The organism is Catellatospora sp. TT07R-123, assembly GCF_018327705.1.
GTDB lineage: Bacteria > Actinomycetota > Actinomycetes > Mycobacteriales > Micromonosporaceae > Catellatospora.
Genome location: NZ_BNEM01000001.1, coordinates 688,254 through 1,149,626, shown reverse-complemented (window position 1 = coordinate 1,149,626; position 461,373 = coordinate 688,254). Strand labels below are relative to the sequence as shown.

Below are 461,373 nucleotides of genomic sequence, written 5' to 3'. Positions count from 1 at the left end.
CGGGCTATCTGGGTGAGGCGGTCCGGGACGCGACCGGCCGCCCGCCCAGCGAGCTGTTGCGGCACGCGCTGGTGGTGGAGGCGATGCGGCTGCTGGCGGGCACCGGGTCGAGCATCGCGCAGATCGCGCGGGAGCTGGGGTTCGCCGACCAGGCCTACTTCTGCCGGTTCTTCCGGCGGGAGACGGGGTCGAGCGCGGGGGAGTTCCGGCGGTCGGTGTCGTGGACGTGGCGCGGCGATGGCGAAAACACCACGATCACCTGAACAAGTCCATCGATATCAGGCTATTTGGGCGGCTAGGGTTCCCGGCAAGGCCATCACCAAGGAGACCGCCATGACCGAGGAGCAACCCCGTCCGCCGGGGATCTCACGCAAGACCCTGCTGCGCGCGGCGATGGTCGCGCCCGCCGTGCCGCTGCTGGTGGGCGCGGTGCCCGCACTGGCCCGCACCCCTTCCGGGCAGCCGCTCGCGGCCACGCCGGAGGCCTGCGACGACGACGACCTGACGCCGCCGCAGATGGAGGGGCCGTACTTCAAGCCGGGTTCGCCGCTGCGCACCTCGATGGTCGACGGGCCCGGCACCGCGCTGACGCTGACCGGCTACGTCGTCGGCCTGGCCTGCCAGCCGATCGCCGGGGCGCTGCTGGACTTCTGGCAGGCCGACAACGGCGGCAACTACGACAACGTCGGCAACCGGTTCCGCGCGCACCAGTTCAGCGACGCGCAGGGCCGGTTCACGCTGACCGCGATCGTGCCGGGGCTGTACCCGGGCCGTACCCGGCACATCCACGTCAAGGTGCAGGCGCCGGGCCGGCCGATCCTGACCGCGCAGCTGTACTTCCCGAACGAGCCGCGCAACGCCACCGACACCCTGTACGACCCGGCGCTGCTCATGAACGTGCAGACGGTCGGCTCGGGCCGGCAGGCGACGTTCGACTTCGTGCTCAACGTGCCGGGCACCCCGTCGTCGCCGTCGCCCAAGCCGCCCGCGTCGCCCACACCCACCACGCCGAGCGGTGGCACGTGGCAGCCGTACGTGTCCTACTCGGTCGGTGCGCAGGTCACCTACGGCGGCGCCACGTACGCCTGCCAGATCGCGCACACGTCGCTGCCCGGCTGGGAGCCCCCGAACACCCCAGCCCTGTGGCGCCTGCGCTGAGCCACCCCTTCACCCGAGTTGCCGGGCAATCGGGCGTATTCCTCCCCGACATACGCCCGATCGCCCGGCAACTTGCGCGATCTTGACCGGTCCGGCGGGCCGCGTCGCGCGGGGCGGCGGTCCGGTCGGTCACTTGACCGCGAGGCCGCCCCAGAAGGCGTCGGGGACCTGCTCGGCGGGGCCGTCGGGGCGCCACTGCGCCACCGGGACGATGCCGTCGGCGGTGACCTGCCAGCGGCCCAGCAGGGCGCCGAAGTCGGCGGGCTCGCGCATGTGGAAGCCGGGGCCCATCATCGCCAGGGCCTCGGGGTAGCCGGTCAGCTCCATCGCGTCGAAGTCGAATGCGAGCAGGCTGCCTTCGGGCACCAGGTCGTACATCTGGTCCAGGGCGCGGGCCAGGGTCGGGTCGTCGAGGAACGCGGCCAGCCCGAGGAAGACCAGCCCGACCGGGCGGGTGCGCCACTGCGGCAGCGCCCGGTCGAGCGCGCCGGGGTCGATGCCGCGAGGGTCGGCGGCGTCGCCGGGCGCGTAGCCGACGTTCGGCAGCCCGGCGACCAGCTCGCGGCCCGCCGCGACGATCTCGGGGTCGAAGTCGGTGTAGAGGACGTGGGCGCCCGGCACGGTCTCGTGCACGTTGCCCTGCGCCGGGATGCCCGCGCCGAAGACGAGGAACTGGTCGACGCCGTCGGCGGCGATCTGCCGGGCGGCCCGGCCGGAGAAGGCGCGCAGCGACCGGAAGATGTCGGCGCAGGGACCGTACGCACCCTCGAACGCCTGCGCGGCGGCGACGTCGACCGGGTGGTGGTTCGTCCCGCCCAGCCAGTAGTCGATCATTCGAGCGGTGCTCGGGGCCTGCGGCTCGGTCATCGCCACTCCTGTTCCACGGATCTTCGGTCGTGACCGGACGGTTCCGGCCGACCCAGTTGTAGCACGCCATGGACCGGGCGGGCCGCGACGCGAAACGTGTTTACGATCTTCTATCTCCTATAAATCCGGTAGGAGATGTTGAGTATCCGTCCGGTCCCTGCTACGGTCCTCTCATGACCCGCGCACCCCGATGTCCTCGGTGACCCAGGCCGCGAGCACCCCGCCCGCCAACGACGGCGGCCCTCTGCCCGCAGCCGCCTGACCGGCTGACAAGGCACCCCCCACTTCGCACGGCGATCCCCGCTCGGCATGCCCGCCGCAGGCTGCGGCACCGAGGCGATGCCGCACACCCGAAAAACCCCTCAACGCGCCGGCGACGACCCTGCCCGGCGCGCATCGAAAGGCACCCATGAACAGGCGAACCTCTCTGCGACTGCTCGGACTCACCGCGCTGGCGGGCCCGCTGGCCGCGTGCGGTGCGGAGGCCGCCGCGGGCGGCAGCGAGCTCAAGCAGCTCAAGTACCAGGGCTCGGTCGGCGCCGTCACCCTGCCGGAGCTGGCGGCCGACCTGGGCCTGCTCGGCGACCTGACCCTGCAGTGGGTCGGCAACACCATCAGCGGCCCGCAGGACATCCAGGCGGCGACCACCGGCGACACCCACTTCGGCGGCGCCTTCAACGGCGCCGTCATCAAGCTGGCCGCCGCCGGAGCCCCGATCAAGTCGGTGATCAGCTACTACGGCACGGACGAGAGCACGTTCATCGGCTATTACGTGCTCGACGGCGGTCCGGTCCGCACGGCCCGCGACCTGATCGGCAAGAAGGTCGGCATGAACACCCTCGGCGCGCACGCCGAGGCCGTGCTCAAGACCTACCTCAAGCGCGGCGGGCTGAGCGACGACGAGATCAGGCAGGTCGAGCTGCTGGCACTGCCGCCGGTCAACACCGAGCAGGCGCTGCGCGCCGGGCAGATCGACGTGGCCGCCCTGGGCGGCATCCTTCGTGACAAGGCGCTGGAGCGCGGCGGCGTCCGCAAGCTGTTCAGCGACTACGACCTGATCGGCGCGTTCAACGCGGGCACGTACGTGTTCCGCAAGGACGTGCTGGCCAAGAACCCGACCACGGTGCGCACCTTCGTCGAGGGCGTGGCGCAGGCGATCGAGTGGACGAAGCAGCACCCGCGCGAGGAGGTCGTGGCCCGGTTCACCGACATCATCGGGCGGCGCGGGCGCACCGAGGACGCCTCGGCGCTGAAGTTCTGGAAGAGCTTCGGCATCTCGGCCAAGGGCGGCGTCATCGCCGAGCGCGACTTCCAGACCTGGCTGGACTGGCTCAACCTGACCGGCGAGCTGAAGGGCAAGCAGGTCAAGGTCGCCGACGTGTACACCAACGAGTACAACCCGTTCCGGGACGGTGCCCGATGAGCAGCGCCATCAGCCTCACCGGCGTGGGCAAGACGTTCCCGGGCGGTCCCGGCCGGCGGGTGACCGCGCTGGCCGACGTGGACCTGCAGATCGCGGCGGGGGAGTTCTTCGTCCTGGTCGGGCCCAGCGGTTGCGGCAAGTCGACGCTGCTGGACCTGCTCACCGGCCTGACCCGGCCCGACACCGGCGAGATCAGCGTCGGCGGCCGCCCGGTCACCGGTCCCGGTCTGGACCGGGGGATCGTGCTCCAGCAGTACGCCCTGTTCCCGTGGCGCACCGCGCAGGCCAACGTGGAGTTCGGGCTGGAGGCCAAGGGGCTGCCGCGGCGGCGGCGGGCGCAGCTGGCCCGCGAGTACCTGCACCTGGTGGGGCTGGGCGGCGCGGCCGACCGGTACCCGCACCAGCTGTCGGGCGGGATGAAGCAGCGGGTCGCGATCGCGCGCAGCCTGGCCTACGACCCCGACGTGCTGCTGCTGGACGAACCGTTCGCGGCCCTGGACGCCCAGACCCGCGACCAGTTGCAGGAGGAGCTGCTGCGGATCTGGCGGCGTACGGGCAAGACGATCGTGTTCATCACGCACGGCATCGACGAGGCGGTCTACCTCGGGCAGCGGGTGGCGGTGATGACGTCCAACCCCGGCCGGATCAAGCAGGTCATCGACGTCGCACTGGACCGGGGCGGCGACGACGTCCGCTCGGGCGCCGACTTCCGCCGGTACCGGCACGAGATCTGGACCCTGCTGCGCGACGAGGTCCTGGCCGCGCAGCAGGCCGAAGCCGACCGGGCCGGTGCCCGTGCCGCGGCGGAGGTGGCCGCATGACCGCGCTGCTGCCCGCGCCCACCGCCCAGGCCGAACGGGCCGAACGGGCAGCCCCGGCCGCCCGCACCGCGCCGGTCCGACCGCGGCTGACCGTCCGGGGCCTGCTCGGCTCGGTGACCACCCGGTCGGCCGCGCTGGTCGCCCTCGCCGCCGTCTGGGAGGCCGCGCCCCGGCTGGGCCTGGTGGACGCGGTGTTCCTGCCGCCGCTGTCGCAGGTGCTGCAAGCCTGGTGGCAGCTGGCCGCCGGCGGCGAGCTCTGGGTGCACCTGGAGGCGAGCCTGGTGCGCACCGTGGCCGGATTCGCCCTCGCCGTGGCGGTCGCGGTGCCGCTGGGGCTGCTCATCGGCGGGTACGGTCCGGTGGCCCGGCTGCTCAACCCGGTGCTGGAGGCGCTGCGCAACACCGCCGTGCTGGCCCTGCTGCCGGTGTTCGTGCTCATCCTCGGCATCGGCGAGACCTCCAAGATCGCGATCGTCTGCTACGCGTGCACATGGCCGATCCTGCTCAACACCGTCAGCGGCGTACGCGGGGTGGACCCGCTGCTGCTGAAGTCGGCCCGGTCGATGGGGCTGCGCGGGCCGCGGCTGTTCACCAAGGTCGTGCTGCCCGCCGCCGTGCCCGCGATCTTCACCGGCGTCCGGCTGGCGGGGGCGGTCAGCATCCTGGTGCTGATCGCCGCCGAGATGGTCGGCGCCAAGGCCGGGCTCGGCTACCTCATCAACTACGCGCAGTACAACTTCGCGATCCCCGACATGTACGCCGGCATCATCACCATCTCCGCGCTCGGCGTCGCGATCAACTCCGGGTTGCTGCTGCTGGAGCGGCGCCTGTCACCCTGGCGAAAGGACACCCCGTGACCACCCGACGGCAGCTCCATCTCAACGCGTTCCTGATGGGCGTCGGCCATCACGAGGCCGCCTGGCGCCTGGACCGCGCCGACCCGAGCAAGGTCGCCGACGTACGCCACTTCCAGCACCTGGCCCAGACCGCCGAGCGCGGCCTGCTCGACTCGGTGTTCCTCGCCGACGGGCTCGCCACCTGGAACAACGTACGCCGCAACGTCTCCAGCGTGTTCGAGCCGCTGACGCTGCTGGCGGCCATCGCGGCGGTCACCGAGCACATCGGCCTGATCGCGACCGCGTCGACGACCTACAACGAGCCGTTCCACCTGGCCCGCAAGTTCGCCTCGCTGGACCACATCAGCGGCGGCCGGGCCGGCTGGAACATCGTCACCTCCGGCACCGAGCGGGAGGCGCAGAACTTCAACCGCAGCGTGCTGCCCACCCACGCCTGGCGCTACGAGCGGGCCGCGGAGTTCGTCGAGGTGGCGCTGCGGCTGTGGGACAGCTGGGACGCCGAGGCGCTGCGCTACGACAAGGACGGCGGCGTCTTCGCCGACACCGACCTGGTCCGCGAGGTCAACCACGTCGGCGACCACTTCGCCGTACGCGGGCCGCTGAACGTGCCGCGCTCGCCGCAGGGGCGGCCGCTGCTGGTGCAGGCGGGCTCGTCGGAGGACGGCAAGGACTTCGCCGCCCGGTACGCCGAGGCCGTCTTCACCGCGCAGCAGACCCTCGCCGACGGGCAGGCGTTCTACGCCGACGTCAAGGCACGCGCGCTGGCCCTGGGCCGCGACCCCGACCAGCTGCTCATCCTGCCCGGCATCGCCCCGGTGCTCGGCGCCACGCGGGCCGAGGCCGACGCCCTGGCGCGGGAGCTGGAAGAGCTGATCATCCCGGAGTACGCGCTGGCGCAGCTGTCGTCGCTGCTCAACACGGACCTGTCCGGGCACCCGCTGGACGGCCCGCTGCCCGAGCTGCCGGACGAGACCTCGACCGAGGGCATGCAGAGCCGCTACCGGCTGGTGGTGGACCTGGCCCGCCGGGAGGACCTGACCATCCGGCAGCTGCTCGGGCGGCTCGGCGGCGGCCGCGGCCACCGGGTCGTCGCGGGCACGCCGGTGCAGATCGCCGACGAGATCGAACTGTGGTTCACCCAGGGTGCCGCGGACGGGTTCAACATCATGCCGCCGCACCTGCCGGGCGGGCTGGCCGAGTTCGTCGACCAGGTCGTGCCGATCCTGCAGGAGCGGGGGCTGTTCCGCACCGCGTACACGGGGACGAACCTGCGCGAGCACTACGGCCTGCCGCCGGTGCCGAGCCTGATCCGCCAGGAGGCCCTGGTATGACGGTCACCGCGCCGTACGGCATCGACCCGCACCTGCTGCTGGGCGCGCTGCGCCGGCACGCGACCACGGTCACCGTGGTCACCGCGCCCGGCGGGCCGGGCCTGCCCCCGGCCGGGTTCACCGCCACCTCGTTCACCTCGGTGTCGCTGCGCCCGCAGCTGGTCTCGTTCTGCCTGGACCGCGACTCCACCAGCTGGCCGGCCGTCCAGCAGGCCCGGCACGTCGCCGTGCACCTGCTCGCGGCCGACCAGCAGGAGCTGGCACGCACGTTCGCGACCAAGAACGTCGACCGGTTCGCCGACCTCGGCGCGTGGACGCCCGGCCCGTACGGGATGCCGCTGCTGCACGGCGTCATGGCGACCCTGGTGTGCGAGGTCGACGCCCGGGTGCCCGCCGGTGACCACGTGATCGTGCTGGGCCGCCCGGTCCACGCCGAGCACCGCGACGCCGAGCCGCTGCTGTACCACCAGGGCGCCTACCGGTTGCTGGACCGGGCCGAGCCGTGACCGCGCCGAACGTGACCGCGCCGCCCGTCACCGCGCTGCCGGAGCAACTCCAGGACCTGCTGTTCCGGCAGCCCCGCACCGCGCACGCCTTCGCGGCCGAACCGGTCACCGAGGAGCAGATCCAGCTGGTGCACGACCTGGCCCGCTACGGGCCGACCGCGTTCAACTCGCAGCCGCTGCGGGTGGTGCTGGTCCGCTCGGCCGCGGCCCGCGAGCGGCTGCTGCCGCACCTGAGCAGCGGCAACCGGGCCAAGACGGCGGCCGCGCCGCTGGTGGCGGTGCTGGCCGCCGACACCGGGTTCCCGCAGCGGCTGCCGGAGCTGTTCCCGTACGAGCCGCGGGCCGCCGAGTGGTTCGCCGACCCGGCGCAGCGCGAGCACCACGCGCGGCTCAACGCCGCGCTACAGGCCGGGTACTTCCTCATCGCGGTGCGCGCGGCGGGGCTGGCGGCCGGGCCGATGAGCGGCTTCGATCCGGCCGGGGTCGACGCGGCGTTCTTCCCGGACGGGCGGCTGCGCTCGTTCCTGGTGGTGCTGATCGGCCATCCGGCGGCCGGCCCGGGGCGCGAGCGGCCGCCCCGGCTCGGTTACGACGACGTCGTCAGCCAGGTCTGACGGCGCCGCACCCGGGTGGGGTCGTACACACGACCCCACCCGGGCACGGCCCACGGGCCGGGCGCGCACCGGAGGCGGTGGGGGTGCGCGCCCGGCCCGCCGGTCACGGCGTGACCACGCGGCCGCCGAAGGTCACCACCAGGTGGCCGTCGGCGGCGAAGGACCAGCCCAGCGCACCGGTGTACGACGAGCACCGGGAGCCGTTGGCGCCGCTCCAGAACTGGTTCGAGCTGTCGGCGTCGCCGATGATCCGGTCGTTGGTGCCGCTGCCCGAACGGCAGGACGTGTCGCTGCGGAACACCGAGGTCCCGGCGTCGAAGTTGAAGTTGCGCTCGGCGTTGTCGATGCTGACGTTGCTGGTGATCGTCATCGAGCCGGGGTTGCTGTTGTAGGTGAAGCCGTGCTTGCCGTTGTGGTAGGCGATGCTGCGCCGCACGATGTGGTTGACGCCGATGTCCTCGCCGCCGAGCTTGTAGCCGTTGCGGTCGCCCGCGCCGGCCTGGCCGCCGTTGCTCAGGGTCCCGTTGTCGTACGACAGCGAGTCCTCGATGGTCACCGGGTCGATCGCGCCGGTGTCGGGCTTGGTGTAGAGGTCCCAGCCGTCGTCGATGTTGTTGTGGGACACCGCGTACCGGAAGATGTTGCCGGCACCGACGGTGAGCTTGGCGGCGAAGCCGTCGGCGTCCTCACCGTCGGAGTCGGCGTTGTCGTGGGACTCGGCGCTCAGGATCAGGTTGTCGGCCGGCCACTGGGCGCGCGGGGTGTCGGAGGCGATTCGCGACAGCTGTAGCCCGGTGTCGTGGTTGTAGCGGGTCACGGTGCGCTCGATGATGTTGTGGCTGCCGCCGACGAAGATGCCGTTGTCCCCGGCCCGCTCCACGACGACGCCGAAGACGTGCCAGTACGACCCGTTGACGGCCAGACCGCGGTTGGCCGGGTCCTCGGGCATGGCCGAGAAGTTCAGCACCGGCGTCTCGCCGGGATAGGCCGACAGCTTCTTGCGGGCGCCGGAGGTGCCGTTGTTGCCGGGCGCGATGGTGACGGTCTGGGACAGGTTGTAGGTGCCGCCGCGCAGGTAGATGGTGCCGCCCGCGGCGACGCGGGTGATCGCCGACGGCAGCGTGGTGGGGTCGGCCTGGGTGCCGGCGGCGCTGTCGCGGCCGGTCGGCGACACATAGACGGTGCCGGACGACGGCGAGGTCGACGGGCTCGGCGAGGCGCTGGCCGACGGGCTCGGGGACGCGCTGCGCGACGGGCTGGCCGAGGCGCTGGGGGACGGCGCGGCCCCGTCGGTGACGGCGACGTCGTCGAACCGGGCGCCGGCGTAGTACGTCGCCACGCCGACCTGGCCGCTGGCGAACTGGGTGTCGGTCGCGGTCAGCGGGGTGGCGCCGTTGACCGAGGCGCGCAGGGTGCTGCCGGAGACCTCCAGGCTCAGCGTGTACCAGGTGCCGGTGGTGAACGTGGCGCTGCCGGTGGCCAGGGTCGTGGACGAACCGCCGACCAGCTTCTTCAGCTCGACGGTGTTGTTGCTGCGCAGCGCCACGTAGTAGTAGCTGGTCGCGGACTGCACGCGGGCGAGCAGGGCGACGAAGCGGTTGCTGCCGTTGACGGCGGTCGGCTTGACCCGCGCGGTGACCGTGTAGTCGGTCCAGCCAGTGGATCCGGCGCGGGCGCGGGCGTCGGAGCTGGTGCCGGCCTGCTGGTAGGCGGGGGTGCCGTCGGTGGCCACCGACCAGGTGCCGCCGGAGGTGGTCCAGCCGGTGGCGTTGCCGTCGTTGAAGTCGTCGCCGAACAGGGGCGCGGCGGCGGCGGCGGGGGAGGACAGGGCGAGCACGACGGCGGCCGCCGCGGTGAGCGCGCCGGTCGCCGCGGCCAGCAGTCCTTTGTGCCGGGTCTTCTGATGCATGGTCGTTCGCCTCTCCATATCGGGGCCGAAATTGATCGACATGTATGCGAAACAACGCCAGCGTATGGAAAGCGCTTTCCTCGAACAAGGCTTCGCGTTTGCAGGTTTGTTGCAGGTTTCAGCCGGTTCGGGGGCCCGAGCGGCCTAAGCCGAGCGGGGCGTCCGCGGGCAGTGGATCCTGCCGCCCGCGAACGCCCCGCCGCTACCGCCCTATCGGGCCGCGGCCGCGCTGGTGGCCGGCGGCGCGACCCCGCGTGCGACCGACTGCCAGTTGTCGTGCTGGACGAAGTCGGCCAGGTGCGGCTGCATGAGGTCGATCTTCGGAAGTTCCGAACACGACAGCAGGTTGAGCGTCAGCGGAACCCCGGCCAGGCCGGAGAGCACCGAGTCGAGGTCCGAGCGCCAGGAGCCGTCCAGCGGCGCCCAGGTCTGCATGGTGATGTTCACCCAGTAGCACGGCGGGTCGTCCCCGCCGCCCAGCTGGATGTTGGGCGCCGCCGTCGTCGGCCCGATCACCGGCGGCGGCGGGTTGTACTGGGCGATCTCCATCCGGATGCGTTCGTCGGAGACGCCGGGGTCGTCGTACAGCAGTTGGACCAGCCGGGCCGCGTCGAAGGGGTACAGCTTGGTGCCGAAGTTCCACCGGTACTTCAGCGTCTGGCCCTCGTTGACCGTGAACCGGCCGCCCGGGTCCTGGACTCCGTGGCACAGCAGCAGCATTTCCATGGCATTGCTCCGTATCTCGGGCGGCGTGCCGCCCGCTGGATCGGTGATGAGGTCGTCGTGCTGGCGGGATGCCGGCGGCGGGCGCCGCGGTCGGGGACGCGGCGCCCGCCGCCGACGGCTGAGGTTCGCGCGCTACACGAGCGCGAACTGGTTGATCGCGGCGTTGTAGTGCAGCGACTGCGCGGTCTTGGTGGTCAGGTCGACCTCCAGCGCCGAGCTCTGCACCTTGCTGATCACCAGGCCGTTGTCGTGGTAGCTCGACGCGAACACCTGCACCACTTCCTTCGGGATGAAGGTGGCGGTGTCGAGGTACGGGACGGCCACGGCGTTGATCGCGCCCTGGTGGGGCGTGCCGTTGACCGTCGCGCTCTGGTAGAGGCCGCTGGTGACCATCCGGACACCGTTGACCTTGCAGTTGATGTCGCCGTTGATCACGCTGTAGGTGTTCGGGTCGGCGCTCGCCGCGGCGAGGCCGAACTGCCCGCCGAACAGCTCGTAGGTGCTCCCGGCAGCGGCGGCCTGGGTGGACATGGTCTCGATCAGCGCGCCCTCCTGGATCTGCGTGGTCGAGGCGTAGACCGAGTACGACTCCGTCCAGGTGATCGTGTTGCTCCGCATCGGACTGAAGGTGATCCACGACAGCGACTTGCTGCGGGGGATCGTCTTGACGATCGTCACGAACTGGTCGGCGGCCTGGAGGGTGGTCAGGCCATCGCTGTCGAAATCGATGGAAAGCTGGTAGGTCGTCATTTCGTGCTCCTTTTACGCGTGGCTCCACGAGCCTGTGAATGAGGCGGCCGACACGATTCATGACGGCCGAAGGCACTGCTTGGTGGTGTGTACCGGCAGAAATTCTTCTATCCCTCGCCAATGTCACGGACTCCACCGGACCCTCCTTTTCGCTCGGTCTCCCTCTGTTGTGGAAAGGCCGTTTCCGTTGCCTTTCCTTGAGATCGAACCTAGGTTCCGCCGGGATCGGCGGTGACGGAGACGGCATGATTCGTCAGGATTTCCTGACGAATCGAAGTAAAAATCACCATCAAATTGCACGCACTCTGCCAGGATGGATAGCCGTGAATCAGGGAGAAGACCCCCGCTGGCCCTATCTGTCACCGTCATTCGTCGCCTGGGACTGGGTTCCCGAGCCCCGCGCAGGCCTTCGCCGCCTGCTGCTGCCCGCGACGGCCGCGCACGCCCGGCCGCTGGCGCGCACGAACGCCGTGCTGGACGTCCTGGAAGGACTCGACGCCGCGATGCGGGCGATGGAGGACGACGCGCTGCTGCTCATCACCGAGGCGTACCGGCGGGGGGCGTCCTGGGCCCAGATCGCCGGGCGCCTGGGCCGTTCCAAGCAGACGGTCCACCAGCGATACCAGAACCGCGTCGGCGCCGCGCAGACGGAGAAGCTACTGCTGGCGGACCTGGCGCACGCGCACGGCAAGGCACGGCGCATCTACGAGCACGGCGGCAGCCCCGACGACCGGGCTCGGGCCACCGCTTTCCTGCGCCGACATCCGCGGCCGCGCCAGAGCAGGCGGCCGGGCGCGGGCGGCAGCCAGTGACATGCCGGGGATGCATCCGCTGGCCCGGCCGTCAACGAGAGGGCAGAATGCCGGCGTGAAGCTGCACGAGGACGAGGTGCCGGTCGACGAGACCGTGGTGCGGTCGCTGCTGGCCGCGCAGTGCCCGCACCTGTCCGGCCTGCCGCTGGCACGGGCCGGGGCGGGCACGGACAACACCATGTTCCGGCTGGGCGGTGAGCTGCTGGTGCGGGTGCCGCGTACGCCCGACAAGGCGCGGTCGCTGCGCAAGGAGCAACAGTGGCTGCCCCGGCTCGCGCCGCTGCTGAGCCGCCCGGTCCCGGAGCCGGTCCACGCCGGGGCGCCCACCGCGGAGTTCCCGTTGCCCTGGTCGGTCTACCGCTGGATCGACGGCGAGCCGGTCCGGCCGGACACCGTCACCGACTGGGCCGCGTTCGGCACCGACCTGGCCGCCTTCGTCCGCGACCTGCACGGCATCGACCTGATGGGCGCCACCCGCACCGGCGACCTCAGCTGGTACCGGGGCGGCAGTCTGTCCGCCAGCGACGGCTGGATCAGCGAGTACTTCGCCGAATGCCTGGCCTTCGACGACCTCGGCCTCGACGTCGCGGCTCTGCACCGGCTGTGGCGCGACGCGCTCGCCCTGCCTGAACCGGCCGGGCCGCACGTATGGCTGCACGGCGACCTGCGGCCCGCCAACCTGCTGGCGGCGGGCGGCGGGCTGGGGGCGGTCATCGACTTCGGGGCGCTGTCGGTGGGCTGGCCGGACGCGGAGCACTCGACCGTCTGGGACCTGCCGCCGCTGGCGCGCCAGGCGTACTGGGCCGAGGTCGGCCTCGACGAGCCGACCTGGCTGCGCGCCCGCGCGTGGGCGGTCGCGGTCGGCGTCAGCGGCGTCGCCTACTACCGCGACACGTACCCGGAGTTCGTCGCCGAGTGCCTGGCCAGGCTGGAGGCGGTGCTCGCCGACGCCGCGACGCGGTGATACCTGCCTACATGACCTGCCCGGCGCGGGCGGACGAGGCGTAGTCGCGCAGCTCTTGCGGGGCGTCGCGGTTGCGGGCGAGCCGGCGGCGTCGCGGTCGTGCGCAGGACCACCGGGAGCTGCCGCGGCAGGTACGGGTCAGCGCGGTCCGGGCACCCGGCTCGTGTCGCGCACGATGAGCTGCGGGCTGATCCGCACCCGGTGCACGGGCCGGTCCGCGCCGCCCTGGATGCGCTTGGACAGCAGCTCCATCGCGGTCTCGCCGATGGTGTACTTGGCCGGGCGGATCGCGCTCAGCGCGGGGTTGGCCAGGCCCGCGACCTCGTCGTCGTACGCGACGACGGCCAGGTCGCGCGGGATCCGGATGCCGCGCTCCTCGCACCGGGCGATCAGCGAGATCGCCTCGCGGTCGGAGTGCACCAGCAGCGCGGTCGTCGCGGTCGCGGCGCACGCGTCGATCGCGCGGTCGACGTCGTCGCCCCAGCCCGGTTCGCGATGGTCGGAGGAGATGACCTCCGGGGTTCCGTCGAGGTCCAGGCCCAGGTCGGTGCAGGTGCGCCGCCACCCGCGCCGCACCGCGGCGGTCGTCGGGCTGCTGGCCGAGGCCAGGAACCCGACCCGGCGGTGGCCCTCGGCGGCCAGGTGCCGCACCGCGAGGCTCGCCCCGAACGCGTGGTCGGTGGAGACGGATTCGACGTGCTCCTGGTACGGGCCGACCGTGGCGGTCCGCTCGACGAACACGACCGGGACCGCGAGCCCCGCCAGCCAGGAGATCAGGGCCGCGGCCTCGTCGCCGACGGTCGGCGGGGCGATCAGCAGGCCCTCGACCCCGACCGTCTCCAGCAGCCAGGACGCCTGGCGGCGCACGTCGGCGACGTCGTCGTAGGAGGAGCCGCGCAGCACCACCCGTACGCCCGCGTCGGGGGCGGCGTCGCGGGCCCCGCGGATGATCTCCGGCCAGTAGTAGTCCAGCGACGGCACGACCATGCCGACGGCGGGCCGGGTCGCCTCGTCGCCGCCGGCCGGGCGGCCCGGGTCCTCCACGGCGGCGGGCAGCGGCGGCGGGGTGTCAGCGCCGCGCGGCAGCCGGATGCCGCCGTGGACGCGCTCGATGGCGCCCTCGTCGGCGAGCTGGGCGAGGTCGCGGCGCACGGTGACCGTGGTGACGCCCAGGGCGCGGGCGATCTCGCTGACCCGCAGCGTCCCGTGGGTGCGCAGGTCGGCCAACAGCCGCTCGCGGCGCTGGGCGGGCAGCAGCGCGGGCTCGGACAACGTCACGGATGTGCCTCCACGGTGGTGTTCGCGCGTCGGGCTCGATTGTGCACGGGCGGTTCGCCGGACCCGGAGGGCGGCGCAGCCTCGGCCGTCAAACGAACATTTTCGTACACAAAGATAAGGCCTGGTGGGCGACGGTTCATATTACAGCTCGGTAACGGAGCCTTGTCGTGCCGTTCTGTCGCCTGTTCTACTCTCTGCGCCCTGTTCGAAAGAACAGAAACGAACATATCAGCAAGACAACGAACGGGAGGGCAGCCCCGCATGTACCGTCCGCAGGCCCTGCTCGTGATGCGGCCCGAGACGTTCCGGATCCAGTTCGGTCCGCAGGAGCTGGAGCGGCTGCGGTCGCTGGCCGAGCTCGGCGACCCGGTGTGGTCCGACGACATCGACTCCCCGCAGACCCGGGCCCGCCTGGCCGAGACGGAGGTGCTGCTCACCTCCTGGGGCTGCCCGCCCCTGACGCCGGCCCGCCTGGCGGCCGCCCCCGCGCTGCGCGCCGTCCTGCACTGCGCGGGCAGCGTGCGGCACCTGGTCTCCGACGAGCTGTGGCGGCGCGGCATCCTGGTCACCAGCGCCGCGGCGGCCAACGCCACGCCCGTCGCCGAGTACACCCTCGCCGCGATCATCTTCGCGGGCAAGAAGGCCCACGTGCTGGCCGCCGAGTCGCGGCTGCGCCCGGCCGACTGGGACGCCGTGCACCACCGCGAGGACCTGTCCAACCACGGCCGCACCATCGGCATCGTCGGCTTCTCCCGGATCGGCCGCCGCGTGGTCGACCGGCTGCGCGCCCTCGACACCGCCGAGGTCCTGGTCACCGACCCGTACGGCGATCCCGCCGCCGTCGCCGCCGCGGGCGCCCGCCTGGTCGACCTCGACGTGCTGCTCGCCGCCTCGTCGATCGTGTCCCTGCACCTGCCCGAGCTGCCGCAGACCCGGCACGCCATCGGCGCCCGCGAACTCGCGCTGCTGCCCGACGGCGCCACGGTCATCAACACCGCGCGCGGCGCCGTGCTCGACACCGCGGCCCTGGAGCGCGAGTGCGCCACCGGACGGCTCAACGCGATCCTCGACGTCACCGACCCCGAGCCGCTGCCCGCCGGGTCGTTGCTGTCGCAGCTGCCCAACGTCATGATCACACCGCACATCGCGGGCTCGCTCGGCTCGGAGACCCGCCGGCTGAGCGCGCACGCCCTCGACGAGCTGGAACGACTGGTCCGCGGCGAGCCCCCGCTGGACGCGGTCACCAGCGAGGCCCTGGAGGTCAGCGCATGAGCGAGCGAATCATGGGCTCAGTGCGATCGGAGCCTCATGCTGGTCGCCCGCGGAGCGGGGAACCAGCATGAGCATCTCGCCGTACACCGGCTGGACCCGCACCGAGTGGGCGGGGCTGGCCGACCGCATGCTCGCCGCCGCGTGGCGGCACGCCTCGCCGACCGGTGCCCGGATCACCCCGCCGGGAGCGCCCGGCGGATACGGCACCGCCGTCGACGGGCTGGAGGGGTTCGCCCGCACATTCCTGCTCGCCGGGTTCCGTGTCGCCGGTGAGCAGGGCCGCGACCCGGACAACCTGCTGGAGCGGTATGCCCGCGGCATCGCCGCCGGCACCGACCCGGACAGCTCCGAGCGGTGGGTGACCCCGCGCGAGCACGGCCAGGCGAAGGTGGAGGCGGCGTCGATCGCGCTGATCCTCGACCTGACCCGCCCGTGGCTGTGGGACCGGCTCGACGCGGGCGTGCAGGAGCGGGTCGTGGCCTACCTGGCCCAGGTAGTCGGCGACGACACCTACCCGCGCAACAACTGGGCGTGGTTCCGGATCGTGGTCGAGCAGTTCCTCGCCTCGGTCGGCGGCCCGTGGTCGCGCGGGGACATGGAGGCCGACCTGGCCCGGCACGAGTCGTTCGCCCGCGCGGGCGGCTGGTACAGCGACGGCGACGAGCGCAGCTACGACCACTACGTCGGCTGGGCGCTGCACCTCTACCCGATCATGTGGGCGCGGATGGCGGGCGCGCAGGAGCTGGCCGCGCCCCGGCTGCCGGAATACCGCCGCCGCCTGGACGGCTTCCTGCTCGACGCCGTACGCCTGGTCGGCGCGGACGGCTGCCCGCTGGTGCAGGGCCGCAGCCTGGTCTACCGGTTCGCGGCCGCCGCGCCGTTCTGGGCCGGGGCCGTGGCGGGCTCCGACGCCCTCGACCCCGGCCTGCTGCGCCGCGCGGCGTCCGGGATCGTCAAGCACTTCACCGACCGGGGCGCCCCCGACGCCGACGGGCTGCTCACGCTCGGCTGGTACCACCCGTGGCGGCGCATGGCCCAGCGCTACTCCGGGACCGCCTCCCCCTACTGGGCGTCCAAGGGCATGCTCGGCCTGGCGCTGCCCGCCGACCATCCGGTGTGGACCGCGGTCGAGCAGCCGCTTCCGGTCGAGCAGGAGGACCAGCTCGCCGTGGTCGCCGCGCCCGGGTGGGCGCTGGCGGGCACCCGGGCCGACGGGGTCGTGCGGGTCTACAACCACGGCACCGACCACGCCCGCCCCGGCGACCGCACCACCGACTCGCCGCTGTACGCGCGGCTGGGCTACTCCACCGCGACCGCCCCGGCGCTGGACGACGACGGCTGGGACCAGCCGTTCGACCAGTCGGTGGTGCTGCTGGACGCGACCGGTCAGGCCACCCACCGCAGCGGCTTCACCACCCTGGACGTACGCCTGAGCGACGGCGGCGAGGCCGCGGTGCTGGCCTCGCGCGCCCGCTGCCGCTGGATGCGGCCCGACCGCGCCGCCCCCGACCACGGCTCCGGCCTGCCCGGCGAGGCTGTCGACGCGGCCACGGTCACCACCGTGTCGCTGGTGCGCGGCGCCTGGGAGGTCCGGGCCGTACACGTCGACCCCGACGGTGCGCCCGGCTGGGACCAGGTCGTCGGGCTGCGGCTGGGCGGCTGGCCGGTCGCCGTCGCCGGACCGGGCGGCACCGGATCGAGGCCGCTGTACGCCGAGGCCGAGGGCACCGCCCACACCTCGACCGCGGCGGGGCTGCACGGACTGACCGCCGCCGGGGTGCACCTGGCCCGCGACGCGGGGCCGCTGGGGGAGTGGACCGCGATCCCGTGGCTGCGGGCCGTACCCGCGCCGGGGTCCTGGCACCTCGCGGCCCTGGCGCTCAACGGCGGCGCGCGAGCACCGCTGGCGCAGCTCGACGGACCCGAGGACGCGCCGGTCGTCCAGGTCACCTGGCCCGACGGGGCCCGCACGACGGCGGCGCTGCCCCTGCCGCCGACCGAAACGCACCACCACGCACAGAACCGATCCCGCGCCGCGTGAGCGGCCGTCCTGTTGGAGGAACGTTCGTGATCAGAAGGAAGATGCTGGCCGCGGTGGGTCTGGCCATGGCCGCCCTGCTGCCGCTGAGCGCCTGCGGCTCCGGCGACGACAGCGCCGAGAGCGGACCCGTCGAGCTCACCGTCGCCGTGTGGAGCCTGGCGTCCACGCCGGAGTTCCAGACCCTGTTCGACGCCTTCCACAAGGCCAACCCCGACATCACGGTCAAGCCGGTCGACATCCTGGCCGCGGACTACCCGACCAAGGTCACGACGATGCTCGCCGGCGGCGACACCACCGACGTGATCACCATGAAGACCTTGGCCGACTACGTACGCTTCTCCGGCCGGGGCCAGCTCCAGGACCTGACCTCGCTGGCCACCTCGCCGACGGGGGCGAACCTCGCCGGGCTGGACGCCTACAACCAGGGCGGCAAGTACTACGCGCTGCCGTACCGGCAGGACTTCTGGGTGCTGTACTACAACAAGAAGCTGTTCGACGCCGCCAAGCAGCCGTACCCGGCGAACCTGACCTGGGACCAGTACACCGACCTGGCCAAGCTGCTGACCTCCGGCAGCGGCGAGAACAAGGTCTACGGCGCCTACCAGCACGTGTGGCGGTCGGTCGTGCACGCGATCTCGGCCGCGCAGACCGGCGGCGACCAGCTCGGCGGCGACTACAAGTTCCTCGCCGACCAGTACCGGACCGCGCTGGCGCTGCAGAACGCCGGGTCGACGCTCGACTTCGGCACCGCGGTCACCCAGAAGACCGGCTACGCCTCGATGTTCGAGACCGGCAAGGCGGCGATGGTGCCGATGGGCACCTGGTTCATCGCGAAGGTGCTGGCCGACAAGAAGGCCGGGACCACGAACGTGGACTGGGGCATCGCGCCCATGCCGCAGCGGCCCGGCGCCGACAAGGTCACCACGTTCGGGGCGCCGACCGCGTTCGCGGTGAACAAGAAGGCCAAGCACGCGGCGGCGGCGCAGAAGTTCGTCGAGTTCGCCAGCTCGCTCGAAGGTGCCAAGGCGATCGCCGGGATCGGCGTGGTCCCGGCCTACCAGAGCGCCGAGATCCGGACGCAGTACTTCACGCTGCCCGGCATGCCCACCGACGAGCTGGCCAAGAAGGCGTTCGCGCCCGACAAGGTCAACCCGGAGATGCCGACCAGCGACAAGACCGCGAAGGTCGACACGATCCTGGCCGAGGAACACCAGCTGATCATGACCAAGGAGAAGTCGATCGACGACGGGATCAGGGAGATGGAGACCCGCGTCAAGAACGAGGTCAACTGACCCAGGGCCCAGGTTCGCGGGCGGCGCTGCCCGGCGCCGCCCGCGAACCCCCGGAAGGACGACATGGCAGACCCGCTCACCGCCCGCCCCAGGCGCGGCCGGCGCGACGCGCTCATCGGCTGGAGCTTCATCCTGCCGAACTTCCTCGGCTTCGCGCTGCTCACCCTCGTACCGATGATCGCGGCGTTCGTGCTGTCGTTCATGGACTGGGACTCGTACAACCCGCCGGAGTGGATCGGGCTGAAGAACTTCCAGCGGCTGCTGGACGACGACTCCACCAAGGTGGCGCTGCGCAACACCGCCCTCTACGCGCTCGGGCACGTGCCGCTGACGGCGCTCGCCGCGCTGGGGCTGGCACTGCTGCTCAACCGGAAGGTCGCCGGGATCGGGTTCTTCCGGGCCGCGGCGTTCTTCCCGTACGTCACCTCGATGGTGGCCGTCGCCGTCGTCTGGAACATGCTGTTCAACCCGAGTTTCGGGCCGGTCAACCAGTTCCTGCACCTGCTCGGCGTCGACCAGCCGCCCGGCTGGACCACCAGCACCGACTGGGCCATGCCCGCCGTCGTCCTCACCAGCGTGTGGCGAGACATGGGCTACTACATGGTCCTGTTCCTGGCCGGCCTCCAGGCCATCCCGCAGGAGCACTACGAGGCCGCCCGGGTCGACGGCGCCGGGCCCTGGCAGCGCTTGCGGGCCGTCACCCTGCCCGGCCTGCGGCCGGTGACCTTCCTCGTGCTGATCCTGCTGACCGTGCAGAGCTTCAAGGTCTTCGACCTCATCGTCGTGATGACCGACGGCGGCCCCGGCCGGGCCACCCTCGTGCTCTCCCAGCAGATCTACCGCCAGGGCATCATCGAGGGCGAGTTCGGCTACGCCTCGGCCATCTCCCTCGTGCTGTTCCTGCTGGTGCTGGTCCTGACCCTGATCCAGTTCTGGTTCAACAACCGAGGGGAGCGCCGATGACCACCGCCGCGCCGCGCCCGGCGCGCGGGCCGCTCCCGCTGCTGCGGCGCGTCATCCTGTACGCGGTGCTGCTCGTGCTCACCGGGGCGATCCTGGTGCCGTTCCTGTGGATGGTCGGCGCCTCGCTCAAGCGCAACAACGAGGTCTTCACCATCCCGGTCCGCTGGATCCCCAGGGACTTCCAGTGGCACAACTTCGCCGACATCTGGGACCGGATCCCCCTGGGCACCTACCTCGGCAACACCGTGCTGCTCAGCCTGGCGATCACGCTGCTCCAGGTGCTGACGGGCAGCTTCGCCGCGTACGGCTTCGCCAAGGTGCGCTTCCGGGGACGGGACGCGCTGTTCCTCGCGTACGTCGCGACGATCGCGGTGCCGTGGCAGGCGTACATGATCCCGCAGTACATCCTGATGCAGAAGGCCGGGCTGACCGACACGTTCTGGTCGCTGATCCTGCTCCAGGCGTTCGGCGCGTTCGGGGTCTTCCTGATGCGCCAGTACTACCTGACCATCCCGGACGAGCTGTGCGAGGCGGCCCGCGTCGACGGCCTGAGCGAGTACGGCATCTGGGCGCGGATCGTGCTGCCGCTGTCGAGGCCGGCCCTGGCGAGCCTGGCCCTGCTCACCTTCGTCAACACCTGGAACGACTACATGGGGCCGTTCATCTACCTGACCAGCAACGACCTGTGGACGATCCAGCTCGGGCTGCGGTCGTTCGTCGGCCAGTTCGACGCCGACTACGCGATGATCATGACGGGGTCCGTGCTGTCCGTTCTGCCGATCACGATCATCTTCCTGCTCGGCCAGCGGTACTTCATCCAGGGCATCGCCACCTCCGGCATGAAGGGATAGGCCGTGCGACTGCTGGCCCGCCTGCCCTACGACACCGTCTTCAACACGGTGTACGCCGGGCTGAAGCTCAATCTCTGCCTGGTCGCGGCCTGCGCCCCGCTGCTGGCCGCGCTCGCCGCCACCGACCGGCCGCTGGACGCCTGGCCGTTCTTCGTCGCCCTGGCCGCCGTCTGCGGACCGGCCGCGGCCGCCGCCTTCGCCGCGTTCGGTGCCCTGGCCGACGGGGACCAGCGCGTCGGCCGGGTCTTCCGGGCCGCCTACCGGGCGTCGTTCGGGCGGGCGCTGGCCGCGGCGGGCATCGCGGCCGCGCTGGTCATCGTGCTCGCCGTCGACTTCCGGCTCGCGCTCGGCGGCCCGTTCGGTGCGACCACCCCGCTGCTCGCGCTGCTGATCGCCCTGGTCGTCGCGGCGACCACGGCGCTGCTGGCCACGGGTGCCCGGTGGACGCCCAGGGGGCTGCTGGCCTGCGCGTACCTGTCGGTGCGCCGCTGGTATCTCAGCCTGGCCAACCTGGCGATCCTCGGGGTGCTCGCCGCCGCGGTCGTCACCCGGCCCGCGATCGGCCTGCTCCTGCTGCCCGCCCCCGCCCTGTACGTCGTCTGGGCCAACACCCGCCACCTCACCGCACCCGCGACCGGCCATGTCGGCGCGGCCTGAAGTGCCGGTACGTACCACGGCCGGGCCGGTCGTTCGGGCGGTAGTCCACAAACGATAGTCTGCTCGGCCTGGGTGGCCGCTTCATGTGACACTGCGTACGACCCGGTCGTGAGGGAGCGCACGTGAGTCGATGGAGAGGCGGCCGCTGGCGGCATTCGCCGACGGCCGTCCTGCTGCTCGCCAGCGCGCTGGCACTCGTGGGCAACCTGGCCACCAGCACCGTGGCAGTCGACGCCCGCTGGTGGCCGTGGCTGCTGTGGAGCCTCGTGATCGTGCTCGTGTCACTGGCCGTGCTCGTCGAGACCCGGCCGCGTCCGGCCGACCCGGAACAGGAGAGGCAGGCGGCAGAGGCCCTCGCCGACCGCCTGCTCAAACGGTACCGGGACCAGGAGTGGCGCCACGGGGTCAGCCAGACCTCGCTGCCGTTGCAGGTGCGCTTCCGCGCCAGCGGCGGCGACGGCGAGCTGCTGCCGTACGACGGTGAACTTGAGCGGATCGTGGAGGCGTTCCAATCGCTGCCACACCGCCAGCTGCTGGTGCTGGGCGAGCCCGGTTCCGGCAAGACGGTGCTGGCTCTGCTCTTGTCGCGGCGGCTGCTGTCCGAGCGTCCCGCCGGGGAACCGGTGCCTGTCCTGCTTCCGATCTCCTCATGGGATCCTGGTGCCGAGTCGGTCGACCAGTTCGTGGTTCGGCGCCTGTCCGAGGAACACCCTCGGCTCTTTCCCGGCCGTGCCGGGGCAGGGTTCGCCCGTGCGCTGCTGCGCGAGCGGGCCGGCGGCGGATACCTGCTGATGCCGGTGCTCGACGGGCTGGACGAGCTGCCGGCCGCGCTGCGGCAGAAGGCGATCACGCAGCTGCACAGGTTCACGGCGGCGGGCCATCCGCTCGTGGTGACCTGCCGCGCCCGCGAGTACGCGCTCATCGTGAAGGCCGCCCGCGGTCCGCTGCCGTCCGCAGCGGTGATCGACATCAAGCCGGTCGAGATCGAGGACGTCGTCGGGTACCTCTCCCTGCCTGCGGCTCAGCGTTCCCGGTGGGTCGACGTCTTCGGCAAGCTGCGTGCCGACCAGCACGGCATCCTCGCTTCGGCGCTGACCACCCCCCTGATGGTCGCGATGGCGCGGACCGCCTATCAGGCGGCGGCCGGGTCGCCCGGCGAGCTCCTCGGCCTGAAGACGAAGACCGAGATCACCAACCTTCTCATCGACCGCTACGTGCAGGCTGCCTACGACCAGGAGGATCCGCGGCTGGTCGCCGCCACGTCGGCGGCGAGGCTGCGCCGTTATCCGGCCGAGTATGCCGCGCGCTGGCTGGGCACGCTCGCCTACCGCGCTTACCAGGCGGGCACCCGGGACATCACCTGGCACGGCCTGCCGCTGGAGCTGCTCAACGCCAGACCTGTCCTCTTCCAGGCATGGGTGTCGGCGGTCGCGGTGGTGTCGGCCACCACGGCGGCCTATCTGCTGGGTTCCGCGCGGACGGCGCTGGCAACCCTGATCATGGCAGTCCTGCTGGCCCTCATGTGGAGCCCGTCCGAGGAGGCGTACGAGTTCTGGGGGCGCTACGTGGGCATCCCCCTGCTCGCCGCGTTTCCGGGGGCGGCTTTCGGCATCCTGGTCGGTGCGCCCGTCACCGGGCCGGTAGCGGGCCTCGGCATCGGAGCCGTCTACACGCTGCTGACGGTGCGGGTGCGGCCTGAGGGCATGGCACGGGTGCTCCTCTGGGTCGCCCTGGCCTCAGTCGGCGGGGCCTGTGCTGCGCTGTGGCGAGCGCCAGCAGACGTCGCGCGCTGGGCGGGCCTTGCCGCCCTGGTCTTCGGCACCAGCGTGCTGATGTCAGAACTGGGTCGGCCGCGAGCACTTGCCGCGGCTGCTCACCTTCGCCTGGTAGTGAAGGGGTGGCTGCCGCTGCGGGTGAGCGTCTTCATGGCAGACGCTCACGCCCGAGGGGTGATGCGGCGCAGCGGATCGGTCTGGCAGTTCCGGCATGCCCTGATCAACGACCGGCTGCGGGCACCCCTGCAGCGGCTGGAGCTCTATCTCGCGGCCGCGGCGGGACGCCAGTCCGCGCAACGTCAGCTGGCCTATTCCGGAGGGACCGGTCGTGAGATCGAGGAGGCGACGGCGGTGCTGCACCGCCGGGCCGAACGCGGCGACGGCGGCGCGGTTCGCGCACTGGCTCTGCTGAGGTACCAGCAGGGCGACCACGCAGCGGCGATCTCGCTCCTGCTCGAACGCACCCGGCGTGGTGACCGGGGCGCCGCCGACGACCTGGCCGACCTGTACCGGCAGCGGCGGGATGAGGACGGACTGCGCGCGCTGGCCGAGCAGGGGTTCGCCTATCCGGCGCGGATGCACTACGCATTACTCCGGAGCCGAGGCGACGAGGCTGCCGCGGTGGCCACGTTGCGAACGGCGCTCGCCCGCGCCGACGCGTTCGAGCCGATCGCCCTGGCTGACCTTCTCCGCGTGGTGGACCCCGAAGGAGCTGGGCAGCTGCTGCGGGCCAGGCTCGGCGGGTGGCGCCACCGCCGCTGGGTCCGCAGGCACGAGGTACTCGACGCGGCCCAGTCAAGACGCAGCGATTCCGGCGCCGAATTCGTTTCTCTCTCCGAGCGGGTCGATCGGCTGGTGCGGCAGGGCGATCTGGATGGATTGACACGCCTTGCCGATAGTGGTGTCTATCTCGCGCAGGAGCAGCTGGCGCGCATACTCGGGGAGCGCGGGGACTTCGAGCAGCTTCGCCTGCGCGCTGCTCATCGCGACTTCCCGGCGGCTTTGGTGCTGGCTCGTCTGTATCGGTTGGCGGGTCGGCCGGCCGAAGCGGAGGAGGTGCTGCGCAAAGGATGTCGACGCGACGCGAGTCTGGCGATCGAACTGGCCCTGCTCCTGGAGGCCCAGGGCCGCCCGGGTGCGGTGCCGATGCTGAGGGGCTGGGCGAAGCGGAGTGAGCCGGCCGCCCGTGCGCTGGTGGACCTCCTCAAGAGCCAGGGCGGCGTTACCCGTGAGATCGGTGTCCTGAAGCCCCTGTCCTCCTCGAGCGATATCGCAGCGGTCCGGTTGGCGGAGATACTCGTGGATCTCGGGGAGATCGGCGACGCGACCGCGGTGCTCGAACGCCGGGCGCTCAAGGGCGGCGGCCCGGCCCGGAGCCGGCTGCTTCGCCTGCTGCACGAGCAGGCCGACGTGCCACGGCTGCGGTTCTGGTCTTTCCGCTCCGATGAAGGCCTCGGGCATTTCGTCGACCTGCTGTGTGACCTGGGAGATTTCGACGGTGCCATCGCCTACCTGCGTCCACGGGCGGACGGCGGCAACGTGATGGCCAGTAGCCGGTTGGCGCGGATGCTGCGGGAGCGTGCAGAGATCGACGAACTACGTGACAGGGCCAGGCGAAGGAACGGTGACGCCATCGACGAGCTCGCCACGCTGCTCGCCGACCAGGGCGACATCAGTGGTGCGGTCGCGTTGCTCGTCGAGGGACTCCGCGAGTCGGCCGCCGGTGGCAGCCGCACCCATGACCCGGATTTCGGTGCCGCTGCCCGTTCGTGGCGTTGGACGATCCAGACGTTGCAGGCCGAGCGGACAGATGCTGCCGATCTGCGAAGGCGCGCTGTCGACGGGGACATCTTCGCCGCAGCGGCTCTGGCGGACCGGCTCTTCCAGGATGAGGGTCTGCCCGCGGCGCTCGGGGTGCTGAGGATCAATCCGGCGTGGTTGCGCGAACACGGCGACCAGCTGGAGATCGTGGTGTCCGACGAACTCCGGGCCGAGCTGCGACGAGGGCGCCACATTCCGTGGTGAGGCGGTTGCCCTACCGCACCGGCGTCGTACGGATCGAGGTGGGGTGGGCGTTACGGCCGGGGCCGCCGCGTCGTTGCCAGGGCATGCGTAGACACCTGCCCGTGCTGCTCGCCGCGCTCGCGGCCACCGGCGCACTGCTGGCCGCCGCGACCGGGCACGCGTACGCCGAGCCGTCGCCCCCGGCCCTGGTGAGCGCCGACCCGGTCGACTGGACCCCGCACATCACCGACGGCGAGGTCTGGGCCCTGGCCCGCGTCGGCGACGTCGTCGTGGTCGGCGGCCACTTCACGACCGCGACCAGCGCCGACGGCAAGACCACCTACAAGCGTAAGAACCTGATGGCCTTCCGGCTGTCCGACGGCACCGTCGTCGACGACTTCGCCCCCGACTTCGACGGCCCCGTGTACGCGCTGACCACCGGCCCCGACGGCTCCGTCATCGCGGGCGGCGACTTCGACGAGGTCGACGGCACCGACCAGCGCGCGATCGCCCGGATCGACGTGGCCACCGGGCACGCCGTCCCCGGCTTCACCGCGCCGGTCAAGGGCGAGGTCTTCACCCTGGCCCGCAGCGGCCGCCAGCTGTACGTCGGCGGCCGCGTCTACGTCGAGGGCCGGTCCGAGGGGCGCGGCATGATCCGGCTGTCGGCCGTCACCGGCGAGGTCGACGACACCTTCGACCTCGACCTGGCCTCGCCCGACGACCGGCCGGTCAAGGTGCAGGACCTCACCGTCTCCGCCGACGGCACCCGCATGCTGGCCCTGGGCACGTTCGTCTCGGTGAACGGCAAGCCGCGCTCCCAGGCGGCCATGCTCGACATCTCCGCCCCGGAGGTGAAGGTCACCGGCTGGCACACCGACTTCTACGGCGTCGACAAGTGCAGCGACGACTTCAACACCTACCTGCGCGCCGCCGACTTCGACCCGACCGGCACGTACGTCGTGATCGTCACCAGCGGGCACGAGTCCCGGGTCGGGCTGCCCTGCGACACCGCCGCGCGGTTCGAGACCGGGGCGGCGACCCGCAAGCCGACCTGGATCAACTACACCGGCGGCAACTCCCTGTACGCCGTCGAGGCCACCGACGCCGCGGTCTACGTCGGCGGGCACCTGCAGTGGCTGGACAACCCGCACGGGCACAAGACCATGGGTGCCGGGGCGGTCGTCCGCAAGGGCATCGGCGCCATCGACCCGGTCAGCGGGCGGGCGCTGGCCTGGAACCCCACCCGTACCCGGGGCGAGGGGCTGCGGGCCTTCCTCACCAGCGGCCGCGGCCTGCTGGTGGGCTCCGACACCGACCAGCTCGGCCACGAATACCACGGCCGCGTGGGCCTGTTCCCGTACCCGTGACGGGCGGTCAGGCGGCGGGCAGGACGCGGGCGATCCGGATCGAGGTGGCGGTGCCGCCCGCCGCCGGGTAGGCGGCGCTGCCGTCGGGGTACGACTTGAACGCCTGGTAGTCGTGGTCCTTGACGCCGATGGTGAACCGGTCGCCGACGGCCTTGCCGGTCGCGGAGTCGTACACCTGCGCGGCCGTCGCCGACCCGGACGACCAGGCCAGCAGCATCCGGCCGGTGCCGTAGCCGACCAGGTGCGGATGGCTCGACCCGGCCCCGGTCCGGACTGTCGTGTCGGCCGCGCCGGTGCTGAAGTGCGCCAGGCGCACCTGCCCGCCCTGGCTCCACGCCGTCCAGTAGCCCTTGTCGCGGGCGAGCACCAGGTCGCCGCCGAACAGGGTGCCGTCGCACGTGCCCGCCGCGACCGTCCGGTACGGCTGCGGGCGGGCGATGCGGCAGCCGTTGTCGGTGGCGCAGACGGTGACGTACCGGCTGGTGCGCGGATCCCACAGCACGCGGGTGGTCCAGCTGTGGCTGCAACCGACCTCGAAGCTGTCGCGGTGCCGCCCGACCAGGTTGCCCTTGGCGTCGACGACCTGCATCCGGTCGCCCTCGTGGATGTCGACGCAGCGGCCGTTCTGGACGGTGATCGCCACCCCGAAGTAGGCGGCGAAGGTCTTGCCGTCGGAGGCGAGGCGGCCGTGGTGCTGGTACCACCAGACGAACCGGGCGCCGTCGTCGTAGCCGTCGCGGCCGCCGCCGAGGTTGGTGACCTGCCGCTCCCACACCTGGTGCCCGGCCAGGTCGAACCGGATCATGTGCATGGTGTTGCACGGGCTCGACGTGCCGCCGCACAGCGGGCCGTCGCCGCAGGTGCCCCGGCGGGTCAGCAGCAGCACCCCGCCGTCGGCGTCGGCGTGCAGGTCCTGCAGGTCGATGCCGGTGAAGCCGGTGGGCTTGCCGACCAGGTGGTCGTCGCAGTCGAGGGCGCCCAGGTAGACCTTGCCGTCGGTGCCCAGCCACGCCAGCCACGAGCCGCCGTCGGGCCGGGCGGCGATCGCCATGGGCAGCGGCTCGGTGTCGGTCTCCCGGCCGTAGCCGGTCACCCGTACCCCCACCTTGACCTCGGTGATCCGGACCGCGGGCTTCGGGCCGGCCGGGCGGGCGCAGCCCGCCGACGGCTGCGGTGACGGGGTGGCGGAGGCGCCTGCGGCGCCGGTGGCCGGTGCGGTCGCGGGCGCGGTGGCGGACGGGTCCGCACCGGCCTGGACGTCGGCTGCCGGGGACGACAGGGACAGGGTCACGGTCGTGACCGCGGCGACGGCCACCAGCACGAGGGCCAGCATGACCGCGATGCGCCGCCGGGCGGACCAGCGGCGTGCGTGGCGGCCGGGCCGGGAGCGAGGGCCGGTGCTCGTGTCCATGCGAATCCTCACCAGACTCGTCGCTGCGTACGACCGGACCCATCGTGGAAGACGAATTCCGTTCCCGTCCGGGCGAACCTACCGGTAGCGCTCCCAGACGCCGACCCCGGTCCCTCCCCGCCGGTACCACACCCGCCCGATCGTTCGTGCAGTTTCGGGAAACTGCACGAATCCAGCCGCTTTGGCGGCAGTTTCCCGGAAACTGTGGCCAGGGCCGTGCGCAGGAGGCGCCCGGGTAGGATCGACCGTACGGCGTACTGCCAGGGGAAATGGTGCGGCTGGACTTCGAATCCGAGGTGCTGGACGAGGTCGCGGCGGCGTTGGCCGACTGCGACTCGCCGGCACGAGCGTGCAACGCCACGGTGTCGGTCCTGAACGCCCGCACCGGCGGCGCGGCCGACGCGCTGCTGGTCTCGGCGGGCCAGCTGGCCGTGGTGGCGTGCAGCGGGGCGTGGCAGGCCCCGGCGGCCGTGCCGACGCACTACGGCATCGTGGGAAGAGTGCTGGCCACGGCCCGGACAGTGGTCATCGGCGACGCCTCGATCGAGTACGCTGGAGTTCATCCGGGCCGCCCCGTCGGCTCGGTCGTGTGCGCACCCGTGCCCGGCCCCGCCGAGGGCGCGATAGGTGTCCTGAACCTCGAATTCGACCGGCTCGTGGGGAACCTGGCTCCGTGGGGCAGCGGGCTGGCCCAGATCGGCAGCCGCCTCGGCGCCCGGATCGGGCAGCTCGGCGGGCCGCCCGAGCAGTCGCGGGCCGAGCGGCTGCTGCGCCACACCATCGCGTTCGGCTCGGCCGCCAACGGCACGGAGCTGGCGGTGCACGTCTGCCAGGCGGCGGTCGAGGTCGCCGGCCTGGCCAGCGCGATCATGCTGCTGCGGGGCTCGCCGTCCTCGCCCACGACCGGGGTCCACGTGCTGCTGGCGGCCCACACCGCCGCCGGGGCGGCCGACCTGCCGGCCCGGGTGGCCGCGTTCGAACCGTCCCGCCTCTCCCAGATGATCGACACGGTGTGCCGGCTCGGCGCGTCGCACACCTTCGGCGACTCGGGCAGCGCCGACACCCGCGGCTTCGACGCGCTGGTGCGGGCCGGGGTGCGCACCCTGATCGCGGTGCCGATCCCGCTGGGCGGCCGGATGTCGGAGGTGCCGCGGCTCGAAGCGGCGCTGCTGGTCATGGACGAGGCGGCGGTGCGGGTCGACGTCGCGACGGTCAGCGTGCTGGAACTGCTGATCACCAACGCGGTCATGTGCCGCGAGCGGCTGGCCGCGCTGCACCGCCTCCAGCAGCTGGCCGACTCCGACCCGCTCACCGGGCTGCGGCACCAGGGACCGTTCACGCAGCGGCTGGCCGCCACCCGCGCGGGGCGTACGGCGCTGCTGGTCGTCGACGTCGACAACTTCAAGCAGGTCAACGACACCGCCGGGCACGCCGCCGGGGACCGGCTGCTGGTCGAGGTCGCCGAGGCGCTGCGCGGCGCCCTGCGCGCCGAGGACGAGGTCTTCCGGGTCGGCGGGGACGAGTTCGTCGCGGTCCTCGACGTGGTCGACGAGGTCCAGGCGGCGGCCACGGCCGCGCGGCTGGTCGCCGCCGTCGGCGAGCGCGGCTGCGCCGTCAGCGTCGGCGTGGCGGTCCGGCGCCGGGATGAGTCGGCCGAGTCCGCCCTGCACCGTGCCGACCGGGCGATGTACGCCGCCAAGCACGACGAGCACGAGCGCGTGCACGTCTGGCGCGACCTCGCCTAGCCCGGCCCCAGGTCAAGGGTGCGGCTGCGGCGCTTGAGCCGACTTGCGGCCGACTTGAATCCCTGGTTCCAACCCTGTTCCAAGTGGACGCCAAGTGCCCCGGCCGAAGCTCGCCTCACACAGGCAGAGTCCGACCGTTGGGGGCACATCATCATGTCGACGCCAGATCCGGCCGCGCTGGGCGCCGCCGACTGGAAGCTCGCGGGGCGGCTGGCCGCGATGCCGTCGGTGCTGGCGGGGCCGATCCTGCGCCACACCGGCGACACCACGGTGACCGTATGGCTGGCGTTCAAGGAGCCGACCGCCGTGAGCCTGACCGTGTACGACGACCCCGACGGCGCGGGCACGCCGACGGCGGTCACCGCGGTCCCGGCGCCGACCGTGCGGGTCGGCAAGAACCTGCACGTGGTCGCGGTGACCGCGGCCGTGCTGCCGCCGCACCCGCCGCTGAGTGCGGGGGTCACCTACTACTACGACGTGCGGCTGGCCGACGGGCGCACGTTCAAGAGCCCCGGGGTGCTGTCCACGCACGCCGACGAGGCCGAGCGGATCAAGACGATCACCTTCGGCACCGAGAAGCTGCCCAGCTTCGCGATGCCGCCGTCGGACCTGGGCCGGCTGCGGGTGCTGCACGGCTCGTGCCGCAAGCCGCACGCCGACGAGTACGACGGCCTGGCCGCCGTGCACCACCTGATCGAGGCGTCGTACTGGGAGTCCACCGAGGCCGACCCGTGGCCGCTGGTGCGCCCGCACCTGCTGCTGATGACCGGCGACCAGATCTACGCCGACGACGTCGCCGACAGCGTGCTGGCGATGTGCACCGACTTCGGCGACGCGCTGCTCGGCTGGACGCCCGGGGAGCAGCTGCCGAGCCTGGGGACGAACACCCCGGCGGCGTACGCGCCCGGGGCGCGCGCCGACCTGGTCACCGACATCGCCGGGTTCACCGGCTCGATGGTCGACAAGCCGGAGCTGGCCAAGAGCCAGCTGATCGGCTTCGGCGAGTACGTGGCGATGTACCTGCTGGTCTGGTCGCCGGTGCTGTGGCCCGACCGGCTGCCGACCTCCAACGCCTTCTACGACGCGGGCGAGCGCAAGCGGGTCGAGCTGATGCGGACCACGCTGCCGCAGGTGCGCCGGGCGCTGGCCAACGTGATCACGTACATGAGCTGGGACGACCATGAGGTGACCGACGACTGGAACCTCAACCGGCAGTGGTGCCGCCGGGTCTGGGGCGAACAGGGCGTCACGGTCGGGCGGCCGCTGGGGCGGCGCATCGTCACCAACGGCATGCTCGCCCACGCGATCTTCCAGAGCTGGGGCAGCACGCCGAGCCAGTTCACCGGCGACGCCCCCGGCGCGCGCCTGCTCGCGCAGCTGCCGCAGTGGGACGGCAACCCCGCCAACCAGGCCAAACTGGACGGTCTCGCGTCGCTGCTGGGCGTGCCGACCGGCCCGCTGCCCTCGGGCGGGGTCGACAGCCTGCCCCGGGCCGCCGACTCGCTGCGGTACCACTACCGGCTGACCTGGGCCGGCCGGCCGTACGAGATCCTGGTGACCGATCCGCGCACCACGCGCTCGTTCGACCCGCAGCCGATGGAGCCGCCCGCGGTCATGTCCGACGCCGCGATCGCCGAGCAGCTGCCCGCCGCCAACCCGCCGTACCTGACGCTGGTCGTGGTGCCGGGGCCGGTCCTGGGTGTGCCGTGGATCGAGGAGCATCAGGAGGAGCGCACCCCGGAGATGATCTGGGGGCACGACGCCGAGGCGTGGGGGCTGCGGCAGAAGACGTTCCACCGGCTGCTCGGGCAGCTGGCGCGGCGGCCCCGGGTGGTGCTGCTGTCCGGCGACGTCCACTACGGCTTCACGATCCACATGAGCGTGTGGAACCGGCAGCCGTACGGCACCGCGTCGCCGCTGGCCACCCCGCTGCGCAGCGAGATCGCGCAGTTCACCGCCAGCGCGTTCAAGAACGAGACCAACTCCGAACTCGACCTGACCACCGACAAGCTGCAGGGCGGCGGCTGGAACGTGCTGCCCCTGGGGGTGCCGGTGGCGTCGGGCAGCCTCGCGCACAACCCGGCCGACGAGGTCGGCTGGGCGGTGCCGCTGGAGTACTGGACCGAGTACCGCTCGCGCAACAAGTCCGGCCACCCGCACTTCCAGAAGACGCCCGCCCGCCTGGACGTCAGCGACAGGTACGACATCCCGTACTACTACGTCGAGGAGCACTGGCGGCACCGGACCCGCTACGGCATCGGCAAGCGCAGCGGTGCCCGGCCCAAGACGACCCCGCTGACCCGGCCCGCGCCCGGGGCGCCCAAGGGCGCGGTCGCGGCCTGGTTCCACAGCGTGGGCAGCGCGGTCGTCGACTTCAAGCGCGGCGACGACGGCACCGAGCTGGTCGGCAACAACAACCTCGGCGAGGTCCGCTTCGCCGCGGGCAGCTCGCCGAGCAAGGCCGCCCTGGCCGCGCAGCACCGGATCTGGTGGCAGATCACCACGACCGGGCAGCCCGCCTACTGCACCACCTTCGACGTGACCCTCAACCCCGAGGACGCCGACGCCGTCCCGCCGACCCATGTGGAGCGCCGCCCCAATGACTAGCCAGCCTTCCTCCGCGCTGGACACCATGCCCGCCCCGACCGCCACCGCGGTCGACGTCCGGGCCGAGCTGATCCGCGAGGTCAGCCTGCTGCTGGCGCCGCTGCGGGCGGCCGCCGACGATCCGATCTGGCGGGCCGAGCTGCTCGCGAAGATCGGGTGGAACCTCGACGGGATCGCCGGGTTCCCGACCGCGAAGCTGGAGACCCTGTTCGGCGCGGTGCGCGCGGCCGTCGACGCGCTCAAGCCGCTGATCGAGACGCCGACCACCGACCTCAAGGCGTACAAGCCGGCGTTCGCGGCGCTCAAGCGGTGCTTCGACGCGGTGCGGGCGCTCAAGACCGCGTTCGACGGCTGGGGCGGGATCAACCTGCCCGACGCCCCGGCGCTGGGCACCGACCTGGTGAACCTGCTGGTCGTCACATACCTCCAGCGGCACCGGCCGGTGCTGGGCGCGGTGCTGTGGGCGCTGGCGCTGGTCGACGGCCCGGCGCCGCAGATCGACCCCGTCGTGGACCCGGCCACCGGCAAGCTGGTCCGCTTCTCGTCCGACACCGCCCGGGTACGGCTGGACCGGCTGCCCGCGCTCGTCGGCGACCCGGTCGGCCAGCTGCGCGAGCACTACCTCACCAAGGAGGGCCTGGCGACCCGGGAGGCCACCGACGCCGTCGCCGACCTGCTGCTGCCCGCCCTCGGCGGCATCCTGAACCGGCTCGGCAGCCCGATCACCGCCGTGTACGGCAGCGACATCCCCGACCTCGGGGACAGCGCCGCGGCGGCCGAGCACCTGCTGCACGTGTTCGTGCGTACCGCCGAAGGTGCCTTCGCCGACGGGCAGGCCGGGTTCGAGCTGGTCGTCGGCCTGGCCGGCGAGCAGGACGGCGGCCTCGGCCTGATGCTCGCGCCCAAGGGCACGGTGGCGTTCCAGGACACGTTCGGCGACTGGACCGCGACGGTCACCGCGGCGCTCCAGTCGGCGAGCGTGATCGCGGTCGGCCCCGACGGGCTGGTCACCGACCTGCCCGACGCGACCGCCCTCAACCTGCGCGCCGACCTCGGCCTGGTCCGCACCGGCGAGATGATCCGCATCGGTGGCACCACCGGCACCCGGCTGGAGATCGACGGCCCAGTCCAGGTGACCGCCTTCGCCGAGCTCACCCGCGACTATCAGGACTTCGGGGTCGAGTTCGGCTGCGGCAAGGCCCGGCTGATCGTGTCGGGCGGCGACGGCGACGGCTTCCTCGGCAAGGTGCTGCCCGACGACGCGAAGCTGGAGTTCGACCTCGGCATCGGCTGGTCGCGGCGGCGCGGGCTGTTCCTGACCGGCGGCGCGGCCCTCAAGGCGCACTTCGACGTCCGCGCCGTGCTCGGCGACGTGGCCAGACTCGACTCCCTCGACGTCGACCTGGTGCCGTCGCCCAAGGACGCCGCCGTCAAGGCTCTGGTCCTGCGGGCGGTCGCGTCCGGTCAGGTGCGCCTGGGCCCGGTCGGGGTGACCGTGCAGGGCGTCGGCATGAGCGCGAAGCTCAGCTTCCCCGACGGCGGCGGCAACCTCGGCCCCGCCGACCTGGACCTCGGGTTCCAGCCCCCGCACGGGGTGGCGCTGCGCATCGACGGCGGCGCGGTCACCGGGGCCGGGTTCCTGTCCTACGACGCCGAGGCCGCCAAGTACGCCGGCGGCATCGACCTGGAGTTCGCCAAGCTGCGCCTGTCCGCGCTGGGCCTGCTGGCCACCCGGATGCCCGACGGGCGCCCCGGGTTCTCGCTGCTGGTCGTCATCAACGCGCAGTTCCCCAAGCCGATCCCGCTCGGGTTCGGCTTCAACCTGGCCGCCGTCGGCGGCATCGTGGGCGTCAACCGGGCCGTCAACGTCGACCGGATGCGCTCGGGCCTGCGGTCGGGGTCGCTGGGCGCGATCCTGGCGCCCGGCGACGTGCTGGGCAACGAGCGGCGCCTGCTCGACGACCTCGACGCGCTGTTCCCGGTCACCCCGGGCCGGCATCTGTTCGGCCCGACGGCCCGGCTCACCTGGGGCGTGCCGACCGTGGTCACCATCGACCTCGCGCTGGCGCTGGAGCTGCCGAAACCGCTGCGGTTCATCGCCGCGGGCCGGGTCCGCACGCTGCTGCCCGACGAGCGCAAGGCCGTCGCGGTCATCAACATGGACGCGCTCGGTGTCCTGGACACCGGCGAGGGCACGCTGTCGCTGGACGCGACCCTGTACGACTCGCAGCTGGCCGGGTGGCGCCTGTCCGGCGACATGGCGCTGCGGGCGCGGTGGAGCGGCCGCAGCGAGTTCGTGATGAGCGCGGGCGGGTTCCACCCCCGGTTCACGCCGCCGGTCGGGTTCCCGGCGCTGCGGCGGATGACGATGGAGATCGGCGAGGAGAAGTTCTGGCTGCGGTTGCAGGCATACCTCGCGCTGACCTCCAACACGCTCCAGTTCGGCGCCCGGGTGGACTTCCACGCCGAGACCGGCGACTTCACCGCCGACGGGCACTTCACCTTCGACGCGCTGGTGCGGTTCTCGCCGTTCGGGTTCGAGCTCGACCTGACCCTGGCGGTGGCGATCCGGTGGAAGGGCAAGCTGCTGCTGGGCATCACCGCCGACCTGTACGTCACCGGGCCGGGCCGCTGGCAGGTGCGCGGGCACGCCGAGATCAAGCTGCTGTTCCTCAGCGCCACCGTGCGGTTCAAGGCGGCCTTCGGGCAGCAGGCCGCGCTGCCCCCGGCCCCGCCGGAGGACGTGTCGGCGCTGGTCCGGGCCGCGCTGGCCGAACCCGGCGCGTGGCAGGTCGAGGAGCGCGCCGCGCTGCCCGCCCTGACCATGCGGGCCGGGATCACCCTGTCGGAGCTGCTGGTGTCGCCTTCGGCGCGGGTCAGCGTACGGCAGAAGATCGCCCCGGTCGGCGGCATGCGGCTGGACCACTACGGCCAGGCGCCCATCGACGGCGCCGCCGAGCTGCGCATCGACTCGGCCACCCTGGGCGGGGCGCTCGCGCAGCTTGCCGATGTGAAGGACGAGTTCGCCCCGGCGCAGTTCTTCGAGCTCAGCGACGACCAGAAGCTGACCGGGAACGCGTTCGACCTGCTGCCCTCCGGGGTCAGCTTCACCGCCACCGACACGGTCGGCTACGACCACGCGGGGCCGTCGGCCGTCGTCATCACGTACCAGACGAAGGTGATCGACGAGCCCGACCCGGTGGCGGCCGGACTGGCCGCGGTCGGCCTGCCCAAACCGGACCCGACCTGGGTCCTGGGCGGCGCGCACCTGAACCGGCTCGCCTACGGCGGCGCCGCCGGGCGGGCCGCCACCCGGGCCACCGGCCTGGCCCGGTTCGCCGGACCCGGCCTCAAGCTCACCGTCCGCGACCCCGGCTTCGTGATCGTCGCCAAGGACACGCTGCGCCAGGCCGGGCCCGTCCCGGCGACCGGCGAGCGGTGGAGCCGCAGCGAGGCCGCCGACCGGCTGCGCCGCTGGGCGACCGCCCACCCCGACCACGCCCTGATGATCGTTCCGGCCCACGAGGCCGTCACCGGAAGCACGGTGTCCGCATGACCAGCCAGACCGACCTCGCCGCCGCGCCCGCGCCCGCCGTCGCGCAGCGGCACCTGCTCTCCTGGGTCCGCGACGGCCTTGCCGGGCGGCTCACCGAGACCGACCCGGGCAGCGGCCCGATCCGGGCCCGGGCCACCCTGGCCACCGGCCTGACCGTCAACGGCGCCGCCGTGACCGGGCCGAAGCTGGCCCTGCACGGCCCCGGCGACGTCACCGGCGTCGACCCGCGCCAGATCGTGCGCAGCGACCCGGCGCCCGGCGCGAAACACTTCGAGTCCACCCACTTCGCGCTGGTCGAGTTCGACGACCCCGGGCTGCCGTGGCGGCTCACCCCGGCCGCCGCGCACCCGCAGAAGGGACTGCGGCCCTGGCTGGTCCTGGTCGTCGTCGACACCGCCGCGGCCGGGGTGAGCCTGGAGACCGACCCGCGCCGCCCGCTGCCGGTGCTGAACACGCCGCTGGCGGAGCTGCCGGACCTGTCCCACGCCGCGTCCTGGGCGCACGCCGAGGTCGTCGCCGCCGAGGGCGAGGACATCGCCAAGCTGCTGGCCGAACGTCCGGAGCGGACAGTGTCGCGGCTGATCTCACCGCGCACGCTGGCCGACGGGCACACCTACCTGGCCTGCGTCGTGCCCGCGTTCGAGCACGGGCGCCTGGCCGGGCTCGGCGACCCGGTGCCCGCCACCGAGCTGACCGACCCGGCCTGGACTGGCACCACCGGCAGCGTCCGGCTGCCGGTGTACCACCACTGGACCTTCTCCACCGGCGCCGACGGCGACTTCACCGCCCTGGCCAAGCGGCTGCGCCCGGCCGTCGTCGACCCCGGCTGGAAGAAGCTGTACTACCGCGACGCCGACCCCGAGCTGGCCAAGGCCGTCGGCGCCGACCCCGGCATCGCCGACACCCTGCCCGCCCTCACCGCCCCCGGTGCGGCCATGACCGGCCCCATCGCCCCCGGCTTCGCCCCGGCGATGGCCACCATCCTCGGCCGGACCAGCACCGTCACCGCACCGCTGTACCTCGGCGCCCACATCGGACACGGATCCGGCTGGACCGGCACCGAACCGCAGTGGCTGCGCCAGCTCAACACCGACCCGCGGCTGCGCGCCGCGGCCGGGCTCGGCGCCGAGGTGATCCGCATCCACCAGGAGCCGCTGATGTCGGCAGCCTGGCAGCAGGCCGCCGAGCTCGCCGAGGTCAACCGGGAGCTGCACCAGGGCCAGGTCGGCCGCGCGGTCAGCGAGAGCCTGCACCGCCGCTACTTCACCCCGGCCGGCACCGCTTCGGCGGCCGGGCTCGCCGCCGACGGTGCGGCCCAGCTCGCCGCCGCCGCCGAACGGGCCGACACGGTCGTGGCGCGCACCGCGCGGGCGCTGGGCCGCATCCCCAGCGCGCAGGGCACCGTGGCGGCGCAGGTGGACACACACGAGTCGACCGCCGCCATCGCCTCGGCCGACGTGCAGCGGGTGGTCCGCCCGACCGGCCCCACGGCCCGTGCCGCCGGTGCCACCCCGCTGTCGCCGCTGGCCTCGGGACTGAGCCCGGCCGCGGCGGGCACGATCGTGCCCGCGCCGCCGGTGCAGGCCAGCTCGGACGCGGGCGTGCTCGACCGGTACACCGGCGGTGCCGCCCGCTACCGCGACATCACCGCCGAGGTGGCCGCGGCCGCCCCGAAGTGGTGGACCGACCCGTACGCCTCCGCGCTGCCGCTGGTCACCCCCGGCCCGCTGGGGTACCTGACGGACCTGGTGGTGATGCAGGAGAACGCCGCGCACAGCCAGGTCACGGCGACGCTGCTGCGCACGGTCGACTTCGACGGGCGGGCGCGACAGCAGAGCTTCCCGTTCCCTGTTCCGGCGGACACCGCGCTGCCCGCGGTCAAGCTCGTCGGCGGCGTGGTGCACCGGATCGAACGCACCCGGCCGGTGACGATGCTGCTCGGCGTCCGGCCCGGGGTCTCGATGGACACCTGGGACCCGTGCATCCGCGCCATGCCGTTCGACGACAGCGGGACGCCCGCCCCGACGCCGTACACGGTGCTGCCGTTCTTCCGCAGCCGCGGCCTGTACGGCGCCGACGTGACGCTGCGCCGCCGCGCCGGGCAGCCCGACACCGCCGCCGAGCTCGTGCTGCTGTGGAGCGGCGCCGACCCGGACGGCGCCGGGGCGATCAGCACGTGCAGCTACCAGCTCGACACCCGGGCCGTGCTGCGCCCGCAGCGCAACATCCGGGTCTTCACCGGGTACGTCCCGTCCGATCTGGCCGCCGACCTGATCCCGATCACGGTGCGGGCCGGGCAGCCCTACGCCGAGCCCACCGACGTGGCCGTGGCGTTCCTCAACGCCACGTACTCGTCGGAGCAGGGCCCCGGCGGCCCGATCGTCAAGCCGATCTGGGAGATCGACTGGGTCGTCGGCCGCAACTTCGGCACCGCGCAGGAGAGCTGGACCGACAAGCGCTCGCTCACCCTCGGCGACCGCGTCGACGACGACACCACCAGCGGGCAGCTCAGCCTGTCGGTGACCGATCTCGACGGCGACGGCGACCCCGAGCTGGTGGTGCACCTGACCTTCGACGAGCGGCAGGCCACCGGCCCGGCGCGGCGGGTGCACCGCCAGCGCATCGGGTTCGGGCTGCACCCCGACGGGACGGTCGAGCACTGGGAGGCGCCGATCGACCTGCCGATCACCTCGCTGGCCCCGGACTCGACCGTGGCGGTGTTCTTCGGCGACCTGGACAACCAGCGGCTGGGCCGGGTCAAGGGCATCGGCGACACGTTCCAGCGGATCGCCGAGGCGCACCAGAGGCTGCTGATCCGCGACGCGACCCGGGGCGTCGACCCGCCGATGCGGGCCGCGTACGAGATCGGCAGCGTCGCGGCGTACGTCAGCGACTCGGTGAACCCGGCCGCGACGATCCCGGCGGCCGTCGCCGACCGGATCGGCCCCCTGCCGACCTCGAAGACGTCGCTGGCCGCGACCGGCACCCCCGACCCGCTGCGCCCCCGCCTGTACGAACCCGACTTCGCCCAGGCGATGGCCGAACCGCTGCGCGAGCTGTTCCCCGACCTGGTCTTCCCGGGTGCCGACGGGCTGCCCGACGACAGCGTCGCGCTGATGGCCGGCAACGGCCCGCTGATCGCGGCCTATCTCGCCGGACTCAACCACGAGTTCGGGCGGGAGCTGCTGTGGCGCGGCTTCCCGTCGGGCGGGCGGGCCACCTGGTTCCGCCGGTTCTTCGACGCCTCGGCGGCCGACCCGGCGGCCGCGCCCGGCGACATCACCGACATCGCGACCTGGGGCACCACCGGCGGGCTCGGCGCGAAGGTGGTCGGCCCGGCCGCCACCGACAGCGTCATCCTGCTGGTCCGCGGCGAGCTGCTGCGCCGGTACCCGGACGTGGTCGTCCAGGCCGCGCCCGCGATCACGACCGCGCAGGGCCGCCGCCCCGACGACACCGCGGTGCAGCTGCCGGTCTTCACCGGCCGGGCCGGGGCCGACGTGACGCTGTTCAGCTTCAACATCGCGTCGGGCAGGGTGCGCGGCGACAGCACCCAGCCGGGCTGGTTCTTCATCTTCGCCGAACCGCCGACCGAACCCCGCTTCGCCGGGACCTCCGACTGGACCCAGGCGGGCGCGCACACGGCGGCGTCGCTGCTGCGCATGCCGTTCCGGGTCGCCGTACACGCCTCCGACCTGATCGATCCGACGACCGCCGCCCTCACGCCTGGAGCCGAGAAGTGACCGCCCCCGCCACCCCGACCGCCGCCGCGCCGCCGCTGGCGCTGCCCGCCGACGTCCCGATCGCGCTGCTGCCGGTGCGGCTGGAGACCCGCTACCACGACGGCAAGCTGCTGATCCGGATCTACCCCGACGTGCTGCACGTCGACACGCACGAGACCGACCTGACCGCGGCCGAGACCGACCACGGGGTGCGCTACTGGGCCGAGGTGACCGCGGCGGGCACCGACACCGACCGGCTGCTCGGCGCCTGGCAGGCGCTGACCGCCGAGTACGGCATCGAGCGCGCCGCCTGGATCGCTCGTCGCACCCGCAACGGCGCCCCGGCCGGGACCCCGGCGACCGGCACCTGGAACCGGGCCCCGCTGGCCCGGCTGCTGCCGACGCGGTGGCGGGTGGCCGGCTACCGCGAGTGGAGTCCGGGCCAGTCGACGCTGCACTTCGACGTCGCGGGCAAGGACATCGCCCGCGACCTCGCGGTCGGCCCGGACCCGCGGGCGCTCGCCGACGCCGCCGACTCCGACGAGCAGGCGCTGGTCACGCCCGGCATGCGCTGGATGGTCGACTACCAGGCGGCCGTCGAGGCCGGGATGGCGATCACCATCACCCGGGCCGAGGACGCCAACATCGGCATGACCCTGACCCGGCTGATCGTGTACGGGGTGGACGAGGAGGGCCAGACCGTCACCGGCGCGGGCCGCCTGGCCGGGCTGCTGGAGGCGCACCACTACACCGACGGGCTCGGGTTCGCCGACCCCGGCACGCCCACCAACAACACCGAGCTGGCCCGCTCCGGGCTGGACGCGCGATCCGAGCAGGTCAGCGAGCGGTACCGGCTGGCCGACGGCACGCGTACCGCGCCGGCGGCGGTGCCGGGCGAGGCGGTCGGCGGGCAGCTGGCCGCGGCGCTGGGCTTCGACGCCGCCGCGGCGGCGGTGCTCGGCCGCGACCCGGCCAGCCGCCGGACCGACCTCCAGGCCGACGCGAACGCGCTGCTGTGGCCGTCGACGTGGGGCTACTTCCTGCTGCACGTGCTCGACGGGATCGACCAGCCCAGCGTCCGGCAGGTGCGGCGCCACTTCATCGACTTCGTCCGGGCGGGCGGGGCGCTGCCGACGCTGCGCGTGGGCGACCAGCCGTACGGTGTGCTGCCGGTGATGTCGCTCAAGCACTGGGCCGACCGCGAGGGCGGCACCGCCGCGCACACCACCATGGTCCGCACCATGCGGCAGGTCCTGCCCACGTTCACCGAGGCGAGCTGGAAGGCCACGGTCGTCAAGCGGTGGGAGGGCCAGCCCGGCGTCGACCCCGTCGACCGCTACCACCGGCTGCTGGCCACCCAGCCGCAGGCCGTCGACTACGTGGGCCGCAGCGCGCTGGGCCCGGAGTACGTCGGGGACCTGTGGCGGTTCCTGCGGCTGGACTTCGACTCCGCGTGGCGGCAGGCGCCGCGCCAGCAGGCCAACGAGGTGCTGACCGCGCTGGGCCTGCCCGTCGACCAGCGCCACACCGGCGCGGTGTTCGCGGGCGAGTCCTACGCGGTGCCCGGTGCCCTGACCGGCGCCGACCCGGCCACCTACCTGGCCGAGCTGCTGGACATGACCCCGGCGCGGCTCAAAGCGGCCCGGGAGCGGGGGCAGACCCCGCTGCTGTACCGGCTGGCCCGCCACTCGGCGCTGCTGGAATGGTGGAACGCCGCCGTGGCCGCGTACGGCGGCAGCCGCGCGCTGCTGGAGAAGGAGCTGGTCGACGTCGACCCGCTCGCCCCGCCGACGCTGACGCTGTGGCGCGGCCTGGCCCAGCAGGCACCGGGCCACCCCGGGCAGACGGTCGAGCAGTACCTGACCGGTGCGCCCGCCACCGACCCGAACGTGGCCGACCTGCGCGAGTTCACCACCCGCACCCGGCACCTGGCCGACGAGATCACCAAGGGCCACCTGCCCGCCGACGCGCTCGACGGACTGGTGCGCGGCGGGCTGGACCTGGCCGCGCACCGCATCGACGCCTGGGTCGGGTCGTTCGCGAACCGGCGGCTGGCGCACGTGCGCACCCGGCAGCCCGGCGGGCTGGCCGTCGGCGGGTTCGGCTGGCTCAGCAACGTCGGCCCGGCGAAGCTGACCGAGGTCGCGACCCTGCCGCCGAACGAGGCGGGCCCGCTGTACACCGACGCGGCCAACGCCGGGCACGTGCTGGCCCCGTCGCTCCAGCACGCCACGACCGCGGCGATCCTGCACGCGGGCTACGTGGCCCGAGGCGGGCGGGCCGGGCGGCCCGGTGCGGTCGCGGTCAACCTCAACGCCGACCGGGTCCGCCTGGTGCAGCACCTGACCGAGGGCATCAGCGCCGGTCAGCCGCTGTCCAGCCTGATCGGGTACCGGTTCGAGCGGGCGCTGACCGAGGGCGGCACCGCGGGCGCACCGGCGATGATCCTGCCGTTCCGGGTGCTGGCGCCGTACACGGCCCAGGTCCTCACCGCCGACGGCACCGCGACCGAGGTGACCCGGCCCGGCAGCCTCGCCGGAGCCGTCGCCGACGGGGTCGAGCTGGTCCGCCGCCTGCACGCCGGGACGATCCCGTGGGGCAGTGCCCCCGACCCGGCGCAGCCGACCGTGAAGCTGCCCGCCAAGGGCACCCCGGTGTACGACGCCTGCCTGGCCGCCCTGGAGTCGGCCGCCGACGCCCTCGACGCGCTGGCCGACGCGACCCTGGCCGAAGGCGTGCACCACCTGGCGGCGGGCAACCCGACCCGGGCCGGTGCCGTCCTGGACGCCCTGGCCAAGGGCGAGACGCCGCCGCCGGAGCTCGACGTCGTACGCACCCCGCGCAGCGGGGCCGTGCACACCCACCGGCTGATGTTCCTCGGCACCGTCGACATCGCCGCCGATCACAAGGTGTGGCCGACCGACGGCCGCCAGCTGCGCGCCGACATCGAGCCGACGGTCAACGGGTGGGCCGGGCGCCTGCTCGGCGACCCGGCGCGGGTGCGCTGCAAGGGCGTCTGGCACGGCGCCGACGGCGCGGTCCTGTTCACCGGCGAGACCACCCTGGACCAGCTGGCGATCTCGCCGCTGGACCTGATCGCGCTGGTCGGCGAGGACCGCTCCGGCGGCCTGTACGAGCTGAAGCAGCGCTTCATCGACCGGCTGCGGCTGCTGCGCCCGCCGACGGTGCCCGACGAGATCATGCCGGAGCCCGACTTCGGCTGGCAGCCCGGCTGGACCGCGCAGACCCTCAGCGTCGAGGAGTTCCTCCAGCTCGTCGGCGCCGTCCGGGCGACCCTGGCCGGGGCGCGGCCGGTGCGGGCCGAGGACCTGGCCGGTCCCGGTGGCACCCGGCAGGTCCAGTGGGGCGTGGCCGACATGGCCAACCGCGTCACCGCGACCCTGGTCGGGTTCACCCAGACCCGGAGCCTGCTGGCCACCGCGGTCGAGGCCGGCGACATCGGCGGCATGGGCGGCCACCTGGTGACGTTGGCGTTCCGGGGCCTGCCCGGCGCCTACCCGCAGACCGGCCACGCGTGGACCGACGCGTGGCGCGACGAGCTGCGCACCAAGGCCCGCGGCGTGCTGGCCGAAGTGGACCGGCGCCTGGCCGAGGAGGCCCGGCTGCGGGCGGCGTTCACCGACGCCACCGCCACCGACGAGCAGCGGATCGAGCACCACACCGCCCGGCTGCGCAGCCTGCTCGGCCAGGACTTCCCGGTGGCGCCGACGTTCCGGGTCACCGACCAGGCGGGCCTGCGCGACCTGTTCGCCCACTCGGCGGCGCTGACCGGCGGCGACGTGCTCGCCCCGGGGACCTGGCTGGACCGGCTGGCCCGGGTCCGCAGGGCACCGGCCCGGCTCCAGTCGGTGTTCGGGCTGGCCGAGGCGACCGGCGCGGCCGTCTCCACCGACCTGGTCGTCGCCCAGCTGCCCTACCGCGACGGCGAGAAGTGGGCGGCCCTGCCGGGCGCACCCGCGACCGGGCGTACGGCGCTGGCCGTGCACGTGATCCGGCCCGTCGACGCGGCCGCGTCCCTGGCCGGGCTGGTGTTCGACGAGTGGACGGAGATGGTGCCCGGCGAGTCCGAGGTCGCCGGGCTCACGTTCCACTACGACGCCCCGAACTCGCGGGCGCCGCAGGCGGTGCTGCTGGCGGTGCCGCCCGCGGCCGACGGCCGGTGGACCGCCGAGCAGCTGCGCGACACCGTCGCCGAGGCGTTCGACCTGGCCCGTGCCCGTGCGGTGACCCTGCCGACCCTCGACCAGTACGGCCACTTCCTGCCCGCGGTCTACCTGGGCCTCAACGACGCGGGCGCGACCGTCTCGACCGACCTGACCGGCGCGGCCGGACTCGAAGGAGCAACCCGATGACCACCCCCGAGCAGCCGACCCCGTCGGCGACCACCTGGACGCGGCTGGAACCGCAGCACGCGGCGGCCGACGAGCGCCTCGGCGCGGCCGCCCGGATCGCCGACCCGGCCTGGCTGCTGGCCCGGCAGTGGCAGTTCGGCGAGTTCACCGGCAGCGACGGCGGCTCCCCGGCGTCGGCGCGGATGCGCATGCACGCCGGGACCATGTCCGGCTACCAGGGCAAGGGCATCGACGGCGACACCGACCGGGCGGAGCGCTACGCCCAGCAGGCGATGCCGCTGGAGGTGCTGGTGGAGCGGGAACCGGCCGGGGCGGTCGACCTCAGCCTGCGCGCCGACGGCGGGCGCCGGTTCGCCCGGCTGCTGGCCAAGCATGGGGCCGGTGCGTACCGGCAGGCGTTCGTCGACGCGTACAAGCTGCCCGCCGCGGTGCCGGGCGCCCCCGCTCACGCCGACAGCGCCGCCCTGCTGGCGGTGCTGGCCGGGCGCCTGGCCGACGGGCAGACCCTGGCCGCCGCCTGCACCTCGCCCGCCGGGCAGGCGGTGCTGCCGGCGACCCCGGCGGTGGCGGCGGCCGACCGGCCGGCGGTGCTAGCCGCGGTCACCGAATACCTGGCGTGGTGGACGTCGTTCGCGGACCGTCCCGGCCTCGGCGGGCAGGCGTGGGTGCCGACCCGGATGGAGCACGCCTTCGGGGTGGGCGCGCGGATCGGGCCGGGCAACGACCAGGTGAACCTGGTCGCGGCCGAATACCCGGGCGGCACGCTGGACTGGTACGACCTCGACGTCGCCACCGACGGCACCTGGGTCTACGCGCCCGATCCCGGCCGGGAGATCGTCCACACGGGGCTGCCGACCCAGGTCCGCTACCCGGGCATGCCCGCCGGCCGGTTCTGGGAGTTCGAGGACGCCCGCGTCTACCTCGGCGGCGTCGAGGCGGGCCGGACCGACCTCGGGCGGATGCTGCTGGCCGAGTTCGCGATCCTCTACTCCGACGACTGGTTCGTCATCCCGGTCGAGCTGCCGGTCGGCACCGTCGCGAAGGTGACGTCGCTGGTGGTGACCGACACGTTCGGGGTGAGCACGCTGATCGGGCCGTCGGCCCACGGCGACTGGGACATGTACCGGCTGCGCGCCGCCGGTGCCGACCAGGCCCTGTTCGTGCTGCCGCCGACGCTGCCGCACAGCCTCGACGGCGACCCGGTCGAGGAGGTCGTGCTGCTGCGCGACGAGGCCGCCAACGTGGCCTGGGCGGTGGAGCGGCTGGTGCAGAGCGCGACCGGGCGCCCGGCCGACCGGCACGAGCAGTACCTGGCCCAGCTGCGCGCGGCCGGGGACCCGGCCGCCCCCGTCGTCCCGAGCGGGGTCGACTTCGACTACCGGCTGCGGACCGGGCAGCCGCCCGAGCACTGGATCCCGCTGATCCCGCAGGCCGACGCCGACGGGCTGCGGCTGCGCCGCGACGCGCTGACCCGGCCGGGCACCGGGGAGCCGATCCCGCCGCTGGGGGAGCTGCTCGCGGCGGCGCCGTGGATCGCGGCCCAGGAGGTGCCGCGCGAGGGCGCCCGGATCACCCGCGCCTGGCAGCTGGCCCGGTGGAGCGACGGCTCCACCCACCTGTGGCTGTCGCGGCGCAAGCAGACCGGTCGCGGCGAGGCGTCCAGCGGGCTGCGCCACGACGTGCTGTCGCGCGCGAACACCGGCTCGTAGACCGTTCCGTGGCGGGCCCGCCGGCGGGCCCGCCACGGATCACTCCCCGGTGAGGTCGCGCAGGTTGGTCTTGGCCAGTTCCACGATCTCCTCGGCGTTGCCGGACAGGATGGTCCTGGTGGCGTACAGGGTGAAGCCCTTGAGCTGCGCCAGCGTGACCTTCGGCGGCAGGGACAGCTCCTGCCGGGCGGTGCGGACGTCGACCAGGGCGGGACCGTCGTGCGCGAACGCCGCACGCAGCGCGTCCCCCAGCTCGCCGGCAGTGTCGACTCGTACGCCGAACAGGCCGATCGCCTTGGCCACCTGCGCGAAGTCGGGGTTGTCGAGCCCGGTGGCGTACGTGACGATCCCGGCGGCCTTCATCTCCAGCTCCACGAACGACAGCGCGCCGTTGTCGAAGACCACCACCTTCACCGGCAGCCGCTGCTGGTGCAGCGTGATCAGCTCGCCGAGCAGCATCGCCAGGCCGCCGTCGCCCGACAGCGTCACCACCTGGCGACCGGGCTGGGCGGCCTGCACCCCGATGGCCTGCGGCAGCGCGTTGGCCATCGACCCGTGGTTGAACGAGCCGATCAGCCGCCGCCGCCCGTTCATCCGCAGGTAGCGGGCGGCCCAGATGCAGGGCGTGCCCACGTCGGCGGTGAACACCGCGTCCTCGGCCGCGATCTTGTTGATCATCGCGGCGACGTACTGCGGGTGCAGCGGCGAGTCGGCGGCGCCGCTCTGGGTGAGCTTGTCCAGGCGGCGGCGGGCCCGCCCGTAGTGGTCGAGCATCTGGTGCAGGTGCGCCGACTGCTTCTTGGTGACCAGGTACGGCATCAGCGCGTCGACGGTGTCGCGGACGGTCCCCACCAGCGGCACGTCCACCCGCGTACGGCGCCCGATCTGCTCGCCGCGCACGTCGACCTGCACCACCGGCACCCCCTCGGGATAGAACTGCCGGTACGGGAAGTCGGTGCCCAGCATCAGCAGCGCGTCGCAGTGCTCCATCGCGCGGTAGCCCGAACTGAACCCGATCAGCCCCGTCATGCCGACGTCGTACGGGTTGTCGTACTCGACGAACTCCTTGCCGCGCATCGCGTGCACGACCGGGGCCTGCAACGCCTCGGCGACGTCGAGCAGCTGCCCGTGCGCCCCGGCGCAGCCCGCCCCGGCGAGGATGGTCACCCGCTCGGCCGCGTTCAGCACCTGCGCCGCCGTGGCCAGCGACGCCTCGTCCGGCCGTACGATCGGGGTCACCGCCCGCACCGCCACCGGCGCGGCACCGGACGGCGCGTCGGCGAGGAACACCTCGCCCGGCACCACGATCACGGCGACGCCGCTGCGCGCCAGCGCCGTGCGCATCGCGATCTCCAGCGTGCGCGGCAGCTGGCTGGGAACGCTCACCAGCTCGGCGTAGACCGAGCACTCGCGGAACAGCTCGTGCGGGTGGGTCTCCTGGAAGTACCCGGAGCCGATCTCGTCGCGGGGGATCTGCGCGGCCACCGCCAGCACCGGGACCCGGCTGCGGTTGGCGTCGAACAGCCCGTTGATCAGGTGCAGGTTGCCGGGACCGCAGCTGCCCACGCAGACGGCCAGCCCGCCGGTGACCGCCGCCTCCCCGGCCGCGGCGAACGCGCCCGCCTCCTCGTGCCGCATCAGCTGCCAGCTGACCGTGCCGTCGCGGCGCAGCGCGTCGGTCAGCCCGTTCAGCGAGTCGCCGGGCACCCCGTACACCCGGCGCACCCCGGACGCCTTCAACGTCGCGACCATCAGATCGGCCACCGTGCGTGCCATGGGTCGGCCCCCGTCCGGGCGGCCGCGGCGTGCCCGGGTGAGTCCATCGGCACCGCCCGGCCCCCGACCGATTATCGCCCGCCCGCGCCGGGCGGACGGGGCAAAGCCGCTGCCGGGGCCGGGAACGGGCCGTGCGGTGATCGGCGGTTTCGGCACAGCGCGGGGCCGCGCCGCCGGATACTGGTCGGGGGAGAAGCAGTCGTGATGGACAGACGAACCTTCGGCAGGGCCACGGTCGCGGGTGCGGCGGCCGCCTTCGGGCTGGCCCGTCCCGCCCCGGCGCCCTTCGGCCCGGTGCGGCAGATCCACGCAGGTGAGCTGGACGTCGGCTACATCGACGCCGGTCCGCGCGACGGGCAGGCGGTCGTGCTGCTGCACGGCTGGCCCTACGACATCCACAGCTACGAAGACGTCGCGCCCGCGCTCGCGGCCAGGGGATACCGGGTGGTCGTGCCGCACCTGCGCGGCCACGGCACGACCCGCTTCCTGTCCGCCGACACCCGCCGGGGCGCCCAGCAGTCGGTGTTCGCCCTCGACCTCATCGCGCTGATGGACGCCCTCGGCATCGACCGGCCGGTCCTGGCCGGGTACGACTGGGGCTCGCGCACCGCCGACATCGTCGCCGCGCTGTGGCCGCAGCGCTGCAAGGCCCTGGTCTCGGTGACCGGCTACCTGATCACCAACCGGGAGGCCAACAAGCAGCCGCTGCCGCCGCGCGCGGAGTGGGCCTGGTGGTACCAGTACTACTTCGCCACCGAGCGGGGCCGGCTGGGCCTGGACCGCAACCGGCACGACCTGGCGAAGCTGATCTGGGCGTTCAACTCCCCGACGTGGAAGTTCACCGACGCCGTGTTCGACCGCACCGCCGCGTCGTTCGACAACCCGGACTACGTGGCCATCGTGATCGACAACTACCGGTGGCGGCTGGGCCTGGCACCCGGCGACCCCCGCCACGACGACCTGGAGAACCAGCTGGCGCAGGGCCCGGTGATCACCGTCCCGACGATCACGCTCGACGGCGAGGCCGACCCGTTCACCCCGCCCGGCGACGGCGCGGCGTACCGGGCGAGGTTCTCGGGCAGGTATGAGCACCGGACCCTGCGCGGGATCGGCCACAACGTGCCGCAGGAGGCACCCGGGGCGTTCGCCGCCGCGGTCGTCGACGTCGACCGCGGCGGCTGACGGTCAGCTGCTCTTGTCGCCGTGCCAGGAGCGCCACAGCGCCGCGTACGCCCCACCGGCCCGCACCAGCTCGTCGTGGCTGCCCAGCTCGCTGATCCGGCCGTCGGCCAGGACGGCGACCCGGTCGGCGTCGTGGGCGGTGTAGAGCCGGTGCGCGATCGCGATCACGGTCCGTCCCTGCAGGACGGCGGCCAGGGACCGCTCGGTGCGGCGGGCGGTCGTCGGGTCGAGCGCGGCGGTCGCCTCGTCGAGGATCAGCGTGTGCGGGTCGGCCAGGACCAGCCGGGCCAGCGCGAGCTGCTGCGCGTCGGCCGGGTTGAGCTGGCGGGCACCGTCGCCGAGTTCGGTGTCCAGGCCGTCGGGCAGGTCGGCGTACCAGTCGGCGCCGACGGCGAGCAGCGCCGACAGCATCTCCGGCTCGGTGGCGCCAGGCGCCGCGAAGGCGAGGTTGTCGCGCAGCGTACCGATGAAGACGTGGTGCTCCTGGGTCACCAGCGCGATGCGGCGGCGCCGCTCGGCCGGTTCCAGCGCGGTCACCGCGACGCCGCCGAGGCTGACGGCGCCCTCGCGGGGCGCGTCGATCCCGGCCAGCAGCCGGGCCAGCGTCGACTTGCCCGCCCCGGACGGCCCGACGACGGCGAGCCGCTCACCCGGCTGGATCTCCAGATCGATGCCGTGCAGCACGTCGTGGCCGCCAGGGTAGGAGAACCGGGCGCCGCGCACGACCAGCTGCTGGCCGGGCGGGGCGGCGGCGACCCCGCGCGGCTCCGGCGGGACCAGGCCGATGCCCAGGACGCGGGCCAGCGACGCGATGCCGCGCTGGGCCTGCTCCATGAATATCATGATCCGGTCGACCGGATCGATCGTCTGCTGGGCGTACAGGGTCGCCGCGACGACCGCGCCCAGGGTGACCCAGCCGTGGGCCAGGAAGAACCCGCCCGCGAGCAGCATCGCCGCGGCGGGCAGCGCGTACGAGGACTCGACCACCGGGAAGAAGACGGTGCGCAGCGCCAGGGTCGCGCGCCGGGTCGCCCACTGCCGCGCGATCCGTTCGGTGCCGTGCCGGATGCGCTCGTCGGCCAGCCGCAGCGCCTCGACGGTGCGGGCGCCCTCGGCGGTCGCGGTCAGCGACTCGGTCAGCTCGGAGGTGGCCTCGCCCTCGGCCAGGTACGCCTGCGGAGCGCGGCGCAGGTACCAGCGGCCGACGGCGGCGGTGGTCGGGACTCCGGCCAGGACCGCGATGCCGAGCAGCGGTTGCAGCAGCAGCACCGCACCGATGATCAGCACCAGCTGGATGGCGGAGATCAACACGGTCGGGACGACCTCGCGGACGGTGTTGCCGACGGTGGCCACGTCGACGGAGCTGCGCGTGGCCAGGTCGCCGGTGCCGGCCCGCTCCACGACCGAGATCGGCAGTCCGAGGGTACGGCTGACGAAGTCCTCGCGCAGCCGGGCGTTGGCGCGTTCGCTGATCCGGTTGCCGACGTTCTGCGCGGTGCGCGACAGCAGGATCTGGACCAGGACACAGGCGCCGATGGCCAGGGCGAGCCGGTCCACGTCGGCGGCGGTGGCGCCGCCGCCGACCCGGTCGACGATGCGCCCCACCAGCCACGGCGCGGCGAGCCCGGCGACCGCGGCCGCGATGTGCAGCAGCAGCGCCAGGCCCAGCGCCCGCTTCTCGGCGCGGGCCAGTTCGGCCACGGAGCGGCGGACGGTGGCCGGATCGGCGACGGGCAGCGCCTTCATCGCAGTGCTCCCAGCGGCGCGGCGTCGGTGTCGGACTCGTCGGCGTGGCGGGCGACCAGCGCCCGGTAGCCGGGTTCGGTGTCCAGCAGCTCGTCGTGGGTGCCGACGGCGACGACCTGCCCTTCGCGCAGGTAGGCCACGGTGTCGGTGCGGTGCAGCAGCAGCGGGGAGGTGGCCAGCACGACGGTGGTCCGGCCGGAGCGGTGGGTGTGCAGGCGGTCGGCGATCCGGGCCTCGGTGTGGGAGTCGACGGCCGAGGTCGGGTCGATGAGGATCAGCACGTCCGGTTCGGCCAGCAGGTGCTGCGCCAGCCGGATCCGCTGGCGCTGGCCGCCGGACAGGTTGCGGCCGCGGGCCTCGACCGGTGCGTCCAGGCCGCCCGGCAGCGATGCGACGACGTCGTCGGCCGAGGCGGTGTGCACGGCGGCCGCGATCTGCGCGTCGGTCGTGCCCGCGCGCAGCCGCAGCAGATCGCGCAGCGGCCCGGCGAACAGGTGCGAGTCGTGGTCGGCGACCAGGATGCGTGCGCGGACCTCGGCGGGGTCGACCCCGGTGATCGGCTGCCCGCCCCAGGTGACGTCGCTGGGCACGTAGCGGCCGAGCCGGTCGGCCAGCGCGATGGCGTCGGCGGGGTCATCGGCGGCGACGCCGATCATCCGTCCGGCCGGGACGGTCAGCCCCGACCGCGGGTCGTGCAGTTCGGCGTGGCCCTCGGGGCCGGGTCCGCCGGGGGTGTCGGTGTCGGGCCGGATGCGCAGCACGGCGATGATCCGGCGGGCGGCGACCAGGCCGCGTACGGTCAGGTAGCCGCCTTCGAGCAGGAAGAAGACCGGGACGGAGAGGATCGCGACGTAGCCGTACACGGCGACGAGCTCGCCGACGGTGATCTGCCCCTCGGCTGCCATCCGCGCCGACAGCCACACGATCGCGGACAGGAACAGGGCGGGCACGCCCACGCTCAGCGCCTGGACCCAGCTGGTGATCGAGCCGACGCGGTAGCCCTGGCGCAGCAGGCTCTGCGACCGGTCGGCGTAGCGGCGGGCGAACAGGTCCCGGCCGCCGACCCCGGCGAGCACGCGCAGCCCGGCGACGATGTCACCGGCGCGGGTGGTCAGCACGCCGAGCTCCTGCCGGAAGCTGGTGTCGGCGTTCTGGAGCCGGTTGAGCAGCGGCCCGATCGACAGCGCGATCACCGGAACGCCGAGCAGCACGCACAGGGCCAGCATCGGGTCGACCCGCCACAGCACCACGGCCGCGGTGCTGTACGCCATGATCGCGCCGACGCCCGGCCCGGTCATGGTCAGCGCCCAGGACGCCTGCGTCACGTCGCTGCCGGTGACGGTCGCGACCTCGCCGGCAGCGACCTTGCGCGGCAGCGCGGCGCCCAGCCGGGCGATGTGCCGCAGCAGCACCTGCGACGAGCGCGCCGTGGCGTCCTCGCGCAGGAAGGTCATCGTGCGGTGCCGGTGGATTCCCAGCGACGCCACGACGACGCCGGTGAGCAGGATCGCGCCGACCCAGGTCAGCAGGGCGGCCGTGTCGCCGGTGCGCAGCCCGTCGTCGATCGCCCGCGCGATCAGGTACGGCCGCACCGTGAGCCCGATCATCCAGGCCGTGCCGACGGCGCTGCCGCGCAGTGCGCGCGGCCACTGGCAGCGTACGAGCCACCAGAGATACCGCACGGGGCCTCTCGTGTCCGGAACGCCGGGATCGGGGTGGGGCAACTGCGGGGGCATGCCGCCAGGCTACCGACGCGCCCATCGCCCTGGCTTGCCGTTTATGGGCGAAAGAATCACTCCTACGTGGACGTGACACGGCGGGGCCACGGGTCTATCGCAGCGGGCACGGCTCCCTCGGCCTGGCAGCGCAGCGCCTCGGCGGCGGCCCGGCGGCCCGCCTCGGTGAAGATCGATTCGGTGGAGTCGACCTCGTGCCACCGCGCGTCGCGCAGGCGCACCCGTACCGGCGCGGGCGGTGCGCCGTCGGCCCCGGCGGCGCAGAGCTGCTCGTGGACGCCGCGTTCGAACGCCTCGGCCAACTGCCAGGGCAGCCTGCTGTCGGGCAGCTCGCAGGCGAACTCGAACAGCAGGTCCGAGGTCGCGGGCAGCGGCTCGAAGTCGGTGGTGGCGACGGCGTACACGCCGCAGGCGGCGGCGGTGACCAGGCGGACCCGGACGTCGTGGACCGGCTGGAACGCGAGGCCCACCGCCGCCGTGCCGCCCGCCCCTTCGCCTGGGCGGCGGGTGTACCGGCGCGGGCGGCCGCCGTCCTCGACGCAGCGGACCGCCTCGTGGACGGCCCGCCGCCCCGCCCACGCGAACCCGGCCTCGGTCGACCCCTCCGCGTGGCACCCGTCGCGCAGCCGCACCAGCAGCGAGTAGACGGGCACGTCCCGGTACGTCCAGGAGCGCAACTGGTCGAGGGCGCCGGCGCCGAAGGCGTCGGCGTACGCCGACGGCAGCCGGTCGGCGGGCACCTCGTTGACGAAGGCCAGCAGCTCGGACCCGGTGTCGCCGGGCGGCTCGAAGTCGGCGACGGCCATGGCGTAGGGCCGGGTCCCGCCCTGAGCGGACAGGTACGCCTGCACGCCGCGCACCGGCTCGGCCAGGCGGTGCGGGAGGTCGCGAGATCGGGGCATGGCGCCAGGCTAGAACCCGGCCGCACCGGTGCGGCGGCCACGTGCGACGGCCGGTACTGCCCTGACGTTCTCCTCAGCCGTTGAGCAACTACTGCGCGGGCTCACACGTGTGGAGGTGTACGTACACCCCCACACGTGTGAGCCCGCGCGGCCGGTCAGGCTGGGGCCGGGCATCGGCGGGGAGCCGGTCGTGGGTCCGTCGAAAGCCGCCTGTCGGCGCCGGGTCGGCAGTAGCGTCGGAGGAAGCCAGGCACCGCGGCCCGTCCGGGTTCGTCGTCGCGCCTGGCGACGGAGGCGATCCGATGGGTACCGCGACACCGGGGGCGCGTGCACCGAGACTGGCCGGGCAGACCGTGGTCCTGCTCGGTGGCAGCGCCGGCATCGGGCTGGAGACGGCGCGGCTGGCCCGTGCCGAGGGCGCCGACGTGGTGCTGGTGGGACGGGACGCCGGGCGGGTCCAGCAGGCCGCCGCCGAGGTGGGCGCGACCGGCAGCGCGGTGTTCGACGCGACCGACGGCGAGCGCCTGGACGGGTTCTTCGCGCAGCTGGCGGGCCCGATCGACCACGTGCTGGCCACCGTCGGCGGCAACTACTACACGCGACTGGCCGACGTGGACTTCGCGCAGGTCCACGGCCTGGTCGACGACCATCTGATCCTGCCGCTGCGGCTGGCCCGCGCCACGCGGGAGAAGATGCGGCCGTCGGGGTCGCTGCTGTTCATGGGCGGGACCGGCGGGCGGCGGCCCGCGCTCGGGCAGCTGGTGTCCGGGGCGCTCACCGCGGCGGGGCCCGCGCTGGTGGCCAATCTGGCGCTGGAGCTCGCGCCGGTGCGGGTCAACCTGATCGCGGCCGGGTTCGTGGACACGCCGCTGTCGGCCCGGCTGCTCGGCGACGACCTGGAGCACCGCCGCGAGCAGCTGCGGGCGACGCTGCCGATCGGGCGCGTGGTCGGGCCCGCCGACGTCGCCGCGCTGGCGCTGGAGCTGATGACCAACACGGCGCTGACGGGCGCGACGTACGACATCGACGGCGGGCAGCAGCTGGTCTGACCGCCGCCGGTCAGCGCGGCGGGGCCGGGCTGAGCGCGATCTCGTCCTCGGGCACGGTGTGGCCCCGGGCGCAGACGGGCTGGACGGTCACCGGGGCGCCGCAGCCGCGGTGCTCGGCGTGCAGCGCGGGGCCGCGCTCACCGGTGCGGTGCCGGTCGCCCCACTGCATCAGCGCCAGCAGTACGGGCGCCAGGTCGGCTCCGGCGGGGGTCAGCACGTACTCGTGGCGGGTGCGGGCGCCGGGCTCGCGGTAGGGGCGGCGTTCGAGCAGGCCCGCCTCGACCAGCTCGCGCAGCCGTCCGGCGGCGACCTTCTCGGTGATGCCGACCCGGTTGACGAAGTCGTCGAAGCGGGTGGTGCCGTAGTGGGCCTCCCGCATGATCAGCATGCCCGACCGGGGCCCGACCACGCCGAGCGCGAGGTCGATCGAGCAGCGCTCCGCCGTCCAGGAGTCCCGGTCGGCGAGCCTGCCGGTAAGGGTCATCGTCGGGGCAGCCACGGGACGAGCGTACCCCTGGCTTCCCTTTTTCCTGGTCAGGTGTGCACCGCGTCACTCTGACTGGGTATCAGGGAAGTCAGCGGTCCGGTCCCGGCTTGAGCCCCGTGCAAGGTCAGGCGAGGTCGGCAGCGGCCGCGCCGCGCCGCACCCCACCCGTCGAAAGGGCCCGCGAATGCTCACCATCACCAGCCCGGCCGCGTACGCGCCCGCCGACAGCGGCGGCACGCAGCCGTCGGCGGCCCCGCCCGCCCCGGCGCCGAGCGGCGGCCGGCACGCGGCGCCCCGCCGCCCGATCCGGCCGTGGCTGCAACCGGCCGTCATCGGGCTGGTGCTCGTCGCCGCGTTCATCACCTGCTACGTCGGTCTGCAACGCGACCCGCGGCCACACCGCGTCCCGATCGCCGTCGTCGGTGACAGCCTGGCCGCCGACCTGCGCACCGCGCTCGGCGACAGCGCCGAGGTCCACCCCGTGGCGACCGTGGCCGCCGCCCGGTCGGCGCTGACCGGCCGGGATGTCGTCGCGGCCGTCAGCGCCGACGGCGGCGGCCTCACCCTCCAGGTCGCCGGGGCCAACGGCCGCTCCACCACCGGCGCGGTCCAGCGCCTGGTCGGCGCCTATGCCGCGGGCACCGGCCGCACCGTCGCCGTGACCGACGCGGTGCCGCTGGCGGGCCACGACGCCAACGGGCTGGCCGGGTTCTACCTGGCCTTCGGCGTGAGCCTGGCCGGGTTCGTGCTGGCCCAGAGTGCACTCGGGCTGACCGCCCAGCTGCGGCTGCGGCATCGGCTGACCCTGCTGTTGGGTTTCGCCCCAGCGGCCGGGCTCGTCGCGGCGGTCCTGGCCGGCCCGGTGCTCGGCGCCGTGCCCGCGCCGCTGCTGCCGCTCGCCCTCGCCCTGAGCCTGCTGACGGCGGCCGTCGGGTTGACCACCAAGCTCCTGGGCACCTACCTCGGGCCGATCGGGATACCCGTCGCCACGGTGCTGCTGCTCACCGTGGGCAACGCGACCAGCGGCGCGACCGTCGGACCCGACCTGCTGCCCGGGGCGGCGCGGGCGGTGTCGGCGCTGCTGCCGCCGGGCGCCGCGGTGCGGGCCATCACCGACCTGACCTACTTCCACGGCGCGCACCTGGCCCTGCCGCTGCTCACCCTGGCCGCGTGGGTGGCGGCGACCGGGCTGCTGCTCGCGGCCCGCGCCCGCGGCCCGCGCCGCGGCGTCGCGTCGGGTGGGGCGGCGCGACCGGCCTGAGCCGGGCTCAGGCGTTGAACCGGGCCAGGGTCCAGCGCGGTGGCGGGAACGCGGCCGGGTCGGCGTCGGTCAGCCACTCGGTCACCGCGGCGTTGCCGACGGTGGTCAGGTCGAACGGGTGCCAGTGGCCGAGCAGGCCGAGCGCGGTGAACGACGCGGCGACCGTCTCGGCGTGCGCGACCACCACCGCGGTCGACCCGCGATGCCGGGCCGCGATCTCCACCAGTGCCCGGCTGATCCGCGTGAGCAGCTCTGCCGGGGACTCGTTGCCGTCCTGGAACGGCCGGAACACCCCGCCGCCCGGCGCGTCGTGCTCGCGCAGGAACTGCTCAAGCAGCATGCCGTCGGCGTAGTCCGGCACGTGCCAGGTGCACAGCCCGCATTCCTGGACCGCCTGCGCCCCGAAGGCCGCGGCCACCGCGTCGGCGGTCTGCACCGCCCGCAGCCGGGTCGAGGTGTACACCGACACCGGCCCCTCCCAGCCGTCGCGGTGCGCCCGCACGGCGAGCGTCGCCGCGACCGTCCGGGCCTGCTCGAACCCGCGCTCGGTGAGGCCGCCGCAGCCGCGCGGACCGCCGACCACCCCGTCGGCCCTGTGCATCGAGTCGCCATGCCTGACCAGCACCATCCGGGTACGCACGGCCAAGACTCTAAGCGATCCGAGCCGGATCCGTGGGTCCTGGTAGGACACCGCCCGGGTCGCCGGCCACCGGCTCGGCCCCGCGCACTTCCGCCAGGCGGCCGATGCCTGGTACGAAGAGAAGGATCAAGTCCGTGGTCTGCCCGGACCGCACCCCCGCGACGCTGGAGGTCTCATGCACGACGACCGGCTGCTGGTCGAGGCGCGGCTCAAGCGCGTCCTGGAGGAGCGGATCCGCCCGGCGGTCTACCCGGAGTCGGTGCCGCTGGCGGTGACGATCTGGACCGCCCCGGGCGAGCCCGTCCCCGTCGCCGAGGGCCTGGCCGCGACGGGCATCCCGATCGCCGTCGGCGACCAGTGGGGAGCGCCCTGGGGCACCAGCTGGCTGACCGTCTCCGGCACCGTGCCCGCCGCCTGGGCGGGCCGCACCGTCGAGGCCCTGCTCGACCTCGGCTTCGACCCCAACCGGTCCGGCTTCCAGTGCGAGGGCCTGGTCTACCGCCCCGACGGCACCCCGGTGAAGGGCCTGCACCCGCGCAACCAGTGGGTCCGCATCGGCGCACCCGCAGCGGGCGGCGAGCAGGTGCTGCTGCACGTCGAGGCCGCGTCCAACCCGATGATCCTGGACTACCAGCCGTTCCGGCCCACCGACCTGGGCGACCTCGCCACGGCGGGGGACAAGCCGCTGTACCGGCTGGAGCGGATGGACCTGGCCGTGTTCGACACCACGGTGTGGGAGCTGGTCCAGGACCTGGAGGTCCTCGGCGAGCTGCTGGCCGAGCTGCCGACCGACGGCGCCCGCCGCTGGAACATCGTGCGCGCCGTGGACCGGGCGCTGGACGTGCTGGACCTGCAGGACGTCAACGCCACCGCCGCGGCCGCGCGCGAGCAGCTGGCCGAGGTGCTCGCGGCCCCGGCCGAGCCGTCGGCGCACCGGATCAGCGCGGTCGGGCACGCGCACATCGACTCGGCGTGGCTGTGGCCGCTGCGCGAGACCGTACGCAAGGTGGCCCGGACGACGGCGAACATGACGGCGCTGCTGCGCGCCGAGCCCGAGTTCGTCTACGCCATGTCCCAGGCCCAGCAGTACGCCTGGGTCAAGGAGCACCGGCCCGAGGTGTACGCCCTGGTCAAGCAGGCGGTCGCCGAGGGCCGGTTCGTGCCCGCGGGCGGCATGTGGGTCGAGTCCGACACGAACATGCCCGGCTCGGAGGCGATGGCCCGCCAGTTCGTCCACGGCAAGCGGTTCTTCCTGGAGGAGTTCGGCGTCGAGAACGAGGAGGCGTGGCTGCCCGACACGTTCGGGTTCGCCGGGGGCCTGCCGCAGATCATCAAGGCGGCGGGGTCGAAGTGGCTGCTGACGCAGAAGATCTCGTGGAGCCAGGTGAACAGGTTCCCGCACCACACGTTCCAGTGGGAGGGCATCGACGGCACCCGGATCTTCACGCACTTCCCGCCGGTCGACACGTACAACTGCGCGATGCTCGGGCGGGAGGTCGCCCACGCCGCCCGCAACTTCAAGGACAAGGGGCGGGCCAGCCGCTCGCTGGCGCCGACCGGCTACGGCGACGGCGGTGGCGGCACCACCCGCGAGATGATCGCGAAGGCGGCCCGGCTGCGCGACCTGGAGGGTTCGGCGGTCGTGCGGTGGCAGCGCCCGGCGGACTTCTTCGCCGAAGCCCAGGCCGAGTATCCCGAGCCGCCGGTGTGGGTGGGGGAGCTGTACCTGGAGCTGCACCGGGCTACGCTGACCAGCCAGGCCCGGACCAAGCAGGGCAACCGCCGCAGCGAGCACCTGCTGTACGAGGCCGAGCTGTGGTCGGCGACCGCGGCGGTGCGGGCCGGTCTGCCGTACCCCCATGAAGAGCTGGACCGGTTGTGGAAGACGGTGCTGCTGCACCAGTTCCACGACATCCTGCCCGGCTCGTCGATCGCGTGGGTGCACCGCGAGGCCGAGGCCACGTACGCGGCCGTCACCGCGGAGCTGTCGGCGATCGTCGACCGGGCCCAGCGGGCGCTGGCCGGGGACCCGGCGGGCGGCCGCGAGGTGGTCTTCAACGCCGCGCCGCACGCCCGCGCGGGCGTGCCCGCCCGGTCGGGCCGGGTCGCGGCCGGCACCGGCGGCGGCTGCTCGGTCACCGGTGCGCCGGACGGCGGGTGGCTGCTGGACAACGGCCTGCTGCGGGTACGCGTCGACGCGCGCGGCCTGGTCGTGTCCGTGTACGACGTCGCCGCCGACCGGGAGGCGCTCCCGCCCGGTGCCGCCGCGAACCTGCTGCAACTGCATCCGGACTTCCCGAACAAGTGGGACGCCTGGGACGTCGACCAGTTCTACCGCAACACCGTCGTCGACCTGACCGGCCTGGACGAGCTCGCGGTCGCCGCCGACGGACCCGGTGCGGTGGCGGTGCGGGTGGTCCGCTCGTTCGGCGCGTCACGGGTCGTGCAGACGCTCACCCTCGCCGCTGGCGGCAACCGCCTGGACGTCGAGACCGAGGTCGACTGGCATGAGCGGGAGAAGTTCCTCAAGGCCGCGTTCCCGCTGGACGTCCACACCGACCGGTACGCCGCCGAGACGCAGTTCGGGCACCTGTTCCGGCCGACGCACACCAACACGAGCTGGGAGGCGGCGAAGTTCGAGGCGTGCAACCACCGCTTCGTGCACCTGCAGGAGCCGGACTGGGGCGTCGCGCTGGTGACCGGGTCCACCTACGGCCACGACGTCACCCGCACCGTGCGCCCCGACGGGGGCACGACCACCACGGTACGGCTGTCGCTGCTGCGCGCCCCGCGCTTCCCCGACCCGCACACCGACCAGGGTCTGCATCGCTTCAGCTACGCCCTGGTGCCCGGCGCGCGCATCGGTGACGCCGTACGCGAGGGCTACGGCGTCAACCTGCCCGAACGCCGCGTGCCCGGCGGTGCCGACGTGGCGGCGCTGATCAGCCTCGACGCCGAGGCCGTGGTCGCCTCCGCGGTGAAGCTGGCCGACGACCGCGGCGGCGACGTCGTGGTGCGGGTGTACGAGTCGCACGGCGGCCGCGCCAGCGCCCGCCTGACCGCGTCCTTCGACGTCGCCGCCGTCACCGTGTGCGACCTGCTGGAACGCCCGCTCGGCACGGGCACCGCCCCCGGCGTCGAACTCGCCGACGGGGTCGTCCACCTGCGCCTGCGCCCCTTCGAGCTGGTCACGCTGCGGCTGCGGCAGGGCTGAAGGATTCCTCCGGCCATCTTCATATTGATGAATATTTATGGCAGCATGTGCGCACCCCACCCGCACTCCGGACGGAGCCCGCCTTGCCTCCTCCACGCCGTGCCGCCCTACCCCTGCTGGCGGCGCTGATCCTGCTGCTGCTCCCGACCCCCGCCCATGCCGCCGGACCCGGCTACACCGCCCTCGGCGACTCCTACGCCTCCGGCACCGGCACCCGCGAGTATTTCGACACCGGCTGCCAGCGCTCCAACTACGCCTATCCGGTGCTCGACGCCGCCCGGCTGGGCGCCACGCTCACCTTCGCCGCCTGCGCCGGGGCGAAGATCCCCGACGTGCTCAACGGCCAGCTGGGCAGCCTCAACGCCCAGACCCGGTACGTCACCGTCAGCGCGGGCGGCAACGACATCGGCTGGTCGTCGGTGATCGTGCAGTGCGCCAAACCGTGGCCGTACACCTGCTGGGGCGACATCGACAAGGCCGAGACCTACATCCGCAACACGCTGCCCGGCAAGCTCGACGAGCTCTACAACCGCATCCGCGCCCTGGCGCCCGGCGCCACCGTGGCCGTGGTCGGCTACCCCCGCCTGTTCAACGGCGAGGAGTGCAACGCCATCGCCCGGATCTCTCCTGGCGAGCAGGCGGAGCTGAACGCCGCCGCCGACCTGCTCGCGACCACCATCGGCGGCCGGGCCGCCGCGCACGGCTTCGGCTTCGTCGACGCCCGGGGCCCGTTCACCGGCCACGCCGTCTGCGACGATGTCGAATGGCTCAACGGCACGTCCTGGCCGACAGGGGAGTCCTATCACCCCAACCGCACCGGCCACACCGGATACGCCGCGATCGTCGAGGCCGCGCTGCGCGCCTGAGCTGGACGCCGTCCCCCGAACGCGTTCCGGCGCCGCCAATTCCGTTGGCAGCGCCGGAACGAGCTCGTTAGCCTACGCAAATGAGTGCAATCCGGCAGGCAGGCCCGTGGCTGGAGTTCCTCGCCGACCCAGGCGACTTCCTGGCCGCGGCGGGCGGGCACCTGGCCGCCGAACCCGTGCTCAGCACCGTCGTGGCCACGGGCGCCCACCGCAGGCTGACCCAGCAGGCCGTCGGGATCACCCCGCCCGGCCCGGACTGGTGGCTGGTGGTCCGGGACGGCTCGGGCACGGTCATCGGGACCGGGATGCGCTCGGCCACCGCCGAGCCGTACCCGCTGTTCCTGCTGCCGATGCCCGACGAGGCGGCCGTCGGCGTCGCCAGGGCGCTGCACGCGCGCGGCGAGCAGGCGCTCGCGGTCAACGGGGCGCTGCCGGCGGTGCGGCTGTGCGCCGACGAGCTGGCGCGGCTGAGCGGCGGCGAGGTCCTGGTGAACCGCCGGACCCGGCTGCACGAACTCACGGAGCTGGTGCCGCCGCGGCCCGTGCCCGGCACCCTGGTCGCCGCCGTCGAGCAGGACCTCGACCTGGTCACCGCGTGGTTCCACGCGTTCGTGACCGACGCCGACGAGCAGGCGGGGCGGCCGCGCGGCGCGGGCGAGCACGAGCTGCCCGACCAGGGCGAGCTGCTGCGCCGCATCCGCAGCGGCCAGTACTGGTTCTGGACCGACGAGTCCGGCCGCCGGGTGCACCTGACCGGCGCCAACCCGCCGTCGTTCGGGGTGGCGCGCATCGGGCCGGTCTACACCCCGCCCGAGCAGCGCGGCCGCGGCTGGGCCAGCAACGCGGTGGCCGAGGTGTCGCGTCGGCTCCAGGCGGCGGGAGTACGGGCGTGCCTGTTCACCGACCAGGCCAACCCGACGTCCAACCGGGTCTACGCGGCGCTGGGCTTCCGGCCCGTCATGGACACGGCCAACCTCGTCATAGCTCACTCACAGCACGCCGTGGCATGATCCCGCCTGCCCATGTCGGACTACTGCGCGACCAGGACGGACGCGAACTGGAGGTCGTCCACGTCGAGGACCGTCGGCCCGGCGCTGCGGCGTAGCGCCGCTGCGGGCGTCAGCGCAGCACCAGCAGGTCGAGCAGGTCGACCACCGGGCCGCTGTCGGTCTCGGCGGCCCGCTGGAGCCGGGCCGTTCCGGCGGCGTACGCGTCGTCGCTGATCAGCTGTAGCGGCGTGTGCGCCTCGCGGCGCAGGTTGGCCGCCAGTTCGCGCAGCGACGACGCGGTGACCTGGGGAACCGGCTCGCAGGCCGCCAGCGTGAGACCGGCCGTGGCGAACGCGGCTTCGACCTGCGCAACGCTGGGGAAGGTGTCCAGGACGGCAGCAGCCTCGGGGAAATACCGGACCAGGTTCAGCCCGTCTAGGCGGCCCGGGAAGGCGGACCGGATCAGCACCGGGCCGCCGGGGCGTACGACGCGGCGCAGCTCCCGGGCGGCGGCGGCCAGGTCCGGGATGTGGTGGACGACGGTGGACAGCCAGGCCGCGTCGACGTGGCCGTCGGGCAGCGGGACCGCCTCGGCGTCGCCCGCCAGCACGGGCTGGTGGCGGCAACGGTCCCGCATCGCGGCGGACGGTTCGACGGCGACCACCTCGATGCCGTCGTACCAGGAGGTGAAGGCCTGCGCCCAGATGCCGGTGCCCGCACCCAGGTCGAGCAGGCGGGTGCCGGGGCGCGGTGCGAGGTGCCGCGCGACGGCCTCACGCCAGGCGGCCAGGTCCTCGCTGCGCAGGTGGCGGCTGGTGGCGTACGCCGCCGCGTCGGTGTCGTCGTAGGCGATACGGGCCATACCGTCGACCCAACAGCTTTCCCGGTGGCGCTACAAGCACGGCTGCTGTGAGATATCCATCAATGCGGACATGTCGGCAGGTGGGAGGTGCTACCGACTGCCCGCCGGAGCGGAGAAGATGAGGCGGACCTCGGTGTTGCGGTAGCCGGCCCGGTCGAACGCCGCCGCCATCGGACGGTTGCCCAGGTCGGTGGTGGCGGTGATGCGGTCGGCTCCGTCGGCGGCGTGCTGTCGGGTGATGGCGGCCAGGATCTCGCCCACGTAGCCGCGGCCGCGCAGCTCCGGCACCACGCCGAGGTAGCCGACGTTGCGGTGGTAGGGCGTCGCGGACGGGATGGCCAGCCCAACCAGGGCGCCGTCCTGGGTGTACGCCAGGCGCCACCACTCCCGCAGGCCGGGCCGGTCGCGGTAGAACGCCAACGCCTCGCGGGCGGTGGCCAGCGCCCCGTGGGCGTTCTCGTTCTCGCGGGTGTTCGCGTCGAGGGAGCCCTCGGCCACCCGCAGCATCGCCGCCAGGAACGCATCGTCGTCCGGTTCAGGGGCGAACACCAGCCGCTGGGGCGCGTCCGGCACGCCAGCCTCGGGCGTCCACGCGTACTGGAGCCGCTCCACCTCGACGGTCAGTCCCGCCCGGCGGGCGGATTCCTGCCGCCAGGCGACCGCCGCCGCGTGTGCCGGGTCCTGGCGCCAGTCACGTGGCAGCTGCATGAGGTTGTACAGCGGCGGCTGCGGTGCACCAGCCTCGCGGAAGGCGGCGTGCGCGGCGTCCAGCAGCCCGGCCGCCAGGGCGGCGCGGTCGTCGGCGGGCACCTCGTCCGCGGCCGTCAGGCAGTCCAGGGCCAGCGGATGCGTACTGTCGCCCTGGCCCCACCACAGCGCACGCGCGAGCACACGGCCTTCGCCGTCCTGGGCGATCCATGTCCACTCGGGGCGGTACTGGCGCTCGGCCGCCTCGGCCCGGTAGCGGTCGGCGGGCAGCCGCCACACCGGCTCGCGTGAGGTCAGGCTCAGGACCCGGTCGAGGTCGGCGTCACCTGCGAGCAGCGGGTGAAAACGTACGGCCGTCTTGGGGTCGGGGAGCACGCCACTCGCCTTTCGGGGGCTGGTATCTGCAGGGAAGTCGCCATGATCCAAGTTATGATCATTTGGGGTTTGTCCAGGTGAACGCAGTGTACCGAACTGGCTGAGCGAGCACGGCCGGGCGGATGGCAAGGCGGGGGTCGGCGGCGGACCTCTTCTACCTGGGCATGTATCCGCCGCTGCTGGGCGGGCTGATCGGGCTCGCGCGCAGCTGGGCGCGTACGCGCGCGCCGACGCTGCCAGACCGATGGGCACACCCCGGCCCGTCCTGCCTGACCGCGTCGGATCGCGAGCGCGCGCGTTCCACGATGGTCGATATGCCGAGTTCGGCGGGCTGTACGCCGCACAGTCCATATTGGGCGATCGTCGGGTACGGTGGTGTCGCGACGGGGGATGTAACAACTGCATGGCAAGGCAACCGGTGTGACGCGTCCGGCCACTGGGGCCGGGTGCCGTCGACGGGCGTCGTCACGAGGGGACGGCCCGGCCCGCGTGCTGCCGTGTGATCTTCGCTCGTCGTGAGGTGAGCGTCGATGACATGTCGCGGACGGGGGAATGCGATGGAATACCGGCTGCTCGGACCGGTCGAGGTCTCGGCCGACGGGGCCCAGGTGCCGCTGGGCGGCACCAAGCCGCAGACGCTGCTGGCCGCGCTGCTGCTGGAACACGGGCGGGTCGTGCCCCTGACGCGGCTGATCGACATCCTGTGGCCGGAGGACCCGCCCGAGACCGCCAAAGCCGCGATCCACACCTACGTCCGATCGCTGCGCCAGGCGCTGGCCGGCCACGGCGGCGACGCGGTGATCGTCACGAGGGCGCCGGGCTACCTGGCCGAGGTCGTGCCCGAGTCGCTGGACGCCTACACGTTCGAGCGGCTGCTGGCCGAGGCCCGCCGGACCGACGCCGCCGAGGAGGTCTCCGAGCTGCTGACGGCCGCGCTGGCGCTGTGGCGGGGCCCGGCCCTGGCGGGTCTGGGCGCCTCGCTGCTGGCCGGTGAGGCCGACCGGCTGGAGCAGCTGCGCACGGCGGCGACCGAGCAGCGGGTCGCCGCCGATCTCGTGCTGGGGCGGCACGGCCAGGTCGTGGCCGAGCTGGCCGCCCTGGTGGCCCGCCACCCGACCAACGAGCGGCTGCGCGGCCAGTACATGACCGCCCTGTACGCGGCCGGCCGCCAGTCCGACGCGCTGGCGGCGTACCAGCAGGGCCGCGACGCCCTGAGCGAGGAGCTCGGCGTCGATCCCGGCCCGGAGCTGGCCGCGCTGCACCGCGCGATCCTGCGCGGCGACCCGTCGCTGGTGTCCGCGTCCCCACCGGAGCGGGCGCCGAAGGCGGCGCCCGCGCAGCTGCCGGTCGCCCCGGCGGACTTCACCGGACGCGCGGACCAGACCGAGGCCCTGCTCGCCGCCCTCGCGCCGGCCGCGGGGCCCGGCGTCCAGGTCATCGCCGGGCGGGGCGGCAGCGGCAAGTCGGCCCTGGCCGTGCACGTCGCCCACCAGGTGAAGGCGTCCTTTCCCGACGGCCAGCTGTATGCCGAGCTGCGCGGGATGAGCGACACCCCGGCTGAGCCCGGCGAGGTGCTGGGGCGGATGCTGCGCGCGCTCGGGGTCGACTTCACGGCCGTGCCCGCGTCGGCCGCGGAACGGGCGGAGCTGTTCCGCGGGCTGCTGGCCGGGCGGCGGGTGCTGCTGGTGCTGGACGACGCCGCCGACGAGCAACAGATCCGGCCGCTGCTGCCGGGCGAGCCGGGCTGCGCGGTGCTGGTCACCGCCCGCAACCGGCTCGGCGGCCTGTCCGGGGCCCGGCGGATCGACCTCGACGTGCTCGATCCGGGAGAGGCGCTCGAACTGCTGGGCCGGATCGCGGGCGCGGACCGGGTGGTGGCCGAGCCCGACGCGGCGCTGGCGATCGCCGACCTGTGCGGTCACCTGCCGCTGGCGATCTGCATCGCCGGTGCCCGGCTGGCCACCCGGCAGCGCTGGCCGCTGGGGCTGCTGGCCGACCGGCTGGCCGACGAGCAGCGCCGCCTGGACGAGCTGACCATCGCCGACCTCCAGGTCCGGGCCGGGTTCGAACTGAGTTACCGCAGCCTGGGGGAGGCGGCGCGGCGGACGCTGCGGCGGCTGGGTCACCTGGGCGTGCCGGAGTTCTCGTCGTGGATTGCGGCGTGGCTGACCGATACGGCGGAGTCTGCTGCCGAGGACGTGGTCGAGCAGCTGGTGGACGCGCACCTGGTGGACTTCAGCCACGTCGACGAGCTGGGGCAGCTGCGATACCGGCTGCACGGGCTGGTGCGGGTGTTCGCGCGCGAGCGCGCCGAGGCCGAGGAACCGGCCGAGGACCTGTCGGCGGCGGTGAGCCGGGTGCTGGGCGGCTGGCTCATGCTGGCCGACCAGGTCACGACCGACGCGCCGTCGGATGCGATCGGCTGGCTGCGGCCGGTGGTGCAGGCAAGGCCGATGGCGGCGCGGCTGCTGGCACAGGTGCGGTCCGCGCCGCACACGTGGTTCGATCTGGAGCACACCGCGCTGGTGGTGGGGTTGGAGCGAGCGGCGGTGCTCGGTCTGCACGACCTGGTCTGCCAGTTCGCCTCGGCCCGGCTGGGGCCGTCGTTCCTCGGCGTCAACCGGTTCGCGGCCCGGGAGCGGATCAACCAGGCGGCGCTGGCCGCGGCCGTGCGCGCGGGGGACCGGCACGGCGAGGCGGTCATGCTGGCGGAGCTCGGGCACCTGCGCTACCTGCAGGACCGGTTCCCGGAGGCCCGGCAGCAGTTCACCGAGGCGCTGGCGGTCTTCCGGGACCGCCGGACGGGCGCGGCATGGCGGTGGCGCTGATCGGGCTGGGCGCCGGATGCCGGGAGGCCGGCCGCCTGGTGGAGGCGCTGCACTTCCTCGACCAGGGTGGCGACCTGGTGCGTGAGCTCGGCGACGACGTGGCCGTCGGCCACCTGCACCGGCTGGCCGGTTCGGTGCGGCTGGAACGCGGCGACTACCCCCGGGTGCGGTCGGATCTGCACGAGGCGCTGGCCGCGTACGAGCGGGCGGGCAGCCAGCGGGGCGAGGCGCTGACGCTGCGCACGATGAGCATGTACCACCGGGCGGTGGGCGACTACGACCAGGCCGTGGCGACGGCGCTGCGGGCGCGCGCGATCCTCGGCGGGCTGGGCGACGCCCTGATGGAGGCGTATGCCGTCCGGGCGCTGGCCAAGGCCCGGTTGCGCCGGGGCGAGTCCGACGGGGTGCTGGCGCAGCTGGAGCATGTGCTGACGGTCTGCGACGCCATGGGTGACCGGTTGGGCCACGCCGTCACGCTGCGCACCGTCGGTGAGCTGCACCTGGCCGAAGGCCGCCTGGACGAGGCATACCTGCTGCTGGCGGCGGCGCTGAGGCAGTGCGAGCAGATGGACGTGCCGCTGTGGCAGGGGCGCACCGAACGCGACCTGGCACTGCTGCACGAGGCCCGCGGCGAGTCCGATGTGGCCGCGGCCCTGCGGGCGAAGGCGGTCAAGACCTTCCGGGACCACGGCGCACGGGAGTTCGACGAGCTCACGGCCGAGATATAGGTGCGCTGAAAGGGCGCCGCAGCGAGTTTTCAGAGCAGTTTCATCGGTCCGTTCGAATCTTTCATCGCAAGGGCGAGCACCTCCCGGCGATGAAGGGAACACCATGAAACTCCACCGTCTGATCTCCGGTTCACTCGCGGTGGCCGTGGCGGCGGCGGTCGGCGCGGCGGCGGCCGTGGCCGGCTCGGCCACCACCCCGACCGCGGCCCACGCGGCCTCCACCCTCGGCAGCCCCATCACCCGATCGGAGGTGATCAGCCGCGCCGCGTACTGGAAGAGCACCAACCCGGTCGACTACGACACCACCATGCGGGACAAGTGGGACCAGGCCCACAGCCGGCAGTACCGGCGCGACTGCTCCGGTCTGATCGACATGGCGTGGCACCTGAACTCCGACCCCGACTCGGTCAACCTCGGCAGTTCGGGCTACTCGGTGCCGATCGCGAAGAACAAGCTCCAGCCGGGCGACATCCTCACCTGGGGCGGCTCCGGTTCGAGCGGCCACGTGGTGCTGTTCGTCCAGTGGGCGCCGTCCTACCCGAACTTCGAGTACTACTCGTTCGGCAGTGACAACATCAAGTACAACTCGGCGAGCCTCACCTCGGGCACCATCGACAGCCACACCGCCGTCAACTACAGCGCCTTCCGCTACAAGAACATCATCGACGACCTGGGCGGCGCGAACCTCGGGGTCCTGAGCTTCCTGGAGTCGGACAGCCGGACGTCGCACGTCAACACCAGGCCGGTCATCGCCTACGGCAACAGCCCGATGATCCCGATCGCGGGCGACTGGGACGGTGACGGCATCGACACCCCCAGCTCGTACGACCCCTCCACCGGCAGGTTCTACATCAGCAACACCCCGCAGACGGGCGCGGCGCAGTACCAGTTCGTCTACGGCAACGCCTACTCGGTGCCGGTGGTCGGTGACTGGGACGGCGACGGCAAGGACAACGTCGGGGTGCGCATGGGCGGCAACTTCGCGCTGCGTACCAGCCCGGTGACCAGCGCCACCGAGACCACCGCGGTGATCGTGTACGGCAACGGCAACGACACGCCGATCATCGGTGACTTCGACGGCGACGGCCGCGACGACGTCGCCGTGTACCGCCCCTCGAACATGACGTTCTACCTGCCCAACGCCACCGTCGTGTACGGCGACCCGTACTCGGTCCCGCTGGTCGGCGACTGGGACGGCGACGGCAAGGACAACATCGGGGTGCGTATGGGCGGCACGTTCTACTTCCGGACCGGCGCCGTGACCAGCGCCATCGAGAACACCGAGTCGATCGGCTACGGCGACGGCGCCAACGAGGTGCCGGTGATCGGCGACTGGGACGGCAACGGTCAGGACAGCCAGGCCGTCGTCGTCTGACGGCGGGCGCAGGTCTTCCGGGACCGACCCGGAGGAGTACGGAGAACGCGGCGGTGCCGGTGACCTCGTCACCGGCACCGCCGCCGTGGTCCGGAAGGAGCAGATATGGAGGCAAGATGACGCAACCGTCACAGGACGACCAGGGCCCGGCCGTCGAGGTGCGCGAGTGCGGTGAGCCGCTGGTCGACCTGCGGCACCAGGAGGCGCTGCTGGTGGACCCGGCTGTCGCCGCCGCACTGGTCCGGGTCGGGGTAGCCGATCGCCTGGTCACCGCCCAGACCCTGCTGCCGATCGGGATGCGGCTGCTGGTCGTGTCCGGTCGCTGCCCGGTCTGGCTGCACCACACCGGAGCCGCCGCCGACCTGCGGATGTGCACCGGCGACGGTGCCACCGTGGTGATGGACGCCGCTACGGCCGCGCGGCTGGGCGCCGCACTGGTGGCGGCGGGCCTGGTCGGCGACCCGGACCGGCCGTGGCACTGGTCGTACGGCGACCTGGCCTGGGCCCGCCACCGGGGTGCCGCGTACACCCGGTACGGCCCGGTCGCGGACCTCGCCGGGCCGGGGGTCTAGGGGGGCGGCGGGCCGGTGCCGCCCACCAGGACGGTGCCGGCCCGTCCCGCCGCGCGAGTGGCTGGACCTGCTCGGCGGCGCGGGTATGATCGCGGCTCGCGCCGGGGGCCGGCGCCGCGTGGAAGGTGATCATGATGTACCGCTTCGTGCTCTTCCCCGGCCGCCACCACCTGCTGACCCGCTTCCAGGCCGACTACCTGCACCGGCTCGCCGCCGACGGCGCCACGATCATCTGGGCGGTGACCTCGGCCAACCACGAGAACACCAAGCGCAACCCGGTGCCGTACCACCGCCGCGAGGCAGCGATCGAGCGGCTCAGCGTGCTGAGCGGGCTCCGCTCGATGGTCGTGCCGATCTTCGACACCGCGCCCACCGACGCCTTCGCCGAGGTCACGCTGAAGACGATCACGGTCGCCACCGGGCTCGAACTGACCCCCGACGACACCCTGGTCGCCTGCTCCACCCCGCAGGTCGCCAAGCTCTACGAGCAGCTCGGCTTCGCGATCGCCCAGGTGGAAGCGGACCCCGACCTGCCCGCCGCCCCCGAACGGCCGTGGGACGTGCTGCTGCGCCTGGCCGAGGGCGACGAGAGCTGGCGCGACCTGGCCCACCCGGCCACGATCGACGTGTACGAGCGATACTGCCTGGTCGACACGGTTCGATCGGTCGTCAACGACCCCGTCGTCGGGGACGAGGGCGGCCTCACCGCCACCCGCGACTACCGGACCTACGCGGAGGCGTTCGCCGACGCCGCCGAGCGCAAGTGGGCGGCCGTGCGCCAGTACGTGCAGCCCGGCCGCATCGTCGACATCGGCTGCGGTGCGGGGGCCGTCCTGGAACTGGCCGACCGCGAAGCGGGCCTGCGCGAGAGCGACCTCATCGGCGTCGAGGTCGCCCGCCACCTCTACCAGGAGTGCGTCCACAAGAAGGCGCAGGGTTTCTTCAGCAACGCCAACGTCTACTTCTTCCAGCGCAACGTGCTCGGTGGCGCGATCTTCAAGGACCGGTCGGTGGACACCACGCTCACCTTCGCCCTGACCCACGAGATCTGGTCGTACGGCCGGCAGCGCGAGTCGCTGCTCCAGTTCGCCCGCCGCATCCACGACCACACCGTCCCCGGCGGCGTATGGATCAACAGCGACGTGTGCGGCCCCGCCGACCGCCGCCGCCCGGTGCTCCTGCGGCTGGCCGACGACGACGGCGACAACCCCGGCTCGCCCCGGCACGACCTCGCCGAGCTCACCTCCGCCGAGGTCGCCGAGCACGTCGGCGCGCTGTCCACGCGGGCGCGGCTGGACCAGTTCGCGGTCGACTTCGCGTTCCCGTTCCCGTACGAGGCGCTCGCGGACGGGTCCGTGCGGCTTGAGCTCGGCTCGGCGATGGACTACCTGACCCGCAAGGACTACACCGACAACTGGCTGTCGGAGACGAAGGAGCAGTTCTGCGGCCTCGGGTTCACCGAGTGGGCCGACCTGCTGGCCGAGGCGGGCTTCGAGATCGACGCCGCCTCGGCGCCGATCCGCAACGACTGGCTGATCGACAACCGGCTTGCCCCGGTCGCGGCCCTGGCTGACAGCGACGGCACCCCGCTGGACTGGCCGACCACCCACATCCTGACGATCGCCCGCCGCCCCCGGAACGGGTGACGGACCGGGCGGACCACCCTCGTGCAACTTATGGTTGCGTGTTGGGCCGACTCGATCTAGGCTTATGAGCAACCGATGGTTGCGCGATGAGAGTGGGGCGACATGGAGTACGGCATCATCGAGCGCGAGATCCACGTGGAGGCGTCACCGGACATCGTCTACGACGTCGTCAGCCGCCCGGAGCACCTGCGCGAGTGGTGGCCCGACGACGTCAAGCTCGACCCCGTGCCCGGCGCGGTGGGGGAGCTGATCTGGCACGGCGACGACGGGGTTCCGGCAATGGTCGTCCCGATGACGGTGGTCGAGGCGGAGCCGCCGCGGCGGTTCTCGTTCCGCTGGGTGTACGACGCCGACGCCGTACCCGACGAGTCGAACTCGTTCCTGGTCACCTTCGACCTCGTGCCGACCGACAACGGCACGACCGTGCGGATGACCGAGACCGGGTTCCGGGAACGGGGCTGGGAGATCGCCGTACTGGAGGCGGCCTACAACGAGCACATCGAGGGCTGGAACCGGTTCGTGCCCCGGCTGGCGGACTACATCACCAGGCTGGCGACGACGTGATGACCGCGACCGAGGTCGACGACGATCTCTGGTCGGCGATCGGCGACCCCACCCGGCGGCGGATGCTCGACCTGCTGCTGGCCGCCGGCGGGGGCACCGCCACCTCGCTCAGCGAGCAGCTGCCGGTGACCCGGCAGGCCGTGGCCAAGCACCTGCTCGTGCTGGACCAGGTCGGGCTCGTCCGCGGGACCACGGCCGGGCGGGAGCGCCGCTACCAGGTCGACCAGGCGCAGCTGGCCCGCGCCGTGGCGCAGCTGGCCGCGGTCGGTTCGAGCTGGGACGCACGTCTTCAGCGCATCAAGCGGATCGCCGAGGCGATCCAGCGCCAGCGCGACGCCTGAGCGCCCGCTGAAACACCGCAGAGCTCGCCGCGCACCGCGCGGTGGGAGAAATCCGTGCGCCCTGGGCAAGTCGAGGGCGCACACGGGGGAAGGACAGGCGAATGGCGGACATCCTGCACCGCATCGGGGTCGAGAAGGCGTCGCCGGACGACGTCTACCAGGCCCTGACCACGATCGACGGACTCTCGGCGTGGTGGACTCGCGACACCACGGGGGACACCGAGACCGGCGGCGTGATCGCGTTCCGCTTCCCGCCCGGCGGCTTCGACATGAAGGTGGTCGAGCTGGTGCCCGGTAAGCGGGTGAAGTGGGAGGTCGTCGACGGCCCGGCCGAGTGGATCGGCACGCACGTCAGCTTTGACCTGCGCCAGGACGGCGACTACACCATCGTGCTGTTCGAGCACCGGGGCTGGGCTGACCAGGTCGAGTTCATGTACCACTGCAGCACCAAGTGGGCGACGTACCTGCTCAGCCTCAAGCAGCTGCTGGAGACCGGGCAGGGCGCGCCCTCCCCGGTGGACCTGCAGATCAGCGACTGGCACTGAGCACGGCGCTGAGCCGGATCGGCGTCGTCCCGGCCGCTGCTGCGGCCGGGACGACGCATCGTCATTTTCCGCGCCGGGACTGGAGCTGGGCGTGGGCGATCAGGTCGCGCGCCCGGCGTACGTCGGGGACGTCGGCCAGCAGCGGGGTGGCGCTCGGGTGGGGAGACCACATCCGCCACGACTGCCGGCGGCTCATGGCGCCCGAGAACATGTCGCCGATGCTCGGCATCGCGCCGAAGGCGAGGGTGCCGCTGCCGTCGGGGCGCTCGCTGATGACCGGCGGGGGCAGCGCGTCCAGATAGGTGGATTCGGCCCGCCCGCCGGTCAGCCCGCCGATCACGATCACCCGGTGCTCGGTGACCGCGAAGCGGATACGCCGGGAGACCACGGCGCGCACGACGAAGCGGCCGACCACCAGGTAGCCGCCGACCGCGACGAACATCGCGCCCCAGATCGCGAAGAAGCCCGGGGCGCCGTCTGCCACCGCCGACGCCTCCATGAACACGGCGAAGCCGCACCAGACGATGCTGAACGGGATGAGGAGGGCGTCCGGCGGCCACACGAGGCGGTGCCGGATCGGGCTGCCCTGCCACAGGACCTGCTCGCCGGGGAGCAGGTTTAGTGAAGCCGAGTCCATGGCGCACATTCTGGGCCCGGATCCCGAACGCCGCTGCCCCGTGCGCGCCGACGATTCGATGTATCGAAAACCGGCGGTTTTTCAGGATGTGCGTTCTTAACCTGGCGGCACCATCCACGCTCCCGCTCGGAAGGTTCCCATGAGACGTCTCGCCATCCACCTGGCCAGCGCGCTGCTGGTCGCCGGTGCCCTCGTCGTGGCCGGTCCCGCCGCGTCGGCCGGTGCCGCGACCTTCGCACCCGCCAACGGCAGGCTGCTGTTCATCGGGCAGTCCACCCAGTCCTCCTGGAACGACTACACGTCGTTCGCCGCCCCGCCGGAGGGCGGCTCGGTCTACTACGAGGTCAAGTCCGGCACCTGGGTCAACAACGGCCACCGCGACTACGCGACCGCGCTGGCCCAGCAGGGCAAGATGATCCAGGTCGGCATCAGCTGGAAGGACAACCCGCCCGGCTTCACCGGTGGCGATGAGAACGCCAAGGCGGCCCGGTCCCGCGCGGTCACCCAGGAGCTCGCCAACGGGCAGTACGCGTCGCAGTTCACGACCCTGATCAACTTCATGAACGCGTACCCGCAGGCGAAGTTCTTCCTGCGCCTGGACTACGAGGTGTCCAGCTTCTACCACTGCACCGACAGCACCTGCTCGTCGTACAAGAACGCGTTCGCCCGGCTGCGCAGCCTGATCAACGGGGCGAAGGCCGCCGACAACGTGACCTACGTCTTCCACCCGGTCCGGGGCGAGTACGAGAAGCTCTACCCGGGTGTCGCGGTGGTCGACTGGATCGGGGTGTCGGTCTTCGCGCACGAGCTGTGCATGCCGATCTACGACAACGGCTACCTGTACAACGGCACGCCGCCGCAGAACTACGACACCGGTGCCCTACAGTGCCGCAACGCGTACATCGGCAAGGACGCCAACGGCAACGACGCCGCGGTCTGGCGCAACTGGGACCACGACGGCAACGTGCTGAAGATGATGAAGTTCGCCAAGGACCACGGCAAGCCGATGATCGTGTCGGAGTCGGGGATGATGAACTTCACCGACGACGGCGGCAACACCTCCGGCCTGGAGGCGTCGCGCGGCGACACCTGGGTGCGGCGCCTGTTCAGCCTGATGAGCTACAACGGCCCGATCCCGAACCTGTCGGGCAGCTACGACCTGTCCAACGTGATCAAGGCGGCCGTCTACATCAACCTCGACTTCCGGTACGGCTGGGACGGCGTCGACGACGGCAGCTTCGACTTCCCGGTCAACTCGACCTGGTTCGTCGACGGCAAGCTGTCGCACTACAGCGGGGCGAGGACCTCGTTCTGCCAGGGCCTGGCCGATCGCGGCTTCACGACGGGCTGCGGCGCGGTGCCGGTGCGCACGTTCGTCAACGTGGGGTCGAACCGCTGCCTGGACGTGTCGGGCGGCCGCACCGCCGACGGCACCAAGGTGCAGCTGTGGGACTGCCTGGGCAACACGGCGCAGCAGTGGCGCGTGGCGTCCGACGGTTCGCTGGTCAACACGAACTCGGGCAAGTGCCTGGACGTCGCGGGCGGCGGCACCCCCAACGGCACGCTCGTGCAGCTCTGGACCTGCCTGGGCAACGGCGCGCAGAAGTGGACCATCAACGGCAACGGCAACATCGTGAACCCGGCGTCGGGCAAGTGCCTGGACGCCGACGGCTGGGGCACCGCCAACGGCACCCAGATGATCATCTGGACCTGCGGCAGCCCGGTCCAGTCCAACCAGAACTGGCGGTAGCCGCACCGGGATCGGCGGACGACGGGGCGGCACCATCGCGGTGCCGCCCCGCGTCCTTTCGCGACCCGGCGATCGGGCAACGGGTTTCGAAATCAATTGAGGTATGTCGACACGTGCGTACGCTGCCAGGATGAGCCCATGGGAGCCCTCCCATACGGGCGCGCCGTTGCCCGCGGCGCATTCCTCCGCTCCTAGGGAGTACACCTATGCAGTGGCGACTCCGCCCACTCGCCCTGGCGGCCGCGCTAGGCACCGCCGCGGCGGCCTGCCTGCTGACCGTGGCAGCCAGCCCGGCCGCCGCCGCCCCGGTCATCTGCGACCAGTACGGCACCGCCACGGTCCAGGGCGGCAAGTACATCGTGCAGAACAACCGCTGGGGTGCCAGCACCACCCAGTGCATCGACGTTTCCAACGCCGGGTTCACCGTCACACAGGCCGACCACAACAACGCGACCAACGGGCCGCCGGCCTCGTACCCGTCGATCTACGCCGGCTGCCACTACGGCGCCTGCACGGTCAACAGTGGCCTGCCCGCCCGGGTCAGCGCGCTGAGCAACCCCCGCGCCACCTTCAACATCAGCACCCCGAACTCCGGCGAGTGGGACACCGCCTTCGACATCTGGTTCGACGCCAGCCCGAACCCGCCCGGCCAGAACTACGGCGCCGAGGTCATGATCTGGACGAACCACCGCGGCCGCCCGCAGCCGATCGGCAGCAGGATCGCCACCGTCAACCTCGAAGGCGGCACCTGGGACGTCTGGTTCGGCAACATCGGCTGGAACGTCATCTCGTACGTGCGCACCGTGCCGAACAACGCGTTCCCGAACTTCAGCCTCAAGGCGTTCATCGACGACTCCGTGTCCCGCGGGAAGATCAGCACCGCCTGGTACATGACCAGCGTGCAGGCGGGCTTCGAGCCGTGGATCGGGGGAGCGGGCCTGGCCGTGAACCTGTTCGACTTCAACGTCAACGGCAACGCCGCCGGCGGCGGCAGCGGCGGCGTCTCGGTGATCCGCGGCGTCGCGTCCAACCGGTGCGTCGACGTGGCCGGCTGGGGCAAGACCGACGGCACCCCGGTGCAGCTGTACGACTGCTTCCCCAACAACGGCAACCAGCAGTGGCGCCGCGTCGGGAACACGTTCGTCAGCGTCGACTCGGGCAAGTGCCTGGACGTCTCCGGCGGCCGCACCGCCAACGGCAGCGTCGTGCAGCTGTGGACCTGCCTGAACAACGGCGCCCAGCAGTGGGTGGTCAACAGCAACGGCTCCATCGTCAACCCGAACTCCGGCAAGTGCCTGGACGCCGTCGAGCTCGGCACCGCCAACGGCACCCGGCTGCAGATCTGGGACTGCGGCAACCCGCTGGGCGGCAACCAGCAGTGGCGCCTGGGCTGACGCCCGCACGTGAGTGCGCCGATCCGCGCGGCCTGCGGATCGGCGCACTCACGCGTCGTGTGCCGACGTGGTGGGTGTCGGGCATCTAGCGACATACGTCGATTGTGTGGTAGGAAGTCTTCCTCCGTTCCAGAACGGATGGCAATTAACTCCAGCCCCCCGGGAGACCCCCATGCTCCGTACCGTCCGCCGCGGGATCACCGTCCTCGGCGCCACCGCCGTCGCCGTGGTCCTCGCGTTCGCCAGCCCCGCCCACGCCGCCACGTTCCTCACCCACGCCCAGGCCGCCTCCCAGCTCAGCGCCGCCGGCATCACCTGGTCCTCCAGCGGCGGCTGCTCCAACCGCAACGTCGCCAGCTGCACCTCCTTCGACCAGATCCGCCAGACCACCATCAGCGGCGTCAAGACCCTCAAATCCGCCAGCGGCTGCGCCATCAACATCACCGCCGGCACCGAGACCGGCCACGCCGGCGGCACCTACAGCCACTGGAACGGCTACAAGGTCGACATCAGCAAGTACAGCTGCATCGGCAGCTACATCCAGAACACGTTCACCTACGTCGGATACATCTCCGGCTGGGGCTACCAGTGGAAGTCCGGCGCCGGCAACCTCTACACCGACGAAGGCAACCACTGGGACATCACCTACTACAACTGCGGCGGCTGCTGACCACTGCCCGCCTCGTCCGGCGCCGCCACTCGGCGCCGGGCGGGATTCCTCCGTCAGGCTGGGCGGCCGTGCCGAAGGGCTCGGCCGACAGTCCATGTAGGACCTGTTGTCGCAAGTGGCGGCTTGCCATGATGTACCAATGCGGTGGCGGGGGTGGGGAACGACGACAGCCGTCGCCGTGGCGGCGGCGGCACTGCTGGCGGCTTTGTCCTGGTGGCTGGTCGGTCAGGGACGCGAGGCCGCAGATCAGACCGCGAGCGTACTGGCTCTGCTCGTGGCAGTGGCGCTCGCGGCCGCCTCCGGGATCCGACTCGTCTGGCAGTGGTCACACCGTCGCACCACAAGACCCGGCACCAGCGTCGACCAGCTCGTAGCCGAAGCCGTCCCGCGCCCGGAGAAGCTCGACGAAGTAGTGCGCCTGCTGCTGGGCAAACCCAGGAACGGCGTCGCCATTACGACCGCCCTGCACGGTGAGGGCGGCTTCGGCAAGACGATGCTCGCCCATATGGTCTGCGACGACCCGCGCATCCGGAAGGAGTTTCCCGGCCGCACCGTACGCATCGAGATCGGTCAGGAGAAACGCGGCCAAGCCCTGGCTGCGGAACTGTCCGACGTCGTCGCCCAAGTCACCGGCCAGCAGCTCAATTTCAAGAGCGCCGAGGAGGCCGGAAAGGCGCTGTGCCGGGCACTCGACCAGGATTCGGACTGCGTCCTCCTGCTGGACGACGTGTGGTTTCCCGACCAGCTCAGGCCGTTCCGGTATGGCAACAGCCGGTGGCAGATCCTAGTCACCACTCGCGTGCCGAGCCTGCTTCCCGAAGCCGAACAGGTCAAGGTCGACCAGATGACCGAAGACCAGGCTCTCGCACTGCTGACTCGGAGAACACCCGGCCTGCCCGTCGCGCTCGCCGCACAACTGGTGAAAGCCTGCGGCCGCTGGGCGCTGCTTCTCGAGAACGTCAACGGTCAGCTGCGCACTGCTGCCGCGCAGGAAGCCTCAGATCTGGTCGATGTCGGCGGTGAGGTGCTACGTCGGCTGCGTGAGCACGGGCCTGCCGTCTTCGACGTCGCTGACATGGGACAGCGTCGCCGTGCGGTGAAGGCCACCATCGATGCCGGTATTGACATGCAACCCCCACTCGACCACGATCGGCTGCGCGAGCTGGGAGTGTTCGCCGAGGATACGCCGATCCCGCTCGATGTGGTGATCCAGTTGTGGGCCGCGACCAGCCAGATCACCGGCGACCCCATGACCGCCGAAGAGTGCAGGAAGTTGATCGAACGGGCTGCTGGCAGATCACTGTTCCGCTTCGACGTCCGCGCCCGGACACTGCGGTTGCACGACGTCGTCCTGCACCACTTCCGCTCCGAGCTCACCCCCGAGGGCCTGCGCCGCACCAACAGCGCGCTGCTGGACAGCCTGGCCGCATCGCTTCCGGCACCGGGTGGTGCACCTGCCTGGTGGGCTCTGCCGACTGAGCAGACTTACCTCTGGCGGCACCTGACCTGGCATCTCGCCCAGGCTGGCCGGTCCGACGCGCATGGCGCGCTCACCCTCGACCTGCGGTGGATCAGCCGCAAACTCGAACTCGTCGGGGCTGCTTCACTGGCCGCCGATCTGACCGGTGTCCAAGGCGAACGTGCCGCGCTACTACGGCAGGTGCTGGAGCAGTCCGCGCACCTCCTGTCACACGCCGATCCGCCCTGGGCTGTGGCCGATGTGCTGGTGCGGCGACTGGCGTCGCATGACTGCTGGTCAGCGCCAGTCGCCGCGTTCCTGGCCAACCGCGATGTCCCCCGGCTCGAGCCGCTCTGGCCGATGGTCGACGCCCCTCACCCCTCGCTACGGCGGGTCCTGACCAGCAGGTCCGGGTCATTGTGCGGCGTGGCGATCTCGCAGGATGGTATGCGGCTCGTCACCGGCAACGTGGTCGACGAGGTGGAGATCTGGGACACGGCCGTCGGTGATGAGCCACGGGTCCTGCGCGGAAATGACTCCACCTGGGCGACGGCCGTGGCGATCTCTCCGGACGGCACGTGGGTGCTCAGCGGCAACTTCGAAGGCATCGTGACCATCCGCGACATGAGGACCGGTCGCGTGCGCCAGGCTCCGTACAAGCATCGAGGCGGAGTCAACGCCGTTGCGATCAGCCCCGATGGCTCCTGGACAGCGACCTGTGGCGACACGACGATCGTTCTGTGGCAAGTCGGCACAAAAAAGATCCGCAGGCTCAGGCATCCGATGTTCATCGGTAATCGAGCGCTGGCCGAGAAGGTCTCATTGATCTTGCGGGGTGTGCGATGGGTTCTGCGCCGCAGCAGAGCCGACCGCTTGACCACCATCGTCATCGCCGCCGACGGCACCTGGCTTGCCGGCGCCGACAACGATGGTCAGATCGTGACCTGGAACGCTTCGACCGGAGCAAGGCGCGCAACGATGTACAGCGAGGGAGGCGCAACTGCGCTGGCCATTTCGCCGGACGGCACCTGGCTGGCTGTTGGCGCCATGGGAGGCGAGGTGGAGCTGTGGGATATCGCCACGTGTGAACTTCGGTCCGTGCTCGCCGACCGCAGGACCTGGGTGAACGCGGTGGCGATCGCACCGGACGGCACCTGGCTGGTGAGCGGAGCCGGCGACAGAACCGTGCGCGTGTGGGACGTAGGCTCAGGCGCCCTGCGTTCCACTCTGACCGGCCACACTGCCGCGGTTCAGGCAGTGGCGATCGCGTCGACCGGCAGTTGGCTGGCCAGCGTCGATGACGACACGGTGCGGATATGGAACGTGGGTCAGACGTCACCTGACGGAGAACCTGAGGACACCCTCGAACAAGCCGAGGTGGTCGCCGTCGCTCCCGACGGCCGACACCTCGTGCTTCGCAAGGATGACCAGGTGTGGATTAGGAACACCGTCACCGACGAATTCAGCCGGCTGCGGGAACCGCCAGGTTCGCTCGGAACCGTCGCCATGACAGTCGACAGCGCGGGCGAGCGGGTCGTCCTTGCGGGCTGGAGCAGCACAAGCGTTGTCAGTCTGGCGACGGGCGAACAGCTTCCCAACCTCGCTCGACTTGGCGGCACCGGGCGGCCGTCGCATTTCGAGTTCTCTCCCGACGGGCGCTGGCTCGCCGGCGGGGCCAACGGATCGGTGACCGTGTGGGACACGCTGGACGGAACCGAGCGCCAGGTGCGGGCTGCGGCCAGCGGCATGATCTATACGTCGTACGTCGCGTGGTCTGCCACGGGCGAGGTGCTGGCGGTTGCTGACGAGCACCCGCTATTGCTATGGGATGCGCGCACTGGCGAGAAGGTACCTGTGGAGTTCGGCGATGACACCAAGTTTGCGCGAGCAGTCGCGTTCGCTCCTGACAGCAGCTGGCTGGCGGTCGGGAGAGGCGACGACATCTGCATCTATGATCGGATGCTCGGTCGGGAACTGTCTGTCCTGTCGGGTCACGGCAGCCCGGTCACCGGCATTGCGATCGCGCCGGATTCCTCATGGCTGGTCAGCATCGGTGACGACAACACGGTCCGGATCTGGCTGCCGGACGGGACCAAGGTGACAATGCTGCGGACCGACTCACACCTCACTGGGTGTGCGGTCCGTGCCGACGGCCGCATCTGCGTCGGCACCAATCGAGGCGCCTATCTCTTCGAGCTGCACATCCCGAGCCCGTCATCGCAGACATGACAGCCGCATCGGGTGCGATCGGACGGCTCTGCATGACGGAAGTCCCGGCAGCAAGGGTGTACGCGGTGCCGGATCGCGGATGCGCCATCATGGCGCGGTGAAGACGAACCTGGCGGTGCTGTGTGGGCTCGCCGCCAATCCGGTCACGCCGGAGCAGCTGCTGGTGCGCCTCGCCGCCCTGCCGGACGGCGGCCTGCTCGGGCCGACCGTCGCTCTGCTCGAACGCGAGCACCTGCCCGCACCGGTGGCCGAGGCACTGCTGAGGCATCCCCACCCCGAGATCAGGCGGCGGCTCGCCGGGCACAGGCCGCTCCCCGCCCGTGTGCTGCTGATCCTGGCCGAGGACCCCGAGGCCATCGTGCGAGCGCAGGCTGCGGCGTCGTTCACGATCACCGGCGCCGCCGATCAGGCAAGCTCCGAGAATGTCGTGGATCCCTCGACAGCCGACGTCCTCGGCCGCCTCGCGCGAGACGTGTCACCGCAGGTGCGCGCCGAGATCGCCAGGAACCACGGGGTTCCGGCCGACATCAGGGCCACCCTCGTCGAGGACCCGGACCCCGAAGTGCGCCGCTGCGTCGCGCTCCGGGCGCTGCCGGACGCGGCGCTGTACCGGCTGATGCACGACAGCGCCGCCCAGGTGCGGCAGACCGCGCTGATGACGGCGGTGGTCTGTTCGCCGCACGCACGCTTTCCGCAGGACCTGTTCGACAGGTTCGCCGCCGGTTCCGCCTACACCCGCCAGTCCGCCGCCACGCTGGTCATACTGACCCCCGCGCTGCTCGACCGGCTGTGGGCGCAGCCGGACCTGCGCGGCGGGCTGGCCGCCAACACGAGCCTGCCGGTCGAGCAGATGCGCGCCTGCCTGGCCGATGCCGACCTGGCCGCCGAACTCGCCGGCAATCCGGCCCTGCCTGCCGCGCTGCTGGACGAACTTGTCGACACCGGCTGGCCCCAGGTCCATCGCGAGCTGCTGGAACGGGTGGACCTGCCACCGCGGCTGCTGCGCCGCCTGGTCGAAGCCGACGAGCGCAGATGGCCGATGCCCCTGGTCAGCTCACTGCTGCCAGAACATGCGAGCCTGGCGGAGCGGCTGTCCTACCTCGACCATCCGCACCGCGCGTTCCGCCGTACCCTCGCCTTCTCGTCGGATCTTCCGGCCGACGCCGTGGCGCGTCTGGCCACCGACTCCGACTTCTCCACCCGGCTGCTGATCTGCGAGCGGTACCGCGACGTGCCGCCGCAGGCGCTGGTGGAGGTCCTGGCTCGCTGGAAGGGTCACAGCCGCGAGAAGCTGCTGCGACACCCTGCACTGCCGACGGCGGCCATGGCCGGCTACGCCGCCGGTGACAGTCCTCGTGACCGGGCGGCGGTCGCCTCGCGCCCGGATGCGCCGGTCGAGGTCCTGCAACGATTGCTGGCCGACCCGGTGCTGCACGTACGCACGGCGGCGGCGGCCAACCCGGCTCTGCCCGACGAGGCGTTGCAACGGCTGCTCACCGACCCCGATGCCACGCTGCGCGAGGCTGCGGCGAGCAACCCGGCCCTGCCGGTCGAGCAGCTCGAACGCCTCTTCGCCGACGGTCTCGGCTGACGGGATACGCGCTCAGCCGGCGGTGCCGGGCGGGGACTTCAGCAGTGCCGCGGCGTCGGCCAGGAAGCCGCCGCGTCCGCTGCGTCGGGCACTGGCCGCCATCCGGATGAGGTCGATGTTGACCCCGGCGGCGCCGCTCGGGTCGTGGACCTTCAGCTTCACGTCGAGGCTGACCGCCATCTCGCCCCAGCTCTGCGCTTCGAGGTTGAGGTGGGCCACCTTCACCGAGCCGAGCTGCGACAGGTAGCCCAGCGGGGCCATCTGGACCTTGTCGGTCGACGGCAGCGCGTTGAGCTTGGACTGCTTCTTGGTGTCGGGGTTCTCGACCAGGTTGCGGAAGTCCTCGGTGCCGCCCAGATTCACCTGGTACGAGCTGACCAGCGTCAGGCCGCGCTCCTCCAGCAGCCGCAGCAGCGCCTTGTGCACCACCGAGGTGCCGAACTGGCTGGCCAGGTCGTCGCCGATCAACGGCAGACCCGCCGCCTCGAACTGCTCCACCACCGTCCGGTCGCGAGCCACCGGGTCGGAGGTCGTGTTGACGAACGCGACCCCGGCACGGCGGGCTGCCTCGGCGTACGCCCGGGCCGTCGCGGGGCGGCCGCTGGGTGCCGAGTAGAGCACCACCTCCGCGCCTGCCAGTGCCGCCGCCACCCGGTCCACTTCCGACGCGTCGACGAGGCCCCTGGTGACCGGGACGTCAGCCTTGGGCAGGTCGCAGCGAAGCCGGGGGAAGTTGTTGGGCGGCATGAAGATCGCGTCGGTGAGGTCGCTGCCGATCTTCGCCTCGGACATCGCGAACGCGGCGGTGAAGTCGATGTCGCCGACGCCGATGCCGTCGATCGCGGGCCGGTTGATGCCGACGAGGCTGCCGGTCTGGCGGTAGAAGGCGATCCCCTGGACCAGGGCCGACGTGTTGTTGCCGACTCCGACGACCGCGACCCGCACCTTTTCGATCATGGAAAGGAGGATACGGGACGCCGACCGGTCGGGCGCTGCGCCCGTCTGGCCATGCCTTACCTGAGCTCACGCACCTTGTCGGCGGCCGCCCGGCCTACCGCCTATCGGCGGGCGGCGTGCAGGTCCGCCGGCGCGGCATCCACGCTCTTGGGGCCGAGGTCCTTCTCCGCGATGACGGCGTCGCGGCGGTTGCGGCGTCGCAGCGCGGCCGCCACCCCGGCCGCGGCGACGCCCGCGAGCACCGTGAGGATCGCCACCCGGGCACCCACCGACATCCCGTTGCCCTGCGTACCGTTGCCGGACATGGCACACCTCCTGTTTGTGCAGCATAGGGGCAATCTTGGCCGCCGCGGCCGTGTTGTCGCGACATCCACATGCCATATCTGGCGGACAGCTCGCACCGCGAGAGCCCCGCCGAGTTGCCGGGCAATCGGGCGTTCGGCGGCCCAAGATACGCACAGTTGCCCGGCAACTCGGCTGATCTTGGGGGACTCTCGGCGCCTAGGGTTTGGCGGCTTGGAACTTCAGGGCGGTCCGGGCGGTGGCGACGGACGCCTGCGCGAACCCGGCCGCCTCCAGCCGTCCCGGCAGGGTGGCCGGGTTCACCGGCACCCCGATGTCGCCGACGTGCAGGATCCGCCAGCGCAGCGTGGGCCGGCTGTCGCACCCCGCGAAGACGCCGCCGCCGCGCAGCACCCGGAACGCCTCGCCGAACAGCCTGTCCTGCAATCGCGCCGACGGCACGTGGTGCAGCATCGTGAAGCACACGACGCTGTCGAAGCTCTCGTCGTCGAACGGCAGCCGGGTCCCGTCGCCGTGGACCACCGCCACCCGGTCACCGTGCTGCTCGCGCAGCCGCCGCGCGAGCAGCACGTCGATCTCCACCGCGGTCAGGTCGGGCACGGTCCGGGCCAGCACCCTGGTGGTCGCCCCGAACCCCGGCCCGATCTCGAGCACCTTCGAGCCGAGGTCCAGGCCGTCGAGTGCCCACGGCAGGGTCTGCTGTTCGACCTTGGCGAACCAGTCGGCGGACTGGCAGATCCGATGATGTATGCGGTTCATGGGCTCGACGCTAGGCGCCCGCGCCGGTGGCCGAAATGAGCTACCGTGCCAGGTCATGTCGCGACACGGACAGGTCGGGTACGAGCCCGGCCACGTACGCCCCGGCTTCAGCGCCGACCGGATCGCGGGGTCCGCCGCGCTGGCGGTGGCCTCTTTCGGGCTGAGCACGGGCTCGGGCTTCCCCGCGCACACGCACGCCGAGCACCAGCTCACCTGGGCGGCCACCGGCGTGCTGACCGTCCACGCCGACGGCCGCAGCTGGGTGCTGCCGAGCAGCCTGGCCCTGTGGATGCCCGCCGGGATGCCGCACGCGATCGTGTCGGCCACCGGCGGCACCATGTACGGCCTGTACCTGCCCGCCGCGACCTGCCCCGTCGACTGGGCCGCCCCCACCGTCGTGGCGGTCGACGACCTGCTCCGCTCGCTGAGCGTCCACCTCGGCCGGTCCGACCTCACCCCGCAGGCGCGGGCCCGCGCCGAGGCCGTGTTCTACGACGTCCTGCGGCCGGTGTCGGTGACGACGGTGGCCGTGCCGATGCCCGCCGACGACCGCGCCCTGCGGGTGGCCGACGCGCTGCTGGCCGACCCCGCCGACAACCGTCCGCTGCACGCGCACGCCCGGGTGGCCGGGGCGAGTTCCCGTACGCTGGCCCGGTTGTTCCGCGACGAGACCGGGCTGAGCTTCGCCGAATGGCGCGCCCAGGCGCGGCTGCGGGCGGCGCTGGCACTGCTCGCCGCCGGCCAGCCGGTGACGGCCGTCGCGGGTCGGGTCGGGTTCGCCAACGCCAGCGCGTTCGTCGCCATGTTCCGCCAGCGCACGGGCACGACTCCGGGCGCCTACTTCAAGGCGGGCCAGGGCTGACCGGCAACCGCTGACCTGGGAACCGTCATGGAACCCGGCCCAGGCCGTCGAACAGGACGGTGAGCATGCGTTCGACCACCGGCTCGGGGTAGTCGCCGGTCTCGGCGGCCAGGCAGGCGGCCCGCAGCAGGGCGAGCAGTTCCGGCAGGTCGAGGTCCCGGCGCACCGCGCCGGCATGCTGGGCGTCGTGCAGGAGCCGGTGTATCGCCGCCCGCATCTGCGCCGCCTGGCCGGTCTGGGCGGCCTTGATGTCGATCCCGGCGGTGTGCAGCGCGTCGGTGAGGGGCTTCTTGCGCCCGGCGTCGGCGACGATCCGCGCGAAGAAGACGTAGAGCGCGGTCTCCGGCGCGGCATCCGAGATCAGCCGCTGTGCCTCCGCCAGCAGCAGGTCGGTCCGGGCCGTGACGATGGCCTGGTAGAGGGCCTCCTTGGTGGCGAAATGGCGGTACAGCGTGCCGACGCCGACCCCGGCCCGGCGCGCGATCTCGTCCATGCGGGCCGACAGCCCCTGCTCGCCGAGCACCGCTTCTGCCGCCTCCAGCACCTTCGTGCGGTTGCGGACCGCGTCCGAGCGGATCATGCGGCGACCGTCGGCTTTGACAAGCGGAATCGAGGTTCCGTATATTCAAGCGGAATCACGGTTCCGATTCTACGGGGGAGCAGTGCAACACGTGACATTGGGCCGCTCCGGCCTGCGCGTCTCCCAGGCCTGCCTGGGCACCATGAACTTCGGCACCGACCCCTCGGCGCCGACGCCCGAAGCGGAGGCGCGCCGCATCGTGGGCGAGTTCCTGGACGCCGGGCACAACTTCATCGACACGGCGGACACCTACCGCGGCGGCACGAGCGAGGAGGTCACCGGTCGCGCCATCGCCCATCGCCGCGACGACGTCGTGCTGGCCACGAAGGGTGCCGCGCCGCAGGGGGCCGGGCCGAACCAGCGGGGCCTGTCCCGGATCCACCTGACCCGGGCGCTGGAGGCGAGCCTGCGGCGGCTGAACACCGATCACATCGACCTGTACCAGTGCCACATGCCCGACGCGGGCACCCCGGTCGAGGAGACCATGGCGACCCTCGACGGTTTCGTACGCTCCGGGAAAGTGCGCTACCTCGGCTGCTCCAACTTCACCGCAGCGGGAATCGTCAGTGCCCAGTGGGCGGCGCAGCGCGGCGGCGGGACGCCGTTCATCAGCCTCCAGGCCAACTACTCGCTCATCGCCCGCGCGATCGAGGCGGAGATCGTGCCCACCTGCCAGCAGCTCGGCCTGGGCGTGCTCGCCTACAGCCCGCTCGGCGGCGGCCTGCTGGCCGGGCGATACCAGCGCGGCACCGACCCGGAGCCCGGGTCGAGGCTGGCGCAGTGGGCGGCCATGCCCAGCCCGGTCGCCCGCGCCTACGTCACCGGCCTGCTCGCCGACCGCCACTTCGACATCGCCGTCGAAGTCGCAGCGATCGCCGCCGAGCTGGGCGTGTCCACCCCGGCGGTCGCTCTCGCCTGGCTCGCGGGCCGGCCCGGCCTCACCTCGGTGATCCTCGGCCCCCGCTCCGCCGAGCAACTCGCGGCGAACCTGGCCGCGCTGGCGTCCGGCCTGCCGGAGGCGGTCGCGGCCCGCTTGCAGGACGCGACCCGGTTCCTGGCCGCGCCGGCAGTCGACGGCCGGCACCACGCCACCTGAGCACAGGCCCGGCAACCGCGCGATCAGTGCGAGCTCACGAGCCGGTAACCGACGTCGGCGGTGCCCGCGGAGTCCGGCCGGCCGTGGCGCTCCTGCCAGCGCCCGCTGGCGAGGTCGGCGCTCAGCCGGCTCGTCGCCTCGGCGACGCGGGCCGGGTCGAGCCTGGCCAGGGTGGAGATCGAGGCGCGTACCGCCGGATCGAGGTAGGCGTGCGGCCGGTTCCAGTAGGCGGCCAGGAAGCCGTCGGTGCAGTCGTGCGGCACCGGCAGCTCCGCCACCCGTACCCGGCCCAGCTCGCGGCCGATGAAGCCGCAGTCGGGCAGGTCCTGCTCGGCTTCGGCGATCTCCGGCAGGTAGTCGGTCACCAGCCAGAACCGCGACATCACCGCGTGATCCCAGGTCAGCACCACCTGGCGGCGCGACACGCGGCGCAGCTCGGCCAGCCCCCGGGCGGGATCGGTCCAGTGGTGCACGGTCAGGATCGCCAGGGCGGCGTCGAAGCTCCCGTCGGCGAACGGCAGGTGCTCGGCCACCGCCTGCACCACGGGTGCGCTGCCCGGCGGCCGCTGCGCGATCATCACCGGTGACGGCTCGACCGCTGTCACGGTCCGGTCGGCCGGTTCGTAGGAGCCGGTCCCCGCACCGACGTTGACCACGCTTCGGGCCCCGCCCAGGGCCTGCTCGATGATCGCGGCCACGCGCGGGTCGGGGCGGCGGCGCGTGGCGTAGCCGGTGCCCAGCGTCCGGTAAGGATCGGTCATGCCGTCCTGCCTACCAGCCGCGCCGGGCCACCGACAGCGAGATTCGCGTCCGCGCGGCCCGGTGTTGGTGCCGGCTCGCCGGGCAGGTCATGGCGTCGGCAGCTCGTCGATCCGCGGCGGGCGCGGCGCCCATTTCACCTGTCCGCTGCGACGCAGGTCGGGCAGGGTGAACAGGTCGGTGCCCGCGGCGGTGTGCTCGGCCAGCCACCGTGCGGTGGCCCTCGGCCGGACCAGTCCGTCGACGAACCGGGAGTCGGTCGGGTCGAGCTCCTCCAGGTCGTAGCCGCCCCGGGTCGGGTCGGCGAACTCCGGCCCGGTGCGGGCCGTCTCGTCCCAGGTCTGGATCCGGGCGGTGAAGATGGCGTGGGCCTGATCGGCGAAGCTGTCGATGTGGACGAGCCGGTGCAGCTCCGGTCGGCCCCCGGTCTCCTCGAAGACCTCCCGGATCGCGGCCGCTTCCAGGCTGGGGTCCTCGGGTTCGATCCCGCCGCCGGGCAGGGTCCAGTACACCGGGACGCCCGGTCTGGTGCGCCGGATCGCGAGGATCCGGCCGGCGGGAGTGAACAGCAGCGCCCGCACCCGGTGCACGACCTGCCCGTCGACGATGCTGTGGTGGCGCGGGCTGTCAGCCATCAGTGGTCACCATCTCGGGTCGGGTACGCGGGTCGGCAGGACACATTGTCCGGCAGCGCCGCCCGGTTGCCGTGTTCCGACGCGGAGCGGCCCCGGTGGCCGATCGGGGCGGTGCGTGGCAGGCTGTGCCGGTGATCCACTCGTGAAGGCCGCTGCGGTGCGGGTCCGTGGCGGCGGACCGGTCGCGCCAGCAGGAGTCGGCGCACCCGGTGCGGTGGCGGACACGCCCGGCAGGGCCATGGCGCTTGGGCTGCTCATGGTCTTCATGATGGTCAACTTCGCGGACAAGGCGGTGCTCGGGCTCGCGGGCGGCTCGGTCATGGCCGAGTTCGGCCTGTCCAACACCGGGTTCGGCCTGCTGTCCAGTGCCTTCTATCTGCTGTTCAGCCTGTCGGCCGCGGCCGCCGGCTGGCTGGGCGACCGGCTGCCGTCCGGCAGCCTGCTGGTCGGGCTGGCCGTGACCTGGTCGGTGGCGCAGCTGCCCATGCTGCTGCCGACGGCCGGCGTCGCAGTGCTGGCGGCCTGCCGGATCGTGCTCGGGGCCGGTGAAGGGCCGGGTATCCCGCTGGCCACCCACGCCGCGTTCAGCTGGTATCCGCGCCGGGCGCGATCGCTGCCCGCCACCATGATCGTCGCCGGTGGCGCCCTCGGCGGCGTGGTGGGCCTGCCGCTGCTGGCCCTGGCGATCGACGGCTGGGGCTGGCGGATCACGCTGGGTGCGCTGGGCGCGGCGGGGCTGCTGTGGGTGCTGGCGTGGCTGCGCTGGGGCGGGACCGGGCCGCACCGGGCGGCAGGGCCGGAGGCGGCCGCCGGGCTGCCGTACCGCCGGATGTTGCGGACCGGCACCTGGCTGGGCAGCACCGCCTCGGCGTTCACCGTGCAATGGGCACTCGCGCTGATGACGGCCTGGCTGCCCCGGTACCTGGGCCAGCAGCGCGGCCTCGGCACGGCGGCGATCGGTGTCCTGGCGGCACTGCCGATGGCGGGTTCGGTCGTGCTGGCGCTGGGCGGGGGTGCCGTCTCGCAGTGGCTGCTGCGCCGGCGGGTGCGCGGTCGGCTGGCGCAGGGGCTGCTCGGCGGCGTCCTGGCCGTCGCCGCGGGCTGCGGGCTGCTCCTGGTCACCAGGGTCGACGCGACACCGGTGCTGATCGCGGTGCTGGTGGTCGGGTTCGCGGCGGGCAACGCGCAGACTCCGCTGAACAACGCCGCCATCGCCGACGTGTGCCCGCCGGGACGGTCGGGCCTGATGCTGGGGTCCTCCTACGCGCTGGCCGCGGTCGCGGCCCTGGTCGCGCCCACGGTGACCGGCCGTCTCATCGACCTCGCGCCGAGCCCGGCGGCGGGGTTCGGCACCGCGTTCGACGTGGCGGGACTGCTGCTGGTCGCGGGCGGGCTGGTGGCGGCCGTGACCGTCGATCCCGAGCGCGACCGCGCGCGCCTGGACCGCGCGGCAGGCAGCGGCCGCTGACCCGGTGCCGTGCTCATCTGCGCGGACGGCGCAGGTGCTCGACGGCGGTGCGGGCGACCGTACCGATGACCGCGTCGGCGCGCGGCAGCATCAGCGCGGTCGACGCGCTGCGGGTGAACACGGCGATCGCGTAGCGGCCGCCGTCGGGATACTCCACGACCCCGATCTCGTTGCGGACCGTCGGCAGGGTGCCGGTCTTACCGGCCACGCGTACGTCGTCGAAGGGGAAGCCCGAGGCCAGCCGGTGCGGCCAGACCTGAAGCGACAGCAGGCGGCGCACCGCGGCGCAGGAGCCCGCCGAGGCGAGCGCATCGTCCCAGATCCCCGCCAGCAGCACCGTGCAGTCGCGCGGCGTCGTCCGGTTCGACACGGCGACGTCCAGGGTGGACAGCCGTGACAGCGCCACCGGGTCGGTGAGCAGTCGTGCCAGCTGCTTCGGGTCGGCCGTGCCCAGCGAGGCGACGGTCCGGGCGGCGACGTCGCGGCATACCTCCACGACCCGGGTCGCCGCCATCCCCGCCGCCGCGACCGCCGCGGCGACGGCGTCCAGGCCCAGCCGGTCGGCGAGGGCGTCGGCGGCGGCGTTGTCGGAGACGCTGACGGCCAGGTGCGCCAGGTCGCGCAGGGACATGGTGACCGGGTCGGCCATGGCGCCGATGCCGGTGGGCCCGGCGGTGCGCGTACCGGGGGTCAGCGTGATCTGCTCGGCCGGGTCCACCAGCCCGGCGTCGGCCGCCCGGTACAGGGCCAGCACCAGCGGGACCTTGAACACGCTGGCCATGAGCACGGCGGCGTCGGCGCCGACGCCGACCTCGCGGCCGCTGGCCAGGTCGATCGCGTGCATCCGGCCGGCCACGCCCGCGTCGGCGAACTGCGCGGCGATCACCTCGCGGACGTCTTCATGAGCCATCGGCTGCTCCATAGGGTGTGGCGAGGAACTCCGACGCCGGCCGGGTGTGCGGGACCGGCCCGGCGGGCGGTGCGGCCGCGGCACCGAGGACGCGCACGACCGTACGCGCGAACGCGCCGACCTCGGGGTGGTGGCGCTCGCGCGGCCATACGACGGCCATCCGCTCGGCCAGCGGCTGCCCGGCCAGGGGCCGCCACACCACGTCGGCCTGCTGCGGCACCGTGCCCGGATCGAACGCGACCGCGGTGCCGGCCAGCACCAGGCCGACGGTGAAGCTGCGCCCGTCGGCCTGGTGCACCGTCGGCGGGTGGTAGCCGTGCCGGGCACAGGTGTCCAGGATCTCGTCGAAGCGGGCCGGGGCGGCAGTTCGGGCGAACGTCACCAGGTCGTGGCCGGACAGGTCGGACAGCAGCAGCTCGTCGGGCAGGTCCAGCGGGCCGCCGGCGGCCACGAGCACTCCCAGCGGCCGGTGCACGACCGGGCCGATGACCAGGTCGGCGGGGTCGAACGGCAGGTGCAGCAGGCCCACGTCCAGCCTGCGCCGGGCCAGGTCGTCCTGCTGTCCGGCCGTGGCACTCTCGCGCAGGTCCAGTGCCGTGCGGGGGCGGCGGGCCCGGAAGTCGCCCAGCAGCGCCGCCACGGTCGTGCCCTCCAGTTCGGGCGGCAGCCCGGCCCGCAGCACTGCCGCCTCCGACGAGTCGATCCGCGAGGCGAGGTCGAGGATCGCGTCCGCCCGGGCCAGCACGTCCCGGGCCTGCGGCAGGAGCAGCCGGCCGGCTTCGGTGAGGGTCACCTCGCGCGGCGAGCGGTCGAACAGCCGTGCCCCGAGTTCCCGTTCCAGCCGCTGGATGCGCTGCGACAGCGGCGGCTGGGACATGTGCAGGCGGCTCGCCGCGCGGCCGAAGTGCAGTTCCTCGGCGACTGCGACGAAATATCGCAGATGCTGCACGAGGTCCATGGGCTGCGACGATACCTGATCCGATATCGGCCCTCGGGCCAATTGATGTTGGACCGCAGGGCGGGCACGCGGGTTGGCTGGTGATCAGCAGCCGACGAGAAGGGACCTGTGTTCCGATGTGCCACAACTGTGAGAACCGATCCGACGGTATGCAGCGCCGCGCGCTGCTGCGCCGTGCCGTCCTAGGTGGAGCCGCCGTCGGCGCCGCCGCCGCGGGCCTACCGGCGGTCGCGGCTCCGGCAGCCGCGGCGGCGCCGGTGCGGGCCGGGTCCGGACCCGCCGCAGGCGTCTCGATGCGCTGGCTGGGCGTGTCCGGCTGGGAGATCGCCTTCGACGGCCGGGTCCTGTACTTCGACCCGTTCCTCAGCCGCTTCGACTACCGCCTGCCCGGCGGGCCGCTGGCGGTGGACCCGACCGTCGTCGACCGCCTGCTGGCCACCGGCCGCCTGGCCGGACCGCCCGAGCTCATCATGATCAGCCACGGGCACTGGGACCACCTGTCCGACGTGCCGTCGCTGCTCGCCCGGCCCGACTGGGCGGCCACGACCATCCGCACCGTCAGCACCGAGACCCACCGCCACCTGATGCAGGCCATGGGCGTGTCCGACGCCCGCCGCAAGAACAACATCGTCGCCACCGGCGGCGAGGACCTCGACTTCGGCGACGGCGCCTACCGGGTACAGGTGATCCGCAGCCTGCACAGCCAGTCGCTGGGGTACGGCTTCTTCGCCCCCGGCACGCGGGTGGCGCCGCCTCCCGCGCCGACCAGCATCAACGACCTGGTCGAGGGCGGCACGCTGGCCTACCACGTCACCATCGCCGACCGGCTGAAGGTGCTGCTGTTCGGCGGCACCAACTTCGTCGAACGCGAGCTGGCCGGGCTGCGCCCGGACGTCGTCGCGGTATGCATGACCGACCACAGCTCGCTGCACCGGTACCTGGAGCGTCTGCTCACGACCCTGGGCGGTCCCCGCTATGTCATCCCGGTGCACCACGACGACATGATCACGGGGTTCGACGACCCGAACCTGGCGGACACGGTGAACCGGGCGGCGGTCACGCAGCTGAAGGACGCCGTGCGCCAGCTGAGACTGCGGACCGAGGTGATCGAGGCCGAGCATCTGCGGCCGATGCTGTTCTGACCGGCCGGGCGCACCGCCGGCGCCGGGGTCCGGCCGGGCCTCGGCCCGGCCGCCCCCCGGCGCCGGTCAAGATCGTATGGTGGATTCATGATCGAAGACACGCCCGCCGTCGGCGCACCGTTCCCGCCCGTCCTGACCCGCCACGCCGAGGCGGAGATCTGCGCCGACCCCAGCAGCGTCATCAGGCTGCTGGCCGACTCCGACAACACGGCCGACGGCTTCACCAGCTACCGGTCCACGTTCGCCGAGGGAGCCGTCGGGGCGCCGGCGCACTTCCACACCAGAGCGACGGAACTGTTCTTCGTGCTCAGCGGCTCGCTGCGGGTGCTGGTCGGCGAGGAGATCACGGTCCTTGCGGCGGGCGACTTCCTGGCCGTGCCGCCGCGCACCCCGCACGCCTTCGCCGCGGCTGCGGGCTGCGAGGCCGACGTGCTGTTCGTGTTCACCCCAGGCATGGGCCGGTTCGACTACCTGCGGCTGCTCGGCCGCGTGATGCGCGGTGAAGCCGACGCGAAGGAGATCGCCGAGTCCGCGGACCGCTTCGACAACCACTATGTGGACAGCCCGGTCTGGCGCGCCGCCCTGCAGGCCGCGTCATGATCGACCCTGCTGTCCACGTCCGGATCGCCCGGCCGTCCCGGGACCTCGCCGCCGCCGAACGCTTCTACGTCGACGGCCTCGGCCTCGCGGTGCTGTGGCGCACCACCGAGCGGGTCTCCGGCGAGCACGACCTGGTCATGGTCGGCACCAGCGGCGCCGCCTGGCACTTCGAACTGACCCGCGACCCGGAGCACCCGCTGGAACCGACCCCGACGGTCGACGACCTGTTCGTGCTCTACCTCGGCCGCCCCGTCGACGAGGAGGTGATCGGCCGCCTCGTGGCGGCCGGCGGCACCCGCGTCCCGGCGCACAACCCGTACTGGGACGAGCACGGCGTCACCGTCACCGACCCGGACGGCTACCGCCTGGTGCTGTGCTCGCGCACCTGGTCCTGACTCCGTCGTGCCGTCCACGCCGCCGGTGCGGCGTGGACGGCACGGCTCAGTCGCCGGAGAATCCCCAGAAGTAGATCTCCGCGGGCTGCCCGGTCGCGTCGTGGAGGACCGCGCAGCGGCCGTGCCAGCGCTGGTCGGCGAGGCCGTCGATCGCGGCGACGTGGTCGCGGGTGAGTTTCTCGACGCCGGTCCGCGCCATCGCCTCCGCGCGGCTCACCGGCTGCACCATGGCGAAGTCGGGCCGCTGGCCGTCGGCCTGGACGCGGTACATGTCGAGGATCGAGTGCGTGCCCGACTCCTGGACCGCCTCGTCGGCGATCAGCTCCTCGAAGCTGGCCGGGCGGTTGGCGTAGTCGGCGGCCGACGTGCCGAACCCGCCGTGCACCCACCAGTAGTCACCCTCGGCGAACACCCGCTGCTGCAACCGCGTCAGCGCCGCGTTGAGATCCTCCTCGTACGGCACGTAGTAACTCCAGCCGGATGCGCCCATGACCGCTGTCCTCCCGTGATCGTCCGCTTCGGCGCGTACGTTAGCGCGACCCGCCGACACCCGCCGTCGCGTTGCGACAGCCGCCCGGGTGTCCGCTTCGGACCGCCGCGCTCCCGTCGTCCGTCACGCCCGCGCCTGCTGCTCGCCCGCGCGCCGTCCGGTGACGGCCGAGGAGGGCAGCCGACCCGCCTTGGCCTGGCCGGTCATGGTGTCGCCGTCGACGGTGACGTCGAAGGCGAGGTTCAGCCGCATCGGCTTGGTGATCGACTGGGCCCAGGTCAGGCGGGCGCCGTCCTGCCGCAGGCCGGTGAGGTCGACCTGCTCGCCGTGCCGGACGTCGCGGATCACCCCGGACAGGTGCGGACCCTGGCGGGTCAGGGTGAGGACCGCGTGCTGGCGGCCCAGCGGGGTCTGGATCGACAGTTCCCAGCTGCCTTCGACCAGTGGCTCTGCCATGTCACACCGCCGTCGGGGTGGTCGGACGGCGCCAGGTGGTGCCGCGCCGCTCGTAGGCGAGCAGCCGTTCCACGGCCAGGGCCGTCTGCGCGCCGAACCGGCGTTCGAGCAGGTACAGGCCGAGGTCGAGGCCGGAGGTGACGCCGGCAGCGGTGACGAGGTCGCCGTCGTCGACGACGCGGGCGTCGACAGGCACGGCGCCGGTGGCGCCGAGCAGGTCCATGCCGAGGTGGTGGGTGGTGGCGGGGCGGCCTTCGAGCAGGCCCGCCATGGCGAGCAGCGCCGATCCGCCGCACACGGTGGCGACGGTGGTGCCGTCGCGGCCGAGTGCTTGGGCGAGCAGCGCGGGCAGGTCGGTGGCGAGGGCCCGGCTGAGGATCATGGGAATGGCGTCGTCGGCGGGCTCCGTGTCGGCGGGTTCCGTGTCGTCGGGCAGCCGTCCGGCGGCGCCGGGGACGACGACCAGGTCGGCGCGGTGCGGGTCGAGCCGGGCGGTGGCCCGCAGCGTCAGCGGCGCGAGGCCGCTGGGCACTTCGCGGGGGCCTTCGGCGGTGACCAGTTCGACGTCGATGATGTGGTCGGCGACGGCGTCGGTGGCGCGCAGGACCTCGTACGGGGCGATGACGTCCAGCGGATCAAATCCGTCGAACAGTACGAACTGTGCAAGCATCGTGAATCAGACCTCCTCGGGGTGCGGATTGACGCTAACCAGCAGCGCCGATCGCGGGAAGTGGCTGGATTGCCAGCTTGCAACAGAATCTCGCCAACGGCTTTCAAGCGTGCTGAAGCAAGGAGAGTGCTGTTCATCGGCGTTGGCTGGAACAGGCTCGGTGCCTATAGTTACGGCCATGCACACCGTGGCTGTGCTCGCGCTGGAGCACGTGATCCCGTTCGACCTGGCCACGCCGATCGAGGTGTTCAGCCGCACCCGGCTGCCCGACGGCCGCACCCCGTACCGGGTCCGCGTCTGCGGGTTGACGCCGACCGTCGACGCGGGTGCGTTCACGCTCCAGGCGCCGTGGGGGCTCGACGCCCTCGCGGCCGCCGACACGATCATCCTGCCGGGGCGGACGGAGCTCGATCACGTACCCGAACAGGTGCTCGACGCGCTGCGGGCCGCCGCCGCGCGCGGCACCCGCATCGCGTCCATCTGCTCCGGCGCGTTCATCCTCGCCGCCACCGGACTGCTCGACGGGCAGCGCGCCACCACCCACTGGATCGCCGCCGGGCTGCTGGCCGAGCGCCACCCCGACATCGACGTCGATCCCGACGTGCTCTACGTCGACAACGGCCAGCTGCTCACCTCGGCGGGCGCGGCGGCGGGGCTGGACCTGTGCCTGCACCTGATCCGCCGCGACCACGGCTCGGCGGTGGCCGCCGACGCCGCCCGCCTGTCGGTGATGCCGCTGGAGCGCGAAGGCGGGCAGGCGCAGTTCATCGTCCACGACCTGCCGCCCACCCCACGCGGCTCCCAGCTGGAGGCCGTCCTGGCCTGGATGGACGACAACTGCGCCGACGACCTCAGCCTCGACGACATCGCCGCCCGCGCGGGGATGAGCACCCGCTCGCTGAACCGGCGCTTTCGCGAGCAGACGGGGACCACGCCGCTCCAGTGGCTGCTGCGGGCCCGCATCCGCCGCGCCCAGCACCTGCTCGAAGCGACCGCCCACCCGGTGGACCGGATCGCCGCCCAGGTCGGGTTCGGGTCGCCCACCGCGTTCCGGGACAGGTTCAAGCGGATCGTGGGCACCGGCCCGCAGTCGTACCGGGCCACCTTCCGCAACCGCGACCCGCAGCGCGGACCGGCTGCCTGAGCCCGCCCGCCGGGCAGCAAACAGCCCGGTCCGGGACGTTCGGTGACGAACGGGATCGCCCCCGCCTTCCCCCGGCTGCGGGTGGCCGAGGTGACACCGCCACTACGTTCCGGCGTAATACGATTACTGATCGTAAGGAGGTGGGGTTGATGAAGGTCCTGATGGTGCTGACCTCACATGACCAGCTCGGCGACACCGGCCGCAAGACCGGCTTCTGGCTGGAGGAACTCGCCGCGCCGTACTACAACTTCCGCGACGCCGGATGGGAGGTCACGCTCGCATCACCGAAGGGCGGCCGGCCCCCGCTGGACCCCAAGAGCAACGAGCCGGAGTTCCGGACCGAGCTGACCCACCGGTTCGAGGCCGACGCGGCCGCCGAAGCGCAGCTCGACAGCACGCTGAGGCTGGACTCGGTCTCCGCCGACGACTACGACACCGTCTTCTACCCGGGCGGGCACGGTCCGATGTGGGACCTGGCCGAGGACCCCGTCTCGATCGCGCTGATCGAGCACGTCGTACGGTCGGGCAAGGCCATCGCGCTGGTGTGCCACGCCCCGGGCGTGCTGAGGCACACCCGGACACCCGACGGCACGCCCCTGGTGGCGGGGCGCGACGTCACCGGCTTCACCAACACCGAGGAGGAGGCCGTCGGCCTGACGAAGGTCGTGCCGTTCCTGGTCGAGGACGAACTCGTCGCCAAGGGCGGCAAGTTCAGCAAGGCCGACGACTGGCAGGTGTACGTCGTGACCGACGGGCTGCTCATCACCGGTCAGAACCCGGCGTCGTCGGGCCCGGCCGCCAACGAGCTGATCGCCCTGGTCGAGAAGGCGCGCACCTGACGGCGGGGGCCGGGCCGAAATTCACTTGACCCGGCCACGGGCCGACGCTGCACTGTGGCGCGGCACCACGGGTCGTGGTGCCGCGTATCGCGGAGAGGCGGCGGCACCAATGGAGATCCGTCCTACGACCGATCAGGACCTCGACGTCTTCGTCGACACGCTCCACGCCGCGTTCGGGCTCTTCCCCGAAAACCCGGCCGGCGGCCGCGGGGTCTGGTGGTCGGCCCTCGAAATGGACCGCAACCTGCTCGCCGTGACGGCGGACGGGCGGCCCGTCGGCACGGCCGGTGCGTACTCCTTCGAGCTCACCCTCCCCGGTCAGGTCGTCGTCCCGGCCGCCGGAGTGAGCTTCGTCGGCGTGCTGCCCTCGCACCGGCGCCAGGGCGTGCTCAGCGCGATGATGCGGCATCAGCTGGCCGAACTGCGGGCCCGAGGGGAGTTCCTGTCCGTGCTGCTGGCCTCGGAGGCCCCGATCTACGGCAGGTTCGGCTACGGCCCGGCGACCTACACGCAGCGGCTGACGGTGCAGCGCCACCGGGCCGCCCTCACCCCGCCCCGGGCGCGGCCGGCGGACCCGGCGAACGGCTCGGTCGAGGTGCTGCGCCGGGCCGGGTGCGGCGAGATCCTGGAACAGGTCTACGACCGGTACCGCCGGGCACAGCCTGGCGCGCTGTCGCGGCCGCGCCGCTGGTGGGAGCTGGGCGCGGGCCAGCCCCCGGTCGCCTCGGCACCGCGCTACGTCGCGGTCCACCGCGACGCCGACGGCGTCCCGGACGGGTACGCCAGCTACTCCCTGGGCGAGCAGAGCACCCTGACGGTCGACGAGACCGTCGCCGTCGACGACGCCGTCTTCACGGCCCTGGCCCGGTTCGTGCTCGGACACGACCTGGTGAAGAAGGCGGTGTTCAAGCACGTCCCGCCCGGGCACCCGCTGCGCTGGCAGCTCGCGGACTACCGCGGCGCCGAAGTGAGCGACGACACCGACTGGCTCTGGGTACGGCTGCTGGACGTTCCGCGCGCGCTGACCGCGCGCGGCTGGTCCACCGACGGCGACCTCGTCCTCGGCGTCGACGACCCGTTCCTCGGCGAGCACAGCCGCTATCTGCTGACCGTCCGCGACGGCAAGGCCTCCTGCGTCCCGGCGGACCGGGAGCCCGACCTGTCGCTGGACGTGCGGGACCTGGGCTCGGTCTACCTCGGCGGCACCGCTCCGAGCACCCTCGTCCGCGCCGGGCACATCCGCGCCCACCGCCCGGACGCGGCCGCCCGTGCCGACGCCCTGTTCCGCACCGAGCGCCCCCCGCACTGCCTGCACTGGTTCTGACGAAGATCACCGTCGGCGGCCGGTTGCCGGGCCAGACCGGGCTTGCCCTCGCGGCCCTGTACCTCTACGACCGTCCGGCCGGGGCGTGGCAGGGCCGTCGGCTGGGTAGAGGCAGGGCAGCGGTGGCGCGGCACCCGTCGGCTCGTGCCACCGGCACCGACTATGGTTCCCCCATCCCCGGTACGGCGAGTCTGGAACGAGGTCGTGATGGTCGCCGCTGCTCGCAGCGCTCAGGCGCGTGCCCTGGTCACCGACGCCGCCCAGGCGCAGCAGGCCGCCCGCACCCTGCTCGACGCCGAAGACCAGCTCGTCACCGGGATCCGCGAACTCGCCGACACCCACCGCAGGCGGCTGCTCGACGAACGCCTCCACCAGGCCGACCTGGCCCGGCTGCGGGAGGCGTCAGACGGCCGCCTGCGCCTGGGGTCGTTGCAGGCGGCCGGGCTGACCACCGTCGGGCAGGTCATCGCCCAGCGCCAGCACCTGCACCGGTATCCCGGGCTCGGGGCCGCCAGCATCGCCCAGATCGAAGCCGCGATCGAGTCCCTGGCCGCGTCGGTCGAGGCCGACACCGTGCTGCGGCCCGACCCGGACCGGCGCTCGCCCGCCGACACCTACCTGCTGCGCTCGCTGCACCGGCTGGTCGTGACCCGCCGCCGAGTCCGCCCCGTCCTCGGCCGGGCCCGCGAGCTGCACGACGCGGTCGCCGCCCACCTCGGTGGCGCGCGGACGGCCAATGACTTCTGGCGCAGCCTGTTCCGGGGCAGGCAGGGCCGCCGGGCCGACCGGGCGGCGCTGGCGGCGCTGGAGGAAGCGCTGCGGTCACCGCGCCTGGAGACGGCCCGCACCAGGGTGCTGGCGGCCGAGGCCGCGCTGGCGAACGAGCCGACCGACGCCCAGCTGTGGCGCAAGTACCAGGCCGACGCCGCCACCTATCTGACCCTGCTGGCGGAGGTGACCGGGCCGCAGGGTGGTGAGCACGGTCCGGCCGGGCACCTGTCGTCCGACGCCGCCGACCGGATCGACCAGCTGCGGCTGGATACCAGCCTGCTCAAGTCCACATTGCGCGGCTACCAGTCGTTCGGGGCCCGGTTCATGATCGTTCAGCGGCGGGTGATCCTCGGCGACGAGATGGGCCTGGGCAAGACCGTGGAGACCCTCGCCGCCATGTGCCACCTGGCCGCGCAGGGCGAGCGGCACTTCCTGGTGGTCTGCCCGCCGAGCCTGGCTGGCAACTGGATGCACGAGATCCGGCGGCACTGCAAACTGACCCCACGCCTGCTGTACGGCGGCGACGCCGCCAAGAACCTCGGCGCCTGGCGTGCCCAGGGCGGCATCGGCGTGACGTCGTACACCGCGCTGGAACGGCTGGACCTCGGCGATGCCACGATCGCCATGGCCGCGTTCGACGAGGCCCACTACATCAAGAACCCGGCGACCAAGCGCACCAGGCACAGCCGTGCTGTCATCGACCGTGCCGAGCGGGTCACCCTGCTCACCGGCACCCCGCTGGAGAACCGGGTGGCGGAGTTCGCCGTGCTCACCGAGCACATCAACCCCGCGGTCGCCCAGCAGGCCGCCGCCGCGCCGTCCCCCGACGCGTTCCGGGAGGCCATCGCCCCGGCGTACCTGCGCCGCAACCAGTCCGACGTGCTGTCCGAACTGCCCGACCGGATCGAGACCGTGCAACCGGTGTCGCTGTCGCCCGGCGAACTCGTCACCTACCGCAAGGCCGTCTGGGAGGGTCACTTCATGACGATGCGCCGGGCCACCTTCGGCGACCCGGCGCGGATCTCGACCAAACTCGACCACATCCGCCAGATCGCCGACGAGGCGCTCGCGGAGGGGCACAAGGTGCTGGTGTTCTCGTACTTCCGCGACGTGCTCACCGCGGTCGCCGCGGCGCTGGGCAACCGGGCGCACGGGCCGCTCACCGGCACGACACCGCCGCTGCAACGCCAGCAGATCGTCGACGCGTTCACCGCCAGCCGCAGACCCGCGGTGCTGGTCAGCCAGATCGAGGTCGGCGGCGTCGGGCTGAACCTGCAGACCGCCTCGGTGGTGGTGCTGGTCGAGCCACAGTGGAAGCCCAGTATTGAGGAGCAGGCCATCGCGCGCTGCCACCGGATGGGCCAGGTCCGGCCGGTGCAGGTGTTCCGGCTGATCGCCGAGGACACCGTGGACACGAGCATGCGCGAGCTGGTCGCGGGCAAGGCCGCGCTCTTCGACGAGTACGCCCGGCCCAGCGCCGCCAAGGACGCCAACGCCCAGGCTGTCGACGTGAGCGACAACGACGGCCCGCGTACGTCCGAACGGCAGATCATCGAGCAGGAGCGCGCCCGCCTGCGCGAGTCCGGCGACGAGTGGCACTCCGACAGCCGCCGGTGACGGCGGCAGCGCGTTCAGGACGCCTGGGTCGCGTTCTGTCCGGCGGACGGCCCCGCAAGGTGATATGACCCCGGAGGCCCTGCGGGAGGGTGGCTGCGGAAGGAAAGGCGCCCCTTCGTCGGCACATAAACTATGCCGGTGGATTTCACATCGACAAGTGTTGAACCATTGCCGTGGAGTGTGCGGATCGTCGACTGGCAGGGCGATGTGCTCGGTGCGGGGGTCGTCGTGACGAGGGATTCCATTTTGACCTGCGCACATGTGATTCGCGCCAACACCGGCGAAGTTGCGGCGGATGCTGTGGTGCGGGTCGAGTTCGTCGGACGGCCCGATCTGCCCGCCCGCGAAGCCCGTGTCTTACGTTGGTTTCCGCCGCAGGCAGACCATACCGGTGACATAGCCGTGCTGCGCCTTGCGAAGGCCGTGCCCGCCGACATCGTGGGAGAACTCCGACGGCGGCCGGTGAAGCGCGCGACGAAGGTCCGAGCCGTCGGGTTTCCCGTCGGAGCTCCGACCGGACTCGAAGCCACGGCGAGCGTGCGTACTTCGCATGGTCCACGCAACGAATGGGTGTTGCTCACGCCGTATGAACCGGGGCCGACCATCAGGCAGGGCTACAGCGGTGCCGGCGTGATCGACGCCCATGGCGACCTCATCGGCATCGTCGTGGCGGTCTATGAGGCGGACAACGCGTCTTCGATGATTCCGGTGGAGACGATTCTGAAATACGTCCCGCAGTTGGACCTGCAGATCACTGGCGAACCGAGGCTCGACCAGTCTATTGTAGACAGAGTTCGGCCGGAGTTCGGCGATGCCGCCTTCGGCCGGGCGGTCGCGGCCTTCCTGTCCGGTGTGAGCGACAAATCCCTACTCTCTGTCTCGATGGACGATGCGCCCACCGAGCGCTATGCGGAGCTGGCGCGGATGCTTGTACTGAGTGATCGTGAGCGCAGCCCACGCGAAGCCGACGGGGCCCCACCAGTTCCCCTGGACTCGGTGGCCGCTGCACTCGACGTTTCGGGCATGGACACCGATGAGGTCCACAGACGGCTCGCCGATCGGTTGGGACCTGCGCCGGCCGGCTCGGACAATGACCTTGACCCTGCGGGCCTGCTCATCGTGCTGATCGGGGTGGACGAGGCGCGCACCCCTGAGTCCCTGGTTCCGCGCATCGTCGAGCCCTTCGTGCAACAGGGCGCCAGGATCCTGCTGGTGTTCCGCCACGCGGGATCGCGGGTACGGGCGCTTGCCGACGCCTTTCAGTCGACACTGCATGACGGCGCACCGTTTCCAGAGCTGGCAGCGAAGATCGATCAGGTGCGGGCCGCCGAACGGATGGCGCGCGGGCAATACCGGGTCACGGCGCGCCTCGTCAAGGTCGATGTGCGGCCATCGGACAGCAGTTCGTCCTTGCGAATGGACCTCAGCGGGCTGCGTGCCGCCAGGAGCAAGGCCAGCGCCGCTCAGCTCGAGCAGGCGCGAGCGGCGTTGGCCGACCGGGCCCAGGCCGCACTCGAAGCGGCTGTCCGGCTGACCGGCTTTCTGCGTAAACAAGACGACCGCCTGACCGAATTACTGGGGAGGCTCGATTCGTACCGGGCGATGGCGGACAGCCTGTCCGGAGCCCTGCCCAACGCCCTCGGCACCCGCTACCGGCTGGCCGAGGCCGCGCTGATGGCCCGGCCGGTCGACCTTGCCGAGGCTGAGGCACTGGTCGAGGCGTATGCGGCCGCAGTCCGGGACAGAAGACCGAGGTGACAGCGATTCCCAGGTGCGAGTTCGAGGGATGCGACAGCACAGTCGACGAGACGGGCTTTTGCGAGGACTTCGGGCATCCCTCGGCGACGGCCACACTACCCACGCCGGGCGCCGCCGGCAGGGCGCAGCGGTCGGTGCTGTGGCGCGAGACGGACCGCACCTGGCTGGTCGCCGGCATCGCACAGCTACCCATTCTCGATCTTCCTGCGCCCGCCGAGGCGATCAAAGGTCCAGGCAGCCCCTCCGCGGGTCGCGAATGCGGGGTCCGTGGCTGCACGCAGAAGGTCGGACTCTCGAGCGACGGCCGTACGCCGGTATCGGCCGGAAAGTGCCCGCGCTGCAATGAACCGTTCTCTCAGATCGTTCTGACGCCGGGCGAACTGGTCGCCGGTCGGTACGAGGTCCTCGGAGTCATCGGCGAGGGCGGCCTGGGCACGGTGTACCTGGCGCGAGACAATCGATTCCAGAACGCCTACGTCGCGCTCAAAGGCCTGCTCAACGACCGGCATACGGTCGCGGCGGAGCTGGCTGCCCGTGAGCGGGAGACGCTGCGCCTACTCGACCATCCGAACATCGTCCGCATCTTCGACGCGGTGTCGCATCCAGCGCCTTCTGGCGAGGCGAGCCGCTACACGGTCATGGAGTACGTCGAAGGCCTTTCGCTGGAGAACATCGTCGAGCAGGCGGCGCACGGTGCGCTTCGGCTGCCGATCGAACACGTGCTCGCCTACGGTCACGAGATATTGACCGCACTGTCCTACCTGCACCAGCAGGGCTGGCTCTACTGCGATCTGCATCCCGGCAACGTCATGCGCGGCCGGGAGGGAGTCAAGCTCATCGACCTGAACGGCGTGCGCCGACACGATGACAAGACGTCGCCGCTGGTCGGCAGGCCGGGTTTCGCAGTAGAGGACCAGGAGGCGAAGTCCCACGGCCTGTCGGTGCAGACGGAGATCGTAACCGTCGGCAATACACTGCAGAAGCTCTTCGATGTCTGCGACGACAGCCGGGGGTCGGCGGCGATGAGCGTCGCCGTCGACTCGTTCCGGCTGCTGGTGGAGCGCGCGACCCACCAGCGGCGTGAACGGCGTTTTGCCAGCGCAGCCGAGATGGCGGTGCAGCTCGTGGGTGTGCTGCGCGAGGCGATCGCGCTCCGCACCCCCCGGGAGCGAACCGAGCAGTCGAAGCTCTTCGACCAGACGCCGTTGCTGGCCGATGCGGACATGTCCGCGGCGCCAGAACCCGGGCGCTGGATCGAGCACGGGCTGGACGTGGTGAACACGATCGACCAGCCGCCGCCGCCGTGGGTAGTCGCCACGAGCCTTCCTGTCCCGGTTCCTGCTGCGGGTGACGCCGCGGCCGACATGCTCGCCCAATTGGGCGCCCCAGACGCTCGGAGTCTGCTCGCGCAGCTGGAGCAACTGGAGATCCAGGGACATAGGTCGGTTGAGGTGTCGCTGCGGCGCTGCCGGGCCCACATCGAACTGGACGACGCTGATCAGGCGCAGCAGTCCCTCGACGAGGCCAGGAACCAGCACCTGAGTGGGGCGGCCGGCCGTCGGTCCGACTGGCGATTCGACTGGCACGAGGGGCTCATCCACACCCTGCGAGGTGACCTCGAGAGCGCGGCCGCGGCCTTCGGGGCAGTCATGTCGGAGCTCCCGGGCGAGGTGGCGCCCAAGCTGGCGCTCGGACTCTGCCAGGAGGCAACAGGTCCTTCCGCTGAGTGCGAGCGGCACCTTACGGCGGTGTGGCGCCGCGACCGTAGCCAAGCCAGCGCCGCGTTCGCGCTGGCGCGTGGCCGGCTCATCCAGGGAGATCGTCAGACGGCGGTAGCCCTGCTCGACGAGGTCCCCCCGATCTCACGCCACTACGTGGCGGCCGGTGTCGCTGCCGTGCGCGCACTGTGCGAACCGCTGCCCGCTGGGCGGCCGAGCCCCGACCAGGTCCGAGCCGCGGCCGCGCGGCTGGCCGGCCTGCGGCATCTGGACGGGCGTAGCGAACGCGACTCATCCCGCGACCGGCGACCCGAACGTGGCACCTCCCGCGACCGGCAACCCGAACGTGGCGATTCCCGCGACCGGCTGACGGTGGTCATCCAGCAGGCAGCGCTGCGTCTCATCGTGGACGGCATCACCATCCCGGATCGGCACGACCCGGTGCTGGGGCTCCACGCGACCGAGGCTGAGGTCCGCCGACGTCTCGACCAGTCGCTGCGCCGCCTCAGCCGGCAAGCGGCCTCCGAGGCCGGCCTGGCCGAACTCGTCGACCTGGCCAACTCAGTCCGGCCGGTGACCTTGCTGACGCTGTGGTGACACCCGCTGCGAATCCGGGCCGCCGAAATCAGAAAGGGCTTGAATGCAGGTACCTCTAGAGTTCGAAGTCACGGTGAGCCACAACCCGTATGTCTCACGGGAGGCGAAGGCGGTGGACGCCATCGTGGCTGTGACCGCGCGTGAACCTGGCGGACCTGCCCAGCCGCGCCGCGGATCAGCAGGCAAGGATGGTGCCAGCCTCGCCGTCGTCATCCTGGTGGACTGCTCGCACTCGATGGCAGTCCCGATAGAGAAGATCGAGTCGGCGAAGAAGGCGACCAAGGCGGCCATCGACGCGCTCCCAGACGGCAGCCGATTCGCGGTGGTGGCGGGTCGCCATGACGCGGTCATGGTCTATCCGCAGCACATTCCGATGCTCGAGTCGGCCACCTCAGCGAACCGCACCGCTGCGAAGGGCCTGGTCGACACGTTGGAGCCACATGGGGGCACCGCGATGGGGCAGTGGCTGCGCCTGGCGCGCACCATCCTGTCCAGGGATCCGTCCGCTGTCCGCCATGCCATCCTGCTGACCGATGGCAACAACGAGTCGGAGACAGTGGCCGAGCTGGAGCGAGCACTCGATCTGTGCGCTGGCGAGTTCGTGGCCGACGCCCGGGGCATCGGTGACGGCTGGGTCCCACAGCAGCTCATGCGCATCGCCAGCCGCATGCGGGGCAGGGCCGACGGCGTCAGCGCACCCGAGGATCTGATCGCTGACTTCGAGGCGATGACTCGCAAGGCGGCTGCCCGGCTGCTGCCCGATCTGACCCTGCGTATCACAGCCTCGGCACCGGCTCGGCTGCGGTTGTTGAAACTGGTCTTTCCACTGAACCAGGACATGACAGAGGACGTGCACTGGGCGAGCGAACACACTTGTACGGTCAGCACCGGATCGTGGCAGGCCGAGACCCGCCATTACCAGGTGAGCATCGACCTGCGCGGCATGGGCCGGGCTCACCCCACGGACGGCAGCCGCGTGGCATGGATCGACGCGGTCGTCGGTGAGCAGCGGGTGACCCCGCGGACCAATGTGGTCGTCGCCTGGTCAGAAGATCCGATACAGATCAGCAAAATGGATCCATCGATAGCCTTCTACAAGGGGCAAACCCAGCTTGCAGAAGCCATCGAACAAGGTTGTGAGGCGTACGACTCAAACGACCTCGACACGGCGCAGGCACGTTTCGGCGAGGCGGTGCGGCTCGCACGGGAGTCCGGAAACCAGGAGCAGCTTGACAGGCTCAAAGAGTTGGTCCACATCGACGACGCTGCCACCGGTGCGGTTCGGGTGCGCACGGACCTCCAGGCCAGCAAAGTCAAGAGAATCATGACCGGCCGCACCGTCACGGCGATGTCGCAGATCCAGGGCGTCGGCACGGCAGGCGTTCCCGGCGTGCCGGGCCAGGAGGCGGCTGGATGAGGCGACTCGGTCTGACCGGCACAGCACCTGGGTACTGGACCACAGCTCGCATGCTGCGGCTGCTGCTGGCCGGGTTGGTGGCGACCGGCGTGCTGACCCTGATCGGTCCGGCCCTTGCTGTCCAGCGGGTCCAGGACGCGACCGACGCCATCGATCACATCGTCAAGTCGCAGCGCCTCATCGCGCTGACTCAGGAGTCGCTGATCAGGGCCGACCGTGCGTTGGTCGCCAGCTTCGACGATCAATCGGTCGAGGTGCTCGGACGTGGAGTCGGATACGAGAACGCGGTGGCGACCGCAGGCCGGCGCCTGGCACAACTGGCCGAGCACAGCGTCGCCGACACGGCCGAGAGCCGGAATATCCAGCTCACGCAAGGACTGCTCATCAGTTATCTGGCGCTGGCAGGAAAAGTCGAATCCTACCTGCGAATCGATGCCCAGGCGCTTGCGGCCGCCTATCTGAGTTACGCCTCGCACCTGCTCTATCTGGAGATACTTCCGAAGCTCAAAGAGCTGCTCCACAGCAATGCGAATGCCTACGACGAGATCTTGGCCGCCGGACCGGAGAGCCAGCTCACGTGGGTGCTGTGGTTGCTTCCGGTAGTCATGTTCCTGTGCGGGTTGGTGGGAGTTCAGATCCTGCTGGCCCGGCGCTTCCGTCGGCTCCTGAGCCTGCTCTTCGTGGCAGCCACCGCGCTAGTGCTGGCGGTCGGCGTCGTCGCAGCCACACCATGGCTGGCGGGCGACCAATTGCGGGAGGAACGAAAGTACACGCATGATTTCGCCTACTTCGATCAGCAGGCCGCGTCGGCGCAAGCACAGCTGCTACCTGTTGTCGAGGGCCAGTGCCCGAAGTGTCTGCTGGATCAGCCTGTTTCGACGGCAGGGGGCGTGAAGGCGAAGGTCTCGGTGCCGGACTTCACGCGGGCGCAGGTGATCATGGAAGGTGTGGCGAGCGGGAGCATCGGCTGGACCAGCCTTCTCGCCGTGCTCGCCACGATCTCATCAGTTCTCGGCCTCGTGCCACGCCTTCGGGAGTACCAGCGGTGACCGTGCGAGTGCGGCCGCATCCGGTGGGGATGCTGACAGCAGTGATCATGGCAATGGCCGGCCTGACGGGCTGCAACACCGGCGGCGCTCCTGGAAAGCTGGTGGTTCTGGGCTCCTGGACCGGCGGCGAGCAGCAGGTCTTCCAAGCGGTCCTGGACGAGTTCGGGGCACAGCACGGTGTCGAAGTCGACTACCAGGGCACCCGAGACGTCTCGCAGGCCCTGCGCTCGCTGATCGAGGAAGGGCAGTCGCCGGACGTGGTGATCATGCCGTCCGCGGGGGACCTGGCAGCCCACCAAGCGGAGTTCCGCTCACTCGAGTTCCTGGAGACAGCGCCTGAGGACTCGCCGAACCGCATGCTGCGCGACGCGAACCGGCCCTACGCGATCGCCGTCAAGACCACGTTGAAGAGCATCGTCTGGTTCGATCCTCGCGTAGATCAGGAGTTCGTTCAGCACCCACCGGCCAACTGGAGCGAGCTCCGTTCGGCCGCCGCCGCCGCGTCGGCCCTGCGCGACCGCGCGGGCTGGTGCATAGGTCTGGGTGCCACCTCGCAGGCCGGCTGGGCGGGAACAGACTGGATCGAGGACATCCTGTTGCACCAGGCCGGACCCGGCGAGTACGCCGACTGGGCCTCGGGCCGCCTCTCCTGGACATCGCCGAGTGTCGAAAAGGCATGGGAGACGTTCGGCGGGCTCTTCGCGCCCGAGAATATGGTTCTCGGTGGGCGCACAGGTGCGCTCCTCACCACTTACGACGTGGCCGGCACGCCTCTCCTGCAGCGGCGTTGCCGGTTCCATCATCAAGGCTCCTTTATGGCCGGCCTGCTGGCAGCCTCCGGGTCGCCGGCCGTGGGCGCGCCCGAATCGCCCGCAGGCAGCCCTGGAGCTCGTGCCAGCTTCGATTTCTTCCCATTCCCGGAGTCCGAGAGCCGGCAAGGCTCCAAGGTCTTCGAGGTCTCATCCGACTTCGCCGCGCTGATGACCGACGACCAGAATGCCGTCGAACTTCTGCGATATCTGACACCTGCGGCAGGTGCGCAGCGGCTCTGGTTCGAACAGGGCGGAGCATCGGCGGTTCCGGCCGATGGCGACCATGGCCTGATCAACGACAAGCTCGCCGCTCTCGCCAACGCGAGCACGCTCTGCCTCGACGCGTCCGACACGATGCCTCCGGAACTGGCCGCCGCGTTCGAGCGGGCCGTCCTCGAATTCGTTGCAGGCAAGGCTGAACTGAAAGGCCTGCTCCGTCAGCTTGAAGAACTGAGCCGGCCCTTCCATCCTCCCCAGCAAAGCGAAAGCTGGAGTTCGCAGTGCGTCGCCCATGCCCCCTGATTAGAAAGGATCCTCGATGCCGATACTCGAGTTCAGCACCGCCGACGGAGGTCATGTGTACGTCGAGGGCGAGGTGTTGGACATGCCGACCGGACCCCAGCGGGCCTCGCCTCGGGGTAAGGCCATCGTCGTGGTCGGGCGCGCTTTCGGCGAGGCGCTCGGCCAGGCGCGTGACGCCGCGGTCGAGGCCCTCCGCACGTTCCGGCAGGGCGACCTCGACCCCGACGAGATCGAGTTGGAGTTCGGCGTACGCCTGACCGCAGAGGCTGGGGCGGTGATCGCCAAGACCGCCGCTGAAGGCAGCCTGACCGTCAGGCTGCGCTGGGAGGGCAAGCGGAGCAGCAACAATGAGTGACGTGTGTCACCTCATGCGGGCGCGCGGTTGCCGGCGTCGCTTCTGCCACGGTTCTGCCGCTGCCCAGGGTCTCGCAGGGCCCATCGCAGTGTGACCAGAGGATCTGGGCAAGGGGTGCTGCTCACACCACCTCCCATAGCGGGAGGTGGTTCAGGGCGGGCCGGTCCTGGTCCTTCTCGGTGCTCATCACGGGCGACCACAGGGTGCGTACGCCGCGCCGATTGGCGATGTCCAGTCCGTTGCCGCAACCCGGGCAGGTCAGTCGGCCCGATGCCAGGTCGGCCGGGTCGGCGGCGAAGTAGCCGAAGTAGTCGACCGGGCCTTCATCGGCCGTGGCCATGTGCGCCGCCCAGTCGACGTCGGCCGCTTGGCGGTGGTGCGGGTGGCACTGCGGGCAGGGCACCCGGACCTGGTGCCAGAAGTCGTGGGTCTGGAATTCGGGCTGGTAGTAGCCGTAGCGGGTGCGGACGGCGCGGGCGATGAGGCGGCCCAGGCCGCGAGCCGGCACCTGGGTCTCCGGCGCCGAGGTCACCGGGTCGGTGTTGTTGATCAGGTACACCAGCCGCAGGGCGTGGTCCGACGTCGGGATCGGGATGCCGTGGTCGAGGGCGGCGGCCAGGGGCGCCAGGTCGGTACGCGCGGCCGAGGCGGCGAAGTGGACCTCCGGCCGTTCCAGGTCCTGCCTGCCGCGTGCCGGTGGGCGGTAGGCCAGCCACAGCAGCACCAGCAGCTCCGACGCGGTCCAGAACGAGTCGTAGTAGTCGTCGCTGAGGAGGACGACCGCGCGGCGGGTCGCCTGGATCTCGCGCATCAGCCGGGCCACGCCCTCCCACAGCTGCTGCCGGGTGACGACCTCGGTGGGGTAGGAGTACTCGTTGGGCGGCACCATGCGCACCGACACACCGTGTGCGGCCTCGAACCGGTCCCGCCAGGCCTCGGCCTGCGCCTGGTGCGAGCCGCGGAAGCTGAGGAAGTAGTCGGCCGGGTGCTCGTTCATCCAGTAGTGGGCGGCCATGCGCGGGTAGGTTCCGGCCCCGGCCGGGCCGACCAGGTGTTCGTGCAGGTGCCGGTCGAGCCATTCGCCGAGCAGCTCGTTGGGGAACGTGTGGCCGTGGATCGGCGCGCACTGGTGCTGCCCGAGGACGTTTCGCGGCAGCGGGGTGCGGCTGACCAGCAGGTTGCGCGGATGCAGCTTCGCCTGCATCGGCATGGCGGCGTAGACGTTCTCCGGGCCCTCCACCGACAGGTCCCACACCACGAAGGTACGGGTGAGCTGCACGGCCAGGCCCGCGGCGCGGGTGGCGCCGGCCGGGATCACCTGCACCGGCAGGCCGTATCGGGTGCACAGGGGCCGGATGAAGTCGTCGAGCAGCTGCTGTCCGGCGTCGTTGGCGGGGTGGAACACGGCGAGGGACTTCACGACTGTCCATTGTGCTCGACGCCCGCCGGACCGGGGTGCGGTGCCTGTTGCCGGTCGCGGGTGGGTACAGGCAACACCGCCGGGTGCGGCCGCCGGTGGGTGATGCTTGCCGCCATCGGTTCAGGGCGAGCGGAGGCGGGGCGTCATGGCAGGTGAGACGGTGGTGGTCGGACCGGAGGACGTGCTGCCGGGCGGCTGGGCGGCCAGCGTGCTGCTGGCCGGGTCCGGCACGGCGCGGTGGCACGCCGAGGTGGTGGCGTCGCTGCGGCGCGGCTGGCGCGGCGCCGGACGGCTGGCGGTGTTCGCGCCCTCGGCCGAGGCGACGCCGCCGAGCTGGGTAGCGGCCCGCCGGGACCAGGCGGACGCGGTGGTCTTCCGGGTGTACGGGGACGGCGGCGCCGAGGTGCTGGAGGCGGTCCGGCAGCAGGGGTGCGGCCGGGGCGTCGTGCTGCTGGCGCCGGACGCGTCGGCAGACCTGCGCGAGTTCGCCCGCGGGCACGGTGTCGAGTGTGTCGCCGGGGCCGACCGTGCCGCCGAGGTGGTGCTGGCGGCGCTGGCGGGCGGCGATCCGCGCGACGGCGTCGACGCCGAGGTGCCGCTGACGCTGTGGCGTACGCCGAGTTTCCGGCACTGGGCGCGGGCGCAGGAGCGGGCGGGCAACCGGGTCGACCACGCGCGGGCGGTATGGGCGATGTCGGCGTCGCCGGGGGCGGGCGCGTTCCTGTGGGCGGTGCACCCGCACGTGCACGTCGCGGGGGAGGGCAGGGTCAAGTCGAACGAGGTCGTGATCGGCCGCACCGACGTGGTCGCCGTCGTGGCGTACCAGCCGGCCGGGGTGCTCCTGCAGACCCGGGTGGTGCTGGTGCGCGAGTTCCGGTCGGCCGCGGTGACCGCCGACGGGTACGTGCACGAGCTGCCCGGCGGCTCCGACCCGTCCGCGCGCGACCTGTGCGCGGCGGCGGCGGCCGAGTTCGGGACCGAGACCGGGCTGGCCGTCGACGGCGGGCGGCTGCGCGCCCACGGCGCCCGCCAGCCGGTGGCGACCCTGCTGGCGCACCGTCAGCACGTGTTCAGCGTGGAGCTGAGCGGGGCGGAGATGGACGGGCTGGCGGACTGCACGCAGGTGCACGGCGACGCCGCGGAAGGGGAGCGGACCACGGTCGAGGTGGCGACGTTCGGCCAGATCATCGACGGTGGCCTGACCGACTGGACCACCCTCGGGATGATCGTGGCGGTGCTGTCGGCGGTGCCGCCGGTCAGCGCGGCAGCAGCGTCGTGAGCTCGGTGTACAGCGCCGCGGCGGGCGGGTGGCCGCGGCGGCGGTGCAGCTCGCGGGCCAGCAGCCGCAGCTGCCCGCGGGCGGTCGCCGACTCGGTCAGCAGGGTCAGCCGCAGCGCCTCGCGCCCGACCTCGCAGGCGCGGTCGAGATCGGGGCTGCCCAGGTGCGCCAGGGCCAGGCGGCTGCCGATGATGGCCCGCATGCGGCGCGAGTCCGGGCTGATGCTGTTCCAGCCGCGTTCGAGCTGGTCGGCGGCGTGCCGGTAGCGGCCGAGCTCGTAGTGGCACCAGCCCGCGGTCACGGCGTGCGGGTCGCCGACGCTGCGTGAACCGTGCCCGGCCGCCTCGGTGCCCGACTCCTGCCAGGCCAGTGCCTGGTCCAGGGCCGCGCGCATCCGGTCGGCGTCGTAGGCCAGCGCGTGGCCCTGCGCTTCGCGGTGCGCGGCCAGCACCCGGGTCTGCGCGGTGGCGGCCGGATCGTGCTGGGCCAGCTGCGCGTACCGGATCGTCATGGCGGCGTCGCCGCTGTACATGGCCAGTTCGGCGTCGCGGACCACGGTGTACGCGGCGAGGCTGTCGTCGCCGACCCGCCGGGCCAGCTGCCGGGCCTGGGCGTTCCAGCGGGCGGACCCGACGCGGTCGTCGGTCTCCTGGTACAGCCAGCCGGTGTACTCGGCGAAGCGGGCGTAGACGCCGAGCAGGTGCCGGCCGTCGCCGGGCGGTGCGGTCAGGTCGCTGAGGGTGCGCAGCTGGGCCAGCATCGGGGGCAGCACGGTGCGCACCGGCGCGCGCTGGCCCAGGGCGCGGGTCGCGCCGAGGACGTCGGACAGCGGCTGCGCCCACGACGGGTCGGCGGCCGGGGGCAGGACCGGCAGGCAGGCGCCCTCGGCGGCCGCGACCGAGGGGTCGGCGGCCGCGGCGCTCGGCGCGGCCGTGCCCCGCAGCAGTTCGGTCAGGCGCCCGTCGGTGCCCAGCGCGTCGTCGCAGGCGCGGGCGAGTTGCGTCGTCGGGGTGCGCTCGCCGGTCTCGACCCGGCTGAGGTAGCCCTTGTTGTAGTGCACGACCTGGCTCAGCCCTTGCAGCGACAGCCCCGCCGCCGTACGCAGGCGACGCAGCTCGTACCCGAATGCCGACATCGGCGACCCACCCCCCGCTCCACTTTAGAGCCGGTAGGCGAGGGGGCCGAGGACCGAACGGGCAGCCGGGTGCCCGCCGGGTGGGCCGTGTCGGTCAGGCAACAGGCAACCGGTGACGTCGGGTGGCGGCGGCGGCCATTCTGGAGCCCGTTCGGGGTGGCGGCCGGCCCGCCCCAGGGCACGGGGAAGGGCAGATCGTGAGGCTGTACTGGCCGTGGCGCCGCCGTCGCCGGCGCGGCGACGACTACCGGCCCGGCCGGGTCACCCGGGCGCTGCTGTGGTGCGGCGGCGTGGACCCCGGGCTGCTGGCCTCGCGGGTGGAGACCTATCGCGGTGCCAGCGTCGGCATCCTCGTGCTCGTGGTCGGGGCGCTGGCGTCGGTGACCTTCACCATGTACGTCACCATCATCACCGGCCAGTTCCGGCTCTGGTACGTCGCGGCGGCGCTGTTCTGGGGCGCGATCATCTTCGCGGTGGACCGGTCCATCCTGGTCGACCCGTCCTACGGGGACCTGTCGGCGGTGGAGCAGCACGCCGACCGGCAGCCGATCTCGGCACGGGTCCTGCCCGACCCCGACGCGACGGTGCCGCTGGACGTCGCCGGGCAGGCCCGCCGCCGGCCGCGGTCGCTGTGGCCGGTCGTCCGGCTGCCGGTGTACCTGCTGCGCGTCGTCGTGGCGGTCACCATCGCGGTCCTGATCAGCGAGGCGCTGCTGCTGATCGTGTTCCACCCCGAGATCGAGGAGCAGATCCGCGCCGACCGGCTCACGGCGTACACCGCCGCCGTGGACCACGTGGTCGCGGCTCGGCAGGACGACCTGAACGCCGAGCAGGTCAAACTGGCCGTGGCCGTCAGCGCGCGGCGCGATGAACTCAAGCTCAAGACCGCCGAGGCGGACACGGCGTACGGCCGGTACGAGCGCGAGGTCAAGGGGCTCATCTCCGGCGCCGCCGGACACGGCCCGTACGCGGCCCGGTTGTACGCGATCTGGCGCACGGCTCTGGATGCGAAGAACAACGCGCAGAAGGCGCTGAACCGGGCCCTGGCCGACCAGGAGAAGGGCGACCGGGACCTCCAGGCCAAGCAGAGTGCGCTGGCCGACGAGACCTCGGTGGAGCACCGGGCGCTGCTGGCCGACCCGGCGATCGCCGAGGCCGACGCCCAGCGCGGCCAGCCGGCCGGGTGGCTGCGTCAGGAGCAGGCGTTCCGCGACTTCCGGGCCGCCCATCCCGGCAGCACCGAACTGGTGGTGATCCCGTGGCTGCTGCGGATCCTGCTGCTGGCCATCGACCTCATCCCGCTGGGCATGAAGCTGCTGGCCGGGGCGTCGATCTACGGGCGGCGCCTGTCCGAGCAGGCCCAGCGGGTGCGCTACCACGACCGGGTGCAGTTGCAGGTCGACCGGGCCGCCGCCGACCTGAACGCGCACCGGCGGGCGTTCCAGGCCCAGATGCTGACCGAACTCGACAACGAGCGCGACCGCCACTACCGCGACCGGCGCGCCGACCACCTGCGCTACGAGCAGCGCCATCCCGACGACAAGGACGGCACGCGATGATCATCGACAAGGCCGAGCGGCACCGCCTGGCCACCCTGGCCGAGCAGGCTGTCACGGAACTGGAACCGCAGCGGCCGACGTCGCCCCGGCTGCTGCTGCTGTGGCAGCAGGCGCTGCGGGCGGCCGAGGAGCTGCGGGCGGCGGTCGCGCGCAACATCAGCATCGGGTTCGCCGGTGACGTCAACAAGGGCAAGTCCCTGCTGATCACGCTGCTGGTGGACCGGCCGGGGCTGCTGACCGTCGCCGACGTGCCCGCCACCGGCAACCTCACCCGGGTCGTGGTGCGGCCGGACGCGGCGTACGGCGAGGACGCGGTGGTCGGCTACATGACGCCCGAGGGCGTCGTCGAGCTGGTGGAGTACCTGCTGGAAGGCATCCGTACGCACGCCGGGCGCAGCGGCCGCTACGGCGCGCACGTGCTCGACGGCTACCACCCGGTCGACGCCGCCCGGATCGAGCAGGCCGACTGGCGGCTGGTCGAGGACCTGTTCCGGTCCTGGTGGGCCGACCCGACGATGAACCTGAAACTGCGCGAGTGGGCCACCGAGCTGTTCGCGGTACGCGACGCGCTGCGCGTCGGGGCGGGGCTGCTGGCCCGTACCCGGGGCCAGCTGACGCCGATCCGGCGGGAGCTGCTCGACTCGGCCGTGCTGATCGGGACGTCGCACACCCCGACCGAGCAGTTCCCGGAGCCGCGCTACGGCGCGCCGATCTCCCCGGACCGGATGAGCGCCGACACGCTGCTGGCCACCCGCAGCCTGATCGACCAGGTGGTGATCACCGTCGGGGTGCCCCGCAGCGTGCTCGACCTCGACACCGCGATCGAGCTGATCGACTTTCCGGGGCTGGACTCGGGCAGCCTGCGCGACCGCTACCTGATCAGCCGGGAGCTGCCGCGCACCACCGTCGTCGCGGTGGTCGTCGACGGCCGGGAGCCGACCAGCGACTCGGTCAAGGAGTTCTTCTCCATGCTGGAGCAGGGCCGCCACGACTACGGCGAGCTGGACAAGTCGATGCTGGTCATCGGGAACAAGTTCGACCCGGTGGAGCCGCCGTCGCCGGTCGCGCGGTCGCTGCGGGAGCTGACCGAGCACAGCGACAATGTGGCGGCCCTGACCGCGATGGTGGGGGAGCTGACCCGCCAGCATTTCGAACGATTCGCGCTGGTGTCGGCGCTGCGGGCGGGGATGTTCCTCGGCGCCCCGGCCCCGCGCGGCGCGACCTCGCATGACCTGTACGTGGCGCGGGGATCCGGTGACCGGTGGGCGCCGACAGTACGATCTCTGCGCGCGACCCACCGCGACGACCCGATGGTCACGGCGCTGGCGCACTTCACCGACGACGACGGCGGGCTGGGGCATCTGCGGCAGCTGCTGACCGGGCACCTCGGCGAGCACGGCAGCCGGATCTGGCTGGCCGAGGCGCACGGCCTGGAGCAGGCCTACCTGGCCGCCCGGCAGGCCTTCGACGACGAGCTGCCGGTCCGGGTGCCGGTCGGGGTCGGTGAGCAGGAGCGGCGCCGGCTGGAGGAGCTGCTGCGGCGGCTGCGGACGGCGGTGGACCACCTCAAGCCCCGCATGGCCGAACTGGTGCTGGTCCCGACCGAGAAGGAGTTCGAGGAGCTGGTCGAGGCGGCGATCGTCGGCCGGGTGCACGACTGGCCGTGCTGGACCGGGCATCTGAGCCGGATCGACTCGGGCCTGCTGCGTCCGGGCGGTCCGGCCGGTCCGGACGGCGACCTGTTCGACGGGGACTTCGACGACCTCTACTCCGGTGGCGCGGGCGGCTGGCATACGGGGCCGACGGTGGCCCAGCCGGGCGAGGCGCAGCTGCTGGTGACCACCGCCGACCTCGCGGGCAGCTACGACGAGACCCGCGACAAGGCGATGGCCGTGCTCGACAGCGTGCTCACCGACCGGGTGCGGCGCTGGGCCGTGGAACTGCACCGGTCGCTGGGCCTGGACGCCGACGCCCAGACGCTGCAACGCCACCGCGATGAGCTGCGCCGGGTCATGCTGGTGCGCGGCGGCGCAGTAGCCGACGGGTTCCTGCGCAACTTCGCGCTGCTGCTGGACCCGCGCCTGGTCACCGAGGAGGTAGGCCGCCAGCTCGGCGCCCTGCCCAGCACCGAGGCCGACTACGCCTACCCGCGGTCGGCGTCGACGCCGGTGCCGTGGCAGATCGACCACCACGACGACGAGGACGCCCGCCGCGACCCCGCGGTGCTGTTCCGGCTGCGCCGCGACGTCGTCGAGGCCCTGAGCCACCAGGTCCGGCGCCGGATCCAGAGCGCGCTGCTGGCCGCCCATACCCGGCTCATCCGCAAGCTCGACCTGATCGGCGAGCAGATCCCCCCCACGTCCGTGCTGCGCGGCCTGTCCGGCCCGCCGACCGACTCCGCGAGGTAGTGCGCCATGACCGCTCCCACGACCGACCGTGCCCGCCAGACGCTGCTGCCGCCGGTGGCGGCCGACGACCGCCGCCAGCGCCTCAAGTACCTCGCCCTCGACCTGGGCACCTGGTCGTCGACGGCCAGCCTGTACGAGAGCAGCCACCTCGACGTCGTCGCCCTCGACCCCGCACACGAGGCCGCGCTGCGCGAGGTGCTGCTGGAGCTGCTCGAAGACCCCGCGCTCGCCCCGCACCAGCAGGACCTGCTCAAAGAGGTCGCCGCGGTGTACGGCCCGACCCGCAGCCACCGGTTCACGGCCCTGACCGAGATCAGGCAGGCGCTGCGGCGCATCGGCGACCAGTGGAACGGCGTCCCCGACCGCGACTACCTCGACCTGCGCCGTGCCGTCGCGATCGCCGTCGACCGCTGCGCGGCCGGTCAGGCGGCGCTCGCCGTCACCGTCCACCGGGCCTACGACAGGGTGTTCGCGGTGCCCGCGCTGCACGCGCACCGGCTGTGGCAGGTCGGGTTGCGCGACGGCTACCGCCAGCCCGAGATCCGCAGCATCCTCGCCGTCGCCGTCGCCGACATCAAGGCCTCCCACCTGGTCGACGTCGCGGTGTCCGATGCCGACCGGCCCGCCGGGATCGTGTACCACCCCGGCATCAAGCGGCGGCTGCTGCGCCCCGATCCGGTGCGCGGCCTCGGCCCGGCCGCCGTGCCCGACGGCTGGCCGGCCGACACCGACCTGCTGATCGCCCAGTCCTACGCCGACCTGATCAAACGGGTCCGCGCGGCCGTCGCGCACGCCGGCCAGCCCCGGACGCTGCTGGCCGGGCTCCAGGTGCCCGCCGACAGCGAGATCGACGAGGTCACCGTGACCTACCCGACGACCCTGCCGCCGTCGGCACGGGCCCGGCTGCGCCGCACCGTCAGCGACGGCACCGGCATCGCCGTCGAGCGCGTGCACATGGACTACGACGAGGCGGTCGCCTCGGCCCTCTACTTCGTCGTACGCGGCTTCGGCGGCGACGTCGAGGCGGGGCTGCGCTCGTTCCGGGCCGGTGCCCGACCGGTCGAGCAGGCGCTGCTGCCGACCTGGCGACGCAACGCCCTCGTGCTCGACATCGGCGGCGGCACCACCGACATCGCGCTGCTGGCACTCGACCTCGTCGCCACCCGGCCCGGCGGTACGGCAGCCGACGGCCCGCGCGGGCGCCACTACACGCTGACCCCGCGCGTGCTCGGCACCACCGGGCACCCCCAGCTCGGCGGCGACCTGCTCACCCTGCGCGTCTTCTACTGGCTCAAGGCGGCCGTCGTCGACGCGATCGACGCCGGACACGCCCCCGCGGCCCGCGACGCGGACGACCGCACCCTGACCGAGCGCCTGCTCGCGTCCGGGCACCCCAAGCCGGTCACCGACGACGTCCGGCGCATCCTGCGCGAGCGGCTGCCCAGCCACTCCGCGACGCCGGGCGTGCGCACCGCGGCGTTCGACCGGCTGTGGGAGGCGGCCGAGGACGCGAAGATCAACTATCTGTCCCAGGGCAAGGGCTACCGGATCGAGCAGACCTTCGCCGACAGCCTGCCGTCGGACTGCACCTGGCGCGATGCCGTACGCGCCCTGCCCGACGGCGCCGTGGTGCTCGCGCCGGAGGACTTCGACCGGATGATCCGGCCCGTCGTCGGCGTCGCGGCGGGGCTGGCCGCCAGCCTCGTCCGCCGCACCCTGGGCCGCCAGCCCGGCGAGCAGCTGGACCTGGTCGCGCTGTCGGGGCGCACCACCACCATGCCCGCCGTGCACGGCCTGATCCGCACCCGGATGACCGAGCAGTTCCTGCGGCATGACCGCGACGGCGCCGGCCCCATCCCCTGGGACCCGCAGGGCATGCTGGTCGAGCACGCGTACGCCAAGCAGACCGCGTCCCTGGGCGCCTGCTGGGCCCGGTCGGTCAAGGGCCTGTCCGGGGTGGACGACCAGCGGCTCGAAGCGGGGCTGGACCAGCTGGAGATCAGTGTCCACAACCTGCTTGCCTGCCTGCCCAGCGATTTCGGGCTCGCCGGTGACCACGACCGGGTGCCGCCGCTGCTGCACCAGGGCACCGTGCTCGACAAGGCGACCCGGCGCGGGGTGCTGGCGTCCCCACCCGGCAACCTGTTCGCCTGCACCGACTGGAAGCGGCTCAACTCCGACGACCTGCACCTGCACCGCATCCTCGGCCCGGAGCTGACCGTCCAGTGGGGCGCCTACCAGTACAGCCGCCACCGCCCGGGGCCGCTGCCCGCCGGGCTCTGGTATCGCATCGCCGTCGACCAGGAGCTCAACGCCTGGATCTCGTTCTGCCGCGGCACCCGCGACGCGGTCCGCCCGGCCCTGCACCCGCTGAACGGCACCGATCTGGACGCCGGCGAACACCTCGACCTGCTCCAGATCAGCCGCCTCGGTGAGCACTTCGACCGGGACGGCGACCTGCTCACGCTGCCCGACATCGAGGTGGCCGCCGTCGAGGAGGGCGAAGACGAGCCCGAGTACGTCACCGTGTTCCGGACCGGGACCGCCGAGCAGCGGCTGTCGGTGGACCTCGCCACCGAGACGTCCTCGGGCACGGCATACGCGGCGACCAGGCCGCTGGCGGCCTCCCGGCTGCCCGCCGCCGTCAGCACGAGCGCGCTGCCCGTGACCCGCACCGGCACCCTGCGCCCGGCCGCGTTCGTGTTCCGGGCCCGCATCCCCGGCGCCGACCCGGTCCCGCTCGGCCGGATCCGGCCGCCGCAGTTCCGCGACGGCGACTACCTGCTGCCCGACGTGCCGTTCTGGGCGGTCCTGGACCAGCACGGGCGGCTGCGGGTCAACGCCGGCTACCCGGAGTTCCTGGAGACCGACAGCCTCGTCCGGATGGAGTCCGAGCCCGGCTGGGTCTACACCACGGCGATGCCCGACAGCAGCACCGACTGGGACCCGACGTGGGACCCGACCACAGGAGACCACTGATGCCCGACGACCTGCCCGACCTGCCAGACCTCGCGCCGCTGGCCGCGATCCTGGCCGCCGAGGGCCTGCGCGGCCCGCTCGACGACATCGTGGTCACCCGCCGCTACCGGCGGCCGCAGCCCGGCGCCGGCCTCGAACTCGCCGCGGTGGAGGTGCGGCTGTCCGTGCTGCCGCCCGTTCCGGCGGCCCCGCAGGTGCTGGTGGCGGCGGCCGGCATCGCGTCCGAGCAGCCGCCCGCGCCGCCGTCGACGCTGCGGCTGGCGTACGCGCGGTGGTGTGACGAACTCGGCGCCCGCGGCCGGGCCTGGCGGCACGACGAGCAGGTCGGCGACGACGAACTGCGAGATCGCCTGCTCGTGGCCGCGATGGAGGCCGGGCCGCAGGACTTCGCCCTGCGTATCGGCCAGACCGTGGCCACCTGGTGCGCGGGGCTGGAGCCCGCCGAGGACGACGTCGCGGTGCTCGGGCTGCCGATGGCTCAGGCGTTGCAGGGCATGCTGCTGGTCGCCCGGCACGGCGAAGGCCTCGGCCGGGTATGGCTCGACGCCCCGTCCGGCGAGCAGGCCCTGGTGCCGTACGAACCAGTACGCGACCGCGAGGCGTTCGAGCAGGCCGCCCGCGACCGGGTCGCGCAGGTGACGGCCAGGCCGGAGCCCTGGCAGCGGCTGCAGGCCCTGCGCCGCGTCGACGAGCACCTGCGCACCCTCGTCCCCGCCGCCTTCGTCGGCACCGGGGCGGACCTGCGCAAGATGGTCACCCCGCCGGTCGCGGGCGGAGCCTGGGATGAGCTGCTGGCCCGCAGCGCCACCGGTCTCGCCGCGGCCGCCGCCGCGGCAGGTCTGGCGGCGGGCATCCCGCGCGCCGGCGCGCCGCTGTCGGAGGTGCCGGGGCCGGTCCTGGGGCGCAGGGTGCTCGTGGTGCGGCAGGGCGCGGACCGGGACCGGATCCTGTGGCCGGTCAGCGCCTGGCTCAGCGAGGGCGACACCGGCTCCCCGCGGACCATCGGCTGCATCTGCGTCATCGAACCCGAGCACCGCTGACCCGGCGCCGGACTGTCTCGGTGTGCCGCGGCCCCCTCTTCGAGCGGCTGACCGCCGCCAGGGCCCAGGTGCGGGGGGCGGGGCATCGCCGTTGCAATTGAAAGGTGTCCTGTGAATCTCACCCAGGCCGGAATAGGCGGACCCATCAGTTCGATTCCGATGCCGCTCGGTCCTCGACTCCGCCGTGAATAACTAGGTCACTTCAAGGTTCATTCCGGTGCGCGGTGGCAGCGCCGTGGTAATGGTCGACAGAATCGCCGATCCCGAGCCGCGACGCCACATAAAGGCAGCTGGCGCGGCTGCCGGATGCCGCATGCCCTGAGGCGTAACCCGACGCTGTAAACGTATGTCAGACGGCGTTTCATCGGTTCATGAAACTGGATACATCCGGCGACCCTGAATGCGTTGACCCCCGCGTATCCGAATCGGAGACTCGGCACCGGAATCTTTCATCAGGGCTGAGGAGAAGACATCGTGGAACGTGGTGTGAAGGCGAGGGCGCGGACCGTCGCCGCGTTCGCCATGGCAGTGGCGACAGCACTTTTCCCGGCGGGTGCGGCGCAGGCGGTGGCACGCCCGGCACCGCCCGGCGCGGTGTCCGGCGCGGCCGTGACCGGCCGGACGGCGCTCACCGGGCTGGACAACACCTGGGCCTGCACCGTGCCGACCGGATACACCTGGGACGAGGCGCGCTCCGAGTACAACGTCTGCGTGGCCAACGCCTACGCCAACAGCTACCACCTGCGCACCCCCGCCGACGGCCTGACCGCGTGCTCGTTGCCCGCGGGCTACACGTACGACCTGATGCAGTCGCAGTTCAACAAGTGCCGGCCGGGCATGAACGCGAACTCCACCCGGATGCGGGTGCCGTCGGACAGCCTGTGGGCCTGCACGGTCCCGAGCGGCTTCACCTGGGAGCTGGCGCAGTCGCAGTTCAACGTCTGCTCCCCGGGCGCCAACGCGGACAGCTTCCGCATCCGGCTTCCGGTCGACGGTCTGACCGCGTGCTCGCTGCCTGCGGGCTACACGTACGACCTGATGCAGTCGCAGTTCAACGTATGCCGGTCCGGCATGAACGCGAACTCCGTCCGGATGCGGGTGCCGTCGGACAACCTGTGGGCCTGCACCGTGCCGAGCGGCTTCACCTGGGACTCGTCGCAGTCGCAGTTCAACGTCTGCTCCCCGGGCGCCAACGCCAACTCGTACCACCTGCGGGTCACCACGTTCTCGGACTTCTCGGTCTCGACCGGCCCGGCGTCGGGGCGGGCCACCCCGGGCGGCGCCGTCACGGCCACCGTGAACACGACCGTCACCAGCGGCGGCTCGCTGCCGGTGACCCTGTCGGCGCTCGGCCTGCCTGCGGGCGTCTCGGCCGCCTTCAGCCCGGCATCGCTGGCCACCGGCGGATCGTCGACCATGACCCTGACGACGAGCACGTCGACCCCCGCCGGGACGTACACCGTGACGGTCCGGGCGGCGACCGCCTCGTTCGCCCGCAACACCGCCTACACGCTGACCGTACGGCCGCCGGGCCGCCCCGTCGCCGTCGTCGACGGCGCCGGAACGGTGTGGGTGTACTACGTCAACGCGAGCAACCAGATCTCCAGCATGTGGAAGCCCGTCGGCGGGGTATGGCACAGCCAGACCCTCGTCGGAGCAGAAGCGTCGCCGGGCACCCGTCCCGCGATCGTCATCACCGGCGCCGGACAGTGGATCTACTACGTCAACGCGAACAACCAGCTGTCGACCTGGTGGACGCCGGTCGGCGGGCCGTGGCACAACGAGACCCTGACCGGCGTCGCCGCCTCGCCTGGCAGCAGCCCCGCGATCATCACGAACGACGGCGTCGGGCAGTGGATCTACTACGTCGACGCGAACAACCAGTTGTCGACCTGGTGGACGGCGGCGGTCGGCGGGACCTGGCACAACGAGACCCTCACCGGCGTGGCCGCCGCACCCGGCACCACCCCCGCGACGGTCACCAACAGCGGCGGCAGCCAGTGGGTCTACTACTTCAACGCGAACAACCAGCTGTCGTCGTGGTGGGTGCCGGCGGGCGGCTCGTGGCACAACGAGACCCTCACCGGCGTGGCAGCCTCACCGGGCACCACCCCCGCCGCGGTCACCAACAGCGGCGGCGGCCAGTGGATCTACTACATCAACGCGAACAACCAGTTGTCGACCTGGTGGGTCGGCACCTCCTGGCACAACGAGACGCTGACCGGCGTGGCCGCCGCGCCCGGCAGCAGTCCCACGACGGTCACCAACAGCAGCGGGGGCCAGTGGATCTACTACCTCAACGCGGGCAACCAGTTGTCGTCGTGGTGGGTGCCGGCGGGCGGCTCGTGGCACAACGAGACCCTCACCGGTATCCCGGCGGCGGCGGGCACGAGCCCGGCGGCCGTGCCCGAGGGGGTCAACAGCCAGTGGATCTACTACCTGAACAGCGACAATCGTCTGTCGACCTGGTGGGTCGACTCCGCCTGGCACAACGAGACCCCGGTCGCCGGCTGACCGGGGCGGTCCTCCGTCGCCGCGCCCGGCCGCCCCGGGCCCGGTGACCAGCGGGGGCAGGTCCGGCAGGCCTGCCCCCGCGACGCATCGGCCCGGCCACGGCGCGCCTACCGCTTGATCGCGACGATGCGGGGGCGCTCGTCGTGCCAGCCGGGCAGCCACTCGATGCCGCCGAGTCCGGCCAGCTCGATCGCCTCGCGATACTGCTCGTCGGTGAACAGGGTCATGACGTGCTCCTCGGTCCAGGACCGCACGCCGCTGCCGGGCTCGCCGAGCAGGTAGTGCATGGTCATGACCGAGGACGTGCCGGTCTGGTCCGAGTAGCACATGACGGCGACGTGCCGGTCCCGGTCGCGGTGTGTGGCCGTGTGCACGGTCCCGGGACGCCACTGCTGCGGGGTGTACCAGGGTTCGAGCACCAGCACCCCGCCCGGTTCCAGGTGCGCGGCCAGGCAGCCGACGGCCTGGCGCAGTTCCTCGACCGACTGCGTGTAGCCGATGGCGGAGAACAGGCAGGTGACGGCGCTGAACGTCCGGCCGAGCCGGAAGTCGCGCATGTCGCCTGCGTGCACGGCGACGCCCGGCAGCCGGTCGACGGCCGCCTGCCGCATCGCGTCGGAGATCTCCAGCCCCTCGACATGGTCGAAGATCCTCCGCAGGTACGACAGGTGCAGCCCGCTGCCGCAGGCGACGTCCAGCAGGCTGGTGGCGCCGGGGTGGCGCCGGTGGACCAGGTCGGCGATGTCGTACGCCTCGGTCGGGTAGTTCTTGCCGACGGAGTCGGCGAAGACCAGCTCGTAAGCTTTCGCGAAGTCGGGATCGCCCGTGGTCGCCCCCTGCGGCCGGGTCACGTTGAGCCCGTAGCCGCGCGGGGTGCCGGCGGCCGTCACCGGTGCCGCCTGTCTGACCTCAGTCGCATAACTCCACGAGCATACTGATCAGCGGCGCGGGCGGTCGCCTGGATCGCGGCCGGCGGCGGCGTGCAGGGCGGCCAGCGCCGCGTCGAGGGCGGCGGCCAGCGGCTCGATCGACTGCGCGGCCTGGTTGAGCAGCAGCCCGCCCTGCACGCAGGCGAACACGCCCAGGGCGAGCCGGTCCGGGTCGGCGTCGGGGCGCAGCAGTCCGCGCTCGTGCATGCGGTGCAGGCCTGCGGCCAGGTGTGCCCGCCAGCGGTCCATGTGTGCGGCCACCTCGGCGGCGGCGGTCGCGTCGGTGCCGGTCAGCTCGCTGACCAGGGTGCCGATCGGGCAGCCCCGGTGCGACTGCGCCGCGTAGTGCGCGAGCAGCGCGTCGCGCCAGCCGTCCCACGCCGCCCAGGTGTCGAGCGTCTCCAGGTATGGCTGCTGTGCGGCCAGGACCCGGTCGGCCTGCAGCGCGGCGATGGCGAGGACGAGCTCGCGCTTGCCGCCGGGGAAGTAGTGGAACAGCTGGCTCTTGCTGGTCAGCGTGCCCGCGCGGACGTCGTCGAGGCTGGTGCCGCCGACGCCGCGGGTCAGCACGAGGTCGGCGGCCGCCGCGACGATCCGGGTGCGGGTGGCGGCGCCCTTGGCGGTCAGCTTGACGGTGGTGGCGGTGGTCACCTGCCCAGGTTAGCGCAACTGGACTGACTGGTCCATTCTTGTGCTAGCGTCTGGACTGAGCGGTCCATTCCTGGGCCGACGCGGACCAGCTCCACAGGAAGGTCGACCATGGGCACTCGCCTGGCCGGAAAGACGGCCCTGATAACCGGATCCACCAGCAACATCGGCCGCTCCATCGCGCTGGAGTTCGCCGCCGAGGGCGCACGCGTCGCCGTCTCGGGCCGCGACAGGCAGCGCGGCGACGCCGTCGTCGCGCAGATCCGCGCGGCGGGCGGCACGGCCGTCTTCGTCACCGCCGACCTCGACGGCTCCCAGGCCGCCTCGCGGGCGCTGGCAGACGACGCTGCCCGCGCCCTGGGCGGGCACATCGACGTGCTCGTCAACAACGCCGGGATCTATCCCGCGTCCACCACCGAGACCGTCACCGACGACATGTTCGACCAGATGTACGCCGTCAACGTCAAAGCGCCGTTCTTCCTCACCGCCGCGATCGCCCCGCGCATGGCCGAACGCGGCGGCGGCGCCGTCGTCAACCTCGGCTCCTGGATCGCCCGGCTCGGCATCCCCGTCAGCGCCCTCTACAGCTCCACCAAGGGCGCCATGGAGACGCTGACCCGCGCCTGGGCCGCCGAATACGGTCCCAGGGGCGTACGCGTCAACGCCATCTCACCCGGCGTGGTCCGACCCGAGTCGGCCGACGACCTCGCCGAGGCGATGATGCGCGGCACCCCGGCCGCCGCCAGCGGCCGCCCCGAATCCATCGCGTACGCCGCCGTCTACCTGGCCTCAGACGAGGCCGCGTTCGTGCACGGCACCGTGCTCGACGTCGACGGCGGCCGCACCACCGTCGCGGTCATCGCCGCCTGAGCCCGCCGGCCCCGCAGACCGGTCCGTGCTCAGATCTCGCAGTCGGAGTAGCCGTACGGGTAACCCCGCTGGTCGGCCGCGTCGAACACGTCGTCGGCGGTCAGCGGCACACCGGTCAGCGGCGGCACGTCGATGCGGTCCCAGGCGACCGTGACGCTGACCGCGTCGCCGAGCTCGCCGCAGAACATGCGATGGGAGAGGGTCTCCTCCTCGTCCTCGGCGTCGTCGTCGGCCTCGAAGTCGTAGCCGACCGGCTGGTGCGGGCCGGTGAAGGTGATGGCCGGGTAGCCGTCGACCTCGATGGTGACGAACGGGTGCAAGTCGACCGACCGCTCCAGCTCACCGTCCTGATACACCTGTATCGACAGCTCGGCGCCGTACCAGCACAGCAGGTAGAGGTTCAGCTCCTCGGCGAGCTCGGCGCCGAGGTCGGACCTGATCTCGTCGAGGCTGCCGCGCAGGTAGTGGGTGCACTTGCGGGCGCCGCCCGGGCTCACCCCGAAGGTCAGCTCATAGAAGCTCTTGCTCGGCACCGCCGCATCATAGGCGCGGACCCCGACGGTCCCGACGCGGCACTCACTCGATCGGGTGAACCGCCTGGACACGGTCGTGATCTACATAATCGCAGGTCAGCGGCCTGGGATCTTGATGACTGGCTCTCGGAGCCGGTGTGCGCGCACCTGTCATCACGAAACCTCCGACAAGAAAGCTCGTTATGCGCTCTTTGCGTCTGCATCTCGGCCGGACCGCCGTCGGCGTCGGCACCGCGCTCGCCCTCACGGCCCTCTGGGCCAGCCCGGCGGCCGCGGTGCCGTTCGTCGGTCAGGACGTGCCGACCACCGCGGTCATCGCGCCCGGCGACACCGGCCCGGTCCGGTTCACCTACCAGAACACCGGCGGCGAGGGCCTGTTCCCCGCGTCGGGCACGTCGGTCCAGTTCACGGCGCCGGGCAACACCACCTTCGCGCCGCAGTCCACGATGCCGGGGCAGTACAGCGCCAACGGCACCGACTGGATCTCCAACAACCTGAGCCTGCGCAACTGCGCCCTCAGCAACAACGCCACCACGCTGACCTGCGAGGCGTTCAGCATCAGCGGCGGGTACAGCAACTGGCCGAGCGGGACGTTCTTCCGCTTCGCGCCGATGGTCACGGTCAGCCCCAACGCGCCGTCCGGCACCACGCTGAGCCCGCGGGGGACCGCCACCCTGACCTACAACGACATCAACACCCGCAACACCCACACGATCAGCGACGGCACGCTGACCGTCGCCACCCCCGCGCCCCCGGCCGCCCGTGCCGGCATGTGCCTGGACGTGGGCAACTCCCGCAACAACGGCGACAACGTCCGCATCTGGCAGTGCCTCAACCACACCAACCAGCGCTTCGAGATCGAGGGCGGGCGGATCAAGGTCGCCGACACCGTCGGCACCGGCGCCGAGATGTGCATGGACGCGGCGGCCCGCAACAACGGCGCCAACGTCTTCATCTGGCGCTGCACGGCCGGCAACACCAACCAGCAGTGGGTGGTGCGCAACGGCTACCTCGTCCTGAAGGACACCATCGGCAGCAGTGCCGAGATGTGCCTGGACATCGGCAACACCCGCAACAACGGTGACAACGCCCGCCTCTGGCAGTGCATGAACCACACCAACCAGCGGTTCGTGATCCAGCGCGGTTACATCAAGGTCGAAGACACCCTCTGATGCTGCTCGGCGGCCCGCCCCTGGACTTCGCCCGGGGCGGGCCGCTCGGCATGCCGGGCCCGGGAGCAGATCGTCCGCCGACCGTCACGGGCAGTCGCAGAACGCCGTCGCCTCCACGACGGCAGCCACCGTCACGGTCACCACGTCGGACTCCGCCACCGCTCCGAACTCGGCTGCCATGGAGTCCGACCAGGTCATCAGCTCGCCGCCGGATGCGGACGGCCGGACGGCGTCCGTGGTCAGGACCGCTTTCACCTGGAACGTGGTGCCGGTGCGCGGCTTGGCGACATACGCTCGCGACACCCAGTCTCCGGCGGAGACCTCCTTGGTGGAGTCCCACTGGACGTAGTACACGAGGGTGCTGCCGAGGCAGCACTCGTGGGCGATGAGCACGTACGGGTGCAGCGACCGGCCGGATCCGTCGTAGCGCCCCCGGACCTCGACGGCACAGGCGTCCCGCACACACGTCACGGCGACGCCGGCGCCGGACGCGGGGGAGAGCACCGCGATGGTCGGCGGCCGGACCGACGGCGAGGCGGCCCCGGTCGTAGCCGCGGCCGCGGGCTGGCGCGGCGGTTGATCGTCGCGGCGCAGCAGGCTGGGCAGGCCGAGCACCAGGGCGACGACAACCCCGGCGGCGGCGGAGATCCCGGCGACCGCGTCCCACGGCCCTGATCGCGAACGCCGCCGCCGGACCGGTGCGGGTCGCGGAGCTCGCGGCGGCTGCTGAGCCGGTGCCGCCGTGGCGCCGACCGGATCGCCGACCTCGGCGACCGTGCCGTCGGCCGGGTCCTCGGCGGACGCGCCGCGGGTGGACTCCTGGGCCATCGATATCCCTCTCTGGGCAGCTTCCCGGGCGCGGAGAGCCTCCACTATGGTCCGCGGTGTCAATCTGTAGCAGTCGAGCAATGGGGTCGTTCGCCATAATGCAGCTGTGACAGCTGCCGAGCGGACGCCGCGTGGACCGGAGTCGGCCGAACTGCGGCAGGTGGTCGGCGGACTCAACGTCGCGCCGGTGGCTCTGGCGGCGGCCGCCGCCGGACTGCCGCGTTCCGGCGGCCTGTACGCCTGGTGGGCACCGCCGAGCGTCCTGCCGGAGCTGTCCGGATCCGCCAATACCGCCGACCCCGGCCACCGCCTGCTCTACCTCGGCATCGCCACCAGCCTGCGCACCCGGATCGTGGGCAACCACCTGGCGCGGTCGGGCAGTTCCACGCTGCGGCGGACGCTGGCCGGCCTGCTGCTGCCGGTGCACGGATACCGGACCGTCTGGACCGACCGCGTCGTGCTCGTCCCCGCCGACGAGCAGCGGCTGACCACCTGGATGGGCGACAACCTGCGCCTGACCTGGTGGACCTGCGACAACCCGCGCGAGTACGAGTTCAGCCTGATCGCCGCGCTGGCGCCGCCGCTGAACATCGACGGCGCCGCCCCAGGTGAACACCGCACCGTCGTGAAGAACGCCCGGGCCGCGTACGCCGCCAGCGCGGGACCGCGACCAGGTCCGGCGCCAACTATGTGAGACGGCCCTCGACCGCCGCGGCGCGGGACGGGCCGCGCGTTAAGGTCGGACCGTGCCCGAGCAGACCACGACAGCCGCAGCCGAAGACGCCGTCCGGCCGCCGCTGCGGACCCTGCTCACCGAGGCGCACAGCGGCATCCTGCTGTTCGGCATCACCCCGCCGCGCCGCAGCGCGACCCCGGACGAGATCCGCCAGATCGCCGCCGTGACCACGGCCAGACTGGCGCTGCTGGACGTCGACGGGCTCGTGCTGTACGACATCGACGACGAGCAGGACCGCAACCCTGACGAGCGCCCGTTTCCCTACCTGCCGACGATGGACCCGGCCGAATTCCAGGCCGGTTACCTGACGGACTGGCGCAAGCCGGTGGTGGTCTACCGGTGCGTGGGCAAGTATCCCGAGGCCGATCTGCGGTCGTGGCTCGGCGGAACGGACGCCGAGCAGGTCATGTCGGTCTTCGTGGGCGCCTCGTCGAGCCAGAAGACGGTGCACACCAGCCTGCCGCGCGCTCAGCGGTTGCGGCACGAGACCCGGCCCGAGCTGCTGCTGGGCGGGGTCGCCATCACCGAGCGGTATGTGCGCAGCCGCGACGAGCACCTGCGCCTGGCCGCCAAGCAGGCGCAGGGGTGCACCTTCTTCATCTCGCAGGTCGTGTACGACGTCGACGCCACCAAGAGCCTGGTCTCGGACTACTTCCACACCTGCCGGGAGCAGGGGGTGGCGCCGCGCCCGATCGTGTTCACGCTGTCGGTGTGCGGCTCGCTGAAGACGCTGTCGTTCCTGAAGTGGCTGGGCGTCGGGATCCCGCGCTGGCTGGAGAACGCGCTGCTGCACGCCCCCGATCCGCTGGCCGAGTCCTACGAGTACTGCCTGGGGGCGGCGCGGGAGCTGGCCGCGTTCTGCCGTCGGCTGGGGATGCCGTTCGGCTTCAACGTGGAGAGCGTCTCGATCCGCAAGGTCGAGATCGAGGCGTCGACCGCCCTGGCCGCCGAGGTGCGTACGCTGCTGGACCGCGCCGGGGACTGAGCCGGGCTGAGTCGCTGCCCTGCCCGGGTTGCACGGGCTCGGCAGTGATGTCCGAACAGTACGGCATGTGGGTGTCCGCCAGAAGTGGGGCAACTATTGCCTTTTGTCGGATATCGGTCGTCCAATGGTCTCAACCGGCCGTTCCTCTCCGGCCACGCACGGAAGCGGGTGCTCCCATGGACGCCATCACCCAACTGCTGAGCAGCATCCACGATCTGCTCGCCAGCCTCATCGCCATCCTGACCAGCGGCGGGCTTCCGATCGACCCGAGCCTGCCCCCGATCCCCGAGCTCCCCATCCCGCCGCTGCCACCCGTCCCCTGACCGCGGAGACGATCTCCAAGATCGTCACCCGGGTTGCGTCCACGGCCCGCCCCCTGCGCTTCGGCACAGGTCGGCGGGCCGCCGCCGTCGGGTGGGATGGGGACCCGGCCGCTCGGGGATCAGGCCGCCGAGCGTTTCGCCGCACTGCGCGCGTGGCCCCGGCCGCCGTAGAGGTGGACGCGGTGATCGGCGAGGTGGCGCGGGCTGCGCTCGATGAACAGGTCCGAGTGCGCCGGTGCGTTGGCGACCCGCACCGTCCAGTCCTCGTACCACGAGTTCGCCGCGCACATGCACCCGCGGAAGCGGAAGTTGGCCCGGTAGAGCGCCGTCTCACCGGCCGCCACCGTGAACAGGCGCCGCTGGTACTGCTGCCACGGGTACACCGCCGTGAGGCGGCCCGTGCGCACCGCGACGCCGCCGTCGGCGGTGCCGAGTTCGAGGGACACCGCATCGGCCGCGCGGGCACCGGACAGGACGTGCTCGTCCAGCCGGTATCCGGTGCCCGAGCGTGCGACCACGTCGTGGACGACCACCGCGTCGTCCGGCAGCGACTCGGGCAGGCGCAGGACCCCGGGCACGGCGCGGCGCAGGTCGGCGTGGGCCGCGCCCCGCTCCTGCGGCCCCCACACCACTCGGATCCGCTGAATGACCACCACCCGCGGAGTATGGCCTGAGCCGGTTCCGCCACGCGACTCGGTTTCGAGGCCGGCATCCCGCCCGCGCACGCAACGGCCGCCGGGGCACCGAGCTCCCGACGGCCGTCGTGCCGTGTGCGGTCGGCGCGGCAGAACCCGCCGACTCCGGTGGTTCAGTGCCTGCCGCTCTGCGTGCGCTGGCAGGGGACGCAGTGGGTGGCCCAGGGCATGATCTCGAGCCGTCCGGCGGGGATCTGGCTGTCGCACGACTCGCAGGTGCCCAGGGTGCCGTCCTCCCAGCGTCGCAGCGCGGCGTCCAGCCGGTCGAGCTGCTCCTGTAGCGCCGCCGAGACGAGTTCCTGCTGCGCGCTCTCGGAGGCCAGCGAACCGGCGTCGGCGACGTCGCCGGGGCCGAACTGCCCGGCGGTCAGCTCCGATCTCACCTGCGCCTCCAGGCGCACGTTCTCCGCCGCCTGCTCGTAGCGCTCCTGGAGCAGTCGGCCCAGGTCAGCCATGGAGATCTCCTCCACCAGCACGCTCATCGTCACTCCTTTGAAGCCGTCGTTGCGAGGTGGCTTCCCGCGTGGACGGCGGCTAAACGTCGACATTTATGACGCGGACCCCGGGCCGTTCACGGCTGGCGCCGCGACTGCCCGGGGTCCGTCGTGGACACCTGCCGCGAGGGGTCAGGAACGCCGCTGCCTGAGGGCCCGGCGCAGCCCGAAGGCCACCCCCGCCGCCTTGGCCAGCGGACCCTGGGCGTGGCCGGCGATGCTGCCGACCAGGTGGGAGATGCCGCTGGTCGCCGTGGCCAGCTGCGAGGTCATCGTGTCGACCTTCGCCAGTTGCGCGTTGACGCCGTCGACGGTGACCTGCACCTGGCCGAGGGTGGTGCTGACGTTGTCGACGGTCGCCGTCACGCTGCTCAGCAGGGGGCCGGTCTGGGCGGTGAGCTGCTCCAGCAGCGCCGTGGCGGCGTCCGCGGTGCGGCGCAGCCGCAGGATCGGCACGGCCAGTACGACGACCAGCAGCGCGAACGCTCCCGCGGCGATCAGTGCCGCGATCTCGTTGCCGGACACGGCGCCTACTTGGTACGGGCCGAGCCGCGGCCCAGCAGCCACGCGAACGCGAAGATGCCCGCGCCGACCAACCACGGCCGGGGATTGCGCCGGACGCTGTCGACGATGTCGCGCCCCACGGCCTCCCACTCGCCGGCGCCGTGCGGCATCCGCTCCGCCACGGCGTGCACGACCTCCCCGGCCCTGTCCTTGGCGACGGCCGCCGCCTCGCCTGCCCTGTGCGTCGCGGCGGCCGCCGCGGCCACGGCGTCGTCCCTGACGGCCGCCGCCCTGTCGGCCACCGCCCGGCCCGCCTGGACGGCGGTGTCCACGACCTGCTCGGCGGCGGCCGTGACGTCAGATTGCTTGCCTGCCATGGCATGCCTCCCTGTTGGTACGAAGTGGTGGCACGGTGATACCCGCCGACGGGCGCGGCAACCGCGCGCCGCCCTCGGACGTTTGGGGGGCGCCCGGCGGGCCTATTGCGCAGTCATGGGAGACACTCCGACGCAGCGGCCGACCGACCACACGCGAGAGCACGGGCCCGACCACAGCCGGCCCCATGACATGCCCGGTGACGTCAGCCCGGGGCTGGGTATGTTCGACAGGTTCGCCACCCATGCCGCGGGGTTCTTCTCCAAGGCGTGGTTCTTCGCGCTCTGCCTGCTGCTGGTGCTGCTGTGGCTGCCCTCGTACTTCGTCGTCGGCGACGTCGACACCTGGCAGCTGATCATCAACACGGCGACCACGATCGTCACGTTCCTGATGGTGGCCCTGCTGCAGAACACGCAGACCCGCGCCGACCGGGCCGTCCAGCACAAGCTCAACGCCATCGCCGATGGCCTGGCCGACCTGATGAGCCACACCGCCCAGGCCGCCGGCCAGCCCGGACTGCACCACGACGTGCGGGAGCTGAAGGCCGCGGTCGGCCTGGAGGAGCGGGAGGGAGCGTGACGGCGGACCCGGCCCGGTCAGGGTCCTGACCAGCGCTTCTACCGGTCGCCCGATGCCCGGGTAGTGCGTTCGGGCGACAGGCGGTATGGTCTTGTCTGCCCGGCACGCGTGTCGGGCACGGCCCCACAGCCGTTTTCACGACGCTCAAGAAGCGGGTGTCGACGCCGAACAGAGGACCGCGGCCGAGTGCGCAGGGCGCACCGGTTCCGACGCGGTTCACTGCGGTGAGGAAACTGCAATGACCATCAGCACCATCAGCACCGTCGACCGTAAGGTCGCCGTCGAGTCCCCCGTCAGCGCGTCTGTCTCCTCCGACGACCTCGACGGCCCCATGGCCGAGGCGGTCCTGGTCCGTCTCGCCGAGGCGGGTCCGGACGACCCGGCTCGTGAAGATCTGCGCCAGCAGGCGATCTGCGCCTGGCTGCCGCTGGCCGAGCGCCTGGCCCGGCGTTTCCGGCACCGTGGTGTGGACACCGAGGACCTGGTCCAGGTGGCCACTGTCGGCCTGATCCAGGCCATCGACCGGTTCGACCCCTCCCGTGGTTCGGCGTTCGTGCATTTCGCGGTCCCGACGGTGGTGGGTGAGCTCAAGCGCCACTTCCGCGACCGCGGCTGGAGCATGCGGGTGTCGCGCCGGATGCAGGAGCTGTACCTGGACGTCAACCGGGTGTCGCCGCAGCTGAGCCAGGAGCTGGGCCGGTGGCCGACGTCGGCGGACCTGGCCGAGCATCTGGGCACGACCGTGGAGGAGGTCCGGTCGGCGGTGCACTGCGCGCAGGCGTACCGGACCGGTTCGCTCAACGTCGCGGTCAGCGGCGAGGACGGCGATCTGGAGATCGGTGAGCTGATCGGTGAGGCCGATCAGGACATCGAGGCGGTGGCGGACCTGCACGCGCTGCGGCAGTACCTGAAGGAGCTGCCGACCCGGGAGCGGCGGATCCTGTCGCTGCGGTTCGGGTGCGGCTACAACCAGGCCCAGATCGCCGAGCAGATCGGGGTGTCGCAGATGCACGTGTCCCGGCTGCTCACCCGCTGCATCGGCACGCTGCGCCAGCAGATGCTCGCCGACGCCTGACAAAGACCGAGGTTTGACTCCGATCGAGAAGGGAAGGTCAACGTCATGGAATTCCTACTGTGGCTTCTCGCCGTCGTCCTGGTCGTCTCCGGGATCTTCGCCCTGGTCCGCCGTCAGGTGCTGTGGGGCATCGTGCTGATCGTGGTCGGTCTGCTGGTCGGACCGGGCGGAGTGAGCATCTTCTCGTAGGCGGCCGCCGAACCCCTGCCGGGGTTCACGACGCGCGAGACCCGGGGCGGGCGGCCGATCAGGCCGCCCGCCCCGACCCGTACCCGGCGGCAACCGCGCCGCCCCGTCCGGCGTCGATGTGGTCGACGAGAATTCGATGAGCGGGGGTTCCTGATGTCGCTTTCCATTCGCACTGCGGCGCTGCTGGCGGTGCTGCTCGCGCTGGCGTCGTGCACGCGACCGGACGGCGCGGACGCGCCGTTGCGGGCGATCGGCGCGCCGCAGGCACCGGCCGGGCCGGACCCGGGGCTGCTGGCGGCCTGGGCCGACTTCCCCGTGGATCGCAAGCCGAGGCCGATCGTGCTGATCGGCGAGGCCGTCAAGGTGGACGGGTTCACGACCGGCGATGCCAAACTCGCGTTCCTGAAGGGTTCGCTGTCGCTGGAGGCCGCGCTGCCGCCGGGCCCGGCGACCGTCCGGGTGCGGCTGCACGACGGTGTGTTCGAACTGCCCGCGATCGGCGCCCGCGCCGCGTACGACCGGATCGCGGCCGTCGGCAGGCCCGACTCGGCGCCCGACGCCAGCCCGGCACCGATGCGGATCACGAAGGTGGAGCTGGGCACCGCGCAGTTCCACACGGACAGGGGCCCGCTGACGCTGCCGGCGTGGCTGTTCACCGGCCCGGAGATGATGGGTCCGCTGGCGGTGCCCGCACCGGGCCCGGCGGCGTTCTGGCGCCCCGACGAGCCCGGCTACAGCGGGATCGGCAACGGGTCGATCGCGGCCGACGGCGTGACGCTGACGGTTCAGCTGCCGCAGCCGCAGGCGGCGTGTCCCGGGCAGCCGGTGCTGCGCTACCAGGCCGAGGCCGTCGAGTCGGGCACGGCGGTCACGGTGGGGCTGCGGGTCGTGGAGACGCTGCCGCCCGCCACCCCGGCGGCGGGCGGCGAGTGCGGGTCGGACCTGGTGCTGCGCAGCGCGCCGTACACGGTGCGGCTGGCCGGGCCGCTGGGCGCCCGGGTGCTGGTGCTGTCGTCCACGGGTGCGGCGGAGGTGGTGCGCGGCGGCTGACACGCGGCGGTGGCCGCCCCCGTGGGGCGGCCACCGATGGCAGGTCAGCCGAAGCAGTTGTAGGACACGAAGCGGTGCGAGGACGCGGCGTTGTCGAAGCCGAGGTCGCGCAGGTCCCAGGTGGCGTCGCCGGGGGCACCGCAGATCGGGTACGGGTGCGCGCTGGTGTTGCCGTAGTTGTACCCGGCGTAGACCTCCACGTAGTTGCCCTGGTTGCTGGAGTTCTTGACCGCCGACGGGGTGTTGTCGACCGTGGCCCCGTCACCCCAGTAGTTGTTGCGGTAGTCGCCGTCGGAGCCCGACCAGTTGTAGCGGTTCACGTCCGAGCCCGGGTTGGTGTAGCGCCACACGCAGAAGTTCCCGGACGGGCAGGACGGTCCGGCCAGGGCGGCCGCGTCGGCGCCGGTGACCAGGGTGGCGGCGAGGCTGGACGGGCCGGCGTCGGCCGCCTGCGCGGCGGTCGCGGGGACCGCGAGCGCGCAGGCGAGGGCCAGCGTGGCGAACGCTGCGGGCAGGATGCGCATGATGGTTCCTTTCTCGAAGGGACTTGCTGCTCCGCGGAGGCTCCGGGAGCGTCTAGGGCCGGGCGATGACCCGGTCGGCCGCGGGCAGCGCGGCACGGCTCAGCTGCCGGAAGTAGCGCAGCGGGTCGCCGCGCTCGCGGCTGGCCTGCACGCTGTAGCGCTCGTGCAGGTCTCTGGCGACGGCGCCGAACCCGGTCGCCGCGGCGCAGCCGGCCTCGGCGGTGGCGCGGGCGATCTCATCGGCCCGGTCGTCGGGTGCGGCACCGTCGCGCAGCTCGTCGGGGGTGGCGGCGGGGTAGCCCCGCTGGGTGACGCATCGCGACCAGCGCTGCTGGGCGGCCAGATAGCTCGGGTCGGCGGTGACCATGGGGCCGACCAGGGGGGTGAGGTTGCGGGCCACGGTCGACACGCCGATCCAGGTCGCCAGGTCGCCGTAGAGTCCGGTGCGTGCCGTGGCCAGGCACGAGTCGGTGTTGGAGGTGACGGTCTGGCCGGTCGGCAGGGTCGTCACCAGCTGGCTGGTGCCGCTGCCGCCGTACGCGAGGTCGTAGCGCCGGCGCCGGTCGGTGTCCAGCCGGTCCGCGTAGACGACGTTGGCGCCGCTGTGCTGGCTCTGCTCGATCTGCCGGGTGAGGTCGCTGCCGTAGCCGTGGGCGGCCGCCCAGGCCGGGTCGTCGAGCACGTAGGTGAGGTCGCGCACGTCCGGCCGGGCCGAGGTCGGGAAGTAGTCGAATCCGTGGTCCCGCATGCAGTCGCGGATGAGCAGCTCCTCGGCGTACCGCAGCCGGTTCCACTCGGCCGGGCTGAGGTCGGGCTCGGTCGCGGCGTGGGCCGGGGCCGCCGGCGCGGCCAGGGCGTGGACGACCAGGGCGGCTGCGGCCGCGGCCAGGCCGAGCGCGAGGATCTTGCGGGCGACTCCCATACCGAAAGCATCAAGGTTGTCGATGGTGGCGGCGTCCGGCCGCCGTTTGATCCTCGATCCGATTTCCGCGGTAGCGCGGTGGCCGGGTGTGCCCCGGGCGGTAATGCCATCGATTGACGTCGTGCCGTGGCGGCCCGGCTGGCAAGCATCTCCGGTTTGACGGCGGGGTGGGCGGCTGCGGCCGCGGGGCGTCTTGGCATTCGGGGTTATCGGCCATATTCGACCCGATACTGTGGAACAGCAACGAACCCGGCGTGAGGTAGCGGCCGTGCCCCACTGCCCGGCCGGCTTCTGCGGCTGACCGTCACTGGGAGGCGGCGTGAGCAGTGCGTCTGAACCTGCCTCGACCGCGCCCGCGCACCAGGGCCGCGTGCTGGCCGCGCTGATCCTGGTGGCGGCCGTGGCCAACCTCAACCTCGCGGTGGCCAACGTCGCCCTGCCCGACATCGGCCGCGCGTTCGACTCGTCGCAGACGGCGCTGAACCTCGTCGCGGTCGCGTACTCGCTGGGGCTGGCCTGCTCGGTGATCTATCTCGGCGCGGTGGGCGACCGCTACGGCCGCAAGCTGATGCTGATCGCCGGGGTCCTGCTGTCGGTCCCGGCGTGCCTGCTGGCCGCGTACGCTCCGACCGACGGTGTCCTGATCGCCGCCCGCCTGCTCGGCGGCTTCTCGGCGGGCATGGCCTACCCGACGACGCTGGCGCTGATCACCGCGCTGTGGTCCGGTGCTGCCCGCACCAGGGCCATCGCGCTGTGGTCGGCGCTCGGCGGCGCGATCGCCGCGCTCGGCCCGCTCGCCTCCGGCGTGCTGCTGGAGCACTTCTGGTGGGGCTCGGTCTTCCTGCTCACCCTGCCCCTGGTCGCCGTCGCCCTCGTCATGGCCGTGCGGCTGGTCCCCGCCCACGTCAACGAGACCACCGAACCGGTCGACAACCTCGGTGGCGTGTTCTCGGTCCTGCTGGTCGGCGGCCTGGTCCTGGCGATCAACTTCGCGCCGGTGCCCGGTGCCGCCACCCTGGTCGCGGTGTTCGCGGTCATCGCGATCGGCGCCGGGGCGGCGTTCCTGGCCCGCGAGCGGCGCGCCGCCAATCCGCTGTACCACCTCGGGGTGGCGTCGCGGCGCATCTTCTGGGTCGCCGCGTGCGCGGGCATCATCGTGTTCGGTTCGCTGATGGGCGCGATGTTCATCGGGCAGCAGTTCCTGCAGAACGTGCTGGGCTACTCCACGGTCGACGCGGGACTGGCGATCCTGCCCGCGACCGTGTTCATGGTGCTGTTCGCGCCCCGCTCGGCCAAGCTCGTCGAGACCCGCGGCGCCCGCTTCACCCTGCTGGTCGGGTACGCCTTCGTGCTCCTGGGCTTCCTGACGATGCTGCTGCTGTGGCGGGAGGGCGTCGCGTACTGGAAGGTCGGCCTCGGCTACGCCTTCATCGGCGCCGGGGTCGGGTTCGCGGGCACGCCAGCGTCCCACTCGCTGACCGGCGCGGTGCCGGTGACCCGTGCGGGCATGGCGTCGGGCACCGCCGACCTGCAACGCGACCTCGGCGGCGCCGTCATGCAGTCGATCTTCGGGGCGCTGCTGACCGCCGGGTACGCCGCCGCGGCGTCGGCCGCCATCGGCGCGGCCGCACCCAGTGACCAGGTCAACGCCAGCGTCCAGGCCCAGCTGACCAAGTCGTTCTCCAGCGCCGCGACCACCGCCCAGCAGTATCCGCAGTACAGCGAGCAGATCGTCGCCGGGGCGAAGGCGGCGTTCCTGCAGGGTGACCAGTGGGCCTATCTCGCCGGGATCGTCGCGGTCCTGATCGGTGCGGCACTGGTGGCGGCGTTCTTCCCGCACCGGGCTGACGAGCGCCGGCTGCTGGCCGAGTACCACGCGCAGGACACCGCCCGGTCGGCTGCCGGGCCGCGCTGACGCGTGCCGGCGACCCGGCTGCGGCCTGGGCGCCCCGGCGGCGTGGTAGGAGCCGGATGGCAATGCCGATCGCCCTGTGCCGAACGCAGGCTTTGGTGGCCGCGGCGTGCCGTTGAATCAGAAGCCAACCTTATTATTTGGTTAACAACATTTACTGTTGTGCTTCTGCTCCTTATCGTCCGGTCAGCGCGTGTCGCCCCCCGACATGCGCCGTACCACCCGATCCCCCATCCGATCAGGAGAAGTAGATGCGCAAACGCATCATCACACCCGCCCTGTCGACATTGGCGATCGTCGCTTCCCTGCTGGTGGCGACCCCCGCCCACGCGCACGGGTACGTGTCGTCCCCGGCGAGCCGGCAGGCCATGTGCGCCCAGGGCAAGGTCACCGGCTGCGGCGACATCGTCTGGGAACCGCAGAGCGTCGAAGCGCCCAAGGGCTCCATGCAGTGCAACGGCGGCGGCAGCCGCTTCTCCGAGCTCAACGACAACAGCAAGAACTGGCCCGCCACGGCGGTGACCGACAACGTCACCTTCACCTGGGTGCTCACGGCCCGCCACCGGACCAGCACCTGGGAGTACTTCGTCGGCAGCACCCGCATCGCGGTCTTCGACGACGGCGGCGCCCAGCCCGGTGCCACCGTCGTGCACAACGTCAGCCTCGGCGGGCGCACCGGCCGCTTCACCGTCCTGGCCCGCTGGAACGTCTACGACACCGTCAACGCGTTCTACTCCTGCGTGGACGTCCAGGTAGGCAGCGGACCCTCGCCCTCGCCGAGCGCGAGCCCCTCCCCGTCCCCGTCGCCGTCGCCGAGCGCCAGCCCGTCGCCGTCGCCGTCCCCCTCGAAGTCGGCCTCGCCGTCCCCGTCGACCAGCCCCTCCACCGGCGGGACCTGGGCGGCCGGCACCGCGTACGCCGTCGGCGCGACCGTCACCTACGGCGGCCTCACCTACCGCTGCCGCCAGGCCCACACCGCCATCGCCGGCTGGGAACCGCCCAACGTCCCCGCCCTCTGGCAGCTCGTCTGAACCCCGCCGGGTCCGCCCCGCTCCGGCGCGGACCCGGCACCTCGTCAAGGAGACCCGCATGAGACGCCACGCCCTGATCCTCGCCGCCCTGCTGGCCCTGACCGGGTGCGCCCCCGGCGGCAGCCCGGCGGCCGCGCCCGCCGGCTCACCGCCGCCCACCGTCTCGGAGAACGGCGGGTTCAACGACACCGACGTCATGTTCGCCCAGATGATGCTCGCCCAGTACGCCCCCGCCGCCGCGCTGCTCGACGTCGCCCGTACCCGCGCCGTCGGGGAGAAGGTCAAGACCCTGACCGCCGCGATCGCCGTCACCCAGGCCGACGAACGCAAGTCGATCGAGAACTGGCTCGCCACCTGGAAGAAGCCGCTGACACCCGGCACCGACGCCGGGATCCACGCCGGACACGGCGGCCTGCCCGCCGATCCCGCCGCCGAGCTGCGGGCGCTGCGCGAGGCCGGCGCCGCCGAGTTCGACAAGGTGCTGCTCAACCTCCTGATCGGCCGCCAGCACCAGGCCGTGGAGTATGCCCGGATGGAGCTCTCGTCGGGCACCAACGCCGCGGCGCTCGCGCTGGCCACCCGCGTCGACCAGTCCCGGACCGCCCAGATCTCCATGATGCTCGGCCTGGTCGGCTGACCCGCCCCTGAGCCGGCTCAGGGACCTGGTCTGGGGGTTAATGGGGGAGCGCGCCGGAGGATTCTGGGGTCCGGCGCCCGCCAGGATGATCTACATGAGATTCGCGTTCATCGCCGGCCCCGCCCTGCTGATCCTGTACGGCCTCATCCGGCTCGCCGGGCAGAGCGACGGCGTCTACGGTCCCGGCGCGGACTGGCAGCTCGCCCACCTGGCCGGGCTGCTCGGCATGATCGCGTTCATCCCGGTCGTGCTGGCGATGGCCCGGATGATCCGCAACCGGGCCGGCCGCGCGCTCGTCGGCGGGATCACGCTGCTCGGCCTGGCCGCCTCGATGGTGCAGTTCGCGGTGGACATGGTCGAGGCGGCCATGGCCGCCGACCGTGCCGACCTCAAGCACCTGCAACACGAGTTCAGCGCCCTGCCGGGCGTCGAGCCGCTGGTCTACAGCGTCGTGCCGCAGCTGTTCTTCCTCGGCCTGATCGTCCTCGCGGTGACGCTCGCGGCGACTCGGCGACTTCCCTGGTGGAGCCCGGTGCTCATCGTGGCCGGGGTGGTCATGGTGCCCTTCACGCTCGACCTGATCCCGGTCGCCGGGGCGCTCTTCCTCCTGGCCCTGCTGCCGCTGGCCCGCCGCCCCCGCCCCGCGGCCGTGCCGGCGACCTAGACATCACCATCGACGGGACGGGGCGGACGCGTGGCGTCCGCCCCGTCTCCCGATCACTCGGCCCGCAGCGCCGTGGCCACGCGGGTGCGCGCCGCCCAACCGGCGGGCAGCAGCGCGCCGATCACCGCGAGCAGGATTCCGGCGCCGCCGAGCAGCAGCAGCTGGCCGGGCTGGTAGACGTCCATCGCGGACTGCGGCAGCGCCGTCGACGCCGCCTCGCCCATGATCGGCAGTACGGCGTGGTGCAGGGCGATGCCCAGGGGCACGGCGACGACTCCGGCGACCAGTCCCAGCCCGACCATGGAGGTGATCACCATGGTCCGGGTCTGGCGGGGCGTCATGCCCAGCGACTTGAGCACCCCGATCTCGTGGATGCGCTCGCGGGTCGTGAGCACGACGGTGTTGAGCACCCCGAGGGCGGCGACGACGCCGAGCAGCAGGGTCAGCGTCGCGATCAGCGCCTTGATCACGGTGATGGTCTCACCGCCCTCGCCGGCGAGGTTGTCCTCGACGTACACCCCGGAGGTGTCCTCGGGGAACTTCGCCTGGAGCGCCTGGGTGTACTGTGCGGAGTCGGTGCCGGGGGCGAGCCCGACCTCGACGTGGGCCGCGCGCGGTTCGGTGACCAGCGACGTGTCGCCGATCATCGTGTACCGGTCGCTGCCGTTGATGAACTCGCCGGTGATGGTGACCTGGTGCCCGCCGGCCAGGGTGAGCCGGTCGCCGACCGCGTGCCCGGTCTGGCGCAGGAAGTACGACGAGACCATGACCTCGCCGGTGCCGGTGTACCAGCGCCCGGCGGCGAGGCGGTATCCGGTCCAGCTCGCGTCGCCGGTGTACCCGAGCAGGGTGACCTCCTGTCCGATGCCCGCGACCCGGATGTCGCCCTCGCGCAGCAGCGACGAGTGCGCGGTCCCGGACGTCGCGGCGACCGCGGCCGCGACGGCGGCCGGCTCGGGCGGTGCGATCGCCTCGGTGCCAGGCCTGCGCATCTCGGGGCCGAAGCCGCCGGGCACCATGGCGTGCACCGTCACGGGGACGGCGTCGATGCGGGTGAAGGCGGTGTTCACCTCGGTCATCGACGCGGACAGGCCGGCGGAGAACACCAGCGTCACCGCGCCGAGCAGCAGTGCGACCAGGGTGGCCACCGCTCGGGAGGGCCGGGCCAGCGGCATGCCGAGGCCGAGCGCGACCGGGCGGGGCAGCCGGGAGGCGGTCAGCGCCCGCCGGGCGCGGAAGCCCCGGCCGGTGCGGGGTGCGCGGCCCACGCTGATCGCCTGGTTGGCGGCCAGCCGCCCGGCCCGCAGCGCCGGTCCGGCGGCGGCGAGCGCGACCAGCACCGGCATGGCGACCAGGACGACGCCGAGGACCCAGAGCGGGACGCCCGCACCGCCGCCGGGCAGGTGGTACGCGTCGTCGGTCTGCGCGAGCAGCGGGATCGCCAGGCCCGCGCCGAGCGCGGCGCCGAGGACCGCGCCGACCACCGCGGGGGCGAGGACCTGGATGAGGTAGACGGCGAGGACCTGGCCGGGGGTGAAGCCGAGGGTCTTGAGGATGCCGATGGTGCGGAAGCCCGACACGACGGCGCCGTTGATCACGTTGACGGTGATCAGGGCGGACAGCACGATGCCGAGGATCGCGAACGCGATCACGAACGGCGCGATCGCGGAGATGGACCGGTTGAGGGCCTGCCGGACGGTCACGTACGTGGTGGCGCCGGTGACGGCGCCCGCGGGCAGGGCGGCGGTCGCGGTGGCCAGGGCGGTGCGCAGTGCGGCGTCGTCGCCGGGGCCGGTGAAGCGGTAGAGCATCTGCCGGGTGGTGTCGGGGCCGGTCAGGACGTCGGTCTGGGTGGGCCACACCCAGGCGTCGGCGGTGCCGGTGACGGACGCGGCGATGCCGACGATGCGCAGCGGCACCTGGTTCACCGTCACCGAGTCGCCGATCGCGGCACGCGGTCCGGCGACGCGGTCGGTGAGCACGATCTGACCGGGGCCGGTCAGCCAGGCGCCGCTGCTGAGGGTGAGCCGGTCGACGGACCCGGCCCGCTGGTCGCGTCCCACGATCGCGTATTTGAGGCCGGGCGGCCCGAGCACGCCGGAGACGGCGGCCGTGGTCTGGTCGAACGGGCCCGCTGCGGCGGCGACCCCGGGGGCCGCCGCGGTCGCGGCGAGCTGGTCGGCGGGCACGTCGGCGGAGACGGTGGCGGTGACGTGGGAGCCGGACGCGTCGGCGAAGGCGGTGTCGAACGGGCCGTGCGAGGCGACCAGCAGGCCGATGCCGAGGACGGCGGTGGCGGCCGACAGCAGCACGACGATACCGACGATCATGGTCTGGAGGCGGCGGCGCGCGACTGCGGCGCGGGCGGCGGCCAGGACGGCGCCGGCGCTCACGCGGGCACCGCCTCGGTGGCGCGGCCGTCACGCATGGTGATGAGGCGTCGGCCTGCCGCACCCGCCAGCTGCGGGTCGTGGGTGACCAGCAGCAGGGTCAGGCCGTCGGCGGACAGCTCGTGCAGCAGGTCGCGCACGCCCGCGGCCGCCTCCTGGTCGACGGCGCCGGTGGGTTCGTCGGCCAGCAGGAGTTGCGGGCGGTTCATGAGCGCGCGGGCGATGGCCACGCGCTGGCGCTGGCCGCCGGACAGGCGGGCCGGGTAGTCGTCGCACTTGCCCGCGATGCCGAGCCGGTCCAGCAGCTCGTCCGCGCGGCGTCGGGCCGCGGCGGTGCGCAGGCCGGCCAGGCGGGCGGGCAGCAGCACGTTGTCGCGTACGGTCATCTCGTCCAGCAGGTGGAAGAACTGGAAGATGATGCCGATGTTGGCGCTGCGGAAGCGGGCCAGCGCGGTCTCCGACAGCTTGTCGACGCGCACGCCCGCGACCTCGACGCTGCCGCCCGTGGGCCGGTCCAGACCCGCGATGACGTTGAGCAGGGTGGACTTGCCGCTGCCCGACGGGCCCATCACGGCGACGGCCTCCCCGGCCCGCACCGTCAGGTCCACGCCCGTCAGGGCCGGTGGCCCGGCTGCCTCGTACGCTTTCGCGACGTCGCGCAGGCGGATCAGTTCGGTCATGGGTGTCGCCCCTTTGCCAAGGTCGGTTTGCCGGACCTGGCGACGGTAGGAAGCGGCGTCGGGTCGGCGCGTCCGGCGCGGGGCTGATCGCGGGCCGGTGGCATCCGTCACGATGATGAGGCGGGTAGTCATCACGGTGGACGCCCCCACCGGCTGACCTGGGCACAATGTCAGGCGTGCCGACGACGCTGCGCCGCCTGTCCGACCGCCTGGGAGTGCCGCGGGCCGACCTTGCCCTGGCGGCGGTGCTCGTCGTGGCCGGGATCGCCTGGGCGGCCGTCGTCGGTGCCGGTCCCGGTGACGCGCCCGCCCCGGTGCACCTGGACTTCCCCGGTATCAGCCGGGCGGCGGCAGGGGAGCAGGAGAAACGGCCCGAGGCGCCACAACTGCCTCAACTGCCTCAGACCCCCGAGACGCCTGAGGCACCTGAGTCGCCCGAGGCACCTGAGTCTCCTGAGGCGCCGGAGACCGCTGAGGTCGGACGGGCGGCGGTGGTGCCCCCCGAGTTCGTCCGGCACGAGGAGGACGGCGGGACCGACGACGGCATGCTGCTGGTCAACGTCATCGCCGGGGCGGCGGTGGCGGTGCGCCGCCGCTGGCCGCTGGCGGGCTTCGCGGTCGCGGCCGGCGCGGTGTTCGTCATCCAGGACGGCCTGCTGTGGCCCGGGTTTCTGGCGGTGCTGATCTGCGCGTACTCCGCGGTGGCGTACGGCCGCAGCGTGCTGCGGGCAGCCGCGCTGCTGACGGTCGGGGCGGTGGTCTCCGCGACGCTGTTCGCCCAGTCGATCCCGCAGATGCCAGGCTGGGCCAGCCCGTTCGCGGTGCTGCTGCCCGCCGGGCTGTTCGCCGCCGCCCTGCGCAGCGCCCGGGAACGCGCCGACGCCGCGGCCCGCCGCGCCGTCGCGCTGGAGCAGGAGCAGGCGGCCACCGCGCGGGCGGCGGTGGCCGAGGAACGGGCCCGGATCGCCCGCGAGCTGCACGACGTGGTCAGCCACCATGTCAGCGTCATGGTGGTGCAGGCGGGTGCGGCGGGCAAGGTCATCGACCGGCGGCCGGACCTGGCCGCCGGTGCGCTCAGCGCGATCGAGGACAGCGGCCGGGCCGCGATGGCCGAGCTGCGTCACCTGCTGGGGCTGATGGCGCCCGTCGACGACCGGTTGCACCCGCAGCCCGGCCTGCGCGAGCTGCACGTCCTGGTCGACGCGGTACGTGCCGCGGGCCAGCCGGTGACCCTGCACCGTGACGGCACCGACGTCCCGGAGGGAGTCGACCTGACGGCGTACCGGGTCGTGCAGGAGGGGCTGACCAACGCGCTGCGCCACGCCCCCGGCGCGCCCACGGCGGTGGACATCCGCCGGGACGGCGACGAGCTGCTGGTGGAGGTCAGCAACCAGACGCCGACCGGTGAACCGGGCGGGCCGGGTGCCGGGCGCGGGCTGCTGGGCCTGCGGGAGCGGCTGCGGCTGCACGACGGCACGTTGCAGGCTGCGGCCGTACCCGGTGGCGGCTTCCGGCTGACCGCGCGCATTCCGGCGGCGGCGTCATGAGCGGGCAGTTGCGGGTGCTGGTCGCCGACGACCAGGCCCTGGTCCGCAGCGGTTTCACGATGATCCTCGCCGCGGCGGGCATCGACGTGGTGGGGGAGGCGGGCGACGGCGAGGCCGCCCTTGCCGCGGTGCGGCGGCTGCGGCCGGACGTGGTGCTGATGGACATCCGCATGCCGGGCATGGACGGGCTGGAGGCGACCCGCCGCCTGCTGGCGTCCGGGGCGAGCACCACCGCGGGCGAACCGACCCGGGTGATCATCCTGACCACGTTCGACCTCGACGAGTACGTCTACGCGGCCCTGCGTGCCGGGGCCAGCGGCTTCCTGCTCAAGGACGTGACACCCGACCATCTGGTGCACGCGGTGCGGCTGGTCCGCGACGGCGACGCGCTGCTCGCGCCGTCGATCACCCGGCGGCTGGTGGACCGGTTCGCCGTCACCCGGTCCGAGGCGCGGGAGGACTACGGCGCGCTGCCGAGCCTGACCGCCCGCGAACGCGAAGTGCTGGTGCTGCTGGCCCGGGGCCTGTCCAACGCGGAACTGGCCGCGCAGCTGCAACTCGGTGAGGCGACGGTGAAGACGCACGTGGCCCGGATCCTGGCCAAGCTGCAACTGCGCGACCGGGTCCAGGCGGTGATCTTCGCGTACGAGAGCGGCCTGATCAGCCCCGGTGCGTGAGCCGTCCGCCGGGTTGCGGCGAGCGGCGACGATCGCCCGCATGAAGCGCCCGCTCGCGGGGGCTGCGCGGGTCGGTGCTGTCAGCTCGCCGACGCGAACGGCATCCACCTCTGTCGAATTGAGTGTTCTCGATCTATGATCCTGACCTATTCGATCCTGAGCTGGAGGTCCACATGATTCGCCGCGTCCCGCAAGTCCTGCTGGCGGCCCTGGTCGCCCTGTCCGCGACGGCGCTGCCGGCCGCTCCCGCGCACGCCGACTCCTGGTCCGCCGTCTTCATCGAGAGCCACCTGTCCGGCACCTGCGTCGCGGTGCCTGACGCCACCGAGGGTGCCGCCGCCACCCAAGAGATCTGCGTCGACCTGGGCACCCAGCTGTGGAACGTCACCGAGATCGCGACCGGCAAGTACCGGATCAGCAGCTTCGGCACCGGCAAGTGCCTGGCCGGGGTCGGCACCGTGACCGGATCGCCGGTGCAGCAGCTGACCTGCAACGGCGGAACCGCCCAGCAGTGGAACGGCGGCGGATCGGGCAACACCTTCCGGTTCACCAACGTGGCCAGCGGCAAGTGCCTGACCCGGCCGAGCAAGGACCCCGGCACCGCACTGATCCAGGGCAGCTGCGTCCCGCTGAACGCGCAGTGGCAGCTGCTCTTCTGACGCCGCCGGCGACGAGCCCTCCCGGCCTGAAGGCGGGTTGACCTGGTGAGGCGGGTTCCGGCCGGGCCGGATGATCGGCGTTCTCGGTCGGAACCCGCGCGTCGGCGCCGCTTTCTGCCCGCAGGCAGCGATCTCCAACCCGTGCCGACGGCCGTGGCCGCACCCTGGGCGGCGCTACGCCGCGGCCGCGGTCACGGATTGCCGCTGCGGCAGGCGGCGCCGCTGGTGTCGGTGGCGGACGCGCCGAGCGCGTCGACGACCACCGCCTTGTACTGGTTGCCGCTGGTCGTAGAGCATCCCCAGCTCGTGAACGCCTTGTCGTCCTGGGAGGCGAAGTAGGCGCCGTTGTAGTACCAGCGGGTCTTGAACGGGGCGGTGCCGCCGGTGATGGTGCGCTCGCAGAGCACCGCGTAGTGGCCGAGCGATTCGCAGGTCACGTCGACGGCCGGCGCCGCCTGCGCGGGTGACGCCTGTGCGATTCCGGCGGCGGCCAGCAGGGCGACGGCGGCGAGCCGGGCCAGGGTGCGAGATGAGGTCATGTCCAGCATGATATCGATATACAACGATGTAATCCATGGCTGTCAGGGCTGGCCGCGCGGACCCGTCCGGCCTGCGCCGACCCGCCACCAGTCCGCCGCCTCGGCCGTCTGCCCGGGCCAGAAGTCGAGCAGATCGCCTGGTGCGAGGCCCAGGGCACGCTCGATCTCGGCGGGGGTGAGGCTGCGCAGCGAGTCCGACAGCGACCGGGTCAGGTCCAGCCAGTACCCGCGCAGCGTCGACTCGCTGACGTACAGCTGCTTGGCGACCTGGGCGTAGCTCAGCCCGCGGGCCCGGCCGTGCAGGATCTGGCGCTGCCGTGCGCTGAGCACGGTGATGCAGTCGCGCCGGACCAGCACCTCCAGAATGCCGACCACCGGTTGGGGCACCACCGTGCCACCGGCGGCGACCTCCAGGAACAGCTGCTCGGCCCGGCCGGTGGGCAGTGCCTTCGACACGAAGCCCCGCGCGCCGGCCGCGATGCACGCGGCCAGGACGAAGCGGCGTTCCTCCTGGCTGTAGACGCAGATCCGGTATCCGCACGCGGTCAGCGCCCGGATCGCGGCGATGCCCTGCCGGACCTCGGGCTGCGCGGAGTTGGCCAGATGCAGGTCGAGCAGCACGACCTCGACCTCGGGTCGCCGCCGCAGCAGCTCCTCGACCGTCGGCACCGCCGCGACGACGTCCAGTCCCGGCATGAGCAGTCCCAGCGAGTCGCGGATCAGCGATGCGTCGTCGACCACCGCGACGGCGGGCCTCATCCGCCGCTCCGGGCGCCGTCGCGCTCGGCGGGGGCGGCCGTGCGCGAGTGCGGCGACGAGATCGTCACCGTGGTCCCCGCGCCGGGCGCCGATTCGATCTCGACGTCGAGCAGGTGGCGGCGCAGCTCGCCGACGACGACCTCGCGCAGCCCGACCCCGAGCTCGGCCGCGGCCGGGTCGAAGCCGACACCGTCGTCGCGTACGGTCAGCGCCCAGCCGCCGTGGTCGTCGTGGTCGAGGTGCACCACGACGCCCGTGGCCCGCGCGTGCAAACGCACGTTGAGCAGGAGGCTGTCGAGCGCGTGCACGACGGCGTCGGCCTGCGCGGCGGGCAGGGCCAGGCCGGCGCCGAGGTCGAGCAGCGCGTCGACGTGCAGGTCGGGGAACCGGTCGCAGGCCCGCCCGAGCTCCGCCGCGAGCGCCACGGCCGCCCCGGCTGCCGGAGAGCCGGCCTCCGGTGCCCGCCCGCGCAGGTAGGAGCGCATCCGCCGCAGTTCGACCTCGGCCAGGTCGAGCAGGCGGGAGCGGGAGGACTCGGGAACAGGCTCGGTGAGCAGGCGCATCAGGGCGACGCCGTTGTGCATCATCACCTGGGCGCGCCGCTCCTCCTCGCGGCGGGCGAGTTCGGCCGCCTGCGCCCGCGAGGTGTCGGCGGCGTGGGCGATGCGGCGGGCGAACCGGAAGAACATGCGGGTGACCAGGGCGTACACGATGTAGGTGAGCACGTTGCCGACTGCGGTCCAGGTCATCTGGGCGGCGACGTCCCCGCTCAGGTAGACGGCGTAGCAGGCGATGACGCCGAGCAGCCCGCCGGCCCAGACGACGACGCTGCGGACGCCGCCGGCCGTGATGATGATCGACAATGCGTAGCCGGGCTGGTAGGCGACCCAGGTGCCGAAGCGCTCCCCGTCGACCAGCACCAGCGGCCCGAGCACCAGCAGCAGGCACGCCAGCGCGAAGTCCGCGGCCGAGGCCGCCGTGCCGGGCGGGTGGCGGCGGACCAGGGTCATCGCGCTGACCAGTGCGGCCGCCACCGCGGCTGCGGCCCAGCACGCGGTGTACGCGGCAGGGCGCGGTGACGTCGCCATCCCGAGGTGGGCGGCCGGGACCATCTGCGCGATCGTGCCCAGGCGGACCCCGGCGACGAAGTACGAGAACGCGCGCTCCACCCCGGCCTGGGTGGTCGGCAGCTCCGTCCATGCCCTGCTCCAGCGGCTCACGGAACCTCCCGGGTCGGCGACGGCGCAGTCCGCCGCGAAGCGGGCGGATCCGTCGGGTCGGCACGAACCCGCGAAACGACAAGGTACGCAAGCGCCGCGAGGTTGGCCAGTTCCTCGTGGGCATCCGGCCGTCGCGGAAAGTCCGCGGGTTCGTTGGGTTGCCCCGGCCACACCTATCGGCTGTGCTCGATGGGCTCGCGATCCGCGCGACGAGCCCGCCGCAGGAGGCCACATGTCTGAATACGGAACACCGTCCGACCAGTACGGACCCTGTTGCGGCACCGGCCGCGACGACGACCGCGCCCCGACCTTCGACCGCCGCGCCCTGCTGCGGCGCGGCGCCGCGGCGGGCGGCGGCATCCTGGTCGGCGGGCTCCTGCTGCCGGACCTGGCGTACGCCGCACCGGCCATCTACAACCCGTTCAGCGCCTACCCCATCACCGGCACCTGGCAGGAGCACCTCGACCGCGGCTCGCTGGGCGGCATCGACTTCGCCATGGCCGTCGGCACCTCCCTGCCGGCCTGCGGTGCCGGGACGATCCAGAACATCCCGTACAACGGGACCGGCGGGCACACCGTCACCATCTACCACGCCGACGGGTATCGCAGCCAGTACATGCACCTGTCGCAGTTCCTGCTGGCCAACGGCACCGCCGTGGGTTCAGGCGCGATCGTGGGCCGCTCCGGCGGCGCCGCCGGAGCCGACGGCGCGGGCAGCTCCACCGGCCCGCACGTGCACTGGCACATGATCGACCCGAACGGGGTACGGATCAACCCGCTCACCTTCGTCTCCGGCCCCGGCACCTCCTCCGAAGGCCGGATCCTGCAGGAGATCGGCCAGGCCGGCGGCTACACCGGCCCGGTCGACGGGGTGCCCGGCCCGAACACGTGGCGCGGCGTGCAGCAGGTCGTGAAGGGATACGGCTACACCGGCCCCCTCGACGGCGTACCCGGCACCAACACGTACGCGGCGATGCAGCGCCTGGCGCAGCAGGGCGGCTACGCCGGTCCGGTCGACGGCGCGCTCGGCGTCAACTCGTGGAAGGGCCTGCAGACGGTCCTGCGCGGCTTCGGCTACAGCGGCCCGATCGACGGGTTGCCCGGCACGAACACCTACGCGGCGCTCCAGCGGTTGGCGAAACTCGGCGGGTACACCGGCCCGGCCGACGGCGCGCTCGGCGCCAACTCGTGGAAGGGCGTGCAGAAGGTGCTCAGCGGCTACGGCTACGCCGGCCCGATCGACGGCGTCGCGGGCGTCAACACCTACGCCGCGCTTCAGCGGATGGCGCAGCTCGGCGGATACTCCGGACCCGTCGACGGCATCCCCGGCCCGAACACCTGGGCCGCGCTGTCCCGCCTCATCTGAGCACCGGCCGGCGGCCGGGGCAGGCCGGCAGCGCCTGCTCCGGCAGATCCGCCGCATGGGCGCGACGGCGGAGAACGGTGCGGCGCTCGCTCACGGGCCGGCGTGGATGAACGGTGCCCAGGTGCTGGGCCTGGCAGGCTGCCTGTCGCGCAGCGCGAGGGTGGTGCGGTGCAGGGCCTGGGCGGTGCGGGCGGGGTCGAGCGCGCCGTCCCGGGTCAACCGGGGGTAGAGGTCGGCGGTGACGGCGGCGGCGCTGTGGTCCCATACCGACCACAGGGTGCCGATGACGTGGCGCCAGCCCGCGTACTGGAGGGCGGCGGCGACGGTGACGGTCTCGTCGAGGTTGGTGACGCCGCCGGTGGCCGTCTTGCACGCCGACAGGAACGCGAACTGCCCGCCTGCCTGGCCGGTGAGGTCGGCGATGCCGACCGTGCCCGCGGTCTGCCAGTCGTAGGGGACCAGGCCGCCGGACGCGGGGTCGGCGAGCTTCTGGGTGCCGTGGCAGGAGGCGTGCAGCCACTCGTGCCTCGGCAGCGCGGCCGTGATGGCGGCCCGGGTGGCGGCGCGGTCGAGCAGCTCGGTGCGCCGCGCGGGCGGGAACAGCGCGGCCAGCGCCCGGCGCTCGGCGTCGGCGCCGGGCAGTGGGCTCTGGGCGGGGGTGTCGGACAGGGCGACGACGAGCAGGCGCTGTCCGTCGGCGGCCGGTGCCGGTCGCCGGGTATGGGCGTGGCGCAGGGCGCGCAGCGTCGGGGCGTAGGAGGACACCACCCGGTCGGGGACGGTGCGGCCGTCCCGGGCGGTGTGGTGGCCCGCGGCGTGCAGGGGCAGCACGGTCGCCGTCCCGATGGGACACCACCAGATCCTCGGCCACAGGTCGTCCCCCGTGCGGGTGGCGGTGTGGCCGAGCCGTTCCAGGACCGGCCCGGCGATCCGGTCCCACAGCCACGCCAGGGTGCCGGTGACCGCCAGTTCCATCAGCCCCCGGTCGCGGCGGGTGCGCTCGAAGTCCTGCAGGGCACGCAGGTACCGGTCGGCGTTGTCGATCACTTCAGCCTCGGTGAGGCCGGGCAGCTCGACGACGGCCACACCCGTGTGGTCGAGGATGAGGGCGTCGCACCGCCACCGGCTGATGTTGACCATGACCACGTGCCCGTCGCCCGCGCCGGGCAGCAGGTCGCTCACCTGCGGCGGTAGCAGGAACCGGTGCGGCTGCGGGAACGCGTCGGTAGGCGGCAGGGCCCGTACCAGCGCGCTCAGCTCGTCGAAGCGGCGAGCGGCCCCGGCCCGGGCCGGATCGCCCGCCCAGGCCGGTTCCTGCCGGTGCCCGGCGGTCTCGGCGGCTGGCGGCCGGTCGAGGACGGCCCGGCATTCGTGCAGCTGCCGGGCGAGCTCAGGATGGTCGTGGGCGAGACCGGTCAGGTCGGTGCGGGCGTCGAGCAGCTGCGCCCACACCACGCCGCGTCCCTGCTCCAACAACTCCACTGCCAGGCCGGGATCACCGGCGGCGATGGCGCACGCCGCGCCGTCACGGGCCAGTGACGCCCCTTCGCGATCCAGCCGGAACCTGCGATCGGCGTCGGAGACGCCCCGCCATGCCAGCAGCGGCAGCAGGCCCACCGCCTCCCGGTATACGCCCAGCGCAGCGGCCGGTCCGCCCAACCGCACCGTCGCCGATGCTCCAGCGTGCGCGGCTCGCAGCCGCGTACCGGCCGGAGCGGTGTCCGCCGCTGCCGCCAGCGCCCAGAGCTCCACCGCCTCGTGGAGATCGCCGTTGTCGCCGGTGTGCCCGGACCGGCTCTGCAGCGAGTCGGCGAGATTCGACATCATCACCGCGCGGTCGGGCTGGCCGGGCGGAGCCTGCGCCACGGCCTGGCGTCCGACGGCAACCGCCTCGTCCAGGTCACCGGCGTCGGATGTCCGGCCGAACCGGATCGCCAGCGCGCTGCCCAGGTTGGACAGGTAGCTGGCGAGGTCCGGGTCATCGGGCCGGGCCGCGTCGACGGCCTGGCGCGCGATGGTCACCGCCTCGCGCAGGTCGCCGGTGTCGCCGGTGTCGCCGGCGCGCTCGAACCGGGCCCGCAGTGCGGTGCCCAGGTTGGACAGGTGCATGGCGAGCCCGGGATGGTCAGCCGGGGCCGCGGCGACGGCCTGCCGTCCGACGGCCACCGCCTCGTCGAGGTCAGCGGTGTCGCCGGTGCGCCTGAACCGGGTCTGCAGCGTGCTGTTGAGGTTCGACCACAGCACAGCCAGGTCCTGGTGGCCGGGCCGGGCCGTGTCGACGGCCCGGCGTGCGGCCCGCACCGCCCCGTCGAGGTCGCCGGTGTCGCCGGTGTGCTCGAACCGGGCCCGCAGGGCGTTGCCGAGACGGGACAGGTAGGCGGCCAGGCCCGGGTCACCGGCCGCGGTCGCGTTGACGGCCTGCCGTGCGGCGGCCACCGCCTCGTCGAGGTCGCCGGTGCCGGTGCGTTCGAACCGGGTCCGCAGCACGCTGCCGAGATCGGACAGGTACCGGGTGTGGTCGGGGTGGCCGGGCGGGGCCGCGTCGACGGCCTGGCGTGCGGCCGTCACCGCCTCGTCCAGGTCACCCAGCAGGCTGGTCCGCTCGAACCGGTCATGCAGCACGTCGCTGAGTTGGGACAGCATCGTGGCGAGTCCGGGGTCGCCGGGCGGAGCAGCGTCGACAGCCTGGCGTGCGAGGGCCGTCGCCTCGTCGAGGTCGCCGACGGCGCCGGTGTGCTCGAACCGGGTCCGCAGCGCCCCGCCGAGGTTGGACAGCATTCCGGCCAGGCCGGGGTGGCCCGGCGGGGTCATGCCCACGGCCCGGCGTACGGCGGTCACCGCCTCGTCCAGGTCACCCCGCCAGCCGGAGTGCCCGAACCGGGACCGCAGGGCTCCGCCGAGGTTGGACAGCATCCCGGCCAGTTCGGGGTGGCCGGGCGGGGTCGCGTCGACGGCCCGCCGTCCGAGGGCCACCGCCTGGTCCAGATCACCGGTGTCGCCCGTGCGCCGGAACCGGTTCTGCAACGCGCCGCCGAGATTCGACAGGTACGAGCCGAGCTCGGGGTGGTCGGGCGGGGCACCGTTGACGGCCTGCCATCCGACGGTCACCGCCCGGTCCAGGTCGGCGTCGTCGCCGGTGCGCTCGAACCGGATGCGCAGTGCGAAGCCGAGGGTGGACCGGTAGCCGGCGAGGTGGGGATGTCCGGGCGGGGCGGCGGCGACGGCTGCGGTGAGCAGCGCGACCGCCTCGTCCAGCCCGGCCGGGTCGTCGACGTGCGCCACCCGACCGATGATCAGGTTTGCTGTGTGCGACCGCCGGCTGTGCCCGTCGGAGAGGAAGCGGTGTACCAGATCGGGCATCGACGCCTTCGGATCGGCGTCATACACCTTGCCGAACCACTCCAGCGCCGGGTGGAGGTCGGCGGTGTCCGCACGTTCGCGTCGGAACTGGAACCGCATCCAGTGGAACCAGGCCAGCAGGTAGCTGAGCTGGATCGTCACCTCGCCGGCGGCGACGGCCTGTGCCCGCAGCTCGGCGGCCTCCATCGCCGCCTGCTCGTCGAGCACCCCGCCGGGATCGCCGTCCTCGGCCGCCTGCACGCGCGTATGCAGCGAGGCCGTCAGCTGCTGAATCGACATGCGCAACTCCTACCGGACGGGGTGCTGCCGGTAGCCGCTGAGGTGTTCCGAGCACAGGTAGAGGCTGAGCCCTTCGGGAGTGACCAGGCGCGAAAGCCCGCCCCAGCGCTGTTCCGGATCTAGTCTGAGCATCATCTCGCGCAGGATGCGGTAGTCGGCGTCGGTCTCGGCCTGGCGCCTCAGGCCGTCAGGAAGGTCTGCCGAAGCGGCGTCAGGGTGGTCCAGGTCGTCGACGGGGGCGGTGTCGAGGACCTGCCGGAAGAGGTCGAGCTCATCGGTGAGCTGCTCTTGCAGGTCGTGGGCGGCGATACCGAGAATCGGCCCGACGTAGGGCACGGTGGCGCGAAGAAACCGGAGCGCCTTGGCCAGGTACGGCCCATAGGTGCGGAGGAGTTCGGCGAGTTCGGTGACCTCGTAGCAGCCGGCGTCGCCGGGCAGCGGGTGCCAGGTGCCAGGCTCCTCGCAGTAGAGCCGAAGGATGTGGCTCGTCCTGCCGATCTGCCGTCTTCCACTGGGGGTGACCGTGAAGACGCTGGGGCAGTGGGCATGCTGCGTCTGCTGTATCAAGGTGACCATCCGCAGATGATTACGCTGCTCCATGGCGCTGCTCTGCTGCATGTCGCTTCGCATCCGCTCGACCGCGGTGACGAGATCGCGGACATCGGACACCGTGACCAGGTCGCGCATCGGTGGCGCGATCCCGGTCAACAGCGTACCGATGTCGATCATGTCCTCGAATTCCCGGCAGTAGATGTCGTGGTGACCGCGTCTGACCCGGTCCACGACCTTGGCGTAGTCGAATTCCTCGCGGCACGGCCCATGGCCGCGGCAGGACACCAGACGGGTGACCTTCAGGCCGGGGTATCGGTCGAGGGTCAGGTTGAGACCGTCGTCGAGTACGTTGAAGAACGGGGCGGGCATCGGCCCGCGGACTGTCAGCTCGATGCGTCGGCGCTGGGTGTCGGTTCGCAGCAGGCCGGTGTGCTCGCCGTCGGGGTGGCGCAGGACCGCGCCGGTCCGCCAGCGGAACTCGGTGGCGAAGCGATGGGAGCGGGCAAGGAACCAGCCCGGGATTCCCGGCGGCAGCACGGGCAGTTGGTAGACCAGCCGGATCTCGTTGCCCTCGGACGGCCAGACCTCACTGAGGTCCGGCGGGGCCTGCGGCAGCCAGCTGACCACGATGCCTTTGGCACCGTCATGGCTGTCCCGGATGCGGTAGGACACGTCGAAGTGGTCCATCAGGTTGAGCAGGTGTTCACGCTCGTCGCGAGGTTGGTCGGGCCATGCGTTGGCCATGTCCTGGGTGGTGAGCAGCCCGTTGCGAGAGGCCACGCCGGGATCGTCGAGGATCCGCGCGATCCGCTGGTTCAGCCACTGCGGGTCGCGGATCACCGTATCGGCCAGGTCCTCGTCCTCAGGGAAGTAGAGCAGCTCGCCGCGATGGTGCAGCGCCGTAGCCAGCGTCTGCCGTTCGACGGTGTCGGTGACACCGGCCCGCTCCATCGCCTGCCACATGCCGGTGGTCGGCAGGTGCGGCGGCAGGTCGGCCGAGGTCAGCTCCGCTGTGGCGTCGACCCACCGGTCCGGCCATGCCGCACCCATCAGCGGCAGCGTGGTGGCGTTGTGGGCGATGGCGGCGAGCAGGGCGCCGATGCCGGTGCGGGCTGCGCAGTCGACACTGAAGTGGTCGACTACCGCCGGGTACTGCTCGCACAGCCCGCGCAGGTCGATGTCGGCCGGCCGGGCGGCGGTATGGGTCGCCACGATCAGGACGGGTGCTTCGGGGGCTCGGGCGGTGATGATGTCCAGCCAGTAGTGGAGCCGTCCCCGATCGGTGCCCTCGCCCGCATTCCATACCAGCAGGAACAATGACCGGCCGGTGAGGAAGAACTGGTGTGTGGCGTGGTAGATGTCCTGCCCGCCGAAATCCCAGACCGCCAGGTCCATGGTGGTGTCGGGCTTACCGGGATGTGTCAGCGGCAACCGGCTCAGCAGAAGGCCGTGCGTGGTCGGCTCCCCCGGATCGTGAGTGATCTCGGAAAGGGCCTTGACCAGCGAGGTCTTGCCCACTCTCCCCTCGCCCACCAACAGCAGTTTCGACGTCCACTGCGGTATGGACGCACCGGTGGCGAGCAGATACGCGAGGACCGCTCGCGCGCCCTGGGCCGCGACTTCCGCGGGCGGGCCCTGGAGCGGATTGCCGCTGAACTCGAAATGGTTCAGGGCGGTGAGGCCGCGGAGACTGTCGGGCAGCTCCTCCAGCTGGTTGTATCGGAGGTTGAGCGTGGTCAGGGCAGAGAGGTCGCCGATGCTCTCGGGCAGGTGCTCCAACTCGTTGTAGCCGAGGTTGAGAACGGTCAGCGCAGAAAGCCGGCCGAGACTGTCCGGCAGGCGCTTCAGCATGTTGACGCTGAGGTCCAACGTGTTGAGGGCCGTGAGATTGCCGAAGCTGTCAGGCAGCTGCTCCAGTTGATTGCCGCTGAGGTGCAGCATGGTGAGGGCAGTGAGATCGCCTAGCCACTCGGGTAGGCTCTTCAGCCCGTTGCAGCCGAGGTCCAGCGTCCTGAGCATGCCGAGGCCGCCGATGCCGTCAGGCATCAGCTCCAGCCGGTTGCCGCCGGCGTTCAGAGCGGTGAGGGCAGTCAGGTCGCTCAGGCACTCGGGCAGCCGCGTCAGCCGGTTGACGGAGAGATCGATCGAGGTGAGAGCCGAGAGGTCGCCGATGCTGTCGGGCAGCTGCTCCAGCAGGTTGCGGCTCAGGTTCAACGTGGTGAGGCCGGAGAGCTTGCTGATCCAGTCGGGCAGCTGCTCCAGTAGATTGCCGCTGAGGTTCAGCGTGGTGAGGGCAGGGAGATCTCCGACACTGTCGGGCACCCGTGCCAACTCCAGCCCGCTGAGGTTCAACTCGCCTTTGCCGGCGCTCCGGGCAGCCGCGATCCGATCCTCGGCTTCTTTTTGCAGCGCAGCTCGCCAGGTATCAGACATCGGGCAGCCCCTACGTTCACATCGGTCTCAGCTGACCAGATCCTTCCAAGACCTGGCTGCCAAAGGACCGCCCCATCGGCTGAGTGGTCAGATAGATGTACGACAGGACGGGGGTCAGGGGATGCGAGCGGGCATCGGGCCTGGCTCGCCTCATTCGAGGTCGTCGCGGGACATCGGTGCCCCGATCCGGAAGTCCCGGAAGGTGGCGCGCAGGCCCGCGCGCTCCGGCGAGCAGCACATGACTCCGACGTCGACAGTCGCGGGAAGCTCCAGCTGTCCCAGGCGCAGCAGCTGCCACGGATCCTCGCCGCTGCGGCAGTGCACGGTCAGCGCGTCACCGAAGCGGGTCACCCGCATCGAGACCTCGCCGCGAGCTGCGGCGACGGGCGCCATGGACACGTCGGAGCACCCGCGGGTGTACACCGTGCTCACCTGTACGGCGCCCGAGGTCACCTCCAGGCCGGTCTTCAGCCAGTTCCGCGCGTCGGCCCGGACCATCATGCCGGCCTGGTCGAACCGCGTCGTGTGCTCGGCCGCTACCACGGCCTCGGCCGTGAAGTCGCCGGTCACGGGCAGGCTGAAGAAGTGCCCGTTGTCGGTCACCCAGCCGTAGAACGTCTCCCGCCAGAAGTCCGTCCGCAGCTCCGTGACCGCGTGGAGCACGCCGTCCCGCAGCGACCACTCGCCGGGTTCGTTCAGCCAAGACATCCGCTCCAGCATGGCGAGAGGATATCGGCTGCCGTCACGCGATGCGGGGCGCGTGATCCTCCTGCGCGACGGGTCCACATGCGCCGATCTCGGTGTGTGACTGCTGCCTCTACTCTGGAACCCGGCCGCCGCCGTCGGGCCGGCCGGGAGCCGGCCCGGTCCGTGCATCCGACAAGGGGACCGTCTGGGTATGAGCACCGGCCGACACGACACCGACCTGACCGCCTGGTGGTGTGAGAACCTGCCCCGGTTCACCGAGCACGCGGACGAGTACCGGTGGCGGCACCTGCTCGACGCGGCCAACGCCGACATCCGGGCCGGTGTTCCGGTCGCCGACGCTCTCGCCGCGCATCACCTGCCGATCGACCCCGTCGACGACCTATCCCACCAGAAGTCGTGGTACGACCCGGCGAACCTGGACGGCCTGCGGCCGGTGCAGGCGGTGCCGGTGGTCGGCCGCTACACCTGCCCGGCTGCCGTGCGGCGCTGCGGTCGCAGGGACGATCCGGACCGGGCCACCGGCCATGAACCGCGCTGCGGTCTGCACGGTCTGCCCATGACCCGGCACGCACCGCCTACCGGAGGCCGGCCGTGACCGAACTGATCACCGCGCTCGGTGAGAAGATCACCGAGCGGTGGCTCGCCGTGATCCTGCTGCCCGGTCTGCTGTACGCGACCGTCGCCGCGTGGGCGATCAGCGCGGGCCGGCGCCATGCGCTCGACCCTGCCCACGTGACGGCCGAGTTCGACGCGGCCTGGCACGCCCTCGACGGCCACGGTCCTGCCGCACTCGTGCTGGCGACCGCAGGACTGCTCGGCGCCGCGGTGGCGGCCTCGACGCTGGCGGCCGTGCTCGGCGAACAGCTCGTCCACCGGGCCTGGACCGCACGCGGCCCGCGCTGGTGGGCACGACGCCGCCAGGCGGCCGCGCGAGCCGCGTGGAAGCGCCAGGACCGGCACCCGGCAGACCCCTACCTGCCGCAGCACGCCACCCCGATCGGTGACACCTTCCGGCTCATCGGGGTCCGCGCCGACGTCCAGTACGGCCTGTCCGTGCCGCATGCCTGGTCTCGCATCTGGCTGCTCGCCGGACCGGACACCCGCGCTGTCGTCACCACCGCCCACCAGCGGTATCACGCCGACGCCACGCTCGCGGCCTGGGGACTGCTCTACCTCCCGCTCGCGGTCGTCTGGTGGCCCGCCGCGGTCGTCTCCGCGATCGGGCTCGTCGTCGGCTGCCTGCGTGCCGTCACCGCCGCCGCGACGCTGGCCGCCGTCATCGAGGCCGCCGTCGACGTACACCAGCACGACCTGGCCGAGGCGCTGGGTGTGCCCCTGCCCGCCGGGCGGCTCACCCGGCCCGAAGGCAACCAGATCAACGACATCCTCAACAAGCGCGCCTGACGCGCGGGCTCCGGACCGGCGGCGGGCGGCTCCCTCCGGCGCGGCGCCCTACAGCTGGGAGGGGAGCGCGCCGGAGTAGATCAGGGCGGCTGTCGTCGCGAAGCACAGGACCGACGCCGCGACGGCGGCGATGAGCCCGCCGCGCGGGCGGCGTTCGACGGCAGGGGAGTCGGCCGGCAGCATCGGCACCGCCGCCAGTGCCGCCTCGAGCCGTCCGGCGGCGATGAGCTGGGCCGGCCGCTGGTTCCAGGCGGCGCCGCCGAATGCCGTACCGGCGGGGAAGGCGACGGGCGGGCGGCCGTCGACGATGATCTTCAGCTCGCCCGAGCTGCCGCGCTCGAGTGACCGGATCGCCTGCCGGGGGATGAGGTGGCGGACGAAGGCCTTGTCCACGTGCACGTGGGTGGGCGTGACGACCATCCGGTACGCGAACGCCGGGACCGCCGAGGCGGCGCAGAGCGACCCGACCAGTGCCGCGACGATCAGTGTCGCGCCGGGCACGTCCGATGAGCTGTTCGACCACACCGCCAGGGGCCCGCCGACGGCGAAGATCCCGAAGATGATCCGCGCCGGTACGTCGATCCGGCGTACGACGGCCCGGCCGCCGCGTGCCGTGACGGCGGCGGGCACCGGCTTGTCGACGGCGTCCCAGCGCTGCCTGCGCACGGTGTCCAGCCGTCCGCTGAACGCCACTATGACCAGGACCGCCGCGAAGATCAGCGACGTGTCGGCGACCGGCCAGCCCTCGTGCCGGGCCAGGAGCGAGAACGCGGCCACGAGGGCGGCGAGCGCGGTGCAGATCAGGGTGCGGGGCCAGGTCCAGTGGAACACGCGCCGATCCTGCCAGCGCGGGGCGCGTGCCGCCGCCCGCAGGCCGTGTGACCCTGCTCATGCGCAGGTCGGCGAGGTCGCCGGGCGCTACACGGCCGTTATACCCCTATTTATGCCGAGCTGGCAGCCGAGTTTAAGAAAATTAAGATCAAACTCTTGAAAGTTAAGCCCTGGCGGGATACAAATTTAGTTATGACAGAGCAGGCGATGGACTGGCGGGAACTGACGAACCTGACGCAGGGACGGCCGTTCGTCGTGGAGCGGGTCCGGCTGGCCGACAACGGAGTGGCGGTCGAGGGCCGCTTCGAGCTGCCGCAGCTGGCTCAGCTCAGCGCCGAGGACCAGATCTTCGTCACGGCGTTCCTGCGGAGCCACGGCTCCATCAAGGAGATGGAGCGGATCTTCGGCGTCAGCTACCCGACGGTCAAGGCGCGGCTGAACCGGATCGCCCAGGTGCTCGACTTCGTCGAGACCGATCCGGCGCCGCCGCGGTCCGACGTCGTCGACCGGCTGCGCCGTGGCGAGATCACCGCGCAGCAGGCCCTTTCCGAACTGGAGGCCCAGCCGTGATGCCCCAACTTGTGACCGTCCGGGTCGCCCGTCCGCACGGCCGACCCATCCGGGTCTGGGTGCCCGTGCTGCTCGTGGCGCTCCTCCTCTCGCCGGTCCTGATCCTGGCCGTGCCGGCCGGGATCGTGGCCTGCCTGGTCTACCGCGTCAGCGTGACGCGGGCGTTCGCCGCCGCCTGGCGCCTGCTCTGCGCGCTGCGCGGCACCCGGTTCGACATCGAGCAGGGCCGCACGGCCGTGCTCGTCAGCATCCGATAGGAGTGATCTCAATGAACGAAGAGCGTAAGAGCATCCTCGACCTGCTGGCCGAGGGAAAGATCACCGCCGACGAGGCGGAGCGGCTCATCTCGGCGCTGGAACGCGCCCGCCCGGCCGCCGCGCCGAGCACCGACACCCGGCCGAAGGCCAGGGCGAAGTACCTGCGGGTCGTCGTCGACGCCCGTGAGGAGGGCGAGCCGACCCGGATCAACGTGCGGGTGCCGCTGCAACTGCTGCGGGCCGGCGTGAAACTGGCGGCCCTGGTCCCGCCGCAGGCGCTGGACCGGGCGAACACCGAACTGGCCCGGTCGGGCTGGCCGATCGACCTCGGCCAGCTCAAGCCCGAGCAGCTCGAGGAGCTCATCGAGCACCTCGACGAGGTGACCGTGGAGGTCGACGACCCCAGCGCCACCGTGCGGGTCTTCTCCGAATAGGCGCCCTCGCGGGCGCACCTGTCCGACGTAACCACAGCAAGATCCTGCGCAACGACTCCCCGGCCGTCGCCTAGACCCTCCGCGACCCCGGCCGGCTAGGCCGCCGCCCGCCAACCCCCTGGCGCGATCGGTTCCCGCCGCGCCGGCCCGGCCCTCCGCCGGGCGAGAACACCGGCGTCCAGACCGCCGACCCTCCACGCTGCCGTCCACCCGACCCGCAGCACCACCTCCGCGCTGCCAGCCCTTCGTGCCGTGATCCCGACGGTACGCACAGGGCCATGCCGACCTGCCCTGCTCCGGCTGTGCCGGGGCGGGCCCTCCGACGCGACTGTCCAATAAGGAGATGACTCTCTATGCAGCAGAACCGGCCCCCCGCCATCCGCGCCGGGGGACTGCGCAAGTCCTACGGAACGGTGGAAGTCCTCAAGGGCGTCGACTTCACGGTCGAGCGCGGCAGCATCTTCGCGCTGCTCGGCTCCAACGGCGCCGGCAAGACCACGGTCGTGCGAATCCTGTCCACGCTGCTCAAACCCGACGGCGGCACGGCCGCCGTCGCCGGGTTCGACGTGGTGGACAAGCCGCAGCAGGTCCGCCAGGCGATCAGCCTGACCGGCCAGTTCGCCGCGGTCGACCAGATCCTCACCGGCCGGGAGAACCTCGTCATGGTCGCCAGGCTGCGCCAGGTCGGCGATCCCGGCCGGGTCGCCGACGACCTGCTGCACCGGTTCGGGCTCACCGACGCGGGCGGCCGCAGGACGGCGACCTACTCCGGCGGCATGCGCCGGCGCCTCGACATCGCCATGAGCCTGATCGGCGACCCGCAGGTCATCTTCCTCGACGAGCCCACCACCGGACTCGACCCCGAAGCCCGCATCGAGGTGTGGAAGGAGATCAAGGCCCTCGCCGACGGCGGCACCACGGTCCTGCTGACCACGCAGTACCTGGAGGAGGCCGAGAAGCTCGCCGACCGGATCGCGATCCTGCACCAGGGCACGATCATCGTGTCCGGCACCCTGGCCGACCTGCGCAGGCTGCTGCCCGCCGCGAAGACCGAACTCGTCGAACGCCAGCCCACCCTCGAGGAGATCTTCCTCGCCGTCGTCGGAACCAAGGAGCAGCAGTGAGCGCGCACGTCCTGTCCAACACCGGTGTCATGCTCGGCCGCTCGATCCGGCACGTCACCCGCAGCATGGACACCATCATCACCGTCACGATCATGCCGATCGCGTTCATGCTGCTGTTCCGGTACGTGTTCGGCGGCGCCATCCAGACCGGCACCGCCAACTACACCAACTACCTGATGCCCGGCATCCTGCTCATCGCCATCGCCAGCGGCATCTCCTACACCGGGTTCCGGCTGTTCAACGACATGCAGAGCGGCATCTTCGAACGGTTCCACTCCATGCCGATCGCGCGCTCGGCGGTCCTGTGGGGGCACGTGCTGACCTCGGTGGTGTCCAACGGCATCTCCGTGGTCGTCATCGTCGCCGTCGGGCTGCTCATGGGCTTCCGGACCTCGGCCGGAGTCCTCGCCTGGCTGGCCGTCGCCGCCATCCTGGCCCTGTTCACCCTGTCCCTGACCTGGGTCGCGATGATCGCGGGGCTGGCGGCGTCGTCGACCGACGGAGCCACCGCGTTCTCGTACCCGCTGATCTTCCTGCCGTTCATCAGCTCGGCGTTCGTGCCCACCAGCACCATGCCCGGCCCGGTGAAAGCCTTCGCCGAACACCAGCCGGTCACCGCCATCGTCAACGCCATCCGGGCACTGTTCGACCAGCAGCCGGTCGGAAACCAGATCTGGTCCGCGCTGGCCTGGTGCGCCGCCATCCTCATCGTCGCGTACGCGTTCGCGATGCGGACCTACCGCCGCAAGATCACCTGACCCTGCGGGGACCGGCCGTCCGGCACCGCCGGGCGGCCGGCCGCGGGCATCGGCGTCAGGAGACCGGCCCCAGGTCGGGGAAGCCGTCGCCGAGCGGGTCGTCCTCGGTCCGCATCTTCGCCTTGTCGCCGTCGCTGACCTTGACGACGCAGCCGTCGACCAGCAGCACGTAGCGCAGGGCCTTGCGGATCTCGCCGTTGTCGGTGCGGACCACGGTGTCGATCGGTTCGCCGAACGGGCACTGCAACTGGTCGTCGCCCACCGGGCGCATCGGCACCAGCACCGAGAGGGCCCGCACGAGCAGCTGCTCGTCGGCGGGGTCGAAGGACTGCCGGACGCCGCCGGTCCAGAACTCGAACGCCTGCTCGTACTCGATGAGGATCCGCCGGCCGGGTTGCAGGATCAGCGGCAGCGGCTGGCTGCGTTTGAACTCGGCGTCCGCGCGCTCCTTGTCGTCCTTGATGTCGTTGACGGTGATCCAGTCGCCCCGGTCGGCGTACACCGTGACCGCGTTCGCCCGGTCCACCCGCCGCAGCTCGGCGTCACCGACGTGCGGGAACAGCGTCTCGACGTCGTTGACGACGATCGGCGTGGCGCTCGTGTTGGCGATCGACAGCATCGAGCTCCACCTGACGCGCGCCGCCTTCGCGCCGCTCGTCGGCGTCCGCAGCGACATGGCCTTCTGGAACGGCCACTCCTGTGCCAGCAGCAGCGCCTTGCGTTCCAGGTCCAGTGGCGAGGACTGCGCGGGCGGCGGCGGGTCGTCGGAGAGCAGGCCGTACATGTCGTTGGTGAAGCCGACGACCAGCGCGACGGCGCTGAACGTGGTCACCGCGATCCGTACCACCGGCGACTTGACGATCCGTTTGAGCCGGGCAGCCAGGGTCTGCCCGGGAGGTGCCGCATCGGGCGCCGGTCCGGGTGCCGCTTCTGGTGCCTCTTCGGGAGTCATCATCGACCGCCATCGTACGACGGTCCGACACCACCTCATGACAGCCCGTCACGCGAAAGACTGCCCGGTCCGCGACACCCCGGCCGCGAGACCCCGGCCGTGACGCTACGACCGCGCGGCCGCGCCGAAGAAGTCGCCGCCCTTGCGCCGCACGTCGTCGGTGCCCCAGGCCCGCCCCGTGGGCACCTTCATCAGCCGGGGGATGTGCTTGGAGCAGTGGATGTACGCCTCGTCGACGTCGACCACCACCCAGCGTTCGGGACGCCGGCCCGCAACGGTGTCGGCGGGCAGGCCGGGATGGCCGGACCGGACGGCGTCGTCGTCGGCGATCTCCGCCCGGCCGTTGACGTGCAGGCCGATGACGTCGCGGACGAAATCCACGAACAGCAACCCGACCTGGTCGTTCTCGCTGATGTTGCCCAGGCTCGCCATCACTCCGTTGCCGCGGTACTCCGGCCACATCAGCCGGGTCGGCCCGACCACGTGGACGAACCCGGGCGGCCCCGCCCGGAACGTGGAATCGCACGCACCGCGCGCGTCGGAGGTCGCCACGAACATCATCTCCTGGCGCCCGACGAACTCCCGCATCCGCTCGTTGAGGTGATCGAGGACCTGCTGGTCGTAGAACCGCTGCGCCCGGTCGGCGGTGCCGTGCCGATCCTGTAGCCGCCGCTCGCCGACCGAACCGTGCGCGGTGCCGACGACCTCGCCCATGGATGCCTCCCACTTCTGATGCCGCACCTCGGCCCACATGAGGCATCGAGGTTCACCGAAGCCCGCCGCCACGAGTCGCACACCCTGTGCGACTCGTGCGGCGGATCGTGTAACAGATTCGGCTGCGGCCACGACCTCGTCTGCGGGAAGGCGGTAGCCGCATGGCTGAACTCGGCCGGCTGTTGAAGGAGAGCTGGAGTCTGGTCGACGACCAGCAGGAAAAGATGGCCGCATACTTCTACGCGCGGCTGTTCACGCTCGACCCGAGACTGCGCGACCTGTTCCCCGTCCAGATGGACGTGCAGCGCGCCAGACTGCTCGGTGCGATCGTCACGGCCGTGCAGACCCTCGAAGACCCCAACCGGTTCGCGGACTACCTCAGCGAGCTCGGCCGCGACCACCGCAAGTTCTCCGTCGTGCCCGACCACTACGAAACGGTCGGGCGCAGCCTGATCGAGGCGCTGCGCACCTACGGCGCCGACGAGTGGACCCTGGAATACGACCAGGCCTGGCGCGACGCGTACGACGTCATCGCCCGCACCATGATCGCCGCCGCGACCGCCGACCAGGGCCCCGCGTACTGGTACGCCAACGTTCTCAGCCACGAGCGACGCGGCCTGGACACCGCGGTCTTCACCTGCCGGCCGGTGGAACCGCTGCCGTACCGGGCCGGGCAGTACGTCAGCGTCGAGTGCGGCTACCAGCCCCGAGCCTGGCGGGCGTACTCGATGGCCAACGCCCCGCGCGACGACCTGACCATGGAGTTCCACGTCAAAGCCCTCGGCGCCGGCTGGGTGTCCGGTGCGCTGGTCCGGCGGCTCCGGCCCGGTGACCTGATCAGGCTCGCGGCGCCGATGGGCTCGATGGTGCTGGACCGCGGCTCCCCACGCGACATCGTGTGCGTCGCCGGGGGCACCGGGCTCGCTCCGCTCAAGGCGATCATCGACGATCTCGCCACGACCGGCCGCACCCGCCGGGTGCACCTGTTCTTCGGTGCCCGCACCCGCGACGACCTCTACGACCTGCCCGCCCTGACCGAGCTGGCCGAGCGCCATCCATGGCTGACCGTCGTGCCGACGGTGAGCCACGACGCAGGGTACGAGGGGGAGACCGGCCTGGTCACCGAGGCCCTGACCCGGTACGGGCCCTGGAACGACCACGACTTCTACGTCTGCGGCTCGCCGGCGATGGTCGCCGCGACCCGGCGCACCCTGACCCAGCTACAGGTCCCGGCCATGCGGGTCAGGCACGACGTCTTCGGCCAGGACTACTGACCCGGGCACCGAACCCGGCCGCCGGTGCGTCAGCTGACACCGGCGGCGTGCACGGCCCACCTGGCCGACCGCTGCCGGCGGCCGAGCGAACCGGCCAGGACACGCCGCCGCACCAGTCCGCGCAGCCCGGCACCCGAAACCGACCGGCTGCTCCGGGCCCCGCGTGCCTGCGCCGCCGACGGCAGCGCCGCGCCGGAGCCGGGCAAGCGGGTGACCAGCCAGCCGCGTACCCCCACCGCCAGCGTGAATGCCGCCAGCGCGAGGCTGGCGATCGTCTCGTCGGCCATGCCGATCCCCTTCCGGTAGCCGAGGTCTCGTCCGAACATATCCACCTTCTGCCACCGGCAAACAAAGCTGCGCCAGAGTCGTTCGTGCGCAACGGGCGACGTCGGCCAGAAGCTACAGTCTGCCTAGGAGCCGGACCGTGACCTCGTAGGCGGCGGCGTCTGCCGGCTCCTGGCGGTAGTTGATCTGCTTGATCTGGCGGTCGTTGCGGTACAGCCGTACGGCGGCCAGGTCGCCCAGATGCTCGATGCCGCCGCGCGGGGACTTGTCCTCCAGCACGTCGGCGACGCCGCCGAGGTAGTTGGTCGCATCCCATGGCTGTTCATCGCTGGGAACATGGAGTACCAGTTCCAGCCCGATCTCACCTTCGTCGATCGGGTGGAAGGACTGATGGGCCCGCAAGGCGCTGTCGGCGGCGAGGAGAAGTGACCGCACCCGGCCGGTGTGCGGATGGCCGGTGCTGAGCATCGACTTCGCTTCGCTCTTGGCCGGGGGCAGTCCGGGTACGCGAAACGTGATCGCCGCCGGGTGCCGGTGAGGGCTGGCCGCATCGCCCGACCCGGCCTTGAGGAAACCGATGAGCGCGTTGTCGAGGATCTTGGTCTGGCTCGTACGCCAGCCGATGCCCGTGACGTGCTGGCCCGGCTCGACCGCACGGGCGACTTCGGCGAAGGTCCGGAACAGGTAGGGAAAGGTCCGGCGCTGCGCCGTACCTTGCCAATGGGCGTCATACAGCGCGAAGAACCGTCCGGTCCAGGCACGGTCCATGGGCGGAACGAGATCGGGCAGCAGATGATGCAGCGTCTTCGTGCCAGCGACGATCTTGGCGTTGTTGCTGGTGACGCCGAGCGAGTGGATGAGTTCCCACAGTGTGTCCGCAGTGCTGCCGGGCAGCGGGCCGGCGATGCTGAGGTGCTCCAGCGCGGCGATCCTCGGCAATGCCTGCCGCAGAGCCGCAGCGAAGTCCGCAGCTGCGGACAGCCGGGAACCCCGCATGTTGAGGCGCCACGTGATGAGGGTCCTGCGCAGGCTGGAAACGAACTCGGGGTCCATGACAGCCGCCTCGACCGAGCCCGCCCGCGATCGCAGCGCAACAGTCTTGCGATGGGCCGCCAGTTGAACACCGGCGAAGGGGACCGTCGAGTCGTACACGTCGACGAACCGTCCGAAGCCGTCGATCAGGCCCTTTTTGCGAGACGCTCTCAAAGCTTCCAGCACTACCGCAGCTTAGGCGCCGCCTCGTGGCTGATGCCGCCTCGGGGCGGCCGGGCAGAGGCTCAGGCCGGTTCGGTGAGGTCGGTGATCAGGCGGGTCACCAGTGGGCGCAGTGCCCGCACCCGCTCGCGGCGCCAGGTCGAGATCGTGGGCAGCACCGCGTCCTGGGTGGTCGCGGCCCGGATCCGCCACATGCCGGTCAGGGCCACCACGAACCGCGCGGCCTCGGTGGGCAGGGTCTGGATCAGCCGGTACGCGCGATCTGTGGCTACTTCGCCGCCGAGACCGTGCCCGGTGCCGACGATGTCGGCGGACAACTGGGCGAGGTCCAGCCACGGCACACCGGCGGCGGCGTATGCCCAGTCCAGCAGCGTCGCCGAGCTGGTCGCCGCGTCCACCGCCGTGTTGTCGGCGCGGATGTCGCGGTGGACCAGGGCATCCCCGGCCGTCCACCGCGCCCAGTCCGCGGCCACCTCGGCGGCCCGGACCGCGTACGCCGCCTCCCACTCGTCCGCCGGACCGGCCGCGACCACCCGCTCCCAGCCGTCGAAGTCGTAGATCCGCTCGGCGACCGGTCGCAGGCCGTCCGGTGCCCGGTGCCCGCTCGCGGTGCGGCACGCGGCCACCACGGCGTCGATGGAGGTGTCGGTCCACAGCTCTACGGTGGTTCCGGCGGCCCAGGTGGTGACCAGCGCGAGCCACGGTCCCCACTCGACGGTCGCGAGGCGGTGCGGGGCCGGGACGGATCGCGGGAGCACGTCCAGGACGGCCGACTCCCGGCGTACCAGCATGTGGTTGTGGGCTCGGACCTCGGCCGACATCGCCTTGGCGAACACCGTGCGGCCGTCGGCCAGCCGCAGTGCGGCGGCCGGTCCGGGCGACATGCCACCGCGCAGGTCCGTGTGGCCGGTGATCGTGCTGCCGAGCGCGTCGGCGACGGCCGCCCGCAGCGGTGCCGGCGCATCGGCCCAGGCAGCCCGAGGGGTGAATGTCACGCCGCTTTATACCAGTCGATCGTCGTTTCCGAGGGTAACGCCGCATCGTCGGCGGCGCGGCCCCCACGGGGTGCCGCGCCGCCGCCCGGAATCAGCCCAGCAGCGCCAGATCCTCGGGGGTGAGCGCGAGACCGGCCGCGGCGAGGTTCTCCTCCAGGTGCGCGAGCGAGCCCGTACCGGGAATGAGCAGGATGTTGGGGGAGCGGGCCAGCAGCCACGCCAGCGCGACCTGCGCGACGGTGGCGTCGTGCCGCTCGGCCACGGTCGCGAGGTGCTCTGCGGTCAGCGGCTGGAAGCCGCCGCCGACGGGGAAGAACGGGACGTAGGCCACGCCCGCCCGTGCGCACGCGTCCACCAGCGGGTCGTCGTCGCGGTTGGCGATGTTGTACGCGTTCTGCACGCACACGACCGGCGCGATCGTCCGCGCCAGCTCGAAGTCCTCCAGCGAGATGTTGGAGACGCCGAGGTGCCGGATGAGCCCCTCCTCGCGCAGCCGCAGCAGCGTCTCCAGCGGCCCGGCGAGGGATGCTTCGCCGTGTCCGCGGTCGCCCATCCGCAGGTTCACCACGTCGAGTGCGTCCACGCCCAGCGAGCGCAGGTTCGCCTCCACACCGCGGCGGAGCCCGTCGGGGGTCAGCCCGGTCTGCTCCGAGGACGGCAGCGCGATGTCCGGGCCTTCGACGAGCGCGCCGACCTTGGTCACGAGCACCAGCTCGGCCGGGTACGGGTACAGCGCGGCCTTGATCAGTTCGTTGGCGGCCACACCGTCACGGGCGTAGTAGTTCGACGTGTCGATGTGGTTCACCCCCAGCTCGACCGCGCGCCGCAGCACCGCCAGCGCCGTGTCGCGGTCGGGGCGCCCGCCCCGGGGCCAGCCGGTCAGCCTCATCGCGCCGTAGCCGACCCGCGCGACGTCCAGGTCCCCGCCGAGCTTCCAGCTCTCGCTCGTCATATCCACCGGATGATCTTATGCGGATCCGCGGCCGGTCGAAAGGACACGGCCGGAGCCGGCCGGCACGAGTATCGCGCCGGCCGGCCCGTCGCCGTCTACCTAGTTCTTCCAGAACATCTGGGCCGGGCTGCTGTTGCAGTCCCACAGCTGGAGCCGGGCGCCGTTGGACGTCGATCCGCTCGGCGAGTCCAGGCAGCGGCCGGACTGCGGGTTCTTGAACGACCCGTCCGGCTGCGGCACCCACTGCTGCGCACCGCCGCCGTTGCAGTCCCACAGCTGGATCAGGGTGCCGTTGGCCGTGCCGTTGCCGGTCGCGTCCATGCAGCGGTTCAGCGTCCGCAGCGCCTGCCCGTCCCACGTCCAGTGCTGGTCCACGGCGTAGGGCTGGCAGCCCCACAGCTGGACCACGGCACCGTTGCCGCCGGTGTCGTCGGCGGCAACGTCGATGCACTGCCCGCCGGGACCGTTGATGATCGTGGCGCCGGGCGAGCCGCCCGCCAGGCGGAACATCTGCGCCCCGGAGCCGTTGCAGTCGTAGATCTGCAGCCGGGTGCCGTTGGCGGTGCCGCCGCTGGGGGAGTCGAGGCAGCGACCCGAGGTCGGGTTGCGCAGCGACCCGTTGGCCTGGGCGACCCAGTTCTGCGCCCCGGAGCCGTTGCAGTCGAACAGCTGCACCAGGCTGCCGTTGGCGGTGCCGGCGTTGGCGATGTCGAGGCAGCGGCCCATGGTGCGCAGGGTCTGCCCGTTCCACGTCCAGTGCTGGTCGTAGGCGCTGATCTGGCAGTCCCACAGCTGCACCGCGGCGTTGTTGCCGCCGACGTCGTCGGAGGCTACGTCGGCGCACTTGCCGCCGGGACCGGTGATGCCCTTGCCCGCCGGGGGCGGGGCGCTGTTGAGCCGCTGCGACGCGGCGATGAGCTGCTGGTTGGCGGCCCGCATCCGGGCCGCGTCGAACTTGAGGACCTGCCGGTCATAGGTCCACAGGCCGTTGATCTCGCCTTCCACGTCGAAGGGCTGGGTGTAGACCAGGGCGCTGAGGCCCCGGGTCCACATCAGGCCGGACGCCTGGTTGATCAGCCCGACGAACCGGTCGGTCATGACCTGGCTCGACGTGTGCATCTCGTACCCGCCGAACTGCCCGTTCGGGCTGTACTCGTGCCCCGGCGTACGCATGCCGAGGCCGCCGTACTCCCCGAGCACGGCCGTACGGGTCGCCGACGGCGCGATCGAGTTCGGTCCGACGTACCAGTGCCAGTCCATGATGTCGCCGTTGCCGGGGTCGCCCTTGGAGTTGCAGCAGTTGTAGCCGCTGTGGGCGTTGACGAGCCGGGTCGGGTCCTGTGCCTTGATGTTGTTGACGACCCGGGTGGTCTCCGACAGGCTCCACTCACCCCAGCCCTCGTTGAACGCCACGTACGTCACCAGGGCCGGGGACGAGCGGTGCTCGTCGACGATCTGCCCGACCTCGGTCTCCCACTGGGCGTGCTGGGCCGCGGTGCCGGGGGCCTCGCCCATGCTCGGCATGTCCTGCCAGACGAGCAGGCCGAGGCGGTCGGCGTGGTAGAACCAGCGCTGCGGCTCCACCTTGATGTGCTTGCGGACCATGTTGAACCCCAGGTCCTTGATCTTCTGCAGGTCCCCGGCCAGCGCGGCGTCGGTCGGGGCGGTGTAGAGGCCGTCGGGCCAGAAGCCCTGGTCGAGCACACCGTTCTGGAAGAGGAACTGGCCGTTGAGGGTCAGCACGAGCCGTCCGTTGACGACGGCCTTGCCGATCTCACGCATGCCGAAGTAGTGCATCGTCTGGTCGACGGCCGTCCCGCCGCTGTTGCGCAGGGTCAGGCGCAGGTTGTAGAGGAACGGGTCGTCGGGGCTCCACCGGTGCGCGTTGGGAACAGGCACGCTGAACTCGGTGAAGCCACCGGTGGCGGTGCCGACGACGGTGGTGCCGTCCATCGCCTCGGCGAGCACCGAGTGCCCGGTGACGTCGCCGCGGGTGAAGACCCGCACCCGCAGGGTGTTGTTGGCGAGGTTCGGGTAGAGGTCGGCGCTGAAGATCGACGACGTGGGGGTCGGCTCCATCCATACCGTCTGCCAGATGCCGGACGACGGCGTGTACATGATGCCGCCCGGGTTGCGGACCTGCTTGCCGCGGGCGATGTTGAGGCCCCCGGTGTCCGACGGGTCGTAGGCGCGCACGATGATCTCGTTGGTGCCGCCGTTGAGCTGCGGCGTGATGTCGAACTCGAACCGGTCGTAGCCGCCGGTGTGGCTGCCGACCTGCACGCCGTTGACCCAGACGGTCGCCTGCCAGTCGACCGCGCCGAAGTGCAGCTGCACGCGGCGGCCGCTCCAGGCGGCGGGGACGGTGAAGGTGCGCCGGTAGAACAGGTAGAACCGGTTGTCGTTGGCGGCCCGCTTGATGCCCGACAGGGCCGACTCGACCGGGAACGGCACGTTGACGCGCTCGGGCAGGGTCTGGCCGAAGACGGGGGCGTCGTTGGTGGTGGACTGGCGCAGCTGCCATTCGCCGTTGAGGTTCTGCCAGTCAGGGCGGGTCATCTGCGGGCGCGGGTAGTCCGGCAGCGGCGTACCGGTCAGGGCCTGGCTGGTCCAGGGCGTCGTCAGCGGCGACGGTTGCGCGGGTGCCGCGTCGGCTGCGGACCCGCCGACCAAGACGGTCGTGGCCAGGCTGACCACTGCGGCTAACGCCGCAGCCAGCAGACGTGATCGGTGGGGGAGGTGCATCGGTTCTCCTTCGGGACGGGATTGAGAAACATGCATCGACCGATGAAAGAACAATCTATAACGTTATAGAGTCACAGACAACGTTGTCGCTCGGCTGCTGAGGGCGACGTCGCTGGCCTCGGGTATGACGGCCGCGCGACTACGCTGCGGTGGGAGCATCGCCTACGTTCTGATGCACAGCCCACTGGTGGGACCGTTGACGTGGGACCCGTGGCCCGACGGCTGCCGGGTGCGGTGGTGCCGTCGTTTCTGCACGTGGCGGCCGCGCGGCCGCCGTTCTGGCCGCGGCTGGCGGGTCGAGCACCTACCGGGCCTGCATCTGCATCAGCTCGTCGACCCGGATGCGGTTGCGGCAGCGATCGAGAAGCTGTCCGAAGGTCTGGCTTGTCCTCGGCCTGGTTGCGGGACCACGGCGTCGACCGGATTCGCCTACACTCCCGCAGGTGATCGTGCGGAAGGCCGGCCCGGCGGACGTGGCAGCACTCGCCGAACTGCGCGGCATCGAATCTGACAACCTTCCGGCGTACGCGGCATGGGTCGCGGCCCATGCCGAGACGCATCTGCCGTTCGTGGCCGAGATCGACGGATACGTGGTCGGTGTCGCCTGGCTGCACGTCGCGGAACGGGTCCCCGCCAACAATGAGCCCGACCGCCGATACGGCGACGTCCAGTCCGTCGAGGTACGCGAGCCGTACCGCAACCGCGGCATCGGCGGCGCGCTGATGGCCGCGATCCTGGACGAGGCCCGCGACCGGGGGCTGAAGCACGTCTGCGTCCACTCCGGCCGCCGGGCGGTGGACTTCTACCTGCGCAACGGCTTCAGCCACCACCGCCAGCTGCTGTTCTGGGAGCCGGTTCAGTAGGGCGGTTCGCGTGGCCTCCGGCGCGGCCTTCGGGCCCGGTGGGCCGGAGCTCCCGCTCATAGGGTGTGTCCGTGACCACCGAGACCGGCACCGAACCACGACGGGACCTGCGCCTGCTGCCCAAGGCGGAGCTGCACGTGCACCTGCTCGGCGCGCTGCGCGAGACGACGCTGCGGGAGCTGTCCGCCCTGGCGGGGCTCCCACCGGCGAATCCGCAGGCGTTCACCACGTTCGCGCAGTTCCAGCAGATGTTCCAGGCGGCGTACGACGCGGTGAAGACCCACCGCGAGCACCTGGAGCGCCTGGTTCGCGAGGTCGTGGCCGACGCCGCCGCCGACGGCGCGGTCTGGGTGCAGCCGCACTTCGATCCGCACATCTTCCCCGCCTTCGGCACTCCCGACGAGGTGCTGCGGCTGGTGCTGGCGGCGGGTGAGGACGAAGGCGGCCGCCGGGGCGTCGGGTTCGGGCTCACCATCGGCGCGATGCGCCACCTCGGCCCCGACCGGACGGAGGAGCTGGCCCGTTTCGCGGCCCGCCATGCCGGTCACGGCGTCTACGCGTTCGGGCTGACCGGCGACGAGGTGGCATACCCGCCCGAGCCGTTCGCCGCCGCGTTCGCGCTGGCCCGGTCCGCGGGTCTGGCCGCCGCACCGCACGCGGGCGAGCTGGCTGGGCCGGACAGTGTCCGTGCCGCGGTCGAGGCCCTCGGTGCGACCCGGATCGCGCACGGCGTCGGCGCGGCCGACGATCCGCGGCTGCTGCGCGAGCTGGTCGACCGCGACGTCACGCTCGACGTCTGCCTGACCTCCAACCTCCGGCTCGGGGTGGTCGGCGCGATGACCGAGCATCCGCTGCCCCGCCTGCTCGCCGCCGGGGTGCCGTGCACCCTCGGCGCCGACGATCCGCTGATGTTCGGCGTGGGCCTGCTCGACGAGTACGAGGTCGCGCGGGACCAGCTGGGGCTCACCGACGAGCAGCTGGCCCGGATCGCCCGCCGGTCGGTCGAACGCTGCGGCGCCCCGGCCGGCCTGGTCGCGGCATGGACGGCCGAGGTCCGCGACTGGCTCGCCGGCCCTGGACAACCGCCAGCACGCCGACAACTTTGTGTGTCTTGACAAATTTTATTGTCGGTAGCAAGCTTGGTGCTACGGGGCACCGCGCCCGCTCGACACCGGATCCAGGAGACCCACATGCGCAGCCTGATCAGCACCGCCTTCATCTCGCTCGACGGCGTCATGGAAGGACCGGGCGGCGAGCCCGGCTACCGGAACTCCGGCTGGACCTTCAAGCAGGTCGAGTTCGTCCCCGAGGCATACGAGATCAAGGGCCGGGAGCAGGAGGAGGCCGCCGCGATGCTCCTGGGCCGCGCCAGCTACGAGGCGTTCAGCCCCGTGTGGCCGAGCATGGCGGAATTCGCCCGCTACAACGCCATGCCCAAGTACGTCGTCTCCAGCACCCTCGCCGAGGACGACCTGGTCGCGGACTGGGGCCACACCACCGTCCTGCGGTCCCTCGACGAGGTGGCGGCGCTGAAGGAGACCGACGGAGGGCCGATCATCGTGCACGGCAGCGCCGCCCTCAACCACAACCTGTCGGACGCGGGTCTGATCGACCGCTACCACCTGCTCGTCTTCCCGCTGCTGCTCGGCGCGGGCAAGCGCCTGTTCAGCGCCACGGACAAGGACGTCCAGCAGCTCAAGCTGGTCGAGCACGACACCTACGCCAACGGCGTGCAGAAGCAGGTCTTCGACGTCGTCCGCGCGGCGGCCTGACCCGGTCGCATCGTCGGCCGACGGTCGCGCGTCCCACGACGCGCGAGCATCGGCCACCTGAATCCGCGCCCGTTCAACCCGGCGCCGGGTCCGGTCGGTACATGTAGCAGACCGCGACCACGGAAGGCTTGGGGATGACGGATCTTGCGTCCTTCGACGAGTTCGTAACCGCGCGCTCGGGGCACCTGCTCCGCGTCGCACACCTGCTCACCGGCGACCACGCGCACGCCGAGGACCTGCTGCAGACCGCACTGGCCAAGTCGTGGACGGCCTGGCGGCGCATCGAAGGCGACCCCGAGCCGTACGTCCGCCGGGTGCTGGCCAACACCTTCAACTCGTGGTGGCGCAGGCGCTGGCACGCCGAGCGCCCCACCGAGCATCTGCCGGAGCTGCCCACCCCGGCGCCGCATGCGGCGATCGAGGAGCGTGACCGGGTGTGGCGGGCGCTGGCCCGGCTGCCCCGCCAGCAGCGCGTGGTGCTCGTGCTGCGCTACTTCGAGGACCTCAGCGAGGCCGACATCGCGGCGGCCCTGAACATCTCGGCGGGGTCGGTGAAGACCCACGCGTCGAAGGGCCTGGCCAAGCTGCGGCTGGACCCGACCCTGCTCGCGTCGGCCGAGTTCGTCGGAGCGCCCGCGAACAACCAGCGCCTGGCCGCGGTGCGGGACCGGGTCGCCCGAAACCGTCGCCGCAAGGTCGGCGCGATCGTGGCGGTGTGCGTCGGGCTGGCGCTGCTCGCGGCGTACGCCCTGGTGCCGCAGTTGGGCAGGCGCGCCCTGCCGGAGCCCGCATTCCCCATCAAGCTGGGGCAGTACCAGCAGGTCAGCCAGGAGGACAGGGACGGCCCGGTCAACGCCGACTACTACCACCTCGGTCCGACCGCGCAGCACAACTACGCGGCCCGGATCGAGCGCGCACTGGTGTGGACGCCGGGCGACCGGACCGAGGCGCTGTTCGTGGCCTGCCGGCAGCACGGCGCCTCGCTGCCCGAGGTGGTCGCCTTCGTCGACGGCCAGCAGGTCAGCCAGGGTCCCTGCGGCAACGTGGAGCTGCCACCGGGCATCTTTCGGACGGTGCTCGACGCGCACGCGCTGAACCTGTCGCCGACCCGGCAGTCCACGGTGTCGATCGTGCTGCGCTGGAACACGCCCGGCCGGCAGACGGACGAGGGGACCGTGGCTGTCGCGATCGGCGCGGCGGTCTCGTTCGAAGAGATCCCGCTGGTCGCCGTGACGCCATCCGCAGACCGGCTGGAGCACGAACTGCGGCCGCACATCGACCCGGCGAAGGTCACCTGGCTGTACGCCGACGGCCCGCACAGCGTGACGCTGACGTGGCGCGGCCCGATGTACGCCCGCGCCCAGGTGCAGACTTCCGGCCGGCTGCGCCTGTCGGTCGACGGCAAGCTGCTGGCCACAGCGGACTTCGGCACCAGCCAGACCCTGGCGGAGGTCGAGCCGAGCGGAGGCGTGGTCATGGTGACCCACCTCGGCCCGACCACGATCACGCTCGGCTCGGCGTACAGCTTCCGCAACGGGGACCGCTTCGACCCCGCCCTCGGCTCGACGATCACGATCTCGATCGATGCGGACCGGATGCCGGGGGACTGGTACGTCGCGATCTACCCGGCAGGAGGCTGAATGCGTTCGCGGGGGGAGCGCGGGGCACGCTCATCCGCGCCGGGTCTCATCCGTGCAAGAATTGCACAGTCTTGCACGGATAACTGGCACAGCTTTGTTTGATACTTGCGATATATCGAGATATCGCCATACGATGCGGCGGTCGTCCGGTGGCGCGCGCCCGGTCGCGGGGCGACGGTTTGGTCCCCTCCCACGAAGGACGTCCCCGTGAAGCTCAAGCTGTTCGCCGTCGCACTGCTCACCGCGGCCGCCACCGTGGCCGCCCCGGCCGCGGCCGCGCAGGCGGCCCCCTGCACCGGCGCGTACTCCATCGCCGCGTACGACGGCAAGGTCCAGATCACCGGCTGGTACGAGTGCGGCGGCCCGTTCCAGCCCGCCTACCTCGTCCTGTGGCGGCACCAGAACGGCAACCTGCAGTTCGTGAACTCGGGCATGGGCACGGTCGTCTACCAGTGCCAGAACACCAACCTGAACACGTACTCCATGGGCGGCCAGATCGTCACCAACCAGACCTTCCAGATGGACGCCTACTGCGGCTGAGCCCGCCTGCCCGGGGCACGCGTTCCCTGCCGGCCTGAGCGGCCGACGCGTGCCCCGGTCACCCGAGCCGGGTGCCCTCCTCGTATCGCCGGCGTGGACGCTCGATCGACCGACTTCCGCTCGTGAACGGGTCCGTCGGCGCGCACCGCCCGGACGCAGATGTGATCAACATCTGCCGCCCGGGAGGTTTACCGCTCCCGGCGTCCGCGGGTATTACCAGCCTGCGCATCCAGCGCGAGCCGCAGGACGGTTGGCATCACGACGGAGGACTACATGGCATCCGCACCCCGCACCGAGCTCGGCCCACGGCCGGCCACGGGCGGTCGTCACGACCTGGTCGTGCTCGCCAACCGGCTGCCGGTCGACCACACCGTCGACGCCGAGGGCCGACCATGCTGGCGGCGCAGCCCCGGTGGTCTCGTCACCGCGCTGCATCCGATCATGAAGCAGCGCGCCGGGGCCTGGATCGGCTGGTCGGGCAGGCCCGGACCCGCGCCCGCCGCCTTCGTGGACGACGACATCCACCTGCATCCGGTGGCCCTGACCGGCGACGAGGTCGAGGGGTACTACGAGGGGCAGTCCAACGCGACGATCTGGCCGCTCTACCACGACGCCGTGGAGCAGCCGACGTTCGACCGGGCGTGGCAGGACCACTATCGCGAGGTCAACCGGCGCTTCGCCGAGGCGGGGGCGCGGGTGGCGGCCCCCGGCGCGCTCGTCTGGGTGCACGACTACCACCTGCAACTGGTGCCCGGGATGCTGCGGGCGCTGCGCCCGGACCTGCGGATCGGCTTCTTCCTGCACATCCCGTTCCCGCCGGTCGAGCTGTTCTGCCAGATGCCGATGCGGGAGGAGATCCTGCGCGGGCTTCTCGGCGCCGACCTGATCGGGTTCCAGCACGCCCAGGGGGCCCGGAACCTCGCCATGCTCGCCGCGGACCTGCTCGGTGCGAAGAGCAACGACCAGGGCATCCGGTACGAGGGCCGCGACGTCGGCGTCGACCCGTTCCCGATCTCCATCGACGTCGCCGAGCAGCAGCGGCTCGGGCTCGACCCCGCGGTCCGGTCCCGGGCGGCGCAGATCCGGCGGGAACTCGGCGCGCCGCGGACGGTGATCCTGGCGGTGGACCGCCTGGACTACACCAAGGGCATCGAGGGCAGGTTGCAGGCGTACCGGGAGCTGCTGGCCGAGCGGCGGCTGGATCCGGCGGACACGGCGATGGTCCAGGTGGCCGTGCCGACCCGGCAGGGGATCGACCAGTACCAGGCGCTGCGCCAGCGGGTGGAGTGCGAGGTCAGCCGGATCAACGGCGAGCACGCCGACATCGGGCGGCTGCCCGTGCACTACCTGCACCAGTCCTTCGACCGGGCGGAGCTGGCCGCGCTGTACCTGGCCGCCGACGTCATGGCGGTGACGCCGCTGCGGGACGGCATGAACCTGGTCGCCAAGGAGTACGTCGCCACCCGCACCGACGGCACGGGCGCGCTGGTGCTCAGCGAGTTCGCGGGCGCTGCGGCCGAACTGCGGGAGGCGTGGCTGGTCAATCCGCACGATGTGGACGCGGTCAAGGACGCGTTCGCCGGTGCCGCGTTCGCGGGCGCGGACGAGCAGGGCCGCCGGATGGCGTCGATGCGGTCGTATCTGCGCGGCCACGACGTGGACGCGTGGGCCACCGGTTTCCTCGACCGGCTCGGTCAGGACGCCGCCGGCTACGACACCCGGACCTCCCGTACGCCCGAAAGCCGGGCGGTATCGAAGTCGGCCGCCTCCTCGACGCGCCCGTCGGCGCCGATCACCTCCAGGCGGCTGGGCGCGTTGGCGCAGGCCGCACCGGCGGCGTGCCGGACCGCCTCGCGCCTGCACTCGTGCACGCCGACCAGCTCGTCGCCGTCGAGCACGTCCCACATCTCGTGATTGGCGACCACGTCGAAGCGTCGCACGTCTCCACCTCCCGCTCGCTGCCACGGTGCCCGCCGCAGGCGGGCACCGTGGGTTCGGCCAGACGCCGCTGCGATACCCGCGGCACGGATCCGGAAACCGGGCGCACCCGTCCGTGCCGCGCTGCCGTAGCGGTTCGTTACCGGGACGTCACAACCGATTCACAACCGTGCGGTCGTAGCCTGATCACGGCCGTCGACGTCCCCAACCCGCCGTCGGACTGGCCGCGGCGAGAAGTGGCGGCCAGGAAAGGCGCCCCGTGATACGACTGCTCCGCCTGCCGTTGCTGACTGCGGCCGCTGCCGCGCTGCTGATGGCGGTCACCATGTTGCCCGGCAGTCCCGCCACCGCACCGGTCCGGCCGGTGAACCAGGTGCTGGGCCTCAGCCCGTCACCCACGTCCGGATGCCCCGGCTGCGTCCAGCCGCTGGACACGCTCTGCTGGGAAGGCCCCCCGCGCTGCATGGTGCCGGTGCTGCGGACACCTCCGCGCAGCACCCCGGTCACGATCCACTACCGGACCGTGGCCATGACGGCCCGGCCGGGGATCGACTACGTCGGCGTCAGCTCGGGAACGCTGGTGATCCAGCCGAACCAGTCCTCGGCCGAGATCGCGATCCAGCTGATACCGAACCCGGGTCTGGCCGAGGACCGGACGTTCGGTGTGGAGCTGTTCGCGGTGTCGGGTGCGGGCGTGGCCAGACCGATGGCGACGGTCACGCTCAGACCTGCGCAGCATTAGTCGGCGGCGGCCTGCCGCAGGAGATCGGCGGCCAGCTCGTCGTGGTGGCGTGCCCGCGGTGAGTGCCCGGCGCGTGCGGCGAGCTGGCCCAGGTCGCGGTGGATCGCGGCGGCCTCGTACGGGTCCGGGGCCAGCTCCCGGGAGGCCAGAGCCCGGCGGAGGTGGTCTTCGGCGGCTGTGGTGAGCCCGGCGGCGAGGTCGATGCGGCCGAGGTGGGCCAGGGCGATCGCCTCCTGGTGCGGGTCGGCGAGCTGCCGGCTGAGGGCCAGCGCCTGGCGGAAGTGCTCGGTCGCCGAGGAGAACCGCTGCCGGGCGAACTCGGTCAGGCCGAGGTTGTTCAGGGTCTCGGCTTCGTAGCGGCGGTCGCCGGCCTGGCGGCGCAGGACCAGCGCGTCGTGGAACCGCGCGGTGGCCAGGTCCCATTCGCCCAGGTCGCGGTGGGCCTGGCCCAGGCCGCCCAGTGCCACGGCTTCCAGCCGCGGGTTGCCGATCTCGCGGCTGGCGGTCAGCGCGCGGCTGAGGTGGTCCAGGGCGAGGTCCGCCCGGCCCATGCGGACGTAGGCGTCGCCCAGGTTGCTCAGCGTCAGCGCGACGCCCAGCGTGTTGCCCTCGGCCAGGTGCAGTGCCAGCGCCTGGCCGTAGGCGTCGACGGCTTCGGCGAAGCGCCTCGCGCTGGCGAGGGTGACCGCGATGTTGTTGCGCACGTGGGCCTCGCCCCGCTTGTCGCCCTGGACGTGCAGGACCTCCAGGGCCTGGTTCAGGGTCGTCAGCGCCTCCTCGAACCGGCGGGTCGTCAGGTATGCCACGCCCAGGCCGCTGCCCATCAGCCCCTCGGCCACCGGGTCTCCGGCGGCGCGGGCGGCCGCCAGGCCCAGCCGGCAGAGCTGGATGCGCTGGGTCCAGTGGCCGCGGGAGTCGAAGAAGCCGGTGACCAGATAGGTCAGCTGCCAGGCCGTGTCGGGGCGGCCGTGTTCCATGGCGCAGGTCAGGACGGGCAGCAGGTTGTCGCGTTCGCCGTCGAGGAAGGACAGGGCGTGGTCGGCCTCGGCCCGGAACGGCAGCGTCGCCGGGGGGTGGCCCACCGCGACGCGGACCCGGTCGCGGCCGCGGTCGACGACCTTGTTGGCGGCGTCGGTGATGGCGAGATACCAGTCGAGGATCCGGTCCGTGATGTCGGCCCGGGCGGCGTCGGGCTCGCCGCGCAGGGCGCATTCGCGGGCGTACAGGCGGATGAGGTCGTGGAAGCGGTAGCGCCCGTTCGCGAACTCCGTGACGAGGTGGACGGCGGCCAGCTCGTCCAGCGCGTGCCGGGCCGCGGTCAGCGACACGTCGGCGGCCGCCGCGGCCAGGTGCGGTCCGAACGTGGTCCCCGGATGCAGGCCCAGCGCGCGGAACACCCGGGCGGTGACGGGCTCCAGGACCTCGTACGTGGTGGCGAAGACCGTCCGCAGGTTGCGGGAGTCGCCGGTCACCGACAGCTCGTCGAGCCGCTCGCCGGTGGTCAGTTCCTCCGTCAGGTCGGCGATGCCCCGCATCGGCCGGGAGGTCAGCTTGGCCGCCGCGATCTGCAGGGCCAGCGGCATGCGGTCGCACAGCTCCACCAGCCGGGCGGCGCTGTCGGGCTCGCGGGCCAGCCGCTGGGAGCCCAGCACGGAGTCCAGCAGGTCCAGCGCCTCGTCGGGGCGCATCGCGTCGAGGTCGACCGCCTTGACCGCGTGGTGGGTCTTCAGCGCGGCCAGCCGGTGGCGGGACGTCACCACCAGCAGCGTGGCGGTGCTGGCCGGCACGAGCGGAAGGACCTGCGCCACGGTGCCGGCGTTGTCGGCCAGGATCAGCATCCGCCGGTCGCGGACCAGCGAGCGGTACAGCCCGACCCGGTCCCGCTCGTCGGCGCCGCCCCGTTCGGGCTGGTCGAGGCTGGCCAGCAGGTGGGCCAGGGCCTCGGCAGGGGAGACCGCGACCGCCGGGTCATGGCCGCGCAGGTCCAGGAACACCTGGCCGTCGGGGAAGTCGGCGGCGGCCCGGTGGCCCCACTGCACGGCCAGGGCGGTCTTGCCCATGCCGGCCGCGCCGGAGATCACCACCACCCGGACCGCGGGATCGGCGGCGACGGCGTCCAGCTGCTCCAACTCGGCGCGGCGGCCGGTGAAGTGCCCCACCGGGCCGGGCAGCTCGGCCGGACGGGGACGCGGCCGGGTGAGCGGCGGCGCCACCGGGACCGGCGGCGGCCCGTGGTGGTCCAGCGCGGGATCGCGGCGCAGCATCTGCACATAGAGGACGGTCAGGTCCGAGCCGGGCTCGGCACCCAGCTCCTCTCGCAGGTGCACCCGCAGCAGGTGGTAGAGGTTGAGCGCGTCGGTGGTTCGGCCGCAGCGGTACAGGGCCAGCAGGGCCAGCCCCACCAGGCGCTCGTGGAACGGGTGCCGGCTCAGCAGGCGCTGGAGCTCGCCGACGGCCACCGTGTGCCGGCCGAGGCGCAGCTCGCCCTCCCACAGGTCGCACAAGGCGGCCAGCCTCACCTCCTGGAGCCGGACCAGCTCTCCCGCGGCCCAGCCGAACGTCTCGGCGCCGGCGAACGCGTCCCCCCGCCACAGGTCCAGCGCCCGGTGCAGGCGGCCCACGGCCGCGGTGTCGGCTCCCTGGGCCAGCTCGCCGCGGGCCAGCGCCACCTCGCGTTCGAACCGGTGCGTGTCCACGGCGGCCGGGTCGATGGCCAGCTGGTAGCCGGAGTCGTTGGTCTGCACCAGGTCGACGAGTCCGCACTCGTCGAGGGCCTGCCGGAGCCGGGCGATGTGGCTGTGCAGCGTCTTCACCGCCGTACGCGGCGGGTCGTCGCCCCACAGGCCGTCGACCAGCCAGGTCCGCGACACGGTGTCGGGTGCGCCGAGCGCCAGCAGTCCGACCAGCGCGGGTTGGCGGTTGCCGGTGAACACGGCGGGTCCGGCGGGCCCGGTCACCTCGATCGGGCCGAGCAGCCGGACGTGGAGCGGCGGTTCGGTCGGAGCGGATCCGGTCGGTGGCACCCGAGCCTCCTTCGCGGCCGCTCGCGCCCGTACGCAAGACAGTCATGGTTGCCGATCTATGTCCTGAGGATAGGTGGTGATCGACAAAGGCGACAACCATCTCGCAGCCGGACGGCAGCCGCCGACTGATAGGAGTCTGCCAATGCGTTGGCGGTCGCCGGCGCAGCACACGGCAGGAGGATCTCCATGAACTCAGAGGATCGGCCCCGGCGGCGACCGGGTCTGCGGCTGGCTGTCGGGGCCGCCCTGACCGCGTTGGCGGTGATCTCGGTGACCGGCGTCGCCGTGGCCGACAGCGGCACCTCGCGGGCCGCTGTCAGCGCCCGCACCGACGCCTACACCCGCGACCAGATCGGCGACACCGGCATCGAGCCCAACCCGTCGGGGCTGCCGTTCTGGGCCAGCCCCGACATCAGGGTCTGCACGACGGCCCTCGGCTGCGCCTCCGACCAGCCCCTGACGGTGGGCGGCACCGCCTACGTCTTCGTCGACATCAACGTGCCCGGCCCGTACGGGACCGGCGTCAGCAACGGGACCCTGAACGTCTACTACACGGTGCTCGGCGGCGCCGCGCAGTGGCCGGCCGACTGGACCCCGATCGGTGCCGTGGCGGTGCCCGCGTCGCCCGGCGTCACCACGGTGACGATCCCCTGGCTCAGCGTGCCGGATGACGGGCCCGCCCCGGGCGCCCACTTCTGCCTGCTGACCCGGTGGGTGTCGCCCACCGACCCGATGACGTTCGAAGGCCCCAACACGGTGGCCAACACCACCGCCAACAACAACATCTCCTGGCACAACCTGGCCCCGATCCCGGTGCCGGCCAACAGCAGCACGGGCACGACCGTGCCCTTCGCCATCGGCAACGTGGCGAACGTGCCGACCGCCAACGACCTCGTCTTCGGCGAGGCTGCCGACCGGCACTTCGAGACCGTGGGCGGCAAGGTCGTGGTCGACCTCGGCGGCCAGCTGTTCCAGCGCTGGCAGCAGGCCGGTGCCAGGGGCACCGGAATCCGGGCCATCGGCGGCACCAAGATCCAGATCCTCGACCTCACCAAGGCGAGGATCGCCGGGCTGACCATCAACCCCGGCGAGCGGCCGCAGGTGCTGCTGACCTTCACCGCCGCCCTCCCGGCGTCGGCGCCCTTCCCGATCACGGTCACCCAGTTCGGGCCCGGCCAGGCAGGGGCGCAGCCGACCGACATCGGCGGCGTCCGGTATGACGTGACCGTCGTCCGCGGTTAGACACGGGCACGTCCAGGATGGAAGCCTCTGCCGGTCAGGGGCTTCCATCATCGCTGGAGGGCCGATGTCCCCACCCGTGCTCGGATCCGACTTCAGGCGACTGTGGCAGGCGTACGCCGTCAGCGCGGCGGGCAGCGCGATCGCGGCGGGCGCGCTGCCACTGGTCGCCGTGCTCGTGCTGGACGCGTCCGCGATGGAGGTGTCCGTACTGGCCGCACTGTCGGCGGCCACGGGTGCCCTGTCGGTGCTCCCGATGAGCCACCGCATCGATCGGCACCGCAAGCGGCCGGTGATGATCGCCGCTGATCTGGTGCGCTTCGCGGTGCTGGCCAGCGTGCCCGCCGCGGCGGTCCTGGACAGGCTCACCTTCGCCCACCTGTACGCCGCCGCCACGGTCCAGGCCGCCGCGGCGATCGTGTTCACCGCGGCGAGCGAGGCGCACCTGAAGGCGCTGGTCGCAGCCGAGCTGCGAGGCGAGGCGAACAGCAGGTTCGAGAGCACGAACTGGCTGGCCCAGAGCGTCGGGCCGCCGGTCGGCGGAGCGCTGGTCGCAGCGTTCGGCGCGACGGCGACCATCCTGGTCGACGCCGTGTCGTTCCTGCTGTCTGCCCTGGGCATCCAGCGGGTACGGCAGCCGGAGACGGCCGTGCCGGCGCCTGCGCACACCACGGCCGTACGCCGGGACGCTGTCGCCGGATGGACCTACATCCTGTCCCACGCGCAACTTCGCCCACTGTTCTGGAACGCGATGCTCTTCGGCGGGGCGGTCATGTGGTGCACGCCCCTGATCGCCGTGTTCATGCTCCGCGACCTGGACCTGAACCCGTGGCAGTACGGCCTCGCGTTCGGCCTGCCCTGCCTGGGTGGGATCGCCGGCGCCCGGCTGATGCCCAGGTTCACACGCCGCCTCGGCGAGCGCGGCACGCTGCTGCTGTTCGGGGTGCTGCGCACGCCCTGGCTGCTGGTGCTCCCACTCGCGTCCCCAGGCACTCCCGGCCTGCTGCTCGTGATCGCCGCCGACGTGGCTCTGCTGTTCGCCGCCGGGGTCTTCAACCCGGCGTTCGTGACATTCAGGATGGACATCACGCAGGACCGGCTGATGGCCCGGGTCGTCAGCGCCTGGCTGATCAGCTCAAGGTCGGTGCAGCCGCTGTTCATGGTCGCCGGTGGCCTGCTCGCCGCAGCCACCTCGGTCCGGCACGCGCTCGCGGTCGGCGGCGCACTGTGTCTGGTCAGCGCGCTGTGCTTGCCCTGGCGCACGGCCCGGCCGCTGCCCGGGGCCGAGGCGTTCGAAGAGGGTGCGCGGCGCACCGACGTCCAGCCGAGGTCTCGGTTCTCTGCTGTGTGAGTCTGCGGGCTTGCAGTCGTATACCGAGGGTGCGCCCTTTCCGCCGTAGACGGCCGGGTCGACGGGGTCGCAATGGCTGGTGATCCAGAGGGCGATCGCCGACCGCCGGTTTCGGCGCGGGTCGAACTGTGCGTAGCGGACCTCTCCCTCGGTGACGAGGCCGGCGAGCCGACCTGCCGTCGGGAACGGCGCGTTGCCGCTGTATCCGCCCATGGTGAAGACCGGCTGCCCGGCCAGGACGTACTGGCCTGCGATCTTGGATCCCTGCGCCGCGACGGTGTAGCGGTGGCCGTGGCGTCGGGCGGCGAGATAGCGGATGAGTTCTGCGGACAGGACCACACCCCCGACCCGTACGCCGTCGGTGTCTTCGACCGCGCCGTCTGACGGCCCGGCGGTCAGGCCGTCGTGGCTCGACGCCGCCCGCACGGTCGGCCCCCCGAAGGCGGCGAAGGCCGCGGCTGCCGCGACGACGGTCGCAGCGAAGCGCACGGCCGGGCGGTGGCCGGCACCGTCGTCGGCGGGAGGCGGGGTCGGGCGGCGTCGGATCAGGAACGTGAGGCCGACGGCGGCGACTGTCGCGGCGACCAGCAGTGTCGCGGGCAGCCAGGGCGGCTGGTCGTGGTCGGCCGCTGCCAGGTGCCATGACCAGGCGGCGGTGCCGACCACCGCGGCCGGGACGGCCCAGCGCAGGTGTGGCCGCCCCCACCAGGACCGCAGGGACACCGCGCCCGCCCCGGCCAGGGCCGCCACGGGCGGGACGACGGCTACGGCGTAGTACTGGTGCGCCATGCTGCCGAAGCTGAACGCTGCCGCGTACACGACCAGCCAGCCCGCCCACAGCAGGTATCCGGCGCGCAGCTGGTCGGTGCGGGGCTCGCGCCACCGCCGAGCGAGCCCCGCGACGAGGCCGAGCAGTGCCAGCGGGTACAGCCAGCCCGCCTTCTCGGCGATCGGTGCCGACAGCATCGTCTTCCAGCCCAGCGCGACGCCGTCTGAGATGTAGCCGCTGGTCCCGTCGCCGAACCGGTGGAGCGCGTTGTAGCCGAACACCATGGTGAGGGGCGAGTTGTCGGCGGTGCCGTCGATGTAGGGCCGGTCGTCGGCGGGCACGAGCAGCACCGCGGCGATCCAGAGACTGGACGCGGCCAGGGCTGTCATCCCGGCCAGCGCGAGGTGCGCCGCTCGCGTCCGCAGGCGCCCGGGTGCCGCGACGAGGTGCAGGATCGCGAGGACCGGCAGCAGCGCCCACGCCTCGGTCATCTTCACCTGGAAGGCCAGGCCCACGGCGAGCCCGCAGCCGAGCAGCGGGGCGAGGCGTCCGGACGTGACGGCCCGGTGCCAGGCGCCGGCGGCGCTGAGCAGGAGCGTGACCAGCAGCATGTCGACGAACTGGCTGCGGGCGAGGAAGACGACGACCGGCGTGGTGGCCAGGGCCACGGCGGCCACCAGCCCGGCGGCGGGGCTGTGCCAGCGGCGGACGAGGTTGTAGAGGACGAAGACCGCTGCCACGGCCGCGATCAGCTGGGGCAGCAGGATCGCCCAGTGGTGGAAGCCGAACAGCCGCGCGGACAGGGCCTGGAGCTGGAAGGCGCCGGGCAGTTTGTCCAGGGTGAAGGTTCCCTCGGGGTCGGAGGCGCCGAACCACCAGGAGCGCCAGCTCGACGACATGCTCAGGACGGCGGGCCCGTAGTACGGATGGAGGCGGGCCGCGTCCAGGCGCCAGCCGTAGCCGGCGCCGGCGAGCGCCGCGACGAGAAGCAGCAGCGGCCGGGCGCCCCGAGGCCGACCACCCGGCGACCACCAGCTTCCGGTCACCGGGCGCTTACCGGGGTCGGTCGCGGCGATCTTCATGAGCCAGAAGGCCAGGGTGGCCTCGGGCGGCTTCTTCATGGCGTATCGCCTGTCGCGGGCCGGTGCGGGTCGGACAGCGGTTCCGGTTGCGGCATGGCAGGTCCCCGTCAGCTGGATCGAAGATGGCAGGTGACTTCTCCTACGCGATGTAGGTTCGTCCTGGTCTGGACAACTGCACAACGGTCCAACCGGTAGCGCCGACCTGGGGACCAATCGTCGGCCTGCCGGCTCGTGCCCGCGAGCGGGTCTCAGGTGAGGCGCGTCCGCAGCAGGTGCGCGCGCTCGGGCGTGCACGCGGCCAGGGCCTCCCGCCACCGCCCCAGCGCGTCCCAGAACGCGCCGGTGGGCGTCTCGGGGGCGAACAGCCACATCAGGTCCTGGTACGACCGGTCGCCGACGATGCGCACGGACTCCCGGTACGGCGCCTCGTCGGTGATGTGGAACCACCGGTAGCCCAGTGGCGCCAGCACCCGCTCCAGCTCCGGCTCGACCCGGCCGGCCAGCACCTCGCACAGGACCCACGGCCGGTGCCTCATGATCGTCTCCGCCGCGCCGGCCAGCACGCTCGGCTCGCTCGTCTCGGTGTCGACCTTGATCACCGCGGGCACCGCGCCGGTGCGCCGGACATAGGAGTCCAGCGTGTCCACGGGGACTTCGAGCTGGTGAGAGGACGTCCGGAAGCCCGCGTGCAGCGAGTTGGAGCTGTCCGAGCGGTCCGACAGGTACAGCGTCGCGGTCCCGGCCCGCGCGCCGAGGGCCAGGGTCTCGGTGGTGTAGCCGAGCCCGTTGTCCTCGGCGAGCCGGCGGGCCACGTCCACCAGCAGCGGGTACGGCTCGAACGCGACGACCGGCCGGTCGGTCATGGCGCCGGCCAGCGCCGCGTAGATGCCGACGTTGGCGCCGACGTCGTAGACGGCACCCGGCCCGGCGACGTCGGTCGCGGCGAGGAAGCAGGCCAGTGCCGACGGCTCGTAGCCTGCCAGGCCGTCGGCGGCGAGGTATCGCGGCACGAGCAGCCGGGCCGGTGCCGTGATGGTGATCAGCGGCGGCCGGTCGGCGGCGGCCCCGGACGAGGGCAGTGCGATCGGCACGGTGACCGAGCCGCTGCCCCGCGGCACCTCGCGGCCGACCGGGCGCGAGCGGCGGCCGCGCCAGATCCGGGCCAGCTCGCGGGTCGCCGTGGCGGCACCGCGGACCGGGGCACGTGTCCAGGCGCCCAGCGCCCGCCCGGCCCGGTAGGCGCCTGAGGACCGGATCCTCCTGGTCTCGGACCTGGCGCCGACGAGGTCCTGGCGTACGTGGCTGAGCCGGCTGTTCAGCTCCGCCACCTGTTGCTTCAGCCGGGCGATGCCGAACTCGGCGACCGCGTGCAGGTTGGCCGGGGCGAGGTCCGCCGACGGTGGCACCCGGGCCACCACCAGGGCGGTCTCGATTCCGTGCACCGCGTCGCACTCGACTCCGGCGACCTGCGTGATCCGGCAGCTCAGCTCCAGGATGAGGTCCAGCAGCCAGTGTCCGGGCAGGTCCTCGGCGTTCCAGCCGAGCAGCAGGACGGCACGCCCGCCGGGCGGGAGCCGCCGCAGCAGGTTCGCCAGGTCGGCGCGGCCGCCGTGGGTGGTGCTGTTCGGGCTCGCCAGGGCCATCAGCGCCGCCGTCGCGCCGATGTCGCAGACCGCTGCCCGGTCGTACCGGCGCAGGTCGAGGCCGTCGGGCAGGGCGAGGTCGAGCTCCACACCGGTGGTGTCGAGCACTTCGTCGATACCCTCAAGATCGATCTTTAGCTGGTGCATGAGCTGCGTCTTTCTCTCCCCAGACCAGGCTATTCGATCAACGGGGTCCGGGGGCCGGACTCGGGCCGTCGGCACCCTGGCCGAGGTCGCGGCGGACAATGGGGTGCGGTGCGCGAGACGGCGGAGCCCGCGGCGGGAGATTTCCTCGGCGGCCTGTCGGATTCGCCGGGCGGTGTTCGTAGCAGCGGTGAGTGGCGGCCGGCCGAGGCCGCCGGGACAAGGAGTCATGGGATGGCGAAGTACCTCATCTCGTTCCCCGACGGTGCGATGACCTTCCCCGACGAGGACCTTCCTGACGTGGCCGCGGCCGTGCGCGCGGTGCGGGCGGCGGCCACGGAGGCCGGTGTGTGGGTCTTCTCGGCGGGCCTGCTCACGCAGGTGCCGAGCGTCGTGGCCACCGACGGGACGGTGACCGACGGGCCCTACCCGGAGGGAAAGGAGCATCTCGGCGGGTTCGCGGTCGTCGAGGTGGCGTCCCGGGCGGAGGCGCTGGCGTGGGCCGCCAGGATCGCCGAGGCCTGCCGCTGCGCGCAGGAGGTCTTCGAGTTGCTGCCCGACCGCTCCGCCTGAGTGCTCGGCCCCGAGCCTGCTCGGCTCCACCCGGTGGTCAGCAGGTGACCTCCGGGTGGGCGCCGGTGTAGTTGAACGGGCCGGCGAGGGCCGTGGCCGCGACCGTGGAGATGTGGTCGCAGTCCGCGGCCGCACCCTTGAGGTCGTCGCGCTGCGTCACGGCGACCACGCCGCTGACGAGCCATACCAGGATCACCAGTATCACGACCCGGCGCATCAGCCACCCCCCTGGCCAGGGTATGCGACCAGCCGTGCCCGGGGACCCGGTTCAGGCTTCCAGCCGCCACTGGTAGAGGCTGCCGCCGTCGCGGGTGAACCAGGTGCCGCCGTGAACGGAGTGGAAGGCCGACACGCCGACCGCCGCCGGATACGCGACCTCTCCCAGGACGGTCAGGTCCCCGGCGTCCAGGACGAGGTGGCGGCGGCGGTTCCCGTCCTTGCCCGCCGTCTCCACCAGGACTCTCGCGCGGTCGAGGTAACGGGCGGACGCGACCCACTCGCCGCTGTGGAGGAGGTCCCCGTTCGGCCGGTGTGCGATCACCGTACGCGTCGCGAAGTCATGGACCGAGATCCCGTCGGAGTCGCGGGGGACCGTCACATATGCGTCGCCGTCGGGGTGCAGGGCGGCCAGCGCCCGTGAGACGTCACCGGTGGTGGACACCTGGACGACCCCGTCGTCATGGCTCGCCCAGTAGATGCGGGAGCCGTCCTGCCCCTCGCCGACGTCCAGGCCCATGTGCACGCCGTCGGGGTGGCGGTGGGTCACCGAGCCCGTGGCCTCACAGCCCAGCCACCTGCGTCCGACGATGGAGCCGGTGGCGGCGTCTATCGCCCACCACTGGTCGCCCCACGTCTCAGGCGCACGCCAGCCGCCGCCCGGTGCGTCGCCGTCGCCGTCCTCCTCCTGGTCCTCGTCCTCCTCCTCGTCCTCGTAGAGACCGTCCTCCTCGTCGGATTCGAGTTCGGTCTCCGGCACGGTGGCCCAGACCAGGCTTCCATCCGCCGAGAACTCGCAGGAGCCCGCGTAGGAATAGCCGGTCCCCCAGGGGGTATGGCGAAGCGACCAGAGGACCTCGCCGCGTTCGCCGACGAGGCTGAGGCGATCCCTCCCGCCGACCACGACCCGGGTCAGGTCGGGACTCACCGCGAAGGACGTGACGTCCTCGCCGAGCTCGAAGCTCCGAACAGGGGAGAGCTCCGAGTCCAGTATCCGGAGCACTCCCTGTTCCTGCTGGTACCACCCGCGATCATCCGCCGACCGGACGGGCACTGGCCCCTGGACTTCCCGGCTCGACATCATCTCTGCCCGCATGGCGGCATTATTCACCCGGCTTCTTCGCGCGTCCGATCACGACCCCCGATGCGCACTCCGCTGAGGTCCCGGCGCGGTCGCGGGTTGGGGATCAGCCGTGGGATCGCGTCGGTGGGGCGGGTGGGCGACCCGTTAGGGGCAGGTCACCGCAGCCGCCACAGGTGGTCGGCGGTGCCGCTGTCGTTCCACTGCAGGCAGGTGGCGCCTGCGGCGGTGGACGCGTCCAGCACGCCCAGCACCAGGTTGCTGTTGACGTTGACCAGCCGGAACCGGTCGCCGTCGCCGGTGACCAGGATGCGCCACAGGTGGTCGCGGGTGCCGTTGTCGTTCCACTGCAACGCGGCGGCGCCGCGGGTGGTGGAGGCGTCCTGGATGCCGAGCACCTTGCCGCTGTTCTGGTTGCGGATGCGGAAGGCGCCGTCGGCGTCGGGCACGAACGTCCAGCCGTGGTCGGCGGTGCCAGAGTCGTGCCATTGCAGCGCGGCCGCGCCGTCGGCGCCGTCGGCGCCCTGCACGCCCAGGATCAGGCCGCTGTTGACGTTCTGCAGGCGGACCCAGCCGTCGGGGACGATCTGCCACAGGTGGTCGTCGGTGCCGGTGTCGCCCCACTGGACCAGGGCGGCGCCGCGTGCGGTCGAGCCGCCGTCGACGCCGAGGACCCTGCCGCTGTTGCGGTTGACCAGCTTGACCCAGCCGCCACCGGCGTCGACGAGCTTCCAGTCGTGGTCGGCGGTGCCGTTGTCGTTCCACTGCACGACCGCGGCGCCGTCGGCGGTGGACATGCCGGTGATGCCGAGGACCTTGCCGCTGTTGCGGTTGCGCAGGCGGACGTAGCCCGCTGACGGGACCAGTTCCCACTGGTGGTCGGCGGTGCCGCTGTCGGTCCACTGGAGCGCGGCCGCGCCGTCGGCGACCGACATCGCGTTGACGCCGATGACCAGGCCGCTGCGGTGGTTGCGCAGCCGGACGTAGCCCGAGCGGGCCGGGTTGGTCCAGTACACGGTGCTGTACTGGTTGTGGGTGTCGAAGTAGGGCCGCAGGGTGACGGCCGCCCCGTCGGCGCGGGCGGTGAAGGTCAGCGCGGTGCCGGTCGGGGCGAGCGAGGCGGGGTCGAGTTCGGGCAGGTGCTGGAGCACCTGGGGGCTGGGCGCGGGCGGCGAGCCGGGGTTGGGGCCCTGGCTGAACGCGCCGTACTGCCCGGCGAGCAGGACCGGTCCATAGCTGACCGACTGGACGGCCGGGTCGTCGGGTGCCGAGGTTAGCGCGAGGGCCATCGGCAGCGTCACGGTGATGGTGTCGCCGCCGGCCCAGGTGCGGTTGAGGGTCGCGTACGTGCCCGGGACGGCCGCCTGCGCCGCGCCGTTGACGGTCAGGGTCGCGCCGGTGGCCCACTTCGGGATCCGTACCCGGATGACGGCCGCGCCGGAGCCGCCGATCGTCAGCGTGCTGGTGTTCGCGGCGGGGTAGCCGGTCGTCTGGGTGACGGTCATCCCGGTGGCCGACCAGGTCAGCACCGAGGGGATGAACAGGTTGACGTAGAGGGTGCGGCCGTTGGCGAAGTAGATGGAGTCGTTGAACTTGGCGTAGGTCTCCAGGCTGCTGCCGGTGTCGCACCAGAACGTGCCGTAGTCGTCGTCGTAGACCTTGGCCGCGCCGGGGCGCAGGTCCAGGTAGTAGGTGACGCGGCCGTGCGCGCTGCTGGTGTCCTGCTGCGGCAGGATCTCGTTGTACAGCGCCCACTCGTAGTAGTCCATGTAGTCGGCGCGGTTCGGGTCGAGGAGGAACAGCTCGCGCGTGATCTTCAGCAGGTTGTACACGTTGCAGACCTCGCAGGAGGCCCGTGACAGCCGGTTGGAGATCTGGTCGGGGCCGTGGTAGACCTCGCCGTCGCTGTTGCCGCCGGTGCAGTACGTGTGGTGCTGGATCACGATGTCCCAGTAGTTGCGGGCGATGTCCCAGTAGCGGGCGGTGCCGGTGGCCTGGTACTCCTTGACCGCACCCATGATCTTGGCCATCTGGGTGTTGGCGTGCAGACCGGCGAGCTGGTCCTGTCCGGCGGCGAGCGGGTCGTAGACGCGGGCGTGGTCGAAGCGCTGGGCGACGGTGAGCCAGCGGCTGTCGCCGGTGAGCTGGTAGAGGTTGGCCAGCACCTCGTTCATGCCGCCGAACTCGACGTCGAGGTCGCTCTGCATCTTGGCGTACGAGCGCTGGCCGGTCCACCAGTCGACCCAGTCGGCGACGTTGCGCAGCACCGTCAGCGCCTGGTCGATGCCGAGCAGGCGGTAGGCGTCCAGCAGCCCGGCCATCACCTTGTGGAGGGTGTAGAAGACGACGATGTACTCGCCGCCGTCCATCCGGGTGAAGTAGTTCTCCGGGAAGCCGCCGAGGTAGCCGGTGCGGAATCCGGCGGCGGTGGCGTTGGCCTGGCACTTGGCCAGTTCGGCGACGAGGTAGGCGGCGTTGCCGCGCAGCTGGGTGTCGCCGGTGGCGGCGACGGCGAGCGACGCGCCGGAGAGGTAGTGCCCGGCCATGTGCCCGCGCCAGATCCAGGTCGGGCTCTCCCAGCCGCCGCAGGGCGCCGCACCGAGGGTGGACAGGCCGGCGGTGGCACGGAAGTTGTACAGCAGCCGGTCCATGCTGAGGAACCGCAGGTACGACAGGCGCCGGTTCTGCGCGTCCAGGAACCGGCTCGGGGTGAGGCGGACGGCGCCGGCGGGGAACGGGTAGGCCTGTACGCCGAAGTCCGGCCGGACGTTGGGGACCGGCGCGGCCGCGGCCAGCGCGGTCGCCGGGATCCAGGTGGCGAGGGTGGCGCCGACGGCGGTGCCGGCGGTGAGGCGGAGCAGGTGGCGGCGGTCGATACCGCCGGGTGAACCGGTCATGGTGCGCACTCCCGGGGACGATGTGAGCGCTAACATTCAGTGGTCCAGGGTGACCATTGCCTCGACATACGTCAATGTGTTTCGGAAACGCTTGCCGCCGTTCCCGTCACGTGGCCACGATCCGCCCGTGCCGGCGCCGCGCCGCGAACCCGCCAGCCGGCGCGGTCGTCACGGGATCGTCAGGCCGTACACCGACAGGATCTCGCCGATGGGCTGGTAGTAGGTCGTGCCGCCGGTGGTGCAGTTGCCGGTGCCGCCGGACAGGATGCCCAGCAGGATGCCGCCGGTGGTGTAGAGCGGGCCGCCGCTGTCGCCGTTCTCCGCGCAGATGTTGGTCCGGATCAGACCGGTGACCGTGCCCTCGGCGTAGTTGACGGTGGCGTTCAGCGCGGTCACCGTGCCGCAGCGGACGCCGGTGGTCGCGCCGCTGCGGCAGACCGCCTGGCCGACGTACGCGCTGCCGGTCCCGTACAGCTGGAGCAGGCCGGGGTAGGTGTTGACGGCGCTGGGGTGTTCGAGCTTGCTGGTGTAGCGGATCAGCCCGAAGTCGTTGCTGGGAAAGCTGCTGGCCGTGCGTACGCCGATCGCGATGGTGTGGGCGCTGTCGGTCCACCAGTCGGCGGACGTGTTCGTGCAGTGTCCAGCGGTGATCAGGTAGTAGGTGGTGCCGCGGCGGGCGTTGGCGCCCAGCGAGCAGCGTGCCGTGCTGCCGTAGATCGCGTCGCCGCCGGCCAGCATCGTACGCAGTCGGCCAGGCTCGCGGCGCAGGTCGACGGCGGTTCCGCGCAGGTCGTCGCGCAGGCGCGCGGCCTGCTGCTCGGTGACCGTGTCGTCGAGGGTCACGGTGGTCCGGCCGGTGACCGGGTCGACGGTCCAGGCCGTGCCGGGGGTCTGCGCCAGGGCCGACAGCTGCCGGTGCTGGGGTGCGGGGGCGGCGGCGGCCGAGGTGGCGCTCGCGGTCGCGGCGGCCAGCGCGGCCAGCAGGGCGACGGCGGTTGCGGCGAGGCGGAAGGGGCGGCTCATGGCGTCCTCCAGGCGTTCTCGACAGGGGATAGTCAAGAATCGCATCGACATCCGTCGAACGGCAACGGATGGGGACCTGAACCTCCGATCTGCCGGAGAAGCGTCGAGGACGCGGTTGGTGGAGACCGGGTGCCGGCCCGTCGTCCTGCCGCCGCTTTGCGGTCAGTTCAGGCAGGGCAGCAGGTTCGTCGTGGTGACGTGGATGTCCAGCGAGTCCAGGGTGATCTGGCCGCTGCCGGTGCCGCCGTCGAGGCGTACCGCGGCGTTGATGTTGTCCGGGTGCACCGCCTCCGACGTGCACAGCGTGGACGACAGCGGAGCCTGCACGTACGAGTCGGTGACCCGGTAGTCCTTGGCCGTAGGGCCGACGATGCCGGTCTGCTCCGGCTTGCCGACGATGAGGTCGGGGGAGTGGAGCGTGTCGCCGCGCCATCCGGTCATGCCCGCCGGGACCTGTACGTAGCCGCGATGGTCGATCTTCACCGCCGCCAGCCAGGCCAGCGACCGGGGGATGTGCAGGTTGAGGTTGACCTGGCAGTTCTTGCGCCGCTCGGTCGCGGGCACGCCGGAACCGGTGGACGCGACGAACACGTCGAAGATCAGCGTGGCGGTGGTCCGGTCGGTGCTGATCGAGCTGCCGACGGTGCCGTTCGGGCAGCCGGTGCCGCCGTAGGTGATGCTGCTGATGTAGACGGTGCCCGGGTCGGGACCCGCGGCGTGGCTGACGCCGGGCACGGCCGCGGTGGTGAGCAGCGCGACCGTGCAGGCGAGCAGCAGGCGGGATGGGCGCATCGGAGACTCCCTCGACAGTGGCCGGTCAGGTCCGCATCCTCGCACTCCATCCCAGATACGGACATAGCGACTCACGCCTGCGGGTGAAACCGTGCGCTCCGATTCCTCCGAACGGGGGCGGGTGGGCTGCGCGGTGCTCAGTCCAGGCAGAACTCGTTTCCTTCGACGTCTTGGAGCGTGTAGCAGGACTCGTTCTCCTCGTCGGCGTGCTGGAGCAGCACAGGCGTCGCGCCGAGCGCGATCAGCCGTGCGCCCTCGGCTTCGAGCACGGCCAGGCGCTCGGCGCCCACCAGCCCGGCGCCTGCCCGTACGTCGAGATGCAGCCGGTTCTTGACGACCTTGCCCTCCGGGACGCGCTGGAAGTACAGCCGCGGGCCGGCACCGGTGGGATCGACGCAGGCCGCCCACGCGTCCCGCTGCTCGGGCGGCAGGGCGAGCTGGTAGTCCTCCCAGGTGGCGAACCCGTCCGGCACCGGCGTCAGGACGTATCCGAGCACCTCGCACCAGAACCGGGCGACGCGTCCGGGCTCGCGGCAGTCGAAGGTGACCTGGATCTGCTTGATCGACTTCATCGGCTCACCCTAGAGCAAGCCGGTTGATAGGTCAGGGCAGGATCTCGAGGTAGCCGTCGGTGCCGTGCACCCGGATCCGCTGCCCGTCGCGGATCAGCCGGGTGGCGTCCACGACCCCGACGACGGCGGGCAGGCCGTACTCGCGGGCGATCACCGCGCCGTGGGTCATCAGCCCGCCGACCTCCGTCACCAGGCCCGCGACGGCGACGAACAGGGGCGTCCAGCTGGGATCGGTATGCGCCGTGACCAGGATGTCGCCCGGTTCGAGATCGGCCTTGGCCAAGTCGAGGACGACCCGGGCCCGCCCCTCGACGGTCCCGGCGGAGACCGGCAGGCCGACCAGCGCACCGTCCGGCAGGTCGTCGCGCCGGTACGTCCCGGTGACGGCCTCGCCGTCCGAGGTGAGCACCCGGGGCGGCGTCAGCGTCTCGTACCAACGGAACTCCTCCCGGCGCCGGTCGATCAGCTCGTCGTCCACGCGGTTCGTGCGTACGACGTCGTGGAGCTCCTGGAACGTGAGGTAAAAGATGTCGTCCGCCGCCCGGAGCACCCCGGCCCGCACGAGGCGCCCGGCCTCTGCCAGCAGGGCCTGCTTGTACACGAAGTAGCGGCTGACCATGCCGTACTTCGGATACTCCCGGTACCCGATGAAGGTCCGGACCCGGTCGATCCGTCGCTTGGTCTCCTCCGCCTTGTCCTGCCCGTCCGGCAGGGCCCGCAGCCGGGCCAGCAGCTCCTGCTCCCGCTGCCAGGCCTCCTGCCGCCCCCGCTCGAACCGCCGCTCGCCGGCCCCGGGCCCGAAGTTGCGGACGTTGCCGAGGATCATGGGCAGGAGCGTGGCGGGGCGCTCGCGCCACCGGGGCCGGGTGATGTCGATCTCGCCGACGCAGCGCATGCCGTACCGGTCGAGCCAGGTCTCGATCGCCTCCCGCGCCTGCTGCCCGCCCGCGAGCTTCGGCAGCTCGTCGAGGAAGCCGTCGCCATCGGTGTGCCGCAGGAACTCCACCACGTCCGGAAGCGGACGGATCACGTCGGCGACGCCCAGCAGCGCCAGCCCCATCTCGGACGTGACGTTGTGGGGCACGGACTGGGTGAGCACGTCGGCCGCGTTCTTCTCGCCCAGCCACGCCTCCAGCTGCTCGTTCAACCACCAGGTCGCCTCCATCGCCGACATGAAGACCTGGTGGCTGCGCGGATCGAACAGAATCCGCCGCAGCTCCTGGATGTCGGCCAGGATGAAGTCGAGCAGCGCGGTCCCGGACTTCGTACGGATCTCCTGGGCCGTGGCGGCGACGGACGCCTCACTCTGCCCGATCAGCTCGGTGACGACGGCCGGATCGGTCTCGATCGCGGCCGGGGTGCTCCCGAACAGCGGCCTGGGGGCGCCCTCGTCGGCCAGCGGCCGGATGAAGCCGTCGCGGTCGAGGACGCTCTGCAGCGCGTCCCGCATCAGCGGGTCGGCCTTGCCCATCAGCTCCAGGAATCCCGTGCGGGCCGTCGCCGAGGCCAGCCGCTGGGTGACGTCGACGAACAGGCGGCCGCCGGCCTCGGCCATGGGCGCGGGCGTCGTCATCTGCCAGAAGGACAGTCCCAGGGGCTTCATGGCGTCGGTCATCATCTGCTGGTGGCCGACCGAGACGTAGACGCGGTTCGCCCGGTCGGCGGCCTCGGGGACGGGGAACAGCGTGGTGATCGGTCGGCTCTGGACGATCTGGAATCCGTGGTCGGTCAGGCACCATTCGATGTCCTGCGGACGGCCGAAGTGCGCCTCGATCCGCCGGCCGAGCTGTGCCAGCTGCACGACCTGCGCGTCGGTCAGGGCCGGCTGCCGCTGCCGCTCGGGCTCGACCGCCACGTCGCGCGTGCCGCCGCCCGGCACGGCGAGGACGGCGAGCTGCTTGGCTCCGATCGTCCTGGCGACGACCTCGCCGTCGCGCACCCGGTAGACGTCGGGGTTCACCAGGCCGGAGACGAGGGCCTCGCCGAGACCGTACCCGGCCTCCACCGAGGTCACCGTCCGGTTCGAGGTGACGGGGTCGGCGGTGAACATGATGCCCGCCGCCCGGGGGAGGACCATCTGCTGCACGACCACGGCCATGTGGACCGTGCGGTGGTCGATGCCGTTGCGCTGGCGGTAGGTGACCGCCCGCTCGGTGAACAGCGACGCCCAGCACCTGCTGACATGCTGCAGGACCGCCGCCGGGCCCACCACGTTCAGGTACGTGTCCTGCTGCCCGGCGAAGGAGGCCGTCGGCAGGTCCTCCGCCGTCGCGCTGGACCGGACGGCGCAGGCGACCTGCCCGCCGAGCTCGGCCAGGGCGCGGGTGACCGCCTGCGTGAGGTCGTCCGGGACGGCGATCGCGGCGACGGCCTGCCGGATCTCGGCGCTGACCGTGCGGATCGCGTCGCGGTCGTCCGGGTCCAGGCCCGCCAGCTCGTCGAGTCGGCTTTCGAGCGACGGCGCCGCCCCCATGATCCGCCGGAAGGCGGCTGTCGTCACGCAGAAGCCGGGCGGCACGGTCACGCCGGCGATCCGGGACAGCGCCCCGAGGTTGGCGCCCTTGCCGCCGACCGCGCCGAGGTGCGTCTCGTCGACCTCGTGCAGATCCCATACGTACTGCTCGCTCACCGCGACACCTCCAAGGTCGACGATTCTGCTGCACGACCCCGGTCTTGCGGCAAGTACCCCAGTTTGCTATATGTTAGAAGTGGCAGGGAGAGTGATCTCCTTGCCTTTGCTTTCGGGGGTCTGCCGCAGACCGATGGTGGGCGCCGTCTTCTCGCCCCGCGAGGTGGCGCCGAGCTGGGTCACGGTCTAGGGTCGGCTGATGTCGATCATGCCGGAGTTCCGGGGCACGCTGCTGGTCATGCAGGGCGACGAGGTGCTCGCCGACGTCGTCGCAGCGGGCCATACCCCCGGCACCCGCTTCCAGATCGCTTCGGTGAGCAAGCAGTTCACCGCCGCGGCGGTGCTGCTGCTGGCCCAGCGCGGCCTGCTGCGCCTGGACGACCGCATCGGCCGCTGGATCGACGGCTGCCCTGCCTCGTGGGACGGCATCACGCTGCACCACCTGCTCGCGCACACCTCCGGGCTCGGGCACTGGAACGAGTACCCGATGATCGATCTGTTCCGGCCCCTGCCACCACCTGAGCTGCTGGCGGCGTTCGGCCAGGTGCCGCCGTTGTCGGCCCCCGGCGACCGCTGGCACTACAGCAGCCCGGGATACGTCCTGCTGGCGCACGTCGTGGCGCGGGCCGCCGACCGGCCCTACCGCGACGTGCTCGCGCGCGAGTTCTTCGAGCCGCTGGGGATGGCCGACACGTTCGTCGGATCTCCCGGCGACCGGTCGGCCCTCGCCCAGGGCCACGGCCCCGACGGTGAGCCGGTGCCCTCGTACGAGCTGGACGTCGTCGCGATGGGTGCCGGTGACGTCTGGTCGACCACCGGGGACCTGATCCGCTGGCTCGACGGCCTCCGGGCCGGGCGGCTGCTCGACGCCCGGCACCTCGGCCTGATGCTCGCCGAGCACGCGGCGACCGGCCACGAGCCGGACTCGCGCGGGTACGGCTACGGCTGCTTCGTCGGCTCCTTCAACGGCGAGCAGTGGTTCCACCACAGCGGCGGGAACTCCGGCTTCCGCTCGTTCGCGGCCTGCCTGCCCGCCTCGGACCGCCGCATCGTGGTGCTCAGCGACTCCGAGGCCATGGACGGGGCGGTCCTCAACGAGCTGCTCGCCGCCGCGTTCGGCTGACGGCCGCGCAGTTCAGCGGTGGTCCAGGGCCGACCTGGCCAGGGCTGCGGCGCGCTCGGTCAACGGCAGCACCGGTTCCAGCACCTCGGCGTTGCGCCGCCACTTGTCCGGCCGCGGCGCCGAGATCGTCCACGCCGACAGCGGCAGCTCGCCACCGGTCAGCTGCCGGTCGTAGGGCCAGCCGAGGAACGAGCAGATCCGGGCCGTCTCGGCGGTCGGCTCGTCGACCAGCCGCCGGTAGTCGGTGGCCAGCCACTGGTGCGGGTCGAGCCCGGCCAGGTCCGCGAGCAGGATCTCCGTGGTGGTGGCCCACTGCGTCGCGGCGATCTCGGCGACGGGGCGGCCGATCAGCTCGCGCCAGCCGGGCACGAGCATGAACGACCACGGCAGCCCGGTCCAGCCGGGCAGGTCCGGGTAGGTGACGCAGCGGCCGGTCAGCCAGCCCTCCAGCATGCTGCTGATCGTCTCCGCCGGGTCGCGGTGCAGGTAGATGAAGCGCGCGTCCGGGAACGCCGCGGCCAGGAACGGCAGCCGCAGGGCGTTGCGGGGCGTCTTCTCCAGCAGGGTGGGCTGGTCGTGCGGGCCTGGCCGGCGCCCGTCGCGGTCGTGCCACAGCTCCTGGAATCCGGCGCTGAGCCGGGCGACGACCTGCGGCGTGGCGTCGGCCGCGGTGAGCCGGCTGGACTCCCAGCCCCGGTCGCGCGCCCGCAGCGGCTCGATCGCCTCGATGACGGCGTGGCTCTCGCCGCCGATCGTCCACGCCCGCGGCGACTGTGCGAGCACCTCGAACAGCAGGGTGCTGCCTGCCCGGGGCGTGGACATGATGAACACGGGTCTCTCCAGCATTCTGTTAACATATCTTTAAAACATTTCGATGTATCGAACTCTGAGGTGCCCGTGGACACCGCACAGGTCATCGACCCCGACCGCCTCCTCGCCGATGCCGGCCGCGACCTCGACCTCGCCGACTTCGGCCCGCCCCACTTCCGCACCGGCCTGCGCCAGCTCGCCCACAGCCTCGACGACGACCGCACCCTGACCCGCGCGGGCCGCGACCAGGCCCGCGAATTCGTCCTCGCGCCCCTGCGCAACCGCCTGCTGCTGGCCCGCCAGGCCGCCCGGCACCCCGAGATCGCCGCCATCCCGCTCGCCGACCCCGTCTTCGTCCTCGGCGGGCCCCGCAGCGGCACCACCCTGCTGCACCGCCTGCTCGCCGAGCACCCCGCGCTGCACGCACCCCGGTTCTGGGAACTCACCCGGCCCGCCACCCCGGACGGCACGACCGCCGACGACCTGATCCGCGACACCGAACGCGGGCTCGCGGCCCTCTACCGGCAGGCACCGGCGTTCCGCACCATCCACGCCACTGCGGCGCGGGACCCGGAGGAGTGCACCTGGCTGCTGGCCACCGAGATGGCCAGCATGGTGTTCAGCGTCAACTTCGACATCCCCGGGTACACGACGTGGCTGCTGGCGCAGGACCTGACCGAGGCATACCGGGGGCACCGCCGCCAGCTCCAGCACCTGCTGTGGCGCCGCCCGGCGGCGGGCACGCTGCTGCTCAAGGATCCCTATCACGGGCTGTGGCTGCCGGCGGTCGACCGCGTCTACCCTCGGGCGCGCTACCTGTTCCTGCGTCGCGACCCGGTGACCGTCACCGCGTCACTGGCGAACCTGGTGCGGACCCTGCGCCAGGTCACCCACGACCGGACCGACCCGGACGCGGTCGAGGCCGAGTCCGGCCGCCTGGTCACCGCGCTCACCGCCAGGCAGGAACCGCTGCGCCGGATACCGACGGTGGCCGGGCGCACCCTGGAGATCGACTACGACGAGCTGGTCGCCGCACCGGACCGGGTCGTGGCAGGCGTCCTGGACTTCCTGGGGCTGGCCGTCGACGCCCTCTGCCGCACCGCGCCGGACGGCGGCCGCTGACCGGCCTGGTGATCGGGCCGTGACCGGGCCGTCGGCGGACGAACGCCGATTCGTACGGGTGTACGCTGAAGGTGAAACCCCGTGATCGTCGGTACCGCGGCAGGCAGTCGTCCGCAGCGTTGAGTCGACGACGGGCACGGCATCCGCACCCTGCGGTCTACTGCGGGCCACCAGCGTCACGCTCCTGGTTCTCCAGAGACGGCTCGGCCGGCTCTGATTGCCGACACCGAGGAGCGACATGACCGGCATCCGCCTTCCGGCACCACCACCTGTAGTCCCCGCCTACGTCACCCAGCGCGTGCATGAGGTGCGGGCCCGCCAGCTGCTGGACGAACTCGGACCCGAATTCGCCGCGGGCTCCGTGCGGGTCCTGGTCGACGACGACCTCGTCGTCGTACACGGCACCGACGACAGCGGGGTCCGCGCCGGCTTCGACATCTTCCAGATCGTCGACGGTGCCTTCGCCGACCGCTGGTCGGCCCACCAGCCGGTCGTCGCCGACACTGCCAGCGGGCACAGCCAGACCGACGGCAGCGCCGAGATCACCAGACCGGGGCAGAGCGCCCGCAGCGGCAGGCTGGTCGAATACATGGTCGACACCATCCTCATCGGCGGCAGGCACCACCGGCTGCCGCACTTCTTCAGCTCGCACCTGATCCAGCACGATCCGCTGGTCGACAACGGCCTCCAGGCCATGGCAGACAGCTGGCGATCCAACCAGACCGTCTACAGCCGCCGCCTGATCACCGTCGCCGATGGAGAGTTCGTGCTCACGGTGACCGTGGGCACCGAGCGCCGAGCGCCGAGGGTGTTCTACGACCTGTTTCGGGTCGATCGCGGAATGATCGTCGAGCGCTGGAACGTCGTCACCGTGACGCCACCGCGGTTGCCTGAGCGCGCTGCGGCGCCGGCGGTCCAGGACTCGCCATGACCGCGCGTATCGGCCCCCCGGACCTCATGGGCATGGTCCCCACCTCAGCGCAACATGACGAGCGGCTGCGTATCGAACCGACACACACCACGGCGGGGATGCTGGACGGCGGATGGTGGCCCCACTCGACGGACCCGGCCGAAGCACTGCCCGGCCTGGTGCTGGCGATCGACCTGATCCGGGGGCCGATCGTGCGGTTCGTGCTCGGCGCCGACGGCTGGAGACGACACCCGGAGCACGTCCACGTCGGCGGCCGCCGGATAGAAGTCGTGTATTCGGCCAGCCAGCCGGCCAGTCTGCTCACCGCGCGGTGTACGGGCGGAGGGCGGGTCGACCTGCTGGTCGTGTCGCCGTACATGCCGGGGGACATGGCTGCCAGGTCCCTGCTGCGGGCGGCGCAGGCGGGCAACCGTGTGACCGCACCCCTGGCCGCAGGGGTAGGCTAGAAGTGCCGCTCTGGACCTCGGTGGCCGTGTCGGACAGCGCACCCGCCGCCTGAAGTAGTGCCGAGCGTGGAACCCCGGCATCACGAACTGCCAGAGCAGACGCCGCCCGCTGACCGTGCAACCTTGCTCGCACATCAGCCAGAGGACGGTCGATCATGCAGACCACCGGCAACCCCACCACATACCCGACCCGCCAGGCCGAAGGCTCTGCTGCGAGGTTGGTGCTGGCGCGGCAGCACGTCGACCGCGCGGTTCTCGACGGCGGGTGGTGGCCCCGTACGCGGGATCCGGCCGCCGAGGTGCCTGCCCTGGTCGCAGCACTGACTCAGCGGTACGGCCCGATCCGCCACGTCATGCTCAACAGCGCCGCGTGGGCAGACCGGCCGCGGCGCCTCGCGGCAGGCACCCGAGAGATTCGCATGGGGTGGTTCTCATCCCAGGACCCGGCGCTGGCGATCGCGATCACCACCACAGATGATCAACTGGACCTGCTCGTGGTCCCACCGGCGACATCACCTGCGGACGCCGGACGGGCGATGGCGGCCGCCGCCGACCCGGACGTGTTCACGTCCGCCGCCGGCATCCTCGCGGCGCTGCCCGCATCCGAACCTGGATCCGAACCTGCGGGTGCCGACCCGGAATCAATCGGAGTCTGGGACGACGAGGGCGGGCATGCCTCAGGCAGCCCTCGTATGCCTGAGGCGGCCGCCCTTCCGGCGGCTGCCGTCGCCGCGGTCATGCCATGATCGACGAGCGGGTCATGCGGGTCTGGGCGCAGGTCGGCAAGCACACCCACGGCGCCAGCGTGACCGTGGCGGACATCTGCGCCGCCGCAGTGGCCGGAGTCGGCGTGGACGGAGCCGCGGTGACCCTCGCGACAGGCACGTCGACGGTACGCCGGACTGTACACGCCACCGACCGGATCGCCCTCGAACTCGAGCAGCGGCAGTCGGTCTTCGGGCAGGGACCCGGTGTCGACGTCTGCGCCACCGGCGGCCCGGTGTTCGCGGTCGATCTCGCCGCACCGGCCGAGCAGGCCCGCTGGCCGGCTTTCGCCCGTGCCGCGCTCGCCAGGGGCGTGCGAGCGGTGTTCGCCCTGCCCATGCAGGTCGGCGCCATCCGGTTGGGGGTCGTGGACCTCCACCGGGCCGGGCCGGGGCTGATGAGCCCGTACGAACTCGCCGACGCGCTGGCGTTCGCCGACAGCGCCGCGCTGCTGCTGCTCGACACGGCGGCGGGCGCACCCGCCGACACCGCCGAACTGGCCTGGCAACGCGAGGAGTCGAGCGCCTACAGTGCCGAGGTCCACCAGGCGACAGGCATGCTCGCCGTACGGCTGGGAATCACCGCGGGGTCGGCCCTCGCGCGCCTGCGCGCCGATGCCGTCGCCTGTGGCCGGGGTCTCGGCGACCTCGCGTACGACGTCATCGAAGGCGGCCGCGGCGGCGACACCGCCCGTCAGATAGCGGTCCTGGCCCAGGACGCCGACCGCCTCGAATATGCCGCGCTCGCGGCTCATGGCCGGGGACGGCCGTGAGGAGGGCGGGAGCCGTGAGAGCGACGGACGCAGACTCGTTCGCGGAGCTGGCCGATGCCCTCGTCGGCGATGTCGACCCGATGCAGTTCCTGCAGCAGGTCGCGGTCACCTGTGTGAGTGTGCTGGGCGGCGCGGCTGCGGGGGTGCTCCTGAGCGACCAGCGCGGCGGCCTGCGCGTGGCGGCCGCCTCCTCAGAACAGGCCCTGGAGCTGCTGCAACGGCATTCCGACGAGGGTCCTTCCCTGGAGTGCTTCCGCACCGGCCGACCGGTCGCCGTGGCTGATCTGGCCGCCTGCGCCGACCGCTGGACGGGATTCGCCGCGCAGGCTCGTAGCAGGGGTTTCGCCTCGGCGCTCGCCGTACCCATGCGGTGGTGCGCCGACCTCGTCGGCGTGCTGACGGTGTACGGCAGTCAGCCGGTGGTTCGCGACGCAGGCGCATTGCGACTTGGCCAGGCCCTCGCGGACATGGCCACGATCGGGCTCCTGCAGACCAGGTCGACCCGTCTGCGCGAAACGGTCGTCGAGCGGATGCAGGCGACGATCAACAACCGCATCATCGTAGAACAGGCCAAAGGCGTCATCGCCGAGCGCCTCCACCTCGACATGGACCGCTCCTTCGCGCTGCTGCGCGACACTGCCAGCCGGGACAGCCGACGGCTGTCCGATCTTGCCCGCGTCGTCGTCGACGGATCGGAGCAGGCAGGCTGACCAACCGGCCCGAGCCTGCCGGGCGTGTCAGACGGTCGTCTCAGGCATCGGCGGCTCGCTGAGGGTCAGCACGCTCGCAGGATCCTCGATGACGGCGCGGGCGACCTCACCCAGGCGAAGGTTGCGGCTCCGGCTGTACGCGCGGATCAGCGCGAACGCCTCGTCCACGTTCACCCCGCGCAGTTGAGCGACCGCTCCCTTGGCCTGCTCGATGACGATACGGCTGTTCAGCGCCCCCTGCAGCTGCTCGGTGAGCTGCTCGCCTCGGCTGACCGCCCGAGCCTGGAGCAGCCCGATCGCGGCCACGTCGGCCAGAGCCTGCACGATCTGCGCGTCGGTCTCGGCCAGGCGGCCGCCGACGTCACGGCCGAACACGTTCATCGCGCCGATCCGGTCGGCGCGCAGTCGTAGGGGAAACGCGTGCACCGAGCGGAAACCCGCCTCCACGGCCCTCGGTGAGAACAGCGGCCAGCGATCGGCGGCGCACTGCAGATCGGCGTTGACCACCGGCTTGCCCGTACGGAACGCGTCAAGGCACGGCCCTTCGTGGTTCTGCACCTGGAAGAGTTCGAGGATCTTGACGTTCTCGTCGGACGCGGCCACGAACTCCAGCCGCCCCTGCTGGTCTGCCAGCAGCAGGCCCACCGGCGAACCGCCCAGCAGGTCGGCCGTGTGCTCGGCCAGCTTCTGCAGGAAATCGATCACGTCGAACTCGTCCACCAGGGTGTCGGCGATCTCGACGAACACCTGGGCAAGCCGCGGCGCGAACACGGAACTCACGGATGCCTCCATCTCCTCGTGCACTGTCTGATCGGTCAGGGTCGTGGCCCGTCGATCCGCAGGCGCCGAGCCACGATGTCGGCGGCGACATCGGGCAGGCGACGATCATGGGCGTAGGCGTGGGCGCGGATCCGCACCATCGCCTCCGCCAAGCCCACACTCAGCTGAACCGAGACCATGCCCTGCGCCTGGAACAGCTCGGCCCGCGAACCCATCGACCTGTCCAGCCAGTCCTCGGCCGGATACGGCCGGCCGCCGTCCCGGCGCAGGAGCGTGGCCACGGCCACCTCCGCGAATGCCAGGGCAAGCGCCAGCTCCTCCGGTGACAGCATGCCCGCTCGGCCGCGGAAGACGTCCATCACTCCCAGACGTGCGGCCCCGACCTGCAACGGGAAAGAGAACACCGCCCGTACACCCCCGGCCTGAGCCTCCGGCGCGTAGACAGGCCATCGTGCCATCGCGCCATCGGCCAGGTCGGGAACCAGGACCGGCCGCCTGCCCTCGAAGGCCTCCCGGCAGGGACCTTCGCCCAAGGTGACCTGCAGCTCCTCGAGCTTTTCGGCCGCCGGATCGGATGCCGCGGTCATTCCGCGCAGCCCGCCGCGAGCCATGACCGTCACCCCGGCACCGCGAGCCGCCAGCGCCCGTACGGCGGCGTTGCACAGGCGCCGCATCTCGGCGATGCCGCCACCGTCCTCGCCGCCCGATGCGGGCTCGCGCGAAATGAGCCCTTCCACTTGGGCGTACCGGTCATCCACTGTCACCCGCCATCTGCGGCACGCCGACGCTCAAGTGCGCCGAGTGACCGGCGTGCCGTAAGGTGCGTCATTTTCCTTACTTGAGTATATTCCTGAGCCTATGTTGCGTGAACAGCCTATTCGCGGGTGTCGAGCACGCCCCGTGGCTAGTGAGCGGCGGCGGATGCGCGGCGGCGCCGGGCGGACGGCAGGAGGCGCCACAGGCGACCCGCCAGGATGGTTCCGAGGAACAGCAGGACGTAGGTGAGCGGCGTCCATGCGCCGCCGACGCCGCTGCCGTGGCCGTCGGTGAAGGTGTAGGTGGCCGCCGACTGCAGGTAGCTGATCCCGCTCCAGGCGAAGGTCCCGGTCGCGTGGGGGTCGATCGCGGTGATGCCCTGCTGGAAGCTGGTGGCGGCCTCGGCCAGGAAGTAGTTGGTCAGCAGCGGGACCAGGAGGCAGAAGTAGGCGGCGGCGATCCACGAGTGGCGGGGGCCGTCGCCGAGTTCCGCGTCGAGGTATTCGTCGGCCAGGCGGCGGCTGCCGCCGAGGCGGCGCAGGGCCTCCGCGGTGCCGACGTCGCGGGCGGCGATCAGCAGGTTGTCGCGGATCTCGCGGCGCTTGGCGATCCGCGACGAACTCGGCAGCTCGTAGAGCCGCTGGTCGAGCGTCCAGACGAGGCGTTCGATGCGCAGCCGGTCGATGAGCGTGACGGGGTGTGCCATGTCGGGCCCTTCAGTTCGGTGGGGCGGGCAGCGGGCGGGTCAGGACGGCGTTGACGATGTCGGTGTGGCGGAACCAGCCCGCCGTCCCGGTCCGCAGCGCGTCGTATCCGGCGGGTGTCGGCCGGTAGTACTTGCGGGCGGGTCCGCTGGAGGAGGCGACGAGGCGGGCGGTGACGCGCCCTTCGCGTTCCAGCCGGGCCAGCGCCGGGTAGACGGTGCCTTCCAGCATGTCGGTGAGCCCGGCGGCCTGGAGCCGCTGGACCACCTCGTAGCCGTAGGACTCCTGTTCGCCCAGCAGGTGCAGCAGGAGCAGCGGCAGGACACCCTTGAGCAGTTGCGGATCGTGGGTGGCTGTCATGAAGCTATGATTAGCCAAGTACTTGGTATAGTCAAGTAGCCTTCCGTCGGAGCGTCACCCAGGTGCTGGGAGTCGGCTACCGCCGCTGGGAACGGCTCACGTTCGGGTGAGCGCGGCGAGCCGTGCGCGGGCCGCCCGGGCCCAGTGGTGGCCGCCGAGGCGTTCGGCGAGCTCGGCCGCGTCGGCGTAGCGCCGGGCCGCCTCATCGGGCTGGTCGAGCAGCCGTGCCAGGTCGCCAAGGGCCAGGTCCACCGGTCCGGTGGTGAACGCGCCGCCGGACAGTCCGGCCATCCGGCCCGCCCACGGCCGCAGCGCCTCCTGGCAGGAGGCTGCCGCATCTCGGTCGGCCAGCAGTACGGCGTTCTCCGCCCGCAGGCACAGGAACATCGGCAGCCAGTGCGAGCCCGAGCCGATCGGCGCGTCGGGTCGCCAGACCGCGCGGGCCTCCTCCGTCAGACCGGCGTCCAGCAGCGCCCGCGTGTAGCCCTCGATGACCTCCGCCGACGGCTCCGGGCCGTGCAGGGCACGCAGTTCGGGCAGGCATTCGCGAGCCCGCCCGGCGGCCAGCTTGGCGACGAACCGGCCGATCAGCCCGAGCCCGCCGGTGTTGACGCCGCCGTGCCGCGCGATCCGGGCAGTGAGCTCCGCATAGCGCCGCTCGGCCTCGTCGAACCGGCCGGTGATCAGATCTTGCAGCGCGTCCAGCATCTGCACGATGGCCAGGATCAGGCCGAGCTGGCCGGTGGTCGAGTGCGCCAACGCCCGGTCCATGTGCGCCCTGGCCGCGTCGAAGTCGTTGCGGCTCAAGGCCACCAGGCACAGTATGTGGTGCGCCAGCGCCTGGAACCCCAGCAGGCCGGCGGCGGTGCTCACCGCGAGCAGCTCCTCGCCCACCAGCTGCATCTCGTCGTCGTGCTGGCCGGCCAGCGCACCGTAGTAGCGCGCGTTCAGCGCCAGGCAGAGCAGGCGCGGGTCGCCGGTCTCGCGGGCCAGCCGCAGCGCCTGCCTGCTCACCGTGTCGGCGCGTACGTCGTCGGTGCCCTCTGTCTCGAAGACGAGGGTGATCAGCAGCCAGCAGCGGGTCGCCACGTCCTCGGCCGCGGCGACGGCGGTCTCCAGGTCGTCGACCAGTGTCTGATCGACGACGCGGTTCTCGCGGACCGACCAGGTCACCGGGGCGTCGTAGGCGCTCAGGGCGCGGGCCAGCGGCTGCGGACCGGGCAGCAGCCGGGCGGCGGCCACGGCCCGCTGCCGGGTCTGGCGCGCCGCGATCACGGCTCCGGCGTTGGCCTGCGCGGAGACGAGCTGGCAGAGCAGATCCAGGCGGACGGCCGGGTCGTGGTCCGGTGCCGCTTCCAGCAGGTCGAGTGCGGACGCCAGCAGGTCGGCGGCCTCCTGGTAGGCGTACAGGCCGACGGCCTGCCGGGCGGCCCCGGTCGCGTAGCCGACCGCCTGCCGTGCCCCGGCCGGGCCCGCGGCGAGCGCGTGGCGGGCCAGCGCGGCGACGTCACCGGGCCGGGCCTGCTCCAGTGCGGCGAGCATCCGGGCGTGCAGGCGGGTCCGCCGCAGCAGCGGGGTGTCCTGGTAGAGGGTGTCGACCACCAGCGCGTGCGTGAACCGGACCCGGCCCGGGGCGGGCTCGGTCAGCAGCCCGGTGAGCACGGCGGCCTCCAGGCCGTCCAGGACGGTGTCCTCCTCGGCGCCCTCGGCGGTCATCAGCAGTTCGACGTCGACGTCGCGGCCCAGCACGGCGGCGTTGCGCAGCACCGTCTGCGCCGGGGCGGGCAGCCGGGCGATACGCCGCCGCAGCACGCTGCGCACCCCGTCGGGCACCGCGTCGACCGCGGCGCCGGGTCCCTCGGCCGCGATCAGGCGCGCGGTCTCGCGCAGGAAAAGCGGGTTTCCGCCGGTACGCGCGGCGAGCAGTCGCGCCGCCGCGTCGTCGACGGCGACTCCGCTGTGCCGGCGCAGCAGCTCGATCCCGTCGCCCGGGGCGAGGCCCGGCAGGTCCAGCGTCTCGGTGCGCGGCCCGGCCAGCGCCGCCCAGGTCGCGGCGAGCTGATCGGACACCTCGTCGGACCGGTACGCCGCGACCAGCAGCACCGGCGCGTCGCTGAGCCGCGCCGCGACCTGGCGCAGCACCTGCAGCGTCTCCTGGTCGGCGCGGTGCACGTCGTCGAGCACGATCAGCAGCCGGTCCTCGGCGGCCACCTCGGCCAGGTACTGCCCGACCGCGAGGGCCAGGAAGAACTGGTTGCCCGGGCCTGCCGGTCGCGGACCGCCGACGTCCAGCAGCGGTGCCAGCCGGTCGGCCAGTTCGTCGCGCGGCGGCCGCCGCTGCGCCAGCGACCGCAGCACCTCGCTCCACGCCCAGCCCGGCGGCGCACCGTCGATCTCGGGGCAGCGGCCCCAGACCGCGGGCCAGCCCGATTCGGCGGTGAACTGCTCGGCCAGCGCGGACTTGCCCGCACCGGGTTCGCCGCCGACCCAGACCACCCGGAAACCGTCGGTGTGGACCCGGTCGGCCGCCGCGGCGAGCCGGGCGAGTTCGGCCGTCCGGCCCACCAGCCGCTCCGGCTGCGGGGTGCCCGGCCGCGCCGGTCGCGGCCCGGGGACCGGCTGTGGTGCCAGGGCGGGCTGCTCCAGGGTGGCGGCCTGCTTCAGGACGTCGGTCTCCAGCGCCCGCAGGGCGGGGCCCGGGTCGACGCCCAGCTCGTCGGCGAGCCGATCCCGGGCGCCGCGCAGCGCGGCGAGCGCGTCGGCCTGCCGCCCGGACCGGTAAAGCGCCAGCGCGAGCAGCCGGACGGCCTCCTCCCGCAGCGGGTACGCGCGCACGTGCCGGTCCAGGTCGGGCACGATCCGGGCCGCGCCGCCCTGGCGCAGCACCGCGTCGGCACGGTACTCCACCGCGATCGCGCGCAGTTCCTGCAACCGGGCCGCCTCCGGCTGCGCCCACCGCTCGTCGGCCGCCTCCGCGTACGCCGGGCCGCGCCACAGTCCGAGGGCCTCGTCGGCCAGCGCCTCCACCCGTGCCGGATCGGGGTGCGCGGTGGCGGCGGTGACCAGGTCCTCGAAGCGCCACACGTCCACGTCGGCCCGCTCCAGGCGCAGCGCGTAGCCGGGGACGGCGCTCACCAGCACCTCGGCCGGGGTGCGGGCGGGGCGGTCCGGTTCCAGGACGCGCCGCAGGTTCGACACGTACACCTGGAGGCTGCCCAGGGCCTTGGGCGGCGGCTCGCCCTGCCAGAGGTCCTCGATCAGGCGGTCGGCGGGAACGACCTCACCGGCCGCCTCGACCAGCCGGGCCAGGACGGCCCGCTGCCGCGGAGTGCCGGCGTCCACCAGCCGGCCCGCGACCCACAGTTGCAGCGGGCCGAGAACGTTCACCCGCACCATGGTTGGAGATGGTAGCGACGGCGGGGCGGGTCGGCGGTCGGCCGTTCGCCCGCTCTCCGATGACCATGCCGACACTGCGGGACAGGGCTGCGCCCGGACCGGCGGTCCGTGTCGCCCCACCGTCCGGGGCGTCAGGCCACGGCTAGCCGGTCCACCAGCAGCTGCACCCTCAGCTCGGCGTATTCGGGCAGCAGGCGGCCCGCGCGGCTCAGGGTCGCCAGGCCGTGCAGGGACGCCCAGAACACCTCGGTGAACAGCCCGGGGTCGACGCCGTCCCCGGCCACCTCGCGCAGGCTCTCCATCAGCGCGGCGAAGGCGTCCTTCAGCGGCTCCGGTGTGTCCTCCCGCGCGTAGGCCAGACCGCCGTCGAGCTGGAACAGCGCGTCGTAGACCGCGGGGTTGCGCGCGGCGAATTCGAGGTAGGCGCGGGCCAGGGCGGTGACCCGGGCGCGCGGGTCGTCCTCGGCGGAGGTCGCGGCCCGCACCGCCGCCGCCATCTCGGTGGCGCCCTGCAGGGCGACGGCGCCGATGATCTCCCGTTTGCCGCGGAAGTGGCTGTAGAGGACGGGCTGGCTGTATTCGATGAGCTCGGCGAGGCGGCGGGTGGTGACCGCGTCCCAGCCCTGCTGCTCGGCGAGTTCTCGGGCGGTCGCCACGATGAGGCGCTCGCGGACCGCCTGTTCGCGCTGCTTGCGTTCCTTTGCCGACATGAACGGAATCCTAGCACCGCTAGACAATCAAGCAACGGCACTGCTAGCGTTGCCCCATCCGCTAGCAGTGCTAGATTTTGAAGGGGAACAGCCGTGCTCAACGCACTTGAGGTCGCCACCGTCGTGATCGTCGGGCTGATGGTGGGGGTGGAGTTCTCCGTCGCCTTCATCATGAACCGGATTCTGGACGCGCTTCCCGAGGACAGCGGCCAACTGGGCCATGCCCACGGCGGCCGGATGCTCGGCGCCCTGATGCCGTTCTGGTACATCGGCTCGGTCCTGCTCAGCGCCGTCTGGGCCGTGGCCGGATGGCAGCACCGCGGCGCCGGGCTGGTCGTCACCGCCGCCTGCCTGCTGATCGTCAGCGTGGTCATGTCGATCCTGCTGCTCGTCCCGATCAACAACCGGAACAAGACCTGGACCGCCGAGAACCGCCCCGCCGACTGGAAGCAGCAGCTGGACCGGTGGAGCCGCTACCACTACGTCCGCGTCGCCGTCATCATCGCCGCCTTCACCCTGCTGGTCGCGGCCCTCGCCTGACACCGCCGGGCGGTCCCTGGTATCCATCGAAGACCGTGACTACGCTGGTGGTATGGCGGAGCGTCGGGTCGGCGGGTTGTCGTGGCCGGTGGGCAGCTTCCTCGGCCGGCTGCCGGAGCACGACCGCCAGGTGCTGCTGTGCAGCGGCGGGATGCGGGAGTACGACCCGGGCGCCTGCCTGGTGCTCCAGGGGCAGCCCGGCATCGACGTGATCGCGCTGCTGAGCGGCTGCGCGAAGGTGGTCGGGGTGACCGCCGACGGCGATGAGACCATCGTGGACATCCGCACCACCGGCGACCTCGTCGGCGAGATGGCGAACATGGACGGCGGCGTCCGCTCGTCCACGGTGGTGGCGGTGCGGCGGGTGCTCGGTGTCGTGATCGCCGGTCAGCGGTTCCAGGAACTGCTGGGGCGCCATCCCGCCGTCGCCGCGGCGCTGAGCGCGACGATGGCGAAGAAGCTGCGCACCGCGACGCGGCTGCACGTGGACCTGCTGCACGGACCGGTGATCGCCCGGCTCGCGCGGCTGCTCATCCACCTGGCGGAGCTCCACGGCCTGCCCGGGGACGGCGGCCGTCTGATCGACGTCCCGCTGAGCCAGCGCGACCTCGCGTCGCTGGTCGGCACCACGGAGCCGAGCGTGTACCGGGCACTGACCGAGCTGCGCCGACGCGGTGCCGTGTCGACGCGGCGCCGGTTCGTCTGCGTGCGCGATCCCGGCTCGCTCGCCCTGGCGGCGGCCATCACGGACGGTCGGGCGCGGGGCTGAGCCCGGCGGGCGGCGCCACCCGGGACCCGGGCAGTCCCCAGTGGATGAACGGCGCCCAGTACGCCGGGTGGGACATGTCGGGGCCCGCGACCGTCGGCGTGTGTCCCGACCGGGGCGGCCTGCCGAGGACGGCGTCGCGGGCGTCGCGCTGCTCCACGAGCTGCTCGCCGAACGACATGCGGGCGACCGCGCGCTGGGCGGCGGCGAGGGCCTGGCCGACACCCTGCTCCGGGATGCCCTCGTACAGGCGGTCCATGATCCGCTGGGCGGGCAGCTCGATCGCCGGCCACAGCGCGGAGACCACCGACCGTGCCCCGTCGCCGATCAGGGCGCGGGCGAAGCCGAGGACCTCGCCTCCGGCGGTGACCGGCCCCACCCCCGACAGGCAGGCGCTGAGGACGACGAGGTCGGCGCCGCTGCCGGTGGCGAGCAGGTCGACCACGGAGAGGTTCTCCCGGTGCGCGAGCATGATCGCCGCATCGGCGGGATCGTGCGCCGTCGCGGCGCCGTGCGTGGCCAGGTGGACCACGGCCGCGTCCGGCAGCGCGGCCAACACCTCCTGCCTGGTGGCCTGCTCGCCGGTGAGCAGGTGGCCGCCGGGCCGGTGCCGGTGGACCAGCCGCGCCTCCCACGCGGTGTACGGCAGAGGCGGCATGGCCGTGCCGTCCGGAGCCGCCATCGCCACCGGGTTGCCGACCACCAGCGTCGCCCGACGTGGCGTATCGCGCCGCGGCTCCAGCAGATGCGGCATGATGCTCGCCGTGGGCAGGTAGGAGACCGCCACCGCGTCGATGAGCCGGCCGGCGCGGAAGGGCAGCGCGTGCAGCGGCGCTTGTAGTCCGAGCCCCTGCGGGATGAAGATGACGCTGTTCACCGCGTCGAGGACGGCCGCGAGCGGGTCGAGGATCAGCCGCCCGAGTTCCGCCTCGGCCGCAACGTCGACGACGGCCTGCGGATCGGCGCAGCTCGCGGTCCAGCGGGCCAGCAGATGCGGCAGGCGGTCCCAGCCGCAGGGCACGCAGGCGGCGAACTGCGTGGTCGCGGTCAGCGCCACCAGCAGCACATCCTGCTCGGCCTCCACGAAGCAGACGACCGCCGTGCCGGGCGGCAGCAACCGCTGGACCTCGGCCGAGGCCAGGACCGGCGCGGCGGCGGAGACCAGGTCCGGCGCGACGGCGTACAGCGCGCGCTCGGCGGCGTCGATGGCGCTCTGCTGCTCGTCCACGGGCTGGCCGGACCGCACCAGCGCGTCCCGTACCGCGCGCAGCTGGCGCAGGCGGCGTACGAGACCGGCGGCCTCCGGCGGTTGCGCGCGCAGCCGCCGCTGCTCGCCGACCAGGTCGAGGACCGCGCGCCCGCGCGCCCGCTCCAGCAGGTCGAACGCCGTCCGCGCCGCCTCGTCGGCGGGCAGGTGGCCGCCCCGGACCGCGTGCGCTGCCGCGTCGACGAAGACCGCGATCAGCTGCGGGTCGTCGCCGATCGCGATGCGCTCTACGTCGTCCCCGGCCGCGGTGCGGGCCGCCTCGAACAGGTCGGTCGCGGCGGCGTACTCCGCGGCGGCGCCCGCCGGGTCGCCCAGTCCGGCCCGGACCCGGGCCACGGTGGCCCGGACCTGCCAGGGGTCGGACTCGTGGCGCCACCACTGCGGGCCGCCGAGGCGCTCGGCGTCGGCGAGATGCCGTTGCGCGGCGGGGAACTCGCGGACCGCGGCCGCGAGGCGGGCCGCGTGGTAGTGGCGCGCGTACGCGTACTTGCGCACCAGCTCGCCCCCGGCCGGGCCGAGGCGGGCCAGGGTGCGTACGACGAGACGGGGCAGCCAGCCGCGGCGGGTGGCGCGCAGGTACGCGGCGTAGACCCGCCGCGCCGAGCGGTGGTCGCGCAGCTGGAGGTGGGCGCTTGCCGCGCGCAGCAGCGCCAGCGGCTCGGTCGAACCGCCGAGCAGCCCCAGGACCTCGCGGAAGCACCGGTACGCCGCTTCGGGGTCGCCGCGGCGACGCAGGTCCCGGCCCGTCGCCATGCCGAAGTCCACGGCGAGACCGGGCAGCTGCTCGTCCAGGTGCTCGGGACCGCACTTGCGGGCGATGCGGGCGACGGTCTCCAGGAGCCGGGGGTCGTCGTAGCGCAGCGCGGCGGCGTGCGCGGTGAGGACGAGGCCGGCGGCATCGGCGCGCTCGGCCAGGCCGCCGTAGGCGTCGCGGGCGGCGTGGGTCAGGAGCGCGTCGGCGACGCGTTCGTAACCGGTGAGTTCGTCGTGCCCCAGGCCGACCGTGGCGGCGGTCTCGGCGGACTCCAGCCAGACCTGTGCCTGGTCGCGGTCGGCCCCCAGCCCGGCGAAGATCTGCGCCGCGGCGGCGTAGGCCGCGCGGGCCCGCCGGGGATCGGCCCGGCGGACGCGCCAGTGCCGGCCGAGCCGCTCCAGCAGGAGGCCGAGCCCGTACGCGAAGCTGAAGCTGCCGTCGCCGCTGCCCCACGCGCAGATGGCGGCGACGTCGCCGGGATCGGCACCCGGCGCACCGGCTTCGATCGCCGCCGCCATCTGGTGGACCATCGCCAGATGCTCGCCGTACGCGTCCGAGGCCGCGGCGAACAGCTGCCGGGCCGCCCCGGCGTGGACGGCCTGACCGGCGGCGTCCTCGGCGGCGAAGGCCAGATAGGAGTAGTGGAGCTGCACCGTGGCCAGTGCGCACGAGGTGCCCGCGTCGCCGGCCCGCAGGAGCCGGTCGGCCTGGTCGACGAGTTCGCGGGCCGATTGTGGTGCCGCTGCGGCCTCGGTCGGCTGCCCGGTCCGGGTCAGCTCGTAGGCGTCGATGCGGGCGCCCGCCTGCGCGCCGGTGCCGGCCCGGCTGATGCCCATGTCCAGCACGTCGGCGCCGCCGAACGGAGCGAGCAGCCACGACGCCTCGCGCAGCAGGCAGGCCGCGACGCCGAGCCGGTCACCGCGCCGCTCGGCCCGGTCGCGGGCGGCGCGGAGCAGGTCGAAGGCGTCGGCCGCGCCGGTGCGGAAGGCGATCTGGGCGATGGCGCGGTCGGCGTAGGCGGCGACGGCGAGCGCCTCCGCCGCGTCGGCGCCCTGGCTCGCGGACGCCGCGGCGACGTCCTCGGCCAGGTCGCGTACCCCGGTCCAGCGCGAGGTCATGGTCTGCGGCCAGGTGTAGTCCTCACCGAGTTCGGCGGCGCGCCGGGCGAACAGCGGCACCGGGATCGCGGCGGAGGTGAGCGCGCCGTCGAACTCGGCCTGCCAGAAGGCGTACATGCCGACGGCGTGGACCAGGCGCAGCCGCGGGTCCGCCGCGGCCGCCGCGACGAGACCGGCCCTGTGCAGCGCGGTGACGTCGGCGGTCACCATCCGGTGCGCCGAGCACGCGTTGTCGAGGTTGGACCCGCCGCCCGCGAGGACGCTCCACGCCAGGGTGGCGGCGAGCGCGCGGTGGGCGTACACGAGGGTCCGGGTGGGGTCCGGGAGGTCGGCGGATTCGGCCAGCGCGTCGAGCACGGCCAGCGCACGGGCCGGGTGGCCGGTGCGGATCGCCACCACCGCGGCGGCCAGCCGGGCGTCGGGACCGTCGCCGCCGCCGTGCGTGACCGCCTGTGCGGCGCGCAGGTCGCCGCGCATCTCGCCGGGCAGCACGATGCCGCCCAGGGCGGTCATCACCGCAGCGACCTCGGCCACGCCCGGCCTCCTCAGACATTGTCAATCGCCGATGGAAGCGATACTGTACCGCGCATCATGACCGATGTGGACGGTGCTCTCCCGGCCTGGCTGGTCGACGATCAGGTCACCGACGGCGACATCATCGAGCTGTGCGCGGACGCCGTCGTGGCGCTGCTGCCGCGCGACGGCAGCCGCACCCGCCCGGCGATGCACGCGGTGCGGATCCGGCAGATCGAGCTGCACGGCAGCCGCGGTTGGCGCGGGCTGTTCGGCGGCGGCGACGTCCGGGTCGACATCGTCGCCGTCGGCGGTGCGGCCACGGCGGCGGTGCCGACGGTGCTGTCGACGTTCCGGTTCCGGGACGTGGGGTCGGCGTCGCGCCTGCCGCTGGACGACCACGGCATCCTGGTCTACCACGGCCGCCCTCAGTACTTCCTCACCCTCGCCGTCGTGGTGTCCGATGACCGCGGCAACGCCCCCGACCTGGGTGCGCTGCTGTCCGATGCCGACACGCTCCCGCACGTCGCGGCGGTCGGCGACGACGTCGACGCGGCGGACGGGCTGGCGGCCGCGCTGAACCGCTCGCGGACGCTCGCCGACCGGGCGTACCTGGCGCTGCGCTCGGCCTCGGGCACGGCCCGCGGTGTCTACTACACCGACCGCATGCAGATCGACGCCTTCGGCGCCGGGCGCAATCCGCCCGCGGACGGGCAGGCGTACCGCTGCGGGGACATCTCGTTGTGGTACGACGTCGTCCGCGTCGAGGAGCCGGCATCCGGCGGGGTGCAGCTGCGGCCCACGCTCACCGTCGACCTCGTCGGCTACAGCGGGCGCACGGAGCCGGCGCAGCGCGCGGCCGTACGCAGGCTGTCGGCGCTGATGGACGCGGTGCTGGCCGACATGCACCTGCCCGCAGGCGTGCAGACGCAGACCACCGGCGACGGCATGCACCTCGTGCTCCCGCCGGGCATGGACTACAGCGTCAGCCTGGCGGCGCTGCTGGACAGCCTGCCGCGGCACCTGGCGGCCGACAACGACGCCCACCCGGACCGGCTGCACCTGCGGGCGGCCCTCGACGTCGGCAACGTCTACGACGGGGATCTCGTGTTCACCGGCAACGGGGTCGTGAACGCGGCCCGCCTCGTGGACAGCGATCCGGTCCGCAAGGCCGTCGGCCCGGAGGCGGCAGAGGTCGCCATCCTCTTCTCCGACCTCGTCTACCAGTACTTCCTCTCGCAGGGCTACCCGGGGCTGGACCCGGCCCGGTTCACCCCGGTCCATGCCGCGGTGAAGGCCTACCGCGGGCTCGCCTGGCTCTGGACGCCGGCCGTGCCGCCGCCGGACACCGGCGGCGGCACGGCGTGACGGCGGCGGTCAGCCTGCGAACACGAGCAGCCAGTGCTGCTGGGGCGCACCGACGCAGGTCCACTGCTTGACGTTGGCTCCGTCGTACTTGTAGGCGTTGTCCACGTCCAGGCACTTGCCGCTGTGCTGCGCCCGCAGCTCGTAGAAGCCGCTGCCGACGGGGTTGAGCAGCCAGTGCTGCTGGGGCACCCCGGCGCAGGTCCACTGCTGGACGTTGGCGCCGTCGAAGGTGAGCGCGCCGTCGACGTCGAGGCACTTGCCGCTGTGCTGGGCGCGCAGTTCGTAGTAGCCGCCGCCCACGGGCACGGGCGACCAGTGCTGCTGGGGCACTCCGACGCAGGTCCACTGCTTGACGTTGGCTCCGTCGTAGGTGAGGGCGCCGTCGACGTCGAGGCACTTGCCGCTGTGCTGCGCCCGCAGCTCGTAGGTGCTTCCCGACGCGGATGCGAAGGCCGGCGGGGTGCCGCGTCCGGCCGCCGACGCGGCCGAGGGGACGGCGAGCGACGCCGCGGCCAGCGCCGCGGTCAGCAGGGCGCCGAGTAGGTGACGAGGTTTCATGGTTCCCCTTCCCTGGAGGACGCTGTGCGGCAGGCCGCCGCACGCATCAGGAAGTGTGGATTTCCCGATGACATCCCATCCCTGCGGTTGCAGGGGTTCGCGCGGGTTTCCCGGCCCACGATCGGTCGACCACCCGAGGTTCGGCGAGATGAGGTAGCCATGGGGATGCTGCGGGGTGCCGCGGAGGCACTGTTCGCGATCGTGACCGGATTCAGCCTCTACGTGACGGAGCAGCGTGCGCTGCAGGGCGACAAGGAGGCCGTCGGCGTGCTCATCCGTTTCTGGATGGACAACGGTGAGCCGGAGGAAGCCGCCAAGTGGGCCCGCTTCCGGGACGCGCTGTAGCCGGCGGGGCGGTACGGCGGCTGCCGTACCGCCTCCTCACCGCTTCGGCGGACCTGCCTGCCGGGTGAGGTCGGCGGCGGTGGGGGAGACCGGGTTGAACAGGGCGAAGCGCCGCTGGGGGACGCCGTTCACCGCGGTGTACGCCCCGGCGGCCACCACCTGGCCCAGCTCCGTGTTGGCGCGCAGCGCCCGCACCCCGACCGAGCCGTTGCCGTCGGCGGTCCAGTCGAGCAGGGCCCCGCTGGCGACGTCGAAGGCGGCGAGTTTGACCCGCGGCACCGCTCCGTCCAGGCACACGCCCATGAGCCCGGTGTGGGCGGTGCTGCACACGTTGTCGAAGTGCCCGCCGAGGTAGACGACACCGTCCAGCACGGCGATCGCCTGCACGGCCCCGTCGGTGGCCGCGGTCCACCGGATCAGTCCGGTCGGGTCCATCGCGCTGGCCCGGCCGCCCCCGCCGTCGACGCCGACGTAGACGGTGCCGTCGACGACGGCGATGTCGTTGACCATCGCGGCGATGTGCGACCAGAACCCGAGGTCGACCGCACCGGTCACCGGGTCCACGGCGGCGATCTTCATGGTGCCCCGCAGGCCGTCGACCGCGTCGAACTTGCCGCCGATGTACACCCGGCCCGGCGTGTACCGCACCACGTGCGCCCGGTCGTTGAGGTACGGGTGCCACGCCGGGTCCAGCTCGCCGGTGGCCAGGTCGAACGCGGCCACCCCGGTACGAACCTGGCCGTCGACGCCGGTGATCGTGCCGCCGACGTAGAGGCGCCCGCCGCCGGCCGACACGGAGTACGGATGTCCGTCGATGCGGTGTTTGAAGGTCGGTTGCAGCACCCCGGCGTGGTCCACCTTGGCGAGGTTGTCGCGGCTGGCCCCGTCGACCAGGTGGAAGTCCCCGGCCAGGTAGACCCCGCTGTCGTCGACGTCGACGGCCCGCACCGTGTTGTCGACCTGCGGGCTCCAGGGCAGCAGCGCGCCGGTCCGGGCGTCGACCGCCGCGGCGTGCGGGCGGGCCACATAGTGCCCGTCCCAGGTCGCGGTGGTGAAGTCGCCGCCGACGTAGATCGTGTCGCCCCAGTACACGGCGGTGTGCACAGCCCCGTTGAACGTCACCGACACCGCGGGCCTCGGATCGACCGGGGCGCCCAGCGACACGCCGCCGGCCAGCGGCACGACCAGTACGGCTGCCGCCGCCACCGCGGCACATCGCAGACTCACACGCTTGCGCACGCCATGCCCAACGACGCAGCCACAGCGAAGACGCAGCCGGGGGCGCCGTGGGACTGCCTGCCCGTCGCCGGGCACGGGTGTGGCCGGAGCTTAGACTTGCCGGGTGCCGATCATCCTGTCGCTGCTGGAAACGGTGCGCTGGGATGGCGAGCCGGTGCTGGGCGAGCGGCCGCAGGCGCTGCTCGCCGCGCTCGCCGCGGCCGGACGGACGGTCAGCGCCGCCCGGCTGGTCGACCTCATCTGGGACGAGGACGTCCCCGCCAATCCGATCAAAGCCCTGCAGGTGCTGGTCTCCCGGACGAGGACCGCCCACGGCCCGGACTCGGTGGTCCGCGACGCGGACGGCTACCGGCTGGGCATCGACCGGTCGCAGGTCGACACGCAGGTCCTCGCCGACCGGCTCGCCGCGGCCCGGTCGGCGTTCGAGTCCGACCCGGCACACGCGGCCGACCTGGCCGCTGAAGCGGTCGCGCTCGGCGCGGTGGCCCCGGGCGGCGCCCACGGTCCGCTCGGGTCGCTGCGGCGCGAGGCCCGGCACCACCTGGACCAGGCTGAGCTGCTGCTGGCCAGGGCGAAGACTAGGCTCGGCGAGTACGCCGACGCGCTGCCGATCCTGACCGAGGCCTGGGCCGCCGCCCCCGCCGACGAGGCGCTGCTGGCGGACCTGCTGCGCAGCGAGGCGGGCGTCCGCGGCACCGGCGCCGCGCTGGGCCGGTACGAGGCCTACCGCGCGGACCTGCGCGACCGCATCGGCACCGACCCCGGCCCGGACCTGCGCCGGGTCTACAGCGAACTGCTGGTGCAGGACAGCCCGGTCCGCGCGGGCGTGCACTACGAGGCGACGGCGCTGCTCGGCCGCGACGCCGACATCCGCCGGTTGCAGGCGGCACTGGCCGCCTTCCGGGTCGTGTCCATCGTCGGGCCGGGCGGGCTGGGCAAGACCCGGCTGGCCCATGTGCTCGGCCGCGAGTCCACGGCCCCCGTGGTGCACTTCGTCGAGCTCGTCGGCGTCACCGCACCCGACGACCTGGTCGGCGAGATCGGGTCGGCGCTGGGGGTGCGGGACTCTGTCAGCGGCCGCCGCACCCTCAGCCCCGAGCAGCGCGCCGACGTCCGCGGCCGGATCGCCCGCTACCTCGACCAGGCGCCGAGCCTGCTGATCCTGGACAACTGCGAGCACATCGTCGCCGCCGTCGCCGACCTCGTCGCCTACCTCTCCGCCACCACCCGCGAGCTGCGGGTGCTGACCACGACCAGGGCGCCGCTGGCGATCGCCGCCGAGCAGGTCTACCTGCTGGCCGAACTGGACACCAAGGACGCGGCCGAGCTGTTCCGGCAGCGGGCCATGGCGGCCCGGCCGGACGTGCACCTCGCCGGGATGGACGAGGCGGTGGCGGAGATCGTCGAGCGGCTCGACGGGCTGCCGCTGGCCATCGAACTGGCGGCCGCGAAAGTGCGCGTGATGGCGGTCGCCGACATCGCCCGCCGCCTGGAGAACCGGTTCGCGCTGCTGCGCGGCGGCGACCGCAGCGCACCGGACCGGCACCAGACGCTGCTGGCCGTCATCGACTGGTCCTGGAACCTGCTCGCCGAACGGGAGCGCCGGGCGCTGCGCTGGCTGTCGGTTTTCCATGACGGCTTCACCCTCGCCGCGGCGGAGGCGATGCTCGGCGACGACGCGCTCGGGGCGGTGCAGGACCTGGCCGACCAGTCGCTGCTGACCGTCGTGGAGACCGGCCCCGGCGGCGTGCGCTACCGGATGCTGGAGACGGTACGGGAGTTCGGCCGGATGCAGCTGATCGACGTCGGTGAGGACGCCGCCGCCGAGCGGGCCCAGCGCGCCTGGGCGGTCGATTTCGCGACCCGGCACGCCCGCGCGCTGTTCAGCCGTGCGCAGATCGACGTCGTCGACGCCATCCGGCCCGAGGAGACCAACCTGTCCGACGTGCTGCGCCGGACGTTCGCCGGGCCGGATCCGGCGGCGACGGTGCAGATCCTCGCCGCCCTGGCCGGATTCTGGATCGTCCTGGGCGAGCACCCCCGGCTGCTCGTGCTCATCGAGGCGGCGGCCAACGCGGTCGAGGGGTGGACGCCCCCGCCGGAGCTGGCCGATGCGACCCGGATGGCGATCGGGATGACCCTCAACGGCTCCCTGGTCGCCAACAGCCCCCAGTCCGACCGGTTGCGCGCCACGTTGCAGGCGATCGGCCCGGGTGCGGACGACTCCTGGATCTCCGCCATGGTGGTCATGCTGACCGACATCGATCCGCGTTCGCCCGACGGGTACCTGCCGCAGCTGCGCGCGCACGCGGCGTCGGCGGACCACCGGATCGCCGCCCTGGCGCTGCCGTGGCTGAGCCAGGCCCTGGAGAACCTGGGCGACCCGGACGCGGCCATGGACGCCGCCGAACGCGGGCTGCTGCACGTCGACGAGACGGTGGGCCCGTGGTCGCAGGCGATCCTGCACAACATGGCGGCGCAGCTGGCGATGCAGCTCGGCCGGACGGAACAGGCGGCCGTCCACGCCCATGCCGCGTTGCCGGTGCTCGACCGGCTCGGTGCCCGCGACGACGCCATCCAGCTGCGCACACTGCTCGCCCTCGCGATGATCACTGCCGGTGACACCGGCGCCGCCACCGCGCAGCTCGCCGAGCTCGGCGACCTGCAGGAGTCCGATCCGATCCCGGGCGGCGGCCGGCTCGCGTTCGACCTCGGCAACGCGGAGCTGGCGCTGGCTAGGGGCGAGATCGAGGCAGGGCTGGCCGGTTACCGCGCGGCGTCGCGGCGGGTCCGTGAGCTGCGGATGCCGGGTGTCACGCCGACCGGGCTGGAGCCGTGGGTGCTGCTGGCCGACGCGACCAGCCTGGCCGCGTACGCCTACCACGCCCCGGTCGGCGACCCGGTCGGCCCGGCGCTGTTCGTGCGGGCCCGCGAGCGGGCCTTGAAGGCGCTCGACCCCGATCATCCCTACCTGGACTACCCGATCTGCGGGCTGGTGCTGTTCGGGCTCGGCGCGTGGGGTCTGCTGCGCGAGGCCCTGCCGCTGCGCGACGCGCTGCGGCTGATCGCGCTGGCGGACCGGTTCGCGTACAACCGGAGCATGCCCACGATGGCCTGGGAGCGGATCGCCGCCCGCGCCGAGGACCGCGCCCCCGGACTGCTGGCCGACCTGCTCGCCGAGTACGGCGACCGGCGCGGCCCCGACCTGCTCGACGAGGCGCGCAGCCTGGTCGAGCAGGTCGGGGCCGGCTGATCTCAGAGGTGCCGCTTGTAGCCGCGCACCGACAGCGGCGCGAAGACGGCGATGACGGCCGCGCAGGCGACCAGCGCCCAGCCGACGTGCGCGGTGACGTGGCCGTCGTTGGCCAGGTCGCGGATCGCGGTGACCACGTGTGACACCGGGTTGACCTTCACGAACGCGGCGAGCGGCCCGGGCAGGGTGTCGACCGGGACCAGCGCGTTGGACATGAACGTCAGCGGAAACATGATCATCATGGAGATGCCCTGGACGCTCTGCGCGCTGCGGGCCAGGGTGCCGACCCAGGTGAAGATCCAGGCCAGCGACCAGCCGGCGATCATCGTGAGCGCGATCGCCATGACCACTCCGCCGACGCCGCCGCCGGGGCGGTAGCCCATCGCGACACCGGTGAGGAACGTCAGCGTCGAGGCGATGGCGTAGCGCAGCAGGTCGGCGCTCATCGGACCGGCCAGGGGCGCGATCCGGGCCATCGGCAGCGACTTGAACCGGTCGAACACCCCCTTCTCCATGTCCTCGCGCAGCTGCACGCCGGTGGCCATGCACGCCGTCAGCGCGGTCTGCGCCAGGATGCCCGGGATCACCAGCGGCAGGTAGGCCTGCACGCTGCCGGCCAGGCCGCCGCCCAGCAGGTACGCGAACATCGCCGTGAACAGCAGCGGCTGCACGGTGACGTCGAAGAACTGCTCCGGGTTGCGGCGCATCTTCTTCAGCGCCCGCCACGCCATCGACATCGTCTGGCTGAGCGTCTCGCGCACACTGTTGTGCGAGGTCGTACGGGCGGCGATGTCCTGGGCCGTCAGCCGCCGCGGCGCCGCCACCGGCGCCTGCTTGATCATCTGAACGGTCATCGGGCCACCTCGAACTGAAGCTGGTCCGCGGAGGCGGACTGGTCGGAGCTGTCGCCGGTGTCGTGCCCGGTGAGAGCGAGGAACACCTCGTCGAGGGTCGGCGCGTCGACGCTCACCGAGGTGATGCCGATCCCGGCCTCGCGCAGGCTGATGAGCACGTCCGCGGCCCGGTCGGCGGTGTCCAGCGCCACGTTCATCCGGCCCGACTCCGGGCTGAGCACGGGATCCTCGCCCAGCAGGCGCCGTACCGCGGCGGCCGCGGCAGCCTGGTCGGCGGCATCGGTGAGCCGCAGCCGCAGGGTCGAGTTGCCGACGGAGGCCTTCAGCTCGTCGGGGGTGCCCTCGGCGACCTTGCGGCCGCGGTCGATGACCGCGATCCGGTCGGCGAGCTGGTCGGCCTCGTCCAGGTACTGCGTGGTCAGCAGGACCGTGCAGCCGCCCGCGACCAGGTCGCGGATGGTGTCCCACATCTGGCCGCGGGTACGCGGGTCCAGGCCGGTGGTCGGCTCGTCCAGGAAGATCAGCGGTGGCCGGGTGATCAGGCTGGCCGCCAGGTCGAGCCGGCGCCGCATGCCACCGCTGAACTGGGAGATCGGCTTGTCCGCCGCCTCCTGCAGCCCGAACTGCTCCAGCAGCTGGGCCGCGGTGCTGCGGGCCTTCTGGCTGGACACCCCCTGGAGCCGGCCGAACAGCCACAGGTTCTCGTTCGCGGTCAGGTTCTCGTCCACGGACGCGTACTGGCCGGTGACACCGAGCAGCTGCCTGGTGCGGTGGGGGTCGCGGCGCACGTCCACGCCGAAGATCTCTGCCCGGCCCCCGTCGATGGGCAGCAGGGTGGCCAGCATCTTGAGCATGGTGGTCTTGCCGGCGCCGTTGGGGCCGAGGACACCGAAGATCTCACCCTGTTCGACGTGCAGGTCGACCTGGTCGACGGCGCGGAAGTCACCGAACGACTTCACCAGGCCCTCCGCGTGGACCGCGGGAATGTGATTCATGTTCGCTCCCTCATGACCGGCGTCAACCGGTCGAGCGAAAGCGTCCACCGCTCCGGTTCCACCACGCCTACACGGCGGTTTCAACCCCGGAGTCCGGTCCTGCCGGATGCGCCTTCCGCCGCCCGCGCCAACGCCGGACCTGCGGATTCGCCGGTATCGCGCACCGCAGCGGTCGGTACGCGAGCTAACGGCCGCGCTGCGGCCGCTCGACCCGGCCGCGCATGCGCTCGTAGACGTCGAGGTGGTCCCCGCGGACGATCTCGTCGTGGCTCCAGGTCTGGCCGCGGTTGCTCGCGGGCGCCGTCACCGACGTGAACACGATCGTCTGGTTCTGCCACTGCGGCGGCAGCGACGCGCGCAGCCGGTCGATGTTGGCCGACAGACCCGAGCCGGCCGAGGAGTTGAACGACGGGTCCAGCATCTCGAAGTTCCACGGCTCGTCGACGAACGAGGTGGGGAGCACCTGGTACTCCACGATGTGGTCGACGCCCATGGCGGTGCTGTACATCTGCGTGCGCGACCAGAACGGCCGGTACAGCGGCGACTCCTCGGCGCGGGCGCGCCGGTGCAGCTCCTCGCGGCTGGGCGGCGTGACGGCGTCCTCGGGGCGGTCCACCAGCCCGAGAGAGATCGCCCGCAGGATCACCGCGTTGTTCATCTCCTGGCGCACCGAGCGGACCCACTTGGGCACCTGATCGGTCTTGCGGACCGTGCCGGGATCGTGGTGCAGCTCACCGAGGAAGCTGCGGTAGAGCTCCAGGTGGTGCCCTTTGGCGGCCGGGAGCACCAGCGCCGCGGGCGGCTGCCCCGGCGGGGCCTGACCCGGCCGGTACGGCCGGAACACGTCGTTGGCCGCGTTACGCCGCCGGAACAGCAGGTCGATGATCTGCTGCGCGTCGATGAGCAGCTGCGCGACGTCCACCTCGGGCGTGCCGTCGTCGGCGACGTTCATCGTGACCGGCTTGTCGCCCAGCCGCACCGCGGTGCCCACGTCGAAGCCCGCCTGGGCGCCCGCGGACACGCTCCACAGCTCGCGCTCGATCGTGGCGGGGGAGTAGCCGAGGATGAACCCCGCCGACAGCTGCGCCTGCAAAGACAGTCCGGTGCTCAGCCCGATGCTGCCCTCGGCCCGGTGGGTGCCCGGCAGCATCCGCAGCCCGCGCCAGGACAACTCCACGCCGGTGGCACCGCCGAACTCGGCGTTGAACCTGATGAACCCGCCCGCACCCAGCGCGCCCTTGATGTACCCGGCGACGGGCCACAGCTTCGGATCCACCAGCCCCTTCACGTAGGCGTCGATGCCCGCGTCGAGCGAGGCCGCGGCCCTGGCGCGAAGCTTCGCCTCCCCCCGCAGCCGCAGCGTGCCCAGCTGCACCAGGCCGCCCGGCGCGGTGAGCGGGTTGAGCGTGGTGAGGACCCCGACGCCGAGCTGGAGGAAGTCGGCCGGGCTGACGTCGAGGTAGACGTCGTTGACCGTGACGTCGAGCAGCGCGTTGCCCCCGGCGTACGTGGAGACGCCGCCCTTCACTCGCACGAAGACCGGCCCGACCGGCAGCGGGATGGGGATCACCGCAGGTCCGCTCAGGTCCAGTTCGGCCGGGGCGTGGCCGGGCTTGTTCTCCTTGGTGGTGGACCACGCGAATCGCTTGCCGGCGTACGCGGTGTAGAGCTGGCGGCTGTCCACGAACTTGTACCGGGTCTTGCGGGTGGGGTCGAGCTTGCTCCACCAGCTGTCGCCGGCCGCCGGAGCGGGAGCGGGAGCGGTGCCCGGCACCGGTGGTGCGGGCGGCGCGGCGGCGGGCGCTGGCGCGGGCGTCTGCCGCTGGACCGTCGCCGGTCTCGTGGCACCCGTGGGGTCGCGCAGGGCGGCGGCCAGGGCCGCGTTGCCGGCGGCGCGCTGGAGCAGCAGCAGCTCACGTTGCCGGGGTGAGGCGCCGTCCGGGCGTTCGCGTCGGGACGCCGCCGTTGTCCCCGACGGCGCGGCCGACGTGTTCTCACGGTCATGAGCGTGCATGTCCACCCCGTTTTGCCTGCCCAGACCACGTTACCTGCGATCCGGTGCCGGGATCGGACGGATCAGGTGTTCGCTGGGCGGCGGATGGGCGCACCCGCCACCCGGCGGATGTCGAGATCCGGCGGGTGGCTCCGTACACAGCACGGGCCGGGTTCGCCCCGGCGGCCGCCCGCGATGTCGCGGGCCGCTCGGAATCGTTGAGCCCGGGAGCTCGACGAGCAGAGATGAGGAGTACGGATGTCGGAGAACAAGCGCACGGTCGAGCGGTACCTGGACGGGTTCCGCAGGAACGACCACGCGCAGATCCTGTCGTGCCTCAGCGACGACATCAGGTGGACGGTGTACGGCGCGTTCCGGCTGACCGGCAAGCAGGCCTACGACGAGGCCATCGACGGCCCGGGGTTCATCCAGCCGCCGTCGCTGGACGTGGTGCGGATGGTCGAGCAGGACGACGTCGTGATGGCCGAGCTCAGCGGTTCGGCCAGGCGCGTCGACGGCTCGGTCATGCGCATGTCCATGGCTGAGGTCTTCGTGATGCGTGACGGGCTGATCGCCGAGCGCCGGGCGTGGGTCATCGAGCTCAAGGAGAACGACTACCGCTGACCGGTGCCCCGGCGGCGCCGTCAGCGGTTCGCGGCGAGTTTGAGGGCGGCCACGATGTCGGCGCCCGTCGGGGCGTTGTGCGGATCGACGAGCCACTGCATCACCAGGCCGCCCAGGATCGCCTGGTAGAGCCCGCCGAGCAGGCGCCGCTGCTCGTCGTCGGCCGCGCCGGCCAGCTCGGCCAGCTCTTTCCGCGCGAACCGCTGGGAGTCGGTGAGGAACTGGCCCAGCTGGTCGGCGCGGTCGATCTGCCCGACCAGCTCGTACTGCACGGCCCACATCGCGCGGTCGGTCCGTACCGAGGCGATGACGCCGTCCCAGATCGCGGCCGGGTCGTCACCGGCGGCCATGGCCCGGCCCAGGCGCTCGCCCCACTCGGCTACGGCCTGGAACAGCGCCTGGGTCAGCAGCGCCTCCGTGGAGCCGAAGTGGTAACCGATCGCGGCGAGGCTCACCCCGGCCGCGGTGGCGATGTCGCGCGAGGTCGTGCGGCTGAAGCCCTTCTCGAACAGGCATTGCGTGGCGCCCTGTAGCAGCGCTTCCCGGTTTCCCATGGATCGCAGCCTACCGCAGTCTTAGACAAACGTCTTGCACAGTTGTCTAAGACGGTTGTATGGTTCGGGGCATGGCGATCAACGAGCAGCACCACCTCTCCATCGGCGGCGTCGAGCAGTGGCTCCAGATCCGCGGCGACAGCGCCGACAACCCGGTGCTCCTGGTCCTGCACGGCGGTCCGGGCTCCCCGTACGCCGTGTTCGGCCCGCTGATCCGGTCCTGGGAGCGCCACTTCACCGTCGTCCAGTGGGACCGGCGCGGCTGCGGCAAGACCCGCGCCCGCGGCACCCGGCAGACCGCCCCCTTCGCCCGGCACCTTGAGGACGCGATCGAGGTCACCGAGTTCCTGCGTGCCCACCTGCGTCAGGACAAGATCGTCCTGATGGCGGGCTCGATGGGCACGATCATCGGGCTGCCGCTGGCCCAGCAGCGGCCCGACCTCTACTCCGCCCTGGTCACCACCGACCTGTACGCCGACATGCGCCGCAACGAGGCCCTCGGCCACGCCCGCTGCCTGGAGCGCGTGCGGGCGGCCGGCAACACCAGGGCCGTCCGCGACCTGGAGCGGATCGGCGGCGACCCGGCGGCCTGGGATCTGCGCGCCTGGCAGACCAAGATGAAGTGGACGATGGCCACCGACCCGGTCACCCCGAACGCCGTGAGCAAGCTGCTGTTCCCGCTGGCGCTGCGGGGCGGCGTCTACACCAAGCGCGAGGCGTGGCACCTGCTCGCCGGTTTCATGGCCACGCAGAAGGCGATGTTCGGTGAGTACATGGCCTTCAACGCCTACGACCTGCCCGCCCGATACGAGGTGCCGGTCTTCGTGTTCCAGGGCGCCGACGACGTGCTCACGCTCACCGACCTCGCGCAGGAGTACTTCGCGCACCTCGACGCGCCGCACAAGGAGATCGCGCTGATCGAGGACGCCAGCCACTTCGCGGCCTTCACCCAGCCCGAGCGCTTCGGCGAGGAGCTGGTCAGCCGGGTGCTGCCGGTGGTCCGGCCGCGCACCGGCGCCGCGGCCGCACCGGCCGGCTCCGGAGCCTGACAGCCCGGCCGCGACCCGCCTGACAGCCCGGGGCCGGCGCCGCCAGCGGGCGGCGCCGGCCCCGGACCCTGCTGGGCAGCGCGGTGGCCGTCAGTAGACCGGGTTCCAGCCGTCGGGTCCGGCCAGATACCGCTGGGCGGTGTAGTTCGGCGCGTCGGCGGCGGCCAGCTGCGGCCGGTCGGCGGTGACCACGGCGCCGGGCCCGGTGCTGCGGTATTCGGCGAAACGGGCGTCGCGCCAGGAGAAGCCGGACATGTCGGCCCAGGGCGCGTCCAGGATGTGCGCGTCCAGGGCGGAGTCGCGGTAGAGCACCTGGGCGATCGCGTTGACGTCGCCGCTGGGGTGCCAGGGGCGTCCGAGGTGGACGCTCCTGGCGGCCGTGCCCGCCTGCGCGGTCAGCGCGCACTGGGTGAACAGGAAGCCGTACGGGTTGGCGATGCTCGTCGACGCGGCGGTGACGTACCCGTTGTTGCTGGTCGAGCCGCGGTTGAGCGAGCGGATCTCGCACCGGTCGAACACGGCGGTGCCGCGGCCGAAGATGAAGTCGACGTCGCCCTCGATGTAGCAGTTGCGGTAGTAGGCGCGGCTCACCGTCGCCGTGCCCGGTGAACTCGGCTGGAGCGTGTCCTGGTTGCCCAGGAACCGGACGTTGTCGAACAGCAGCCGGTCGCCCCGGGTGGTCACCGCGACGGCCTGCTCGGCGCTGTAGTCGTGGCCGGCCTCGTCGAACGTGTTGGCGAAGGTCAGGTTCCGGGCGGTGAAGTCGTTGCCGTCGAGCACCACCGAGGAGCTGCCGGTGGTGCCGTAGGTGCCGCTGCCGTCGGGTTTGGGGGTGCCGCTGGCGTTGTCGTACGCGATGACGGTGTCGGCCGCGTTCGCGGTGGTGCCGACGAACGAGACGTAGGGCTTGCTGGAGGGCACCGTCACCAGTTCCCGGTACGTGCCGGGCTTGATGCGGATCGTGACGCGGCTGGTGTTGTTCGCGGGCACGGCGTTCACGGCGGCCTGCACCGTGCCGAAGTCGCCGGTGCCGTCCTTGGCCACGGTGATCACGGTGCCGGTCGGGGAGGGGCTCGGGGAGGGTCCCGTGGTGGGCGTGGGTGAGGTCGGGGCCGACGCGCTGGGGGAGGGGCCGGTGCCGTCGGTGGCGGTCACATCGTCGAAGGAGGCGGAGGTGTAGTAGGTGGCCACGCCGACGCTGCCGGTGGAGAACTGCGTGTCGGTGGCGGTCAGTGCCGCGCCGCCGTTGACGGTGCCGCGCAGCGTGGCGCCGGAGACCGACAGCGACAGCGTGTACCAGGTCCCGGTCGAGACCGTCACCGTGGTCGCGGCGAGCGTGGTGGACGAGCCGTTCACCAGCTTCTTCAGCTCCACGGTGTTGTTGGACCGCAGTGCGAGGTAGTAGTAGCTGGTGTTCGACTGGGCTCGGGCGAGCAGGGCGACGAACCGGTTCGAGCCGTTGAAGGCGGTGGGCTTCACCCGGGCGGTGGCGGTGTAGTTCGTCCACGCGGGCGATCCGGCGCGGGCGCGGGCGTCGGAACCGGTGCCGGACTGGCGCAGCACGCTGCTGCCGTCGGTGGCGACGGACCAGGTGCCGCCGGAGGTGGTCCAGCCGGACGAGTCACCGTCCTGGAAGTCGTCGGCGAACAGGGTGGCCGCCGAGGCGGCGGTGACGGTCAGGGCTGCCGTCACGACGGCCGCGACCAGGCATGCGACGGCGGCCGTCAGGGGCCGCCACGCGGCGGGGCGCAGCGGAGGGGCGGTGTGCATCGGCGCAACTCCTCTCAAGTGGAAAGCGCTTTCCGTTGGACGGTACGCCGTCGCGGCGACAGGAGTCAATCAACGTCTATGTGTTCGCGTCAGCCGGATGCGCCGCCGCTGGTGGCGGCGCAACGAAATGTCGGGAGGGCGGGCACGGCTGTGCGGCGCCGTGCGACTGCCGTCACAACCGTCTTGAGCAAACGCTCAAACGGCGCTAGCGTCACGCCTGACAGCGTTTGAGCGATCGCTTAAGGAGTCGATGTGCACCCCGCCGACCAGCCCGAACCGCCCCGCCCGGACCAGCCGCAACCCGACGCCGCCGAGGTGCTGCGGAACTACTGGCAGCAGCCGCAGCAGTGGGACGTCCCCGCCCCCGCCGAGGAGCCCGCCCCGCGGGCGTCCCTGCGGGCCAGGCTCGTGATCGCCATCCTGGTCGCCGTCATGGGCGCGATCGCGTTCGCCGCCACCGTCGTGGACGGCCACACCGACAGCGCCATGGTCTTCGTCGGCCTGCCCATGCTGCTCGCCATCGCGCTGACACTCACCACGGTGCGCAACGTCTACGGCCACGTCACCAAAATCGTCACCATCGTCCTGCTGATCACCGCGGTCTACCTGCACGAGGGCTTCATCTGCGTGGTGCTCGCCGCGCCGCTGGTCTACGCGGTCGCGCTCGGCGTCACCGCGATCGTCCAGGCGATCCGCCGCGGCCGCCGCGTCTACGCCCTGGTGCTGCCGCTGCTGCTGATCAGCGGCGGCGAGGGCCTGGCGCCCGAGGCCCGGGTCAACCCGGAACAGGCCACCGCCGTGGTACGGGTGCTGCCGCTGACGGTCGACGAGGTCACCGCACGGCTCACCGAAGGACCCCAGCCCACCGCGCTGCGCTCGACCACGCTGCGGATGCTCAGCATGCCCACCCCGCTACAGGTCGAAGGCGACGGGCTCGACCTGGGCGACCGCTGGATGTTCGCCTACCACGGCTCGGCGCACGGCCCCGGCGGCCACATCGTCACCGAGGTCACCGAACGCTCCGCGCAGCACGTCGGGTTCGGATTCGTCGAGGACACCACCATCAACGCGCGCTGGTTCCACTGGCGCCACGCCGAGATCACCTGGCGCGCCGTCGACGCCGGGCACACCGAGGTCACGCTCGACCTCGCGTACGAGCGCCGCCTCGACCCGTTCTGGTACTTCGGCCCGCTTCAGGAGACCCTCATGCACTCCGGCGGCGAGCACCTGCTCGACATGCTCGACCTGCGATGACTCCCACCGTCGCGCTCACCGTCGCCCGCTACGCGTGCCTGGTGCTGCCGCTGGCGGCACTGGCCGCGGCGGCCCTGCCCGGCTCCGCGGCACTCGCCGCGCTGCGTCCCGGCGCCCCGGTGCCGGACCCGGCGCAGCGGCGCCGGCGGTACGGCGCCGCGCTGCTGTCCTTCGTCGCGGCGGCCACCGGCGTCGCCGCCCTCGACACCGTGGCCCAGTGGCTGGGCTGGTGGTCGTACGCGCCGGTGGACGCGGCGTGGCGCGGACTGCCGGTCGACCTGTGGCTGGGCTGGGCGCTGCTGTGGGGGCCGGTGCCGGTGCTGGCGCACCGGGTGCTGCGTACGCCGGTGGCGCTGCTGCTCCTGCTGTGGCTCGACCTGATGGCCATGCCCCGGCTCGACCCGCTGGTCGAGCTGGGTCCGCACTGGCGGCTCGGCGAGCTGGCCGGGATCGTCGCGGTGGCGCTGCCCGCGCAGCTGCTCGGCCGCTGGACCGCCCGCGACCGGCGGCTGCACCCCCGCGCGCTGCTGCAACTGGTGACCTTCACCGGCACCGCGCTCTGGCTCATCCCCACCACGGCGTTCACCTACGGTGACGGATCCTGGGACCACCTGTGGCGGCTGCCTTCCCCCGCCCTGCCGCTGCTGGTGCAGCTCATGGCGCTGGTGTCGGTGCCCGCCCTCGCGGCGATGCGGGAGTTCGCCGTACGCGGGCACGGCACGCCCTACCCGTGGGACCCGCCGAAGCGGCTGGTCACCACCGGACCGTACGCCTACCTGGCCAATCCCATGCAGCTCAGCGCCTCGCTGCTGCTGCTGGTGCTGGCGGTCGGCGCGGCGAGCGCCACCCTGGCCGTCGCCGCCGTGGCGGCGGTCGCCTTCAGCGCGGCACTGGCCGCCCCGCACGAGCGGGCCGATCTGGACGGCCGGTTCGGACCCGCCTGGCGCGCCTACCGTACGCAGGTGCGCGACTGGGTGCCGCGCCTGCGCCCGCTGCCCCAGCCCGCCGCCACGGTGTGGCTGGACCGCGACTGCGGCCCCTGCACCGCCGTCACCCGCCGGCTGCTGGACCGGCAACCGGCGAACCTGGTCGTGGCGGCCGCCGCCGACCACCCCGAGGTGCTGTGGCGCGCCCGCTACACCGGCCCCGACGGGCACCACGCGCGCGGTACGGCGGCGGTCGCACGGGCCCTGGAGCACACCCACCTGGGCTGGGCATACCTCGGCTGGCTCCTGCTCCTGCCCCCGGTGGCCTGGTTGGCGCAGCAGCTCACCGACGCGTTCATCGCCGCGCCGCACCCCGCCCGCGCCCAGGCGGCGGCCGCCCGGCCATGACCTCCGCAGCCGCCGGTCACACAGGGATCGAGCGGGGGAGTTCGTGCCGCACCGGCGCGGCCTTGGGGAGGGCGAGCAGCACGACCAGCCCGGCCAGGCAGTAGCCCGCGCCCTGCGTGGCGATGACCGGCAGGATGCCGAGGCGTTCCCCGAGGGTGCCTGCCGCGATCGTGCCGAGCAGCATCGCCGCGCTCCTGACGGCGGCGGTCGCGCCGAACACCCGTCCGCGGTGGTCGTCGCTGGTCGCGTTCTGGAAGACCGTCATGCCACCTGTGGTCAGGAACGCGACGGGCAGCCCGACGATCGCGATGAGCACCGGCGCGGGCCAGAGCACGTCCGCGGCCAGCGGATAAAGGAACAGCACCAGGTCGAGCGCGCCGAAGAGCACCGCTCCCCAGCCGAACATCCGTCGCGGCGAGAACCGGTGCGCGATCAGCGCCGCGGTCAGGCCGCCGACGATGCCGCCGACCGCCTGGGCCGCCATGATCACGCCGAAGGCGCGGGCGTCGCCGCCCAGCACGTCACGTACGAACGGCGCCATCAGCGTGCCCATGATCGCTTCGCCGATGCCGGTGATGACGGTGAACGCCAGGAACACCCGCAGGGCCCGGCTCGACAGCGCGATGCCCACGCCCTCGGCCCACTGCCGCAGCACGCGCGGACGCGTCGCCAGGCCGGGCGCGCGCCTGGCGCGGATCAGCCACAGCAGCACGGCCGCGAGCCCGAACGTCAGCATGTCCACGACGCTGAGCAGCGCGATCCCGCCGAAACCGGCGATCACTCCGCCCAGCGCGGCACCGGTCAGGCGGGCGATGTCACGGGCCTGGCCGTTGAGGGAGTTGACCGTGGCCAGGTGGTCGGCTGCCACCAGCGACGGCACGACGGCCGCCTCGGCCGAACTGAAGAACGGCGCGAGGCAGCTCTGCGCCGCGACCACGAGGTAGACCAGCCACACCTGACCCGCGTGCCGCACCGCGAGCAGGGGCAGCAGGGTCGCGGCCATCAGCAGGTTGGTGGCGACCATGGCGCGGCGGCGGTCCCACCGGTCGGCGTAGACGCCCGCGACGGACCCGAGCACGAGCTGCGGAAGCAGCGAGGCGAGGACCGACCCGGCGGATGCGAGCGTGGAGCCGGTCAGGACATAGACCTGGTACGCGAGCCCGATGCGCAGGATCCAGTCGCCGGTCACGGAGATCAGGTTCGCGGTGAGCAGCAGCCGCAGGTCGCGGTTGCCGCCCAGGAGCCGCCAGAGCCGTCGCACGTCAGCCGCCCGATGGCGTCGTGCGCAGCGGCGCGGCCACCAGCGTCAGATTCACCGGTACGGCGTCAGCCGGCCTTCTGCCGGTGTCGCCGAGTGGGCGCTGCGCGGCGAGCGGCGCCACGAGTTCGTCCCATCGCCGCTTGAGTTCGGTGAGCTCGTCGAGTGTCAGGTACAGCAGGTTCTGGGTGACGCCGGGGTGTTCGGCCCAGCCGGGGTCCTCGTCTGCCCGGCGCTGCTGCCAGTCGGCGAGCTGGGCGGCGGCCTGCTCGACGAGATGGCGGTTGAGCAGGTCGACGGACTCCGCCGGCTCGGGCGACCCGGCCGCCGCCTCGAACTGGTGTGACACGGCGGTGATCCGCCAGGGCCGTTCCCGGTTGTCGCCCGCGTCGGCGTGTTCGACGAAGCCGTACTTGGCGAGGTGGCGCAGGTGGTGCGAGGCGAGTGCCTGGCTGATGCCGAGCTGCCGGCCGACGTCGGCGGCTGTCATGGTCCCTTCACGACCGACGAGCGCGAGCAGCTTGAGCCGTACGGGATGTGCGAGCGCTCGCAGCGCCAGGGGATCGCTGACGCTCCGTCGCCCGGAGCCCGATTCCAAGGACATGCTTGGTATCTCAACCGACCGGTCCATCGATGTCAAGCAACTGCTTGGAGTCTGGAGATGGCTCTGTCTCTTCGGCCGCGACCGGTTCCGTCAGCCGGCGCTTCTCAGCATGTCCCGCATGGCGGCCACGGGCAGCGACGGATGGCCGCACACCGCTCTGAGGATGGCCGGGTCGGCTTCGGTGGCAGCCATCCTGGCCAGGACCTCGCCGGGGCTGCCGGGATTGCCGGCGACAGCGAGCCGCGTCGCATCGTCCGGGTCGGTGGCCAGCCCGGCGAGGGTGCCGGTCGGCGTGAGGGGATCGGCGGCGATCCGCCGCGCGGTGCCGGGCAGCCCTGCCAGGACGTCTGCCGGGGTGTGCGGATTGGCGAGCAGCGCCTCGACGATGGGCTGCGGGCCGGCGGCCAGCAGGCGAAGGACGTCGGGAGAGGTGCTCCCGTAGAGGCCCCAGGTGTGCGGGATGGTCGGATCGGGATCGGCGGCGAGCTGCCGGGCGAGATCCTCCGGCAGCGCGGCCACGTGGGCGACCGCTCTGCGCAGGAGGGCGTGCTCAGACTGGGCGCACTGCCTGAGCAGCTCCGCCGAGGCTCTCGCGAACGCCTCTGGCCGGAACAGGTAGTGGCCCACGCGCTCATGTACGGCCAGCCACTCCAGTTCGGTGAGGCTGAGCTGCCGCTTGTCGTGCAGGCCCTCGAAAAGGTTCATCTTGTTGTCGTAGGGGCTCCACTCGTCGGTCGGGCGATCGGTCGGGTGCAGCCCGAGCCGTGCCTTCGCCGCCCCTCGGACAGCCGGGTCTGGGTCCTCCGCAAGCCTGGTGAGCAGCGCGTCATCGCCTCGACCGAGCCGCCGGGTCAGCACCAGCCGCACCTGCGGATCGGGGTCCTCGGCCAGCCGCAGCTGCCACCGGGGCCGACCGGCGGGGTAGGTCGCGCTCCATTGCGACCATGCTGCGCCCAGCCGGACTTCGGCTGACCCGTCGGCCGCCAGCCGGTCGAGGAGCGCGTCCGTTATCTGTTCATGCTGCGTGGCGGCACCCCGGACCTGCGGGTGGGAGTCGGCCACGGCCAGCGGAAGCAGCTCGGGATCGAGATAGGGGGCGAAGGTCGCCCGGACGCGCGGGTCGGGATCCCGGATCTGGATCGCGGCCAGGTAGGCCGGTGGATCATCGACGATGCCCTGGAGTGCGCACCGGACCTCGACATCGGGATCGCGGGCGAGCAGCTCTGCCAGCGGGCGGCTCAGACCGGGTCGGCTGGCGACCGCCCACCGCGTCGACGGATCGGGGTGGGCGGCGAGCCTTTCCAGCAGCCCGTCAGGCGGTTCGGGGAGGAAGGCCAGCGGGAACAGGACCTCCGGGAAGCCGGACTCGACCAGGGCCCAGACATCGTCGGTCTCCAGGTGCTGCTGCGTAGCCAGCGCGGTGGCCAGGCCGGGGTCCCCGGTGGTGATCGCGACGGCGGCGAGCTGCCGTGCGATCGACGGCGGCAGCTCCCGCCGGTTGGCCAGTACGAGCCGGGTGAGCCGGCTCTCCGTCGCGACCAGGGCGAGCAGGATCTCCTCGGGGGCGGCCTGGTTCCCGGCCAGTCCGGCCCAGCGAGCTTCGGTGGGACCGTGCTCGGCACCGTCCAGCTCCACCCAGTATTCGCAGGCGTTGCCTTCGGGCGCCAGGTTGCTGGTGCTCGCGTGCGCCCACTCGGCCATGGCACGCACGCTACCCGGCGGGAGTCGGCGCGGTGATCCCTTTTCGACCAGGCGCGGGCCCTCGGGTCCGATCCGGTGCCGCACAGATCTCGTCGGCCGAGGAGCGACGCCTCTGCGGGATCGGGCGGATTCAGGTCCTAAATGGGCGGGTCATCGCGGCGAGCAGCGTGTGCTCGTCGTCGTCTCCGGCCAGATGCCAGGTGAACGCGCCGCGCAGGCCGTGCCGTGCCGCGTATGCGGCGCGCTCCTCGACGGACTCGGCGTCCTCGTAGCTGACGAACGTCAGCGTCTCGGGGTGGAAGAGCCACGGCGAGCGGGCCACCGGATGGCGGTGGACCTGCCAGGCCGGGTCCGGCAGCAGGTCGCGCCGGATGTCGCGCCAGTCGCCCGCGTAGACGGCGTCGACCTGGGGCTGGTACAGCCCGGCCTGCTCGCCGGGCTCGGCGACGCGGAAACCGCGGCCGTAAAAGGGCACGCCGAGCACGAGCTTCTGCCGCGGCACGCCGCGGCTCTCGTAGTAGTCGACGGCGCCGGTGACGTTGTTCCACCGCCGCAGGTCGGGCGGGAGCGGGTCCTGCGCGTCCTCGGCCAGGGGCGCGTTGAACGTGGCGACCGGGGAGAAGCCGGTGCCGAAGTCGTAGGTCATGACGTTGACGAGGTCCAGCACGTCGGCGAGTGCCGCGAGCTCGTAGCTGTCGGCCGGATCGTACGGGCCCGCCGTCTGCAACCGGCCGGCCGGCAGCGCCGCGGTCAGCAGCCGGCCCGGCCCGAGCTCCTGGCGGAACGCCTGGGCCAGCAGGGTGGCGTTGCGCCGGTCTTCGGGCCGGTGGGTGAGCTCGGCGGGTCCGCCTGAGACGGGGAACTCCCAGTCCAGGTCCAGGCCGTCGAAGCCGTCGGCCAGGCGCAGGCACTTCTCGACGAACGCGGCTCTGGACCCGGGTGTCAGGGCCGCGTCGGAGAATCCGTCGGCGCCCCAGCCGCCGATCGACAGGATGATGCGCAGATCCGGGTTGGCCTGCCTGAGCGCGGCCAGGGTCGCGAGGTGATCGGGAGCCTGCGGCGGCAGCACCGGCTGCCCGCCGTCGATCGTGGCGAACGCGTAGAAGACATGCGTCAGCAGGCGGGCGGCCGCCGGGTCGACCGGGTACGCCTCGTCGGTCCCGTGGAGGTAGGCGCCGAGCACCGTCTGCTCCGTGATCATGAGCGCACCTTAGCAGCGGGAAGGTGCGGGCCTGCCGCTGTCGCCGATCACCGGTCCCGAAACTTCTGTCAACATCGACGGAAGTTATGACTGAACCAAAAGAACATCTGTACATCCGGATAGAAGAATTTTAAAGTGTTCGTTGCCAGGCATCGGCGTGCCAGGTCGTTTCACGACTCACTGCGCCCCGTCCGAAGTCCTGGCACGCCGCTGCGAGCGGGTTGCCACGTCTGACGACGGCGCGCACCGTCCCGCTCCCACTGGAGGGAAAGTGTTCACTCCGCTCCGACGAGGGCGCCTGCTCATGGCAGGGGCTCTCGCATCAGCGGTCGTCGCGGCGTCAGGGTGGCTGCCCGCCACCGCTGCGGCCGCCGCCCCGCCGCCCCAGACGCCGGGCGTCACGCTGCGGGTCTTCGATCTGCAGACGGCCCTGAGCAGCCTCTGCAACCTCAAGCCGGCGCAGACCCCGAACATCGACAAGCTCATGTCGACGGTCAACTGGACCACCGCAGCCGAGTTCGGGCAGGAGGACAACTTCTACGCCCAGGTGCTGGGCTACGTCAACATCGCCACCGCCGGCAGCTACACCTTCCGCCTGGTCAGCGATGACGGCTCTCGGCTGCTCATCGATGACAACCTTGTCATCAACCACGACGGCCTGCACGGCCCGACGGCCAAGGACGGCGCCGCCACCCTGACCACCGGCTACCACGCGCTGCACATCGACCACTTCGAGGCCGGCGGCGGACAGCAGCTGACGCTCCAGTGGCAGACGCCGGGCTCGACCACGTTCGTCACCGTGCCGAACTCGGTGCTCAGCACCGACGCGGGCGTCGTCCGGGTCACCGCCCCGGGCCGCAAGGAGTGCGAGGGCACCGGCGACTCGCCCGGCGACGGCCTGCCGCTGACCTCCGTACACCCCAACTTCACCCTCACCAACCTGCGCCCCTCCGGCTTCGAGCCCCGGGTGACGGGCATGGACTGGCTCGCCGACGGGCGTCTGGTCATCTGCACCTGGGGCGGCACCAACGACTCCGGCACCTCGCAGGCCGGTGAGGTCTGGATCTTGGGCAACACCGGCGGCAGCACCAGCCCCGGCGCGGTCACGACCAAGCGGATCGGCAGCAACCTCAAGGAGCCGATGGGCCTGAAGATCGTCGACGGCGTCGTGTACGTGTCGGAGAAGATGCGGCTGACCCGGCTGGTCGACACCAACGGCGACGAGGTCGCCGACCAGTACCAGCAGGTCGCGACCTGGCCGTACGGCGGCACGTTCCACGAGTTCGCGTTCGGCCTGCTCTACGCCGACGGGTACTTCTACATCAACCTGTCGGTGGGCATCGACTACGGCGGCGCCACCACCAACCCGCAGCCCGTCGCCAACCGGGGCACCACCATCAAGGTCAGCAAGGACACCGGTGCCTGGAGCTACGTCGCGGGCGGCCTGCGAACCCCGCACGGCATCGGCTGGGGCCCCGAGAACGGCATCTTCGTCACCGACAACCAGGGCGGCTGGCTGCCCGCGTCGAAGCTGGTCCACATCAAGCAGGGCCGGTTCTTCAACCACTACCTGAACCCGGCCGGCCCGTTCGAGAGCGCCCCGGTCACGCCGCCCGTGATCTGGCTGCCGCAGAACGAGATCGGCAACTCGCCCAGCACCCCGATGTACATGACCAGCGGCCTCTACGCCGGACAGTTCGTCATCGGCGACGTCACGTACGGCGGCCTCCAGCGCGCCGCGGTGGAGAAGGTCAACGGCGAGTACCAGGGCGCGCTGTTCCGGATGACGCAGGGCCTGGAAGGCGGCGTGTCCGAGGTCAACGTCGGCCCGGACGGCGCGATCTACGTCGGCGGCATCGGCGGCGGCGGCAACTGGGGCCAGACCGGCAAGCTCAACTTCGGCCTGCAGAAGCTGACCCCCAACGGCAACAACGTCTTCGACATGCTGTCGATGAAGGCCCAGCCCAACGGGTTCGAGATCGAGTACACCCAGCCGGTGTCGGCGGCCACCGCCACCTCGCTGGCCACGAAGTACCAGGTCAAGCAGTGGCGCTACGTCCCGACGGCCGCCTACGGCGGCCCGAAGATCGACGAGGAGACGCTGTCGGTGTCGTCGGCGACCCTGTCTGCCGACGGCAAGAAGGTCACCCTGGTGATCAACGGCCTCAAGGCCGGCCGGGTGGTCCACATCCGCTCGCCCAAGCCGTTCGCGGCCAGCAACGGCCAGTCGCTGTGGAGCACCGAGGTCTGGTACACCCTCAACGCCATCCCCGGTCAGGCCGCGTCCAGCAACCTGGCGCTCAACAAGCCCGCCACCGCCGACAGCTCCTGCGCCGCCTCCGAAGGGCCGTCGCAGGCCGTCAACGGCAGCGTCTCGGGCGGCAACTCCGACAAGTGGTGCTCGCTCGGCGCGACCAAGTGGATGCAGGTCGACCTCGGCTCGACGCAGAGCGTCAACAAGTTCGTCATCCAGCACGCGGCCACCGGTGGAGAGGAGGTCGGGTTCAACACCCGCGACTTCAACATCCAGACGTCCACGAACGGGACCAGCTGGACCACGGTCGCGACCGTCACCGCGAACACGGCCGGCACCACCACCCACAACATCGCCACGACCCAGGCCAGGTACCTCCGGCTGAACGTCACCAACGGCGGCACCACCGGCAACGGCGCGGCCCGCGTCTACGAGTTCGAGGCGTACGGCCCGACCGCACCGCCGACGGGCAACCTGGCGGTGGGCAAGCCGGCCACCGCGGACAGCTCCTGCGCCGCTGCCGAGGGTCCGTCGCAGGCGGTCAACGGCAGCGTCTCGGGCGGCAACGGCGACAAGTGGTGCTCGACGGGCGCCACCAAGTGGCTGCAGGTCGACCTCGGCACCGCGCAGACGGTCAGCCAGCTGATCGTCCGGCACGCCGGCGCGGGCGGGGAGAACCTCGCCTGGAACACCCGCGACTTCAACCTCCAGCTGTCCACCAACGGCACCAGCTGGACCACGGTCGCGACCGTCACCGCCAACACCGCCAGCGTCACCACGCACACCTTCGCCGCGACCCAGGCGCGCTACGCCCGGCTCAACATCACCACCCCGACCAGCGACGGCAACGGCGCCGCCCGCATCTACGAGTTCGAGGTGTACGGGTCCTCGACCCAACCGGCCCGGATCGTGTTGTTCGACGGCACGAACATGGACAACTTCCAGCACTCCAACGGCACTCCGGTCACCTGGCCGCTGGGCAACGGCGGGGTGGAGGTCCTCGGCGGCGACATCAAGTCCAAGCAGGCGTTCGGCGACTTCAAGCTGCACGCCGAGTTCTGGCTGCCGCTGCTTCCGGGCGACGTGACCGGCCAGCAGCGGGCCAACAGCGGGATCTACCTGCAGGACCGCTACGAGCTCCAGGTGCTGGACTCGTACGGGGACACCACCCTGGCCAACAACGAGTGCGGCGCGATCTACGAGAAGATCGCACCGTCGGCCAACGCGGCCACCGCGCCGCAGACGTGGCAGACCTACGACGTCACGTTCCGCGCGGCCCGGTACAACAGCTCCAATGTGAAGACCGAGAACGCCCGGGTGACCGTCGTGTGGAACGGCGTCACCGTCATCAACAACGCGGAGATCAACGGCCCGACCGGCAACGGCGCCGTCGAGACCGCGGCACCCGGCCCGCTGCGGTTCCAGGACCACGGCGACGCCGGAGCGAACCTGTACTACCGCAACATCTGGGTGGAGCCGGTGGTCTGACACCGGCTGACCGGGAGCCGGTCCGGGACATCCGGACCGGCTCTCCCGGCCGTCGCGGCCGTGCCGCTCAGGCGGCGTCGGGCTCCGCGGGCGGAGCCAGCGCGGCGGCCGCGTCGGCGTCATAGGCACGCCAGGACCTGAGCACGATCAGGCAGCCGACCGCGAGCGGCGCCAGCACCACCGCGTACGCGGCGCGCAGCGAGCCGGTCGCGTCGGAGGCCTCGCCGATCAGCCACGGCCCGAGCGCTCCGCCGAGGGTGACCAGCAGTTGCAGCACGGCGAAGCCCATCCCTCGGCGGGCGGCGGCCACCACGTCGGCGTTGGCGGCGGTCAGGTTCGCGATCGCCCCCGCGAACCCCACGTTGGCCAGCGCGAAGCAGGCGACCTGCGGCCCGAGGTCGGTGAACGCCACCGCCCCGGCCAGCGCGGCAGAGCCGAACACCAGGGACCAGCCGCCGAGCAGCACCCGCCAGCCCGGCCTGCGGCCGTGGTGGCGGTCGCCCAGCCAGCTGCCCAGCCCGATGCCGGCGAGGATGCCGACCAGCCCGGCACCACCGCCGACCGCGGCGGCGGCCGCCTCGTCGAGCCCGAACTCGCGCTGGTAGTAGGACGGCATCCAGAAGAACAGGCCGCCGAGCCCGAAGAACAGGATGCTCAGTCCGGTCACGACCGAGCGCAGCGTCCGCACCCGCCACAGCTCGCGGACCTGCTGGAGCACCGGCGTCGGCGTGGCGGGCGCGGGTGGTGCCGCGGTCGCGGCCGCGCCGCCGTACCAGGAGGTCAGCCGGTCGCCGATGCCGCGCACCGGCTCGCGGACGGTCAGCATCAGCAGCGCGATGGCCGCGCCGGGCACGGCCACCAGGAAGAAGCCGGTGCGCCAGCCGTACGCCTGGGCGAGTGCGCCGCCGGCGATGACGCCGATGGGCAGCCCGGCGAAGTAGGCGGCCCGTTCCAGCCCGAACGCGCGGGCGCGGCCCGTGCCCGGGTAGAGGTCGCCGAGCAGGCTGGAGGCGGGCGGGTTGTAGAGCTGCCCGGCCGAGCCGAGCAGGACCCGTATCCCGAACAGGGCCGCGTAGGAGCCGGCCAGGCCGGTGCCGAGGGTCAGCAGTGCCCAGACGGCCACCACCGCCGCGATCGTCCAGGTGCGGCGGCCCGTGTCGGCCAGCCGCCCGGCGGGCAGCAGCAGGATCACGGCGGCGACGGCGCCGGCGGTGGCGATCGCTCCCGCGGCGCCGTCGCTGAACCCGAATTCGCGCTGGATCTGGGGCAGCGAACCGGCCAGCAGGTTGTATTCGATCCGGTCGACCAGCGCGACCAGGGCCACGCATACCGCGGGCCACCACCCGAAGGGTGCCGCGCGGCCGCGGCGCACCGTCACCGGCGGCCTGCCCGCGAAGGCGGTCACTGCACTGGTCTCGTCCGTTGCTGCGCTGACCGTCATGGGGGCGCCTTCCGGGGCGGCGTCAGAGACGGCCATGATACGCAAAAGAAACGCCGTTTCGATAGAGGAAACGGGGCTCGCGGCCGGGACGCCGGTTTCTGGGCTGCTCAGCCGCCGGTGGCGGAGAAGTGCATGTAGTCGTTGAGGGACCGGTAGTCGCCACCCCATCCCCAGCCGACCGCGCCGAAGGCCCGCACGGCAGGCCCGCCGGGCAGCGCCATCCCGGGCCTGACCTCGTGCCGGTCGAGGTAGGCGCCGGCCAGCTCCGGAAGCACCACCGTGCCCTTGCGGTACGGGTTCTGGAACGGGTTCACATCGACGGCGAGTCCGTAGGCGTGCTGGGACCACGCTTTGCTGCCGCGCACCGGTCGGCAGGCGAACGCCTCCGTGGTGTTGCCGTCGCCGGTGGACGGCGCGTTCAGCTGCGCGGCGCTGGAGATCCGCATTCGCTCGATCGGGAATCCGGCGTCGAACAGGCGGTGGAACACGGTCACCATGTCATCGGCCGCCCGCGCGTTGACCAGCAGCTCGCCGGTATGGGCCAGCCCGTCGAAGCCGCGGAAGCCGACCGTGACGTAACGCAGCTCGGCTGCGGCCACCGGGCAGTTCTCGGCCCAGCTGGACCGGGCGAGCACGCTCGCGGGCACCGCCTGCACGGTCGCGTGGAACCGCCCGTCGGGCGGCGGTGGCAGCTCGTCGACGGTCACGATGGACCGGTTCCGCAGCTCCGGCGGGGTGTCGGCGGGGGCGGACCCGGCGGGCCTGGAAGGGAGCACGCGGGTGCCGAGCCAGGCCGGTGCGGCGGTGGCGCCGCCCACCGGAGTGGGAGCCGGGCTTGCGGGTTCGGCGCGCCCAGCCGTCGACGAGGACCGGGCGGACGGCGGGTGCCCCGGTTCGCGCATGGCCGCGCCGGCTGAACAGCCGGACAGGGCGGTGCCGAGCAGTGCGACCCCGGCCAGCAGGCGCGCCATGCGAGCGGGCCGTCGTGTCGCCGACTCCGCTGGTCTCGGGCGGACGTCTGCTGCCATCTGGGCCACCCCCTCGGCCTGGGAACTCCGGCGACCCTACACGGAGCGGACGGACCCTCCCGCCGGTCGCGTCGTCTTTTACCCCGCTAAGTCGTTGTCTGTCGGTTTCCGGGCTCTGCCCGAGGTGACCTTCGTCGCGATGCGCCGGCATCCGCGGCCGCCCGAGGCGGGCAGCCTGCGGAATCGGGCGGGGCCGGTCAGGGGTCGACGGGCAGGGGGTCGTTGTAGGCGCCGGACGGGCCGGTGTAGCGCTTGCCGTTGACGTAGGGCCACGCGTTGGCGGTGCAGCCGTGCAGGCCGAGGGTCTGCTGCTCCATCAGCGGTGCGAGCTTGCCGGCCCCCGGGCACTTCTCGTGTCCGTGGCCGAGGCGGTGGCCGACCTCATGGTTGATGACGTACATGCGGTACAGGTCCAGGCCGGCGCCGTAGTTCGGGACGCCGTGCGCCCAGCGGGCGACGTTGACGACGACGCTGTTGCCGTTGCGGCAGGAGGTGTACAGGTCACGGCCGTTGGCGCACAGCACGTCGCGGGTCAGTGGGGTGGCCAGGTAGATCGTGAAGTCGTACGCGGAGCCGGCCGGAACCTGCTGGAAGCGCCACTGCCCGCCCGCCGTCCAGCTGCGCGGGTCGCCCAGCGCCGTCAGCGTGGCGGCGGCGAACTCGCCCGGGGCCACGCCCTGGATGCCGCCCTCGACCGAGACACGGAACCGCAGCAACCGCCCTGCCCTGCCGATGACCGGGGAGGGGCCGGGCGCGACGTTCCACCTGCCCGTGCCCCGTTCGGGGTAGGTGATCGGCCGCGGCGCGGGGGAGGGCGAGGGACTCGGCGACAGCGACGGCGACGGCGACGCGGCGGCGCTGACGGCAGGGCTGCTGCTCGGCGCGGGAGTCGCATCGGGTGCGGATCCGGTGAACACGGCACGGGCGACACCGCCGCACACCAGCACGAAGGTCAGTGCCACCAGGCCGACCAGGATGCGTCGGCGCCGGAACCGCGCCCGGTCGGCAGCGGTGCGGCGCCGCTGCGTACGTGAGGGGGCGTCGGGAGGCACAGCGGGCAAGCTTGCCATATCGCCGCCGCCCGGCGCACAGAGCCGCCGCCCCGCCCTCTCCCGAAGCGGGGGATTACGGGTCAGAACGCCATATCAGGGACCTCGGCGGTGCGACAGCGGTGGCGCCGCCGAGGTCAGACGGTCACCCAGTCGGTGACGATGTCGTGCCCGGCCGCGTACAGCCGGACGCTGAGCGGCCCCGGCGGCAGGTCGGCGCAGGCGAAGCGGCCCAGCTCGTCGGCGGCGACGGCGACGGTCCGCGCCCCGGCCCGGATGTCGAGCCGGGCCGGCCCGGCCGGCAGGACCTGGCCGATCAGGTGGTGCGCCGAGCCGGTGCCGGTCAGCTCCAGCTCGATGGTGAACGGGCCGTGCTGGAAGGTCAGCAGGCGGGGCTGGGCGCTGCTGCGGACGGGCTGCCCCGCTTCGGCGAGCGTGTCGAAGGTCAGGTCGGCGAGGTCGGCGTCCAGGGAGCGCAGCGCGAAGGCGCCCGCGGCGACCCGGAACGAGGAGTCCGGCAGCGGGTCGCACTGCCGCGCCGCCTGGGCCAGTGCCTCCAGCAGCCAACCGTCATCGTCGTCGTCCATCTCCGGACTCCCGTCAGCGGCCGTCGATGTCATGATGATGCTCCGTCGTGGTCGCTGATACCTCGATCGGCCAACAGGGCACGAAGATGGCGCAGGCACCGCGCGCGGGTGGGGCCGATGCTGCCGACCGGGATGGCGAACGCGGCCGCGACGTCGGTGTAGCTGGGCGGCGGCGTGGCCATCAGGGCGCGCAGCAGGGGCTGGCAGCGGGCCGGCAGCTGCTCGAAAGCCGACCACAGGTGCTGGAGCCGGGACCGGTGCGCCGCCGCGTCCTCGTCCTCGATGACGGCCGTCTCCGGTGAGTGCTCGTCGACCTGCGGCGACGGCTCGTCGGTCAGGGTGAGCCGGGTGCCGGCGCGCAGCACCTTGAACGCCTCGTTGCGGGCGGTGACGGCCAGCCAGGAGCCCACCCGCGACGGCTCCTTGAGCCGGCCGACGTGTTCGGCCAGCCGGTACCAGGTGGTCTGGTAGACGTCCTCGGCGTCGGCGGGACGCAGCCCCAGGCCGCGGGCCACCGACCAGACCAGGCCGCTGAACCGGGCCACCAGCTGCTGCCAGGCGGCCTCGTCACCGCCCGCGGCGGCCGCCACCAGCGCGCTGGGGTCGTCGGTCGCGTCCATTCAGCGGATCGCCTGGCCGGGCAGCAGCACCGGGCCGAGCTCGGGATGCCATCCGGCCGGGTTGGCCAGCAGCCAGTCGGCGGCGTCGCGGGAGCTGTCGCCGCTGGCCGACATCCGGGCGGCGACCAGGCCGGCGACGATCGGGGTCGCGAACGAGGTCCCGCTCCAGCGGGCGCGGCCGCGCAGCTGCACGGTCGTCCCGGCGTTCGGGGCGGTGACGCAGGTGCAGCCCGCATACCAGGCCGGGTCGCTGCGGCGGCGGTAGCGGCAGGTCTCCCGCCCCTCGTGGTAGTAGCGGTAGGCGCCGTCGGGGAAGGCGTTGACCAGCCGCTCGCCGGGGGCGTAGCAGTCGACCCAGCTGCCGTGGTTGCTGAAGCACGCCCGCCCGGTCAGGTCCTCGCGCAGCGCGCCGACCGACAGCACCCCCTCGAAGGCGGCCGGCCAGAACCCGCGGTCGTTGCCGTCGTTGCCGGCGGCGGCCACCAGCAGCACCCCTCGGCTCTGCAGGTTCGACAGCTGGCGGTGGATCGACAGCAGCGGCAGGTCGTCCCGCGTCGAACCGCCCGCGGACAGGCTGATGATGTGCGGCAGCTGGTCGTCGTCGTAGGACATGATGCGCGACAGCGCCTCGACCAGGTTCACCTCGTGCAGCGCCCCGGCGCGGCGCAGATTGTTGGCGACGTGCACGGCGGCCATCGGCGCCACCCGGCGCAGCACCCCGGCGACGAAGGTGCCGTGCCCGTAGTACATCGGGACCTCCCCGGGCGGGGGAGTCAGCCGGTCGTCCCCGGTGATCCCGGCCAGCCAGGTGAACCTCTCCCAGCCCTGCGCCAGCCCCGTGTCGATGATCTCGATGCGGACGCCGTCGCCGGCGTGGTGGTCGACGGTCGTCGGATAGAACATCGGTCCGCCGGGCAGCGGGAGCGTCGGCTCGTCGGCCGGGCATAGGTTCACATCCCCGGTGATGGACAGGATGTGGTGCGGCGTGGCCCAGCCGCCGCCCCGTTCGGCTTCGAGGTCGCGCAGCACGCCCAGCGCGTCGCCGCCGCCGAGGTCGGCCAGGTGCACGCCCGGCCCGGCCTCGGTGATGCGGTCCGCGCCGAAGCGGCCGCGCATGTAGTCGACGCTGTCGGTGACGTCCTCGAACAGCAGCCGGCTCTTCTCGTAGACGAACAGCGGCACGCCGTTGTCCGTGGCGGCCTCGATCGCGATCGCCGGGGCGCCGTCGCGCTCCTGCGCCAGCGCCGCCCGGACGACGTCGAACTGCTGCCAGAAACGGTCGTACGACTCCTCGGCCACCAGACCAGGCATGCGCGAAGTTCCTTCCCCCAGGCGGCCGCATCGTCCGTCATCAGAATGCGGCACTTACATCTACCATTCCTTGGTGACACGCGGCATCCCGGATTCGGCGCAGCTGCTGTCGATGGTCTTCGACCGGCCCCGGCAGGCCGTCGCCGGTGCGCAGGCGCTGCTGGCGGCCCGGCCCACGCCGTACGACGCGTCGATCGCCCGGCAGGCCATCGGCATCGTCTGGCGCGACTTCGGTGACATCACCGCAGCGGTCGACCAGCTGACCCGGGCCCGCCGGCTCGCGGCGCGGTCCGGTTCACCCGACCGTGAGGCTGATGTGCTGGCGACCCTGGGCATCGCCCTGATCCAGGCCGGACGCAGCGCCGCCGGGGTCCGGGCGCTCAACCGGGCGGTCGCCCTCGCCACCGGACCGACGGCCGCCCGGGTGCTGTTCCGCCGCGCGGGCGCACTGCGCATCCTCGGCCGCCACCGGGAGGCGCTGGCCGACGTACGGCAGGCCCTGCCCGCGCTGCGGCGGGCCGGGGACCAGCTGTGGACGGCGCGGGCGCTGACGCTGCGCGGCCTGCTGCACGCGTCGGCGGGCGACCCCCGGCGCGCCGACACCGAGTTCGCCGCCGCCGAGCAGCTGTTCGCGACGCTGGACCACGCCCACGATTCCGCGATGGCGCGGCAGAACCGGGCCACGACGGCCCTGCTGCAGGGTGACCTGCCGGCCGCGCTGTCGCACCTGGCCGCCGCGGACCGCCGGTTCCGCCTGCTCGGCACGCCGATGCCCAGCATGGTGCTGGACCGGTGCGCCACGCTGCTGGCCGCAGGGCTGCCGGCCGACGCCCTACGGGAGGCCGACCGGGGGCTGCGCGAGCTCGACCGCCGCCGGGGCCAGCAGACGCGGCGCCCCGAGCTGCTGCTGATCGCCGCGCAGGCCGCCCTGGCCGCCGACGACCAGGTGCTCGCCGCCGAGCGGGCCGCCGCGGCCGTCCAGCTGTTCGGACGCCAGCACCGGCGGTGGTGGCAGCAGCACGCCCGGCTGCTGCTGCTGCAAGCCGAGACCGGCGCCGCGGTGCTGCCGGCCGGGCGGCTGTACGTCCGGGCCGCGGCCCTGGCGCGGCAGCTGGACGCCGACCGGTCGGTGCAGGCGGCCCAGGCGCACCTACTGGCCGGCCAGCTCGCGCTGCGGGCCGGCCGCCCGCGCGACGCCGAACGGCAGCTCGCCGCGGCCGCGCTGGCCCGCCGGGCCGGATCGCCGCTGGCGCGGGCGGTCGGCTGGCTGGCCCGCGCCCTCCAGGCGCAGGCCGCCGGTGACGTGCGCGGCGTGCGGTACGCCTGCCGGCGCGGCCTGGACACGCTGGACGCACACCGGCTCACGCTCGGCGCGACCGAGCTGCGGGTGCAGGTGACCGCCCGGGGCCGCGACCTGGCCGCCCTCGCCCAGCGCAGCTGCCTCGGCCCGGACGGCGACCCCGCGGGCGCGGGCGGGCGGGCTCGCGGCCGCGCCCGGGACCTGCTCGTGTGGAGCGAGCGATGGCGCTCGGTGACGCTCGCGACCGCACCGGCGCGTCCGCCGCGAGACCGGCAGCTGCGGGCGGACCTCGCCGCACTGCGCGCCGTCGCGCGGCGGATCGGCGACGACCCGGCCGACGCCCCGGCGCGCCGGCGGCAGCACCGGCTCGAACAGCGCATCAGCGAACGCGTGCGGCGCACTCCCGGTGCGGCCGCCGCCACCGCCCCGCCCGGCGGGTTGCGGGTGGCGCAGCTGCTGGACACGCTGGCCGGTGTGCCCGGCCGCCAGCTGGTCGACATCGTCGAGGTCGACGGCCGGTTGCACGTGCTGCTGTGCGGCGACGGCAGGGTGCGGCGGTTCCAGGCCGGACGGCTGCGCGAGGTCGTCACCGAAGGGCAGTTCGCCCGTACGGCGCTGCGGCGGCTCGCGTTCGGTTCCGCCGCCGGAACGGACCCGCGCTCGGCGGCGGTGCTGGCGCAGACCGCCGAGCGGCTGCAGCGGCTGCTGCTGGCGCCGGTGCTGCGGCACCTGCACGGCGAGGTGGTCATCGTGCCCCCGGCGGATCTGCACGCCATCCCGTGGTCGCTGCTGCCGGTGCTGCACGAGCGGCCGTTCACCGTGGCGCCCTCGGCCGGGGCCTGGCTGCGCGCCGAGCAGCTGAGCCCCCCGGCGCAGCCGAAAGTCACCCTGGTGCGGGGGCCGCGGCTGCCGTACGCGGCGGCCGAGCTGGCGTGGCTGCGCACCCGGTACCCGGGCGCGACCGTGCTGGGCGACGGCACCGCCACGATCGCCAACGTGCTGGCCGCGCTGGAGGGCAGCAGCCTGGCCCACATCGCCGCGCACGGGGTGTTCCGCGGCGACAATCCGCTGTTCTCCGCCCTGGTGCTCGACGACGGGCCGCTGACCGTCCACGACGTGCAGCAGCTGCGCCGGGCCCCGTACCGGCTGGTGCTGCCCAGCTGCGACTCGGCGGCGCTGACCGCGGTCGGCGCGGACGAGCTGCTCGGGTTGGCCACCGCGCTGCTGCCGCTGGGCACCGCCGCGCTGGTCGCCAGCCCGGTGGCGGTCAACGACCAGGCGACCGCCGAGCTGATGGCGGCCCTGCACGAGCAGCTGGCCGCGGGCGCCAGCACGGCCGGCGCGCTGGCCCACGCCCGGCTGGCCTGCTCCGGTGACCCGGTGGGCTACGCGACCGGCTGCTCGTTCGTCGCGCTGGGCGCCGGCTGAACCGGCGGATGTATCAGGATCGGCCGACCCGGATCTGAATAGCCGACGGGTCACCGCGGCCCGTGCCTCACGGGCCGGGAGCATGCCACATGACCAGCGACTACCTGATGGTCCGCCGGGACGACCTCGTCGTGCTCGGGCTGCGCTGCACCGGCTTCGACCTCGTCGCCGCGTCCACCGGGGACGACCCGGCCACCCTGCGGGCGACCGAGCACAACACCGTCGAGATCACTTTCCCGCCGCAGCATCTCGGTGAGGAGACGGGTGACGCGCCGGTCCTCGGCCAGGTCGGGCTCGGCAGCCTGGACGAGGACTCCTCCGTTCCCGTGTGGACGGCGTACCCGGCCGGACCGAGCCGGATGGCGTTCACGCTGGAGGCGGGCGCGCTGCTGCGGCTGACCGTGGCGGGGGTGCTCGACGCCCTGCGCACCGCCCGCGTCCTGGCCGACGGCAGCGCGATCGAGCTGCCGTGGCGGCTGATCTGGTCGCCCGAGGCTCCGGCCGAGTCGGGACCGCTGACCAGCGAGCACCTCGTGGAGCCGGCGAACTCGCCGGGCAGCACCGTCGGGCTGTGGCGCAGCCGGCTGCTGGGCGGCGGCGCCACCGATGCCGACGCCCGGATCGGGCTGCGGTCGATCGACGGCGGGACCGCCGACCTCGCCGACCCGGAGGGGGTGGTGCCGGCGCTGTCGCGATACACCCGCGTCAGCATCGCGGATCAGGCCCGCCGCGTGCCGGCGCACGCCGACCGCCTGGAGCTGACGTCGCTGGGCGGTTCCCTGCGCGCCCGGGGGGAGTGGCCGTCGCTGAGCTGGGAGCATGACGCGACCCTGGGCCGCGACATGCGGGTGCGGGTCCTGATGCGCGGGATGCTCTACCCGTACGGGCACCGCTGCGAATGGATCGAGCTCACCGAGCGGCAGTTCGGCGTCGACTCCGACGCCGACACGGCCGTGCTGAAGAAGCAGCGGACGATGGTGGTCACCGAGCAGTGGCTCGGCGAGCCCGAAGACGCGCAGCTGAAGCGGGGCTTCCCGTTCGACGCGGTGGAGATCGCCGAGCAGACGTACGCCGACCTGGACGAACCGGAGTGGCAGACGCATCCCCGGCCGGCTCCCGGGCTGGCCGCCGAGCTGCAGCGCCTGCGCGACGAGGTCGCCGGCATGCAGGCGTGGATCGACCAGGTGTCGCACGACTACGTGCCGGCGAGTCTGGAGGAGATCGCGCGCAGCGTGCCCGAGGTGCAGCACTACCTCGACCTGGCCGCCGAGATCGAGTACATCGGATCCTTCGCCGCCGAGCGGCTGCCGCTGTGCTTCTGGCCGACCAGGCACGGCGAGAAGGTGCGGTTCCCGCTGCGGCTGCGGGGACGGGCCGGCGACGTGACGGTCGCGATGCCGCTGCTGTTCGTCAGCGCCGAGTTCGTCCCCGGCTATGCCGGCGCGCTGGCCGCCACCGACGGCACGGCGCTGCTGGACGATCCGACCGTGGCACCGGCGGTCGCCGCCGCGTATGCCGGCCAGGGCCGCGCGCAGACACCGGGCGTGGCCGTCGACCTGGTCCGCGCCGCGCAGCCGCATCCCGGTGACGTGCACGAGGTGCACGGGTTCACCGTCTCGGCGGCGCCGTACCACGACGGGACCCGGATGTCGTTCCGTCCGCAGCTCGACGAGCTGCTGGTGACATTGCCGGCGCTGCGTTCGCTGCTCGGCCTGCGGGACGCGGTGGCCGTCCGGTACAGCGACGCCTACCGCGGCGCGGGGGAGGCCGCCGACGTGCTGCTGGCATTGGCCGAGCCGATCCTCGTCGACTTCAGCCAGGCCAGCGATCGCTGCGGCGGCCTTGCCTCGCCGGTGTTCCGCGCCGACGTCCTGTCGCGCACGCTGGGGCCGGTCAGCGGGGCCGGGCTGGCCGAGCTGCTGCCCAGCGGGCACCTCGATCCGGCGAAGCTGTTCAGCGACGGCGCGACGGTGCTCGGCTTCGACCTGCGTACGCTGATCGCGCAGCTGGACGCCCCGCCGCAGCTGCTGTCGGTCGTCGGACCCGGGCAGCCGCCGCGGGTGCAGATGCAGTGGCAGGACGTGCGGCTGGTCAGCATCGGGCCGCTGGAGGCCGACGACCGCAGCCGGTTGAACCTCACCGTCACGCAGAGCGCCGACGACACCGTCACCACCTGCGTCATCTCGGATTTCGCGCTGGTGCTGCCGCCCGGTTCGGCGGCGCAGCTGCGGCTGCGGTTCGGGTCGCTGACGTTCACCTCCCGGACCGGGCACGCCCCCACCCTGGCCGTCGACCGGCTGGAGGCGGAGTTCCTCGGCTACCTCAAGCTGCTCAAGGACCTGCAGGAACGGGTCCAGTTGGGGAACGCCCCGCCGGGTGTCGAGGCGACGCCCGGCGGGATCACCGCGCGGTACGCGCTGGCCGTCCCGGACGTGCAGGTCGGCGCGTTCGTGCTGCGCAACATCGTGTTCCGGGCCGGGGTGGACGTGCCGTTCGACGCCCGCCCGGTGTCGGTGTCGCTCGGGTTCGCCAGCCGGCAGAACCCGTTCAACCTGAGCGTGCTGATGTTCGGCGGCGGCGGCTACCTGGATCTGCTCATCGACTACCGGGGGCTGCGCCGGCTGGAGGCGTCGCTGGAGTTCGGGGCGGCCGTCGCGGTCGACTTCGTGATCGCCTCCGCCGAGGTGCACGCGCTGGGCGGGGTCCGCTACCTGATGGACGGGCAGGGGGCGGTCACCCTCACCGGGTTCATCCGCATCGGCGGCAGCGTCGACATCCTGGGCCTGGTCAGCGTCGCCGTGGAGCTGATGATCGCGCTCAGCTACGACATCGAGGCCAACCGGATGGTCGGCCGGGCGACCCTGGTCGTGGAGATCGACCTGACGTTCTACTCCGACACCGTGGAGCTCGACAGCGGCGAGTGGGTGCTGGCCGGCGCCGCCGCGACCGAGATGGACGCACCGGCCATGGCGCCGCAGCCGGGGTTCGCCGCGCCGGACGATCCGGCGCCGCCGCGGTCACCGGACGATCCGCTGGCCGGCTGGCTGGCCTACCGGCAGGCCTTCACGCCGCTGCCGGGCCCGTCGACGCCTGGCAGGCAGCCGTCTGACCAGCCGCTCTCCGACAAGCAGGGATGACATCATGAGTGAGCTGCTGTTCGTGGCCGTGCCGGGCGGGCCGGCCGACGCCGGCGATGTGATCCTGCGGGTCGTGGTGGTGCCCCGGTTGCGGGCAGATCGCAGCATGCCGCTGGCCGAGCACGGCCTGGCGGACTGGCCCGCGCACCTCGACCAGCACCTCCCGGTGCACCTGCGCGTGGGCGACCAGGTCCAGACCGTGACCGCGCAGCGGGTCAGCCCGGCCGACTCGCAGCTGTGGCAGCAGTTCTTCGGCCCCGGCACGCTCGTGGACCCGTGGCAGCACCGCGGCTACGACCCGCCGCAGGTGCGTCCCAGCACCGCCCACGCGTCGAAGATCATCACCACGTACGAGCAGTCGACGCAGTCCGTCGCGGCCAGCGGCGACCTCGCCGACCCGGGCACCCAGGACGCCCTCGCCGGGCACCTGGCGGGCTGGCACGATCCGGCCGCCGATCCGGAACCCGCGCCCCTGCCGCCACCCGGGCCGCGGCCTTGGCGCGACCCGGACTTCCACCGCACGGTGTCGCTGCTGCGCGAGCACCCGGCGGTCCTGCGCGCGCTGGGTCTCATCCTCGAGCTCAGGCTGCCCTCGGCCGTGCTGGCCGACACCACGTCGGGCACGGCGGCGCTGGTGCGGATCGGCTGGGAACCGCCCGCCGGGCTGCCGTCCCTGGTAGCGCCCTGGACCAGGTACGAGTTCGACGGCCGGCACTTCCTGCCGTGGTCGGCCGGCACCGTCCGCAACGGCATGCTGGACCTGGCCGGCGCGACGGCGGCCACCGCCGACAGCCGGTCAGCCTGGCAGGTCGCCGCCGTCGACGTCGACGGCGGCGTCGGCCGGCTGCGCGACACCGCCAGGGCCCTGCTCGACCGGACGCCCGGCGCCGGTGCGGGCACCGGCGAGCCGCCGGTCAGCCTGCCGGCGCTGCGCACGGCCGGGCTCCAGCTGCTGCGCCCCGGCCGCCTCGACGACATGGCCGCCCACACCGGCAACGGCGCGAAGTTCGCCGCCGACGGCGCCCTGGCCGGCGCCGAGCTGACCGCGGCCGAGCTGATGCTCGGCTACCGGATGGACGTCCTGCCCAAGGGGGCGACCCGCTGGCTGTCGCTGTGCCGGCGCGAGGCGACCTACCGGATCAACGGGACGGTCGTCGGCGCCGGGCCCGAGGAGGGCCACGTCAAGGCCAACGCGGCCGTGGCCGACCCGGCCACCGGCGCCCTGCACGCCGACGAGGTGGTCACCCGCTGGGACGGCTGGAGCCTGTCGGTGCCCCGGCCCGCGCTGGACGGCCGGGGCGGCCGACCCCGCGGCACGCGCAAGCTGCCGCTGCCGTACGACTTCGACTGGACCTACCAGCTGCCCGAAGGCTCGCTGCCCGCCCTCCGCTTCAACCACACCTACCAGCTGCGGGTACGGGTCGCCGACCTGGCCGGCGGCGGCCTGGGCCCCGACGACCGCCCCGTCGTCGACCCGTGCGCGACCGACCTGGTCACCTACACCCGCTATGAGCCGATCGCCGCGCCCGCCGTGGCGCTGCCGCCCCGGCAGCAGGCGCTGCTGGACGAGTGGACCAGCCGCCCCGCCCCCGGACCGGGACACCCGCTGGGCCCCGGCGGCGCCGCCGACCTGCTGGTCATCCGCAGCGACCGGGGCCTGACCGCGGCACAGTTCGCGCAGGCGCATCCGGGCTACCCCGCCAACGACAGCCGCCTGCTGCTGCCGCCGGGGGTCTCGTTCGCGCTGGCCGAGCAGCACGGGGTGCTCGACGGCGCGGACGAGCAGACCTGGCAGCTCGCGTCCCAGGCCATGGCGTCCGGTCTGCCCGACCCGGCGTCGGCCGGCCCGACGCTGCACCTGCGCCCCGGCCCCGGCGCCCTCACCGAGCCGCGGACCGCGCGACCGGCCTGGCAGGGCCACTGGCCCCAGCTGCAACCGCACCTGCTGCTGCTCGCCGACGGCACCGGCGCCGACGGGGGGCTGCCCGCGCTGGTCCCCGCCGACGGCCAGGTGCGGGTGGAGCTCGCCCCGGCGCAGGAGGCGTACCTGGAGGTCTCCTCGCACCTGCGCGACGACTACCTGGACCACTTCGCGATCAAGCAGTGGCTGCCCGCCGGTGCCGAACCGGCCGCGATCGGCGGCCGCCATCCGCTGGCCACCCCCGCCCGCGTGGTCCGGCTCGTCCACGCCGTGCGGCGGCCGCTGCGCGATCCGGCGGGAACCATCACGCCGCTGCGCACCGCCGAGGGGCAGACCGACGCGGTGCTGCAGGCCCAGCTCGACGTCGACACCGCGAGCACGCTGCGCCTCGACATCGCCGCCGAGTGGACCGAGGTCACCGACGACCAGCCGCGGACCGTGACGCAACCCGCCGTCGCGTCCGTCGTGCTCGACCGCGGCCCCGTCGCCGTCCCGGCCCTGCGGCACGACTTCGGCGACACCCGGCACCGCGAGGTGCGCTACCAGCTCACCGCGGTGAGCCGGTTCCGGCAGCTGTTCGACGCCGCCGACGACGAGGAGGACTTCCGGGCCCGTACCACGCTGCCGGCCGTCACCGTGCCCAGCACGGCGCGCCCGGTGCCGCCGCTGGTCCGGTCCGTCCTGCCCGCGTTCCGCTGGGAGGGCACCGAGCTGCCGCCGGGCTGGCAGCAGCTGACGCGCGTGCGGCGCGGCGGCCGCCTGCGCATCGAGCTGGGCCGCCCCTGGTACACCACCGGCGCGGGCGAGGCGCTCGGGGTGCTGCTGGAGACGGGCGACGACCCGCCGGCCGGGCAGGCTCCGCCGGCACCGGTGCGGCTGACCCGGCTGGGGCGCGACCCGATCTGGGCGGGCCAGTACCCCGTACCGGTCCCGCCGGTCGACGCGTTCACCGCCAAGACCGCCCCGTCGGAGGTGCGGACCCTGCCCGGCGGCCCGCCGGTGCGGGTCGTGCCGCACGGGGTCTGGTTCCACGAGGGACGCTGCTACGCCGACGTCGAGGTGACGGGAGCCGGGTCGTACAGCCCGTTCGCGCGCCTGGTGGTGGCCCGCTACCAGCACCACAGCCTGCCCGGCCTGGAGCTGTCCGACCCGGTCACGACCGAGGCGGTCCAGCTGCTGCCCGACCGCACCGTCCACGTGCAGCGGACCGCGACCGACGTGACCGTGACCCTCAGCGGCCCCGGCCCCGCCGGGCCGCGCCTCAACCGCGTCGACGTGCTGCTCGAACACCGGGCCGGCGGCGCGGGCGGCGGCGACCTCACCGACCTGCGCCAGCCGCCCGGCGACGACCAGGCATGGGTGCGGCTGCCGGGCAGCACGGCGCACGGCAGCCTCGGCGAGCCGCTGCGGGTGACCCTGCCGGACCTGCCCGGCGCGCTGCGCCTCTACCTCAAGGAGGTCGAGCAGATCCGCCCCGCTGACGACCCGCTGCCCGCCGGCCTGGGCGGCACCGACGCCGAACTGGCCGAACGCACCGTGTTCGTCGACGTCATCGCCCTTTCCTGACCGCCGCCGACAGCGCGGCGCCCACCCATCAAGGAGGCACACCATGTTCCCCTACCCCGCCAAGCAGACCGCTGTTCGCACCGCCGCCGTCGCCGCCTTCGCGGTCCTGGCCCTGGCCGGATGCGGCACCAGAGCCGCCTGCCCACCGCCGGTCGGCAGCGCCCCGCAGGGGTCGAAGCCGGAGGCCGTCAAACCGGACTTCGGCTTCAAGCTGCCCAGGGGCGACAAGTCCCCGAACGAGCTCATCGCCAACTCCGTCTACAAGCTGCTGTCGGACCGGCACTGCAAGACCGCCCAGAAACTCATGTCGCAGACCGAGGGCAACATCACCTGGCGCGACTTCGAGGACCCGCGCGAGGTGCTGCTGTTCCAGGCGGCCGTGGAACTGTGCGGCAACGACGACAAGGCGGCCGACCCGCAGCAGGCGGCCAAGCTGTGGAACGCCGTGCCGCAGCTGTACGGCAACTGGAACCTCATCGGCTGGGACGTCGCGACCACCAACAACCTGAGCTGGCACATCTGCGAGACCTACCGGGCGGTCGCCAGCGCGATCATGGAGCGCCCGAAGGACGACTTCGAGTGCGAGCGCGGCGAGCGCCCCCAGCAGGTCGAAGCCTACCTGTCGCTGCAGGGCCAGGGCCCGGACCCGCGGGAGCTGGTCCAGTGACCGCGCCGGCACCCGAAGACACCCCGCCGCAGACCCCGCCGCCGGGCCCTGCCGCCGAACTGTCCCGGCAGCTGGTGCTGCTGCTGGCCAACGTCACCGTCATCACCGCGCTGCTGGTCTACTTCGGCTGGCAGCGCGCCGAGTCGCAGAGCGAGGCACTCGGCCTGGACCAGGCGCTGTTCGGCATGTCCACCCAGGACTACGCGCTGCGCAGCGTCGGCCCGGTGCTGAGCCTGCTCGCCGTCGTCGGCGCCGCGGGCCTGCTCTACCTCTGGCTCGACCGCTGGCTGACGGCGCGGACGGCCGGCGCGGGCCGTTCCAGAGCACCGAGGTATGTGCTGCTGGCCGCCATCGCCGTGCCGGCGGTGGTGTGCCTGGCCGTGCCCGCCACCGACGGCCTGCCCGTCACCAGCCCGCTGTTCGGGGTCGCGTACACGCTGTGGCCGCTGGCCGTCGGCGCCGGGATCCTGCTGCTGCTCTACAGCGCGCGCCTGCGGGCCCGCGACCGCGGCGAGCAGCCGCCGCCCCTGCCGACCGTCGCCCAGCTGTGCGTACTGCTGCTGCTGGGCGTGTGCCTGTTCACCGCCACCTCCAACCACGCCGAGGCGTCCGGCTGGCAGCTCGCGGCGCAGTTCGTCGACGACCTGCCGAACCGGGTCAGCGTCGTCGTCACCAGCGACAAACCGCTGCACCTGTCCGGCCCCGGCCTGCGCGAGCAGCAGCTCGACGACGGCATCTACCAGTACTCCGGGCTCAAGCTCATGGACCGGTTCAACGGCCAGGTCTTCCTCGTGCCGACCGGTTTCCGCCCCGGCAGCGGCCGGCTCATCGTGCTCGCCGAGGGCGACGGGCTGCGGATGTCATACGGCCGATGGCCCCAGGACCAACCCGACAACACCGCAGGGAGCAGCAGCAATGGCTGAGTTCCAGTCCGCCCGGTTCACCGGCGACCCGATCCTGCAGGACTGCCTCGACGGCCGGCACGTGATGGCCAGCCCGGAGCAGAACGACTCCGTGCGCACCGTACAGCAGGCGCTGCTCGACCTCGGCTACGTCATCGAGTTCGGCGCCACCGGCCTGTACGGCGTGCAGACCACCGCGGCGGTGGCGCAGTTCCAGCGCGACCACCAGCTGCAGGACGACGGCAAGGTCGGCCCGCTGACGATGGCCGCGCTCGACGCGGCGTTCGTCCCGGCGCCGGCCCCCGCCGGCGACCCGGTGCAGGACCTCGTCGACGCCAAGATCGCCGAGATCGCCGGCACGGGCCTCGACATCGGAGCGCAGACCGGCCCACCGCAGCCGGCCGGCGACGAGCTGGGTGCCGTCGTGCCGTTCGAACGCGGCCTCATCGTGGTCACCCCGGCGCAGGAGTGCTGCGTGCTGCTGGACCCGATCGGGGCGGCCTGGTTCGAGCAGGGCGGCCCGGACAGCCCGCTGGAGTACCCGACCGGCGACACCGGTATCGAGGGCGACCGCCTGGCGCAGGACTTCACGTTCGGCGGGATGGCGGCGGTCGGCGGTGCCGTGCACACCCTCGACCTGGCGCTGTGGGGCCGCTGGCTGCAACCCGCCGGCGGGTTCGACCCCGGCTGGCCCACCTCCGGCACCACCCCGGTGGCCGCCGTCGACCAGGCCCGGTTCGCGACCTTCGAACAGGCCGTCATCGTGGCCCATCCGGAGACCGGCGCGCAGCTGCTGCAACCCGAGATCTTCAACGGCTGGCTCGGCCAGCTCGCCGCCGGCAACCCGTTCGGGCTGCCGGTCGACAGCGGGCACCCGACCGGTGACGGCGCCACGGTGTTCGGCTTCACCGGCGGGCAGCTGCTACGCGACAGCGCCGGGACCGTCACCGCGCTGGCACCGGGCGAGGTGCCGCCGCCGGGCAGCCCGCTGCGCTTCATCCTGGCCCCCGACAACGCCCGCCACCTGGGCAGCGCCACCCCCGACAACACGGTGACGGCGTTCGTCGGCGGCCCGGACACCCTGCGTGCCCAGGCACTGGACATCGCGAAGGCCAGCGGCCCGCGCGACTTCGTCTACCTGCTCAACTGGTGGTGCGACGTCGACCTGGAACTGATCCCGGGCACCCCGGACAGCACACTGCGGTCCCTGCTCACCAAAGCCAGCGCGGGCACCCCCGACAGCGACGGAGCACAGGTCTGCGCGATGTTCTGGCGGCCGCCCCCGCCGCGCGAGAAGCTGAAGGCCGCCCTGGTGCTGGGGCCACTGTTCCTGCTCCACCAGTTCGCCACCACCATCAACCAGAAGGCCGCCGCCGCCGTCAACAGCCTGCCCAACGCCCGCGCCATCGTGGACAGCAGGCACCTGGCATTCGGCAGCCACCACCAGAAGGTGCTGATCGTCGGGCACGGCGACAGCCTGGTCGCCTGGTGCGGCGGCATCGACCCCAACGCCGACCGGCTGCACCCGTTCGGCCAGAACGGGTCCACCACCCCCGGCTCGCCGCTGTTCGACGTCAGCGTCCGCATCGAAGGGCCCGCCGCTGCCGACGTGCTGCAGACGTTCCTGGACCGGTGGTCGCGCCACCCGGACGCCGCCGGGCTCACCCCCATCGGCGCCGCGCCGGTCGTGGCGACGGCGCCGCCGGGCCCGCACACCGTGCAGATCTCGCACACCTACGGGCGGGGGTTCCCGTTCACCGCCCCGGTCCAGACCGCCCGGACCGTCCTGGAGAACGCACTGGTCAACGCGCGCCGCTACGCCTACCTCACCTGCCAGTACTTCACCGGGTCCGAACCGCTGCGGGCCACACTGCGCGCCGCCCTGCGCCGGGTCGAATACGCCGTGGTCGTGATGGCCCCGATCGACATCGTCGGGGACACGCCCGACGCGCCGTTCCGCCGGCACGAGTTCATCACCGACCTGCTCGGCAGCCTGCCGTCCGACGTCGCCGACCGGCTGCTGCTCTTCGACGGGCTCGGCGTCCCGCCCGCGCCCACCACCCCCGGCGCGTACGTGCATTCCAAGCTCCTGCTGGTCGACGACGAAGCGGCGTTCGTCGGCACGCCCAACTACAACCGCCGGTCCTGGACCCACGACTCGGAGATCCTGACCACCATCGTCCACAACGGACCCACCGGCCCCCCGCCGCTGCTGCCGTCGTTCGCCGAGCAGTTGCGGATCAGGCTGTGGAGCACCCACCTCGGGGTCGACCCCGCCGCGGTCGCCGACATCACCGCGGCGAAGGCCCTGTGGCTGGCACCGCCTCCGGGCGCGCGGGTCCGGCGGTACGACCCGTCGGTCCCGATCGTCCGGCCGAGTGTGCTCGGTGTCGGGGTGTCCGGGCCGAATCTGGACCGGTTCTGGAACTACGTCATCGATCCGCAGGGCTGACGGCGGCCGTGGCGGTCCGGGGCGACCCGGACCGCCACGCACATCGGCGGGCGCCTCGAATGCGATAGGGAGAGGGCCATATAGGTCGCCTCTGCCGCGTACGGTCCGGGTCCGGCATCGACGTAAGTCGCCATCGGCTGAACTTTGCCGCAATTCAATAGGGCTGAAGCGGCAAAAGCACTGTCGCCCAGATGACACACGACTGGACGGCAACCGTCGGTGGGGCGAGACTTCCACGCACATAGGCGCCGGCGGACTGCATGAAAGGTGAGCGATGCGCTCTCCCCGCGAAATAATAGAGGCAGTCAAGAACGATGAAGGGCATGCGAGGCTCTGGGCGGTCATCGGCGGAGTCGCGGCGGTCATCGCGCTTCCGGTGGCGATTTGCATGCCGTTCCTGGTTCCCGGCGGTGTCGTGAATACCGCCCCTTCGGCATTCGGTACGACCGCCTTCTCTCCCGCCCCGGTCGAGACCGTCGCCGTGAGCGAGGAGCCGAGCCCGAGTGAGGAGCCGCCCGAGTCTCCGACGCCGCAGCCGTCGGTGGAAGAGTCGCCGACCGAGTCGCCGATCCCCTCGGGCCCGATCTCTCTGGCCAGCCTCGATCCGGTGCGCGGCCACGCCGACACCCAGCCGGCCGCGCTCGGCGGAGTCACCTACCTCGATCTCGTCCGGCTGGACCCGTTCAAGTGCAACAAGCAGCGGGTCGATTACAACCTCGGGAAGAGGTACTCCCGATTCACGGCGAAAGTGGGGCTGTACGACGACTACAGCAGCACCGACGTCAACTGGATCATGGCGGTGTACTCGGTCGAGGGCAATACCGAGCGACCTCTGTTCAAGAAGATAATGAAGTTCGGCGACATCAGCCGAATCGACGTTTCGGTGAAGGGCGTCCTCCGGTTGAGGCTGAGCGTGGAGTGGATCGACCCGGGCAGGCTGATAACCTGCTCGCCCTACAACTCCTATGACGGCGTGTGGGCGGAGCCGACGCTGATCCCATGACTGTCAGTGGACCGTTCCGACGGCACTGGAAATTCGCCCCGCACGGCACGATAATGTCTGGAACCATCGATCGTGTACGTGAGGCGGCGGCGAATGCGGAAGCGCTCACTGAATTCGACTCCGTTATGGATCATCGGGATACTCGGTGCCGGCGTGACGGCGCTGGGCGTCTACATCCAGTCGACAGGGTCGTCGGCGGGAACGGTGATGACCGCCGGGACGCTGGCGGCGTTGGGCGGCGGCGTCGTCGGTGCGGCGATAAGCATCTTCTTCTCGGCGGGGGATGGCCGTGACGCGCTGAGTGCTGTCCACGACGTGCTGAACAGATCCTTGGGCGCCAGTATGCGATCGGCTGAGGCCGACCTGGCTCCGCTGCGGCGCGTGTGGCACTGCTACTGGATCACGCAGAAGGGCGAGAAGTACCTCTGGGCGCACTCCGTCTATGACTTCACCCGCGCCGTGTCACCAGGCCTGGCCGTGGCGGGACTGACGACCGACCATCATGCCGGAGCACTCGACTACCGCATCGAAATGGTCGTCCGAGGCGATCGCATGCTCTTCGTCGATGCCCCGGCGCAGGGCAAGGAGCCGCCGACCGTCGGAATGGTTCCGTTCTTCACCGAAGGCTACCGCGCGGTTTACGCGGGAGTGGTGCTCGTGCGGTCGTGGGACGGCACCGACCTGCTCAGCAAGTGTCTGTGGAGCGTGACACCCCTGGTCGAGCCGGAGGCGGACGTCGTATCGCACGACCAAGGCCAGGTGCTCGACGACCTCTGGGCACGCACCCTGCCCCGCGGGCATGTTCTGTTCCCGACGCCGGAACCCACAGGGCCACCGGAACCCACAGAGCCACCGGAACCCACAGAGCCGTAAGTCACGGTGAACGGGGCTGTCGTAGGCGGGTGTGAGGATGCCGTGGTGCTGGAACGCCTCGACGACATCGACTGGTCGCTGCTGACGCACGCCTACGGTCCCGCTGACGACGTCCCCGACCAGATCCGCAACCTCGCCAGCCCCGACGACGAGATACGCATCGGCGCATACCAAGAGCTCTATGCCAGCATCGTCCACCAGGGCTCGCGCTACGAAGCGACCGCCTACGCGGCGCCGTTCCTGCTGGAACTGCTCGCCGACGAGTCCGTTCCGGACCGGCCCGTGCTGGTGGAGATGCTGGCGGTCATGGCCGTCGGCGGCGACGAGGCCTGGCTGCCGGACACCTTCCCGGTCGCGCTCATGCGCGAGCAGGCCCGAGGCGGTGAAGCGGTGCGCGCCGCAGCGCCGAAACCGAACGACCCCGGGTACGACGACGAGAGCTCATACCGGTATGTCGAGGCCCTGTCCGACGAGGACCAGACCCGCTACCACCGGCACATCGAGCTCGCCGTCTACGACGCGGTCCGCGCGGGAGTGCCGCTGCTGCGCGGACTGCTGCACGATCCCGATCCGGCCCTGCGCATCCGGGCCGCCTACACGCTGGCCTGGTTCCCTGAGGACGCTGCCGACAGCGGGCCGGCGCTGCTGGCTGCGGCGGCCGGCGCGCAGGAATCCCCCGAGCAGGTGCGGGTGACGGCCACGGCCCTCGTCGCGGCCAGCCTGCTCGGCCATCGCCCAGCGGAGGACCTGCTGGCCGCGCCTGACCGGGTGACCCGCTGGGCAGCCGCCGTCGCCACCGCCCTGGTCGACGGCGAGCAGACGCCGGACGCCGCCGTCACCGAACTGCTCGGCTGGGCATCGGGCGCGCCCCGCGACCAAGTCCCGTTCCTCGACGGGAACCTGGCCGGGCTGGCGGGCCTCGTGCTGGAGCGATTGGACGGCCGCCACGCCGACAGGGTCTTCGCCGCGTGGCTGCGCGGCATCCCGACCGTGAGCGGCAACGACGCGCTGACCATGGTCGCGTCCGCGCTGCGGGTGGCGTTCCCGGAGCCTCCCGTGCCCGCAGGCCTTGCCTACGCGCACCTGACCGAAGACCAGCGTCGGCTGCTGGCGGTGCTGGCCCGCTCACCGCGAGCCTGGATGCTCGGCCAGCACCGGTTCGGGAACTTCAGCCTGATGATGTCCGACTACGGGCTGTCCGGCAACCGCGACCGACTGCGGGCATACGTCAACGGTGCGGTGCGGTCGGCACGCACCTGACCCGTCAGGGGCCTTGCCGTCGGGAGAGGGTCAGCGTGCGTCGTTCGATCGCGGCGACGGTGCCGGAAAGGAGCTCGCCGCGACGCAGTGACTCCAGGAACGCCCACAGTGCCGGGTCGTCAGACGGAACGCCCATGTCGCTCTATCGGGCCTCGATGCTCGCCGCGGTGATGAACGCCGTCACCGCGTCGTGGAAGTGGCCCTCTCGCTCGGCCAGTTCCTTCCGGTCCACCGCCTGGCGGATCGCACCGGCCGACGAGAAGGCCGCGTCGGCGAGGCCGACCAGCCGCGAGTCCGCCGCGAGCAGCTGGAGCCTGAACCGCGCATGCTCGGCGACCGCCCCGAGCCGGTCGGCGTCCAGCGAGGCCTCCCGGACCGCGTCGTCGCCGTGGGGCGCCCGCTGCTGCCGGAACCACAGCGTCACCACGCCTCGCCGCAGGTCGGTCAACGCCCCGGCGAAGGCGCTGTACGCAGCCAGCCGCTCCCGGCGGAGGGTCTCGGAGCGGGCGTACTGCTCGGCCCGTCTCGTACCGCGGCTCTGGAACAGGTAGGTGATCACCGACCCGAGGAGGGTCCCCACCACGGCGATCGCGCTCGCGATTGATGCGTCCACGACGGATCAGCCTGCCGCCACCGCAGCCGCATGCGCAATGGTTGATGGGAAAGCGGTCCGTATCGCCCGGTGACGCGGTGGTGGGGCGCTTTGACAGCTGCTCCCACCACCGCCCGGCTCGCACCCGGATTAACTACATCGATTATGGCGATGTTCTCGGCGATGCGCAATAGGCAATCCGGGGCCGACTCGTCAGTACGTGCCCTCCGGCAGGTCGGGAGAGGTCGGGGTGATCAGGCCGGTCTCGTACGCGACGACCACCGCCTGGGCGCGGTCGCGCAGGTCGAGCTTGGCGAAGATGCGGGCGACATGGGTCTTCACGGTCGCCTCGCTGAGGGTGAGGCTGGCGGCGATCTCGCTGTTGGACAGACCCCGCCCGACCAGCCGGAGCACCTCCAACTCGCGCGGGGTCAGCGTGGACAGGTCGGCGGGCACCTGCGGCTGGTCGCCGCCCGGCTGGGCGAAGCGCTGCACGAGCCGGCGGGTGATCGACGGCGAGAGCAGGGCGTCGCCGGTGCTCACCAGGCGTACCGCGTTGACCAGGTGCTCGGGCGTGACGTCCTTGAGCAGGAACCCGCTCGCCCCGGCGGCCAGCGCGGCGTACACGTACCGGTCGAGGTCGAACGTGGTCAGCATGATCACCCGGGGCTGCGGGGACTCGGCCAGGATCCGGCGGGTCGCCTCCAGGCCGTCCAGCGCGGGCATCCGGATGTCCATCAGGATCACGTCCGGGCGCAGGGCCCGCGCCAGCTTGACGGCCTCCAGGCCGTCGGCCGCCTCCCCGACCACGTCGAGGCCCGCCGACCTGAGGATCATGGTGAAGCCGCTGCGGACCAGGGCCTGGTCGTCGACGAGCAGGACGCGGGTCACAGCGGGATCCGCACGCGTACGCGGAAGCCGCCGCCGAGCCGGCGGCGCGCGTCGAGCTGGCCGCCGAAGACCGCGACGCGTTCCCGCAGGCCGAGCAGGCCGCGGCCGTCGGACGGCGCCGAAACCGGCGGCGCGGCGGGCGCCTGGCCGGTCAGCACGCTCGGGCCCGAGTTGAGCGCCTCGATCCGCAGCCAGCGGTCGGTGTACCGGACGTTGACCTTGGCATGCGCGCCCGGCGCGTGCTTGAGGGCGTTGGTCAGCGCCTCCTGGATCACCCGGTACGCCGTGAGGTCCAGCCCGGGCGGCAGCGGCCTCGGCTGCCCCTCGACGGTCAGCTCCACCGGCAGGCCGGCGAAGGCGACCCGGTCGACGAGCTCATCGAGGCGGCTCATCCCGGGCTGCGGGAGCAGGTCGTCCTCGCCGGAGCCGTCCGGCGTCAGCAGGCCCAGCAGCGCCCGCAGTTCGGTCATCGCCTCCCGGCCGCTGGACTCCACCGCGAGCAGGGCGTCGATCGCGTCCTGCGGGGCGCCGACGGCGACCTGCCGGGCCGCCCCCGCCTGGATGACCATGAGGCTGACGTTGTGGCTGACGATGTCGTGCAGCTCGCGGGCGATCCGGTCGCGTTCGGCGTCGACCGCCGCGGCGACGGCGGCCGCACCCGCCTCGTCCAGCAGCTTCGCGCGGTCGCGCAGGGAGCGGGCGTAGCGGCGGCGGGTGCTCCAGCCATACCCGATGACGGCGAGGACGCCCAGCGTGAGCGGCGCGGCGACCCAGCCGGGCAGCGCGACGCGCAGGTCGCGGCAGGCCCACCCGGCCGCCGCCGCGGCGACCGGCAGCACCCCCGCGACGACGCGGGAGGGCAGGGGGCCGGCGAGGATCACCGGCCCATTGTGGCAAGGCCGCCGGTGCGCCGCATCCGCCTGCCAGATCAGCCGGGTACATCCCCGGGATGACCCGCTGTCCGGGTTGCATCCGCAGCCCGACGACAGCAGACTCGCCCGATGCCTAACGTCGCCGCCATGACGCAGACAGAGGCACTGGTACGGCTGCACGCCGTGCACAAGCGGTACGGCGAGATCGTGGGGCTGGACGGGGTCGACCTGGAGATCGCGCCGGGCGAGTCGGTCGCGGTGATGGGCCCCTCGGGCAGCGGCAAGTCGACCCTGCTCAACATCGTGGCGGGGCTGGACCGGCCGACCTCGGGCACGGTGACCGTGCACGGCGAGGAGCTGACCGCGCTGGGCGAGGGCGCGCTGGCCCGTTACCGGCGGCGCCGCATCGGCATGGTCTTCCAGTTCTTCCACCTCCTGGACGACCTGCCGGTCCTGGACAACGTGATGCTGTCGGCCCGGCTGATCGGCACCCCCCACAAGCAGGCACGTACACGCGCCCTGGCCCTGCTCGACGAGCTGGGCATCGCCGGGCGCAAGGACGCCTACCCGCAGCAGCTGTCCGGCGGTGAGCGCCAGCGCGTCGGCGTCGCCCGCGCCCTGATGAACCGGCCGGCGCTGCTGCTCGCGGACGAGCCGACCGGGGCGCTGGACAGCCGCTCCGGCGAGCAGGTCATGGACCTGCTGCTGGACCTCAACCAGATCGGGCAGACCCTGCTGATCGTCACGCACGACCAGCGGCTCGCCGAGCGCTGCGCCAGCCGGGTCATCCACTTCGCCGACGGCCGTGTCGCCGAGATGGAGGCGGTGTGATGCGGGCGACCTGGATCGTCGCGCGCGCCGCCGTACGCCGCAGGCGCACCCAGACGGCGCTGATCGGCGTCATCGTCACGCTCTGCACGGCCACGATGCTGGTCGGGCTGGCCCTGCTGGCGGCGGTCTCCGGGCCGTTCGACCGGACCTTCGCGCAGCTGAACGGTGCGCACGCCACGGCGCTGTACGACGGCGCGAAAGCCACCGAGAGCCAGGTCGCGGCCACGGCGCACGCGGACGGCGTCGTCGCGAGCGCCGGGCCCTTCCCGGTGGTGGTCACGTCGCTGGGCCGGTCGGACGGTCGGACGGCCAGCACGCCGCTGCGGATCGCCGGCCGCGCCGAACCCGGCGGCGAGGTGGACGAACTGAGGCTGACCCGCGGGCGGTGGCCGACCGGACCCGGCGAGATCGTGCTCGCCGTGCACGCCCGGTTCGGCCCCGACGGCGCCGTCGGCGACAGCCTCACGCTGCGCGGAGCCGGGACGGTGACCGTCGTCGGGACCGCCTACTCGGTGACCCGCACCGCGGACGCCTGGATGCTGCCGGACGCCGTACGCCAGGTCGGTGCCACGGGCAGCCAGATGCTCTACCGGTTCGCGCCCGCCTCGGCGCAGACGGCCGCGCAGGTGACGGCGCGCCTGGCGGCGGTCACCGCCGGGCTGCCCGCCGGCGCCGTGACCGGCACGGTCTCGTACCTCACCATCCGGGAGGAGGCCGGGAAGCACACCAAGACCATCAGCGCGTTCCTCACCGTCTTCGCGGGGCTGTCGCTGATCGTCGCCATCCTGGTCATCGCCAACGTCGTGAGCGGCGCGGTCATCGCGGGCTCCCGCAGCATCGGCGTGCTCAAGGCGGTCGGCTTCAGCCCCGGCCAGGTCACCGCCGTCTACCTGCTGATGATGACCGGACCGGCGCTGGCCGGCTGCGCGGTCGGCGCGGTCCTGGGCAACCTCGGCGCGTCCTGGCTGCTCGACCAGTTCAGCACGGATTACGTGCTCGGCGTGGACACCAGCCCGGAGGCATGGCTCACCGGCCTGGTGGGCGTCGCGATCCCGCTGCTGGTGGCGCTGACCGCGCTGGTGCCGGCGTTGCGGGCGGGCCGGCAGTCGGCCACGGCCGCGCTCGCCGCCGGCGCACCGCAGACCGGCCGGGGCCGCGGCCTCCAGCGGCTGCTGTCGCGGTCGCGGCTGCCGCGGGCGGTCAGCCTCGGGCTCGCGCTGCCGGTCGTGCGCCCGGCCCGTACGCTGCTGACCCTGGTCGCGATCGTGCTCGGCAGCGCGACCGTCGTCTTCGCGACCGGGCTGCTCACCTCGGCCCAGCGCTGGAACGCCGCGATAGGCCTCGAAGGCCAGGTGCAGGTGGAGGTCATGAATCCGCCGGGAGGCGGGCAGGCCGGGCCGATCCAGTTCGACGGTGACGGACGCGCTCAGCCGCAGGGCACCCACCTGACCGACGCCGAGGCGATCGCGTTCCTGAGGTCGCTGCCGGGCACCCTGCGGGTGGTCCAGCTCAAGCAGACGGAGGTGGCGGTCTCCGGGTTGACGCAGGCCACCGGCCTGTCCGCCTTCAGCGGCGACTCGGCCGGCCTGGGCTACCAGCTGCTGGCCGGGCGCTGGTTCTCCGGCGCGGGCGAGGCGGTCGTCGGCCCTGAGCTGCTGCGGCGGGCCGGCCTGTCAGTGGGGGACACCCTGACGTTCTACCTTGAGGACAAGCCGGTGCAGGCGCGGATCGTCGGCGAGGCCTTCGGCACGCATGACGAGGTCTTCGTCGACTCGACCTCGGTGTCCTTCCCGGACGCCGCCGGCCCGCCCAGCCGCTTCCTGGTGGGCCTCCTGGCGGGGGTGACCGCGGACCATTACATCGACAGCGTCGCCGACGGCGGGACCGCCGGACTCGTCTCGGTCCATCCGGAGTCCCAGCTCGACATGCTGCCGTTGCGGATCGTCATCGGCACGCTCACCGTTCTGCTGGTGCTCGTCGCCGGTCTCGGCGTGGCCCACACGGTGGTGCTCAACACCCGCGAACGCCGCCGGGACCTGGGCGTCGTCAAGGCGGTCGGGATGACGCCGGGACAGGTCGTGGTCATGGCGGTCACCTCGATGGCGGTGCTCGGACTGGTCGGCGGCGTGCTCGGCCTGCCCGGGGGCATCGCCGCCCAGCGGTGGGTCATCCGGCTCATCGGGGAGTCCGAGGGCTCCGGGCTGCCGCAGAGCATCATCGACGTGTACGCCGTGCCGTCGCTCGTCGTGCTGCTCCTGGCCGGCGTGGTGATCGCGGTGCTCGGGGCGCTGATCCCGGCCCGGCAGGCGGCCCGGGTCAGCACCGCCGCGGCCCTGCACACGGAATAGGGCTCCCGCTGCCAGGACCGTCGGCGGCCGCTCGCGCGCAGGGGACACCCGCGCGCGAGCGGCCGCCGGGCCGGTCTCCGGCGAGAATCCGGACCATCCCTTACCAGGGGACGACGCCTTCGTCGTCGAAGAACCCGCCGGACGGGCCGTCGTCGGGCAGCGTGGCGAGCCGGATCGCGGTGGCCGCGCCCTGCTCGGGGGTGCGCGAGCCGTGGAAGCCGGTGAAGGCGGTCGCGACCAGGCCCGGACAGGTGGCGTTGATCAGGATGTTCGTATCGGCGAGCCGCCGGGCGTACTGGACGGTCACGGCGTTGAGAAACGACTTCGACGGGGCGTAGGCGGCCATGACCGGACCGATCTCGATGTCCGGGTCGGCTTGCATCGTCACGGAGCCGACGCTGCTGGAGAGGTTGACGATGCGCGGCGCCGACGAGCGCCGCAGCAGCGGGAGCATCGCGTTCGTCACCCGGATCACGCCGATGACGTTCGTCTCCACGACCGTGCGGACCAGGTCGAGGTCGAGCGTGGTCGGGTCCTGCGCCCAGTCCGCACCCAGCTGCCCGGAGATGCCCGCGTTGTTGACGAGCACGTCCAGCCGGCCGGCCTCCCGCTCGATCAGCTGCGCGGCGTCGGCGACGCTGCGGTCGGCGGTGACGTCCAGCGGCACGCCGAACGCGTCGGCCCCCGCGGCGCGCAGCTTCTCGACGGCGGTCTCGCGCCGTCCCGCGTCCCGCGCTCCGACGGCCACGCGGTACCCGAGGGCGCTGAGCCCGGTGGCGATCGCGTAGCCGATTCCCTGGTTCGCGCCGGTGACAAGTGCGATCTTCGTTTCGTTCATGCCGTCCAGGCTCGCTCCCAGGTGGACGTGCCGGCCAACACCGATCGAGTTCGCTGTCATACCCGGTGGGTATGACTGCCGTACGCTGTGGCGGTGGACGCGCTGGAGACCCGCGAGCTGAGGTATTTCCTGGCCGTCGCCGAGGAGCTGCATTTCGGCCGGGCCGCCGAACGCCTCGGCATGGCCCAGCCGCCGCTGTCGCGGGCGATACAGCAGCTCGAACGGCGCCTCGGCGTGTGCCTGCTGGAACGCAACCGCCGTGGCGTCGCGCTGACCGAGGCCGGGCAGGTGCTGCTGTCCGAGGGCCGCGCGACACTCGACGCGGCCACCGCAGCCGCCCGCCGCACCCGCCGCGCCGGCGGAGCCGGCAACCCGGGCGGTACGCGCCACCGTCTGGTGCTGGCGGTGAAGACCGCCGCGGTCCACGAACTGCTCCAGAGGCTCCTCGACGCCTACGCGGCCCAGCCCGGCGCCGCCGAGGTCGAGGTCCTGCAGTGCCGCATGTGCGACCAGGAGGCACGGCTGCGCGACGGCAGCGCCGACGTCGCGCTCATGCACGTGCCGTTCAACTCCCTCGCCGGGTTCGACAGCGAGGAACTCATGACCGAGGGCCAGCTCGCCGTCCTGCCCGCCGGACATCCCCTCGCCGCGCGCGAAACCCTGTCCATGGCCGACATCAGCGACCTCCCGGGCCTGCCACCGGCGCGCTGGCCCAGGCACGGCGTCTACCCGCCCGGCCCCGGCCCCGAGATCCAGGACCAGACGCAGCTGGCCCAGCTGGTCGCCCTGGGCCGCACCGTCGGGATGGTGCCGGAGTCCGCGCGTGCCTGGCTGTGGTCCGAGCACGCCGCCGTACCGCTGACCGACGCGCCGCCCGTCGTCACGCACATCGCCTGGCCCGCCCACAGCCGCTCACCGGCCCTGGCCAGCCTGGTCAGGACCGCCGTACAGCTCGGGGCCTGACCGGGCGTCGTGTTCTACGCGTGGTAGCCGTCCAGGCGGGACAGGACGTACAGCATGATCTCGTCGGCGCCGCCGCCGATCGACCACACGGGGCTGTCCCGGAAGAAGCGGGCGGTCCACATCTCCTCCATGTACCCGACGGCTCCGTGGTACTGAAGGCACGTCGCGGCGATCTCACGCGCCAGGCGCCCGGCCTCCAGTTTCCCGACTGTCGCGAACCGGTCCACGTCCTCGCCGCGCATGTACGCCTCCGCGGCCGCGTAGTTGTACTGCCGCAGCATGTCCAACCGCGCGCTCAGCTCGGCCAGGGTGAAGCTGAGGTGCTGGTTGTCGATCAAGGGTTTGCCGAAGGCGTGGCGGACCTTCAGATAGTCCGCGGTCCTGGTGAGAGCCGTCTCCATGCCACCGACCGCGGCGTAGCTCAGCGCGAGACGCTCGTTCTGGAACTGGCTCATCTGCTGGTAGAAGCCCAGGCCGGGCTCACCGATCGTGTTGCTCACCGGAACTCTCAGGTCGGTGAACGTCAGCTCCGCGGTGTCGGAGGAGCGCATGCCGAGCTTGTCGAGCTTGCGCTGGACCTGGAAGCCGGGTGTGTCCGTCGGGACGATGATCTGGGACAGGCCGCCGTAGCCGGGGTCGTCGGACGTGCGGGCCAGGAGGCAGATCCAGTCCGCCTGGGTGCCGTTGGTGATGTAGTGCTTCGAGCCGTTGATCACCCAGTCGTCGCCGTCGCGCACCGCCCGGGTGCGCAGGGCCGTCACGTCGGAACCCGCGTCGGGTTCGGTCACCGCGACCGAGCAGACCGCCTCGCCGTTGAGCGCCGGGACCAGATAGCGCTGCTTGAGTTCCTCGCTGCCGAAATGGTGCAGCGACGGGGTCGCCATGTCCGTCTGGACACCGATGCCCAGGGCCACCCCCGCGGGGCCGACGCGGCCGAGCTCCTCGTGCAGGATCACCGTGTACAGGTGGTCCGCGCCCTGGCCGCCGTACGCCGGGTCGTACTCCAGGCCGAGCAGGCCGAGCTTGGCCATCTTGGTGAACAGCTCGTGCGCGGGGAAGCTCCCTTTCGCCTCCCATTCGTCGGTGTACGGCCCGATCTCCTTCTCGGCGAAGTTCCGGACCAGCGTGCGAAGCATGTTGTGCTCGGCGGTGAAGGCAACCATCTTCCACTCCGAATACTTGTGATCAGAGGCGGGCGAGCAGCTTGGGCGTGTAGAGGGCGTCTGCTGACACGATTCCGGCCACCATGTCGAGGTAGGTCGCGGTGAGTTCCGGATCGGACCGCACGATCCGCAGGAGGGCGAGCCGCTGCTCGTGGAGAGGGGCGAGCCGGGCTACGCCGAGCGTGGCCTGATAGCCGGGGGTCATCGTCGCGTCCCGGTGCTCGCCGAATCGGGCCAGGGCGGCGTCGAGCGCCGCGGGATCGGCGCCCAGCACGCTTCCAATCTCCGCCACCAGGCTTTCCACCTGCTGAAACGCGTCACTGATGCCGCGTGCGGTGATGGAGTCCTTGTGATGGCCGGCATCACCGACGAGCACCCAGCCGGGTCCGGTCGCCTGCCGGAAGAAGTTCTGCTGGTCACCGCTGCCGTGGAGGCGCTCGACGGGCTTGCCGCTGCGCAGCCGCTCGTACAGTGCGGGCGCCGTGACGCGTATCTGCTCGTCGTAGGCGCGGCCCGGGTCGGCTCGGATCTGGCCGAAACGGGACTGCGGGGAGTATGCCAGCACCAGCGTCGCCTCGTCGTTGGTGGGCAGGGCGGCCACCCAGCCGCCGGGCCGCTCGTACAGTTCCACGGCATCGGCGGGCACATCGGACCAGTACGTGTAGTACGCGCAGGTCATGAGCGGGTCCTGGACGGTGAACGGTGCCGCCGCCAACGTGGCGACCGTGGAGCGCATACCGTCCGCGCCGACCACCAGCCGCGCACGTTCGGTGAAGGCCCGGTCCCCGTGCCTGCCCTCGACGCCGACGACCCGGCCCGCCTCGTCCCGCAGCAGGCCGGTCACCCGGCATCGCTCGCGGAATTCGGCGCCGGCCGCGACCGCCGCGTCCACCAGCAGCGCGTCCAGGACCCGGCGCCGAGGGGCGAACTTCGCCCGCTGTCCCGCCACGCCACCGGCGTATCCGTCGATGCGGATGTCGGCGACCTCGTAGACGGTGCGTGCCAGCGGCGGGCAGCCCGACGACCGGACGTTCTCCAGCACCCCCCAGCGGGCCAGTGCCGCGACCCCGGGCTGGTGGAGCAGATGCGTGGAGAGGGTGTCGGAGCCGTACGCCGACCTGTCGAGCAGGAGAACCCGGTAGCCTGCGCGCGCCAGCAGCAGAGCGGTGGGAGCACCGGCGCAGCGCGCCCCCACCACGACGGCGTCATACATGCCGATTCCTGACCGCGAACGAGCTGGCTGGTCTGGCGTCGGCCGCGAGCCGGCGTCGGTCGACCTTCCCGGTGCTCGTGATCGGCAGCTGGTCCACGACCGTCCAGAGTCCGGGGACCATGTACGACGGCAGCTCGTCCCGCAGCCGGTCTCGCAGGTCGGCGGGCGTGATCGCCGAACCCGGCGTCAGCCGGACCGCGGCGACGAGCCTCTTGTCGAGGCTGTCGCCGTCCGTGACGGTCACGAACGCCTCGTCGACTCCTTCCTGGGCGCGCAGCGACTCTCTGATCGCGTGCAGCTCGATCCGGAAGCCGCGGATCTTGACCTGGTCGTCCGCCCGTCCCAGGAACTCGAGTCGGCCGGCTGCGTCGATACGGACCAGGTCGCCGGTGCGGTACAGCCGTTCCGGCACGTCCGGCGAGAAGAAGCCGAACGCCCGGTCCGTCTCGGCCTTGTCGTTGATGTATCCGGCGGCCAGGCCGTCGCCGGCGGCATACAGTTCCCCGACGGCCCCGGGCATCAGCAGCCTGCCGCGTCTGTCCAGCACGTAGATCCGGGTTCCCGGGACGGGTGCGCCGATGGGAATCGGCCCGTCGATACTCTCGGGATCATGAACCGAGTGGTACGTCGTGAAGACCGTGTTCTCGGTCGGGCCGTAGCCGTTCGTGATGACCAGACCCGGGTTCTTCGTCAGCGCGCTCTTGACGTGCTCGTGGGGCACCACGTCGCCACCGATCAAGAGGTGCCGCAGGCTCGCCAGTGACTCTCCGGCGTGTTCCTGGACGAGCCCGAAGAGACCTGCGGTGAGCCACGCGACGGTGATCCGGCGCTCCGCGAGAAAGGCGCCGATCTCGCTCGGGAACAGCACCTCCGGCGGGCAGATCTCCAAGGTCGCACCCGTCAGCAGGGTGGCCCATATCTCCAGCGTGGAAGCGTCGAAGGCCAGTGGCGCCAGCCGAAGGCAGCGCTCACCGGGGCCCAGCCCCAGATACGGGCTGTCGTGGACGAACCGGATCACAGCACGGTGCGGTATCGCCACACCTTTCGGCTCCCCGGTCGAGCCCGAGGTGAAGGCGAGATACGCCAGTCGGTCCGGGTCGGGCTGGACCGGGGGTGCGATCTGTCCGCCGCCCTCCCAGCCCGGCTGCCATGCGCCGACCAACGCCACGCCGAACGGCGCGAGACGGCCGGCCGCGTCGTCGGTCACGATCGCGGCGGCGGGTGATGCCTTCGCCAGCACCCTCGCGGTGTGCGACGCGGGTTGGGCCAGATCGACTCCGCAGTAGGCGGCGCCCGCCCAGAGCGTGCCCAGCACGGCCACCACCTCCGCCACCGACCGGGCAACACCGATCAGCACCGTGTCGCCTGGTCCGACACCGGCCGCACGCAGCAGGCGGGCCTGTTCGGCGGCGGCGACGGCCAACTCGGCATACGTCAGCGCCGACTCCGCGTCGCGCACGGCCGACGCGGTGGGCCAGCGGTCGACCGCCTCGCGGAAGAGCGCGTCCACGGACGACGCGGGGAAGACGCGACCGGTGTCGTTGATCGCTTCGAGGATCTTCCGGGACTGGTCGGAGATGCATCGGACATCCGCCAAGGTCGCGCCGACACTCCCCGCCGCCGTGGCCTCGGTGAGCTGTTCCACGGCGGCCAGGAAGTCCAGGACGAATCTCTCCGCCTCGCCGCCCTCCCACACGTCCGCCGCGTAGTCGACGTAGCCGGCGCATGAGTGACCGGCGCCGTCCAGCCGCATGGCGAGCGGACGGCGTTCGCCGGAGTGCCTGACGTCCAGCGGCGTGACGGCTTCGCCGGCGGGAGACTCCTCCCGGCCCAAGTTCCTGGTCAGCGATTCATGCACGCCACGGGTGAACGCCTCCGGCGTCAGGTCGTCGTCGACGTCGATGCGGACCGGGACGGGGTCGGGATGGCCGACGTCGACCAGTACCGTGCTCACCCCGGTCAGTCTGGACAGCGTGAGGCCGAACGCGCCCACGAGGATGGACGACGGTGACACGTTCAGCGCCTGCGACTGCCGCTGCACCGACGTCACGATCGCGGCGGACGGCTCGATGGGGCATCGGCTGACGTGCGTGTCGCCATCGGGTGGCCATCGGGATTCCATCAGTCCGCCACGCGGTCCTTGTCCGTCAGCCGGCTGAGTAGAGCGGCCTGCTTTCGTATCGTGGGGGCGCGAAGGACGTCGACGGCCCTGATCGTGATTCCGGAGGCTTTCTCAATCTTGCCGATGAGAACGATGAGTACGAACGAGTCGCCGCCTTCGTCAAAGAAGCTCGCGTCGATGTCGGGAGTGTCGTAGCCGAGAGTCTGTTGCCAAGCCGAACGGACGAGACTGATGAGAGGAGATTGATCCTCATTCCGCACGTCGGCATCATGAGAGCTTGTCACTTCTGCCATGATCTGCACATGCCCAATCGGTTGTCGTTCACTGCGAGGGCTTTCTTTGTTTACCTCAGGAGGCCGTCGTGCCGGTTCTGACGACGTCCAACACGTTTCGCAGATCCGCGAGCAGCGTGGCCTCTTCGGGTTTCAGGTAGAAATGCCCGCCGGGCAGCACCCGGAACCGGAAGCCGCCACGCGTCATGTCCGCCCAGCCCTGCATCTCCGCCGGTGTCAATTCGGGGTCGGCGTCACCGGCGTAGGCGTAGATCGGGCAGGCGAGTGCCGGTCGCGAGCCACCGGAATAGCCGCCCACCAGGTGGTAGTCGCCGCGGACGGCGGGAAGCACGGCCTCCCTCAGGAAGGGATCGACGAGGGCCGCGGCGCGGCCGGCGTCCAGGCTCATGACATGCGCGATGATGTCCTCGTCCGAGCTGGGGATGGTGGGGCGGCCGGCCAGCGCGTGCGGCGGCCGGGTGCCGGACACGCACAGGGCGGCCGGCGGGCTTCCCTGCTCTTGCAGGCGTAGGGCCACCTCGTGCGCCACCGTGGCGCCGAAGCAGTGCCCGAACAGCACCACTCGCTGCCGTGCCAGTTCGCTGAGCGCGTCGGCGATGTCATCCGCGAGGGCTTCCAGCCGGGGCGGAAACGGATCGTCGAACCGCTCTTCCCGGCCTGGATACCGGACGGCCATGACGCCGATGTCGGACGGCAGTCCCGCTGGCCACGTGCGGTATTCTCCCGCGACGGCACCGGCGTGGGGAAAACAGATCACCTTGGTTTTACAATCGTCACTGTCGCGGAAGCGGCGCAACCAGCGCTCGTCCAACGATCCCTTCACCGAATGACCCTTTGTCTCGGGAAACACATCGACAACTGTCACTGGATTGAACCATATCATCGTGAGTCTGAGTGTTGCCAGGGGTGCGTATCGCGGATCCCAGAATGTGCGTATCCAGCTGCCTGCGGTTGGCCTGTCGCGTCGAGGTTCACTGACTCTCGCAGCTCTGTGACCGATCCCGCCCCGATGTCGGCCCGATAGCTCGGCGGCGCTGAGGCGACCGCGCAACTGGACGGGGTGGTCGCGGCCGGTGGCGGTGACCACCCCGCTCCGGGTCGGAGCCCGACGGTCGGCACGTGATGAACCTTCACAACGGTGGGGGAGTCTGCTTAACTGTCTGCACTGTGGGGAGAGCGCTCTCCCGGAGTGGCACCGGGGAGGAGGTGAAGGCACGCAGGCCCCTCAGTCGTGGCGCGCTTGTGGACGCCCACGACGTGCAGTCCGCTTAAGGCGGTCCGGTTCGCGGCACCCCATCGACTCCGGCGAGACGCGGAGTGCCCCGCCACCGGCACGGCATCGAACAGGGTGCCCATCACACTGCGGCGGGGCGACCGTCCGGCACTTCTGTCCGACGGATGCGGCACCACCCATCGAGACACGATCCACCCTGAGGCCCATCGAACCAAGGTGCGGCTGACAGCTGTACGTCCAGACGTGATCGGCGCACGTCTTCATTGTTCTCCCTACCGGAGAGGTGCAAACCGATCATGTTCTTACGCAGAGTGCTGCTCTGTGCCACCCTCGTGCTGGCCGGGCTCGGCTTCATCGCCGCCCCCGCGCACGCCGCCCCTGACTTCACGGTGCTGATCTTCAGCAAGACGGCCGGGTTCCGGCACGACTCGATCCCGGTGGGCATCACCGCGATCCAGCAGCTCGGCACGGCCAACAACTTCGCCGTCGAGGCGACGGAGGACGCCACCCAGTTCAACGACGCCAACCTGGCCAGATTCAAGGCCGTGATCTGGCTGTCCACCACCGGCGACGTGCTCGACGCCACCCAGCAGGCCGCATTCGAGCGCTACATCCGCGCCGGCGGCGGCTACCTCGGCGTGCACGCCGCGTCCGACACCGAATACGACTGGGCCTGGTACGGCGGCCTGGTGGGCGCGTACTTCGCCAGCCACCCGGCGATCCAGCCGGTCACGGTGCGCATCGAGGACACCGTCCACCCGTCCACCGCCGGGATTCCGGTGAGCTGGAGCCGCACCGACGAGCTGTACAACTACCGCACCAACCCGCGCGGGTCGGTGCACGTGCTGGCCAATCTGGACGAGTCCACGTACACCGGTGGCAGCATGGGCGGCGACCACCCGATCTCGTGGTGCCGTGCCTACGACGGCGGCCGCTCCTGGTACACCGGCCTCGGCCACACCCAGGAGAGCTTCAGCGAGGCCAACTTCCGCACCCACCTGCTCGGCGGCATCCGCTACGCGGCGCAGGGCACCGGCAACTGCGCGGTCGCCCCGCCCACCGGCACGTTCAGCCAGGTGACCCTGGCCAAGGGCGCGGCCGAGACGGGCGAGCCGATGGGCCTGACGGTGCTGCCGAACCGCGGGGTGCTGCACACCTCCCGCGACGGCGTCGTCCGGTACACCGACGTCAACGGCAACACCAAGGTCGCGCTGACGCTGCAGGTCTACAGCCACGACGAGGAGGGTCTGCAGAGCATCAAGGCCGACCCGAACTTCGCCACCAACCGGTGGGTGTACCTGTACTACGCGCCCCCGCTGAGCACCCCGGCCGGCGATTCCCCGGCGACCGGCACGGCGGCGGACTTCGCCCCGTTCAACGGCTCCAACAAGCTGGGCCGGTTCACCGTGCGCGACGACTACACCATCGACCCGGCGTCGCTGGTCACCATCCTCGACGTGCCGACCAGCCGGGGGCAGTGCTGCCACGTCGGCGGTGACATCGACTTCGACGCCGCCGGCAACCTGTACCTGTCCACCGGCGACGACACCAACCCGTTCGACTCGGGCGGCTCCGCGCCGATCGACGAGCGGCCCGACCGCAACCCGGCCTTCGACGCGCAGCGGACCGCGAGCAACAGCAACGACCTGCGGGGCAAGGTGCTGCGGATCAAGCCGGGTGCGACCGGCGGCTACACCGTTCCCGCCGGCAACATGTTCGCGCCGGGCACGCCCAACACCAGGCCCGAGGTGTACGCCATGGGCTTCCGCAACCCGTTCCGGATGAGCGTCGACAAGGCCACCGGGGTCGTCTACCTCGGTGACTACGGCCCCGACGGCGGCGCCGACCCCAACCGGGGCCCGGCGGGCACGGTGGCGTTCGAGCGGATCACCGCGCCGGGCTTCTTCGGCTGGCCGTACTGCTCGAACTACAACACCCCGTACAACGAGTACACGTTCCCCAGCGGCCCGTCGACCGGCCTGTTCAACTGCGCCGGCGGGCCGACGAACAACTCGCGCAACAACACGGGCATCACCACCCTGCCGGCGTCGCAGGCCGCCTGGCTGCCGTACGGCGGTGCCGGTCCCTGGCGGCCGGAGCTGGGCGGCGGCGGCCCGATGGGCGGCCCGGTCTACAACTTCAACCCGGCGCTGGTCTCCGACGTGAAGTTCCCGGCCTCCTACAACGGCAAGGCCATCATCGGCGAGTTCACCAGCCGCTGGATCAAAGCGGTCACGATCAACGCCAACGGCACCGCCGGTGCGATCGACCCGCTGCCCTGGTCCGGAACCGCGATCATGGACCTGGAGTTCGGGCCGGACGGCGCCCTGTACGTGCTCGACTACGGCACGACCTGGTTCGGCGGCGACGCCAACTCGGCCCTCTACCGCATCGAGTACAACAACGGCGGCAACCGGGCGCCGATCGCCCAGGCCTCGGCGACCCCGTCCACCGGCGCGGCCCCGCTGACCGTGCAGTTCAGCTCGGCCGGCAGCAACGACCCCGACGGCGACGCGATCACCTACGCCTGGGACTTCACCAGCAACGGCAGCACCGACTCGACCGCGGCCAACCCGACGTTCACCTACCCGGCCAACGGCGAGTACACCGCGACCCTGACGGTGCGCGACACCGGCGGCCGGATCTCGACGGCCAGCATCGTCGTCGGCGTCGGCCGGCCCAGCATCCAGATCATCGGCCCGCCCGACGGCTCGGTGTTCCAGTTCGGCGACCTGGTCCCCTACGAGGTGCGGGTCACCGACCCGAACGTCGGCACGGTCGACTGCAACCGGGTCGTCGTCAACTACGTCCTGGGCCACGACAGCCACGGACACCCCATCACCAGCAAGACCGGTTGCACCGGGTCGATCCAGACCACGGTCGACGGTGAGCACGACGCGGCAGCCAACATCTTCGGGGTGCTCGCCGCGGTGTACACCCCGCCGACCGGGCCGGCGGTCCAGGCCCAGGGCGTGCTGCAGCCGCGCACCCGGCAGGCCGAGCACTACAACACCATGAGCGGTGTCCAGCTCGCGGCCAAGGCCAGCGCCCACGGCGGCAACGCCGTCGGCTACATCGAGAACGGGGACTGGATCTCCTTCACGCCCTACAACCTGACCGGCGTCACCGGTTTCAAGGCGCGGGTGGCCTCGGCCGGGGTCGGCGGCACGCTGACCGTGCGGGCCGGTTCGCCCACGGGCACGGTCGTGTCCACGGTGCCGGTCGCCCCGACCGGCGGTTGGGAGACCTGGGCCGACGTGACCGGCACGGTGACCGTGCCGGCCGGCACGCAGCAGCTGTACCTGGTGTTCACCGGCGCGGCCACCGGCTCGCTGTTCGACATCGACGACTTCACCTTCACCTCCGGCGGCACCCAGCCGCCGACAGGGACCAACCTCGCGCTGAACCGTCCGGCGACGGCGTCGAGTGTGGAAGGGGCGTTCACGGCGTCGGCGGCGGTGGACGGTTCGCTGTCCACGCGGTGGGGCAGCGCGTTCAGCGATCCGCAGTGGATCCAGGTCGACCTGGGTCAGTCGTATGCGATCAACCGGGTGAAGTTGACCTGGGAGGCGGCGTACGGTTCGGCGTACCAGATCCAGACCTCGGCCGACGGCACGACCTGGACCACGGTGCGTACGGTGACCGGCGGCGACGGCGGCGTCGACGACAACACGGGACTGACGGGCACCGGCCGGTACGTGCGGATCAACGGCACGGCCCGCGGCACCGCCTACGGCTACTCGCTGTTCGAGTTCGAGGTCTACGGCGACAGCGGCCCGCCGCCGACGGCGACCAACCTCGCCCTGAACAAGCCGGCCACGGCGTCCAGCGTCGAGGGCGCCTTCACGGCGTCGGCGGCGGTGGACGGGTCGGTGACCACGCGGTGGGGCAGCGCGTTCGCCGATCCGCAGTGGATCCAGGTCGATCTGGGTCAGTCGTATGCGATCAACCGGGTGAAGTTGACCTGGGAGGCGGCGTACGGTTCGGCGTACCAGATCCAGACCTCGGCCAACGGCACGACCTGGACCACGGTGCGCACCATCACCGGCGGCGACGGCGGTGTCGACGACAACACGGCTCTCGGCGGCACCGGCCGGTACGTGCGGATCTACGGCACGGCCCGCGGTACTGCCTGGGGCTACTCGCTGTTCGAGCTCGAGGTCTACAGCTGACCGCTTAGGCCCGCAGCTCACCGGGCGCGGCGGACCACGACGGTCCGCCGCGCCCGGCCCGCGTACGCGCAAGGCGGCTGCGTCCTTCTCAGCCGGCACTCAGCGCGTGCGCCCTAGCCTCCGCGAAATGACTGGTACTACGACGCGTGAGCGCATGCCCGCGACCGGGCGAACGCTGCTGAACAAGGTCCCCGAGGTCACCCTGTGGTTCTGGATCATCAAGATCCTGTGCACCACCGTGGGGGAGAGCTTCGCGGACTGGATCAACATGACGCTCGGCGTCGGCCTGGAGATGACGTCGGTGATCTTCACTGCCGTCCTGGCCGTGGTCCTGCTCTGGCAGATGCGGCTGACCAGGTACCGGCCGGTCGCGTACTGGCTCACGGTCGTCCTGGTCAGCATCACCGGCACGCTCTACACCGACGTCCTCACCGACGACCTGCAGGTGCCCCTCGCCCTGAGCACCAGCGTCTTCGCGGCAACGCTCGCCGCCGTGTTCGGCATCTGGTATGCCCGGGAACGGACCCTGTCCATCCACAGCATCGCGACCGTCCCGCGTGAGGCGTTCTACTGGCTCGCCGTGCTGGTGACCTTCGCGTTGGGCACGGCGGCCGGGGACTGGACGCTCGAGCTGACCGGGTGGGCGCCGGGCATCTCGGTACTGCTGCCACTGGGGCTGATCGCCGCGGTCGTCATCGGCTGGCGGGCCGGCGCGAACGCGGTGCTCTCGTTCTGGCTCGCGTACATCCTGACCCGTCCGCTCGGCGCGAACCTGGGGGACTGGCTGGCGATGCCGTCGACCGACCACGGTCTCGGTCTCGGCACGGCTCTGACCAGTGTGATCTTCCTGGCGGCGATTCTGGCGACAGTGGTCTACCTCTCCGTGACGCGCAGCGACGTCATCGAGGAGAACCGGCAGTCCGACCCGCCGACCGTCACCGCCGACCCGCGCCGGGAGCGCCTGATGCTCGCCTATCTCGGCGCCGTCACGGTCGCCGCCGGTCTGCTTCTCACCTGGGCGGCGGCGCAGCCGCATGCGGCACCGGCCGGCGAGGAGGAGTCCGGTGCCCCGGCGTCGCAGGAGCTCTCGCCCCAGCAGGCGACTGCGCACTTCCCGGCCGCGGAGGTCGCGAGGTTCCGCACCATCGCCCAGGACACCCTGAACAAGCTCGGTTCCGGCGACCAGGAAGGCGCGAGGGGGCGGGTCACCGACCTCGAATCCGCCTGGGACGACGACCAGTCGACGCTGCAACCGATGGACGACACCGCCTGGACCTTCCTGGACGGCCGCATCGACGCGGTACTCAAGACGGTCCGGGCCAATTCTCCGGATCGGGCCGCGGAGGAGCAGGCGCTCACCGCACTGCTCACGTCCCTGGGCTGACCGCCCGGATCTCCTCCCGGACCGGACGGCGGGTGTAGGACCGCAGTGTCGTCCGCCGGGCGGAGATCCTCCCGTGGCACCACTGATCGAAGCGACCTGTCGCAGCACGTTCCGCGCCCGTGCTTCGACGATGCGGCGGAATGTGGCGGCGTTGCGGCTGCGGCCGTCCTGTTCGGTTCAGTTCAGCAGCTGCTCGACCCGGGTGGCCATCTGCCGCACGGCCTCGCGGGACTCGTCGGTGTGGTCGAGGACGTCGAAGGAGTGGTGCCCGTTCGGCACGTCGATGATCTCCACCGGGACACCGGCGTCGGCCGCCGCGGCCAGGAACTGCGCGACCGATGCGGCGATGGGCTCGGACTCCAGGCCCACCCGGGTGAGCACGATGGGCGCCGGGGTCGGGCCCGTCTCGGCGACTGCCTCGACGGGCCGGAACCGCGGGTCGACAGGCCACCCGGGCAGCGGCGCGAGCGCCGGGTAGCTCAGCGCGATCCCGCGCAGCCAGCCGGGCTGTCTGCGCAGCCAGTCGGCGCTGAGCAGGCCGCCGCCGGAGAAGAACCAGACCACGACCCGGTCGCCGTCCACGCGCGGGTCGGTCCGCACTGCCGTGACGGCGTCGGTGACGTCTTCTGCCGCTGTCGGGTAGTCGAGCACGACGCCGTCCGGTTGGGGCAGCACGTACAGCCGGTGGTCGACGAGGGCGGTCGCCAGGCCGAGGGAGGCGAGCAGGGAGCCGTATCCCTGGTAGACGGGCCAGTCGCGCGGTGTCGGGCGCAGGTCGGGCGGTAGGGGGCCGCCGTGCACGATCACGACGGCGGGGAAGGGGCCGTCGCCGGCGGGCAGGTAGAGGTCGGTCGTTCCGGTCCGTTCGGGCTTCAGCTCGATCGGTGACAGGACGAAGGGCTTCAGATGGCCGGGAGTCTCGGTCATGGAAGACCATTCTGGCGTATCCCACCGAATGCCGCAGCACCGGCGGGATACGCCAGGTTCTCAGCCACGGTGCCATCTCTGGTCGGCGGTGCCCGCGCATTCCACATCTGCGGCGCCGTGCCATTGCTGGGTCGTTGCACTGGCGCGTGTGGTGCAGTATGGGACCGCCGATTTGCCATGAAGGAGTTCCGGTCGATGCCTCGACGACACCGCCCGTACTTCGACTGGCGCATCTACTGGTTGTATCCACTGGTGGTGATGTTGCCCGTGTCGGCAGCCTACGCCGTGGTCACCTACGGTGTGAGCGGCGCCGGTGTATGGCTGGTGCCGCTCGTCACCGTCTGCTTCACCGCGTTGCTGTGGTCGCTTGCGAGGGAAGGGCTTTACACCGACCGCACTGGGGTCTGCGTCAAAGGCCTTATCAGGAGTGTCTCGCTCCGCTGGGACGAGATCGAGCGCGTGGACGACGGTCTGGAACGCGGCGGCTCGAAGAGTGTTCGGTTCCACACCACAGACGGACGGGTCGTCACCACCTGCGTGCAACTCAGAGCCGCCGCCATCGATCCGTACGCGCCAATGCTGGTGCAGCACAGGTACCAGCAACTCATCGAGCGATTGCGCGACATGCACCGGTCGGCCATAGGACGCAGGCCCGCCTGATCTCGGCTAGGCCGACAGCCCTGGACCGCCTTGGCGGGGTGTCGCGTGCCCGAGAATCAGAGGACGCCGCCGGCAGCTTCGGCGATCTCGGCGAGCGTCAGTGTGATCACGAGGCAGTCCTGCGGTGGTGTGGGGAGCGAAAGCGAAAGCCGGTGCGGCGGCGACGTGCCGGGCACGGCCGTGCCAATACGCCCGCGTACGGCGTGGGCGGGCCGAGTCGCGGGTGCACGGCTGAGCCGTCCCGACTGACCGCTGAATCGTTCTTGCAGCTTCGGCGACCGCAGGCTGCGGCGGGTTCAGCCGCAGTTCCCGCACTGCGGCCTATGGCCGGTACGCAGCTCAGGACACATAGGACCGTGTCGGAAGCCGTTGACAGCAAGCAGTCCGGACCCTAGCTTTGACGCACTGGTAACAGGGGTGAAACGACATTCGAATTGAAACGTTTCATTCGCCACTCGCTGCTCCGCCATCCTGGAGGTCGTTCCGATGGTCCGCCGGCACCGCCCCGTCCGTGTCCTTTCCTTACTCGTCAGCGCGCTCCTGCTCGGCGGGGCGGCACTGTCCGGCGCCACCGCTGCCGCAGCTCAATCGGCTCAGCCGGCCGGCGTACAGGCGGCCGCGGGCTTCGGCACCGGCGCGCGCTGGATCTGGACCTCGTCCAGCAGCGCCGACCAGTGGGTCGCCTTCCGCCGCACCGTCGACCTGACCGCCGCTCCCAGCTCGGCGCTGACCAGCATCGCGGTCGACTCGAAGTACTGGCTGTGGGTCAACGGCACGCTCGTCACCTTCGAGGGCGGCCTCAAGCGCGGCCCCAATCCCACCGACACCTACTACGACGAGAAGGACCTCGCGCCCTACCTGACCGGCGGGCGCAACACCATCGCGATCCTGGCCTGGAACTTCGGCAAGAACGGCTTCTCGCACAACAGCAGCGGCCAGGGCGGACTGCTCGTGCAGTCCGACATCGTGGTGGGCGGCGCGACCACCCGGGTGATCAGCGACAGCTCCTGGCGGGCGGTGAACCACCCCGGCTACCAGCACGAGACCACCGGCACCCAGCCTAACTACCGGCTGCCGGAATCCAACGTCTACTACGACGCCCGCAACGCCGCCGCGATGGCCAACTGGCAGGCCGGCTCCTTCGCCGACACCTCCTGGGCCGCCGCGACCGACCGGGGCGCGGCCGGTGCCGCGCCGTGGAACGCGCTGGTCAAGCGGCCCATCCCGGCGTTCCGGTTCAGCGCGCTGCGCGCCTACACCAACAACGCCTCGCTGCCGGCCCAGGGCAACGGCGCCACCATCAGCGCCACGCTGCCCTCCAACCTCCAGGTCACGCCCTACCTCAAGGTGAACGCCCCGGCCGGTCTGACCATCGGGATGCGCACCGACCACTACAACGACGGCGGCGAGGCCAACGTCCGGGCCAGCTACGTCACCACCGGCGGCGTGCAGGAGTTCGAGGCGCTCGGCTGGATGAGCGGCACCGCCGTCGAGTACACCGTCCCGGCCGGGGTCACCATCGTGGCGCTGCAGTACCGGGAGAGCGGCTACGACACCGACATGACCGGCTCCTTCGCCAGCAACGACGCGTTCTTCAACACGCTGTGGGCCAAGGCCGCGCGCACCATGTACCTGAACATGCGCGACAACTACTTCGACTGCCCGACGCGGGAACGCGCCCAGTGGTGGGGCGACGTGGTCAACCAGCTCAAAGAGGGCTTCTACACCTTCGACACCCGCTCGCAGGATCTGGGCCGCAAGGCCATCAACGAGCTGACCGCCTGGCAGAAGACCGGCGGCGAGCTCTACTCCCCGGTGCCGGCCGGCAGCTGGAACAGCGAGCTGCCCACGCAGATGCTCGCCTCCGTCTGGTCGCTGTGGACGTTCTACACCTACACCGGCGACGCCACGACGGTGGGCGACGCCTACCCGGAGGTCAAGAAGTACCTGAACCTGTGGACGCTGGACGCCGACGGGCTGGTCAACCACCGGGCCGGCAACTGGGACTGGGAGGACTGGGGCGCCGACATCGACGCCCGGGTGCTCGACAACGCCTGGTACTACCTGGCCCTGGACACCGCCGTCAAGCTGGCCCAGCTGACCGGCAACACCGGTGACGTCGCGGGCCTGCAGGCCCGGCGCACCAGCATCGCGAACAACTTCAACCGGGTGCTGTGGAACGCGGGCGTGGGGGAGTACCGCTCGCCCGGGTACGGCGGCGACACCGACGACCGCGGCAACGCCCTGGCCGTGGTGGCCGGGCTGGCCGACCCGACGACGTACCCGGCGATCGTGAACGTGCTCGGCGCCCACCGCAACGCCAGCCCGTACCTGGAGTTCTACGTACTGGAGGCGCTCTACCTGATGGGCGACCCGGCCGCGGCCGAGGCCCGGATGCGCTCACGCTACGCCTCGCAGGTCAGCGACCCCGGCTACACGCTGTGGGAGCTGTGGAGCAAGGGCGGCGGCGGCACCGACAACCACGCCTGGAACGGCGGCCCGCTGTACGTGCTCTCCGCCTACGCGGCCGGCGTCCGGCCCACCCAGCCCGGATACAGCGCCTACCAGGTCACCCCGCAGGTCGGCGGGTTCACCTCGCTCGACGTGGCCGTCCCGACGGTGAAGGGGACCATCGACGTCGAGCTGAACCGCCCGTCGGGCACCCAGGCGAGCCTGAAGGTGGTCTCTCCGGCCGGGACCACGGCCACCATCGGCGTGCCGAAGCTCGGCATGAGCGCGGTGACCATCACCGCCAACGGCACCACCGTCTACACCGGCGGCGCGGCCACCGGCAGCGTGGCCGGGCTGAGCTACCAGCGCAGCGACGCCGGTTTCGTCTACTTCACCGCCGCGCCGGGCACCTGGACCTTCGGCGAGACCGGCACCGGCGGCACCGTCCCCGGCGCGGGCAACATCGCCCAGGGCAAGGCGGTCAGCAGCAGCAACTCGCTGGAGAACGGCGACTGGGGCCGGGCGAAGCTGACCGACGGCACGCTGAACAGCGTCGCCGGCTCACGCGGATACACCAGCGACTACACCCTGAACCCGGACGTCAGCGGCGCACCGGTCTGGGTCGAGGTCGACCTGGGCGCCGACACCGACCTGGACGCGCTGCGGCTGTTCCCGCGCACCGACACCACCGCCACCGGCGGGGGGACCCCCGGTTTCCCGGTCGACTTCACCATCCAGGCCAAGGCCGCCGGCGCCGGCTCCTACACGACGGTCCGTACGGTGACCGGGCAGGCCAACCCGAACGGGGCGGCGCAGACGTACGGCTTCACCCCGACCCGGGCCCGCTACCTGCGGGTGCAGGTCACCCGGCTCGGCGCGCCCGCGCACGACGAAGCCGGCGTCTACTACCGGTTGCAGCTGGCCGAACTCGCCGTACCGCCTGCCCGCACCGTGGTCACCGTCAGCGACGTGCTGGAGAACGGCGACTGGAATCGGGCGTTCGTCTTCGACGGCACCACCACCAGCGTCGGCGGGGCGAAGGGCTACACCAGCAACGAGTTCCCCGGCCCGGCCGTCGGCGGGGTATGGGTCGAGCTGGACCTGGGCGTGGACCGCCCGATCTCGGCACTGACCCTGTTCCCGCGCACCGACACCGCCGCCTCCGGCGGCGGCACCGCGGGCTTCCCGGTCGACTTCACCATCGCGACCAGGGCCTCGGGCAGCGGGACCTACACCACCGTGCGCACCGTCAGCGGGCAGGCCAACCCCAACGGCGCGGCGCAGCAGTACGCGCTGACCACCACCACCGCCCGCTACGTGCGGGTCTTCGTCACCCGGCTGGGCACGCCCGCGGTCGACGAACCGACCCGCTACCGGCTGCAACTGGCCGAACTGCGCGTCGGCTGACGCGCCGACCAGGCAGGAAGGCACCCATGCGACACACCGTGCAGGACACTCCCGACACCTCGGAGGCAGTCGATGCCTAGACCATTGCACCGCTCGGCGCGCGCCTGGGCGGCATCCGCGCTGCTGGTGGCGCTCACCACGGGGACGGGCCCGACGTCGCCCGCGCTCGCCGACCCGCCCGCCGCCACGCTGTCCGCCCTGAACTACGCCCCCACCTCCCGCACCCTGGCCCCGGTGGCCCTGTACAGCACCACCGGCACCGTGACCAGTCCGCAGAACGTGCTGTCGCAGCAGAACACCCGGCTGTCCGGGACGGGCTCGGCGATCGTGCTCGACTTCGGCAAGGAGGTCGGCGGCCTGACAACCCTGTCCTTCCACGCCACCAGCGACGCCAACCAGCAGGTGGGGCTGGCGTTCAGCGAATCCTCGCTGTACGTCGGGAGCAACAGCGACGCCAGCAACGGCGGCAGCGGCGCCGACGGCGCGATCTTCGGCGCCGCGCCCGCCAACGGCACCTACACGATGCCGGCGGCGAAGCTGCGCGGCGGCTTCCGCTACCTGACCGTCTTCCTGAACACCCCCGGCTGGGTGGACCTGTACCGGGTGTCGTTGCAGTTCAGCCCGGTGCCGTCGATGGTCGACCCGAGCGCCTACCCGAACTACTTCTACTCCAACGACACCCTGCTCAACCGCATCTGGTACGCGGGCGCCTACACCGTGCAGACCAACACCATCGCCCCCGACCAGGGCCGGGTATGGGGCCCGCCGGGCACCGGCTGGAACAACGGCGCCTCCATCGGCGTCGGGGCCAGCGTCCTGACCGACGGCGCCAAGCGCGACCGGACGGTGTGGCCCGGCGACATGGGTATCTCGGTGCCGACGGCGTACGTGTCCACCAACGACATGGTGTCCACCCGCAACTCGCTGCAGACGATGTTCAACGCGCAGACCGCGTCGGGCGAGCTGCCCTACGCCGGCCCGCAGGTCAACTTCTACGGCTCGGACACCTACCACACCTGGTCCCTGCTCGGCACCTCGCTGTACTACTCCTACACCGCCGACAAGACCTGGCTGGACTCGGTCTGGGGCAGGTACAAGCTCGGCATGGCCTTCATCACGAACAAGATCGGCGGCAACGGGCTGCTGAACGTGACCGGAGCCAACGACTGGGCGCGCAGCAACCAGGGCGGCCAGAACATCGCGGCCAACGCCATCCTCTACGCCGCGCTGCTCGGCGGCGCGCAGCTGGCCACCGTGGAGGGCGACACCACCCTTGCCGCCGGCTACAGCGGCAAGGCCGCCACGCTGAAGGCGGCGGCCAACTCGCTGCTGTGGAACCCGGCCGTGGAGCTGTACCGCGACAACCCGGGCAGCACGCTCTACCCGCAGGACGGCAACTCCCTCGCCGTCTGGTACGGCCTGACCGACACCCCCGCCAAGGCCACCGCGATCGCCGGCAACCTGACCTCGCGCTGGAACGCCTTCGGCGCGGTGACCCCGGAGAAGGGCGGCAACATCGGCACCTTCCCCGGCTCGATGGAGGTGCACGCGCAGTTCACGGCGGGCAACGACCAGAAGGGCCTGGACCTGATCCGCCGGGAGTGGGGCTACATGCTCGACAGCCCGATCGGCACGAAGAGCACCTTCTGGGAGGGCTTCAAGGCCGACGGCACGTTCGACTACGGCGGTTCGTACCTGAGCCTGGCACACGGCTGGGCGACCGGCCCCACCTCGGCGCTGACCTTCGACGTGCTGGGCCTGTCGCCCGATCCCAAGGTCGGCGGGTACCGGTTCGTGCCGCACCCGGGCGACCTGACCAGCGTGGAGGGCCGGATCACCCTGCCGCAGGGCGCGCTCGACGCGTCCTGGTCGCGCGACGTCGCGGCCGGCACCTTCGTCTCACACCTGGTCAGCCCGGCCGGCACCACCGGCGTCATCGGGGTTCCCAAACTGGGCGGCGCAAACATCGTGGTGAGCGTCAACGGCGCGACGGTCTGGGACAACGGCACCTTCACCGCCCGGCCGGGCATCACCGGCGGCAGCCAGGACGCCGGCTACGTCTACCTCACCGGCGTCGGCGCCGGCACGTATGACCTGGTCGTGACCGGGGTCGGCGTGCCCGCCGAGCTGCCGGCCGGGTTCACCCTTTGTGCGGTCGAGTCCTCGACCTGCTCCTTCACCGGCACCCGGGTGGTCGCGTTCGGCGCGGGCTCCTACACCTACAAGACCGTCACCAACGGTACGGCGTGCACGGGCGCGGCGATCGGCCCCGATCCGGCGTACGGGGTGCTGAAGTCCTGCTTCGTCGCCCCGGTCGGCGGCCCGAGCGGCTGGACCTCGTGCGCGGCCGAGGGGGGCACGTGCGCCTTCACCGGCACCCGCCGGGTGGCGTTCGGCGCGAACGGTGCGTTCGGCTACGCGCTGCGCTCAGGCGGCACCGCCTGCACCGCCGCGATCTTCGGCGATCCGCTGCCGGGCGCCGCCAAGCAGTGCTACCTGCCCCCGGCAGGCGGCCCGGCCGCCGGCTGGACCGCCTGCGCCGCCGAGAACGCCGTCTGCGCGGCGACGATCGGGCAGCCGATCGCGTACGGCGCGAACGGCGCGTTCGCCCACACCCCCGCCACCGGGTCGGTGACCTGCGGCAACACCCTGTTCGGTGACCCGCTGCCGGGCACGGTGAAATCGTGCTACACCAGGTCGGGCCCGCCCGGCGGCTATTCGAACGTCTGCGCCGCCGAGAACGGCACCTGCACGTTCAGCGGGTTTCAGACCGTGGCGTACGGCGCCAACGGCCGCTACGTGTACCGCTCGTTCACCGGCAGCGCACCCTGCACCAGCACCGCGATGGGCAACGACCCCATGTTCGGGGTAGCCAAGGCCTGCTACCTGGTCGGTTAGCAGGCAGGGCCGGACCACCTGCCGCGGAATTCATGCGGACAGGGAGGTCTGGACGGACGGCTCCTGCCCCCGGAACCATCTCCGGCGGGCAGGAGCCGTCCGTCGCTCAGGCGACGGTGACCGGGACTCGGTTGATCAGGCACCCTGCGGGCGGGCGAGCCCATGGGCCTGCCGACGGCTCACAGCGGGCGGGTGAACATCTTCCGGTTGGCGAAGTTGCGGTATTCCGCGCGCTGGAACGCTTTGAACATGGCGATGTTGCCGGCGTCGCAGTCGCCGCGGATCTCCTCGGCCCCGCCGTCGACGAGCACCTGGGTGCCTCGGGCGACCACGCTGGTGGCGTAGCCCTGACCGCGGCCGATCCTCGCGACGGCGACGAGGCCGATGACCGCGGCGGTGGGCGTACGCGCCGGCATGCTGATCGCCACGGGCGTGTCCGCCGCGTCGTAGCCGATCTCGTACCAGCCGGGCCGGTGGTCCATCTCGAGCATGTCGGCGATGTTGCGTTCGGCCGCGCCGCGCAGGCCGTGCTGGGCGATCTCGGCCTGGAAGATCGAGTCCTGGGTGTCGGTGAAGGTGTCGGCGAGCAGCTCCACGAACGGCGTCTCACCCAGGTCGGCCAGGGAACGCCAGTGCAGCCGCTCGTCTTGGGCCGGCATCGGGTCGCCTGCGGTCCACCGGAACCGGCAGCCGTCGCGGGCGAGGGTGAACCCGGCGTCGGCGAGCAGCTTCTCGCGCAGTTGCGGATCCCGCTGGAACTGGGGAGCCTGGGCCGGGCTGTCCAGGACGTGTCCCTGGGTCTGCGCGCCCAGCTCGCGGGCCTGCTCGGCGGCGTACGCCAGCAGCGCCTCGCCGGTGTCCGGGTCGCCGGGTTCCAGCAGCACGATGTCCATCGGCACCGTGCGGCCGGGCACGGTCCACAGCACCACGTTGCCGGTCAGGCGGCCGTCGCGCTCGGCGACCAGGCACCACTCCGGTCGGGTGCAGCCGCTCTCCAGCAGGCCGGACAGGTACGCGGCGGTCGACGTGTTGCGTTCGTCGTCGTCCGGAAAGGTCGTCAGCGCGGGTATCTCGTCGGGAAGGGCGGTACGGATTGTCAGCACAGTCAGATTCCTACTTCATCGAGGGTGGGCAGGGCGCGCAGGGTGCGGACGGGAGCAGCCAGCAGGGAAGTAGTGCGGTGAACGCCAGGCAGGCGCAGGCGAGCAGCGCCGGGCGCAGGCCGAACCAGGCGCCGGCCAGGCCGCGTAGACTGCTGTCCGTGCTGCGGCGGGCGAAGTCATGAGGCTGTGGGTCTACCTGCCGATCCTGGTGTCGGCGCTGCTGCCCTATGCGGCCCGGTACGTCGCCCGACGCACGGCACCGGCAGCTGCGGCCCGGACCATCACCGCCGCAGTGGTGACGACTTCCGCAGCGACCGTCTGCTGCCTGGCTCTGCTGGCACTGACTCTGCTCGACGACCTGCCGCCGCTGGGAGCCTTCGACCACCGCCCCGAGCTCGGACTGCCCAAGCCGGTGCCAGGCATGATCGCCCTGTCGGCGGCACTGCTGCTGGCGTTCGGTGCCGTGCGCCTCATCCGTGAGATACGTGCTCAGCGGCGCATCCTGCGTCAGCTGAGGGCAGTGGGACAACCGCGGGCGGGGCTGGTCGTGGCGGACATGTCTGAACCGTTCGCGGTGGCCGTGCCGGGTCGACCCGGTCACATCCTCGTGACGACGGGGATGCTTCAGGTGCTGGACGCCGCTGAGCGGCGGGTGCTGTTCGCGCACGAGAACGCCCACCTGGACCGGCGCCACCACCGATGGGTGACCGCCGTGACCTGGTCAGCGGCGGTCAACCCGCTCCAGCGCCGAGTGCCGCCACTGGTGTGCCATCTCGTGGAGCGGTGGGCCGACGAGGACGCCGCCGCCGCGGTCGGAGACCGGCACCTCGTCGCGACTGCGGTGGCGAAGGCGTCGCTGGCCAGCCGTCGGGCTGCTACCGCACCGGCGCTGGGAATGTCCGGTTCCGGGGCGGTGGAGCGGGTCACGGCCATGCAGCACCCGCGCCGGACCAACCGCTGGCAGCCGCTGGTCATCCTGGCTGTGCCGGCGGCGACGCTGCTGGTCGCGGCGTCGTTGGCCATGGTCGACTTCACCCGGGTGGCCGCAGCCTGGCTCGCAATGATCTTGTGACGCAGGCCTCGCCCGAGCGCGACGCCGCAGCTCGGTAGGGCGCGTCGACCGGCCACCGGACTTGCTCGTCGAGGTGTGTGGCGACGGTCCGGCCGGTCGGGACCGCGGCAGGCCGTGTGGCATCGACTGGTATCGACATCAATCCGTGTATGGCAGTATGCCCCGGCGGCGGCAACGACCTGTCGCCTCCGCTTCGCCGCCCGCCGAGGCCTCCTTCCCGACGACCCGGCGCGCAACGTGACAACCTCAGCAGTGTCGTCGGCGGCGGCCGAGAGACGACCGCCGCGCAGGCCGCCGTCACCGAAGCCGTCCTCGGGACCTCGACACTGCCACCCGATAGCCCGGAAGCAGCAGCAGCCCGACGCTTCGCCGCGCTACCCGACCAGGCCCGCCACGACTGGCTCATGCAGCACGTCACCGCGCTGCGCGCCGGACAGCTCACCCTCACGGACCTGCCGTGACCACCGCAGCCGCCCGCCCCGCCCCACGTCACGGCAGCGTTCTGCGGCTGACCCGGCTGTACCTGGCCAGCCGCCGCATCCCGGCCGCCGTCGCCGGCATCGTCATCAGCGCGATCGCACTGCGGATCGCGCTGCACTGGACCTGGACCGCCTACGGTGCCCGGCAGCTTCCCCTGGTCTTCGAAACCGCATGCGCCACGATGATCGCCGTCACCACAGCCAGCCCTTTCGGCGAACCCGAACGAGCCGTCGGGCCGCGGCTGCCGCTGTTGCGGCTGGTCACCGTCGTGGGCCTGACCGCCGCGGCGGCCGGGGTCCTGGCGACCGCTGCCATCGGCACCCACCTGGCAGGCGGAACCCTGGAACTGACACGGAACCTGATCGGACTGACCGGCATCGGACTGCTGTGCGCCGGGCTGCTCGGCGGTGCACTCGCCTGGACCGGGCCCGTCGCCTACCTCGTCGTGTCGGTGTACGCCCTGTACACGCGCTGGCATGGACCAACCCTGTCGTCGCCGTGGATATGGCCGGCGCAGCCGTCGGATGACCGGCTCGCGACGCTGTGCGCGAGTCTGGTGCTCGTCGCCGGCGTGGCCGTCGTCGCGATACGTGGCGCCCGTGCCACGCTCAACGTCCACGACAGCTGACAGAGCAGTGACGCAGACGTGGCCCGGGTCTGCTACCGGGGCGAGGGCGGGCGGTGCCGCACCGAGACGCCGCCGGATGGTTCTGCCCGGACGCGGTCGATGCCGTGCGCGGAGAGCGTGGCGAACGTCAGGTGGCGTGTCTGCGCGAACTCGATCAGCCGCGGCAGTGCGGCCAGAGTGGCCCGCCACGAGCCCGGTGCGGAGGTGGCGTCGCTGTCGTGCAGTAGCAGCGTGGCTCCGCCACGAAGGTTGCGGACGGCTGTCCGGTAAACGGACTCGCCCGTGGCGTGGCTGGTCCAGTCGCGACCCCAGCCGGTCCACAGCACCGGCCGCAGCCCCAGCCGAGTGGCACCGGTCAGCGCGGCGGTGGTCAGCACCCCGTATGGCGGCCGGTACCACGTCGGGGTGGCGCCGGTGGCCTCGGTGACGATGTCGCGACCGAGCCGGATGTCGTCCAGGGTGGCGGCGGGCGTGCGGGCCAGCAGACAGCGGTGGGTGTGGCCGTGTACGGCGACCTCGTGGCCCGCTGCCGCGATGGCGGCGGCGACCTCAGGCGCCCGTAGGACCTCGACGCCGAGAAGGAAGAACGTCGCCTTGATCTGGTATCGGTCGAGCAGGTCCAGCAGCAGGGGAGTGGCCAGTGGATGGGGGCCGTCGTCGAAGGTGAGCGCGACGCTGCTCGGGTGGCCGCGTCCGGCCAGCCGAGGCGTCAACACCCGCACCGGGGCGACGGAGGTGACAGCGGGCAGCGCATGCCAGCCGACTACCGCAGCCGCTGCCGCCGTCGCGGCGGTGAGGACCCTGCCCTTCACCGGCCGGCCCCGGCGGTGGCGGGTTCGGCTGGCCGGGCAGCCGTGGCGTACCGGGCGAGCAGGTCCGCAGGAGGCGGCGCGCAGAACCCGACGTCGGGGCGGCGGTCGCGTCGAAGCGCCGACGTGAGCACGGTGCGCAACTGGTCCCGGTTCTGCGGCCAGGGAGACAGGCCACTGTCGCGCAGCGCTGCGGCGTTGTCGGCGCCGTGGCCCGGCAGCGCCCGATAGGTGATCATCGGGGTGGCGCTGGCCACGGCCTCATGGCAGGTGAGGCCGCCGGCGTTGTGGATGAGAACGTCGGCGGCACGCATCAGGTCGGGCATCTGATCGGTCCAACCCACGGCGATACCGATACCTTCGGCTCGCAGGCGTCGGCGCAGCGCGTGGTTGCCGCCGCACGCGACGACGGGGACCGCCGCGCCGGTGGCGGCGACGTCCCGGGCCGTCGCGGCCAGCCGCCCGACGCCCCATGAGCCGCCGACCACGAGCGCGATCGGTGCGTCCGGCAGACCGAGCCGGCGGCGGACCTCGCGGCGACCGGCCGGGTCGGCCGGCTGGAACGCGGGGTCGACCGCTGGACGGCAGACCGACACCTGCCGGGCTCCGTGGCTCATTGCTCGGTATGCGGTGTCGGGGTGCAGGGCCAGGTGGGCGTCGACACCGGGGGCGATCCAGAGCGGGTGCACCGCAGGGTCGCACAGGTAGGTGACCACCGGCGCGTTGAGGGAGCCGAGGACGCGCAGGCGCCCGAGGACCTGGCTGGCCAGCGGATAGGTGGACACGACCAGGTCATGGCCCTTGGACAGCGCCGCCAGTGCCGTGCCGGTGGCGGCGGTCATCGCCGCCACCGTGAGGTGGCGCAGGGCCGGGTCGTGCAGCAGGCGCAGCAGCGCACCCCAGCTGCGTGGCGCGAACCGCAGCTGCGTGCTGTAGAGGTGGTTGGTCCAGCGTCCACGGTCGGGAAGCAGCTCCAGCAGGTCGCTGATCACGACATGGCTGCCGCGTTCGCGTAGCCGGGCGGCGAGCTGCTTGGCGGCGCCGTTGTGGCCTGCGCCGACGCTCGCCGACACGATCAGGATCCGGCTTCCGTCAAGGTCGAAAGGCACGGGGGCGCACTCCATCACTGGTCGGCCACGGCCCGGCGGCGGGCGCGCAGCAGTTCCACGGCCACCGGGAGCAGTGACAACGCGACGATGCCCACCAGGATCACCTCGATGTGCGCTGCGACGAACGGCAGCTGGCCGAGGAGGTAGCCGGCGGTCGTGACGCCGCATCCCCACAGCACTCCGCCGATGATGTTGTAGACGAGGAACGTGCGGTAGGGCATCGCCGCCGCTCCGGCGACGATCGGGGCGAACGTCCGCACGATCGGCACGAAGCGGGCCAGCACGATGGAACGTCCGCCATGGCGGGTGAAGAACTCCTGGGCGCGTTGCAGGTGCTGCTGCCGGAACAGCCGGGCGTCCGGGCGCCGGAACAGCGCCGGACCGACCCGTCGCCCGAACAGGTAGCCGGCCTGGTCCCCGGCGATGGCCGCCGCCGCGATCGCCGCGCACACCACCCACAGCGGCAGGTGCAGGTACGTCCCGGCGGCGACGAGCAGGCCGGTGGTGAACAGCAGCGAGTCGCCGGGCAGGAAGAACCCGATCAGCAGCCCGGACTCGGCGAACACGATCGCGAGGATCCCGGCCAGGCCGAACACGGCGATGAGGTGCTGCGGGTCGAGGAAACTCGGCGTCACCGGGCTGCTCCTGCGGTGGTCTGCGTGAGTGCGCCGGCGCGGCGCCGGTACAGGTGGTCGGTGGTCGCCACGGCCGCGGTCGCCGCCGCGGCGATCAGCGCCGCCACGGCGATGTCGGACGGGTAGTGCACCCCGGCGTAGACGCGGGCCGCACCGATCGCCACGGCCACGATCGTCAGCGGCACAGCCCACATCCGGTACAGGAAGACCGAGATGGCCGCGGCGATGGTGAACGCGGCGGTGGCGTGATCGCTGGGCATCGACACCCCGGGTTCGTGCGGGATCAGCTGCTGCACGTGGTGGGTCTGGAACGGCCGCAGCTCGTGGCTCAGGCCGGACACGGCCGTGGCCGCGACGAACGCGATGGCCAGGGTCGCGCCGACGAGTGTGAGCTGCCGATGCCTGCGTTGCCGGGCGGCGTGTACGCATATCAGGGCCGCGGTCGCGAACAGCAGGTAGATGGCGGTGGAAGCGGTGAACCTCGCGACGGCGTCCAGGCCGCTGGAGCGTCCGGCCCATCCGTTGACGAACGCGAACAACTCGTAGTTCATGTCGTGCCACCTGCTTCCTCGCTGTTTGCCGTCACCGTAGGAACCGCCGGCTGAGAAAGCGTTGAAGAACGTTCAGGCCACCCCGACCTGCGACGACGCCGGTCACCGATCCTCCGGCTCTGATCGAGGTACCTGCGGCCTTGGGCGTGTCGCCGCGGAAACTCCTACAGCGTGTAGGTCGGATGCAACTATTCATGACTTAGGTCCTATAGCGGCCTTACGGGCTGGAAGTGATATCAGTGTCGAATATCGGTAGCGACGAGGGTTCGCCGGCAGCGGCCGTTGAATCTCGGTCGCGTGCCACCCGCGGGCCAGGCAGCGTCCGCAGAGCACTCGTCGGCCTGTCCCGCAGACTCATGGACCTGCTCCTGGCCCACATCGGGCTCGGCGACCGACCGGCGCAACGCTGGACCAGCCGGGCCGTCGACTGGCACCTCGCACTGCGCTACAGCAACCCGGCGCTGCGCCGTGTCAGCCTCGACCGGTGGACGGTGCCCGCCCGCCTCACCGCTGATGCGACTCCGCTGTCAGCACGGGAACTGGCGCTCAACACTGTGCTGTCGGTGGTTCGAGAAGCGGGCGTGGACCACTTCTGTGTTCGGCCCCTGGACGACCGCACCTCAGCAGTCGGCATCAGCTCCGAGTCGCGAAGGGCGGTCCTGCGCGCCTTGCGCCGCCTGGCCCTGCAGCAGCCGATCTTCGTCGCGCCCGTGACAGACGACGGCATGCAGGGCGACCCGCTGCCCGCCACCTCCAACCACATCTGGCGGCTACTGGCCGCCCACCGCGTCATCCGCTGCACCGAATACCTCACCGAGCCCACCGGCCGTCTGCTGCTCGGCCCACAGCACGGCTGCGACCTCGAAGTCTGGAGCCCGACCGATCACGGGACGTTGCGGGCACCGCGTCCGAACCGGGTCGCCGACACCGTGCCCGCCGCCGACCAGCCGATCACCCTCCGTGACCATGTATTCACGCGCCTGCTTGCGCCATCCGAAGACCACGTCCAACGCCGCACCCGCACCGAGTTCGCCGGGCTGCTGCTCGACGACATCTGTTTTCCGATCGATGTCGTCTACACCTGGGTCGACGACACCGACCCCGTCTGGCAAGCCCGCCAGCGGGCGGCATTGACCGAGCACCAACGCCCCACAGTTGCTCAGGCCACCGACGCGTCCCGCTTCGGCAACCACGACGAACTGCGCTACTCGCTGCGCTCGCTGCACCTGTACGCCCCGTGGGTACGCCGGATCTGGCTGGTTACCGACGACCAGGTGCCCCGGTGGCTCGCCCCGGGGCAGGACCAGGTCACTGTCGTGAGCCACAAGGAGCTGTTCGGCGACCGCGGGCGGCTGCCGACGTTCAACTCCCACGCCATCGAAACGCAACTGCACCGCATCGACGGTCTGTCCGACCACTTCCTGTACTTCAACGACGACGTGTTCCTCGGCCGGCCGCTGACCCCTGGCGTCTTCTTCCAGCCCAACGGGCTCTCCAAGCTGTTCCCGTCCCGAGGCAAAGTCGAGCCGGGACCCGTCGACCCGCACGATCTTGCCTCGACCGCAGCCGGCAAGAACAACCGGGACTTGATCATGCGGGACTTCGGCTGGTACCTGACGTACAAGATGAAGCACGTGCCGCATCCACTGCGCCGTGACGTGCTGGTCGAGATGCAGCGGCGCTACGCGGCCCCGCTGGAGACCACCGCCGCGAACCAGTTCCGCGATCCCGCAGACGTCTCACTGCCGTCCTCGGCCTACCACTACTACGCCCTGGCCACCGGCCGGGCGGCCATCGGACGTATCACCAGCGGCTACGTCAACCTCGCGGCCGTCGACATCGCTGACCGGCTGCATCGGCTGTCGAGCCGCCGCGCGATGGACGTGTTCTGCATCAATGACGACGAAGGCACCCTGGTCGAACGCCGCCACCGCGCGCAGTTGCTGGCGCGGTTCCTCAACAGCTACTTTCCGGTTGCCGCACCGTGGGAACTGCCCGACCACCACCGCACGAGCCCGCGAATGTGACCGCCACGCCAGTGGGTGCGGCGCCGGCTGACACGGCCGCCGCAGGCCTCGGCGGTACTGTCGCAGCCGATCGGCCGACGGCCGTGCCGTATCCGGCCGATTCGCAGATGGCGCGCTGCCGTCGCAGGTGCAGGTGGGATGGTGGGACCGTGGGTGGCGCTTCGATCGTGATCGGGCCGGCGTTCGGGCTGGTGCTGGTCGTGCTGTGTGCGGCCGCAGCGGTGAGCGCCCGGTGGGCCGGGCTGCGAGTGTCGCGGGCCGTCGTCGGTGCGGGCGTGCGGGCGGCGGTGCAGCTGGCGGTCGTGTCGCTGCTGATCACGTGGGTGCTGCGGACGTGGGGTGCTACTGCGGCGTTCGTCGTGTTGATGATCGTTGTGGCGTCGGTGACCAGCGCCCGGCGGATCAGCCGCGACCGCAGCGCCTGGTGGGCGGCCGCAGCGATCATGGCAGGGCTCGTGCCGGTGCTGGCGCTGATCGTCGCTGCCGGGACGGTGCCGTGGCAGACCGTGGCGGTGGTGCCGGTGGCCGGGATCCTCATCGGCGGAGCGATGTCGGCGACGTCGCTGGCCGGCCGCCGGATCATGGAAGACCTGACGGTCCGCCGCGGGGAATACGAGGCCCTGCTGGCGCTCGGGTTCACCGAACCGGACGCGGTACGGGAACTGTGCCGGCCGTTCGTGGGGCAGGCCCTGCATCCGGCGCTGGACCAGACCCGGACCGTGGGCCTGGTGACGCTGCCCGGCGCGTTCGTCGGGGTGCTGCTGGGCGGCGGCGGCCCGGTCCAGGCCGGCGCCACCCAGCTGCTCGTGCTGGTCGGGCTGCTGGCAGCCGAGACGATCGCGGTGATCGTCGTGCTGGAGCTGGTGGCCCGCGACGTGATCCGCAGGCCGTCGGTGCGTTAGCCGGCGTCGCGGCGGATGACGCTGGTATCGATGCGCCCGCACCGCACGACGGTGAGCACCGCGGCGGCGCAGAGGCTCACCACCGTCACCACCACGACCACAGCCAGGTACGTCCAGGCGACGTGGGGGTGGTCCGGTGGCGGGTCGAACACCCCGGTCAGCGCCGCCAGCAGCACCGCGGTGATCACCGCCGCGGTGCCCGCCCCGAACAGCGCCGCCAGCACCCCGATAGCGCAGGCTTCGGCGGCGACGAACCCGGTCAGCTGGCGGCGGCTGGCCCCCAGCAGCGCCGCGAGGGTGAACGTGCGCCGCCGCTCGGTCAGTGTCAGCGCCGGCAGCAGGCCCGCGGCGGTCGCGGTGAGCAGCAGCGCGAATGAGAGCTCGATGGTGGTGAGGGTGCCCAGGTCGACGGCGGTGAGGCTGGAGCCGATGCTCGCGGCGGTGGTGGTGAGGTCGGTGACGGTGGCGGCCGGTCCCAGGCGGTCGCGTGCCGTGGCGGCGACCTGTGGCGGTGCCGCGGTGGTGGTGAGCAGGTAGGTGTGGTTGGCGGGCGGGTCGGCGACCTGGTCGAGGTAGGCGGCGTTGGCGACGAAGAAGCTGTCTTTGGGCGCGGTCGGGAACTCGGCGACGGTGCCGATGTAGTGGAAGACGGCGGTGGCCGGGGTGCTGGCCGCTGACGGGATCCGCAGGGTGATCGTGTCGCCGGGGCGCAGCTGGTAGTCGGTGACGGTCTCGGCGGAGACCAGGACGGCGTCGGGTTGCCGGGCCAGGCGCTGCATCAGGTCGGCGGCGGTGCCGCCGGTGAACCAGCTGTCCTGCAGCCCGGTGCCGATGATGGTGGCCGCGTTGACGCCGTACATGTCCTGAAGGTCGGATCCGATGTAGGCGTAGCGGTGCTGCAGGGGTTCGACGTGACTGACCCCGCTGATGGCGGACAGGTCGGCGGTGCCGGTCGTGGTGACGGTGACGTCGGCGCCGTTGGTGAGCCTGGCGTCGACGTCGGCTTGTGCCCGGTAGGTGGTGTTGAACGTCGCGGTCGTGGCCGCGAACGCCAGCGTCAGTGCCAGCACGGTGACGGTCTGGGCGATCAGGTGCCGATTGCGGGTCAGGGTCGCGGCGGTGACCGGAGCCAGTTGCCTGGTCCAGGGTCGCAGCAGGGCGGTCAGCGCCCGGCCGCGGCCCAGCAGCGTGTGGGTCAGCCGGTAGGTGGTCAGGGCGGCGGCCAGCCACAGCAGCGCCGGGGCGGTGAACGCCCAGTAGTCGACCGAGATCGCGGCGACGCCTTCGGGGGCGAGGACCAGCTGGTAGCCGGTGCCGCTGGTCTGATGCCAGATCAGTGCTCCCGCGACGGCGAGCAGCACGATCAGTGCCGGATGGGGCAGCCGGTGTGCGGGTGCGGTGGTGTAGGCGGCGTGGACGGTGTCGTTGCGTACCTGCCGCCAGGTCGGCAGCAGTACCGCTGCCAGTGCGATGACCAGTGCCGCGGCTGCGGCCGCGGCTGACCACAGGGCGGCGTCGGCGGGTGCGGCGCCCCAGCTGGGGTCGCCGGTGGTGGCTTGCCCCAGCGCTGCTGCGGCGGCGAGTCCCGCGACGGTGGCGCAGGCGGCGATCAGCAGGGTCTCGGCGGCGGCCAGCTTCAGCAGTTGCCGGGTCGTCGCGCCGCGGGCGCGGGCCAGGGCGTGGTCGCGGCGGCGTGAGGCTGCCCCGGCTGCGGCGATGATCGCGGTGACGGTCGCGGCCAGGACCGCGCCGGGCAGGCCGAGGAACAGCAGCAGGACCGTGGCGTAGGCGGCGTCGCTGCGGGCGGCGTCGAGGGTGGCGGCGAGGTTGTCCCCGACCTGGCCGCCGCCGGCCAGGTCCGCTGCCAGGTGCTGGGCGGCGCGGGTGTCGGCGAGGTAGGCCTGGGCCGGCGACCGGGGCAGGTGGTGGTCGCGGGTGGCGTGGATCTGCACCGACAGTGCCGACGGGTCGGCCGCGGCGATCGGGGCGATCAGGTCGGCGTAGTCGGCTGCCGGGAGCAGCAGCACGTTGTCCGGGGGTGCTGCCGGCTGCGCGCCGGTGGGTGCGCCGACGGTCTGGAACAGGGCGTTGGCCTGCGGCAGGTCGACGATTCCGGCGACGGTGACGGCCGCGTCGGGCAGACCCGGCCGGGTGATGGTGATGGTGGTGCCGGGCACGGCGTGCAGGTTCGCCGCGGTCTGCTGCGCGAGCAGGACACCTTGGTCTGACCCGGCGAGGGTGCGCAGCTGGCCCGGGAAGTCGGCGCGGTAGCCGTCGGGCAGCCCGAGCGCGACTGCCTGACCGGTGCGGTGGTTCGTCGAAGCTGTGGTCGCCGACAGGCCGGGCACGGTGGCATAGCCGACTGCGGCGGTGGTGACGGTGCCTGGTTGAGCGGCCACGGCCTGCCGTACGGCGGCCGGGTCGCTGCCCGGGGTGACCTGCACCTGCCAGTCGACGGCGATGCGCGCGGCGGCGCGGGCGGTCATGCTGGCCTGCGACCCGGCCAGGAACATGCCCAGGCATGCCAGCAGCGCCACCGCGGCGGCGACACCGGTGGCGGCACCGGCCGTCCGGCCGGGACGGTGGCGGAGCAGGCCCCGCAGCCACAACGTGATCACAGTCCGTCTCCTGCCGTGCGGGAACCGGGTTCGGTGCACAGGTTGCCGTCGTCGATGTGCCAGCGATGCGGCAGCTGCGCGGCGATGTCCCGATCGTGGGTGGCGATCAGCAGCGCCGCGCCGGTCGCGGTCGCGGTCTCCCGCAGCGTCGCGACCACCTGTACGGCGGTGTCGTGGTCGAGATGGCCGGTCGGTTCGTCGGCCAGGATCAGCTTCGGGGCCATCGCCAGCGCCCTGGCGATGGCGACCCGTTGGGCCTGACCGGACGACAGTTCGACCGGCAACCGTGCCGCCAGCTGCGTCAGACCCAGGGACCGCAGCGCGGCGTCCGCGGCGCGGGCAGCCGGATCCGGTGCGCTGCCGGACAGCAGCAGCGGCAGCGCGACGTTCTGCCGGACGTCGAGGGCGTCGATCAGGCTCGGCGCCTGGAAGATGATCGCGACGGCGGTGTGGTCGCGGCGCGGATCACCGCCGAGATCGGGCCAGGAGATCCCGCCCGAGGTGGGTGCCTGCAGGCCGGCGATGAGGTGCAGCAGCGTCGACTTGCCCGACCCGGACACGCCGGTGAGGGCTGTCTGCTGCCCGGCGCGGATGGTGCAGGTCGCCTCCCGCACCGCGTGTACCGGCCCGAACCTGCAGGCGGCCCGCGCGGCCGCGAACAGCGTCGCCGACTGCTGCGGCAGGGCGGTCATCGGTCCGTCTCCCCATGAGCCGCCGTCGTGGCCAGCCGCCCGTCATGCAGCCGCAGAACCCGGTCGCAGGCGCCGAGCACGCGCGGGCTGTGGGTGGCGACGACTACCGCGGTCCCGGCGCGGGCGGTGTCGGTCAGCATGTCCAGCAGCTGCTGCTCGCTGTCGGTGTCGAGTTCGGCGGTGGGTTCGTCGGCGATCAGCAGCGCGGGGTCGTTGACCATGGCCACGGCCAGCGCGGCGCGGGTGGCCTGTCCGCCCGACAACTGTGCGGGCATCCGGTCGCCGAGGCCGGCGATGCCTGCCGCGTGCAGCCGGACGTCGACGTGTACGCGGGTGCGGGCGTCGGCGAGCTTGCGGGCGAAGCGCAGGTTCTGCCCGACGGTCAGGTGCGGCAGCAGGTTGCCGTGCTGGTACAGCACGCCGATGGACGCGGCCCGGATCCGTGCGCGTTCGGGTTCGGGACGGTGGCTCAACGGCTGCCCGGCCACGAACACCGTGCCGCCATCCGGTTCGTCCAGCCCCGCCAGCAGCGCCAGCAGCGTCGACTTACCCGATCCGGACGGCCCGGCGACCGCGACCAGCTCGCCGGCCTCGACGGCGAACGAGACTCCGGCCAGGGCCTGGGTCTCCTCCCCGGCGGCGCGGAAGAAGCGGTGCAACCGGTGCGCGAGCACGACCTGGTGCGGTTGCGGGACCGGGGCCGGCCAGCGCCGCTGCCGTTCGGTGTCCGCGCCGGTCATGGCGTGTACGCCAGCGAGTCGGTGACGATGCGCCACGGGTCGACGTTGTCGGCGCCGTGCGGTCCGGACAGGGTGATGCTGATGATCTTCCCGGCGTGGAAGTACTGGTAGCGCTCCACGTCATCGTTGATGATCTTTCCGGTGACCGGGTCGGCGGGTGCGTCGGCGCGGTACGTCACCAGCAGCACCGTTCCGCCCTTCCGGTCGACCGTCTTCACCTCGCCGGGCGTGAAGTTCTTGGCCGTGCGCTGCAACTCGACCAGGTCGGCTCGGCCGGATGCCGCGTCCGGCGCGGTCTGGGCCGGTTCGGACCGCAGCACGATGGTGTTGAGCTTGTCGGTGAACCGCACCGCTCCGCCGGCCTCCGTGCGGCTCCAGCCTTCGGGCACTTTCACGGTGTAGCCGCCCTCCGGCGGTGTGTACGCCACGAACACCTGGTTGTCGGGAATGTCGCCGATCGGGTTGTTCTCAGCCGGTGTGGCCGTCGACGGCGCGGTCGCGCAACCGGCGGTGGCCAGGAGCAGCGCAGCCGCGGCGAGCCAGGCACGTCGCCTGATCCGAGTGATCTCCATGACCGGCGAAACTAGACCCGGTCTGCTTAGACCAGCCTGAAGACGGCACACCGGCCACAGCGGCCACTGTTCAGCGGGCACTCAGCGATACCGGCATACGCTGCGACGATGAGCTCCGACCACCGCGTCCCGGCCAGGTCATGGCGTGCCCGGCTGGGCGGCATCCGCATCCGGTCGGCGCTTGCCGCCGCGACGGTCGTCGCGGTGGCGGTGGCCGTCGCCGGCGCGGCCATGGTGCTCACCGCCCAGCTGATGCTCACCGGCAACATCGACTCCGCCGCGACCCAGCGCGCCGACCAGGTCGTCGCCGCGATCCGGGCCGGCGACCCGGCACTGCTGGAGCAGACGCTGCGACCGGCCCCCGGCGACCAGACGATCGTGCAGGTCCTCAACCCCGCCGGTGACGTCGTGGCCGCGTCTGCGGTCCTGGCCGGCAAACCGCCGATCACCGCGGCCCGTCCGGTGGTCGGCGCAGTCCGCCACGAGCAGCTGCGGCTCACCCCTGGCAGCGAAGACGCCTTCCGTGCCGTCACCACCGCCGTGGCCACCGACGACGGCGTGCGGACCGTGGTCGCGGCCCAGTCCCTGCGGCCCGTCGACGAGAGCATCGAGGCCGTGACCAGGACGATCCTGGTGGGCGCGCCGCTGCTGGCGCTGGTAGTCGGCATCGCGGTGTTCGTGTTCGTCGGCCGGTCGCTGCGGCCGGTCGAAGCCATCCGCCGCCGGGTCGCCGGCATCACCGCCCGCGATCTGACCGCCCGGGTACCGGTGCCCGCTGCCCGCGACGAGGTCGCCGCCCTGGCCGAAACCATGAACACGATGCTGGAACGGCTGCAGGACTCCGCTGACGCGCAGAACCGGTTCGTGGCCGACGCCAGCCATGAGCTGCGCAGCCCGCTCACGACCCTGCAGGTCGGGCTGGAGGTCCTGGCCGCCTCCGGCACCGCCGGCGCCACTCAGGTCGCCCGCCTGCAGGCCGAGACCGAGCGGCTCAGCCGCCTGGTGGCCGACCTGCTGCTGCTGGCCCGCACCGACGAGCACGGCATGGCCGCGGCCCGCCGCGAAGACGTGGACCTGGACGACATCGCCTACATCCACCGCGACCGGTTACAGCACCAGCATCCCGACCTGCGCGTGAGCGCCGATGTCGTACCCGTGCGTATCCGCGGCGACGCCCACCACCTGGACCGGGCCGTGGCCAACCTGTGCGACAACGCCGCCCGCCACGCCCGCAGCCGGATCGCCATCACCGTACGCGCCGACGCGACCACCGCCCATCTGGTCGTGGCCGACGACGGACCCGGCATCGCGCCCGCCGACCGCGACCGCGCGTTCGACCGCTTCGTCCGGCTGGACAGCAGCCGCACCCGCACGGATGGGGGAGCGGGCCTGGGCCTGGCCATCACCCGCGACATCGTCCACGACCACGACGGCACCGTCACCGCCGAAAGTTCCCACCTGGGGGGCGCCGCGCTGCACATCAGACTCCCGATGCGCACCACCACCGCCACTGCCGTCGTCTCTCCACTGGACGGCTCCACATGCGGATCCTGATCGTCGAAGACGAGGTCAGCCTCGCCGAGACGCTGCGCGAAGGGCTGGTCGGCGAAGGCTTCGCCGTGGACGTCATGCACGACGGCAACGACGGGCTGTGGGCCGCGACCGAACACCCCTACGACGTGATCATGCTCGACATCATGCTGCCGGGGCTCAGCGGCTACGAGATCTGCCGCCGCCTGCGCGCCCAGCAGGTGTGGACGCCGGTGCTCATGCTCACCGCCAAGGACGGCGAGTACGACCAGGCCGACGCGCTCGACCTGGGCGCCGACGACTACCTCACCAAACCGTTCTCCTTCGTGGTCCTGCTGGCACGCCTGCGTGCCCTGGCCCGCCGCCGGCTACGCGAACGGCCGACCGTGCTCAGCGCAGGCGACCTGAGCCTGGACCCGGCCCGGCGCACCGTCAGGCGCGCCCAAGACCAGATCGTCCTCACGCCCCGGGAGTTCGCGCTGCTGGAGTTCCTCATGCGCCACCGCGGCGACGTCGTCTCCAAGCGCGCGATCCTCGACAACGTCTGGGACATGAACTTCATCGGCGACGACAACATCGTCGAGGTCTACGTCCGCTACCTCCGCAAGAAGATCGACCAGCCCTACGGGCGCGCCGCGATCGAGACCGTCCGCGGCGCCGGCTACCGCCTGCACCCGACCGGCGGCTGACAGCACCTCCAGCACCACCGGAGCAGACCACTACACCGTGTAGGGTGAACGGATTCGAGGTGAGGCGTGGAACCGGCCGTGGCCGCCACGAGCAGGGGAGAACCGATGCTGGCCAACGTCGCGGGCGCCGGGGCGGCGGCCGTCCTCATCGCCCTGGCCTACCTGACGACGCTGGCGGCGACCCCGGTGCTACGCGGCGCCCGCACGCGCTGGACCCGCACGGTCACCACACCGACCTGGCCGGCCCGGCGGATCCCGACCCCGCTGCTGCTACTGGCCACCGCCGCGACGCTGCTGCTCACCCTCACCCTCACCTTCGCGGAGATCGCCGAAGGCGTCCTGGAACGCGACGACCTCACCGTCGTCGACGACCCGGTCACCCACTGGGCCGTCACCCACCGCACCGGACCGCTCAACATCCTGGCCACCGGCATCACCGACCTCGGCTCCGCCGCCAGCCTGATCATCCTGCTCACCGTCGTGGCCGTCACCGTCGCCGTACGCCGACGCAGCATGCGGCCCGTACTGCTCGCCGTGGCCGTCGGCGCGGGCATCCAGCTGCTCGTGGCCCTGATAAAGATCACCATCTCGCGGCCGAGGCCCGACCCGCTCGACTGGCTCGTCACCGCAGGCGGCTACTCGTTCCCCTCCGGACACTCCGGCAGCTCGATCGCCTGCTTCGGCATGCTCGCCTGGCTTGTCGCCATGGCCACCGACAACCGCCGCATCCAGGCCACCGCCTGGCTCAGCGCCGCGGCACTGGCTTGCGCCGTCGGGCTGTCGCGGATCTACCTGGGCGTCCACTACCTCAGCGATGTGATCGGCGGATGGACTCTGGGCGCGGCATGGCTGACGACCGTGGCACTGGCCGCCATGCTGGTGCGCGCCAGGCGCGAACGCCGCGCGGCGGTGGCACGCCCTGAAGGCCGGATGGGCGCGACCCTCACGTGACCTGCTGCCGGCTGAAGGACTTGCCAGGTGTCGGCGTACAGGGTCAACTTACGCAGGTGCGTACGCCACAACGTGCACAAGGTAGAAGGACTGGCGATGAGAACGAGTCCACTGACCCACCTTCGCCAAGCACGGTTTCGGCGGGCGCCCCGCCCAGCGCCGCTACATAGAAGCCAGGTAACATCCCTGGTCAGGCAGGAATAGGTGCTTCAGGCTCGTCTTCCCCGACTCCATCGGCCGCCTCGGCGGCCAGCTCGTTGCGGGCCGTCAGAACCGCTCGTATCGACGCTTTGAGCTTGTCGGCCTCATCGATGTACTTGCGCAGCCGGGCCGCGTCAGCCTCGACGATTGCCGCGTTGATCTCGCGAAGCACCTCCTCGGCCTGCTCCGAGAACGACACCACACCCGCGGCAAGCGCGTCAGCGTTGACCAAGGCAGGCTGGTCAGCGAGTTTTCTGGCCAGACCGAACGGGATGTGCTGCAGCTGCGACCGGGTTAGGTTGAGCAGCGCGTTGACATCTCGCGAGTGCTTGTACACCACTGCCTGCAGCATCAGGCCCAGCTGCGCGGCGGAAACGGCTGCCTGCTGCAGTTGGTTGATCAGCTCCTCGTTGCTGACAACGGCCTTCCGAGCCCGGTCGATAGGCCGTATTTCTTTGATGAAGAAGAAGTAGCAGGGGATGAGCACCAGCAGGATGCCGATGCCGAGTAGCACGTAGGTGACCGGTCCACGGTCAACGAACCCGGCACCGGTCAGGATCGTGGCACCGAGAAGCAGGAACGCCAGACCGAAGCCGCCTGCCCGGTAGGCGCCGAGCAGGGGCGCAGCGAGTGCATCGGCAAGCGAGCGCCCAGCAGCGGCATCAGCGGGCGCTTGGTCGACTGTCATACGCGGTACTCGTCTCCGGTAAAGGGTCCTTTGTTGTTGCTTACGAAGGTACGCGAGCACTGAAATACAGCCACAGTGAGCGATCATCTAAAGCGACATCCACTCATCGGCAGAAGCGGATGTTCCGCAAGTCGTGCCAGCCCTCGAACTCACTTGTTGATGGCTACCGACAGTCACGATCATGAGCCCGCGTGCTGACGTGAGTGCTTCTCAGCCAACGAATGCGGAGTTAGGCGGACGCTCTGCCAAGGGCGGGCCCTTGTGTACGTCGTCGCGTATGCGGCTGTGCACGTTTGTCTGTACGCCGACACCAGGCGGCGTGTGACGACGCCGGGCCGGCCGGTTACGGGGCGGCGGGTGAGGTGAGCAATCGTTGCGCGACCCGCGTGGCCAGCGTGGCGAACGTGCCGAAGAGACCGGCGATGATCAGCCCCGCTACCAGGTGAAAGAATCCCGCTCCCCAGAAATCCTGCATGACGAAGGCGCGGATGTCGGACATGCCGCTGCGGGCGAAGTCGAGGTAGGTTCCCTCGGCGCGCCATACACGTTCCAAGCTGGCGCTGTGTCTCATCGCGTAGTAGGCGCCGAGCACGAACGGATACCAGACCAGGTACTCGGCGATCGCGGCGTAGGCCGCGGCGGTGAGCCCGGCCCGGATCGAACGCAGCCGCACGGTGGCGACCGCCGCTGCGACCATCGACGAGACGACAAGCGTTCCGACGATGGCCCACCCCAGTGCGACGCTGGCGTCGGTGACCGCCGAACTGACGTACTCGGAGACGATCTCGCCTCCGTAGAGCAGACCGGTGACGGCCCCGGTGACGGCGCCGATACGGATCACCACCGGATCCGCGCGCCGCGGGGACAGCGGCCCGATCCGGGTCAGGAGAACGCAGGCTGCTTGCGCCACGATGGCACCACCCAGCGCCAACAGGCCGCCGCCGCCGAGCGCGGCGGGAAACAGCACCGCGCCCAGGATCGCGAGCACGATACCGAGCACGGCAAGGGCGGGGATCCAACGGATCATCACGGCCGGACAGTAGTCAGCAGCGGGGCAGTCGGCAATCCCCAGCGGGCGAGGCAGGGCAAACGGCAGCCGTGGGCGGGCGGCTGCGGCTATCGGCGGTGGCGGCGGTCGAGAGCGTCCCGCAGTGCCGCCTCGTCCGCCGGATCCAGATCGGTGACGAAGCGGGCAAGAACCACAGCACGGTCGTCGGAGGTGTTGTCGAGCACCGCACGCATCTGCCCGGCCGCGGCTGCGGCCGCGTCCTGAACCGGGCTGTACCTTGCCCTGCCCTCGATCACCTCGCGCCTGATCTGGCCCTTCTCCTGCAGCCGGGTCAGGATCGTGTGCACGGTGTTGTAGGCCAGGCCCGAGTCCAGCTGGGTGGCGACCTCTGCCGGGGTCAGCGGCTGGGCTGCGGCCCACAGCACCGCGAGGACCTCGTGCTCGAGCTGTCCGGCGCCGCGCCTCTTCGGCGGACTGTTCATGTACCCGTCCCTGTCCCGTCGTCGGCCTGCCTGAACCGTACCGCCGACACCGGTGGTGCCCAAAAACCGCACGGCGACGTCCCGGTACGGCGGACCTGTGCGGTATCGCTGCGGTCAGGGTCGAGCCAGGCCGCTCTGGAACGCGATGATGACCAGCTGGGCGCGGTCACGGGCGCCGAGCTTCATGAGCAGCCGACCGATGTGGGTCTTGGTCGTCGACACGCTGATGTGCAGCCGCTGCGCGATCTCCGTGTTCGACAGGCCCGCCCCGACCAGAGCCAGGACCTCGCGTTCCCGCTCGGTGGTGTCGGGCAGCTCGACCGATGCCGGCTGCTGCGGGGCGTGCCGTACGAACTGCTCGATCAGGCGGCGGGTGGCCGTCGGCGCCAGCAGTGCCTCGCCGCCTGCCACCACTCGGATGGCGTCGAGCAGGTCACCTGGCCGGGTGTCCTTGAGCAGGAAACCGCTGGCGCCGGCCCGCAACGCGCCGAACACGTATTCGTCGATGTCGAACGTCGTCAGGACCAGCACCTTGACCTCGGCCGTCACCGGGTCGGCGATGATCCGCCGGGTGGCCTCGATGCCGTCGAGGTCGGGCATGCGAACGTCCATCAGTACCACGTCGGGCCGCAGGCGGCGGGCGGCGTCGACGGCTTCCAGCCCGGTCGCGGCTTCGCCCACCACGGCCAGGTCCGGTGCGGTGTCGACCAACAGCCGGAAGCTGCCCCGGACGAGGGCCTGGTCGTCGACGACGAGGACCCGGATCACCGGCCCGCCCCGGGATCGGAACCTGCGGGTACGGGCAGCACCGCCGTCACGGTGAAACCGCCTTCCGGCCGGGGCCCGGCCACGAACCGGCCACGGTACATGGCGACCCGCTCGCGCATGCCGACCAGGCCGTGGCCGGAGGTCGCGGGCAGTCCGCCCCGCCCGTCGTCGCTGATCACCACGGTGATCTCCTGCGGCTGGTAGAACAGCCGCACGGTGCAGGATGCCGGGCCGGCATGTTTGATGATGTTGGTCAGGGACTCCTGCACGATGCGGTAGACCGCCAGGCTGAGACCAGCCGGCAGGCCAGACGGAGGGCTGCCGTCGGTGTGCACGGTCACGGCAAGCCCGGCCTGCGCACTGCGGTCCACCAGATCGCCGAGGTCGGCAAGGCCCGGCATCGGACCGGTGTCGGCAGGAGTGCGGTCAGGACGCAGTACCGCCAGCAGGCGGCGCATCTCCGCGAGCGCACCGCGGCTGGTCTCCTCGATCGTCTGCAGTGCGCGCCGGGCTTCCTGCGGGTGCTGCCCGGCGACGTGATTGGCGACCCCGGCCTGCACCGCGATCACGGCCAAGGTGTGCGCGACCACGTCGTGAACCTCGCGGGAGATCTCCAGCCGCTCCTCGCTCAGCGCCTGCCGCTGCTGGGCGAGCTGCTCGTGGGCGGCCTGGACTGCCTGCTGCTGGCGGACGGCGGCGTAGCGGCGCTGCCGGTCGGCACCGTAGCCCAGCGTCCACGCCACCACCAGTAGCAGCGCCGCCATCGCCGACGAACCCAGCCACGACCCGGCGGACAACCCGACACCGAGGTACGTCGACCGGACCACGCACATCAGCACGGCTGCGCCCAGGGTTGCCACAGCTGCGCCGGTGGCCAGACGGGCCGGCACCAGGTAGATCAGGTACAGGGCGGCGACCGCGGGGGCCGCGGTCGGCACACCGAACATCACCGCCGCACCGGCGACCGACGCCGCGACCAACACCGCAGGCGGCAGCAGCCGTCTTAACGCAGCGGCGACGATCACCGGCACCGCGACCAGATAGGCGATCCACGCCGGGCCGGTACCCGGGACGTGGACGGCGGGTGGCAGCGGATTGACCGACGCCGCCAGCGCCGTCGTGGCCACGAGGCTGCTCAGCAGCAGAACGACCGTGTCCAGCAAGACCCACTGTCTGACGGTGGTGGGCAGCAGCGGGCGCGGATCCATGGGCACACCGTAGCCGCGCAGGCCACCGACGGCGTCAGACCCAGGTACCACGACGCGGCCATACCCAGGCCTTATGCGGGCTGGTAACTCGGGTCGCCGGCATGACGCCACGGCCGGCACCACCCCGGCAGGGTGGGCATCCGGGCGGTACCGCGCCGTCCGGAGCGCCGCAGACGGCGCACTTCCGCGAGGAGAAGACCATGGACGTTGCAGTGGATGCGCGTGCTCTGAGCAAGCGATATCGGGGACGGTGGGCGCTGCGCGACTGCGACCTGACCATCCCGGCGGGCCGCACGGTGGGCTTGGTCGGCCCCAACGGCGCCGGGAAGTCGACCCTGCTGTCGCTGGCCGCCGGACACATCCGCCCGACCTCCGGGCATGTGCAGGTCCTCGGCCAGACCCCGGCCGGCAGCGCGCGGCAGACCGCCCGAGTCGGTTACGTCGCCCAGGACGCACCCCTCTACACCAACCTGCGGGTCGCCGACCACCTGACCCTCGGCGCCCGCCTCAACCGCCGCTGGGACCAGCGCTTCGCCGCCGACCGCCTGGCCCAGCTCAACCTGCGCCCCACCGACCGGGTCGGCACCCTGTCCGGTGGCCAGCGCGCCCAGCTCGCACTGACGCTCGCGCTGGCCAAACGGCCAGAGCTGCTGCTGCTGGACGAGCCCGTCGCCAGCCTCGACCCGCTGGCCCGACGGGAGTTCCTCGACGCCCTCCGCCAGGCCACCGCCGAACACGCCACGACCATCGTCCTGTCCTCGCACGTGGTCTCCGACCTCGCCGTCAGCTGCGACTACCTCATCGTCCTGAGCGCCGCGCAGGTCGCCGCCGCAGGCACCGTGCCCGACCTGCTCACCGAGGCGTCAGCGACCGACCTGGAAACCCTCGTGCTCGGCCACCTCGCGCTGGGCCGCAGCCAGTTCCCGCAGGAGCAGCGATGATGTACTTCACCTGGCGCCAGTTCCGCGTCCAGGCCGCCGCGACCCTCGGCTTCGTCGCCGCCGTGGCCGTGGCACTGGCGGCGACCGGAGCCCGCGTGCGCGACGCCTTCGCCGCCAGCGGCCTGGCCGCGTGCACCGACACCTGCGAGCGTGCCCAGACGCAGTTCGCGGCCGCGATCAACGGGTTCCAGCCCGCGCTGGCGGTCTTCTACGCCGCGATCGTCGCGCTGTACCTGCTGCCCGCCCTCATCGGCATGTTCTGGGGCGCGCCGCTGGTCGCCCGCGAGCTGGAAGCCAGGACGCTGCGAGTGGTGTGGAGCCAGGGCATCACCCGGATGCGGTGGACTGCCGCCAAACTGCTCATGCTGGGCCTGGCCGCAGCGGGGACGGCCGCACTGCTCAGCCTCGCCGTGTCCTGGTGGTCGCAGCCGCTGGACCTGGCCAGCGCCCTGCCCGGACACGACCAGGGGCTGAGCCTGCCCAACCGATTCGCACCCCTGGTGTTCGGCGCCCGTGGTGTGGCGCCGGTCGGCTACGCCCTGTTCGCGTTCCTGCTCGGGACCACCGTGGGAGTGCTCGCCCGGCGGACCATCGCGGCGATGGCGGTCACCGCCGCGGTCCTGCTGGGTGTCCAACTGCTGATACCGGCCATGATCCGAGCCGACTACGCACCGCCCGCGCACTCGGTGGTGGAGCTGCAGCTTGAGCCGAGCATGCCGCAGAACCTCCACCTCGACCAGGGCATGCTGCTGGTCTCCAGCCCCGTGGACGTCGGTGGCGGGTGGCTGCTCGACGTCGCCACCGTCGATGCCGGCGGCCACGCCGGCGCGGTGCCCGCTCCCGACGTGTGCGTCTCGGCGACGGCGTCGCTGGCCGAATGCGACCAGGCCATCAACCGGCTCGGGCTGCGCCAGCAGGTCGAGTATCAGCCGGCGGGGCGGTTCTGGCGGTTCCAGTACACCGAGCTCGCCGTCTACCTGCTGCTGGCGGCCGCGGTCGGAGCCGTCGGTGTGCTGCGCATCCGGCGGATCGACCTGACCTGAGCTCGGATGCGGCGGCGTACCAGAGCTCAGGTGCGCCGCCGCTCCTGTCCGACTGCGACAGCGGACTGAAGCTTCGTCGGGTGGACGGCCGGCCTTGCTCGCGCCGGGTAGGTTAGGCTAGCCTTCATACTACAGCGTGTAGGGGATCTGTGGATTCCCGCACAGCCGACGCTGCCCACCCCCGGAGCCGAGCATGCGATTCTTCCTGCCTTCATACCTGATCGGGCTGCGCGAGGGCCTCGAAGGCGCCCTCGTCGTGACCATCCTCGTGGCCTTCCTGGTCAAATCCGGACAGCGACGGCGGCTGCCGCAGGTGTGGACCGGCGTCGGCGCCGCGATTGCATTGTCGGTGGGGTTCGCCGCCCTGCTCGAGTACACCAGCGCCAACATGACCTCCCACCACCGGGAACTGTTCGACGCCATCGCCTCCCTGGCCGCCGTCGCGTTCGTGACCTGGATGGTGTTCTGGATGCGCCGCGCCGCCCGGTCGATCGGCGGCGACCTGCGCGGCAGACTCGGCCACGCCGTCGAGATGGGCGCGACCGCGGTAGTGGTGACCGCGTTCCTCGCCATCGCCCGCGAAGGGCTGGAAACCGCGCTGTTCTTCTTCGCCAGCCTGCAGGGCGCCAGCTCCCGCTGGCCCGGCATCGCGATCACGTGCGGCCTGATCACCTCGGCGGCCATCGGCGCCGCCCTGTACGCCAGCGCGATCCGGATCAACCTCACCAGGTTCTTCACGTGGACCGGCGGGCTGCTCATCGTGGTGGCCGCGGGCATCTTCAAATACGCCGTCCATGACCTGCAGGAAGCCGGAGTTGTTCCAGGCCTGAACCGGATCGCCTTCGACATCACCGCGGTGCTCGACCCGACCACGTGGTACGCCGAACTGCTGCGCGGCACCGTCAACATGACGCCCGCGCCCACCGTGCTGGAGACCATCGCCTGGATCGCCTACGGCATCCCGGTCCTGTTCCTTTTCCTGTTCCGGCGGCCCACGCCACCAGCTCCGGCGCCGCAGCCTGCCGCCACCGCCACCACAACCGGAGAATGACCATGCGCCGCATCCTGACCGCCGCCACCCTGGCAACCCTGGCCGTCGCCGCCGCGGGCTGCGACAGCGACAGTCCCACACCCGCTGACACCGGTTCGGCCGTCATCGCCGTGGCCGCCGACGACACCCACTGCGGCCTGACCCGCACCAGCGGCGACGCCGGCACCGTCACGTTCCGCATCGCCAACACCGGCACCAAGGTCACCGAGTTCTACGTCTACGCCGTAGGTGACCGGGTCATGGGCGAAGTCGAGAACATCACCCCGGGCCTGACCCGCGACCTCAGCGTCGAACTGCCGCCGGGCACCTACCAGACCTCCTGCCGCCCCGGCATGAGCGGCACCGGCATCCGCGCGGACTTCACCGTCGCCGGCTCGGCCGCGCCGCTGACCGCCGACGCCAAACTCAAAGACGCCACCGACGCCTACCACCGCTACGTCGTCAGCCAGGCCGACGCGTTCCTGACCCGCACCGGCGAGTTCGTCACCGCCGTCAAGAACCGCGACACGGCCAAGGCCAAGTCGCTGTACCCGGTCGCCCGCACCTACTGGGAGCGCATCGAACCGGTCGCCTCCAGCTTCGGCGACCTCGACCCGAAGATCGACGGCCGCGCCGAAGTGGCCGACGACGGCATGCAGTTCACCGGCTTCCACCGCATCGAGCAGGACCTGTGGGTCAACGGCGACGTCGCCAAGGACGGGCCCATCGCCGACCAGCTGCTGGCCGACGTGACCGACCTCGTCGCCCGCGCCAAGACGGTGCAGTTCAACCCGCTACAGCTGGCCAACGGCGCCAAGAGCCTGCTCGACGAGATCGCCTCCGGCAAGATCACCGGCGAGGAGGAGCGCTACTCCCACACCGACCTGTGGGACTTCCAGGCCAACCTCGAAGGCGCCCAGGCAGCTGTCCAGGCCCTGCGCCCTGCCCTGCTCGACCGCGATCCGGCCACCGTCGCCGAGCTCGACCGCCAGTTCGCCGCCGTACGCGAAACCCTCGGGCGGTATGCGACTGCCGACGGCTGGAAGCTGCACACCGAACTCACGACGGCCCAGCTGCGGGAACTGTCGGATGCGGTGAACGCCCTGGCGGAGCCCGTCAGCAAGATCGCCGCAGTCATCTCCAGGTAGCGCCGTGCGCCCGGTCCGGACACACCGCGCTACCTGGAGATGATCAGCTATTGGTCACCGGGTGATTCGAGCGGGGGTGGCCGTGTGGAGCAGCTGCTTGCGGCGCTCGATCACCTGGGCGTATGCCATGAGGCCGAACAGCACGGCCAGCAGCACGGCCGATGAGCCCAGGGTGCCGAGGTCGAGTCCGCCCTTGGCGGTCGGCTTGGTGAGGAAGTCCCCGGCGGTGGCGCCGAGCGGCCGGGTCAGCACGAAGGCGAACCAGAACAGCAGGACGTTGGGCACGGTCGGCACGTACTTGAGCGCGAGCAGCAGGGCGAGCAGCCCACCGACGAGCAGGGCGCCCGCGGCGTAGCCGAGTCCGGAGCTGTCGGACAGGAAGTCGCCCGCGGAGGTGCCGAGGGTGTTGGAGATCAGGATCGCGGCCCAGAACAAGGATTCGCCGCGGAAGGTGTTGATGTCGTTGATGGCGAACGTGAGCCCGCTGAGCTTCCAGGCGACGAAGACGGCGATGAGCAGCGAGACCAGGATGGCCGCCCCGGCGGGGTAGCCGAGGCCGAGTCCCTGTGGTCCCCAGCCGAGCGACGTCTCGCCGTTGGGGAGGTAGCTGGTGTCGCGGTTCATGAAGTCGGAGACGGTGGTGCCGGCCATGCTGGTGGACAGGATGACGGTCCAGTAGAAGTACGGGTTGTACCGGCGCGAGCGCAACTGGACGATCAGCGTGCCCACGAAGATCACCAGCAGGGCGATGGTCGTCAGGAAGTAGCCCAGCCCCAGCGTCTGGGCGAAGAGGTCGCCGGCCGTCTCGCCGAGGGTGGTCGCGGCGATCTTCATGAGCCAGAACGCGAGGGTGACCTCGGGCAGCTTCTTGATGACCTGGCGTCCGGCGCGGGCCAGGTCGAGTTCGGGCAGCACTTTGGGTTGCGTCATGGCGGGTCCCCGTCAGGTGGATCGAAGATGGCAGTCGGCCGCTCCTACGCGATGTAGGTTTGCCCTGTTTTGGACAACTGCGCAACGGCCCACCTGGTAGCGCCGACCCGGGGACTATTCGCCGGCCAGGTCGGCGCCGGCGGGGTCAGCGGACTCGGACGGGCTGGCCGCGCCAGCGGTAGAGGTGTTCGGGGCGGCCGGTCGACCCGTACCGCAGGCTGAGCTCGACCTTGCCGGAGTGGGCGAGGTCGCCGAGGTAGCGCTGTGCGGTGGCGCGCGAGACGCCGGTGCTGTCGGCGATCTCGACCGCGGTCATCGGGCCGGTGGCGGCGCGCAGCGCCGCCAGGATGCGCTGGGCGGTCACCGGGGAGCGGCCCTTGGGCAGCGCGGCGGCCGGGGCGTCGGCGTCGTGCAGCAGCGCCACCGCCCGGTCGATCTCCTCCTGGGCGAGGTCGCGTTCGCCGGTGAGGTGGTGGCGGTAGCGGGCATACGCGGCCAGCCGCTCGGCCAGCTGCGCGGCGGTGAAGGGTTTGGCCAGGTAGTTGAGGGCCCCGGCGCTGAGGGCGGCCCGTACCGTGGCGGTGTCGCTGGCCGCGGTCAGCATGATCGTGTCGGTGCGCAGCTGGGCCAGCACCGCGGTGCCCAGCCCGTCGGGCAGGTACTGGTCGAGCAGCACCAGGTCGGGCCGCAGCCGTGCGGCGGCCTCGACCGCCTCCTGCGCGCTGTGGGCGACCCCGACGGCGGTGAACCCGGGGATCTGCCCGACGAACGAGGAGTGCAGGGCGGCGACCCGGAAGTCGTCGTCCACCACCAGTACCCGGATCATGCCGTCACCTCCCAGCTCAGCGGGGTCGCCGGGGCCAGCACCCCGGGGATCTCGGCGGTGAACACCGCGCCGGTGCCCGGCTGCGGCGCCCGCAGCCGCACGTCGCCGCCGTGGCGGCGCGCGGTGCGGCGGGCCAGCGCCAGTCCGAGGCCCCGGCCAGGTTCCTGCTTGGTGGTCGCCCCGACCCGGAACGGATCGGCCAGCGCCACCCCGTCGCCGCTGTCGGCGACATAGATGTGCAGGTCGGGACCGTCGGCCAGCAGGCTCACCTCGACCTGGGCGGGCCGGCGGGTGCCCGCCGCGGCCGCGCGGATGGCGTTGTCGACGAGGTTGCCCAGCACCGTCACCACCTCCAGCGGCGCGGTGAGCTGCCCGGGGACCCACGTGTCCTCGCCCAGCCGCAGCACCACCCCGGCCTCGGAGGCCACCGCGGCCTTCGCGGCCAGCAGCCCGTCCAGGTAGGCGTCGCCGACCCGGCCGTCGACGGTGCCGCCCGCCTCGGTCGCGGTCAGCTCCCGCAGGTAGGCGTGGGCGCGCGGCACGTCGCCGAGCTGCAGCAGGCCGTCGAGGGCGTGCAGCCGGTTGGTGTGCTCGTGGGCCTGCGCGCGCAGCGCGTCGGTCAGCGCCCGGGTCGCCTCCAGCTCACGGGCGATCGCGTCGAGGTCGGACTGGTCGCGCAGGGTCAGCACGGTGCCCAGGTCCTGGCCGCCGCGTTCGACCGGGCGCCGCGTCACCACGATCACCCGGTCGCCGACCAGCCGCAGCTCACCGGTGACGGGGGAGCGGTCGTCCAGCAGTGCGACGACCTCGTCGGTGGCCGGTGACCCGACCGGCACCGGTTCGTCCAGCAGCGCGGCGGCCTGCTCGGTGCAGACGCTGACCCGGCCGTTGACGTCGACGGCCAGCACCCCGTCGCGGACGCCCTCCAGGACGGCGACCTGCTCGCGGACCAGGTCGGCCAGGTCGGTGGGCTCCAGGCCGAGGGTGCGGCGTTTGAGGCGTACGGCCAGCAGCGCGGCCCCGCCGCTGCCGACGGCGAGCGCGAACACGGCGAACAGCCCGGCCCAGGGCAGCAGCTCGTCGAGGCGGTCGGTGATCCGGTCGACGTGGATGCCGACGCTGACCTCGCCGACGATGCGGCCGGTGTCGTCGTAGAGGGGGACCTTGCCCCGGGCGGACGGGCCGAGGGTGCCGCGCTGGATCGCGACCTCCTCCTGGCCGCTGAGAGGGCCGGACGGATCGGTGCTGACCCGCTTGCCGACCTGCGCGGGGTCGGTGTGGGAGTAGCGGATGCCGTCGCGGTCGGCGATCACCACGAACAGGGCGTTGGTGGCGGTGCGGACCCGCTCGGCGTACGCCTGGACCTCGCCGCCGGGGTCCGGGCGGCCGTCGGCGACCTTCGCGGCCAGGCCCGGTTCGCGGGCGGTGGTCCGGGCGATGGCCAGCGCGCGTTGCAGGTACTGCTGCTCCAGTTCGCTGCGCAGCAGCAGCGCGGCGATGGTGAACCCGGCCGCGGCGACGATGGCGACCACGACGACCTGCAGCAGCATGGTCTGGGTGGCCAGCCGGAGGGGGCGACGGGGCATCACCACACGCTACCTGCGGTGAGGCCGTGAGCAGAATGCGCAAAAAGCGATCTACGTAACTTGCCCGCGCAATGTTCGCAACCACGCGGAAACCTGGGTGTCCTCCCTACGGTCGTGCGCTATGACCCAGCACACACCCGCCATCAGGCTGACCCGGGCGACCAAGGTCTTCCCGGGCGCCGGGGGCGGCACCTTCACCGCGATGCGGGACGTCAGCCTCGACGTCGCGCCTGGCGAGTTCGTCACCGTGGTCGGCCCGACCGGCTGCGGCAAGTCCACGACTCTGTCCCTGATCTCCGGGCTGGAGCCGGCCAGCGGCGGCGAGGTGGCGGTCGCCGGGACGCCGGTCACCGGCATCCCGCGGTCGGTGGGCTACATGTTCCAGCAGGACGCGGTGCTGCCCTGGCGCACCGTGGTCGACAACGTCGCGCTCGGCCTGCACTACCGGGGCGTGGCCAAGGCCGAGGCGCGCGAGCGCGCCCGCACCTGGGTCGACCGGGTCGGGCTGGCCGGGTTCGAGAAGTACTACCCCCACCAGCTGTCCGGCGGCATGCGCAAGCGCGTCGCGATGGCCCAGACCCTGATCACCGAACCCGAGATCATCCTGATGGACGAGCCGTTCGGTGCCCTGGACGTGCAGACCCGCGAGCTCATGCAGGCCGAGCTGCTGCGGCTGTGGTCCGGCTCCGGCGCGGCGGTCGTCTTCGTCACCCACGACCTGACCGAGGCCATCGCCCTGGCCGACCGGGTCGTGGTCATGACCGCCGCCCCGGCCACCGTCAAGTCCGTCGTCCCGGTGACGCTGCCGCGCCCCCGCAACGTCGACGAGATCCGCCTGCAACCCGAGTTCCTCGACCTCTACCGCGAGGTCTGGGAATCCCTGCGCGAAGAGGTCGAGATCGCGCGTACGAGAGGAGCCGTCCGTGGCTGAGCTGGCTACACCGGTGCCGCTGAGCACCGCCGCGACCAGGGCCCCCGGCCGTGATCGCCGCCGCTGGGGCGTCTACGGCGGCCGCGCGGCCCTCGTCGCGCTGTGGCTCGGCTCGTGGGAACTGGCCGGGACCTACTGGATCGACCCGTTCTTCTACTCCAAGCCCAGCCTGATCTGGGACAAGCTCGTCACCTGGTTCACCGAGGGCACCTCGTACGGCACCGTCTGGGAGCAGATCTCCTACACGCTGCAGGAAGCCGTCTACGGGTTCATGCTCGGCTCGCTGGTCGGCGTCGTGCTCGGGGTCGTGCTCGGCCGGGCCCGCTACCTGGCCGACGTGCTCGCCCCGTTCATCAAGGCGGCCAACGCGATCCCCCGGATCGTGCTGGCCACCATCTTCGTGATCTGGTTCGGCTTCGGCATGAGCTCGAAGGTCGCCACCGCGTTCGTGCTGGTGTTCTTCGGGGTCTTCTTCAACGCGTTCCAGGGTGCCCGCGAGGTGCCGCGGGTGATCCACGACAACGCCCGCATCCTGGGCGCCTCGCGGATGCGGATGATGTGGACGGTCGTGCTGCCCAGCGCCACCTCCTGGATCCTGGCCAGCCTGCACACCGCGTTCGGCTTCGCGCTGATCGGCGCGATCGTCGGCGAGTACACCGGCGCCGACAAGGGCCTGGGCATGCTCATCGCCCATTCGCAGGGCACTTTCGACTCGGCCGGCATCTACGCCGCCATGATCATCATGACGGTGCTGGCCCTGCTCGCCGAGGGCGTACTGACCCTCGTCGAGAAGCGGCTGACCAAGTGGCAGCCGCACTGACCCACCCTTCCCCCCTCGAAATCCCTCCACCCCTTCGCAAGGAGCAACGATGCGCAAGTCCATCGCGCTGGCAGCGCTGCCCGCGCTGATCCTGGGCCTGGCCGCCTGCCGCGGCACCTCCCCGTCCGAGCAGCCCGCCGCGGGCGGCACCGAGACCGTGACCATCATGGTCGGCGGCCTCGACAAGGTCATCTACCTGCCCGCCAAACTCACCGAGCAGCTCGGCTACTTCAAGGACGCGGGCGTCAACGTCGAGCTCAAGAGCGAGCCGTCCGGCGCCGACGCCGAGACCATGATGCTGGCCGGCCAGGTCGACGGCGTCGTGGGCTTCTACGACCACAGCATCCACCTGCAGGCCAAGGGCAAGTGCGTGCAGAGCGTCGTCCAGTTCGCCGACGTGCCCGGCGAGGCCGAGGTGGTCGCCACCGCCAAGGCCGCCACCATCACCTCGGCCAAGGACTTCGCGGGCAAGAAGCTCGGCGTCACCAGCCCCGGCTCGTCCACCGACATGATCACCCAGGGCCTGGCGGTCAAGGGCGGCGTGCAGCGCTCGCAGTACACCATCGTCAAGGCCGGTGCCGGGGCGACGTTCATCGCCGCCATCGACAACGGCGCCATCGACGCGGGCATGACCACCGACCCGACCATCGCCAAGCTCACCAGCACCGGCAAGGCCAAGGTCATCATCGACATGCGTACGGAGGAGGGCACCCGCGCCGCGCTCGGCGGCCTCTACCCCGGCGCCTCGCTGTACATGCCGTGCGACTACGTCGCCGCGCACAAGGCCGCGATCCAGAAGATGGCCGACGCGTTCGTCAAGACGCTGAAGTTCATCGACACCCACACGGCCGCCGAGATCGCCGCGAAGATGCCCGCCGACTACGCCGGCGGCGACTCCGCCCTGTACGTGCAGTCGATCAACGACTCGAAGGGGATGTTCACCGCCGACGGCGTCATGCCCGCCGACGGCCCGCAGACCGTCCTCGACGTGCTGAAGGCGTCGAACCCGGACGTGCAGGCCGCCGCCTCGATCGACCTGGCCAGGACGTTCACCACCGAGTTCGTCAAGGCCGCGTCCTGACGCAGAACTAGACGGGCACGCGACACCCTGCGGGCACGTCGACGTGGGCCGCACCGGGATCGAAGACCCGGTGCGGCCCACGAGACGTCCCCGGCAAGCGGGTCTTCGCCGCACCGGCATCCGAGGCCGCTTCCGGTCGCACCGTCGGAGGTCCTGCCCGCCAGGGTGGGCGAGGTCGGACTCTGCTCCGGTGGTGTCGCAGGAGCCCGGTCACGGTGCGGCCGGCGATCCTGCCCGGTGCCGCCGAAGCCGGACCCGTTCACCGCCACGGCCGTGGGCGAGCGGGGTCCCACCTGACGTCATCAGCCGTCAGCTTGGCATGATCGGCGGCATGCCTCTGCTGTTCTCGTATGGCACGTTGCGCGACCCGGCCGTGCAGCAGGCCAACTTCGGCCGTGAGCTTGCCGGTCGCAGCGACGCGCTGTCCGGGTTCCGAGTCGACCTGGTGGAGATCACCGACCCGGATGTGCTGGCGGTCAGCGGCCAGAGCCACCATCCGATCGTGGTGGCCTCCGATGTCCCCGCCGATCAGGTCGCGGGCATGGTGTTCGAGGTGAGCGATGCCGAGCTCGCGGCCGCCGACGACTACGAGGTCGACGACTACCGGCGGATCCTGGTGACGCTGGCCTCCGGCGTGCGTGCCTGGGTGTATGTCCAGGCGTAGGCATCCGGCCGTGCAGACGGTCAACGGGACGCGTCCAGGTGCTGGGCGGCGGCCGGGCCGATCGCGGCGGTGATCTGGGCGGTGGTCATGAGCTGGACGCCGATGCCGGCGACCTCCCGCAGGCCTTGTGCGCTGACCTGCGACACGGCGTCGGTGGCCAGGACGATGCGGTAGTCGCGTTCGCTGGCCTGGATGAGGCTGGCGCGCGGGCAGTTGGGCAGATTGCAGCCGGCGAAGGCGAGGGTGTCGACGCCGAGATCGCCGAGCAGCGCGTCCAGGGCCGTCTGGTAGAACGCGCCCCACCGAGGTTTGAAGATCACATGTTCGGCGGGGCCGAGCTGCTGCGCCCGTCCGGCGAGCAGCGCGGCGGGGTCGAGCAGCGCGGCGGGGTCGGGAGCCAGGCCGGGGGCGAGCTGGCTGCCGGGCGTGCCCGGCGCCGCGATCTGCGCCCCGTCGGACAGCAGCGACCTTCGGACGCGGTCAGCGTTGGCGCCACCGGGTTCGTATAGGCGCACGACGTGCACGACCGGTCTGCCCGCGGCGCGGAAAGCTTCGGTGAGCAGCCGCAGATTCGGCAGGATCTCGGTGGTCCCTGCCAGCCCGTACGGGCTTTCGGACAGGAAGTCGACCTGCATGTCGATGGTGATCAGGGCAGCGGTGCCCCAGCGTGGGGCCAGGTGCGGGTCGGCCGGGGGCAGGTCGGTCATAGCGGCGGGCTCCTGGAATCGGCGCGAGGGTTATCCGGGGCTGTGTCAGGGGTGTCCGACGATGAGGCGTAGCGATCCGATGAACGCGGACTGGTCGCGCAGCGCGCCGTGACCGGCGTCCCACGCCCCGGATGCGAGGTCGGCTCGCAGCTGTTTTGCCGTCTGGTCATCACGCAGCGCTGCCGGTGTGGTCGCGACGGGATGCGTCAGTTCTGCGATCCGCATGCCATGACGGTAAACCCGTGCCCACGGGTACAGGTCAAGCCGAAGGTCGGCTGGGCGGCGACACCGAGACGGGGCCGCCGCCAGCAGATATACGCCGTCGTCAGCGGCAGCAGCCCCGCCGCCTCTGGTCTCACGTCCGTGTCCGGCGTGTTGCGAGACGGTTGTTGCCCTGTCGTCACACCCGGCGGCGCTGCCGGAAACCCTGCTGTTCTTCCCTGGGAGGGTGGAGGCCTCGACGCTGCATGCCCGAACCGAGAAGCCTGGGCCCGCGCCGCACCACCGAGGGGCGCTGCCGTGGCGGCAGGCGCGCGACCTGGCCGCGGACCTGCCGCAGCGGCTGGGGGCCCAGCGCATGCCGTTGGCGCAGGCCGCCGGTCGGGTGCTGGCCGCAGATGTGCGCTCGGCGCTGATGCTGCCCGGCGCGGACACTGCGGCCATGGACGGTTACGCCGTCGCCGGGGCCGGTCCGTGGCGGCTGGTCGGTGCGCCGCTGCTGGCCGGTGGGCAGGGCATGACGCGGCTGGTCGCCGGTGACGCGGCGGAGATCGCGACCGGCGCCGTGGTGCCGCCGGGAGCGAACAGGGTCGTGCCGTACGAGCAGTGCGTCTGCGACGGGCAGACGGTGACAGCGGTCGTGGAGGGCAAGGCCAATATCCGGCGGGCAGGCGAAGACCTGCTCGCAGGCGATGTGCTGGCCGTGGCCGGCACGACTGTGCGCGCGGCGGTGATCGGTGCGGCCGCTCACGCCGGGGTCGACGAGGTGCTGGTGCGGCATCGGCCGCGAGTGCTGCTGGTCGTGACCGGCGACGAACTGGTCGACTGCGGCCTGCCGCAGCCGGGGCAGGTCCGCGACGCCCTCGGGCCGCTGGTGAACGCGTTCGTGCACCATGCGGGCGCCGACGTGGTCCGTGCTTGCCACGTGCGCGACGAGCGCTCGACGTTGGCCGAGGCGCTGTCCGGCGGCGGCTGGGATGTCGCGGTGGTGACCGGCTCGTCGTCGGTGGGCCGGGCCGACCACCTGCGAGCCGTCCTGGGCACGGCGGGGGCCGAGTTGGTCGTGGACGGAGTGGCGTGCCGACCGGGCCACCCGCAACTGCTGGCCCGCATGGCTAACCGTGGCAGGTGGGTCGTGGGTCTGCCCGGCAACCCGTATGCGGGCCTGGTCGGTTGCCTCACACTGCTGGAACCGCTGCTGGGCGCCCTGTCCGGGCGTACGCCGCGGCCTGCGCTGATGCTGCCGCTGCTGGGGGATGCCCGACCCGGGTTAGGGATCACCAGGTTGGTGCCGGTGCGGCTGGCCGGAGCGCACGCGCGAGTGGTCGACGGCGCCCGCCCGGCCAGCCTGGCAGCGGCCGCCGGTGCCGACGCGGTCGCGGTGGTGGACCAGGATTGGATCGCCGGGCAGCCGGTGGAGTTGCTGCCGCTGCCGTGACCTCATGCCAACGCGGTCGGCATGCACGGTGGGCGGGTTGTGGAAATGCTGCAACCTGTTGCCACCCAGCCGCCTCGGACTGCCGCAGCCGGGTTCTGCGCCATGGCCTGTCGGTGACAGGCCATGGCCGTGCCGAGCAGCAGTGCCGAGCGGCCACACGGTGGCAGCGGCGCCAAGTGTCAGCTCAGATTGCCGGGACCTGCTGGAGGGCCGCCGCGAGCGCCTCCGCGTTCTTCTTGTCCACGCGGGGGAAGGTGAGGGCCACGCCGTCGCCCGCAGAACCGAACGCGATGCGCAGCAGGCTGACGATGCCCATCTTGACCTCAGCGAGCGAGGCGTCGGCGCGGTCCACCTGGCCCAGGACCTTCTTTCCCGGGCCGCCGAAGAAGGTCTGCGACAGGAAGATCAGCCGGTGGCTCGTGACCACGACGAACTGCCGGCGGTTGGCGATCAGCGCAGCCCCGACTACCCCCACGCCCTCGACGAGCATGGCCTGGCTGACGACCGCCCCGAACCGGCCGGACGAGTACTTGCCGACCGTGGTCCGCGACGCCGCGACCGGCTGCTCGCCGGCCTGCAGGAACGGCGCCACCCGCTCGAACGCACGGGTCTGAAGCTTCTGTTGCATGCTGTTCTCTTTCTTGCCACTGTTCCTTGCGCGATCATGCCGAGGCTAGCGACCTGCGGGTTCGTCACCATCGGATGATCGGCCGGGGTGCAGCGGGGATCGGCTGAGGCGCCCTGGGCCGACGATCACCTCACGGATGGCGATGATCCGCGAGTGCCCACGTACTCACGAGGGTGTACGGCGGCTGCTGCGGCAGTGTTGATCACACTGGAGGCCATGTCCGCCCGCAGCCCCCAACTGACATCTGACCTGCCCAAACGAGGTAGCTACAGAATGATTTGATCAAGACGCGAAGCGGTGGACATCGCTTGATCCTGGACGTCAGCCAAGACAAGTCAGGATGCGGTGGCCGCCGGTCACGGCGTAGACCTTGTCGTGCGGTGGCAGGTGTTCGAAGACCTGGTCGCCCGAATCTCGGCACGGTTCGCCCGGTCGGAGAGCCGCCAGACCGCACGGGACCTGTTCATGGGGCTGTTGTCGCAGGTCGAGCGGAGGAATGGCTGGCCGGACATGCCGGGCGCGACACCCTGCACCGATGCCGCGACTACTGCGCGCCGCGGCCTGGGATCACGACCGTGTCGCCGAGGACCCAGGTCAGGTCGGTGACCCAGGGCAAAGCGAGTCTTTGAGAAGGTTCGCTAAAGCAGCAGCAGCCATTCGTTGATGGCGGCGAAGTCGGTGTCGGTGAGACCTCGGCGAGGGTCGACGCGATGCAGGAGGGCTCGTCCCTGATGGTGCGCAGCCACCCAGGCCTGGTCGGTGTCGGTGATCTCGTCGTCGACCCATACGAATGAGCGTCCAGCCGCCCAGCCGACCAGGCCGCGGGTCTTCCAATGCAGCCCGCGTTCGGTCTCGTCCTCGTCGGGCCAGTTCACGACCGGCAGGCCGGGCAGGCCGATCCGAGGTGCGATCACCTCGTTCGCGTCGGTCATCCACATGGTGGCCCACACCAGGTCGCAGGGCAGCTGTGCCAGTCGGCGTCCGTGGTCGGGATTGAGCCTGGTCAGCAGTGGGTTGGAGCCAGGCTGGGACTGCTCCGGGTGCCCGTCCATTGCGTGTGTGAGCGGCATCCCGAACGGAATCAGCGGTCCGTCGACGTCGAGGAACAACAGCGGACGCTCGGCGGAACCAGCCATGACCGCAGGATAGCCGGGTGATCGTGGCAGTGGCCGGCGTCCGACGTCGGCGGCAGTCACCCATCAGTCGAAGACGTACGCATGCCGGCGTCGGGCGGACGCGTCCGGACTGAGGCGGCGGACCATGCCGCTGATCACGGCCCAACGGATCGTCGCTTCGGCGTTGGCTGGGTGTCGTTCGTAGTCCGCGCGAGCCTGTGGCGGGCAGTCAACCTGGTTCGTTTACAGGTACCACGTACCCGCTGCGCCACGATGCGTCGGTTCCGAGGCCACCCCGACCCGCTAACTTCGTCGAGCCGGTACGGCGTGTGCGTCGTCCTCGCGGTCCAGACTCGGCTGTTCGACCTCGTCGGCGCCAGGACCCAAGATCGTCGCCGCGGCGTTCGGTATGGATCTCCAGGCCGCCATGCATTGCCTCGCAGACGGGGTTGACCGACTCGGGTGCCTGGCCGATACCCTCCCGATCACCATCGCCAACCGCCGGTTCCAGGAGGTCACGGATGACAAAGATGTCCATCACCTGGACCCTCAGCGGAAGGGGCTGGGCCGACTGCCTTGTCGCCGATGAACAGACTCAAGCTGAGAGCACAGCTTCGTACATCACTCTGGCACCCAATGAACTCCTGGAGGCCGTCACCCAAGTAGTCCTACGGGAAGGCGAGGCACGGGCCCAGCTCGAGGCGGAACCCACTGCCTATCGCTGGATCTTCTACCGGGAACGTGACCAGGTCTGGATCCAGCTGCTCGAACTGCCCGACGGAGCACACCACGACAAGGCCGGCACCCAGATCTGGAGCAGCTGGCAGACCGTCGACTCCGTGGCCCGTGCCTTCATCTGCGGATTTGACGAGGTGGTAGCCGAGCATGGGGAAAGCCGTTACCGGGACAAATGGGGAGATCCGTTCCCGCGGGACGAACTGGAGAAGCTCAGGACCACCTGGCGCCAGTTCAAGACGGCGAACCCGTGAAACCGAGTTGTCCTCACAAACGGCCAGAATCGGGCGCTAGCCACTCATGCGCAGCCTGAGCAAGCCGGCGAGCGAGATGTCCGCAGTCATCACCCACCGCGCTGGTGACATGGAGGACTACACCCCCGGCAAGGTCCCCGGCCTTGTCGCCGAGCTCGACGCCTACGTCGATGACGAGCACCCCGACGTGTCGGTCTCCCACGACGGCGGCTGGACCCTGTCGGCCTTCCCGAGCGGCCTGGTCGTCTGGGAGAACCTCGAAGAGGACGGCACGCCGCGCCACCTACTCGACGTCACCCGTGCACACCTCGTCGGGCTCATGACGTACTGCGGGGAAGGGCAAATCGACCAGCTTGAAAGACTGCCTTGGCGGGAGGGCTACGGCTGACTGCCACCTGCCGCTACCGTACTAAGCGTTGTTCTCCCATGGCGGATGGAGCAGGAAATCCTCGCTGGGGAGGACATGGTGCTCGGGAAGGCACAGGCGAGCGGCTTCCTGCACCCATGCGTCAGTGTCCGTCTGCTGCAGTTCCCGCACGAGGGCATGCAGGTCCGTGAGGCGGTATCGGCGGACGGCGGTGACGCCGTGCGCCCGAAGCAGCGGATCCGGATCGCCGAGCAGCGGGCGGACGGCGTCATCGAGAGTGCCGTAGGGCAGATCGTCTCTCTTGAGCCACCAGGTCCCGGCCAGGTGGTATGCCGCCCGGCGGCGCTGCTCCAGGTCGGGGTGGACCAGTTCTGCCAGCGCGTCGGCGATGGTGAGCCGGTCCAGGGTGTCCAGTGCGTGCAGGTCTACGGGGTTGCGGGCTTTGGCGTGACGTGTGATGTCGTCAGAGAGCGCCTGGAGGGTGTCGGGCTGGTGGCGGCCTCCTGATCGCCACCGCAGGAGCCGCCACAGTTCGGCCCGTACCGTCGGGTGGGGGTCGGTGGTGGCGGCGTCCGCTAGCGCTGCCCAGATGTGGTCACCGGTCGTCGGAAGTCGCAGGAGCGATTGCCCGGCTCGGGCGCGGCGGTGCGCGGACGGATCGTCGCTGAGCGCGGCCAGGAGTGCTGTCTGGTCTAGGGGTAGTCGTTCGCCGAACCAGCCGCAGTCGTACCCGGCGACGGCTTCGTCCAGCCACCGCTCATACCAAGCCAGAAAGTCGGTGTCCTCGACCACGTACGGGCCTGCGGGTCCCTCGTCGTCGAGGTTGAACAGCCGCCCTCGCGCCGGTCCGGTCACGACCAGGCGGGTGTACAGGGAGCAGCCGTGCCCGGAGATCTTCATCGTGCCGCGCAGGAACAGCGGGCCGCCGAAACCGGGAGGCTGCTCGTGGCGTTCCTCCCAGTCGCCTAAGTAGCGCGGGCCGGGAAGGTAGGGGCTCGACTGTGCGAGGTGGTCGGGGTGGCAGCGCGGGCCGCAGGACTCGGCGAGGCTGTAGAGGCGGTAGCCCGGCCCGGCGCCCCCGCTGCCGATGCGGGTCACGAAGAGCCGGTATGCCTCGGGCAGGACGATCCTGTGGTGTGCTTCGAAGTCGGCCACCGCTGCCTCGGGCAGTGGCGGAGCCAGCTCGAAGTCGTGCGCGTCTGCGCCGAAGATCTCCGGCGGCTGGGGCATGGCCCGCACAGCGGCTAGCTTCTCGGCGATCCGCCGCACGCGGATGTCTGTCTCCGACATCGGCCGAGCCTACGAACACCGGCTGACAAAACAGTTTGAGGTAGCCCGTCTGGTCCGGCACGAGGACTCCGTTGCGATGGCCGAGGTGTTCCACCACGAGTCGCGCAGGTCAGCGGCGACGGCGTCGGTATCCCACACCGCGGTGCGTAGCAGCCGCTGCATCCGGTCCGGACTCGGGTGGTCGGCCAGCCGCCATCCGTTCTTGCGCTCGATTGGCGCCAACAGGCCTACAAGTAGGTCGCGGACCGTACGCCTGGGTTCAGAGCGAGCGAATCGGGTGCCGATGCGGGTCAGGACCTCCTCGAACACCCGCCGCGACGCGGCAGGGTCTAGCCTGTGGCCAGCGCCACCGCAGATTCGGTTGTCCTCACAAGCGGCCAGGATCACGTGGTGGCCGCCCTCGCGCACCCGGGCAAGCCGATGATTCTGCGGCCAGCACCGGTCGCCGCAGCGTGGTTGCACTTGCCGCCGTTTAGCATCTTCGAAGGGTGCCATGTATGGATCGAGGACCCAGCCGCAAGGGCCCGATCACGCTGTGGCGGGCCACGGCGCAGGCGGAGCTTGACCTCTTGGCGGCGACAGGATGGAATGCCTGGTCAGCATCCCTGGCGGGCCGACGCTTCGACGCCTACCTTGAACGCAGCTCGGCCGAACACATCGCGCAGACCTCGCTGGCCGCGACGACCGGCGTCGGCTACGTCACCTCGTTCGAAGTGCAGCCGACCTTCGTCGACCACTGTCTCCAGTACCGAATCGGAGACGGAAGCAACGCCGTGTACAACCTTCCGGAGGCGGAGATCCCCAGCCTCAACGAACACCTCGTAGGGACGATCATCGAGCAGGCCGACTATCGCGCGGCCTTGGACGACCAGGAGTTCGCGGGCGGTCAATCTCCGGCCTTGCCTCCATCGTGGCGCAGCTACCTACAGCACTCGTCATGGTTCAGACGCGGTTGGCTCCCAAGCGGCTGCTACCTCTGGCTCTACACACCCCGTGAAGGAATCGAACTGACCGAGGCTTGGGGCGAAGACGGCGTCGGCGCGCATCCAGGCATGGCGATCATCGGTGGTAACGGCTCCCGAGAACACCTCGCCGTAGACCTTCGGCACGACGATCCGCCTGTCGTGCTCGTCGACGCCTTCGCAAGCCAGGGCTGGGAAGATGCGCTGGAGCAGGCCCCCGGCGTGGCGAACTTCATCGACCGGCTGAAGGCTGGCACCTTCGAATTCGCGTGGGAGTAACGCATCGCGGCCACCTGCAGCAGGCCCTCCCCGCACAAACCCAACGCGAACTTCAGAAATACCCACGGCGCGTGACCATGGCATCCTCGGTGCGCGAATCAACTGGCAATCACTGGTTTCGGACACGGAACGTACATGCTGCTGCCGTACTAGGATCCGGGGCGTGGTCAGGGAATGGGCGTCGTTGCGCAGCAATGACCCTGAGGTCCGAGTCGAAGCGCTTTCGGCGCTGTACTACCGTGCGATGGACGGTGACGGCGCCTCCAGACAGGCGCTGGCCGATATCGCGGCGGATCATCGGGCCTTCCCTGTCGACGTCTACAGCCGGGCTTTGAACTGGACGTTCCTGTTCCCGCCCGGGGATCTGACCGGACCGTTGCTGGAGGCGCTCGCCGACGAGGAGTACGGCTGCGCGCCCTACGTCGCGATGGCCTGCGGACGGCTTCGGGTGCGTGCCGCCGTGCCGCTGATCCTTGCGCTGCTCGACGACCCGTACCAGTTCTATCGGGGCATGGCGTGCACTGCGCTCGGCGAGATCGGCGATCCGGCGGCGGCCGCGGCGCTGGCCCACATGCTCGACGACCCGTCCGAGCACGTGCGGGCGGAAGCCGCCAACGCGCTCGCCGAGATCGGCGGCCAGGAGGCCGTCGGCCATCTGTGGGCGAGGCTCGCCGCGCACCCCGCCCCGTCGCAGGCCGGGCACCTCGCCTCGGCCATCGCCAACGCCAGGCCGGGCAGCTTCGACCGGCTCGTCGCGACAGCCGCCGACGACGACCCCGAGCTGCGGCACTGGGCCGCGCGAGCGCTCGGCGCGACCGGCGACGACCGGGCCGAACCGCTGCTCGAACGGCTCGCCGAGGACACCGGCACCGTCTGCACCGGCGGCCGGGTCAGCACTGCGGCCCGCCGAGGTCTGAAGACCCTGCGCCGTCTGCAGGCCCGGCGCGCAGTCGGCGACACCTCGTAGGATGCCGCCCGTGACGACCTTCGACGAGGCCCGTTGCCGACGACCGCGGCCCGGGTTTCGGACCGGGCCGCGTCTGCTGTCGTCTTCCGTCTCGTGTCAGGAGTGCTTCGAACCCGGACCGTAGTGCCACAGCCGCACGTAGACCGTGCCGGTGCTGGCGTTGCGGTTGTAGATCTTGCCGCAGATGCGCCACTGGGTCATGCCGCTGCCGGACTCGCCCTCGGGGTCGGTGGCCAGGATCGCGAACTCGTCGGTCTTCGGGCTCGAGTCCATCTTGGGCTTGGCCAGGAACTTCAGCACGAATGCGGTGCGCTCCTGCTCGGTCAGGGCCTCCGTGTGGTCGTGGAAGTCCTCGATCCACTTGACCGAGATGGTCGTCGCGCCGACGAGCTCGGCCCGGATCGCGGCCTTGCGGTCCTCGGCGGCATCCTTGAGCTCCTCCTTCGCGACCTTCGCGTAGTCGATCAGGATGGCGGTGATGACGCCGCCGGTCAGCTCGACCTGGTAGCGCCGGCCCTTGCCGATGGCGTTGCGGGTCTTACCGCCCTGGTGCGCCAGGACGACACCCTGGTAGACGCCGTCCTGGCCGACGGCCTGCAGGCTGTCGTTGCCGATGACGTCGATCTTCTCGACGACTGTTGGTGTGGTCATGCCCGACAAGAGCAGGGCTCGCAGGCTGCTGATACGGCCTGTCGGGCTTGTGTCAGCGACGGTCAGGAAACCGAGAGTACGGGCGCAGACCATGGCAGTGGCGTCGTGGCGTCGCGGTCAGCCCGGCCCTCCTGCGAGTTGCAGCCGTCGCACACCACGCCGGAACGAACATCGCCGCCAGGGTGTGGTCGAGGACGAGCGTGCGGGTGGTCGCCGCAGCTGGCGACCTTGTGGTGCTCCGGTTGCGACGGCTGACTCAGCGTGCGCTGACGTCGTCGGCGACGTCGTGCAGCAGCCGCAGGAACTGCGCCACCATCGGGGTGGGGCTGTGGTCGGCCAGGGACACCGCGTGCACCTGGCGGCCGAGGCCGGGGCTTGCCAGTCGCCGGTGCACGGTCCCCGGCAGGTGGGTGAGGGCTAGCCGAGATACCAGTGCGACGCCGATCCCGGTGGCGACGAAGGCCTGCGCGACGTCGTACGACTCGGTCTCGAAACGGATCTTAGGCAGGAAGCCGGCTGCGGCTGCGGCCCGGTCGAACTGGGCCCGCGCGGCGTGACCGGCCCGGATCGCCACCCATGCCTCGCCGCGCAGCTGCTCGAGACCGATCGGCGCGCCGGGCTCGGCGGCGAGCGGGTGCTCCGCGGCGAGCACCACCACCATGGGGTCGGTCAACAACGGCTGGAGCGCGACGTGGTCGGGTGGGACCGGCGGCCGGTCCCACGACGCGATGACCGCGACGTCCAGCTCGCCGGCGGCCACGGCCGGGATGCCGCGCTCGGAGACCAGGTCCATGATGGACAGGTCGGCGTCGGGATGGCGGTGGCGCAGCGCGGTCAGTGCCGGCGGGAGCAGGCGCAGCGCCGCGGCCTGGAACGCGCCGATGCGCAGCCGCACCGACAGCCGTCCCAGCAGCGCGTCTAGCTCTCCAGCTGCCTGGACGGTCGCGGCGTCGACGATCTGACCGTGTACGGCCAGCGCCAGGCCGGCCTCGGTCAGCGCGGCGCCGCGTGGCCCCCGGCGTACCAGTTTCGCGCGGCAGTCTCGCTCGGCTCTGGCCACCTGCTGGGTCACCGCGGCGGGCGTGACGCCGAGCACCTGGGCGGCGGCCGACAGCGATCCGTGCCGCTCGATCAGCGCGAGCAGGCGTAGCACGTCCGGGCCGAGCATTAAGCAATCTTACAACTGCGCCCGGTCTGTTTAACTTCTCTGCAGAGCGCGGGCCTGGGACGGTGGAGCCATGCCCACGCACCTGCCACTGTTCATCGGCACCACCTGGTTGCTGGCCATGCTCCCCGGCGCCGGACAGGCGCTCATGCTCCGCCAGACCCTGCATGGCGGGCCCCGGACCGCCTGGGCCAGCATCGCGGGGACCTGCACCGGGCTGCTCGCCTGGAGCACCGCCGCGGCGGCCGGGCTGTCGGCGGTGCTCCTGGCCAACCCGCACGCCTACGCCGCGCTGCGGATCGGCGGGGGAGTCGTGCTCGCCGGGCTGGGTGTGACCACGCTGCTGTCGGCGTACCGAAAGCGCAGCCCGCAGCCGACGGCGGACACGGACCCCCGACGGCCGGGCTACGGCCGCGCCTACCTCGCCGGACTGGCCACCAACCTCGGCAACCCCAAGGCCGGGGTGTTCGCGATCTCGCTGCTGCCCCAGTTCCTCACCGCCGACGGCCCTGTGTTCCTCTCCAGCGTCGCGTTGGGTGCGCTCTGGGCCCTCGTCACCGCGGCCTGGTATGTGGTGTTCACCTGGGCTGTCAACCGCGGGCGTGTCTTCGCCGCTCGCCCGGCCGTCCAGCGCCGCCTGCAGCTGCTCACCGGCGGCACCCTGCTCTGCCTCGGAGCGGCGGTCGCCGCCGGTGTCTAGGCCGGTCCGCCGCGCCCCCGTCAGACAGGCGGCTCCTGCCCCCGGACCACATCCGGCGGGCAGGAGCCGCCGTCGATCAGGCGACGGTGACCGAGACTCGGTTGATCACTTATCCGGCGGGCGGCGGTGCGCAGACGGCCACAACACCGATGGTGCGGGCCACGGTGCCGTTGTTGCGCAGGAATCCGCCCGCCGCCACCGTGTAAGGGGTAGTCAGGACGTGGTGGCCGGCGGGCGGACGCCGCAGACGGCGTAGTGGGCCAGGTACGACATAGCTAGGAAGTCCCACCGCTGCCCAGGGTCTCCCCAAAGCAGGCCACGAGCCCGGGCAGCCGAACCGGTATCGCGGCGACGTCCTCCTCCCCGAACCGGCCGTCCCACTCCGAGCCTCGTGTGCCGTCGGTCGGCCCACTCATCATGGCTTCGTGGAAGGCCTCCTCATCACCGGTACGGGCGAAGTAAGCCTCACCTGCGGCGGAGAGGATCTCCTCCCCGCGTAGGTGGTCAGGCGGGGCGTGACCGGCCGCGATCGCCACGACGTCAGGATGGTTCGCGAGGCTGTCCGGATCGGCCGTCACGCGGTCGAACGCCTCCCGGCCCAGACCGATCAGCCCCGCCTTGAAGTAGTCGAAGGTGTCGTCGGACAGGTACCCCGTAATCACGAGGCACGCGGCGCAGAACTCCCACCGGTCGACCCGCTCCTTCACCGACCAGCAGAGATGCGCGAAGTCGACGATGCGCTCAAGTGGCAGCCTCGTCAACCGCCGTACCAGCGCCTGCCCGATCGCCCCGGCGCTCGGCCGCGACGACTCGGCGCGGGCGTCCTGTCTCGCCTGCTCGACCAGCCCCCAGAACTCGTCAGCCTCCACCGGGCGACTGTAACGAGCTGGACGGCTGGCGCGGCCGCTGATCCAGTCCCCGCCCGGAGGTCAGCAACATCAGTCGATGATCCAACATGTGGCCCGTGAGTGATGCCCAGACGGTGGTACTCGACCTCGCACACGAACTCGAGAGGAAGGCGGCGCACGGCAGGCGACTGTCTTCCGAGGAGCAGGCCGTGACCGACCTGGCCTGGATCGACACCGCGGTGTCGCCGAACGGCTTCGAGGGCTGGCTGGACATGACGCCCGTCGCCCAGATCGCTTCCGCGCTCGCAGCTCTGGACCTGGTCGGCGCCGACGACGTCAAGGCTCTCGTCACCCAGGCACTGGCCATCGTCGGACTCGACCCCGCCACCATGTCCGACCCGCAACGGGAGGCGCTCGTCGACTCGCTGTCGCCGAGCACCCGCAAGGCACTCGACCAGCTCGGAAGCGCCCTGTTCGACCTCATGGACGCCTACATGGAGCGCATCCGCACCTTCATCGAGGCCAACCCCGACCACATCCACCCCTGACCGCCGCCCACTCCCATCTTGACCGTGCTGTTTCGGGGAAACCGCATGAATTCGGCCCGTGATTCCAGCACTTTCCCTGAAACCGCACCGATGTGGTTGGGCGGGGGACCGGCGGGGCGGATGGAGGTCAGGTCACGGCACGCCCAGATGGGCCAGGATGTCGGCCATTCGGGCCACCGGTAGGGCCGGATCGGCGGCGGCCTCCCGTGCGGTACGCGGGTCCGTCAGTTCGGCCTCCCACTCGACCGGTCGCGGTAGCGGCCGTATGTTCTCCACCTCGGTCCGGTCGCTGGCCAGCTCGCCGCGCTGCTCGGCGGTCAGGTCCGACCGCAGCGACACGGCGTGCCGTACCAGCGTTTCTGGATCGCCAACCAGCTTCGCGATCTGTTCAGGGGTGAGATCCGGCCGCCCGGCGACACCGGCCCGGACGGCGGGCCGGGCGTCGCGTAGCAGTCTCGAGACGACGTCGCGCGGCGTATGCCGGTTGCCCGCCAGCGACCGCAGCGCCCCCGGTTCATCCTGGTCCAGCACCTCGGCCAGCGCGGCGGCCGACAACCGGCGGATGCCCGCATGGGTTGCCAGGTGCCGCCCGGCTTTTCGGATCTCGTGGACGTCGATCACCTCGGCGTCGAACGCGTCGATCCGGGCCACCTCGGCCCGTACCAGAGGATCAGGATCGTCGCGCAACCGCTGCCATGACTGCGGGTCGGTGCCGTAAACGGTCCAGCAGGCACCCGCCCTGGCGCGCGCCGACGGGTGCATAGCGGCGCGGCCCGCGATGTAGCGGACGTTCGGCGCGGAGAACAGTTCGTTGCGCACGTCGAAGTCGTCGTCTGCGAGCAGCGCGTCGACCAGCAGGTCGCCGAGCGGGAACAGCGGCAGCAGGCCCAGATTGCCAGCCAGCGCGAGCCTGCCGTCGCGCCACGATTCCGGTATCGACGAGTTCGACCGCGGCTCGCGAAGGTTCTGGTTCTCGGCCAGATAGGCACGCGGTCGGGGATCGGGGTGCAGCCGGATCACCGCGACGATCCAGGACGCCAGCTGGCGCCGCCCGCACAGCGTCAGCCAGCAAGACTCGGCCTCGGTCGCCAGCAGCCGGATCAGCAGGTGCGGTGGCGTCGACGAGTTGGCGGCCAGGCCGTCCAGCAGTTCGGTGCGCCACGCCGGAGGCTCGGTCACGGCGGCACACGCTACCGGCGCGGGAGCCCTGGCGCAGCCGGGGTTCAGGTCACCCGACGACGAGGGGTGGGCGGCGGAGCAGCCGATCCAGACGGTCGAGGTCGCGGCGTCGGCGGGGAGTTCGAGCGTCTCGTACGCCAGCCGCAGCTCGCCTGGAGTAGTCGCTCGTTGACCGACTGCGGTCGTATCCGGTCACGGCCTCGCCTCAGCCAACGCCTATGTCATGCCGGAGGCCGACGTCCTCGACCGTGTACGTGCCGCTCGGTCCTGTCTCGTCGAGGTTGAACAGCCGTCTCGTGGCGGGCCGTCACGATCAGGCGGGCGACTCCGGCCGGGTGCACGAACGCCGACCAGACAGACTGCCCGGCAACCATGGCGGCCTCGGGACGGAGGTCGCGCGGTGCGTGATCGCCGCCGGGGTCGGGGAGCGGAAATGGGAGCACAGCCGCTCCCTGATCGGCTTCCCTCCAGTGAGCGCGGAGAAGACCTTCGTGCCGAGCAGCGCGCGACCGCAGGCTCACGGCACCTGGAACGGCTCGCCGCACACGATGGTCTGCGGGCTTCCGGGCGGGTACAGCCCATTGGCGGTGACCGGGTTGTCGTCGGTCACCTCGGTGAACCCGACGCAGAACACCACCGTCCGGCCGCTCAACGGGATCGGTGTGTGCTGGGCGGACACCGGATGGTCGGGTTCCACCTGGAGCGGCACCCGGAAACTGTCCGACCTGCTGGCGCCCGGTTCGAGCACGGAGCCGCGGATGCGTTCGGTGGGTACGCGGACGCCGCCGCATTCGCTGGTGTCGGGGGTCTGGCAGGGGTGGATGATGCGCCGGGAGAGTTCGATCACTCCGTCGTCGCGGACGCTGATCTCCGTCGGCCCTCGCGACCAGCCGGGTTGTGCCGGGTCGGTCCAGCCCCCGTCGTAGACCACCAGCGGGGCGTCGGACCGGTTGGCCAGGGTGTACTCGACCGAGACGTCCCCGCCGGTCGCGGCGGTGTGCACGGTCAGGTCCAGCTCGGGATCACTCGAGCAGGCAGCCACTGCCGCCGCGACGAGCAGCAGGGCGACGACGTGGCGCGGTCGGATCACCAGCCGTCTCCCGGGTACGTGGCGTAGGTGTCGCGTTCCTGCATGCCCATCTCCCGGCGCAGTCCGTTCTCGGTGTACTGGATGGGGTGGTCGGGGTCGAGCTGATCCGGCGTCGCGGGGTCGCCGTCGTGGTCGAAGGGGAGACCTGCCGCCTGCCGCTCGCCCTTCCGGATGCCGTCGTCGGGGCCGCCACTGATCTTGTCGTCCTGGAAGGTGTCGTTCCAGTAGTCGTAGACGTGTCCGAGTTCGTGGTAGAGCACCACCGAGGGCCGGCCTCGCTCGGAGTCGAAGGTGAAGGCGGGGTTGTACTGGATGACGGAGTCGGAGTTGGCGAGTTTGTGGCCCTTGTTGGCGTAGCCGTTCTCGTCACTAAGTTCTTTGATGGTCAGGGTGTTCTCGCCGAACAGGAAGTTCGGGTCGCGCTTGTCCTGGAGGTTCTCCAGCATCTGCTGGCCGGTGGGTGAGGCGCGGTACATGTCGAGGTCGGCCAGCACCCGCTCCTTGAACTCGTCGGAGCCTTCGATCTTGATGAACTGCGCCTTGTCGCTGATCTCGACCTTGACGTCCGAGGTCACGCCGTCGACGGTGTCCTCGTCCTGGCGGTAGGCGGTGTCGCTGCCGCCGCCGGCGACGATGCTGTCCCTGCCCTGTCCGCCGTAGTAGACGTCGTCGCCGGTGCCCCCGGTCAGCCTGTCGTCACCCTGACCGCCGGACAGCACATCCTTGCCCGCACCGCCGTAGATCGTGTCGTTGCCCTTGGCGCCCTCGAGGTAGTCGTCGTCCTCGCCGCCCGACATCTGGTCGTCGCCGCCCAGGCCGTACAGGGTGTCCTGGCCGGAACCGCCGGAAAGGACGTCGTTTCCGTCCTGGCCGTCGATGTAGTCGATGCCGGAACCGCCGGAGATGTAGTCGTCGCCGCGGCCGCCGTAGAGGTCGTCCGTTCCCTGTCCACCGAAGATCTTCTCGCTGCCGTCGCCGCCGCGGATGGTGTCGTTGCCGGCCCCGCCGAGCAGCGTCACGCTGATGTTGGAGCCCTTCGGCACCTCGATGGTGTCGTTGCCCTCGCCGCCGCGGATGGTGACCGGGGTGCCCGGCGGATAGTAGTAGTCCGCGCCGTCGACGGTGATGATCACATCGCCGGTCTGCGGGTCGATCCTGACCTTCACGTTGTTGTCGCCGGTGCCGGTGTTCACGACCGCCCGCCCGTCCACCATGATCACCGAGACGCCGTCGGTCGCCTCCGGGGGCAGCGTGAACGGATCGGTGGTACCCGCGACGACCGTGCCCCAGTCGACCGCGATCGCGTTCCAGCCCACGTGGTCGAAGCCGCTGAGCTTCTGGGCCAGGGCCTGTTCCAACTCGCTGCGCAGGGTGCCGGCCTCGGCGATGGCACCGATGATCAGCTTCTGCTCCTGCTCGCTGCTGGGATAGAACGTGCCGCCGACGTCGCGGAAACTGACCTTGCCGTATTCGGCGTCGAGCGATCCCTGGTATCGCTGGAGCAGGCCGGCTATGTCATCGAGGTGACCGGCCAGCTTGTCCGCGTTGGCCTGCAGCGCGTCCACGCTGGAGACGAGCTTCGTCTTGTGTGCCACGTAGCTGTCGCGGGCCGGGCCCGACCACTGGGAGCCGACCAGGTTCTTGGCGTCGGTGTCGATGTCGTCGCCCAGCGTCGTGGCGGACTTGCCGAACCGCCGCCACGCCGAGGCGGCGCTGCTGATCCGGCCCGGGTTCGCGTGCAACTGCCAGGTCGACTCGGCCGCCGTGATCGGCGGGAAGTACTCCTGGTCCTCCGGTGGGACTCCCATCCGGCGACCTCCCCGTGGTCAGATCGGAATGTTGTGGTACTTCTGCCGCAACTTGCGCTCGGCTTCCTCATCGGCCTGCTGGTAGGCGAAAGCCACCCGCAGCAGGCTCTCGTTGTCCACCTCGAGCACCGCGCCCAGCCGCTCCACCGCCGTGCCCGCGATTCCCTCCACCCCGTGGTAGGCCTCGCTCACGCTGGCGGCGCTCGCCACGTTGCCGAAGTCGGAAGTGGACAGCACCGTGTCCGCCCTGACGCTGCGCAGCGCCGCCGCAAGATCCTGCGAGCCGTCCAAGCAGGACTGCGCAACCCGCGCCAGCTCGACCGGATCGGCCCGTACCTCCCCGCTCATGCAGGCACCCTACAACGCGACGACACCCTGTGCGCCACGGGTGCTGTGGTGTCTCCGGATTCGTCAGGCGAGGCCACAAGGTCGATGCAAGCCGCGTGCGCCAGGCTGCCGGGCATGAGAGCCATCCATGGTTTCGCTTTCGCGCTGGCGGCCGCCGCCGCCGCGCTGGCACCGGCCACTGCGGCCCCGGGCGTCGCACAGAGCTGTCAACGCACGGTGAGTGTCAGCCCGCAGGTGTCGGCCGGCGAAAGCGGCGGAACACTGACGTTCGCGGTCTACTCGAGCGGGTGCGCCGCCGCCGCCGAGGTGGGCTACGAGGCCACGGCCGGCACCGCGACGCCGGGAACGGACTTCCAGCTGCCACGCGGGACGCTGCGATGGGCGGCGGGCGACACCTCGGTCCGGACCGTGACCGCCGCGTTGCTGGCCGATTCCCAGCGGGAGGCGGAGCTGGAGGATTTCGCCGTACACCTGCTCGGTGCCGGGCCGAGCGTGCACATCGCCCGGTCGCTGGCACAGGGACGGATCATCGACGACGACGGGCCGACCGGGTACGCGGTCGTCGACGACGGCGACTGCCCTCCGCCGCTGCCGTTCCAGCAGTGCACGTGCGAGCTCGCCGACACGATGCCCATCGAACCCGACTGCATCAGCTTCGCCCTGAGCGCGAAGCTGCCGTCACCGGTGACGCTGCACTGGAGCACCGTCGACGGCACCGCCAAGGCGGGCATCGACTTCGTGCCGGTCGTCCAGCGTGCGCAGACCGTGCCGGCGTGGACATCGTCAGGTGGGCTACCGGTTCAGCTGATCGCGCGTCCCGCGGGCACGCCGCCGCGCTATTTCTACGTACGGATCTCGGCCATCTCGGCGGGGGCCGTCGTGGACGCCGTGGCGACGGTAACCATCGCAGGCTCCTGACCGGCCAGGTAGGACAGCGTGGTCGCCTCCAGGTGCCGGTCGTCCAGCTCCCGGGCCAGGGCCAGCGCGCTGCGGAAGTGGGCCGCGGCGGCCACCTGGTCGCCGCGGTCACGGCTGCTCAGCCCGAGCGCGTTGAGCGTGTCCGCCTCCAGCCGACGCTCTCCCAGCTCGCGCCGGATCGCCAGCGCGGCCGACAGGTGTACCAGCGCCCCGTCCGGGTCGGCGTCGGCGCGGTGCGCCTGTCCGAGGCTCATCAGGTAACAGGCCTCGTGCCTGGGCAGACCGAGCCTGCGCGCCAGGGCCAGCGCCCGCAGGATGTGCTCGCGGGCTCGCCCCGGCTCACCGAGCCGGATGTGGAGGTAACCGATGTTGTTCAGGAGCGTGGCGACATCGGGATGGTCCGTGTCGGGCGGGTGCAGCCGCAGGGCCCGGGTGAACGCCTCCATCGCGCCTTCCAGCAGGCCCAACTGCGTACGGGCGTGCCCGATGTTGTTGAGTACCATGGCTTGCCCGGCCGCATCGCCGTCGGCGGTCACCAGGGCCAGCGCCGTCTCGTGATGTGCCAGCGCCTCCTCGTGGTCGCGGACGGCGTGGCAGGCCAGGCCGAGCAGTGAGCGCATCACCGCCTCGGCGGCGGGATCGGCCAGCCGCCGGGTGGCCGCCAGGCCCAGGCGTGCCACGTCCACGCGGGGGCCGAGGTGCCCGCGTAACGTGAGGAAGCCGGCGAACAGGTACGCGAGCCGCCAGGCGTCGCGGTCCGCGCCGCGTCGCGCGGCGAGTCCGACGACCGCCGACATGCTCGCGTGTTCGCCGTCGAGGAAGGCGAGCGCGGCAGCGTGGTCGGCGGGGAACGGAACCTCGATCGGCGGTTGTGCCGACACGGCGCCGGCCCGGTCGCGGGCCGGGCTGAAGACCCGGTTGGCGGCATCGCCGACGGCCAGGTACCACTCGACGACCCTCGCCTCCGCCCGTGCCGCCTCCTGCTGCTCCGCGACCTCGAACGCATAGGCCTTGATGAGATCGTGGAATCGGTACCGGTCCGGCTCCACCTCCACGATCAGGTGCGCTGCCGCCAGCTCGTCGAGCGCCGACCGTTCCCGGCCGCGCGGCGCCTCGGCCAGCGCCGCCGCCAGCGACGCGGCGAAGGTCGGGCCGGGGTGCCGGCCCAGCCGCCCGAACAGCTGAGCCGCCGCCGGGCTCAGCGTGCGGTAGGCGCCGGCGAAGACCGCCCGGATGCTGCGCGAGTCGCCCGGCACCGACAGCGCGTCAAGCCGCCCGTCGGCGAGTTCGACGTTGAACGCGGCGATCCGGCCGTGCGGGCGGGCCGCAAGCTTCGCCGCGGCGATCCGCAACGCCAGCGGCATCCCGCCGCACAACTCGGTGAGCCGGTGCGCGGCGGCCGGCTCGGTGGCGACCCGCTCCGCCCCGAGCACCCGCCGCAGCAGCGTGAGCGCGTCGCCCGTGTCCAGCACGTCGAGGTTCACGACGGACACGGCGTGGTCCACGGCGAGGCCGACCAGCCGGTTGCGGCTGGTGACCAGCAGCAGACTCGGCGCCGGTGGCACCAGCGAGGCGACCTGCTCGGCGTCGGCCGCGTTGTCCAGCAGCACCAGCACCTGTCGGCGGCGCAGCGTCGACCGGTACAGGCCGAGCAGGGCCGTGGGATCGGCGGGCAGCTCCGCCGCCGGCACGCCCATCCCTGTCAGCAGCTGTGCCAGCGCCTCGGGCACCGGCAGCGCCGACGCCGGATCATGACCGCGCAGGTCGACGTACAGCTGTCCGTCCGGGCACCGGTCGGCGGCCCGGCCCGCCCACTGCACCGCCAGCGCGGTCTTGCCGATGCCCGCCGGCCCGCACACGACGCCCACCGCCGGCGGTGCGTCGAACAGGCCGTCTAGGGCCGCCAGCTCGCCGTCACGTCCGGTGAAATGTCCGATGGGTGGCGGGAGCTGCGCCGGGGCGGGTCGGTGCCACCGCCTGCTCGCACCCGGCGCGGCTGAGCCGGGCACCGCGGTGAGGTCCAGGCCGGGGTCGCGGCGCAGGATCGCCACGTGCAGGCGCTGCAGCCGCCCACCCGGCTCGACGCAGAGCTGCTCGGCCAGCTGCGCGCGCAGGCGCTGGTACGCCCCGACAGCCTCGTTCGACCGCCCGGACCGGTGCAGGGCGAGCATGTACAACTCGACCAGCCGCTCCCGATCAGGTATCTCGACCAGCAGCTTCTCGATCTCGCGCGCGGCACCGGCGTGCTCGCCGAGCGCCAGCCTGGCCTCCCACAGGTCTTCCTGCGCGGCGCGGCGCAACTCGCCGAGGCGTGCCACCTCGGCTGCGCCCCAGCCGTGCACCGGCGCGTCGGCCAGGGCGTCTCCCCGCCACAGCGACAGCCCGTCATGCAGGCACGTCACCGCTTCCGGCAGGTTCTCGGCCGCGACCGCCTTGCGGGCCTGCGCCACCCGCTCCTCCAGCCGCGCCACGTCGACCTCGTCGCGCCGCACCGCCAGCAGATAGCCCGAGTTCGTCGTGCGCAGGACGCCTACCAGGCCGCACAGGTCGAGGGCGTGTCGGGTCCGGGCCACGTGACTGTAGAGGGATTCGATCGCCGTGCGTGGCGGATCCTCGCCCCACAGCGCGTCGACCAGCCTGGCTTGGCTCAGCACGCTGCCCGCGTGCAGACCCAACAACGCGACCAGAGCGCGCGGCTTCGCGCCCACCAGCCGGGCGGGGCCCTTCGGCCCGGCCACCACGACCGGGCCGAGCAGCCGGAAGCTCGGCCCGCCGGGCGCGGCCACGGTGCCTGCGCGGCGTCCGTCGGCCGCCGCATCCCGCGCGGTGGCCAGCGCTCCCTGCTCGGTCGGGGTGGCGCCGAGCAGCCTGATGAGCACGTCGAACCGGTCGACGGGCGGCACGCTCTTGCCCGAGAAGTACTGCGCGACGATGCCGAGCGACCATCCCGTCCTGGTCGACAGTTCGCGGTAGGTCAGCTCCTGCCCGCCGCGCCGCCGGGCTTCGCGTCGGCGCAGCTGGTGCAGCAGGCGGGCCAGTTCTGGCGAAGCCTGGTCTCGACCCATTTGCCTACTTAAGCATGTGTGGCAGGTGGCGGGGTCTTCGGCGTCGCGGCCCCGACAGCGGGCATGTTCAACGATGTTCACCCGCGCCGTTCAGTGACGTTCAGAAGTCACGGCCACCGCCGCGCCGCCACCGGACTCTGGGAGACCCGACAAGAACTGGAGGAAAGCATGATCTTGCAGTTACGGACGCGTATCGCGACCGGTGCGGTGGTCGTCCTGGCCGCGGCGTTCGCTCCCCTCGGCGCGGCCTCGCCCGCCGCGGCGGACCCGGCCGGCCTGGTGATCGTCAAGGAGACCTCGAACCCGACCAGCTCGCAGAGCAAGCACACCGACGCCGAATGCCCCGGTGGCACCGCGGTGGTCGGCGGCGGCGTATACCTCACCGCCCCCGGTTCGCCGCTCGGGTATGCGGGGATCGTCCGGATGCAGCCCATCGGCGAATCCCAGTTCTGGGTGGCGACCCAGGAGGCCGCCGCCTACGGCCCGAACTGGCAGCACACGGCGATCGCCATCTGCGTCCCGAAGCCGGCCGGTTGGGAGATCGTCTCCAGCGTGGGCGGCAACCAGGTGCAGTACGTCACCACGCCCAGCTGCGGCCCGGGCCGCAGCGTGGTCGGGGCGGGTGGGCGGATCAACGAGGGGGTGCCCGACGTCGTCCTGGAGGACGTCGTCCCCTCTGCCGACCTGAAGACCGTCACCGTACGAGGGGTGGAGATCCCGGGGTCGACCGACGACGACTGGTCGGTCACCGCCTACGCGGTCTGCGCCGACACCCCGGCCGGGCTGCAGCGGGTGCCGTTCCCGACGTCGAGCAGCAGCGACTCGCACCAGTCGGTGAGCGGAAGCTGCCCGGCGGGCAAGGCGCTCTACGGCACCGGCGTCGAGGTGAACGCGGGCAACGGCCATGTGCTGCTCAGCGGCCTCAACGCCATCACCGCCGACAAGATGAGCGCCTGGGCCGACGAGATCGTCGGCGGGTACAGCGGCAGCTGGAGCATCACCGCCTACGGCATCTGCGGCAGCTGACCGAGCCACGGTGCCCTGGCCCGCGGCCCAGACCGCAGGCCAGGGCGCCGTCTCAGGATCTGGCGTATGAGAGGTCGGGCGGTGAGCCGACCTGCGGGCGCGGACATGCTCGGCCACCTGGCCTCCAGCCCGCATGGGATCATCTACCGACATCCCGTGATCAGCCCGCCGCCGCCGGGGCAGACCGAGACGGTTATTCGCTTGCCGCAGCTCCGAGAATTCAACGAAGGCGCCCGATCTTCCATACCTGCGGGTGGCGGCGAAGGCGCGCGGCGCCGGACCTGGAGGCTGCTGAGAACATGGGTACGGTTTCTCCATACACTGTGCTTGATGTCCCTGCGTCATTCATCACCTTGGCGGAGGAACGGTTCCCGGATGCGGACGCGAGATATGTCCTACCGCATCTGATCGAGTTCTACAGGGTGTCGGCGGCGATCCCGCCTGTGCATGGTGTGATCGAAGACGGTCAGATCCTGGTGGTGTCCGGGCATAAGTACTACAAGGCCGCCCTTGCCCTCGGCCGTTCCTCGATGCGCGTCATCGTTCGTTCTGCGGATACGGATCAGGTGGATAGGTTTCGGGCAAAGCCTGGCGTCACCCTGGTGGACGTGGACGAGATACGTCGTCGCGAGCGAGGCGAGCCGGAGGTTGATCTGCTGCATCTCTTCTTCTTCGCTGAACCGTTGACCGAGGCGCAGAAGACGGAATTCGACCGGCGCTTCGTCTCGTTCTTCCGGGCCCTGGTCGACAGATGCGGCCAGGGCGGCGAACTGTTTCACGTGAAGGATCTGGGGTACAGCGAGAAGACTGCCAGCGCTTCGTTCGTGGTTCGCGTGCCGGCGGAGGACCAGGGCTGGTATTCCTCTTACTTGGGAATTTCCAAGGCATTCGACCGGGAAGTGGCCCAGATCCTGTCTTTCAACGGGCATGAACTGCCTTAGCGTCGTGATCGACGTGGGTGCGGCGGTAGGTGACCGGCGCACGTGGTCGAAGAACTGAACGCCGCCTGCGCGGCAGCCGGCGACCTTCCTCAACCGGGGGCCTACTCGCTGCGCAAGGTCTCGATCTCGGCGGCCAGCAGGACCATTTCACGTACGTGCGTGTAGTACCTGGTCGCGTATTCGTCGTGTTCGGTCATCATCTGCGCCAGCGCTTCGAGCTTCTCCTCGAACATGAGGCAGATCATGCCAGGGGCAGGTCTGCGACACGGTGCGTCGCCTTCAACCCGGTGAACCTCAGCGGATCAGAAGGCATGCGCAGGAGGTAGTTTCATCGTCGTGCCCTACGTCGAGGTCGCCTGCCGGCTCCTCCTTGCCACCGTCTTCGCGATCGCCCTGGTGGGCAAGGTTTCGAGCCGATCCGCATGGGTCGCTTTCGAGCTGTCACTGCGCGACATGGACGTGGTGCCCGAGTCGCGCCGGCCGGCAGCCGCCCGCGCGTCCGCGGCCACCGAGGCGGTGATCATCGTCTGCCTGCTGATCCCCGGCAGGGTCGCCGGGGCCGTCGGGTTCTTGCTGGCCGCAGGGTTGCTGGCGGTCTTCGCCGTCGCGATAGCCGCCGTGGTACGCCGCAAGCGGGCCGTTGCCTGCCGCTGCTTCGGCGCCTCTGCCACCCCGCTGTCCGGTCGGCACATCGCGCGCAACGTGTCGCTCATCGCGGTCGCGATCGCCGGCGCGGTCGCCACGACCGCGACGGCCGAGCTGCCGCTGCCCGCCGCGGTGCTCGCCGGTGTGGTCGGTGCGCTGGTCGGGATGCTCGTCGCGGCTCTGGACGATCTCGTCGCGCTGCTGCGCCCGCTGTGAGCGAGGATGTTCGGCGCGGCGGTCCTGACCGGACTCCCGCCCGCCTTCGGTCACAGCCGCGCCAGTAGCGCCTCGGCGGCGCGGACGCCGGAGGTCACGCCGGTCTCCAGGTGGTGCGCGCGCGCCTCCAACGCCAGGCTCCGGGCCCCGTCACGGTCTCCGAGGTGCAGCTTGGCGGCGGCCAGTGCGGCTGCGGCGTACCCGTGGGAGATGCGGATGTCGAGGTCGCGGGCCAGGCCCAGGGCGATCGTGGCGTGGGTGTGGGCGGCGGCCGGGTGGCCGGTGCCGAGCAGAGCGTGCGTGAGGCCGACGTGGGCGTCCAGTTCGGGATCGCGGCCGCCGATGGACACGCACAGGTCCAGCGCGGTCTGGAACAGGCTGACGGCGGCGTCGTGCTCGCCGCGGGCGGCGTGTACGGCCGCGAGCCGGTTGAGGACGTTGGCCTCGGCGTTGGGGTCGCCCGTCTCCCGGACCAGGTCCAGGGCGGCGGTCGCGTTGGCCAGGGCGGCGTCGGACTGGCCGGACTCGCACTGGGCGTACGCGAGGTTGATCTGGGCGACGGCCTCGGCGACCTTGCCGCCGGTCTCGCGCAGGACGGACAGCGCCCGGGTGAGCACCTCGATGGCTTCGTCGCAGCGGCCGGCGTAGCGCAGGGTGTCGCCGAGGTTGGCCAGGGCGAGTCCTTCGCTGCTGCGGGCGCCTGCCGTACGGTGCAGCGCGACCGCTTCCCGGAAGCATTGCTCGGCTTCGCCGAGGTTGCCCAGCGTCAGGGCGACGAATCCGAGGTTGCCGAGCGCTTGCGCCTGCCCGGCTCCGTTGCCGGCCAGGCGGTGGGCGTCGAGCGCGCGCCGGGAGTACTCGGCGGACCGGGCGTGCTCGCTGCTCCACAGGTGGATCACACCGAGGTTGGCCAGGGCGGCGGCGTGCCCGTCGGCCCAGCCCACCGCTTCGGCGAGGTCGATCGCGCGCCCGCTGTGCGCCTTGGCCGCGTCGTAGCGGCCCAGCCCCCGGTAGTAGAAGGCGAGGCTGAGTTCGGCGGCGGAGCCTTCCGCACCGGCCAGGAACGGGTCGGCGATGGCCGGTGCGGCGGACTGGGCGTGTTCGGCCACCGGCCGCCAGCCGACCATGTCCCGGGACAGGTGGAAGTGCGCCCGCATCCGGTCGGCGAGCGCGCAGCAGTGGTGCGGCAGGCCGTGGTCGTGGGCGTCGCGTACGCAGGCGGCCAGGTTGGCGGCCTCGTCGGTGAACCAGTCCGCCGTCGTGGTGATGTGGCCGTCGGGCGCGGTCTGCGGCATGGGCGGCAGCGGCAGGTTCGGCATCATCTGGCGGGCGGCGGCGTCGGCGCGGACCAGGTACCACTCGATCAATAGGCGGCGGGCGTCGGGGGCGCCCGGGTCGGCCTGCGAGCGGGCGTACAGGCGCAGCAGGTCGTGCAGCGAGTAGCGGCCTTCGAGCGGGTTCTGCACCAGGTGCGCGGCGGTCAGCTGGCGCAGCAGGACCTCGGCCGTCTCGGTCGGCACGGCCGCGAGCGCCGCGGCGGCCTCAGCGGTGACGTCAGGGCCGGGTGCGACGCCGAGCAGGCGGAACAGCCGGGCGGCGCCGTGGCTCAGGCGTGCGTACGACTGGTCGAACGCGGCGCGGATGGTGCTGTCCAGGTCGCCGTCGATCGCCAGGGCGGCCAGCCGGTCGCCGCCGCGCAGCAGCGACACGTACTGCGCGATCGGCTGGTCCGGCTGGTCTGCCAGGTTGGCCGCCGCGATCCGCAACGCGAGCGGCAGGTGCGCGCACGCGGCTGCCAGGTCGGTCGCGGCGTCGGGTTCGGCGGCGACGCGCTCGGCGCCGAGGATGCGGACGAGCAGCTGGTACGCGTCCGCGGCGGACAGCATCGGCAGGTCGAGGCGGCGAACGCCGTCGCGGGCGAGCAGCCCGCTGAGACGGTTGCGGCTGGTGATCAGGGCGAAGCTGCCCGTGCCGCCCGGCAGCAGCGGCCGGACCTGGTCGATGGTCGCGGCGTTGTCGAGCAGCACCAGCATCCGCCGGTCGGCCAGCAGCGACCGGTACTGGCCGGAGGCCTCGTCGACGTCGACGGAGATCTTGTCGCTGGGCTGGCCGAGGGCGCGCAGCAGCAGCGCGAGGGCGTCGATCGGGTGCAGCGGGCGGCCGGTGTCAAAGCCGCGCAGGTTGACGTAGAGCTGGCCGTCGGGGAAGCGGTGCACCGACCGGTGTCCCCAGTGGATGGCCAGCGCGGTCTTTCCCACGCCCGGCGTACCGGAGATCGTGGTGATCAGCGCGGCGCCGGCGGCGTCGCCGCTCTCGTCGGCGATGGCGTCCAGGCGCCGCAGATCCGCTTCCCGCCCGGTGAAGTCCGGCACGGTGCGGGGCAGGAAGCGCGGCACGTTGGCGGCGGCGGCGTCGGTGCGCGTCGTCAGGCTCGGGTCGTTGGCCAGGATCCGCCCGTGCAGGTCACGCAGGCCTGGGCCCGGTTCCACGCCCAGTTCGGTGTCCAGGGTCTGCCACACCCGGCGGTACGCCGACAGGGCTTCGCCCTGCCGACCGGCCCGGTAGTAGGCGAGCATGAGCAGTTCGGTCAGACGCTCCCGGGTCGGATGCTCGTCCAGCACGTGGGCCAGGTCGGTCAGGACCTTGTGGTGCCGGCCGCAGTCGAGGTCGGCCTGGGCGAGCAGCTCGATCGCGGCGAACCGGTGTTCTTCCAGACCGGCACCGATCCGGGCGCGCAGGTAGTCGCCGGCGACGTCGGCCAGCGGCGGTCCCCGCCACAGGTCGAGGGCTTCGGCGAGGATTCTCGCGCGTACGCCCGGTGCGGCGGCGGCGCGCGCCCGGGTGATGGCGGCGGTGAACCGGTGGGCGTCCACCTGCGCGGCGTCGAGGTCGACGCGGTAGCCGTTGCTGCTGGTGATGATGCGTACGCCGTGCGGTCTGAGCCTCGCCCGCAGCCGTGCGACGTAGGTGTGGACCGTGCGCTGGGCGTTGCCTGGCGGATCGTCGTCCCACAGCAGGTTCTGCAGCCGATCCATGGTCAGCACGCCGCGCCCGGCCTCCAGGAGCAGCAGCCCGAGCAGGCAGCGTTCGCCGCGCCGCGGACCGAGGTCGACCAGGCCCGCGCCGTGCTGGACCTCGACGGGCCCGAGCACCCGAAACACCATCCCGGTGGGCTGCCCCGCCACCCTGTCTCCACTGGTAAGAATCTGGTAACAGACTTTACCGATAGTCGTCTCCGGTGACCAAACCTCCGGAGGGACCAATGTCTTACGTGGCCGTGGCCTCGGTGCTGGCGTGCGTCGTCGGTGCTCTGAACCTGGTTCTCGTCATGGGTGTCATCAAGCGGCTGCGCGAGATGTCGCCGTCGCCGACCGCCGAACCTCCCCGGGTGACGTTGCTGCCGGGGGACAGACCCGGGCCGTTCACCGCCGAGGCGACCGACGGCGAGGTGATCGACGCCGCCGGGCTCACGGACAGTCTGGTGGGCTTTCTGTCGCCCGACTGCTCCGCGTGCAAGGACCAGCTGCCGCAGTTCCTGGCGTACGCCCAGGCGATGGGCGGCCGCGAGCGGACGGTCGCGGTCCTCATCGGGTCGCCGGAGGAGCTGCGCGACCTCGCGGCGCAGGTGGGACCGGTCGCCCGGGTCGTCATGGAACCCCCGTTCGGCCCGGTCGCCACGGCGTTCTCCACCAGGGGCTACCCCGCGGTGGTCCTGCTGGACGGCGCCGGGACGGTGTCGCACAGCGGCGCCACCTTCGCGACCTTCCCCAAGCCGGACCGGCTGATGAGGGAAGCCGCGCGTGTCTGACCGAAGGCATCTGGCCCGGGCGTCGGTGATGGCCTGGCGTAGTGCTCCCGGGGCGGTGGCTGCGATGGGTGGGCTGACCGCCGTGGCCGGGGCTGGGCCGGTGTGGCTGGCGTGGCTGACCGCCGACCTGCTGGACGGTGCCGCCGTCGGCTCGGTGGCGCCGCTGGCGGCGGTGTCGGTCGCGGCTGTCGGCGTGGTGCTGGCCGCGTTGCCGCACCTGAACCAGTACCTGGCCGCGGAACTGGACCGCAGCCTGTCGCTGACCGTCCAGGACGGCCTGTTCAGCGCGCTGAACCGGCACACCGGCCTGGCGCGGCTGGAGGATCCGTCTTTCCAGGACACGGTGCAGATCGCGGGATCGTCCGGTCGGCTGGCGCCCAGCCGGGTGGTGTCCGGTGCGCTGGGGATGGCGGCGGCGGCCGTCGCCCTCTTCGGGTTCCTCGGTTCGCTGATCGCGCTGAGCCCGGCGGTCGCCGCCGCGGTGATCGCCGCAGCGGTGCCCGGCCTGCTGCTCCACCTGCGCCTGAGCCGCCGGTACGCCACGACGGTGACCAGCGTCGGCCACGCCGAGCGCCGTCGCCTGTTCTACGCGCGGCTGATGACCACTGCGGAGTCGGCCAAGGAGGTCCAGCTGTTCGGCCTCGGTGACTTCTTCCGCAGCAGGATGCTCGACGAACTGAGCGCCATCAACACGGCCGAGCGGCGCATCGACCGCCGACGGCTGGCGATCCAGGTCTTCGTGGGTTCGCTGGCGGCGGCCGTGGCCGGCAGCGGGCTGGTCTGGCTCACCCGGTCGGGCTCGCCGACGGTGGGTGATCTGTCGGTGTTCCTGGTGGCCGTCGCCGGAGTGCAGGCGGCCCTGGGCAACGGGGTCCAACAGGTCGCGTCGACCCACCAGGCGCTGCTGGTCTTCGAGCACTACGCGACGGCCACCGCACCGGTGGGAGCAGACCAGGGGACGACAGCCGCGGCGCCGCTGCGGCGCGGCATCGAGATCAAGGACGTGTGGTTCCGGTACAGCGGTGCCACCGGCTGGGTGTTCCGCAGGCTGAACCTGTCCATTCCCAGCGGCAGCGCCACCGCCCTGGTAGGTCTCAACGGTGCGGGCAAGAGCACGCTGGTCAAGCTGCTGTGCCGGTTCTACGAACCGACCCGGGGCACGATCACCTGGGACGGCGTCGACCTGCGCGACCTGGACCCGGCCTCGCTGCGGCGGCGCATCAGCGCGGTCTTCCAGGACTTCTGCGACTACGACCTGCCCGCACGGGAGAATGTCGCGCTGGGCGACCTGTCCGCGTTGCACGACCCGGCCCGGGTCGAGGCGGCTGCCCGGCTCGCGGGTGTCCACGACACCCTGACCGGCCTGCCGTTCGGCTACGAGACACCGCTGACCCGGCTCTTCTGGGCCGGCGGCGCCAACGACCCGCGCGAGGGCGTGCAACTGTCCGGCGGGCAGTGGCAGCGGGTGGCGCTCGCCCGGTCGTTCATGCGCACCGACAGCGACCTGGCGATCCTGGACGAGCCCAGCTCAGGCCTGGACGCCGACGCGGAGGCGTCGATCCAGCGGGCCCTGCAGGCGCACCGGCGCGGGCGTACCACGATATTGATCTCACACCGGCTCAACACGGTGCGCGACGCCGACACGATCGCCGTCCTGGACGGCGGCCGGGTCGCCGAGCAGGGCGACCACGACGACCTCATGGCGGCCCGCGGCATCTACGCCACACTGTTCGAGACCCAGGCCGCGGGCTACCAGGCGATGCCGGCATGATCCTCCTCCTGCTGGCCTGCGCGGCCGCCGCCGCGTGGTACGCCGTCCGCCGCCTGGTCCTCGTCACCGTCAGCGGCGGCAGCATGGAACCGACCCTGCACGACGGAGACCGCCTGCTCGTCCGCCGGGCCAGGTCCGCGAGCCTGTCGCCCGGCCGGCTGGTGGTCCTGCGGCGACCGCCCGGCATGGCGACCACGGGCCCGTGGATCGTCAAGCGCGTGTACGCCCTACCCGGGCAGCGCGGACCAGGCACCGACGCGGTCGTGCCGCCGGGATACGTCGCGGTGGTCGGCGACAACCCGCACAGCCAGGACTCGCGACAGCTCGGCCCGCTGCCGGCCGCGTCACTGCTCGGCGTCGTCATCCGGCGCCTGAGCACCCAGGATTCCGGCCTCGCGGCCGGTGCGGCGGGCGCATCCGCCTCCGCCGACGTGTGGGCGGCGACGCCCACCTCCCGTCAGGAGAAGCCATGAAGGCAATGCTGGAGCGGGCCGGTGAGCGACTGCTCGCCAAGCTCGTGCCGAACATCACCGCGAACGCGGTCTGCACGCCCTACTACTGGTGCGAGGAGTGCCCGCACTCCGGCGGTCGCCGGCAGCTCAACTACTACTCGGCCAACTGCACCGTGAGCTACGGCACCTGCTACTTCGGCGCCTGCTGACACCAGTGCCGCGGCGGCGCCCCGGTCCTGCGGACCGGGGCGCCGTGGCCGCAGCGGTCCTGCGGAGCTGCCGCCGAACTGCGGCGGTCTGGACGTGCAGCGGTGATGCGGGCGCCGGGCGGGCCCGCTTTGATCCACTACAATGGCGGGGTAGTCACCGGTCAACGAAGGACGCACATGGCCCGCCCCTACCGCCCCGGCCCGAAACAGTTCGTCTTCACCGCGGGCGACGGCGACGGCCAGCAGGTCTCCGTCGGCGACCCGCAGGAGGCGTACGTGGCGTTCTCCGCGTTCTTCCGTGAACGCGAGTCGGACACCTACACCGTCAGGGACGAACCGGCGGGGCAGCGTCTGGTGCTGATGCCCGGTATGGGGGTGATCTCCCGGGCCGAAGGCGGGGATCAGCCCCGGTCGGAATACCTCAAGGTCGACAGGCCCAACCGCTACCTTCCCAGCGCGATGCTGTTCTTCGAGAACGGATACGCCGGCCTCGACCGCTTCGGCCAGTGGTTCTCCGACCTCGCCGACCTCGACGCGCCACCGGAGACCCGCGGTGCCGCCCGCGCCGCCACGATCACGACGGAGACCGAGGCGATCCAAGAGGTGGCCCGGATCTGGGCGGCATCGGGCATCGTGGACCCGAGCGACCAGTACTACGTCTTCTTCGACTCCCACGATGCCGACGACGACCGCGCCGAACGAGCCGTACTGCTCAAACTGGTCGAGTTCCTGGGTCTGACCCGGGTCGACGCCCCCGCCGGGGCCGCCGGGGGCGAAGTCTGGGTGCGCACCGACCCGCGTCTGGACACCGAGTTCGCGCGGTGGTCGTGATCAGAAGGCGCGGAGCCGGACACCGGCACCGCCATGCGGCTCGCCGTCGATCCGGGGCGGCCATGTCCGGCCGGTGCCGTCGCGGGGAGGTCTGAACCGATGAGAGACATGGTCTTCACGCGCAGCGGCTGGATCCCGAGCGCGATCCGTGAGGACGGCGAGCTGAAGCTGATGCTCGCAGCCGGGGCCGACGCCAACCACGAGCCTCGCACGTTCACGTTCCCGATCGAGCCGGCCCATCTCGCGGTGATCCAGCAGGACCTGGCCAGACACCTGATGCTCTGGAGCGCGGTCCTTCCGCTGTGCGAGGCCGCCGGGACCCGGGGCCTGCTCGACGAGCACGCTGCCGTCGCGCTCCTGGACCCGGTGCTGCTCTGCGCACCCGCGGACGTCGACGCGCTCTTCGGACGCATCCGGTGGGACCGGACCAGGCTCATCGCGCACGGTGCCGACATCGGCCTGCTGGAGCGCGGCCAGATCTGCGCGGCGATGCGCACGGCGACGGAGCGGCCAGACGAGAAACGCGCCCAGGAGTATCGTGCGGACCGCCGTCGCGCCGAGCGCGGATCAGTCCTCGGTCCGCTCGACGCCGCTCTGCTGAGGTACACGGGCCAGTACCTGCATGGCGCGACCGTGCCGAGGCGGATGCCCGACGCCGTCGACCCTGCGCTGCTGCCCCAGGTCATGCGCGTGATCGCCACCGCGGAGCAGACATGCGCCGGGATGCGGATCGGCCTCGATCCGCGACGGGGGAAGCGGGCCACGGACAAGCGAGACTGGGACCGGATGGCAGCGGCGGTCGAGGCGGCCGTGCGCCGCGCGCATCCCGAACTCGTCGACGACGCGGTGCGTACGGTGAGCTTCCTGATGTGCTCGGAGGCCGCGGACCGCTCCCGGAGCGCACCTGCGGAAGGTGACGAGGAGGCCGGCGACGACCACGTCGGCCTCGGTGGGAGCGCGGGAAAGACAGCCCTGTCGTTCACCGACGACAAGGGCGGCGAGAAGAAGTGGCTACGGGAGGGTCCCCGCACCGCCACCGCCGAGTTCTGGGAGTTCGTCGCCGATCGCGCCGCCGGGGACAACGAGGTGTTCACCATCGAGGACGAGGAGATGGGCGAAGGGATCCAGCTCCACTTCTACGCGGACTCCATCGCCCGGATCACGACGGTGCGACCCGGGCAGGGCGGGTCGGATCCGCAGTACCGGGTCGAGTACAGCCTGGTCGACGGGATCAGTGGGTACCGGAGCCTGGTGCGCGCCTTCGTCCGCGGCGGCTGCGCCGCGCTCGATCAGCACGGACCCTGGCTGTCGGATGTCGCCGATTTCGAGCGCGCGCGTCGTCGGCGCGAGACCCGGTAGTTTCAGCAGGAAACCGCGCCCGCATCGTTCTGCCGGGCGGAAGATCCCGGCCACCGGCTACCGACGGCTGTCGGCCCCCTTCAAAGACAACCCATCGAGTACGAGCGTGATGACGCCGTCCGCGTCGTTCGCCGAACCGGGATGGTTGTAGGCGGCGCAGATGCCCTGCAAGGCCATCATGACGGCGCCCACACCGACGTCGTCCCGGACGGTGCCGGCTTTCCTCGCCGCGTCGAGCAGGCCGGTGATGGCCTGACTCAGTGCCTGGCCGCCCTCGGTCAGCGCCTCCGTACGTGTGGTCATCAGCGCGGCCAGCGTGTCGGCGAGCCCTCGGTGGGCATCCAGGTGGCTCACGAACCCGCGCAGGAAGGCCGCCAGGGCCTCGTCCGCCGGGAGCGTGTCCTGCAGTTCGCGGGCGCGGTCGCACATCGCGGCGACCTCTTCGCGGTAGACCGCCTCGGCCAACGCCTCCCGCGTGGGGAAGTGGCGGTAGAGCGTACCGGTGCCCACGCCGGCCAGCTTGGCGAAGTCGTCGAAACGCAGGTCGAAGCAGCCCTGGTCGAAGAGCTCGCGGGCTTTGGCGAGCAGAGCGTCGCGGTTGCGCCGAGCATCGGCGCGAAGCGGCTTGTCGGCGGTCACGATCCCTCACGTTGACAAACGGAAACTGTCTCCATATTTTACAACTGGAGATTGTTTCCGATTCTAACACCGGGGGAAGCCGTGAAGATCTTGATGTTCGGCCGGGGCGTGATCGGCACGGTCTACGGGTGGGCGTTGGAGCGGGCCGGGCACGAGGTCGAGTTCTACGTCCGTCCTGGGCGGGCGGCCCAGTACGGCGAGGCGATCGACCTCGAGCTGGTCGACGCACGGCGCCGGGTCTGGGGCAAGCGCGTCACCGAGCAATGGCCGGTGCGCTACCGCGATTCGCTCGAGCCGGACCACGACTTCGATCTGATCGTGCTGAGCGTGCAGCACTACGACTTCGAGCAGGCGGCGAAGTTCCTCGCTCCGCGGCTGGGCCGGGCCTCGGTGCTCGTCTTCAACAACCTGTGGGTCGAGCCCGCCGAGGCGATCCGCCCGTTCCCCGCCGACCAGGTCGTCTGGGGCTTCCCCGGTGCTGGCGGCGGCTTCGGGGACGACGGCGTGCTGCGCGCAGCCCTGCTGCCGGTGGTCTTCTTCGGGACCCTAGACGGGCGGGCGCCGACCGAGCGTGAGCAGGACGTCCGGGCGGTGTTCCGGAGCGCCGGGCTGCGGATCCGGGAGAGCGCCGACTTCCGCGGCTGGCTGTCGATCCACTTCGTGCAAAACGCCGGCCTGCACACCCAGAGCCTGCGACTGGGCTCGCTCGGCGCGCTCGCCGGGGCACCGGGCAGCCTCCGCGAGGCGTTACTGGCCACCCGCGAGCTGCTGCCGCTGGTCGAGGCCCGCGGGGTCGATCTGCGCAAGCATCGCGGCGACGTCCTGCTCTATCGGGCTCCCGTCCGACTGACCGCGCCGTTGCTCGCCTGGCTCTTCGGTCACTTCCCGCCGACCCGCGTGGTGATGCAGTCGCATGCCAGCCTGGAGGAACTGCGCGCGGTCTGCCGCGACACGCTGGCCGAGGCGCGCAGGCTCGGCGTGCCGGTGCCACGCCTGGAGGCGGCCGAGCCCCTGTTCGCGAGCTAGTACGGCGGTGCTGGTTCGGGCTCTGAGCTGCCCGGATGGGTGAGGGCGACCGCCACCTGATCATCGAATGTCGTGGACAAGTCATAAGCAGGACGGTGGCCGCTGCGCATTGCGTAGGGCCTGCCGCGTCACGGGTGTTCGACAAGGTGATGGACGTGATCGCGGTCCGGTTCACGCGGATCGAGCCGCAGCTGGTGGTCAGGGACTTCTAGCGGGCGCTGATGGCAGCAGTCGACAGGAAGAACCTGCTGGCAGTGGGCCGAGGCCGCCGACACGAACGGCCGACGTTGTCGCAGGAGATAGGCCGGTTGCTGCGACAACAGGCGCATCCGCGGCGGCGTACGCATGCTTGTGCCGACGACGGGCGCGAGCCGGTGGCGAAGGTCGGCGCCAGAAACCGGACTGGGTCTACAGCGACCCGAGGCCGTGGCGATAGAGCCGCCACTCGTCGGTCAACCGCTTGCGCCAGCGTGCTAATGATGGCGGGAGGCCGCTGGGCACTGGAGGAATGGACATGCTGATGAGGGCGGTCGTATACGACCGTTACGGGCCGCCGGATGTACTGCGGATGGAGAACGTTCCCAGGCCGTCTCCGGGCACCGGGCAGGTGCTCGTCAAGGTCGCGGCGACCTCGGTCAACCTCAGTGATTGGGAGACCCTGCGTGGCTCGCCGCTGTATTCGCGGATCGGTGGGCTGCGCTCTCCCGCTCGCCGGACACTCGGTTCGGACATCGCCGGTTGGGTCGATGCGGTCGGCCCGGCCGTCACCCGGTTCCGGCCCGGTGACGAGGTGTACGGCGACAACCTCATGCTCAAGGGCGGCTTCGCCGAGTACGCGATCGCCCCTGAATCGGCGCTGGCCCATAAGCCCTCAGCTTTGACGTTCGCCGAGGCGTCGGCGATTCCGCAAGCGGGCGTCATCGCGCGGCAGGGCACTGACGGTGCCAGGGCCGGGCAACGGGTCCTGATCAACGGTGCTGGCGGAGGTTCGGGTTCGTTCGCGATTCAGCTGGCCAAACGGCTCGGCGCAGAGGTGACCGGGGTCGACAACGCGGACAAGCTCGACTTCATGCGGTCGGTCGGCGCGGACAAGGTGATCGACTACCGCAGCGAAGACTTCACCCGCAACGGCCCGTACGATCTCATCCTCGACCTGGTCGCGCACCGGTCGGTGTTCGCTTACCGCCGGGCGCTGGCCCCCGGCGGCCGCTACCGATGCGTCGGCGGATCGGTACGAGCGCTGCTGCGCGTACTGACGGTCGGCTCGGTGATCGGCCGGCTCACCCACCGCCGCATCGGCGTGCTCGCCGTCAAGGAAGGGCCGACGCACTTCGAACCGGTCGCCGGGCTCTGCCTAGCAGGTGATCTCGGTATCCACATCGACCGCACCTTCACCCTCGACGAGGTGCCCCAGGCGTTGGCGCGGGTGGGCGAGGGACGCGCCCTCGGCAAGGTCATCGTGAGCGTGCACTGACCAGGACGGCGCTCTCATCTGCGTGCCAGATGAGAGCCGCATCAGAACGGACGTCGTCGTGGACGGCCGACCAGGCGCGGATCGGCGGGATGGCCTTGGTCAGGGGGTGAGCTGGGTGACGTCGGTGTGGTTACCGCCGGTGACGATCACTGCCAGACCTGTCCCGACCGGCGACAGGCGGCCTCCGGTGGGATCAGGCATCGCGTATCGGCCATCGATATCGACATCCGCATAGCGCCCGGACCCCGCCCACCCGGTCTGCGATCCGGTTCGACCAGGTTCACCTCGTCACCCAACGACCGGAGACCCTCCCCGCCATGAGCTGACGGGGAAGATGTCCACGCTGACAAGATATCGATCTTGTCTGACGTAATCCGGGGCCGCCTGCTGATGCAGGACATCGAGGGCGGCGAGTTCTGTCTCGACTGAGTGGGAAGCAGGTTGGAGCTTGTCCGCCATCGCGGTCGCCCGCATACAGCACGCCGCTGTCACTCGGTCGGCCTCCCTCGACCTGTCCGGACTCGGGCTCACCGCGGTTCCCGAAGGCCTCGGCGACCTCACCGCCCTGACCGAGCTCTACCTGTCCGACAACCCGTTCACGGCGTTCCCCGACAGCTTGACCGGGCTCACCGGCCTGACCGCACTCCACCTACGCGGCAACCGGCTCACACAGGTACCCGACGCTCTCGGTGACCTCACCGCCCTGACTGTGCTCAACCTGTCCGACAACCAGCTCACCGCGATCCCCGACAGCCTCGGCGGCCTCACCGCCCTGACCGCGCTGTTCCTGCACGGCAACCAGCTGGCGGCGGTGCCCGCCAGCCTGGGTCACCTCACCGCCTTGAACACGCTCTACCTGCACGCGAACAAGCTCACCGCCGTCCCCGACACCCTCGGCAACCTCACCGCGCTGACCGACCTCCGCCTAGACGACAACGAGCTGACGGCGCTGCCCGACAGCCTGGGCAACCTCACCGCCCTGGTCGAGCTGTACCTGTACGCGAACAAGCTCACCGCCGTCCCCGACACCCTCGGCGGTCTCACCGCCCTGATCGCGCTGCACCTGCACGACAACCTGCTCACCAGGGTCCCCGACAGCCTGGGCAGGCTCACCGCCCTGACCGTGCTCAACCTGTCCGACAACCGGCTCACCGCGATCCCCGACGGCCTGGGCGAGCTCACCGCCCTGACCGAGCTGTACCTGGACGGAAATCCGCTCCCCGACCCTGGCCTGCCGTAACGGCACCCGTGACACCGGCTGGACGCCGACGGCATGACCGAAGCATCTGCAGGGCCGTCAGCGTGGGCCAGGATCCGACCTGGCCGCGACTGGCGAGGCGGATGACCGCCGGGGAGCGGCCGATTCATCGCGCTCCATCAACATGCCGATGCGCTCGACAGCTGGCAACACCTCGGCCCATCCCGTGGTGTGCATGCCCAGCCAGAGGTAGCCGCGTAACCCGTCGGCCAGCGACCAGGCGCAGGTGTGCAGGCTGGTGTCGGCGGCATGGCGTACGAAGGTGACCGGGTCCTGCCGCTGGGCGTCGAGCCGGGCGCGCGCCTTCACGTGTGAGGCGAAGCGCTGCGGTGCCCGTACGGGAGCCGAGGCGGGCGGCAGCCGCGGCACCTGCGGGTAGAGCCGGTCCGTGGCCGCGTGCAAGCCGCCGACGACGCAGCGGCTCTGGTCACCGGCCGGCTGCCTTCTCCACGACCAGCGGCAACAACCCGGCGAACACGATGCGAACAAGACCGGCGGCATCACACCGGCAATCGCCGCCCAGATGCCGCTCTGGAGCAACAGTTCCGCTTCCACGATCTCCGGCACGCAGCGCGTCGATGACCTGCCGTTGCATTGCGGCGGTCACGGCGGTCACGTGGGTGTACCCACCGGCCGGGCTAGAAGTTCGACGAGGACGGGTGCGCGCCGGTGAACTGGCCGGTACGCGGGTTTCGCGCGACGGTCCACTGCGTTCCTTCCGCGTCCTCCACGTACCAGGTCTCGGTGTAGCCCTGGCTGCGGAGGCCGGCGTTCTCTGTGGGCACCTTGTCGATCACGGTGGCTTTGCCTTCGACCTGGCCGATCGCGCTCTCCGGCGTGGAGTAACTCTCGGCCACCTCGCCGGTGGTGTTCTGCGCTTCCGCCGCCTGGTCCCGGGCGCGGGTCGCCTGGTCCCACTTCTCGTCCTCGGTCAGTTCGCGCTGCGGCTCCGCCTTGCCCTCACCTTCGCCGGAACTCTCGCCCTGGCCCTTGCCCTCGCCGGAGCCCTTGCCCTCGCCCGACCCCTCGCTGGAGCCTTTGCCCTCGCCGGAGCTTTCACCCGACCCCTTGCCCTCGCTGGAGCCGCTGCTCTGACCGCTGCCCGAGCCGCCGCCGCTGGAGGCCATGGCGAGCATCGCGCCGAGCGCCCCCAGCACGCCGATGCCGGCCATGGCGATCATCTGGAGCAGCTCCTGGAGGCTGATCCTTACCAGGACCCCCACCAGCGCACCGCCCAGCCCGCCGGTCCCGCCCATGAACGCCGCGAAGATGAGCAGCAGCGACAGCGCCAGGAGGCCGAAGCCGAGAATGTTGGTCATCTGGCTGATGGCGTCAAGAATGTGCACGTTCGACACCGTCGGGTCGTTGGCCCCGCCGCCGGTCAGCACCTTCGACAGCGAGAGCGCGCCGACGCCCAACGCGCCCGCCGCGACACTGGACCGGAAGGCGACGCTGACCGCCGTATCGGCGTACGGCTCCCGGAACGCGGTCGGCAGCCCGCGTACGGTGTTGAACAGTCCCCACGCCACCATGGCCAGGGCCGCGATGGCGAACATGGTCACCACGGCGAACATGAACGAGGTGGAGAGCAGCCGTTGGATCCACGACGTCGCCGGGAACCCGCCCGCGACGAGGAAGGCCAGCGACGGCAGCACAAGCACCAGGGACAGCAGCGGCTGCCAGTGCCGCACCAGCATGTTCTTTGGCGGCGACGGTGGCGCCGCCACGGCACGGCGGGCGTTCAGCGCCCGCCATGCCGCCGGATCGCCCGCCTGGTCGATGTGCTCGCGCGCCGAGCGCACCTGGCCGTGCAGCTGGTCGAGCACGGCGGGATCGTAGGCGTACATCAGCGAGCGGCGCAGCAGCGCGAACCGCATGGCGAGGATCGGGGTCCAGGGCAGACCGACGGTGGCGAACCGCCCGAGCGCGGCGATGGCCGGCCGGCCGCCGCGTTCGGCCGCCAGCAGGACGTCCGGCAGAGCCGCCTTGCCGGCCCGGATCCGGCGCCAGTCCAGCGCTCCGGCGACCACCAGCACCACCACCGGCAGCAGCCAGTGCACATCCTCGATCGCCCGTACCGGTGCGGAGAAGAACCAGATGCCGGCGTTCTCGCCGGGCCGGGCGAGGTCGTGGTTGTACGCCATGTGATCGAGCGCCGCGTACAACCACGGCAGCAGGCCGAGCCAGCGCTGCCAGCCCCGGCCCCGCACCAGCAGCCCGACGCCGAAGCCGGCGAGCATGCTCCATACCAGATGCAGGTTGACGTCCATCGAACCGGTGCCGACGAAAGCGCCGGCGTCCACGACCGGCGCCGGCAGCCACGAACCGACGATCTGGAACGGCCCGGGCACGTACACGCCACCGAAGCCGAGCGGGATCGTCCAGCCGTCGATCGGACCGCCGACCGCGCTGCTGGCCTGGTGGCTCCAGCGCATCGTCGCCTCGACGAGCCCGAAACCGGCGCCGGCAGCAGCACCCAGCAGCGCGAAGTCGGTCAGGCTCCACTGCGCTCGGATCCGCCGGAACGCCACCAGCGCCAGCAGCGGCAGCACCTTCACGACCTCTTCGATGATCGGGTCCATCGAGTAGCTGGCGGTCCGCACCACCTCGCTGACCGAATCTCCGGTCAGGAGCGCTACACCGCGGGTGTAGAGCAGCTGCAGGATGACGGCCACCGCGCCACAGCCGTAGAGGCCCACCGAGACGGCCAGCAGGAGATTCGCCATCCGCACCGACCGGGTCACCGAGCCGAGAAGAGCGAGCTGAAGCACGCCGAAGCACGCCGCGATCATCATGAACAGGAACATTGGCGCTTCCTTCGTCCGACGGATCGACCGGAGCCTCGATGTCGTCAGCAGCGTAGGACCGCTGTCTGCGACGAGCATCGATGTGGCGGCAAGACGACATTCCGCTGCCACGACGCCGGCGCAGGCATCGTGGCAGACCACCGGAAGGTCGCCGCATCGGCTTCTTCCGCCGGCGCAGCAAGACCCGTTCACCATCCCGTAGCAGGCCCCGTCCACCGCGCAGCCGGGCATCTCGCTGACGCCGTCCGGCGGCTACCGGACGGTCGTCGGCGACTGCCTCTTCATCGCGGGCCGCGGCGTGGGCCTGCCGGTCACGGTCGGCATCGCGATCCGGCGGTACCGACTGCTCGTCCGGTCGGGTGGCGGGAGTTGAGGCAGGCCGCGGGTGACCGCTTAGCTCTTACAGCGCCTAACCGAAAACCTCGCTGCGGCACAGATCGAGCGGACTTCGGCCGACCTGCAGCACATCAGGCAGATCCTGCCCGTCGGGAGCGCCGGAGCCCGCTACGGCAAGGCCGTGCTGCCAGCCTGGCGCGGTTCGGCGATGCCATCGTGAGGCGTGATCAGCCGGTGAAGCCCCATATCTTCCAGAGGTGCGCGGGCGCGTCGGCACAGGGGGCCTGGGTCAGATTCGGGGCGCTGCCGAGCACCAGGCACTTGCCGGACGACACGCTGTGCAGCCACCGCAGGCCGTTGCCCCGGTCGTCAAGTAGCCACAGCTGCAGGATCGACGTACCGCACAGCATGACGGCGGCCGCGGTCGCGTCCGGGTTGCTGGTGAGGCACTTGTTGCTGCCGTAGGGATACAACCGGTAGCCGCTGTAGGCGCTGTCAAACACCGGGGTCCACAACTGGTAGCTGAAATCCTCGCATGCGAAGGTCGCGACCGGGGCGATGGTGCCGGTGCCCTGCCTGCCCAGGCAACCGAGGTTGGCCTGGTTTTGGATGTGGTGCGGCGAGGCCGCCGCCTGCGCGGGTGAGGGTACGGCGCCGAGGCCGAGGATGACGGCGCCCACCAGGGCGATGAACTGTGTTACCGACCTTCTCACGGTGATCCGATCTGTCGGAGAGCATCGACGGACCATCCGTCGTCTGACTTTACATGTAAATTTATCGCTGTATTGGGTGTGACTCAAACGGTCGCGGGATCAGTCAGGTGCACCGGGTTGATCTGCGGGATCGCCGCGAAGGCCACCACGGCGAGCGGCGTGAGCAGCGTCATCCACACGGCCGACTCCACCCCGGTGAATCCGTTGCGCTACCAGCGTCGCGATATGGCCGTCGCCGCGGTGCTCACTTATGGTCGTCGCCGCCTGCCACAATCAGTTTCGATCGAGGAAGTTCGTCGCCGCGCTGCACCAGCACCGCATGCTCGGCTCGATGGGCCGAGTCGGCGCCGCCGGAGACAACGCGGCCATGGAGTCGTTCTTCGGCCTGCTGCAGAACAACGTCCTGGACCGCCGGTCCTGGACCGCCCGCGAACAACTACGTACCGCGATCGTGGCCTGGATCGAACGCACCTACCACCGCCGCCGACGACAACGCCCGCTCGGCAAGTTGACCCCCATCGAGTTCGAGACAATCATGACCCCGCAGGCCAGTCAGGCCGCGTGACTACACCTGTCACCTATCGGTGCAGCAGACCCGTTGCGGCAAGAGAGCAACAGGTCACCGGGTTCGGCGAGGCGCGGAGCGCGGGTGTCACTCGCGATTACAGACATGGAGCAGACGTTACGTAAAGCAGAAGAAACTAGCTGTCAATCGCTAGAGTGGTCACGACTGTCCCCCTTGGATGGTGGATGGCCTTCTGGCCTGTGCTTTGCGACCGTAAATGTTCTCTGTTCTGAGTCGAGAACGGATAATAAAATCGGCCGCGTTGCGGGGGACGCCGAACGGCGTGCTCGGCAGCGCGGTCGTGCGCTGATCGGGGAGGAAGCGCTCGGTGGACGCATTCGCGGTGCATCGGCAGTTGGTCCGTGACTATCAGCAGTTCACGGAGGGCTTCGTCGATGTACATGACACCGAGATCCGGAATGCCATCGAGAGCCAGAGCGAGCGGGGCGCGCAGTGGCCGGCTCCGTGGTTGTCGCTGAACCCCTCCTTCGCCGTCGGCGGGCGCATCGACGAACTGGTGTCGCGTGGTGTACTGCAGGGGGAGTGCGAGCGGATCTTCCGTCGCAAGAGCGATCTCAACGATCCCGGTGAACAGCCCATCACCCTGCACCGCCATCAGGCGGAGGCAGTCTCGGTGGCATCGTCCGGGGCCTCATACGTGCTGACGACCGGCACCGGTTCGGGCAAGTCGCTCGCGTACATCGTCCCGATCGTGGACCGGGTGCTGCGCGACGGCAGCGGACGAGGCATCAGGGCGATCGTCGTCTACCCGATAAACGCGTTGGCCAACAGCCAGATGGTGGAGCTCGGGAAGTTCCTGAACAACGGGCACGGCGGACAGCCACCCGTTTGGTTCATATGGCCCGACACGGCGTCTATCCGTCGACCGATGCCGGGAAAAGCCAACATGTCGACACCGGTGGCGTGCGATTACGGTCGTGGTGGGGCTGTGCTGCCACGGACGGTGAGGGTCGTCGCCAACTCCAGCCCTACCTGCGGTGTCCTCTCTCCGCGGCCCAGGGCGAGCGCCAATTCGGTGGCGGCGACCGCCATTTCGGTGAGTGGCTGGTGAACGGTGGTCAACGGGGGGTCGACCAGGGCGGCGACCGGAAGGTCGTCGAACCCGACCACGCTCAGGTCGGCCGGGATGCGCAGGCCGAGCTGCCGCGCCGCCTGGTAGACGCCGAGCGCTTGCAGGTCGTTGCTGGCGAAGATCGCCGTCGGGGGATCGGGACGGCTCAGCAGGGTCATCGCCGCTGTGTGGCCGCCTTTCTGGTCCAGGTCGGTCCGTGCGACCAGGCTGGCGTCGGCCGGCAGGCCGGCGGCTGTCATCGCGGACCGGTAGCCGTCGACCCGGGCCTGGCAGCACAGGACCTGGTCCGGGCCGGCGATCATCGCGATGCGGCGATGTCCGAGCTCGATGAGGTGGCGGGCGGCTGACCGGCCGCCCGCCCAGTTCGTGGCTCCGACGAACGGAACGTCGTCAGGCAGCTCGGTGGTGGGGTCGACGACGACGAAGGGGATGCCTCTGGCCCGTAGCTGGTTGCGTTGGTCCTCCGACAGCTGGGCCACCGTCACGATGCAGGCGGGACGGCGGGCGACCGTGTCGTCGATCCAGTAGCGGATCGAGCTGCGTTGCGGGCCGAACTCGGTCAGCACGACACCCATGCGGTGGTCCCGTGCGACGCGTTCCACCCCGCGGATGATCTCTACCCCCCACATGTGCTGCAGGTCGTCGAAGACGAGTTCCATCAGGTTGCTGCGGGTGGCCGGTGTGGGCCTGCGGTATCCGTACTGGTGGACGAGTGCTTCGACACGGGCGCGGGTGTCGGCGGCGACGCCGGAGCGGCCGTTGAGGACCTTCGACACCGTGGGGATCGACACTCCGGCGGACTCGGCGATGTAGGAGATGGTCACCGCCCCGGCCGGACCGTTGGTGGCGTGTTCGGTGTCGGTCACCGGCTCATCGGACTCGGCGTGCGACAACCCGACTCCCTCCGTCGTGGTGTGCGTTGTGTTTCCGGTCGGGGCCGGACGCTGTCCGGCCCCGTTCACGGCGCAAGGATAGCCTCTGGGGAGATGCTCGGACCGGGCTCGGTCGGCTCGTAGTCGAACCAGTCGAACTGCACGGTGCCCGCGGCGGCGTACATGCCGAGCACCCGGCCGGTGAAGCCCCCGGCGACCTCCGTCGACAGGTAGCGGCCGTCGAGTTCGGCCAGCACGTCGAACGTGCCGTCGCTGCCCTCGATCCCGAGCCGGACGGTGTCGGGCTCCTCGCGCGGATGCCACTGTGCCGGCGCCGATGCGATGATGTCGATCCGCAGCCGGACCGGTCCGTCCGGCGTGGTGCGGGTGCCGAGCGTGGTCTGCAGGGACGAGGCGCGGGCGGACGCGCGCACCTGCCCGTCGCCGACCTCGATCTCGTAGTGGTGCGACTCGTCGAGGCGTACCGCCAGGCCGCCACGGCCTTGCGCGGCGTCGAGCAGGGTGCGGGCGGTGCAGGACAGGTGCTGCTGACGGCGGCCGACGAACATCACGTCGGGCTGGTCCAGTGACGCGCCGCGGGCGCGCAGGGTGAGCCAGCCCGGGCGTTCGCCCAGTGAGCACAGCTCGTCGGGCCGCGACCGCACGGAGATCCAGCGCGGGTGCAGCCGGTCGGCGTCGAAGTCGTCGCGTACCGGCGCTGCGGCCAGCGGGAGCGCCGGCCACGGGGGCGACGCGAGCGCCGGCTCGACCCGCCCGACCATCGGCCAGCCGTCGGCCCAGGTCACCGGTGTCAGGAACGTTTCCCTGCCCAGGACGTGCCATCCCGGGGTGCCGCCGCCGGGGCGTACGCCCAGCAGCACCATCCACCAAGACCCGTCGGGGGACTGGACGAGGTCGGCGTGCCCGGTGTTCTGGATCGGGTGGTTGACGCCGCGATGGGTCAGGATCGGGTTGGCCGGGCAGGGCTCGAAAGGTCCCTCCGGTGCCGGACCGCGGGCTATCGAGACGGCGTGTCCGCGCTCGGTCCCGCCTTCGGCGATCAGCAGATACCAGTAGTCGCCTATCCGGTAGAGGTGGGGAGCCTCCGGTGCCTGGGCGCCGGTTCCACCGGACCACAGCCGGTGTGGTGTGCCGAAGGTCTGGCCGGTGTCCGGGTCGATGCGCACCTGTTCGATGCCGGCGTAGGTGCACCAGCAGCGGCCCTGATCGTCCCAGGCGAGGTCCGGGTCGATGCCGGGAATGCCGGTCCGGATCGGTTCGGACCATGGCCCGGCCGGGTCGGTGGCGGTGAACAGCATGGTTGTGCCGCCTGGTGCGACGTTGGTGGTGATCAGCCAGAAGCGGCCGTCATGGTGGCGCAGGGTGGGCGCGTACACGCCGCCGGAGGAGGGTGTGTCGGTGGTGATGTGCAGCTGGCTGGGCCGGTCGAGCGCGTTGCCGATCTGCTCCCAGTGCACCAGGTCCCGGCTGTGGAAGATCGGCACACCGGGGAAGTACTCGAAGCTGGAACAGGCCAGGTAGTAGTCGTCGTCGACCCGGCAGATGCTCGGATCGGGATGCATGCCGGAGATGACTGGGTTGTGGAACATGCCGCCGATCCAGCCGTTGGCGTCGACGACCGTGGGGGATAGCTGTGCGGGTGCTGAACTCATTCGGGTTTCTCCGTTGGTGATGCGGTCAGAGCGATCGTGGCGGCGCCCAGCGCGGGGGCTTCGTGGCCCAGCGTGGAGGCGGCCAGGAGGACTGGCCCGTCCGCCGCCGGGCGGACAGACTGTTCAAGCGAGGTCGGCCTGCTCGTCGGGTCCACATCCGGCCATGGCACCAGCGGTGAGCACGATGCCGGCCGCCGCTGCGGCACCGGTCAGAAACCGCCGGCGGGGCAGGGCGAGTAGAAGATGGGGATTCTGATCCCGTGTCACGGGGACCGCCTTCAGGCCATAGGCGTCGGGGCAAGGGATGCGGAGTTCGTGTGCTCAGGTCCGGGGAGCACGCCGTAGAAACTTTCTGGACATTGCGCAGATACTTTCCTGGCGGGAGCGTAGTGACGGCCGACGATTTCGTCAACGAGCGGGCATCGGCCACCTGCCCTCGTGCCGCGGCTCCTCGCACGTCGTTCCGGACCGACAGCGTGATCTTGTACGGGAAAACACAGTTCACACTGGCTGCAATGTGGCGGGTCGAGGTTCGGTGCCCACTGCGCCGCGGCTGTCATCGCTCGCGCACCTGGCGGATCCCATTGACGTGCATTGCCGAAAGGCGTAGCGTCCTGCCCGAAACTTTCGCGGTAGGGTCGCGGAGGTTGAATCGTTGCGGGAGCCAGGCAACGTCGCGGAATCAGGGGCAGCTGACCGCGAAGCACTCGATCGCGCCGACGGGTCGGCCATCGATCCACTGTCACGTCACTACCGGGTGCGCCGACCGCCGGGACACCGTCTGCGCAAACCCGGCCACGACCGTGTGACACCGAGCCCCGCACGAACCACCTCGATCTGAAAAGGATGATCCCATGACCCTGCAGGACCTGCGACGAGTACGGTGGCGCGCCGCCGTTGTCGCCGGCGGCGTAGCCGCCGCCCTCCTGGCCGGTGTGGCGGCAGCGGTGAGCGCCCAGGCGGCCGCCGGATGCCGCGTGACCTACGCGGTGTCCGCCCAGTGGCCGGGCGGCTTCACCGCCAACGTCGACGTCACCAACCTCGGCGACCCTGTCAACGGCTGGAACGTGAGGTGGACCTTCCCGTCCGGCCAGCAGGTCACCCAGGCCTGGAACGCCACCGTCACCGCGTCCGGCGCGCTGCAGACCGCGACCAACATGAGCTACAACGCAGCCATCGGCACGAACGCGACCGTCTCCTTCGGCTTCAACGGCTCCTGGTCGGGCAGCAACACCGCACCCACGTCGTTCACGCTCAACGGTGTCACATGCACCGGCACCGTCGGCGGCTCGCCCTCGCCCTCGGCCAGCGCCTCGACCCGCCCGTCGCCTTCGGCCTCACCCTCGGCCTCGCCGTCCCCCTCGACGTCGCCGCAGCCAGGCAATCCGATGGCGACCGTGGCGGCGATGCAACCGGGCTGGAACCTCGGCAACACCCTGGACGCCATCCCCGACGAGACCGCCTGGGGCAACCCGCTGACCACCCAGGCCCTGCTGCACCACGTGCGCACCCAGGGCTACAACAGCATCCGCATCCCGATCACCTGGAGCAACCACCACGGACCGGCGCCGACGTACACCATCGACGCCGCCTGGCTCAGCCGCGTCCGCCAGATCGTCGACTGGTCCCTGGACGAGGGCTTCTACGTGATGATCAACCTGCATCACGACTCCTGGCAGTGGATCAACACCTACCCCACCGACCGTACCAACGTCCTCGCCCGCTACACCGCCCTGTGGACCCAGCTGTCCAGCACGTTCCGCAACCACTCAGCCCGGCTGGTGTTCGAGAGCATCAACGAACCGCAGTTCACCGGCACCACCGGCGACGACCAGAACTACCAGGTGCTGAACGAGCTCAACACCGAGTTCGTGCGGCTCGTGCGTCAGTCCGGCGGCGGCAACACCAGTCGGCTGCTGGTACTGCCCACGCTGTTCACCAACGCCGACCAGGGCCGACTCGACGCCCTCACCGCCACTTTCACCCAGCTGCACGACGCCAACCTCGCCGCGACGGTCCACTTCTACGGATGGTGGCCCTTCAGCGTCAACATCGCCGGGGGCACCCGCTACGACACCAACGTGGAACAGGACCTCATCGGGACCTTCGACCGGGTGCAGGCAACCTTCGTGGCCCGCGGCATCCCGGTCATCATCGGCGAATGGGCCCTGCTCAACTGGGACCACAACCGGCCCGGCATCATCGAACGCGGCGAGTTCCTCAAGTTCCTCGAGGCCGTCGGCTACCACGCCCGGACCAGGTCGCTGACCACCATGCTGTGGGACGCCGGCCAGTTCCTCAACCGCAACACGCTGAGCTGGCGCGACCCGGGCGTGTTCGCGATGATGAAGACCAGCTGGACCACCCGCTCGGGCACCGCCTCGGCAGACCAGGTGTACGTCCCCCGCACCGGAGCCGTCACCGGCAAGTCCCTGACCCTCAACCTCAACGGGACCACGTTCCGCGGGCTCCGCCAGGGCAGCACCGACCTGGTCAACGGGACCGACTACACGGTGTCCGGCGACACGCTCACGCTGACCGCCACGGCACTGACCCGACTGGTCGGCAACCGCGCCTACGGCGTCAACGCCAGCATCCAGGCACGCTTCTCCCAGGGCGAACCCTGGCCGATCGACATCATCACCTACGACCCGCCCACCCAAGCCGCCGCCACCGGCACCACCAGCGGGCTCACCATTCCCACCCAGTTCCGCGGCGACCAGCTCGCCACCATGGAAGCCAAGTACACCGACGGATCGAACGCCGGGCCAGCCAACTGGACCTCCTTCAAGGAGTTCTGGACCCACTTCCAGCCCGACTACAGCGCCAACACCATCACGCTGAAGCCGGAGTTCTTCAACGAAGTCAACGACGGGACAGCCACCCTCACGTTCCACTTCTGGAGCGGCACGCAGATCACCTACCGCATCACGAAGTCCGGCACCTCGGTAACGGGCAGCACCTCCTGATGGGCGGGGTTGCCGCGGCGGCGGGCAGTGGCCGCGGCAACCCACCACCGTGACCGGCCACGGCCTGCGGCTGCGACGGGACGGATGCTGAGGACTGCAGGCGCCAGAGCACGTCGCAATGCTCACGCGGGCAGCAGCCATCGCCGAACAGGTTGCGGCACGCCCCGAAGGCCGCAGCGGCGGTCAGGCGTGGGTCGTGGGCGCGAGGCCGAGCCAGCCAGGGGTGGGCGGGCTGGCGACCTCGCCGAAGTACAAGATCATGGTTTGGCGCCAGCGTTCGACGTCGGCGCGGTCGGCCATGAAGGCGGCGAAGTCGGCGCTGCGGGCGTTGGGCACGTCCCAGATGCCGGTGCCGGTGGGCGTGACGTCGGTGCGTACGCCCCAGCCGTGCTGCCCTGCAGCTTGCCAGTCGGGGGTGAGGAGCCAGTTCAGGTAGAGCTTTCCGGCGGCGGGGTGTTCGGCGTCCTTGAACAGCGCGGCGCGTTGTCCCCAGGCGAGGAACGGATGGTCGCCGTCCGGGTTACCCACACGGTGGTGTTCGCGCCACCGAGCCCGATGTGCCTGGTTCCGGCATCGACTGCTTCGCCGGGCTGTTGGTGCTGCGGTGGAAGGTGATGTCCTGACTAGCCAGTTGCACGATCCAGCTCCAGCCGTAGCAGTCGGCGTAGGTCTTGTAGGGGGACAGCGTCGCGTCGTCGTCGCCGGGATGAGTGGAGATGATCTGCCCGTTCCACTCGGGGTCGACGAGGTTCCGCGGGCTGGCCGGGCCGCAGCCGGGTCCGTGCATGAAACCGAACGCGAACACACCGATGGCGTACCAGGCTCCGTCCGGGTCCTTGAACATGTCACGGACCTGGTCGAACCCGGCCGGCTTGTACGGCTGGAGCACCCCCTGGTCCTTCCAGCGGTCGAAGTCGAACGAGGTTTGCAGGTGCGTGACGTCGGGCACGAGTGTGCCTTCGGCGAGCTGACGGTCGATGCGTACGTCGTGGTACTTGCTGTAGTCGACGATCATGCTGAGTTGGATGTCGGAAACGCCGCGGTGCGCGTCGCGCGTGTAGTCCGGCTGGTCCGGGATATCTCCACCGGCGTAGACCGTCAAGGTGGCGCCCTCGGCGAGGGCGTCGGCATGCAACTCGGCCAGGCCGCGGGTCTCCTGCTCAACCATCGTGGGCTCCATTCCGCTTCTCGAGGACCCTGCCCATCGGGTGCCCGACAGCGATCGCTGTGTGCTGGCGCGAGGTGTCCGGATACTTGGGTTTGGTCAAGCTTCCGGTCACCTGCGTCTGATGCAGCGTGGGAGTCAGATGCGGGACTGCCCATCGGCCAAACATGAGGTGGGCATCAGAGTGTCTGTCGGCTGGCGCGTAGGTCGCGTTGGAGGTGGGCGGGTTCGTGTTCGAGGGGCATGTTCGACTGGTCCGCGGTGCCGTCCAGCGAGCCGGGCGGGTCGGCGGCGAGTTGTTTGAACAGCGGTTCGAGCTCGGCCTGGGCGGAGCCGTGGTCAGTGACGAGTTCGAAGGTCTTGCGGTCGGCGTCGGGCGCGGTGAGCGCAGTGACAAGAACTTGAGCGAGTTGTTGGCCCGAGGGAGACGACCCAGAGGCCGGCGATATCGGCTGCTGGGCTCCGGCTGGCAGCCTCGTCTTCTACTGTGGTGACGTCGGTCGCTTGAACGGCTCCTTCGGCTTCAACGGATCATGGTCGGGCAGCAACACGGCGCCGACCTCGTTCACATTCAACGGTGTTGCGTGCGCCGGCGGCACGCCGTCGCAGCCTGTCAATCCGTCAGTCAGCACGTCAGCGTCCGCGTTGCCTTCGGCCTCGCCGTCGACGGCCCCGCGGCCAGGCAGCGCGATGGCGACGGTGGCGGCGCTGCAGACCGGCTGGAATCCGGCAGCACGCGAAGGTTTGACCGAGCGCGTGTGACCGGTCACGATGGCAGAATGATCCGCAAGACCGCCGACAGTCCGCCGGCACGGCAAGCCTCGGCACCCAGCATCCGCGACGTCGCCGCAGCCGCAGGCGTGTCCTACCAGACCGTCTCCCGGGTGCTCAACGGTTCGTCGAGTGTGCGCGCCGAAACGCGTGCCGCCGTGCTGGAGGCAATCGCGAGGTTGGAGTTCCGGCCCAACCGGTCGGCGCGGGCGCTGGGCCTGGGCCGGGCACGCGCGGTCACCGTGGTCACCTCCGACACGATGCTGTATGGCTACGCCAGCACGCTGCAGGGGATCGAGGAGGCGGCGCGGGCGGCCGGGTTCGCTGTCGGGGTCAGGGTGATCGAGTCCGGCTCGGCCGAGGACGTGCGACAGGCCGCCGATTATGTCGGTGATCCCAGCGCCGGTGCGGTGGTGGTCATCGCGTTCGACCCTGCGGGGGCCAGGGTGCTGGCTGCGCTGGGTCGTGACGTGCCGGCCGTCGCCGCGGTCGAGGCGTCGGGCCAGCAGGCCACCGACCGTGTCGCCATCTGCCTCGACGAGCGGGCGGCGGCTGCGGCCGCGACTGAGCACCTGCTCGCGCTGGGGCATCGGACGGTACACCACGTGGCGATCCCGTCCGAGGACGGCGGCAGCGGGCGGCAGGCTGGCTGGCGTGACGCGCTGCTTCGCGCTGGAGCACCTGTTCCGGATGTGGTGTCAGCAGGCTGGGATATGCGGGCGGCGTACGCCGCTGGCCGCCGCCTAGCTGACGATCCCCAGGTCACGGCGGTGCTGTGCGGCAACGACGATCTGGCGCTGGGAGTGCGCCGGGCGCTGTACGAGCGAGGCCGTGACGTGCCCGGTGACGTGAGCGTCGTCGGGTTCGATGACATCCCGGGTTCGGCCTACTGGACGCCGGCGTTGACCACCGTGCGGATGGACTTCACTGGTTTGGGGCGTGCGTGCTTCGTAGCCGCTGTCGCGCAGCTGGCGGGCCAGCCCCAGCCGGAAGTGTCGCTGACGGCACCGTGTCTGGTTGTGCGCGAATCCACCGCACCCCCTAGGGCACGATCTTAGCCCACACGTAACAGTCCGGTAACGGCACTAGTGCAACCGGATGTGACCGGTCACACTCTTTCCACAGAGAGGTTGTGACCGGTCACATCGAAAGGTCCGCGCCCGGCGGGCCGTTCACCGGCCGAGAATGGCAGCTCGTGAAGGCCCCGACGTGAAGCCCCGGGGCTGCCACGGGCGCGCCCTCCCGGCGCCGGAGTGCACCGGTCGACAGCCACGGCGCAATCGGACCGCCGACCGACGGCTGATCCGGAATCGTTCCGCTAGAAGGAGTCCATGTTGTCCAGACGCACGTGGTCCATCGCAATAGTGGTAACTGTCACGGCAAGTCTGCTCTCCGCCGCTCCCGCCTCCGCCGCTCCGCTCCCGCTGGTCGTGGACCTGGCCACCAACACCGGCGCGCTGCGCTACGGAGCGACCGGGTTTCTCTACGGGCTCGGTGACGACGGCATCCCGAACGACACCATGCTCGCGGCGCTCAAGCCCCAGACCACCGCCCAGAAGGCGCCCGACGGCCTGCAGCATCCCAACGGCGACGCGCTCATGATCGCGCCGCTGTTCAAGCGCACCGGTGGCAAGGACATCCAGGTGTACATGCAGGACGTCTACGCCCAGTGGCCGTACGAGAACCTGGGCATCAACGACTACCTGGCCAAGGTCGACACGATGACCCGCAAGATCGTCGCCGACCCGTACCGCACCTCGTACGTGTACGTGCCGTTCAACGAACCCAACCTCTGGTGGTACTCGGGCAACCTCACCGGCCTGCAGAACGACTGGAAGCTGGTCTACCAGAAGATCCGCTCGATCGACCCCGGGGCGCGCATCGCCGGGCCCGGCTACTCCGGCTACAACGGCACGGACTACCGCAACTTCATGACCTGGGCCAAGAACAACAGCGTGCTGCCGGATGTCACGACGTGGCACGAACTCGGCAACGACTTCTTCACCAGCTGGTACAGCCACTACAACGACTACCGCTCGATCGAGACGAGTCTGGGCATCAGCGCCCGGCCGATCTCGATCAACGAGTACGGCCGCTCCTCCGGCGACCTGGGCGTGCCCGGCAACCTGGTGCAGTTCGTCAGCCGGTTCGAGAACAGCAAGGTCGACGGCTGTCTGGCCTACTGGACCTCGGCCGGCACGCTCAACGATCTGGTGACCCACAACAACCAGGCCACCGGCGGCTGGTGGCTGTACAAGTGGTACGGCGAGCTGACCGGCAACACGGTGGTAGTGACTCCGCCGACGCAGAACGGCTCGCTGCAGGGCGTGGCGTCGCTGGACCCGGCGAAGAAGCAGGCGCGGGTGATCTTCGGCGGTGCGTCCAGTGTCAGCACGACCTACGACGCCGACGTGGTCGTCAAGGGCCTGGGCTCGGCGTCTTACCTGGGCACGACGGTGCACGCCACAGTCTGGGGGGTCAACAACACCGGCCTGAACGCTTCACCGAGCCCGTACCTGGTGCGCGAAGGCGACTACGCGTCCTCCGGCGGACAGATCACCATCCCGCTGACCGGCCTCAACGGCGGCGCCGCTTATCACGTGATCGTCACCCCGAACACCGACCTGACAGCGGCGTCGAGCACCCGCTACGAGGCCGAGTACGCCCGCACCGCCGGGACCGCCGCGATCACCTACGGCGCCAACACCGGCTACTCCGGCACCTACTTCGTCGAAGGCTACGGGGCTAGCAGTACGGCCAGCACCCAGTTCGTGGTGACCGCGCCGAGCAACGGCTACTACAACGTCGCCCTGCGCTACTCCGCCGGGCCGCTTGCCGGGGCACCGGCGGCCCGCTCGATCCGGATCAACCTCAACGGCTCGCAGCTGACCACCCTGGCGCTGCCGGGCACCGCGAACTGGGACACGTGGAACACCGTCACGACCAAGGTGTTCCTGCCCGCCGGTGTCAGCCGGATCAACGTCGACGCCTACACCGCCGACAACGCCGACGCGATCAACGTCGACTACATCGATGTCGCATCCACGACCGGCACGATCACCAACTACGAGGCTGAGAGCAGCGCCAACACCCGCGCCGGGACCGCCGCGGTCTCGTCCAACAGCGCCGCATCCGGCGGCTCCTACGTCGGCTACGTCGGCAACGGCGCAGGCAACACCCTGCAGTTCAACAACGTCAACGCTGCGGTCGGCGGCAGATACCGGGTAGTGGTCAGCTACGCCAACGGCGAGCTGGGCGCGGGCGCGTCCAACTACAACACCAACGTCGTCGACCGGTACGCCGACGTCAGCGTCAACGGCGGCTCGACCAAGCGGGTGTACTTTCGCAACACGCTGGGCTGGTCGAACTTCTGGACCACTGCCATCGACGTCGACCTCAATGCCGGCAACAACACGATCAAGTTCGCCAACGGTGCCCGATACGCCCCGGACCTGGACCGCATCCAGGTAGCCGCCGCGATCGGCTGAGCCGAGTACGAACTGCCTCCGCGTCGCGCCGCCTCAGCGGCGCGGAGGCACCCAGGCCCTCACCACACCGGCCGTCATCACCGCACGCGACCAGGCCGGTGAGCCATGCCCAGATCTGGGCATCCAGTAAGGAGACACGTTCATGCCGATCGACACCGCCGAACTCGTCCGGTGGGGCCACACCGCCCTGACCGTGCTGGTGGACGTGTCGCCGCACGAGCCGGTACGCCTGCGCACCCTGACGTGCGGCCCGACCGCCCCGGCCGCACCCGAGCTCAACCAGCCGCTGGTCGAGCTCCTCGTGGCCGGCGCGGGACGGGCCCGCACCTCGCAGCGGCTCAACGACACTGTCGTCGGCCGTCGGCTGCGCCACGGCGGCAGCGTCCAGACGGTCGACGGCAGGTGGCACCAGCTGCGCCTGGACCTGCGCGACGAGCAGAGCGGCCTGGCGGCCGCGGTGTTCCTGCGCTCGGCGGACGGCGTCAGCGCCTGCCAGACCTGGACCACGGTCACCAACGAGGGCACCGAGGCGGTGCTGCTGCAGGCTGTGACGTCGTTCGCCGCCGGGTTCAGCGGGGGACCCGTCGACGACCTCGACGTGCTTTCGGGCGACAGCGAATGGCTTGCCGAGGGCCGGTGGTCCCGCCAGGCGCTGCGCCAGCAGGCGGCCGTGGACCTGAACCTGGGCCTGCACGGCCAGGACGGCCGCGGCAGGTTCGCCGTGACTAGCGGCGGCACCTGGTCCACCGGCCGGCACCTGCCCACCGCCGGGCTGGCCGACCGGGTCACCGGGCACACCTGGCTGTGGCAGATCGAGCACAATGGGGCCTGGCGCTGGGAGATCGGCGAGCGCCTCGCCGGGGCGTACGTCGCGCTGCTCGGCCCGACCGACCCCGACCACCAATGGCTGCAGACCCTGCACCCGGGGGAGTCGTTCACGACAGTGCGGGCGTCGGTCGCCGTGTCCGACGGCGGCCTCGACGGCGCGGTGGCCGCGATGACGGCGCACCGGCGGGCCCTGGTGCGCTCGGATGCCGCGCGGGCCGGGCGCCCAGTCGTGTTCAACGACTACATGAACACCCTCATGGGCGACCCGACCACCGCGAAGCTGCTGCCGCTGATCGACGCCGCCGCCGACGCCGGAGCAGACGTGTTCTGCATCGACGCCGGCTGGTACGACGACGGCGGCACCTGGTGGGACAGCGTCGGACAGTGGCTGCCGTCGACGACCCGGTTCCCCGGCGGCATCGGCGAGGTCCTGGACCGCATCCGCGAGCGCGGCATGGTCCCGGGGCTGTGGCTGGAACCCGAGGTCATCGGGGTCCGCAGCGTCATGGCCGACCGGCTGCCCGCGGCCGCGTTCCTGCAGCGCGGCGGCGTACGCCTGGCCGAGCACGGCCGCCATCACCTCGACCTGCGCCATCCGGCCGCCGTCGCGCACCTCGACGAGGTCGTGGACCGGCTCGTCGGCATGGGTGTCGGCTACCTGAAACTCGACTACAACATCGACCCCGGCCCCGGCACCGACCTGGCCGCGTCCAGCGTCGGCAGCGGGCTGCTCGACCACAACCGGGCGCACCTGGCGTGGCTGGACGGGATCCTGGACCGCCACCCGGGCCTGATTCTGGAGAACTGCGCGTCCGGGGCGATGCGCATGGACTATGCGCTGCTGTCGCGGCTGCACTTGCAGTCCACCAGCGACCAGCAGGACTACCTGCGCTACCCGCCGATCGCGGTGGCCGCGCCCCTGTCGATGCTGCCCGAGCAGGCCGCGAACTGGGCCTACCCGCAGCCGGACATGACCGACGAGCAGATCGCGTTCACCCTGTGCACCGGCCTGGCCGGCCGGCTGTACCTGTCGGGCGACCTCGCCGCGATGACCGAGCGCCAACGCGCCTCGGTGGCCGCCGCCGTGCAGGCCCACCACCTCGTACGCGACGACCTCGGCACGGCCGTCGCGCACTGGCCGCTGGGCCTGCCCAGATGGGCCGACCCCTGGCTAAGCCTGGCCCTCACCACGGCCGACACCACCTACCTGACCGTGTGGCGCCGCCCTGGCGCGGCACCCGCCGCGGCCCTGCACCTGCCGCACCTGGCCGGCCGTGACGTCGACGTCGACGTCGACGTGATCTACCCTCGCGACCTCGACCCATGGACGAGCAGATGGGACGCCGCCGCCGCCACGCTCCACGTAGAAAGCCACACCCCGACCCCGACCGCACGACTGCTGCGCATCCGCGCGCACCAGTAGGCGTCCCAGCCGTCCGGCCCGCCCCCACGGGCCGGTACCTCCCACCGAGATTCCAAGGAGATACCGATGAAAATGCCAAGGCGCGCGCTCGCCGCGCTCGCTCTCGTCGCGTTGGCGGCCACCGGGTGCAGCGATCCCGGTTCCGAGGCCACCACCGGCGGACCGGTGACCTGGGCCGAGCCCACCGCGAAGCTGGACGGCGTCACGCTGACCGTCTGGGCCGCGCAGAACAGCAACACCGTGCCCAAGCAGGTCATCGAGGCGTTCCAGGCCGCGACCGGCGCCAAGGTCGACGTGGTCACCATCCCCGACCCGTACGAGCAGGGCGTGCAGACCAAGGTCGCCACCGGCGACAAACCCGACCTGGCGTTCTGGCAGCCCACCGCGTCGATGCTCACCGCGCTGAACGCCAAGGCCAACCTGCAACCGCTCGACGGCGCCCCGTGGCTCGGCCAGCTCACCCCGGCGCTGCGCGACATCACCGGGCTGCTCGACGGCACCCGCTACGCCGCGCTGGTCACCAGCCCCGCGGTCGAGGGCGTCTACTACAACAAGGAGGTGTTCGCCGCCAACGGCGTCCCCGCCACCCCGAAGAACCTCGACGAGATGCTCACCGTCGCCCGGCAGCTCAAGGCCAAGGGCGTGACGCCGTTCTTCGAGATGGGCAAGGACCGCTGGGCGACCCAGTGGTGGGTGCAGGTGCAGCTCGCCGACGCCGCCCGCGACGGGCTCTGGGACAGGATCAACACGAACAAGGAGACGTTCTCCAGCCCGGTCGTGCTCGACGCGATCAAGAAGTACCAGGCGCTCATCGACGAAGGCCTGTTCAACGCCGACATCAAGACCGCGACCTTCGACGACCAGGGCACCGCGCTGCTGTCGGGCAAGGCCGCCATGGCGGTACAGGTGAACTCGTTCTTCGGCCAGCTGCAGGCCAAGGCGGACACCGCCACGCTCGACAGCAAGATCGGCTTCTTCCCGATCTCGCCGTCGGGCAACGTCGGCACCTTCATCCCGGACCAGAGCAACGCCCTGGTCGCGTTCAAGACCGGCGACGCCAAGCGTGAGGCCGCCGCCCGACAGCTGCTGGCCTACTGGATGGGGCCGGGCTACGCGGGCTTCGTCGCCGACCGCAAAACCGTGTCCCTGCAGACCGCCGTGCCGAGCCCGGCCGGGGTGCCGCAGGCGCTGCTGGCCGTGCACGCCTCGCTGAGCACCTCGGTCGGTTCGATGCAGGCCCTGGCGGTGGCAAACCCGGACCTGTACATCAACCTGGCCGACATGATCGCCGGCACGATGACCCCGGAACAGGTCGCCACCACCACTCAGGAGCAGTTCGCCCAGCTCGCCAGGGCTGCCGGCGTAACCGGCTTCTGACCCAGACCGGCGGTGGGGGCGGCCGCCTACCCCCGCCCCCACCGCCTACCACCGACCGAAGGGAGCCACCCGTGTCGACCGTCCTGGAACAGGCCGTCGGTACGCCGCCGACCGCGCCGCCACCACGCGACAGGACCCGGACTTGGCTGGCCGCGGCACGTCGCAGCTCGGCGATCAGCCGGCACACCCACCCGATGTGGTTCCTCGCGCCGGCGTTCGCGATCCTGGTCGTCTTCTTCTTCCTGCCCACCGTGTTCAACTTCGTCTACGCCTTCACCGACTGGTCCGGCTTCAAGAGCCAGATCAACCCGGTCGGCTGGGACAACTTCGCCGACCTCGCCGCGAGCGGCACCCTGTTCCGCTCGCTGCGCATCACCATCGTCTACGCGGTGCTGGTCGCGCTGTTCCAGAACCTGTTCGGCTTCGGCCTGGCGGTGCTGCTCGAGCGCGACACCCGGCTCAACCACGTGGTGCGGGTGCTGTTCCTGATCCCCGTGCTCATGTCCGCGCTGGCGGTCGGGTACATCTTCCAGGCGCTGCTCAAACCCGAAGGCGCGCTGAACGGCCTGCTTGGCGCCGTCACCGGCGCCGACGTGGACGTCGCCTGGCTGGGCAGCACCAGCTGGACCATCGTGGTCGTCGCGGCGATCCACGCCTGGAAGTGGATGGGCCTGTCCATGCTCATCTACCTGGCCGGATTCAAGACCATCCCTGAGGACATCGTCGAGGCGGCGCACATCGACGGCGCATCGCCCTGGCGGGCGTTCTGGCGGATCCGGTTCCCGCTGCTGGCGCCCGCGGTCACCTTCAACGTCGCCACCGCCCTGCTCGGGTCGATGAATGGCTTCGACATCGTGCAGGCCACGACCGGCGGAGGCCCCGCCCGCACCACCGAGATCCTCAACATCTTCATCTACCGCACCTTCGGCCAGGGTCTGTTCGCGCAGGCCACCACGATGAGCCTGGTGCTGTTCCTGCTGGTCGCTCTGCTGGCGTTCCCCGTCATCCGCTTCCTGCGCAATCGCGAGGAGATCCTGTGACCCAGCCGGTCTACACCCCCCGCCGGCCCGTCCGCCCACGCCGCCGCGCGGCGAGCGTCTGGTCGCGGCTGCGGCCGCCGTTCGTCGTGGTGACGGCCGCCGTCCTGATCGGGATACCGCTGTGGCTGGTCGTCGTGACCGCCGGCAAGTCGCAGGGCGAAGCGCTCACCCCGAACCTCGCCTGGCCCAGCGACTGGCAGCTCGGACAGAACCTGGCCGACGTGTGGAGGCAGGGTGACATTCCCGCGGCGTTGCTGGGCAGCCTGCTCGTCATGGTGCCCGCCGTCGCCGGGGTGCTGACGCTGGGCTCGATGGCGGCCTGGGTCCTCGCTCGCCGCGCCACCAGGCTCAACGCCGTGCTCTACGCGCTGGCCATCAGTGGCATCGTGCTGCCGCCGGCTGTGGTCACCATCGTGTTGCTGCTGCGCCAGCTCGGCCTGGCCGGCAGCTCGCTCGGGATGGTTGGCGTATACATGGGCATCTACATGTCCACGGTCATCTTCTTCGTCACCGGCTTCATCCGCACCGTGCCGCAATCACTGGAGGAAGCAGCGCGCGTCGACGGGGCGCGTCCGATTACCGTCTTCATCCGGATAATCCTGCCGGTATTGCGCCCGGTCCTGGCCACCGCGACGATCCTCATCTGCCTGTACGTCTGGAACGACGTGTTCTACTCGTTCTTCGTCGTCGGCGGCCGACTCGACACCCTGCCGCTCAACCTGTTCCAGGTCGCCAGCGCAGGCCTCTACCTCGACAACTGGCATCTGATCTTTGCCTACATCATCCTGATGAGCCTGCCGCTGCTCGTCATCCTCGCGGTGGCCCAGCGCAAGATCATTTCTGGTATCACCAGTGGCGCGGTCAAATGACGCGGCTGACCACGGTTCGGGCCGGCGGCGGTGAAGTCGCGGCGGACCAGGTCGTCGTGCACCGGCGGCCCGACCTTGCGGCACTTGCCGCGCCGCTTGCGGGCGGAGGCGCTCCACCAGCCGTGGCCGGTGCCCTATGACCTCAGCTGACAGGGTTCCGGCCGACAAGTTCGACGACGACGACTACCCCGCCTACACGATGGGCCGGGCCGCCGAGATGCTCGGCGTCACTCAGGCGTTCCTCCGCTCGCTGGAGGGCGGCCTGTTCGTGCCGACCCGCTCCGACGGAGGTCACCGCCGCTACTCCCGCTACCAGCTGCGCCTTGCCGCCCGGGTCCGCGAGATCGCCGACCAGGGCACCCCGGTCGAGGCGGCGTGCCGCATCATCATCCTGGAAGACCAGCTCCAGGAAGCCCTCGAACTCAACCGCCGCTACCAGGCCGAAGGCCGACCCGACCCGGGCGGCACCGAATAGCGTCGGTGCGTGCAAGCGCGACTCCCGGGCCGACCCGCCGGGGCGCATCTGCCCTGCGCCCCGCGCCAGGGCGCCGCCGCGTAATCGCTCACCGGCCCAGGTCGCATACCTGCACCACGTCCCGACACCGAGTTGCTCCGACCGCTACCCGAGGAGCAGGGCGGTTCACGGGTTGAAGTGCGCGGTGTCGAGGCCAGCCTGCAGCGAGTCGATGTAGCCGTCGGTGGTGACGGTGGCGCCGCTGACCCCGTCGATGCGGGCGCTCTGGGGCGGCACGTGGCCATCCGGGTCCCACGCCCCGGACGTCGGTCCTCAGCCCACGGCGACGCCGACGACGTGCCCGACCCCGAAGGTAACGGTCATCGCCAGGGCGCCACCGGCGACCGCCTGGCCACCGCCCTCGGCACCGGCGAGCCGCCCAGCCGGGCGCTGATCACGCCGGCCAACACGACCGCGAGGGTGACCGGGATGCGGACGCCCGGCGGAGGCAGCAGGATCGCGGCCAGCGGCAGCAGCGAACCCCCGTGAAGGCCAGCGCCGAGGAGCCCGCGGCGTGCCAGGGGTTGGCCAGGTCGTGCGCCGAGATGCCGAGTTCGACCTCGGTATGGGCGGCGAAGGTGTCCACGGCGGTCAGTTCCAGGGCCACCTGCCGCGCGGCCGCCGGTCGCAGGCGCTTCGCCTCGTACAGCCCGGTCAGCTCGTCGAGCTCCTGTTCGGGAAACTCGCCGAGTTCGGCCCGCTCCTTGGCCAGCAGCGCGCGCTCGGTGTCGCACTGGCTGCTGACCGACACGTACTCGCCCAGCGCCGGTCGGCGAAGTCAACGACCGTCAGCTCGGCCGCCAGAATCCCGCATGGACCTCGCGCGCCTCCGGCAGGTCGAACGGTCCCTCCACCAGGATCGGCCGGCGGCCCGCCGCGAACACGTCCCGGCACGGCAGCCGGAGCGTCAGGTTCTCCGGGTCGTCGCCGGTCAGCTCGTACAGTCCGCTCTCGGCCAACGCGTAGACCACCGAGCCGATCCCCGACCAGAAGATCGCGCCCGAGCACATCGCACACGGCTCGGTACTGGTGAACAGCGTCAGCGCATTCAGCTCGGCCGCCGGATAGGCGGCGCTGGCCAGCCGTACCAGGTTGGTCTCGGCGTGCCCGGTCACGTCCCTACCGGTGACCACGGTGTTCTCGGCGGTGAGGAGTACGGTGCCGGTGCTGTCGGCCAGCAGCGCCCCGAAGGGGTGGTTGCCGTGGGCGCGCGCCTGCGCGGCGACGGCGACGGCGAGGAGAAGCAGCTGCTCGCGAGTGGGCATGTCTGTCATGATCCCAGCATCGTTCGTACGGGCCGGCTCGCGGCGCAGTTCGCCGCCGGCGAAGTGGGGCCCAGGACGACGACTGTCCATTCGTCGGCGCGGTGACCCTGGCGTAGACGCCCGGAGCTATTGGAATTCCCAAAGGGCACCCTGGCTCCGCCGCTGCCAGGGAAGGGTGTACCTGGCGACGTCCGGCGCTGGCCCTGAGTGAAGGCGCTCGCCGGCCGGGGATCGTCCCGGTGCGATTGCCGGGTGCCGGGTGCCGGGGCGGGTCTCAGGTGGGCGCAGGTCCGGCGCGATCAGGCCGCCAGGTCCCGAACCGCCCCGGCAGGCGGCCCTGCAAACGGCTGAAGCCAGGCCGTTGAGGCGTCTGTCAGCTCAGCGGTCGGAGGAAACGGCGCTCGTAGCGCCTGATGCACTGGGTTGTGCGGGCGAGCTCGAAGGCTTCCTGGCATTCCGGGTCGGTCATGCTGCCGGTGCGGTACTGCTCGTACTGAGCCATGCTGGGGAACGAGAACAGGGCGTACGCGATGTCGCTGTCGCCTTCGCCGGGCAGGAAGTATCCGTGGTGGTCGCCGCCGAAGCGGTTGACCAGGCGAATCCAGCGCCTGCCGTACTCTTCGAAGTCGGTGATCTTGTCTGGGTCGATTTCGTAGCGCAGATGAACAGTGATCAACATGGTTGCTCCTGAGTCGAGAAGGCGGTGACCGCCAGCAAAGTCACGGCTGTGCCAGCGCTGCGGTGTGGGCGTCCAACCTAGCCTGGTTCAGCTTCTTCGGTTGTTCGTCGGCGAATGAGGCGGCGAGGGCGTGTCGACGGCATCACCGGATCATCAAGATATTGTGCACGCCCGTGGGGAGAGCCTCGCGGACTGGATCAACATGACGCTCGGCGTCGGCCTCGAGAAGACTTCGATGGCCGGTCCGGTCCGGCCGGTTGACGGCCGGACCGGACCGGGCTGTCGCGGCGCGGTCCGTTGGCGCGGCGGGCCATCTGCCGCAGTTCGGTGATCAGGGCGCGTTCGTCAGGGCGAGTTCGGCACCGCTGCGCCGCTGCTGGACCTTGGCATAGCCCACGAGGGCGACAAGGATCGCGAGCAGCACCGCTGACGAGCCGAGCGTGCCGAGGTCGAGGCCGTCCTTGGCGAGCGGCTTGGTGGGGAAGTCGCCGGCGGTGCGGCTCATGACCGGGATCCGTCGGGCCGCGATCCATGGTCTCGGCCTGCGGTGACCGGCGTCGGTCAGATCTTCCGGATCGCGTGGACGAGGTTGCCGGTCATGACTGGAGGTATCCGCCTCGCTGCGGGTGCCGGGTGTTTCGTACGCATGCCAGATTCGGGGCGATTATGCTGAGACTTGGACATTTTTCCGCGTCGATGGCTGACGACAGGAGCCGTTCGACATGGTTGCCGACCATGGGCTGTACGGACGCAGGGCCGAGAGCGAGGCGCTTGATCGGCTGCTGGGCGAGATCCGGGCAGACCGGCACGCGGTGCTGGTGTTGCGCGGTGAGTCCGGCGAAGGCAAGACTGCGTTGCTCGACTACCTGGCGGAAAAAACGACAAAAATTCAGTTAATACGCATATCGGGTATTGAGTCCGAGATGGAATTGGCCTACGCGGGCCTGCATCAACTCTGCCTGCCCATGCTCGACCACGTCGACAGCCTCCCCGCGCCCCAGCGTGACGCGTTGCGTTGCGTGTTCGGGCTCGCCGACGGACCGGCTCCGGACCGGTTCCTGGTCGGCCTGGCGACCCTGACCCTGCTGTCGGGCACCACGCACGGTCGGCCGCTGCTGTGCCTCATCGACGACTTCCAGTGGCTGGACCAGGCCTCCGCGCAGGCCCTGACCTTCGTCGCCCGCCGGTTGATGGCCGACCCCATCGGGCTGGTCTTCGCGGTGCGGACACCCGACGACGAACGCGAGCCGGGCCAGCGTGACCTGCTCGGGCTGCCAGAGCTCGTGCTGACCGGCCTCGACGATCGCGATTCGCGCTCGCTGCTGGCGTTGGTGGTGCCGGGACAGCTCGACGAGCGGGTGCGCGACCGCATCCTCGCCGAAGCTCGCGGCAACCCGCTGGCCCTGCTGGAACTGCCGACCGAGCTGACTGTGCCGGAGCTGGCCGGCGGATACGGACTTCCCCGTGACCGGCCGCCGCTGAGCCGGGTCAGCCGGATCGAACAGTGCTATCTGCGGCGCATGGGCGAGCTGCCTGCGCCAAGCCGCCGATTGCTGCTGGTGGCCGCCGCCGAACCCGTCGGCGATCCCGGCCTGCTGTGGCGCGCGGCGTCGGGGCTCGGCCTGGAACCAGATGCGGTCGCGCCCGCGGAGGCGGCCAAGTTGATCACGATCGGTACGCGGGTGCGGTTCTCCCACCCCCTGGTGAGGTCCACCGTCTACCGCTGCGCGACGGCAGCGGAGCGCCGACAGGTGCATCTGGCGTTGGCCGAGGCCACCGACCCGCTGCTCGACCCGGACCGGCGCGCCTGGCATCTGGCAGCCGCCACGGCGGCACCCGACGAGGCGGTGGCCGCGGACCTGGAGCGCTCGGCCCAGCGCGCTCGTTCCCGCGGTGGCGCTGCGGCCGCTGCGGCGTTCCTCCAGCGGGCCACCGAGCTCACCCCCGACCTGCCGGTACGAGGGGAGCGTGCATTGGCCGCCGCGCAGGCCGCGTTCGAGGCCGGTGCGCTCGACGAGTCGTACGAGCTGCTGGCCACCGCACAGCTGAGCCCACTGGACCGGTTCCAGCAGGCGCGCCTGGAACGGCTGCGAGCCCAGATGGTGTTCTCGCGCAGTCGTGGCAGCGACGCGCCGGGACTGCTGCTGCACGCCGCCCAGCGCCTGGTCCCGCTGGACGTGACGTCGGCGCGGGAGACGTACCTGGAGGCGCTGCTGGCGGCGATCTTCGCCGGCGCCGGGCGGCTGGAGCCCGAGGTCGGCGTGCGCACCGTGGCGGCGGCGGCGCGCTCGGCCCCTGCCGAGCCGGGCTCGCAGCAGGCGATCGACCTGCTGCTCGAGGGGTTGTCGGTGCAGTTCACCGAGGGGTACACCCAGGCCGCACCGACCCTTCGGCGGGCGCTGGAGGTCTACCGCGCCGGCGACATGGGCCTGACCTGGATGTCTCTGACCTCGGCGTTGGTGGCGATGGAGCTGTGGGACAACGTGACATGGCTGGACCTGCTGGAGCGCGAGGTGCAGTCGGCTCGGCAAGCGGGGGCGCTGAGCCTGCTGCCGATGGGCCTGGACTACCTGGCCAGCTACTACGTCCAGTCGGGGGACTTCCTCACGGCGGCTGCGCTCAACGACGAGGCGGGCGCGCTCGACGCCGCCATCCACGTGGCACCCCCGCCCTACACGCCGCTCATGCTGGCCGCGTGGCGGGGAGATCAGCAGGGCACCGCCAGGCTCACCCAGGACAGCGTCCAGGACGCGTTTCCGCGGGGTGAGGGCAGCGCGCTGGTGCTCACCGAGTACGCCGCCGCGGTGTTGGACAACGGGCTGGGCCGTTACTCCTCGGCGCTGGCCGCCGCCGACCGCGCGACCACCGGCGACGTCCTGGTGGCCAGGTCATGGGCACTGACCGAACTGGTGGAGGCCGCCGCAAGGTCGGACCGGCCGGATGTCGGCGCGCAGGCGCTGGAGCAACTGACGGAGCGGACGCGTGCCAGCGGCACACCGTGGGCACTGGGCACCGAGGCGCGCTCGCGAGCGCTGCTCGGCGACGGCCCGCTGGTCGAAGATCTGTACCGGGAGGCGATCGACCGGCTCGAGGACTGCCACATGAACGCTCACCTGGCACGGGCGCACCTGGTTTACGGCGAGTGGCTGCGTCGGGAGAGCCGTCGTGCCGATGCCAGAGCGCAGCTTCGCCGTGCCCACGAGATGTTCACGGCCATGGGCGCCGAGGCGTTCGGGGAGCGTGCCCGCAATGAGTTGCTGGCCACCGGCGAGACGGTCCGCAAGCGGACGGCGGATGCTGCTTTGAACCTGACCCCGCAGGAGGCGCTGATCGCGTCACTGGCCCGCGACGGGCGCACCAACCAGGAGATCGGCGCCGAGCTGTTCATCAGCCCGCGCACCGTGGAGTGGCACCTGCGCAAGGTGTTCGCCAAGCTGGCGATCAACTCACGCCGGGAGTTGCACGACGCTGATCTCGGCTCGGTGGCGATACCGAAACAACATAGTAGATCTGGTTGAGGCGCGGGTCGCCGGGAAACGGACACCCGGTCCGGATCCCGTGTCCGGCTGTCCGGTACCCGGGCACCCTGGGCGCTGGACCAGTACCCCAGACCAGTGTCAGACCCGGGCCTGAGCACCCCCGCCGGAGGCGACATTTGGGACATGCCCTCGTCAGAGGACGAGCACCCCGGAAGGAGTACTCCTGTGATCAGATATGCCCCCGTCGCCCCGCTGTTTGCAGACATCGACGATCTCGCCGCCAACCCCTACCTCGCGGCGCTGAAACGCCTGATGAGGCGGTGCCGAGAGCTCACCGCCGCAGTCGGCCGTGCCGGACCCCGGCTGCTGCGCGCCGTGGATCGCCTGGCCGTCCCCGGTCACGGCATCGCGCGGGCGAGCCGCGGTGGTGACGGGCGCGGCGCGACCGAAGCGGCCCGCCTGCGACTAGACGGTCCGGCGGAGGTGGCCGGCCACACCGTGGCGCACGCGCTGGCCCACGGGCAGCTGCGGCTGCTCTACCAGCCCATCGTGCGCATCGCCGACCGTGCGGTCGTGGCGGTGGAGGCATTGGTGCGCTGGCAGCACCCGATACTCGGTCTGATCAGCCCCGCCCGGTTCCTCACTGCGGCTCACAAGGGCGGGCACCTGCCCCTACTCGACCGCTGGGTCCTCCACCGAGCCTGCGCCGATCTGGCCGAGCTGGGCCGATCCATCGGCGACGCGGCACCCGACCGCGTCAACGTGAACCTATCTGTCCCCACGCTCGCCACGGACTTCACCCGGACCGTGACCGACGCGCTGGGCGATGCCGGCCTGCCCGCGAGCCGACTGCACCTGGAACTGTGCGAGGGCGCCGACCTCACCACCCTCCTGCACGCAGCACCACGCCTGGAGAAGCTGATCCGCCGCGGCATCGGGGTGGCACTTGACGACATGGGTGCCGGCTCGACCGACCTGCGCTACCTGTCCCGCCTCGCCATCCAGGGCATCAAGATAGACAAGGAGTTCGTGGCCGGCATGCTGCACAACCCGCGCGACCACGCCATCGTCAAGATGCTCACCAACCTCGCCCACGGCCTCGGACTGCACGTCACCGCCGAAGGCGTCGAGACCCCGGAGCAACTCGCCGCGCTCTCCCGCGTCGGCGTCTCCTACGCCCAGGGCTATCACCTCGCCCTGCCGCTGACCCTGCCCGCACTCGCGGGCGCCCTGCTCGCAGCGTGAACACCGATCGCTGCCGCCGTTTCCGGCGAACCACCACTGATCAGCCCAGCCGCGGGAGTAGGGTTTACCCCCGTCGGAAAGACCTTGCAGAAAGGAATCTGACATGGGCCCGATTGCGGTACGAGGGCTGAGTCGGATGACGATCGCGCTGGCTATTCTCACAGTGTCCCTGCTCGGATACTCCACAGCGGCGATCGCCGACGGTCCGCTTCGTACGACGAAGGCCGACCAGGTGACGGTGCAGACGAGCACCGGACCGATGGGCTCATACCTCACCGACGGCAACGGTCGGGCGCTGTACCTGTTCGCGGCGGACACCAGTGCCAAGTCCACCTGCTCCGGCCAGTGCGCGGTCGCCTGGCCGCCGCTGATCACGACCGGGGCACCGAAGTCCGGCGCCGGCGTGACCGGCGACAAGTTGAGCACCGTCGCCCGCGACGACGGCTCGATGCAGGTCCTCTACAACGACCATCCGCTTTACTACTTCGTCCAGGACACCGCACCCGGCCAGACCAGCGGTCAGGGAGTGAACGCCTTCGGCGCCCCGTGGTGGCTAGTCTCGCCTGCGGGCGGCGCCATCATCTGACGGGTTCTGATGAGCTCTGCGTGCATCGACGCAGACGTCGCCAACGGTCCGTTCGTGGTAGCCGTGCACACGTGCGGTCGCCGCGCCGCAGTCCGGACAGAGCACCGCCATCGCCATGGTCCGTCCTCTCACCAGGATCCATTCGCCCTCGTCGGTCACCTCCTCCACGACCAGCGGCGACAGCCCGGCGAACACGATGCGGACAAGACCTGCGGAATCACACCGGCAGCAGCATCTAATATGGATGATCGTTACGCGCGGTCACCACCGAATGTGAGCCAGAGCCGTTCGTCTTACAGTCCCTTGTTGATCTTCGATGGGTTGCTGTGCGGCTGTCAGCTCGGGTTGGTCATGCGTTGAAGTTGTCCCAGGTGAACCCTGGTTCGCGAAATGGTTGTAGTGGCCATGGGGTGCGGGCGCCGATGGACACTTCCCAGATGTCGGGGTCTGGTGGGGTGCCGGCGTCGTGCGGGTGTTGGTATGGGGTGCCGATGGTGGCGATGACGCCGGGTGCGGCGTACAGGTAGGTGGGGTCGCCGGGGTATCGCATCGGCCGCAGGGGTACCCGGCGTAGTCGGTTGGCGAACTGGCGGGCCTGTTCGCGGGTGACCGTCGCCTCCCCGCGGTAGGGGGCGGAGTACCAGGTGGTCTCGGCGAGTACCCACTGCAGCAGGAAGCCGCTGAGCCGCTCGTTTTCGAAGATCGGCCGGTCGGTGAAGTCGTGGAGGACGATCAGGGGGTCGTCGGGTTCGGGGTGGGTCAGGATCTCCCATCCGCCGTCGCATTCCAGGCCGATCTTCAGCCATCCGGCGAAGGGTCCTCGGCCGAGGGTTTTGAGCTGCTCGCGGGGGATGGCGCGGATGTAGTTGGTGAAGGCGTCGTGCCGCCCCGCGACGATGCGATGGAATTCCGCCAGCGCGTTTGGGATGGGGTCTGTCGAAGGCGGTGTGGGGGAGGGCTGTGGAGGTATGTCGGCGAACCAGCCTTCGGTGAACCGCTTCAGTGCGCCGATGGGATCGGCAGGTAGGAGGTCCATCCAGCCCAGGTCAGGCGAGTCGTACACCGCTGGGGTGGGCCGGACCCTATCGAGGGTCTGGTATGGCAGCGGGACGGCAAGGGTGAGGTACTCGGGCGTGGGCCGTTCATGTTTGTCCTGGCTGGTCGGGTGGTACTTGCCGGTGGAGACCCTGATCCGGCCCAGTGACAGGCAGCCCTCGGGCAGTCGCACGAACCCCAGGGCCGGTAGAGCGGCTGAGTTGCCGATGAGGGCGTGCGCTACAGGGCGGGGTAGTTGTTCGTGGACGACGATGGTGTCGCGGTTGAGCAGTCCGGTGGCGTGGGTGAAGGCGCCGGGTTCGATGACGACGACGGTGGCGGCGCGGCCCAGGCCGAACGTCGTCGCCCCCGCGCGCATAACCTGCGTTGTCGGTCCGGCCGCGGCCAGCGCGGTGGGCTCGTCTACTACTGCCCATGGCCCGTGCGGGCCGGGCAGCAGGTCGCGGTGGCGGGCGCCTGCGGGGGCGATTCTGGCGTGCCAGGCTGCGGCCTCTTCTGGTGCGAGGGCGACGGCTCGGGCGTGGCGCTGTAGATGCGGGAACATGTCGCTGGGTGTCCAGTGCCGTGAGGCTGGCAGGGGATCGAGGACCACGACGCGGGTGCCGTCGAGTTCGGGGATGTCGACCGGTCTGCTGTGTAGGAGCCAGTCCCCGTGCGCGTCGGTCAGATCGAACTGCGTAGCCCCGCCGAGCACGGGCGGGGTTCCGGCGTCGGCGGGCGTCAGCTCGTTGATCGCCTTGGCGAGCACGATGTCGAGTTCCGAGTTGTAGGGGACGCCGTTGATGGTTATGCGGAATGCTGTGCCGGTTTCGCGGTGGAGCACGACCAGGGGCTCGTCGTCGAGGACCAGCAGCACCGCTTCCAGATGGGCGACGCCCCAGATGCTGTCACCGACCCGCGCGGCGGCGGCGACCAGCCGTACCCGGTCGCGCAACTGCGGCCGGAGCCGCCGGTCCTGGACCAGGTAGTACAGGACGTCGAGCCAGTCAGAGCATTCGAAGCACGCCTTCGCCCAACTGCGGGCCGACTGCGGCTCCCAACCTGCGGCGGCCGCGGCGGCGGTGAACTCCTCGATGACCGCGGCATGGTCGGGCCACCACATCGGCCAGGGCAGCTCACCGACCAGGTCGCGATACAGGTCGTTGAATCGTGTGGCGTCCTCCAGCAGGGCGACGGTGCGGGACTCCACGACGGGCAGCAGCATCTTGGTGATCCGCAGGGGCACCGTCTGGGCGATGGCCAACGCCAGGCTGCCTCCCGCAGCGGCTGGTGCGTCGCCCAGTACCTGCGCCACTGCTTCGCTCGCGGTATCGAGGTGTTCGGGGGCGCAGCCGAGGATCGAGGTCGCGACCTCGTCGGCGGCAGCTTTCGCCGCCACGGTATCCCCGCTTGCGGCGGCGATGCGGAATCGGGCGCAGGCGGAGTCGACAGCGGGGAAGGCGTCCACACCGACAAGATATCGATCATGTCTGACAGCGCCGGGCTGTCGGCTCGGTCGTGGTGGGTTCGATGACGTTGTTCTTCAGGCACGGGTCCGGTCTTTGGCCCGGGTAACTCCGTGGCGAGCGGTGCCAACCGCGGCTACAGCTAAGTTCAGCGAGCATCGGTCGCCTGGGTCGGGGAGCAAAAATGGGAGCATAGCCGCTCCCCGAACGGCCGCCGAACGGCTCCGAACGGCGTTGATCATGGTTGTCGTAGTGCCGACGGCGTTGCACTCATGACAAGGGCGCCTTGTGGTGCTGTCGGCAGGGAGCCGTGTTCTGGGCGCCCACTGGAGCAGGCTCCTAGGATGCTTTGGGGGAAGTGGGGCAAATCGCCTTGCAGAACCGTCATGAAACGGACACGGGGGCCCTGTGCGCACCCCGCCCGAGAGTGCGCTAGTCTGTACAGGCCGCCGCGGTGAGAGATCATCAAGGCAGCGGGCTGTAGCGCAGCTTGGTAGCGCACTTGACTGGGGGTCAAGGGGTCGTCGGTTCGAATCCGGCCAGCCCGACAGTGCAAAAACAGGGGCCATGACCAGCATTTTCGCTGGTCATGGCCCCTGTTCTGCGTGTCGGTCAGCCCCGTCAGCGGCAAGCGGTCATGATCGCTGGGGGACCAGTTGGGGACCAGACACCATCGTGACACCGTTCAGATGGGCACTGAGCGACACTCCGGCGGCCTCGATCGCGCGTCGGTCAGGGTGCAGGTAGCGCTGCGTCGTGGACAGCGAACCATGCCCGGCGATCTTGCGGAGGACGTGAACGGGTACGCCCGCGTCGGCCATCCACGTCAGGCCGGTGTGCCGCAGGTCGTGGCGACGTAGGTGCTCGTATCCCAGCTCCTTCACCACGTCGTCCCAGTGGGTCGCGTCCCGCAGGACGGCCGTGGAGATCCGACCACCACGCGGGCCGGTGAACAGCCGCGCGTCCTGGTCGTCGGCTGCGTCCAGGCGCTGGCTGATGAGGGGCCGTATCTCCTCGATGACCGGCACCTGCCGTGAGCGCTTGCCTTTGGTGCCCTTGTCGATCAGGCCGCCCGGTCCGGCCGTGGTCTGTCGCCGTACGGTCCAGATCCACCGCTCTCGGTCGATGTCGCCCTTGCGTACGCCGGACACCTCGCCGATCCGGGCGGCGGTGCAGCCGGCGAACCTCACGACATCGCCCCAACCGCCGAAGCGGCCCAGGGATCTGCTCACCAGCGCATCGGCCAGTGTCGTGAGCGCCTGCCAGTTCGGCAGCGCCAGCGTGCGCGGGTCGTCCAGCTCGTCTTCGGCGAGCTTGTACTCGCGCTGCCAGCCGACGACGCGGGCCGGATTGCGGTCGATGATGCCGTCACGTACGGCCTGCTCCATGACCCTGACGAGGATGGCCAGGCTGTTCTTGACCGTCGAGCGGCTGCATTCGTCGGCGATCCAGCCGTACACGGCGCGGTCGACCAGGCCGTTGGTGATGGAGCGGGTGGGGAGGTGCCCGAGCGTGGGCACCACCCGCTTCTTCCAGCCGGCCATGTACGGGTCGAGAGTCTTCAGCTCCAGACCGCGAGTCGCCAGCGTCATCACCCGGTCGCCATAGGCGGCCAGGTCGAGTGTCGCCAGATCGGGGCTGATGCCGCCATTGGCCTTCTGCTGTAGGCCGGTGATCCACCTCTCCGCGTCGGTCAGGTCTTCGAAGGACTCCGACTTGGAACGTCGCTGGTCGCCAACCCACCAGCGCACGCGGGCACGGTACGGCTTGGGCTTGTCGGGCCGGTGCTCGATGTCGCTGGACAGCTCGACACCGACCGGCAGGTTGGCTGGTTGACTCACTTGGCGGCTCCAGGAACGACGCGACGTGTTGCTAGCCAGTGCTGGATGTCCTCGGCGCTGTAGACCGTGACGCGCTCGGACAGGTTGATGAACGGCGGACCTTGCAGCGGTTGTGCGGTCCTCCACCGCCGCACGGTTGATGGATCGACCTGGAGGACTGCCGCAAGTTCCTCCGTGCTGATGAACGGCTTCGTGAACGTGACCACGTTGCCGTCTGTCGGTGCTGGACGGAGTGCCACCGGCAGCGCTACCGGCACCACCTCAGCGAGACGGTGAGCCACGATCTCGACGCCATGGGTACATAGAGCTGCGCGGTGAAGGACGGTGCGGACGCGAGTGTGGCGTCGGGACGCCAGCGGGACAGTCACTTGCCCCCCTCGACGACGTAGAGCCGGGGGGTATCCGTCCCAACCGTCCCAACCGTCCCGTCGCTGTTCAGCCCTGGGACGGTTGTTTTCGTGGGACGGTTCGAACCGTCCCACGTCTGGAACCGTCCCGCGTCTGAGCTGGGAGGGGACGGTTGGGACGGTTGGGACGGTTCCCCCGTCCGGGGCGGGACGTCAGGGGTGCAGTAGCGGTCCCAGGCGTCGGCGAACGACGCGCGGGTGTAGCCCTTAGCCTGCCCGGTGGGGAACCGGATGTTGCCCGCCGATCGGATGTCGAACTCCCGCAGCAGTACACCGAGCTTGTGCGGGGTGAGGTCGGGCCAGGGTGATTCGTCCATGGCCCGCAGCTGGGCGATGATGTCGGCGGTCGGCAGCGCGTCGGCGTCGGCTGTGGTGAAGATGGTGCGGCAGTCGGTCAGCAGCCGTACGCGGTCGCTGGTGGCGCCCTGTTCTTCCTTCGCGCCGGTCAGCGTGACGGCCGAGGTGCGTGCCCGGATCGGCCAGTCGCCTCCGGCCAGGTCGGCCAGGGCGATGAGTGGTTCCCAGGTGTCGGCGGCCCGGTCCTCGACCGGCATGACCGGCTCTGCGGCGCGCAGGACGTCGAGGCTGCCGAGCAGCCATTGGCTCAGCTCGGCGCCGATGGCCGCGACCATGGGGCGGTCGCGCATGATGCGCCAGGGCTTGACCTTCTCCCGGCCGGCGCGGCGGCGCATGTGCACGACCACGGCTCGGTCCTCGATGGTGTCGGGGGCGGCGCCGATGCCTGCCAGTGCGGCCATGGCGAAGGTCGGGATCTGCTCCACTCGCTGGGAGTTGGCGTCGTAGCGCAGCGCGGGCCGGTTGCGCTGGTGACCGGCGTTGAGCAACCCGCGCAGGTCTTCGGCTGACCCGGCGGCGGCTGGGCCGAAGATGGTGTCGTACTCGTCCAGCAGCACGGTCGGCGGGTTGTCGGACCCGATCGACCGGTACACGGCCGCAGGCGAAGCGTTGACGGTGATCAGCGGGTTGTGGCAGGCGGCCTCGACCAGGTCGAGCAGCCTGCTCTTGCCGCAGCGCTTCTCCGGCGCCCGGATGACCAGCCGGGGCGCGCACGCCCAGGCCGAAAGCGCGTACGTCGCGGCGATCCACAGGACGACGGCGTCTAGCGCTTCGGTGCTGGGCAGGATCACGTACTGCGCGATGGTGGCGCGTAGGCGGTCGAGCAGCTCGGCGCCGTCGACGGCGGCGCGCTTGGGTCGGGTCGTCATGGGTCACTCCTTCTGCGGCGAATCCGTCTCGGATGGCGTTGGGGTGCTCTTGGCCCACTGCCAACCTGCGGCGTCGCAGGCGGCCACGAGCCGGTGGTAGGCGTCGGCGCTGGTCATGTGGCCAGCAGCGACGATGCGGGCCGCACCGCGCGCGCAGCCGTAGAGCGTCACGCGGCGCCTGCCCTCGCGGGCGGTGCTGATCCGGTCGAGCAGGCTGGCCATGAGTCGGTCGGGATGGGAGATGGCCCCGCGCTGCGCGCGGGCAGTCCGCGGCTTGGGGTGGTCGGTGCTGGCAGCCGCTGTACGGGCTGGACACAGGCGCTGACCAGCGCGGGGGCCATCTCCTGTACTCGCGCCTCCTCGTCGGCCCAGGTGTAGGGCAGTCCGGTGACCGGATGCCGCGACGGTGGCGCCACGACGTAGCCGCCGTCGGCGCGGACGTCGATGCCTGGCCCGAGGCGTAGGCCCTGGTCGCAGGGCACGGCGATGCCGGGGTGGCGGTAGTACAGGTGCAGCCCACCAGAGCCGGTGCGCACGTACCTGGTCGGCGGGGTCAGCCCCCGGTCGACCAGCCCGCGCAGGGTGGCCATGCCGCCGTGCCCGTGGTCGACGTCGACCACGACCAGCCCGGACACGGCGCCGGTACGGATAGCGAGCAGGCCACGCGGCACGGCTCGCAGCATCGCGGCGATGCGCTGCGGGTCGGTGGTGGCGGCGTAGAACCCGTGGCAGGTCAGGCAGCCGCACGCCTGCGGGTCGTGCGGCCTGCGGTCGACCTTGGCTGCCTGGCAGCCGCCGCACAACGCCACGGGCCGTTTGGACCGGCCCAGCAGGAAGACGGGCCAGCCGTTGGCGGCTGCGCTGCGCGCTACGCCGCCAACAAGGGGTGAGCCGCCGCAGGCGGCCTTTCAGGGTTCCGGGTTGTGGCGCTCACGTGAAGCACGCTCCGTTGTCGCAGAGTCCGCCGTCTTCGCTGGCGTCCAGGCCGGGCAGGGTGTCCTGTGCTGCGGGCAGCAGGGCCAGGGGCCGGTTGAAGCGGGTGAGCCACACCTTGTCTTTGCCGAGGGTGGCGCGCCGGTCGTTGAGCAGGTTCTCCAGCCCGCAGGCGCGTTCGAACAGGTGCGGGCGGTCGCGGCGCATCTGCGACCAGACCGCGGGCCGCTTCATCGGACAGAACCAGCAGGCCGACTTTGGCGGCACCGGTAGTCCGGCGTCGGTGATGATGCGCCAGCAGTCGACGCGCCGCAGCGGGCGCGCCTGGTCGAGCAGGGGTAGACGGGGATCTCGTAGGGCGTGGCCTTGCGGTTGTTGAGCCGTTCGATCTCGTCGAGGCTGATGCCGATGCCCACGGTGGCCTTGTTGCCGGGGCTGGCCCCGTGCTGCCTGAGCCACTTTCCGATCACGCGAATCTTGAACTCGGCCGTACACGAGCGCGTGCCGGGGGCGCCGTTGGACATGCGTACCGGGATCGGCAGGGACCGTGACCCGTGGCGGGTCAGCCGCCCGTACAGCGTCTCGATGCTGCCGTCACGGCGGCGTTTGTCCAGGACGTGGAGCTGGATGCCGTGCAGGGCTGCGAAGGGGCGGGCGTACTGGTGCAGGTAGGTCATGGTGTCGGGGTCTTCGCTGTCGTCGCCGACGTTGGCGAACAGGAACACCGGGAAGTCGATGACGCGCTGCGCGGCCAGCACGAGCAGGGCGGTGCTCTGCACGCCTCCGCCGTAGGAGACGACGCGCAGCGGCGCGGGCCGCGTCGGGGTGGCGGTCATGATGCGCTGTCCTTTCGCCGGTCGGATGCGAACACGCGCTCCACCACCTGGTACGTCACGGCCAGGAGGTGGCGCGCCTGCGCCTGGGCGGTGGCGTCGTCGTCGGCCAGACGCAGCACCACGCGCAGCTCCACGTGGTCACGGCCGCGCCGGTCGCGGTGGCGGGTGGCCACGTAGCGGCCCTGGTCGGTGTCCCAGACCTCAGGCACCGATGCGTGCTGGCCGCCCCGGTCGGCGGCGCAGTGGTGCGCGCGGGCGCACCAGTCGGGGTGACCATCGGCGGCGGCGACCGGGGCGCCGGGGCGGCCGGTCAGCGCGCGGTTCACTGGGTGCCGTCCTTGGTGCGGGTGGCGCGGGCCGCGTCGGTGCGGATGTGGTGGAGGTGGTTGTAGGCGCGTCGGCCGATGCGCAGCCGCAGGCGGCTTCCTCGGCACATGCGGCAGGTGCGGATGCGGCGCAGGATCAGGGTGCGGCTGGTGCCGGTGCCCGAGCACCAGCGGCAGCGCGAACGGCCGCAGCCAGCACGCTCCGGCATAGATGACGGTCGCTGTTGTTGCGGTGGTGGTCGCGATTGCTTCGGGTGTCACGGGATGCCTCCACGGCTGGTTTGGGGGCCGGTTTTGGGCATGGCGCTACCCGCTACCTGGCCGTGTCGGCGCAGGTAGTGGGCTGGTGGACGGGTAGCGGCACGGGTAGCGCCAGCGCTACCTCGTTCCGTGCCGCTACCCGTGGCGCTACCGCCGCTAGTTGGCGGCGGTGCGCGTGGCGATCAGGTCCCGGACATCGACCGTCCTGAAACCCTTGAGGACCTTGCCGGAGATCTTCACGTCGGCCGACGCGACGCCCAGGGCGCGCGCGATCTCCGACAGGGCGTCGCCGGTGAGGTTGGGGTAGGCGTTGGGCCACCGGTCGACCAGCGCGGCGGCGGCGGGCTGCCAGTGCTGGCCGTTGGACGCGGCCACGTCGAGCAGGTCGGACAGCAGGTCACGGGCGGGCGGCTGCTCGCCGCTGGACGCCCGCTTGCCGCCCCGCAGCGCCAGGGCGCGGCCCAGGATGGCGGCGGACTGCTCGGCGGTCGGGTACTGCGACCGCACCGACACCGGCACCGGACCGCCGGTCATGACGCCCCAGCCCGCATCGACCACCGGCCGGTACACCGTGCCGGTCAGCCCGCGCTTGTAGGCGCCGGTGCCCAGGATCATGTCGTTCTCGACCTGTCCGGCCACCGACATGCACCACCGGTTGGTGACGCAGCGGGTGATGTTCGGTGGCAGCGACCCCTTGTCCGGGATCTGGGTGCACAGGATGACGATGATGCCCAGCGCCCGCGCCCGCTTGATCAGCCGCTCACAGTCGTCAGCGGCCGTCTTGTCGTGGGCGAACAGCTCGTGGACCTCGTCGAACAGCAGCACGATCGGGTGCAAGCCGCTGCCAGCCTTGCGGGCCAGCTCCGGCGTGACCTTGCCCTCCGGCGCGTCTCCGCGCTGGCGGGCGGCCAGGATGCGCTTACCGCGCCGCTCGGCCTCCCCGATGGCCCACCGGATGATGCCCGCGCCCTGGTCAAGGGCGTTGTCGTCCACGCCGACCACGTACGTCGAGCACAGCGGCTCGAAGTCGAGGAAGTCGCCCGTCCCCTTGAACTCGGCAATCTTGAACTCGACCGTGGGGTCGAGCGCGAACATCTGCGCCAGGGCGCGACCGCCGTAGCTCTTGCCCGATCCGGGCTGCCCGCCGATCAGGAACGAGCGGGCAAAACCCGAGGTCTTGACCGGTCGCTGCCGCTCGTCGGACCCGAACTCCTCCTCCCGGAACACGCTGGTGGTGGCGTTGTCGGCGGTGATGGACCAGCGCGGGGTGCCCATCTTGGACGCGGGCTGGTAGCCGACCCACAGGTCGAGCTGCCCGGAGTGCTCCGGCCCGCCAGCGGGCCAGACCTGGTCGACCGGCAGCCGCAGCGCCGAGGACAGCTTGCCGCGCCGGTCGAGCACCTGCACCGCCTCCACACCGGCGGGCAGGTTGACGCGGGCCAGCCAGCCCGGCCCGTCACGGTGGATACCGGGGTGGACGAACTCGACCTGCCCGCCTTCGGTCAGCCCGGCCAGCCGCAGTGACACCAGGGCCTGGCGGACCATCTCGGCGGTCAGGCGGGTGAACCGCAGTGAGGTGGAGACCCGGTCGGTGATTGGCTTGTCCGCAGGTCGACCGGCCCGCGCCGCGAACAGCACCGCGCCTGCAGCGGCGGCGTACCAGCCGATCGGCGGCAGCACGTCACTGACCGCCAGGGCCGACCCGCCCGCGCACGCAGCTGCGGCAGCGGCGCCTACGAGTAGCCAGCGCGGCTTGGACTCCTTGGAGCGGGTGCGGTTCAGCGACTGCCTGGTGTAGGCGTCGTTGGTGTTGGCGGCGTGCTGGCGGAGGTTGAAGTTGCCTTCCTCGGCCGATGCCCACCACAGCGCCTTGCCGACCAGGCGGGCGGCGCCGATCGGCGCGTACAGCAGCGCCTTGCCCAGGTACTTCGGGCTGCGGACGGTGTGGAACGCGGCGTAGTAGGCGAGGCTGTCGCCCAGGGCGCGCAGCGTCGCGCGCCTGGTCGTCGTCGACATCATCCACGCGGGCAGGATCGGCATCCGGCGCGCAGTGTCGCCGCTGGTCACGTCCGCCCACGTCAGCGTGGGCGAAGTGTCGGGTGCGTCGACTGGGGCGCCGGTGTCGGGCCGGTACACGGTGTAGGCCTCGGCGTCGGCGGCCGGGGCCGCGCCGGTCGCGGTCGGCTCGTTGTCGTCGCTGAACCTGAGGGGGACAGTGCTCACTGGTCTACTTCCCTTCGGCTTCGAGCAGGGCGATCGTCAGCCGCTCGTGGACCTGCGACAGCAGGTGGCCGCGCGGCATGCTGGGCTGTTCGAACTCGTCGCGCATCAGCCGCTCCGTGGCCATGACGGCGCCGGTCAGGGCGGCGAGCTTGGCGCGGTACCACTGCACCCACCCGGTCAGGCGGGTGATCTCGGCTTGCTGCTGGGCGATGGTCGCGTGCAGGGTCGGGCACTGGCCGCAGCTTGCGCTGCTCATTCTGGTTGTGCTCCTTCCAGGAGGGGTGAAAGGCGGGCGCGGCGCGGTTTCTCAGGCCATGGGCCGTGCCCTCATTGGTCACCAGCAGGTGACCTTGCGCGACGGGTCAGGCGTTCGTCCGGCCCGTCGGGCGGACAGCCTCGGTGAAAAGGCCGTATCGCGTGGGCAACTCGGTGCTGCCACCATTTGGTCGGCCATATTTGTGCAGAGCGGACTGGCGTCGTAGGCAGGTCACGAGCCTGTTGCTCTGGCACGCGTCGGTCCGACTGTTCAGCGGTGTCGCGGCAGGCGTTCGGACACCCTGCCGAAGCGACCCGCGTATTGATGGCCTTGTGGGTGGTCGCCATCATGTGCACATGGGCGAGGCTGAATCTGCGGGATCCGCACCGACGCGACCGCGCGAGCGCTGGCAGACATGGATCACCTCTGGGCTCACGGGCGCCGCCGCCGGTTTGGCGGTGAACTCTGCCAGCGACCTCGGCGGCCTCAGGATCCTTGCCGTGGCCGTCGTGGCGACAGCGCTGGTCACTGCGGCTTTCCGAGTACGCGACTGGGCAGCCGAGCAACCCCGCGCCCGCAGGGTCGTCTACTCCAGCCGCTTCCTGCTCGGCGTCGCACTGGTCGCCACGCTCTTGGCAGCCTCGGCTCTGTCCGCGGCCGCGACCCTGTACCTGACACTGCTGGCCGCAGCGACGACCACCGCCGCCGTCCTCATCCCCAGCGACCCTCAGATAGCACTACGGAACCTCCAGGCGGCAATGTACGTCGGCCTCGGGGTAGCGGGCATCGTCGGCGGGATAACGTTGCTGTTGAACGGCGAGACGCTGGGAGGCGTGGCGGTCATCGGCCTCGACGTGGCAGTCATCGGCCTCGGGGTGGCGGTGCTGTTGAAACGCAACACGCTGTGGGGCGTGGCGTTCATCGGCCTCGGGGTAGCGGGCATCGGCCTCGGGGCGGCGCTGCTGTTGGATGGCGAGACGCTAGGCGGCGTGGCGTTCATCGGCGCCGGGGTAGCGGGCATCGGCGCCGGGGTGGCGGTGCTGTTGAAACGCAACACGCTGTGGGGCGTGGCGCTCATCGGCCTCGGGGTAGCGGGCATCGGCCTCGGGGTGGCGGTGCTGTTGGAAGGCGACACGCTTGGTGGCGTGGCGGCCATCGGCCTCGGGGTAGCGGGCATCGGCCTCGGGGTGGCGGTGCTGTTGGAAGGCGACACGGTGTGGGGCGTGGCTGGCATCGGCCTCGGGGTAGCGGGCATCGGCGCCGGGGTAGTGGTGCTGTTGAAAGGCGACACGCTGGGTGGCGTGGCGTTCATCGGCGCCGGGGTAGCGGTCATCGGCCTCGCGGTGGCGGCGCTGGTGACGACTGGCCTGCCTCAGAGAGTGCGGGTCTGGCTGAAGGAGCCGACCAGCAAGCCAGCATCCGAAGACGACCGCTCACCTCTGGACGGCTAAATAGCCGCGACACGGCCGAGACACCGGCATGACGCTCGCCGTGCGGGCGGGAAGGCGACCCCCACCGGCCCGCACGGAAAGTCAGATCATGGCCGTCAGAACGGCGGCTCAGCGTCGCCGCCGCCCGCCGCCCACGGGTCGTTCTCCGTGGCCGGCGGCTGACCGCCCCCGGTGCGCGTGAGCTTCTTGACCTCGGCGCGGGCGTAGCGCAGCGACGCGCCGATGTCGTCCACGTCCAGCTGGAACCCCTGGCGCTTCTCGCCCTCCGGGGTGGTCCACTGGTTGAGCTTGAGGCGGCCGGTAACCACGACGCGGGAGCCCTTGCGCAGGGACTCGGCGACGTTCTCGGCCATGTCGCGCCACACGGTGCAGAGTCCGTTCCCGGCGTTTAAGCGCATGCAGAAGGGAGGTGTATCCCGAGCAGGGTGGTATGGAGACGACCGCGACACCTCCCACCAGGCACGCCGGAGCCAGACGGAACCTAAGAGCGTTATTCATGAGGCGCTTGTCGATGTCCGGTAGATCTCTAGCGCGGTGACGGCGGCGAGGGTGGCCGGGAGGTTGGTCAGTAGCCGTCGGTAGCCGGTGGCGAGGATCTTCCAGTTCTTCAGGTGGGCGATGGCGCGTTCCACGCAGGCGCGGTGGGACGCGATCGTCTTGTTGAACGCGCGGGTGTGTTCGCTGAGCGGCTGTTCGGGGCGGGTTCTGCGTTTGGGGACCATGAGGCCGGTGCCGGTGTAGGCGGTGTCGGCGAAGCCGCCGGGTCCGCCGTCGGCGTGCATCCGGCCGGCGAAGACCTCGGCCAGGCCGGATTCGCGGAAGGCGCGGGCGTCGTGCATGGCGCCGGGCTGGGGCTTTCCGGTCATGACCAGTCGGCCGTGCCACAAGGCGACGACCTGGACGTTGAACCCGCAGCGGTGGCGTTTTCCGGAGTACATGCCTGAGGTGTAGGTGTCTTTGCGTCGGTCGCCGATGGGGACGAGGAACCCGTCGACGCGCACGGTCGAGCGCAGCTCACGGTCGGCGGTGGCCCGCGTGACCGGAGCCAGGACGTCGGTCAGGACCGGCAGGAGCAGGGTGACCAGGCGGGAGATGGTCGGCTGGGAGCAGCCGAACAGCTCTGCCAGCAGCGGCTGGGACAGGTTGTGGCGCAGATACAGCAGGACCGCGACCACGGCCCGGCGCGGGTTGAGCGCACGTCGGCGGCGCAGCGGCCACAGCCCGTTCGCGGCGACGCGTACTACGAGGTCATCGACTTGATCGCGGGTCAGGCCGGTCATAGTCTCGATCCGTTCCGGCCGCATGCCGGCTGCGGGAGTGCGCACAGCTTCGGTGGCTACCGGCGGCAAGGTCGCCGTGTCCACGGACGACAAGCAAGACGATCACGTCCGGTGTCTGCCGGCGACGGGATGAGGGGTGGGCGATGGCGCGCACGTGGCTGTCGGTGCGGGTCGACCTGGTGTCAGGCCGCGGCGGCGACTTCTGGCCCCGGCCGGGACGGATCTTCGCCGCGGCGCCGTCACACACGTTCGCGCAGCTGTCCCACGCGATCGACACGGCCTTCGCCAGGTGGGACCTCGCCCACATGCACATGTTCACGATGTCCGACGGAACGGGCGTCACCGCCCTGGAGCAGTGGGACGGCGACGAACCGGACGGCAGCATCGACAGCCAGGCCATCCAGCTGAGCAGACTCGCCCTGGGCGAGCAGTTCGCCTACGTCTTCGACTTCGGCGACGACTGGGCACACCTGTGCACCGTCGAAGAGCAGAAGATCGACCCGCACACCACCGTCGGGTTCACCCCCGGCACACCGACCGCCTACTGGGGCTGGGGCGACCTGCCCGACCAGTACGGCCGCACCTGGGACACCGACGACGGCGAGTCACCCAAACCGAAGCGACCGTCACGGCCTTTGGCTGACCTCCCACCGGTCCTGCCCGGTTGGGGACCGGCCCGTCGATGATCACCGCACGAACCCAGCCGTCCTCACATCATCGACGACCGTCTCCTGAATAACGCTCTCAATGTCGCGAAGGTCCTCGAAGGCCTCCCGCGGACCTGGGTCGGCTTCCTGCAGGACTGGGACCGGACCATGCGCTCGCGCAACCACCCCGACACCACCCGCTACAACTACGTCCTGGCCGCCGCCCAGCTCGCCCGCTACTGAAAGAGCACTCGCCCGACTTCGACTCCGACGCCGCAGCCGACGACCCGCTCCCCGATGGACCGCGTGCGTCAGCCCAAGACGCCGGAGAAGCTGATCCCGGTGCTCAGCGACGTCGACACCAAGAAGGTCCTCGACCTGTGCAAGGGAGAGACCTTCGCCAACCTGCGTGACCAGGCGATCATCCGGCTGCTGTGCAACACCGGCGCCCGCCTGTCCGAGGTCGGGGACCTGGCCCTCGACGACATCGACCTGGCCACCGAGTCCGTTCGTTTCCGAGGTAAAGGCGCCAAGGACCGGCGGGTGCGGTTCGGTCCGAAGACCGCCCGAGCGCTGAGCCGGTACCTGCGGGCTCGGGCGTCCCACCGCGGCAATGAGCTGCCGTTCCTGTGGCTGGCCGACCGGGGCGGGCGTCGGCTCGCCCCGAACGGAATCAAGATCATGCTGCGGCGGCTGGGGGAGAAGGCTGGCATCGATCGCCTGCACGCGCGCCGGTGGCGGCACAGCTACGCCCACGAGTGGAAGCGCGCTGACGCCGACACCGGCTACCTGATGCTCGTGCTGGGATGGACCTCCGACGCGATGCCCCGGCACTACGGCCGCAGCGCCGTCGCCGAGCGTGCGCTGGAGACCCAGCAGCGGCTCGGCATCGGCGAGCGCGTCTGACCGGCCGGCTGGCGCAGTCAAGGGTGCGCTCGGGCGATTGCCAGGGCAGCCCATACGTCGTGACGAGACGGATCGCATCGCTGCAACGGCACTGTCTGCCTTGGGCTCAGGGGCAGCGGCAGAGGTGGGGCGGCAGTAACATGATCGTGCCTGTGCGTAGGTTTTCCTCTCCCGCGCGTAAGGCTCACCCCTAGCATGCCTTCCCTCGCGGGGGCGGAAAGAGCTGACAGGATGAAGCGATTCAAAGTGGGGGCGGCCGTTGTCGCTCTGGTTGCCTCCACGGTTATCAGCGTCGTCGGCGTGTCCACTCCGGCGCAGGCAGCCTCGAACTGCCGGGTCTCGCCCTATTCGGCGTCCTTCAGCAGGGATCTGTCGGTCGGGTCAGGCGTGGCCCTGTTGCCGAGCTCGACAACGGTCTACACCGCTACGTCGCAGTGCAGTGACATCCAGATCAAATCGACCAACAGCGTCGCATTGCTCGCCTGCGTGATCTTCACTTCGCACACGTCGTCCTGCAACTACACCACTTATGTGCCGTATACCGGCGCTTGGGTCAACATCGCCACCGACGTGCTCGACGGCACAAAGTTCCGGGTACAGGTCACCCTGTACCCGGAATGCGGCAATGTGGGCCAGGTCTGCGGCGGCACTGCCGCGGGCGTTCTTGACTTCTGACAGCGCATGGGTGAGGTTCGCGGGTTCTCCACGGACCTCACCGCTCATGCCGCCGTCCCGGGAAGTCCCGTAGCGACGGTGGGCCGTTCAGGATGCGGCTTCCTCGCCCGACATGGCGGCGGCCAGGCGCAGGAAGGGCACCGCTTCGCCGTGCCGACTCTGGCGTTGCAGCGTACGGCCCAGCATCAATCAGCGCGCGTAGTTCGGACTCCGCGATCGACTTCGCTGCCTGGGTCTCGGCGATCCACTGCTGTACGAGTACCGGGTCGGTGCCTACTTCAAGCGCCACTCGATAGCGTTCGAGTTTGGCGTTGCAGGCGGTGATCTTGTCGCGTGCCGCCCGACCTTTGTACTGGTCGAGGTCATTGTGCTGGGACTCTGCCGTGGCCAGCAGGGTGTTCTGAAGACTGCTCGGAGAGAACGCCTGGCCCACCCGTGTACCGAACAGTTCGATGATCTTGTCTTCGCGAAGGTAGACACTGCGCGGGTGGGCCAGGCACTCGGGGCCGGCGTACTCCGCCGCGTACGTACAGCGGTAGTCGTTGCGCCCGTTATTGAAGCTTCCCGCCATGTGCCGCTCGTACGATCCGCAGTAGAGCAAGCCAGAGGGCGTAGCTGTGCTTGCTGCGCCGAGGCTTGCGCTCGACATCAGGTCGACGCGCACCTGCGGAGATGTGGGTCTGTACCTGTTGAAAGGTGTCGTCGTCGACCAGTCCTTCCTGCGCCTGTGCGATGCGGGTTGCGTCCAGGGTCGGTGGCGGACGGTGACGGGATGCCGTCGCGAGTCAGACCTTCGGTGATGGCGTAGATGCCGGCTCCACCCAGGAACTCTCGGTAGATCCGCTGGACTACGGGTGATGTCAACGGGTCGGGCTTGAGGCGGTGGAGCCGTTTGCCATCGGCGGCCTTGGGTTGCGTCCACGGGTGTGGTCCGGCATCGACGAGCCGGTAGCGTACGGCGGGCGACCGCCGAGGAGTCTGCCCTCCATCGCTGCCTGGGCGGACATCGCTGAGCGGACACGGATCTTGATTCGGTTGCGTTCACCCTTGCTCATGCCACCGTAGAGCGATGACGAGGTCTTGCGCGTCACTGCCCGGGTCGACGGCGCCTCCGACCTCGGGAATCCACAGCGGAACGCCGTAGTGCTCGAAGAGCGGGAACGTCAAGCCGAATTGGTTGCCGTAGAGCGCGCGCTGTGGTTCGCCCATCACGACACCCTCGAACCCGCGTTGAGGATCGTGTAGTGAGGCCGCCTCACGTCGTTGGTGTTTGTCATCTCTTGTGCGAGTTCGTTGTTTTGGCATGGCAGGTTATTGACAACAAGGTTTCCAGTCAGTCACCATGTGAGAGCGCTCTCACGCCGCTACGTGGGGGACTCGAACAGGCATTTCCGCCCATCGCACCACCTCCGCCCCTGCTCGAGAAGGGCACATTCGCTGTGGAGATTCAACAAGAACGCGCACCCCGCATGCCCCGTGGCCGCACTGTGAACCGAGCGCTGTCACGCGGCCGGCGCCTCATGATCCTCCTCACCGCGGCCGTCACCGCGCTCGTCGGCAGCGTGGTCGTCCAGCAGCAGCCCGCACAAGCCGCGTGGAACCTCGTGTGGTCCGACGAGTTCAACGGGTCCGGCGCGCCCAGCAGCGCCAACTGGAACTATAACGTCGGCAACGGCCTCAACCCCGGCCTCAACACTTTCGACGGCTGGGGCAACGGCGAGTGGGAGTGGTACCGCCCCGAGAACTGCTCGCAGTCCGGCGGCAACCTCGTGATGCGTGCCAACTGGCTCACGACGCCCATCGTGGTCAACGGCCGCAACTTCTACCAGACGTCGTGCCGCATGACGACGGACACGAAGAAGTCCTTCCAGTACGGCCGCATCGAGGCGCGCATGGCGCTCCCGACCGCCACCGGTTCGTGGCCGGCTTTCTGGATGCTCGGTGACTCGTGCGACGAGTCGTCCACGAGCGCCTACAACCCGGCGCAGACCTACTACGACCGCCTGCCCACCAACTGGGCCAGTTGCGGCGAGGTCGACATCATGGAACACGCGAACGCGAACGCGACCGTCACGAACAACATCTTCTGGGATATGCGGACCGGCGTGTTCCCGTGGACAGCGGGCCAGAACGCCAACTACGTCGCGAACCCCGCCGTCAACAACGCCGCGGCCTTCCACGTCTACGCGATCGAGTGGACGCCCGCGCAGATCCGCTGGTACGTCGACGGCACGCAGACGCACGTGATCGACACGACACCGGCGACCCTGGAGGAGTTCCGCAAGCCGTTCCACCTCATCTTCAACCTGGCGCTGGGCGGCACGTACCCCGGACAGAACCCCGTGCAGAGCCAGTTCCCGCTCACCGCATTGATCGACTACGTGCGCTACTACCAGGACGGCGGGGGTACCGGCGGATCCGCGACGCAGATCAACGGGCCGGGCGGCAAGTGCGTGGACGTGGCCGGAAACGACACGGGCGGCAATGGCACGGCCGTGCAGCTGTGGACGTGCCAGGGGTCTGCTGTTTCGCAGGACCAGCAGTGGAGCTGGGACGGCCAGACCCTGCGGACACTGGGCCGGTGCCTCGACGTCAACGGCGCGGGTACGGCCAACGGCACGGTGGTGCAGCTCTGGGACTGCAACGGCAGCGGCGCACAGAACTGGGTCCAGGAAGGTAACCGGTTGCGCAACCCGAACTCCAACAGGTGCCTGGACACCCCGTCAGGCTCGACAGCGGACGGCGCGCGACTGCAGATCTGGGATTGCAACGGATCGGCCGCACAGTACTTCGTGAAGGCCGCGTGACGGCCGGCCGAGGGGCACGCTGACGGGTCAGGGCGCGGGAGTGACAGGCTCCCGCGCCCTTTCCGCGCGTTCCGGGATACGACTCGAGCCGGGGTTTGTCCGGTACGGCGTGCACGAGGTCGCTGAACGTCTGGGCCACGACCCGGCAACGCTCATGCGCTACTACACCCGCGTCAACGCGGTCCGCCGACGCCAGGCCGCTGACCATGCCGCGGCTCTGGTCACGGGTCAGCTACCGGTCACCAATGCGACCGGGCCGGCGGCGCCGACCATCCCGCTGCAGGGACAACGGCCCCGAAGGCACTCCGGTAGTCCGGTCGGATGAATTCCGATTTGGGAGGACTTCGGGGTGGAGATGATGCAGGGCATGCGATTAAGCTGGGCAAACACCGCGTAGAAATAGTGCAATCACAGACTCCTTGACTGGGGCACTTTATACTTCTGGCGACCTCGGCAAACGTTGCCAAGTACACCGCTGGCCCTTGATATACCTGGGGGTCAAGTGACCCAGGTAATGCAGACGCCGGCCAGGGCTTCCACCGCACGAAGGATCGGGTCGCAGCGGCGACGGCACACCGCATGTCCGGATCTGCCGAGAGGAGTGCGCGAGAGGTGGTTCGTGCACCAGCGGTGATTGGTCCAGGTAGGTGCTACAGCCAGGTTAGGAACTGGCGGAATTGCGGTTCTGCCTCGCGCCACGCGTTGATGACCTCCGAGCGCCGCACCAGTAAACGCATCCTTCTGCCAGCCCACGGCGCCCACGGTGGCGGGGCACCCCACTCCGGGCGCGTGGTGAATGCGAAGATCATGTCCTGCCTGGTGGTCTCCAGAGTCATTTCTAGGTGGTCGAACGTGTCGCCGAGAATCAGCGGCTCCGGTCCCCGCGAGCCGGGCCGCTCGGCTGCGTCGTACAGGTTCCGTAGATCCTGAAAATGGGGATAGAGGGCGGTTGTTGTCGCGTCGCCGACCGCGACGTTACGTACGTAGAGCTGGAATATCCCGAACAGCCCGTCTTGGCTAGTTGGTGTGAACTCCGCCCTGAGTTCGGCGATGTCACCACCGCCGACCGTTGTATCCCTCGGTACCGCACGATGCCAGATCAGTTGCCAAGGCAACCCGATGCCGGGGGTGTCGGAAGGCTGGACGCCTGCCGGATTCCGGGGATAAGCGGCCGGGCTCCAGGAGTAGACGCCGCAGCTCAGGCACGGCAGCGACGGACGTGGGGCCTCGCAGGCCGGGCATACGTCCGCAGATGTGGCCTCGGAACGATACGCGGTGAGCAGGCGGTGCACCACGGTCACGAGTCGTTCCCGTGGGTGCAGCTGCGGATCCGGGCAGAACGCCAACCACTCCAGCCAGGTATGCCAACCCTCGCTGCGGCGCGGCTGCCGCCGGCCCGCTGCCTTCTCCTGGAGCCGCCGCGACTTGTAGGCATGCGTCTCGGCGAGCCAAAGCTGCCGTGCCTCCTCAAGTTCGTCGACGGCGCGCACCAGCGAGTCGGCATCTTCCTCCAAGTACACAGGCAGGCCCGCGTTGACCACCAGGTGATGCCAGGTGGCGCGGAACCCGTACGGCGCGAAGTGCAGGACGCATTCGCGCAACGCAAGCAACCGGCGTCGCAGCGGCAACTTGGCGTCACGGACCCGGGCGGCCTGAGCGGGAAAGCTACTCACCGCGCGACTTTATCCAACCGAGTGCAGTCCGGTTGGGAGCTGAACCGCGGTCCGCAGAGGGCAGACAAGATCCAAGATCGCAGGCTAGTACGCGCCCGACGTCCCGATTCGCGTCGCGCAGTTGACCAGTCCTGCTCTGGCGCCCGCGTCTGCCGCGGACAGCGCGTTCGCGATGGTTGCGCTCAGTGCTGTCGCCGCTGTCGGCGGCGCTGGGTGTCGGCGTGCTGGGTGAGGTCGGCGCGTAGCTGGGTGCGGGTACGCATCAAGATCCGTCCGAGCATGTTCTTGCCGGTGCCACTGCGGCCGCGTCCCCAGTAGTGGTCAGTGCTGGTGTCTTCGACGATCTCCTCGTCGCCGGTGTTCAACAGGATGGCTCGGATGTCGGCGTGGGCGGTGAACTTGGCCGTCACGGCCCGGCGCATCACGTCGTCTTTGACCCGTTCCCAGTCGCGGCGCAGCGGCCGGGACCGGTCGCGGCCCAACTCTGCGGCCCGCAGCGGGGTCGCCGTCCGCCGGATGAGTTCGGCGTGGCGGGTACCGGAGAACTTCTGCGCCTGGAAATAGTGCTCGGAGGTCGTCCACCGGTGGCCGTCGAGGTCGAAGCCGTGGCCGGAGAAGTTGGAGAAGCAGCCGTACGGAACCTCGTCGGCACCGTAGAAGTAGATCGTCATCTGGGCCTCGGAGCGGGGTCGGGGATCCGCACCGTGCCACAGGCACCGCCAGAGCGGCAACCGAGTTCGCAGGCCACCATCCGGATCTGCCGCAAGTCGCGCGGTCGTGCCCGAACTCCGGGACACAGGGGACCAGGCGGGGACCACACGTTATGCACCTCGTTCCTGGACCGGCCCCGCAGTGGTGTCGGATCACGTCCTGTGTCGGGCGTGACGTGCGTAGAGCTTGGTCACCCGTCCCTGGGGTCAAGGGGTCGTCGGCTGGCCTTCGCGCTCACGGGCGGGCAGGTCAGCGACTTCACCGCCTTCGAACCGTTGATGGCCGCTATCCACGGACCGCGCATCGGACCCGGCCGCCCACGCGTGCGACCGGACCATGTCATCGCCGACAAGGCGTACTCGTCTCGGGCCAATCGGGCGCTGCTGCGTTCGCGAGACATCACCACGGTCATCCCGGAGCCCAACGACCAGATCGCCAACCGGAAGCGGCGCGGCCGAACCGGTGGCAGACCACCGAACTTCGACCGCGCCGCATACCGCAAACGCAACCAGGTAGAACGCGGGTTCAACCGGCGTAAGCACTGGCGCGGACTGGCCACCCGCTTCGACAAGCTGGCCAGCCACTACCAAGCCACACTCGACCTCGTCGAGGCCCTGGACTGGCTACGCGCCGTACCCGACCGAAATGATCCGCGAGACAGAACCTAGCGGGGGCTGGCCGAGGCGACGCTCGGATACCTCGATGTCGACCGCCTGGAGTATGAGCCGGAGACTCATCGGAGGCCAGCAGCGTTCAGTTGCTGGATGAGGCTCGGCTTCCGCCCGTGGCGTGCAGGCCTGTGGCTGCGGCGGCGAAGGCCAACTCGTCAGCGGAGAGTTCGACGGTACGCGTCACCGCGCGTTGCCCGTGCCCCACATCCTTCTCGCGCCGCACGAGAATCGGCCGGGTCCCCGACGTGGCGTATTGCAGCGCGGCCGCCATCTTGTGCGCGTGCAGGGGGTCTATGCGTGTGTCGCCGTCGAAGACGGTGAACAGGACGGCTGGATAGTCGATGCCCTCGTGCACGTTGTGGTATGGCGAGTATGCCCGCAGCCAGCCGAACTGCTCCGGGTCGGCGACGGTGCCGTATTCGCCGGTCCAGGTCATGCCGAGTCCGAAGAGCTCGTAGCGCAGCATGTCCAGCAGTGGAGCTCCGCAGACGGCGCCCGCGAAGAGTTCGGGAAACTGGGTGAGCGCCGCACCGACCAGCAGTCCACCGTTCGAGCCGCCCATGACGCAGAGCTGTTCGGGAGTAGTCACGTCGCGTCCGATCAGCCACTCGGCAGCGGCCCTGAAGTCGTCGAAGACGTTCTGCTTGCAGTTGAGCATCCCCGCCCGATGCCACCTCTCTCCTTCATCGCTGCCCCCTCGCAGGCTCGCCATGGCGAAGACGCCGCCCGCGGAAACCCAGGCGGCGATTGTCGCCCACCACGATGGGTTGATGGGCGTGTTGAAGCCGCCGTAGCCGTAGAGGATGGTAGGACCTGGCCCGGCGGGAGCATGCTCGTCAGCGATCACGAACATCCGCACCTCGGTCCCGTCACCGGACGGATAGGTCACCTGCCGTACCTCCAGCGGGAGGGGCGCGCGATCCCCCGACGGCCGCGCCGACGGTGTGACGGAGCCGTCTGCGGCGTCGAACCGGTAGACCGCCCACGGGTTGGCGAAATCCGAGTAGCTGAACCAGGCTTCGCCGCTGTTGGCCGACGTCGTGCGGAGCCCGGTGAGACTGCCCAACCCCGGCAGCGCCACGGTGCTCATGGGCTCCCCGGTGGCAAGGTCGTGCACGGCGAGCTCGCTGATCGCGTGGCGGGTGCGCGATACCAGCAGCAACGGCCGCGGCAGGTGGGTGGCATCGAGCACCGCGTAGTCGGTGAGCACGGCCTCGGGGTCCTCGGGGACCAGGTCGCACCAGTCGGGGTACGCCAGCCGCCCGGGCGTGGCGACGCACAGCCGGCCGCGGGGCGCATCCCGGTTGGTCCAGATGTAGGCCCGGCCGCCCCGATGATGCACGGTGGTGCGTGCGTCGACGTCCTCCCGCTGCACCACCGTGAACGCGGGCTCCTCGATCGACCCGCCGGTCAGGTCAGCCACCCGCACGTTGTCGCGTGGGTCGGTGCCCTGCCGGTCGATCAGGGTCAACCACCGCCCGTCAGCGGAGACGGTGATGTGGAAGTACCGGCCCGGTGCCGCGTCCGCCCCGGCGATCAGCACATCCGTCGTCAGCTCGGCGCTCACGCGGTGCAGGTAGACCCGGCGGTGCAGGTAGCCCTCACCGCCCGGAACCGCATCGAGGGGCAGGTGGCGTACGTAATAGAACGCCTCCCCGCCGGGAAGCCACGCGATGTCGGTGTACCGGGATCGGTCGATGGGGCCATCTATGATCTTGCCAGTGTCGACGTCGAGCACATACAGCTCGGAGTCCTCGGTGCCATTCACCGACAGTCCGTAGGCGACGAGCCGGCCCTCGATGCAGGGCTCCGCGAAGTCAATGACCGTCCGCCCGGTCGGGTCGATCGCCATCGGGTCGATCAGCATTCGCTCGGTATCGCCGGAATCGATGGCCAAAAATGCCCGATGCTCGTGACCAGCCTCGCGTCGGTAGAAGAACTTGCGGTTACCCCGACAGGCCGGCGTGCTGACGTCACCGATCGCCAGCAAGGCGGCCAGCTGTGCCCTGAACAGCTCCCGCAGCGGCCAGGTGCGCCTGTGTGCCGCCAGCAGATCGTCCTGTTCGGATGACCATGCCTTCGTCTGTGGATCTTCGCCGTCTTCCAGCCATCGGTAGGGGTCATGCACCCGAAGGCCGTGCATGTGGTCGAAGATGTTGAGGCGGCACGCGTCAGGGTAGAGGGACCGCTGCTGCGGACGCTCCGCCGCACAACCAGGCCCCGCCGAACGCAGGGTTTTCAACGGCGTTGACGTGGTCATGGCGACCCCTCACCTGGCAGGCGAATCAGTGCCGTTCAGCACAATCCGGCCACCGGGGTCTAGGGCGACTCGCTTACCCTAACGCCTCGCCCCAACCACACCGCATCCACCGTTGTGCTCGATCAGATCCGGTTGAACACGGCCAGCACCCACTTCGGCACCGAGGCGTCTCGCTCAGGCGCCTGCGGCGATGACCGCCTCGATCTCCTCCGGACCGGTAGGCCGAGCGAAGTGCCAGCCTTGAGCCGAGTCGCAGCCGACCGATTGCAGCCATTCCGCTTGGACGGCATCCTCCACGCCCTCTGCGGTGACGGTCAGCCCGAGCACATGCGCGAGTGAGATGATCGCTGCCAGAATCTCGGCAGTCGTGACGTCGACGCCCCCTTCTGCAGGGCAGAGGCAGGCCACGAAAGAGCGATCGATCTTGATCATGCTCGCAGGCAATTGATGCAGGTAGGACAGGTTGCTGTATCCCGTCCCGAAGTCGTCGATGACGATGGACACACCCAGATCGACGAGGCGATGAAGCGTGAGGACCGACCGGCCGTCGGGATGGACGATCGTCCCTTCGGTGATTTCCAACCGGAGTCGGGACGCAGGCAGACCGGTTTCCTCGAGTACGGCGGTCACCTCACGGACCACATCGGAGTCGTAGAGCTGGCGAGACGTGACATTCACGCTCACGAACGGCGGGTTCGGGCTGAGCTGGCGCCACCGTGCGGCCTCACCGCATGCTTGGGCCAGGACTGCCTTGCCCAACTGCACGATCGTGCCGCTCTCCTCTGCGAGGTCGATGAACTGGTCCGGGCTGAGCAGGCCCAGCGTCGGGTGACGCCACCGTACGAGTGCTTCGGCCCCAGCGATGACGCCGTCGGCAAGCGAGATGATCGGTTGATACTCGAGATAAAGTTCGCCTCGAGCGATGGCTGCCGGCATCGCCGCGGCTAGCGCGCGCCGAGCCATCGCCTCATCGTTTCGGTCGCTGTCGAAGAGGACCCAGCGTCCGCGGCCCTCGCTCTTCGCCCAACCGAGACTGGTGCCGGCAGCTCGCACCATCCGGGCTGGGTCTGCGCGGGCGGCTGGGCGTTCCACCACCCCTATGCTGGCCGAGACCGTCAGATCGTGGCCGTTCGCGCTGATCGGTTCGGAGATCGCGGCGAGAACCACGTCGGCCAACGCGGTCGCCTCACCACCACCTGCCGTGTCCTCCAGCAACACCGCGAACTCGTCACCGCCCAATCGGGCCACAAACCGTCCTGGGATGCGCTCGGTGAGCCTGCGTGCAAGGACTACGAGCAGGCGGTCGCCGACCTCGCGGCCAAACCGGTCGTTGACGTCCTCGAAGTAGTCCAGGTTGATGAGGCAGACCGCCAGGCGGCGCTGCGGGTCGTCCCTCCGCTCCAATTCGTCCGGCTCGATCGCGACGGCCAGCCGCTCAGCGAACATAAGCCGGTTGGGCAGGCCGGTGAGGAGATCATAGGTACCTTTGCGGTCGTCGCCCTCGAGGCCATCGCCGGAAAGTGCCAGCCGATCCCGCCCCCGCAACGGCGTCTGGCCTGGAAATGACGCGAGCATCACGCCACGAACACGTGCACGCAGGCGTGCCAGGTGCGACGCCTGAATGCCAGCCGAGATGAGGTGCCGTGTCTGCATCTGACGATTGGCGAGCGCCGCGTGCGCGTGGAACTGCTGCAACGCTGGTGAGCCGATCGTCGCGAGTTGTTCATGCCGCGCCGCTATCTCAGCGGAGCGCATCGCCCGTCGGCGCTCCGCGGCGACTATACGGACCGCCCGATCGATCCCGTCGTGCGTCGTGGTCGGCATTGCCACCTCCCAACTTTACCTGAATCACCCGGCTGTATGGCTATCGACAGCTCCATCACCTTTCGCCGGCTATGAGTGGTTCGAAGACGATGTCAGCCCCCACGCATACCTTGAGCCGACTGATCCGGGCTGAGTCGGGCGTCCTGTTGGCGGCGTGGCAGGCGGCGCCGGTTCTCGTCCTGGACAGGCGTCGAGGACGAGAGTCCGGCGAGGAATCCTCGTCCCAGCGGGGAGAACGGAACGCCGACCACAGGGCCGGATTTCCCAGCGCCACGCCGACGATTGTCAGCTCCGTCTGCCGAGACGTTGCTGGTTGGGCTCCGGGGTGTGGCCGGGGATTGACATACCGCCGCTGAGGACGCGTTGGGCGACGACATGCAGCTTCGAGTTGTTGCTGCGGGCATGGCCGCGCAGCAGGCTAAACGCCTCGTCCATGGTGATGCCGAGGCGACCGGCGAGGATGCCCTTCGCCTGCTCGATCAGGATTCTGCTGGTCAGAGCGGCCTGCAGCTGGGCCGAAGTGTTCTCGTGGTGGCGGATGGTGCGTTGGTTGAGCAGCCCGATCGTCGCCGCCTCGGCCAACGATCGCGCGAGTTGGAGCGTTTCGGTGCTGGGGTTGCGGCCGCTGCTCAGCAGAGTCAGAGCCCCGATCGTGTCGTCGTGACCTCGCATCGGGACCGCATGCAGTGTTGTGGTTCCGGTCGTGCGAACGACGTCTGCCAGACTAGGCCAGCGGATGGCGAGATCTGAGACGGCGGGGCACGAGACTGGTAGGCCGGTCCGATGGCATTCGATGCTCGGACCGGTGCCGTGGGCGGTTTCGAAGCGGCCCACGAGCTCGGCCGGCCCCGCGCTGGAGGCCGCGAGTTCAAGCGTGCCGACCTGGTCGGCGAGCAGCAGTCCCGCCGAGCCCACGTCGAGCATCGCGACGCAGCCGGTGACGAACGTGCGCACGAAGACCGCGACGTCGAAGTCCGCGCCGAGGGTGTCCATGAGCGCGATGAGGAACGTATGAGACTCCCGGGTGGCGGTCGCCGTCGGCACGTCGGGAGGTGAGCTCGTCATCAGATTCCTTCCGTGGATACTCGGCCGTAAGCAACATTCTCAAGAACCACCGCCTGGCCCGCGCCATCAGCGACGCGGCCTGGCGGCAGTTGCGCACCATGCTGGAGTACAAGACGGCCTGGCACGGCCGGGACCTGATCGTCGTGGACCGCTGGTTCCCGTCCACCCGACTCTGCTCGGCCTGCGGCACGCTCGCACAACGGATGCCGCTGGACGTGCGGGAGTGGACCTGTCGATGCGGCAGTACGCACGACCGCGACGTCAACGCGGCCCGCAACATCCTGGCCGCCGGACTGGCGGTGACAGCCTGCGGAGACGGCGTAAGACCTCAACGAGAATCCTCTCGGACGGGGCAGTCGTCGGCGAAACAGGAACGCCCGAGGGCGACCAAGGGAATCCCCGTCCTTTAGGGCGGGGAGGATGTCAAGCCAGCCACAATCTGTGTTCGACAATGTCTGATGCGATCGACTCGATGGGTCTGTCCTCGGCGAACGCCCGCGCTCTGATCAGCGCGAGGGCGTCGGGGATGGAGGTGGCGTGCTGGACGGACACGACGCCCGTGGCCTGATGGACGACGGCCCGGTGATCCGCTTCGGCCAGAAGCGCGCCAGGATCGGCGTCCTCATCCGCGCAATTCGGATCATCGTCGGGCAACATCATCGTCGCCACGGTCTGTGCGACCAGTCGCAGACCCTCGAGGTTGTCGTGCCGGTGCGGATCGAACAGGGTGAGTGCTCCGAGCGGCATTCCAGTCAGTTGCACCGGCACCGCGGCCACGGAGCGGATGCCGAGGCGTTGGACTGCGGGCCCGTAGCTCGGCCAGCGATGGCAGAGACGATTCCCGGCGGCCGTGACAGCGCGGCGTTGTGCCACAGTGTCTCGCGCCGGGCCCTGCCCGAGGGTGAACTCGATGTCCTGGGCGGCCTTGGCTGTACTGTCCGAGACAACCGTCAGGGTCTCGACGAGCCCTGGGCCGAAGAGCGTCAACGCGGCGCTGTCCGCGTTGGCCGCCTCGGCCACGCTGGTCATGAACCTGGGCAGCGTGTGGTGGCGTTCGGGGGTGTCCGTCAGGACACGCAGCCGGTTGGCGTGCGAGGTGTGCATGGCGGCGGCGGCGTCGTGCAGGCGTTGCACCTGGCGATGCATCGTGGCCATCTTGAGGTGGAACTCCCTCAACAGCGACGGGTCCGTCAGCAATAGCCCTTCGTGTCGCTCGGCGATGTCGGCCGCGCGCTCGGCTCGCTGGCGTTCCGCCTCCGCGCGCGCCAGGGCTTTGTGCAATGCGCGGTTGGCCTCGGCGGACGCGGTCATATGTTGAGCGTACGCGTTGCCAGCGGGCGCGCGTGGGTCCCGAGCCAGGCGGCCACGTCGGCGGTGACCTACCGGCGGCGAGGCCGAGGCTGTCAACCTCGGCGGATCTCCTCCATGAGCAAGACAACGCCTTCGCCTTGTTCGTGGATTTCGAGCGGGGAGCAGGTGACAGAGCAGGTGATGCTGCGGCCGATGCGGTTGACCGCCCCGAGTTCGGCGGGGCCGGTCCGCTGCTTCGTCGCACGGCACTGGTCCACGAGCGCTCGGAGGTCGGCGACGGCCAGGCCGAAGTCGAGGCCGAAAAAGGGCTTGTCGGTGACCTCATTGCTACGCAGGCCCCACAGTTCCTCGGCCCCCCGGTTCCAGCTGCGTACCCGCAGCAGCGAGTCGAGTACGACGATGCCGTCGACGATGCCGGCCAGGACGCCGGCCAGGAAGCTGCGCGCCTCGTCGAGTTCGGCGGTGCGGATGCGCATCTCCTCGTTCATGGTTTCGAGTTCCTCGTTGCCGGACTCGAGTTCCTCGTTGGTGGTCTCCAGCTCCTCATTTGTCGACTGCAGTTCCTCGTTGGTGGTCTCGAGTTCCTCGATGCTGGACTGGAGTTCCTCGTTGGTGGTCTCCAGCTCCTCATTGGTCGACTGGAGCGTCTCGTATGCCTTCTCGAGGTCTTGCCGTACCCGCTGGACCTCGTTTTGCAGCTGGGTCGCCGTCGTCGTGTCGACGAACGTCAACGCCATCCCGGCCGGGCGTCCCTCGTTGCCGAAGAGCGGCTGGACAAGAACGTCGATGTACTGGATGTCACCGTTGGCCAGCCTGCGCTCGGCGGCGGTCACGCGCACGTGGCGCCGCTCGAGTTCGGCCTTTTCCATCAGCGAGCGCAGCTCGACAGGGCGGTAGGAGAACTCGAGATCGCGAAATGGTCTGTTCAGATCGGGGGGGCTGAGGGCGAACATATCCCGTGCCTGGTCGTTGAACATCGCTATCGTTCCGTCGGCGTCGATCAGGATGATCGCGTTGGGAGCCGCCTCCAGAGTCAAGTCGCGCAGCATGCGTCTGCGGCCGGCGTCGCGCAGCTCAGGTCCGGCGGACGCCTGCAGCTGCGGTGGCGCTGGATAGTGCTGCGTGCTGGCGGCTCCAGGCCGGCGCCGGAAGACACGCTGGCGCATGCTGACCGCTTCGAACCGGTTGCCCTCGGACAGCAGCATCTCGGCCTTGCCGAGAAAGAGATGGCAGCCTTCCCCGAGCGCGAAATGGAACCGGTCGATGATCTGGGTCTGCGCCTCGATATTGAAATACATCAGCGTGTTGCGGCAGACCAGTAGGTCCAGTCGGGAGATCGGCGCGTCGCGGGTGATGTCGTGGCGACCGAAGATCACCCGGCGGCGCAGATCGCTGCGGAACGTGTACTGGTGACCATCGGCCTCGAAGTATCTGTCACGCAGCTCATGGGACAACGGCTCGAGAGACTTCGCCGAGTACTGGGCGCTGCGCGCCTCGCGCAGGGCATCCGCGTCGACGTCCGTGCCGTAGATCTTCACCCGCCTGGCGCACTCCTCGACGCCGAGCACCTCCGCGAACAGGATCGCCAGCGAATACGGCTCCTCCCCGCTCGAACACCCGGCGCTCCACACCCGGATCTCCTCGTCGGGGCCGCGCGCCGCTATCAGCTCTGGGAGGATCTCGCGCTGCAGGTAGGTCCAGCATTCGGTGTCGCGGAAGAAGCTGGTGACATTGATCAGAATCGTGTTGAACAGCGCACGGAACTCGGCCACGTCGGTCTCGAGCAGATCTCGGTAGTCGGCGAAGTTCCTGACGGCGGCGTCGCTCATCCGCTTGCGGATCCGCCGCGCCAGCGACGACCTCTTGTAGCCGGTGAAGTCAAACCCGCGGGCGTCGCGGATGAAGATCAACAACTCTTCGAGTCCGTCGTCGGCCACCGCCGCTGACGGTGGCTGTGTCATCGCGCCCCCACTCCGACCAGGTCGCGGATGAGGGCTCCGATCTCACTTAGGGGGAGCACGAAATCGGCCGGGCCGGTGGCGACGGCGGCGTCCGGCATTCCCGCGAAGTCCGCCGATGTCGGGTCCTGCACGATCACGGTGCCGCCGCGGGACTTGACGGCGCCCACCCCCATCGCGCCATCGCGGCCGGTCCCGGTCAGCACGCATGCGATCGCCCGCGGACCGTACGCGCCGGCGACCGACTCGAACAACAGATCCGCCGACGGGCGCACGAAATGGACCAACTCGGTGTTGGTGAGCGTCAGCATGCCGGCGGAGTCGACCAGCAGATGGAGGTTGGGCGGCGCCACATAGATCGTCCCGGGCTGAATGTGCTCCTCGGACTCGGCGAGCTTCACCCGCAGCTTCGTCCTACGCCCCAGCACGTCGGCTATGACCGTTGCGTGACGCGGATCCAGGTGCTGAACCACGAGCACCGGAACCGGGAATCCGACCGGCAATTCCCCGAGAACCCTGCTCAGCGCGGTAATGCCACCCGCCGACGCGGCCAGCGCCACAATGTCATACCGCTCTTCGACGCCGCCCGACCTGGGTACGTCCTCGGACAGGCTCACCCCGACCTGCCTCTCTCGCTGATGCGAGGCCGCGTCCGCCGCAGCGGCGATGGCAACCCAGGCAACGCGCACCAACCTACACGCACACCGATTCTACAGGCACATCGACACCACCGAGGCGACTGGGCTATTCGCGGTCCCGTGTGGGAGCGGGACGGGTCCAGATCGCCCAGCGTCCGCAAGCGGGCATCAAGGAGCGCAGCGGCCCGCAGAGCCTTGACGCTCGCCAGGGCGCTGGGACGATGGACCCCGCCGGCTGGCGGCTCCTTCAGGCGAAGCCCGCGCGAACAGCCGATCGTGCGCATACCAGCGCCACCGCGATCGTTATCACGGCGGCGAGGAGTAGTGCTGCGGGCTCGCCGGCGCACAGCAGGTGGCGCTGTTCTCCGATGGTCGCCGCCGCCATGGGCACGCCCAGCTGGGCCGCGGCCAGTCCGGCGAAGGCGACGGGTTGGCCGAGAGTGCGCATGGCCAGGTGCGTCGCGGCCGCGCCGGCGCCGAGTGCCACGCCGAGCAGGATCATCGAAGGGTGCCGGAGCAGGTCGCCCATGCCGATCGAGGCGCCGAGCCAGACGAAGAACAGCGGGCCCAGGAAGCCGTCGGCGACAGCGAACAGCTGCCGGGCCAGCCGTCGGGGCTCGCCGATCGCGGCGACCACCAGTCCGAAGGCGAAGCCGGCGAGCATGACTGAGACGTGCGCGTGCACGGCCAGCGCCGCCAGGGTGAACAGGATCGCCAGGCTGGTCCGCAGCTCGATGGCGAATTTGCGCTCCTGCGACACCCGGTGCGCCCGTGCGCGCAGGCCGGATTCCTCGAGCCGGCGCAGGATCAGGTAGAGCGCGGTGGCGCATCCGCTCACCACGACCAGGCCCAGCCCCGCGCTGCCGGCCTGTGCGGGGTCGACTGCCAGCGGCAGCAGTACGATGCATGCGGTGTCGGCGACGGCGACCTGCGGCAGCATTTGCAGCACCGGCGTTCCGCACAGTTTCAGGTCCGAGACGACGGGTAGGACGAACGCCGCCGACGACGATGCCATCAGCACCGCGTACAAGCCGGCGTGACCGGTGCCGAAGGACCGCGCCACCACGTACGCGGCCACCACGGCGAGGGCGCCCACCGCGGCGGCGCGCATGAGCCCGACCCGCAGGGTGCCGTGCAGGCGCAGTTCACGCACCGGCACGTGTGAGCCTGCCACGAACATGACCAGTGCGAAGCCGATGTCGGCCAGGAAGGCGAACGTCGGATCCCGCGGATCGAGCAGGCCGACGCCGCTGGTGCCGAGGGCCATCCCGGCGAGGAGTTCACCCAGGACGACGGGGAGGCGCCAGTTTCGGCGCAGCGCGACAAGCGGGCCGAGAACGGCCGCGATCGAGATCAGCGCGAGTATGGCGAAGCTCAACGTCCGTGCCTCTGCTGGCGTAGGCCCGAGAGCAGGAATCAGTGAGGCGTCCCGGCTGCGTCCGGCGCCTGTCGCGGTGTGCCGGCCATGGCTGCCTGGTAGGCCGTGGGGGACGGCGTGGCCGGTCTTCCGGCAGCGGCTACCGGTGGCGGCGCTGTCGGCGCCGGAGGCGGGATCCTCGCTGCTGCGGCCTCCCGTGCGAGGAAGGTGCCGAGTTCGCCGATCGTACTCATCAGCGGAGACGGGAAGACGACGGTGCTGTTCTTGTCGACGGCGATCTCGACCAGGCTCTGCAGGTTGCGTAACTGCAGGGCGAGCGGGTGCGCCATCATGATGTCGGCGGCGGCGCCGAGCGCGTCGGCGGCCAGTACCTCCCCCTCCGCGCCGATGATCTTTGCTCGTTTCTCCCGCTCCGCCTCGGCCTGGCGGGCCATAGCCCGCTTCATGCTGTCGGGCAGTTGGATGTCCTTGAGTTCGACCAGGGTCACGATCACGCCCCAGTCCTCGGTGGTGCCGTCGAGGATCTCGCGGATGCCGACGTTGATGCGGTCGGTCTCGGCCAGCGTCTCGTCGAGGGTGTGCTGACCGACGACTTTGCGCAGGGTGGTCTGGGCGATCTGGTTGATGGCGACCTGCACGCTCTCAATCGCCACCACCGACTTGACCGCATCGGCGACGCGGAAGTACGCGACCGCCGACACGTCGACGCTCACGTTGTCCCGGGTGATGATGCCCTGGGACTGGATGGGCATGGTGATGACGCGCATGCTCACTCGGCGCAGGACGTCGATAACCGGGATGATGAGGTTCAAGCCGGGCTTGCGAACGCCGACGACACGTCCGAGCCGGAACAGCACGCCCTGCTCGTACTGCTTAACGACACGGATGCTGAGCGCGGCCGACAGCAGCACGAGCAAGACGATGACGGTGACGATGAGCCATGAGGGCCACATGAATGTTCCCCTCCCGAGGGCCCGGGGTCACACCCCGCCAGGGGCGCGCAACGGTCGTCGCGACCAGCGGTTCGCGGGCTAGCGCAGACATCCTCAACCGCTCATCCGCCGACGGCGGATGCGACAGTCCCCGGGTAACGACTCAACTCTACCTCTGTCGGCATGACAGGTTGCGTTCCGGACCGCGCCGTCGACCACTTCCGCTCGGCGGCCCCCGACGACCGACGCTGCCTGCTGTTCAACCCGATGACCAAGATGAAGGTCACCACCGAGGGCGAGCGGGTCGTCGACCTGCTGTGGGACGTGCTCGCCGCGAAGGGCTTCGAGGCCGACACCTTACTTCGACAAGGCAGCCAAGGACATCCGCGGCCTGCCGAAGCTCGAGGGCACCGTCCACGTCAACCTCGTGCTGATCCTGAAGTTCATGCCGAACTACCTGTTCCACCCGGCCGACTTCGCGCCCGTGCCGACCCGCCAGGACCCCGCCGACGACGAGTTCCTGTTCCGGCAGGGGCCGGCCCGGGGCCTGGGCGCGGTCCGGTTCCACGACTGGCGCACCGCGTACGACCGAACTGCACGGCAAGGCGGCCACCACGCAGGCGCAGGCAGCCTGGGCCGTGGCGCACCTGCGCCGCCCGGTCGTGGAAGCGTCGCGCACCGCCGCCGTCTGGGCGCAGGTCGAAGCGCTGGCCGGCGCGTAAGAGATGCAAGCGTACGAAGCCGGCCAGGGGTGCTCATGGGCCGGTGCGCCACGGCAGGTGACCTGGGCGCAGTCGGCTGCAGTCCGCAGTGGCCGTGTCACGGCCACTGCGGCCGGAAGGACGTGATGACGTCGGCGCCCGCCTGGATGACGCCGTAGGTGGACTCCGGCACCGCGTTCCACGCTCCGGGTAGGTCGCCGAGCGGTTCGGAGACGATGAGCCGGCTCTCGTCCGAGACATGCTGCAGCACGGTGACGTCAGGGTGAAGCCCGCGCAGCGTGGCGACGTTGGTGCTGTAGAAGAGCGAGCGGGAGTCGCCGATGGAGGAGTAGCGGAACGCCCACACCCGTATCCCGTCCGAGGCGGCGACCGTCATCTGGATCGGGTGTTCGATCCCGTGCTCCCGCCCGGTCTTCTCGACGAATCCGACCATGCGCGCCACCGCGCCCGGCGCATCGTCGCGCAGCCCGAAGGTGAGCGCGAGAAAGAACATCAGCTCCGAGTCGGTCGAGCCCTCGATGAACGGGTACAGCTGCGGGTCGACCTTCAGGACGAGGTCCCGTTTGACGGTGGGGAAGGCGGCGATGGAGCCGTTGTGCATCCACAGCCAGTTCCGGAACTGGAACGGGTGGCAGTTGCTCTCCTGGACGGGCGTACCGGTCGAGGCCCTGATGTGGGCTAGCGCGATCGGCGCCTGGATGTGTGCGGCGAGGTTGCGCAGGTTGCGGTTGTTCCAGGCGGGACCGATGCCGTGGAAGACGCCGGGGTCCGTCCCCGTGTACCAGCCGACGCCGAAGCCGTCGCCGTTGGTCGTCTCCACGCCGAGGGTGGAGTGCAGGCTCTGGTCGATCAGCGAATGCTTCGGCTTGTAGAGCAGGTCGTCCAGGAGCACGGGCGAGCCCGAGTAGGCGAGCCATCGACACATTGAGGCCTCCAGTCGGTGGTCGGGTCAGTGGTGGAACGCGGACGCCGCCTCAGGCCTGTGCTGCGGCCCGGATTGCGCGGCGAGTTCGGGCAGGAGCCGGTCGAGGTCGTCGAGCAGCAGGTCGGCGAGGTCGTGGGAGAAGCCGTTTCGTACCACGATCCGCAGCACGGCGAGGTCGGGGCGGTTCTGCGGGAACGTGTACGCGGGGACCAGCCAGCCCCGCTCGCGCAGCCGCCGGGAGACGTCGAGGAAGGGGGCGACCATGGCGCCGGAAGCCCCGTCGACATGCAGCGGGATGTTCCAGCCGGTGCGCTCCTGCAGGTCGTCGAGCGCCGCCGCGATCTCGGCGACGGGCTCGTAGCTGCCGTCGAACGTGGAGTCGAGGATCGCGACGACACCGATCGTGTTCTCGTCGCAGCGGGCGACCGCCTCCTGGGCCGAGAGGTGGAAGCGGTCGCCGTCCATCGGCACCAGCCGCGGCTCGACCTCCCAGTAGTTGCAGAACTTGTCCCAGCACACCTGCACGTTGACGCCCATGACGAGATTGGGCCTGTCCGTCGAGGTCCGCCCCCGGCTGACAGCCCAGCGTCGTTTGAGTGCCATTCCGGCGAGCATGCACGCCTCGCTGGAGCCGGTGGTGGAGCCGGGTTCGCCGCCGAGACCACGGTGTTTCCCGCGTGGCGTCTGGACCGGGCGCCTGGTCTTCTGCCCGCATGTAGTGCCATGAACGGCACCCCCCTAAGCCGTGCCGACAGGCTCCAGGCTAGGCGGGAGTGGCGCCGGGTCGGCTGGAATTCGCCGGTTTTGCTACCGGTTGACACCGATCGACGGCGGCCTCGCAGCCACCGAGATACCGCTGGGGTACGTCGAGGGCGAGGTACGCAAGGAGTTACACCGCCGTACGCCGTCGCCCACGCCGCAAACGTGAACGCTGGAACGTCCGTACGAGGGCGTCGGTGATCTCGACACCGGCCGCGCGGACCAGGTAGGCCCCAGCCGCATAGCCGATCGCTCACTCGTGCCCGGGCTGTGCTGCCGGCGGCTGCGCTTCCACGGCCAGGCCGAGGTCCTGCCGTTCGCGGTGCGACCGGTCGTGCAGGTTACGGCCCAGCAGCAGGTTTGGGTTGTGGGTGACGACTCGGCAGGCCCGGCGGCCAGCGGTCGCGCAGACGACTGCCACCAGCAGGATGCCGACCGCGGGCAGCGCCTCGGCGGCGGCCTTCTCCGCAGCCGCGACCGAGTACCAGGTCAGCGAGAACACCGTCAATAACTGGAAGAAGCCCTCTCGGAACAGTTGCGCCTCGTTGTAGGCGAGGTGGTAGCCGATGAATCCGAAGATCACGCTGAGGGTGATGTACGCCGGGTTGGTCAGCGCGGCCGGCACCACATTGAGCAGCGCGTCGTGGGTGACGCCGCCGCCGATGCCGCCGAGTAGTGCCATCAGGGTCACGCCGGGTCACCATGCATCACCACTGAATGAGCGACGGGGTCGTTCGTCACGCAGTCCCCTTCCTCGCTGATGCCTCGTACGCGAAACGGACTGGCGGCGGTCCGCGTGGATGGAACGACCTGCCGGTCCGGCACCAGGGGCCGCCACCAGCTCGCGATAGCCGATGTATGGGATTCACACACCACATCGGACGAACAAGTGAAGACCCCCGCCATGGAAGTCAAATAGATCGAAGTCTATCATCGCAGGGCGATAGAGATCGGTCGATCTGATTTGAGGCCCTACTCCTCACTCTGCGAGGTATCCATGGTTCCAGTCCCTCCCGCGCGGGCTCGTGCTCACCTGATCGCTACCGCCGTGCGCCTGGCCGCGGTGGTGGCGATGGCCACCGGCCTCCTGGCCGCCACCGGCAAGGTCCCGCCCGCGTCCGCCGCCACCTGCGGTGTCCTCTCCTCCGGCGCCGCTTCGCAGGCGCAGGCGGCGGTCACCAGGGCATGCGGCCTGATCGGCACGCCGTACTCCTGGGGCGGCGGGCACGGCCCGACGCCCGGCCCGTCCTACGGCATCTGCGACCCGTCCAACGGCGCGCCCAACGACTGCAACGTGCGCGGACTCGACTGCTCGGGCATGGTCCGCTACGCCTACTACCTGGCCGTCGGAGCCGACGTCATCCCCGGCACCAGCCGCGAGCAGTACCAGACCTCGCGGGCGGTCGCCCGGTTCACGGCCGGTCAGGGCACCGCTCCGCTGCTGCCCGGTGACCTGGTCTTCTTCGGGGGCACCGCGAGCACGATCCACCATGTCGCGATCTATCTGGGCCAGGGCCAGATCGTCGAGGCACCCTACTCCGGCGGGTACGTGCGGGTGACCGCCCTCTACAACCACGGCGACTACTACGGCGCTGTCCGCCTCTACGGCGGCGGGGGCACCACCACGCCCCCGCCGAGCAAGGTGTGGGTCGACACGTTCGCCAACGCCTCGGTCTACGCCTCGCCGACCTCCACCACCCCGACCGGCACCCTGTGGGCGGCGACCAACTACGTCTACTGCCGGGTCTGGGGCCGGGAAGTGCGCAACGGCTCCTCGTACAACCACTGGTGGCTGCTCACCGACCCCGACGTCGGCCCCGCCCGCCAGTACGTGTCCGCGTACTACCTCACCCGCTGGGGCAACGACGTGGCAAAGGACAACAACGGCAACGACATCCGCAACTGCTGACCACCGCCGGTGCGCCCCCGCCGTGCCGCTCCCGGCGGGGCGCACCGGCGCCGTTGCATTGCTGGGATCGATGGACGCGTTGAACCGGTGTCGTGTCCGTGGGTCAGATCGCCTTGGCGAGTTCGGCGAATGCAGCGGCGACCCGCCGGGCGGGTGGGATGTCGATGGCGAGTTCGTAGTGTCCGCGGCGTAGGTTCTGCATGAAGGCGTGCCCGGCGATGACGATCTGTGCCGTCTTCTCCGTTCGCAACCCACGCATCGATCTCAACCGGTGTTTGAGGCGGCTGTGATCGGCCTCGATCGGATTGTTCGCGTACTGCACGCTGGCCGCTCACCTCGACGCCGTTCATCGACGTGACCACCGGCGTCGGCGTCGTGATGAAAGCCTCCAAGCCGTCCTTACGGCACCGGTTGATCAGCGCGGAAGCTATGAAGCTGTCGAGCTCGTTGAACCCGTCGAAGGTCACCACGGCAACCTGCATAACCACTCCTCACGTACGGCATCCGATGCTCAGCCTGCCTGGCCTCGCCGCTTCGGAGCCAGAGCCAATCCGCCGGTGGCGGCCGTGTTGTCCCGCAGGCCGGCCCCGCAGCAGGTCAGAGGGCAGGCACTGGGACTCTGGGTCGCGTCGTCGGCGCAGGTCGAGTCGTTGCCTGACGTGCGAAGTCCCGGCCCCGGCATGGCGTCTACGGCGCATGACGACCGATGCGAGCCGTGCTATACGCCGGCTCGTCCTGCCATGGCGTGCTTCGCGATCACGCGGACTTCGAGGGGATCGTATGGCGGACGACGTCCAGCACAGGTACATCACGGTCAACGGCGTCAACCTGCACGTCGCCGAGCAGGGAACGGGCCCGCTGGTTCTACTGCTGCACGGATTCCCGGAGAGCTGGTACTCGTGGCGGCACCAGTTCGGCCCGCTGGCCGCGGCAGGATACCGAGTCGTCGCCCCTGACCAGCGTGGATACGCCCGCAGCGACCAGCCAGACGACGTACAGGCCTACAGCCTGTTCCATCTCGCCGGCGACGTCATCGGGCTCATCGACGCGCTCGGCGAGCAGACGGCGGTGCTCGTCGGCCACGACTGGGGCGCCCCGGTCGCCTGGGTGACCGCGATGCTGCGCCCGGACGTCGTACGCGCGGTGGCGGGCCTGAGCGTCCCGCCGGTCCTGCCCGCAGGGATGACTCCGCCGTCGGTCACCCGCAAAAGCTTCGGCGACGGCTACTACCAGGTCGTCTTCCAGCAGCCCGGGGTAGCTGACGCCATGCTGGCCCAAGACCCGGCGACCACGTTCCGCCGGTTACTGGCCGGCGCCTCGGGCGACAGCCCATCCAGCGATCCGCCCCGCCCATGGATCGTCCCCGACCAGGGCACGCTGCTGGACGTGATGCCTGACCCGATACGACTGCCGAACTGGCTCACCGAAGACGACATCGCGGCCTTCGTGGCCGACTACTCCCGCCACGGCGACCGAGCCTTCACCGGCGGCCTCAACTGGTACCGCAACATCGAACGCAACTGGGAACTGCTCGCGGCCTTCCGCGGCCGCCGGATCGAGGTGCCCGCGCTCTACCTCGCCGGAGACCGTGACATGGTCGTCGGCCTGCGCGGCGTCGAGGCCACCTTGAACACCGTAGAGCAGGCCGCGCCACGGCTGTGGCGCGCCCTGATCCTACCCGGCTGCGGCCACTGGACCCAGCAGGAACGCCCCAACGAAGTCAACCGGGAACTCGTGGACTTCCTTACCTGGCTGTCCACGACGCCATGAACGGCCCTTATCCGAGCGCCGCCTTCATCGGCGGTCACTTGTTGCGGTCTGCCGGGAAGGCTCCCGAGCGGGCACAGCCGCCGCGAGGACACCGGCGCGCCCGGGACCGGGGCGCTGCAGCGCCCCATCAGGTGAAGGAGTGAGATGCGCCCGGTAAGCGGCCACTCGGACTGGACTGGAACGCTCCAGGACGGTGCCGGAACAATCTTCACCACCAGCGCCACCCTCGACGCCGTGCCATACACGTACGCGAGCCGCTTCCAGGGGGCCGAGGGAGCATGCCCGGAAGAGCTGCTCGCGGCGGCATACGCTGCCTGCTACAACCAGGCCCTGTCCAACATCTCCGGCAAGGAAGGCTCCCAGATCGCCTCGGTGACCACCACAGCAGACGTGACAATGGGTGTCGATGACCGAGGTCCCGCGATCGTCGCCCTGCACCTCACCGTCGAGGCGAAGGCCCCCGGGATGTCACAGCAGATCTTCCAACACCTGGCCGAACAGGCTCGAATTCGCTGTGCGTTTTCGAAAGTGCTCGTCATCGAACCGACCATGACCGCGAAGCTGGCACCCTAATAGCGGCTGTGCAACCTCGTCGGCGACGGCCAACCACTATGGGCAGGCGAGGCTGTCAGCGCCGGCAGCGGCGGCCTCTCGGTCAGCAACTGCGCGCCGTCGGCGCGTAACGTTCCGTCCCGGCCCATCAGGCCCCATCGGCGTTCTCTGTGCAGGACGGCCAGGGCCGTATAGGCCCCTCAGTCCAGCAGTCTCCCGGCGATGATCGCCAGGCGCCTACCCTGGTAGCGCGCTGCGGCCGTGGCCGCAGCGTCGGGTTTGTTGCCCTGCGTGCCCGAGGCCCACGAGGTGCCGTACGGGTTGCCGCCGGAGGCGTACACGCTGTCGTCGGTGTAGCCGGGCCCGACGATGATGCAGCCCCAGTGGTAGAAGACGTTGTTGAGCGACAGGATCGTGCTTTCCATGCCGCCGTGCGCGTTGATCGTCGAGGTGAAGCTGGTGACCGGCTTGTCGGCGAGCTTGCCGGCGAGCCAGAGCCCGCCGGTGGTATCGAGGAACTGCTTGAGCTGGGCGGTGGTGTTGCCGAAACGGGTCGGAGTGCCGAACGCGTACGCGTTGGCCCACTCCCTACCCGCCTCGGCTCACGACAGCGCGCAGTGGGCCCGCGACCTCCTCGGGACACGCCCGACACGCCGCATCGCCACGAACTCAGACCGAACGCGACCATGAACAATAGCTAAACGATCCATCGCGACTGGCGGGTGTTGCGCAGGCATCCTGTGGCACCCGCCAGCGGCCCGATGGGCGCCCGCTTCCTGCCACTGCATTTATCGCGCCACGTGGTGTTCCAGCGGGGGAACTAGGTCATACCTGTACGGCACCGTGCATCGCCTGTAGGAATCGGCGGGCGGTGTCGAGTTCGTCGTCGGTGAAGGCCTGCATCGCGGTGACCATGCGCTCGATGAGGGGGCCGAAGAACATCCAGCCGAGTTCGACTGCGGACGGGTCGACGCTGAGCAACACCCGACGCCGGTCGGCAGCATCCCGTGATCGCCGGACATGCCCGAGCCGCGCCAGCCGATCGATGAGCGCCGTCGTCGAGGCGGAGTTGAGCCCGACCTGTGCGCCCAGCCAGCCGGGAGTCGCAGCGACGCCGGTCCGATCGGCGTCGAGCAGATGGATGAGGGCGCGGACATCCGTCGGGTGCAGACCATGGGTGCCGGCAAATCCTGCGCCGAGCAGGTCGAGGTCGACCGTCACGGCGCGAAGCAGGTGCACCAGTTGCATTTGCGGCAGCTGGGCGGTGGCTGGTGGGCGGCGGCTCATCGGGGTACTCTCTCGATCATCGATTATCTCGTTCATCGAGAGAATATCACTGAGGCTGAGGATGAGTGACGACTTCGTACACGCCTACACGGCATTGCTGGACCGGTGGCCCGCCGACCGCGCGGACCTCGATGTGCCGCACCGATTCGGCACGACCCGGGTATATCTGACCGGGCCGCCATCGGCGCCACCCGTGGTGCTGCTCGCCGGCGGCGGGGCGACCGCCGTGGTCTGGTGGGCCGTGGCCGGACGGCTCAGTGCGAGTTACCGGGTGTGCGTGGTGGAGATGACCGAGGACTTCACGACCACCCGGCCTGCCCGGACACCGGACGACCTGGCCGCCTGGTTCGGTGACGTCCTCGATGGGATTCACCTCGGCCCCGACGGCGCACAAGCCACCGTGGTCGGTCACTCCTACGGTGGATGGGTCGCCCTCAACGGTGCGCTGGCCCACCCGAAGCGTGTCGCGCGGCTCGTTCTGCTGGATCCGACGACCTGCTTCGGCGGCTTCTCCGCCGCCTACCTGATGCACGCGATGCCGTTCCTGCTCCGACCCACCGCACGTCGGCTCGACCGGCTGCTCGACTGGGAGACCGGCGGCATGGGCCTGGACCCGCTGTGGCGAACGGTCACGACGCAACGGGTGGGCCGCCCCAGCCCCAAGCTGGTCCTGCCGAAACGGCCGAAGCCGGCCGACCTGCGCCATCTCGAGGTGCCGGTCACACTCGTGCTGGCGAAGCGGAGCCGGGCGCATCGACCCGAGAGGATACGGGCGATGGCCGAATCCTGCCTGAGCCGACTCGACATCGTCGAGCTGCCGCACGCGACGCATCACAGCCTTCCGACCGAACACCCTGAAGAGATCGCCGCCATCGTCGACCGGTGACCACACCAGTCAACTCCGACTCCACTTGCCTTACTTTCGAATCCGGCACGCCCTTGGTCGACTTGGGTGATGCCAGAGCTCGAGATCGGGCCAGGTTCGGCTCTGGCGGCCAGCGATGAACGGAAGCGCCGCCAAAGCAGCAGCGCCGTGGTGGCCAAGCCGATGAGCAGGCCGAGCCATACGCCGGACGCGCCGGCGTCGACGGCGTTTGACAGGAGCCAGGCGGTGGGAAGCCCTGTCAGCCAGTAGCAGGTGAAGGTCAGCCGTGCGCGGCCAATTGTCAGGCGGTGGGTTCTATGGTCCACCTGAACGTCGCGGCCGAGTGGGTCGCACCTTCGCGCAGGTAGAAGCGGTGGGCATCTGCTCGGGCAAGGCCGGACTCCAGGAAGACGAAGTCGGCGCCCTGCTCGTGCGCCCAGGCCCTGGCCGCCGTCAGCAGGCTGGCGCCGACACCTCGGGAACGCCACCCAGGGTGTACGGCGAGATCCTCGATCGAGGCCCGACGACCGAAGCGCACCGACATGATGTCCACGTAGACGCTGGCCACGCCGACCAGCTGATCCTGTTGGGATCGGGCCTCGAACAGCGCCACGTTCTCCTGATCGAGGAGCTGTGCGGTACGGTCGACGGCCTGCCGGCGGTCCCAGTTCGGAGGACGGCTGCCGGGCGGGTCGAACAGCCACTCCAGCCCGCTCACGAATGCGGCCTCGCAACCTCGCTCGGTCCGTCGAATCTGGATGCTCATCGGCGTCCCCTCGAGGCCAGGTGCAACCTTCGCCGGACGGGGTCAGGCGGGTTGTTCGGTGATCGCTTCCAGCATGCGGGTCACGTGCGCCGTCAGCAATCGCGGATCGACGTCGCGCAGCGCCGGCGTGCCACCGCCCGCAGCGTCACGTTCCTGAGCCTTGAGTTGGCCACTTGCCATCACTTGCCCACTGGGCGGCCCGCTAAGCCCTCGATGCCAGCCGTCTCCGGCTTCGTCACACTTGAGCGCCCGCCGTTCCTGGTTGCTCCTGTCCCTGTTCGTGTAGACGGACTGGTGGCGGCCCTCTGACCTACGAGTACTCTCTTGCGGATGATCTCGCATGAAGTAACAGACGTACTCCGCAGCTGGGCAAAGGGTTTGGCCGCAGTCAGGCGCAACTCCGTGCCCATCGAGACCCCTTGGGGCCTGCGGATCGACGAGGTCCGGCCGAAGACCCGCGCCCGCTGTCTGGTGTTTCGCGACGACCTCGACGCGGTGCGCAGCGCGGTGAAGGACGCGACCCCTCCGCACGGTGTGATCATCGTTGCCACCGCCGAGGACGCGGTGGCCACCCTGCTCGGGCTGTCCTGGCAGAGCACCCCGCCAGAGCCAATCATGACGACCACGCTGCGGCGGATCTCGTCGAGCGTGCCCGCCGGCTATGACCTCAGCGCCACGATCGACGCGGGCGTCATCAACGTGCGGGTACATTCCGAGGGCGAGGTCGTCGCGGCGGGATACGCCGCCGTGGTGGACGGTGTCGCCGTCGTGGATCGCGTCGGCACCGATCCCGCACATCAGCGCCGTGGCCTGGGCACAGCGGTGATGAACGCACTAGCTGCCGCAGCCATAGACCAGGGGGGTGTGACCGCCGTACTTCATGGGACAGAGGAAGGACGTGCGCTCTACGAGGGTCTCGGCTGGCAGTTGCGCTCAAAGATCACGAGCTTCACGCACGCGGCATGATCTTTACGACTGTGGCGCGGGTACGAGCACGGTCGCGGTCGCAGTTCACCGGACGGTGATCCGGTACGGACGGCACCGCGGGCTGGCGGCCTGACGAGGCGATACGAAGGTTCGGCGGTTCGCACCTTTTCGTGGCCTACGAGCGGGGACAATGCTACGTGTCTGTTCGGTGCTGGGCCTACGCGGCAGTGGTCGTCACTGCCGGCGCTGGGCTGTTCATCTGGCGCGCGCACCAGCTGGTCTGGTTGGCTGCGCTCGGCGCGGCCGCCGTCGCGGCGGCTCTGGTCGGCGTACGCGACAACAGGCCCCGCCGCCGATGGCCGTGGCTGCTCGCCGCCGCAGGGCTGGGGCTGTCCGGTTCGGCCAGCATCGTCTACTACCTCGACGTCGGCGCCGTCGGCACGCCGGCAGCGGCGACCGGCCCGGCCAGCCTGCTGTTCCTCGCCTCGACAGTGGTCATCGCCGCAGGCACGGCCGGTCTCGCCTGGGTCAGCATGATCGGCCGCGGCCGGACGCTGATCCTCGACTCCATGATCCTGACCAGCGGTCTCGGCCTGCTGGTGTGGAAGTTCATCATCTTCCCGCAGTGGGGCTACTTCGCCGGCAACTGGGAGGGACGGCTGACGGCCTTCGTCTTCCCACTGTGCGACGTGCTCATCTTCGCGATCACCGCCAGCCTCGTCCTCGTGGCCTGGCGCGTACCGGCCGTGCTGATGCTCGCGGCGGCGGCGGCCGGGCAGCTGTCGTCGGACCTGGTGCTGGCAGTGGCCCGCAGCGGGCCCGATCCTCAGGTGTCGTTCGTGGTGCTGGCGGGATGGGTGGTGTTCTACCTCGGCTGGGGTCTGGCCGCGCTGCACCCGTCCATGGTGCGGCTGACGGAACCGGCGCCGGTCGACCGCAGGGAACCCGGCCGCGGCTACCGCCTGCTGCTGATCTCCTTCATCGCCGTGCCGTTCGCCGTGCTCTTCGCCGACATCGCCGCAGGCGCCGCCCGGCAGAGTCTCACCGCGCTGCTGTTCACGGCCCTCACGTTGATCCTGGTGCTGATCCGGCTGACCGGGCTCATCGACGACTATCGCGGCGTGATCATCCGAAGCCAGGCCGTCCACGGCATCAGCGCCGCCATGTTCACCGCCGCCGACCACGAAGCCGTCCTCGACGTCCTGCGCGACAGCCCGGGGCGGCTCCTGCCACCGGGCACCGCGTATGCGGCCTACGTCGACCAGCCCGGCCCCGACCGCCCCTCGGCGGTGGCCGCACTGCCCGACGGCGACGCCCGCCCGCTGTACGTCCGCGACCTGCCGGACCGGGCACGCACCCGGATGGGCCGGCACCCGGTCGCGCTCGTCTGCCCGATCACCACTCCCGGACACCGCGCGTCGCCCACCGAGAACGGCGCACTCGTGGTCGGTGCGGCCGAATCGGGGCTCGCCCAGATCCAGACCTCCGTCCAACTGCTCACCGCGCACGCCGCGCTCGCGGCCGAACGCATCGACACCACCGCCGAGCTCGACCTCCGCCACAGCGAGGAGTACTTCCAGACGCTGGTGCGCAACACCGCCGACGTCATCCTCATCCTGGAACCCGACCGCGACACCATCCGCTACGCCAGCCCGTCGGCCGCTCGGACCTTCGGCACCGATGCCCTGGCCGGACGGAAGTTCAGCACCCTGAGCCGGCCCGTCGCGGACACCGCCGGCACCCGTGGCCGCCCCGCCGAAGGCCAGGACCTGGCCGTCGCCCGCCCGGACCAGGCGACGGTGATCGTCGAGACGTCCTGGCAGGACCTCCGCGACGATCCCACGATCAGCGGCTGGGTCCTGACGCTGCGCGACGTCACCGCCAGCCGCAAGCTGGAGGCCGAACTGACCTACCTTGCCTACCATGACCCGCTCACCGAGCTGGCCAACCGGTCGCTGTTCGGCGAGCGCCTGCAGGCCGCCCTCGCCGACGCAGACCGCACGGGCACCACCGTCGGCGTGCTCTACCTCGACCTCGACGACTTCAAGATGGTCAACGACAGCTACGGGCACGAGACCGGCGACGCGCTCCTGCAGGCGGCCGCCCGCCGCCTGAGCGGCGCGCTACGCCCCGGCGACCTTGCCGCTCGCCTCGGCGGCGACGAGTTCGCAGCCCTCATCGCCGCCATGCCCTCGGTGGAAGAAGTCGAGGCCGTCGCCGACGACATCGTCACCGCCATGGCGCAGCCGTTTCTCGTCGACGGCCGTATGCTGCCCGGAGCGGTCTCCGTCGGCATCGCCACCAGCCGCGACAGCATCGACGCAGCGACCCTGCTCCGCAAGGCCGACCAGGCCCAGTATGCTGCGAAGTCCAGCGGAAAGCGCCAGTGGCGTCGCTACGACCCGGCCCAGCACGACGCGATGCTGGACAGGGTCGTCCTGCGCACCGAACTCGGCGAGGCCATCGAAGGCCGTAGCCTGACCGTCGAATACCAGCCGATCGTGGAGCTGTCCACCGATACCGTCGCCGGTTTCGAGGCCCTCGTGCGGTGGGACCACCCCACCCGGGGCCGGCTCATGCCGGACCAGTTCATCGACCTCGCCGAGGAGGCCGGTCTCATGGACGCCCTCGGGCACCACGTCCTGCAGGCCGCGATCGAGACCGCGGCCGGCTGGCAGAGGTCACACCATCCCCGGCAGCCGCCGTACGTCAGCGTCAACGTCTCGGTCAGCCAGTTCCACGACCCCGACTTCTCGCGTACCGTCCGGGCGGCCTTGGACGGTGCGGGGCTGCCCCCGCAGCGGTTGCTGCTCGAGATCACCGAGAGCCTGCTGCTGCACCACGACGACCAAACCTGGCAGGCGCTCACCGAACTGCGCCGGGAGGGCATCCGCATCGCCATCGACGACTTCGGCACCGGCTACTCCGCCCTGAGCTACCTGCGGCAGTCCCCGGTCGACATCCTCAAGATCGACCGGTCGTTCACCAGCACGACCACCACCTCCGCACGGCAGGCGACGCTCGTCGACATCATCATCACCCTGGCGCACGCCCTCGACCTCAACGTCGTCGCCGAAGGCATCGAGACCACCGCCGAACGCGACCTCCTGCGGCACTTCGGCTGCCGCTACGGCCAGGGATACCTTTACGACAGGCCACTCACCCGCACGCAGGCCGACATCCGGGCCGCGGACCCGCACTACCGGCGATAGGCCGTGACCGCCCCGACCGCAGCCTCCACCACGACGGCACCCGCATCGTCATCGGCGCCGAGCGGCGACACGTTGAACGCGACCAGCACAGACAGTGACGCGCATTCACGTCCGTCACGGTAGGCTGCTGTCGTCGACCGATGTGCGACTAGGGTTCCGCCGGGCAGCTTCCGGGACTGGTCCGAGCGTCGCGACCGCCGCAAGGCGGACACCTTGAAGGACAAAATCCTGGGGGGTTACGTCGGCACGCTTCGTCGTGCCCGCGTCTATCCCGAGGTGTTGCCGTGCCTGCCGTACTGTCCGTGATCTTCACCCGCCGTGCGTTTCCGGTTGCCGGCAGTTCCCTGATCGCCAGACTGCCCAAGGGCATCACGCCGTTGGCCGTCGTGACATTGATACACCAGACGACCGGCTCCTACGCCGCCGCCGGCGTGATCGCCGCCGCGACCGCGTTCGGCGACGCCGTGTCCACGCCCATGCAGGGCCGCCTACTCGACCGGTACGAGCGCGGCCGGGTGCTCCTGCCATCAGCCATGCTGTATGCGGCGGCACTCACCCTTCTGCCGGTCCTGGCAACGCGGCATGCGCCATTCGGTGCGCTGCTTTGCTGTGCCCTGCTCGCGGGGTCGGGTTCCCGCCCATCTCCGGCAGCATGAAGGTCCTGTGGCCGCGGCTCGTCGCGGCCGGCACCCCGGCCCGCACAGCATATCGGGCAGAGTCCCTGATCCAGCAGGTCCTGCTGCTCATCGCGCCGCTACTGGCCACGATGCTGATGGTCTTGGCCGGACCGGCCGCCGCAGTATGGACCGCCGCAGCAGCGACGCTGTCCGGCTCGATCGCATTCGTCTATCACGCCGCACGAATCGACGCCGGCGCAGCGGATCGGCCACACCACACCGGCAGCGCCTTGCGCGCCCCGCGCCTTCGGGTCCTTATCGCCGCCACAGCGGTTCAGGGCCTCGTGTTCGGGGCCATGCCGGTGGTCCTGCCCGGGCTGGCCACCCACGCCGGCGCACCCGACATGGGCGGACTGCTGCTGGCCGCATGGATCTGCGGCGGTGTGCTCGGCAGTCTCCGCCGAGCCGAAGCCGACTTCCCGCTCGCCTTGGCGCGGCTGGCCACCGCTTTGGCCGTGCCGACGCTCATCGCGGCAGTCACCGACGGATCGCTCGTCGCGACCGCGGCAGCGTTCAGTTTCGCGGGCCTGTTCCTCACCCCGGTCGCTGCAGCCAGCTACGTCCTCGTCAACGACACAACCCCATCGGCGAACCGGACCGAGGCGTTCACCTGGCTGTCCACCGCGCTCGCCGTGGGTGGGGCGGCCGGGTCCGCGCTCGCCGGAGCCACCGTCGACCGGCTCGGGATCTTGCCAGCCGCGTCTCTGCCTCTCACAGCCGCCGCAACCGCGACGGCAATCGCCGCCCGCCTCCGCACCCGCACACGACCCTCGCGATGATCACACCACCTGCATCGCTCACCGCCGATCGGCCTCAAGAGGACACTACCGCGTGCTCCACTGCTGATCCGGGTGGCGGTGCCGTCGTCCATCAGCGCGGATGTGGCGGCCAGCGCGCGAGGAGCCGCGGGCGGCGGTGCGGACCGGGGTCCGCTGCTCCTACCGGCCGAGCTGAGCCACGAGTGGACCTCAAGGTGCCTTGACATCGCGCCGAAATCCGCGCAACATTGGCCCAACTGAATATATTGAAACGTTTCAATAGCTGGTGTCCGCGTCACCGATCCAGTCCACCGCTCGGACGTCTGGAAGGAGATCGCCGTCATGCCCGATGCGATCGCCACTCATCGTGCCCCCGTCAAGGCCGGGCTGCGCGCCTGTCTGCGTGGCCTCGCCGTGCTCAGCCTGATCGCCGCATCCCTGACCCTCACGCCGACCGTCCCGGCGGCAGCCGCGGCGCCTGAGGTCTCGGTGGCCGGTCTTCAGGTCGACTACACGACGAACCCGCTGGGCACCGACGAAACCCACCCCAGCCTCAGCTGGAAACTGACCTCATCGGTCAACGGCGAACGCCAGACCGCCTACCGGGTGCTGGTCGCGAGCGGCATGACCCAGCTCGACGCCGGGGTCGGCGACGTCTGGGACAGCGGCAAGGTCATCAGCGGCGACTCGGTCGCGGTCGCCTACGGCGGCCCGACCCCGCAGGCGACCGTCACCTATCACTGGAAAGTCCAGGTCTGGGACGCCAACGGCACCGTCTCCTCCTGGAGCCCGGCCGCGCAATGGGAGACGGGCCTGCTCACCACTCAGGACTGGAACGGCGCCCAGTGGATCAGCCCGAGCGCCACCGGCACCGGCGCCCGCAGACTCCGCCGAGCCTTCACCGTGGACGGGGCCAAGACCGTCGCCCGAGCGCGGGCCTACGTCCTGGGGCTCGGCTGCTACGAACTGCGCCTCAACGGCGCCAAGGTCGGCGATCAGGTCCTGGCCCCGGCCAGCACGCCCTACGACCGGCGTGCCCTCTACAGCACCTACGACGTGACCGGCGCCCTGCGGCCGGGCGCCAACGCGGCAGGGCTGTGGCTGGGCAACGGCTACGGCCCGACCTTCAGCCAGTACGGCTTCCGCTGGACCGGGCCCAAGCAGGCACTCCTGCTGCTGGATGTGCGATACACCGACGGCACCCGCCAGACCGTGACCACCGACGGCAGCTGGAAGTCCTCGACCGGCCCCATCACCGCCAACGACATCTACGGCGGCGAGACCTACGACGCGCGCCAGGAGCAGAACGGCTGGGACCAGCCCGGCTACGACGAAAGCGGCTGGCAGCCGGTCGTGAACGCCACCGCACCCGCCGGCGGGCTCGCCGCCCACACGATGCCGCCGCTGCGGGTCACCGCGACGCTCGCCCCGGTGAGGCTCACCCAGCCGAAGCCCGGCGTCTACGTCTACGACCTGGGCCAGAACATCGCCGGCTGGTCACGCCTGCGGGTACAGGGCCCGGCGGGCACCACCGTGCGGATGCGCACCGCCGAGGAGATCAACGCCGACGGCACCCTGGACACCACCACCAACCGCAACGCCGTGTCCACCGACACCTACACCCTGGCCGGCACCGGCACCACCGAGACCTACGAACCGCGGTTCACCTACCACGGCTTCCGCTACGTCGAGGTGACCGGCTACCCGCAGGCCCCGACCCTGGCCAGCCTCGACGGCCGCGTCGTGCACGCCGACGTCGTGTCCACCGGATCGTTCTCCTCCTCCGACAGCCTGCTCGACCAGATCTGGCGCAACAACCGCTGGACCATCCTCAACAACTCCATGAGCACCCCCACCGACACCCCCGTACGCGACGAACGCACCCCGCCCGGCATGGACGTCCAGGCCTACCAGGACGCCTCGACCACCGAGTTCGCCATGGACCCCTTCTACGTCAACTACCTGCGGGACCTGCCACCCGGCACGGCCCTGCCCAGCGACGGCGGCAACGCGCAGCAGCCCGACATGGGCGGGGCCGGCGTCACCCTCGCCTGGACCCTCTACCAGCAGTACGGCGACCGTGCCACGCTCGCGGCCACCTACCCCGCGATGAAGGCCTTCGTCGACACCAACGCCGCCAACGTGCCCGGACTCATCTGGTCGACCGGGTTCGGCGACTGGTGCCCGCCGGACCTGAGCGCCAACGCCAACGGCGGCATGGGCAACCCGAGCGCGGGCGCGTGCACCAGCGAGGTGCCCATCGTCAACACCGCGCTGTCCTACCTGCAGGCCGTCGACGTCGCCAAGGCCGCGACGGCGCTGGGCCAGACCGCCGACGCCACCCACTTCAACCAGCTCGCCGACCGCATCAAGCAGGCGTTCAACACCCGGTTCCTCAACGCCGACGGCGCGAGCTACGGCGACGGCCGCCAGACGACCAGCGTGCTGCCCCTGGCCTTCGGCCTGGTCCCGGCCCCGAACGTCACCGCCGTGGGCACCCGCCTGGTCGACACGATCATGAACCGGAACGGCGGCCACCTCGACACCGGCATCTTCGGCACGCGATACCTGATGGACGCCCTGGCCGCGATCGGGCGCACCGACGTCGCCATGACGATCCTGGACCAGACCACCTACCCGGGTTTCGGCTTCGAGATCGGCAAGGGCGCCACCACGTCCTGGGAGGAGTGGACGTACTACTCGTCCATGGAGACCCACGACCATGCCATGTTCGCCGGCATCAACGCCTCGCTCTACACCCGCCTCGGCGGCATCCAGCCCACCGGACCCGGCTACAGCACGGTGACCGTCGCCCCGCAGATCCCCGCGGGCCTGCAGCGGGTTTCGGCCTCCGTCGACACGGTACGCGGCACCGTCACCAGCTCCTGGACCGTGACCGGCGGGCAGCTCGCCCTCGACGTGAAGGTTCCCGTCGGCACCGTGGCGACGGTGCGGGTGCCGAACTTCGGCCAGGGGCAGGCCACGGCGAGCCCGGCGGGCGCCACCCAGCTCGCCGCCGGCGGGACCGAGACCAGCTACACCGTCGGCTCCGGGACCTGGCACTTCACCGGATCGCCCGCGCCCGCCCCCAGCGCGGCGCCGCCCGGCACGTGGTCGCTGTGCGCGCAGGAGACGGGGACCTGCTCGGGCACCGGAACGTTCACCGTGGCCTTCGGAGCCCGGGGCAGGTTCGCCTACGCCACCGTCACCAACTCGGTGGTCTGCAGCAACACCGTGTTCGGCGATCCGATCGAGAACGTCTCGAAAGCCTGCTACGCGAGCGTCGCACCACCGGCCACCGGTGTCTGGCAGCGGTGCGCGGGCGAGACGGGCACCTGCGCGTTCGCCGGAGTGAACACCGTCGCCTACGGCGCGTCCGGCGCCTACCGGTATGCCACCCTCAGCGGCGGCACGAGCTGCGGCAACGCGGTGTTCGGCGACCCGCTTCCGGGCACCGGCAAGGCCTGCTACCTGGCGGCGCCCCCGCCGACGGTCACCACCTGGACCCCCTGCGCGGCGGAGACGAAGACCTGCGTGATGACCGGTACGCACCAGGTCGCCTACGGTGCCGCCGGACGCTACGTTTACGGCACCTTCACCGGCGACCTGGCCTGCGGCAACGCCGTCTTCGGCGACCCGGCGCCCGGCCAGCAGAAGATCTGCTACCTCCAGTGACCGGGATGCCCGGTGCGAGCAGCTAGGTCAGCACGACGGTGTCGGTGATCGCCGACACCGTCGTCAGCATCCACGCTTGCCACCGCGACGCTGGTGGCGATATGGGTCGGCCCGGCCGAGGTTCTTGCACCCCTCAAGCAAACAGCAATAAATATCGATGTATCACGCGGCCGGTAACAGACTCGCAGGCATGACACGCCTCACGAAAACCTCCCTAGCGACGATCACTGCGTGCATCGTCGCGGGCTCGGCCGTCGCCTTCGGGGGCACGGCCGCGTCCGCCGCCGGTACGGGTGCCGGCAAGAACGTGTGCGCCAACGTCCTGTCCCAGCAGCAGCTCGACGCGGGCAAGCACGCCGCGACGACCGCCGTCTCGCCGGATGTGGAGGCGGCGGTGACGAAGTACAAGTCCACGCACCAGTTGTTCCCCAAGCCCACGGCCGCCGAGCTGGCCGAGTCGGAGGCGCACACCGCGCTCAAGGAACGGATGTTCGCCAACGGCGAGATCAAGGCCAGGCAGGTTTCGTGCGCCCGCGCATCGACCCAGGCCACCGGTCAGATCACCTGGATGTACCAGTACGGGCAGGTGACCAACTACTTCTGCGGTCCCGCCGTCGTGTCGATGTTCTCGGCGACGGTGCCCGGCTCCAGCCCGTACAACCTCGATCAGTGGACGGTCGCCAACTACATGGGCACGCCCAGCGCCGGCGGCACGGGCGCTGCCGCGGAGACCAACGGCCTCAACTACTACGTCGGCATGCCCGACTTCGGGTTCAACTTCTACGGCATGGTGTGGATGTCCGACCCGCCCACCGCCGCCCAGAAGACCGACTTCTCGAACCGCCTCGCCACCAATGTCGGCGTCAGCTCGCCGATCGCCGGCCTGGCGTGGGAGGTGCCCTACGGTCCGCATCTGACCGGGCACCCGGTGAGCCAGGAGATCGGGCACTGGATCGAGATCGGCGGCTACAACACCGGCACCAGCCAGGTCTGGTACGCCGACCCGGCGACCACGGTGTGGAGCTCGGTCCCGGCGTACTCGTGGTTCGACACGAACACGATGGCGATCATCCTCGGCGGCTACGGCTACATCTGGTAGACGCACTCACACCAGAGCGCTCGCGCGCACGAAGTCGGGGATGGACAGCCACCACGAGGCAGCGGTCCGCAGTTCCGGATGGACCTGCGGACCGCTCAGCTCCGTCAGATCGGCGTTACGCCGGGAGACGCCGGCGCTGTACATCAGTCCCCGGACGTAGCCCGGTAGCGGCCCGTCGCGGTGGTGGAGCAGCCGGGTGCGGACAACGTCCCAGCGCTCCGACGGGACGTGCAGGTGGCCGACGATCCAGGCCGCCGCCTCCTGCACGGGTGCCGGCAGGCCGCGCCCGAGAACGAGCCGCCAGATGAGGGCCGCCTCCTCGGCGCCGCCGAGGTGGCCGATCGCCTGCACCAGCGCCGTGGCGAGCGGAGCCGAGGTCAGCATTCCGGGCCGGCCGAGTTCCCGGCCCATGACGTCGGCCAGCACCGAACGGTAGGGCGTCGCGGCCACGGTCTGCGCCGCGACCGTCCGCCGGGTGCCCTGCGGATGGAAGAGCATGTCGGCGATCAGCCGCTCGAGCACCGGATCCTCTTGGAGGATCTCCCGCCGCATCAGGGAGAGCACGGCCTGCGAGAGACGGTGCGCGACCGCGTGTACCGTCTCCGGTGCAGCGACGGTGCCCGAACGCAGGACGTGGCCGGAGACCGGATCGCCCTGGAGTGCCTGGCTCAGCGCCCGGTGCTCGCCGGCGCTGACATCGGGCAGCAGCTGGCGGGCGGTCTCGGCGGCGCCGACCCGGGAAGCCAGGGGAGAGCCGCTGTCCCGCAACGTTTCCAGTGCGACCTGGGTGAGGCGGCGGAGCTGCCCGGGGTCGAAGTGGCCGCGCCCGGTCTTCTCCGCGACCGCCCACCACGCGGCGCGCAGCACCTGATCGCTGACCGGATTCTCGACCTGGCCCAGCAGGTACGCGGCGGCGGCCGGATGCGGTGTCATCTCCAGTAGTGCGGCCGGTTCGATGAGGACCTGGCTGCGGCGGTCGTCGATGACCGCCGCGCAGGCCTCCACGACCGCGGTCGCGCCGTCCCGCAGGCCGAGCAGCCGGTTGAGCGCCTCACACCGCCACAGCCAGCCCGTTCCCTCGGCCACCAGCAGTTCGGCCAGCAGCCGCTGGATCAGCTCCGGCCACAGCCGCCGAGGGTGCAGCAGGACCGGCACCTCCCACAGGCCCGCCGTGAGCTCGTCCCAGTCGCACCCGGTCATCTCTTCCGCACCGAGCGCTCGTTCGAGCAGGGGGGACAACCGATCCCGCATCGCGTCGGCATTCCCGGTCGGCCGCAACGCCGGTGGGCCGAGGCATCCCCGCGACTCGCGGTACAGGGTGTGCGCCACCGCGGCCAGCCGCCCCCGCGGCAGGCCCAGCACCCGCTCGTACCGGCCGATGACCGGCGCTGACAGCCTCAGCGTCGCGCGCTCCCACCGGCAGACCTGCGACTCCGACGCGGTGACGTCCCCATCGTCGTACGCCCGGGCGAACCGGGCCGCGACCGCCAGCCGCTCGTCGTCGCCGTAGAGCCGGTTGACCCGCAGCAGCCAGGCGATCACCGGCTCGGCGCTCTGGCCGTGCCCGGCCGGGGTGGTGCCCGGACGCCGTCCTCGGACCCTCTCCATGGCGGCAATATATAGACGAGTATCTTCTTTCACCAAGCGGATCGCGCTGCAAGATATTCACGATCATTACTGCGAGAGCGGCAGACTCGGCCCTGTGATGGTGCGATCGGCCGCAACGGCCCTGGTAGTCATGCTCACCGCCGCCTGCACGGCGACCCCTCTGCCGCCTTCGTCACCGTCACCAGCGTCGGGCGCGGCCCAGGCCGTCTGTTTCACGACTCGGCCACCGCAGCAGTGGACGGGCGAATCCACGCCGCTGCCGGACGGCTTGACCATCGGCGTGCACGCGGTGCGGGATCAGATCGCGTTCGGACAGTCGCACGACGCGACCGGCCGCGGTGTTGTGGCGCTGGACCTGCGCTCGGGGAAGCTGGGCACCGTCACCCGATACCAGCCCGAGGTGTCCGGGCTCGGCGCCCTGGCGGTCGACGAGTCGTGGGTGGTCTGGGAGCAGCTGGACTCCAAGACGAACCTCGCGGACTGGAGTGTTCACGCGGCCAACCGCACGACCGGGGAGAACGTACGCATCGCCGACTCGCACGGACCCGGCGGCTTCCTGCCCGGCCAGCAGCCGCTCCCGGTGCTGCGGCACGGATCCGTGGCGTGGGCGCAACCCGTACTCGCCGGGGGCGGGGCACTCCACGCCGAACTGCGAGTCTTCGACCTGGCCCGCCGAACCACCCGAGTCCTCGACTCCGGCCGCCTGAGCTCCCCGGTATACGCGGGCGGCCTCCTCGTCTGGGCGAAAGTCGACGACGCCACGCGCTATTCGCTCCACGCCGTGGACGAGGTGACACTCCAGCCCGTCGAGCTTCCACCGGCGATCCAGCGACCGAAGTCCGTGGCGTACCTGGGCGGATCAGCCGACCGCCTCGTCTGGAGCAGCGGCGACTCGCAGACGCTCGAACAGTGGGACTTCAACGCCGCGAAGCTGACCCGCTACACGCTGACCGACCGCAGCCACGTGTTCCAGTTCCTCCAGGTAGCCGGCGACTACCTGCTGTGGTACGGCGGCACGACGGCGTCAGTGCTCGACCTCACGACCGGGGCGGCCTTCGACACCCCCGGCACGGTCGCCGGCTCCGCCCAGTGGATCGTCAACGCCCGACCGGGCGCAGTCATCCGCGTACCCACAGCCGGCCTGCCCCACCTGTCCTGCCCCGCCTGAGGGTGAGGATCTACGACAGTCCTCGTATGTGGTGAGGATGAGTCAGCTTGTCTTCGCCGACTTCGACACCTACCGGGTCCGCCGCGGCTGGGCCCGCCGCGCCCCGTCAAGACAGCGTCCCGCATCGAAGCGTCACCCCATTCCCCGTTGGAGCCACCGGCTGGCACACGGGCCATCACCGTCAGCTGACCCGAGCGGCGAACTCGCCCGACCGCACACCGCCAGCCCGGTCGGGCAGCTTCTAGCCGTGGAGCCGGTCGAGGATGCCCCGGTCGCCCTCGGTGCGCAGCGACTCCGACTGAATCCGGCCGTAGAAGAACAAGACCAGCTCGTTGGCGGTGCCCCAGACGGCTACGTCGGCCTTCTCCGGGCCTTCACCGGCGGTAGCGCCGTCGGGGAGCCGGGCGGTGCGCGTGCGGCCGTCGGAGACCCAGAGCCGCCATGAGCGCCCCTCGGTGGTGTGGTAGTCGACGACCACCGGCTCGTGCGGCCAGGGTTCCGTTCCTGCGCAGCGGGTGGTCAGGAACTCGTCGACCCCGTCGAGCGCCAGCTCGCTGGACAGTGGCTGTGGGGCGCCCACCGTGACCTGGGCGTCGTAGGTGTGCACGCCGAGCTGCTGGAGCTGGTCGCGAGCGACGGCACCGCTGGTCTGCGGCGACTGCGAATCACCCCACCACGTCCAGCAGCCACGGTCCGGTCCGGCGTCCCGCAGCGCGTCCAGCTGCTCCTGCACCGAGGCGGCAAACCAGTTCAGCACGGCCTCGCGCTCCCGCGGCACCACCGGAGCGGACACGATCGCAGCACCGTCGGCAGGCCCTGCGGCGACGATGGCGGTCCACTTGCGGCGCCCCTCCACCAGGTGGTGCACCAGGTCGAGCAATGTCCACTCGGGGCAGGTCGGTACCTGCACGTCGAGGCTGGGTGCCGCGGCGACCGCCGCCTGGAAAGCGATCGATCGCTCCTGCATCAGCCGCAGCAGGTCAGCGAATTCCAGAGTGTTCTCCACCGCGGCTTTGTACCACCCTGCTTTGGCCAACCGACACCGATTTCCGTGCCTGTCGGCGCAGGGTGGCCCAGTCGGTGTCGGCGATGTGCCGGGCCAGACGCCGGCTCGACGAGGTGCCCCAGGCATTAACCTGATCAACACGTTCAACGGATGGAAGCAGCCGGCTGACGCGGGCCGGATAAAGGCCGCCGCCACCGACGGAACCACCCCGGTCAGGTCACCCGTCTCGTATCGCGCGATGAGGTGCACCAGCGGTGTTCGTGGAGGCGACGGTCGATCTCGGCTGTGGGCTCGCCGCGTACACGGCCTCGCGCAACGGCGAGCGGCCTGGTCGGAGCCTCGTGTAGGTGCCGTCGTCGTCCAGGCGGCCCGGGGGAGCCTGGACGACGACGGCCATTGCCGTCGGCGCCTGACGGATCCGGTCAGGGAGTGAGGGCGAAGTCGTCGATGTCGAACAGACCGCTGCCGCTGCCGGTGAAGACCAGGTACAGTGCGCCGGATCCGGTGGTGACGGTGGTGGTGACGTCGGTGTAGTTGCCGTAGCCGCCGGTGTTGGGGACGCTGATAGACCCGAGTAGCGTGCCGGTGGCCGAGCCGGAGCGGATCTGGATGGTGCCGCCGGTGCCGCCGGAGGCGACGCGGGCGGTGAAGCCGGTCTTGCCGGTGAGGCTGACGCCGGAGAAACCGATCCAGTCGCCGTTGTCGATGTAGCCGACGCGGTTGCCGCCGTGTGCGGCGGCGTCGGCGACGATCTGCACCCCGGACTGCGCGGTGAACGACTCCGCCTCGACCCGGCTGACCGGCGGCGTGGTGCCGGTGAGGGCGAAGTCGTCGATGTCGAACAGACCGCTGCCGCTGCCGGTGAAGACCAGGTACAGTGCGCTGGATCCGGTGGTGACGGTGGTGGTGACGTCGGTGTAGTCGCCGTAGCCGCCGGTGTTGGGGACGCTGACGGACCCGAGCAGGGTGCCGGTGGCCGAGCCGGAGCGGATCTGGATGGTGCCGCCGGTGCCGCCGGAGGCGACGCGGGCGGTGAAGCCGGTCTTGCCGGTGAGGCTGACGCCGGAGAAACCGATCCAGTCGCCGTTGTCGATGTAGCCGACGCGGTTGCCGCCGTGTGCGGCGGCGTCGGCGACGATCTGCACCCCGGACTGCGCGGTGAACGACTCCGCCTCCACCCGGCCGGTCGCGGGCGGGATCGCCCAGGGGACCTGCGGCGAGCGGTAGAAGTTGATGCCCTGCGTGGTCCAGCGCGGTCCCTGCGCGCCCAGGCGTGCCTTGAACGCGTCCCAGTCGCGTGCCGACTGAGGTGACCAGGCCAGCTCGGCGAGGGCGGGCAGGCGCGGGAACGCCATGAACTCGATGTCGGCGAGTGTCGTGATCGTCTCCGTCCACAGCGGCGCCTCGACGCCGATGATCGACGCGGCGGGCACGCCCGGCAGCAGGGTGGCCGGGTCCCAGCTGTAGGCGGTCTGCACCTCGATGAGACCCGCCCAGGTCTGCCCGAGCGGGGTCTGGTTGGTGTACTTCATGTCGAGGTACGTCTTGTTGGCGGGGGACAGCAGCACCTTGGCGCCCTTGCTGACCGCGGCGCTCAGGTCGGCGTCGGAGGTCGTCGTGCCCCAGAACTGCGCGACCCGGCCGGGGGAGTGGTCGGCCTTGCCGAGCTGGTGCCAGCCCATGACGGTCTTGCCGGAGGCGCCGACGAACGGCTGGATCCGGTTCATGAAGGTGCGGTAGTCGGCGTCGGAGGTGCTGCTCGCCTCGTCGCCGCCGATGTGCAGGTACGGCCCCGGGGTGAGCGCGGCCAGTTCGGAGAGCACCTGCTGCACGAACGTGTAGGTGACCTCCTTGCCGACGCACAGGGAGCTGAACCCCACGGCGGTGCCGGTGTACAGCGGCGGGGCCGTGTTGTTGCAGTTCAGTTCGGCGTAGGAGGCCAGCGCCGCGTTGACGTGCCCGGGCATGTCGATCTCGGGGACGATCGTGATGTAGCGTGCCGCGGCGTACGCGACAAGGTCGCTGTACTGCGCTTTCGTGTAGTAGCCGCCGGGGCCGCCGCCGACCTGGGTGCTGCCGCCGACGGTGGCCAGGCGCGGCCAGGCGTCTACCACGATCCGCCAGCCCTGGTCGTCGGACAGATGCAGGTGCAGGGTATTGATCTTGTACTGGGCGATCTCGTCGAGATACCGCTTCACCACGTCCACGCCGAAGAAATGCCGTGACACGTCGAGCATCGCGCCGCGGTAGCCGTAGCGCGGATAGTCGATGATCCGGCCTCCGGCGACCTCCCACGGTCCGGGCTGGACGGTTCGCGCCTCGACGGCGGCAGGCAGCAGCTGCCGCAGCGTCTGCACGCCGTGGAACAGCCCGGCTGCGGTCTGCGCCCGCACGGTGATCAGCGTGGCGGTGACGTCCAGCTGGTAGCCCTCACTGCCGACGCTCGGGTCGGCGCCGGACAGCAGCAGTGCGATGCCGCTGGTCGGGGTGCCGCTGGCGGTGGTGACGGGCAGCGCGTACCCGGTGGACGGGCGCAGCATTCCGGCGAGCTGGTTGCCGACGTCGGCGGCGGCCGTCGAGCCCGACTGGGTCTGGATCGCGGCGTTGGCCGGCAGCGTGTGGACGACGCCGGAGGCAGGCTGGACCGACACCGGCGCGGGCACCACGGTCTGCAGGCTCACCGGGGTCGCGTCGGCGGGGCTAGCGCCGACCAGCCAGGCCGTTGAGATGGCGACGGCGACTGCGGAGGCGAGCAAGGCCTGACGGGCGCGACGGTGCACGGCGTCCTCCGGTAAACGGTAAAGTTTCCTGTCAGTTTGACGGCAGGCTATGTCTCGATGACTGTGGTGTCAAGAAGTCGAGCCGCTGCCGCCCGCCCGCGTCATGCCGAGCCAACATGGTGCTCAACGGGACTTGCATTCGGTACCTGGGTACAGGTTTACCTTGGTGGCATGACCGAACAAACCTCTGGTCCGGCATGGGTACCACAGGCGTGCACCCTGCCGACGGCCGAGCAGCCGCTGCGGCTGGCCGAGTTCGACACGCTGTTCGCCACCGCCACGCGGACCGTCGAACGCCTCGCCGACACGCACCTGCGCCTGACCCTGTCCGGTGGGGCTGATCTCGAGGCGACCGTGCGGGACCTGTCCGCCCGCGAGAGCGACTGCTGCTCGTTCTTCACGTTCACCGTCACCGCCGCCGCGTCGGGACAGGTGATCCTCGACGTCGAGGTCCCGCCCGCCCGCGCCGACGTCCTTGCCGCCCTTGCGCAGCGGGCCGACGCTGTGCGCGGCCGTCCGTGAACGCGGGCCTGCGCAGCGGGGAACTGGCCGAAGCGGCCGGGGTGAACCTGCAGACCCTGCGCTACTACGAACGCCGCGGCCTGCTGGCCGAACCGGCCCGCAGCCCTGGCGGACACCGCCTCTACCCGGCAGAGGCCCTGACCCTGCTGCGGGTGATCAAGACCGCGCAGCGGCTCGGGTTCACTCTCGACGAAGTAGCCGAACTGGTCGACCTGGGCACCCATCGCCACGGCCGCAGACCCGACACCAGCCTGCAGAGACGCGCCGCCGCCAAGCTCGCCGAGATCGAGGCCAAGATCGCCGATCTGCAGACCATCGCCGACAGTCTGCGCACCGCCCTGGACGCCGGCTGCGACGACCTGACCACCTGCGCCACCACCGACTGCTGCCCGATCCCGCTCGCCGAACCCGACCACGGAGGCAACAAATGATCAACCGACTGCGTGTGCTCCTTCCCGGCGGCCTCGGCGGGCTCACCGGCCTGGCCTGCGCCCTGTGCTGCGCCATCCCGCTGCTGCTGGCCGCGGGCATTGTCGGCGGTGCCGGCTGGGCCGCGCTCGGGCAGATCATGCCCGGCATCGCCGTCGCGCTCGCAGCCATGACCGCGCTTGCGTGGTGGTGGTCGACCAGGCGCCGGGCTGCCCACGCCGACGGGTGTTCGGGTGGCGCATGCTCCTGCTCGCAGCCGTCGTGACGATCGTTAGGCTGCGCCCATGATGATCGCCCGCTCTGTCATCCTGTTCGTCCTGGCGGCGCTGTTGGAGATCGGCGGGGCGTGGCTGGTGTGGCAGGGCTGGCGCGAGCACCGCGGCCTGTGGTGGATCGCCGCCGGGGTCATCGCCCTGGGCGCATACGGGTTCGTGGCCACGTTCCAGCCCGACGCGAACTTCGGCCGGATCCTGGCCGCCTACGGCGGGGTGTTCGTCGCCGGGTCCCTGGCCTGGGGCATGGTCGTCGACAAGTTCCGCCCCGACCGCTATGACGTGATCGGTGCGGTGATCTGCCTTATCGGCGTCGTGGTCATCATGTACGCCCCACGTGCCACTGGCTGATCACGGCCAGGCATGTGTGCGCGCTCTCAAGACGACGTCATGCGGCACTGAGGCAGTTGCGCGGAAGCCTGACGCGAGCGTGGCCGCAGTGAGAACCAAAAGGGCTCCCGCCCGGGACGGCAGCGGCATGCAGCGACGCCGCTGAGTGCTCGGAAGTCGTTTCGATCGATTTGCTCATCGAATGCTCATTCGTTCGCGGCAACCTCATACCTGACCGCTGCCGGACCTTCCGGCAAGGTGCGAAGCCCCGGCTCCGCCGGCGGTGCTCACGAGGAGGACGAATGGACCTGCAGCTCACCGGCAAGACCGCATTCATCAGCGGATCGACCCAAGGTATCGGCTACGCGACCGCGAAGGCCCTGGCCGCCGAGGGCGCCGACGTGATCCTCAACGGCCGTGATCCGCAGAAGCTGGCCGAGGCCGTCGACAGGCTGCGGCGCGAGGTGCCGGGTGCGTCGGTCAGCGGTCAGCCCGCAGACTTCGCGGTCGCCGAGGACGTCGACCGGCTGTGCGACCGGATCCCGGGCGTCGACATCCTGATCAACAATGTCGGGCTGTTCGAGCTCAAGCCGTTCGAGAAGATCTCGGACGACGACTGGCGGCGCTACTTCGAGGTCAACGTGCTCAGCGGCGTCCGGCTGGCGCGGCGGCTCATGCCGGGCATGCTGGATCGAGGGTGGGGCCGGATCGTGTTCGTCAGCAGCGAGTCGGGCGTCGACATCCCGGCCGACATGATCCATTACGGCACCTCCAAGACGGCGATGCTCGCGGTCGGCAACGGCCTGGCGAAGCTCACGAAGGGCACCGAGGTGACCGTCAACTCGGTGCTCGGCGGCCCGACGTACTCCGACGGCGTCGCCGCGACGGTCAGGATGCTGGCGGAAGCGCAGTCTCTGCCCGAGGAGCAGATGAAGGCGGCGATCATCGGCGCCAACCAGACCACCCTGCTGGGCCGCTTCATCGAACCCGGCGAGATCGCGAACGCGGTCACCTTCATCGCCAGCCCGCTCGCGTCCGCCATCAACGGATCGGCGGTACGCGTCGACGGCGGCGTGCTGACGACGGTGCTGTGAGCTGAGCTGGGCGATCGCGATAGCGTGGCGGCATGCACGGCGGGCGGATCAGTTTCTGCGTTCTCGGGCCGGTGACCGCCGAGGACGTGCAGCGTCGGCCGGTCGCGCTGAAGGGTCCGATGCATCGTGCGGTGCTGGGCCGCCTCCTGGTGGCGCGGGGGTGGAGTGCTGACGGTCGGCCGGGTCGCGGATCATCTGGCAGCGCTGGACGCCGCGCTGCTCACCGGTCGCGCAGCACCGACGTCCGCTACCGGTTCGTGATCGACATCGCGACCCTGGCCTGACGCCAGCCCCAGGGACGGGTCGGCGGCTACGCTGTGCGACTGCCGACCCGTCCCCGCTGCGCTCCGCAACACCACGCCGCGCGGTACGCAGCCTCGGCCGGCCGTGCGGCACCCGCCCCAACCCCTACCAGCTGTCAACGGAGTGATGTCGTGCCCCGTGCGACCGCCGAACTGCGCACCGGACGACCGCTGGTCGCGCTCGGCTTGATCTTCATCACCGTCGGCCTGTCGACGGCGATGGCGATACCGTTCGTCACCCTGTTCCTCGAAGACGCCGTCCACGCCTCTGCCCCGCAGGTCGCGATGTTCCTCATCGCCGCACCCGTCTCGGCAATCATGGCGTCGACCTTGATCGGCCGAGTCTCCGACCGGCTTCCTGACCGGCGCCGCCTGCTGATGGCCACGGCTGTCGCCGGCTGCCTGGCCGCGGCTCTGTCCGCCGTCGTACGGGACTACTGGATCTTCCTGGTGGTCGCGATGACGCTGACCGCGGCTGCCGGGGCGCTGATGCCGCAGGTCTTCGCCTACGCCCGCGAGGCCCTCCACGGTTCTGACCGCGTCGCCATGACGATGAGCACCCTGCGGACCCTGTTCTCCATCGCCTGGGTCGCCGGTCCGCCGCTGGCCGCATTCATGCTGACCGTCGGCGGGTTCAAGCTCACCTACCTCACGTCGTCGCTGATGTACGCGACAACGGTCGCCGTGATCGCCTTCGGGTTGCGCAGACCACGACCGGCCGCGCTGGACGAGCCGGACGCCGACACCGACGCAGAGCCGGACATGCCACCGAAGCTGATCTGGCTCAGCGTGGCCGTGTTCGTGCTGACCGGCGCGGCAGGCAACATGGCAGTCCAGGCGCTGCCGCTGCTGACCGCCCGCGAGCTCGGCCTCGGCCTCGGCAGCTCCGGACTGCTGCTCGGACTGTGCGCCGCGCTTGAGATCCCGCTCATGGTCGGCTTCGGGATGATGTCCACCCGCTTGCCCATCCGCCGACTGCTCATGGTCGGCGCAGTATGCGGACTGGCCTACATGGCGCTGACGGCACTGGCCACCAGCCTGTGGCACCTGGTGCTCGGCCAGGTCCTCAACGCCGCGGCGATCGCCGCGCTCTCGGGCCTCGGCATCACCTACATGCAGGACATGCTGCCCCGCCATCGAGGGCGCGCCTCCACCCTCTTCTCCAACACCGTGCCGGTCGGCGCGCTGCTGGCAGGGCCCGTCCTCGGAGCCGCGGCACATACCGGCTACCGGATTCCGTACGCCGCCGGCGTGCTGCTGTACGCGGGAGCTCTCGGCCTTCTCGCCCTGTCAGGCAGAACTGTCCCGGCGGACTCCGAAGCCGTGCCGGAGTCGGTCTTCAGCCGCTGAAGCAGTCCGGTCAGACGACCCCACCAGGCTGTCTGACGCCGATCAGGCGCCCACGCCCCTGGCTTGACGGCAACGGCTTCACCTCCCCGAAAGCTGGGTGGCCAGGACGGCTACCGCGGCGGTGAGCTCGTCCGGGGTGTGCGCGGCGTAGCCCAGCACCAGCCCCGGCGTGCCCTCGGGGTGGTAGCGCAGCTCGGACAGGGCCAGTGGGCCGAGCCCGGCGGCCCGCGCCCGCGTGGCCAGCGCCCGGTCGTCCACCCCGGACGGCAGCTCGACGACCAGGTGCAGCCCGGCGGCGATCCCCGAGATCCGGGCCTGCGGCAGGTACGTCCTCAGCGCCGCGACCAGGGCGTCACGGCGGGTGCGCTGGGCGCGCCGGGCCCGGCGCAGGTGCCGGTCGTAGCCGCCCGAGGCGAGCAGCTCGGCGAAGGCCAGCTGCTCCAGCGCCGAGCCGCCCATGTCCGCGTCGGACTTCGCCTGGCGTACGGCGTCCAGCCAGCCCGCCGGCGGCACGAGCCAGCCGCGGCGCAGCCCCGGTGCGAGCGCCTTGCTGGCCGAGCCGACCAGCGCCACCACGTCCGGTGCGACGCCCTGCAGGCAGCCGACCGGATCGCGGTCATAGCGGAACTCCGCGTCGTAGTCGTCCTCGATGATCAGCCCACCGGTGCGCCGAGCCCAGGCGATCAGCTCGGCCCGCCGTCCCGGCGCGAGCACGACGCCCGTCGGGAACTGGTGCGCGGGCGTGACGAACACGGCCCGCACGCTCCCGAGGGCCGACACCACGGCGCCCTGCCCGTCGACCGGCACCGGCCGCAGTGACAGACCGTGCGCGAGCAGGTGGCCGCGAATGCCCGCGCTGCCCGGATCCTCCACGCCGACCTCGGTCAGGCCGCGCGCGGCGAGCACCCGGCCGAGCAGGCTGAGCGCCTGCGCGGCGCCGGTGGTGACCACGACCCCGTCCGCGCCCGTCTGCGCGGCGCGGACCCGGCCCAGATAGGAGGCCAGCTCGCTGCGCAGCCGGGGCACCCCTGCGGGGTCGGTGTAGTCGAGGTCGGCGTCGGGGGCGGTGGCCAGCGCGCGCTCGTACGCCCGCCGCCATGCCGCGCGCGGGAACATGCCCAGGTCGGGCACCCCCGGCCGCAGCGGCGCCACTCGGCCCGGCGGCACCGGCGCCGGCTCGCCCGCGACGGCGGGAGCAGGTGGGGGAGCGGGCGCGACGGCGGTGCCGGAACCGCGGCGGCTCACCAGCCTGCCCTCGGCCGTGAGCTGCTCGTACGCCGCCACCACCAGACCACGCGACAGGCCGAGGTCGGCGGCGAGGTCCCGGCTGGACGGCAACCGGGTGCCCGGCGCGATGCGCTGCTGCGCGATCGCCTCTCGCAGCGCCCCCACCAGCTGCTCGCCGATCCTGGGCAGGTTCGGGTCGAGATCGAGCAGCACTTCACGCACCGCCAATTGGTCCTCTGTTCCTGTGGTCAAGTGGACCTGTCCGGTGTACCAATGCTGACCATACCGTCTGGACGTGAACCGTGACAGCCTGACCGGAGCGGCCCTGTGCAGCTTCGGCATGATGATCCTCGGCGGCTCGGTGAGCCTGAGCCGCCTCGTCCTCGACTATCCGATCCTCACCGGCCAGGCGCTGCGTTACGCCCTGGCCGCCGCGCTGCTGGCGGCACTTCTGCGGCTGTTTCCGCGACTGGGCGGCACGGCCCCCGTGCTCCGGCCCACCCGGCGCGAGCTGGCCCTGCTGACCGCCGTCGCGTTGCTGGGGCTCGCCCTGTTCAACACGCTGCTGCTGACCGCGCTGGACCACGCCGACGCGGCCGTGGTCGGGACCGTCGTCGGGGCGGCGCCGCTCGGCCTGGCGCTGGCAGGGCCACTGATACGAGGCGCCCGCCCGGCGGCCCGGCTGGTCATCGCCGCAGGGGTCGTGGTGCTGGGCACCGCGCTGGTGCACGGCGCCGGCTCCGCGGACGGCGTCGGTCTCGCGGCGGCGCTCGGCACGCTGGTGTGCGAGGTGTCGTTCTCGCTGCTTGCCGCAGCGGTGCTGCCACGGCTCGGAGCGGTGCGGGTGTCGATGTACAGCTGCGCGCTCGCGGTGCCGATGCTGGTGGCGGCCGGGCTGGCCACGGGGGAGTGGGCGCGGCTGCGGATGCCCACCGCGACCGAGGCGATGATCCTGCTCTACCTGGCCGTGATGATGACGGTGGTCGCGTTCCTGGCCTGGTTCACCGGGCTGCGGCTGCTCGGTGTCGAGCACGCGGGCATGTTCACCGGCCTGGTCCCGGTGGCCACCCTGGCCGTCGCGGCGGTGCAGGACCAGGAGATGCCCGGCCTGGCCCAGACCACCGGCGTCCTGGTCGTCGCCGCGGGTCTGCTGTGGGGAGCCGCAGGTGCCCTACGAGGATTCAGGGCCACAGCTGCTCGGTCTGCCATCCTCCGGCGGTCCGCCGGTAACGCAGCCGGGTCGTCGCGGCAGCCGCGACAACCCGCAGACGATCTGACGCCGACCCGCGTGCGAAACCGGACCGGGTAACACGGCCGAAATCTGCCCGGAACTCCAGCGCAAACCCAGCAGTGACAAAGAATTCAGTCGTGAGCGACGGGCGTTTACTCGGATATGCTCATGGCTCCATCACCCGTCAGTGACGCCGGGACCGACGTGACGCCGCCCTCGCACACGGCATTCCCGGTGAGCGACGCGGACTTCCGTCCGGTGAGATCCGCGAACGACGGAGGCGATCCGTGGAAATTCTGTTCCTGGTCACCGCACGTGCTGGTGAGCCCTCTGCTGTGCTCCCGGCGCTCGATCTGCTCCCGCACATGGTGCGCACCGCGCCTCGCGACGTGCGGACCCTCGTGTCGACGCCCAGCCCCGACGCGGTGCTGGTCGACGCGCGTACCGAACTGTCCGAGGCGCGGGCCACCTGCCGGATGCTGCACGCGACCGGGATCGGCGTGCCGCTGGTCGCGGTCGTGACCGAGGCCGGTCTCGTGGCGATCAACGCCGACTGGGGCGTCGACGACGTGATCCTCGCCGGGGCCGGTCCGGCCGAGGTCGAGGCGCGGCTGCGGCTGGCGGTGGGCCGCCTCAACTCGGCGACCGCGGCGGCCGGCGGCCTCATCCGCGGCGGTGAGCTGACCATCGACCCCGACACGTACGCGGCCAAGCTCAAGGGACGCCCGCTCGACCTCACGTACAAGGAGTTCGAGCTGCTGAAGTTCCTGGCGCAGCACCCGGGCCGGGTCTTCACCCGCGACCAGCTGCTGCGCGAGGTGTGGGGCTACGACTACTTCGGGGGCACCCGTACCGTCGACGTGCACGTGCGGCGCCTGCGCGCCAAGCTCGGCTCCGAGTACGAGGCCATGATCGGCACCGTACGCCAGGTCGGCTACAAGTTCGTGCTCCCGTCCTCGCGCCCGCAGCGCTCCGACGACATGGAGTCCAGCTTCGCCGACGCGCTCCTGGTCGACCTCGACCTGGTATGACCTGACGGGTCCGTCCCGCGCCGCTCGCGGCGACCGGACGTCACGGAAGCGGCGGACGCCTGGTTGCGTCCGCCGCTTCCGGCTGTCCGCAGCGCGGCACTTTGGTGGGATGCAGATGGAACAGGCCGGGACCCGTCGTGAAACCGGGCAGCAGAACATTGACAATGCACGATACGGTGTGCGACGGCGGGGGCCTCGGTAGTGCGATGAGGGATCACTCCGGCCACCTGTCGAAGTCACCGCATCACGGCTCGTGCCCCTCTCGCGGCAGTCCGCCGCCCCTCGCCGTTCAGGCCGAAGGAGTCCGCCTTGTTCACCCGTTCACCCCACCTCGCCGGCCGGGTCGCCGCGCTGGTATCGGTAGCCTGCGCGCTGATGGCCTGCAGCGGAACAGGGTCCGATCCGGACTTGCCCGACATCCCCATCGCCGTGGCGGCATCCATGTCGCCGGCTCGGCCACTGACCGGGCCGGAATACCAGCAGTTGCTCGCCGCCGCCGACGCCGAACTGCGCACCGCGGTGGCAGGCTTCGCGCCCGCGCGTACCGGCGCGGCAGTCCGAGCGGCCGGTGACGCCCTGTCCAAGACCGCGGCGGCCGTCCGCACCCGGCTCATGGCAGCGGTGGTGCCGCCGTCGGCGACATCCGGCCACGCGTCGCTGCTGCGTGCGCTGGACTCATTGGCGTCCCAGGCCAAGACCGGCGGCGTGCTGTGCGCGGGGTCTGCCGCGCTCGCCATGCTGAGCCAGGCTCCGGCGATCGCCGACCTGCGTGCGGCGGCTGACACGCTCGCCAAGGCCGACCCGACGTTCCAGTTCGGCAAGTCGCTGCCGGGCAGGACGGAACTGGCCAACCGCAGGCTCTCCAACGGCACGATGCTCAAGAAGCTGTCGTCGCACGGCCCGGGTGAGCTGAAGGTCGCGAACGCGTCCAGCGACGCCGTGATCAGCCTGGTGAAGTCGGGCAGCAAGAGCCCCAGCCTGAGCGTGTACGTGCGCGGGTCGGGAAGTTTCACGGTCAAGGGTGTCCCCAACGGCACGTACTCGGTGTTCTACACCAGCGGCAAGGACTGGGACGCGAAGGCCAAGACCTTCACGCAGCAGTGCTCCTTCGCCAAGTTCGACGATCCGCTGAAGTACAGCACCAGCGGTGGCCAGTACACGATCTGGACGATCAGCCTGAAGAAGGTCGTCGGCGGCAATGCGTCGTCGAGTGCAGTCGATCCGGATGCCTTCCCTGGCTGACGTGGACCTGCCGGTGGGGCGCGGGCACAGCGCCGCGTCCCACCGACCTGGGGCGTCGTTCACGGGCTCTTCACCGTGTGAAGTCCAGTGTCTCCAGGGTGCCCTGGTTGCAGGCCACATGGACCAGCCCGTCGGGGCCGACGGCGATTCCGAGCGGGCCGTCGGGTGGAACGGGCACTGTCCGCCGGAGCTCGAACATGCGATCTGGCCGTTTCGCAGCGGCGAACTGGAACACTTTTCCGTGGTGGGTGTCGGTCAGGTAGAAGCGCTCGGGGTCGGAGGGATGTGCCGCGACATCACCGAGGCCGGCTCCTACGGTGATCACTTGTCTTTTCCGCCCGAGCTCGGTGTCGATGATGTGCAGTCCGCCGTCACGACAGGTGACGAAGAGCGTGTCTCCGGCGGCGTTGACAGCCAGGGAGCGCGGTATCGCCTCCAGCGGAATGGACCCCACCACTTCGCGCCGCACCGCATCCACCACGGTGACGGCCTCGCCCGCGGCGGCGGCGACGAACAGTTTTCCGCCGTCAGGGCTGCTCGCGACCGCCACCGGCACCCGGCCGACCCCGCCGATCGTGGCGGTCGGCTGGAGCGTCCGCGCATCCAGGATCCATAGGCTGTGGTCCCACATCGAGGTCACGTAGACCAGGTGGCCGTCGGGGCTGGCAGCCAAGCCGCGAGGTGCCCTCGGGCCGGACACCATGCCGGTCACCTTTCCCGCCGCGGTGTCGACGATCACGAGGCGGCCGCCGCGCCACGGCCGGAAGATGCTGACCAGGGCGAGTCCGCTCTGGGGCAGCGGCAGGGCCGTCACGGCGCCCCGGCCGACCGGCGCCAACCGCGCCGAGCCACGTGCCACGTCCACCATTGCCAGCGTTCCGCGCCCCCAGGCGCACGGGACATAGGCGGTGGTGCCTGCCGGATCCAGCTGCACCGCTTGCGGGTTCCGGCCGACGCGGACCAGCTGGACACGACCAGGATCGGCGTCGGAGGGCAAGCGCCGGACGACGTACTCGCCCCATAGGACAGCGGCGGCGACCGTGAGGCTTGCCAGGATCACCGCGATGCCGGTGACCCGGGACACGACAGGGTCGGCGCCGAGTTCGATGGCAGCCACGCCCGTCAGACAGGCCAGTATCAGCTCCGGCCGCATCGGTGTGCGTGGGCGGCGCAGCACCCCGATGACACCGACGACGATCAGGAACACCGCCGCCA

391 protein-coding genes, 1 tRNA gene and 6 pseudogenes (2 of these 398 running past the window's edge) are annotated in these 461,373 nt (G+C 71.4%); 213 read left to right on the top strand and 185 right to left on the bottom strand.

Annotated elements, in window-relative coordinates:
- Both Cs7R123_RS04815 and Cs7R123_RS04810 read left to right on the top strand, forming a co-directional pair.
- On the top strand, positions 1-263 hold the end of the coding sequence (locus Cs7R123_RS04815; RefSeq protein ID WP_212823713.1) for an AraC family transcriptional regulator. It extends 616 nt beyond the left edge of the window; only the last 263 of its 879 coding nucleotides appear in the window; its start codon lies off the left edge, out of view; it ends in the stop codon at positions 261-263.
- 70 nt (positions 264-333) lie between these two features.
- Positions 334-1,158, top strand: a complete 825-nt coding sequence (locus Cs7R123_RS04810; protein WP_212823711.1) for a carbohydrate-binding protein — start codon at positions 334-336, stop codon at positions 1,156-1,158.
- Between the two features lie 129 nt (positions 1,159-1,287).
- Here Cs7R123_RS04810 and Cs7R123_RS04805 read toward each other — a convergent pair whose 3' ends face one another.
- Complete coding sequence (locus tag Cs7R123_RS04805) at positions 1,288-2,025, bottom strand: SAM-dependent methyltransferase (RefSeq protein ID WP_212823709.1); 738 nt, start codon at positions 2,023-2,025, stop codon at positions 1,288-1,290.
- Positions 2,026-2,434: 409 nt separating this feature from the next.
- Here Cs7R123_RS04805 and Cs7R123_RS04800 point away from each other — a divergent pair, with 409 nt between their 5' ends.
- From Cs7R123_RS04800 to Cs7R123_RS04775, 6 genes are read left to right on the top strand one after another with little or no spacing between them, the layout of a single operon-like run.
- Entirely contained in the window at positions 2,435-3,448 is a 1,014-nt protein-coding gene (locus Cs7R123_RS04800; protein ID WP_212823707.1) for an ABC transporter substrate-binding protein, read from the top strand.
- A complete protein-coding gene (locus tag Cs7R123_RS04795; RefSeq protein ID WP_212823706.1) occupies positions 3,445-4,269 on the top strand; it encodes an ABC transporter ATP-binding protein in 825 nt (274 codons plus the stop codon). Before Cs7R123_RS04800 ends, Cs7R123_RS04795 begins: the two co-directional genes overlap by 4 nt.
- Complete coding sequence (locus tag Cs7R123_RS04790) at positions 4,266-5,126, top strand: ABC transporter permease (protein WP_212823704.1); 861 nt, start codon at positions 4,266-4,268, stop codon at positions 5,124-5,126. Before Cs7R123_RS04795 ends, Cs7R123_RS04790 begins: the two co-directional genes overlap by 4 nt.
- A complete protein-coding gene (locus tag Cs7R123_RS04785) occupies positions 5,123-6,457 on the top strand; it encodes an LLM class flavin-dependent oxidoreductase (RefSeq protein ID WP_244871614.1) in 1,335 nt (444 codons plus the stop codon). Before Cs7R123_RS04790 ends, Cs7R123_RS04785 begins: the two co-directional genes overlap by 4 nt.
- Positions 6,454-6,963, top strand: coding sequence for a flavin reductase family protein (locus Cs7R123_RS04780; RefSeq protein WP_212823702.1), 510 nt, complete (start codon positions 6,454-6,456; stop codon positions 6,961-6,963). The genes Cs7R123_RS04785 and Cs7R123_RS04780 overlap by 4 nt, the downstream gene beginning before the upstream one ends.
- Before the next feature lie 11 nt (positions 6,964-6,974).
- Positions 6,975-7,577 carry a malonic semialdehyde reductase gene (locus tag Cs7R123_RS04775; protein WP_212823701.1) on the top strand — a complete coding sequence of 201 codons (603 nt, stop codon included), beginning with the start codon at positions 6,975-6,977 and terminating at the stop codon, positions 7,575-7,577.
- A gap of 103 nt (positions 7,578-7,680) precedes the next feature.
- Here the strand turns inward: Cs7R123_RS04775 and Cs7R123_RS04770 are convergent, their stop codons facing one another.
- The 3 genes from Cs7R123_RS04770 to Cs7R123_RS04760 form a co-directional block, all read right to left on the bottom strand.
- A complete protein-coding gene (locus Cs7R123_RS04770; protein WP_212823700.1) occupies positions 7,681-9,486 on the bottom strand; it encodes a family 16 glycoside hydrolase in 1,806 nt (601 codons plus the stop codon).
- A gap of 210 nt (positions 9,487-9,696) precedes the next feature.
- The gene (locus Cs7R123_RS04765) at positions 9,697-10,212 is read right to left on the bottom strand and encodes a hypothetical protein (RefSeq protein WP_212823699.1); all 516 of its coding nucleotides are present in this window, start codon (positions 10,210-10,212) and stop codon (positions 9,697-9,699) included.
- 132 nt (positions 10,213-10,344) lie between these two features.
- The gene (locus Cs7R123_RS04760) at positions 10,345-10,962 is read right to left on the bottom strand and encodes a hypothetical protein (protein WP_212823698.1); all 618 of its coding nucleotides are present in this window, start codon (positions 10,960-10,962) and stop codon (positions 10,345-10,347) included.
- Between the two features lie 323 nt (positions 10,963-11,285).
- On the opposite strand from Cs7R123_RS04760, the gene Cs7R123_RS04755 reads away from it, so the two are divergent.
- Positions 11,286-11,774, top strand: a complete 489-nt coding sequence (locus tag Cs7R123_RS04755) for a hypothetical protein (protein ID WP_212823697.1) — start codon at positions 11,286-11,288, stop codon at positions 11,772-11,774.
- 55 nt (positions 11,775-11,829) lie between these two features.
- Positions 11,830-12,738, top strand: coding sequence for an aminoglycoside phosphotransferase family protein (locus Cs7R123_RS04750; RefSeq protein WP_374706917.1), 909 nt, complete (start codon positions 11,830-11,832; stop codon positions 12,736-12,738).
- A 138-nt stretch (positions 12,739-12,876) separates the two neighbouring features.
- On the opposite strand, the gene Cs7R123_RS04745 is transcribed toward Cs7R123_RS04750, so the two are convergent.
- The gene (locus Cs7R123_RS04745; RefSeq protein ID WP_212823696.1) at positions 12,877-14,016 is read right to left on the bottom strand and encodes a substrate-binding domain-containing protein; all 1,140 of its coding nucleotides are present in this window, start codon (positions 14,014-14,016) and stop codon (positions 12,877-12,879) included.
- A 261-nt stretch (positions 14,017-14,277) separates the two neighbouring features.
- Between Cs7R123_RS04745 and Cs7R123_RS04740 the strand changes: the two genes are divergently transcribed.
- From Cs7R123_RS04740 to Cs7R123_RS04705, 8 genes are all read left to right on the top strand, one after another.
- The gene (locus Cs7R123_RS04740) at positions 14,278-15,288 is read left to right on the top strand and encodes a hydroxyacid dehydrogenase (RefSeq protein WP_212823695.1); all 1,011 of its coding nucleotides are present in this window, start codon (positions 14,278-14,280) and stop codon (positions 15,286-15,288) included.
- A gap of 67 nt (positions 15,289-15,355) precedes the next feature.
- Positions 15,356-17,329: a DUF2264 domain-containing protein gene (locus tag Cs7R123_RS04735; RefSeq protein ID WP_212823694.1), complete on the top strand. Its 1,974-nt coding sequence runs from the start codon at positions 15,356-15,358 to the stop codon at positions 17,327-17,329.
- Between the two features lie 26 nt (positions 17,330-17,355).
- Entirely contained in the window at positions 17,356-18,621 is a 1,266-nt protein-coding gene (locus Cs7R123_RS04730; RefSeq protein ID WP_244871613.1) for an ABC transporter substrate-binding protein, read from the top strand.
- Between the two features lie 63 nt (positions 18,622-18,684).
- Positions 18,685-19,584: a carbohydrate ABC transporter permease gene (locus Cs7R123_RS04725; RefSeq protein ID WP_212823693.1), complete on the top strand. Its 900-nt coding sequence runs from the start codon at positions 18,685-18,687 to the stop codon at positions 19,582-19,584.
- Positions 19,581-20,435: a carbohydrate ABC transporter permease gene (locus tag Cs7R123_RS04720; RefSeq protein WP_212823692.1), complete on the top strand. Its 855-nt coding sequence runs from the start codon at positions 19,581-19,583 to the stop codon at positions 20,433-20,435. The genes Cs7R123_RS04725 and Cs7R123_RS04720 overlap by 4 nt, the downstream gene beginning before the upstream one ends.
- A gap of 3 nt (positions 20,436-20,438) precedes the next feature.
- A complete protein-coding gene (locus Cs7R123_RS04715) occupies positions 20,439-21,092 on the top strand; it encodes a hypothetical protein (RefSeq protein ID WP_212823691.1) in 654 nt (217 codons plus the stop codon).
- Between the two features lie 122 nt (positions 21,093-21,214).
- The gene (locus tag Cs7R123_RS04710) at positions 21,215-24,892 is read left to right on the top strand and encodes a hypothetical protein (protein WP_212823690.1); all 3,678 of its coding nucleotides are present in this window, start codon (positions 21,215-21,217) and stop codon (positions 24,890-24,892) included.
- An 83-nt stretch (positions 24,893-24,975) separates the two neighbouring features.
- Entirely contained in the window at positions 24,976-26,241 is a 1,266-nt protein-coding gene (locus tag Cs7R123_RS04705) for a PKD domain containing protein (protein WP_212823689.1), read from the top strand.
- A gap of 7 nt (positions 26,242-26,248) precedes the next feature.
- Here Cs7R123_RS04705 and Cs7R123_RS04700 read toward each other — a convergent pair whose 3' ends face one another.
- A complete protein-coding gene (locus Cs7R123_RS04700; RefSeq protein WP_212823688.1) occupies positions 26,249-27,652 on the bottom strand; it encodes a hypothetical protein in 1,404 nt (467 codons plus the stop codon).
- A gap of 272 nt (positions 27,653-27,924) precedes the next feature.
- On the opposite strand from Cs7R123_RS04700, the gene Cs7R123_RS04695 reads away from it, so the two are divergent.
- The 6 genes from Cs7R123_RS04695 (at position 27,925) to Cs7R123_RS04670 (ending at position 45,364) form a co-directional block, all read left to right on the top strand.
- Positions 27,925-29,397 carry a GGDEF domain-containing protein gene (locus tag Cs7R123_RS04695; RefSeq protein WP_212823687.1) on the top strand — a complete coding sequence of 491 codons (1,473 nt, stop codon included), beginning with the start codon at positions 27,925-27,927 and terminating at the stop codon, positions 29,395-29,397.
- Positions 29,398-29,550: 153 nt separating this feature from the next.
- On the top strand, positions 29,551-32,004 hold the full coding sequence (locus Cs7R123_RS04690; RefSeq protein WP_212823686.1) for a hypothetical protein: 2,454 nt from the start codon (positions 29,551-29,553) through the stop codon (positions 32,002-32,004).
- Positions 31,997-35,560, top strand: coding sequence for a DUF6603 domain-containing protein (locus tag Cs7R123_RS04685; RefSeq protein WP_212823685.1), 3,564 nt, complete (start codon positions 31,997-31,999; stop codon positions 35,558-35,560). Before Cs7R123_RS04690 ends, Cs7R123_RS04685 begins: the two co-directional genes overlap by 8 nt.
- Positions 35,557-39,303 (top strand): hypothetical protein, encoded by a 3,747-nt coding sequence (locus Cs7R123_RS04680; RefSeq protein ID WP_212823683.1) that lies wholly within the window; start codon positions 35,557-35,559, stop codon positions 39,301-39,303. Before Cs7R123_RS04685 ends, Cs7R123_RS04680 begins: the two co-directional genes overlap by 4 nt.
- Complete coding sequence (locus Cs7R123_RS04675; protein WP_212823681.1) at positions 39,300-43,655, top strand: hypothetical protein; 4,356 nt, start codon at positions 39,300-39,302, stop codon at positions 43,653-43,655. Before Cs7R123_RS04680 ends, Cs7R123_RS04675 begins: the two co-directional genes overlap by 4 nt.
- Complete coding sequence (locus tag Cs7R123_RS04670; protein ID WP_212823679.1) at positions 43,652-45,364, top strand: hypothetical protein; 1,713 nt, start codon at positions 43,652-43,654, stop codon at positions 45,362-45,364. The genes Cs7R123_RS04675 and Cs7R123_RS04670 overlap by 4 nt, the downstream gene beginning before the upstream one ends.
- Positions 45,365-45,403: 39 nt before the next feature.
- Here Cs7R123_RS04670 and poxB read toward each other — a convergent pair whose 3' ends face one another.
- The gene (gene poxB / locus Cs7R123_RS04665; RefSeq protein ID WP_212823678.1) at positions 45,404-47,140 is read right to left on the bottom strand and encodes a ubiquinone-dependent pyruvate dehydrogenase; all 1,737 of its coding nucleotides are present in this window, start codon (positions 47,138-47,140) and stop codon (positions 45,404-45,406) included.
- 204 nt (positions 47,141-47,344) lie between these two features.
- Between poxB and Cs7R123_RS04660 the strand changes: the two genes are divergently transcribed.
- Positions 47,345-48,322: an alpha/beta fold hydrolase gene (locus Cs7R123_RS04660; protein ID WP_212823677.1), complete on the top strand. Its 978-nt coding sequence runs from the start codon at positions 47,345-47,347 to the stop codon at positions 48,320-48,322.
- A 3-nt stretch (positions 48,323-48,325) separates the two neighbouring features.
- On the opposite strand, the gene Cs7R123_RS04655 is transcribed toward Cs7R123_RS04660, so the two are convergent.
- The 3 genes from Cs7R123_RS04655 to Cs7R123_RS04645 form a co-directional block, all read right to left on the bottom strand.
- Positions 48,326-50,068: an ABC transporter ATP-binding protein gene (locus Cs7R123_RS04655; protein ID WP_212823676.1), complete on the bottom strand. Its 1,743-nt coding sequence runs from the start codon at positions 50,066-50,068 to the stop codon at positions 48,326-48,328.
- Positions 50,065-51,675: an ABC transporter ATP-binding protein gene (locus Cs7R123_RS04650; RefSeq protein ID WP_244871953.1), complete on the bottom strand. Its 1,611-nt coding sequence runs from the start codon at positions 51,673-51,675 to the stop codon at positions 50,065-50,067. The genes Cs7R123_RS04655 and Cs7R123_RS04650 overlap by 4 nt, the downstream gene beginning before the upstream one ends.
- 191 nt (positions 51,676-51,866) lie before the next feature.
- Positions 51,867-52,706 (bottom strand): hypothetical protein, encoded by an 840-nt coding sequence (locus Cs7R123_RS04645; RefSeq protein ID WP_212823674.1) that lies wholly within the window; start codon positions 52,704-52,706, stop codon positions 51,867-51,869.
- 302 nt (positions 52,707-53,008) lie between these two features.
- On the opposite strand from Cs7R123_RS04645, the gene Cs7R123_RS04640 reads away from it, so the two are divergent.
- Entirely contained in the window at positions 53,009-53,755 is a 747-nt protein-coding gene (locus tag Cs7R123_RS04640; RefSeq protein WP_212823673.1) for an SDR family oxidoreductase, read from the top strand.
- Positions 53,756-53,765: 10 nt separating this feature from the next.
- Here the strand turns inward: Cs7R123_RS04640 and Cs7R123_RS04635 are convergent, their stop codons facing one another.
- Entirely contained in the window at positions 53,766-54,254 is a 489-nt protein-coding gene (locus tag Cs7R123_RS04635) for a helix-turn-helix domain-containing protein (protein ID WP_244871612.1), read from the bottom strand.
- A 172-nt stretch (positions 54,255-54,426) separates the two neighbouring features.
- On the opposite strand from Cs7R123_RS04635, the gene Cs7R123_RS04630 reads away from it, so the two are divergent.
- Positions 54,427-55,503: a hypothetical protein gene (locus Cs7R123_RS04630; RefSeq protein WP_212823672.1), complete on the top strand. Its 1,077-nt coding sequence runs from the start codon at positions 54,427-54,429 to the stop codon at positions 55,501-55,503.
- A gap of 7 nt (positions 55,504-55,510) precedes the next feature.
- On the opposite strand, the gene Cs7R123_RS04625 is transcribed toward Cs7R123_RS04630, so the two are convergent.
- Entirely contained in the window at positions 55,511-56,143 is a 633-nt protein-coding gene (locus tag Cs7R123_RS04625; RefSeq protein WP_212823671.1) for a histidine phosphatase family protein, read from the bottom strand.
- 175 nt (positions 56,144-56,318) lie between these two features.
- Between Cs7R123_RS04625 and Cs7R123_RS04620 the strand changes: the two genes are divergently transcribed.
- The 3 genes from Cs7R123_RS04620 to Cs7R123_RS04610 all read left to right on the top strand — a co-directional run bounded on the left by Cs7R123_RS04620 (position 56,319) and on the right by Cs7R123_RS04610 (position 61,233).
- A complete protein-coding gene (locus tag Cs7R123_RS04620) occupies positions 56,319-59,357 on the top strand; it encodes a glycoside hydrolase family 38 C-terminal domain-containing protein (RefSeq protein ID WP_212823670.1) in 3,039 nt (1,012 codons plus the stop codon).
- An 83-nt stretch (positions 59,358-59,440) separates the two neighbouring features.
- Positions 59,441-60,223 carry an SGNH/GDSL hydrolase family protein gene (locus Cs7R123_RS04615; protein WP_212823669.1) on the top strand — a complete coding sequence of 261 codons (783 nt, stop codon included), beginning with the start codon at positions 59,441-59,443 and terminating at the stop codon, positions 60,221-60,223.
- 80 nt (positions 60,224-60,303) lie between these two features.
- Entirely contained in the window at positions 60,304-61,233 is a 930-nt protein-coding gene (locus Cs7R123_RS04610; protein WP_212823668.1) for a GNAT family N-acetyltransferase, read from the top strand.
- A 109-nt stretch (positions 61,234-61,342) separates the two neighbouring features.
- Here the strand turns inward: Cs7R123_RS04610 and Cs7R123_RS04605 are convergent, their stop codons facing one another.
- Both Cs7R123_RS04605 and Cs7R123_RS04600 read right to left on the bottom strand, forming a co-directional pair.
- Complete coding sequence (locus Cs7R123_RS04605) at positions 61,343-62,074, bottom strand: class I SAM-dependent methyltransferase (RefSeq protein ID WP_212823667.1); 732 nt, start codon at positions 62,072-62,074, stop codon at positions 61,343-61,345.
- Positions 62,075-62,164: 90 nt separating this feature from the next.
- Positions 62,165-63,157 carry a GNAT family N-acetyltransferase gene (locus Cs7R123_RS04600; RefSeq protein ID WP_244871611.1) on the bottom strand — a complete coding sequence of 331 codons (993 nt, stop codon included), beginning with the start codon at positions 63,155-63,157 and terminating at the stop codon, positions 62,165-62,167.
- Between the two features lie 557 nt (positions 63,158-63,714).
- Here Cs7R123_RS04600 and Cs7R123_RS04595 point away from each other — a divergent pair.
- The 8 genes from Cs7R123_RS04595 (at position 63,715) to Cs7R123_RS04560 (ending at position 71,756) form a co-directional block, all read left to right on the top strand.
- Positions 63,715-65,985 carry an AfsR/SARP family transcriptional regulator gene (locus tag Cs7R123_RS04595; protein WP_212823666.1) on the top strand — a complete coding sequence of 757 codons (2,271 nt, stop codon included), beginning with the start codon at positions 63,715-63,717 and terminating at the stop codon, positions 65,983-65,985.
- On the top strand, positions 65,970-66,713 hold the full coding sequence (locus tag Cs7R123_RS04590; protein ID WP_212823664.1) for a hypothetical protein: 744 nt from the start codon (positions 65,970-65,972) through the stop codon (positions 66,711-66,713). Before Cs7R123_RS04595 ends, Cs7R123_RS04590 begins: the two co-directional genes overlap by 16 nt.
- A 103-nt stretch (positions 66,714-66,816) precedes the next feature.
- Positions 66,817-68,088: a hypothetical protein gene (locus Cs7R123_RS04585; protein ID WP_212823662.1), complete on the top strand. Its 1,272-nt coding sequence runs from the start codon at positions 66,817-66,819 to the stop codon at positions 68,086-68,088.
- Between the two features lie 116 nt (positions 68,089-68,204).
- On the top strand, positions 68,205-68,660 hold the full coding sequence (locus Cs7R123_RS04580; RefSeq protein WP_212823661.1) for a hypothetical protein: 456 nt from the start codon (positions 68,205-68,207) through the stop codon (positions 68,658-68,660).
- Between the two features lie 134 nt (positions 68,661-68,794).
- Positions 68,795-70,306 (top strand): methyltransferase domain-containing protein, encoded by a 1,512-nt coding sequence (locus tag Cs7R123_RS04575; protein WP_244871610.1) that lies wholly within the window; start codon positions 68,795-68,797, stop codon positions 70,304-70,306.
- 102 nt (positions 70,307-70,408) lie between these two features.
- Complete coding sequence (locus tag Cs7R123_RS04570; RefSeq protein ID WP_212823656.1) at positions 70,409-70,870, top strand: SRPBCC domain-containing protein; 462 nt, start codon at positions 70,409-70,411, stop codon at positions 70,868-70,870.
- The gene (locus Cs7R123_RS04565; protein WP_212823654.1) at positions 70,870-71,211 is read left to right on the top strand and encodes a metalloregulator ArsR/SmtB family transcription factor; all 342 of its coding nucleotides are present in this window, start codon (positions 70,870-70,872) and stop codon (positions 71,209-71,211) included. Before Cs7R123_RS04570 ends, Cs7R123_RS04565 begins: the two co-directional genes overlap by 1 nt.
- Before the next feature lie 101 nt (positions 71,212-71,312).
- Complete coding sequence (locus Cs7R123_RS04560; RefSeq protein ID WP_212823653.1) at positions 71,313-71,756, top strand: SRPBCC domain-containing protein; 444 nt, start codon at positions 71,313-71,315, stop codon at positions 71,754-71,756.
- Between the two features lie 61 nt (positions 71,757-71,817).
- Here Cs7R123_RS04560 and Cs7R123_RS04555 read toward each other — a convergent pair whose 3' ends face one another.
- A complete protein-coding gene (locus Cs7R123_RS04555) occupies positions 71,818-72,393 on the bottom strand; it encodes a hypothetical protein (protein ID WP_212823651.1) in 576 nt (191 codons plus the stop codon).
- 139 nt (positions 72,394-72,532) lie between these two features.
- On the opposite strand from Cs7R123_RS04555, the gene Cs7R123_RS39990 reads away from it, so the two are divergent.
- From Cs7R123_RS39990 to Cs7R123_RS04530, 5 genes are all read left to right on the top strand, one after another.
- Positions 72,533-74,143 carry a ricin-type beta-trefoil lectin domain protein gene (locus Cs7R123_RS39990; RefSeq protein ID WP_244871609.1) on the top strand — a complete coding sequence of 537 codons (1,611 nt, stop codon included), beginning with the start codon at positions 72,533-72,535 and terminating at the stop codon, positions 74,141-74,143.
- 206 nt (positions 74,144-74,349) lie between these two features.
- Positions 74,350-75,537 (top strand): RICIN domain-containing protein, encoded by a 1,188-nt coding sequence (locus Cs7R123_RS04545; protein ID WP_212823648.1) that lies wholly within the window; start codon positions 74,350-74,352, stop codon positions 75,535-75,537.
- Between the two features lie 172 nt (positions 75,538-75,709).
- A complete protein-coding gene (locus tag Cs7R123_RS04540; protein WP_212823646.1) occupies positions 75,710-76,207 on the top strand; it encodes a hypothetical protein in 498 nt (165 codons plus the stop codon).
- A gap of 139 nt (positions 76,208-76,346) precedes the next feature.
- Complete coding sequence (locus Cs7R123_RS04535; RefSeq protein WP_212823644.1) at positions 76,347-79,895, top strand: NB-ARC domain-containing protein; 3,549 nt, start codon at positions 76,347-76,349, stop codon at positions 79,893-79,895.
- Positions 79,896-79,992: 97 nt separating this feature from the next.
- Entirely contained in the window at positions 79,993-81,486 is a 1,494-nt protein-coding gene (locus Cs7R123_RS04530) for a hypothetical protein (RefSeq protein ID WP_212823642.1), read from the top strand.
- A 12-nt stretch (positions 81,487-81,498) separates the two neighbouring features.
- On the opposite strand, the gene Cs7R123_RS04525 is transcribed toward Cs7R123_RS04530, so the two are convergent.
- The 3 genes from Cs7R123_RS04525 to Cs7R123_RS04515 all read right to left on the bottom strand — a co-directional run bounded on the left by Cs7R123_RS04525 (position 81,499) and on the right by Cs7R123_RS04515 (position 83,505).
- Positions 81,499-82,443, bottom strand: coding sequence for an inositol-3-phosphate synthase (locus Cs7R123_RS04525; RefSeq protein ID WP_212823640.1), 945 nt, complete (start codon positions 82,441-82,443; stop codon positions 81,499-81,501).
- Positions 82,444-82,544: 101 nt separating this feature from the next.
- Positions 82,545-82,748 carry a hypothetical protein gene (locus Cs7R123_RS04520; RefSeq protein WP_212823638.1) on the bottom strand — a complete coding sequence of 68 codons (204 nt, stop codon included), beginning with the start codon at positions 82,746-82,748 and terminating at the stop codon, positions 82,545-82,547.
- Positions 82,749-82,944: 196 nt separating this feature from the next.
- Positions 82,945-83,505 carry a class I SAM-dependent methyltransferase gene (locus Cs7R123_RS04515; RefSeq protein ID WP_212823637.1) on the bottom strand — a complete coding sequence of 187 codons (561 nt, stop codon included), beginning with the start codon at positions 83,503-83,505 and terminating at the stop codon, positions 82,945-82,947.
- Positions 83,506-83,560: 55 nt separating this feature from the next.
- Here Cs7R123_RS04515 and Cs7R123_RS04510 point away from each other — a divergent pair, with 55 nt between their 5' ends.
- Entirely contained in the window at positions 83,561-84,367 is an 807-nt protein-coding gene (locus Cs7R123_RS04510) for a helix-turn-helix domain-containing protein (RefSeq protein WP_212823635.1), read from the top strand.
- 25 nt (positions 84,368-84,392) lie between these two features.
- On the opposite strand, the gene Cs7R123_RS04505 is transcribed toward Cs7R123_RS04510, so the two are convergent.
- Complete coding sequence (locus Cs7R123_RS04505; RefSeq protein WP_212823634.1) at positions 84,393-84,947, bottom strand: TetR/AcrR family transcriptional regulator; 555 nt, start codon at positions 84,945-84,947, stop codon at positions 84,393-84,395.
- A 91-nt stretch (positions 84,948-85,038) separates the two neighbouring features.
- On the opposite strand from Cs7R123_RS04505, the gene Cs7R123_RS04500 reads away from it, so the two are divergent.
- Entirely contained in the window at positions 85,039-86,043 is a 1,005-nt protein-coding gene (locus Cs7R123_RS04500; protein ID WP_244871608.1) for an aldo/keto reductase, read from the top strand.
- Positions 86,044-86,066: 23 nt separating this feature from the next.
- Here Cs7R123_RS04500 and Cs7R123_RS04495 read toward each other — a convergent pair whose 3' ends face one another.
- Together Cs7R123_RS04495 and Cs7R123_RS04490 are read right to left on the bottom strand one after the other, a co-directional pair.
- Positions 86,067-86,804 (bottom strand): class I SAM-dependent methyltransferase, encoded by a 738-nt coding sequence (locus Cs7R123_RS04495; protein WP_212823632.1) that lies wholly within the window; start codon positions 86,802-86,804, stop codon positions 86,067-86,069.
- 87 nt (positions 86,805-86,891) lie between these two features.
- On the bottom strand, positions 86,892-87,437 hold the full coding sequence (locus Cs7R123_RS04490) for an NUDIX domain-containing protein (protein ID WP_212823631.1): 546 nt from the start codon (positions 87,435-87,437) through the stop codon (positions 86,892-86,894).
- Between the two features lie 238 nt (positions 87,438-87,675).
- Here Cs7R123_RS04490 and Cs7R123_RS04485 point away from each other — a divergent pair, with 238 nt between their 5' ends.
- Entirely contained in the window at positions 87,676-88,905 is a 1,230-nt protein-coding gene (locus tag Cs7R123_RS04485; RefSeq protein ID WP_212823630.1) for an MFS transporter, read from the top strand.
- 13 nt (positions 88,906-88,918) lie between these two features.
- Here Cs7R123_RS04485 and Cs7R123_RS04480 read toward each other — a convergent pair whose 3' ends face one another.
- Positions 88,919-89,815 (bottom strand): serine hydrolase, encoded by an 897-nt coding sequence (locus Cs7R123_RS04480; RefSeq protein WP_212823629.1) that lies wholly within the window; start codon positions 89,813-89,815, stop codon positions 88,919-88,921.
- Complete coding sequence (locus Cs7R123_RS04475; protein ID WP_212823627.1) at positions 89,805-90,773, bottom strand: LysR family transcriptional regulator; 969 nt, start codon at positions 90,771-90,773, stop codon at positions 89,805-89,807. The genes Cs7R123_RS04480 and Cs7R123_RS04475 overlap by 11 nt, the downstream gene beginning before the upstream one ends.
- 149 nt (positions 90,774-90,922) lie before the next feature.
- On the opposite strand from Cs7R123_RS04475, the gene Cs7R123_RS04470 reads away from it, so the two are divergent.
- The 3 genes from Cs7R123_RS04470 to Cs7R123_RS04460 all read left to right on the top strand — a co-directional run bounded on the left by Cs7R123_RS04470 (position 90,923) and on the right by Cs7R123_RS04460 (position 92,910).
- Positions 90,923-91,915: an MBL fold metallo-hydrolase gene (locus tag Cs7R123_RS04470; protein WP_212823625.1), complete on the top strand. Its 993-nt coding sequence runs from the start codon at positions 90,923-90,925 to the stop codon at positions 91,913-91,915.
- Positions 91,916-92,002: 87 nt separating this feature from the next.
- Positions 92,003-92,515, top strand: coding sequence for a cupin domain-containing protein (locus Cs7R123_RS04465; RefSeq protein ID WP_212823623.1), 513 nt, complete (start codon positions 92,003-92,005; stop codon positions 92,513-92,515).
- Positions 92,512-92,910, top strand: a complete 399-nt coding sequence (locus Cs7R123_RS04460; protein WP_212823622.1) for a VOC family protein — start codon at positions 92,512-92,514, stop codon at positions 92,908-92,910. The genes Cs7R123_RS04465 and Cs7R123_RS04460 overlap by 4 nt, the downstream gene beginning before the upstream one ends.
- A gap of 46 nt (positions 92,911-92,956) precedes the next feature.
- On the opposite strand, the gene Cs7R123_RS04455 is transcribed toward Cs7R123_RS04460, so the two are convergent.
- The 3 genes from Cs7R123_RS04455 to Cs7R123_RS04445 form a co-directional block, all read right to left on the bottom strand.
- A complete protein-coding gene (locus Cs7R123_RS04455; protein ID WP_212823621.1) occupies positions 92,957-93,400 on the bottom strand; it encodes a hypothetical protein in 444 nt (147 codons plus the stop codon).
- 123 nt (positions 93,401-93,523) lie between these two features.
- Positions 93,524-93,856, bottom strand: a complete 333-nt coding sequence (locus Cs7R123_RS04450) for a hypothetical protein (RefSeq protein ID WP_212823619.1) — start codon at positions 93,854-93,856, stop codon at positions 93,524-93,526.
- Between the two features lies 1 nt (position 93,857).
- Entirely contained in the window at positions 93,858-94,526 is a 669-nt protein-coding gene (locus Cs7R123_RS04445) for a DJ-1/PfpI family protein (RefSeq protein ID WP_212823617.1), read from the bottom strand.
- Between the two features lie 178 nt (positions 94,527-94,704).
- Between Cs7R123_RS04445 and Cs7R123_RS04440 the strand changes: the two genes are divergently transcribed.
- The 10 genes from Cs7R123_RS04440 to Cs7R123_RS04395 all read left to right on the top strand — a co-directional run bounded on the left by Cs7R123_RS04440 (position 94,705) and on the right by Cs7R123_RS04395 (position 108,449).
- A complete protein-coding gene (locus Cs7R123_RS04440) occupies positions 94,705-95,670 on the top strand; it encodes a GlxA family transcriptional regulator (protein ID WP_212823615.1) in 966 nt (321 codons plus the stop codon).
- 149 nt (positions 95,671-95,819) lie between these two features.
- On the top strand, positions 95,820-96,509 hold the full coding sequence (locus tag Cs7R123_RS04435) for a type 1 glutamine amidotransferase domain-containing protein (protein WP_212823613.1): 690 nt from the start codon (positions 95,820-95,822) through the stop codon (positions 96,507-96,509).
- A 109-nt stretch (positions 96,510-96,618) separates the two neighbouring features.
- Positions 96,619-97,833 (top strand): GNAT family N-acetyltransferase, encoded by a 1,215-nt coding sequence (locus Cs7R123_RS04430; RefSeq protein WP_212823611.1) that lies wholly within the window; start codon positions 96,619-96,621, stop codon positions 97,831-97,833.
- Between the two features lie 207 nt (positions 97,834-98,040).
- Positions 98,041-100,221: a DEAD/DEAH box helicase gene (locus Cs7R123_RS04425; protein WP_212823608.1), complete on the top strand. Its 2,181-nt coding sequence runs from the start codon at positions 98,041-98,043 to the stop codon at positions 100,219-100,221.
- A gap of 138 nt (positions 100,222-100,359) precedes the next feature.
- Entirely contained in the window at positions 100,360-101,979 is a 1,620-nt protein-coding gene (locus Cs7R123_RS04420; protein WP_212823607.1) for a serine protease, read from the top strand.
- On the top strand, positions 101,976-104,294 hold the full coding sequence (locus Cs7R123_RS04415) for a tetratricopeptide repeat protein (RefSeq protein WP_212823605.1): 2,319 nt from the start codon (positions 101,976-101,978) through the stop codon (positions 104,292-104,294). Before Cs7R123_RS04420 ends, Cs7R123_RS04415 begins: the two co-directional genes overlap by 4 nt.
- Before the next feature lie 112 nt (positions 104,295-104,406).
- Positions 104,407-105,711 (top strand): VWA domain-containing protein, encoded by a 1,305-nt coding sequence (locus Cs7R123_RS04410; protein ID WP_212823603.1) that lies wholly within the window; start codon positions 104,407-104,409, stop codon positions 105,709-105,711.
- Between the two features lie 50 nt (positions 105,712-105,761).
- On the top strand, positions 105,762-106,760 hold the full coding sequence (locus Cs7R123_RS04405) for a hypothetical protein (RefSeq protein ID WP_212823601.1): 999 nt from the start codon (positions 105,762-105,764) through the stop codon (positions 106,758-106,760).
- Entirely contained in the window at positions 106,757-108,094 is a 1,338-nt protein-coding gene (locus Cs7R123_RS04400) for an ABC transporter substrate-binding protein (RefSeq protein WP_212823599.1), read from the top strand. The genes Cs7R123_RS04405 and Cs7R123_RS04400 overlap by 4 nt, the downstream gene beginning before the upstream one ends.
- 16 nt (positions 108,095-108,110) lie before the next feature.
- The gene (locus tag Cs7R123_RS04395) at positions 108,111-108,449 is read left to right on the top strand and encodes a CU044_2847 family protein (RefSeq protein ID WP_212823597.1); all 339 of its coding nucleotides are present in this window, start codon (positions 108,111-108,113) and stop codon (positions 108,447-108,449) included.
- Positions 108,450-108,570: 121 nt separating this feature from the next.
- On the opposite strand, the gene Cs7R123_RS04390 is transcribed toward Cs7R123_RS04395, so the two are convergent.
- Positions 108,571-109,869 (bottom strand): hypothetical protein, encoded by a 1,299-nt coding sequence (locus tag Cs7R123_RS04390; protein ID WP_212823595.1) that lies wholly within the window; start codon positions 109,867-109,869, stop codon positions 108,571-108,573.
- Positions 109,870-110,014: 145 nt separating this feature from the next.
- Here Cs7R123_RS04390 and Cs7R123_RS04385 point away from each other — a divergent pair, with 145 nt between their 5' ends.
- On the top strand, positions 110,015-111,148 hold the full coding sequence (locus Cs7R123_RS04385; RefSeq protein WP_212823593.1) for a hypothetical protein: 1,134 nt from the start codon (positions 110,015-110,017) through the stop codon (positions 111,146-111,148).
- On the opposite strand, the gene Cs7R123_RS04380 is transcribed toward Cs7R123_RS04385, so the two are convergent.
- Positions 111,126-112,283: a helix-turn-helix domain-containing protein gene (locus Cs7R123_RS04380; protein WP_212823591.1), complete on the bottom strand. Its 1,158-nt coding sequence runs from the start codon at positions 112,281-112,283 to the stop codon at positions 111,126-111,128. The genes Cs7R123_RS04385 and Cs7R123_RS04380 overlap by 23 nt on opposite strands.
- A gap of 197 nt (positions 112,284-112,480) precedes the next feature.
- Between Cs7R123_RS04380 and Cs7R123_RS04375 the strand changes: the two genes are divergently transcribed.
- The 5 genes from Cs7R123_RS04375 (at position 112,481) to Cs7R123_RS04355 (ending at position 122,783) form a co-directional block, all read left to right on the top strand.
- Entirely contained in the window at positions 112,481-113,842 is a 1,362-nt protein-coding gene (locus Cs7R123_RS04375; RefSeq protein ID WP_212823589.1) for a DUF4407 domain-containing protein, read from the top strand.
- Positions 113,839-116,250 (top strand): GTPase domain-containing protein, encoded by a 2,412-nt coding sequence (locus tag Cs7R123_RS04370; protein ID WP_212823587.1) that lies wholly within the window; start codon positions 113,839-113,841, stop codon positions 116,248-116,250. The genes Cs7R123_RS04375 and Cs7R123_RS04370 overlap by 4 nt, the downstream gene beginning before the upstream one ends.
- A gap of 6 nt (positions 116,251-116,256) precedes the next feature.
- Positions 116,257-119,229 (top strand): hypothetical protein, encoded by a 2,973-nt coding sequence (locus Cs7R123_RS04365; protein ID WP_212823586.1) that lies wholly within the window; start codon positions 116,257-116,259, stop codon positions 119,227-119,229.
- Positions 119,229-120,269, top strand: a complete 1,041-nt coding sequence (locus Cs7R123_RS04360) for a hypothetical protein (RefSeq protein ID WP_212823585.1) — start codon at positions 119,229-119,231, stop codon at positions 120,267-120,269. Before Cs7R123_RS04365 ends, Cs7R123_RS04360 begins: the two co-directional genes overlap by 1 nt.
- Positions 120,270-120,743: 474 nt before the next feature.
- Positions 120,744-122,783 (top strand): hypothetical protein, encoded by a 2,040-nt coding sequence (locus Cs7R123_RS04355; protein ID WP_212823584.1) that lies wholly within the window; start codon positions 120,744-120,746, stop codon positions 122,781-122,783.
- Positions 122,784-122,890: 107 nt separating this feature from the next.
- Here Cs7R123_RS04355 and Cs7R123_RS04350 read toward each other — a convergent pair whose 3' ends face one another.
- Both Cs7R123_RS04350 and Cs7R123_RS04345 read right to left on the bottom strand, forming a co-directional pair.
- A complete protein-coding gene (locus Cs7R123_RS04350) occupies positions 122,891-123,673 on the bottom strand; it encodes a class I SAM-dependent methyltransferase (protein ID WP_212823583.1) in 783 nt (260 codons plus the stop codon).
- A gap of 48 nt (positions 123,674-123,721) precedes the next feature.
- Positions 123,722-124,363, bottom strand: coding sequence for a TetR/AcrR family transcriptional regulator (locus Cs7R123_RS04345; protein ID WP_212823582.1), 642 nt, complete (start codon positions 124,361-124,363; stop codon positions 123,722-123,724).
- 108 nt (positions 124,364-124,471) lie between these two features.
- Here Cs7R123_RS04345 and Cs7R123_RS04340 point away from each other — a divergent pair, with 108 nt between their 5' ends.
- Positions 124,472-125,230, top strand: a complete 759-nt coding sequence (locus tag Cs7R123_RS04340; protein ID WP_212823581.1) for an SDR family NAD(P)-dependent oxidoreductase — start codon at positions 124,472-124,474, stop codon at positions 125,228-125,230.
- A 29-nt stretch (positions 125,231-125,259) separates the two neighbouring features.
- On the opposite strand, the gene Cs7R123_RS04335 is transcribed toward Cs7R123_RS04340, so the two are convergent.
- Positions 125,260-125,763 (bottom strand): hypothetical protein, encoded by a 504-nt coding sequence (locus Cs7R123_RS04335; protein ID WP_212823579.1) that lies wholly within the window; start codon positions 125,761-125,763, stop codon positions 125,260-125,262.
- Positions 125,764-125,945: 182 nt separating this feature from the next.
- On the opposite strand from Cs7R123_RS04335, the gene Cs7R123_RS04330 reads away from it, so the two are divergent.
- Positions 125,946-126,935, top strand: coding sequence for an RICIN domain-containing protein (locus tag Cs7R123_RS04330; protein WP_212823577.1), 990 nt, complete (start codon positions 125,946-125,948; stop codon positions 126,933-126,935).
- 84 nt (positions 126,936-127,019) lie between these two features.
- Here Cs7R123_RS04330 and Cs7R123_RS04325 read toward each other — a convergent pair whose 3' ends face one another.
- Positions 127,020-127,763, bottom strand: coding sequence for a hypothetical protein (locus Cs7R123_RS04325; RefSeq protein ID WP_212823575.1), 744 nt, complete (start codon positions 127,761-127,763; stop codon positions 127,020-127,022).
- Positions 127,764-127,869: 106 nt separating this feature from the next.
- Between Cs7R123_RS04325 and Cs7R123_RS04320 the strand changes: the two genes are divergently transcribed.
- The 3 genes from Cs7R123_RS04320 to Cs7R123_RS04310 all read left to right on the top strand — a co-directional run bounded on the left by Cs7R123_RS04320 (position 127,870) and on the right by Cs7R123_RS04310 (position 129,807).
- Complete coding sequence (locus Cs7R123_RS04320; protein WP_212823573.1) at positions 127,870-128,457, top strand: GIY-YIG nuclease family protein; 588 nt, start codon at positions 127,870-127,872, stop codon at positions 128,455-128,457.
- A 52-nt stretch (positions 128,458-128,509) separates the two neighbouring features.
- On the top strand, positions 128,510-129,484 hold the full coding sequence (locus tag Cs7R123_RS04315; protein WP_244871607.1) for a methylenetetrahydrofolate reductase: 975 nt from the start codon (positions 128,510-128,512) through the stop codon (positions 129,482-129,484).
- A gap of 176 nt (positions 129,485-129,660) precedes the next feature.
- Positions 129,661-129,807, top strand: coding sequence for a hypothetical protein (locus Cs7R123_RS04310; RefSeq protein WP_212823572.1), 147 nt, complete (start codon positions 129,661-129,663; stop codon positions 129,805-129,807).
- 119 nt (positions 129,808-129,926) lie between these two features.
- Here Cs7R123_RS04310 and Cs7R123_RS04305 read toward each other — a convergent pair whose 3' ends face one another.
- The 4 genes from Cs7R123_RS04305 to Cs7R123_RS04290 form a co-directional block, all read right to left on the bottom strand.
- On the bottom strand, positions 129,927-130,463 hold the full coding sequence (locus Cs7R123_RS04305; protein WP_212823570.1) for a hypothetical protein: 537 nt from the start codon (positions 130,461-130,463) through the stop codon (positions 129,927-129,929).
- Between the two features lie 152 nt (positions 130,464-130,615).
- Entirely contained in the window at positions 130,616-130,984 is a 369-nt protein-coding gene (locus tag Cs7R123_RS04300; RefSeq protein WP_212823568.1) for a TraR/DksA C4-type zinc finger protein, read from the bottom strand.
- Positions 130,985-131,128: 144 nt separating this feature from the next.
- Complete coding sequence (locus tag Cs7R123_RS04295; RefSeq protein WP_212823566.1) at positions 131,129-131,521, bottom strand: DUF948 domain-containing protein; 393 nt, start codon at positions 131,519-131,521, stop codon at positions 131,129-131,131.
- Positions 131,522-131,526: 5 nt separating this feature from the next.
- Entirely contained in the window at positions 131,527-131,877 is a 351-nt protein-coding gene (locus Cs7R123_RS04290; RefSeq protein WP_212823564.1) for a hypothetical protein, read from the bottom strand.
- A gap of 115 nt (positions 131,878-131,992) precedes the next feature.
- On the opposite strand from Cs7R123_RS04290, the gene Cs7R123_RS04285 reads away from it, so the two are divergent.
- The 4 genes from Cs7R123_RS04285 to Cs7R123_RS04270 all read left to right on the top strand — a co-directional run bounded on the left by Cs7R123_RS04285 (position 131,993) and on the right by Cs7R123_RS04270 (position 134,768).
- Complete coding sequence (locus tag Cs7R123_RS04285; protein WP_244871606.1) at positions 131,993-132,454, top strand: low affinity iron permease family protein; 462 nt, start codon at positions 131,993-131,995, stop codon at positions 132,452-132,454.
- A gap of 238 nt (positions 132,455-132,692) precedes the next feature.
- The gene (locus tag Cs7R123_RS04280; RefSeq protein ID WP_244871605.1) at positions 132,693-133,529 is read left to right on the top strand and encodes a SigB/SigF/SigG family RNA polymerase sigma factor; all 837 of its coding nucleotides are present in this window, start codon (positions 132,693-132,695) and stop codon (positions 133,527-133,529) included.
- 45 nt (positions 133,530-133,574) lie between these two features.
- Positions 133,575-133,718: a GPGG-motif small membrane protein gene (locus tag Cs7R123_RS04275; protein ID WP_212823562.1), complete on the top strand. Its 144-nt coding sequence runs from the start codon at positions 133,575-133,577 to the stop codon at positions 133,716-133,718.
- 153 nt (positions 133,719-133,871) lie between these two features.
- Entirely contained in the window at positions 133,872-134,768 is an 897-nt protein-coding gene (locus Cs7R123_RS04270) for a hypothetical protein (protein WP_212823560.1), read from the top strand.
- A 44-nt stretch (positions 134,769-134,812) separates the two neighbouring features.
- On the opposite strand, the gene Cs7R123_RS04265 is transcribed toward Cs7R123_RS04270, so the two are convergent.
- On the bottom strand, positions 134,813-135,292 hold the full coding sequence (locus Cs7R123_RS04265; protein ID WP_212823558.1) for a peptidase inhibitor family I36 protein: 480 nt from the start codon (positions 135,290-135,292) through the stop codon (positions 134,813-134,815).
- Positions 135,293-135,344: 52 nt separating this feature from the next.
- Positions 135,345-136,214, bottom strand: coding sequence for a hypothetical protein (locus Cs7R123_RS04260; protein ID WP_212823557.1), 870 nt, complete (start codon positions 136,212-136,214; stop codon positions 135,345-135,347).
- 319 nt (positions 136,215-136,533) lie between these two features.
- On the opposite strand from Cs7R123_RS04260, the gene Cs7R123_RS04255 reads away from it, so the two are divergent.
- The 4 genes from Cs7R123_RS04255 (at position 136,534) to Cs7R123_RS04240 (ending at position 140,458) form a co-directional block, all read left to right on the top strand.
- Positions 136,534-138,129 carry an MFS transporter gene (locus Cs7R123_RS04255; protein WP_244871604.1) on the top strand — a complete coding sequence of 532 codons (1,596 nt, stop codon included), beginning with the start codon at positions 136,534-136,536 and terminating at the stop codon, positions 138,127-138,129.
- Positions 138,130-138,377: 248 nt separating this feature from the next.
- Complete coding sequence (locus tag Cs7R123_RS04250; protein ID WP_212823556.1) at positions 138,378-139,157, top strand: lytic polysaccharide monooxygenase; 780 nt, start codon at positions 138,378-138,380, stop codon at positions 139,155-139,157.
- A 58-nt stretch (positions 139,158-139,215) separates the two neighbouring features.
- Complete coding sequence (locus tag Cs7R123_RS04245; RefSeq protein WP_212823555.1) at positions 139,216-139,794, top strand: DUF305 domain-containing protein; 579 nt, start codon at positions 139,216-139,218, stop codon at positions 139,792-139,794.
- 94 nt (positions 139,795-139,888) lie between these two features.
- Positions 139,889-140,458, top strand: a complete 570-nt coding sequence (locus Cs7R123_RS04240) for a hypothetical protein (protein ID WP_212823554.1) — start codon at positions 139,889-139,891, stop codon at positions 140,456-140,458.
- Positions 140,459-140,511: 53 nt separating this feature from the next.
- On the opposite strand, the gene Cs7R123_RS04235 is transcribed toward Cs7R123_RS04240, so the two are convergent.
- Both Cs7R123_RS04235 and Cs7R123_RS04230 read right to left on the bottom strand, forming a co-directional pair.
- Positions 140,512-142,851, bottom strand: a complete 2,340-nt coding sequence (locus Cs7R123_RS04235; RefSeq protein WP_212823553.1) for an ABC transporter permease — start codon at positions 142,849-142,851, stop codon at positions 140,512-140,514.
- Positions 142,848-143,528, bottom strand: a complete 681-nt coding sequence (locus Cs7R123_RS04230; RefSeq protein WP_212823552.1) for an ABC transporter ATP-binding protein — start codon at positions 143,526-143,528, stop codon at positions 142,848-142,850. The genes Cs7R123_RS04235 and Cs7R123_RS04230 overlap by 4 nt, the downstream gene beginning before the upstream one ends.
- A 176-nt stretch (positions 143,529-143,704) precedes the next feature.
- Here Cs7R123_RS04230 and Cs7R123_RS39980 point away from each other — a divergent pair, with 176 nt between their 5' ends.
- The 3 genes from Cs7R123_RS39980 to Cs7R123_RS04215 all read left to right on the top strand — a co-directional run bounded on the left by Cs7R123_RS39980 (position 143,705) and on the right by Cs7R123_RS04215 (position 146,411).
- Positions 143,705-145,075, top strand: a complete 1,371-nt coding sequence (locus Cs7R123_RS39980; protein WP_244871603.1) for a sensor histidine kinase — start codon at positions 143,705-143,707, stop codon at positions 145,073-145,075.
- On the top strand, positions 145,072-145,752 hold the full coding sequence (locus tag Cs7R123_RS04220) for a response regulator transcription factor (RefSeq protein WP_212823550.1): 681 nt from the start codon (positions 145,072-145,074) through the stop codon (positions 145,750-145,752). The genes Cs7R123_RS39980 and Cs7R123_RS04220 overlap by 4 nt, the downstream gene beginning before the upstream one ends.
- A gap of 173 nt (positions 145,753-145,925) precedes the next feature.
- The gene (locus Cs7R123_RS04215) at positions 145,926-146,411 is read left to right on the top strand and encodes an RICIN domain-containing protein (protein ID WP_212823548.1); all 486 of its coding nucleotides are present in this window, start codon (positions 145,926-145,928) and stop codon (positions 146,409-146,411) included.
- A gap of 191 nt (positions 146,412-146,602) precedes the next feature.
- On the opposite strand, the gene Cs7R123_RS04210 is transcribed toward Cs7R123_RS04215, so the two are convergent.
- Genes Cs7R123_RS04210 through Cs7R123_RS04200 form a run of 3 tightly spaced genes read right to left on the bottom strand, consistent with a single transcriptional unit; the run spans position 146,603 to position 148,929 of the window.
- On the bottom strand, positions 146,603-146,950 hold the full coding sequence (locus Cs7R123_RS04210; RefSeq protein ID WP_212823546.1) for a hypothetical protein: 348 nt from the start codon (positions 146,948-146,950) through the stop codon (positions 146,603-146,605).
- A gap of 42 nt (positions 146,951-146,992) precedes the next feature.
- Positions 146,993-147,709, bottom strand: a complete 717-nt coding sequence (locus tag Cs7R123_RS04205) for a LuxR C-terminal-related transcriptional regulator (protein WP_212823544.1) — start codon at positions 147,707-147,709, stop codon at positions 146,993-146,995.
- Positions 147,706-148,929 (bottom strand): ATP-binding protein, encoded by a 1,224-nt coding sequence (locus Cs7R123_RS04200; protein WP_244871602.1) that lies wholly within the window; start codon positions 148,927-148,929, stop codon positions 147,706-147,708. Before Cs7R123_RS04200 ends, Cs7R123_RS04205 begins: the two co-directional genes overlap by 4 nt.
- 232 nt (positions 148,930-149,161) lie before the next feature.
- On the opposite strand from Cs7R123_RS04200, the gene Cs7R123_RS04195 reads away from it, so the two are divergent.
- A complete protein-coding gene (locus Cs7R123_RS04195) occupies positions 149,162-150,295 on the top strand; it encodes a peptidoglycan DD-metalloendopeptidase family protein (protein WP_212823542.1) in 1,134 nt (377 codons plus the stop codon).
- A gap of 90 nt (positions 150,296-150,385) precedes the next feature.
- Here Cs7R123_RS04195 and Cs7R123_RS04190 read toward each other — a convergent pair whose 3' ends face one another.
- From Cs7R123_RS04190 to Cs7R123_RS04180, 3 genes are all read right to left on the bottom strand, one after another.
- Positions 150,386-153,934, bottom strand: a complete 3,549-nt coding sequence (locus Cs7R123_RS04190; RefSeq protein ID WP_212823540.1) for a CHAT domain-containing tetratricopeptide repeat protein — start codon at positions 153,932-153,934, stop codon at positions 150,386-150,388.
- A 9-nt stretch (positions 153,935-153,943) separates the two neighbouring features.
- Entirely contained in the window at positions 153,944-156,919 is a 2,976-nt protein-coding gene (locus tag Cs7R123_RS04185) for a COR domain-containing protein (RefSeq protein WP_212823538.1), read from the bottom strand.
- A gap of 150 nt (positions 156,920-157,069) precedes the next feature.
- Positions 157,070-157,627, bottom strand: coding sequence for a DUF1349 domain-containing protein (locus Cs7R123_RS04180; protein WP_244871601.1), 558 nt, complete (start codon positions 157,625-157,627; stop codon positions 157,070-157,072).
- 190 nt (positions 157,628-157,817) lie between these two features.
- On the opposite strand from Cs7R123_RS04180, the gene Cs7R123_RS04175 reads away from it, so the two are divergent.
- Both Cs7R123_RS04175 and Cs7R123_RS04170 read left to right on the top strand, forming a co-directional pair.
- On the top strand, positions 157,818-158,222 hold the full coding sequence (locus Cs7R123_RS04175; RefSeq protein ID WP_212823534.1) for a hypothetical protein: 405 nt from the start codon (positions 157,818-157,820) through the stop codon (positions 158,220-158,222).
- Complete coding sequence (locus tag Cs7R123_RS04170; RefSeq protein WP_212823532.1) at positions 158,219-159,031, top strand: hypothetical protein; 813 nt, start codon at positions 158,219-158,221, stop codon at positions 159,029-159,031. Before Cs7R123_RS04175 ends, Cs7R123_RS04170 begins: the two co-directional genes overlap by 4 nt.
- Before the next feature lie 48 nt (positions 159,032-159,079).
- On the opposite strand, the gene Cs7R123_RS04165 is transcribed toward Cs7R123_RS04170, so the two are convergent.
- Complete coding sequence (locus Cs7R123_RS04165) at positions 159,080-159,862, bottom strand: hypothetical protein (RefSeq protein ID WP_212823530.1); 783 nt, start codon at positions 159,860-159,862, stop codon at positions 159,080-159,082.
- A 192-nt stretch (positions 159,863-160,054) separates the two neighbouring features.
- Between Cs7R123_RS04165 and Cs7R123_RS04160 the strand changes: the two genes are divergently transcribed.
- From Cs7R123_RS04160 to Cs7R123_RS04140, 5 genes are all read left to right on the top strand, one after another.
- The gene (locus tag Cs7R123_RS04160; RefSeq protein ID WP_212823528.1) at positions 160,055-160,432 is read left to right on the top strand and encodes a DUF2089 domain-containing protein; all 378 of its coding nucleotides are present in this window, start codon (positions 160,055-160,057) and stop codon (positions 160,430-160,432) included.
- Positions 160,432-160,689, top strand: coding sequence for a hypothetical protein (locus Cs7R123_RS04155; protein WP_212823526.1), 258 nt, complete (start codon positions 160,432-160,434; stop codon positions 160,687-160,689). Before Cs7R123_RS04160 ends, Cs7R123_RS04155 begins: the two co-directional genes overlap by 1 nt.
- 11 nt (positions 160,690-160,700) lie before the next feature.
- Entirely contained in the window at positions 160,701-161,123 is a 423-nt protein-coding gene (locus tag Cs7R123_RS04150; protein ID WP_212823525.1) for a hypothetical protein, read from the top strand.
- Between the two features lie 353 nt (positions 161,124-161,476).
- Positions 161,477-162,247: an ABC transporter ATP-binding protein gene (locus Cs7R123_RS04145; RefSeq protein ID WP_212823523.1), complete on the top strand. Its 771-nt coding sequence runs from the start codon at positions 161,477-161,479 to the stop codon at positions 162,245-162,247.
- A 29-nt stretch (positions 162,248-162,276) separates the two neighbouring features.
- Entirely contained in the window at positions 162,277-163,005 is a 729-nt protein-coding gene (locus tag Cs7R123_RS04140; protein WP_212828819.1) for an ABC transporter permease, read from the top strand.
- A gap of 55 nt (positions 163,006-163,060) precedes the next feature.
- Here Cs7R123_RS04140 and Cs7R123_RS04135 read toward each other — a convergent pair whose 3' ends face one another.
- Both Cs7R123_RS04135 and Cs7R123_RS04130 read right to left on the bottom strand, forming a co-directional pair.
- A complete protein-coding gene (locus tag Cs7R123_RS04135) occupies positions 163,061-163,960 on the bottom strand; it encodes a hypothetical protein (protein ID WP_212823521.1) in 900 nt (299 codons plus the stop codon).
- A gap of 102 nt (positions 163,961-164,062) precedes the next feature.
- The gene (locus Cs7R123_RS04130; protein ID WP_212823519.1) at positions 164,063-164,671 is read right to left on the bottom strand and encodes a pyridoxamine 5'-phosphate oxidase family protein; all 609 of its coding nucleotides are present in this window, start codon (positions 164,669-164,671) and stop codon (positions 164,063-164,065) included.
- 161 nt (positions 164,672-164,832) lie between these two features.
- Here Cs7R123_RS04130 and Cs7R123_RS04125 point away from each other — a divergent pair, with 161 nt between their 5' ends.
- A complete protein-coding gene (locus Cs7R123_RS04125) occupies positions 164,833-165,945 on the top strand; it encodes a globin domain-containing protein (RefSeq protein ID WP_212823517.1) in 1,113 nt (370 codons plus the stop codon).
- A gap of 29 nt (positions 165,946-165,974) precedes the next feature.
- Here Cs7R123_RS04125 and Cs7R123_RS04120 read toward each other — a convergent pair whose 3' ends face one another.
- The 5 genes from Cs7R123_RS04120 to Cs7R123_RS04100 form a co-directional block, all read right to left on the bottom strand.
- A complete protein-coding gene (locus Cs7R123_RS04120) occupies positions 165,975-166,271 on the bottom strand; it encodes a hypothetical protein (RefSeq protein WP_212823516.1) in 297 nt (98 codons plus the stop codon).
- A gap of 73 nt (positions 166,272-166,344) precedes the next feature.
- Complete coding sequence (locus Cs7R123_RS04115; RefSeq protein ID WP_212823515.1) at positions 166,345-167,448, bottom strand: hypothetical protein; 1,104 nt, start codon at positions 167,446-167,448, stop codon at positions 166,345-166,347.
- Positions 167,449-167,507: 59 nt separating this feature from the next.
- The gene (locus tag Cs7R123_RS04110; protein ID WP_212823514.1) at positions 167,508-168,440 is read right to left on the bottom strand and encodes a phosphotransferase; all 933 of its coding nucleotides are present in this window, start codon (positions 168,438-168,440) and stop codon (positions 167,508-167,510) included.
- Positions 168,441-168,531: 91 nt separating this feature from the next.
- The gene (locus Cs7R123_RS04105) at positions 168,532-169,392 is read right to left on the bottom strand and encodes an oxidoreductase (RefSeq protein ID WP_212828817.1); all 861 of its coding nucleotides are present in this window, start codon (positions 169,390-169,392) and stop codon (positions 168,532-168,534) included.
- Between the two features lie 99 nt (positions 169,393-169,491).
- The gene (locus Cs7R123_RS04100; protein ID WP_212823513.1) at positions 169,492-172,137 is read right to left on the bottom strand and encodes a ricin-type beta-trefoil lectin domain protein; all 2,646 of its coding nucleotides are present in this window, start codon (positions 172,135-172,137) and stop codon (positions 169,492-169,494) included.
- A 443-nt stretch (positions 172,138-172,580) separates the two neighbouring features.
- Here Cs7R123_RS04100 and Cs7R123_RS04095 point away from each other — a divergent pair, with 443 nt between their 5' ends.
- The 7 genes from Cs7R123_RS04095 (at position 172,581) to Cs7R123_RS04065 (ending at position 179,632) form a co-directional block, all read left to right on the top strand.
- Entirely contained in the window at positions 172,581-173,000 is a 420-nt protein-coding gene (locus Cs7R123_RS04095) for a GNAT family N-acetyltransferase (RefSeq protein ID WP_244871600.1), read from the top strand.
- 71 nt (positions 173,001-173,071) lie between these two features.
- On the top strand, positions 173,072-174,115 hold the full coding sequence (gene add / locus Cs7R123_RS04090) for an adenosine deaminase (RefSeq protein WP_212823511.1): 1,044 nt from the start codon (positions 173,072-173,074) through the stop codon (positions 174,113-174,115).
- Positions 174,116-174,190: 75 nt separating this feature from the next.
- Complete coding sequence (locus Cs7R123_RS04085) at positions 174,191-174,772, top strand: dihydrofolate reductase family protein (protein ID WP_212823509.1); 582 nt, start codon at positions 174,191-174,193, stop codon at positions 174,770-174,772.
- 134 nt (positions 174,773-174,906) lie between these two features.
- Positions 174,907-176,412 (top strand): SigE family RNA polymerase sigma factor, encoded by a 1,506-nt coding sequence (locus Cs7R123_RS40975; RefSeq protein WP_212823507.1) that lies wholly within the window; start codon positions 174,907-174,909, stop codon positions 176,410-176,412.
- A gap of 207 nt (positions 176,413-176,619) precedes the next feature.
- A complete protein-coding gene (locus tag Cs7R123_RS04075) occupies positions 176,620-176,952 on the top strand; it encodes a hypothetical protein (RefSeq protein WP_212823505.1) in 333 nt (110 codons plus the stop codon).
- Positions 176,953-177,225: 273 nt separating this feature from the next.
- On the top strand, positions 177,226-178,866 hold the full coding sequence (locus Cs7R123_RS04070) for a trehalose-6-phosphate synthase (protein WP_212823503.1): 1,641 nt from the start codon (positions 177,226-177,228) through the stop codon (positions 178,864-178,866).
- 283 nt (positions 178,867-179,149) lie between these two features.
- Complete coding sequence (locus Cs7R123_RS04065) at positions 179,150-179,632, top strand: Calx-beta domain-containing protein (protein WP_212823502.1); 483 nt, start codon at positions 179,150-179,152, stop codon at positions 179,630-179,632.
- On the opposite strand, the gene Cs7R123_RS04060 is transcribed toward Cs7R123_RS04065, so the two are convergent.
- Complete coding sequence (locus tag Cs7R123_RS04060) at positions 179,629-182,655, bottom strand: tetratricopeptide repeat protein (RefSeq protein WP_212823501.1); 3,027 nt, start codon at positions 182,653-182,655, stop codon at positions 179,629-179,631. The genes Cs7R123_RS04065 and Cs7R123_RS04060 overlap by 4 nt on opposite strands.
- 186 nt (positions 182,656-182,841) lie before the next feature.
- Between Cs7R123_RS04060 and Cs7R123_RS04055 the strand changes: the two genes are divergently transcribed.
- Both Cs7R123_RS04055 and Cs7R123_RS04050 read left to right on the top strand, forming a co-directional pair.
- Positions 182,842-183,897 (top strand): hypothetical protein, encoded by a 1,056-nt coding sequence (locus Cs7R123_RS04055; protein ID WP_212823500.1) that lies wholly within the window; start codon positions 182,842-182,844, stop codon positions 183,895-183,897.
- 64 nt (positions 183,898-183,961) lie between these two features.
- Positions 183,962-185,245 carry an MFS transporter gene (locus Cs7R123_RS04050; RefSeq protein ID WP_212823499.1) on the top strand — a complete coding sequence of 428 codons (1,284 nt, stop codon included), beginning with the start codon at positions 183,962-183,964 and terminating at the stop codon, positions 185,243-185,245.
- 1,143 nt (positions 185,246-186,388) lie between these two features.
- Here the strand turns inward: Cs7R123_RS04050 and Cs7R123_RS39970 are convergent.
- Both Cs7R123_RS39970 and Cs7R123_RS04045 read right to left on the bottom strand, forming a co-directional pair.
- A pseudogene (locus Cs7R123_RS39970) lies at positions 186,389-186,913 on the bottom strand (glycosyltransferase family 39 protein); the annotation flags it as partial.
- Positions 186,914-187,344: 431 nt separating this feature from the next.
- Positions 187,345-188,886, bottom strand: a complete 1,542-nt coding sequence (locus Cs7R123_RS04045) for an FkbM family methyltransferase (protein ID WP_212823498.1) — start codon at positions 188,884-188,886, stop codon at positions 187,345-187,347.
- A 231-nt stretch (positions 188,887-189,117) separates the two neighbouring features.
- Between Cs7R123_RS04045 and Cs7R123_RS04040 the strand changes: the two genes are divergently transcribed.
- Complete coding sequence (locus tag Cs7R123_RS04040; RefSeq protein WP_212823497.1) at positions 189,118-189,456, top strand: YciI family protein; 339 nt, start codon at positions 189,118-189,120, stop codon at positions 189,454-189,456.
- Between the two features lie 37 nt (positions 189,457-189,493).
- Here Cs7R123_RS04040 and Cs7R123_RS04035 read toward each other — a convergent pair whose 3' ends face one another.
- The 7 genes from Cs7R123_RS04035 to rph all read right to left on the bottom strand — a co-directional run bounded on the left by Cs7R123_RS04035 (position 189,494) and on the right by rph (position 198,666).
- Positions 189,494-189,673, bottom strand: coding sequence for a hypothetical protein (locus Cs7R123_RS04035; protein WP_212823495.1), 180 nt, complete (start codon positions 189,671-189,673; stop codon positions 189,494-189,496).
- Between the two features lie 51 nt (positions 189,674-189,724).
- Entirely contained in the window at positions 189,725-190,675 is a 951-nt protein-coding gene (locus Cs7R123_RS04030; protein WP_212823493.1) for a hypothetical protein, read from the bottom strand.
- 236 nt (positions 190,676-190,911) lie between these two features.
- A complete protein-coding gene (locus Cs7R123_RS04025; protein ID WP_212823492.1) occupies positions 190,912-193,650 on the bottom strand; it encodes a beta-L-arabinofuranosidase domain-containing protein in 2,739 nt (912 codons plus the stop codon).
- Between the two features lie 168 nt (positions 193,651-193,818).
- The gene (locus Cs7R123_RS04020) at positions 193,819-194,673 is read right to left on the bottom strand and encodes a S1 family peptidase (protein WP_212823491.1); all 855 of its coding nucleotides are present in this window, start codon (positions 194,671-194,673) and stop codon (positions 193,819-193,821) included.
- A gap of 162 nt (positions 194,674-194,835) precedes the next feature.
- The gene (locus Cs7R123_RS04015) at positions 194,836-195,465 is read right to left on the bottom strand and encodes a DUF4360 domain-containing protein (RefSeq protein WP_212823490.1); all 630 of its coding nucleotides are present in this window, start codon (positions 195,463-195,465) and stop codon (positions 194,836-194,838) included.
- A 137-nt stretch (positions 195,466-195,602) separates the two neighbouring features.
- A complete protein-coding gene (locus tag Cs7R123_RS04010) occupies positions 195,603-196,037 on the bottom strand; it encodes a VOC family protein (protein ID WP_212823489.1) in 435 nt (144 codons plus the stop codon).
- Between the two features lie 31 nt (positions 196,038-196,068).
- Complete coding sequence (rph, locus tag Cs7R123_RS04005) at positions 196,069-198,666, bottom strand: rifamycin-inactivating phosphotransferase (protein WP_212823487.1); 2,598 nt, start codon at positions 198,664-198,666, stop codon at positions 196,069-196,071.
- A 199-nt stretch (positions 198,667-198,865) separates the two neighbouring features.
- On the opposite strand from rph, the gene Cs7R123_RS04000 reads away from it, so the two are divergent.
- Complete coding sequence (locus Cs7R123_RS04000) at positions 198,866-199,789, top strand: serine hydrolase (RefSeq protein WP_244871599.1); 924 nt, start codon at positions 198,866-198,868, stop codon at positions 199,787-199,789.
- A 12-nt stretch (positions 199,790-199,801) separates the two neighbouring features.
- On the opposite strand, the gene Cs7R123_RS03995 is transcribed toward Cs7R123_RS04000, so the two are convergent.
- Positions 199,802-200,635 carry a sulfotransferase gene (locus Cs7R123_RS03995; RefSeq protein WP_212823485.1) on the bottom strand — a complete coding sequence of 278 codons (834 nt, stop codon included), beginning with the start codon at positions 200,633-200,635 and terminating at the stop codon, positions 199,802-199,804.
- 51 nt (positions 200,636-200,686) lie between these two features.
- Here Cs7R123_RS03995 and Cs7R123_RS03990 point away from each other — a divergent pair, with 51 nt between their 5' ends.
- The 6 genes from Cs7R123_RS03990 (at position 200,687) to Cs7R123_RS03965 (ending at position 205,345) form a co-directional block, all read left to right on the top strand.
- A complete protein-coding gene (locus Cs7R123_RS03990) occupies positions 200,687-201,721 on the top strand; it encodes a sulfotransferase (RefSeq protein WP_212823483.1) in 1,035 nt (344 codons plus the stop codon).
- A 238-nt stretch (positions 201,722-201,959) separates the two neighbouring features.
- Entirely contained in the window at positions 201,960-202,652 is a 693-nt protein-coding gene (locus tag Cs7R123_RS03985) for a hypothetical protein (RefSeq protein WP_212823481.1), read from the top strand.
- Positions 202,649-203,098, top strand: coding sequence for a DUF5994 family protein (locus Cs7R123_RS03980; RefSeq protein ID WP_212823480.1), 450 nt, complete (start codon positions 202,649-202,651; stop codon positions 203,096-203,098). Before Cs7R123_RS03985 ends, Cs7R123_RS03980 begins: the two co-directional genes overlap by 4 nt.
- A 155-nt stretch (positions 203,099-203,253) precedes the next feature.
- Complete coding sequence (locus Cs7R123_RS03975; RefSeq protein ID WP_212823479.1) at positions 203,254-203,844, top strand: DUF5994 family protein; 591 nt, start codon at positions 203,254-203,256, stop codon at positions 203,842-203,844.
- Positions 203,841-204,635: an ANTAR domain-containing protein gene (locus Cs7R123_RS03970; protein WP_212823478.1), complete on the top strand. Its 795-nt coding sequence runs from the start codon at positions 203,841-203,843 to the stop codon at positions 204,633-204,635. Before Cs7R123_RS03975 ends, Cs7R123_RS03970 begins: the two co-directional genes overlap by 4 nt.
- A gap of 14 nt (positions 204,636-204,649) precedes the next feature.
- Entirely contained in the window at positions 204,650-205,345 is a 696-nt protein-coding gene (locus Cs7R123_RS03965; RefSeq protein ID WP_212823477.1) for a GAF and ANTAR domain-containing protein, read from the top strand.
- Between the two features lie 27 nt (positions 205,346-205,372).
- On the opposite strand, the gene Cs7R123_RS03960 is transcribed toward Cs7R123_RS03965, so the two are convergent.
- From Cs7R123_RS03960 to Cs7R123_RS03935, 6 genes are all read right to left on the bottom strand, one after another.
- On the bottom strand, positions 205,373-206,125 hold the full coding sequence (locus tag Cs7R123_RS03960) for a GAF and ANTAR domain-containing protein (protein WP_244871598.1): 753 nt from the start codon (positions 206,123-206,125) through the stop codon (positions 205,373-205,375).
- Positions 206,126-206,160: 35 nt separating this feature from the next.
- Positions 206,161-206,889: a GAF and ANTAR domain-containing protein gene (locus Cs7R123_RS03955; protein ID WP_212823475.1), complete on the bottom strand. Its 729-nt coding sequence runs from the start codon at positions 206,887-206,889 to the stop codon at positions 206,161-206,163.
- Between the two features lie 140 nt (positions 206,890-207,029).
- Positions 207,030-207,587: a hypothetical protein gene (locus Cs7R123_RS03950; RefSeq protein WP_212823473.1), complete on the bottom strand. Its 558-nt coding sequence runs from the start codon at positions 207,585-207,587 to the stop codon at positions 207,030-207,032.
- 10 nt (positions 207,588-207,597) lie between these two features.
- Entirely contained in the window at positions 207,598-207,945 is a 348-nt protein-coding gene (locus Cs7R123_RS03945) for a PadR family transcriptional regulator (protein WP_212823471.1), read from the bottom strand.
- Positions 207,946-208,041: 96 nt separating this feature from the next.
- Entirely contained in the window at positions 208,042-211,341 is a 3,300-nt protein-coding gene (locus Cs7R123_RS03940; RefSeq protein WP_212823469.1) for an AfsR/SARP family transcriptional regulator, read from the bottom strand.
- Positions 211,342-211,472: 131 nt separating this feature from the next.
- Positions 211,473-212,051 (bottom strand): TetR/AcrR family transcriptional regulator, encoded by a 579-nt coding sequence (locus tag Cs7R123_RS03935; protein ID WP_212823467.1) that lies wholly within the window; start codon positions 212,049-212,051, stop codon positions 211,473-211,475.
- 93 nt (positions 212,052-212,144) lie between these two features.
- Between Cs7R123_RS03935 and Cs7R123_RS03930 the strand changes: the two genes are divergently transcribed.
- Together Cs7R123_RS03930 and Cs7R123_RS03925 are read left to right on the top strand one after the other, a co-directional pair.
- A complete protein-coding gene (locus Cs7R123_RS03930) occupies positions 212,145-212,591 on the top strand; it encodes a DUF1772 domain-containing protein (protein ID WP_212823465.1) in 447 nt (148 codons plus the stop codon).
- Between the two features lie 52 nt (positions 212,592-212,643).
- The gene (locus tag Cs7R123_RS03925; protein ID WP_212823463.1) at positions 212,644-213,360 is read left to right on the top strand and encodes a Crp/Fnr family transcriptional regulator; all 717 of its coding nucleotides are present in this window, start codon (positions 212,644-212,646) and stop codon (positions 213,358-213,360) included.
- Here Cs7R123_RS03925 and Cs7R123_RS03920 read toward each other — a convergent pair.
- Positions 213,335-217,030, bottom strand: coding sequence for a CHAT domain-containing protein (locus Cs7R123_RS03920; protein ID WP_212823462.1), 3,696 nt, complete (start codon positions 217,028-217,030; stop codon positions 213,335-213,337). The two genes, Cs7R123_RS03925 and Cs7R123_RS03920, sit on opposite strands and share 26 nt — an antisense overlap.
- Before the next feature lie 66 nt (positions 217,031-217,096).
- On the opposite strand from Cs7R123_RS03920, the gene Cs7R123_RS03915 reads away from it, so the two are divergent.
- The gene (locus Cs7R123_RS03915; RefSeq protein ID WP_212823461.1) at positions 217,097-218,377 is read left to right on the top strand and encodes a hypothetical protein; all 1,281 of its coding nucleotides are present in this window, start codon (positions 217,097-217,099) and stop codon (positions 218,375-218,377) included.
- Between the two features lie 9 nt (positions 218,378-218,386).
- Here Cs7R123_RS03915 and Cs7R123_RS03910 read toward each other — a convergent pair whose 3' ends face one another.
- Positions 218,387-218,935: an RICIN domain-containing protein gene (locus tag Cs7R123_RS03910; RefSeq protein WP_212823460.1), complete on the bottom strand. Its 549-nt coding sequence runs from the start codon at positions 218,933-218,935 to the stop codon at positions 218,387-218,389.
- Between the two features lie 159 nt (positions 218,936-219,094).
- Here Cs7R123_RS03910 and Cs7R123_RS03905 point away from each other — a divergent pair, with 159 nt between their 5' ends.
- Positions 219,095-219,280: a hypothetical protein gene (locus Cs7R123_RS03905; protein WP_212823459.1), complete on the top strand. Its 186-nt coding sequence runs from the start codon at positions 219,095-219,097 to the stop codon at positions 219,278-219,280.
- Between the two features lie 36 nt (positions 219,281-219,316).
- On the opposite strand, the gene Cs7R123_RS03900 is transcribed toward Cs7R123_RS03905, so the two are convergent.
- On the bottom strand, positions 219,317-220,486 hold the full coding sequence (locus Cs7R123_RS03900) for a hypothetical protein (protein ID WP_212823458.1): 1,170 nt from the start codon (positions 220,484-220,486) through the stop codon (positions 219,317-219,319).
- Positions 220,487-220,622: 136 nt separating this feature from the next.
- Here Cs7R123_RS03900 and Cs7R123_RS03895 point away from each other — a divergent pair, with 136 nt between their 5' ends.
- A complete protein-coding gene (locus Cs7R123_RS03895; protein ID WP_212823457.1) occupies positions 220,623-223,772 on the top strand; it encodes a BTAD domain-containing putative transcriptional regulator in 3,150 nt (1,049 codons plus the stop codon).
- A 2-nt stretch (positions 223,773-223,774) separates the two neighbouring features.
- On the opposite strand, the gene Cs7R123_RS03890 is transcribed toward Cs7R123_RS03895, so the two are convergent.
- The 3 genes from Cs7R123_RS03890 to Cs7R123_RS03880 all read right to left on the bottom strand — a co-directional run bounded on the left by Cs7R123_RS03890 (position 223,775) and on the right by Cs7R123_RS03880 (position 227,635).
- Positions 223,775-224,626, bottom strand: coding sequence for an ABC transporter permease (locus Cs7R123_RS03890; RefSeq protein WP_212823456.1), 852 nt, complete (start codon positions 224,624-224,626; stop codon positions 223,775-223,777).
- On the bottom strand, positions 224,623-225,621 hold the full coding sequence (locus Cs7R123_RS03885; RefSeq protein WP_212823454.1) for an ATP-binding cassette domain-containing protein: 999 nt from the start codon (positions 225,619-225,621) through the stop codon (positions 224,623-224,625). Before Cs7R123_RS03885 ends, Cs7R123_RS03890 begins: the two co-directional genes overlap by 4 nt.
- A gap of 184 nt (positions 225,622-225,805) precedes the next feature.
- On the bottom strand, positions 225,806-227,635 hold the full coding sequence (locus Cs7R123_RS03880; protein ID WP_212823452.1) for a hypothetical protein: 1,830 nt from the start codon (positions 227,633-227,635) through the stop codon (positions 225,806-225,808).
- A gap of 237 nt (positions 227,636-227,872) precedes the next feature.
- Between Cs7R123_RS03880 and Cs7R123_RS03875 the strand changes: the two genes are divergently transcribed.
- Positions 227,873-228,238 (top strand): nuclear transport factor 2 family protein, encoded by a 366-nt coding sequence (locus tag Cs7R123_RS03875; protein WP_212823451.1) that lies wholly within the window; start codon positions 227,873-227,875, stop codon positions 228,236-228,238.
- Between the two features lie 20 nt (positions 228,239-228,258).
- Here the strand turns inward: Cs7R123_RS03875 and Cs7R123_RS40665 are convergent, their stop codons facing one another.
- Positions 228,259-228,792: a TetR/AcrR family transcriptional regulator gene (locus Cs7R123_RS40665; RefSeq protein ID WP_212823450.1), complete on the bottom strand. Its 534-nt coding sequence runs from the start codon at positions 228,790-228,792 to the stop codon at positions 228,259-228,261.
- A gap of 71 nt (positions 228,793-228,863) precedes the next feature.
- Between Cs7R123_RS40665 and Cs7R123_RS03865 the strand changes: the two genes are divergently transcribed.
- A complete protein-coding gene (locus Cs7R123_RS03865; RefSeq protein WP_212823449.1) occupies positions 228,864-229,841 on the top strand; it encodes an alpha/beta fold hydrolase in 978 nt (325 codons plus the stop codon).
- Between the two features lie 90 nt (positions 229,842-229,931).
- On the opposite strand, the gene Cs7R123_RS40660 is transcribed toward Cs7R123_RS03865, so the two are convergent.
- A complete protein-coding gene (locus tag Cs7R123_RS40660; protein WP_212823448.1) occupies positions 229,932-231,611 on the bottom strand; it encodes a pectinesterase family protein in 1,680 nt (559 codons plus the stop codon).
- A gap of 432 nt (positions 231,612-232,043) precedes the next feature.
- On the opposite strand from Cs7R123_RS40660, the gene Cs7R123_RS03855 reads away from it, so the two are divergent.
- Positions 232,044-232,865, top strand: coding sequence for a hypothetical protein (locus Cs7R123_RS03855; RefSeq protein WP_244871950.1), 822 nt, complete (start codon positions 232,044-232,046; stop codon positions 232,863-232,865).
- Positions 232,862-234,199, top strand: coding sequence for a methyltransferase (locus Cs7R123_RS03850; RefSeq protein ID WP_212823447.1), 1,338 nt, complete (start codon positions 232,862-232,864; stop codon positions 234,197-234,199). Before Cs7R123_RS03855 ends, Cs7R123_RS03850 begins: the two co-directional genes overlap by 4 nt.
- Positions 234,200-234,215: 16 nt before the next feature.
- On the opposite strand, the gene Cs7R123_RS03845 is transcribed toward Cs7R123_RS03850, so the two are convergent.
- From Cs7R123_RS03845 to Cs7R123_RS03830, 4 genes are all read right to left on the bottom strand, one after another.
- Positions 234,216-235,460 (bottom strand): MFS transporter, encoded by a 1,245-nt coding sequence (locus tag Cs7R123_RS03845; RefSeq protein ID WP_212823446.1) that lies wholly within the window; start codon positions 235,458-235,460, stop codon positions 234,216-234,218.
- A 1-nt stretch (position 235,461) separates the two neighbouring features.
- Positions 235,462-236,061 carry a helix-turn-helix transcriptional regulator gene (locus tag Cs7R123_RS03840; protein WP_244871949.1) on the bottom strand — a complete coding sequence of 200 codons (600 nt, stop codon included), beginning with the start codon at positions 236,059-236,061 and terminating at the stop codon, positions 235,462-235,464.
- Positions 236,062-236,151: 90 nt separating this feature from the next.
- A complete protein-coding gene (locus tag Cs7R123_RS03835; RefSeq protein WP_212823444.1) occupies positions 236,152-237,762 on the bottom strand; it encodes a hypothetical protein in 1,611 nt (536 codons plus the stop codon).
- Positions 237,763-237,892: 130 nt separating this feature from the next.
- Positions 237,893-238,963, bottom strand: coding sequence for a glycoside hydrolase family 18 protein (locus Cs7R123_RS03830; protein WP_212823443.1), 1,071 nt, complete (start codon positions 238,961-238,963; stop codon positions 237,893-237,895).
- 304 nt (positions 238,964-239,267) lie between these two features.
- On the opposite strand from Cs7R123_RS03830, the gene Cs7R123_RS03825 reads away from it, so the two are divergent.
- Complete coding sequence (locus Cs7R123_RS03825; protein ID WP_212823442.1) at positions 239,268-242,705, top strand: discoidin domain-containing protein; 3,438 nt, start codon at positions 239,268-239,270, stop codon at positions 242,703-242,705.
- A 67-nt stretch (positions 242,706-242,772) separates the two neighbouring features.
- Here Cs7R123_RS03825 and Cs7R123_RS03820 read toward each other — a convergent pair whose 3' ends face one another.
- From Cs7R123_RS03820 to Cs7R123_RS03795, 6 genes are all read right to left on the bottom strand, one after another.
- Positions 242,773-244,146 (bottom strand): MFS transporter, encoded by a 1,374-nt coding sequence (locus Cs7R123_RS03820; RefSeq protein ID WP_212823441.1) that lies wholly within the window; start codon positions 244,144-244,146, stop codon positions 242,773-242,775.
- Between the two features lie 107 nt (positions 244,147-244,253).
- The gene (locus Cs7R123_RS03815) at positions 244,254-245,117 is read right to left on the bottom strand and encodes a M15 family metallopeptidase (RefSeq protein WP_244871597.1); all 864 of its coding nucleotides are present in this window, start codon (positions 245,115-245,117) and stop codon (positions 244,254-244,256) included.
- A 254-nt stretch (positions 245,118-245,371) separates the two neighbouring features.
- Positions 245,372-246,226, bottom strand: coding sequence for a DUF3152 domain-containing protein (locus Cs7R123_RS03810; protein ID WP_244871596.1), 855 nt, complete (start codon positions 246,224-246,226; stop codon positions 245,372-245,374).
- A gap of 134 nt (positions 246,227-246,360) precedes the next feature.
- Entirely contained in the window at positions 246,361-246,810 is a 450-nt protein-coding gene (locus tag Cs7R123_RS03805) for a hypothetical protein (RefSeq protein ID WP_212823436.1), read from the bottom strand.
- A 29-nt stretch (positions 246,811-246,839) separates the two neighbouring features.
- Complete coding sequence (locus tag Cs7R123_RS03800; protein ID WP_212823434.1) at positions 246,840-247,430, bottom strand: RNA polymerase sigma factor; 591 nt, start codon at positions 247,428-247,430, stop codon at positions 246,840-246,842.
- Positions 247,431-248,741 carry a S8/S53 family peptidase gene (locus Cs7R123_RS03795; protein WP_212823432.1) on the bottom strand — a complete coding sequence of 437 codons (1,311 nt, stop codon included), beginning with the start codon at positions 248,739-248,741 and terminating at the stop codon, positions 247,431-247,433.
- A gap of 73 nt (positions 248,742-248,814) precedes the next feature.
- Between Cs7R123_RS03795 and Cs7R123_RS03790 the strand changes: the two genes are divergently transcribed.
- The 9 genes from Cs7R123_RS03790 to Cs7R123_RS03750 all read left to right on the top strand — a co-directional run bounded on the left by Cs7R123_RS03790 (position 248,815) and on the right by Cs7R123_RS03750 (position 265,250).
- Positions 248,815-251,469 carry a CHAT domain-containing protein gene (locus Cs7R123_RS03790; protein WP_212823430.1) on the top strand — a complete coding sequence of 885 codons (2,655 nt, stop codon included), beginning with the start codon at positions 248,815-248,817 and terminating at the stop codon, positions 251,467-251,469.
- Between the two features lie 89 nt (positions 251,470-251,558).
- Complete coding sequence (locus Cs7R123_RS03785) at positions 251,559-254,606, top strand: hypothetical protein (RefSeq protein ID WP_212823428.1); 3,048 nt, start codon at positions 251,559-251,561, stop codon at positions 254,604-254,606.
- A gap of 4 nt (positions 254,607-254,610) precedes the next feature.
- Entirely contained in the window at positions 254,611-258,093 is a 3,483-nt protein-coding gene (locus Cs7R123_RS03780) for a hypothetical protein (RefSeq protein ID WP_212823426.1), read from the top strand.
- Positions 258,094-258,136: 43 nt separating this feature from the next.
- Positions 258,137-258,760 carry a hypothetical protein gene (locus Cs7R123_RS03775; RefSeq protein WP_212823425.1) on the top strand — a complete coding sequence of 208 codons (624 nt, stop codon included), beginning with the start codon at positions 258,137-258,139 and terminating at the stop codon, positions 258,758-258,760.
- On the top strand, positions 258,757-259,683 hold the full coding sequence (locus Cs7R123_RS03770) for a hypothetical protein (protein ID WP_212823424.1): 927 nt from the start codon (positions 258,757-258,759) through the stop codon (positions 259,681-259,683). The genes Cs7R123_RS03775 and Cs7R123_RS03770 overlap by 4 nt, the downstream gene beginning before the upstream one ends.
- Positions 259,676-262,114 carry a peptidoglycan-binding protein gene (locus tag Cs7R123_RS03765; RefSeq protein WP_212823423.1) on the top strand — a complete coding sequence of 813 codons (2,439 nt, stop codon included), beginning with the start codon at positions 259,676-259,678 and terminating at the stop codon, positions 262,112-262,114. Before Cs7R123_RS03770 ends, Cs7R123_RS03765 begins: the two co-directional genes overlap by 8 nt.
- 274 nt (positions 262,115-262,388) lie before the next feature.
- Positions 262,389-263,117 carry an NPCBM/NEW2 domain-containing protein gene (locus Cs7R123_RS03760; RefSeq protein ID WP_212823422.1) on the top strand — a complete coding sequence of 243 codons (729 nt, stop codon included), beginning with the start codon at positions 262,389-262,391 and terminating at the stop codon, positions 263,115-263,117.
- Between the two features lie 153 nt (positions 263,118-263,270).
- Complete coding sequence (locus Cs7R123_RS03755; protein WP_212823421.1) at positions 263,271-263,990, top strand: hypothetical protein; 720 nt, start codon at positions 263,271-263,273, stop codon at positions 263,988-263,990.
- 45 nt (positions 263,991-264,035) lie between these two features.
- Positions 264,036-265,250 carry a hypothetical protein gene (locus Cs7R123_RS03750; RefSeq protein ID WP_212823420.1) on the top strand — a complete coding sequence of 405 codons (1,215 nt, stop codon included), beginning with the start codon at positions 264,036-264,038 and terminating at the stop codon, positions 265,248-265,250.
- 142 nt (positions 265,251-265,392) lie between these two features.
- Here the strand turns inward: Cs7R123_RS03750 and Cs7R123_RS03745 are convergent, their stop codons facing one another.
- From Cs7R123_RS03745 to Cs7R123_RS03735, 3 genes are all read right to left on the bottom strand, one after another.
- Positions 265,393-265,863, bottom strand: coding sequence for a hypothetical protein (locus Cs7R123_RS03745; protein ID WP_212823418.1), 471 nt, complete (start codon positions 265,861-265,863; stop codon positions 265,393-265,395).
- 192 nt (positions 265,864-266,055) lie between these two features.
- Positions 266,056-266,733, bottom strand: a complete 678-nt coding sequence (locus Cs7R123_RS03740; RefSeq protein WP_280517276.1) for a response regulator transcription factor — start codon at positions 266,731-266,733, stop codon at positions 266,056-266,058.
- Positions 266,730-267,527: a sensor histidine kinase gene (locus Cs7R123_RS03735; RefSeq protein WP_374706977.1), complete on the bottom strand. Its 798-nt coding sequence runs from the start codon at positions 267,525-267,527 to the stop codon at positions 266,730-266,732. The genes Cs7R123_RS03740 and Cs7R123_RS03735 overlap by 4 nt, the downstream gene beginning before the upstream one ends.
- Before the next feature lie 225 nt (positions 267,528-267,752).
- On the opposite strand from Cs7R123_RS03735, the gene Cs7R123_RS03730 reads away from it, so the two are divergent.
- A complete protein-coding gene (locus Cs7R123_RS03730) occupies positions 267,753-268,436 on the top strand; it encodes an ABC transporter ATP-binding protein (protein ID WP_212823416.1) in 684 nt (227 codons plus the stop codon).
- Entirely contained in the window at positions 268,436-270,784 is a 2,349-nt protein-coding gene (locus Cs7R123_RS03725) for an FtsX-like permease family protein (RefSeq protein ID WP_212823414.1), read from the top strand. Before Cs7R123_RS03730 ends, Cs7R123_RS03725 begins: the two co-directional genes overlap by 1 nt.
- A 100-nt stretch (positions 270,785-270,884) precedes the next feature.
- On the opposite strand, the gene Cs7R123_RS03720 is transcribed toward Cs7R123_RS03725, so the two are convergent.
- Positions 270,885-271,622, bottom strand: a complete 738-nt coding sequence (locus Cs7R123_RS03720) for an SDR family oxidoreductase (RefSeq protein WP_212823412.1) — start codon at positions 271,620-271,622, stop codon at positions 270,885-270,887.
- A 102-nt stretch (positions 271,623-271,724) separates the two neighbouring features.
- On the opposite strand from Cs7R123_RS03720, the gene Cs7R123_RS03715 reads away from it, so the two are divergent.
- The gene (locus Cs7R123_RS03715; protein ID WP_212828807.1) at positions 271,725-272,585 is read left to right on the top strand and encodes a LysR family transcriptional regulator; all 861 of its coding nucleotides are present in this window, start codon (positions 271,725-271,727) and stop codon (positions 272,583-272,585) included.
- A gap of 14 nt (positions 272,586-272,599) precedes the next feature.
- Here the strand turns inward: Cs7R123_RS03715 and Cs7R123_RS03710 are convergent, their stop codons facing one another.
- From Cs7R123_RS03710 to Cs7R123_RS03690, 5 genes are read right to left on the bottom strand one after another with little or no spacing between them, the layout of a single operon-like run.
- Positions 272,600-273,748 (bottom strand): acyl-CoA dehydrogenase family protein, encoded by a 1,149-nt coding sequence (locus tag Cs7R123_RS03710; RefSeq protein WP_212823410.1) that lies wholly within the window; start codon positions 273,746-273,748, stop codon positions 272,600-272,602.
- 22 nt (positions 273,749-273,770) lie between these two features.
- Positions 273,771-274,961 carry an FAD-dependent monooxygenase gene (locus Cs7R123_RS03705; RefSeq protein WP_212823408.1) on the bottom strand — a complete coding sequence of 397 codons (1,191 nt, stop codon included), beginning with the start codon at positions 274,959-274,961 and terminating at the stop codon, positions 273,771-273,773.
- A complete protein-coding gene (locus Cs7R123_RS03700) occupies positions 274,954-277,083 on the bottom strand; it encodes an amino acid adenylation domain-containing protein (protein WP_212823407.1) in 2,130 nt (709 codons plus the stop codon). Before Cs7R123_RS03700 ends, Cs7R123_RS03705 begins: the two co-directional genes overlap by 8 nt.
- Positions 277,083-277,376, bottom strand: coding sequence for an acyl carrier protein (locus Cs7R123_RS03695; RefSeq protein WP_212823406.1), 294 nt, complete (start codon positions 277,374-277,376; stop codon positions 277,083-277,085). Before Cs7R123_RS03695 ends, Cs7R123_RS03700 begins: the two co-directional genes overlap by 1 nt.
- Positions 277,377-277,431: 55 nt before the next feature.
- Positions 277,432-278,241 carry a thioesterase II family protein gene (locus tag Cs7R123_RS03690; protein ID WP_244871595.1) on the bottom strand — a complete coding sequence of 270 codons (810 nt, stop codon included), beginning with the start codon at positions 278,239-278,241 and terminating at the stop codon, positions 277,432-277,434.
- Positions 278,242-278,906: 665 nt separating this feature from the next.
- On the opposite strand from Cs7R123_RS03690, the gene Cs7R123_RS03685 reads away from it, so the two are divergent.
- Positions 278,907-282,782, top strand: coding sequence for a ThuA domain-containing protein (locus Cs7R123_RS03685; RefSeq protein ID WP_212823404.1), 3,876 nt, complete (start codon positions 278,907-278,909; stop codon positions 282,780-282,782).
- A gap of 127 nt (positions 282,783-282,909) precedes the next feature.
- A complete protein-coding gene (locus Cs7R123_RS03680) occupies positions 282,910-284,166 on the top strand; it encodes a hypothetical protein (RefSeq protein ID WP_212823403.1) in 1,257 nt (418 codons plus the stop codon).
- 177 nt (positions 284,167-284,343) lie between these two features.
- On the opposite strand, the gene Cs7R123_RS03675 is transcribed toward Cs7R123_RS03680, so the two are convergent.
- Complete coding sequence (locus Cs7R123_RS03675) at positions 284,344-285,093, bottom strand: alpha/beta hydrolase (protein ID WP_212823402.1); 750 nt, start codon at positions 285,091-285,093, stop codon at positions 284,344-284,346.
- 177 nt (positions 285,094-285,270) lie between these two features.
- Between Cs7R123_RS03675 and Cs7R123_RS03670 the strand changes: the two genes are divergently transcribed.
- The 3 genes from Cs7R123_RS03670 (at position 285,271) to Cs7R123_RS03660 (ending at position 292,509) form a co-directional block, all read left to right on the top strand.
- The gene (locus tag Cs7R123_RS03670; protein WP_212823400.1) at positions 285,271-285,753 is read left to right on the top strand and encodes a PH domain-containing protein; all 483 of its coding nucleotides are present in this window, start codon (positions 285,271-285,273) and stop codon (positions 285,751-285,753) included.
- Positions 285,754-286,239: 486 nt separating this feature from the next.
- Positions 286,240-289,611: a discoidin domain-containing protein gene (locus Cs7R123_RS03665; RefSeq protein ID WP_212823398.1), complete on the top strand. Its 3,372-nt coding sequence runs from the start codon at positions 286,240-286,242 to the stop codon at positions 289,609-289,611.
- A 72-nt stretch (positions 289,612-289,683) separates the two neighbouring features.
- Positions 289,684-292,509, top strand: coding sequence for a hypothetical protein (locus Cs7R123_RS03660; RefSeq protein WP_212823396.1), 2,826 nt, complete (start codon positions 289,684-289,686; stop codon positions 292,507-292,509).
- A 179-nt stretch (positions 292,510-292,688) separates the two neighbouring features.
- Here Cs7R123_RS03660 and Cs7R123_RS03655 read toward each other — a convergent pair whose 3' ends face one another.
- Positions 292,689-293,612: a mycothiol acetyltransferase gene (locus Cs7R123_RS03655; protein ID WP_244871594.1), complete on the bottom strand. Its 924-nt coding sequence runs from the start codon at positions 293,610-293,612 to the stop codon at positions 292,689-292,691.
- 178 nt (positions 293,613-293,790) lie between these two features.
- Between Cs7R123_RS03655 and Cs7R123_RS03650 the strand changes: the two genes are divergently transcribed.
- The 3 genes from Cs7R123_RS03650 to Cs7R123_RS03640 all read left to right on the top strand — a co-directional run bounded on the left by Cs7R123_RS03650 (position 293,791) and on the right by Cs7R123_RS03640 (position 295,792).
- Positions 293,791-294,684 carry a M56 family metallopeptidase gene (locus tag Cs7R123_RS03650; protein WP_212823395.1) on the top strand — a complete coding sequence of 298 codons (894 nt, stop codon included), beginning with the start codon at positions 293,791-293,793 and terminating at the stop codon, positions 294,682-294,684.
- Positions 294,685-294,833: 149 nt separating this feature from the next.
- A complete protein-coding gene (locus Cs7R123_RS03645; protein WP_212823394.1) occupies positions 294,834-295,145 on the top strand; it encodes a hypothetical protein in 312 nt (103 codons plus the stop codon).
- Positions 295,142-295,792: a hypothetical protein gene (locus Cs7R123_RS03640; RefSeq protein ID WP_212823393.1), complete on the top strand. Its 651-nt coding sequence runs from the start codon at positions 295,142-295,144 to the stop codon at positions 295,790-295,792. The genes Cs7R123_RS03645 and Cs7R123_RS03640 overlap by 4 nt, the downstream gene beginning before the upstream one ends.
- Positions 295,793-295,824: 32 nt before the next feature.
- Here the strand turns inward: Cs7R123_RS03640 and Cs7R123_RS03635 are convergent, their stop codons facing one another.
- The 4 genes from Cs7R123_RS03635 to Cs7R123_RS03620 are packed head-to-tail and all read right to left on the bottom strand — an operon-like array spanning position 295,825 to position 298,896.
- On the bottom strand, positions 295,825-296,604 hold the full coding sequence (locus Cs7R123_RS03635; RefSeq protein WP_212823392.1) for a polysaccharide deacetylase family protein: 780 nt from the start codon (positions 296,602-296,604) through the stop codon (positions 295,825-295,827).
- Positions 296,601-297,710, bottom strand: coding sequence for a glycosyltransferase (locus Cs7R123_RS03630; RefSeq protein WP_212823391.1), 1,110 nt, complete (start codon positions 297,708-297,710; stop codon positions 296,601-296,603). The genes Cs7R123_RS03635 and Cs7R123_RS03630 overlap by 4 nt, the downstream gene beginning before the upstream one ends.
- Before the next feature lie 14 nt (positions 297,711-297,724).
- Entirely contained in the window at positions 297,725-298,345 is a 621-nt protein-coding gene (locus tag Cs7R123_RS03625) for a DedA family protein (protein WP_212823390.1), read from the bottom strand.
- Complete coding sequence (locus Cs7R123_RS03620; RefSeq protein WP_212823388.1) at positions 298,342-298,896, bottom strand: phosphatase PAP2 family protein; 555 nt, start codon at positions 298,894-298,896, stop codon at positions 298,342-298,344. Before Cs7R123_RS03620 ends, Cs7R123_RS03625 begins: the two co-directional genes overlap by 4 nt.
- A 491-nt stretch (positions 298,897-299,387) precedes the next feature.
- Between Cs7R123_RS03620 and Cs7R123_RS03615 the strand changes: the two genes are divergently transcribed.
- Positions 299,388-300,923 (top strand): stealth family protein, encoded by a 1,536-nt coding sequence (locus Cs7R123_RS03615; RefSeq protein WP_212823387.1) that lies wholly within the window; start codon positions 299,388-299,390, stop codon positions 300,921-300,923.
- Between the two features lie 149 nt (positions 300,924-301,072).
- A complete protein-coding gene (locus Cs7R123_RS03610; protein WP_244871593.1) occupies positions 301,073-301,825 on the top strand; it encodes an ABC transporter permease in 753 nt (250 codons plus the stop codon).
- Here Cs7R123_RS03610 and Cs7R123_RS03605 read toward each other — a convergent pair.
- Genes Cs7R123_RS03605 through Cs7R123_RS03590 form a run of 4 tightly spaced genes read right to left on the bottom strand, consistent with a single transcriptional unit; the run spans position 301,822 to position 306,447 of the window.
- A complete protein-coding gene (locus Cs7R123_RS03605; RefSeq protein WP_212823384.1) occupies positions 301,822-304,443 on the bottom strand; it encodes an FtsX-like permease family protein in 2,622 nt (873 codons plus the stop codon). The genes Cs7R123_RS03610 and Cs7R123_RS03605 overlap by 4 nt on opposite strands.
- Complete coding sequence (locus Cs7R123_RS03600; protein WP_212823383.1) at positions 304,440-305,135, bottom strand: ABC transporter ATP-binding protein; 696 nt, start codon at positions 305,133-305,135, stop codon at positions 304,440-304,442. The genes Cs7R123_RS03605 and Cs7R123_RS03600 overlap by 4 nt, the downstream gene beginning before the upstream one ends.
- Positions 305,132-305,875 carry an ABC transporter ATP-binding protein gene (locus Cs7R123_RS03595; RefSeq protein ID WP_212823381.1) on the bottom strand — a complete coding sequence of 248 codons (744 nt, stop codon included), beginning with the start codon at positions 305,873-305,875 and terminating at the stop codon, positions 305,132-305,134. The genes Cs7R123_RS03600 and Cs7R123_RS03595 overlap by 4 nt, the downstream gene beginning before the upstream one ends.
- Positions 305,872-306,447, bottom strand: a complete 576-nt coding sequence (locus Cs7R123_RS03590; RefSeq protein ID WP_212823379.1) for a hypothetical protein — start codon at positions 306,445-306,447, stop codon at positions 305,872-305,874. The genes Cs7R123_RS03595 and Cs7R123_RS03590 overlap by 4 nt, the downstream gene beginning before the upstream one ends.
- Before the next feature lie 108 nt (positions 306,448-306,555).
- Here Cs7R123_RS03590 and Cs7R123_RS03585 point away from each other — a divergent pair, with 108 nt between their 5' ends.
- The 3 genes from Cs7R123_RS03585 to Cs7R123_RS03575 all read left to right on the top strand — a co-directional run bounded on the left by Cs7R123_RS03585 (position 306,556) and on the right by Cs7R123_RS03575 (position 309,617).
- Entirely contained in the window at positions 306,556-308,001 is a 1,446-nt protein-coding gene (locus Cs7R123_RS03585) for a cell wall metabolism sensor histidine kinase WalK (RefSeq protein ID WP_212823378.1), read from the top strand.
- Positions 307,989-308,666, top strand: a complete 678-nt coding sequence (locus Cs7R123_RS03580; protein ID WP_212823376.1) for a response regulator transcription factor — start codon at positions 307,989-307,991, stop codon at positions 308,664-308,666. The genes Cs7R123_RS03585 and Cs7R123_RS03580 overlap by 13 nt, the downstream gene beginning before the upstream one ends.
- A 105-nt stretch (positions 308,667-308,771) precedes the next feature.
- Positions 308,772-309,617: a phosphatase PAP2 family protein gene (locus tag Cs7R123_RS03575; RefSeq protein WP_212823374.1), complete on the top strand. Its 846-nt coding sequence runs from the start codon at positions 308,772-308,774 to the stop codon at positions 309,615-309,617.
- Between the two features lie 190 nt (positions 309,618-309,807).
- On the opposite strand, the gene Cs7R123_RS03570 is transcribed toward Cs7R123_RS03575, so the two are convergent.
- The 5 genes from Cs7R123_RS03570 to Cs7R123_RS03550 form a co-directional block, all read right to left on the bottom strand.
- Positions 309,808-310,506, bottom strand: a complete 699-nt coding sequence (locus Cs7R123_RS03570; protein WP_212823373.1) for a hypothetical protein — start codon at positions 310,504-310,506, stop codon at positions 309,808-309,810.
- 343 nt (positions 310,507-310,849) lie between these two features.
- The gene (locus Cs7R123_RS03565) at positions 310,850-311,536 is read right to left on the bottom strand and encodes a hypothetical protein (RefSeq protein WP_212823371.1); all 687 of its coding nucleotides are present in this window, start codon (positions 311,534-311,536) and stop codon (positions 310,850-310,852) included.
- An 86-nt stretch (positions 311,537-311,622) separates the two neighbouring features.
- Positions 311,623-311,997 (bottom strand): BlaI/MecI/CopY family transcriptional regulator, encoded by a 375-nt coding sequence (locus Cs7R123_RS03560; RefSeq protein ID WP_212823370.1) that lies wholly within the window; start codon positions 311,995-311,997, stop codon positions 311,623-311,625.
- 114 nt (positions 311,998-312,111) lie between these two features.
- Entirely contained in the window at positions 312,112-312,765 is a 654-nt protein-coding gene (locus Cs7R123_RS03555; RefSeq protein WP_212823369.1) for a response regulator transcription factor, read from the bottom strand.
- Positions 312,762-313,973 carry a sensor histidine kinase gene (locus Cs7R123_RS03550; RefSeq protein WP_212823368.1) on the bottom strand — a complete coding sequence of 404 codons (1,212 nt, stop codon included), beginning with the start codon at positions 313,971-313,973 and terminating at the stop codon, positions 312,762-312,764. The genes Cs7R123_RS03555 and Cs7R123_RS03550 overlap by 4 nt, the downstream gene beginning before the upstream one ends.
- 200 nt (positions 313,974-314,173) lie before the next feature.
- On the opposite strand from Cs7R123_RS03550, the gene Cs7R123_RS03545 reads away from it, so the two are divergent.
- The 4 genes from Cs7R123_RS03545 (at position 314,174) to efeO (ending at position 318,135) form a co-directional block, all read left to right on the top strand.
- On the top strand, positions 314,174-314,914 hold the full coding sequence (locus tag Cs7R123_RS03545) for an ABC transporter ATP-binding protein (RefSeq protein WP_212823367.1): 741 nt from the start codon (positions 314,174-314,176) through the stop codon (positions 314,912-314,914).
- Positions 314,911-315,957 carry an ABC transporter permease gene (locus Cs7R123_RS03540; RefSeq protein ID WP_212823366.1) on the top strand — a complete coding sequence of 349 codons (1,047 nt, stop codon included), beginning with the start codon at positions 314,911-314,913 and terminating at the stop codon, positions 315,955-315,957. Before Cs7R123_RS03545 ends, Cs7R123_RS03540 begins: the two co-directional genes overlap by 4 nt.
- Positions 315,958-316,150: 193 nt before the next feature.
- Entirely contained in the window at positions 316,151-317,008 is an 858-nt protein-coding gene (gene efeU, locus Cs7R123_RS03535) for an iron uptake transporter permease EfeU (protein ID WP_212823365.1), read from the top strand.
- A complete protein-coding gene (gene efeO, locus Cs7R123_RS03530; protein WP_244871592.1) occupies positions 317,005-318,135 on the top strand; it encodes an iron uptake system protein EfeO in 1,131 nt (376 codons plus the stop codon). Before efeU ends, efeO begins: the two co-directional genes overlap by 4 nt.
- A 54-nt stretch (positions 318,136-318,189) precedes the next feature.
- On the opposite strand, the gene Cs7R123_RS03525 is transcribed toward efeO, so the two are convergent.
- The 3 genes from Cs7R123_RS03525 to Cs7R123_RS03515 all read right to left on the bottom strand — a co-directional run bounded on the left by Cs7R123_RS03525 (position 318,190) and on the right by Cs7R123_RS03515 (position 321,477).
- Positions 318,190-319,065, bottom strand: coding sequence for a hypothetical protein (locus Cs7R123_RS03525; protein ID WP_212823363.1), 876 nt, complete (start codon positions 319,063-319,065; stop codon positions 318,190-318,192).
- Between the two features lie 145 nt (positions 319,066-319,210).
- A complete protein-coding gene (locus tag Cs7R123_RS03520; RefSeq protein WP_212823361.1) occupies positions 319,211-319,891 on the bottom strand; it encodes a response regulator in 681 nt (226 codons plus the stop codon).
- Entirely contained in the window at positions 319,888-321,477 is a 1,590-nt protein-coding gene (locus Cs7R123_RS03515; protein WP_212823359.1) for a sensor histidine kinase, read from the bottom strand. Before Cs7R123_RS03515 ends, Cs7R123_RS03520 begins: the two co-directional genes overlap by 4 nt.
- 121 nt (positions 321,478-321,598) lie before the next feature.
- Between Cs7R123_RS03515 and Cs7R123_RS03510 the strand changes: the two genes are divergently transcribed.
- From Cs7R123_RS03510 to Cs7R123_RS03495, 4 genes are all read left to right on the top strand, one after another.
- The gene (locus Cs7R123_RS03510; protein ID WP_212823357.1) at positions 321,599-322,408 is read left to right on the top strand and encodes an ABC transporter ATP-binding protein; all 810 of its coding nucleotides are present in this window, start codon (positions 321,599-321,601) and stop codon (positions 322,406-322,408) included.
- A complete protein-coding gene (locus Cs7R123_RS03505) occupies positions 322,401-323,228 on the top strand; it encodes an ABC transporter permease (protein ID WP_244871591.1) in 828 nt (275 codons plus the stop codon). The genes Cs7R123_RS03510 and Cs7R123_RS03505 overlap by 8 nt, the downstream gene beginning before the upstream one ends.
- Positions 323,229-323,277: 49 nt before the next feature.
- A complete protein-coding gene (locus Cs7R123_RS03500; RefSeq protein WP_212823355.1) occupies positions 323,278-324,309 on the top strand; it encodes an ABC transporter substrate-binding protein in 1,032 nt (343 codons plus the stop codon).
- A gap of 331 nt (positions 324,310-324,640) precedes the next feature.
- Entirely contained in the window at positions 324,641-324,973 is a 333-nt protein-coding gene (locus Cs7R123_RS03495; protein ID WP_212823353.1) for a gamma-glutamylcyclotransferase family protein, read from the top strand.
- A gap of 20 nt (positions 324,974-324,993) precedes the next feature.
- On the opposite strand, the gene Cs7R123_RS03490 is transcribed toward Cs7R123_RS03495, so the two are convergent.
- The gene (locus tag Cs7R123_RS03490) at positions 324,994-325,680 is read right to left on the bottom strand and encodes a cysteine hydrolase family protein (RefSeq protein WP_212823352.1); all 687 of its coding nucleotides are present in this window, start codon (positions 325,678-325,680) and stop codon (positions 324,994-324,996) included.
- 45 nt (positions 325,681-325,725) lie between these two features.
- Complete coding sequence (locus Cs7R123_RS03485) at positions 325,726-325,905, bottom strand: hypothetical protein (protein WP_212823351.1); 180 nt, start codon at positions 325,903-325,905, stop codon at positions 325,726-325,728.
- Positions 325,906-326,128: 223 nt separating this feature from the next.
- On the opposite strand from Cs7R123_RS03485, the gene Cs7R123_RS03480 reads away from it, so the two are divergent.
- On the top strand, positions 326,129-327,337 hold the full coding sequence (locus tag Cs7R123_RS03480) for a molybdopterin molybdotransferase MoeA (protein WP_212823350.1): 1,209 nt from the start codon (positions 326,129-326,131) through the stop codon (positions 327,335-327,337).
- 184 nt (positions 327,338-327,521) lie between these two features.
- Here Cs7R123_RS03480 and Cs7R123_RS03475 read toward each other — a convergent pair whose 3' ends face one another.
- Both Cs7R123_RS03475 and Cs7R123_RS03470 read right to left on the bottom strand, forming a co-directional pair.
- Complete coding sequence (locus Cs7R123_RS03475; RefSeq protein WP_212823349.1) at positions 327,522-327,965, bottom strand: hypothetical protein; 444 nt, start codon at positions 327,963-327,965, stop codon at positions 327,522-327,524.
- Positions 327,966-328,603: 638 nt separating this feature from the next.
- Complete coding sequence (locus Cs7R123_RS03470; protein ID WP_212823348.1) at positions 328,604-329,101, bottom strand: HAD domain-containing protein; 498 nt, start codon at positions 329,099-329,101, stop codon at positions 328,604-328,606.
- A 509-nt stretch (positions 329,102-329,610) separates the two neighbouring features.
- Between Cs7R123_RS03470 and Cs7R123_RS03465 the strand changes: the two genes are divergently transcribed.
- Both Cs7R123_RS03465 and Cs7R123_RS03460 read left to right on the top strand, forming a co-directional pair.
- The gene (locus Cs7R123_RS03465; protein WP_212823347.1) at positions 329,611-330,069 is read left to right on the top strand and encodes a hypothetical protein; all 459 of its coding nucleotides are present in this window, start codon (positions 329,611-329,613) and stop codon (positions 330,067-330,069) included.
- Between the two features lie 46 nt (positions 330,070-330,115).
- Entirely contained in the window at positions 330,116-330,457 is a 342-nt protein-coding gene (locus Cs7R123_RS03460) for a hypothetical protein (protein WP_212823345.1), read from the top strand.
- Positions 330,458-330,478: 21 nt separating this feature from the next.
- On the opposite strand, the gene Cs7R123_RS03455 is transcribed toward Cs7R123_RS03460, so the two are convergent.
- Positions 330,479-331,726, bottom strand: coding sequence for a hypothetical protein (locus tag Cs7R123_RS03455; RefSeq protein WP_212823343.1), 1,248 nt, complete (start codon positions 331,724-331,726; stop codon positions 330,479-330,481).
- Between the two features lie 497 nt (positions 331,727-332,223).
- On the opposite strand from Cs7R123_RS03455, the gene Cs7R123_RS03450 reads away from it, so the two are divergent.
- Positions 332,224-332,967, top strand: coding sequence for a hypothetical protein (locus tag Cs7R123_RS03450; protein ID WP_212823341.1), 744 nt, complete (start codon positions 332,224-332,226; stop codon positions 332,965-332,967).
- Between the two features lie 163 nt (positions 332,968-333,130).
- Complete coding sequence (locus Cs7R123_RS03445; RefSeq protein WP_212823339.1) at positions 333,131-333,934, top strand: HEAT repeat domain-containing protein; 804 nt, start codon at positions 333,131-333,133, stop codon at positions 333,932-333,934.
- Between the two features lie 96 nt (positions 333,935-334,030).
- On the opposite strand, the gene Cs7R123_RS03440 is transcribed toward Cs7R123_RS03445, so the two are convergent.
- A complete protein-coding gene (locus Cs7R123_RS03440; RefSeq protein WP_212823337.1) occupies positions 334,031-334,585 on the bottom strand; it encodes a hypothetical protein in 555 nt (184 codons plus the stop codon).
- 256 nt (positions 334,586-334,841) lie between these two features.
- Positions 334,842-335,753: a LysR family transcriptional regulator gene (locus Cs7R123_RS03435; protein WP_212823335.1), complete on the bottom strand. Its 912-nt coding sequence runs from the start codon at positions 335,751-335,753 to the stop codon at positions 334,842-334,844.
- A 70-nt stretch (positions 335,754-335,823) separates the two neighbouring features.
- Between Cs7R123_RS03435 and Cs7R123_RS03430 the strand changes: the two genes are divergently transcribed.
- On the top strand, positions 335,824-336,450 hold the full coding sequence (locus tag Cs7R123_RS03430) for a LysE family translocator (RefSeq protein ID WP_212823333.1): 627 nt from the start codon (positions 335,824-335,826) through the stop codon (positions 336,448-336,450).
- A 275-nt stretch (positions 336,451-336,725) separates the two neighbouring features.
- Here Cs7R123_RS03430 and Cs7R123_RS03425 read toward each other — a convergent pair whose 3' ends face one another.
- Complete coding sequence (locus Cs7R123_RS03425) at positions 336,726-337,319, bottom strand: DUF4240 domain-containing protein (RefSeq protein ID WP_212823331.1); 594 nt, start codon at positions 337,317-337,319, stop codon at positions 336,726-336,728.
- Between the two features lie 86 nt (positions 337,320-337,405).
- Here Cs7R123_RS03425 and Cs7R123_RS03420 point away from each other — a divergent pair, with 86 nt between their 5' ends.
- On the top strand, positions 337,406-337,846 hold the full coding sequence (locus tag Cs7R123_RS03420; RefSeq protein ID WP_280517275.1) for a DUF4375 domain-containing protein: 441 nt from the start codon (positions 337,406-337,408) through the stop codon (positions 337,844-337,846).
- Between the two features lie 132 nt (positions 337,847-337,978).
- Here the strand turns inward: Cs7R123_RS03420 and Cs7R123_RS03415 are convergent, their stop codons facing one another.
- The 4 genes from Cs7R123_RS03415 to Cs7R123_RS03400 form a co-directional block, all read right to left on the bottom strand.
- Positions 337,979-339,025 (bottom strand): hypothetical protein, encoded by a 1,047-nt coding sequence (locus Cs7R123_RS03415; protein WP_212823329.1) that lies wholly within the window; start codon positions 339,023-339,025, stop codon positions 337,979-337,981.
- 517 nt (positions 339,026-339,542) lie between these two features.
- Positions 339,543-340,115, bottom strand: a complete 573-nt coding sequence (locus Cs7R123_RS03410) for a hypothetical protein (RefSeq protein WP_212823328.1) — start codon at positions 340,113-340,115, stop codon at positions 339,543-339,545.
- Positions 340,112-341,923 carry a M91 family zinc metallopeptidase gene (locus tag Cs7R123_RS03405; protein ID WP_212823327.1) on the bottom strand — a complete coding sequence of 604 codons (1,812 nt, stop codon included), beginning with the start codon at positions 341,921-341,923 and terminating at the stop codon, positions 340,112-340,114. The genes Cs7R123_RS03410 and Cs7R123_RS03405 overlap by 4 nt, the downstream gene beginning before the upstream one ends.
- 18 nt (positions 341,924-341,941) lie before the next feature.
- Positions 341,942-342,271 (bottom strand): hypothetical protein, encoded by a 330-nt coding sequence (locus tag Cs7R123_RS03400; RefSeq protein ID WP_212823326.1) that lies wholly within the window; start codon positions 342,269-342,271, stop codon positions 341,942-341,944.
- A gap of 114 nt (positions 342,272-342,385) precedes the next feature.
- Here Cs7R123_RS03400 and Cs7R123_RS03395 point away from each other — a divergent pair, with 114 nt between their 5' ends.
- Entirely contained in the window at positions 342,386-343,189 is an 804-nt protein-coding gene (locus tag Cs7R123_RS03395) for a Calx-beta domain-containing protein (RefSeq protein ID WP_212823325.1), read from the top strand.
- Here Cs7R123_RS03395 and Cs7R123_RS03390 read toward each other — a convergent pair.
- Positions 343,114-346,254, bottom strand: a complete 3,141-nt coding sequence (locus Cs7R123_RS03390) for a BTAD domain-containing putative transcriptional regulator (protein WP_212823323.1) — start codon at positions 346,252-346,254, stop codon at positions 343,114-343,116. The two genes, Cs7R123_RS03395 and Cs7R123_RS03390, sit on opposite strands and share 76 nt — an antisense overlap.
- Before the next feature lie 168 nt (positions 346,255-346,422).
- On the opposite strand from Cs7R123_RS03390, the gene Cs7R123_RS03385 reads away from it, so the two are divergent.
- Positions 346,423-347,280 (top strand): hypothetical protein, encoded by an 858-nt coding sequence (locus Cs7R123_RS03385; protein WP_212823321.1) that lies wholly within the window; start codon positions 346,423-346,425, stop codon positions 347,278-347,280.
- A gap of 323 nt (positions 347,281-347,603) precedes the next feature.
- Positions 347,604-348,221: a hypothetical protein gene (locus Cs7R123_RS03380; RefSeq protein WP_212823319.1), complete on the top strand. Its 618-nt coding sequence runs from the start codon at positions 347,604-347,606 to the stop codon at positions 348,219-348,221.
- A gap of 101 nt (positions 348,222-348,322) precedes the next feature.
- On the opposite strand, the gene Cs7R123_RS40655 is transcribed toward Cs7R123_RS03380, so the two are convergent.
- Positions 348,323-348,454 (bottom strand): hypothetical protein, encoded by a 132-nt coding sequence (locus Cs7R123_RS40655; protein WP_280517274.1) that lies wholly within the window; start codon positions 348,452-348,454, stop codon positions 348,323-348,325.
- A gap of 103 nt (positions 348,455-348,557) precedes the next feature.
- On the opposite strand from Cs7R123_RS40655, the gene Cs7R123_RS03375 reads away from it, so the two are divergent.
- Positions 348,558-349,082 (top strand): MauE/DoxX family redox-associated membrane protein, encoded by a 525-nt coding sequence (locus Cs7R123_RS03375; RefSeq protein WP_212823318.1) that lies wholly within the window; start codon positions 348,558-348,560, stop codon positions 349,080-349,082.
- A 50-nt stretch (positions 349,083-349,132) separates the two neighbouring features.
- On the opposite strand, the gene Cs7R123_RS03370 is transcribed toward Cs7R123_RS03375, so the two are convergent.
- The gene (locus Cs7R123_RS03370; RefSeq protein ID WP_212823317.1) at positions 349,133-352,234 is read right to left on the bottom strand and encodes a BTAD domain-containing putative transcriptional regulator; all 3,102 of its coding nucleotides are present in this window, start codon (positions 352,232-352,234) and stop codon (positions 349,133-349,135) included.
- Positions 352,235-352,344: 110 nt separating this feature from the next.
- On the opposite strand from Cs7R123_RS03370, the gene Cs7R123_RS03365 reads away from it, so the two are divergent.
- From Cs7R123_RS03365 to Cs7R123_RS03340, 6 genes are all read left to right on the top strand, one after another.
- Positions 352,345-352,890 (top strand): hypothetical protein, encoded by a 546-nt coding sequence (locus Cs7R123_RS03365; protein ID WP_212823316.1) that lies wholly within the window; start codon positions 352,345-352,347, stop codon positions 352,888-352,890.
- A 64-nt stretch (positions 352,891-352,954) separates the two neighbouring features.
- The gene (locus Cs7R123_RS03360; RefSeq protein WP_244871590.1) at positions 352,955-354,661 is read left to right on the top strand and encodes an ABC transporter ATP-binding protein; all 1,707 of its coding nucleotides are present in this window, start codon (positions 352,955-352,957) and stop codon (positions 354,659-354,661) included.
- The gene (locus tag Cs7R123_RS03355) at positions 354,658-355,134 is read left to right on the top strand and encodes a S26 family signal peptidase (RefSeq protein WP_212823315.1); all 477 of its coding nucleotides are present in this window, start codon (positions 354,658-354,660) and stop codon (positions 355,132-355,134) included. Before Cs7R123_RS03360 ends, Cs7R123_RS03355 begins: the two co-directional genes overlap by 4 nt.
- Positions 355,131-355,322: a hypothetical protein gene (locus tag Cs7R123_RS03350; RefSeq protein WP_212823314.1), complete on the top strand. Its 192-nt coding sequence runs from the start codon at positions 355,131-355,133 to the stop codon at positions 355,320-355,322. Before Cs7R123_RS03355 ends, Cs7R123_RS03350 begins: the two co-directional genes overlap by 4 nt.
- Positions 355,323-355,499: 177 nt before the next feature.
- Complete coding sequence (locus Cs7R123_RS03345; RefSeq protein WP_212823313.1) at positions 355,500-356,153, top strand: DUF6357 family protein; 654 nt, start codon at positions 355,500-355,502, stop codon at positions 356,151-356,153.
- A 108-nt stretch (positions 356,154-356,261) separates the two neighbouring features.
- The gene (locus tag Cs7R123_RS03340) at positions 356,262-357,512 is read left to right on the top strand and encodes a DUF6357 family protein (RefSeq protein WP_212823311.1); all 1,251 of its coding nucleotides are present in this window, start codon (positions 356,262-356,264) and stop codon (positions 357,510-357,512) included.
- A gap of 57 nt (positions 357,513-357,569) precedes the next feature.
- On the opposite strand, the gene Cs7R123_RS03335 is transcribed toward Cs7R123_RS03340, so the two are convergent.
- Positions 357,570-358,151 (bottom strand): TetR/AcrR family transcriptional regulator, encoded by a 582-nt coding sequence (locus Cs7R123_RS03335; protein WP_212823309.1) that lies wholly within the window; start codon positions 358,149-358,151, stop codon positions 357,570-357,572.
- A gap of 81 nt (positions 358,152-358,232) precedes the next feature.
- Here Cs7R123_RS03335 and Cs7R123_RS03330 point away from each other — a divergent pair, with 81 nt between their 5' ends.
- From Cs7R123_RS03330 to Cs7R123_RS03315, 4 genes are all read left to right on the top strand, one after another.
- Positions 358,233-359,177, top strand: a complete 945-nt coding sequence (locus Cs7R123_RS03330; protein ID WP_212823307.1) for a ketopantoate reductase family protein — start codon at positions 358,233-358,235, stop codon at positions 359,175-359,177.
- Positions 359,178-359,212: 35 nt separating this feature from the next.
- The gene (locus Cs7R123_RS03325) at positions 359,213-359,389 is read left to right on the top strand and encodes a hypothetical protein (protein WP_212823305.1); all 177 of its coding nucleotides are present in this window, start codon (positions 359,213-359,215) and stop codon (positions 359,387-359,389) included.
- Positions 359,390-359,685: 296 nt separating this feature from the next.
- Complete coding sequence (locus Cs7R123_RS03320) at positions 359,686-360,651, top strand: NAD(P)-dependent alcohol dehydrogenase (protein WP_244871589.1); 966 nt, start codon at positions 359,686-359,688, stop codon at positions 360,649-360,651.
- A gap of 448 nt (positions 360,652-361,099) precedes the next feature.
- Positions 361,100-361,891 (top strand): leucine-rich repeat domain-containing protein, encoded by a 792-nt coding sequence (locus tag Cs7R123_RS03315; protein ID WP_212823304.1) that lies wholly within the window; start codon positions 361,100-361,102, stop codon positions 361,889-361,891.
- A gap of 57 nt (positions 361,892-361,948) precedes the next feature.
- Here Cs7R123_RS03315 and Cs7R123_RS03310 read toward each other — a convergent pair whose 3' ends face one another.
- The 4 genes and pseudogenes from Cs7R123_RS03310 to Cs7R123_RS41050 all read right to left on the bottom strand — a co-directional run.
- Entirely contained in the window at positions 361,949-362,476 is a 528-nt protein-coding gene (locus Cs7R123_RS03310; protein WP_212823303.1) for a hypothetical protein, read from the bottom strand.
- A gap of 71 nt (positions 362,477-362,547) precedes the next feature.
- A complete protein-coding gene (locus Cs7R123_RS03305) occupies positions 362,548-364,716 on the bottom strand; it encodes a PrsW family glutamic-type intramembrane protease (RefSeq protein WP_212823302.1) in 2,169 nt (722 codons plus the stop codon).
- A 563-nt stretch (positions 364,717-365,279) separates the two neighbouring features.
- The gene (locus Cs7R123_RS03300; RefSeq protein ID WP_212823301.1) at positions 365,280-365,765 is read right to left on the bottom strand and encodes an RICIN domain-containing protein; all 486 of its coding nucleotides are present in this window, start codon (positions 365,763-365,765) and stop codon (positions 365,280-365,282) included.
- Positions 365,766-365,978: 213 nt separating this feature from the next.
- Positions 365,979-366,038 (bottom strand): annotated as a pseudogene (locus Cs7R123_RS41050) (hypothetical protein); the annotation flags it as partial.
- Between Cs7R123_RS41050 and Cs7R123_RS03295 the strand changes: the two are divergent.
- Together Cs7R123_RS03295 and Cs7R123_RS40970 are read left to right on the top strand one after the other, a co-directional pair.
- Positions 366,037-366,330: pseudogene (locus Cs7R123_RS03295) on the top strand (integrase core domain-containing protein); the annotation flags it as partial. The pseudogenes Cs7R123_RS41050 and Cs7R123_RS03295 overlap by 2 nt on opposite strands.
- Positions 366,331-366,658: 328 nt before the next feature.
- Positions 366,659-367,144, top strand: a pseudogene (locus tag Cs7R123_RS40970) (DEAD/DEAH box helicase); the annotation flags it as partial.
- Between the two features lie 116 nt (positions 367,145-367,260).
- On the opposite strand, the gene Cs7R123_RS03285 reads toward Cs7R123_RS40970, so the two are convergent.
- Together Cs7R123_RS03285 and Cs7R123_RS03280 are read right to left on the bottom strand one after the other, a co-directional pair.
- Positions 367,261-368,289: a LacI family DNA-binding transcriptional regulator gene (locus Cs7R123_RS03285; RefSeq protein ID WP_244871588.1), complete on the bottom strand. Its 1,029-nt coding sequence runs from the start codon at positions 368,287-368,289 to the stop codon at positions 367,261-367,263.
- Between the two features lie 92 nt (positions 368,290-368,381).
- A complete protein-coding gene (locus tag Cs7R123_RS03280) occupies positions 368,382-369,968 on the bottom strand; it encodes a glycoside hydrolase family 43 protein (protein ID WP_212823300.1) in 1,587 nt (528 codons plus the stop codon).
- A gap of 854 nt (positions 369,969-370,822) precedes the next feature.
- Between Cs7R123_RS03280 and Cs7R123_RS03275 the strand changes: the two genes are divergently transcribed.
- On the top strand, positions 370,823-372,937 hold the full coding sequence (locus Cs7R123_RS03275; protein WP_212823299.1) for a cellulase family glycosylhydrolase: 2,115 nt from the start codon (positions 370,823-370,825) through the stop codon (positions 372,935-372,937).
- Positions 372,938-373,120: 183 nt separating this feature from the next.
- Here Cs7R123_RS03275 and Cs7R123_RS03270 read toward each other — a convergent pair whose 3' ends face one another.
- The 3 genes from Cs7R123_RS03270 to Cs7R123_RS03260 all read right to left on the bottom strand — a co-directional run bounded on the left by Cs7R123_RS03270 (position 373,121) and on the right by Cs7R123_RS03260 (position 374,872).
- Positions 373,121-373,465 carry a hypothetical protein gene (locus tag Cs7R123_RS03270; RefSeq protein WP_212823297.1) on the bottom strand — a complete coding sequence of 115 codons (345 nt, stop codon included), beginning with the start codon at positions 373,463-373,465 and terminating at the stop codon, positions 373,121-373,123.
- Positions 373,458-374,105, bottom strand: a complete 648-nt coding sequence (locus Cs7R123_RS03265; RefSeq protein WP_212823296.1) for an ABC transporter substrate-binding protein — start codon at positions 374,103-374,105, stop codon at positions 373,458-373,460. The genes Cs7R123_RS03270 and Cs7R123_RS03265 overlap by 8 nt, the downstream gene beginning before the upstream one ends.
- A 479-nt stretch (positions 374,106-374,584) precedes the next feature.
- Entirely contained in the window at positions 374,585-374,872 is a 288-nt protein-coding gene (locus Cs7R123_RS03260; protein ID WP_212823295.1) for a hypothetical protein, read from the bottom strand.
- Positions 374,873-374,881: 9 nt separating this feature from the next.
- Here Cs7R123_RS03260 and Cs7R123_RS03255 point away from each other — a divergent pair, with 9 nt between their 5' ends.
- The 7 genes from Cs7R123_RS03255 to Cs7R123_RS03225 all read left to right on the top strand — a co-directional run bounded on the left by Cs7R123_RS03255 (position 374,882) and on the right by Cs7R123_RS03225 (position 384,373).
- The gene (locus tag Cs7R123_RS03255) at positions 374,882-375,931 is read left to right on the top strand and encodes a LacI family DNA-binding transcriptional regulator (protein ID WP_212823294.1); all 1,050 of its coding nucleotides are present in this window, start codon (positions 374,882-374,884) and stop codon (positions 375,929-375,931) included.
- Positions 375,932-376,207: 276 nt separating this feature from the next.
- Positions 376,208-378,361: a carbohydrate-binding protein gene (locus tag Cs7R123_RS03250; protein WP_244871587.1), complete on the top strand. Its 2,154-nt coding sequence runs from the start codon at positions 376,208-376,210 to the stop codon at positions 378,359-378,361.
- Positions 378,362-378,503: 142 nt separating this feature from the next.
- Positions 378,504-380,612 (top strand): glycoside hydrolase family 36 protein, encoded by a 2,109-nt coding sequence (locus tag Cs7R123_RS03245; RefSeq protein WP_212823292.1) that lies wholly within the window; start codon positions 378,504-378,506, stop codon positions 380,610-380,612.
- 66 nt (positions 380,613-380,678) lie between these two features.
- Positions 380,679-381,989 (top strand): ABC transporter substrate-binding protein, encoded by a 1,311-nt coding sequence (locus tag Cs7R123_RS03240; RefSeq protein WP_244871586.1) that lies wholly within the window; start codon positions 380,679-380,681, stop codon positions 381,987-381,989.
- Between the two features lie 71 nt (positions 381,990-382,060).
- Positions 382,061-383,029, top strand: coding sequence for a carbohydrate ABC transporter permease (locus tag Cs7R123_RS03235; protein WP_244871585.1), 969 nt, complete (start codon positions 382,061-382,063; stop codon positions 383,027-383,029).
- A complete protein-coding gene (locus Cs7R123_RS03230) occupies positions 383,026-383,898 on the top strand; it encodes a carbohydrate ABC transporter permease (protein ID WP_244871584.1) in 873 nt (290 codons plus the stop codon). The genes Cs7R123_RS03235 and Cs7R123_RS03230 overlap by 4 nt, the downstream gene beginning before the upstream one ends.
- A gap of 136 nt (positions 383,899-384,034) precedes the next feature.
- Positions 384,035-384,373, top strand: coding sequence for a MerR family transcriptional regulator (locus Cs7R123_RS03225; protein WP_212823291.1), 339 nt, complete (start codon positions 384,035-384,037; stop codon positions 384,371-384,373).
- 165 nt (positions 384,374-384,538) lie between these two features.
- Here Cs7R123_RS03225 and Cs7R123_RS03220 read toward each other — a convergent pair whose 3' ends face one another.
- The 5 genes from Cs7R123_RS03220 to Cs7R123_RS03200 all read right to left on the bottom strand — a co-directional run bounded on the left by Cs7R123_RS03220 (position 384,539) and on the right by Cs7R123_RS03200 (position 386,861).
- Positions 384,539-384,649, bottom strand: coding sequence for an FMN-binding protein (locus Cs7R123_RS03220; protein ID WP_212823290.1), 111 nt, complete (start codon positions 384,647-384,649; stop codon positions 384,539-384,541).
- 157 nt (positions 384,650-384,806) lie between these two features.
- Complete coding sequence (locus Cs7R123_RS03215) at positions 384,807-385,163, bottom strand: VIT1/CCC1 transporter family protein (protein ID WP_244871583.1); 357 nt, start codon at positions 385,161-385,163, stop codon at positions 384,807-384,809.
- 37 nt (positions 385,164-385,200) lie between these two features.
- Positions 385,201-385,677: a nucleoside deaminase gene (locus tag Cs7R123_RS03210; protein WP_244871582.1), complete on the bottom strand. Its 477-nt coding sequence runs from the start codon at positions 385,675-385,677 to the stop codon at positions 385,201-385,203.
- Between the two features lie 373 nt (positions 385,678-386,050).
- On the bottom strand, positions 386,051-386,356 hold the full coding sequence (locus tag Cs7R123_RS03205; protein WP_244871581.1) for an NIPSNAP family protein: 306 nt from the start codon (positions 386,354-386,356) through the stop codon (positions 386,051-386,053).
- A 331-nt stretch (positions 386,357-386,687) separates the two neighbouring features.
- Positions 386,688-386,861 carry a hypothetical protein gene (locus Cs7R123_RS03200; RefSeq protein WP_212823287.1) on the bottom strand — a complete coding sequence of 58 codons (174 nt, stop codon included), beginning with the start codon at positions 386,859-386,861 and terminating at the stop codon, positions 386,688-386,690.
- Between the two features lie 217 nt (positions 386,862-387,078).
- Between Cs7R123_RS03200 and Cs7R123_RS03195 the strand changes: the two genes are divergently transcribed.
- The 3 genes from Cs7R123_RS03195 (at position 387,079) to Cs7R123_RS03185 (ending at position 391,666) form a co-directional block, all read left to right on the top strand.
- Positions 387,079-389,874, top strand: coding sequence for a LuxR family transcriptional regulator (locus Cs7R123_RS03195; RefSeq protein ID WP_212823286.1), 2,796 nt, complete (start codon positions 387,079-387,081; stop codon positions 389,872-389,874).
- Positions 389,875-390,060: 186 nt separating this feature from the next.
- Positions 390,061-391,080, top strand: coding sequence for an EAL domain-containing protein (locus Cs7R123_RS03190; protein ID WP_212823284.1), 1,020 nt, complete (start codon positions 390,061-390,063; stop codon positions 391,078-391,080).
- 136 nt (positions 391,081-391,216) lie between these two features.
- Entirely contained in the window at positions 391,217-391,666 is a 450-nt protein-coding gene (locus Cs7R123_RS03185) for a hypothetical protein (protein ID WP_212823283.1), read from the top strand.
- A 349-nt stretch (positions 391,667-392,015) separates the two neighbouring features.
- Here Cs7R123_RS03185 and Cs7R123_RS03180 read toward each other — a convergent pair whose 3' ends face one another.
- Positions 392,016-394,169, bottom strand: a complete 2,154-nt coding sequence (locus Cs7R123_RS03180; RefSeq protein WP_212823282.1) for a hypothetical protein — start codon at positions 394,167-394,169, stop codon at positions 392,016-392,018.
- Between the two features lie 472 nt (positions 394,170-394,641).
- On the opposite strand from Cs7R123_RS03180, the gene Cs7R123_RS03175 reads away from it, so the two are divergent.
- Positions 394,642-394,715 (top strand) — tRNA-Pro (locus Cs7R123_RS03175).
- 87 nt (positions 394,716-394,802) lie between these two features.
- On the opposite strand, the gene xerC is transcribed toward Cs7R123_RS03175, so the two are convergent.
- From xerC to Cs7R123_RS03130, 11 genes are all read right to left on the bottom strand, one after another.
- On the bottom strand, positions 394,803-396,008 hold the full coding sequence (gene xerC / locus Cs7R123_RS03170) for a tyrosine recombinase XerC (RefSeq protein ID WP_244871580.1): 1,206 nt from the start codon (positions 396,006-396,008) through the stop codon (positions 394,803-394,805).
- Positions 396,005-396,289 (bottom strand): AlpA family transcriptional regulator, encoded by a 285-nt coding sequence (locus Cs7R123_RS03165; RefSeq protein ID WP_244871579.1) that lies wholly within the window; start codon positions 396,287-396,289, stop codon positions 396,005-396,007. The genes xerC and Cs7R123_RS03165 overlap by 4 nt, the downstream gene beginning before the upstream one ends.
- A gap of 83 nt (positions 396,290-396,372) precedes the next feature.
- Positions 396,373-397,641 (bottom strand): DUF3631 domain-containing protein, encoded by a 1,269-nt coding sequence (locus Cs7R123_RS03160; protein ID WP_212823280.1) that lies wholly within the window; start codon positions 397,639-397,641, stop codon positions 396,373-396,375.
- A 3-nt stretch (positions 397,642-397,644) separates the two neighbouring features.
- On the bottom strand, positions 397,645-397,812 hold the full coding sequence (locus tag Cs7R123_RS39940) for a hypothetical protein (protein ID WP_244871578.1): 168 nt from the start codon (positions 397,810-397,812) through the stop codon (positions 397,645-397,647).
- Entirely contained in the window at positions 397,809-398,450 is a 642-nt protein-coding gene (locus tag Cs7R123_RS03155; protein WP_244871577.1) for a bifunctional DNA primase/polymerase, read from the bottom strand. The genes Cs7R123_RS39940 and Cs7R123_RS03155 overlap by 4 nt, the downstream gene beginning before the upstream one ends.
- Before the next feature lie 121 nt (positions 398,451-398,571).
- Complete coding sequence (locus Cs7R123_RS39935; RefSeq protein ID WP_244871576.1) at positions 398,572-398,808, bottom strand: hypothetical protein; 237 nt, start codon at positions 398,806-398,808, stop codon at positions 398,572-398,574.
- Entirely contained in the window at positions 398,805-399,410 is a 606-nt protein-coding gene (locus tag Cs7R123_RS03150; RefSeq protein ID WP_244871575.1) for a hypothetical protein, read from the bottom strand. Before Cs7R123_RS03150 ends, Cs7R123_RS39935 begins: the two co-directional genes overlap by 4 nt.
- Positions 399,407-399,736, bottom strand: coding sequence for a hypothetical protein (locus Cs7R123_RS03145; RefSeq protein ID WP_212823279.1), 330 nt, complete (start codon positions 399,734-399,736; stop codon positions 399,407-399,409). The genes Cs7R123_RS03150 and Cs7R123_RS03145 overlap by 4 nt, the downstream gene beginning before the upstream one ends.
- The gene (locus Cs7R123_RS03140; protein ID WP_244871574.1) at positions 399,733-399,945 is read right to left on the bottom strand and encodes a hypothetical protein; all 213 of its coding nucleotides are present in this window, start codon (positions 399,943-399,945) and stop codon (positions 399,733-399,735) included. The genes Cs7R123_RS03145 and Cs7R123_RS03140 overlap by 4 nt, the downstream gene beginning before the upstream one ends.
- A 208-nt stretch (positions 399,946-400,153) precedes the next feature.
- Positions 400,154-402,220, bottom strand: coding sequence for a cell division protein FtsK (locus Cs7R123_RS03135; protein ID WP_212823277.1), 2,067 nt, complete (start codon positions 402,218-402,220; stop codon positions 400,154-400,156).
- A gap of 4 nt (positions 402,221-402,224) precedes the next feature.
- Entirely contained in the window at positions 402,225-402,476 is a 252-nt protein-coding gene (locus Cs7R123_RS03130; RefSeq protein ID WP_212823276.1) for a hypothetical protein, read from the bottom strand.
- Between the two features lie 356 nt (positions 402,477-402,832).
- Here Cs7R123_RS03130 and Cs7R123_RS03125 point away from each other — a divergent pair, with 356 nt between their 5' ends.
- Positions 402,833-403,927, top strand: coding sequence for a hypothetical protein (locus Cs7R123_RS03125; protein WP_212823275.1), 1,095 nt, complete (start codon positions 402,833-402,835; stop codon positions 403,925-403,927).
- A 95-nt stretch (positions 403,928-404,022) separates the two neighbouring features.
- Here the strand turns inward: Cs7R123_RS03125 and Cs7R123_RS03120 are convergent, their stop codons facing one another.
- Together Cs7R123_RS03120 and Cs7R123_RS03115 are read right to left on the bottom strand one after the other, a co-directional pair.
- A complete protein-coding gene (locus Cs7R123_RS03120) occupies positions 404,023-404,325 on the bottom strand; it encodes a single-stranded DNA-binding protein (protein WP_212823274.1) in 303 nt (100 codons plus the stop codon).
- Between the two features lie 96 nt (positions 404,326-404,421).
- On the bottom strand, positions 404,422-405,207 hold the full coding sequence (locus Cs7R123_RS03115; RefSeq protein ID WP_212823273.1) for a transposase family protein: 786 nt from the start codon (positions 405,205-405,207) through the stop codon (positions 404,422-404,424).
- A 143-nt stretch (positions 405,208-405,350) separates the two neighbouring features.
- Between Cs7R123_RS03115 and Cs7R123_RS03110 the strand changes: the two genes are divergently transcribed.
- From Cs7R123_RS03110 to Cs7R123_RS03100, 3 genes are all read left to right on the top strand, one after another.
- Complete coding sequence (locus Cs7R123_RS03110) at positions 405,351-405,893, top strand: hypothetical protein (protein WP_212823272.1); 543 nt, start codon at positions 405,351-405,353, stop codon at positions 405,891-405,893.
- A gap of 258 nt (positions 405,894-406,151) precedes the next feature.
- Positions 406,152-406,760, top strand: coding sequence for a site-specific integrase (locus Cs7R123_RS03105; RefSeq protein ID WP_244871573.1), 609 nt, complete (start codon positions 406,152-406,154; stop codon positions 406,758-406,760).
- A gap of 231 nt (positions 406,761-406,991) precedes the next feature.
- Positions 406,992-407,435, top strand: coding sequence for a hypothetical protein (locus Cs7R123_RS03100; RefSeq protein WP_212823270.1), 444 nt, complete (start codon positions 406,992-406,994; stop codon positions 407,433-407,435).
- Between the two features lie 37 nt (positions 407,436-407,472).
- Here Cs7R123_RS03100 and Cs7R123_RS03095 read toward each other — a convergent pair whose 3' ends face one another.
- Together Cs7R123_RS03095 and Cs7R123_RS39925 are read right to left on the bottom strand one after the other, a co-directional pair.
- Positions 407,473-408,099: a zinc ribbon domain-containing protein gene (locus tag Cs7R123_RS03095; RefSeq protein ID WP_212823268.1), complete on the bottom strand. Its 627-nt coding sequence runs from the start codon at positions 408,097-408,099 to the stop codon at positions 407,473-407,475.
- 377 nt (positions 408,100-408,476) lie between these two features.
- Positions 408,477-408,644: a hypothetical protein gene (locus Cs7R123_RS39925; protein WP_244871571.1), complete on the bottom strand. Its 168-nt coding sequence runs from the start codon at positions 408,642-408,644 to the stop codon at positions 408,477-408,479.
- Positions 408,645-408,955: 311 nt separating this feature from the next.
- Between Cs7R123_RS39925 and Cs7R123_RS39920 the strand changes: the two genes are divergently transcribed.
- Positions 408,956-410,242 carry a ricin-type beta-trefoil lectin domain protein gene (locus Cs7R123_RS39920; RefSeq protein WP_244871570.1) on the top strand — a complete coding sequence of 429 codons (1,287 nt, stop codon included), beginning with the start codon at positions 408,956-408,958 and terminating at the stop codon, positions 410,240-410,242.
- A 650-nt stretch (positions 410,243-410,892) separates the two neighbouring features.
- Here Cs7R123_RS39920 and Cs7R123_RS03080 read toward each other — a convergent pair.
- Positions 410,893-411,915, bottom strand: coding sequence for a hypothetical protein (locus Cs7R123_RS03080; protein WP_212823266.1), 1,023 nt, complete (start codon positions 411,913-411,915; stop codon positions 410,893-410,895).
- Positions 411,916-412,097: 182 nt separating this feature from the next.
- Positions 412,098-412,586, bottom strand: a complete 489-nt coding sequence (locus tag Cs7R123_RS03075; RefSeq protein ID WP_212823264.1) for an NADAR family protein — start codon at positions 412,584-412,586, stop codon at positions 412,098-412,100.
- Positions 412,587-412,787: 201 nt separating this feature from the next.
- On the opposite strand from Cs7R123_RS03075, the gene Cs7R123_RS03070 reads away from it, so the two are divergent.
- On the top strand, positions 412,788-413,294 hold the full coding sequence (locus tag Cs7R123_RS03070) for a transposase (protein ID WP_212823263.1): 507 nt from the start codon (positions 412,788-412,790) through the stop codon (positions 413,292-413,294).
- 85 nt (positions 413,295-413,379) lie between these two features.
- On the opposite strand, the gene Cs7R123_RS03065 is transcribed toward Cs7R123_RS03070, so the two are convergent.
- The 3 genes from Cs7R123_RS03065 to Cs7R123_RS03055 form a co-directional block, all read right to left on the bottom strand.
- Positions 413,380-415,557 (bottom strand): prolyl oligopeptidase family protein, encoded by a 2,178-nt coding sequence (locus tag Cs7R123_RS03065; RefSeq protein WP_212823262.1) that lies wholly within the window; start codon positions 415,555-415,557, stop codon positions 413,380-413,382.
- Between the two features lie 174 nt (positions 415,558-415,731).
- On the bottom strand, positions 415,732-417,381 hold the full coding sequence (locus tag Cs7R123_RS03060; protein ID WP_244871948.1) for a bifunctional diguanylate cyclase/phosphodiesterase: 1,650 nt from the start codon (positions 417,379-417,381) through the stop codon (positions 415,732-415,734).
- Positions 417,382-417,666: 285 nt separating this feature from the next.
- Complete coding sequence (locus Cs7R123_RS03055) at positions 417,667-418,374, bottom strand: GAF and ANTAR domain-containing protein (RefSeq protein WP_212823260.1); 708 nt, start codon at positions 418,372-418,374, stop codon at positions 417,667-417,669.
- A gap of 59 nt (positions 418,375-418,433) precedes the next feature.
- Here Cs7R123_RS03055 and Cs7R123_RS03050 point away from each other — a divergent pair, with 59 nt between their 5' ends.
- Entirely contained in the window at positions 418,434-418,856 is a 423-nt protein-coding gene (locus Cs7R123_RS03050; RefSeq protein WP_212823259.1) for an RNA-guided endonuclease TnpB family protein, read from the top strand.
- A 13-nt stretch (positions 418,857-418,869) separates the two neighbouring features.
- Here the strand turns inward: Cs7R123_RS03050 and Cs7R123_RS03045 are convergent, their stop codons facing one another.
- From Cs7R123_RS03045 to Cs7R123_RS03010, 8 genes and pseudogenes are all read right to left on the bottom strand, one after another.
- On the bottom strand, positions 418,870-419,757 hold the full coding sequence (locus Cs7R123_RS03045; RefSeq protein WP_212823258.1) for a GAF and ANTAR domain-containing protein: 888 nt from the start codon (positions 419,755-419,757) through the stop codon (positions 418,870-418,872).
- Positions 419,758-419,849: 92 nt separating this feature from the next.
- Positions 419,850-421,694 (bottom strand): CheR family methyltransferase, encoded by a 1,845-nt coding sequence (locus Cs7R123_RS03040; RefSeq protein WP_244871569.1) that lies wholly within the window; start codon positions 421,692-421,694, stop codon positions 419,850-419,852.
- A gap of 20 nt (positions 421,695-421,714) precedes the next feature.
- Positions 421,715-422,332 carry a chemotaxis protein CheB gene (locus Cs7R123_RS03035; RefSeq protein WP_212823254.1) on the bottom strand — a complete coding sequence of 206 codons (618 nt, stop codon included), beginning with the start codon at positions 422,330-422,332 and terminating at the stop codon, positions 421,715-421,717.
- 268 nt (positions 422,333-422,600) lie between these two features.
- Positions 422,601-423,731, bottom strand: a complete 1,131-nt coding sequence (locus Cs7R123_RS03030; RefSeq protein ID WP_212823252.1) for a cation:proton antiporter — start codon at positions 423,729-423,731, stop codon at positions 422,601-422,603.
- A gap of 38 nt (positions 423,732-423,769) precedes the next feature.
- Positions 423,770-424,642 carry a slipin family protein gene (locus Cs7R123_RS03025; protein ID WP_244871947.1) on the bottom strand — a complete coding sequence of 291 codons (873 nt, stop codon included), beginning with the start codon at positions 424,640-424,642 and terminating at the stop codon, positions 423,770-423,772.
- Between the two features lie 840 nt (positions 424,643-425,482).
- Positions 425,483-426,310, bottom strand: coding sequence for a class II glutamine amidotransferase (locus tag Cs7R123_RS03020; protein WP_212823248.1), 828 nt, complete (start codon positions 426,308-426,310; stop codon positions 425,483-425,485).
- Positions 426,311-426,334: 24 nt separating this feature from the next.
- Positions 426,335-426,952 (bottom strand): annotated as a pseudogene (locus tag Cs7R123_RS03015) (pyridoxal-dependent decarboxylase); the annotation flags it as partial.
- Positions 426,953-427,322: 370 nt separating this feature from the next.
- Positions 427,323-427,751 (bottom strand): TRIC cation channel family protein, encoded by a 429-nt coding sequence (locus Cs7R123_RS03010; RefSeq protein ID WP_244871946.1) that lies wholly within the window; start codon positions 427,749-427,751, stop codon positions 427,323-427,325.
- A 390-nt stretch (positions 427,752-428,141) separates the two neighbouring features.
- Here Cs7R123_RS03010 and Cs7R123_RS03005 point away from each other — a divergent pair, with 390 nt between their 5' ends.
- Positions 428,142-428,978, top strand: coding sequence for a C40 family peptidase (locus Cs7R123_RS03005; RefSeq protein ID WP_212823245.1), 837 nt, complete (start codon positions 428,142-428,144; stop codon positions 428,976-428,978).
- A 103-nt stretch (positions 428,979-429,081) separates the two neighbouring features.
- Here the strand turns inward: Cs7R123_RS03005 and Cs7R123_RS03000 are convergent, their stop codons facing one another.
- Complete coding sequence (locus Cs7R123_RS03000) at positions 429,082-429,300, bottom strand: DDE-type integrase/transposase/recombinase (protein WP_212823244.1); 219 nt, start codon at positions 429,298-429,300, stop codon at positions 429,082-429,084.
- Between the two features lie 458 nt (positions 429,301-429,758).
- Here Cs7R123_RS03000 and Cs7R123_RS02995 point away from each other — a divergent pair, with 458 nt between their 5' ends.
- Positions 429,759-430,748 (top strand): alpha/beta fold hydrolase, encoded by a 990-nt coding sequence (locus Cs7R123_RS02995; RefSeq protein ID WP_212823243.1) that lies wholly within the window; start codon positions 429,759-429,761, stop codon positions 430,746-430,748.
- A 144-nt stretch (positions 430,749-430,892) separates the two neighbouring features.
- A complete protein-coding gene (locus tag Cs7R123_RS02990) occupies positions 430,893-431,321 on the top strand; it encodes an OsmC family peroxiredoxin (RefSeq protein ID WP_212823242.1) in 429 nt (142 codons plus the stop codon).
- Between the two features lie 179 nt (positions 431,322-431,500).
- Here the strand turns inward: Cs7R123_RS02990 and Cs7R123_RS02985 are convergent.
- Positions 431,501-431,875, bottom strand: a pseudogene (locus Cs7R123_RS02985) (NAD(P)H-dependent oxidoreductase); the annotation flags it as partial.
- Between the two features lie 250 nt (positions 431,876-432,125).
- Positions 432,126-432,623 carry a MarR family transcriptional regulator gene (locus Cs7R123_RS02980; RefSeq protein ID WP_244871567.1) on the bottom strand — a complete coding sequence of 166 codons (498 nt, stop codon included), beginning with the start codon at positions 432,621-432,623 and terminating at the stop codon, positions 432,126-432,128.
- Positions 432,624-432,648: 25 nt separating this feature from the next.
- Between Cs7R123_RS02980 and Cs7R123_RS02975 the strand changes: the two genes are divergently transcribed.
- Positions 432,649-433,473 (top strand): alpha/beta fold hydrolase, encoded by an 825-nt coding sequence (locus Cs7R123_RS02975; protein ID WP_212823241.1) that lies wholly within the window; start codon positions 432,649-432,651, stop codon positions 433,471-433,473.
- 280 nt (positions 433,474-433,753) lie between these two features.
- Here Cs7R123_RS02975 and Cs7R123_RS02970 read toward each other — a convergent pair whose 3' ends face one another.
- Together Cs7R123_RS02970 and Cs7R123_RS02965 are read right to left on the bottom strand one after the other, a co-directional pair.
- The gene (locus Cs7R123_RS02970) at positions 433,754-434,218 is read right to left on the bottom strand and encodes a GNAT family N-acetyltransferase (protein WP_212823238.1); all 465 of its coding nucleotides are present in this window, start codon (positions 434,216-434,218) and stop codon (positions 433,754-433,756) included.
- 42 nt (positions 434,219-434,260) lie between these two features.
- A complete protein-coding gene (locus Cs7R123_RS02965; RefSeq protein WP_212823236.1) occupies positions 434,261-434,398 on the bottom strand; it encodes a hypothetical protein in 138 nt (45 codons plus the stop codon).
- Positions 434,399-434,548: 150 nt separating this feature from the next.
- Between Cs7R123_RS02965 and Cs7R123_RS02960 the strand changes: the two genes are divergently transcribed.
- The 6 genes from Cs7R123_RS02960 to Cs7R123_RS02935 all read left to right on the top strand — a co-directional run bounded on the left by Cs7R123_RS02960 (position 434,549) and on the right by Cs7R123_RS02935 (position 444,566).
- Positions 434,549-435,184, top strand: coding sequence for a GNAT family N-acetyltransferase (locus tag Cs7R123_RS02960; protein WP_212823234.1), 636 nt, complete (start codon positions 434,549-434,551; stop codon positions 435,182-435,184).
- Positions 435,185-435,429: 245 nt separating this feature from the next.
- On the top strand, positions 435,430-438,357 hold the full coding sequence (locus Cs7R123_RS02955; RefSeq protein ID WP_212823233.1) for a bifunctional diguanylate cyclase/phosphodiesterase: 2,928 nt from the start codon (positions 435,430-435,432) through the stop codon (positions 438,355-438,357).
- 284 nt (positions 438,358-438,641) lie between these two features.
- Positions 438,642-439,013 (top strand): MFS transporter, encoded by a 372-nt coding sequence (locus tag Cs7R123_RS02950; RefSeq protein ID WP_212823232.1) that lies wholly within the window; start codon positions 438,642-438,644, stop codon positions 439,011-439,013.
- Complete coding sequence (locus Cs7R123_RS02945; protein WP_212823231.1) at positions 439,010-439,813, top strand: hypothetical protein; 804 nt, start codon at positions 439,010-439,012, stop codon at positions 439,811-439,813. Before Cs7R123_RS02950 ends, Cs7R123_RS02945 begins: the two co-directional genes overlap by 4 nt.
- A 321-nt stretch (positions 439,814-440,134) precedes the next feature.
- The gene (locus Cs7R123_RS02940) at positions 440,135-443,467 is read left to right on the top strand and encodes a family 78 glycoside hydrolase catalytic domain (RefSeq protein ID WP_212823230.1); all 3,333 of its coding nucleotides are present in this window, start codon (positions 440,135-440,137) and stop codon (positions 443,465-443,467) included.
- Between the two features lie 190 nt (positions 443,468-443,657).
- A complete protein-coding gene (locus tag Cs7R123_RS02935) occupies positions 443,658-444,566 on the top strand; it encodes a hypothetical protein (protein ID WP_212823229.1) in 909 nt (302 codons plus the stop codon).
- Positions 444,567-444,572: 6 nt separating this feature from the next.
- On the opposite strand, the gene Cs7R123_RS02930 is transcribed toward Cs7R123_RS02935, so the two are convergent.
- Entirely contained in the window at positions 444,573-446,174 is a 1,602-nt protein-coding gene (locus Cs7R123_RS02930; RefSeq protein ID WP_212823228.1) for a hypothetical protein, read from the bottom strand.
- Positions 446,175-446,463: 289 nt separating this feature from the next.
- On the opposite strand from Cs7R123_RS02930, the gene Cs7R123_RS02925 reads away from it, so the two are divergent.
- Positions 446,464-447,342 (top strand): hypothetical protein, encoded by an 879-nt coding sequence (locus Cs7R123_RS02925; protein WP_212823226.1) that lies wholly within the window; start codon positions 446,464-446,466, stop codon positions 447,340-447,342.
- Between the two features lie 241 nt (positions 447,343-447,583).
- Here the strand turns inward: Cs7R123_RS02925 and Cs7R123_RS02920 are convergent, their stop codons facing one another.
- On the bottom strand, positions 447,584-448,348 hold the full coding sequence (locus Cs7R123_RS02920; protein ID WP_212823224.1) for a maleylpyruvate isomerase family mycothiol-dependent enzyme: 765 nt from the start codon (positions 448,346-448,348) through the stop codon (positions 447,584-447,586).
- 422 nt (positions 448,349-448,770) lie between these two features.
- Positions 448,771-451,104: a family 20 glycosylhydrolase gene (locus tag Cs7R123_RS40645; protein WP_280517273.1), complete on the bottom strand. Its 2,334-nt coding sequence runs from the start codon at positions 451,102-451,104 to the stop codon at positions 448,771-448,773.
- A gap of 195 nt (positions 451,105-451,299) precedes the next feature.
- On the opposite strand from Cs7R123_RS40645, the gene Cs7R123_RS02910 reads away from it, so the two are divergent.
- The 7 genes from Cs7R123_RS02910 to Cs7R123_RS02880 all read left to right on the top strand — a co-directional run bounded on the left by Cs7R123_RS02910 (position 451,300) and on the right by Cs7R123_RS02880 (position 455,427).
- Entirely contained in the window at positions 451,300-451,650 is a 351-nt protein-coding gene (locus Cs7R123_RS02910; RefSeq protein WP_212823221.1) for a hypothetical protein, read from the top strand.
- Entirely contained in the window at positions 451,647-452,081 is a 435-nt protein-coding gene (locus Cs7R123_RS02905) for a MerR family transcriptional regulator (protein WP_212823220.1), read from the top strand. Before Cs7R123_RS02910 ends, Cs7R123_RS02905 begins: the two co-directional genes overlap by 4 nt.
- The gene (locus Cs7R123_RS02900; protein WP_212823219.1) at positions 452,078-452,344 is read left to right on the top strand and encodes a hypothetical protein; all 267 of its coding nucleotides are present in this window, start codon (positions 452,078-452,080) and stop codon (positions 452,342-452,344) included. Before Cs7R123_RS02905 ends, Cs7R123_RS02900 begins: the two co-directional genes overlap by 4 nt.
- A gap of 19 nt (positions 452,345-452,363) precedes the next feature.
- Positions 452,364-452,702 (top strand): YnfA family protein, encoded by a 339-nt coding sequence (locus Cs7R123_RS02895; protein ID WP_212823218.1) that lies wholly within the window; start codon positions 452,364-452,366, stop codon positions 452,700-452,702.
- Between the two features lie 281 nt (positions 452,703-452,983).
- Complete coding sequence (locus Cs7R123_RS02890; RefSeq protein WP_212823217.1) at positions 452,984-453,775, top strand: SDR family NAD(P)-dependent oxidoreductase; 792 nt, start codon at positions 452,984-452,986, stop codon at positions 453,773-453,775.
- A 32-nt stretch (positions 453,776-453,807) separates the two neighbouring features.
- Entirely contained in the window at positions 453,808-454,059 is a 252-nt protein-coding gene (locus Cs7R123_RS02885; protein ID WP_212823216.1) for a hypothetical protein, read from the top strand.
- A gap of 150 nt (positions 454,060-454,209) precedes the next feature.
- Entirely contained in the window at positions 454,210-455,427 is a 1,218-nt protein-coding gene (locus Cs7R123_RS02880; protein WP_244871566.1) for a sugar efflux transporter, read from the top strand.
- A gap of 78 nt (positions 455,428-455,505) precedes the next feature.
- Here the strand turns inward: Cs7R123_RS02880 and Cs7R123_RS02875 are convergent, their stop codons facing one another.
- Positions 455,506-456,876: a PLP-dependent aminotransferase family protein gene (locus tag Cs7R123_RS02875; RefSeq protein WP_244871565.1), complete on the bottom strand. Its 1,371-nt coding sequence runs from the start codon at positions 456,874-456,876 to the stop codon at positions 455,506-455,508.
- Between the two features lie 73 nt (positions 456,877-456,949).
- Between Cs7R123_RS02875 and Cs7R123_RS02870 the strand changes: the two genes are divergently transcribed.
- From Cs7R123_RS02870 to Cs7R123_RS02860, 3 genes are all read left to right on the top strand, one after another.
- Positions 456,950-457,963 (top strand): DMT family transporter, encoded by a 1,014-nt coding sequence (locus tag Cs7R123_RS02870; protein ID WP_212823213.1) that lies wholly within the window; start codon positions 456,950-456,952, stop codon positions 457,961-457,963.
- Between the two features lie 209 nt (positions 457,964-458,172).
- Entirely contained in the window at positions 458,173-458,916 is a 744-nt protein-coding gene (locus tag Cs7R123_RS02865) for a response regulator transcription factor (RefSeq protein WP_244871564.1), read from the top strand.
- 309 nt (positions 458,917-459,225) lie between these two features.
- Positions 459,226-460,158 (top strand): hypothetical protein, encoded by a 933-nt coding sequence (locus tag Cs7R123_RS02860; RefSeq protein ID WP_212823211.1) that lies wholly within the window; start codon positions 459,226-459,228, stop codon positions 460,156-460,158.
- A gap of 70 nt (positions 460,159-460,228) precedes the next feature.
- On the opposite strand, the gene Cs7R123_RS02855 is transcribed toward Cs7R123_RS02860, so the two are convergent.
- A protein-coding gene (locus Cs7R123_RS02855) for a YncE family protein (RefSeq protein WP_212823209.1) crosses the window boundary here: on the bottom strand, positions 460,229-461,373 show its 3' portion. It continues 7 nt past the right edge of the window; 1,145 of the gene's 1,152 nt are visible here — the last part of the coding sequence; its start codon lies off the right edge, out of view; its stop codon occupies positions 460,229-460,231.

What these genes read in the sequence shown, in the direction of transcription:
- Cs7R123_RS04810 (WP_212823711.1), top strand. Translation starts at nt 334, where the DNA reads ATGACCGAGGAGCAACCCCGTCCGCCGGGGATCTCACGCAAGACCCTG.
- Cs7R123_RS04805 (WP_212823709.1), bottom strand. Translation starts at nt 2,025, where the DNA reads ATGACCGAGCCGCAGGCCCCGAGCACCGCTCGAATGATCGACTACTGG.
- Cs7R123_RS04800 (WP_212823707.1), top strand. Translation starts at nt 2,435, where the DNA reads ATGAACAGGCGAACCTCTCTGCGACTGCTCGGACTCACCGCGCTGGCG.
- Cs7R123_RS04795 (WP_212823706.1), top strand. Translation starts at nt 3,445, where the DNA reads ATGAGCAGCGCCATCAGCCTCACCGGCGTGGGCAAGACGTTCCCGGGC.
- Cs7R123_RS04790 (WP_212823704.1), top strand. Translation starts at nt 4,266, where the DNA reads ATGACCGCGCTGCTGCCCGCGCCCACCGCCCAGGCCGAACGGGCCGAA.
- Cs7R123_RS04780 (WP_212823702.1), top strand. Translation starts at nt 6,454, where the DNA reads ATGACGGTCACCGCGCCGTACGGCATCGACCCGCACCTGCTGCTGGGC.
- Cs7R123_RS04770 (WP_212823700.1), bottom strand. Translation starts at nt 9,486, where the DNA reads ATGCATCAGAAGACCCGGCACAAAGGACTGCTGGCCGCGGCGACCGGC.
- Cs7R123_RS04765 (WP_212823699.1), bottom strand. Translation starts at nt 10,212, where the DNA reads ATGGAAATGCTGCTGCTGTGCCACGGAGTCCAGGACCCGGGCGGCCGG.
- Cs7R123_RS04760 (WP_212823698.1), bottom strand. Translation starts at nt 10,962, where the DNA reads ATGACGACCTACCAGCTTTCCATCGATTTCGACAGCGATGGCCTGACC.
- Cs7R123_RS04740 (WP_212823695.1), top strand. Translation starts at nt 14,278, where the DNA reads ATGTACCGTCCGCAGGCCCTGCTCGTGATGCGGCCCGAGACGTTCCGG.
- Cs7R123_RS04735 (WP_212823694.1), top strand. Translation starts at nt 15,356, where the DNA reads ATGAGCATCTCGCCGTACACCGGCTGGACCCGCACCGAGTGGGCGGGG.
- Cs7R123_RS04725 (WP_212823693.1), top strand. Translation starts at nt 18,685, where the DNA reads ATGGCAGACCCGCTCACCGCCCGCCCCAGGCGCGGCCGGCGCGACGCG.
- Cs7R123_RS04720 (WP_212823692.1), top strand. Translation starts at nt 19,581, where the DNA reads ATGACCACCGCCGCGCCGCGCCCGGCGCGCGGGCCGCTCCCGCTGCTG.
- Cs7R123_RS04705 (WP_212823689.1), top strand. Translation starts at nt 24,976, where the DNA reads ATGCGTAGACACCTGCCCGTGCTGCTCGCCGCGCTCGCGGCCACCGGC.
- Cs7R123_RS04700 (WP_212823688.1), bottom strand. Translation starts at nt 27,652, where the DNA reads ATGGACACGAGCACCGGCCCTCGCTCCCGGCCCGGCCGCCACGCACGC.
- Cs7R123_RS04690 (WP_212823686.1), top strand. Translation starts at nt 29,551, where the DNA reads ATGTCGACGCCAGATCCGGCCGCGCTGGGCGCCGCCGACTGGAAGCTC.
- Cs7R123_RS04685 (WP_212823685.1), top strand. Translation starts at nt 31,997, where the DNA reads ATGACTAGCCAGCCTTCCTCCGCGCTGGACACCATGCCCGCCCCGACC.
- Cs7R123_RS04680 (WP_212823683.1), top strand. Translation starts at nt 35,557, where the DNA reads ATGACCAGCCAGACCGACCTCGCCGCCGCGCCCGCGCCCGCCGTCGCG.
- Cs7R123_RS04670 (WP_212823679.1), top strand. Translation starts at nt 43,652, where the DNA reads ATGACCACCCCCGAGCAGCCGACCCCGTCGGCGACCACCTGGACGCGG.
- poxB (WP_212823678.1), bottom strand. Translation starts at nt 47,140, where the DNA reads ATGGCACGCACGGTGGCCGATCTGATGGTCGCGACGTTGAAGGCGTCC.
- Cs7R123_RS04660 (WP_212823677.1), top strand. Translation starts at nt 47,345, where the DNA reads ATGGACAGACGAACCTTCGGCAGGGCCACGGTCGCGGGTGCGGCGGCC.
- Cs7R123_RS04655 (WP_212823676.1), bottom strand. Translation starts at nt 50,068, where the DNA reads ATGAAGGCGCTGCCCGTCGCCGATCCGGCCACCGTCCGCCGCTCCGTG.
- Cs7R123_RS04650 (WP_244871953.1), bottom strand. Translation starts at nt 51,675, where the DNA reads ATGATCGGGCTCACGGTGCGGCCGTACCTGATCGCGCGGGCGATCGAC.
- Cs7R123_RS04645 (WP_212823674.1), bottom strand. Translation starts at nt 52,706, where the DNA reads ATGCCCCGATCTCGCGACCTCCCGCACCGCCTGGCCGAGCCGGTGCGC.
- Cs7R123_RS04640 (WP_212823673.1), top strand. Translation starts at nt 53,009, where the DNA reads ATGGGTACCGCGACACCGGGGGCGCGTGCACCGAGACTGGCCGGGCAG.
- Cs7R123_RS04630 (WP_212823672.1), top strand. Translation starts at nt 54,427, where the DNA reads ATGCTCACCATCACCAGCCCGGCCGCGTACGCGCCCGCCGACAGCGGC.
- Cs7R123_RS04620 (WP_212823670.1), top strand. Translation starts at nt 56,319, where the DNA reads ATGCACGACGACCGGCTGCTGGTCGAGGCGCGGCTCAAGCGCGTCCTG.
- Cs7R123_RS04610 (WP_212823668.1), top strand. Translation starts at nt 60,304, where the DNA reads ATGAGTGCAATCCGGCAGGCAGGCCCGTGGCTGGAGTTCCTCGCCGAC.
- Cs7R123_RS04605 (WP_212823667.1), bottom strand. Translation starts at nt 62,074, where the DNA reads ATGGCCCGTATCGCCTACGACGACACCGACGCGGCGGCGTACGCCACC.
- Cs7R123_RS04595 (WP_212823666.1), top strand. Translation starts at nt 63,715, where the DNA reads ATGGAATACCGGCTGCTCGGACCGGTCGAGGTCTCGGCCGACGGGGCC.
- Cs7R123_RS04590 (WP_212823664.1), top strand. Translation starts at nt 65,970, where the DNA reads ATGGCGGTGGCGCTGATCGGGCTGGGCGCCGGATGCCGGGAGGCCGGC.
- Cs7R123_RS04585 (WP_212823662.1), top strand. Translation starts at nt 66,817, where the DNA reads ATGAAACTCCACCGTCTGATCTCCGGTTCACTCGCGGTGGCCGTGGCG.
- Cs7R123_RS04580 (WP_212823661.1), top strand. Translation starts at nt 68,205, where the DNA reads ATGACGCAACCGTCACAGGACGACCAGGGCCCGGCCGTCGAGGTGCGC.
- Cs7R123_RS04575 (WP_244871610.1), top strand. Translation starts at nt 68,795, where the DNA reads ATGTACCGCTTCGTGCTCTTCCCCGGCCGCCACCACCTGCTGACCCGC.
- Cs7R123_RS04570 (WP_212823656.1), top strand. Translation starts at nt 70,409, where the DNA reads ATGGAGTACGGCATCATCGAGCGCGAGATCCACGTGGAGGCGTCACCG.
- Cs7R123_RS04565 (WP_212823654.1), top strand. Translation starts at nt 70,870, where the DNA reads ATGACCGCGACCGAGGTCGACGACGATCTCTGGTCGGCGATCGGCGAC.
- Cs7R123_RS04560 (WP_212823653.1), top strand. Translation starts at nt 71,313, where the DNA reads ATGGCGGACATCCTGCACCGCATCGGGGTCGAGAAGGCGTCGCCGGAC.
- Cs7R123_RS04555 (WP_212823651.1), bottom strand. Translation starts at nt 72,393, where the DNA reads ATGGACTCGGCTTCACTAAACCTGCTCCCCGGCGAGCAGGTCCTGTGG.
- Cs7R123_RS39990 (WP_244871609.1), top strand. Translation starts at nt 72,533, where the DNA reads ATGAGACGTCTCGCCATCCACCTGGCCAGCGCGCTGCTGGTCGCCGGT.
- Cs7R123_RS04545 (WP_212823648.1), top strand. Translation starts at nt 74,350, where the DNA reads ATGCAGTGGCGACTCCGCCCACTCGCCCTGGCGGCCGCGCTAGGCACC.
- Cs7R123_RS04540 (WP_212823646.1), top strand. Translation starts at nt 75,710, where the DNA reads ATGCTCCGTACCGTCCGCCGCGGGATCACCGTCCTCGGCGCCACCGCC.
- Cs7R123_RS04535 (WP_212823644.1), top strand. Translation starts at nt 76,347, where the DNA reads ATGCGGTGGCGGGGGTGGGGAACGACGACAGCCGTCGCCGTGGCGGCG.
- Cs7R123_RS04525 (WP_212823640.1), bottom strand. Translation starts at nt 82,443, where the DNA reads ATGATCGAAAAGGTGCGGGTCGCGGTCGTCGGAGTCGGCAACAACACG.
- Cs7R123_RS04520 (WP_212823638.1), bottom strand. Translation starts at nt 82,748, where the DNA reads ATGTCCGGCAACGGTACGCAGGGCAACGGGATGTCGGTGGGTGCCCGG.
- Cs7R123_RS04515 (WP_212823637.1), bottom strand. Translation starts at nt 83,505, where the DNA reads ATGAACCGCATACATCATCGGATCTGCCAGTCCGCCGACTGGTTCGCC.
- Cs7R123_RS04510 (WP_212823635.1), top strand. Translation starts at nt 83,561, where the DNA reads ATGTCGCGACACGGACAGGTCGGGTACGAGCCCGGCCACGTACGCCCC.
- Cs7R123_RS04505 (WP_212823634.1), bottom strand. Translation starts at nt 84,947, where the DNA reads ATGATCCGCTCGGACGCGGTCCGCAACCGCACGAAGGTGCTGGAGGCG.
- Cs7R123_RS04495 (WP_212823632.1), bottom strand. Translation starts at nt 86,804, where the DNA reads ATGACCGATCCTTACCGGACGCTGGGCACCGGCTACGCCACGCGCCGC.
- Cs7R123_RS04490 (WP_212823631.1), bottom strand. Translation starts at nt 87,437, where the DNA reads ATGGCTGACAGCCCGCGCCACCACAGCATCGTCGACGGGCAGGTCGTG.
- Cs7R123_RS04485 (WP_212823630.1), top strand. Translation starts at nt 87,676, where the DNA reads ATGGCGCTTGGGCTGCTCATGGTCTTCATGATGGTCAACTTCGCGGAC.
- Cs7R123_RS04480 (WP_212823629.1), bottom strand. Translation starts at nt 89,815, where the DNA reads ATGGCTCATGAAGACGTCCGCGAGGTGATCGCCGCGCAGTTCGCCGAC.
- Cs7R123_RS04475 (WP_212823627.1), bottom strand. Translation starts at nt 90,773, where the DNA reads ATGGACCTCGTGCAGCATCTGCGATATTTCGTCGCAGTCGCCGAGGAA.
- Cs7R123_RS04470 (WP_212823625.1), top strand. Translation starts at nt 90,923, where the DNA reads ATGCAGCGCCGCGCGCTGCTGCGCCGTGCCGTCCTAGGTGGAGCCGCC.
- Cs7R123_RS04465 (WP_212823623.1), top strand. Translation starts at nt 92,003, where the DNA reads ATGATCGAAGACACGCCCGCCGTCGGCGCACCGTTCCCGCCCGTCCTG.
- Cs7R123_RS04460 (WP_212823622.1), top strand. Translation starts at nt 92,512, where the DNA reads ATGATCGACCCTGCTGTCCACGTCCGGATCGCCCGGCCGTCCCGGGAC.
- Cs7R123_RS04455 (WP_212823621.1), bottom strand. Translation starts at nt 93,400, where the DNA reads ATGGGCGCATCCGGCTGGAGTTACTACGTGCCGTACGAGGAGGATCTC.
- Cs7R123_RS04450 (WP_212823619.1), bottom strand. Translation starts at nt 93,856, where the DNA reads ATGGCAGAGCCACTGGTCGAAGGCAGCTGGGAACTGTCGATCCAGACC.
- Cs7R123_RS04445 (WP_212823617.1), bottom strand. Translation starts at nt 94,526, where the DNA reads ATGCTTGCACAGTTCGTACTGTTCGACGGATTTGATCCGCTGGACGTC.
- Cs7R123_RS04440 (WP_212823615.1), top strand. Translation starts at nt 94,705, where the DNA reads ATGCACACCGTGGCTGTGCTCGCGCTGGAGCACGTGATCCCGTTCGAC.
- Cs7R123_RS04435 (WP_212823613.1), top strand. Translation starts at nt 95,820, where the DNA reads ATGAAGGTCCTGATGGTGCTGACCTCACATGACCAGCTCGGCGACACC.
- Cs7R123_RS04430 (WP_212823611.1), top strand. Translation starts at nt 96,619, where the DNA reads ATGGAGATCCGTCCTACGACCGATCAGGACCTCGACGTCTTCGTCGAC.
- Cs7R123_RS04425 (WP_212823608.1), top strand. Translation starts at nt 98,041, where the DNA reads ATGGTCGCCGCTGCTCGCAGCGCTCAGGCGCGTGCCCTGGTCACCGAC.
- Cs7R123_RS04405 (WP_212823601.1), top strand. Translation starts at nt 105,762, where the DNA reads ATGCTGCGGCTGCTGCTGGCCGGGTTGGTGGCGACCGGCGTGCTGACC.
- Cs7R123_RS04395 (WP_212823597.1), top strand. Translation starts at nt 108,111, where the DNA reads ATGCCGATACTCGAGTTCAGCACCGCCGACGGAGGTCATGTGTACGTC.
- Cs7R123_RS04385 (WP_212823593.1), top strand. Translation starts at nt 110,015, where the DNA reads ATGGCAGGTGAGACGGTGGTGGTCGGACCGGAGGACGTGCTGCCGGGC.
- Cs7R123_RS04380 (WP_212823591.1), bottom strand. Translation starts at nt 112,283, where the DNA reads ATGTCGGCATTCGGGTACGAGCTGCGTCGCCTGCGTACGGCGGCGGGG.
- Cs7R123_RS04370 (WP_212823587.1), top strand. Translation starts at nt 113,839, where the DNA reads ATGATCATCGACAAGGCCGAGCGGCACCGCCTGGCCACCCTGGCCGAG.
- Cs7R123_RS04365 (WP_212823586.1), top strand. Translation starts at nt 116,257, where the DNA reads ATGACCGCTCCCACGACCGACCGTGCCCGCCAGACGCTGCTGCCGCCG.
- Cs7R123_RS04360 (WP_212823585.1), top strand. Translation starts at nt 119,229, where the DNA reads ATGCCCGACGACCTGCCCGACCTGCCAGACCTCGCGCCGCTGGCCGCG.
- Cs7R123_RS04340 (WP_212823581.1), top strand. Translation starts at nt 124,472, where the DNA reads ATGGGCACTCGCCTGGCCGGAAAGACGGCCCTGATAACCGGATCCACC.
- Cs7R123_RS04330 (WP_212823577.1), top strand. Translation starts at nt 125,946, where the DNA reads ATGCGCTCTTTGCGTCTGCATCTCGGCCGGACCGCCGTCGGCGTCGGC.
- Cs7R123_RS04325 (WP_212823575.1), bottom strand. Translation starts at nt 127,763, where the DNA reads ATGGCCCAGGAGTCCACCCGCGGCGCGTCCGCCGAGGACCCGGCCGAC.
- Cs7R123_RS04310 (WP_212823572.1), top strand. Translation starts at nt 129,661, where the DNA reads ATGGACGCCATCACCCAACTGCTGAGCAGCATCCACGATCTGCTCGCC.
- Cs7R123_RS04300 (WP_212823568.1), bottom strand. Translation starts at nt 130,984, where the DNA reads ATGAGCGTGCTGGTGGAGGAGATCTCCATGGCTGACCTGGGCCGACTG.
- Cs7R123_RS04290 (WP_212823564.1), bottom strand. Translation starts at nt 131,877, where the DNA reads ATGGCAGGCAAGCAATCTGACGTCACGGCCGCCGCCGAGCAGGTCGTG.
- Cs7R123_RS04285 (WP_244871606.1), top strand. Translation starts at nt 131,993, where the DNA reads ATGGGAGACACTCCGACGCAGCGGCCGACCGACCACACGCGAGAGCAC.
- Cs7R123_RS04280 (WP_244871605.1), top strand. Translation starts at nt 132,693, where the DNA reads ATGACCATCAGCACCATCAGCACCGTCGACCGTAAGGTCGCCGTCGAG.
- Cs7R123_RS04275 (WP_212823562.1), top strand. Translation starts at nt 133,575, where the DNA reads ATGGAATTCCTACTGTGGCTTCTCGCCGTCGTCCTGGTCGTCTCCGGG.
- Cs7R123_RS04270 (WP_212823560.1), top strand. Translation starts at nt 133,872, where the DNA reads ATGTCGCTTTCCATTCGCACTGCGGCGCTGCTGGCGGTGCTGCTCGCG.
- Cs7R123_RS04265 (WP_212823558.1), bottom strand. Translation starts at nt 135,292, where the DNA reads ATGCGCATCCTGCCCGCAGCGTTCGCCACGCTGGCCCTCGCCTGCGCG.
- Cs7R123_RS04260 (WP_212823557.1), bottom strand. Translation starts at nt 136,214, where the DNA reads ATGGGAGTCGCCCGCAAGATCCTCGCGCTCGGCCTGGCCGCGGCCGCA.
- Cs7R123_RS04250 (WP_212823556.1), top strand. Translation starts at nt 138,378, where the DNA reads ATGCGCAAACGCATCATCACACCCGCCCTGTCGACATTGGCGATCGTC.
- Cs7R123_RS04245 (WP_212823555.1), top strand. Translation starts at nt 139,216, where the DNA reads ATGAGACGCCACGCCCTGATCCTCGCCGCCCTGCTGGCCCTGACCGGG.
- Cs7R123_RS04240 (WP_212823554.1), top strand. Translation starts at nt 139,889, where the DNA reads ATGAGATTCGCGTTCATCGCCGGCCCCGCCCTGCTGATCCTGTACGGC.
- Cs7R123_RS04230 (WP_212823552.1), bottom strand. Translation starts at nt 143,528, where the DNA reads ATGACCGAACTGATCCGCCTGCGCGACGTCGCGAAAGCGTACGAGGCA.
- Cs7R123_RS04220 (WP_212823550.1), top strand. Translation starts at nt 145,072, where the DNA reads ATGAGCGGGCAGTTGCGGGTGCTGGTCGCCGACGACCAGGCCCTGGTC.
- Cs7R123_RS04215 (WP_212823548.1), top strand. Translation starts at nt 145,926, where the DNA reads ATGATTCGCCGCGTCCCGCAAGTCCTGCTGGCGGCCCTGGTCGCCCTG.
- Cs7R123_RS04210 (WP_212823546.1), bottom strand. Translation starts at nt 146,950, where the DNA reads ATGACCTCATCTCGCACCCTGGCCCGGCTCGCCGCCGTCGCCCTGCTG.
- Cs7R123_RS04205 (WP_212823544.1), bottom strand. Translation starts at nt 147,709, where the DNA reads ATGAGGCCCGCCGTCGCGGTGGTCGACGACGCATCGCTGATCCGCGAC.
- Cs7R123_RS04195 (WP_212823542.1), top strand. Translation starts at nt 149,162, where the DNA reads ATGTCTGAATACGGAACACCGTCCGACCAGTACGGACCCTGTTGCGGC.
- Cs7R123_RS04190 (WP_212823540.1), bottom strand. Translation starts at nt 153,934, where the DNA reads ATGTCGATTCAGCAGCTGACGGCCTCGCTGCATACGCGCGTGCAGGCG.
- Cs7R123_RS04185 (WP_212823538.1), bottom strand. Translation starts at nt 156,919, where the DNA reads ATGTCTGATACCTGGCGAGCTGCGCTGCAAAAAGAAGCCGAGGATCGG.
- Cs7R123_RS04180 (WP_244871601.1), bottom strand. Translation starts at nt 157,627, where the DNA reads ATGTCTTGGCTGAACGAACCCGGCGAGTGGTCGCTGCGGGACGGCGTG.
- Cs7R123_RS04175 (WP_212823534.1), top strand. Translation starts at nt 157,818, where the DNA reads ATGAGCACCGGCCGACACGACACCGACCTGACCGCCTGGTGGTGTGAG.
- Cs7R123_RS04160 (WP_212823528.1), top strand. Translation starts at nt 160,055, where the DNA reads ATGACAGAGCAGGCGATGGACTGGCGGGAACTGACGAACCTGACGCAG.
- Cs7R123_RS04155 (WP_212823526.1), top strand. Translation starts at nt 160,432, where the DNA reads ATGCCCCAACTTGTGACCGTCCGGGTCGCCCGTCCGCACGGCCGACCC.
- Cs7R123_RS04150 (WP_212823525.1), top strand. Translation starts at nt 160,701, where the DNA reads ATGAACGAAGAGCGTAAGAGCATCCTCGACCTGCTGGCCGAGGGAAAG.
- Cs7R123_RS04145 (WP_212823523.1), top strand. Translation starts at nt 161,477, where the DNA reads ATGCAGCAGAACCGGCCCCCCGCCATCCGCGCCGGGGGACTGCGCAAG.
- Cs7R123_RS04140 (WP_212828819.1), top strand. Translation starts at nt 162,277, where the DNA reads ATGCTCGGCCGCTCGATCCGGCACGTCACCCGCAGCATGGACACCATC.
- Cs7R123_RS04135 (WP_212823521.1), bottom strand. Translation starts at nt 163,960, where the DNA reads ATGATGACTCCCGAAGAGGCACCAGAAGCGGCACCCGGACCGGCGCCC.
- Cs7R123_RS04130 (WP_212823519.1), bottom strand. Translation starts at nt 164,671, where the DNA reads ATGGGCGAGGTCGTCGGCACCGCGCACGGTTCGGTCGGCGAGCGGCGG.
- Cs7R123_RS04125 (WP_212823517.1), top strand. Translation starts at nt 164,833, where the DNA reads ATGGCTGAACTCGGCCGGCTGTTGAAGGAGAGCTGGAGTCTGGTCGAC.
- Cs7R123_RS04120 (WP_212823516.1), bottom strand. Translation starts at nt 166,271, where the DNA reads ATGTTCGGACGAGACCTCGGCTACCGGAAGGGGATCGGCATGGCCGAC.
- Cs7R123_RS04105 (WP_212828817.1), bottom strand. Translation starts at nt 169,392, where the DNA reads ATGACGAGCGAGAGCTGGAAGCTCGGCGGGGACCTGGACGTCGCGCGG.
- Cs7R123_RS04100 (WP_212823513.1), bottom strand. Translation starts at nt 172,137, where the DNA reads ATGCACCTCCCCCACCGATCACGTCTGCTGGCTGCGGCGTTAGCCGCA.
- Cs7R123_RS04085 (WP_212823509.1), top strand. Translation starts at nt 174,191, where the DNA reads ATGCGCAGCCTGATCAGCACCGCCTTCATCTCGCTCGACGGCGTCATG.
- Cs7R123_RS40975 (WP_212823507.1), top strand. Translation starts at nt 174,907, where the DNA reads ATGACGGATCTTGCGTCCTTCGACGAGTTCGTAACCGCGCGCTCGGGG.
- Cs7R123_RS04070 (WP_212823503.1), top strand. Translation starts at nt 177,226, where the DNA reads ATGGCATCCGCACCCCGCACCGAGCTCGGCCCACGGCCGGCCACGGGC.
- Cs7R123_RS04055 (WP_212823500.1), top strand. Translation starts at nt 182,842, where the DNA reads ATGAACTCAGAGGATCGGCCCCGGCGGCGACCGGGTCTGCGGCTGGCT.
- Cs7R123_RS04050 (WP_212823499.1), top strand. Translation starts at nt 183,962, where the DNA reads ATGTCCCCACCCGTGCTCGGATCCGACTTCAGGCGACTGTGGCAGGCG.
- Cs7R123_RS04045 (WP_212823498.1), bottom strand. Translation starts at nt 188,886, where the DNA reads ATGCACCAGCTAAAGATCGATCTTGAGGGTATCGACGAAGTGCTCGAC.
- Cs7R123_RS04040 (WP_212823497.1), top strand. Translation starts at nt 189,118, where the DNA reads ATGGCGAAGTACCTCATCTCGTTCCCCGACGGTGCGATGACCTTCCCC.
- Cs7R123_RS04035 (WP_212823495.1), bottom strand. Translation starts at nt 189,673, where the DNA reads ATGCGCCGGGTCGTGATACTGGTGATCCTGGTATGGCTCGTCAGCGGC.
- Cs7R123_RS04025 (WP_212823492.1), bottom strand. Translation starts at nt 193,650, where the DNA reads ATGACCGGTTCACCCGGCGGTATCGACCGCCGCCACCTGCTCCGCCTC.
- Cs7R123_RS04020 (WP_212823491.1), bottom strand. Translation starts at nt 194,673, where the DNA reads ATGAGCCGCCCCTTCCGCCTCGCCGCAACCGCCGTCGCCCTGCTGGCC.
- Cs7R123_RS04015 (WP_212823490.1), bottom strand. Translation starts at nt 195,465, where the DNA reads ATGCGCCCATCCCGCCTGCTGCTCGCCTGCACGGTCGCGCTGCTCACC.
- Cs7R123_RS04010 (WP_212823489.1), bottom strand. Translation starts at nt 196,037, where the DNA reads ATGAAGTCGATCAAGCAGATCCAGGTCACCTTCGACTGCCGCGAGCCC.
- Cs7R123_RS04000 (WP_244871599.1), top strand. Translation starts at nt 198,866, where the DNA reads ATGTCGATCATGCCGGAGTTCCGGGGCACGCTGCTGGTCATGCAGGGC.
- Cs7R123_RS03995 (WP_212823485.1), bottom strand. Translation starts at nt 200,635, where the DNA reads ATGCTGGAGAGACCCGTGTTCATCATGTCCACGCCCCGGGCAGGCAGC.
- Cs7R123_RS03985 (WP_212823481.1), top strand. Translation starts at nt 201,960, where the DNA reads ATGACCGGCATCCGCCTTCCGGCACCACCACCTGTAGTCCCCGCCTAC.
- Cs7R123_RS03980 (WP_212823480.1), top strand. Translation starts at nt 202,649, where the DNA reads ATGACCGCGCGTATCGGCCCCCCGGACCTCATGGGCATGGTCCCCACC.
- Cs7R123_RS03975 (WP_212823479.1), top strand. Translation starts at nt 203,254, where the DNA reads ATGCAGACCACCGGCAACCCCACCACATACCCGACCCGCCAGGCCGAA.
- Cs7R123_RS03970 (WP_212823478.1), top strand. Translation starts at nt 203,841, where the DNA reads ATGATCGACGAGCGGGTCATGCGGGTCTGGGCGCAGGTCGGCAAGCAC.
- Cs7R123_RS03950 (WP_212823473.1), bottom strand. Translation starts at nt 207,587, where the DNA reads ATGGCACACCCCGTCACGCTCATCGACCGGCTGCGCATCGAACGCCTC.
- Cs7R123_RS03945 (WP_212823471.1), bottom strand. Translation starts at nt 207,945, where the DNA reads ATGACAGCCACCCACGATCCGCAACTGCTCAAGGGTGTCCTGCCGCTG.
- Cs7R123_RS03940 (WP_212823469.1), bottom strand. Translation starts at nt 211,341, where the DNA reads ATGGTGCGGGTGAACGTTCTCGGCCCGCTGCAACTGTGGGTCGCGGGC.
- Cs7R123_RS03935 (WP_212823467.1), bottom strand. Translation starts at nt 212,051, where the DNA reads ATGTCGGCAAAGGAACGCAAGCAGCGCGAACAGGCGGTCCGCGAGCGC.
- Cs7R123_RS03925 (WP_212823463.1), top strand. Translation starts at nt 212,644, where the DNA reads ATGGCGGAGCGTCGGGTCGGCGGGTTGTCGTGGCCGGTGGGCAGCTTC.
- Cs7R123_RS03910 (WP_212823460.1), bottom strand. Translation starts at nt 218,935, where the DNA reads ATGAAACCTCGTCACCTACTCGGCGCCCTGCTGACCGCGGCGCTGGCC.
- Cs7R123_RS03905 (WP_212823459.1), top strand. Translation starts at nt 219,095, where the DNA reads ATGGGGATGCTGCGGGGTGCCGCGGAGGCACTGTTCGCGATCGTGACC.
- Cs7R123_RS03890 (WP_212823456.1), bottom strand. Translation starts at nt 224,626, where the DNA reads ATGACCGTTCAGATGATCAAGCAGGCGCCGGTGGCGGCGCCGCGGCGG.
- Cs7R123_RS03885 (WP_212823454.1), bottom strand. Translation starts at nt 225,621, where the DNA reads ATGAATCACATTCCCGCGGTCCACGCGGAGGGCCTGGTGAAGTCGTTC.
- Cs7R123_RS03880 (WP_212823452.1), bottom strand. Translation starts at nt 227,635, where the DNA reads ATGCACGCTCATGACCGTGAGAACACGTCGGCCGCGCCGTCGGGGACA.
- Cs7R123_RS03875 (WP_212823451.1), top strand. Translation starts at nt 227,873, where the DNA reads ATGTCGGAGAACAAGCGCACGGTCGAGCGGTACCTGGACGGGTTCCGC.
- Cs7R123_RS40665 (WP_212823450.1), bottom strand. Translation starts at nt 228,792, where the DNA reads ATGGGAAACCGGGAAGCGCTGCTACAGGGCGCCACGCAATGCCTGTTC.
- Cs7R123_RS03865 (WP_212823449.1), top strand. Translation starts at nt 228,864, where the DNA reads ATGGCGATCAACGAGCAGCACCACCTCTCCATCGGCGGCGTCGAGCAG.
- Cs7R123_RS40660 (WP_212823448.1), bottom strand. Translation starts at nt 231,611, where the DNA reads ATGCACACCGCCCCTCCGCTGCGCCCCGCCGCGTGGCGGCCCCTGACG.
- Cs7R123_RS03855 (WP_244871950.1), top strand. Translation starts at nt 232,044, where the DNA reads ATGGGCGCGATCGCGTTCGCCGCCACCGTCGTGGACGGCCACACCGAC.
- Cs7R123_RS03850 (WP_212823447.1), top strand. Translation starts at nt 232,862, where the DNA reads ATGACTCCCACCGTCGCGCTCACCGTCGCCCGCTACGCGTGCCTGGTG.
- Cs7R123_RS03840 (WP_244871949.1), bottom strand. Translation starts at nt 236,061, where the DNA reads ATGTCCTTGGAATCGGGCTCCGGGCGACGGAGCGTCAGCGATCCCCTG.
- Cs7R123_RS03835 (WP_212823444.1), bottom strand. Translation starts at nt 237,762, where the DNA reads ATGGCCGAGTGGGCGCACGCGAGCACCAGCAACCTGGCGCCCGAAGGC.
- Cs7R123_RS03830 (WP_212823443.1), bottom strand. Translation starts at nt 238,963, where the DNA reads ATGATCACGGAGCAGACGGTGCTCGGCGCCTACCTCCACGGGACCGAC.
- Cs7R123_RS03825 (WP_212823442.1), top strand. Translation starts at nt 239,268, where the DNA reads ATGGCAGGGGCTCTCGCATCAGCGGTCGTCGCGGCGTCAGGGTGGCTG.
- Cs7R123_RS03820 (WP_212823441.1), bottom strand. Translation starts at nt 244,146, where the DNA reads ATGACGGTCAGCGCAGCAACGGACGAGACCAGTGCAGTGACCGCCTTC.
- Cs7R123_RS03815 (WP_244871597.1), bottom strand. Translation starts at nt 245,117, where the DNA reads ATGGCGCGCCTGCTGGCCGGGGTCGCACTGCTCGGCACCGCCCTGTCC.
- Cs7R123_RS03805 (WP_212823436.1), bottom strand. Translation starts at nt 246,810, where the DNA reads ATGGACGACGACGATGACGGTTGGCTGCTGGAGGCACTGGCCCAGGCG.
- Cs7R123_RS03800 (WP_212823434.1), bottom strand. Translation starts at nt 247,430, where the DNA reads ATGGACGCGACCGACGACCCCAGCGCGCTGGTGGCGGCCGCCGCGGGC.
- Cs7R123_RS03795 (WP_212823432.1), bottom strand. Translation starts at nt 248,741, where the DNA reads ATGCCTGGTCTGGTGGCCGAGGAGTCGTACGACCGTTTCTGGCAGCAG.
- Cs7R123_RS03785 (WP_212823428.1), top strand. Translation starts at nt 251,559, where the DNA reads ATGACCAGCGACTACCTGATGGTCCGCCGGGACGACCTCGTCGTGCTC.
- Cs7R123_RS03780 (WP_212823426.1), top strand. Translation starts at nt 254,611, where the DNA reads ATGAGTGAGCTGCTGTTCGTGGCCGTGCCGGGCGGGCCGGCCGACGCC.
- Cs7R123_RS03775 (WP_212823425.1), top strand. Translation starts at nt 258,137, where the DNA reads ATGTTCCCCTACCCCGCCAAGCAGACCGCTGTTCGCACCGCCGCCGTC.
- Cs7R123_RS03765 (WP_212823423.1), top strand. Translation starts at nt 259,676, where the DNA reads ATGGCTGAGTTCCAGTCCGCCCGGTTCACCGGCGACCCGATCCTGCAG.
- Cs7R123_RS03760 (WP_212823422.1), top strand. Translation starts at nt 262,389, where the DNA reads ATGCGCTCTCCCCGCGAAATAATAGAGGCAGTCAAGAACGATGAAGGG.
- Cs7R123_RS03730 (WP_212823416.1), top strand. Translation starts at nt 267,753, where the DNA reads ATGACGCAGACAGAGGCACTGGTACGGCTGCACGCCGTGCACAAGCGG.
- Cs7R123_RS03725 (WP_212823414.1), top strand. Translation starts at nt 268,436, where the DNA reads ATGCGGGCGACCTGGATCGTCGCGCGCGCCGCCGTACGCCGCAGGCGC.
- Cs7R123_RS03720 (WP_212823412.1), bottom strand. Translation starts at nt 271,622, where the DNA reads ATGAACGAAACGAAGATCGCACTTGTCACCGGCGCGAACCAGGGAATC.
- Cs7R123_RS03710 (WP_212823410.1), bottom strand. Translation starts at nt 273,748, where the DNA reads ATGGTTGCCTTCACCGCCGAGCACAACATGCTTCGCACGCTGGTCCGG.
- Cs7R123_RS03705 (WP_212823408.1), bottom strand. Translation starts at nt 274,961, where the DNA reads ATGTATGACGCCGTCGTGGTGGGGGCGCGCTGCGCCGGTGCTCCCACC.
- Cs7R123_RS03700 (WP_212823407.1), bottom strand. Translation starts at nt 277,083, where the DNA reads ATGGAATCCCGATGGCCACCCGATGGCGACACGCACGTCAGCCGATGC.
- Cs7R123_RS03695 (WP_212823406.1), bottom strand. Translation starts at nt 277,376, where the DNA reads ATGGCAGAAGTGACAAGCTCTCATGATGCCGACGTGCGGAATGAGGAT.
- Cs7R123_RS03685 (WP_212823404.1), top strand. Translation starts at nt 278,907, where the DNA reads ATGTTCTTACGCAGAGTGCTGCTCTGTGCCACCCTCGTGCTGGCCGGG.
- Cs7R123_RS03680 (WP_212823403.1), top strand. Translation starts at nt 282,910, where the DNA reads ATGACTGGTACTACGACGCGTGAGCGCATGCCCGCGACCGGGCGAACG.
- Cs7R123_RS03675 (WP_212823402.1), bottom strand. Translation starts at nt 285,093, where the DNA reads ATGACCGAGACTCCCGGCCATCTGAAGCCCTTCGTCCTGTCACCGATC.
- Cs7R123_RS03670 (WP_212823400.1), top strand. Translation starts at nt 285,271, where the DNA reads ATGAAGGAGTTCCGGTCGATGCCTCGACGACACCGCCCGTACTTCGAC.
- Cs7R123_RS03665 (WP_212823398.1), top strand. Translation starts at nt 286,240, where the DNA reads ATGGTCCGCCGGCACCGCCCCGTCCGTGTCCTTTCCTTACTCGTCAGC.
- Cs7R123_RS03660 (WP_212823396.1), top strand. Translation starts at nt 289,684, where the DNA reads ATGCCTAGACCATTGCACCGCTCGGCGCGCGCCTGGGCGGCATCCGCG.
- Cs7R123_RS03650 (WP_212823395.1), top strand. Translation starts at nt 293,791, where the DNA reads ATGAGGCTGTGGGTCTACCTGCCGATCCTGGTGTCGGCGCTGCTGCCC.
- Cs7R123_RS03645 (WP_212823394.1), top strand. Translation starts at nt 294,834, where the DNA reads ATGGCAGTATGCCCCGGCGGCGGCAACGACCTGTCGCCTCCGCTTCGC.
- Cs7R123_RS03620 (WP_212823388.1), bottom strand. Translation starts at nt 298,896, where the DNA reads ATGAACTACGAGTTGTTCGCGTTCGTCAACGGATGGGCCGGACGCTCC.
- Cs7R123_RS03600 (WP_212823383.1), bottom strand. Translation starts at nt 305,135, where the DNA reads ATGACCGCCCTGCCGCAGCAGTCGGCGACGCTGTTCGCGGCCGCGCGG.
- Cs7R123_RS03595 (WP_212823381.1), bottom strand. Translation starts at nt 305,875, where the DNA reads ATGACCGGCGCGGACACCGAACGGCAGCGGCGCTGGCCGGCCCCGGTC.
- Cs7R123_RS03590 (WP_212823379.1), bottom strand. Translation starts at nt 306,447, where the DNA reads ATGGAGATCACTCGGATCAGGCGACGTGCCTGGCTCGCCGCGGCTGCG.
- Cs7R123_RS03585 (WP_212823378.1), top strand. Translation starts at nt 306,556, where the DNA reads ATGAGCTCCGACCACCGCGTCCCGGCCAGGTCATGGCGTGCCCGGCTG.
- Cs7R123_RS03580 (WP_212823376.1), top strand. Translation starts at nt 307,989, where the DNA reads ATGCGGATCCTGATCGTCGAAGACGAGGTCAGCCTCGCCGAGACGCTG.
- Cs7R123_RS03575 (WP_212823374.1), top strand. Translation starts at nt 308,772, where the DNA reads ATGCTGGCCAACGTCGCGGGCGCCGGGGCGGCGGCCGTCCTCATCGCC.
- Cs7R123_RS03570 (WP_212823373.1), bottom strand. Translation starts at nt 310,506, where the DNA reads ATGACAGTCGACCAAGCGCCCGCTGATGCCGCTGCTGGGCGCTCGCTT.
- Cs7R123_RS03560 (WP_212823370.1), bottom strand. Translation starts at nt 311,997, where the DNA reads ATGAACAGTCCGCCGAAGAGGCGCGGCGCCGGACAGCTCGAGCACGAG.
- Cs7R123_RS03550 (WP_212823368.1), bottom strand. Translation starts at nt 313,973, where the DNA reads ATGGATCCGCGCCCGCTGCTGCCCACCACCGTCAGACAGTGGGTCTTG.
- Cs7R123_RS03545 (WP_212823367.1), top strand. Translation starts at nt 314,174, where the DNA reads ATGGACGTTGCAGTGGATGCGCGTGCTCTGAGCAAGCGATATCGGGGA.
- Cs7R123_RS03540 (WP_212823366.1), top strand. Translation starts at nt 314,911, where the DNA reads ATGATGTACTTCACCTGGCGCCAGTTCCGCGTCCAGGCCGCCGCGACC.
- efeU (WP_212823365.1), top strand. Translation starts at nt 316,151, where the DNA reads ATGCGATTCTTCCTGCCTTCATACCTGATCGGGCTGCGCGAGGGCCTC.
- efeO (WP_244871592.1), top strand. Translation starts at nt 317,005, where the DNA reads ATGACCATGCGCCGCATCCTGACCGCCGCCACCCTGGCAACCCTGGCC.
- Cs7R123_RS03525 (WP_212823363.1), bottom strand. Translation starts at nt 319,065, where the DNA reads ATGACGCAACCCAAAGTGCTGCCCGAACTCGACCTGGCCCGCGCCGGA.
- Cs7R123_RS03520 (WP_212823361.1), bottom strand. Translation starts at nt 319,891, where the DNA reads ATGATCCGGGTACTGGTGGTGGACGACGACTTCCGGGTCGCCGCCCTG.
- Cs7R123_RS03515 (WP_212823359.1), bottom strand. Translation starts at nt 321,477, where the DNA reads ATGCCCCGTCGCCCCCTCCGGCTGGCCACCCAGACCATGCTGCTGCAG.
- Cs7R123_RS03510 (WP_212823357.1), top strand. Translation starts at nt 321,599, where the DNA reads ATGACCCAGCACACACCCGCCATCAGGCTGACCCGGGCGACCAAGGTC.
- Cs7R123_RS03500 (WP_212823355.1), top strand. Translation starts at nt 323,278, where the DNA reads ATGCGCAAGTCCATCGCGCTGGCAGCGCTGCCCGCGCTGATCCTGGGC.
- Cs7R123_RS03495 (WP_212823353.1), top strand. Translation starts at nt 324,641, where the DNA reads ATGCCTCTGCTGTTCTCGTATGGCACGTTGCGCGACCCGGCCGTGCAG.
- Cs7R123_RS03490 (WP_212823352.1), bottom strand. Translation starts at nt 325,680, where the DNA reads ATGACCGACCTGCCCCCGGCCGACCCGCACCTGGCCCCACGCTGGGGC.
- Cs7R123_RS03485 (WP_212823351.1), bottom strand. Translation starts at nt 325,905, where the DNA reads ATGCGGATCGCAGAACTGACGCATCCCGTCGCGACCACACCGGCAGCG.
- Cs7R123_RS03475 (WP_212823349.1), bottom strand. Translation starts at nt 327,965, where the DNA reads ATGCAACAGAAGCTTCAGACCCGTGCGTTCGAGCGGGTGGCGCCGTTC.
- Cs7R123_RS03470 (WP_212823348.1), bottom strand. Translation starts at nt 329,101, where the DNA reads ATGGCTGGTTCCGCCGAGCGTCCGCTGTTGTTCCTCGACGTCGACGGA.
- Cs7R123_RS03465 (WP_212823347.1), top strand. Translation starts at nt 329,611, where the DNA reads ATGTCCATCACCTGGACCCTCAGCGGAAGGGGCTGGGCCGACTGCCTT.
- Cs7R123_RS03460 (WP_212823345.1), top strand. Translation starts at nt 330,116, where the DNA reads ATGCGCAGCCTGAGCAAGCCGGCGAGCGAGATGTCCGCAGTCATCACC.
- Cs7R123_RS03455 (WP_212823343.1), bottom strand. Translation starts at nt 331,726, where the DNA reads ATGTCGGAGACAGACATCCGCGTGCGGCGGATCGCCGAGAAGCTAGCC.
- Cs7R123_RS03450 (WP_212823341.1), top strand. Translation starts at nt 332,224, where the DNA reads ATGGATCGAGGACCCAGCCGCAAGGGCCCGATCACGCTGTGGCGGGCC.
- Cs7R123_RS03440 (WP_212823337.1), bottom strand. Translation starts at nt 334,585, where the DNA reads ATGACCACACCAACAGTCGTCGAGAAGATCGACGTCATCGGCAACGAC.
- Cs7R123_RS03435 (WP_212823335.1), bottom strand. Translation starts at nt 335,753, where the DNA reads ATGCTCGGCCCGGACGTGCTACGCCTGCTCGCGCTGATCGAGCGGCAC.
- Cs7R123_RS03430 (WP_212823333.1), top strand. Translation starts at nt 335,824, where the DNA reads ATGCCCACGCACCTGCCACTGTTCATCGGCACCACCTGGTTGCTGGCC.
- Cs7R123_RS03420 (WP_280517275.1), top strand. Translation starts at nt 337,406, where the DNA reads ATGTGGCCCGTGAGTGATGCCCAGACGGTGGTACTCGACCTCGCACAC.
- Cs7R123_RS03405 (WP_212823327.1), bottom strand. Translation starts at nt 341,923, where the DNA reads ATGGGAGTCCCACCGGAGGACCAGGAGTACTTCCCGCCGATCACGGCG.
- Cs7R123_RS03400 (WP_212823326.1), bottom strand. Translation starts at nt 342,271, where the DNA reads ATGAGCGGGGAGGTACGGGCCGATCCGGTCGAGCTGGCGCGGGTTGCG.
- Cs7R123_RS03395 (WP_212823325.1), top strand. Translation starts at nt 342,386, where the DNA reads ATGAGAGCCATCCATGGTTTCGCTTTCGCGCTGGCGGCCGCCGCCGCC.
- Cs7R123_RS03390 (WP_212823323.1), bottom strand. Translation starts at nt 346,254, where the DNA reads ATGGGTCGAGACCAGGCTTCGCCAGAACTGGCCCGCCTGCTGCACCAG.
- Cs7R123_RS03385 (WP_212823321.1), top strand. Translation starts at nt 346,423, where the DNA reads ATGATCTTGCAGTTACGGACGCGTATCGCGACCGGTGCGGTGGTCGTC.
- Cs7R123_RS40655 (WP_280517274.1), bottom strand. Translation starts at nt 348,454, where the DNA reads ATGTTCGAGGAGAAGCTCGAAGCGCTGGCGCAGATGATGACCGAACAC.
- Cs7R123_RS03365 (WP_212823316.1), top strand. Translation starts at nt 352,345, where the DNA reads ATGTCTTACGTGGCCGTGGCCTCGGTGCTGGCGTGCGTCGTCGGTGCT.
- Cs7R123_RS03360 (WP_244871590.1), top strand. Translation starts at nt 352,955, where the DNA reads ATGGGTGGGCTGACCGCCGTGGCCGGGGCTGGGCCGGTGTGGCTGGCG.
- Cs7R123_RS03355 (WP_212823315.1), top strand. Translation starts at nt 354,658, where the DNA reads ATGATCCTCCTCCTGCTGGCCTGCGCGGCCGCCGCCGCGTGGTACGCC.
- Cs7R123_RS03350 (WP_212823314.1), top strand. Translation starts at nt 355,131, where the DNA reads ATGAAGGCAATGCTGGAGCGGGCCGGTGAGCGACTGCTCGCCAAGCTC.
- Cs7R123_RS03345 (WP_212823313.1), top strand. Translation starts at nt 355,500, where the DNA reads ATGGCCCGCCCCTACCGCCCCGGCCCGAAACAGTTCGTCTTCACCGCG.
- Cs7R123_RS03340 (WP_212823311.1), top strand. Translation starts at nt 356,262, where the DNA reads ATGGTCTTCACGCGCAGCGGCTGGATCCCGAGCGCGATCCGTGAGGAC.
- Cs7R123_RS03325 (WP_212823305.1), top strand. Translation starts at nt 359,213, where the DNA reads ATGGGTGAGGGCGACCGCCACCTGATCATCGAATGTCGTGGACAAGTC.
- Cs7R123_RS03320 (WP_244871589.1), top strand. Translation starts at nt 359,686, where the DNA reads ATGGACATGCTGATGAGGGCGGTCGTATACGACCGTTACGGGCCGCCG.
- Cs7R123_RS03305 (WP_212823302.1), bottom strand. Translation starts at nt 364,716, where the DNA reads ATGTTCCTGTTCATGATGATCGCGGCGTGCTTCGGCGTGCTTCAGCTC.
- Cs7R123_RS03280 (WP_212823300.1), bottom strand. Translation starts at nt 369,968, where the DNA reads ATGAGTTCAGCACCCGCACAGCTATCCCCCACGGTCGTCGACGCCAAC.
- Cs7R123_RS03275 (WP_212823299.1), top strand. Translation starts at nt 370,823, where the DNA reads ATGACCCTGCAGGACCTGCGACGAGTACGGTGGCGCGCCGCCGTTGTC.
- Cs7R123_RS03265 (WP_212823296.1), bottom strand. Translation starts at nt 374,105, where the DNA reads ATGGTTGAGCAGGAGACCCGCGGCCTGGCCGAGTTGCATGCCGACGCC.
- Cs7R123_RS03255 (WP_212823294.1), top strand. Translation starts at nt 374,882, where the DNA reads ATGATCCGCAAGACCGCCGACAGTCCGCCGGCACGGCAAGCCTCGGCA.
- Cs7R123_RS03245 (WP_212823292.1), top strand. Translation starts at nt 378,504, where the DNA reads ATGCCGATCGACACCGCCGAACTCGTCCGGTGGGGCCACACCGCCCTG.
- Cs7R123_RS03240 (WP_244871586.1), top strand. Translation starts at nt 380,679, where the DNA reads ATGAAAATGCCAAGGCGCGCGCTCGCCGCGCTCGCTCTCGTCGCGTTG.
- Cs7R123_RS03225 (WP_212823291.1), top strand. Translation starts at nt 384,035, where the DNA reads ATGACCTCAGCTGACAGGGTTCCGGCCGACAAGTTCGACGACGACGAC.
- Cs7R123_RS03210 (WP_244871582.1), bottom strand. Translation starts at nt 385,677, where the DNA reads ATGCCCACTCGCGAGCAGCTGCTTCTCCTCGCCGTCGCCGTCGCCGCG.
- Cs7R123_RS03205 (WP_244871581.1), bottom strand. Translation starts at nt 386,356, where the DNA reads ATGTTGATCACTGTTCATCTGCGCTACGAAATCGACCCAGACAAGATC.
- Cs7R123_RS03200 (WP_212823287.1), bottom strand. Translation starts at nt 386,861, where the DNA reads ATGAGCCGCACCGCCGGCGACTTCCCCACCAAGCCGCTCGCCAAGGAC.
- Cs7R123_RS03195 (WP_212823286.1), top strand. Translation starts at nt 387,079, where the DNA reads ATGGTTGCCGACCATGGGCTGTACGGACGCAGGGCCGAGAGCGAGGCG.
- Cs7R123_RS03185 (WP_212823283.1), top strand. Translation starts at nt 391,217, where the DNA reads ATGACGATCGCGCTGGCTATTCTCACAGTGTCCCTGCTCGGATACTCC.
- Cs7R123_RS03160 (WP_212823280.1), bottom strand. Translation starts at nt 397,641, where the DNA reads ATGACGACCCGACCCAAGCGCGCCGCCGTCGACGGCGCCGAGCTGCTC.
- Cs7R123_RS39935 (WP_244871576.1), bottom strand. Translation starts at nt 398,808, where the DNA reads ATGAAGCGGCCCGCGGTCTGGTCGCAGATGCGCCGCGACCGCCCGCAC.
- Cs7R123_RS03150 (WP_244871575.1), bottom strand. Translation starts at nt 399,410, where the DNA reads ATGACCGCCACCCCGACGCGGCCCGCGCCGCTGCGCGTCGTCTCCTAC.
- Cs7R123_RS03140 (WP_244871574.1), bottom strand. Translation starts at nt 399,945, where the DNA reads ATGCCGGAGCGTGCTGGCTGCGGCCGTTCGCGCTGCCGCTGGTGCTCG.
- Cs7R123_RS03130 (WP_212823276.1), bottom strand. Translation starts at nt 402,476, where the DNA reads ATGAGCAGCGCAAGCTGCGGCCAGTGCCCGACCCTGCACGCGACCATC.
- Cs7R123_RS03125 (WP_212823275.1), top strand. Translation starts at nt 402,833, where the DNA reads ATGGGCGAGGCTGAATCTGCGGGATCCGCACCGACGCGACCGCGCGAG.
- Cs7R123_RS03120 (WP_212823274.1), bottom strand. Translation starts at nt 404,325, where the DNA reads ATGCGCTTAAACGCCGGGAACGGACTCTGCACCGTGTGGCGCGACATG.
- Cs7R123_RS03115 (WP_212823273.1), bottom strand. Translation starts at nt 405,207, where the DNA reads ATGACCGGCCTGACCCGCGATCAAGTCGATGACCTCGTAGTACGCGTC.
- Cs7R123_RS03110 (WP_212823272.1), top strand. Translation starts at nt 405,351, where the DNA reads ATGGCGCGCACGTGGCTGTCGGTGCGGGTCGACCTGGTGTCAGGCCGC.
- Cs7R123_RS03105 (WP_244871573.1), top strand. Translation starts at nt 406,152, where the DNA reads ATGGACCGCGTGCGTCAGCCCAAGACGCCGGAGAAGCTGATCCCGGTG.
- Cs7R123_RS03100 (WP_212823270.1), top strand. Translation starts at nt 406,992, where the DNA reads ATGAAGCGATTCAAAGTGGGGGCGGCCGTTGTCGCTCTGGTTGCCTCC.
- Cs7R123_RS39925 (WP_244871571.1), bottom strand. Translation starts at nt 408,644, where the DNA reads ATGGGCGAACCACAGCGCGCGCTCTACGGCAACCAATTCGGCTTGACG.
- Cs7R123_RS39920 (WP_244871570.1), top strand. Translation starts at nt 408,956, where the DNA reads ATGATCCTCCTCACCGCGGCCGTCACCGCGCTCGTCGGCAGCGTGGTC.
- Cs7R123_RS03075 (WP_212823264.1), bottom strand. Translation starts at nt 412,586, where the DNA reads ATGACGATCTACTTCTACGGTGCCGACGAGGTTCCGTACGGCTGCTTC.
- Cs7R123_RS03065 (WP_212823262.1), bottom strand. Translation starts at nt 415,557, where the DNA reads ATGACCACGTCAACGCCGTTGAAAACCCTGCGTTCGGCGGGGCCTGGT.
- Cs7R123_RS03060 (WP_244871948.1), bottom strand. Translation starts at nt 417,381, where the DNA reads ATGCCGACCACGACGCACGACGGGATCGATCGGGCGGTCCGTATAGTC.
- Cs7R123_RS03055 (WP_212823260.1), bottom strand. Translation starts at nt 418,374, where the DNA reads ATGGACACCCTCGGCGCGGACTTCGACGTCGCGGTCTTCGTGCGCACG.
- Cs7R123_RS03045 (WP_212823258.1), bottom strand. Translation starts at nt 419,757, where the DNA reads ATGACCGCGTCCGCCGAGGCCAACCGCGCATTGCACAAAGCCCTGGCG.
- Cs7R123_RS03020 (WP_212823248.1), bottom strand. Translation starts at nt 426,310, where the DNA reads ATGTGTCGATGGCTCGCCTACTCGGGCTCGCCCGTGCTCCTGGACGAC.
- Cs7R123_RS03010 (WP_244871946.1), bottom strand. Translation starts at nt 427,751, where the DNA reads ATGGCACTACTCGGCGGCATCGGCGGCGGCGTCACCCACGACGCGCTG.
- Cs7R123_RS03005 (WP_212823245.1), top strand. Translation starts at nt 428,142, where the DNA reads ATGGCCACCGGCCTCCTGGCCGCCACCGGCAAGGTCCCGCCCGCGTCC.
- Cs7R123_RS02995 (WP_212823243.1), top strand. Translation starts at nt 429,759, where the DNA reads ATGGCGGACGACGTCCAGCACAGGTACATCACGGTCAACGGCGTCAAC.
- Cs7R123_RS02990 (WP_212823242.1), top strand. Translation starts at nt 430,893, where the DNA reads ATGCGCCCGGTAAGCGGCCACTCGGACTGGACTGGAACGCTCCAGGAC.
- Cs7R123_RS02980 (WP_244871567.1), bottom strand. Translation starts at nt 432,623, where the DNA reads ATGAACGAGATAATCGATGATCGAGAGAGTACCCCGATGAGCCGCCGC.
- Cs7R123_RS02975 (WP_212823241.1), top strand. Translation starts at nt 432,649, where the DNA reads ATGAGTGACGACTTCGTACACGCCTACACGGCATTGCTGGACCGGTGG.
- Cs7R123_RS02970 (WP_212823238.1), bottom strand. Translation starts at nt 434,218, where the DNA reads ATGAGCATCCAGATTCGACGGACCGAGCGAGGTTGCGAGGCCGCATTC.
- Cs7R123_RS02965 (WP_212823236.1), bottom strand. Translation starts at nt 434,398, where the DNA reads ATGGCAAGTGGCCAACTCAAGGCTCAGGAACGTGACGCTGCGGGCGGT.
- Cs7R123_RS02960 (WP_212823234.1), top strand. Translation starts at nt 434,549, where the DNA reads ATGATCTCGCATGAAGTAACAGACGTACTCCGCAGCTGGGCAAAGGGT.
- Cs7R123_RS02945 (WP_212823231.1), top strand. Translation starts at nt 439,010, where the DNA reads ATGAAGGTCCTGTGGCCGCGGCTCGTCGCGGCCGGCACCCCGGCCCGC.
- Cs7R123_RS02940 (WP_212823230.1), top strand. Translation starts at nt 440,135, where the DNA reads ATGCCCGATGCGATCGCCACTCATCGTGCCCCCGTCAAGGCCGGGCTG.
- Cs7R123_RS02935 (WP_212823229.1), top strand. Translation starts at nt 443,658, where the DNA reads ATGACACGCCTCACGAAAACCTCCCTAGCGACGATCACTGCGTGCATC.
- Cs7R123_RS02930 (WP_212823228.1), bottom strand. Translation starts at nt 446,174, where the DNA reads ATGGAGAGGGTCCGAGGACGGCGTCCGGGCACCACCCCGGCCGGGCAC.
- Cs7R123_RS02910 (WP_212823221.1), top strand. Translation starts at nt 451,300, where the DNA reads ATGACCGAACAAACCTCTGGTCCGGCATGGGTACCACAGGCGTGCACC.
- Cs7R123_RS02900 (WP_212823219.1), top strand. Translation starts at nt 452,078, where the DNA reads ATGATCAACCGACTGCGTGTGCTCCTTCCCGGCGGCCTCGGCGGGCTC.
- Cs7R123_RS02895 (WP_212823218.1), top strand. Translation starts at nt 452,364, where the DNA reads ATGATGATCGCCCGCTCTGTCATCCTGTTCGTCCTGGCGGCGCTGTTG.
- Cs7R123_RS02890 (WP_212823217.1), top strand. Translation starts at nt 452,984, where the DNA reads ATGGACCTGCAGCTCACCGGCAAGACCGCATTCATCAGCGGATCGACC.
- Cs7R123_RS02885 (WP_212823216.1), top strand. Translation starts at nt 453,808, where the DNA reads ATGCACGGCGGGCGGATCAGTTTCTGCGTTCTCGGGCCGGTGACCGCC.